This is a genomic window from Streptomyces sp. Edi4 (assembly GCF_040253615.1).
Classification (GTDB): domain Bacteria; phylum Actinomycetota; class Actinomycetes; order Streptomycetales; family Streptomycetaceae; genus Streptomyces.
In genome coordinates this window covers 5,881,545-6,342,917 of the sequence record NZ_JBEJGY010000004.1, presented here as the reverse complement: position 1 = coordinate 6,342,917, position 461,373 = coordinate 5,881,545, and the positions used below count along the sequence as shown (strand labels likewise).

Genomic DNA, 461,373 nt, shown 5'->3' with positions numbered 1-461,373 from the left:
GTGGCCGCCCGTTCCGGCAGCGCCGCGCACACTCCGCGCAGGGCGCTCTTGAAGACGCCGGCCAGGGCGACGGACATCAGCGACGAGGCCGCGTAGGGGCGGTCGTTGACGTACTGCGCGAGCGCCGCGTCGGGCGCACCGCCCCGGCCCTTGCCCGCGCCGCGCCGCACCAGCGCCACGGGATCGACCTCCAGGAGCAGCGCGGCCGTGCAGCGCTCGGCGCTCGCCTCCGGGTAGAAGACGTGCGCCGTGCCGTGGGAGGTGGAGAAGTGCTGCGCGTTGTCAGGATGCTTGTGCAGCAGAAAACCGAGGTCGGTCGCGGGGCGGTCAGGGGTGCCGGTGGTGGTGATGGTCAGGAACACATGTCCGAGTATTACCTGGTCCGGGCCCCTTGCACCAAAAGATTTCGCTACGGGTGGCGGCCCTGGACGCGGGCCGCGAGCGCGGCGATCCGCTCCGGTCCGACCCGGCAGCAGCCACCGATCAGGCGTGCTCCGGCAGTTGTCCACTCCCCGGGCGACGCCGCGTCGAACGTCGCCTCGCCCGTCCAGCTGCGGCGCCCCGCGTCCCAGCGCTCGCCGCTGTTCGGATAGACCACGACCGGCTTGCCGGTGACCGACGCGGCGAGCGGCACCGCGCGGTCGGCGTCCCGTGGCGCGCAGCAGTTGACCCCCACCGCCACCACGTCCTCGCGGCCCCTGGCGAGCGCGAACGCCGACGCCAGATCCTGCCCCGCCCGCGTGCGCCCGCCCTCGACGCTGTACGAGAGCCAGACCGCCACCCCGCACCCCTCGACCACCCGCAGCAGCGCCTCGGCCTCATCGATGTCGGGCACCGTCTCCAGGGCCAGCACGTCCGGCCCCGCTGCCACCAGCGCCTCGACCCGGGGACGGTGGAACCGCTCGAGCTCGCGCACGCTCAGCCCGTAGCGCCCCCGGTACTCGCTCCCATCGGCCAGGAAGGCGCCATAGGGCCCGACGGAGGCCGCCACCCAGACCTCCCGCGCCGCTCTGGCAACGCCCTCGGCCCTGGTGGCGCCGCCGGGGCCGAGGGCGTTGCCAGGGCCGAGGCCGCCGCCAGGGCCTGAAGCGTCGCCCGGGCCCGGCGCGACTTCCGCCAAGTCGCTCGCCACGCGCGCTAGTTGGACGCTCCGGGTCAGCAGCTCCCCGGCCTCGCGGCGGCTCAGCCCCCGCCGCGCGAACCCTTCATAGGTGGCCTGGTAGCTGGCGGTGGTCAGGACCTGGGCGCCCGCCCGTACGTACGCCGCGTGGGCGGCCAGGATCTGCCCCGGGTCGTCCGCGAGCAGCCGGGCCGACCACAGCTCGTCGCTCAAGTCGCAGCCCTGAGCCTCCATTTGCCCGGCCAGGCCACCGTCGAGGACCACCGTCCCGTACGCGAGGGCGGCCGCGAGGCTCCGGGCGGGACGCACCTGGCTCAGGCTCCGGTCAGCTGCGGCAGCACCCGCGAGGAGATCAGTTCGAGGTGGTCGAGGTCGTGGAGGTCGAGCAGTTGCAGGTAGATGCGGGAGGAGCCGGTCGCCTCGTACTTGCCGATCTTCTCGACGACCTCGGCGGGCGAGCCCGCGAGTCCGTTCGCCTTGAGTTCTTCCACCTCCCTTCCGATGGCGGCGGCCCGGCGGGCCACCTCCGCGTCGTCCTTGCCCACGCAGACCACCAGCGCGTTGGAGTACACGAGGTCGTCCGCCTTGCGCCCGGCGGCCTCGGCGGCCGCCCGGACCCGGGTGAACTGCCGCTCGCTGTCCTCGACGGAGGCGAACGGGATGTTGAATTCGTCGGCGTACCGCGCGGCCAGGCGCGGGGTGCGGGTCGCCCCGTGGCCACCGATCAGGACGGGCACCTTGCTCTGCGCGGGCTTGGGGAGCGCGGGCGAGTCACTGAGCTGGTAGTAGGTGCCGCGGTAGTCGAAGGTGCGGCCCACTTCTGTGGCCCACAGGCCGGTGACGATGGCCAGCTGCTCCTCCAGCCTGGCGAACTTCTCCTTGGGGAAGGGGATGCCGTACGCCTTGTGCTCGTCCTCGAACCATCCGGCGCCCAGCCCCAGTTCGACCCGGCCGCCCGACATCTGGTCCACCTGGGCCACCTGGATGGCCAAGACCCCCGGCAGCCGGAACGTGCCGGCGGTCATCAGGGTGCCGAGACGGATGCGCTTGGTCTCGCGGGCGAGGCCGGCCAGCGTGATCCAGGCGTCGGTCGGGCCCGGGAGCCCGTCGGCGGTGCCCATCCGCAAGTAGTGGTCGGACCGGAAGAAGGCGTCGAAGCCCAGGTCTTCGGTGGCCTTGGCGACGGTCAGGAGGGTGTCGTATCCCGCGCCCTGCTGGGGCTCGGTGAAGATGCGCAGATCCATGCCTCCATCCTGCACCGTGGGACCGCCGTCAACCGCGCTCGCCGCTCTCCCGCGACGAAAGCCCGGTCGGGTGAATATGTGACGATGTGATGGTTCGCCGCCCTCGTGCTCAGTGACGTCGGCGCCCAGCGTTCGTTGGCTCGGGCGGAGCCGGAGCACCCGGCCCGCGTGTCGGCGGCCGTGGCCGGTGTGCCGACCGATTCCCCGCCCTGCCCGCTCCCGCGGGAGGGCCCGGGCCGAGGAGGCCGTCATGTCCCAGGAAGCCGTGCCGGAACAGAGCGCACCGCGACAGTGCGTGCCACAGCAGTTGCCGCCGTCGCCCGCGCCCGGGCAGAAAGGCGCGCCCAAGGGGCTGTTGCGGCAGATGGAGGAGCTGATGGCGGCGCTGAGCGCGGACCTGACGCAGCTCGACGCGGACCATCAGTCCACTCAGCCCGCCACCGACGCCACCCCGCCCCCGTCCCCGCCGGGGAGCGAGCCGCGCGGCGCATGACGCCGGGCGCTTGGTCTTGGCCGTTGGACGCGCCGCTCGACGCGCGGTCATGGCGGCCCCGCCGTCGAATCGCGCACAGCCTCGGGCGATCTCTCCTGGTGGCGCAGGGTCAGGCGGCGCAGCATCCCACGGACGCGGTCGCCGGATTCGTCGGCGGCGTCGATGGCTTCCATGCACTGCCAGTACAGCCCCTCGTCGTCCGTGGCGCAGGCCACCGAGACGAGTGCCATGGCGACGTCACCCAGCAGGGCGCCGAGGGACGCCAACGCCGCTGCCGCGTCCGGCACATCGGACAGCTGGACCGCGCGGACGCCCGCGCGCCGCGTGCCGGGGTGGTCCAGGACCGCGCAGCCCCGGGCGCCCGCTTCGCTCAGACCCCGGGCCTCGCCCCGCAGCTCCGGCGGCCCGGTGGCCGCGAGGTGTCCGCCGATCGCCTGGGCCAGCGCCTGTGCCTGCCAGGCCTCGGCCACGACGTCGAGCACCGCACCGCTCTGGGCCAGCGCGTGCCTGCTGACGTTCAAGAGCCTCACCGCATCCATGCCATGCCCCCGATTCCGCGACGGACCCGACGTTCGCGTCCACTACCTAGAGTGAGCTTCGGTGGGCCAGAAGGCCAGAGGAAATCGGAAATCTGTGCACAGCAAGGCGATTGTGAGTATCCCGGTCACTCGAAAGTGTGACTCTCCGTGTCCGACGGGACGTTGGGTTGGGCGGTGGCCGCTCCGGGGACGGGGAAACGGAGTTCATTGCGGTCGATCTTGGCGGCGAGCGCCGCGAGGACATCGATGCCGAGGACGTCGCAGAACTGGAGCAGATAGGCGAGGACGTCGGCGACCTCGTCGCTGACGCGGTGGGCGGTGTCCGGGTCGCTCATCACCGCCTTCGACTGTTCGGGGGTGAGCCACTGGAAGATTTCGAGCAGTTCGGCGGCCTCGACGCTGAGCGCGGCGGCCAGGTTCTTCGGGGTGTGGTAGGGCCCCCAGTCGCGGGCGGCGGCGAAGGCGGCGAGCCTGCGTTGCAGGGCCGTCAGGTCGAGTCGGTTCACGGTCGCAGGTCTACCACTGTCGCCCCGGCCTCACGGGCGCCGGCCGCGTCGCCGACGGCGGCGAGCAGCCGCAGATGGCCCCGCGCGCACATCTCGGCCGCCAGCGTGAGCAGTTCGCGGGCCTGCCGGGGGTCGAGCGCCCGGTCGAGGCCGTCGGCGAGGACGGTCAGGGTCTGCATGGCCCCGGGGACTTCGGCGACGGGGTCCACGGCGAGGACGCCGGGACCTGTGAGCAGGACCAGGGCGAGGGCGAGATAGCGCAGTTCGCCCTCGCCGAGGCGCCCGACGGGGGTGCCGTGCAGGTGGGCGCCGCGCACCAGGACGGCTCGTAACGTGCCGTCGGCGAGCTCTTCGGTGGTCAGGCCGGTGACGGGGCCCCGGCAGCCCGCCCGGGCCGCGGCGACAAGACGGCCGTGGCGGATGGCGCATTCGGTACGGGTGCGCAGCAGGACCTCGGCGAGGTTGTCGCAGCCGCGCCTGAGCCGGCCGCCGCCGGCCCCCCGCAGGGGCGCCACCGGCTCGCGCATGTGCTGGGGCTGGGGGTCGCAGGGGAACACCGAGCGCAGGGCGAGGACGACTTGCTCGGCGGCGGCCAGGACCTGCCGCTGTCCCTCCGTCTTGCCCGCGACGCGCAGGGGCAGCAGCGCGGTGCCCAGGCGGTCGTCGGGCAGGGGCGCGCGGGTGACCGGGACCGCGCCCGCGGTGTGCCAGGCCGCCTGGACGGTGGAGCGCCCCGGGTCGCGCAGCGCGGTGCTCAGAAGGGTCTGCCCCCGGCTCGTCAACCGCTCGCCCACGATGCGCAGTTCGGGTTCGGCCTGGACGGCGAGGTCGAGGCGTACGGGTCCTGCGGGACCGTCCACCGTGCAGCCGACGCGGAAGCCCCGGCGGCCCTGCGCGTCGGCACCGGCGCGTTCGGGCACACAGCCGGCCGGGTCGCGGAAGACCGATCCGAGCGCCGCGCCCGAGCCGAGCCTGGCCAAGGCCTCGAACGCTTCGAGGACGCTGGACTTGCCGCTGCCGCTCGGCCCTGTGACCAGGGTGAGGGGGCCAAGCGCGATGGCCGTGCCGCGGTGCGCCCTGAACGCCGAGAGCCGCAGCTCGGTGACGGTGGGTCGATCGGGGCGGCCGGTTTCGTCACGGGTGGTGGTCATGGCTGGGACCGTACGCAGCCCGAAAACTGACGAACCGTTCCGCCTCGGCGGCCTTCCTACGAATGAGGGACGGCGCGGCGGTGCGGGACGGTCCTTGGGGAGGTGGCGGAGACGGGGCCGGGTCAGGGGACGGCGGCCGCCGCGATGCCTTCGACCTCCGTGCCGGCCGGGGCGAGCAGGAAGACGTTGCGGTCGACGCGGTGCATCGCGCTGCCGAGGCCGAAGACGACCCCCGTGCTGAAGTCGAGGATGCGCTTGGCGACTTCGGGGTCGGCGCCGGTCAGGTCGAGCAGGACCGGGATCTGGGCCATGAGGTATTCGGCCACTTCACGGGCGTCGGCGAAGATCTGCACCCGCAGGACGACGAAGCGCCGCTGTTCGACGGTCGCGTAGTCCCCGGGGATGGTCTGGTGGTCGACTCTGGACGGCCATTCGTTGCGGCCGCGCAGGGGAACGACCTGGGCGAGGCCCTCCCACTGTTCGTCGGTGACGTCGTACCTGCTCACCGGACCACCTCGCCCACGTGCTGTATCTGCATCCGGCCATGATGACGCCGCTCACCCGTTCAGCCCAACTTCGACACGGCTGCGGGAGTGTCGGTCATGACTCATTCGCCCGGGGGCCGGCCGGGCTGGGGCGCGCGGGCGCCGCCGTCAGGCGCAGGACGGGCACAGCCCCCGGTAGGTGACGTCGGCCCCCGAGAGGGTGAAACCGAAGCGTTCCTCGGCGGGCAGACCGGCCAGGGGGTCGCCGGTCGGGTGGACGTCGCGGATGGTTCCGCAGCCCGAGCACACCAGGTGCTGGTGGGGGCGGTGGGCGTTCGGGTCGTAACGCTTGGCGCGGCCGTCGGTGGAGACTTCCATGATCTCGCCCAGTACGACCAGCTCGCCCAGCGTGTTGTAGACGGTCGCCCGGGAGATCTCGGGCAGGATCCGGGCGGCGCGGACGTGCACCTCGTCGGCCGTCAGATGGACGTGCTCGCCGCTCAGGACCTCCGCGACGACGCGCCGCTGGGACGTCATCCGCCAGCCGCGCCCTCGCAGCCGATCGACCAGGTCGCTCATGCAGGTTCACCTGTCCACGGGTCGGGATGGGGGTTTCGGGGTGCGGCCCGAGGGACGCGCCGGGTGCGCGCGGCCCGAGGGAATATGGGCTTGGTGGACTTCTTGACTTGGATTGAGTCCATCGTAGGATCGATACCGGCGCTAGCCTAGGGTCAAGAAGGACGCAGCACAGCACCAACGCGACACACCATCTGGAGACTTCGTGATCGGGCATCGTCGCCGCGACGGCGCGGAGCACCGGCTCCCGGCCGCGTGCCGTCCGCCGCGCGCCGCCGGGCGCTGCCCCCTCGGGCGGTCTCCTCGCGACCGCCGCGCCGCCTTTCCGGGCGCGTGATCATGTGGGCCGTACGCTTTCGCGAGCCGTGTACGCAGCCCCGTCTGCCCACCGCGCCGTCCGCGACGCGGCGTCCCCGCCCGGCCCGGCCACCCCGCGCCCCGGCCCTCTCACCGCCCTCAGTTCCTGAGCAATGTGATCCACCGAGCCAAGAAGGATTGCCATGTCCGAGAACCCCGATGCAATCGTCACCGATGCCAAGACGGAGGGCACAGGCGGCTGCCCGGTCGCGCATGAGCGCGCCCCGCACCCGACGCAGGGCGGCGGAAACCGCCAGTGGTGGCCGGAGCGGCTCAATGTGAAGATCCTCGCCAAGAACACCGCCGTGTCCAACCCGCTCGATGAGGACTTCGACTACGCCGAGGCCTTCAAGTCCCTGGACCTGCCCGCGGTCAAGCGCGACATCGCCGCGCTGCTCACGGACTCGCAGGACTGGTGGCCCGCCGACTTCGGCAACTACGGCCCGCTCATGGTCCGTATGGCCTGGCACAGCGCGGGCACGTACCGCATCAGCGACGGCCGCGGCGGCGCCGGCGCCGGCCAGCAGCGGTTCGCCCCGCTCAACAGCTGGCCGGACAACGTGAGCCTGGACAAGGCCCGCCGGCTGCTGTGGCCGGTGAAGAAGAAGTACGGCCAGAGCCTTTCCTGGGCCGACCTGCTGGTCCTCACCGGCAATGTCGCCCTGGAGACGATGGGCTTTGAGAACCTTCGGCTTCGGCGGCGGCCGCGAGGACGTCTGGGAGCCCGACGAGGACGTGTACTGGGGCCCCGAGACCAACTGGCTCGACGACAAGCGCTACACCGGCGACCGTGAGCTGGAGAACCCGCTCGGCGCGGTCCAGATGGGCCTCATCTACGTCAACCCCGAGGGCCCCAACGGCAACCCCGACCCCATCGCCGCCGCGCGCGACATCCGCGAGACGTTCCGCCGGATGGCGATGAACGACGAGGAGACCGTCGCCCTGATCGCGGGCGGTCACACCTTCGGCAAGACGCACGGCGCGGGCCCCGCCGAGTCGGTGGGCAACGACCCCGAGGCCGCCTCGCTCGAGCAGCAGGGCCTCGGCTGGAAGAACACCCACGGCACCGGTGTCGGCCCGGACGCGATCACCAGCGGCCTCGAAGGCATCTGGACCAACACGCCGACCACCTGGGACAACAGCTTCTTCGAGATCCTTTTCGGCTACGAGTGGGAGCTGTTCAAGAGCCCCGCCGGCGCCCACCAGTGGCGGCCGAAGGACGGCGCGGGCTCGGACACCGTGCCGGACGCCTTCGACCCGGCCAAGAAGCACGCCCCCACGATGCTGACCACCGACCTCTCGCTGCGCTTCGACCCGGCGTACGAGCAGATCTCGCGGCGCTTCCTGGAGAACCCTCAGGAGTTCGCGGACGCGTTCGCCCGCGCCTGGTTCAAGCTGACCCACCGCGACATGGGCCCCGTCGTGCGCTACCTCGGTCCCGAGGTGCCGTCCGAGGAACTGATCTGGCAGGACCCGCTGCCGGCGCGGACGTACGAGCTCGTCGACGCCCAGGACATCGCCTCCCTCAAGGAGCAGGTGCTGGCCTCGGGCCTCACGGTCTCCCAGCTGGTGTCGACGGCGTGGGCCTCCGCGTCGTCGTTCCGGGGCAGCGACAAGCGCGGCGGCGCCAACGGCGCCCGCATCCGCCTCCAGCCGCAGCTCGGCTGGGAGGTCAACGAGCCCGACGAGCTCGCGACGGTCCTGCGGACGCTCGAGGGCATCCAGTCCTCGTTCAATTCCGCGCAGAGCGGCGGCAAGCAGATCTCCCTCGCCGACCTGATCGTGCTGGCCGGCGCGGCCGGTGTCGAGAAGGCCGCGAAGGACGGCGGCACCGCGATCGAGGTCCCCTTCACGCCGGGCCGCGTGGACGCCTCGCAGGAGCAGACGGACGTGGAGTCCTTCGCCGCGCTCGAGCCGAGCGCCGACGGGTTCCGCAACTACCTGGGCAAGGGCAATCGCCTGCCGGCCGAGTACCTGCTGCTCGACCGCGCCAGCCTGCTGACGCTCAGCGCCCCCGAGATGACCGTTCTCGTCGGCGGTCTGCGCGTGCTCGGCGCCAACCACCAGCAGTCGGGCCACGGCGTCTTCACCGAGAACCCGGGCTCGCTGACCAATGACTTCTTCGTCAACCTGCTCGACCTGGGCACGACGTGGAAGTCGACGTCGTCGGACGAGTCGACGTTCGAGGGCCGTGACGCCTCGGGCGACGTCAAGTGGACGGGCACCCGCGCCGACCTGGTCTTCGGCTCCAACTCCGAGCTGCGCGCGGTCGCGGAGGTCTACGCGAGCGACGACGCGAAGGAGAAGTTCGTGCGGGACTTCGTCAAGGCGTGGGACAAGGTCATGAACCTGGACCGGTTCGACCTCGTCTGATCGCGCCACCCACCTGCCCGCCGCCCGCCTTCGGCCCACAGCCGGGGGCGGGCGGCGGCGCGTGCGGACCGCCCGGTTCCGCGCCGGTGGCCGGGGCGGGACACCGTCGTCGGCGCCCCGGAACCGGACGGCGACTTTGCGCCAAACAACCACGCGGGACACGGCTCATACGTTCGGTGGCGCGAACGGCTCATTAGGCTGGGGTGGCATGGAGCGGGGCGTCGGGGGCGGTCCGATGCCGCTCCACACGGGGGCACGACTCGTCCGCGGGCCTGCCCGTCGGCGGGCCACCGGGGCACGGCGCCCGGCCGCACCCGCGCGCTCCCGGCCGGCCCGGAGGCCCGGCGGTGACTGGTTTGTGCAGGAGGAGAGCGCCCTTCCAGCGTGCTGTCCCCGGCGATCGTGGAAGGTGGCGGAGGAGAAGTGCGGACAACCGGCGCATACGAGGAGCTGCAACGCAGGTGCATCGCGATCCTGCGTGATCTCGGCGTGGAGCGGTCCCTCCCCTTCGACGCCGTCCGCGCCCGGGTGGAAGAGCTCAGGGGCCGGCCCCTGGTGCTGAGGGAACTGCCAGAGGAGGCCGCGCTGAGCGGAGTCTGCGGGCTCTGGCTGGGCACGGACGCGGCCGATTACATCTTCTACGAGGCCAGGACCGCGCCCCTGCACCGGGAGCACATCATCCTGCACGAGATCGGCCACGTACTGTGCGATCACCGCAGGGACGTGGCCGCCCGGGCCGGTGACCTGGCAGGCCCGGGAACCGGCGATCTTCAGCCACAGCTCGTCAGACGCCTCATGGCCCGGAGCAGTTACAGCACCCAGGAGGAACAGGAGGCGGAGATGATCGCCAGCCTGATCCAGAGCGCCGGCAAACCCAGCCGTCTGGCAGGGCCCATGGGCCGGCTCGGCGCTTTCCTCGGGCTGGCGGTCGACGGTGCTGAATGAGCTGGAGGAGGCCGTCGGCCTGTGCTCGGTCCTCGTGCTGTGGACCGCCCTGATCTGGCGGGCGGCGCCCGCGCTGCGCCGCCCGGCCCAGCGCGGGCTCTGGCTCACCGTCTTCGCCGCGACCACCGCCATCACGCTGTTCCAGCCCAGGGTCGACCAGTGGCTCATGTCCGCCGGGGCCGGCGCCCATCCGGTGTCGCTGACCCGCAATGTGCTGGGCGTGCTGAGCGCCGGCCTGGTCCTGCTCTTCGTCGTCGACACCACGCGCTCGCGGCGGCTGCGGGGCACGGTGATCGTGGGGCTCGCGGCGGCGATGGGATCGCTGCTCGTGCTCGACCGTTTCGGCATCGACCAGTCGGGCTCACAGATGGACCTCCAGGGGCCCGCCGACCCCTCGACCCTGTACTGGCTGATTCTCGTCGCCGCCCATCTGCTCGGTGACGCCGTCGCCGTCGTCGTCTGCTGGGACTACAGCCGGCGCGCGGACGACCGTGACCTCGTGTGGTCGCTGCGGCTCTTCGCGGCCGGCAGCGTCCTGGCCATCGTGTTCTGGTGCGGCTACCTCTTCAATCTGTGCTTCCACACCCCCGGTACGCTGCCCTATCTGTCCCTGGTCATCAGCGTCCACGGCCTCTTCCGCGCGGCCTCGCTGCTCGTGCCGACCGCAAGCGGGCTCGCGCGCTGGGTGTCGTCGCTGCGGACGACGTGGCGGCTGTGGCCACTGTGGCGCGATCTGGTCGTCGCGGTGCCCCAGGTGACGCTGACCGAGCCGCAGCGCCGCCGGATCCAGGATGTGCTGTGGCCGCGCTCTCCCCTGGCGCTCCAGGCCCACCGCCAGACCATCGAGACGTACGACGCGATGCTGGAACTCCAGCAGTACGTCCGGCCCGACGCCTATGAGCAGGCGCTGTGCCGGGCCCGCCGCGCCGGGACGCGCGAGGACCGGCTCGCGGCGGCCGCGCTCGCCGGAGCCCTCGACCAGGCGCGGCGGGCCAAGCTCGGCGGCGCACAGCCGTCCGCGCCGTGCCCGCTGCCGGGCATGGACCGCGGCAGCACGGTGACGTTGCTCGCGATCGCGCGGCTGTGGCCCTCGGTGTCCCGGTCCGCCCCCGGCGCCGGCTCGGCGGACCGCTTCGAGGCGGCGCGGCACTGACCGCGGCCCAACAGCCCATGAGTCGAGCTCTGTTGGAGGCGCGCAGGGGCCGGGGTCAGAGTCCCGCCGCGTCGCGGGGCGTGAACTGGAAGTCGAACGCGAAGGTGCCGGGGTCCAGCGCGGTGGCGCCGCCGTCGACGGTGAGCACCGCGCCGTTCACGAAGGAGGAGGCCGGGGAGAGCAGCCAGGTGATCGTCTCGGCGACCTCCCTCGGGTCGGCCGGCCGGCCCAGGGGCAGCAGACTGGTCGCCTGCGCGTAGGCCGCCTCCCTGCCGCCGTCCTCGCCCTCGCCCGTCAGGCCCGCTTCCTGGGCGAAACGCGTCATGCGCCGGTCGGCCATCTCGCTCCGTACCCAGCTGGGACACACGATGTTGGAGCGCACCCCCTGGCGCCCGTAGTCGACGGCGACGGAACGGGCCAGTTGCAGCAGGGCGGACTTGGAGACGGCGTACGGCGCGTTGCCACGCCCGTTGAGCAGCGCGGAGACCGACGCGACGGAGACCACGGCGCCCCGGGACTCCAGCAGGTGCGGCAGCGCGGCGCGGAGCAGAAGCAGGGGGCCGGTGACGTTGGTCCGCATGACCTCGTCCCAGTCCGCCATCGACAGGTCGCCGACCGTACCGCCGCGCCCGATGCCCGCGTTGAGCACGATGCCGTCGATACGCCCATGGGCGTCGAGGGCGGCGCGCACCAGGCCCTCGGCGGCCTCGGGCGTGCCCACGTCGCAGGGGTGCGCCAGGGCGCCGGTCTCGCTTTCGAGACGCCGCAGCGGTTCGTCCCGGCGTCCGGCGGCGATCACGGGGTGCCCGCCCTCACGGAGCAGGCGGGCGGTCGCCTCCCCGATGCCGGAGCCCGCACCGGTCACGATGACTACTCGCTTGTCGTTCGCGGTCCTGTCGTTCAACGCGGTCCTGCCTTCTGTTCGAGTACGTACGGCGAATCCGTCCGCATCGTAGATCGCGCGGCGCGAGCAGTAGTTGATCTTGAGTCAGGGTGGCTCGTTCCGGCCCGTTCCCCGGCCGGGTCCCTTCGGCCGGGGTGGCCGGAACGCGTCCCGGTGGGGCGGGCGACGCGTGCCCCGGCCGGGGTCGGCGCGTTCGCCGGAGTCCGTGTCCGCAAGGCCGGAGCCCGGCCACGCGCCGCGCTCGGACGCCGGCGACGCTCTTGATGCTTTCGAAGAGGGTGAGCATGGCCCGCGCCGAAGGCAGGATCATGCGGCCCTCACGAGTGAGCCCGGCTCCTGTGCAGTACCGGCCGAACAGCCGGGCGCCCAGGGCCCGTTCGAGGCGTTGGATCTGGTAGCTGACGGCGGGCTGGGAATAGCCCCGGCGTTTGGCGGCCTGATCCATTCGCCCGATCATTGAGTCGGAACGGCGCAGGAAGGTGTAGAGATACCACCGGCGCCCATCGGTGGTGCTACAAGTGACCCCGAGCCGTTCGGGAGTTCAGCTCTCGATGAGGCGGTGGAGCACCACGGTGTCGAAGATGTCCTCCATGCGCACCGCCCGGCCACCACGCAGCGTCCCGGAGTGCGCGAACCTCATCCGCCAGGTGCGCCCGGCGACCGAGGTGACGTCCCGCCGGCCGGCCCAGCACTTCCAGCGAGGTGGCCGCGCCCGGCGACCAGCGCCCGTCCGCCCGCAGTCGCTCCACCTCGGCCGAGGCCGCGCCCGCCCAGCCGCCGCCCGGTATGTCCTCGGTCATCGCTCCCCCGTCCGATCGCCCCGGCGGGCCGATCCGCACCGTATCCCTCAGCCGTGCAGCGCCACGCACGCGCGCAGCAGCGGTTCGAGGCGCAGCTGGGCGCCTTCGTGGTCGAAGACCTGGAGGGCGTCCAGGCAGGTCACGATCCACCGCGCCTCCTCCTCGTCGACCTCGCCCCCGACCGCCACCGCGGTCATCCCGCTCTCCCAGTCGAACCATCCGTCCTCGTACTCCTTCACCAGCGCCCGGTATCCGGTGGCGAGGGACGGGTCCGCGTACAGGCCCGTGTCCGTGGCGAAGGCGTGGGCGCGTGCCCGGTCGGAGCGCAGACCGGCCAGGCGGCGCAACGCCTCGTCGGGGTCACCCAGTTCACGGTGCGACCGGTGGGCCTCGGCGACCAGGCACGGCCAGCCTCCCGACAGCTCACGCAGCCGGTCGAGCCGGTCCTCGCGCTGGAACATGTCGACGCGCTGCGCCCATCCACGCAGGCTGCGCCGGTCGTGGCGGCGCAGTACCACCGGGACGGCCGACGTGGCCTCGCCGCCAGTCAACAGGGGCCGCCACAGGGCCAGTTGCGTGGTGTCGGTGACCAGGACCACCGCCCGGGCCACCCCCGGCGTCAGGGGCAGCAGCGTCTGGGCGAGATCGACCGCCTCGCGACAGGTCTCGGGGCGCACCGGATCCCGGTAGTTGACGAAGTCGCTGATGACTACGCGCCGCTCCCGGGGCCGGCCGCCGGTGAGCTCCTGCTTGTAGGCGCTCGGCTTGCCGACCGGGGGCAGCGTCCAGCCGGCGATGCCCGCGGTCAGCGTCCGCAGGGTGTGGGCGACGTCCCCCACGCCGGTGGCGGGGCTGCCGAGAACGACCCTGGTCTGGTTGGAGCGCCGGCCCAGGAGGTCGTCCAGCTGGGTGTTGGTGAGCGGCGCGGGGCGGCCGTCGGACAGCTCGGGGCGGCCTTCCTGCACGATGCTCTCCTGCAGCTCGCACTCCTCCTCTGCCCTCAGCAGGCGGGCCTCCACCTCGTTCGACGTGCCGATCATGCGCAGGGCGTTGGGACCGCGCAGATGCCAGCCGAGGCCGTCGTGGTTGGGCGCGAGGACGCCGAGGCCGACCATTTCGGAGAGGTAGGCGCGAAAGCCCTCGGTGTCGAGCTGTTCGAACCCCTTGCGCCAGTACGTCTCGCACTCCTCGCGCAGTTCGATGTCGCTGAGCCGCACCTCCAGACCCCGGTGGCGGGCGTGGTAGGCCAGCACGTTGGCGATCACGTCATAGCGGTGGTCGAGGCTGAGGGTGTCCTTGAACGCCGCCGAGATGCTGTCACGCAGGCCGGCGTCCGACTCCACGACCTCGATGTCGGCGAGCTCCACCGGGTACGGCGGCCCTTCGGCGCCGCGCCGCGCCCGCTTGCGGTGCATCAGCTCCACCAGCCGGTGGCCGAACATCTGGAGCAGGAAGGGCTGGTAGGAGCAGTAGCCGAGCACCCGGTTGACCAGGTCCATGTCCTGGAACTCGAAGCCGAGCGCGCGCATCGGCTCGACCAGGAGCTAGGCGGCGAACTGGGGGGCCAGCGGACCGATCACCTTCGGGGTCTGCGCGAGATGGCCGAACGGCCCGTTGCTGGCGAGCTTGGCGAAGCGCTGCACCGAGTGCAGCCCGGCGAAGACGACCTTGGCCCGGTCCTTGGTGTCGTCCCCCAGACCTTTGAGCTTCTTCGTCTGGTTGAACCGGGGCGCGTCCGCCTCGAAGAACTGGTCGCACTCGTCGAGCAGGACCAGCAGCCGGCGGCGCGAATCCGCGTCGGTCCAGGCCCGGATGCCCGCGCGCACGCGCTCGGACATGACGGCGACGTCCTTGGCGGACCTGCGGCCGGGCGCGGGGCTCAGCACCCCCGCCTCGGTCAGCTTGCGGTCGAGCACGCTCCAGAGCGCTTCGGGACCGAGCGAGCTGCCCTTGCCGATGTTCTCCTGGTCGAGGTTCACGTACACCGCCTGGTGGTAGCCCGGGCGCTGTTCCTCGAACTTGTCCCCCGCGTCCGCGAGCAGGGCCGACTTGCCAAGACCCCGGCCCCCGTAGATGACCTGGGTGCCGCGCGGGTCGATGATGGACTTGCGTTCGGCGTCACGGCCGTAGAACATCTCGCCGCCGATCCGGCCGCGCTTCTCCCTGATGTACGGGTTGACACCGCAGAACGGCAGCAGGGTCTGGGTGGCGGTGCTCACCTGGCGGTTGCCCTGGGCGGCGAGGTAGGCCAGGGCGGCGTCGTCCACGACGAGCAGGGGCTGCAACCGGTCGGAGGCGACGGCCAGTTCCACGCGCGCCTCGGGGCTCAGCGTGCCGAAGTACGCGACGAGGAGGCCCGCGCCGCTGGTGTCACGCTCCGCGAGACTCATGACGACCTTGGCCGGCGGGCGACCCCACACCATCAACACCCGTAGGGTGCCGCCCTGTTCACGGATCTGCGAACCGAACGCGGGCGCCTTCGCCCGGCCGTTGATCTCCACCTCGGTCGCCTCGAAGAAGCGGTACTCGCGCCGGCGCAGATTGGGCGAGCGCTCATCGAGCGGCCGCGCGCTCTTGGCGTCGTAGCCGAGGAGCTTGAGCAGCGGGGGCAGCTGGCGTCGCCCCGACACCTCCAGACGGTCCTTGGGTTCGGTCGCGCCGAGCTCGCGCCAGCCGTCGAGGGCGTCGGCCGCCAGAGCGGCCTCGTCGGTGGACAGAGCGCCGTAGTCGAGTACGGGGAGCGTCGGATGCTTGGCGCCCGAGCGCACCAGGCCCACGAGGGCGCGGTCGATGCCCCGGGGCAGGCCCGCGGGCACCGCGGGGAAGAACTCCGTCAGATGGGGCTCGCTGCCCTCGATCTCCGGTACGGGTTCGCCGATCTCCAGGAAGTAGACGAGGTCGGCGGCGGTGGCCAGGCCTCCGGTGTCCAGGTGGCGCAGGACCTGGGCGCGCCCGTCCTCGGTGAGGTCGAGGGCGTCGAGCCGCGCCCGGATGCGGTCGGCCGCCTGCCGGCGGAACTCGGGCAGGTCACCGCGCACGGTGTCCAGGGCGCGGCGCACCTTCCGCAGATCGCGCGTGGTGGCGCCGTCGAGCCGGTCACGCGCGTCGGCGAGCAGTTCCTGGAGCCGCAGGTCCTGGTCGTCCGTGACGGCGCCGTCGGCCTGCGCGCGGTGCAGCTCGGCGACGAGTTCGTCGTGCCGGCCGCGCAGTCCGGCGCGCCGGGCGGCCTCCCGCTCGTCGATCACGGCGAGGTCGGGCGCCGTGAACTCACCGCCGGGCGCGCCGGGCAGCAGCCCGCGGCCCGCCAGTTCGGCGATCGTACGGGCCGCGGTGAACGCGTCGCGGGACAACCGCTCGTCGAGGGCGTCCTGCCAGGTGCGGTCGACGGCGGTGAGGAGCAGGTCGAGGCCGGGCTGCTCGGCGGTGGTGTCACAGACCTTCAAAAGCTCCGCGTCGAGCACCGTCTCGGGGGCGAGTGAACCGCCGGAGCGCGGGGGCGCACCGGCGCCGGACAGCAGGGCGAACAGCTCCTTCATCGAGTCGCGGGCCGCCCAGGCGGTCGCCGCGGCGAGCGCGCCCGAGCGCCGTGCGAGCAGTTCCAGCTCGGCGAGCAGCGCCTCCTCGCCGTCCAGGAGCGAGCGGCGCAGGGAGGAGATCTCCTTGATCGCCCGGTTGCCGTCCACGCGGTCGCCCCGGCGGATCCCCTCGACCGCGAGGCACCACTCCTTGGCCAGACTGACGGCCCGTTCCACGAGGTGCACCAGGTCGTGGCGTCCGGCGCCCTGCAAAGGCTTGCCGCTGGAGCGGTACTTGCGGTCCATGCGGTCGATCTCGTTGTTGATCTCGGCCAGCTTCGAGAGGCGTTCGACCTGCTCGGCGACCCCCGGCACCGCGTCACGCCGATCGCGGACCACCGTCGTCAGGAGCGAGCCCAGCATGCCCCCCTCGGGGGCCAGCCACCGCTTGGCGATCTCCGTCGCACGGGCGAAGCGGAGCCTCGGCGGCACGAGCAACGCGCTGCTCTGCTCCCCGAGTTCGCGCAGCCTGGCCTCGGTCTCGGAGACGTCGGCGATGACGACCAGCGGGGAGGCGATCATGAGCACCCCGCTGAGCGCGCGGTCCGCGACGGCGGTCGCGGCCTCGGCGAGCCGCTCGGGCAACCGGGGCATCAGCGCCTTGAGCTGGGCACCCGCCAGATGGTCCCCGGTGATCAGCGCGGTACGCAACAGGGCGGGCAGCAGCAGGAGTTCGCTGCCCTCGGCGTCGGGGCCGGCCTGTCCGCCGTACTGTTGCAGCACGTTCGCGACCAGCCGCGCGCCCTGGCTGTCGCCGGAGGTGAGCAGCGCCGCGGCGCCGGCCAGGCGGAGCGCCGCCACCTGCGGCTCGGGGTGGGCGGCGGCCCGCGCCAGGTGGTGGGCGAGCCCGAAGCGCCGCTCGACGACGAGCCGCGCAAGGACCCGCTCGACCTCGGTCACGGCGTCGTCGCCCGCAGGGGTCGCGGCAAGGCCACCGGGAGCGGACGCGCGCCGGTCGCCCCGGTCGCGCTGGCTGCCCTGGTCACGCGGCGCGACGGCGGGCTCGGGGGCGGAGCCGTCGAGGGTGGGGGCTGGGGCGGCAGGGGGATCGGCAGGGCCGCCCGGGGCGATGAGCGGTGCCTGTCCGTTCACGGTGGGGGCCGTGTCGGGGGAGGGCGCGAGGGTGGCGGCCACAGCGGCCGGGACGAGCTCCGGATCCACATCGTCCGCCAACTCCGGCTCGCTCAAGGGCAGTTGACCCGTCGCCGCCGCCTGAGCCGGTTCTTCGCGCTCGGCCGCAGGAACGGACACCCGGTCCGCAGTCTCCGTCAGGCGGTCGGGCTCAGCGGCACGCGACTTCTCCTCCCGTGCCGGCTCATGTGCGGCGTCCGCCGACCGCGCGGAAGGCGGTGCGGGGGCCTGCGGCGCGGCGGGGGCCGGTCCGGGCGGGTCCTGCGCCAGGGTCAGTTCGGGGGCCATCACCACCGCCGTGGCCCACGTGGGCATCCCTCGCACGATCTGGGCCTGAAGGGCCAGGATCTCCACCGCCGCGTCCGGTTGCCGGCCGAGCCGGATGAGCCGGGCCAGTGCGGTGAGCGCGGCGCACTCGTCGCGCTGGGTCTGTTCCCACACCGGCAGGTCGAGCAGCCGGCGGGCCGCGTCCCGAACGGCCGCCGCGACGGGGGCGGCGGGGCCCTTTGGACGGCAGGCTGTGACACCGAGCAGCTCGCGCAGCGGCTCCCGCGTCCTGAGGTCGTGTTCGTGCGCCGCCCGGTGCGCGGCGGCGGCGCGCGTCATGTCGTCGAGGCGGCGCGGCACGCTTTCGATCCCGGCCGCGCGCAGCGTCGCGTCCGCGCTGTCGAACGCGGCGCCCAGAGAGGCCAGCACGGCCACGTCCCCCGCGTTGGGCGGGCGCCCGTCCGCGACCGCCTCCGTCACGTTCCGCGCCGCGCCGCGAGCGCGGGTGAGGGCCGACGCGAGCTCCCGGCAGGCCTCCTCCGGCTCTTTCGCCGTGTGGGCCGGGCCCGACCGACCGCTCCGGCCCTCGTCGTCGGCCTGCGCGCCGGGCGCCTCGCCCCGGGCCGCGATGGGCGCGGACTCCTGTTCTTGCCGTGCCCCGGGCACGAAGCCCGGGTGCGCCGCGACGACCGCCCGTGCCGCGTCGCCGACCGCCGCGAGCCGCACCTTCTCGTCCTCGTCGGCCGTCACGGTGAACCAGTCCTGTTCGGCCGCCCAGGCCAGGATGCCCGCGTGCGCGACGGAGGCGTCACACCACGCGAGCACCGCGGCCCTGACCAGCGTCGCGCCCCACCGCGACACCGGGTCGGCAGGGGGCGCGCCGTCCGGCGTGACGGCGTACGCGGCGACCTGGTCGATCACGGTCTGCGTGAGTCCCCTGACCCCGCTGCCACAGGCGTGCTGGCGGACGTCGCGCCGCATCCGTGCCAGCACGTCCTGGCACAGGGCGGCGCCGGCCCGGCGCGGAGCCGCCATCCGGATCCCCAGGTGGCCCAGCAGCCGCTGGCGGTCTTTCGGCGCCAGGGAGTTGAAGGCGAGCTCCACCATGTCCACGGTCAGGTCGTCCAGGGAGGACGCCGGGGACGTGAGGGCGTTGAGGGCGGCGGCCAGATCCGTCAGTTCCTCCAGTTCCCCGGGTGAGGACTGCGAAGGGGACAACGGCGGCCCCGTCACGACGTGATAGCGGTCGGGCATGTACGCGTACTCCGTTTCTGTGGTGGGTTCTGCCGGCCAAGATGCTCGTAGGGCACGTGAGGAGGGAGCGGGAGCGAGGCGCGCGGTCAGCGGCCGCGCGTGTGCTCGGTGACGAAGGTGTAGCCCCGGGGCAGTTCCCAGCCGTCCGCCTTGCCGAGCGCCCGGCAGTGCTCCCGGAAGGCCGCGCGCTGGCCTTCGCTCGGCGCGCATCCGGGCCGCAGGCGGCGCAGGTGGCCGGAGACGATCTGAAGCGCGAGGAGGGCCGCGCCGTCCGGGTCGGGGTCCGTGCCGCCCCAGGGCCGTATCACCCGGCGTGGGACCGGCACGTAGGCGATCAGGGGGATGACGGGCTGCCGGTCGCGCGCCGGGAAGTGCGGCTGCCCCCAGGCGTCCCTGCTGCCGGTGGCCGGTTCGAGGACGCGTTCGGCGAGCAGTTCCGCGCAGGCGGCTGCCAACGCCTCGGCCTGCGCTGGAGCCGGTGGGCGCCCGTACGCGGCGCTCGGCAGCACCGACCGGTCCATCAGGGCATGGCCGTCCGGGGTCAGAAGCCCGCACCTGCGCACCGTGCGCATCACCAGCTCCCGTGGCCCGAGCCCGGCCGCGCTGTCCCCTCGGCGGTCGCTGCCGGGCGCGTCCTCCCGGGTCAGAACGCGAGGGTCGTAACAGTGTCCGCTCTCGCGCTCGCCGGCCCGCACCCGTTCCGGGAGCCGCGTCGTGGCGAGGTGGATCACGGCGCTGCCCCGGGTGTGGCGCAGCTCAAGCACCAGGCCGGGGAAGAAGGCGGGGGGCCACACGACGCCGGTCAGCCGCCCCTCCTCCTCGCCGAGGCCGGCGACGACGTCCTGCGTGGCCTCCGCGTCCTTCAGCTCCTCGCCCGCATGGGCGAGTTCGAGGCGCACCGCTGGGCGCGGACCGTGGGAGCGGCGCAGGTCCTCGACGACGTACGGGTGCAGGGGGAGCCGGCCGCCGATGAGGTCGGCCAGGCGCAGAGGTGTGCGCCAGACGGTTCCGTACGCGTCGTGGCGCAGGAGTTCACCGGCGCCGAGCAGGGCGTCGTCGGCCAGCGGCAGGTCGACGGGATCGAGCTCCATGTCCGGCGCGCTCCTGGGCGGCGCGGGCAGCGTGGACGCCCAGCCGCGTCCGGCCGGGGTCAGGGGGTCGCCGGGCGGATCCGCGTCGCCCGGGTGGTGGGAGCGCCATACGCCTCCGCCCTCGAAGGCGTCGTCGAGTGTGACCCGGGAGCCGCCGGCGAACAGGCCTTGGTCGCTGTCGCCCTGGACGACGTCCGCCAGCGCCACGTTCGCCCGGCACACGGCGGCGGCGTAGCCCACTCCCGTGAGCAGGTCCTTCGTCCCGGGGAAGGCGCGGAGCCGGGGTCCGACCGCCGTGTACACGGTGACCGGCGCGGTGAGGCCGTAGCGCCGCCTGCCCGGGGTCGCCGCGTTCTCCACCGCCGCCGCCAGGGACCTGAGGTCGTCGCCGCCGAGCGGTCCGGTGTCCCGCCAGCAGGCGGCGAGTGAGGCCCGGTCCATGGCGTAGTGTCCCCAAGTCCGTAACTCGGCGCTGGAGTTGAGGACGCCGCGCACCGTGTCCAGGATCCCCAGCAGTCCCGCGCGCAGGTCGTCCTCGCGCCGGCTCGCCACCAGCGCGGCGAGGGACACGGGAACGTAGGGGCTGAGCAGTTGTTCCCGCGCGGTGGTCAAAAGATGGTGCGCGTAGGCCGACAGGTCGTCGCGCCGGGCCGCCGCCGGGGAGGGGTAGCAGACGTCGACGACGACGTGCCCGTCCTCATTGATCCAGCGCCGGCGCGAGCGTAGGCGGTGGAGCTGCGCCGGGGTCAGGCTCAGCGCCGGCCCGAAGGCGTGGAGATCGGGGACAAGGAGCTCGCGCCGCCGGGGCTCGGCCTCCTCCCCCGGCCTGCCCGGGCCCACCGCTCCCGCGGGTGCCCCCGACACCCAGGCCGGCGTGTCACCGAGGGCGCCCGCCTGCGGGTGGGCGCCCTCGCGGTGGACGATCTCGGCGTACAGCGGGTCGGATCCGGTGGCGACGCACACCATCGCGCCGACCGGGAGGACGGGCGCTCGCTCGCCGAAGGCGATGACGGGGAAGTCCTCGGGGCGCAGCGGGCTCGCGCCGTATCCATCGCCCCCGAGGTCGTACCCGAAGTACACGGCGTTGAAGGCGACGGTGGTGTGCACGGGCGCGGTCCTGGCCACGACGACCGCCTCCAGGTAGCGCCGCAGCCGGTCCCGGTCCGGCGCGGGCACGGCGTCGTGGCCCCCGGTCATGGCCGGGGTCAGCAGGGCCCGCTCCCCGTAGGGATCCGGCACCGCCGTCCCGTCCTGTACGCGCTCGTCCCGTGCGCGCTCGTCCCGTGCGCGCTCGTCCCGTGCGCGCTCGTCCTGTACGCGCTCGTCAACCGTTGTCGACCTCTGCGGGTCCCCGCCCATGACACCTCCGCCGCACCACGCCTCACCCCGGCCCGCCTGCGGTAATTCCCGCAGACTATGCCCGCGAGCGGGGTTCCTGTGGCACTTTCGGCACTTTGCGCGGACGGGCGGCGCGGGCCCGGGATCCGACGCCTCGCGGGCGCCGTGGCACCGCTTCGAGCCGTGCCCCTCGGTGGCGTTCGCGCGGACGTTCAGGAGCCCGTCAGCACACCGGCCCGTCGGCGCCGGGCGTAGGCGATGGTGAGGACGGCGACCAACGGACCCCAGGCCAGCATGGGGGCGTAACAGATGTCCATGATCAGGCCCGCTGTTCCATGCGGGAAGTCGGGGTTGGCCAGCGGGCCGCCGGGCACCAGCGTGACCGCCGCGCACAGGGCCGCCGCCGCGACCGCGCCCAGCGCGGCGGGTACGATCACCGCCGGCGGCGGGATACGGCGGCCCCCCAACCACGGTACCCAGCGCGGCACTTGCTCGCCCCAGGGCCGCACAAGACCGAGCGTGAGGCAGGCGGCCGTCTGCGAGAGCACCGACAGGATCAGCACGTAGACCATGATCGGGGTCCCCCGGTAGAGCGACCCGAGCCGTCCGGTGAACCCCACGTCCACGCCGAACCCGAGGGACAGGCGCCACACACACGAGGGCACGGTGCACAGCACGGTCACCCAGGCCGCCCACACCGCCCATCGGGGTGCGGCGATCTGGGCGTCCCACGCGGGCGGGGCGAAGTGACGCGACATCATGAACTCCCGGGCATACGGCGCGGATCGACCTCTCCACGGTGTCATCGCCCGGCACGCGGTTGCGTCGTCCGCCCGTCCGGGACCTCTCCCCCGCGCGGGCGGGCCGCCCTCCGCCTCCAGGAGGATCCGATCGGCTCGGCGGGGGATCACCCCTACGACGGGAGCGTGACTCGCCCGCTCCCGAGCCCCGCGTCCCGCCCGTGAAGCTGCTCGACGAAGGCCGCCAGCGCCACCGCGACGGCGTGCGGCGCCTCCAGGGGCAGGAGGTGACCGGCGCCGGGGACGGTGAGCAGGGTCGCGTGCGGGATGTGCGGCAGGAGGCACGCGCGCAGGACGCGTGCCGGCTCGACCACGTCCCTCTCACCGGCCAGGACGGTCACCGGGACGGTGATGTCACGCACAGCGCGGGAGATGTCACGCGCCATCCCGCGCAGCGGCCACTCCTGTCGGGCCTGCGGCCCTGCGGCGAGGCTGTCGCGTACGGCGGTGGCCAGCGTCGCCCCGGGCAGGGGCGTGGCGGTCAGTATGTCGTTCAGGGCGTGCCGCACGGCTTCGGGCGAGTCGTAGGCGTGGGACAGATCGCGCCGGTACTCCTCGGTCACGGTGGCCGGAGGCTCGGCCGGCGCGGGCGCGAGCAGAAACAGGCCGGTGAGACCCAACGGCCGCCGTGCGGCGAGGAGTTGGGCCACCTTGCCACCCATCGAGTGGCCGACGAGAACGTACGGACCCGGTACGCACTCCTCCACCACCCGCGCGAGGTCGTCGGCGAGCCGGTCGAGGTGGTAGGGCCCGGGCAGGGCGCGCGCGGTGCCCCAGCCGCGCTGGTCGAAGCGGACCGTGGCCTGCTCCGGCGGAAGGTGACCGATCACCTCGCTCCATGTGCCGGCGGAGCCGCCCCAGTAGTGGACGCATACGAGCACCGGGCCGGTACCGCCCTTGAGCCGTACCTCCAGAGCGCCGCCGGGCACCGTGACCCGCCTTGTCATTTCCTTCATCGTCGCGCCTTCCTTCCGGCTGCGTGAGACGGTCGACGTCTGCGGTCGCAGCCACGTATGGATACTCTGACCTGCTGCCAGGCACGCAACTGACGGTAGGCCAGGCCCGGTTGGAGGCCTGGTGGAAAGAAGCGGAGTACTTGTGGAAAGCGGACAGGAAGCGGTGCGTCAGCTCCGCTACTCGCCCGCCGTCGGTTCGCCCCACGGCGTGGAGGTCATGGACTTCGCGGCGCTGCGCTCCATGGACACCCGGCGCCGGCGCGTGCTGCCCCAGCGCCCCGACTTCCACGTCCTGGCCCTGATCGCCTCCGGCACCGGCGCCCACGAAGCGGACTTCCGCGCCTACCGGCTGAGGCCGGGCAGCGCCGTATGGATCCGGCCCGGCATGGTGCACCGCTGGAGCGACATCGACGCGTGCGAGGGCCCGCTCATCCTGTTCCGGCCGGGTTTCCTGCCCGGCCTCACCGCCGAGGAGGCCGGCGCCCCGGCGTGCCGCTACCTTGACCCACAGGGGCTGAGCCTGGCCCTGCTCGCGGCCGACCACCTGCGCCACGAGTACGAGGCGGCCGCACGCGCCCCGCTCCTGGCATCCCCCGCGCTGCCGGCCCACCTGCTGGCCGCACTGGTCCTGCGCGTGCTGGCGGGTCCGCCCGACCGGGCCCGCGAGGCGGCGGCGGACGACGGGTCCGCGAGCGGGGGCGCGGGCGGGTCCGCGGGCGGGTCCATCGCCGTGTTCCGCGCCTACCGGGCCGCAGTGGAGGCCCACTTCTGCGAGTGGCATCAGGTGGCCGACTACGCCCGGGCGCTCGGCTACGACGTGCGCACCCTCACCCGGGCGACCCGCGCGGCCACCGGCACGGGCGCCAAGGCCTTCCTCGACCAGCGCGTCCTGCTGGAAGCCAAAAGGCTGCTCGCCCACACCGATCTGCCGGTCACCGGCTGCGCCCGGCGCCTCGGATTCCGCGACGCCGCGAACTTCACCACGTTCTTCCGCCGCCAGGCCGCCACACCGCCGGCCGCGTGGCGCGCCGCGTACGGCGCGCGGGGTGTCGCGACGTCGGCCGGGAGCCGCGCTCCATACTCCGGCGCCGTAGCGGCCCAGTGAGCAGCGGCTCTCGATGGCGGACCGCACGGGGACCTCGACGCAAACGAACAGGCCCCGATCCGGATGGAATCGGGGCCTGTTCAACAGTAGCGGGGACAGGATTTGAACCTGCGACCTCTGGGTTATGAGCCCAGCGAGCTACCGAGCTGCTCCACCCCGCGTCGGTGAACCCAACCCTACGCCATCTCGGCACCCATAAAGACCTCGCCCGCACCACGCACCACGCACAGGACACACGGGCAAACCCACAAGTCACTCCCCCGCCCACCCTCGCAACACAGCGAACCAGTCAGGCCGCCGGCCGCCCTCCTGGCCCTGATGTCGCCTCGGCCAGGAGGGCGGCCCGCTGTCACGGGCGACGCGCGGGGATCAGGACGGGTCGCCGTGCTGGAGGCCCCGGCCGTTGGTGCCGATGTAGACACGGCCGTAGGTGTCGGGGTCGCCGGTGCTGACGCCCTGGCTGCCGATGGCGCCCCACTGGTGGGCCCGGTCGTCGACGCGGGTCCAGGTGGCGCCCTTGTCGGTGGAGCGGAAGACGCCGGTGACACCCTTGACCGCGCCGATCAGGTACAGCGTCTGGTAGGAGGCGCCCGGCGCCGCCTTGCCGCAACCGATCGCCGAGGCGGACGTCACCGAGGTGAGCCGGGTGAACGTGCCGCCACCGTCCGTGGAGTGGAACAGGCCCTTGCCGCCGCCCGCGATCCACAGGTCGCCGGCCCGGCCCGGCAGGGCCTTGAGGCGGCCGTCGGCGGGCAGGCCGGTCGAGCGGGCGGTGAAGGTCGCGCCGCCGGACAGCAGGCCCTTCGCGATCAGCTCCCCGACGAGCGCCGCCGGCACGGCCAGCGGCGCGAGGTCGGCCAGGAGCGACTCGGCCGGAACCCGCCCGGCCGCCGTCCCCGTACATGTCGCGCAGTCGCGTATGTGCCGGCCAATCCGCTTGCGCCACACGGAAGTTCGCGTACCGTCTCATCCGGAGACGGTCGCGTCGAGCCCCGCGCAGCGCGGTTCGGCCGCCAGCGCGGCGACGACCGTCCGTCAGTTCCAGTTGCTCGCGCATGCGGTGCGGGCGGACTCCGGTGTGGGCGACGCTGTTCCCCGTCGCGTCCGCTATGTCCTGGCGGCTGAGCAGCCCGGCGCACTCCTGCCACCAGCTGCCCGAGGAAATCTCCGGGCCGGAGCGTCAAATGAGCGTCTCGCGTGCCTACGGCCGTCCAACGACCAAGCCCGTTGGGTACCGGACGCGGACGGCAAGGCCGTGGACGCCGACGTACGCCGTTGGGGCGAACCGCTGGCGACGGTCCTGGGCTTTGCGGATCCTCTCAAACTGACCCCGCCCCCGATCCAAGCCGACTGTCAGTTGCTGGACTCATGCGCCACGCAGGCCACGGTCCAGCCGCTCCACACACCCATCACCGCCCACTACGGCGAGGACGACTTCGACAACCCCGGCCGAGAACGCCCTGGCCTGGGCGGACGCGGCGGCGGGGACTGAGGCTGGGGCCGACGGGTCGCCTCTCGCAGCTTCCCCGGCGGACATTTCTTCCTCGTCCCGCAAGCGGCCGAGGTGGTCGGTGACATCAACACCTGCCCCTCCCGATACCGCAGGAACTGATACCCCTGGACCACTTATCACCCCTTCGGGAAACCGAGATATCCGACTGATAAGCCTCTTCCTTAAAGTCTGCCGCGGAGACATTCTCCGGCCTTTGAGTGAATTCGGTTTCTTTGCAACAGGAGACGAAAGTGCTGAAGAAGAACTGCTACCGGGCGACCACACTGGCAGCCGCCGCGGTGCTTTCCGCCCTGGCTCTGCCCGGCACCGCCCAGGCCGCCACCGGGACCATCACGTACAGCGGCCACCGCGCGGGAACGATCACCAATCCCCAGGACGGCACCTGCATCAACCTCCCGCAGCAGGGCGGCGACACGTTCCCCGCGGGCTGGGTCACGAACAACACCAACAAGACGATTCAGGTCTACTACTACAGCGACTGCCGTACGGGAGACGGGGCCGCCGCCAAGGTGCTCAAGCCCGGCGAGCAGGCAGGACCGGGCGGGTGGTACCCGCTGGCCGGCTACCTCTCCGTGAAGGCAGTCTGAATCAGGCCACAGGGACCGGCTCCGCAAGAACCCCGACTTCTCGCGGAGCGGGCCGTCCGCCTGTGACACGCACACGGTGCGTGTCACAGGCTTTTCTGCGTGATCGCGTTTTCCGTGACTCCTGTACGGCCGCCGCCACGGAGCGGTGCCCCGTGCCCAGCCGACAAGAGCCGGCTGGGCCTCTCAAGCACTCCATGGACGTCAGTCGCTGCACCTCAACTGCTCCGTCAGCGCGTCGATTTCCTCCTGGCTCAGGTCGACCAGCCCGAGATCCGACGGCGTGTAACCTCCGGCGTCCGGCGTCTGCGCGTACTCCGCGATGGCTCCCAGCACCTGTGCCCAGGACGACGCGAGTTCCTGAATGTCGTCCTCTTCGAACAGCGCGGCCGGCCAGGTCCACGTGGCGGTAAGCACCGGGCCGTCCGGCAGGTCCTGGGTCACCGCGTTGATCTCCAGCACGTGACTGAGCGGCATTTCCGGGTCACGGCCCAGTGGGCCGCGGACACCCGGCACGACCGCCCAGTCCGTGCCCGCCCCGGGGTGAACGGCCGGGAAACGCCCCAGGTAGTTGAACCCGATCTGAGGCTGCTCGCGCCTCGCCAGGCCGGGCATCGTCTCGGGGTTGAGATGACGCAGCATGCCGTAGCCGATGCCGGCGTCCGGCAGGGCCCTGAGCTGTTCCTTGACCGCCTTCAGTGACGCGCCGAGCGCCGGCCCCACCGGGTACGGCAGACCCTCGTCGACCGGGCCGGGATCGAGGCTGACCGGGAAGAGCGTGGTGAACCAGCCAACCGTGCGGTGCAGGTCCAGGCCCTCCCCCAGGTGCTCCCTGCCGTGGCCCTCAAGGTCGATCAGGACCTGGGTACCGGCAATCCCCCGTCGGCGCCGCCACCGCACCACCGTGAGCGCGAGCGCGGTGAGGAGCACATCATTCACACCGGCGTGGAACGACGCCGGCACCACGGTCAGCAGGGTCTCGGCAAGCCTGCCCGGCAGTCGCGATTCCAGCGACCTGGCCGTGCCCGCGATGTCCCGGCCGGGGTCGAAACGCCGCTTGCCCAACTGGGGGTCGGGGGTGTCCAGTACGGCGGCCCACAGCGGGAGTTCCGCCACCCTTCCCGGTTCACGGGCCGCCGTGGCGAGTGTCCGTGTCCAACGGCCGAACGACGTCGGCACCGGGGCGAGCCGTGGCTCTCCGTCTCCTGCCACACCTTCCCAGGCAGCGGCCAGGTCAGGCAGCAGCACCCGCCACGAAACTCCGTCGACCGCCAGGTGGTGAATGACGAGCAGCAGCATGCCGGGATGGTCGGCACCCGCGTCGAACCATACGAACTGCGCCATCACACCGGCCGCGGGCGCGAGCCGGCCGCGAGCCGCCTCGCCTTCCACGGCCACGAGCCGCTCGACATGAGACGGACCCGCTCCGCACACATCGACCCGGGTCAGGACCGACGCAGCCGTCACCGTCCCCCTGGGCGGGATGTGGAAGTGCCAGGGCGCGTCGCCCCCTTCTCCCGCGGTGACCAGTCGCATGCGCAGGACGTCGTGTCTGTCGAGGAGCGCCTGGAGCGCGGCCGTGAGCCGCTTGGCTCCCGCTCCGGCCGGCACCTGGACCGTCATGGACTGGTTGAACCCCTGGTACGGGCCGCCCAGTTCACGGAGCCAGTGAACGATCGGAGTCGCCGCCAGGTCTCCGTCGCCCTCCTCGTCGTCGCTCGCCTCGGAGTGCGGCTGGGCGACAGCGGCGAGACCGGCGGGGGTCTGGTACGCGAAGACGTCCCGCGGAGCGAAGTCCAGTCCCGCGGAGCGCGCACGGCTCACCAATTGGATGGCCAGAATGCTGTCGCCGCCGATTTCGAAGAAGGTGTCGTCGGGGCCGACGTGGTCGAGTCCGAGGGTCTGGGCGAAAAGGCCGCAGAGCACTTCCTCCTCCGGGGTGCGCGGGAGCCGCTTCCCGCCAGACGCCTGGGGATCGGTGGCCGGGGCGGGGAGTGCCTTGTGGTCGATCTTCCCGTTCGGCGTCAACGGCAGGGAGTCCAGGGCCACGAAGTGGGACGGCACCATGTAGTCCGGCAGCCGGGCAGCCACCCCCGCACGCAGCGCCCCCGGATCCCAGCCAGAGCCCTGCGGCACCACATAAGCCACCAGCCGCCTGTCCCCCGGAACATCCTCACGGACCACCACCGTGACCTGCCCGACCCCCGCCAACGACCCGAGAACCGACTCGACCTCCCCCAACTCGATCCGGAACCCCCGGACCTTCACCTGACCATCCACCCGCCCCACGAACTCCAACTGCCCATCCCCACGCCACCGCACCAGATCACCCGTCCGGTACAACCGCCCCCCACCCGACCCGAACGGATCCGCCACAAACCGCTCCGCCGTCAGCCCAGCACGCCCCACATACCCACGCGCCAACCCCACACCCGCCAGATACAACTCACCCACCACACCCACCGGAACCGGAACCAGACCCCGATCCAGCACATACACACGCGTGTTGGGCAACGACGAACCGATCGGCGGCACCCCCGCCCCCGACAACGGCGCACTCATCGTCGCGCACACCGTCGCCTCCGTGGGCCCATACGCATTCACCATCAGCCGCCCCGCCGACCAGCGCTCGGCCACCCCCGGCGGACACGCCTCACCGGCCACCACCAACGTCAACCCCGACGGCACCCCCGCCACGGGCAGGACCGCCAGCGCCGCGGGAGGCAACGTCACATGCGTCACCCCCAAAGCGGTGAGCAGACCCGCAAGAGGCTCCCCCGGCAACAGCCGCTCCTGCTCCGCGACGACCAGCCGCGCCCCGGCCGAGAACGTCAAAAAGACATCCCACAACGCCGCGTCGAAACCGGGGGACGCGAACTGCAACACCCTGCTGTCCGAAGAAATCCCCAACCGCTCCACCGCACCAGCAGCAAGGTTCGCAATACCCGAATGAGACACCACCACCCCCTTCGGCAACCCCGACGAACCCGACGTATAAATCACATACGCCGCAGAACCCGGACCCAGCGAAGAAATCCGCTCACCATCACTGAGATCCACATCCGAGAACCGGCTCAACTCCGCGTCAAAACCAGAAGAATCCACCAGCACCCGAGAAGACACAGCCGAAGAAAACCCGGCCGCCACCTCCGACCGGCTCACCAGACAGACCGGACCCGCATCACCCAGCACATACTCCACACGCGCCGCCGGCTGATCCAGACTCACCGGCAGATACACACCACCAGCCTTCATCACCGCCAACAACGCCACCACCAACTCCACCGACCGAGGCAACGCCACCGCCACCACCCGCTCCGGCCCCACCCCCAACCACACCAAATACCGCGCCAGCCGGTTCGCCCGCGCATTCAACTCCGCATAACTCACCTCCACCCCACCACAAACCACCGCCACCGCCCCAGGAGTCCGCCCCACCTGCCGCTCGAACAACACCGGGAACGACACCGCCTCCACCCCCACCGACACACCACTCCACTTCTCCACCTGCACCCGCTCCGCACCGGAAAGCAACTCCAACCGGCCCACCGGAACCCCCGGAGACGCCACCGCCCCACGCAACAACCGCACGAACCGCGCCGCCAGACCCTCCACCGTCGAACGGTCGAAAAGATCCACCGCGAACGACAACTCACCCACCAACCCACCCGGCGAACCACCAACCCCACGACACTCCCGCAGACTGAACGCCAAATCGAACTTGGCCGCCCCGAGGTCGACACCTCCAAGGCGCGCGGTCAGGTTCGGCAGTACGACGTCGTCGGTCACTTCGCTCTGCAGTGTCAACGCGACCTGGAAGAGGGGGTGGTACGCCAGCGACCGGGCCGGGTTGACCGATTCCACCAGCTGCTCGAACGGCACGTCCTGATGAGCGAAAGCCGCCAGATCCGTCTCCCGGACCCGCTCCACCAACTCCAGAAAACCCGGATCCCCCGACGTGTCCGTCCGCAACACCAACGTATTGACGAAGAAGCCCACCAAATCATCCAGCACCTCGTCCGAACGACCCGCCACCACCGTTCCGACCGGCACATCCGTACCCGCACCAAGCCGCGTCAACAACGCCGCCAAACCCGCCTGCAACACCATGAACAACGTCGCCCCGGCACCCCGCGCCAAACCCGCCAACTCACCATGCAACCCAGCATCCAACCGGAACTCGACACGCCCACCCACATGACTCGCCACCGCCGGACGAACCCGGTCAAGAGGCAGATCCAGAAGCTCCGGCAGCAGCGCCAGACGCTCCTGCCAGTACGCCGTCTGCCGCGACAGCACGCTGTCCGGGTCCTCCTCGGAGCCCAGCACCTCCCGCTGCCACAGCGCGAAGTCCGCGTACTGCAACGGCAGTTCGTCCCAGTACGGAGCCGAACCGTCCGTCCTCGCCCCATACGCCCGCCACAGATCCGCCAGCAACGGCCCTGTCGACCACCCGTCCGTCACCACGTGATGCATCAGCACCAACAACACATGCCGGTCCGCTTCCACACGGAACAACGTCACCCGCACCGGGACCTCGGCACCCAGCACGAAGGCATGGCGCGCCGCCGCGCGCAACGTTTCGTCCAGGTCCTCGGAGGCGACCTCCACCACATCGAACGGCGCGCCCCCCTCGGCCGCCGGTCGCACCACCTGCCGAGGCACCCCGCCCACCGCGGGAAACACCGTCCGCAGGCTTTCGTGCCGGCCCACCACGTCACCCCACGCCAACCTCAGCGCAGGCACATCCAACGACCCCTCCAAGTGGCAGACCAACGGCACGTTGTACGTCGCGCTCGGACCCTCCACCTCACCCAGCACCCACAACCGCTGCTGCGCGTACGAAAGAGGAACGATTTCCGGGCGCACCCTGCGGGAGGGGGCGTGGTGTGCCCGTTCCGCTTGCTGGACCGCAGTCGAGAGCTCCGCGACCGTGGGGTTCTCGAACACCGCACGGATCGGTAGTTCCACTCCGAATGCGGTGCGGATCCGGCTGATGAGACGAGCGACCAGAAGTGAGTGACCGCCGATTTCGAAGAAGGTGTCGTCGGGGCCGACGTGGTCGAGTCCGAGGGTCTGGGCGAAAAGGCCGCAGAGCACTTCCTCCTCCGGGGTGCGCGGGAGCCGCTTCCCGCCAGATGCCTGGGGATCGGTGGCCGGGGCGGGGAGTGCCTTGTGGTCGATCTTCCCGTTCGGCGTCAACGGCAGGGAGTCCAGGGCCACGAAGTGGGACGGCACCATGTAGTCCGGCAGCCGGGCAGCCACCCCCGCACGCAGCGCCCCCGGATCCCAGCCAGAGCCCTGCGGCACCACATAAGCCACCAGCCGCCTGTCCCCCGGAACATCCTCACGGACCACCACCGTGACCTGCCCGACCCCCGCCAACGACCCGAGAACCGACTCGACCTCCCCCAACTCGATCCGGAACCCCCGGACCTTCACCTGACCATCCACCCGCCCCACGAACTCCAACTGCCCATCCCCACGCCACCGCACCAGATCACCCGTCCGGTACAACCGCCCCCCACCCGACCCGAACGGATCCGCCACAAACCGCTCCGCCGTCAGCCCAGCACGCCCCACATACCCACGCGCCAACCCCACACCCGCCAGATACAACTCACCCACCACACCCACCGGAACCGGAACCAGACCCCGATCCAGCACATACACACGCGTGTTGGGCAACGACGAACCGATCGGCGGCACCCCCGCCCCCGACAACGGCGCACTCATCGTCGCGCACACCGTCGCCTCCGTGGGCCCATACGCATTCACCATCAGCCGCCCCGCCGACCAGCGCTCGGCCACCCCCGGCGGACACGCCTCACCGGCCACCACCAACGTCAACCCCGACGGCACCCCCGCCACGGGCAGGACCGCCAGCGCCGCGGGAGGCAACGTCACATGCGTCACCCCCAAAGCGGTGAGCAGACCCGCAAGAGGCTCCCCCGGCAACAGCCGCTCCTGCTCCGCGACGACCAGCCGCGCCCCGGCCGAGAACGTCAAAAAGACATCCCACAACGCCGCGTCGAAACCGGGGGACGCGAACTGCAACACCCTGCTGTCCGAAGAAATCCCCAACCGCTCCACCGCACCAGCAGCAAGGTTCGCAATACCCGAATGAGACACCACCACCCCCTTCGGCAACCCCGACGAACCCGACGTATAAATCACATACGCCGCAGAACCCGGACCCAGCGAAGAAATCCGCTCACCATCACTGAGATCCACATCCGAGAACCGGCTCAACTCCGCGTCAAAACCAGAAGAATCCACCAACACCCGAGAAGACACAGCCGAAGAAAACCCGGCCGCCACCTCCGACCGGCTCACCAGACAGACCGGACCCGCATCACCCAGCACATACTCCACACGCGCCGCCGGCTGATCCAGACTCACCGGCAGATACACACCACCAGCCTTCATCACCGCCAACAACGCCACCACCAACTCCACCGACCGAGGCAACGCCACCGCCACCACCCGCTCCGGCCCCACCCCCAACCACACCAAATACCGCGCCAGCCGGTTCGCCCGCGCATTCAACTCCGCATAACTCACCTCCACCCCACCACAAACCACCGCCACCGCCCCAGGAGTCCGCCCCACCTGCCGCTCGAACAACACCGGGAACGACACCGCCTCCACTCCCACCGACACACCACTCCACTTCTCCACCTGCGCCCGCTCCGCACCGGAAAGCAACTCCAACCGGCCCACCGGAACCCCCGGAAACGCCACCGCCCCACGCAACAACCGCACGAACCGCGCCGCCAGACCCTCCACCGTCGAACGGTCGAAAAGATCCACCGCGAACGACAACTCACCCACCAACCCACCCGGCGAACCACCAACCCCACGACACTCCCGCAGACTGAACGCCAAATCGAACTTGGCCGCCCCGGAACTCAAATTCTCGGCCGTAGCCCGGCCGCCCGGGAGAACGAAGTCACTCTCGGGGCTGTTCTGCAGCACCAGCAGGACCTGGAAGAGGGGGTGGTGCGCCAGCGACCGGGCCGGGTTGACCGATTCCACCAGCTGCTCGAACGGCACGTCCTGATGAGCGAAAGCCGCCAGATCCGTCTCCCGGACCCGCTCCACCAACTCCAGAAAACCCGGATCCCCCGACGTGTCCGTCCGCAACACCAACGTATTGACGAAGAAGCCCACCAAATCATCCAGCACCTCGTCCGAACGACCCGCCACCACCGTTCCGACCGGCACATCCGTACCCGCACCAAGCCGCGTCAACAACGCCGCCAAACCCGCCTGCAACACCATGAACAACGTCGCCCCGGCACCCCGCGCCAAACCCGCCAACTCACCATGCAACCCAGCATCCAACCGGAACTCGACACGCCCACCCACATGACTCGCCACCGCCGGACGAACCCGGTCAAGAGGCAGATCCAGAAGCTCCGGCATTCCGCGCAACTGGTCGGCCCAGAAGGCGAGTTGCTGTTCAGCCAGTCCCGCCGGATCCCCCGGCTCGCCGGTGCCCTCCAGCAACTCCCGCTGCCATACGGAATAGTCCGCGTACTGCACCGGCAGTTCATCCCAGTCGGGGACCGAACCCGCCGTCCGGGAGCGATAGGCATCGGACAGATCCCGCAGCAGTGGGGAAAGAGACCATCCGTCCGCCACGATGTGATGCATCAGCACCAACAACGCATGCCGGTCAACGCCGCTGCGGAACAGCGTCACCCGTACAGGGAGTTCGGAGCCCAGCGCGAACGCATGCCGCGCCGCGGCCCTCAGTGCCGAGTCCAGCTCCCCCTCCGCGACCTCCACCTCTTCGAACGGCGAAACCCCCTCGGCCGCTCCAAGTATCCGCTGCCACGGAACCCCTTCCACCTCGGGAAACACGGTCCGCAGACTCTCGTGCCGGCCCACCACGTCACCCCACGCCAACCTCAGCGCAGGCACATCCAACGACCCCTCCAAGTGGCAGACCAACGGCACGTTGTACGTCGCACTGGGCCCTTCGAGGCGGTGAAGGAACCACAGTCGGCTCTGGGCATAAGAGAGCGGAATCATGTTGTTCAAGTGACCTTTCGCAAGGGGCGGATGAGCGGCCGCGCCTGCTCGGCGGTTTCGAGCATGGGTGCAAGGGCGCGCACGGTGGGATTCTGAAAGAGGGTGCGCAGAGTGACTTCCAACCCCAGAGAGGAACGAATGCGGCTGATCAGACGCGTCGCCAGAAGGGAGTGACCGCCAAGGTCGAAGAAGTCGTCGTCGATGCCGACCCGGTCGGACCGAAGTATCTGCGCGAACAGCTCGCACAGGGCGGCCTCTTGAGGCGTCGAAGGGGCAGCGTGGGGGGCCTGGGGATCGGTGGCCGGGGCGGGGAGTGCCTTGTGGTCGATCTTCCCGTTCGGCGTCAACGGCAGGGATTCCAGGGCCACGAAATGGGACGGCACCATGTAGTCCGGCAGCCGGGCAGCCACCCCCGCACGCAGCACCCCCGGATCCCAGCCAGAGCCCTGCGGCACCACATAAGCCACCAGCCGCCTGTCCCCCGGAACATCCTCACGGACCACCACCGTGACCTGCCCGACCCCCGCCAACGACCCGAGAACCGACTCGACCTCCCCCAACTCGATCCGGAACCCCCGGACCTTCACCTGACCATCCACCCGCCCCACGAACTCCAACTGCCCATCCCCACGCCACCGCACCAGATCACCCGTCCGGTACAACCGCCCCCCACCCGACCCGAACGGATCCGCCACAAACCGCTCCGCCGTCAGCCCAGCACGCCCCACATACCCACGCGCCAACCCCGCACCCGCCAGATACAACTCACCCACCACACCCACCGGAACCGGAACCAGACCCCGATCCAGCACATACACACCGGTGCGGTCCATGGGGACGCCTATCGGAGGTCGCCCCTGGTGCGTGTAGGGCGTGGGCAGACGGCTGAAGGTCGCGAAGGTGGTCCCTTCGGTGGGCCCGTAGACATGGGTGACGACGATGTCGGGGTACTTCTCGGTGACCGTGCGCATCGCGGTGGGGGAGGCGGACTCACCGCCTGTCCACACCTCCCGCAGCGGTGCCAGGGGAGCGCCCGGGTCGTCGGCCAGCAGGTTGAACAGGGCGGTGGTGAAGAGGGCCACGGAGACCTCCGCGTCGTTCAGCAGCTCACCCAGCACCACCGGGTCGAGCTGACCCGGCGGAGCTATCACGACCTGGCCGCCGCGCAGCAGAGGGACCCAGATCTCGTATGCGGAGGCGTCGAAGGCCAAGGGCGAGTGGTGCAGCACCCGGTCGTGGGCCCCGGTGTCGAAGGCCGTGTCCGCGGCCAGTGCGACGAGGCCGCGGTGGGTGATCGCGACGCCCTTGGGCATTCCGGTGGAACCGGAGGTGAACATCACGGAGGCCAGCCCTTCGCCGCCGGAGCTCACCACCGGTTCGGCGTCCTGCGCAGGATCCCCCTTCGCCTGGAGCGCGGCCGGATCGGAGAGGACCGAGAGGCCCAGGCCGGAGAGGGCTGAGAGGCACTCCTCTCCCAGTACGTCAGGCCGGACACCGTCTGTCAGTGCGACCCGGGCCGCGCTCTCCCGCAGGATCTCCGTGGTGCGGGCAGCGGGCTGGCGAGGGTCCAGCGGTACGTAGGCGGCGCCCGCCTTGAGGGTGGCGAGCATCGCCACCACCGCGTCGACCCCGCGGTCCAGGAGCAGCGCCACCCGGCTCTCAGATCCCACTCCGGCGGCGATCAGCCGGTGTGCGAGCCGGTTCGCCCGTACGTCGAGCTCCTGGTACGTCACGAACTGATCGCCGCAACGCAGCGCCGGGGCATGCGGCGCGTCCGCGACTCGGGCCCGGAAGACCTCGGGCACCGTCCGGGCCCGCGAGGGACCCCGTTGCGGCGTCACGGGCCGCGGCGCGGGGCTCAGGCCCTCGTCCGGAGTCAGGCGCAGGCGTCCCACCGGGCTGTCCGGCTGTCGCAGCACCGTTTCGAGCACATGCACCAGCCCATCGGCGATACGCCGCGCGGTGTCCCGGTCGAAGACGTCCGTCGCGTAGACCAGCGAGCCCGCGACTCCGCCGGCGCTCAACTCCGCCAGGTTGAAGGTCAGTTCGAACTTCGCGCTCTCGTCGACGACCGTCGGCATTGTGACCTGGAGGCCGGGGAAGTCCAGAGCGATCTGTTCGTAGCTCTGGAGGGTGAGTGCGATTTGGGTGAAGGGGGTGTGGGAGAGGGTGCGGTGGGGGTTGAGGGCTTCGATGACGTGGTCGAGGGGGAGGTCTTGGTGGGCGTAGGCGGCGAGGTCGGTTTCGCGGACGCGGGCGAGGAGTTCTCGGAAGGTGGGGTCGCCGGTGAGGTCGGTGCGGAGGATGAGGGTGTTGACGAAGAAGCCGATGAGGGGTTCGAGTGCTTCGTCGGTGCGTCCGGCCTGGACGGTGGCGATGGGCAGGTCGCTTCCGGCGCCGAGGTGGCGGAGCAGGACGGCGGTCGCGGCGTGCAGGACCATGAAGAGGGTGACGTCGTGGTCGCGGGCCAGGGTGCGGAGTTGGTGGTGCAGGGCGGGACTGAGGCTGAGGGGGATGGTGGCGCCGTGGTGGCGGGCGATGGCGGGGCGGGGGCGGTCGAGGGGGAGGTCGAGGACTTGGGGGGCGCCGGTGAGCTGCGTGGTCCAGTAGGCGCGCTGGCGGGCCAGGACGCTGTCCGGGTCGTGGGGGTCGCCGAGGACGGCGGTCTGCCAGAGGGCGTAGTCGGCGTACTGCACCGCCAGCGGTTCCTGCTGGGGCGGCGGGTTGTGCTGTGGCCGGGGATCGTGGTGCGGGGGTGGGGTGGTGGCTTGGGTGCGGGTGCGGTAGGCGGTGGACAGGTCCCGGGCCAGCGGTGTCATGGACCATCCGTCGCTGGCGATGTGATGGACGAGGAGGAGCAGGACGTGCTGGTCGGGGGCCTGCTGGAAGAGCGTGGCCCGCAACGGGGTCTCGGTGGCCAGGTCGAAGCAGTACGCGGAGTGTTCCCGCAGGAGGCCGGCGAGTTCCTCTTCCCCGGTCACCGGGGGGAGGCAGTCCAGGAGGGCCGGGGCCTGGCCGGCGGGGAGGATCTGCTGGCAGGGCTCGCCGTGACTCTCCACGAACCGGGTCCGCAGGGACTCGTGCCGGGCCACCACGTCCGCGACCGCGCCCGCGAGCGCGTCGCGGTCCAGGGTCCCGGAGAACCGTAGTACCAGCGGGCAGTTGTAGGTGGGGCTGGGGCCTTCCAGACGGAACGCGAACCACAGCCGGCGCTGCGCGTACGACAGTGGTATCCGCTCCGGACGCGCCCCCGCCACCAGCGGCGCCCGTGCCGCACCGGCCCGCGCCACCCGGGCAGCCAGCAGGCCCACCGTGGGTGCCTCGAACACCGCCCGCACCGGCAGCTCCACCCCGAAAACCCCCCGCACCCGGCTCACCAGCCGGATCGCGGTCAGTGAATGACCTCCCAGCGCGAAGAAGTCATCACCCACCCCCACCCCCGACACACCCAGCACCTCGGAGACGAGACCGCAGAGGATCCGCTCCTGCGGACTGCGGGCCGCGAGCCCTCCCTTTCCCGCCCCGGCGGCATACTCGGGTGCCGGCAGTGCCCCGCGGTCGACCTTGGCGTTGGGGGTCAGTGGGAAGCGGTCCAGGACGACGAAGGCCGCGGGCACCATGTAGTGCGGCACAAGGGCCGCGACATGCCGGCGCAGTTCCGCCGGGTCGGGTTCCTTTGTCCCTGAACTCGTGAGGTAGGCCACGATGCGCTGGTCACGAGCCCGGTCCTCGCGCACCAGGACGATCGCACGGGAGACGTCCGGGTGCTGCGCCAGCACACCCTCGATCTCGCCGGGTTCGACGCGAAAGCCCCGCACCTTGACCTGGTGGTCCGCCCGGCCGCGGAACTCAAGGAGTCCGTGTGGCGTCCAGCTCGCGAGGTCTCCGGTGCGGTACATCCGGGTGCCGGGGGCGCCGAACGGGTCCGCCACGAAGCGTTCGGCGGTGAGCAGTGGCGAGCCTCGGTAGCCGCGCGCCAGCCCTGCGCCCGCGACGTACACCTCCCCCGTCTCCCCCAGCGGCACCGGCCGCAGCCGATCATCCAGCACGTGGACACGGGTGTTGTCCATGACGCGGCCGAGCGGCAGTACGCCATCGGGTGCGCGTTCCCCGGGAGCGAGCCGGAACTCGGCGATGTTCACCGTCGTTTCGGTCGGACCGTAGACATTGACCACGGTGGCCGCCGGGTGACGACGGCGCCATTCCGCCAGGGCCGGACCGTGCAGGGCCTCGCCTCCCAGCATGAGCAGTTGGGTCGGCGAGTAACCGTCAGGAAGCAGTTCGAGCAGGGGAAGGTGGCTGGGAGTGCCCTTCAGGAAGGTGCAGCCGACCTCCCGACCGCGCCCGTCCTCCGCCAGGGCGCTGATGAGTACGCGCCCTCCGCCGGCCAACGGCGCCCACAGTTCCGAAACGGTCATGTCGAAGGAGCACGGCGAGTGCCACAGCGAGGTGCCGCCCGGTCCAAGGCTCGGATATGCCTTGATGGCCCAGGCCAGATAGTCGGCGAGGGAGCGGTGCTCGACAGCCACCGCCTTCGGCTTCCCCGTGGACCCGGAGGTGTAGCTGACGTAGGCCGTGTTGGCCGGGAGCAGGGGGGCCAGACGTTCCCGCTGCGTCAGATCCGTGTCCGGCTGCCGGGAGAGTTCAGCGAACACCTCCGGGGAATCGAGGACGAGTTCACAGCCCTCGGCTCCCGCGGCCCACGGCCCGGCCTGCACTCCGAGTACGACATCCGGGCGCGCGTCGGCCAGGAGGAAAGCGATGCGCTCCTGTGGGTAGTCCAACTCCACCGGCAGGTAGGCGGAACCGGTTTTCGCGATGGCGAGCAGGGCGACCGCCAGCTCGACGCTTCGCGGCAGCAGCACGGCAACGACCCGCTCGGGTGCGGCTCCCCGCGCGGTCAGCAGCCGGGCCAACCGATTCGCCCGCTCGTTGAACTCCCGGTAGGTCAGGTGGGTATCACCACAGCTGACGGCCGGAGCCTGGGGAGTACGGCGGACCTGAGCCTCGACGAGTTCCGGGAGCGTCACGTCGGGCAGCGACCGCACCGCCCCTTGCCGTTCGGCAGCGATTTCCGGACGGTACGTCATGCCGAGCTCCTCGTGAGGGTCTCTGGGGGGGTGAAAGAAGCAGGGTGAAAGAAAAGAAATCTTAAACAGGACGACCTTTCACCGTCTTATTGAAGCTCTATCTGTGGCGGCCGACGCCAAAACGAAACCAGGGCACCTTGGTTGATAACGAGACGATAGAAGCGGGAGATAGCTTCCGATGGAGGCCAAAAGGAGAGGGAAATTGGCGCGATGAATAATTCCCCGTTCGTTGACGTTCTTCCGCTGACCCCCCTCCAGGAAGGAATGTTCTTCCAGTCTCACTACGACGCCGATGAAATCGACGTCTACCACGTGCAGTTCGTGCTCGCCCTGGACGGACGGGTCGACCCGGGCCGCCTGAAGGCCGCGGCGGCAGCCGTGGTGAATCGCCATCCCGCTCTGCGGGCCGGTTTCTTGCAGCGGCAGAACGCGCAGCCGATCCAGGTCATCCACCGCACCGTGGAACTGCCCTGGGAAGAGGCCGACTTCGTCGCCCCAGGCCCCTCCGGTGCAGACTTCTCCGAGGCGCAATCCTCCGGGACGGAATCCGGTCCCGAGGACCGGTTGCGGTCCCTCCTGCTCGCGGACCGGGTCCGGCGCTTCCCGCTGGACCGGCCTCCGCTGGTCCGCTTCGTTCTCGTCCGGCTCGGGCCCGACCGGTACCGGTTGGTGCTCAGCTGTCACCACATGGTGCTGGACGGCTGGTCCGGCCCCCTGCTCATCCGCGAGCTGTTCACGCTGTACACGGACGGACCGGACAGTGCGTCGTTGCCACCCGCCGTTCCCTACCGCCGGTACTTCGAATGGCTCGCCACAAAGGATCTCGCCGCCTCGGAGCAGGCCTGGCGGGCGGCGCTCGACGGCATCCCCGGCCCCACTCTGGTAGCTCCGGCGGCTCCCGGACGGGCGGTCGTCATGCCGGAACGGCTGTCGGCCCGGCTGCCGGTGGACTTCGGCACCGAACTCAGCCTGTTCGCACGCCGGCAGGGACTGACCGTGGGCACCCTGCTCCAGGGCGCCTGGGGCACCGTCCTCAGCCGCCTCACCGGTCGCGACGACGTGACCTTCGGCACCGTCGTGTCCGGCCGCTCCCCGGAGATCCTCGGCATCGAGTCGATGGTGGGGATGTTCATCAACACCATTCCCGTGCGGATCCGTGCACAACCCGACGAGCCGATACTGCGCCGTCTCGCCCGCCTCCAGGAGGAGCAGAGCGAGCTGCTGGCCCACCACCATCTGCGGCTCAGCAGTCTGCAACGCGCCGCGGCCGGTACCGGTGAACTCTTCGACACCGTCGCGGTGTTCGAGAACTACCCGGAGGGCGCGGCCGGCTCCTCGTCGTACGGCGGCCTCCAGGTCAGCGTGGTCGACGGTCACGACGCCGCACACTTCCCGCTGCGGGTGATCGGGGCGCTCTCCGGCAGCCGGCTGCAGCTTCAGCTCGAATACCGGCCCGACCTCTTCGAGAGGGCGGAGGCGGACCGCATCCTCACCGTCCTCGCGAAGGTACTGCGTGGCCTGGTTGCCGACCCGGACCAGGACTTCCGGGAAGTGGTGGCCGCCCTGCCCTCCGGTCCGCGCGAAGCGGCTGCGGCTGCGGCTACGGCTACGGCTGCCATGAAGGCGGCCGCGGCGGCAGACGTCCCCCGGTCACCCGCCGTGGACATCCTGCGTGGCCTGTTCGAGAAGGTGCTGGGTGTGTCGGGGGTGGGGGTGGGTGATGACTTCTTCGCGCTGGGAGGTCATTCACTGACCGCGATCCGGCTGGTGAGCCGGGTGCGGGGGGTTTTCGGGGTGGAGCTGCCGGTGCGGGCGGTGTTCGAGGCACCCACGGTGGGCCTGCTGGCTGCCCGGGTGGCGCGGGCCGGTGCGGCACGGGCGCCGCTGGTGGCGGGGGCGCGTCCGGAGCGGATACCACTGTCGTACGCGCAGCGCCGGCTGTGGTTCGCGTTCCGTCTGGAAGGCCCCAGCCCCACCTACAACTGCCCGCTGGTACTACGGTTCTCCGGGACCCTGGACCGCGACGCGCTCGCGGGCGCGGTCGCGGACGTGGTGGCCCGGCACGAGTCCCTGCGGACCCGGTTCGTGGAGAGTCACGGCGAGCCCTGCCAGCAGATCCTCCCCGCCGGCCAGGCCCCGGCCCTCCTGGACTGCCTCCCCCCGGTGACCGGGGAAGAGGAACTCGCCGGCCTCCTGCGGGAACACTCCGCGTACTGCTTCGACCTGGCCACCGAGACCCCGTTGCGGGCCACGCTCTTCCAGCAGGCCCCCGACCAGCACGTCCTGCTCCTCCTCGTCCATCACATCGCCAGCGACGGATGGTCCATGACACCGCTGGCCCGGGACCTGTCCACCGCCTACCGCACCCGCACCCAAGCCACCACCCCACCCCCGCACCACGATCCCCGGCCACAGCACAACCCGCCGCCCCAGCAGGAACCGCTGGCGGTGCAGTACGCCGACTACGCCCTCTGGCAGGCCGCCGTCCTCGGCGACCCCCACGACCCGGACAGCGTCCTGGCCCGCCAGCGCGCCTACTGGACCACGCAGCTCACCGGCGCCCCCCAAGTCCTCGACCTCCCCCTCGACCGCCCCCGCCCCGCCATCGCCCGCCACCACGGCGCCACCATCCCCCTCAGCCTCAGTCCCGCCCTGCACCACCAACTCCGCACCCTGGCCCGCGACCACGACGTCACCCTCTTCATGGTCCTGCACGCCGCGACCGCCGTCCTGCTCCGCCACCTCGGCGCCGGAAGCGACCTGCCCATCGCCACCGTCCAGGCCGGACGCACCGACGAAGCACTCGAACCCCTCATCGGCTTCTTCGTCAACACCCTCATCCTCCGCACCGACCTCACCGGCGACCCCACCTTCCGAGAACTCCTCGCCCGCGTCCGCGAAACCGACCTCGCCGCCTACGCCCACCAAGACCTCCCCCTCGACCACGTCATCGAAGCCCTCAACCCCCACCGCACCCTCTCCCACACCCCCTTCACCCAAATCGCACTCACCCTCCAGAGCACGGAAGGCGGCCACTTCGACCTCCCTGGTCTGCGCGTCACCGCGGAGGGGTACGCCGGTGCTGTCGCAAGGACCGACCTCGGGCTGAGCCTGCACGAGTGCTTCACCGGCGCCGGAGCCCCGAATGGCATCCAGGGCTCCTTGGAGTACGACACAGCCCTCTTCGACCGCACCAGCGCCGTGCTGTTCGCCGAACGTCTCACCCGTGTTCTCACCGCCGTGTCCGGCGAGCCGGACACCCGCGTCAGCCGGGTGGAAATCCTCTCCGAGCAGGAGCGTCGCGACCTGTTGGGCACCGACGCCGACCGCTCCGGCAGGGCCGCGGTGACGACGCTCCCCGCGCTCTTCGAACGGCAGGTCCGGGACACCCCGCACCTGCCCGCCGTCGAGGCAGCGTCCGGGACGCAGACCTACGCGGAGCTCAACGCCGCTGCCAATCGGCTCGCCCGGGTGCTCGTCGCACATGGCGCCGCCCCGGAGCAGCACGTCGCTGTCGCGCTGCCCCGTTCGGCACAGTGGGTGGAGGCCGTGCTGGCCGTGCTGAAGGCAGGCGCCGTCTACGTGCCGCTCGATCCCGGCCACCCCCCGCAGCGGCTGGCCACCATGCTCGCGAACGTAGCGCCCGCCTTGTTGGTGACGACGCGGGACGAGGTCGCACGCCTGCCGCGTACGCCGGGGACCACGCTGATCCTGCTGGACGACGAAAAGGTCCGCTCGCAGTGCGCGGAGGCGCCCGACACCGACCTCGGCGACACGGACCGGGCGGCGACGCTGCGCTCGGACCACCCCGCGTACGTCATCCACACCTCGGGATCGACGGGCACCCCCAAGGGAGTGGTGGTCACTCATGCCGGTATCGGCGCCCTGTCGGCCCACCAGCAGGCCGACTTCGATGTGTCCGTCGACAGCCGGGTGCTGCAGCTCGCCTCCTCGACCTTCGACGTCTCCGTCGCTGAGCTCTGCCTCGCGCTGCTCTCAGGAGCGACCCTGGTCGTGCCGGAGGGGCTGTTGGCGGGTGCTGAACTCGGTGACTTCCTCGCGCAATCGCGCATCACCCACACACTCGTCGCGCCCACGGCACTCGCCGAGGTGCCCAGGCGGGAACTGCCCGCGCTGACCGCACTGATCACCGGGGGCGAGACCCTGCCGCGGGAGCTCGCCGAGTTCTGGGCCCGCGGCCGCCTGCTTGTCAACGCATACGGTCCGAGCGAAGCCACCTGCGACGTCACCTTTGCCACCATCGGGTCCGGTGACACCGCGGAGACCAGGACCATCGGGCGCCCCATCGCGGGGGCCTGGGCCCACGTGCTGGACACGGACCTGCGACCGGCTCCGCCAGGGGTCATGGGCGAGGTGTACGTGTCCGGCCTCGGAGTGGCCCGGGGCTACCTCAAGGACACGGCCACGACCGCCTCGCGCTTCGTGGCCGACCCCTACGGCGCCCCGGGAACAAGGCTGTACCGGACCGGGGACCTGGCACTGCGCCGTCCCGACGGGGTGCTGGAGTTCCGTGGGCGAAGCGATTCGCAGACCAAGGTGCGCGGCTTCCGGATCGAGACGGGCGAGGTCGAATCGGCGATCCGTCGCTGCGCGGGCGTGACGGGCGTCGAAGTGATGGTGCGCGAGGACCGGCCCGGTGACCAGCGGCTGGTGGCGTACGTGTCCTGCGAGTCCGGGTCCCGCGCGTCCGACCCGGCGGCGTTGCGCACCTTGCTCACCGAGCAGCTCCCCAACTACATGGTGCCGTCCGACTTCGTCATGGTGTCGGATTGGCCGCGGACTCCCCACGGCAAGGTGGACCGCCGTGCTCTGCCGGCTCCTGTACGGGCCGGTGGCCGCACAGGGGGTGCGCCGCGGTCGCCCCAGGGGGTGGTGCTGTGCGCGCTCTTCGCCGAGGTGCTCGGTGTCGAACGGGTGGGGCTCGACGACAACTTCTTCGAACTGGGCGGTCATTCGCTGCTGGCGACCAGGCTGGTGGGCCGGATGCAGGAGGTGCTGGGCCGGCGGGTGGAACTGCGTGACGTCTTCGCGGCTCCTACCCCCGCTGGTCTCGCGGCGCGGGAACCAGGTGGCGGCGAAGACGCCTTGAGCACACTGCTCCCCTTCCGTACGGAGGGCAGTACCCACCCACTCTTCTGCGTTCATCCGGTATCGGGCTACGCTTGGCGGTTCACCGCGCTGCTCAGTGCGCTGGGCAAGGACTGTCCGCTGTACGGCCTGCAGGCGCCGGGGCTGGACGGCTCAACGCCGACCGCCGGCTCCCTGGAGGAGCTGGTCTCGGGCTACGTACGGGACATGCGGACAGTGCAGGCGGTGGGCCCCTACCATCTCGTGGGTCTGTCCCTGGGCGGGCTGGTGGCGCAGGCGGTCGCCACCAGGCTGCAGGAGGAGGGGGAGGAGGTGGCTCTGCTCGCGCTGCTCGACTCCTACCCGGGGCCGCCCTCGGGCCCGGGGACGTCCACCAACCCGGAGGAGATACTGCGGGACATTCATGACGGGTACGCCGAGATCTACGGGCTGCCCGCCGACGCCGGGGAAGAGCCGCCCGGCACTGGTGTGGCGCGCGCCCGCGTGGTCGACTGGGTCGGGCAGGGGACGGACGAGCTGTCCGCTCTGGATCGCGCGCAGCAGGAGGCCGTGGTCGACGTCATGGTGAACAACGTGCGGATCACGAACGAGGCCCGGCCCCAGGTGTTCCACGGGAACTTGCTGCTGGTGGCGGCCGCCCGGGGCCGACAGCCGTGGGCGGAGCCGAAGGCGTGGGAGGAGTTCGTCGACGGCGAGGTCGAGGTCCACGAGTTGGACGTCGTGCACCAGGCTCTGCTGCAGCCGGGCCCCGCCGCCGAGATCGGACGCCTCATCACACCGAGACTCTCGTCACCCCGTTGAGCGGCAGAGCGAACTCGCTGTCCCGCACGTGGCGGCCTCCACCTTCCGTATCATTCAAGAGGTGCTACAAAGTGGCAGCGACGCCAGCCACAGGTGACAACGGGAACGAGCGCGCATGACCATCAAGGTATTGATCGCCGACGACCAGACCCTGATCCGCCAGAGCTTCCGGATCGTTCTCAACGCGCAGCAGGACATCGACGTCGTCGGCGAAGCCGTCAACGGCGAGGAAGCCGTGCGGATGGTCTCCGAACTTGCCCCGGCGGTCGCCCTGATGGACATCCGGATGCCCGTCCTGGACGGGCTCGCGGCGACCCGGAAGATCGTGGCGGCCGATGGTGGCACGAAGGTACTGGTGCTGACCACCTTCGACCTCGACGAGTATGTCTACGAGGCACTGCAGTCCGGCGCCAGCGGATTCCTGCTCAAGGATTCCTCCGCGCGTCAACTCGCCGACGCTGTACGGACGGTCGCTAGCGGGGGCGCGCTGCTTGCGCCGACCATCACCATGCGCCTGATCGAGGAGTTCTCTCGGCTCGGCGCGCCCAAGCCGCCGCGCATGGCTCGGGTGTCGGATCTGACGGAGCGGGAGACCCAGGTGCTCTGCCTGATCGCGCAGGGCCTCTCGAACGCGGAGATCGCCGCCCAACTCGTGATCACCGAGCAGACGGTGAAATCCCATGTGAGCAGGCTGCTGGTGAAGTTGGGGCTGCGGGACCGCACGCAGGCCGCGGTGTTCGCGTACGAAAGCGGCCTCGTCGTCGTCGGTGACTGACGAGGCCAGTCAGGGCGACGGGCTCGCGTGGCCGCGGGTCCGGGCACCACGGGGTGCTTCCCCCCGCGAGGGGCCCACCTGTCGGAAACCGCCCCTTGTTATGGCAGGTCGAAGAAGATCATCGGGTTGTGCTTGCTGGTGCGCACCGGGGTGTCGAGACCCAGTTCCTTCTTCACCTGTGCCAACTGCTCGATGACCGCGGGATCCTTGGCGGCGGACGGGGTGAAGAATTCAATTCCGTTGTTCTTCAGCCACTTGATGATGACGGATCCCTCACTCATCGGCTTGGGCCGGCGCCCGTGGAATACGTCGTGCACGCTGGTGGGTGTCTTCGCAGGGACCGCGGGGAAGAGATTTTCGATGTACCAGTGGGCGAAACGCGCACCGTGGTCGGCGTCGATGAACAGATAGCCGGTGTCGTCCGGCACCTTTGCCAGGTTCTCCTGCACATTGCCCTGGTTGAACGTCCAGCGGCCCCGGGAAAGCTTCTTGTCGACGTTCTTCACGACGTTGTCGACGATGTCGAAGGAGTGCAGGTGTCCCGTGCCGTTGTCGCGCAGGGCACTCAGGATCCAGCGGGTGGACCATCCGTAGAAGGTGCCTATCTCGACGACCACCTCGGGCCTGTACTCGCGGAGCAGCAGGTAGGTGATTTCCGCCTCGTAGTCGTCGAGCTGCGGCTTCATTTCCTTGCCGCGGGCGGCGAGGTAGTCGCGCTGGTCATTCCTGACCTTCGCCAGGTCGCTCTCGTACTTCACATAAAGGCGGCTGAGGCGTTCGACGTCAAGCACGGCCATGGAATTTCCTTCGACGTGAGGGGGAAATGAATCCAGATAACTCTAAAGGGCCCCGATATCAGGTCGATATCGTCCCTTGGCCCGAGTTTCGGCCAGGCCTCTCATAGCTTTGGAAGATGGTCCGGAAGGCGAGAAGTACCGCCCCGAAGAGCGGAATCCAGGCCAGGCGCAGCAGCACCCATGCCGGTCCGTCCGGGCTGGTGTGCAGACCGGGGAGGAACACGCCGAGGCCGAGCGGTACGAGAGTGGTCGTCAGCATCGCCGTCTGGTGCCAGAGGAACACCGTGAGGGCCGACATGCTCAGCAGCACCACCCCGGCCCACAGGAAGTGGGCAGGACGGGCGCGCCGGTCGCCGCGGTCCGGAACCTGCGACGCTGCGGTGCTGGAGCGCTGCCCCACGAGGCGTCGCAGGGGCCCGCAGAGGAGCAACGCCCCACCGCACTGGGCGAGGCCGAAGGCGACGGCCGCGACCGTCGGGGGACTGAGGTTGGAGATCAGGGGGCCCGGCACGCCGACCATGCTCGCGGGGTAGCCGCACCACAGGATGAGCGCGGCCGTGGCGCAGATGCCGCCGAGAAGCAGGGCGGCCGCCGTCCGGCGGCGCGCGAAGCACCCGGCGGACCAGGCCGCGCCCAGTGCGTAAGGGATCAGCCAGGCCGCGGGAATGTTCAGCAGCCGGACCGTACCGGCCGCGCCGTCGTCCCCGAAGAGGGCGCGCGCCCCGTCGAGGGCGGCCACCAGCAGCCCCGCGACAACGGCCGTACGCACCCCGTGCCGCACCACGAGCGGCGTACAGGCCGTCAGGGCCGCGTACACCGCGAGGAACCAGAGCGGCGAGAAGACCAGCCACACCAAGGTGTGGATCGTCTCGTGCGCGGTCCCCGTGGCGACCAGCCCCGCCCATGCCATGGCCCAGGTGACCGCCAGCGGGACGACGGGGCGCACCAGCCGGGCCAGCCGCCGGCCGAGCCACGTGCGGTACGAGGTCCCGGCGGCGCGCGCCGAAGCATAGCTGCGGGCGGCGACACGGCCGCCGACGAAGAAGAACAGCGCGAGCGTCTGGAACAGCCAGGTCAGCGGCGCGAGTGCGGGCATGTGGGCCAGTGGGCTGTCGCCCATGAGATGGCCGCCGGCCCGCAGGACGACAGCGCTGACCAGCCAGTGGCCCAGTACGACGCCGGCGATGGCCAGCGCCCGGAGCACATCGACCGCGCGGTCCCGGTCCGCCGGGGTTGCCGCGTCGATGCGCAGGACGGCCTCGTGGACCCGCTGGAAGCGCAGTGGCCGATCGGGGACGGGCGGACGGGGGTGTGCCGCCCGTCCCCGACCGGAGTCTTGGGTGGGGCGGGCCGCGCTGAGGCGGACCGCCGAGGAGCGGGTGGGAGAAGGCTGGGGCGGGAGACGGAGGTCGGTCATTGGGACACTTCCGATCCACGGCCGAGCGCGATGCGGGAGATGTTCTCCAGGGCGATGCCGCCGGGCCGCAGGTAGTCGCTGTGTTCTCCCGGGCCGGCAGGGAAGTGCCGGGCGCCGAACGCCGGGGACGTGGGGTCGGCGCCGAATCCGACCCGTTCGCCGAGCACGTCGATGCTGGCGTTCGGGATCCTGGCGATCCAGTCCGTCGCACCGCGGCCCGCCCACAGCGGTACCTCGGTGTGCAGCTCGGCACGGGAGCCCACGCCCATTCCCGGGCTTCCGAAGACCACGGCGTCCGCGGGGGCCGACGGGTCGTCAGCGTCCATGCCCTTCAGCGCCTTGCCGCACACCACGGTGCCGTAGGAGTGGCAGAGCAGCGCGACGGGGGCCTCGGGGTTCACCCGCTGCAGGTCCTTCAGGAACGTCCGCAGTTCGCGGCCGCCCTCCTCGGCCCGGCCGGTGGTGGCGACGTCCCGGCTCATGGTGCGCGGGGCGTCGTAGCCGTACCAGGCCACCACGGCGACCCGTTCCTTCGGAGCGAGCCGTCGTTCCTCGGCATACAGCGCTTGGGCCCCGCCGTTGAGTGCGGCGTAGGTGGTGCCGAACCTGTCGAAGGTGTCGACCGTGGTGTCCGAACCCGGCACCACGACGGAGATGCGGTCGGCACGGGCGAGGTTCCCCAGCACCTCGACGGCCTGTCCGTCGCCGACCGGGCTGAAGGAGAGGAACTGCCGCCCTGGTTGGGCGAACTTCCTCAGCACTCCCGCTCTGCCGGTGTCGTGCAGCCGCTCGGCCGCCTGCGCGGAGTCGAGGATGTACTGGCGGTTCTCCGCGTACCGCGTGTCCAGGGTGGCGGCCCCGACCTCGGGCAGCTCCGGCGCGCGCACGGTGCCCGGTGTGAGTGAATGGGCCGCCGCGGAGACGGAGACCACGAGGGAGCACGCGAATGCGGCCATCACAAAACCGCGTCTGAGCCGTGTACCTCGCATGACTGGTCCTCTCACTCCCGGCAGGAACGACGTTCCGGTGAACTGGAATTGACATTAGGGACCTGTCCTGTTTTCCGGATCACGCTCAGGAGTGCTCCTCGTGGTTAGCTCTCAAGTAGGGGTACTCCCCCGCAGGTTGGAGGGCCGGTCCCGCTCGCTGATGATTTCTCCCCCCCGGCCGCCCGGCCCGCCTTGTCAGCCGCCCTCGCGGGCTGCCATTCTCGGATGGCCCGCTGCGGCTCCCGCAACGGGCCCTCCTCGCAGGAAGGTTGGTCGGCGCCATCGGCATCCACGGCTCGTACGCGTCGCCCGCCCATGGGGCAATGCCTCCGACGGTTCCCCGCTCCGCGCCGCTCGACCGGCCCGGCATGTGCCGGGCCGTCGCGGTGGCACCTCGTGCGGGCAGTCGTTCAGGCGCTGGCCGCCCGTGCCGCTCCCGGGGTCAGCAGCGCCAGCTCCTTGGCCACCTCCTTCTCGCCCCAGGTCATCCCAATCTGCTGGAAGGCCCGACGGGCCACGGTGAGGTAGTGGCCGGCTCCGAGCGCCCGGTCCAGCATGCGGCAGCACCTGCCCAGCAGGAGATTGTTGCCGGCGAACAGGGCGAGGTCGCCGGTCTGTTCCGCGGTTGCCAGGGACTGGAGCAGCCAGGGGGAAGCGTTCTCGGCCAGTCCGACGGCGATGCAGGTCTCCCCCATGCCGAGCAAGGCGTACGCCTCGCCACGGACGGTGCCCTTGCCCTGGACCTGTTCGACCAGTCGGCGATAGCTGTCCCCCACCTTCTGGAAGACCGCACGCGCCCGTTCGGCACGGCCCATCGCGGCGACGAGTTCCCTCCCGATGCGGTTGAGCGCGGCCACCGCGGGCTGGGTCAGTGCCTGGCCATACGACTCGCCGATGTTGTCGCAGATCCGGAACGTGGCCCCGAGCAGGTCCTTGACGCGGTCGCAGCGAAGCCGGCGCATCTCCACCGAGAGCAGCTCGAAGGTCATGGCCGACTCGCCGCCGAGGCTCCCGGCTCGCCGCATGGCCATCAGCGAGCTCTCGGTGACCGCTTGCCAGTCGTCATAGACATCGCGCGTCTCGAAAAGCACCGCGGTGGACATCTCCAGCTCCCAGGCGAGCTCATCCGCCCCAAGACCGCTGAGCTGGCGGACCACGGCGCCGACCGCGGAACGCTCGGTGTCGGAGCCGGCCCGTCTGGCCTGCAGCACGGCGCCGTCGGGGCCCGGTTCGGCGGAGCCGCGCGGGATGTTGCCGCGCGCCCCGGCGAAGTCGCCGCCGTATTCCTGACGGTGCGTCTCGTCGGCGACGCTGAGCCAGCCGCGCCAGGCCCGCTCGCGAGCCGCCCGCCGCTCGCCCGTCTCCTCCTCCGCGAGCACCCGCTCTCCCGCGTACAGCTTCAGCAAACTGTGGAAGCGGTAGCGGACGGCGCCCGCGGCGTCGACGCCGACCACGGTGAGCAGGTTCAGGTCGACCAACTGCTCGATGAGCCTCTCGGCCTCGCCGGTTGACACCTCAAGCAGTGCGCCGCCGACCCTGGCGGAGAAGTCCGGGACGTCCAACAGGGACAGTCTCCGGAACATGCGCGCGAGGTTCGCGGGCATGGCCCGGTAACTGGCGTCGAAGGCGGATCGCACCTCCAGGCCGCCCGCGGTGAGCTCGTCCAGCCGCCGCGGCTCCTCCGCCAGGAGATCGACCAAGCGGCGAACGGACCAGTGCGGCTTGACGGCCAGGCGGGTGGCGGCGATCCGGAGCGCCAGCGGCAGCCCTTCACACAGGGCGCACAGGGCGTCGACGGCCCTGAGATCCGCCGTGCTGCGCCCCTTGGCCGCGATCCGGCGGACCAGCGCGGACGCCTCCCCCGCAGGCATGAGGCCCAGGGCGATGTGGGCCATGCCGTGGACCGCCGCCATGTGCTCCTGCTGTTCCCTTCCGATCACCACGACGCAGCTTCGGCCGTTGCCCGTCAGCAGCAACTGGGCCTGGTCCAGGGAGGTGACATTGTCCAGCAGGATCAGGATCCGGCGTTCGGTGAGCAGGCTCCGGTGGAGCGCGGTCCGCTCCCCGGGGTCCTCGGGGATCCGCTCGCTGGGAACGCCCAGGGCCCGCAACAGGCGCCCGAGCAGCGAATGGACAGTGGCCGGGCCCTGGTCCTGGTCGTGCGTGGAAGCGTCCACGTAAAGCTGGCCGTCGGGGAAGTGGTCGGCGACGCGATGTGCCCAGTGCACCACGAGGCTGGTCTTGCCGACGCCGGCCATGCCGGTGACGAAGCCAGTGCGCGGCGCCGCCCCGATGTGGTCGTTGACCAGCAGAGCATCCAGTTGCCGCAGCTCCGACTCCCGACCGACGAAGGCAGGCACGTCCGGCGGAATCTCTGCCGGTACGGTCCGGACGGGAGGCGCCACCACCGGGTGTCCGGCTTCCTCGGGACGGTCCGGTCCCGGCTCGTCCCGCAGGATCGCATGGTGCAGCTGCTGGATCGACAGGCTCGGCTCCAGTCCCAGCTCCTCCACGAGCTCGTGGCGCCAGGCGCGGAAGCCCTCTGCCGCCTCGACACGCCATCCGGACCTGACCTGAGCCAGCATCAAGTTGTGGCGGAAGCGCTCGTGTTGGGGATAGTCGTTCACCGCGGCGGACAGCACCGGGATGAGTTCTTGGTGACGGCCCAGTTCGAGTTCGATACCGGTCCACACTTCGTACGCCGCCAGCCGCTTTGCCTCCAGCCGCGTCGCCGCGTCCTCGGCGAGCTGTCCACCGACACCGGTCAACGGGCGTCCGCCCCACAGGTCCAGGGCGCGTTTGTAGGACCGACTGGCCTCTTCCAGGCAGTTCCTGCGGGCACTGTCGCCCCCCTCGACCACCAGCTTCTCGAACTCGCGGACGTCGACCGAGCTGTTCTCGGTGAGCAGGCGGTAGCCGGGGTGCGCGGTCACAATTGTCGGGGCCTGCCGACCGGCGGTTTTGAATGTTTTGCGCAAAGCTCCTATGCAAATGGCCACTTGGGTACGCGCAGAGGCGGGTGGGTCATATCCCCAGACCGCGTCGATCAACGCGTCGACAGAGACGACCCGTCCCCAGGCAAGGACCAACGCAGCAATAATGATGCGCTGCCGGGGCCCACCAATGGCTACAGGCTCATCACCAACTCTGGCCGAAAGCGGCCCAAGCAACGTATATGCAACTTTGTCCGAGTTCGCACGCTCGCCCTCCACGACTTTCCCCCGTCGCCGAACAACACCGAAACATACGGCGATTCACTGTAGATCAAAAGCGCCCATCAAGATCGGCCCAGATGGCCAAAACCATGCCCCCTCCATACGCCCAAACAGGGAAATGGGGGCAAGCGCTCTCCGGCCGCGCGGGAACCTGCGGACTTGGATCTCCCCTCTTCACGCACCGTGATCATGAACCGACGGACCGTAGCGCGGCGCTTCTGGCTCAATCCGATACGCTTTTACGGTTCCTTGAAGCTCCTCGCGGGGCGGTGCCACACGCATCGGGACGCCTCGCCTTCGACGAGGGACGATTTTCGCAGTCCGGACGAGTTGTCAGGAACGAGACCGCCCAGCGTTGCCCGATTGTCGAACGGTGGCGTCGATGCTGGTCACAGCGGCGTGGGTGCGTTGTCGGCCCGCGCTTCGGCCTACGTAGCGCGAGTTGAGCGAGGTTTGACCGCGATGGAGATATCGCCGGTGGCCCGTCGGGATGTGCGCAAGGACAACTGTCGTCGCGCGTGGAACTTTGGCCGATCTGCACCCCCGCACGGCAAGCGGCGCCCATTCAGAGGCGCGCCGCCGGTGATCTGCCCGGTGGCACCGACCGGGGGCGGTGTCCGCGATCGCGCCGGTGGGGCGCCAGGCCACGAGGCCGGTCACCGCAGGGTGGAACATGGCGTCGGATCAGGCCAGAGCGGTGGATCCAGGCCAGGCACGCTGCGACGGGCCGGCAGGGACGCCGGGTCCGGGGCCGCGAGCGGCGCGGGTGGAGGGGGGGGCGGGCGCCGGATGCGCGAGCAGCACCCGGGCGAGACCCGCTCGGCCTCCAGCAGGTCAAGGATCCGTGCGGGGCCGGCGACGGAGTGCCCGGGTGCGATGACAACCGTGGAACACGCCGAGCAGCCCCCGGTGTTCGACAGCGACACCCTTGGGCACACCCGTCGAACCGGAGGCGCACCAGCCGGCAGGTGGTGCGCGATGCCGGGCCTGGTAACGACATGGCGGCCCCGGAGTCGGCCGCCATCAACTCAAGCCCTCGCGCGGGTACGCGGGGTCCAGCGGCACAAAGGTCAGCCGCTGTACCTCGTCGACGACCGCCCTCGCATGGCCGGCGCCTCCCGGTCCGGCTCACGCACAGCGAGGTGGGTGAGCCGGGCTCCTCAGCGGTAGAGGAAACCGGAGAGGAGCGGCAGCCCGCCGAACGGATCGGCGCCGGCCACGCACGCGTCCTTCTTGACGAACCGCTTCACATAGGCAGCTCCGTCGGTGCCGCCGGAGGCAGGCGTGTCCGAGGGCAGATAGGTCCTCGCGAACCGGTAGTGCCCGCCGCGCCACTTGGACAGCGCCCTGTCGAGCTCGTTCCAGCCCTCCTCCAGGCGCTGGTCGGCAGTGCCCGCGAGGGCAGCCTTCAACGGTTGGTGGGAGCGCACTTCCGTGCTGTTGAGCACCCCGAGATGGCCCACGGCCCCGAACACCTCGGCCTTGCGCGGGTCGTACCCGTAGATCGATATCTCCATGGCGTGATAGTTCAGCGACTGGACCGCGCTGGCCGCACCGGTGAAGTCGCGGAAGGTCATGAAGCCTTCCGGGGTGAGCGTGCGCAGAACGCGGAAGACGTCGTTGAGCAGACCGGCGCACACACCGGCGAGTCCCAGCCGGGCAGCCGCCCGTGCGGGGAACTCGTCCTTGGTGGCAGCCGTTTCCACCGCGAGCCGCCGCACAAGGAAGAAGAGCGTCTCGCTGCACTGGACCGCGCGCAGGAAGACGTACTCCTCGTGCCGGTCGGAGCGCGGGAACCTGGTGCTCTCGGCGAGCAGCACGGTGCGACGGGCCAGCACCGGGTCGACGGCCGCCTGGTCGACCAGATCCCCGACGCGTACCCGCAGGACCTGGTTGACCACTGTGCCGCAGACGACCGCGATCGCCTCGTCCAGGCATTTGATCCGCTCGTCGCCGCACTCCGGCTGGATGCCCGCCTCCCATGCCGCGCGCTCCACCTCGACCAGGTCGGTCAGAGTGGTGTGCAGAGCCAGCAGCGCCCCGGCGACCGGGTCGTCGGGAAAGAGGTCGAGGAACCAGCCGTAGGAGTGCATACAGGAGTAGCGGTAGTACTCCGGTATCTCCAGCTCGCGGCTGACCGGGCGGGTGAGCAGCCCGGTGACCTCGTCGACACCGCTCGGGTTCGGGGGCAGGGTGTCGTGCAGCGTCGCGAGGGCATCCGCCTCCGCGGGTTCCAGGCAGGCCCGGCCGCGCGTTCGCTGGAGCTGTGCGATCTCGCGCTGGTGGGGCGTCAGAAGCCGTTCAGCGGCCAGCGCCAGGGCCCCGGTCATGCCTTCCTCCCCACTATGAGGTGCTTGTCCCAGGTGGAACGGTGTGTCGTGCACTCACCGAAGCCGGCTTCCCGCAGGAGGCCCTGGTACTCAGCCGCCGTGCGGTGCCGTCCCTGAGTTTCCACGTGCATCGACAGGTTCATCGCCGCCGTCGCCAGCGGGCCGCCGTCCTCGTCGAAGAGACGCTCCATCAACAGGACGCGGCCGCCGCTCGTGCACGCGTCGTACGCCTTGCGCAGCAGATCGACGCAGGTCTTGTCGTCCCAGTCGGAGAGGATGTAGCCGAAGGAGAGGCACTCCGCCGCCGGCAGCGGGTCCCGGAAGAAGTCACCGGGGGCGAACCCGAGGCGGTCGTGCAGTCCCTGCTCGCGCCGGGTGTTCTCCAGGAAGGGGCCGACCGCCGGGAGGTCGAAGACCGTGACGTTCAGCTCCGGGTATCGGGCCAGGGCCGCCACCGCGAACGCACCGCTGGCGCCGCCCACGTCCACGAGATCCCGGACGCCGTCGAGCCCGGCGAGCCCGGCCAGTTCCTCGGACACCCCGAAGCTCAGGTTCCACATGGCTTCGAGGAATTCCCGGGTGGCTTCCTCGTCGTGGTAGATCACGTCGAAGGGCGCCGGGAGGTCCGCGTCCACGACCGCCTTGCCGCGCGTCAGGTAGTCGTCGAGCTGCTCCAGCCGACCGGTCGTATTGGTCACCAGGTGCCGTACGAATCCGCCGATGTAGCGGGGGCTCTCCGTGTCGAAGAACGGGCTCAGCCCGTCCGCGACGCGGTACGTGCCGTCGGTACCGCGTTCGAGGACCGACACCGACGCCAGGACCACCAGCAGCCGCTCCAGGGTCTCCTCGTCGATCCGGCGAGCGGCGGCGACGGCCGCTGGGGTGGCCGGTCCCCCGGCCATCAGCTGAGTGAAGACGCCGTGCTTGTCGGCCAAATGCAGAGCATGCGTCGAGAACATTCCGAACATGGCACGGTCGAGACTGCTGGACGGCATCGGTTCCCCTCGGTTATTTCGAAACGTCGACCGCCGGTTCCGCGCGGCCGCACATTCCCATCTCCGATGAAAAATATCCGTCCTGCATATCGTTTCGTTACCGACCGCCTCGACCAATTCCCTATTACTTTAGGCGGTTGCAAATAGAGACTCAATAAGGGGATGAAAGCCCGGAAGGTTATTTCAGGCGTGCCGGATCACGAGAGCGTCCAGGCGCGGAGGAGTTCGAGCTGGACCACGTGTCGAGAGCCCCGGGGAAGGTGTCGAGGGGACCGACCTTGCTCACAGCGATCAACTACGGCTGTTCCACAGACTTTTGGATGGCCTACCCGGTCTGTTGGTGCTCCCACTTGTGTTTGCAGCGCCGTCCTTCGAGGTTGGCGCACGGGGTCCGCAGGGGTCCGGGCCCCCTAGGCTTGGTGGATCATCGGGAGCGCCAGCAGGACCGCCAGCAGGCCGCATACCGCGGCGACCGTCAGGGGCAGCCGGGTCGTCCGCAGGAAGCCGGTGCGGTCCGCGCCGAGGAAGCCCCTGACCAGCCTGGTCTGGAGCACGGCGAAACCCTTCATGACCCAGGGCGCGACGAGGAGGAAGAGCACGCCGCCCGCGGCATGCACCGCCCAGGCCCCGGCCATCGTGGGGCCGCCCCAGGAATCCGAGGTGTCGTTCTCCGGCCGCAGCGGATAACCGATGTTGATCGCCACGGCGAACAGGAAGAACCCGGAGAACACGGCAGCGACGAAGTTCAGCGGGGTACTGATCACCGCGTGCACGAACGCCAGCGGCCCGGTGCGCTCCGGCTCGTCGACCTGCACGCCCAGCAGCCGTCGAGCCAGCCCGCGCTGAATGCGGCCCGCCGGCCCACCGACCAGGGCGAGCGGGACGGAGAGGAGGCCGACGGGGAGCGCGAGGAGGAGGTAGGCCAGCCGGAGCCAGGTCTCCGCACGGAAGGGCTCGCGCAGGATCACCCCCACCGGGCCGACGGGGCGGACATTGCGGGTGACGGGCTGCGGCGTGAAGTCCATGCCCTCAAGGATCCCACCTGCGGGGCCTCGATCGATCGTGCCTGCACGGAGGTCAGGGGTTCGGTTTACCCCACCCCTCACACTGCGACCGCCGGCTGCCCCCATGTGCCGTTTCTAGCCGCGCGTACGGTACTTCCACACGCTCAGCGGCGCGAACACCGCGATGAACGCGAAGCTCCACAGCACCGCCATCGACGCCGAGTGGGCGACCGGCCCTCCGATCATCAGCGACCGAGAGGCATCCACCACCGCGGTCATCGGGTTGTTCTCGACGACAAGCCGCAGCCAGGACGGCATGGTGTCCGGCGGCACGAAGATGGAACTGCCGAACTGAAGCGGCACCATCGCCAGAGTGCTGACGCTCTGCACGGTTTCCATCCCTCGCGCGGCCAGGCCGATGAACGCCTGCATCAGACAGAGCGCGGCCCCGTACAGCAGCAGGATGCCGATCGCGGCCGCGGTGGCGGCGACGGAGGTATGCACCCGGAAACCGATCAGGAACCCGAAAGCCAGGACCACCAGCAGGCCGGCCAGGATCCGGCATGTGTCGGCCAGGATCCGACCGATGAGCACCGCCGAGCGGGCCACCGGCATGGACCGGTAGCGGTCCATCACCCCGCTGGTGAAGTCCATGTTCAGGGCGATGCCCGAGGTGCGGCAGGTGGTGGTGATGGTCAGCGCCATGATGCCGGGCATCAGGTACTGCCGGTACTCCGCGCTGTCCCCGGAGACCGCTCCGCCGAAGGTGTAGATGAAGACCAGCGACAGCGTCACCGGCATCAGCGTGGCGTCGATGATCTGGCCCGGGCTGGCCATCGCTTTGCGCAGGTTGCGCCGGGTGAGCGCCAGCGAGTGGCGAACCAGGGGGCGCACCCCCCGCCCCGGGGAGATCCGCCCCGCGGCCCCCGCCATGGTTTGTGAACTCACACTGCACTCCTCGCGGGCAGCACTTCGGAATGCGCCTGCGAGGCCCCGCCGGCCCCGGTCAGCGTCAGGAACACCTCGTCCAGGCTGGGAATGCGTACGTCCAGCCCGGCGAGCGGAATGTCGCTCTGTCCCACTGCCCTTACCACGTCGGTCAGTTGGGCCCCGTCGCCCGACAGCGGCAGCTGGATGTGCCCGGTCTCCTCGTCTGCCAGGGCGACGGTGTATCCCCGGCCTTCCAGGACCCGACGCAGCTCAGCCGAGTCCACCGGCCTCTCGGGCCGGATGCGCAGCACCTGGCCGCCCAGGCGCGCGCGCAACTCCGCCGTCTTTCCCCGGGCGATGACCTGCCCGCGGTCGATGACGACCAGGGAGTCGGCCAGCGCCTCGGCCTCCTCCATGTACTGGGTCGTGAGCAGCACCGTGGTGCCCAGGTCGGCCAGCCGCCGGACCTCGGCCCACATGGCGTTGCGGCTGTGCGGGTCGAGTCCCGTGGTCGGCTCGTCGAGGCACAGCACACTGGGGCTGCCGATCAGGCTGGCGGCCAGGTCCAGGCGGCGGCGCATGCCGCCGGAGTAGCGGCCGACGGGCCGGGCGCCGACGTCGGTGAGTTGGAAGCGTTCCAGCATCTCGTCCGCCCGCGCCCTGGCCTTGCGGCGAGGAAAGTTGAACAGCCGGGCTATGACGTAGAGGTTCTCCCACCCGGAGATGTCCTCGTCGACGGAGGCGTACTGGCCGGTGAGCCCGATCAGCGCGCGGACCTCGCCGGCCTGGCGCACCACGTCGTAGCCGCACACCAGGGCCCGCCCGCTGTCCGGTCTGATCAGGGTGGAGACCATTTTGACCGTGGTGGTCTTGCCCGCGCCGTTGGGGCCGAGCAGTCCGAGCACGTGCCCCGTCGGCACCTCAAGACTCACGTCCTTGACCACCGGGTTGCCGCCGTAGCTCTTGGCCAGGCCCTCGATGAGGATGGCAGGAGTCATGAGGTCCTCGTGCTTTCCGCAGTGGTGCTGTTCGGCTGCTCAGTCGAGGACATAGCCATCCTGCATCCGCAGGCGGCGGGAGCGGCGCAGGTCGTTGAGGACGAAGGTGCGTTGCAGCCAGCGGTCCTTGCCGTCGTAGCGCGGGACGAAGGCCGAACGGCCGTGCGTGGTGATGCGGTTGTCGACGATCGCCAGGTCGCCGGGGCTGAGCACGGTGCTCAGAGAGGTCTTGTCGAAGGCGTCCTGGAGCTCGGCCATCGCCCGGATCGCCCGGCCGGTGAGCGGCTGGGTGGCGGCGAAGTCGACGCGCAGGTCGGGGTCCTCGGGCGCACCGGTCAGGATGGGCCGCGCCTCGGTGTCCCCGCCGCCCGAGCCACCGAAGGAAGGCGGCGGGTCGGTACGGAACTCCGGGCTGCGCAGGACCTCCTGGGTCTCCTCGCTCAGCAGCGGCAGCGCCGCGCGGATGCTCGCGGTGCGCAGCCCGGCGACCTTGTCGTGGTCGGCCCGCAGGCACAGCAGCATCACGTAGTCGGGACGGTGCGGGTGGAAGGCGTTCTCGTTGTGGAAGGTCAGCAGGACGGAGCCGGCGTTGCCCTGGAACTCCTCCTTGCCCCGGACCGGAACCACGTCCTGGACCAGCGCGCCGGTCTTCTCCGGGCGGAACGCGACAGGGTCTCCGAGGCTGCAGGCGATCATCGTCAGGACCGCCGCGGACACGCTGGCTTCCCGCTGCACCGAGTCGGCGGTGGAGGGGGTGTCGGGCAGCGCCGTGCCGTCCACGGGCAGGCCCCGGATCAGCAGGACGCCGCTGGACCCGGAGTCCCTGCGGAACTCACCGAGGGGGGTGCGCAGCCCGGAGGGCAGCTCGTGCCGCTCCCTGCGGGCTGCGTCAACCCACTCGTGGCTGTCCACCTTGCCGCCGGCGGCCCTGGTCAGCCGCCGGGCAACCGTCTCGGTTCGCGCGGCGTCGTCGCCCGGCAGTGTCACGACCGCCGCCTGTGCGCCGGTCTCCATTACCACAGTCATCAAGACTTCACCTTCTGGTGGTTCATGTATGTGTACGGGATCCCTGACAGCTGCACGCCCGGGGGCCGGCGGCGTTGCCGCGCCGTCAGCCGGCGTTCTCCATGGCGCGTACGAGGCTCAGCGGGCGCATGTCGGTCCACTGCTCGGTGATGAAGGCGAGGATCTCCTCGCGGCCGCCCTCCTCGCGGGCCGGACGCCAGCCGGCCGGCACCTCGGCGAAGACGGGCCACAGGGAGTACTGGCCCTCGTCGTTGACCAGGGCCAGGTAGCGGGCGTCGTTGTCCTCGAACGGGTTGGTGCTCATGAGTCGTGTGCCTCTCTCTTGATTCGTTGGATGCGTGGCTGTCGCGGAGTGGTCCGGCTACGACAGCGAGGTCTGCGGGACGGGCGCGGCGTCGAGTACGCCGGGGCCGTAGATGCCCTGCGCCCAGTTGGCGTGGTAGACGGTGTCGAGGTAGCGCTCGCCCAGGTCGGGGGCGAGTGCCACGGCCTCGATCCGCTCGCCGCCCGTATGTTCGGCCAGCCACCGGGCGGCGCCGCTGACGACCGTTCCGGTGGAGCCGCCGAACAGGAAGCCGCGGGCGGCGAGCCGGTGGCACATGCGGATGGTGTCGGGCTCGGGCACCATCACCACGTCGTCGATGAAGGATTCGTCCAGCAGCTGCGGGCGCACTCCAGTGCCCAGTCCCGGGATCATGCGGGGTTCCGGGGGGTGCCCGAAGGCGACCGAGCCGACGCTGTCCACGGCCACGATCCGTACGCCGGGCCGGTGTTCCTTGAACCAGCGGGCGCAGCCCATCAGCGTTCCGGTGGTGCCCGCGCCGACGAACAGGACGTCAAGGCCGGGGTGGGCCCGGGCGACGGCGGGCGCGGTCTGGCGGTGGTGCGCCTTCCAATTGGCCTGGTTGACGTACTGGTTGAGCCAGACGTGCCGCTCGTTCTCCGCACACAGCGCCCGGACGTGGGCGATGCGTGCGGCCAGGAACCCGCCCTCGCGCGCCGGTTCGGTGATGGTGTGCACCACGGCGCCGAACGCCTCCATCAGACGCTTGGAGGCGAGGTTGCACCGCGAGTCGGTGACGCAGACAAAGCCGTATCCCTTGCTGGCCGCGATCATGCTCAGCGCGACGCCCAGATTCCCGGAGGAGGACTCCACCAGGATCGACCCGGAGGTGAGCTCCCCTGCCTCTTCCGCGGCCTCCACCATGGCGACGGCGGCCTTCTGCTTGACGGAGCCGGTGAAGTTGAACCCTTCACACTTCAGGTGCACGGGAATGCCGAGCACCGCGTCGAGGTCGACGTACAGGTCTTCCACATTGAACTCTTGGGGAGACGAAATGATCGGCACAGAACCTCCCTGCCTTGAACGGCGTTTCTTTTGGGGGCGGCGTCACCCGTAACGGCGCATCTCGTGGAAGAAGCCGTCGACCACATTCAGCTGTCCCGAGTCGCGAACGACGTCGTAGACGTGCTTGCCGACTGCGAGGTCGAGGACGCCAAGACCGAAGGGCGAGAAGAACACCGGACGGTCAGCCGCCGGGCTCAGGTCCCCGGTCAGCACGTCGTGGAGCGTGCCGTGCACGAAGTCCCGGTTGCCCTCCTGCTGTTCGGCCAGGTGGAGGGACGTGTTGGCCTTCAGGCAGTGCTCGATGTCGTCGACGATGTTGGTGCCCGTCAGCAGGACCTCGGGCGCCAGGTCGCGCAGCGAGACGTGCAGCACCAGAGGGTTGTGGGCGAACAGGCCTGGGTCGGTGACGTGCGGGGCCCCGGCGATGGTGGCGAAGACGATCAGGTCCGAGGACCGGATCAGGTCCTCGGGGGTTTCGTGGATGGTGACGTTTCCGGTTTCGCCGGACTGGGCGAGGTACTCGGTGAAGCCGACCGCGTGCTCCAAGGACAGGTCGTGCACGCCCGTCGCTTCGAAGGTCCAGCCGGTTTCGCGCAACAGGGTGTGGATGAAGCGGGCGATGAGCCCGACGCCGAAGAAGCCGACCCGGAGCGGGCGGCAGCGGCCGGCGCTGAGCCGGTCGGCGGCCAGCGCAGCCGAGGCGGCGGTGCGCACCGCGCTGATGATGGAGCTCTCCAGGCAGGCGAACGGGTAACCGGTCTCGTGGTCGTTGAGGATGAGGACGGCGGAAGCCCGGGGGATGCCGGCGTCCACGTTCTCCGGGAAGCTGGAGATCCACTTGATTCCGTCGGTGCCGACCTCGCCGCCGATGGAAGCGGGCAGCGCGATGATCCGGGAGGAGGGCTTGTCGGGAAAGCGCAGGAAGTACGAGGGAGGGTTGACCGTGTCGCCCTCGCCGTGGAGGCGGTAGGCGGCCTCGATCAGGTCCACCACCTCCTTGCCGCGGCCGTCGAGAACCTGGCTGACCTGCGCTCCGGGTATGACCGCAAAGGAGGGCGCCGCGTGCTGCTGGGACATGAAGAGCTCCGTAGGGAAGTGCGGGGGCGGGGTCAGGCTGCTGCGGGGCGGGCCGGCACATCGGTGCGCACGTGGTCGGCGAGGCGCACCGGGTCGCCGAAGAGCGCCACGATCTCGCGGTCCCCCTGGTATGCCTCGCGGCTGTGCGCCGTCCGCAGGTTGTCGACGACCAGCAGGTCTCCGGCCTGCCAGGGGCGGCGCGAAGTGGCGGCCGTGTACGCGGCGTTGAGCGTCTCCACGATTTCTTCGCTGATGGCCTCGCCGTCCCCGAAACGGGTGTTGAAGGGCAGCGCGTCCGGACCGTAGAAGGAAGTCAGGTACTCCCGGACCGCGGGCTCCAGGGTCAGTCCGTTGAGGAACGCGATCTGGTTGAACCACAACCGCTCGCCGGTGACGGGGTGGGCGACCACCGCGGCCCGCCGCTGGCGGGTGCGCAGCGCGCCGTCCGCGAGCCACTCGTGCTCGATGGCGTGCTCGGCGCAGTACGCGGCCACCTCGGCGCGGTCCTGCGTACCGAAGGCTTCCGACCAGGTGACGCCCACCTCGCGGTAGTCGCGGTCCAGCAGCCAGCCCTGGTGTGCGAAACGTTCGACCAGGTCGGCGGGCAGGGAACTCAGCAGCGTCCGGGCGTCGGCGACCGCGGTGGCGCCACCGGAGGCGGGTGCGGTCAGGCAGCCGAAGAGGGCGACGGAGGGCACCTCGGCGGCATAGCTCAACTCGTGGTGCATGCACATCGGTTCGTCGGCCGGCCACACGGACGAGGAGTAGACGCCTTCGCCGTGCTCGGTGCGGCTGGTGAAACCCTCGCGTTCGGCCACCGGGGTCACACCGAGCCAGCGCGCCGCCCGCGCCAGGTCGTGGGGAGCGCTCAGGCCGAGGCCGCGCACGAGCAGCGCGCCGTGCCGGGCCACCAAGTCGCGCACCACCTGGCCCGGCAGCAGGTCGAAGTCCGCGCCGGGGACCTCCAGCATGGGAGTGCGCCCTGCTTCGAGGACCGGTTCGTAATCGCCGGGCGGTGCCGCGGCGGTCATGGTGCCGTCGGTCGTGGCCGTCATCGGATTGCCTTTCTTGAAGGTCTGGCGGCATACGGACAAAGGGTGGGCCGTACGGTCGCCTGAGGTGGGGGGCCGGCCACCGGGGCCGGGCGAGGGGAAAGGAACGGGCGCCTGGTCTCAGGCCGCTCCGCCCTCCCCGGCGGCTCGCTCGTCCAGAAGGGCGGCGAGGTCGGCGAGGACCGGCCGGCTCATCAGCTCCGCGGGGGACACCGTGCGGTCCAGGGCCACCGCCATCTGCAACATGCCCAGCGAGGTGCCACCGGCTTCAAAGAAGTGGGTGTTCCGGCCGATGCCTTCGGCAGGAAGCTTCAGGGCGTTCGCCCACAGCCTGGCGAGGCTGCGCTCGCGGTCCGTACGGGGCGCCTGGAACTCGCCCTCGTTGGTGCCGAGTTCGCCGACCATACGGGTCAGCGCCTTGCGGTCGATCTTGCCGTTGGCGGTGAGCGGCAGGGCGGGGAGGTAGTGGATGCGTGCGGGAACCATGTACTCCGGCAGAGCGGTACCCAGTTCCTTGCCGACGGTCTGCGCGGAAAGTTCCCGGGCGGCGGAGTAGAAGGCCACCAGTTGCTTGGTCTCGCCCTCGCCCGCGATGACGACGGCGCTGTCGCGCACCCCGGAGACCCGCAGCAGCTGGTTCTCCACCTCGCCGATCTCGATGCGGAAGCCGTTGATCTTCACCTGGGTGTCGCGGCGGCCCAGGAACTCCAGCCGCCCGTCCGGCAGCCAACGGCCGAAGTCGCCGGAGCGGTACATCCGGGCTCCGGGGTGGTGCGGGTCGGGGACGAACGCGGCGCGGGTGCGCTCCTCGTCATTGACATAGCCACGGCCCACGCAGATGCCGGAGAAGACGATCTCGCCGGGAGAGCCGAGCGGCACCAGCCGCAGCAGTTCGTCGACCACGTAGATCCGTACGTTGGCGATCGGCCGGCCCAGCGGCACCGACGCCGGCGCGGGCACGGTGCGCATGACCTCGTGGTTGGTGTCGTCACAGGTCTCGGTGAGGCCGTAGGCGTTGACCAGCGCAACCTCGGGGAAGGTGGCGAACCAGCGCGCCACCAGATCCTTCTTGAGGGCCTCGCCGGTCGCAGAGACGCAGCGCAGATGGGGCAACTCGCGGGGGTGGCGCTCCAGTTCCGTCAACACCACCTCCAGATAGGAGGGGACGACCTGGACGACCTCGACGCGGGCGTTCTCCAGCGTCTCGACGAAGCGCCCCACGTCGAGGACGGCGCTCTGCTCGATGATGCGGGTGCGGCCGCCGACGGTGAGCGCGGCGACCAGCTGCCACAGCGAGATGTCAAAGCACTGCGGGGCGGTCTGCGCCACCACGCCGCCCTCGCGGACCCCGAGATCCTCGATCTTGGCGAGGAGGTGGTTGAGAAAGCCGGCGTGCTCGCACACGGCGCCCTTGGGGCTGCCTGTGGATCCGGAGGTGAAGTAGATGTAGGCGGCCTGGGAGGCCGCGACGGGCAAGTCGGGGTCGGTGTCGGGGTGGTCGGCGGCGAGGACGTCGTCAAGGTGATGCGCGCGGACGTCGGAGGTGGCACGCAGGGCCTCGGGCAAGTCGGCACAGGCATCGCGTTCGACAAGTACATGGCGGCACTGGCTGCGGGTGAGCATGCCGGTGATCCGGTCGGCGGGGAAGTGTGGCTCCACCGGCAGGTAGACGCCGCCCGCCTTCAGGACGCCGAGCACGGCCGCGAGCCACTCCAGGTCGCGCTCGCTGACGACGGCGACGACGTCCTCGTCACGCAGGCCGTCGGAGCGCAGCGCGTGGGCGATGCGGTTGGCGCGGGCGTTCAGCTCGCGGTAGGTCCAGGAGCTCGCGCCCTGTTCGACGGCGATGTCCTGCGGACGCAGGCGGACCTGCTCCTCGAAGAGCTGGTGGACCCGGCGGTCGGGCAGGTCGCGGTGCGGACCGGCCAGCCCGTCCACCTGGAACCGGGTCTCCGCCGCCGAGAGCGGACTCCACTCGTGGTGGCCGGCGTCGGGGTGACGGGCCAGTTCCTCCAGAGCGGCCAGCAGATATCCGGAGATCCGCCCGGCCTGGTCGGCGTCGAGCGCGTAGGGACGGTGCGCGAGGACCAGGTGCGGCTGCGCACTCGAGGTGTCCACCCCGACAGCGAGAACGGTCTCGGGGGCCAGGTCGCCCGCGCGCGGGGCGCGGCCCGCGACCACGACCGTGTCGAAGAGGGCTTCGGTGCGGCCGGTCTCGGCGCGCAGTTCCGCCAGCGCCGCTTCCGATCGGCCGGTCACCTCAGCGGCTGCCCGGGCCGCGGTGTTCAGCAGCGCCCGCCACGGGCCGTCGGCCACCGGCACCGGGCAGGGCAGCGGCTGCGCCGCGGAACCGTCGGCGCTCAGGCGACCGACCACGACGGCGGAGTCGGAGGTCAGGGCCGTCAGCACCCGTGCGCAGACTGCCAGAAGCACGATGTCCGGGGCGGTGGTGAGGTCGTCCGCCGGCCGTTGCAGCGCCTGAGCGGCCACGGCCGGTACGGGCGTTCGGAGTTCCTCGACGATGCCCGGTTCGCGCTGCTCGCCGGACCACCTCGGGACAGGCGTGTACCCGCCCTCGGAGAGCACTCGCTGCCAGTACTCCCGGTCCGTCGACGATCCGGCAGTCGTGTACCGCTGTGCGGGCTGGCTCTGCCGCTCGTCTTGCCGAACCTTCACTCGCCCTAACCTTCCATCGCGAACGCCCTGACCGGGCGTTCGACAGCACCTGTGCCATGGTCGGTAGCGACGCTAGGGCAGCAGATTATTGGCTAGGTATCGGTTCGAAACCCCAGGGCTATCGGGGTGTGAGTCAGCATCAGCGTCCTGGTCATGAGTCCTCGCTCGCACCGGTGGGCAGCAGCGCCCGTACCTCGAACCGGCCGTCCTCCATGACTCCCACGTGCAGCGTGCCGCCGAGCATGGAGGCCCGCTCCCGCATACCGAGGACACCGTGCCCGCTGCCGCTCAGGCGCTGCGCGGGGACGGTGGCCGGGGTGTTGACCACCCGCACTACGAGATCCCGCTCGCCGTAGGTCAACTCGATCTGGACCTTCGCACCCGGTGCATGGCGCAGCACATTGCTCAGTGCTTCCTGAGTAATGCGGAAAGCCGAGAGTTCGACATGATGGGGCAGGACTCGTGGAGTACCCGATATCTCTGTCTTTACGGTCAGACCGACCGCCTGGACATTGCCGACGAGTTCATCGAGATTCTCCAGGGTCGGCTGCGGCGCATATCTGCCGTCCTTGCTGCTCGCACCGGCATCGCCGGACCGCATCATGCCCAGAATGTGGCGCATCTCAGTCAGGGCCGCCAGCGCGTTCCGACGAATGCTGCCCAGGCTCTCGCGCATCGCCTCCGGCGGATCCTCGACGAGAAACGGGGCGGCTTCCGCCTGTACGGCGACGACGGACATGTGGTGGGCGACGACATCGTGCAGTTCACGCGCGATGCGTGCCCGTTCCTCCAGCAGGGTCCTGCGGAACCGCTCGATTTCGGTGAGTTCCTCCTGCCGTCGCAACTGCCGCTGCGCTTCCTTGCGTCCGCGCACGGCGGCCAGCAGTACCAGCCCGCACCCAGACAGCATTCCGAAGGCCAACAGGCCCTTTCCCGCTCCCTCGGGGCTCAGCGCGGCCCCGAGTGCCGTGCCGACGAGCAGCGTCAACAGCCACTGCGCGACGGACAGCCGGGCACTGACCCGCCAGGCGACGAGCAGCGTGACAGTCAGATGCGCCAAGAACCCCATCTCGGTCCATGGCCAGGGTGTCAGGCCGGCGGGCGCGGCGTCTCGCACCGCCAGCAGCAGGGGGAACGGCACCATGGCCGCGAGTGACAGCCACCAGGCGGCCACCGGCCGGATCAGGGCCAGAGGCACAGCCGCCGCCTGGACGCACGCGAGCAGCGCCGCAAGGGCCCAGTGTGTCTGAAGCCGTTCGGCGACCACGGCCGTTCCTGGCCCGACGAGGTAGAGCGTCAACACCCCCGCGAGAAGGAGCGGGAGTTGACGAAGCACCCGGATTCGCGACCGGTTGAAGGTCGGCAGCCGGCGCGGCGAGAAGTCGAAGAGCTCCCCGCACAAGGCCTGTACAGGGGACACCCATCGCTGTTTCACTCCCTGCTTTCGCGGACGCGACGAACTCGCCGGCCCCTGCGGACTCGTTGGCCACTGTGCACCGTCCGGGTAATTCGTCACACAAATCATGATAGAGCCGCCGTACCGCGCCGGAACCGGCACCGTGCAGGCGCCGCACCGAAGGGGAGGGGACTGGCCCTGCCCCCTCCAACACCCCTAACGCACCTGCTCGCTCGGGCGGTTCAGTGCGTCGGGGCGGCCACTGCCGGGCGCGCGCCGGTTGCGCGAACCCGTCCCATGCGCGGCGCGACAAGCCGCGCGATCTGCTCCGCCGGACCTGGATCCATCATGTGGGCGTGTTCGCAGTCCACCTCGACGATCTCGGTCCGGCCTGCCACGAATTCCCTCCACGCCTCGGGCACCACGGCCTCCAGGCGCTTACGGGTGGCCAGTACCAGCAGCAGGTCCGAGCGCAGCACTTCCGGCCGCCGCTCCGTCGCCAGCCAGGCGTTGTTGACGCTCACCTCCAGCGCGGCGGCCCGGTGCTCGCGGCTCAGGTGACGCAGCTCGCTGCTGCCCTCCCCGTACCAATCGACGATCTGGGCGCGCATCTGGTCCGGCGTCGGCTCAGTGGGCGCGTCCTGCGGAAGGCCGTAGATCTTGCCGTATCCCTCGTACATTTGCGTGAGGATCTCGTCGTGTGTCCCGGTCCCCGGGCCGCCGGGTTCGGGCGGGGAGGTATCCAGCACCGCCAGCAGCCCGATCTCCTGCCCGTCCGCCTCCAGCGCGGTGGCCACGGCCTGCGCCATGATCCCGCCCAGCGACCAGCCCAGGATGTGGTACGGGCCATCGGGCTGCACCGCACGGATCTGCCGGGCGTAGTCCACGGCCAGTTCGGTCATGGACGTGGGCAGTGGCTCCACCCCGTCCAGTCCCCTGGCCTGGACCCCGTAGACCGGGTGGTCGGGGCTGAGCGCACTCAGCAGCGTCGAGTAGCGCCAGCTGAGACCTGCGATGGGGTGTACGCAGAACAGCGGGGCCGAGCTGCCGGAGGTGCGCAGCGGCAGGATCACGTCGAAGGCTCTGCTCCTGTCCCCGTCGAGGTGCTCGCACAGCCGGGCCGGGGTCGGCGCAGCGAAGATGTCCCGCAGCTCCAGCGGGCGGCCGAGCGCCTGTCCGATGCGGTGGACCAGCCGGGTGGCGAGCAGGGAGTGGCCGCCGAGCTCGAAGAAGCCGTCGTCCACGCCAACCCGCTCCACGCCGAGCGTCTCTGCGAACAGGCGGCAGACCAGGTCCTCCTGCGGTGAACCCGGCGCCCGGTACTCACCCGCGGCGAACTGTACGGGCGCCGGAAGCGCCCGGTGGTCCAGCTTGCCGTTGGGCGTCAGCGGCCATTGGTCCACCAGGACGAAGCCGCTCGGTACCATGTAGGCGGGCAGCCGTTCGGCGACCTCGGAGCGCAGCGCGCGCGGCGTCAACTCGGCCTGCCGGGCGTGGGGTTTCACGTACGCCACCAGGCGCTGATCGCCCGGCCGGTCCTCGCGGACCATCACTACGGCCCGCTCCACCCCCGCGCAGTCCGCGACCGCGGCCTCCACCTCGCCCAACTCCACGCGGAAGCCGCGGACCTTGACCTGGGTGTCCGCGCGGCCCCGGAACTGCAGCTGCCCGTCGGCGTTCCACACCGCCAGGTCACCGGTGCGGTACATCCGGGCGCCCGGGCCGCCGTACGGGTCGGCGACGAAGCGCTCCGCGGTCATGCCGGGATTGGCCAGGTAGCCGCGCGCCAGACCGCCGCCGGAAATGTACAACTCGCCCTCGGTGCCGGGCGGTACCGGCTGGAGCGCCTTGTCCAGGACGTACATCCTGTTGCCTTCGATCGGCCGGCCGATGACCGAAGCGGCGGCCGCGTCGGGGACCAGGCGCCGGGTGAAGCTCACGTCGCAGGTGGCCTCGGTGGGCCCGTACGCGTTGATCAACAGCCGGTCCCGGCCCCAGAACTCGGCCAGTTCCGGGGAGAGCGGCTCTCCGCCAGTGATCATCGTGCGGAAGTCGGGCAGCTCGGTCCGCGGTACCTCCGCGAGCGCCGAGGGGGCGATCAGCAGGTGGCTGACGCGCTGCTCAGCGAGGAACGCGGCGAGCTCGGGCCCGACCGGGGTATGCGCGGGTACGACCAGGCACGCGCCGGACAGCAGGGCCAGGCAGAACTCCGCGATCGACACGTCGAAACTGGGCGAGGCACACTGCAGCACCCGGCTCTCGGGTACCACCCCGTAGTGGGCCGACTGGTTGGCGGCCAGCGCGCCGATTCCGGCATGGCTGACCAGGACGCCCTTGGGGCGGCCGGTGGAGCCCGACGTGAAGACGACATAGGCCGGGTTGATGACCCGCAGCGGGGTGGTGCGGTCGGTGTCGCTCAGGTCCGTCCCGGGCAGCGCGGCCCGGTCGGCGGCGGTGGCCGCCCCGTCGACCAGCAGCGTGTCGAGGCCCTCGGCGCGTGGCAGCCGGTCCGCCAGTTCCTCGGTGGTCAGCAGCAGCACCGGCGCGCTGTCCGCCAGCATCGCGGACAGCCGCTCGGCCGGGTAGGCCGGGTCGAGCGGCAGGTACCCCGCACCGGCCTTCATGACGGCGAGCATGCCCTCCAGCATCAGCGCCGAGCGGGGCAGCGCCACTGCCACGTACATCTCGGGTCCGACGCCCCGGGCGACCAGCTGCCGGGCCAGGCGGTTGGCCCGCTCGTTGAGCTCGGCGTAGGTCACGGTGGTGTCCGCGCACGCCACCGCGGGCCGCTGCGGAGTACGCCGCACCTGCGCCTCGAACAGCTCGGGGAAGGTGCCCGCCCGCCCCACGGCAGCTGCGTCGGACCCGCTCTGCAGCAGCGTCCGGCGCTCTTGTGCCGAGAGGATCTCCAGTACGGAGACCGCGGTGCCGGGATCGGCGGTCGCGCTCTCCAGCAGCCTGGTCAGCCGCTCGGTCAGCCGCCGCACGGTGTCCGGCTCGAACAGTTCGGCGGCGTACTCCACCAGTCCGTCGATGCCGGCCGGGGCGCCTTCCTCGGTGTGGCTCTCGCCCATGTTGAAGGCAAGGTCCACCCGCGCGTTGCCGACCGCCTCGCCCTCGGCGGAGACCCGCAGCCCGGGCAGGTCCATCGAACCGCGCTCGTTGTTCTGGAAGACCAGGGTGACCTGGGTGAGCGGGGCGTGCGAGAGGGAGCGGCCGGGGTTGACGGCTTCCACGATCCGCTCGAACGGCAGGTCCTGGTTGGCGTAGGCGCCGAGGTCCGTCTCCCGCACCCGGGCGAGCAATTCGCGGAAGGTCGGGTCCCCCGACACGTCCGTACGCAGCACCAGGGTGTTGACGAAGAACCCGATGAGGTGGTCCAGCGCCTCGTCGGTGCGCCCCGCCAGCACGGCGCCGATCGGGATGTCGCTGCCCGCGCCCAGGCGCGAGAGCAATGCGGCCAGCGCCGCCTGGACGACCATGAACACCGTGACATCGGACTGCTTGGCCAGCTCGGCGATCCGCGCGTGCAGCGCGGCGTCCAGAGCGAAGCGCACACCGGCCCCGCGCTGATCGGCCACCGCCGGCCGCGGGCGGTCCAGAGGCAGCTGAAGCAGCTCCGCGACTCCCGCCAACTCATTGGTCCAGTACTCCACTTGGCGTGCCGCGACACTGCCGGGGGACGACTCGGCGCCCAGCAGCTCCTGCTGCCACAGCGCGTAGTCCGCGTACTGCACGGGCAGCGGCTGCCACTGCGGGGCCCGGCCCGCCGTGCGGGACCGGTACGCGGTGGACAGGTCGCGGGCCAACGGAGCCATCGACCAGCCGTCGCTGACGATGTGATGGGTGAGCAGGCAGAGCACGTGCTCACGCTCGGACACCTGGAAGAGCGTGGCCCGCAGAGGAACCTCGGTGGCCAGGTCGAAGGCGTAACCCCTCGCCCCTGCCAGTGCCCCCGGCAGGTCCTGCTCGCCCGCGAGCTCGACGAACTCCAGCCGTACGTCCGCCTCTTGGACGTCCAGGATGATCTGGCACGGCTGGCCGGCGAACTCGGCGAAGCGGGTGCGCAGCACCTCGTGCCGCTCCACGACGTCCGTGAGCGCGGCAGCCAGCGCGGCGCGGTCCAGGTCTCCGGAGAGCCGCAGCGGCAGCGGGTTGTTGTACGTCGCCCCGGGCCCGTTGAGCCGGAAGGCGAACCACAGGCCGCGCTGGGCGTAGGACATCGGCACCCGCTCGGGGCGTTCCACCGCCGCCAGCGGCGGCCGGGCCGTGTCCGCGTGTGCCAGCTGCACGGCGAGGCCGGCCACCGTCGGCGCCTCGAAGACCGCACGCACCGGCAGCTCGGCCCCGAAGGCGGCACGGACCTGGCTCAGCAGTCGGATCGCGGTGAGCGACTGACCGCCCAGGTCGAAGAAGCTCTCGTCCACCGAGCGGCAGGGCCGCCCCAGCACCTTCTCGAACAGCCCACAGAGGATCTCCTCGGTCGGCGTCTGCGGGGCCCTCGGGCCCCGGTGGGCCGGGCCGTCGCCCTGGGCGTGTGCCCCTGCGCCGTCCCCGGCCGGCGCGGTGTCCCGGCGGAACGCCGACGGCAGAGCGAACTCCACGCCTCCGGCGCTGCCGTCCGGAGCGGCCACGACCGCCTTCAGCACCTGGGTGAGCGCGGTCAGCACCGCCTCCGCCTCGTCCTCGTCAAGCAGGTCCGGCTGGTACTCCAGGTCGATCTGCAACCGTCGCCCGGCCAGCCCCGCGACGACGCGCAGCGGGTAGTGCGCGGCGTCGTGACCGCCGGCCACCGTTACCCGGACCCCGGCGTAGGACGGGCGGGCCGCGTCGTCGTCCGGGTAGTTCTCGAACACCACGAAGGTGTCGAAGAGGTCGCCGTGTCCGGCCATCCGTTGCAGCCGGCCCAGCCCCAGGTGGTGGTGCGGCAGCAGCGCCGCCTGTTCCCTGCGCAGCCGGTCGAGGTTCTTGAGCACCGACTCGGTGCGATCCAGCCGCACCCGTACCGGGATGGCGTTGATGAACATCCCGATCATCGTGGTGATGCCGGGGATCTCCGGCGGGCGGCCGGAGACCAGCGTGCCGAAGACCATGTCGTCCCGGTCGGTGAGCCGGGCCAGCACCAAGGACCACGCCATCTGGACGAGGTGGTTGGCCGTCAGACCGCGGTCGCGCACCAGCGCGTCCAGATCGGCGGCGAAATCGGCGGGCAGCGAGGTCTTCACGCGCGCGGGCATGCCCGGCACCCGCGACGGGTCGGCGGAGAACGCCAGCGTCGGCCCTGCCAGTCCGTCCAGGGCTTCCCGCCAGGCCGCCTCCGACCGCGCGTCGTCCTGCTGCGCCAGCCAGCCGAAGTAGCTGCGGTGCGGCACCGGCCGGGACAGCGCCGAGTCGTCACCCCCGCCCTCGTACAGCGTGAACAGCTCGCGGACCAGCACGGGGACCGACCAGCCGTCCAGCAGCATGTGGTGGCTGGTCATCACCAGCCGGTGCCGCTCGGCGCCCAGCCGTATGAGGGTGAAGCGCATCAGTGGCGGCCGGTCGAGCGAGAAGCGCCGTGTCCGGTCAGCGGCGAGCAGCTCCTCCTGGCGCGCCTGGGTGTCCGCGACGTCGCCCGCCGAGAGGTCGACCTCCTCCCACGGCAGCGGCACGTCGCGGTGGATCACCTGCATCGCCTGGCCGTTCTGTCGCTGCCGAAATCCGGCGCGCAGGTTGGGGTGGCGGCGGATGAGCACCTCGACGGCCGTCCTGAGGGTCTCCGTCCGCAGCGGTCCCTCCAGATCGAGGACCATCTGGGTGTTGTAGACGTCGACCGCGTCATCGTCGTAGAGGGAGTGGAAGAACATCCCCTCCTGGAGCGGGGTCAGCGGCAGAACGTCTTCGAGCGCGGCCCGGTTCATCAGAGCATCCTCAGTTCTGCTTCGAGTTCGTCGATCTCCGCCTGAGAGAGACCGAGGGCAAGGTCGGAAGGGCTGTGGCCACCGGTGCCGGCCTCCTGGGCGTGGGCGGTCAGGGCGTCAAGGGCGGTGAACCACAGGTCGGCGAGGTCCCGGACGTCCTCCTCGGGCAGGATCCCGCCCGCCCAGGACCACGTGACGCTCAGCCGGGGGCCATCGGCCAGGTCCTGGGTGAGTGCGTTGACCGCGAGAGGGTGCGCCAGCGGCATCCCGCTGTCCTGCGGTACGGGCGAGGGCAGGCCGCCGGCCATCGTCCACGGCCGGCCCCCACCGGCCGCCGTGTCCATCACCTCGAACCGCCCGAGATAGTTGAACGCCAGCTGCGGAGCCGGAAGCGCGGACAGTACGGGGCCCAGGCGCGGGTTGAGGTAACGCAGCATGCCGTAGCCCACGCCGTTGCCGGGAAGCGCCCGCAGCTGCTCCTTGATCAGCTTGAGGGACTCGCCGACCGCTGGACCGCCGGCCCGCACCTCGGCCCAGTCCGCGGCGGCCGGTTTCAGCCGTACCGGGTAGAGGCTGGTGAACCAGCCCGCTGTGCCGGACAGTTCGGCTCCCGGCAGGATGTCCTCGCGGCCGTGTCCCTCCAGGTCGACGAGCACGCCGTCGGCAGCCTCGCCGCGGCGTCGTCGCCACTCGCGCACCGCCAGGGCGAACGCGCTCAGCAGCACTTCGCCCACGTTGGCGTGGAACGCCGCGGGAACGGACGTCAGCAGCGGCTGCGTGCGCTCGGGAGGAAGACTCAGCTCCAGGTTCCGCACCGTCGCGGCGGTGTCCCGGCGGCGGTCCAACTCCCGCGCGCCCCAAGGAGCTTCAACACTCGACGTGCCGTCCGGGGCGCCGGCTGCCGCCCGCGTCCATACGTCCAGCCCGGCCTCCCACGCGGGCTCCCGCGCCGCCTCGGCGAGCCGCTGTGCCCACGACCTGAAGGAGGTGGCCACCGGCGTGAACTTCGGATCGCGCCCGGCGGACGCCGCCTCCCAGGCCACGCGCAGATCCGGTACCAGGATGTGCCAGGACACCCCGTCCACGGCCAGGTGGTGCGCCACGATGTGCAACAGCCCCAAAACCTCGGGCCCGGCGTCGTACCAGACCAGTTGGATCACCGAGCCGTTCTCCGGGGAGAGTCGCAGCCGTGCCCGCTCCCCCTCGTCGGCCATGACCGCGTCCCGCTCCCGCGACGGCAGGGCGGCGATGTCCACCCGGTGCAGCACCGCGGTGGCGGCCACCGCCCCGCGCTCCGCTACGACCGGCTGCCAGGACCCGTCCTCGGCGGTTGTCATGCGCAGCCGCAGCATGTCGTGGTGGTCCAGCCAGCTCTGCACCGCGGCAGTCAGCCGGTCCGGGGCCGCCCCGGCCGGAACCCGCACCGTCACCGACTGGTTGAAGCCCGACACCGGGCCGTCCAGCTCGTGCAGCCAGTGCATGATCGGCGTCAGCGGGAAGGCCCCCACGCCGTCGTCCGCGGTGGCCCAGCCGGAACCGGGCAGCTCGGCGGCCACATCGGCCAGCTCCGCGACCGTCCGGTGCAGGAAGATCTGCTGCACCGTCAGCGAAAGCCCGGCCTCGCGGGCCTGGGACACCACCCGCATCGAGCTGATGCTGTCACCACCCAGTTCGAAGAAGTTGTCGTCGATGGTGACGGTGTCGAGGCCGAGGATGCCGGCGTAGATCCCGGCCAGGGTCTCCTCCCGCGGGGTGCGGGGGGCGCGTCCGCCGGCGATGGACCCGGTGAAGACGGGAGCGGGAAGCGCCTTGCGGTCGATCTTGCCGTTGGGAGTCATCGGCCAGCGGTCGAGGACCACGACGGCGGCCGGAACCATGTAGTCGGGCAGCCCCTCGGCAAGGCGCGTGCGGAGGTCGGCAGGGTTGATCGCGGACCCGGCGGCGGTGACATACGCGACCAACTGCCGTTCTCGCGGCCCATCCTGGCGGACCATCGCCAGCGCTCCGGTGACCCCGGGGAGGTCTGCGAGCGCCGTTTCGAGCTCGCCGAGCTCGATGCGGAAGCCGCGGACCTTGACCTGGTTGTCGGTGCGGCCGAGGAATTCGAGTGTGCCGTGCGAGGTGTACCGGCCGAGGTCGCCGGTGCGGTAGAGGCGGCTGCCGGGCGGCCCGTAGGGGTTGGCCACGAAGCGCTCGGCGGTCAGCTCCGGGCGGCCCAGGTACCCGCGGGCCAGGCCAGGGCCCGTGCTGTAGAGCTCGCCCGCCACGCCTGGCGGCGCCGGGCGCAGTCGCTCGTCCAGCAGATAGACCTTGGCGTTGCTGATGGGTGTGCCCATCGGCGGCACAACGGCGCCGGTCAGGGGCCGGCTGACGGTCGAGCAGACGGTGGCCTCGGTCGGACCGTAGGCATTGACCATGCGTCGGCCCGCCGACCAGCGGCCGACCTGCTCGGGCGGGCAGGCCTCGCCCGCCACGATCAGCGTCATGTCCCGCGGGAGCGAGCCGGGAGGCAGCACACCGAGCACGGCCGGGGGAAGAGTTGCGTGAGTGACGCGCTGCTCGCAGAGCAAGGCGGTCAGCCCCCCGTCCGCGGCAAGGCGTGCCGACGGTGCGAGGACGAGGGCGGCGCCATGGGTGAGAGCCATGATCAGCTCCCAGGCGGCGGCGTCGAAGCTGAGCGCGGCGAACTGCAGAACCCGCGACCGGTCCGTCACGTCGAGGTGCGCGCCGTGTGCCGCGGAGAGCGAGGCGATACCGCTGTGGGTGACGATCACGCCCTTGGGGCGCCCAGTGGATCCCGAGGTGTAGATGACGTACGCGGGGTGGCGCAGATCCAGCGGAGCGAGCCGCTCCTCGTCGCTGATCGGCCCGTCCGCGAGGTCCCGGGTGGCGTCGTGGTCGTCCAGCAGCACCTTCGGGCACGCGGTGGCGGGCAGCTCCACACCTGACGTGGTGAGGACGCAGGCCGGGGCGGCGTCGGTGAGCATGTAGCCGATGCGGTCGGCCGGGTAGTCCGGATCGATCGGCAGGTACGCCCCGCCTGCCTTGTGGACGGCGATAGCGGCGACGACCAGCTCGGTCGAGCGCGGCACGGCCAGGGCCACCAGCCGCTCCGGCCCCACGCCCTGGGAGATGAGGTGGCGGGCCAACCGGTTGGCCCGTCGGTCCAGTTCGCCGTAGGAGAGGACCGCGCCCTCAAAGACCACGGCCTCCGCTTCCGGGGCACGGGCGACATGGGCCTCGAACAGCTCCGGCATCGTCAACGCCGGAACCTGCTGCTCCGTGGCATTGCGGCCGTCGAGCAGTTCGCGCCGTTCCTCGTCACCGAGGATCTCCGCACTGCCCACCGCCTGGTCGGGCTCCGCTACGACGGCCCGCATCATCCGGACCAGCCGCTGGGCCAGCGCCTCGGCACTCGCGGCCTCGAACAAGTCCGTGGCGTAGGTGAGTTGCCCGGCGAAGCCTGCCGGTTCACCGGCCGCCGAGTACCGCTCGGTGAGACCGAAGACCAACTCGGACTTGGCGGCGTCCAGTCCCACCGGCTGGGACTCCACTCGCAGCCCCGGCATGGCCGGAGCGTCCCCCGCGCTCTTTTCAAGGTTGAGGGAGACCTGGAAGAAGGGGGTGTGCGAGAGGGTATGAGTCACTCCCGCCGCGTGGACGACTCGCTCGAAGGGGATGTCCTGGTGGGCGTAGGCGTCCAGGTCGGCCTCCCGCACCCGGGAGAGCAGCTCGCGGAAGGTCGGGTCACCCGACACATCCGTACGCAGCACCAGCGTGTTGATGAAGAACCCGACCAGATCGTCCAACGCCTCATCCGAACGCCCCGCCACCGCGGTCCCGATCGGAATATCCGTACCCGCACCCAACCGTGACAGCAGCGCAGCAAGGCCGGCGTGCAGCACCATGAACACCGTGGCATCACTGGCACGCGCCAACTCCACGATCCGCGCATGGAGTTCAGAATTGAGCTCAAATCGCGCGACGGCGCCACGGTGGCTGGCGACGGCAGGCCGGGGACGATCCAGCGGAAGCTCCAACAACTCCGGAGAACTCGCCAACTCCTTCTGCCAGAAAGCCAGTTGTTCGGCGATCAGGCTGTCCGGGTCGTTCTCCTCGCCCAGTACGTCACGCTGCCACAGCGCATAATCGGCGTACTGCACCGGCAGCGCTTCCCAGCCAGGCGCCAGGCCACCCGCACGAGCCGTATAAGCAGCGGACAGATCCCTCGACAGCGGACCCATCGACCAGCCGTCACCGGCAATGTGGTGCAACAGAATCAACAGGACGTGTTCACGCTCGGACACCCGGAAAAGAGTGAACCGCAGCGGAACCCCACCAGCCAGATCGAACCCGAACGCCGCCGCCTCCGCCAACGCCGACTCCAACCGGCCCGACTCCCCCACCTCAACCAACTCGACCACAGGACGCGCCTGTTCACCGTCCAGCACCACCTGGAACGGCTCACCCGACTCCTCCACAAACCGCGTACGCAGCACCTCATGCCGCCCCACCACATCGACCAGCGCCGCCTCCAGAGCGCCATGGTCCAGCTCGCCGGACAGACGCAGAGCGATCGGAATGTTGTACGTCGGACTGGGGCCCTCCACCTGGAAGGCGAACCACAACCGCCGCTGTGCGAACGACAACGGGTACATGGCAGAGCTCCTCTAGAAACTGAAAGCGAGCGGCGCGGGGCAGGAGAAATTCAAGAACTGCGCATGGAACGGAGCGAAGGCCGGGCCCGGCGGGCCGTGCCGATCCGCTCGGCGAGTGCGGCGACGGTTGGTGCTTCGAAGACCGCGCGGATGGAGAGCTCCGCGTCCAGAGCGGTGCGGATACGACTGGTCAGCCGGGTCACCAGCAGTGAATGCCCGCCCAGTTCGAAGAAGTTGTCGTCGATGGTGACCGACTCCACACCGAGCGTCTCAGCGAAGACACCCGCCAGGATCTCCTCACGAGGCGTACGCGGAGCACGCCCGGCATCACCAGCACCGACGAAGCCCGGCGCGGGCAGCGCCCTGCGATCGATCTTCCCGTTCGGAGTCATCGGCCATCGCTCGAGAACGACGAACGCGGCCGGAACCATATAACCAGGCAGAACCGCCGCGAGACGGGCACGGAGGTCAGCGGACTGGGGAGCAGACCCCTCAACGGTCACATACCCCACCAACCGCTCACCGACAACGCCGTCTTGACGGACCATCACCAAAGCATCGGCCACACCCGCCACGTCGGTCAGCGCGGCCTCGATCTCACCGAGCTCGATACGAAAACCCCGGACCTTGACCTGATTGTCCGTCCGGCCCAGATACTCCAGACTCCCATCAACACCCCGACGCACCAGGTCACCCGTCCGGTACAACCGGCCACCGGGCGGACCGAACGGATCCGCGACAAACCGCTCCGCCGTCAGCTCCGGACGCCCCAAATAACCACGAGCCAGACCAGGACCAGCCACATACAACTCACCCGCCACACCCGCCGGCACCGGACGCAACCCACCATCGAGCACATACAACCGCCCGTTCACCACCGGGCCACCGATCGGCGGAGTCCCCTCCCCACCCAACGGCCCACTCATCGCGGCAACGACCGTCGCCTCGGTCGGACCGTACGAATTGATCATCCGATGACGACCCGACCAACGAGCAGCCAGATCATTACCGATCTTGTCCGCACCCGTGGCCAACGTCCGCAAATGCGGCAGCTCAACCTCGGGCAGAGTAGCCAGCGCGGCCGGCAGCATCAGCGTGTGACTGATCCGCTCCTCCACCAAAACCCGCGCCAGCTCCTCGCCCACCAACTGCTTCCCATCCGGCACCACCAGCGCGGCACCATTGGTCAGCGCCATCACCGCCTCCAGCACCGAAGCATCAAAACTCGGCGAAGCAAGCTGCAACACCCGACTGCCCCGATCCAGCAGATACCGCTCCGCCACACTCACCGACAGATCACCCAAACCACGGTGCGTCACCACAACACCCTTCGGGCGCCCAGTGGAACCAGAGGTGTAAATGACATACGCCGGGTGGTGAACATCGAGCGGAACAACACGCTCACCGTCCGTCACCACCGTGTCCGCCAGCTCCGCCAGCCGCGACACCACCCCCACCTCATCCAGCACAACCAGCGGACAGGACACCACCGGCAGATCACCGGCCACCCCCGACTCCGTCACCACACAGACCGGCCGGGAATCCGCCAGCATGTACGCGATCCGGTCCGCCGGATGAGCCGGGTCAACCGGAACATAAGCACCGCCCGCCTTCTGCACCGCGAGCGCCGCCACGACCATATCCGCGGACTTCGGCAACACCAGCGCCACCACCCGCTCCGGACCGACACCACCCTCAATCAACAACCGGGCCAACCGGTTCGCACACTGATCCAACTCCCGATACGTGAACGTACGCCCACCGTGCACCAACGCCGGAGCCTCCGGCGCAGCCACCACCCACGCCTCAACAAGCTCAGGCATCGTACGAACCACACCACCCCGAGCCGTATCGTTCCAACCCGAGAGCAACAACTCCCGCTCCCCGCCGGAAAGAATCTCCAACTCCCCCACACGCACCCCCGCATCGGCGACCACGGCCTCCAACAGCCGCACCAACCGATCCCCCAACACCTGCGCCGTCTCCTGATCGAACAAATCAGTGGCGTACTGCACCTCACCACCAATACCCGCCGGAGCACCCCACGACGTACGACGTTCACGCAACGTGAAGGTCAGATCAACCTTGGCCACCCCCGTGTCCAGATCACTGACAGACACCTCCAGCCCCGGCATCACAAACCCGCCCTCATCGGCGCTCTGCAACGACAACATCGTCTGGAACAACGGCCCATGAGACAACGAACGCGCCGGATTCACCGCCTCAACAACCCGCTCGAAGGGGATGTCCTGATGGGCATAAGCCCCCAGATCCGTCTCCCGCACCCGGGAGAGCAGCTCACGGAAAGTCGGGTCACCCGACACATCCGTACGCAACACCAGCGTGTTGATGAAGAACCCGACCAGATCGTCCAACGCCTCATCCGAACGCCCCGCCACCGCGGTCCCGATCGGAATATCCGTACCCGCACCCAACCGTGACAGCAGCGCAGCAAGCCCGGCCTGCAACACCATGAACACCGTCACGTTGCTCGACCGCGCCAACTCCGCGACTCCGCCGTGGAGTTCCGTATCGAGCTCGAACCGTGCGACGCCGCCGGAGTAGCTGGCCACGGCCGGGCGGGGACGATCCAGCGGAAGCTCGAGCAGCTCCGGAGCACCACTGAGTTCCTTGCGCCAGAAGGCCAACTGCTCAGAGAACAGGCTGCCCGAATCGCCCTCGTCGCCCAGCACGTCACGCTGCCACAGCGCATAATCGGCGTACTGCACCGGCAACGCTTCCCACACAGGCGCCAGCCCACCCGCACGAGCCGTATAAGCAGCGGACAGATCCCTCGACAGCGGACCCATCGACCAGCCGTCACCGGCAATGTGGTGCAACAGAATCAACAGGACGTGCTCACGCTCGGACACCCGGAAAAGAGTGAACCGCAGCGGAACCCCACCAGCCAGATCAAACCCGAACGCCGCCGCCTCCGCCAACGCCGACTCCAACCGGCCAGACTCCCCCGCCTCCACCAACTCGACCACAGGACGCGCCTGTTCACCGTCCAGCACCACCTGGAACGGCTCACCCGACTCCTCCACGAACCGCGTACGCAGCACCTCATGCCGCCCCACCACATCACCCAGCGCCGCCTCCAGAGCGCCATGGTCCAGCTCGCCGGACAGACGCAGAGAAGTCGCGATGTTGTAGGTCGGGCTGGGGCCCTCCATCTTGTGCTGGAACCAGAGTCTTTGCTGCGCACCGGAGAGCGGCAGGCGCTCGGGACGTGCGTCCGCCACCAGGGGCGGGCGGGCCGCACCCGCGTCGGCCAGACGTGCGGCGAGTTCGGCGACAGTCGGTGCCTCGAAGACCGCGCGGATCGAGAGCTCCGCGTCCAGAGCGGCTCGGATACGACTGGTCAGCCGGGTCACCAGCAGCGAATGCCCGCCCAGTTCGAAGAAGTTGTCGTCCACGCCCACCCGTGACAAGCCCAGGATCTCCGCGAAGGCGCCGCACAGGATCTCCTCGTAGGCGGTGCGCGGCGCACGGTCCGAACCGCCGGCCGCGGCACCGTAGTCGGGCGCGGGCAGCGCCTTGCGGTCGAGCTTGCGGTTCGCCGTCAGCGGGAGGTCGTCGAGCAGTACGAAGACCGAGGGCACCATGTAGTCGGGCAGCTGCCCGGCCGCATAGCTGCGCAGCTCGGCGGAGTCCGGGTGCTGCCCCGGCGCGGGAACCGCGTAGCCGACCAGCCGCTTGTCGCCGGGCTGGTCCTCGCGGACGATCACGGCCACTTGGGCCAGCTTCGGGTGCGCTCCGATGACGCCCTCGATCTCTCCCAGTTCGATGCGGAAGCCACGCAGCTTGATCTGGTCGTCGACGCGCGCGATGAACTCCATCTGACCGTCCGCCCGCCACCGCGCCAGGTCGCCCGAGCGGTACATCCGGCTGCCTGCCGGGCCGTAGGGGTTGGCGACGAACCGGCCCGACGTCAGGTCAGGGCGTCGGTGGTAGCCGCGGGTCACCAGGTCACCAGCGATGTACACCTCGCCGGTGCTGCCGGTGGGCACCGGGCGCAGCTGGGCGTCCAGCACGAACATCTGGGTGTTCCAGATCGGCCGGCCGATGGTGACCACGCCCGCCGGGACACTCTCACCAGGCTCGATGCGGTACTCCGAGCAGCCGACGGTGGTCTCCGTCGGGCCGTACTCGTTGATGACGGTCGCACCGGGGTGGCGGCTGCGCCACTCGTCCAGGACCTCGCCCATCAGCGACTCGCCGCCGAGGACCAGCTGCTCCGCCGGCGAGTACTGCGCGGGCAGTTCGATGAGCAGCGGCAGATGGCTCGGGGTGGCCTTGACGAAGGTGGGCCGCTGCCGTCCGTCCGCCGCCCGGGCCTGGCCGTTCAGCTCGACCAGTTCCACGCAGCCGCCGGAGGTCAGTGGCGCGAACAGGCCGGTGGCGGTGAGGTCGAAGGCGACGGGCGAGTGGACCAGGGCCCGTCCGGCCACACCCGGGTACGCCGTGCGGGTCCAGCTGAGGTAGGCGTCCAGCGAGCGGTGTTGCACAGTGACGCCCTTGGGGCGGCCGGTGGATCCCGAGGTGAAGATGACGAAGACGGCGTTGTCCGGGTGGAGGGGAGCGATGCGGTCGGCATCGGTGAGGTCCGAGCCGTCCTGTCCGGTCAGCATCGCGGCGACCTCAAGGCCGTCCAGGCGCAGCGACGGGCAGGGCGCAGCGACGTGGTCGAGCACGTCCTGGGCCGTGACGACCAGTACGGGCGCCACGTCCTCCAGCATGAAGCCCAGTCGGTCCGCAGGGTAGGACGGGTCCAGCGGCAGGTACGCGCCACCGGCCTTTACGATGGCCAGCAGGGTGACCACCAGGTCAACCGAGCGGGGCAACGCCACCGCGACGTAGGACTCCGGGCCGACGCCTCGCTCCACCAGGAGCCGCGCCAGCCGGTTGGCGCGCTCGTTGAGTTCGGCGTAGGTCAGGCTGACGTCGTCGTGCACGACGGCGGGAGCACCGGGCACGCGTCGTGCCTGCTCCTCGATGAGGACAGGCAGGGTCTTCCCCGAGACCTCGTGCGGACGGCCCTGCCACTCTTCCAGCGCCTGCCGCCGCTCCTGCTCCGTCAGGATCTCCAACCGGTTCATGGGCACGTCCGGTTGGGAGGCGCACTCGGCCAGCAGCCGCACCAGCCGGGCGGTCAGAGCGTCGACGGTGGCCTTGTCGAACAGATCGGTGGAGTACTCCAGCATGCCGTCGATGCCTGCGGGAGTGCCGTCCCGCGCTGTCTTCTCCTTCGTGTGGAAGGAGAGGTCGAACTGTGCGATGCCCTTGTGGACGTCCTGCGCCGCCACCTCGAGGCCGGGCAGGACCATGCTGTCCTCAGGGGTGTTCTGCGAGGTCAACATGGTCTGGAAGAGAGGGGCGTGGGAGAGCGACCGGGTCGGGTTGACGGCCTCGACGATTCGCTCGAACGGGATGTCCTGGTGGGCGTAGGCGTCCAGGTCGGCCTCCCGCACCCGGGAGAGCAGCTCGCGGAAGGTCGGGTCACCCGACACATCCGTACGCAACACCAGCGTGTTGATGAAGAACCCGACCAGATCGTCCAACGCCTCATCCGAACGCCCCGCCACCGCGGTCCCGATCGGAATATCCGTACCCGCACCCAGCCGCGACAGCAGCGCCGCAAGCCCGGCCTGCAACACCATGAACACCGTGGCATCACACGCACGCGCCAACTCCACCATCCGCGCATGGAGTTCAGCGTCCAGTACGAAGTTCTCGGTGGCACCGCGATAACTGGCAACGGCCGGCCTAGGCCGGTCCAACGGAAGCTCCAACAACTCCGGAGCACCACTGAGTTCCTTCTGCCAGAAAGCCAGCTGTTCGGCGATCAGACTGTCCGGGTCGTTCTCCTCGCCCAGCACGTCACGCTGCCACAGCGCATAATCGGCATACTGCACCGGCAGCGCTTCCCAGGCAGGCGCCAGCCCACCCGCACGAGCCGTATAAGCAGCGGACAGATCCCGGGTGAGCGGGCCGCGGGACCAGCCATCGGTGATGATGTGGTGCAGCAGGACGAGCAGGACGTGCGCGCCCGCGCCGACTCCGTACAGGACTGCCTTCAGCGGTACTCCGGCGGTGAGGTCGAAGCCGCGCCCCGCCTGCGCGAACAGCGCCTGTTCAAGCTGTTCGGTTCCGTCCAGCTCGATGAACTCCACTGTCGGGACCGCTTGTTCGGCGGGCAGGATCACCTGGTGGGGTTCGCCGTCGTGGTCGGCGAAGCAGGTACGCAGCGCCTCGTGCCGGGCCACCACGTCGCCCAGCGCAGCCTCCAGCGCGGTGCGGTCCAGCTCACCGGTCAAGCGCACGGCGATCGGGATGTTGTAGGTCGGGCTGGGACCCTCCATCCGATAGAGGAACCACAGGCGCTGCTGGGCGAGGGAGAGCGGGATCCTGGCCGGACGCTTCATCGGTGCCAGCGCGGCATGTGCCGCGCCGGCACCCGCCAGGAGTGCCGCGAGCTCGGCGACGGTGGGTGCCTTGAACACCGCGCCCATCGGCAGCCCGGCGTCCAGAGTCGCGCGAATCCGGCTGGTCAGCCGGTTGGCCAGCAGGGAATGGCCGCCCAGCTCGAAGAAGTTGTCATCGACGCCGACCGACTCCAGGCCCAACACCTCAGCGGTCAGCCGGCACAGGATCTCCTCTGTCGGAGTGCTCGGGCCGCTGCCGAAACCGGTGCTGTACTCCGGAGCGGGCAGGGCATTGCGGTCCACCTTCGCGTTCGGCGTCAGCGGCCACTCCTTGATCACGACGAAGGCCGACGGCACCATGTACCAGGGCACCGTCTCCTCGGCGTGGGCCCGCATCGTCGCGGCGTCCGGGTCGGCGGCGCCCTCCGTGGTGCTCACGTAGGCCACGATCCGCTGGTCGCCGGGGCGGTCCTCGCGGACCAGCACCACCGCGCGGGAGACCTGCTCGTGCCGGGTCAGCACGGCCTCGATCTCGCCCGGTTCGACCCGGAAGCCGCGGACCTTGACCTGGTGGTCGGCGCGGCCGCGGAACACCAGCTGCCCGTCCTCCGTCCAATGGGCCAGGTCGCCGGAGCGGTACATCCGGCCGCCCGGCGCCCCGAACGGGTCGGCGACGAACCGCTCGCTGGACAGCCCGGGCTGCCTGAAGTAGCCCCGCGCGAGCCCGGGGCCCGCGATGTAGAGCTCGCCGGTGACGCCCGGTGCCACGGGGCGCAGCCAGTCGTCCAGGACGTAGCCGCGCATGTTGTCCATCAGACGGCCCAGGGGCAGCACGCCGTCCGGGGTCGGCAGGCCCGGCGGCAGCCGGAACTGTGCCATGTTCACGGTGATCTCGGACGGTCCGTAGACGTTGATGACGGTGGCCTGTGGGTGGCGGCGGCGCCACTCGTCCAAGGCGGCACCCAGCAGCGCCTCGCCCCCGAGCATCAGCTCACCGGTGGGCGAGTAGCCGTCCGGAAGCAGGTTGAGCATCGGCAGATGACTGGGGGTGGCCTTCATGAAGGTGCAGGAGACAGTGTCGGCGTACGCGTCTTCCTCCAGCGCGGCGGCCAGCACCCGCCCGCCGGACACCAACGGCCCCCACAGCTCCGAGACGGTCATGTCGAAGGAGACCGGCGAGTGCCACAGCGAGGTGCCGCCCGGCCCCATGCTCGGGTAGTCCTTGCGGGCCCAAGCCAGATAGTCGGCCAGCGCCCGGTGCTCGATCACCACAGCTTTGGGGGTGCCGGTGGAGCCGGAAGTGTAGGTGATGTAGGCCGGGTTGGCCATCCGCAACGGCTCGGTGCGCTCGGCGTCGGTCACGTCCCTGTCCGACAGGCCAAGCAGCGCTTCGCCCACCGCCGGGTCGTCCAGCGGCACGAGGCGGTCGGCGAGCCCTTCCGCGGCGGGGGAACCCGCGGTGGAAAGCAGGCAGGTGGGATCGGAGTGGGAGAGCATGTAGGCGATGCGCTCGGCCGGGTAGTCGACGTCCACCGGCAGATAGGCGGCACCGGTCTTGGTCACTGCCACCAGCGACACGATCTGCTCCAGCGAGCGGGGCATCAGCACACCCACGACCTGCTCCGGTCCGGCACCGCGCGCCACCAGCAGCCGGGCCAACCGGTTGGCCCGCTCGTTCAGTTCGCGGTAGCTGAGCGTCCGGTCGCGGAAGGTCGCCGCGGGGGCGTCGGGAGTGCGGCGCACCTGGGCCTCGAAGAGTTCGGGCAGCTTCGAGTCGGGTGCAGGACACAGCCGTCCCTGCCACCGCGCCGGAACACTCGCGAACAGCTCCTCCCCGGCACCGGACTCCACCGCACCCGCAGTCTGCGAACCGCTCATCTTCCGAAACTCCTCGTGGCCCGACGAAGGGCGTGTGCTCTCGACTTGGCGACGTGTGTGAGGGCGTGCGACTCGGGCAAACGCGCATGACACTCGTGAATCGACGGTACGCACGGCCGATTTCGCTGCGTTATTGAAGCAATTTCGCAGGTGAGCAGAGGCCTGACAGCACAGGCCTGACAGCCGATAACGAACGCTGAACCGCCGTGCTGTGCGTGCCGGCCACGCCACCTGGATGGCCGAGACATGAGGATCGCCCGGCTACAGGGCCCGTCTCGGCGGATCGCTTCCCGTCAGCGAACTCCACGGAACGGGCGACGGTTTCCAGGGGTGCTGGGTGACTGGCCGCGATACCCGTGGAGTGGAGCAGCGGAGTCAGTTCGCTGGGCGGCAGATCGCCTTGCAGCTTGGCGAGCGGGTCGGCGATCGCGCCGTCTCGGCGATTACGCCGTCGAACCCCGGGACCGAGTCGCCACCCGCGCTGAGCCTCGCGCCGTAGGCGTCGCCCCAGTAGCAGGGCGCCAGTTCTGCATCGGGGAAGCACGCGGTCAAACCCGGGGCATTGTGCTGTCTGTCAGCAGGAGAATCTCTGCTGAGACGCATGAGCACGTGCAACTCGTTGCTACGCGCGTGATGCAGAGCGCACCTGGGTGGACGCACAGTGCCGCATACGACGCCCACTGGGGATCCGGACTCCAGCATCAAGAACGACAGCTGAGGAGCCCGTCGTCTTCCACGTCTCGCATCCGTCTATGGCCTTGGCGAACCCAAGCGCGCGCCCTTACCCTCCCTTCCCTGGAGGTCTGATGAGCGTCACGAGCGTCATTTCGGCGTCAAGATATCGCCCATGACGCCCGCACCGCACACCACCCGAACCCGCAGGTCAGGCAGCCTTTGCGATGGGTTCAAGGATCGCCACGCACTCAACATGGTGCGTCATCGGGAACAGATCGAACGCCCGCAGCGTCCGCGGCTTGTAGCCCGCTTCGGCGAAGTACGCCAGGTCGCGGGCCAGGGCGGCCGGGTCGCAGGCTACGTAGGCGATGCGGCGGGCGCCCAGGGCTGCCAGGTGCTTGACCGTCTGCTTGCCGGCGCCCGCGCGGGGCGGGTCCAGGACGATCAGGTCCGCCTCGGTGATCTTCGTGCGGGGCAGGACCTGCTCGACCTTGCCCTGCTCGATGCGGACCCGTGGCAGGTCGGCCAGGTTGTGACGGGCGTCCTCCACCGCGCGCTTGGAGGACTCGATGCCGAGCACCGCGCCACTCTCGCCGACCCGTTCCGCGATCGCGCCCGCGAAGAGGCCGACGCCGCAGTACAGGTCGAGCGCCATCTCGCCCTTGCGTGGCATCAGGCCCTGCATGACCGCCTTCACCAGCGTGTCGGGGGCCTGCGGGTGGACCTGCCAGAAGCCGCCCATGCCGACGCGATAGGTGCGGCCGTCGGCGCGCTCGCGGACGAAGGCGCGGCCGTGGACACGGTGGACTCCGCCGTCCTTCTCCTCGATGCGCAGGACCGAGACCGGCTTGTCGAGTTCCACCAGGGGCAGGCGCCCGCCGGGGTTCGGGGTCAGGACGACCTGGCGGTCGTGCGAGCCCGAGGAGGCGATCGCCTCGACCGACGCCAGCTGCGGCCACTCCCGCTTCTCGACGCCCAGTTCGCTCACGCCCGGCGCCGCGATCATGCAGTGGTCGATGACCTCGACGTCGTGCGAGCGGTGCTTGCGCAGGCCCGCGTGGCCCTCGTCGTCGACGGCGTACTGCACGCGCGTGCGCCACGCCGGGACCTGGCCGGCCGGGAGTTTGTCGCCCTCGGCCGGCACGACCGTGCCGTCCCAGCCCGCGTCCTCGGGCGTGAGGCCCGCCAGACGCTGAAGCTGCTCGGCGATGACCTCGCCCTTCAGGCGGCGCTGTGCGCCGGGCTTGGCGTGCTGCCAGTCGCAGCCGCCGCACTTGCCGGGCCCGGCGAAGGGGCAGGGGGCCTCGACCCGGTCCTTGGACGCCTCGATGATCCGGACCGCGTCCGCGCGCAGGAAGCGCGAGTCCTCCTCGCCCTCCGTGACCCGGGCCACGATCTTCTCGCCGGGCAGGGTGTGGCGTACGAACAGGACGCGGCCCTCGGCGGTGCGCGCGATGCAGTGGCCACCGTGCGCGACGGGGCCGACCTCGACCTCGTACTCCTCCCCGACCAGCGACGACGGTGAGGGCTCGGGTGCGTTCTGCTGCATGGGCGGGTGACTCCAGAGTGAGGGGAGGACGGCGACGGCCGGGTGAACAGCCCACCAGTCTACGTGGGTGTCACCCGGCCGCCCGCCACGGGCACGCCCCGACCGCGCCGGGGCGTCAGCTCTTGTTGCCCGGCTCCTTCGGGCGGGCCACCGGGCCCCGGCGCACCGCGCCCGGCGCGTTCCAGTCCGCCCGCCTGCGGGCGCGCTTCTTCGCGGCCTCGGAGGACTCCAGCTGGTAGGGGACGGACGTCACCATCACGCCGGGGGTGAACAGCAGGCGGCCCTTGAGCCGCAGCGCACTCTGGTTGTGCAGCAGGTGCTCGTACCAGTGACCGACGACGTACTCGGGGATGAACACGCTGATCGCGTCGCGCGGGCTCTCGCGGCGCAGACCCCGTACGTACTCGATGATCGGCCGCGTGATCTCGCGGTAGGGCGAGTCGAGGATCTTCAGCGGCACATTGATGCCGCGCCGCTCCCACTCGTCCTTGAGCGCCTTCGTCTCGGCCGGGTCCACCGAGATCGACAGCGCCTCCAACTGGTCCGAGCGCATCAGCTTGGCGTAGGCCAGGGCGCGCAGGGTGGGGCGGTGGACCTTGGAGACCAGGACGATCGAGTGCACCCGCGAGGGGCGCAGGCTGTCGTCGGAGGGCTCGTCGGGGGCGGCGATCTCGGTGGCGACCCGGTCGTAGTGCTTGCGGATCGCGGTCATCGTTCCGTAGAAGATGACCATGCCGAGCAGCGCGACCCACGCGCCGTGGGTGAACTTCGTCGCGAGGACGACCACGAGGACCAGACCCGTGAAGAACGCGCCGAACGCGTTGATCGCGCGCGAGCGGACCATGTGGCGGCGCTTGGTCTGGTCGGTCTCGGCAGCCAGGTGGCGGTTCCAGTGACGGACCATGCCGGTCTGGCTGAGCGTGAACGAGACGAAGACGCCGACGATGTACAGCTGGATCAGACGGGTCGAGTCCGCGCCGTAGATCACGACGAGCAGGACCGCCGCGCCGGCCAGCAGCACGATGCCGTTGGAGAAGGCGAGCCGGTCGCCGCGGGTGTGCAGCTGGCGCGGCAGGTAGCGGTCCTGGGCGAGGATCGAGCCGAGCAGCGGGAAGCCGTTGTAGGCGGTGTTCGCGGCGAGGAACAGCACGAGCGCGGTCGCCGCGGCCAGCACGACGAACAGGAAGCTGCCCTTGCCGAAGACGGCCTCGGCGACCTGCGAGATCACCGGGTTCTGCACATAGCCGGAGCCGAGCGCCGTGCCGTTGTGCAGCAGGTCCTCGGCGGGCTTCTCGACCATCCGTACGTGCGTGGTCATGGCCAGCGCGATGATGCCGCAGAACATGGTGACGGCGAGGCCGCCCATCAGGGCGAGCGTGGTCGCGGCGTTCTTCGACTTCGGCTTGCGGAAGGCGGGGACGCCGTTGCTGATCGCCTCGACGCCGGTGAGCGCGGCGCAGCCGGAGGAGAAGGAGCGCAGGAGCAGGAAGACGAGGGCGAAGCCGCCCAGGCCCTGGTGTTCCGCCTTGATCGTGTAGTCGGCGGTCGGCGCGTTCATCGTGTCCCCGAGCACCAGCCCCCGGAAGGCGCCCCAGGCGATCATGATGAAGACGCCGGCGACGAAGACGTACGTCGGGATGGCGAAGAGCTTGCCCGACTCCTTCATGCCCCGCAGGTTCATGAGTGTCAGCAGGACGATGACCGCGACCGCGCACATCACCTTGTGCTCGACGATGAACGGGATCGCCGAGCCCAGGTTCTCGATGCCGGAGGCGATGGAGACGGCCACGGTCAGGACGTAGTCCACGAGCAGCGCGGAGGCGACGGTGAGTCCGGCCTTCGGCCCGAGGTTGGTGGTGGCGACCTCGTAGTCGCCGCCGCCGCTCGGATAGGCGTGCACGTTCTGCCTGTAGGAGGCGACCACGGTGAACATCAGCACCACGACCGCGGCCGCGATCCAGGGGCTGAAGTGGTACGCCGACACACCCGCCACGGACAGCACGAGGAGTACTTCTCCAGGCGCGTACGCAACGGACGAGAGCGGGTCGGAGGCAAAGACGGGAAGTGCGATGCGCTTGGGGAGGAGCGTTTCTCCCAGCTTGTCGCTGCGCAGCGCCCGGCCGATCAGGATCCGTTTGGGCACGTCGGTCAGTTTGGACACGCAGAGGATCGTAAGCGCTGCGTCTGGATAAGGCCCACCCGCCTCCCCCAAGCCGTGTCCGCGATACGGGCACTGAGTGAACGCATCCCCTGCCGGGCCGCATAAGCTCATCAGGCGGCAACGTGGATTTCTGTTGCCACGCTGTTGCCCGGCTAGCCGAGAAGGAAGTAGTGAGCAGGGTGTTTGCGCAGGTCATCGGGGCGACCAGGAGTGCGGGGTAAGGGGACGTGCACATCGTCATCATGGGCTGTGGGCGAGTGGGAGCCGCTCTCGCGCAGGCCCTGGAACAGCAGGGGCACACCGTTGCCGTGGTCGACCAGGACCCGACGGCCTTCCGTCGCCTCGGTTCGGGCTTCGGCGGACGCCGGGTGACCGGCGTCGGCTTCGACCAGGACACCCTGCGCGAGGCGGGCATCGAGGAGGCCGGCGCGTTCGCGGCGGTCTCCAGCGGCGACAACTCCAACATCATCGCGGCCCGCGTGGCGCGCGAGATGTTCGGCATCGAGAACGTGGCGGCCCGGATCTACGACCCGCGCCGCGCGGAGGTCTACCAGCGCCTGGGCATCCCGACGGTCGCCACGGTCAGCTGGACCGCCGACCAGATGCTGCGCCGGCTCCTTCCGTCCGGCGCGGAGCCCCTGTGGCGCGACCCGAGCGGTGGCGTGCAGCTGGCCGAGGTGCACACCTCGGCGGCGTGGATCGGTCACAAGGTCAGCAAGTTGCAGGAGGAGACCGGCGTACGGGTCGCCTTCCTCACCCGGCTGGGTGAGGCGGTGCTTCCGACGTCCCAGACGGTCCTCCAGGAGGGCGATCTGGTGCACGTGATGATGCGGACCGACGAGGTCGAAAAGGTCGAGGCGGCGTTCGCCCAGGGTCCCGAGGAGGGCGGTCACTGATGCGCGTGGCGATTGCCGGGGCCGGCGCGGTGGGCCGTTCCATCGCGGGCGAGCTCCTGGAGAACGGGCACGAGGTGCTTCTCGTCGACAAGGCGCCCACCGCCATCTCGGTCGAGCGGGTGCCACTGGCGGAGTGGCTGCTCGCGGACGCCTGTGAGATCACCTCGCTCGACGAGGCGGCGTTGCAGCGCTGCAACGTGGTCATCGCGGCCACCGGTGACGACAAGGTGAACCTGGTCGTCTCGCTCCTCGCGAAGACCGAGTACGGGGTGCCCCGGGTGGTGGCCCGGGTCAACAACCCCAAGAACGAGTGGCTGTTCAACGAGTCGTGGGGCGTGGACGTGGCCGTCTCGACGCCGCGTCTGATGTCGGCGCTGGTCGAGGAGGCGGTGAGCGTCGGCGATCTCGTACGGCTGCTGCGCTTCAGCCACGGCGACGCCAACCTGGTCGAGCTGACGCTGCCGCCGGAGTCCGCGATCGCGGGCACGCAGGTCGGGGACGTGGCCTGGCCGCAGGACACCTCGCTCGTCACCATCATCCGGGGCACCCGGGTGCTGACGCCGAGCCAGGAGGAGACCCTGGAGGCGGGCGACGAGCTGCTGTTCGTGGCCGCGCAGGCCCGCGAGGAGCAGTTGGAAGACCTGCTGTCGGTACGCCGCGAGGGCTGATCGGCGACGATGCGCCAAAGGCCCGGAACCGTTGTGGTTCCGGGCCTTTGGCGCGCGTACGGGAAAGTCCCCGGGCACGGGGGCTGGTCAGGCGCCGGCTTCGCCCCGGGCGGCGGCGGCCTTGCGGGCCTTTTCGGCCGCTTCCTCGGCCTCCATCTCGGCGAAGACGTCGATCGGCGCCGGCGCCTTGGCGAGGAAGACCCAGGTGAGCCAGACGGCGAGCAGGAACGGCGGGATCTTCAGGGCGATCAGGACCCAGCCGAGCTGGGAGGTGTTGGCCCACCAGTACAGGGGGAAGAGGATCGCGCACTTGGCGAGCAGGATCAGTCCCCAGGCCCAACTGGCCTTCGCGTACGCCTTCTTGCGGCCGGGGTTGCGGGTGCGCCAGGACAGGTTCTCCTTGAAGACCGGGCCGAGGATGAGCCCGATCAGCGGCACGCCGCACAGGGTGGTCACGATGTACGCGAGCGCGAGGCCCAGCGTGTAGAGCATGCCCGGCAGGTAGAAGTCCTTGGCGTTGCCCGTGACCATGGCGAAGACCACGCCGAAGGCCACACCGAAGACACCGCTGAAGGCGTGCTTCATGGTGTCCTTGCGCACCAGGCGGACCGCGACGAGCAGCAGGGACACCGCGAGCGCGGCGATCGCCGAGACGTGCAGGTCCTTGTTGACCGTGAAGATCGTGACGAAGAGCAGTCCCGGAAGGACCGTCTCCACCATGCCGCGCACGCCGCCGAAGGCCTCGAAGAGCGCGGCTTCGGTCACCGCCTTCGCGTCGGCGGGCGGGGCGGGGGTGGTCGTGGTCGGCTTGTCGACTGACGTCACCGGCTACTCCTGTCCGAGCGGTCGCAGTTCGTATTTGGGGTTGAAAAGGACCCGCCGGCCGTGGCTCAAGGAGATCCGGCCCGAAGCGATGAGCTTGCGGCCCGGCTCGATGCCCACGATCGAGCGCCGTCCAAGCCACACCACGTCCAGCGGGGCGGTGCCGTCGAAGAGCTCGGCCTCGAGCGCCGGCACACCCGCCCGGGGACGCAGGGTGACCGTCCGCAAGGTACCAGTGACTTTGACTATCTGGCGGTCGCTGCACTCGGAGATGCGGGTGCACCCCGTGGCCTGTGCGTCCTCCTGCAGTTCCGCGGAGTGCAGGTCCTCCTGCGAGGTGGACAGCCGGTCGAGCATCCGGCGCAAGCGCCCCGCGGGCTTGCCGGTACGAAGGTCAGCACTCATACAGAAAGGGTACCGGGGCCCTCCCCCGCCGGATCGAAGCGTGTGGGCACCACGCACTCCTCGGCCCTACCGCACGGGGGCGAGGCGTCCCGGTCACCCCTGCCGCCGGGCCCGTCCGGATCAGTGTTCGAAGCGGTAGCCCATGCCGGGCTCGGTGATGAAGTGGCGCGGGTGCGAGGGGTCGAGCTCCAGCTTGCGGCGCAGCTGGGCCATGTAGACCCGCAGATAGTTGGTCTCGGTGCCGTAGGAGGGGCCCCAGACCTCCTGGAGCAGCTGCTTCTGGCTGACCAGGCGGCCGGGGTTGCGCACGAGCACTTCGAGCAGGTGCCACTCGGTGGGGGTCAGGCGTACGTCGCGGCCGTCGCGGTGGGCCTTCTTGGCGGCCAGGTCCACGGTGAAGCCGTCCGTTTCGACGAGGACCACGTCGTCGGGCCCGTCGGCGCCCTTGGGCGGCTCGGCGCGGCGGACGGCGGCGCGCAGCCGGGCCAGCAGCTCGTCCATGCCGAAGGGCTTGGTGACGTAGTCGTCGGCGCCTGCGTCAAGCGCCTCGACCTTCTCGTCGGAGGTGTGGCGCGCGGAGAGCACGAGGATGGGGACCCGGGTCCAGCCGCGCAGCCCCCGGATGACGTCGACGCCGTCCATGTCGGGCAGGCCGAGGTCGAGCACGACCACGTCGGGGTGGCGGGCGGCGGCGAGCTGGAGGGCGCTCGCTCCGTCGGGGGCCGCGTCCACCTCGTACTTGCGTGCCTTGAGGTTGATCACGAGCGCGCGCACGATCTGCGGCTCGTCCTCGACCACGAGCACCCGGGTCATCTGGGACACCTGCCTTCTGCGGTTACGGGCTGAGCGGTTACTGCCTGAGCGGATCGGTTCATGAGGGGGCGTTGGTGGCTTGAACGGCGTGGGTGGCTTGGGCGGCGTGGTCCGTCGGGGCGCGGCCGGGGCCCGGGGCGGCGCGGACGGTGAGGACCATGGTGAGGCCGCCGCCCGGGGTGTCCTCGGCGGCGAGCGTGCCGCCCATGGCCTCGGCGAAGCCCCGGGCGACGGCGAGACCCAGGCCCACGCCCGCCCCTCGCGGGGCGTCGCCGTAGCGCTGGAAGGGCGCGAAGATGCGGTCCTTGGCGGCGTCGGGCACGCCGGGGCCCCGGTCGGTGACGCGTATCTCGACGCGTTCGGCGAGACCGCTGGCGGCGACCGTGACGCTGCGGCCGGGCGGGCTGTACTTGACGGCGTTCTCGACCACGTTGGCCACGGCCCGCTCCAACAGGCCCGGGTCGACCTCGACCATGGGCAGCGTCTCGGGGATGTCGAGGACGACGCTGTCCTCGGGGACGCCGCCCAGCGCCATGGGCACGACCTCGTCGAGGTCGATCTCGCGGATGAGCGGGGTGACGGTGCCGGTCTGGAGGCGGGACATGTCGAGGAGGTTGCCGACGAGGTGGTCGAGGCGGTCGGCGCCGGCTTCGATGCCTTCGAGCAGTTCGGCGCGGTCCTCGTCGGACCACGCGACGTCCTCGGAGCGCAGCGAGCTCACCGCCGCCTTGATGGAGGCCAGCGGGGTGCGCAGGTCGTGGCTGACGGCGGCGAGCAGCGCGGTGCGGATGCGGTTGCCCTCGGCGAGCTTGCGCGCCTCCTCGGCCTCGCCGACCAGGCGCCTGCGGTCCAGGACGACGGCGGCCTGGGCGGCGAACGCGCCGAGCACCCGCCGGTCCTCGGCGGGCAGGACCCGGCCGGACAGGGCGAGCGCCATGTGGTCGCCGACCGGCATGTCCACGTCCGCGTCCTCGGGCCGGCCGACCGGGCGGGGGCCCACGCTGCCGGCCCGGGTCCAGGGTTCCATGTCGCCGGCGCGCTCCAGAAGGGCGACCGACTCCATGGCGAAGGTCTCGCGGACCCGCTCGAGGAGGGCATCCAGGCTGGTCTCGCCGCGCAGGACGCTGCCCGCGAGGAAGGAGAGGATCTCCGATTCGGCGCGCAGCCTGGCCGCCTGGTGGGTACGGCGGGCCGCGACGTCCACGACGGAGGCCACCGACACCGCGACCAGGACGAATATGACGATGGCGACGATGTTCTTCGGGTCGGCGATCGTGACCTGGTGGACGGGCGGGGTGAAGAAGTAGTTCAGCAGGAACGAGCCGAAGGCGGCCGACGCGAGGGCCGGGAGCAGTCCGCCGATCAGCGCCGCCGCGACCGTGAGCGTCAAGAAGAGCAGCATGTCGTTGGCGAGCCCGAGATCCGCCTCGACGTTGGTGAGCAGCACCGTGAGCAGGGCGGGGCCCAGCACGCCGGCCGCCCAGCCCCACACGATGCGGGCCCGCCCCAGCCGTGCGCCGCGCGCCACGGGCAGGCCCCGGCCCTTGGCGACCTCCTCGTGGGTGACGATGTGGACGTCGAGGTCGGGGCCGGAGTCCCGGGCCACGGTCTGTCCGACGCCGGGGCCCAGGATGTACTGCCAGGCCTTGCGCCGGCTTGAGCCGAGGACGATCTGGGTGGCGTTGACGCCGCGTGCGAAGGCGAGCAGCGAGGAGGGGATGTCGTCGCCTATGACGTGGTGGAAACTGCCGCCCAGGTCCTCGACGAGGGTGCGCTGGACGGTGAGTTCCTTGGGCGACGCGGAGGTGAGTCCGTCGCTCCTCGCCACGTAGACGGCCAGGATCTCGCTGCCGGAGCCCTTGGCGGCCATGCGGGCGGCCCGGCGGATCAGGGTGCGGCCCTCGGGGCCGCCGGTGAGGCCGACGACGATGCGCTCGCGGGCCTGCCAGGTGGACTGGATGCCGTGCTCGCCCCGGTACTGCTGGAGGTATTCGTCCACGCGGTCGGCGACCCAGAGCAGCGCGAGTTCGCGCAGGGCGGTGAGGTTGCCGGGCCGGAAGTAGTTGGACAGGGCCGCGTCGACCTTGTCGGACTGGTAGACGTTGCCGTGCGCCATGCGGCGGCGCAGCGCCTGGGGCGACATGTCGACGAGCTCGATCTGGTCGGCCCTGCGCACCACCTCGTCGGGCACCGTCTCGCGCTGGCGTACGCCGGTGATCGACTCGACGACGTCGCCGAGGGATTCCAGGTGCTGGATGTTGACGGTGGACACGACGTCGATGCCGGCCGCGAGCAGTTCCTCGACGTCCTGCCAGCGCTTGGTGTTGCGGGCGCCGGGCACATTGGTGTGCGCCAGTTCGTCCACCAGGGCGACGGCGGGGCGGCGCTCGAGGACCGCGTCGACGTCCATCTCGGTGAAGGCGCCGCCCCGGTAGTCGATCGCGCGGCGCTGGATCTGCTCAAGGCCGTGCAGCATCACTTCGGTGCGCGGCCTGCCGTGGTGCTCGACCAGGGCCACGACGCAGTCGGTGCCGCGCTCGACCCGGCGGTGGGCCTCGGAGAGCATGGCGTACGTCTTGCCGACGCCCGGCGCCGCGCCGAGGTAGATCCGAAGCTTCCCGCGTGCCATGGCCCCATTGTCTTTCAGAATTCAGCTGCGTACGCTGCGTCGACCTTACGGCCAACAATTTGGGCAAATGGGGTGGGGGTGGGGCGGATGACACCTCTTGACGAGATTCTGACGCCCGGGCCGCCGGGCCTCGGGCCGCACGCCCCGGGTCAGCCGTGATCGGTGATCTGGCCGTCGTTCAGTTCCAGGACACGGTCGGCGAGGCCCAGGAGCTGGCTGTCGTGGGTGGCGACCAGGGCGGTGACGCCCTCCCCGCGTACGACGGCGCGCAGCAGCTCCATCACCGCGAGACCGGTGTCGGCGTCGAGCTGGCCGGTGGGCTCGTCCGCGATGAGCAGGGCGGGGCGGTTGGCCAGGGCGCGGGCGATGGCGACGCGCTGCTGCTGGCCGCCGGAGAGCTCGCCGGGCCGCTGCGCGGTGTGCTCACCGAGGCCGACCAGGGAGAGCAGCAGCGCGGCTCGCTCCTCGCGCTCGCGCGGGTCGGCCTTCTTGAGGCGCATGGGGACACCCACGTTCTCGGCGGCGCTGAGGATGGGAATGAGGCCGAAGGACTGGAAGATGAAGCCGATGCGGTCGCGGCGCAGCTCCAGGAGGCCCTGCTCGCCCAGGCTCCCGACGTCGGTGCCGTCCACCGTGATGGTTCCCTCGTCCGGCTTGTCGAGGCCGCCCAGGAGGTTGAGCAGGGTGGTCTTGCCGGAGCCCGAACGGCCCTTCAAGGCGACGAGTTCGCCGCGCGGCACTTCGAAGGAGACGCCGCGCAGGGCGTGCACGGCGCGCGGGCCGGTGCCGTAGGAGCGGTGCAGGTTGTCGACCTCGACCATCGGGCCGGCCGGCCGCTCGGCCGCGACGGCCGCAGCGCCCTGTCCACTGGTGCTCCGCGTCATGTCGGTCATCTCCCCGTTGCCCCGCTGTCCCGTTGCCCCGTCGCCCCGTACGTGCGTGTGCGCGGTTGGGCGCCAGTATGTGCGGGCGGCGCCGGGGCGGGCAATGAAGTGGTCGGGGGTCTGCCCGGATCGCCCGGGCGAGCAAGGTCTTTCGGGCAACGCGCGAGGGCCGGGGCGACGGCGGGAACGCCGATGGGCCACGACCCCTTCGCGGGGGCGCGGCCCATCGGGAAGCCCTGCGGACGGTTCAGCGGATCTCGGTGACCTCGGGGCCCCGCTGGAGCTGGCCCATGCCGCCGGAGAAGCGCGAGCCCTCCTGGTCCTCCTGCTGCACGCCCTCGGGCACCATCTGCGCGTCGTTGGGCAGCTTCAGGACGATCGGGTCGCGGGGCGCCATCGGGCCCTCGCCGCGCACCACGACCGTGTCGCGGAAGATCGTCTCCAGGAGCCCGGCGGCCCCCGGCTGCACCGCGCCCTGACCGGAGATGACCCCGCGCAGGAACCAGCGCGGTCCGTCCACGCCCACGAAACGCACCAGCTGCACGCCGCCCGTGCCGTCGGGCAGCTGGACGGGGACCTGCGCGCGCAGCTCCCAGCCGAGCGGGCCCTCGACCTCGTCGATGATGCCGCCCTGCTGGGTGATGCCGGAGGCGATCTCCTCGCGGACCTCGCCCCAGATGCCTTCCTTCTTCGGCGCCGCGAAGGCCTGCAACTGGACCGCGCTGTCGTTCAGGACGACCGTGGCCGCCACGATCGCGTCGCCCGCGACCTCGACGCGCAGCTCCATGCCCTCGACCCCGGGGACGAAGAGGCCGCCGAGGTCGACCCGGCCCTCGCCCGGCTCGATGACCTCGGAAACGTCCCAGGGCCCGTCCGGACGCGGCGCCGGCGGCAGGTTCACCCTGCGCACCTCGCCCTCGTCGCCGGCCCCGGTGGCGCCGTCGGCCTCAGTGCCGTCGACGGCCTGCTCGGCCTCGCCCGCCGCGTCCGCCGCGTCGTCCGCGGATCCACTCTTCTTGCGACGTCCGAACACGTCACTGTCCTTCCCGGTCGGATACGGCCGAAGCGTATCGATTCCCACCCGTTGTGCCGCCACTGGCGGCCGGATCGTCCACGGCGGCGTGACCGCCGGTGGACCCGAAGCCCCCCTCGGCCCGCGCCGAGCCGGGAAGCTCCGCCACCTCGTGGAAGCGCACCTTCTCGACTTGCTGGACGACCAGTTGGGCAATGCGGTCGAAACGCTCGAACCGCACGCTCTCGCGCGGGTCGAGGTTGACCACGATCACCTTGATCTCTCCACGGTACCCGGCATCCACCGTCCCCGGGGCATTCACCAGGGCGACACCGCACCGGGCGGCGAGCCCCGAACGGGGGTGCACGAAGGCCGCGTACCCGTCGGGCAGCGCGAGGGAAACACCGGTCGCCAGAACCGCCCGTTCACCGGGGGCCAGTTCGGCGGCCTCGGTGGTCACCAGGTCGGCCCCGGCGTCGCCCGGGTGCCCGTACGCCGGGATCGGCACCTCCGGGTCGACGCGGCGGATGAGGACGTCTACGGGGTCACGCGTCACGGGTTCACCTCGAAGGCGCGGGCGCGCCTGACCTGGTCGGGGTCGGACATCGCGGCCTGGATCTCGGCCGGGCGTCCGTTGTCGATGAAGTGGTCCACCTTCACCTCGATGAAGAGGGCCTGGGCCCGGACCGCCACGGGCCCATCGGGCCCGCCGATGCGGCCGGTGGCCCGGGAGTAGATCTTGCGGCCGGCCACGGCGGTGACCTCGGCCTCCAGATGCAGCACGGCGTCGACCGGGACCGGGCGGACGAAGTCCGTCTCGAGCCTGCCGGTCACCGCGATGACCCTGAGCAGCCAGTTCAGCGAGCCGAGCGTCTCGTCGAGCGCGGTGGCCAGCACCCCGCCGTGCGCGAGCCCGGGGGCGCCCTGATGGGCCTCGCGCACGGTGAACTCGGCCGTGACGCGCACGCCTTCCCCGGCCCGCGCGGCCAGGTGCAGTCCATGGGGCGCTCCGTCGCCGCAGCCGAAGCAGTGCCCGTAGTGCGCGCCGAGCAGTTCGCCCGGCAGGGGCGCCTCGGGGTGCCGCACCGGCGCCGTGGCGTCGGCCGGGGGCGTCAGGGACGCAGATGTAGCAGTCACAGGCGCAGACCTTACCCGCGGTCCAGGAGCGGGTCGCGCCGTGCCAAGCTTGCTTTCATGCAGCCCAATGCCCCGCAGTACACAGAACGCCTGACCGCGCCCCGATCCTGGTGGTTCATCTCCGTCCTGGTCGGCGTCGCCTGCGCGCTGATGCTGCTGCCGGTGGGCACACTGCCGATGCTGGCCGGTTTCGTGGGCGGCACGGCGGTGTCGTGGGTGGTGGTGAGTTCCTACGGCTCGATCCGGATCCGCGTGCTCACGGACACGCTGGTGGCGGGCGAGGCCCGGATCCCGGTGAAGGCGCTGGGCGAACCGGAGATCCTGGACGCCGATGAGGCGCGGGCCTGGCGGCTGCACAAGGCCGATCCCCGCGCGTTCATGCTGCTGCGGGCCTACATCCCGATGGCGGTGAAGGTGGAGATCACCGACCCGTCGGACCCGACGCCCTACGTCTACCTCTCCACCCGTGACCCCGAGGCGCTGAAGGCCGCCCTGAACGCGGTCCGCTCCGCCGCCTGAGCCGGATCCCCGGCCGGTTCGCCGCTCAGCGGCCCAGTTCCCCGGGGGTGGTGCCCGGCGGCAGCGGGTCGTCCGGCTGCTCCAGGGCCGGCAGGTCCTCCAGCGCGTCCCAGGGCACCTGGCGTGCGCGCAGGTCCTCGCGGACGTGCCCGGCGAGTTTTTTGGTGTCGCGGCGGTTCAGCACGGCGCCGACGGCCGCGCCGACCATGAACGGCGTCAGATTCGGCAGATTGCGCACCATGCGCTTCATGATCTGCTGGCGCAGCTCGCGCTTCATCTGGCCGCCGAGGGCGAAGTTGAGCGTGGTGGGTTTGGTGACGTCGATGCCGCGCTCCTCGGTCCACGACGTCAGATACGCCATGGCGCGTTCCTTGAGCGAGCCCGGCGGCCGCATTCCGTAGACCTCGTGCAGCTCGGCGATGAGCTTCAGCTCGATGGCGGCGACGCCGGTGATCTCCGCCGCCAGTTCGGCGGGCATCGCGGGCGGTACGGGCAGCATCGCGGCCGCGCCGATGCCCGCGCCGACCGTGGACGTGCCGCCCGCGGCGCCCGCGATCAGCTTGTCGGCGATCTCCTCGGGGCCCAGCCCCGGGAACTGGGCGCGCAGGGTCGCCAGGTCCCGCACCGGGACGCGGGGGGCGATCTGGATGATCCGGTCGGCGAGGTGACCGAGCGAGGCCTTCAGGCCCTCGCCGCTCTTGCGTACGCCCTTCTTGAGCACCGGAACACCCTTCTTGAGGGCCGGCAGGCCCTTGTCGAGAGTGCCCCTGCGCAGGGCGTCCAGGCGTCGGACCCCGGCCGTGGGTCCCGCCTCCTTCGTCTGCGGTGCCGTGACGGCTGCTTCGAGCGAGGCCTGCCGGCCCCGCTCGGCGTCACGTGCACCGTCGGCCGCGCTCACCGCAGGCCGGCCGGCCGGCTCGGCGGGGGCTTCCACGCCTTCTGCCGGGCTCGTGCCGCCCTGTGGCGCCTCGGTGGGACCCGGGGCACCGTTCCGCCGGAACGGTCGCTTCCGGGACGGTTTCGCGCTTGCCACAGCCGGCCTGCTCAGTCGCAGTCGCGGCAGATGGGCTGGCCGTTCTTCTCCCGGGCCAGCTGGCTGCGGTGGTGCACGAGGAAGCAGCTCATGCAGGTGAACTCGTCGGCCTGCTTGGGCAGGACGCGAACGGCGAGCTCTTCGTTGGACAGGTCCGCGCCGGGCAGTTCCATACCCTCGGCGGCCTCGTACTCGTCGACATCGACGGTCGAGGTGGACTTGTCGTTGCGCCGGGCCTTCAGCTCTTCAAGGCTGTCGGAATCGACGTCGTCATCGGTCTTGCGTGGGGTGTCGTAGTCCGTTGCCATGTCGCTCTCCCCCTCTGGGTGGTTGCGGTGTCTCAGCGCACGTAACGCGTGAGAGGCCGGACTTGTGCCCGACCTGAGGCGGAGATTTTGCCTCACATCAAGGTCTGTTACTCAATCGACACCCAACCGCACCCCTCGGGAGTGCTCGTCTTGGATGGCGATCGGGACCGTACACGGTCCATATGTCGCGCTTCACCAGCGCCACCTCGTGTACTTCCCGTGATCTCACCCCCCGGAAACCCGGACTTTTACCGGGATTCCAGGGAATTCGACGATCACGGAGAGTAGGTGGCCCGATGTGTCCCCTTGTGACTGATCACACACGGAACTCACAGGAACAGGCCCAGAGAATTCCGCGCAAAGCGAACGGTCATCAGAAGCCCGAGGGGCTCCTCGCGCCGCGTCTCAGACCGGAAGGGTGACACGCATCACGAGGCCTCCGCCTTCGCGGGGCTCCGCGATGATACGGCCTCCGTGGGCCCGCGCGACCGACCGGGCGATGGACAGGCCGAGTCCGACGCCCTTGTCGCTGCCGGTCCGCTCGGTACGCAGTCGCCGGAACGGCTCGAAGATGTTGTCGATCTCGTACGCCGGGACCACCGGGCCGGTGTTGCGGACGATGAGCGTCGCGTGGCCGTCGCTGACCTCGGTGACCACCTCGACCCAGCCCTCATCGGCGATGTTGTACCGCACCGCGTTCTGCACCAGGTTGAGCGCGATCCGCTCCAGGAGCACGCCGTTGCCCTGGACGATCGCGGGGGCCCGCTCGCCGCGGATCTCCACGCCCTTGGCGTCGGCCTCGTTGCGGGCCTGGTCCAGGGCGCGTGAGGCCACCTCCGCGAGGTCCACGGGCTTGCGGTCGATGATCTCGTTGTCGCTGCGGGCCAGCAGCAGCAGCCCCTCCACCAGCTGCTCGCTGCGCTCGTTGGTGGCGAGCAGGGTCTTGCCCAGCTGCTGGAGCTCGACGGGGGCGCCCGGGTCGGACAGATGCACCTCGAGCAGCGTGCGGTTGATGGCGAGCGGGGTGCGCAGCTCGTGGGAGGCGTTGGCGACGAAGCGCTGCTGGGCGGTGAAGGCCCGCTCCAGGCGGTCCAGCATCTCGTCGAAGGTGTCGGAGAGCTCCTTGAGCTCGTCGTCGGGGCCGTCCAGCTCGATGCGCCGGGTCAGGTCGGTGCCGGCCACCCGGCGGGCGGTACGGGTGATCCGGCCGAGCGGCGACAGGACGCGCCCGGCCATCGCGTACCCGAAGGCGAAGGCGATGACGCTGAGGCCGACCAGGGCGAGCAGGGAGCGGCTGAGGAGGTTGTCCAGGGCGTGCTGGCGCTGCTGGGCCATGCAGACGCCGATGGCGTCGTTGATCTCCTGGAAGGTGCCGGAGGCGGGCAGCTGACAGCTGCTGCTGGACAGCGCGATGCCCTGGCCTCCCACGATCTTGAAGGGAGCGCTGCCCGCGTGCAGGGCCTGGGCCGCCAGCAGGTAGATGATCGACAGGAGCAGTATCCCCGCGATCATGAACATGCCGCCGTAGAGCAGGGTGAGGCGTATGCGGATGGTGGGCCTGAGCCAGGGGAAGGGCGGTTCGGCCGACTTCGGGGCCCAGGTGGGCTTCGGAGGCGCCGCGGGGGGCGCGGGCGTGGCGGCCATCGCCGTCAGATCCGGTAGCCCGAGCCCGGCACGGTGACGATCACCGGGGGCTCGCCGAGCTTGCGGCGCAGGGTCATGACGGTGACCCGTACGACGTTGGTGAACGGGTCGGTGTTCTCGTCCCAGGCCTTCTCCAGCAGTTGCTCGGCCGAGACCACGGCGCCCTCACTGCGCATCAGGACCTCGAGCACCGCGAATTCCTTGGGAGCGAGCTGGATCTCCCGGCCCTCGCGGAACACCTCGCGCCGGTTGGGGTCCAGCTTGATGCCGGCCCGCTCCAGGATCGGCGGCAGCGGCACGGTGGTGCGCCGGCCGAGCGCGCGGACGCGGGCGGTCAGCTCGGTGAAGGCGAAGGGCTTGGGCAGATAGTCGTCCGCGCCGATCTCCAGGCCCTCGACCCGGTCGCTGACGTCGCCGGCGGCCGTCAGCATCAGGACACGCGTGGCCATTCCCAGTTCGACGATCTTGCGGCAGACGTCGTCGCCGTGGACGAGCGGGAGGTCCCGGTCGAGCACCACCACGTCGTAGTCGTTCACGCCGATCCGCTCCAGGGCCGCGGCGCCGTCGTACACGACGTCGACGGCCATGGCCTCCCGGCGCAGTCCGGTGGCCACCGCATCGGCGAGCAGCTGCTCGTCCTCGACGACGAGTACGCGCACGGCGCATTTCCTTCCCTAGGGTCCCGCGTCGTTCGCGGGCACGACTGTGCAGTGCACCAGTGACGGTGCGCTCCCATCCTGCCCCTTACGCCCATAAACCGGCGGTAAGGCGGTGCCGGGCCGGCAGCCGCCCCCGCCTGCGCTTTCCGGCCACGCCAGGTGCGGGCGCGGTGCGCAACAGGATTGGCGGGCCCGTTGAGGTTTCCGCCGGAGCGGGTCTGGGGAGGACGAATGCACACCCCGCGATCACGCCCCTGGCTGTGGCTTGCCACACCCCGGCGTCGTGGTCGCTACCCACCGTCGGCACATCCCCGTGCCACCGACCCACGACGAGGGGGCGCACCATGGACGCTTTCACCGCAGGACTGCTGCAGCGCATAAGGGCCACGGAAACCGACCTCACACGGGCACGCGAGACCGGCGACGACTTCCTCGCGGACGTCGAGCAGGCGGAGCTTGACGATCTGCGTCGTCTGGCCGCCGAGCACGGCGTCGAGGTGGCCGCAGCCGTCTGAGCCCCGTCCACCCGTGACCCCGGCGCCGCACATGGGCGCCGGGGTCTCGCCCTGTCCAGGGCCGCGGGCGGCTCAGTCGTGCCAGGCGCCGTGCTCCTCCAGGAGCGCCTGGAGCGGGCCGAAGAGCTCCGGGGACGCGGCGAGAGTCAGCTCGCGGGAGGCGGGCTGCCCCGGCCGCCCGCCGGTGAGCGCGCCGGCCTCGCGGGCGATCAGGTCGCCCGCCGCGAAGTCCCAGGGGTTCAGGCCGCGCTCGTAGTACGCGTCGAGCCGGCCGGCCGCCACGTCGCACAGGTCGATCGCGGCCGAGCCGCCGCGGCGGATGTCGCGGAAGCGCGGGATCAGCCGCTCGGCCACCTGGGCCTGGTGGGCGCGGACGGAGTGGACGTAGGCGAAGCCCGTGCCGACCAGGCACTGCGCGAGCGGGGCCGGCGGGCGGCAGCGCAGCCGGCGCTCGCCCTCGAAGGCGCCGCCGCCCAGGACGGCGTGGTAGGTCTCGCCACGCATCGGGGCGGCGACCACGCCCGCGACCCGCTCGCCGTGCGCCTCCGCGGCGATGGAGACGGCCCAAGTGGGCAGCCCGTAGAGGTAGTTGACGGTCCCGTCGAGCGGGTCGATGATCCAGCGCACGCCGCTGGTGCCCTCGCTGGAGGCGCCCTCCTCGCCGAGGAAGCCGTCGTGCGGGCGCCGTTCGGCGAGGTAGCCGGTGATCAGCTTCTCGGCCGCGATGTCCATCTCGGTCACCACGTCGATGGGGCTCGACTTGGTGGCGGCGACGGCGAGGTCGGCCGGGCGCCCGTCACGCAGCAGCGCCCCGGCCCGCCGGGCGGCCTCGAGGGCGAGATCGAGCAGTTCGCGGTGCAGCGGTTGCGTCATGGTGGCTCCTTACGCGTACGGGCTGTCGGCGCCGGCCGCGGCGGGCTTGGCTGCGCCCCGGGCGGCCGGGCAGCAGCCGACAGGGCACAGGTCGTGCGAGGGGCCGAGCGCGCCCAGGGCGCACCGCTCGGCGGGCAGTCCGCGCTCGGCCGCCGCGCGTTCCAGGACGAGGTCGCGCACGGCGGCGGCGAAGCGCGGGTCGGCCCCGACGGTGGCGGAGCGCGCCACGGGCAGACCGAGCTCGGCGGCCTTGGCGGTGGCCTCCGTGTCCAGGTCGTACAGGACCTCCATGTGGTCACAGACGAAGCCGATGGGGACCATGACGACGGCCGGGGCGCCCTCGCCGTGGACCGCCTCCAGGTGGTCGCAGATGTCGGGTTCGAGCCAGGGGATGTGCGGGGCGCCGGAACGGGACTGGTAGACCAGCCGCCAGGGCCGCTCGACGCCGGTCTCGGCGGCGACCGCGCCGGCGATCACCCGCGCCACGTCCAGGTGCTCGCGCACATAGGCGCCGCCGTCGCCGTGCTCCGCCACCGGACCGGAGGTGTCGGCGGCGGCGGTGGGGATCGAGTGCGTGGTGAAGGCCAGGTGGGCGCCCGCGCGGACGTCATCGGGCAGCGCGGCGAGCGACTTCAGGACGCCGTCGATCATGGGGCGGACGAAGCCGGGGTGGTTGAAGTAGTGCCGCAGCTTGTCGACCCTGGGCACCTCGAGGCCCTCGTCCCGAAGCGTCGCCAGCGCCTGTGCCAGATTCTCGCGGTACTGCCGGCAGCCCGAGTAGGAGGCGTACGCGCTGGTGGTGAGCACCGCGACGCGGCGCCGGCCGTCGCTGACGAGCTCGCGCAGGGTGTCGGTGAGGTAGGGCGCCCAATTGCGGTTGCCCCAGTAGACGGGCAGGTCGAGGCCGTGCTCCGCGAAGTCCTCACGCAGGGCGGCCAGAAGGGCGCGGTTCTGCTCGTTGATGGGGCTCACGCCGCCGAACAGGAAGTAGTGCTGCCCCACCTCCTTCAGGCGCTCCTTGGGGATGCCCCGGCCGCGCGTCACGTTCTCCAGGAACGGGACCACGTCGTCGGGGCCTTCGGGGCCGCCGAAGGAGAGCAGCAGCAGGGCGTCGTACGGGGCGGCGGCGGCCACTCCGGGAGCTGGATCGCGCAGTTCGGACATGACTCGATCCTGCCATCCGCCTCTGACAGAGGGCCCACCGAGCCGGTCGCGGGGGCTAGGAAAAAGCGGTGCGTCCGCCCACTTCAGCGTCGTACGCTTTAGGAATTAAGTAACGCGTCACGCCGGAACCCGGAGCCCCCGTTGCCCAGTCCCTATCGCGCGATCTTCTCCGCCCCCGGCGCCCTGGGGTTCTCGGCGGCGGGCCTGCTCGGCCGGATGCCCCTGTCGATGATGGGCATCGGCGTGGTGACCATGATCTCCCAGCTGACCGGGCGCTACGGCCTGGCCGGCGCGCTCTCGGCGACGCTGGCCATGTCCGCCGCCGTCCTCGGCCCCCAGATATCCAGGCTCGTGGACCGGCACGGCCAGCGCCGGGTGCTGCGCCCGGCCACCCTGGCCACCGTGGCCGCGGTAGGCGGACTCCTGGTCTGCGCCCAGCAGGGCGCCCCCGACTGGACACTCTTCGTCTTCGCGGCGGGGGCCGGCTGTGTGCCGAGCGTCGGCTCCATGGTCCGGGCCCGCTGGGCCGCCATATACCGCGGCGACACCCAGAAGCTGCACACCGCGTACTCCTGGGAGTCGATCGTCGACGAACTCTGCTTCATCCTGGGACCGATCCTGTCGATCGGGCTCTCCACCGCCTGGTTCGCCGAGGCCGGACCGCTGATCGCGGCCTGCTTCCTGGTGACCGGGGTGCTCTGGCTGACCGCTCAGCGCGCCACCGAACCCGCCCCGCACCCGCACGAGCAGCACACCGGCCGCACCGCGCTCGGCTCGCGCGGCCTGCGAGTCCTGGTCGCCACCTTCGTGGCCACCGGCGCGGTCTTCGGCTCGGTCGACGTGGTCACGGTCGCCTTCGCCGACGAGGCGGGCCACAAGGCGATGGCCAGCCTGGTGCTCGCCGTGTACGCGCTCGGCTCGTGCCTGGCCGGGGCGGTGTTCGGGCTGCTGCGCCTGAAGGGGGCGGCGTCGACCAGGTGGCTGGTGGGCGTGTGTGCGATGGCGGTGAGTATGATCCCGCTCCAACTGGCCGGGAACCTGCCGTTCCTTGCCGTGACGCTCTTTGTCGCGGGTCTGTTCATCGCGCCGACGATGGTGACGACGATGGCCCTGGTCGAACAGCACGTACCGCGCAGCAAGCTCACCGAGGGCATGACCTGGACCAGTACCGGGCTCGCGGTCGGTGTGGCGCTCGGCTCATCGGCCGCCGGTTGGGTGGTGGACGCGGCGGGCGCGGGTGCGGGGTATCTGGTGTCCGGCGTGTCGGGAACGCTCGCGGCGGTGGTGGCGTTCCTCGGATACCGCCGGCTTCGCAGGCCGGTGCCGCATCGGGAGGGGCTCGAAGCAGATGAGCGGAGCGAACGGCAGCAGCACCTGGCGTAACTGGGCGGGCAACGTCACCGTCAGGCCGGCCCGCGAGGTCGCGCCGGCCTCGGCGGCCGAACTGGCCGAAGCGGTCCGCGCCGCCGCGCGGGACGGCCTCGCGGTGAAGGCGGTCGGCACCGGCCACTCCTTCACCGCGGCCGCCGCGACCGACGGCGTACTCATACGTCCCGACCTGCTGACCGGCATCCGGAAGATCGACCGCGCCGCGATGACCGTCACGGTGGAGGCGGGCACCCCGCTGAAGCGGCTGAACGCGGTGCTGGCGCGGGAGGGCCTGTCCCTCACCAACATGGGCGACATCATGGAGCAGACGGTGGCGGGCGCCACGAGCACCGGCACCCACGGCACCGGCCGCGACTCGGCCTCGATCGCCGCCCAGATCACCGCACTTGAGCTGGTCACCGCCGACGGTTCGCTCCTGACCTGCTCCGCCGAGGAGAACCCGGAGGTGTTCGCCGCGGCCCGGATCGGGCTCGGCGCGCTCGGCGTCGTCACCGCGATCACCTTCGCCGTCGAGCCCGTCTTCTGGCTGACGGCCCGTGAGGAGCCGATGGCCTTCGACCGGGTCACCGCCGGCTTCGACGAACTCTGCGCGGAGAACGAGCACTTCGAGTTCTACTGGTTCCCGCACACCGGCAACTGCAACACCAAGCGCAACAACCGCAGCGCCGGGCCCGCAGCCCCGCCCGGGAAGCTGCGGGCGTGGATCGACGACGAGTTCATGTCCAACGGGCTGTTCCAGCTGGTGTGTTCGCTCGGCCGGGTCGCGCCCGCCACGATCCCGGCCATCGCGGGGCTCTCCAGCCGGGCGCTCTCCGCCCGCACCTACACCGACATTCCGTACAAGGTCTTCACCAGCCCGCGCCGGGTGCGCTTCGTCGAGATGGAGTACGCCCTGCCGCGCGAGGCGGCGATCGCGGCCCTGCGCGAGGTCAAGGCGCTGGTGGACCGCTCGCCGTTGCGCGTGAGCTTCCCCGTGGAGGTCCGCGTCGCGCCCGCCGACGACATCGCGCTCTCCACCGCGTCGGGCCGCGAGAGCGCCTACATAGCCGTGCACATGTACAAAGGCACGCCGCACCAGGCGTACTTCACGGCGGTCGAACGGATCATGACCGAGCACGCGGGCCGGCCGCACTGGGGCAAGCTGCACACCCGGGACGCGGCGTACTTCGCGGAGGTCTATCCGCGCTTCGCCGAGTTCACCGCGCTGCGCGACCGGCTCGACCCGGACCGCCGCTTCGCCAATCCCTATCTGCGGCGCGTGCTGGGCGACTGAGGCGCGGGCGTCACGGGGCGGGGGTGCCCCCGGGCTTCGCGCCGGAGGCGCCGGGCCCGCCGGCGCCGCCGCCCTGCCCCGTGGCCGTGCCGGACGAATCCGCTCCCGACGAGCCCGTGCCCGACGAACCGGCGGAGCCGGACGGGGTGGGCGTCGGGGCCGTCGAGGACCCGCCGGAGCCGGAACCGGAGCCGGAGCCGGAGCCCGAGCCGGGCCCGGTACCGGAGCCCGTGGACGGCGAGGACGAGGGGGCGGGCGACCGCGAGGGATCCGCCGTCGATGAGCCGTCCCCGCCCGCGCCCTTGCCGCTGCGACCCGGGCTCGGCGAACCACCGGTGCCGGCCCCGGGCGAGGGCTTGTGCGGATCGCCGCTGTCGGCGGGCGCGGGATCCGAGGGCTGCCGCTTGGCGGCGCCGCCGGTGAACACGGACTGCAAGGTGGTCCCGTCGCCGTTGCCGCCGAGCTCACCGCCGGCGATGAGCTCGTACGCCGTAATACCGCCCATCGACATCCCGAAGACGACGGCCGCCGCCAGCAGCGGCCGCTTCCAGCCGCGCAGCCGGGTGCCGTGGACGCTCGCCTCGTTGAACTCCTTGGCCGGCGCCGCGCCCGGCGGCAGGTCCCCCGGTCCGAGGGTCTTCAGCAGCCGGGTCCGGTCGGCGTCCGCGCGGGGCAACAGGTGCGTGCGGCCGGCGTCGAGGTCGACCTGGCCCAGGAGCTGGGTCCGTTCGGCGTCGGCGGGATCGGGTCGGCCAAGGAGCTGGGTCCGTTCGGCGTCCACCGGGGGCGGCGGCGCCGTCCGGTCGCGGCCGCGTTTGTACGGGGAGACCACCGGCACCTGCCGCGCGCCCGACTTGGCCTGGACCGTCACTTCCCGCAACTGCTCGCCGGTCCGTTTGAAGAAGTGCTGGAAGACGGTGCCGCCGCAGGTGGCGACCACGCTCACGACACCGGCGCCGATGAACGTGCCGTACACGCCGAGGGTCGAGGCGAGCACCGCCGCGGCGACCGCCGCCAGCGCGCTGCCCGCCACTTGAGGCACGCTCAGATCGATGCGCTTCTTCTCATCCGTACCGGTGTCCGGCTTGTCACTCATGCCCAGTCCTTGTTCGCCCTTCTGTTCCGTCTTGCACTGGGAAAGGACATTTGAGCGAAAGGATTAGTTCCGGTTTTGGGGATTGTGTGAAGCAGGACACGTGGGTGCCTGGAACGTCCCCGCGGGGGCAGGCTCAACTCCCGTACCCAGGGAGAACTTCGGCGGCGTGCCGGTCCACCCCGGTGGCCCGAATGGAGTACTGTGGCGAGCCCTGGGCCCCGGTCCCACACGGGTACCCGGGACTACGGGAGGGGGCCGAACGCGGCACTCGAACCGGCGGCGCCGCGGCACCGCACGGGCGCCTGCTGCACAGAGTGACCAACTCGGTCACCCTGCGTTGTGAAACAGGTAACCGTGCCACAGCGGCGTTCCAGGGCCCATGCCCGACACGCCGGGCAACTCGGCAATGTTGTGGCAGGCTGCACCCGGGCAGGCCACACTCGACTAGCGGAAGCAGCGACGCACGTGACGTCGGCAGGCACCACCCGGGAGGTCCCCATGCCCGAACTGCGTGTCGTGGCCGTCTCCAACGACGGCACACGACTGGTGCTCAAGGCTGCGGACAGCACGGAGTACACGCTTCCGATCGACGAGCGGCTCCGGGCCGCCGTGCGCAACGACCGTGCCCGTCTCGGCCAGATCGAGATCGAGGTGGAGAGCCACCTCCGCCCGCGCGACATCCAGGCACGGATACGAGCCGGTGCCTCCGCCGAGGAGGTCGCCCAGTTCGCCGGCATCCCGGTCGAGCGCGTACGCCGCTTCGAAGGCCCCGTCCTCGCGGAGCGCGCCTTCATGGCGGAGCGGGCGCGCAAGACCCCCGTGCGCCGTCCCGGCGAGAACACCGGACCCCAGCTCGGCGAGGCGGTGCAGGAGCGTCTGCTGCTGCGCGGCGCCGACAAGGAGAGCGTCCAGTGGGACTCCTGGCGCCGCGACGACGGCACGTGGGAAGTCCTGCTCGTCTACTTGGTCGCGGGCGAGCCGCACTCCGCGAGCTGGACCTACGACCCGCCGCGCCGACTCGTGCAGGCCGTCGACGACGAGGCCCGCTCGCTGATCGGCGAGTCCGACGACACCATCACCTCGGTGCCGGAGCCCAGCTTCCCGTTCGTGCCGAGGATCGCCCGGCTGCCGAGGGACCGGCCGCTCGACCGCGCCCTCGACCGGTCCCTCGATCGGCCGCTCGACCGGGCCCTCGACCGCCAGTTGGAGCGGCCGGCGCCGCCGCCCGAGCCCGTGGTGGCCGACGAGAGCGATTCGCTGACCAGCCTGCTCGAAGCGGTGCCGAGCTTCCGGGGCGACCTGGTCGTCCCTGAGCGCCCGTCCGCCCCGCCGGAACCGTCCGAGACCGCGCCGGACACCGAGTCCGAGGTCGAGGAGCCGCCCGCGCCGGCCGCTTCGGCGGGTGCGGGCGCCGCGTACGCGGACGTCCTCATGCCGCGCACGGTGGCCGGCCACCGGGACCGGCTGACCGGGACCACCGACCGCCAGGCCGAGGCCGACGGGGTGCGCCCCGGACGCAGGGCGGCCGTCCCCAGCTGGGACGAGATCGTGTTCGGGACGCGCAGGAAGAAGCAGGACTAGAAGTCCCCGGATGTTCCCGTGGAGGCGGGGCGGCGCGCCGCCCCCACGGGTGCCCGGCGCGTCGGCCCGCCCGGCACGGCGGGCCAATCTCCCCCGGCTACCGCGGGTCGGGTCCCGTCGCCACCGGCCGGGACTCGTCGCTCGACCACTGGGACCACGAGCCGGCGTACAGCGCGGCCGGGATCCCCGCCACCGCGAGGGCCAGCACCTCGTGCGCGCCCGAGACCCCCGAACCGCAGTAGACGCCGACTTCGGTGTCGGCCGCCCCAAGGGCCTTGAAACGCGCGGCCAGTTCGGCCGCGGGCAGGAAGCGTCCGTCGGGGCCCACGTTCTCGGTGGTCGGCGCCGAAAGGGCGCCCGGGATGTGGCCGCCCACCCGGTCGATGGGCTCGACATCCCCTCGGTAGCGCTCCCCCGCCCGCGCGTCGAGCAGCACCCCCGAGCGCGCCAGCGCGGCCGCGCCGTCCGCGTCCAGCAGTGCCACGGCGCCCGGCTCGGGTCGGAAATCGCCCTCGGCGGGCGCCGGGATCTCGGTGGACAGCGGGCCCGTCCAGGCGGCGAGCCCGCCGTCGAGCACCCGGACGTCACCGTGGCCGGTCCAGCGCAGCAGCCACCAGGCGCGGGCCGCGGCCCAGCCCTGCCCGCCGTCGTAGACCACGACCGGGGTACGCGCCGACACGCCCGCGCCGCGCATCACCCGGCCGAATTCGGCCACGTCCGGAAGCGGGTGGCGGCCGCCGGCCCCGGGCGGCCCGGCCAGTTCGGTGTCGAGGTCCACGAACACGGCGCCGGGAAGGTGGCCCGCCGCGTACTCGGCCCGGCCGTCGAAGGGCGCGTCGCCCGACGCCTTGGCCAGGCTCAGCTGCCAGCGGACATCGAGCAGGACCGGCGGTCGCGGGCCCGCCACGGCGGCGGTCAGTTCGGATGCGGTGATGATGGCGTTCATGGGGTCATCCTCGCGCAGCGGCCGTCCGCGACGTAAGACCAGGAGGAGCCGGGGGAGCAGGAGGGAGCCCCGGGAAGCGTGAGGCGCCTCAAAGGGGGCATCCTCCTGCGGGAACGCGCCACACGCGGCGCGGCCGGGGCGCGCCGGGGCCATGGGGGTGGAAGCATCGGCCCGGGTGCGCGGGTACTTCAACCGCACCTCCCAGCAGCAGTATGGCGACGGCCGAGGAGAGAGTGACGATGACCCAGTCGGAGACCCGGCGCACACCTGGCACACCTTGCTGGGTGAGTCTCATGGTGCACGGTCTGGCCGCGACCCAGGAGTTCTACGGCGCGCTGTTCGGCTGGGAGTTCCGCCCCGGCCCGCAGCAGCTCGGCCCCTACGTCCGCGCCCTGCTCGACGGCAAGGAGGTCGCCGGGATCGGCCAGTTGCCCCCCGACCGGCATCTGCCGATCGCCTGGACCACCTATTTGGCGACCGATGACGCGGACGCGACGGCCGAGTCGATCCGGCACTGCGGCGGCACGGTCGGCGTCGGTCCGCTCGACGCCGGTGAGGCGGGCCGGATGGCGATCGCCTCGGACCCGGCGGGCGCCGTGTTCGGCGTCTGGCAGGGCGGCGCGCACCTCGGCGCCGTCGTCGCGGGCCCGCCCGGCACCCCGGCCTGGAACGAGCTGGTCACGCGCGAGACCTCGGCGGTCGGCAAGTTCTACCAGGCGGTGTTCGGCTACGCCATGGAGCCGGCGGCCGGGGCCGACCCCGACCATGTGCGCCTGTGCCTGGACGGCCATCCGGTCGCCTCGCTGCACGGCGTGGGCAGCGCCCTGCCGCGCGACAAGGGGGCGCACTGGATGACGTACTTCGAGGCCGCCGACGTCGACGCGGCCGCGGCCCGGGTGGCCGGCCTCGGCGGCCGGGTGCTCACCGAGCCGCACACGACCGCGAGCGGCCGGGTCGCGATGGTCGCCGACCCCGAGGGCGCCGTGTTCACGCTTCTGCGGTCGGGCGGCTGACCCGGCCGGTGTCCAGGGTGGCCGGCCCGAACGGTGTCCAGGGCGTCCGGCCCGAACGGTGTCCAGGAAGGTGCGCCGCTGACGCTCCAGGGAGGTGAACAGCCGGTCCGCCGCAGCCAGTTGCGCCGACCCCGCGCCCGGTCAGTGCTGTTCGCTCCGGGGGACCTCGGCCAACCCCTTGAGCCCGGGGATCGGTGCCAGCGCCAGCCAGAAGCACAGCGCGCCGAGCGCCATGAGGTCCAGGCTGAGGGACATCACGGCGGTACCGGCCAGGACGAGCACCGGGGGGAGCCAACGACCCGCCTTGGCGGGCCGGGCGAGGGCGCGCGTCACGAGCAGGGCCAGCAGACCGATGTAGAAGAGCAGCGGCCCCACCGTGTACACGGCGGGCGTCACGCCGGGATGCGCCTTGACCGCCAGGAAGAGCGCGTCCATGCCGGCGCGGTCCTGGGCCCGCAGGCCGACTTCCAGGTCGATCGCCGCCTGGACGATCCCGGCGGCGATGCCGAGCAGCGCGACGGCGGCGGCGGCCGAGGCGGCACCCGGGTGCGCGGTCCGGCGGCGCAGCCCGAGGACCACGGGCACGAACAGGGCGAGCGAGGCGAGCAGCAGAAGGTGTCCCGTGGTCCACAGGACACCGGGGCTCCGCGCGGCCTCGCCGGACATCCGGACGAGGCCGTACCCGGCGAGCAGGGCGGGGGCGGCGGTGGCGTACGTGCGAGGTGTCATGGCTCGATGCTCGCCCGGCGCGACCCCACGGCCCATCGGGCAGGACCCTGGCCCAACCCCCGTACGGCCCCTACGGGTTGGCCCCCCGAGCACGGCGGCGCCCCCGGAAGGGCGCGGGCGGCGGCGTCGCCGGGTTCAGGCGGAGGCGACCGGCAGCACGTCCGGTGAGAGCGCCGCCGCCCGCGCCGACGCGCTCGTCATCCGCCGGCGGTGATGGCGCCGGCACAGCACCTCGTACCCGATCTCGTCCGCCGCCTGGTTGACGTCGCCGATGACGACCTGGGCGCCCTCGACGACCATCTGGCCGCCGATGGTGCGGGCGTTGTGCGTGGCGCGGGCGCCGCACCAGCACAGCGCCTCGACCTGCAACACCTCGACCCGGTCGGCGAGTTCGACCAGGCGCTGGGAGCCGGGGAAGAGCTTGGAGCGGAAGTCGGTGGCTGATGCCGAAGGCGAAGACGTCGAGTTCGAGGTCGTCGACGACCCGGGCGAGCTGGTCGATCTGGTCGGGCGCGAGGAACTGGGCCTCGTCCGCGATGACGTAGTCGCAGCGTCCGCCCTGGGAGAGGTGGGCGACGAGATGGGCGTAGAAGTCGAAGCCGTCGGCGGCCTCGACGGCGTCGGTCACCAGGCCGAGCCGGGAGGAGAGCTTGCCCGTGCCCGCCCGGTCGTCCCGGGTGAAGATCATGCCCTGGAGCCCGCGCGCCGAGCGGTTGTGCTCGATCTGAAGAGCGAGGGTGCTCTTTCCGCAGTCCATCGTTCCGGAGAAGAACACCAGCTCGGGCATGGGAGGGTGACGGCCTTTCAGATCTGTGGGGAGGGTGTTACGAGCGTACTTCGAGGAGCGGTACGAGCTGTTCCACCGGGGTCATCGACCCGTGGTTGCCGACCATCAGGGACTCGTGGGGCTCGCGCCGCGACGCGGTGATGACGACGTCGTCGTGGGCGGCTGCCACCACGTCGCCGATCCGGCCGTACACCCGCTCGTCGATGTGCGGGCCGAACCAGCCCGCGGCGATCGCCTCGTCGCGGCTCGCCACCCAGAACTGCTCGCCCAGCACCTCGCGCCAGCAGGTCAGCACGTCCGGAGCGGCGCCCGGCACCGCGTACACATGGCGGGCCCGGCCCTCGCCGCCGAGCAGGGCGACGCCCGCGCGCAGCTCCCAGTCCTCGTCGAAGTCGATCCGGGACTGCTCGTCGAAGGGGATGTCGATCATGCCGTGGTCGGCGGTGATGTACAGGGCCGCGCGGGGCGGGAGCTGTTCGGCCAGGCGCTGGGCGAGCCGGTCGACGTACATCAGCTGGCCGCGCCAGGCGTCCGAGTCGACGCCGAAGCGGTGGCCCTTGCCGTCCACTTCGGAGTAGTAGGTGTAGACCAACGACCGGTCCCCCGCCGCGAGTTGGGCCGCCGCGAGGTCCATGCGCTCCTCGCCGGAGAGCTTGCCCCGGAAGGTGCCGCCGCTGAGCGCGACCTTGGTGAGCGGGGTGTGCTCGAAGTCCGGCGATGACACCTGGGCGGTGTGCACGCCGGCCCGGTCGGCGAGCTGGAAGACGGTGGGGTGGGGCTGCCAGACGTGCGGGTCGGTCCACGGCTTCCAGCGGAGCTGGTTCATCAGCTCGCCGGCCTCCGGGTCGCGCACGGTGTAGCCGGGCAGGCCGTGCTCGCCGGGGGGAAGACCCGTGCCGACCGAGGCGAGCGAGGTCGCCGTGGTGGCGGGGAATCCGGCGGTTATGGGCCGGCCCGTGCCGCCGCGCGAGGTGGCGAGCAGGGAGTGCAGATAGGGCGCCTCGTCGGGGTGGGCCTTGATCTGTTCCCAGCCGAGGCCGTCGATGAGGAAGACGCAGTTGCGGTCGGCGGGCGCGAGAGCGCCGATGCGCTGTTCGAACCCGGGTACGCCCTGGCCCGCCACGAGGGTGGGCAGCAGGTCGGCGAGCGATCCGGTGCCGTACTCGGGGACGGGCGCGGTGTCCAGGGCGAGGGGTTCGGGGTCCTGCCAGGCCGGCTGTGCCATCAGCGGCCGGTCGCCGCGGTCGCCTCGGAGAGCGCCTGGGCGAAGGCCAGGGTCCCACGGACCGTGTCGGGGCCGTCTCCGGCCTCGCTGACGCGCAGGCTCAGGTCGTCGGCGGTCGAATTGCCGGTGTAGCCGTGATCCGCGTCGCAGTTCGGGTCGCCGCAGGCGGCGGGCTCCAGGTCGAGCCGCGCGACGGCGCCCCAGCCGATGGTCAGGACGACCTCGCGGGGCAGGGTGCCGGGCGTGTACGACTCGGGGTTGGCGACGACGCGGCTCACCACGACCGAGGAGATCCGGCCGAGCTTGACGGACTCCGTGGAGGTGGTCGCGTACGGGGTGGGGGAGGTGGTGTCGGCGTTCTGCTCGTCGGTGTGGCTGACGATGAAACGGTTGTCCGTGAGCACGAGGACCGTCACATGGCGGCGCACCTCGTTGGCGTCGAAGGTGGTTTCCTGGTGCACCAGGTACGACGCGATGGGCTCGCCGCCGACTGCGGCCTCCACCGCCTCGGCCACTAGGGCCGGGTAATAGCCGCTGCGCTCGATCGCCGCGCGCAGCCCCTGGGTCGTCGTACCGGTCTTCGCCATGGGGTCCATCTTAAGCTCCCGCGCGGGGCTCACGGCCCTCAGTAGCTGGGCAGGCGCCGGGGACCCAGGTCCGTGCGGGGCGGGGCGGGGGCCAGACGGACGCTCGCGCCGAGCACCGCGAGGCCGTGCTGGGCGACGATCACGGGTTCGAGACCGATGGCGACCACCTCGGGATGGTCGTCCACCAGCCGCGACACCCGCAGCAGCAGCTCTTCGAGCGCCGAGGTGTCCACCGGCGCCGAGCCGCGCCAGCCGAACAGGAGCGGCGCGGTCCTGATCGTCCTGATCAGCTCGGCCGCGTCGCGGTCGGTGGCCGGAATGAGACGGTGGGAGGTGTCGCCGAGCAGTTCGGAGGCGGCGCCCGCGAGCCCGAAGGACAGCACCGCGCCCACCGCGGGGTCGATCGCGGCGCGCACGACGGTGTCCACGCCGCGCGGGACCATGGCCTGCACCACCGGCGCGAGCTCCTGCGGCTTGCCGAGGGTGGCCGTCAACTCGGCGTAGGCGCGGGCCAGTTGGCGCTCGTCGGCCAGGTCGAGGCGGACGCCACCGAGGTCGGGGCGGTGGCGCAGGTGCGGCGCGGTGGTCTTGAGGGCGACCGGGTAGCCCAGGCGGCGGGCGGCTTCGGCGGCGTGGGCCGCGTCGGGCGCGGGCAGCGTGGGGCGCACCGCGATGCCGTACCGGGCCAGCAGTTCCCGGGCGTCGGCGTCGGCCAGGGTCGTGCCGCGCGGGTCGGGGTCTGCGCCGAGCAGGCGCTCGATCAGGGCGGCGGCGCCGGCCTCGTCGATGTCGTCGTACTCCCCCACCTTGCCGGGGTCGGCCGCCTCCCGCCGCCAGCGCGCGTAGCGGACGGCCTCGGCCAGGGCCCGCACGGCCCGCTCGGCGGCGGGGTAGGCCGGAATGCGGGCGGCCTCGCGCGGCGGGGGCGGCGTGTGGCCCGGCTCCGCGCCGGGGGGTGTGGCCGCCCCGCGCCCCGGGCCCTGCTCCGGCCGGCCGCCGACGGGTGCGCCGGATTCGCCGGGTGCGCCGGGTACGCCGCCGCCGGATCCCCGCCCCTCGGGGGCCGACGGGGCCCACGCGGTGCCGGGCGGAGCCGGATGCGCGCCGGGCGGGGTCCGGGTGACCGTTCTCGACGCCGCGGCCAGCGCCTCGGCCAAGCCGCCGATTTCCACGTGGACCACCGCCACCGGCTTGGCGGGGGCCGTGGCCGCGGCGTCGCGCAGGGCGTCGGCGAGGACCTGGCCGTCGCCGGACTCCAGCACTCCGTTCTCGCCGACCCAGGGGATCGCGGTGACCACCACCGCGTCGCAGGCGTCGTCCGCCAGGGCCGCCGTGAGGGCCGCGCGGAAGTCGGCCGGGGTCGCGGCCGTCGTCAGGTCGAGGGGCCTGAGCGGACGCAGGCCCTCGGTCAGACACGCGTCGTACGTCAAAAGGCCCAGCGATTCGGAGTTGCCGAGGATCGCCACGCGCGGCCCGGCGGGGAGCGGCTGGCCCGCGAGGAGCAGGCCCGCGTCGACGAGCTCGGTGACCGTGCCCACGAGGATGACGCCGGCCTGGCGCAGCAGCGCCGAGACCGTGGCGTCCGGCACCCGGCTCACGGGGACGGCGTGACCCGGCGGGGTCGTGCCGCTGTGCCGGGCGCCCTTGACGACCACGACGGGTTTGGCGGCGGCGGTGCGGCGGGCCAGGCGGGTGAACTTGCGCGGGTTGCCGATGGATTCGAGGTAGAGCAGGACGACGTCGGTGTCGGGGTCCTCGTGCCAGTACTGGAGGAAGTCGTTGCCGGACAGGTCCGCGCGGTTGCCCGACGAGATGAACGTCGACGGGCTCGCGCCGCGCCGGTAGAGGCCCGAGAGCAGGGCGATGCCGATCGCGCCGGACTGCGTGAACAGGCCGATCCGGCCGGCCGGCGGCGCCTGGGGGGCGAGCGAGGCGTTGAGCCGCACGCCGGGCGCGGTGTTGATGATCCCGAACGCGTTGGGGCCGATGAGCCGCATCCCGTAGGAGCGGGCCTGGCGCACGAGCGCGCGCTGGCGCTCCCGGCCGGCCGGGCCGCTCTCCGCGTAGTCGGCGGCGAGGACCACCAGGCCCTGCACGCCGTGCTCGCCGCAGTCGGCCACCGCGTCCGGCACCCGTTCGGCGGGCACCGCGAGGACGGCCAGATCGACCGGTTCGCCGATCGCGCCGACGCTGGAGAACGCGGGGACGCCGTCGATCTCGCGCCGCTCGCCGGTGAGCGCCCGGTTCACGGCGTAGAGCCGTCCCGTGAAGCCGGCCTCCAGGAGGTTGCGCAGGACCGCGCGGCCGACGCCGCCGGGGGCGCGTCCCGCGCCGATGACCGCGACCGAGCCGGGCGCGAGCAGGCGCCGCACGGATTTCGCCTCGGCGCGGTATTCCCTGGCGCGTTGCACGGCGAGCGATTCGGCGGTGGGCTCCAGATCGAGCGTGAGGTGGACCGAGCCGTCCTCGAAGGAGCGCTTCTGCTGGTACCCGGCGTCCGTGAACACCTTGATCATTTTGTTGTTGGCCGGCAGCACTTCCGCGGCGAACCGCCTGATGCCGCGCTCGCGGGCCACGGCCGCGATGTGTTCGAGCAGCGTGGAGGCGACGCCGCGCCCCTGGTGGGCGTCCTGGACGAGAAAGGCCACCTCGGCCTCGTCGGCGGGGGCCGCGGGGGGTGCGGGCGCGAAGCGCTCTCCGGCAGGGGTTGCGGTGGGAGACGGGCGGGCCGGGCGGCCCAGGGCGTTGATCCGGTCGTAGCGCACGGTCGCGATGAACTCTCCGCCGACCGTCGCCGCGAGCCCGACCCGGTCGACGTAGTCGTGATGGGTGAAGCGGTGGACGTCCTTGGCGGAGAGGCGGGGATAGGGAGCGAAGAAGCGGTAGTACTTCGACTCGTCCGAGACCAGTTCGTAGAAGGAGACGAGCCGGTCGGCGTCCTCGGGTCTGATGGGCCGGATGCGCGCGGTGCCGCCGTCGCGCAGCACCACGTCGGCCTCCCAGTGAGCCGGGTACGCGGGGTCGGACGCCGTCGTCATACCGAAAGCGTACGGGTCGCGTGGGCGTACCGGGCGGGGCAAGGTGGCTAGGGGGTGTCTGGTGGATCAGGGTCGGTCAGGGCGCGGCGTCTGGTGCGGTGCGTCGCAAGGCGCCGGAGCGTCTCGATGGCGGAGCTATCGGGGCGATTCGGCAACGCCGCGAGGTGCCGTGCCAGACGCCGCGCCCCCGGCCGTGGTCCACCAGACACCCCCTAGGGCCGGCCGGCGGCGCACCCGGGCCCGGGGTCGGCAGGAGCACGGCACACCCCATGAGAGACTGGTCTAGACAACCGTCAGAGATTTCGAAGGGCAACACCATGGCTGAGCGCCGCGTCAACGTCGGCTGGGCCGAGGGCCTGCACGCCCGCCCCGCGTCCATCTTCGTCCGTGCCGCCACGGCTGCCGGAGTCCCCATGACGATCGCCAAGGCCGACGGCAACCCGGTCAACGCCGCGTCCATGCTCGCGGTGCTCGGCCTGGGCGCGCAGGGCGGCGAGGAGATCGTGCTGGCCTCCGACGCCGAGGGCGCGGACGCCGCGCTCGACCGGCTGGCGAAGCTGGTCGCCGACGGCCTCGAGGAACTGCCCGAGACCGTCTGACCCGGCCGGCCTCACACCGAAGGACCGCCGGGCCCCGACACGGGCCCGGCGGTCCTTCGTCGTCAGGTGCGGGCGCGCGCGATCTCGGTCCCGCGCGGCGCCCCTCGCTTCCTCGGCGTTCCGCTCGGTGCGGCCACCCCGGCCGCCCCGAGCCCGCGCGGCCGGTGGGCACGCGAGGACCGCTCGGTGTGCTCAGCCATGAGCGAGCGGGCGCGTTCGGCGTCGCCCCGGGCCACCGCGTCGGTGACGGCGCCAAGGCCGTCCCACGCCTGGGCCCCGCGCTCGGACGGATCGGCCACGTACATCCAGGCGATCTTGCGCCGCACCTGGGTGAGCGGCGCGATCAGGGCCGGGCTCGCGCAGGCCTGGGCCAGCGTCTCGTGGAACCAGCCCCACAGCTCACCGCAGTCCTCGCCCCCACCGCGCCCGGCCCGCTCCCTGCCCAGCCGCACCAGGGCGCGCAGCACGGTGAGATGGGCCTCGTCGCGGCGCGCGGCGGCCCGCGCCGCCGCCAACGGCTCCAGCAGCAGGCGCAGTTCGAGGAGGTCGGCGCCCTCGGCGGCGGTGGGCTCGGCCACCCAGGCGCCGGCGTATCTGCGGGTGGTCACGAACCCCTCGGACTCCAGGGTGCGCAGGGCCTCGCGGACCGGGACGCGCGAGACCCCGTAACGGCGGGCGAGCGCTTCCTCGGCGAGCCGGCCGCCGGGCTCGTGGACGCCCGCCACGATGTCGTCGCGGATGGCCGCGCACACCGAACGCGCCGGAACGCGCATGCCTCGACCTCCGCCTGGTACACGGCGCGACGCGGTCGTCGGCGCTGGTCGGGCGACTGTACGCAGGCCGTGTTAATTCCCCGTGACGCGTCGGAGCCCAGGGGCGCCTTCCGGCCAACGGCGAAGGCCCCCGCGCGCGTCGCGGGGGCCTTCGGTGGGCGCGGGGGCGCCGGGGTGCCTTCGGGTGGGACGGCTCAGACGTCCACGCCGTGGACACGCAGGTAGGCGACCGGGTCGATGTCCGAGCCGTACTGCGGCCCGGTGCGGGCCTCGAAGTGCAGGTGCGGGCCCGTGGTGTTGCCGGTGTTGCCCGACAGGGCGATCTGGGTGCCGGGCTCGACCGACTGGCCGACGGTGACCTGGATGACCGAGAGGTGGCCGTACTGGGTGTACGTGCCGTCCTGCATCTTGATCACGACGTTGTTGCCGTACGCGCCGCCGGGGCCGGCCTCCACGACGGTGCCGAGGCCCACCGCGTGCACCGGGGTGCCGATGCCCGCGTGGAAGTCGATGCCGGTGTGGCTGCCGGAGGACCACAGCGACCCGCCGGTCTTGTAGCCGGTGGACACATAGCTGTTGGATATCGGCGCGACAAAGGTGTTGAGGCGCTTGCGCTCGGCCTCGCGCGCCGCGCGCTCCTTGGCCTCGCGTGCTTCCTTGGCCCGCAGTTCGGCCTTGCGCCGGGCCTCGGCCTCGGCCTCCGCCTTCGCCTGGGCCTTCGCGGCCGCCTGCTTCTGCGCGTCGGCCTGGGCGCCGAGCTGGTCGGCGACGCTGTCACCGATGACGATGGCCTGCGTGAGACCGGTATCGGTGACGGTGTTGTCGGGGGCGGCGACGGCCGGGGAGGCGAGGGTGCCCACGACTCCGGCGGTGGCGAGGGTGGCGATGCCCGCGATGTTCGCGCTGCGGCGCGTCATCCGGCTGGGCGCGCGGTGTTTCCCGGTGGCACGGGTGAACGCCATGGAGCGGCGGTGTCCTTTCCTTCCATCTCGCCTACCGGGTTAGCTGACGGGTTCGGAGCAGGAAGGTCTCCTACGGACTCCCCCGCAGGCGGAGGCGTCCGATTCACCCCAGGGACTGAGTGGGTCCCCGGCTCCCCTGGCTCGCGCCATCGGGGACTCGGCGATCGCTGTCCGGTGCCGCGGCTGCGGCGGGTGGTGACGGACAGCGCGACTGACGCTAGACGGCCGGTCTTTCTCCTACCAAACAGACGTCGCTTTTTGTTGCGCACGCCACACGACAGAGAGGCAACCTCCCCAACAAACAGGACATATGGGCAAACCCCGGGGACGCGTGCGCCACCGGGGTCTTTCCTGTCACCGAGGCCCCGGGGATCCCGGGGGCCGAAGGGGCGTCAATCAGCCCGTGACAACGCTCACTTCACCGATGCTCAGCGCCCTGACCGGCTCCTCGATCTGCGCCGCGTCGCCCACGAGCACCGTCACGAGCCGGTCGGCCGGGAAGGCGCTGACGACGGCCGCCGTCGCCTCCACGGTGCCGGTCTCGGCGAGCCGCGCGTACAACTGGGCCTGGTAGTCGTCCGGCAGGAACTGCTCGACCTGGTCGGCCAGCGTCGCCGCGACCGCCGCCGCCGTCTCGTACTTGAGCGGGGCGACGCCCACCAGGTTCTGCACGGCGCTCTCTCGCTCGGCGTCCGTCAGACCCTCGGCGGCCAGCTTGCGCAGCACCTTCCACAGGTCATCGAGCGCGGGACCGGTGTTGGGGGTGTCCACCGAGCCGCTGATGGCGAGCATCGCCGCGCCGCCGTCGGGGCCCGAGCGCAGCACCTGGCCGAAGGCGCGCACACCGTAGGTGTAGCCCTTCTCCTCGCGCAGCACCCGGTCCAGACGGGACGTCAGGGTGCCGCCGAGGCAGTACGTGCCGAGCACCTGGGCCGCCCAGACGCGATCGTGGCGGTCGGGGCCGACGCGGCCGATGAGCAGCTGCGTCTGGACGGCGCCGGGGCGGTCCACGATGACGACGCGGCCGGTGTCGTCGGCGGTGATCGCCGGGACGGGGCGCGGCTCGGCGGTGTCGCCGGTCCAGGCGCCCAGGGTGTCGGCGAGGATCGCGTCGAGGTCGGTGCCCGACAGGTCGCCGACGATGACGGCGGTCGCCGTCGCGGGACGCACGTGCGCCTCGTAGAAGGCGCGCACGGCGGCCGCGTCGATCGCCCCGACGGTCTCCTCGGTGCCCTGGCGGGGCCGGGAGATGCGCGAGGTGGCCGGAAAGAGCTCCTTGGAGAGCTGCTTGGCGGCGCGGCGGGCCGGGTTGGCCTGCTCGTGCGGGATCTCGTCGAGCCGGTTGCGCACCAGGCGCTCGATCTCGGAGTCGGCGAACGCGGGGGCCGCCAGCGCCTCGGCGAGCAGCGAGAGCGCCTTCGGCAGCCGCGAGAGCGGCACTTCGAGCGAGACCCGGACGCCGGGGTGGTCGGCGTGCGCGTCGAGCGTGGCACCGCAGCGCTCCAGCTCGGCGGCGTACTCCTCGGCCGAGTGCTTGTCGGTGCCCTCGGTCAGGGCGCGCGCCATGATCGTGGCGACGCCGTCCAGGCCCTCGGGCTCGGCGTCCAGCGGGGCCGCGAGAAAGATCTCGACGGCGACGACCTGCTGTCCTGGCCGGTCGCAGCGCAGCACGGTCAGGCCGTTGGCGAGCGTGTCGCGCCCCGGGGCCGGGAAGGCCCACGGCTCGGCGGCGCCGGCGGCCGGCTTCGGGTGGAACTCCATGGTCACGACAGCGTCCGTCACTGGCCCGCCTCTTCTTCCTCGTCGTTGCCTGCCTCGGGTGCCCCGGTGGGCTCGTACACCAGGACCGCCCGGTTGTCGGGGCGCAGCGTCGCGGCCGCGACCGCCTTGACCTCGGCCGCGGTGATCTCCAGGACGCGGTCGACCGCGCTCAGGGCGAGCTGCGGGTCGCCGAAAAGGACCGCGAAGCGGCACAGTTCGTCGGCGCGGCCCGCGACGGTGCCGAGCCGGTCGAGCCATTCGCGCTCCAACTGGGCCTGGGCGCGCTCCATCTCCTCGTCCGTGGGGCCCTCTTCGGCGAACCGCGCCAGCTCCTCGTCGACGGCGGCCTCGATGTCGGGGACCTCGACACCGCCGGAGGTCTTGACGTCGAGCCAGCCGAGCGAGGGCGCGCCGGCCAGCCGCAGCAGGCCGAAGCCCGCCGCGACCGCCGTCCGGTCGCGCCGCACCAGACGGTTGTGCAGGCGCGAGGACTCGCCGCCGCCGAGGACGGTCAGCGCCAGGTCGGCGGCGTCGGCCTCGCGGGTGCCGTCGTGGGGCAGCCGGTAGGCGGCCATCAGGGCGCGCGCCGGGACGTCCTCGACGACGACCTCGCGCAGTTGCCCGCCCATGGTGGCGGGAAGCGATCCGTCGCGCGGGGGCTGCTTGCCGTCGTGGGAGGGGATGGAGCCGAAGTACTTCTCCACCCAGGCCAGCGTCTGCTCGGGGTCGATGTCGCCGACCACCGAGAGCACCGCGTTGTTGGGCGCGTAGTAGGTGCGGAAGAACGCGCGCGCGTCATCCAGGGTCGCCGCGTCCAGGTCGGCCATGGAGCCGATCGGGGTGTGGTGGTAGGGGTGGCCCTCGGGGTAGGCCAGCGCGGTCAGCTTCTCGAAGGCGGTGCCGTAGGGCACGTTGTCGTAGCGCTGGCGGCGCTCGTTCTTGACGACGTCGCGCTGGTTTTCCATCGACTCCTCGTCGAGGGCGGCGAGCAGCGAGCCCATGCGGTCGGCCTCGAGCCAGAGCGCGAGCTCCACCTGGTGGGCGGGCATGGTCTCGAAGTAGTTGGTGCGCTCGAAGCTGGTGGTGCCGTTCAGGGAGCCGCCGGCGCCCTGCACCAGTTCGAAGTGGCCGTTGCCGTGGACCTGCTGGGAGCCCTGGAACATGAGGTGCTCGAAGAGGTGGGCGAGACCGGTACGGCCCTTGACCTCGTGGCGCGAGCCGACGTCGTACCAGAGGCACACCGCCGCGACCGGGGTCAGGTGGTCCTCGGAGAGCACCACGCGCAGGCCGTTGGCCAGTCGGTGCTCCGTCGCTGTCAGACCGCCGGAGCCGGCCTGGGCTGTGGCCGTGTGACCCATGGGCATGTACGTCCCTTCGTATCCGATGTGCAGTACCGCAGTGTGGAGTACGTGCGGAGGGAAGTCCTGGGTTGAGAAGTCCTGCCACTGTATGCAAGCGCGCGGGCACCTGGCGAAGTTCCCGGGTCGCGGTCGGCGTTGTCAGTGGGACGGTCCACAATGGTCGGATCCAGCCCCGATCCGGTACGTGAAGGAGCAGCAGCCGCGATGGCCCGCCGCAGCACGAAGACCCCGCCGCCGCCCGACGACTTCGAGGAGCGGATCCTCGACATCGACGTCGTCGACGAGATGCAGGGCTCCTTCCTCGAGTACGCGTACTCCGTGATCTACTCGCGGGCCCTGCCGGACGCGCGGGACGGCATGAAACCCGTCCAGCGCCGCATCGTCTACCAGATGAACGAGATGGGCCTGCGCCCCGACCGGGGCTATGTGAAGTGCGCCCGCGTCGTCGGCGAGGTGATGGGCAAGCTGCACCCGCACGGTGACGCCTCCATCTACGACGCCCTGGTGCGCATGGCGCAGCCGTTCTCCATGCGCCTTCCGCTGGTCCAGGGCCACGGCAACTTCGGATCGCTCGGCAACGACGACCCGCCGGCCGCCATGCGGTACACCGAGTGCAAGATGGCCGACGCCACGTCGCTGATGACGGAGTCGATCGACGAGGACACCGTCGACTTCACGTCGAACTACGACGGCCAGGAGCGGGAGCCGGTCGCCCTGCCGGCCGCCTATCCGAACCTGCTTGTCAACGGCTCGTCCGGGATCGCGGTCGGCATGGCCACCAATATGCCGCCGCACAACCTGGGCGAGGTCATCGCCGCCGCCCGCCATCTGATCCGCCATCCGCAGGCGGATCTGGAGGCGCTGATGCGCTTCGTGCCGGGCCCCGACCTGCCGACCGGCGGCCGGATCGTGGGTTTGCAGGGCATCAAGGACGCCTACGCCTCGGGGCGCGGCACCTTCAAGATCCGGGCCACGGCGTCGGTGGAGAACGTGACGGCGCGCCGCAAGGGCCTGGTCGTCACCGAGCTGCCCTTCACGGTCGGCCCGGAGAAGGTCATCTCCAAGATCAAGGACCTGGTCGGCTCGAAGAAGCTCCAGGGCATCGCCGACGTGAAGGACCTCACCGACCGTTCGCACGGTCTGCGCCTGGTCATCGAGGTCAAGAACGGCTTCGTCCCCGAGGCCGTCCTGGAGCAGCTGTACAAGCTGACGCCGATGGAGGAGTCCTTCGGCATCAACAACGTGGCCCTGGTGGACGGCCAGCCGCTCACCCTCGGCCTCAAGGAGCTCCTTGAGGTCTACCTCGACCACCGCTTCGACGTGGTGCGCCGGCGCAGCGAGTTCCGCCGCACCAAGCGCCGCGACCGGCTGCACCTGGTCGAGGGCCTGCTCGTGGCCCTGGTCGACATCGACGAGGTCATCAGGATCATTCGGTCGAGTGACAACTCGGCGCAGGCCAAGGAACGGCTGATCGAGCACTTCTCGCTCAGCGAGATCCAGACGCAGTACATCCTGGACACCCCGCTGCGCCGGCTCACCAGGTTCGACCGCATCGAGCTGGAGAGCGAGCGCGACCGCCTGAGCGGCGAGATCGACGAACTGACCGGGATCCTGGACTCCGACGGCGAGCTGCGCAAGCTGGTCTCGGCCGAACTGGCGGCGGTGGCAAAGAAGTTCAGCACCGACCGGCGCACGGTCCTGCTCGAATCGGCGGGCTCAACCGTGGCGGCCGTCCCCCTCGAAGTCGCGGACGACCCGTGCCGGGTGCTGCTGTCCTCGACGGGCCTGCTGGCGCGCACCGCGGGCGCCGAGCCGTTCACACCCGGCGAGGACGACAAGCGCGTCAAGCACGACGTGATCGTCTCGTCCGTGCCGGCCACCCAGCGCGGCGACGTGGGCGTGGTGACGTCCAGCGGGCGGCTGCTGCGCCTCGCGGTGATCGACCTGCCCCGGCTCCCGGACACGGCGTCCGCCCCCAACCTCTCGGGCGGCGCCCCCGTCTCGGAGTTCCTGTCCTCGCTGGACCCCGACGAGACGGTGGTGTGCCTCACCACCCTCGACGAGTCCTCACCGGGTCTGGCCATCGGCACCGAGCAGGGCGTCGTCAAGCGTGTGGTGCCCGACTACCCGGCCAACAAGGACGAGTTGGAGGTCATCACCCTCAAGGACGGTGACCGGATCGTGGGCGCGGCCGAGCTGCGCACCGGCGAGGAGGACCTGGTCTTCATCACCGACGACGCCCAGCTCCTGCGCTTCCAGGCCCAGCAGGTGCGCCCCCAGGGCCGGCCCGCCGGCGGTATGGCCGGCATCAAGCTGGCCGACGGCGCCAAGGTCATCTCGTTCACGGCGGTCGACCCGGGCGGGGACGGGGCGGTGTTCACGGTCGCGGGCTCGGGCGCCACCCTGCTCGGCGACGCGGCGGTCTCCGCCAAGCTGACGCCCTTCGACCAGTACCCGCGCAAGGGCCGGGCCACCGGCGGGGTGCGCTGTCAGCGCTTCCTCAAGGGCGAGGACAAGCTGGTGCTGGCCTGGGCGGGACCAGCTCCGGCGCGCGCGGCCCAGAGCAACGGCACCCCGGCCCAGCTCCCCGAGCCCGACCCGCGCCGTGACGGTTCGGGCACGCCGCTGCCCTCGCCGGTCGCGGTCCTTTCGGGCCCCATCGCGTAGGACGGAGACGGGGACGGGGCGCGAGCGCGGTGGCAGGCGCGGGCACGGGCACGGGCGTCAACTAGCCCAGGGGGCCGGGGAGTTCACCGATCTCCCCGGCCTCTTCCCACTCCTCTGGGGCCTCGATGCCGGACTCGGGCTCGGCCTCCGCCTCGGGCTCGGGTACGGGCTCGGGCTCGGGTACGTAACGCAACACGCCCCACATCGCGTGTTCGGCGGGGACGGCGCCCGGGTCGTCGCTCACGCAGCCGGCGAGGTGCTGGTCCAGGGCGGGCGCGTCGATGCCGGCGCCGATCAGGACGAGGTCGGTGCGGCGCTCCTGGCCGGGCGTCCACGGCTCGGGGTAGAAGCGCAGGAACCGGCCGACCGCGTGCAGGCTGTAGCGGTTGCGGGGATCGGCGGCGCCGAAGTCGATGAACCCCTTGACGCGGTAGAGGCCTTCGGGCCGGGTGTCCAGGAAGGCCATGAGGCGGCGCGGGTCGAGGGGCACCTGCGAGGTGAAGGCGACAGACGTGTACCCGGCGTGCAGGTGCCCGCCATGGCCCGGGCAGCCGGGCCCATGCGGGTCGTGCCCGCAGGAGCGGCCGGGCTCCTCGCCACCGGGCAGGTCGTCGAGCACGTCGTCGAGCAGGTCGTCGAAGGCCAGCTGCCCGACCCGTTCCGTGACGGGCCTGCGGTCGAAGAAGAGCTCCGGGTCGACGCGGCCGTACGCGGACTCGACCACGGCGGCCGCCTCGGGCAGCGAGGCCCGCAGCCGGGCCAGGTCACCGGCGTCCACCCGGTCCGTCTTGTTGAGCACGACGAGGTCGGCGATGGCCACGTGCCGCTCGATCTCGGGGTGGTGCTCGCGCGTCGCCTCGTACTCCGCCGCGTCGACGACCTCGACCAGGCCCCCATAAACGATGCGCGGGTTCTCGCTGGCGAGCAGCATCTTGAGGAGCTCCTGCGGTTCGGCCAGACCGCTCGCCTCGATGACGATGACGTCGAGGCGAGCGGCGGGACGGGTGAGCTTGTCGAGGTAGCGGTCGAGTTCGCTGCTGTCCACGGCGCAGCACAGACAGCCGCCTCCGAGTGAGACGGTGGAGTCGCCGAGCCGGCCCGCCACCGTCATGGCATCGATCTCGATGGATCCGAAGTCATTGACGATGGCGCCGATACGGGTGCCGCGTGAGGCCCTGAGCAGATGGTTGAGCAGGGTGGTCTTGCCCGAGCCGAGGAAGCCCGCGAGGACGATGACGGGGATCTGCCGGCCGGGGTTGTTCACCTGGGACCTTTCCGCGAGCCGCGTCCCCCGACGCCGCCCCCACCGGCGGCGGCCGGACCCGGCCTCTGTGCTTGCTGGTTGTCTGTGCCTGCTGGTTGTCCGTGCCCGCCGGCTGCCCGCTCTCGCGGACATTGCCCGGAACGCAACGATTCCTTGCCGTTTTGTGTATTGCGGCCCCCCGGCACGCTGTCGAGACTCAGCCTGTCACGACTCGACGTATCCCCGGAGAGCGGGTGAAGCGGTCTCCAGGATGCATACGACCAGCACCGGGAGCGCGCCATGCACAACAGGAACGTCTTGATCTCCGGGGCCAGTGTGGCAGGGCTGACGCTGGCCTACTGGTTGCAGCGGGCCGGGTTCCGGCCGACCGTGGTGGAGCGGGCTCCGGGTCTGCGCAAGGGCGGGCAGGCCATCGACATCCGGGGTTGCGCCTTACAGGTCATGGACCGGATGAACCTTCTCGACAAGGTCCGGTCCGTGACGACCGGCATGCGCGGCATGTCGGTGGTGGACGGCGACGGCGTGGAACTGTCGCGCTCCACCGAGGAAACCTTCACGGGCGGGGTGATTGACAACGACGACGTCGAGCTGATGCGGGACGATCTGACCACGCTGCTGTTCGACGTGAGCCGCTACGGCACGGAGTTCCTGTTCGACGACGTCATCACCGCCATCGCGCAGGACGACGACGGTGTCGAGGTCCGCTTCCGGCACGAACGCCCGCGCCGCTTCGGCCTGGTGATCGGCGCGGACGGCCTGCACTCGGGGGTGCGCCGACTGGTCTTCGGGCCGGAGTCCTCCCACCTGCGTTTCCTCGGCAGCTATCTCGCGATCTTCAGCGTGGACAACTTCCTCGCGCTGGATCACTGGCAGACCTTCCACATGACCCCCCAGGAGCTGGTCGGCGTCTACAGCACGCGCGACAACACCGAGGCGAGGGCGATCCTTCTGTTCCACTCCCCCGAGCTGGACATCGACCACCGCGATCCCGTCCGCCACAGGGCCCTGGTGGCCGACCGGTTCGCCGGGGTCGGCTGGGAGACGCCCCGGCTCCTGGAACGCATGGGCAGCGCGCCGGACTTCTACTTCGACTCGATGAGCCAAGTCCGCCTCGACCACTGGTCCAAGGGGCGGGTCACCCTGGTGGGCGACGCGGGCTACTGCCCCTCGCCCCGCTCGGGCCAGGGCACCAGTCTCGCGCTTGCAGGCGCCTACGTACTGGCGGGTGAGCTCGGCAACAGGCCCCACGACCATCGCGGCGCCTTCGCCCGCTACGAGCTCCTGACCCGCGACTACGTCCACCGCAACCAGCGGCTCGCCCAGAACAGGTCGGGCGACAGCAGGCCCTCCCCCGTCGAGCTCGCCCGCGCGGCCAACTCCCTGACGCTTCCCGCCTACCCCTGCCGGGGCTGACCCCGCCCCGCCCCGGCAGGAGCCGGCGGGCCCGGCGTGCGGCGCCGCGAGGAGCGGGCTCAGGCAGCGGGGACGGGCTGCGGCGGGGGCGGCCCCACATAGCGCGCCGCCGGGCGGATGATCTTCGAATCCGCCGACTGCTCGAGAATGTTGGCGCTCCAGCCCACGACCCGGGCGGCACAGAAGGTGGGCGTGAACATCTCGCGGGGCAGGCCGCACAGTTCCATGACCACACCGGCGTAGAACTCCACATTGGTGTGCAGCTCACGGCCCGGCTTGAGTTCGGCCAGGATCGCCTCGACCTGGCGCTCCACCTCGACGGCGAAGTCGACCAGCTGTCCGCCGAAGCTCTGCGCGATGCCGCGCAGCATGCGGGAGCGGGGGTCCTCGGTGCGGTAGACGGGGTGCCCGAAGCCCATGATCCGGTCACCGGCCAGGACGCGTTCGCGGATCCAGCCGTCGATGCGGTCGGGGGTGCCGATCGCGTCCAGGGTGTCGAGGGCGCGGCTGGGCGCGCCGCCGTGCAGGGGGCCCGAGAGCGCGCCGACCGCGGCGACCAGGCTCGCCGCGACATCGGCGCCGGTGGAGGCGACGACGCGGGCGGTGAAGGTGGAGGCGTTGAAGCCGTGGTCGATCGTCGAGATGAGGTACTGCTCCACGGCGCGGACCCGCTCGGGCTCGGCCTCACAACCGGTCAGCATGTAGAGGTAGTTGGCGGCGTAGGGGAGATCGTCGCGGGGCTCGACCGGCTCACGTCCCTGGCCGAGCCGGTGCAGCGCGGTGAGCAGGGTGGGGACGGCGGCGCAGGCGGCGAGCGCGTCCTCGGCGCGTTCGCGCGGGTCCAGGTCGTACACCGGCTTGAAGCCCCTGGCCGCGCCGAGCAGGGAGAGCGCGGTGCGCAGTCCGGCCAGCGGCCCCGAACGGGCTCCGGTGCGGGCGATCCCCGGCAGCGCCTCCCGTACGCCGTCGGGCAGGTGGCGCAGCCCCGCCGTGCGGGCGGCGAAGGCGGCGCGGGCCCCGGCGCCGGGCAGCTCGCCGTGGAACATCAGGTACCAGACGTCCTCGAACGTGCGGGCTCCCGCGAGCTCCACGGCCGAGTACTGGCGGTAGTGGTAGAACCCCTCGCGGCCTCGGACGTCGCCGAGTTCGGTGTCCGTGACGACGACGCCCGCGAGCCCGCGGGGTGCCGCGGCGGGGGCGGTGACGGTGCCGGCCATGTGACTGCCTCCTTCAGTGCTGCATCTTCCATGCTTCATCTTGATTCGACTGTCTATGATTGATTACAAGGTGTCAACATTGATTCTGATCCACTCAATCAATATGGATACGGTGACCCCATGACGGAACAGGCACGGCTCACCACCCGCGAGGCGGCCCAGCGGCTCGGCGTGAAGCCCGAGACGGTCTACGCGTACGTCAGCCGGGGGCAGCTGAGCAGTGAGCGCGCGCCCGGCGGCCGGGGCTCCACCTTCGACGCGCGGGAGGTCGACGCGCTGGCCCGGCGCGGCAACCGCCGCGAGCCGTCCGCCGCCGGCGCCACGGGCGGCGAGCTGAGCTTCCCCACCGCCCTGACCCTGATCGACAAGGACCGCTACTTCTTCCGCGGCGTCGACGCCGTCGAACTCGCCACGGCCTACGGCTTCGAGGAGGTCGCGGAGTGGGTGTGGACCGGGGAGCTGACGCGCGGCGCCCGCTTCACCGCGCCGCCACCCTTCCTCGAAGCGGCCCGGCGCGCCGCCGGTGCGCTGCCCGCGCACAGCGGCGCCATGGACCGGCTGCGGGTCGCCGCGGTCGCCGTCTCCGCCGCCGACCCACTGCGTTTCGACCTCGACCCCTCGGCCGTCCTCGGCTGCGGCCGGATGCTGATCCCGACCCTGGTCGGCGCGCTGCCGAAGGCGGCCAGGACCGAAAGCGACGCGGACGACACGGACGACACGGACGACGGGGACGACGGGGGCCGCCTCGCCGGGCGGCTGTGGCGGCGCCTTACCCCGCAGGTACCTGACGCGGCGTCAATTGGCTTGCTGGACACGGCACTCGCGCTGCTCATCGACCACGACCTCGCGGCCTCCACGCTCGCCGCCCGGGTCGCCGCGTCCGCCCGAGCCCACCCCTACGCCGTGGTCTCGGCCGGGCTCGGCGCGCTGGAGGGGCCGCTGCACGGCGCGGCGAGCGGCCTGGCCCACCGCACCCTGGCCGAGGTGCTCGAGCGCGGCGGCGCGGCCCCGGTCGTCGCCGACCATCTGCGCTCGGGGCGGCGCGTACCCGGCCTCGGACACCGGCTGTACACCGGCGAAGACCCGCGCGCCACCGCCCTGTTCGCGCTGCTCGACGCCATCCCGCGGGCGGCGGACGCGCTGGCGGCGGCGCGCGACGTGGTGGACACGACAGCCCGGCACACCGCCCTGTACGCCAACGTCGATCTCGCGCTCGCCGTCATGAGCGTCGCCTTCGGCATGCCGGCGGAGGCCGGCGAGACCGTGTTCGCGGTGGCCCGCACCGCCGGCTGGATCGCGCACGCCCTGGAGGAGTACGCGGAGCGGCCCCTGCGGATGCGCCCCAGCGGCCACTACACCGGCCCCCGCCCGCCACGGCCCCTCCCCCTCCAGGGGCCGTCCACGGGCCGCCCGGGCGCTGCGGCGAGCCAGTAACGTCTCACTCCTACGTGCCCTTCAGTACCGACCAGACCACTCACCGCCGGGCCGGCGGGGGCGGGAGAAGCCCATGTCCGACCAAAAGGGTCACCTCACCTTCCAGCACGGCCAGGAGTTCCTGTCCGCCATCTCCGAGCGCTGGAACTACCAGATCCTGCGGGAGGTGTTCTTCGGCGTCGGCCGGTTCGGCGAGCTCAAACGCGCCCTCGGCATCTCGGCGAACATCCTCACCGCGCGGCTGGCCAGCCTGACCGAGCTGGGCCTGCTGACCAAGCACGCCTACCGCCCGGACAAGCCGTGGTACGAGTACCGGCTCACCGACAGCGCCCGCGAACTGGTCGTGCCCGCCATCGTGACCATCACGCGCTGGGCCGAGGCCCACGCGACGGACGGCGACCTCACGCGCCACCCCCTGGTGCACACCGCGTGCGGCAGGCCGACCGAGCCCTATCTCGCCTGTAGCAGCTGTCACCGGCCGGTCGAAGCCTCGTCCCTGCACCCGGCACAGCCGGAGGAAGGGCCACACTGACACACCCCGGGGCCAGTGGTAGCGGTTTGATACTAGTAGCGCTACGCTACCAAGTGTCGCCTCAACGACCACGGAGAGGAACCGCACATGACCTCCGTCTGGCTCCACGACGTCACCGAGCAGCTGATCCCCACCGCCCTGGGAGACATCAACGTCCGCGTCGGCGGCCGCCCCGACGGCCCCGCCATGGTGTGCTGGCCCAGCCTGATGATGGACGGCACGATGTGGCAGTACCAGTACGAGCACTTCGCCCCCACCCACCGTCTCGTCCTCATCGACAGCCCGGGCCACGGCAAGTCCGAAGCCCTGCGCAGGATCATCGACCTGAGGGAGTGCTCCGACGCCCTCGTGGAGATCCTTGACGCGCTCGGCATCGAACGCTGCGTCCTGGTCGGCAACAGCTGGGGCGGCATGCTGGCGGGGGTCTTCCCCGCGTACCACCCGCGCCGCACCATCGCGGCGATCGGCATCAACTGCACCGCGTCCCTGCCCTCGACCTTCGAGAGTGTCTGGGCCACCGGGCTCTCCGCCCTCCTCTCGCTGCGCGCGAGCATGCCGCCGCTGGCCGTCAAGGCCGCGCGCGCCGCCTTCGCCGGCCCCACGGCCGAGGCCACGAACCCCGAATTCCTCGACTTCATCACGTTCGTCCTGCGCGACGACCCCAAGTCCGTCGCCTGGGCGCTGCGGAGCATCCTGATCGGCCGCAAGGACGAGCACCGCCGTCTGAGCACCATCCGGGACACGCCCGTCCTGATCATCGCGGGCGAGGAGGACAGCCAGTTCCCCGTGCACGTGGTGCGGCGCATGGCCGACGCCATCGAAGGCAGCACCTTCCGTGTGCTGCCCCATACCGCCCATCTCGCGGCCCGCGAGAACCCGGCGGCCGTCAACGCCGAGATCCATGCCTTCCTCGCCGCGCTGCCCGCCGCGGCCTGACCAGGAGAGCGCCCTCATGCCGGACACCGCCCACGCCACAGCCGTCCCCGAGTGGATCCTCGCGTTCATGGACGCCATCGACACACTGGACTTCGACGAGGGGTTCGCGCCTCTCACCGAGGACACCGACATGTACTTCGGCACCGCCCACATCCATGGCGTCGAGGCCATCAAGTCGTTCTTCGTCAAGATCGACGCACCGCTGCACATCAGCCATGAGGTCCTGGAGTACTGGACCACGGACAATGGCGTCCGGCTGCTGCGCGGCGAGGCCGTCATGGCCAAGAAGAGCCACCCGGAGCACGTGGTGCGCGCGCCGTTCACGCACATCTTCGAGCTGGAGCGACAGGAGCCGCCACGCGTGCGGACCCTGCGCGTCACGGCGGGCCCGCTGCGCACGGACAGCGTCATGTGATCCGCAGACCGCCGCGGCTGAGCCCCGGCGACGGCCCGCGACGACCCGCGCGGCGCGCCCGGCCCGCGACGACCGGGCGCGCCGCGCGGGCCGTCGCGGGCCGGGGAGACCGCACTGTGATCCCGGAGGCATTCCGGGAAGCGGTCCGGGCCGTCTAACGTGCCTACCCATGACCGCCCACCCGACCAGGCCCGCGCCCCGCAGGCGGCGTCTGGGCTGGCCACGGCGGGTCTTCTCCCAGGTGCTCCTCATGCAACTGGCCATCGCGGCCGGTGTGGCCGTGCTGGCCACCGGGCTCTTCCTCGCCCCGCTCGGCGCCCAGCTCGACGACCAGGCCATGCGGCGTGCCCTCGCCATCGCCGCCACGACCGCCGCCCAGCCCCGGCTCGCCGACGACCTGCGCTCCACCCCGCCCTCCGCCGGCGGCCCGGTGCAGGCCGAGGCGGAACGCGTGCGGCGCGCGACGGGCGCCGAGTACGTGGTGGTCATGGACACGCGAGGGGTGCGCTGGTCGCACACCGACCCCCGTGAGATCGGCCGGGTCGTCTCCACCGACCCGAAGGACGCGCTGGCCGGCCACGACGTCATGGAGATCGACAGCGGCACCCTGGGCCGCTCGGCCCGCGGCAAGGTCCCGCTGCGCGACGCCCGTGGCACGATCGTGGGCGCCGTGTCGGTGGGCATCGAGTACGACAGCGTCCGGGCCCGGCTCCTGCACGCGATCCCGGGGCTGCTCGCGTATGCGGGCGGCGCGCTCGCGGTGGGCGCGCTCGCCGCCTACCTCATCGCAAGGCGCATCCACCGGCAGACCCGTGACCTGGCGTTCTCCGACATCTCCATGCTGCTCGCCGAACGTGAGGCGATGCTGCACTCCATCCGTGAGGGCGTGGTCGCACTCGACCGGGGCGGGCGCATCAGACTCCTCAACGACGAGGCGCAGCGTTTGCTCGGCGTCGGACCCGAAGTGGCCGGGCAGGCCCTGGACGACGCGCTGGGCGCGGGACGTACGACGGAGGTCCTCGCGGGCCGGGTCGAGGGCACCGACCTGTTGACCGTGCGCGGCCACCGCGTCCTGGTCGCCAACCGGATGCCGACGCAGGACGGCGGCGCCGTGGCGACCCTGCGCGACCGTACCGAGCTGGAACGCCTGGGCCGCGAACTGGACTCGACGCGCGGCCTTATCGACGCCCTGCGCGCCCAGGACCACGAGCACGCCAACCGGCTGCACACCCTGCTGGGCCTGCTCGAACTGGAGCTGTACGAGGAGGCCGCCGACTTCGTCACCGAGGTCGTCGGGGTGCACCGGGCCACCGCCGAGCAGGTCACGGAGAAGGTCGAGGATCCGCTGCTCGCCGCCGTCCTGGTCGGCAAGGCGACGGTCGCCGCCGAGCGCGCGGTGGCCCTCGGTCTGTCCCCCGCGACCCTGCTGCCGGACCGGCTCGTCGATCCCCGCGGCCTGGTCACCGTCATCGGCAACCTCGTCGACAACGCGCTGGACGCGACGGCCGGGGTGCCCGGCGCCGCGGTGGAGGTGGAGCTGCGCGCCGAGGGACGCACGGTGGTCGTACGGGTCCGTGACAACGGTCCCGGCATCCCCGCCGAGCTGCGGGAGCTGGTCTTCACCGAGGGCTGGACGACCAAGGAGGCGCCCGCGCACGGCAAGCGGGGGCTCGGGCTCGCGCTGGTGGGCAGGTTCGCGGAGCGCATGGGCGGCGGCGCGCGCGTCGCCGACGGTCCGGACGGCGGGGCGGAGTTCACCGTCGTACTGCCCGACGCGCTGGGCGAGACGCCGCACACGAGCACGGAGGCCGGCTCCGTCACGAGCACGGATGCGGGCTCCGTCACGAGCACGGACGGGCGACGAAGGCCCGTCGAGGAGGCGCGGTGATCGACGTACTGGTCGTGGACGACGATCCCCGGGTCGCCGACATCAATGCCGCCTACACCGCGAAAGTTCCCGGCTTCCGGGTGGTGGCGCTCGCGCATTCGGCCGCCCAGGCGCTGGCCCGGGTCGTGGCGCAGCCGGTGGATCTGGTGCTGCTCGATCACTATCTGCCGGACGAGAACGGGCTCGCCTTCGTGCGGGAGCTGCGGGCGCTGGGCCACCACACCGACGTGATCATGGTGACGGCGGCCCGCGATGTGGCCACCGTGCAGGCCGCGATGCGTCAGGGCGCGTTGCAGTATCTGGTCAAGCCCTTCAACTTCGCCGGCCTGCGCGCCAAGTTGGAGGCGTACGCCGTGCTGCGCCGGACCCTGGACGGTGGCGGCGAGGCCGAGCAGGCGGAGGTGGACCGGATCTTCGGGGCGCTGTCCGTCCCGGCCGAGCCCGACCTTCCCAAGGGCCACTCCCCCACCACCGCCGATCTGCTGCGCCGGGTGCTCAAGGCGGCCGAGGGCCCGCTCGCGACCCAGGAGATCGCGGAGCGGGCGGGGGTGAGCCGTCAGACCGCTCAGCGCTATCTGAAGCTCCTTGAGCGGGCCGGCCGGGTGCGGCTCGGTCTGCGCTACGGCGAGACGGGCCGCCCCGAGCACCGCTACGCGTGGGTGGCCTCGCGGTAGCCGGGGGGCGGCGGTCGGCGGGTGCGGCCCGCGGTGGATCGGCGCGGGCGCGTCAGCCCTGCGGGACCTTCTTCACGAACTCCGTCGTGTAGGTCCCGGACAGATCGACCTTGGCCGACTTGAGGTTGGGATTGAACGCCTTGAGTACGCGCTCGACCGTCTCAGGACCGTTCTCGGGCATGACGCCGTCCTTGGTGAACATCGGCAGCGTGGACTCGATCGCCTGCGCGTAGAGCGCCTTGCCGCCCTGCGCGTAGTCCGCCGGCATCTTGGCCACGATCTCCAGCGCACTGTGCGTGGACATCCAACGCAACGTCTTCACCAGGGCGTTGACCAGCTTCTGCACCGTCTGCCGGTGATCGTTCACCCACTGCGTGTTCATGTACAGACTGGAGGACGGATAGGGACCGCCGAGCGCCTGCCGTGAGCCCTCGGGCGTGCGCATGTCGATCAGGACCTTGCCGAGCTTCTGGTCGAGGAGGGCGGCGACCGTCGGGTCGGTGGTCATGCCGCCGTCGATGGAGCCCTGCTTCAACGCGGCGATGAAGGTCTGTCCCGCCCCGACCGCGACGGGGGTGAAGTCGCTGGTCTTCACCCCGTCGCGGACCGCGAGGTACTTGGTGAGGAAGTCCGTCGACGACCCGAGCCCGGTGACCCCGAGCTTCTTGCCCTTGAAGTCCTGGGGCGACCCGATGCCCGCCGCGGCCCGCGTGGAGACGACCTCCACCTCGCCCGGCGCGTGCGAGAACTGCACCACGGACTCCACCTTCTTGCCCTTCACCTGAAGGTCGAGGGTGTGGTCGTAAAAGCCGACGGCGCCCTGGACGTCACCGGAGATGAGCGCGGTCTCGGCCTGCACCCCGGCCGGTTCGGTCAGCAACCGCACGTCCAGGCCCTCGGCCTGGAAGTAGCCGAGCCGCTGGGTCAGCATCGCGGGCAGATAGATGACCTTGTCGAGGCCGCCGACCATGATCTTGACGGTGGCCTGCCCGGACGCGCTCCTGGTGTCCGACGCCGCGTGGCCGCCGCAGGCGGAGAGCGTCATCAGGAGAGCGACGCAGAGGCCGCCGGCGAGGCGGGCGCGGGGTGCGCTGCGCGCGGCCGGGCGCGCTGAACGAGGCGATGCCGCTGGGGAGTTGAGGCCGCCTGGTGCGGCGTCGGAGTTGCTGCCGTGCATGATCATCACGTCCCTGTGATCACGGGTGGGGTACGGAGGGGGTACGGGAGGGGGTACGCGGCGCGCGTTGGCGTTCCGCGTACGGAGCGGGAGCCGTCCGGGGGCGGCGGGTCTCGTCAGCGGTCGGTGGCGGACTCGGCCGGGCGCCAGCGGAACAGCCGCCGTTCGGCGAAGGTGAGCAGAGCCTCGGTCAGCAGCGCGACCACCGCCAGAATGGCCATCGCCGCGTACACACCGGCGGCGTTGAAGGTTCCCTGCGAGGCGGCCACCAGGAGCCCGAGGCCCTTGGTCGCGCCGATGTACTCGCCGACGATCGCCCCGATCAGCGCGAAGCCGAAGCTGACGTGAAGGCTGGTGAAGATCCAGGAGGTGGCGGAGGGGATGACCACCTGAAGGGTCACGCGCTGCTTGCTCGCGCCCAGGACGCGGGCGTGGTCCACCAGGTTCCGGTCGACCTCGCGGGCGCCCTGGAAGGCGTTGAAGAAGACCGGGAAGAAGACGAGGACGACGGCGGAGGCGACCTTGGAGGCAGGGCCGAGCCCGAACCAGATCAAAAAGACGGGCGCGAGCACGATGCGCGGGATGGCGTTGAGCACCTTGATGTAGGGGCCGAGCACGTCGGCGAGGAAGCGGATCCGGCCAAGGGCGATGCCCAGCACCACACCCGCGACCACCCCGACGGCCCAGCCGAGCAGCGCCTCGTAGAGCGTGTACCAGATCTGCTCCCAGAGCGAACCCTGCGCGGTGCCGTGCTCGGCCCACTCCCGTATCTGGCGCCAAATGGCCGAGGGCATCGAGAAGTTGAAGGCGTCGATGACCTCGGCGCGGGCCAGCACTTCCCAGGCGCCGAAGACCACGACCAGGAGCAGGACGCGGCTGCCGAGGACCAGAAGACGGCGGTTGCGGGCAGCCCGGGCACGCGTCGCGCCCTTGGCGCCGGACGGGGCGGGGGCGTCGAGCGGCGTCGGTGAGGCACCGTGAGCGTCCGGCGGCATCGGCGGCGCACTGTGTGCGTCAGGCACCGTGGACGAGGCACCGTGAGCGTCCGGCACCGTCGACGAGGCACCGTGTACGTCAGGCGCCGTCGGCGACGCACCGTGCGTCTCCGGCGCCGTGGACGAGGCACCGTGTACGTCAGGCGGCATCGGCGACGCACCGTGAGCGTCCGGCGCCGTCGGCGACGCACCGTGCGTCTCCGGCGCCGTGGACGAGGCACCGTGTACGTCAGGCGGCATCGGCGAGGCACCGTGAGCGTCCGGCGCCGTCGGCGACGCGCCCTGAGTGTCAGGCGGCATCGGTGACGCTCCGCTCCCTGGTGATGCGGACCTCTTCGCCCAGGCACTGCCAGATCTCCCGGTAGATCTCAAGGAAGCGTGGTTCGAGGCGCACCTCCTCGACCTTGCGCGGGCGTGGCAGGCCGATGTCGAAGACCCGTTTCACGGTGGCGGGGCCCGCCGTCATCACGACGACCCGGTCGGCCAGGGCGATGGACTCCTCCAGGTCGTGGGTGACGAACACGACCGAGGCCCCGCTGCCCGTCCAGAGCTCGAGGAGTTCGTCCGACATCAGGGCTCTGGTCTGCACGTCGAGGGCCGAGAACGGCTCGTCCATCAGCAGGATGCGCGGGTCGTTCACAAAGGTGGCGGCGAGCGCGACGCGCTTGCGCTGGCCGCCGGAGAGCTGGTGCGGATAGCGGTCCTCGAAGGCGCTCAGGCCGACCCGGGCGAGCCAGGCGCGGGCCATCTCCTTGGCTTCGGCCTTCGCCACGCCGCGAAAGCGCGGGCCCGCCATGACGTTGGAGAGCACGGTGCGCCAAGGGAAGACGGCGTCCTGCTGGAAGACGAAGCCGACCTTGTCCCCGATGCCGCGGACCGGCTCCCCGGCCACGAAAACCTCACCATAGGTGGGCTCCTCCAGGCCGCTGACCAGGGTCAGCGTGGTCGACTTGCCGCAGCCGGTGGGACCGACGACGACCACGAACTCACCCTGGCACACGGTGAGATCGAGGTCCCGTACGGCGATGTGCGCGGCGCCCGACGGCGTACGGAACGCCTTGCCCGCGCCCCTCAGCTCGATGGCGGGGCTGGTGTCTGTGTTCATGGAGCGGGACCGTAGGCGCGGGCCGCCGCGGGCGTCAGCCTTGTGCGCGCTGGACGTACTTCTGCGCGCAGACCCCTGTTGTGCTCGTTTTGCGCGCGATACAACTGCGGAGTTCAGCGCGACATCGGCGCGCGGCACCGCTGTCGCGGCCTCGGGAAGGGATGCGTCGTGATCGATGTCCTGGTCGTGGACGACGATTTCCGGGTCGCTGAGATCAACGCGGCGTACGTCGGGAAGGTTCCCGGCTTCCGGGTGGCGGCGCGGGCGCACAGCGCCGCGCAGGCGCTGGCCGCCCTGGAGCGCCACCGGATCGATCTGGTCCTGCTCGACCACTTCCTGCCCGACGAGACCGGGCTCAGCCTGGTGCGCCGGATGCGCCAACGGGGCCACCACACCGACGTGATCATGGTGACGTCGGCGAGCGATGTGGCGACCGTCCAGGCCGCGATGCGCCACGGCGCCCTGCACTATCTGGTGAAGCCGTTCACCTTCGCGGGGCTGCGGGCCAAGCTCGACGCGTACGCGACGCTGCGGCGCACGGTGGACCGGGCCGCGGACACCTCGGGCGCGGGGCCGGCGGCGCAGGACCAGGAGCAGGTAGACCGGATCTTCGCCGCGCTGCGCACCGGGCTGCCGAGCCGCCACTCGGTGCCGACAGCGGAACTGATCCGCGACGTCCTGCACGACGCCGACCACCCGCTGTCCGCCCACGAGGTCGCCGGACGCACCGGCCTGAGCCGGTCCACGGCCCAGCGCTATCTGCGTCTGCTCGAACAGTCCGGGCGCCTGCGCCTGACCCTGCGCTACGGCGAGACGGGACGCCCGGAACACCGCTACGCGTGGGCGGTGTGAGACGGCGGGGTCCTACGCCGCTCCCGCGCCGGTCAGGGCCCGTACCTCCGCCTCCGCGTGCTTGAGCTCGTCCGCCACCTCGTGCGAGGTCACCGTGCCGAGCCAGCCCGCGAGGAACCCGAGGGGGATGGAGAGCAGGCCGGGGTTTTGCAGCGGGAAGAACTGGAAGTCCACGCCGGGGAAGAGGGATTCGGGGCTGCCCGAGACCACGGGCGAGACGAGCACCAGGATCAGCGCGGGAATCAGGCCCCCGTACACCGACCACACGGCGCCCCGCGTCGTGAAGTTCCGCCAGAACAGCGAGTACAGGAGCACCGGCAGGTTCGCCGACGCGGCCACCGCGAAGGCGAGGCCGACCAGGAACGCCACGTTGAGGTCGCGGGCCAGCAGGCCGAGCGCGATGGCCACCGCCCCGATCCCCACCGCCGCGACCCGCGCGACCGCGACCTCGCTGCGCTGCTTGGCGTGCCCGCGCTTGAGGGAGGCGTACAGATCGTGGGCGACGGAGGCGGAGGACGCGAGGGTGATGCCCGCGACCACGGCGAGGATCGTGGCGAAGGCGACCGCGGCGACCACGGCGAACAGGACTGTGCCGCCGGTGGAGCCGGCTCCGCCGCCCAGGTGGTAGGCGAGCAGTGCGACGGCGGTGTTGCCCGCCGGGTTGGACGCCTTGACCTCGGCGGTGCCGACCAGCGCGGCCGCGCCGAAGCCGAGCACGATCGTCATCAGGTAGAAGCCGCCGATGAGGCCGATGGACCAGATGACCGAGCGGCGGGCGGCCCGGGCGGTGGGCACGGTGTAGAAGCGCGAGAGGATGTGCGGCAGTCCGGCCGTGCCGAGGACCAGGGCGAGACCGAGGCTGATGAAGTCGAGCCGCGCCGTCCAGTCGCCGCCGTATTTGAGGCCGGGTGCCAGGAACTCCTTTCCGTGGCCGCTGTGTTCGGCCGCGGTGTTCAGCAGCAGATTGATGTCGCCGTGGAAGCGCAGCAGCACGAGCACGGTGAGGGTGATCGTGCCGGCCATGAGCAGGACGGCCTTCACGATCTGGATCCAGGTGGTGGCCCGCATGCCGCCGAGCGACACATAGACCACCATCAGGGCGCCCACCCCGATCACCGTCCAGTTCCGCGCGGCGCCGCTCGTGCCACCGAGCAGCAGGGCGACCAGGCTGCCCGCGCCGACCATCTGCGCCACCAGATAGAGAACGGACACGGTGACCGAGGAAGTTCCCGCCGCGATCCGCACCGGCCGCTCGCTCATCCGGGCGGCGACCACGTCGGCCAGCGTGAACTTCCCGCAGTTGCGGACGAGTTCGGCGACCAGGAGCAGCACCACAAGCCACGCGACGAGGAAGCCCACGGAGTAGAGCATGCCGTCGTAGCCGAACAGGGCGATGAGGCCGGAGATGCCGAGGAAGGAGGCGGCCGACATGTAGTCGCCCGCGATGGCAAAACCATTTTCCATGGGGGAGAAGAGCCGGCCGCCCGTGTAGAACTCCTCGGCCGAGCCGTGCCGGTTGCGGCTCACCCAGGTGGTGATGGCGAGCGTCGCCGCCACGAACGCGCTGAACAGGAGCAGCGCCAGAGTCTGCTGGTCCCCACCGGCGATCACTTGTCGGCTCCCCGTGTCGTTTCCTGTCCTTCGTCCCGCCGGGCCGTGATGGTCCCTCCCCAGGGGCCGCTGTGCCGGTGGTGGCGCCGGTTCTGCTGGTTCTGCTCGAACACGACCCAGCGCAGCTCCAGCGCGGCGTGGTCCCTGCGCAGCCGGGCGTGACGGGCGTAGGCCCAGGTCAGCAGGAAGGTGGTGAGGAACTGGGCCAGTCCCGCGACCATCGCCACGTTCACCGCGCCGGCCACCGGGCGTGCCATGAGGTCCGGGGCGCCGACCGCGGTGATCACGTAGGCGAGATACCAGGCGAAGAAGGCGAGGGCGGCCGGGACGACGAACCGGCGATAGCGGCGGCGCACCTCCCCAAAGGCCGCGCTGCGGTGCACTTCGAGGTAGATCTCGGCCGCGCCGGCACGTTCGTCCTCGCCCGCCCGCTGCTGGGCGGGCACGGTCGCGGCCACCGCGTCGCCCTCCAGCTCGCCCCACCCGGAGGCGATGGTGTCGTACCAAGGGTCGTCGATCCGCGCCGCCGCGGAGTCACGCCCTTCCTGCTTCTCCACCGAACAACTCTCCTTGCTCACGGCCCCGTTGGGCCAGTGCCCAAGGATGAGCAGAGGCGGCCCGCCCGGCGCTCGCCAGGAGCACCCCTTCACCCCATTGGGTGATGGAAATGGCGTCAGTCGAGTGAGCCGCGCCGGGACTGCCGGGCGGAGCCGGCGCCTGCCGCCGCGGCCGGCGCACCGTAGGACGCCGGGGCCGGCTGGGTCCGCCACATCAGGAGGCCGCCGCGCACCAGGAGGGAGGCGGCGAGGGCGAGCAGGATGGCACCCATGCCCAGGTGGATCCCGGCCAGGGCGCCGAGCCCGGCGAGCCCGACGCGCACGAGGATGCCGAGCAACCAGATCCCGGCGGTGGCCCCGGTGCCACGCGACCACACCGTGCCGTCCGCCTCGGTCCAGGTCTTCGACGTCAGGGCCCAGCCGACGCCCATGAGCACCCCGATCAGGACCTCCGCGCCCAGCAGCACGAGCGAGCCCGAGCGGTGGTGCTGGTCCACCAGGCCGCCGTTCTTCACCGAGAAGAACAGCAGCAGCGCGGGGAGCATCCACCAGCGCCGGGAGCCGCCCACCTGCTGCGGCTTGAACTGGCGTACCAGGATCAGCGTGACCGCGGCGAGGGCCGGCAACACGTTCATGAGCGCGGACATCGAAGCCTCCAGGCGACGGGAACGGAACGGTCCGTACGCCTGGGACGCTACGGAAACCGCCTGCTCAGAGGCATCGGCGCGGAGGTGGACCGTGGGTGGACGTCGCGTCTGCACCCAGGGGTGGAGAGACGCGAACGCCGGTCCGCGCGAGCGCGCGGACCGGCGTTCGCCGGGCGGGGCCCGGGCCGGGGTCCGGCCGGGATCACGCGTCGATGCGTGAGCGGTCCAGGGTGGCGGCCGAGCTGGTGATGAACTCCTTGCGCGGCGCCACCTCGTTGCCCATCAGCAGATCGAAGACCTGCTCGGAGGCCTCCAGGTCGCCGATGTTGATCCGGCGCAGGGTCCGAAAACGCGGGTCCATGGTCGTCTCGGCCAGTTGGTCGGCGTCCATCTCGCCGAGGCCCTTGTAGCGCTGGATGGTGTCCTTGTAGCGGATGTTCTTGCGCTGGAACTCCAGCAGGGTGCTGCGCAGTTCGTTGTCCGAGTACGTGTAGACGTACTTGTCCTGGCCCTTCTTGGGCTGCACCAGCTCGATGCGGTGCAGCGGCGGCACCGCGGCGAAGACCCGGCCTGCCTCGACCATCGGGCGCATGTAGCGCTGGAAGAGGGTCAGCAGCAGGATGCGGATGTGCGCGCCGTCCACGTCGGCGTCGACGAGCAGCACGATCTTGCCGTACCGCGCGGCGTCGATGTCGAAGGTGCGGCCCGAGCCCGCCCCTATGACCTGGATGATCGCGCCGCACTCCGCGTTCTTCAGCATGTCGGAGACCGACGCCTTCTGAACGTTGAGGATCTTGCCCCGGATCGGCAGCAGGGCCTGGAACTCGGAGTTGCGGGCGAGCTTGGCGGTGCCGAGCGCCGAGTCGCCCTCGACGATGAACAGCTCGCTGCGCTCGACGTCGTCGCTGCGGCAGTCCGCCAGCTTGGCCGGCAGCGAGGAGGATTCCAGCGCGGTCTTGCGGCGCTGCGCCTCCTTGTGCTGACGGGCCGCGATGCGGGTGCGGGCGGCCGCGACGATCTTGTCGAGGACGGCCCTCGCCTGCGCCTTGGCGTCCCGCTTCGTGGAGGTCAAGAACTCCTTGAGCTCCTTGGCGACCACATTGGCGACGATCCGGTTGGCCGCCGATGTGCCAAGGACCTCCTTGGTCTGGCCCTCGAACTGCGGCTCGGCCAGCCGGACGGTGACGACCGCCGTGAGCCCTTCCAGGGCGTCGTCCTTGACGACGTCGTCCTCGGCGACCCGGAGCATCTTCGTGGCGCGCAGGACCTCGTTGACGGTCTTGGTGACCGAGCGCTCGAAGCCGGTGACGTGGGTGCCGCCCTTGGGGGTGGCGATGATGTTCACGAACGACTTCAGGTTGGTGTCGTAGCCGGTGCCCCAGCGCAGCGCGATGTCCACGCCGAGCTCACGGGTGACCTCGGTGGGCGTCATGTGGCCCCGGTCGTCCAGGACTGGGACCGTCTCCTTGAAGGTGCCCGAGCCGGACAGGCGCAGGACGTCATTGACGGCCTTGTCCTCGGCCAGGTACTCGCAGAACTCGCTGATGCCGCCGTCGAAGCGGAACGTCTCCTCGGTCTTGCCCTCGCCGTCCAGGCCCCGCTCGTCGCGGACCACGATGGTCAGGCCGGGCACCAGGAACGCCGTCTGGCGGGCCCGCTGGTAGAGCGTGTCCAGGGAGAGTTTGGCGTCCTTGAGGAAGATCTGGCGGTCGGCCCAGTAGCGGATGCGGGTGCCGGTGCGGCCCTTGGGCACGCGCTTGCCCTTGCGCAGTCCGCTGCCGGGGTCGAAGGGCGCGTCGGGGCCCTGCTCGGTGAAGATTCCGGGCACGCCGCGGCGGAAGCTGATCGCGTGCGTGGTGCTCCGGTCCACCTCGACGTCGAGGCGGGCCGAGAGCGCGTTCACCACGGAGGCGCCCACGCCGTGCAGGCCGCCGGAGGCGGCGTAGGAGCCGCCGCCGAACTTGCCGCCGGCGTGCAGCTTGGTCATGACGACCTCGACGCCCGAGAGGCCGGTCTTTGGCTCGACGTCGACGGGGATGCCCCGGCCGTTGTCGCGCACCTCGACGGAGGCGTCGTCGTGGAGGATCACCTCGATGTGGTCGCAGTGGCCGCCCAGGGCCTCATCGACGGAGTTGTCGATGATTTCCCAGAGGCAGTGCATCAGGCCGCGGCTGTCCGTGGACCCGATGTACATGCCGGGCCGCTTGCGGACGGCTTCGAGGCCTTCGAGTACGAGCAGATGCCGAGCGGTGTAGTTGGAGCCGTCGCGGTCTGCCCCGCTCAGCAGCGCAGTGGACGGAACGGACGTCTCGGCGGTCACGCAGTTCGCTCCTCGCTGAATTTCAATGGACGCCCCGGTGGGTAAGGGGCCGGCGTCGGTCGCCGGTCAGAGGGTACCGAGGCCTGGTAGAGCCGTTGTAACGCCACCCTCGCGAAACCTCATGCTAGTCCAGCGTCGCAAACATGTTCGATCCCTCCTGGGGGTGATGCGGATATCACGTTCCCAATCAGGGCATGAACCATTTAGGCTCCGGGCACGTCCTCATGAACAACCGGCAACCCCGCCGGGAGGACCAGACAAGACAAGCAACGCGAAACCCGTAAAGCTCCGCAATACGGCTCATTCGCCGCCAACCGGCAGCAGACAGCCACCTTGACCCAAGAAGTTTTCGAGGAAAAGCCACGAGCGGGAACGTTTTCGGCCTGGTTGGATGTTGACCCTGGTACGACAGCTCGTCGAGCTAGAGAAGAGGCGACGTGACTACTGTTCTGACCCCCGCGAGCCCCCTGACGGCCGCCGACCGTTGCGACCGCTGCGGCGCACAGGCCTACCTTCGCGTAGTCCTCACCAGCGGCGGCGAGCTGCTCTTCTGCGCTCATCACGGACGTAAGTTCGAGCCGGAACTGAAGAAGATCGCCGCTGACATACAGGACGAGACGGACCGCCTCACGGCGGTGCCCGAGTCCACGGGCGACGAGGATCGCTGAGACCTCGCACCACGACGAGCCAGGGCCGGTCCAAGGCCGGCGACGGGCGGCACTCCCCGTGCAGGGGGAGTGCCGCCCGTTCTCATGTCCGCGTCAGGAAGCCGTGCCCGACGGCAGGGAGACGGCCGACACCCGGGTGTACACACCGGGGAACTCGGCCTTGGCGCAGCCGTTTCCCCAGGACACCAGGCCGATGAGCCTGCCCCCGGCCACCAGCGGCCCGCCGCTGTCGCCCTGACAGGCGTCGTGGCCGCCCTTGGGATCGCCCGCGCACAGCATGGTGGCCGGGTCGTAGGACCCTTCGGAGTTCGGCGGGTAGGCGCGCGCACAAGCGTCGTCCGGCAGCACCGACACGGCTCCCGCGTGCAGGGTGGTCGGATAGCGGCCCGCACCCGTCGTGTCGCCCCAGCCGTAGACCGTGGCCCGGGTGTCGGGCTGATAGCCCGGGTCGCCCGCCGGGGCCAGCGGGATCACCGAGGAGGCCGGCAGCGGCTTGGACAGGGTGAGCGTGGCCCAGTCGCCCGCGTTGGTCGCCGTGTTGTACCCCGGATTCACCCAGGTGGCGCTCACCGGGATCTCCTGGCCGTCGGCGGTCTTCAGGTCCGTGCGGTCCGCGATCACCTTGAGGTCGCGGACCTGGCTCACGGCCATGCCCAGCACGTCGTTGCGCAGGCAGTGGGCGGCCGTCAGGACCGTGGTGGGCGCGACCACCACTCCCCCGCAGAACTGGCCCGCGCGCGTACGTCCGAACCGGTCACGACTGGAGAGGGCCACCACCCAGGGGCTGTCCGAGATCTGGACCTTTTTTCCCCCGATGACGATCTCGTCGGCAACCGCGGGCGGTGGCGCGCCCAGGGCGGTGACCGCGAGGGCGGCCGCCCCCATGACGGCTCGGGCGGTGGAGCGGCGCATAGGGTCTCCTGACTCTCGGTGACGCGGGCACACCCAGCGTCATTCAACGAGCGGCACACCGCACCTGCGGGTACGCGCGAGGGCCCGGTCTCCCGCCGGGGAGACCGGGCCCTCGTTCGTAACGACCGTGACCTAGTCGAGGTAGTCGCGCAGCACCTGCGAACGCGACGGGTGGCGCAGCTTCGACATGGTCTTGGACTCGATCTGGCGGATCCGCTCACGCGTCACGCCGTAGACCTTGCCGATCTCGTCCAGCGTCTTGGGCTGGCCGTCGGTGAGACCGAAGCGCATGGAGACCACGCCCGCCTCACGCTCGGAGAGGGTGTCGAGCACCGAGTGCAGCTGCTCCTGGAGGAGCGTGAAGCTGACCGCGTCGGCCGGAACGACCGCCTCGGAGTCCTCGATGAGGTCACCGAACTCGCTGTCGCCGTCCTCACCCAGGGGGGTGTGCAGCGAGATCGGCTCACGCCCGTACTTCTGGACCTCGATGACCTTCTCGGGGGTCATGTCGAGCTCCTTGGCCAGCTCCTCCGGGGTGGGCTCGCGGCCCAGGTCCTGGAGCATCTGGCGCTGGACGCGCGCGAGCTTGTTGATGACCTCGACCATGTGCACCGGGATACGGATGGTGCGGGCCTGGTCGGCCATGGCGCGGGTGATCGCCTGACGGATCCACCAGGTGGCGTACGTGGAGAACTTGTAGCCCTTGGTGTAGTCGAACTTCTCGACCGCGCGGATCAGACCGAGGTTGCCCTCCTGGATCAGGTCCAGGAAGAGCATGCCGCGGCCGGTGTAGCGCTTGGCCAGGGAGACCACCAGACGGAGGTTGGCCTCCAGGAGGTGGTTCTTGGCGCGGCGACCGTCCTCGGCGATGATCTCCAGCTCGCGCTTGAGCTTCGGCGCGAGCTTGTCGGCGTTCGCCAGCTTGTCCTCGGCGAACAGGCCCGCCTCGATGCGCTTGGCGAGCTCGACCTCCTGCTCGGCGTTGAGCAGCGGGACCTTGCCGATCTGCTTCAGGTAGTCCTTGACCGGGTCGGCGGTGGCTCCGGCGACGGCGACCTGCTGGGCGGGAGCGTCGTCCTCGTCCTCGTCGGACAGGACGAAGCCCTTGCTCTCGCCCTCGGGCTCCTCGTCGTCGCCCTTGCCGGGCGCGGCGTCCTCAAGGAGCTCGTCGCCCTCGACGGCCTCCTCGTCGTCGCCCTTCTTGGCGGCGGTCTTCTTCGCCGCGGTCTTCTTGGCCACCGTCTTCTTGGCGGCGGTCTTCTTCACGGCCGCCTTCTTGGCGACGGCCTTCTTGGGGGCGTCCTCGGCCTCGTCGGCCGGCACGTCCATGGTCTCGGACGGGGCCGCGGACGGGGCCGCGGAGGCGGCGACGGTCCTGGTGGTGGTCACGGTCGTCTTGGCCGCGACCGTCTTGGTGGCGGTGCGCTTCGCCGGGCTCTTCGCTGCGACGCTCTTGCGTGTGCGCTTCGGTGATTCCGCGGCACTGACCATCAGCGTCACACCCTCTTCCTCGAGGATCTGGTTGAGGCTGCGCAGAACATTCTTCCACTGGGTCGGCGGAATCTGGTCGGCTTCGAAGGCCCGACGCACGTCATCGCCGGCGATCTGTCCATCAGCCTTTCCCCGCTCGATGAGCGCCATCACAGACTCGGACTCGGCGATCTCCGGCGGGAGCGTACGGGATGTGCTGGCCGACACGAACAACCTCTCGAAACGATGGAAAACGGCTTCCGGCCCCGCCCAGGATCGGGCCGGAGCCGACGACCACCGGCTGGGGATGTGCCGGGGGCGCGGGCTGAACCTCGGAGCTGCACAGCGCCACGCTTGGCCGCTGTATTCCTTCCTCGGCTGTTACCTCTTAAGTCATCGCATGGTTCCGAGGAGTGTTACGGGCAATCTTCGTGGCCCGAGTCACACCCCAAAGGGGACCAAGGGCTCACAAGGGGCAGATACCCCGATTCGAGCCCGCCGGACCCTCCCCGGGATCCGGCGGCACAGCGTGTCGGGCGGGCTCAGGTTCAGTGCTCGCGGGGGGCGGGGACGACCCGCTCCACCTCGGGGTGCACCGTGAGCAGTTGACGCACGGCCGCCTCCGCCGCCATCGCGTCACCGCCGGCCAGGGCGTCCACGATCCGCCCGTGGTGGGCGAGCGAGGCGTCCGAGGGGCGGTCACAGCCGGTGATCGGGGCGCCGGAGACCTGGAGGGCGGACGAGACGATGCCGGAAAGGTGCTCCAGCATCCGGTTGCCCGCGAGCTGGATCAGGAGGGAGTGGAATTCGGCGTCGGCCCGCGAGAAGGTGAGCGCGTCACCCTGGGCGAGGGCGTGGCCCATGATCTCCACCATGTCGCCCAGGCGCTGCTGGATGTCCTCGCGGCCGTGGCCCGCGGCCAGGCGGGCGGCGAGCGGCTCGATGGTCCAGCGCAGCTCGGCCAGCTCGCGGCGCTGATCGTCCCGCTGGGGGCCGAAGGCGCGCCACTCGATGATGTCGGGGTCGAGCAGGTTCCAGTCGCTGACCGGGCGGACCCGGGTGCCCACGTTGGGCCGGGCGCTCACCAGCCCCTTGGCCTCAAGGACACGCAGGGACTCGCGGACGACCGTGCGGGAGACCTCGAAACGCTGGCCGATCTCCTCGGGAACCAGCGGACGGTCCGCGCCGAGGTCGCCGGAGACGATCATCTGGCCGAGCTGCTGGACGAGTTGACCGTGCAGGCCTCGGCCCCGGCTGCCGGCGGCCCTGCGGCCCACCCGGCCGAGCTCCGCGTCCCCGCCGTCCCAGGACGGGGCGCCCAGCCGGTCCGAGGGGCGCGCCTCGCCGTAGGGGTAGCGGTCGAGTTCGCCCGGGGCGGAGAGGCCGGCTTCGGCGGTGCGGGCGGTCATCATGGTGTGCGCAAGGGTGCTCATGCACCCTTTGTCGGCGGGACTCCCGTGCCCCTTGAGGTCTTTGGTGAAAAGCACACGAAAGGGTGATCACCGCCACCCCCGCAATTGACGCTTTATCGGAAAGAAGCGGGCGTTGACCCCGGAGTTGCGGACAGATCACCGTTCGCCGGGCGCGAGCCGTTCACCAACGGGCCCTGGCGCGAAGGCCGGTGAGCAGATACGCGCAGATGAGAACGGTGAGCGACAACGTCAGCGCGGCGCCTACCGGTTCGGCGATCAGACGCAGTACGGCGACGAGCCAGTGGTCCAGGGCGTGCGGCCAGCGCACCCGGGCCAGGTCACGCAGCCGGTCGGGAAGTCCGGCGACAGAGCGCACCGCGTGCCCTTCGACTGCCTTGCGCAGCAGCGGTACGACGACGACGGGGACGGCGAGCACCGCGGCCAGGCCCGCCGATGTGGCCCGGAAGATCCCGGCGGCGAGCAGCCCCGCCCAGGCGCAGCCCACCGTGAGTCCGGCCCAACTCGCGGCCAGGGCGGGCCATTCCCGCGCCGGACCCGCGACCGCCCCTCCGTAGACCAGGCGCAGGGCCTGGTGGTCGAGCAGGGCGGCGAGGGCGGCGAGCACGAGGGCCGCGCCCGCGGACACCACGAGCTTGGCCAGGAGCAGTCCGAGCCGGCGCGGGACGGTGCCGCGGTCGGCGGCGAGCGCGGGGTAGCGGTATTCGTCGCCGAAGGCGAGCGCGCCGAACAGGCCCGCGCCGAGCGCGGCGGGAGGCAGCGGGAGCAGACCGGGCCAGGCGGACAGGAGGCGCGACGGCGGGGCGTGCCCGGCCCGCGCGAGCAGCACCGACAGGGCCGCCGACACCGCAAGAACGCCCGCCGCCAGCAGGAAGGTTGTGCGTACGCCCAGGAGCCTGCGCAGCTCGTAGCGCAGAGGGCGCAGCGGGGTGCGGGGGGTGGCGGGGGTGATGGGCAGCGGGTGGGAACTTCGGGGCGGGGCGGGGCGTTCCTCTAGTGGGACGTGGACGCTCGGGCCGGCGTCACCGACCTCGTCGGCGAGCCGGTGCAGCAGCACGCCGTTGCGGAAGGCCGTCTCCCCGACCTCCGCGGTGCTGCTGCCGTACACGGACAGGTGGCTGCCGTCCTCGGCGACCACCTCGACGGAGCGCTGGGCGGCGCGTGCCTCGCGGTTGACCAGGGCGGCGAGGCGGGCGGCGTGCGGGGTGGCGACGGCGACGCGCGGCCGAAGCCGGGTGCGGGCGAACTCGGTGACGTCCTGGTCGGCGACGAGCCGGCCGCCGTCGATGGTGACCACACGGTCCGCCACGCGGGCCGCTTCCTTGGGGTCGGCGAAGGTGCACAGGACGGTCCCGCCGTGCTCTGCGTGGCCGCGCAGCAGTCCGTGGAGCCAGGCGTTCTCGCGGGGCGAAAGGCCCTCGGCGGGTTCGTCGAGCAGGAGGGTGTGGGGATCGCCGAGCAGCGCGGCGGCCAGGCCCAGGCGGCGGTCCATGCCCAGCGAGAGGGTACCGAGGCGCTGGTCGGCGAGGCCGGAGAGTCCGACGACCTCCAGCATCTCCTCGGCCCGAGACACCGGTACGCCCGCGACGGTGCACATCAGCTTCAGCTGGCCCCGCACGGTGCGGGCGGGGTGGCCCGGCACATCACCGAGGAGGGTGCCCACTTCGCGGGTGGGATGGGCGAGCGCGTGCAGGGGCCGGCCGCGGAAGTAGGTGACGCCACGGCCGGGTTCGAGTTCGAGCATCAGGCGCAGGGCCGTGGTCCGGCCCGAGCCCGGTGCGCCGAGCAGAGCGGTGAGCTGCCCGGGTCGCGCCTCGAAGGTGAGGTCGTCCACGACGGGCGGGAGGTCGGGGCGGGGGGCGCTGGTGAGTCCGATTGCCTGGAGCATCGCTTCTCTCGCGGTAGGTGAGACCGCTCGGCCAACGGGGCGGATAGAGCAGCAAGATAACCCGGCATTTCAGACTTTTGCGGCAGGCGCGGGTCGTGGGGGCGAGGGGGGTGCGAGGGGGCGGGGCCGGGGTTGGCGGAGAGCCCAGCGTTTGGGCCCCCGGGCGGGGTTCGCCTCCTCCCGGGTGCACTGCTGGGTCGGCGGCCCCGCCCCGCAGCATCAACGCGGCGCGTCGGCCCGGCAGTTGGGCTGGTGCCGTAGAGGGGCCGAGTGATGTGGACCGGGACCGTGACGCCCCAGGACGGGCGTTGGAGCGAACGAGAGCCGACCAGAACCCTGCGGGGACCAACCGGCGGACGGCGGCGACCTTGGGCGGCGCTCGGCAGCACTCGGGGTCTGGGTCCGGCGTGGCCTCGGCCTCTGGCCTGGGTGCGGCCACCGAGCCGGGGGCCGGGCCCGGGGGCCCTCCGGCTCGGTGGGACCAGTGGTTCCGGCCCGGGCGGGCTCGCGGTTCGGGGCCGAGCGGGGCCGGTGGCCACTGCCTGGGCGGGCGCCGGGGTCCGGACCGACAGGGCGCGGGGTTCCGGGGTGGCGGGCGTCGGGTTCCGGGGTGGCGGGGCGCGGGGTTTCGGACCGACAGGGTGCCGGGTCCCGGGGTGGCAGGGCGTCGGGTTTCGGACCGACAGGGTGCCGGGTTCGGGGTGGCAGGGCGTCGGGTTCCGGACCGACAGGGCGCGGGGTTTCGGACCGACAGGGCGCCGGGGTCCGGACCGACACGGCGCCGAGTTCCGGACTGGCGGGGCGCGGGGTCCCGGAGTCGCGGGGCGCGGGGTTCCGGGGTGGCGGGGCGTCGGGTTCCGGGGTGGCGGGGTGCCCGGCTGGCGGTGCGTGGGTTGGGGGCCGGGGCCGGGGCCGGGGGGGTCAGACTTCTGGGCGGAGCATGGGGGGGTTCAGGAGGGTCGCGCCGCCGGCTCGGAAGAGCTGGGCGGGGCGGCCGCCCTGGCGGGTCGTGGTGCCGCCGGCCGGGACCAGGAAGCCCGGTGTGCCGGTCACCTTGCGGTGGAAGTTGCGCGGGTCGAGGGCGACGCCCCACACCGCCTCGTACACCCGGCGCAGCTCACCCACGGTGAACTCGGCGGGGCAGAAGGCCGTGGCGAGCGAGGAGTACTCGATCTTCGAGCGGGCCCGTTCCACTCCGTCCGCGAGGATCCGGGCGTGGTCGAAGGCGAGCGGTGCGGGCGGCTCGTCGTCGCGGCCGAAGCCACCGCCCTTGCCGAGCACGTCCTCGACGGGCGCCCAGCGCGCACTGTGCGCGTCGCCTCCCGCGCGCGGCGCCGGCAGGTCGGGGGCCAGGGCCAGATGCGCCACGCTGACCACCCGCATCCGGGGGTCGCGCCGGGGGTCCCCGTATGTGGCGAGCTGTTCGAGATGGGCGCCGTTGGCGAGCGCCGGAGCCGAGGGGTCCGAGGCGCACAGTCCGGTCTCCTCGCCCAGTTCCCTGGCCGCGGCGGTGGAAAGGTCCTCGTCGTCCCGGACGAATCCGCCGGGCAGCGCCCAGCGCCCCTGGAAGGGAGGCTCCCCGCGCCGCACCACCAGCGCGCAGAGAGCGTGACGGCGCACGGTGAGCACGACCAGGTCGACGGTCACGGCGAAGGGCGGAAAGGCCGACGGGTCGTAGGGCGACATGCGCCGATCATAGTCGTCTGCCTGACGATAAACACTCCCTTCCGCACCCTCCGGCGCTTCTTGTCCCACCGCCTCTCCCGACGTGGCCAAATCCTTCATCCCCCCAACTGCAGCCATTCGGCGGCCTGCTCGACCATGCCGACCCCGAGCCGGCTGACCCGGACCGCGAACGGCTCGCCCCCCACGCTCAGACCCGCGAGCCGCACCGCGCCGAGCGGGACGGAGCGCAGCGGGTGCAGGGCGACCGACGCGCCCGGGGCGTCCGGGCGGATCCCGGCCAGGGTGGTCAGGAGCTGAATGCCCGCGGCCGCCGCCACCGCCGCCGGGCGACAGGCCGCCGGGTGCGGCACGGGCACGCCCCCGGCGGTGCGCTGCTCCCCCGCATACATCTCGGGCAGCCGGTGACCGAACGCCTCCGCCGCGTCCAGGACACCCCGCAGCAGGGCGACGGCCTCCTTCTCGTGCCCCGCGCCCGCGAGGCCCGCGACGGCCACCGCGCTCTCATGGACCCGCACGGCGCCGGCCCGGTGCCCGTACGGGTTGTACCCGGGCTCCTTGACGGCGAGCCCGCGCAGCCCCCACCCCGAATCCATCGCGGGCCCGCCAAGGAGCCGGGCCACCTGCTCCGTCCCCGCCGCGTCGAGCAACCCGGGTGCGAGGCGACCGCCGCCGAGCAGCCCCGTGTCCAGCAGATGAGCGGCGCCCGAACCCAGCAGCGGCACCGGCCGGCCGTCGGCGGTGCGGCCCGCGGCGGGACGCCCGCCCCCCAGGTCGTCGACCCAGAACTCCGCCCGGAACCGCTCCCTCATGGCCCCGGCCCTGGCGAGCCAGCCGTCGGCGCCGGGGCGGCCGCACTCCCGCAGCAGTTCCCCGCCGAGCAGCGCGGCCCGATGGGCGTGGGCCTGGGTCTCGGCGCGGACGAACCCGGCGCCCGGGCCGCTCTCTGCGAGGTAGCCGTTGTCCCCCAGGGCCGCGTCCAGCCAGCGCAGACAGCGCTCGGCGGCCGGCAGAAGCTGGGCCACCTCCGGCTCGGACAGACCCCAGCGACGCGCCTCCGCGAGTACGACCGGGAACGCCAGCGTGGCCTCCACCCCGGTGCAGCCCGGCGGCAGGAAAGGACCCGCATCCCTCAACGGACCGGGAATGCGCCCCAACCCCGGTTCCCTCGCCGTCAGTTGAGCCCGAGCCAGCGTACGCAGCGTGGCAGCCGCCAGGCGCGTGGACAGAGGCAGCGCCATACGTGCCGCCCACAGCGCCTCGGCGGGCGCGGCACCGCACCGCCAGGGGACACCGGCTGCCACATGCAGGTCGGCGGGGTGCGCCGGGTCGCGGATCAGCAGGGCCCGCAGGTCGTCGATGCTGCGTTCCAGCAGTGCCGCCACCCGGGGATCGTCCCCTTCGGCTCTCGCTTCCCGGGACGAGGGCAGCACGCTCGCACCCAGGTTTGGCGGGCGCGCGGGCCGGCCACCCCTGATGTGCAGCTGGATCACGCACGCCCCGCCCGGAGGCAGTTCCACGGCCCAGCGCAGCACCCCGGCGGAGGCCAGCGCGTCGGTCGGCGGCGGCTGGGCGGTCACCGCGCAGTGGGCGCCGTCCGAGGTCCAGCGCATCCCCGAGGCGTGGACGCTGGCGGGCAGTTCGGGCCCGGCGCGGCCCGCGGCCACCGTGGCCAGGTCCGCCAGGTCCGTTCCCAGGGCGATCTCCACCGGGAACCGCACGGGCCTCGCCGACGAGCTGGCCAGGGTGATCCGTTCGGTGCCGTCGGCGCGGCGCAGCCGCTCGACCGAGATCTCGGGGTCGGGTCCGGCGTCCGCCGTCGTGCGCACCACGGCGAGGAAGCGGGCGCCGTCGGACGATATCGACCTGCCCTGCACGGAGATCGGGTCACGGCCCGCCACCCTCAACTGGCAGCGGGACAGCAGCCGTCGGCCATGCTGGTAGAAGCCTTCGAGGCCACGCCCGGTCAGCTGGCCGTGCTCCGGCGAGACCACGAGGCCGGGCAGGGCGACGCAGATCAAGGCGGCGTGCACGGCCGGGAGTTCGCCCGGCGTCCGCCCGGGGGTTCTGAGCGGGGACGAGCCTCCCTGCGCCCTCGCCGGGACCGGAACCGGCACCGGCGCGCCCCCATCGCTCGCGCGAGGCAGCGCGGTCGGCGGGAGTGGGCCCTCGTGCGCCTCCGGCGGGACCGGGCCCGGCGCGGCCCCCTTGCCGACGCGAGGCAGTGCGGTGGACACCATGCGTACCCTTCTGCGCGTTCCGGACGAGGACGGCGGCGGTTGGGTCGGGGCGGATCTCGCCGCCCGTGGGGAGTGGTACCCGGGACCGCGCCGCCATCAAGGTGAACGCCGCGGGGGTTGACGGGGACACGGACGGGCCACCACTGGGGGCACCCGCTCGGTCGCACGAGGCACCCGGTCGGTCGCACGATCCCACTCCGGCCCGCGCGCCCGCGCCGTCGCCCTCCGAGTGCCCCCGGCCCACGCCGTCGACCCCGACCCCACGCCGCCACCCCTCTCACGCCTCACCCCCTTGCGCCCGCTCCTCGCACCCCCCTTCACTCCTCCCCCGTCGTCCTCTCCCGGCTCCTGCGCCGGGCCCGGGCCCGCGTCCCGTCCGGCCTGGGGCCGGCCGGTTGCGGTGGGCCGACGGGCCGGGCCGGGCCCCCTGGCTGCTGCCCTGCGCCGCCCCCGCCCGTGGGCGGTTGCACCCTGCGACGGACCCGGGTGCGGGCCGCCCGCCCCTCCTTCGCCGCTGCTGACGCCGAGCCATCCTCTGACGCCGCGCCCTCCACCGGCGCTTCGTCCTCCACCCGTGCGCAGGCCCCCGCCTCCGCGCCCCTTCGCCTCGCAGCGCGTTCCTCCCGCAGGCAGATGCGCAGCTCCTCGGGGTCCAGGCCCTGGTTGCAGGCCTGGTGCAGGAGGTAGGCGAAGCGGTACTCCGGGTCCGCGCGCAGGGCCAGGCTGAACGCCACCCGGGCGTTCGGGTCGTCCCCCGTCGACCATGAGACCCAGCCGGCCAGCGTGAGCAGCGCGGCCGCGTGCTCGCGGTAGGGCCCCACGCACCGGCGCGCCAGCGCCCGCCACAGGCGCAGGGCGGGCTGCGCCTCGGCGCCCTCCATCCACTCGGCGGCCCAGTCGCGGGTCGTGCGGTCCTGGAGGCCGAGGATCAGGGCCGCCGCCTCGTCGTGGGCGATGAGCCCGTCGTCCAGCTCGTCCGCCGCGTTCCTGCCGGTGAGCAGTGCTCCGGCGCCCCGGCCGGCCGGGGCCCGTCCGTCCGCGCCACGGGCCGGCGCCGGGGCCCGCGCGATGCGTCGCATGAGCCGGGCCGCGAGATCGAGCGTTTCGTCGGCCACCCCGCGCCGGTCGCCACCGCCCAGAACGCGGGGGAACATCTGCGCGGCCGCGGCGTCCAGCGCCCGTTCCTGCTCCTGCGCCGCCGGGTACCGCAAGGGCGCGAACCGCTCCTCCATCTCCCGCAAGGATCCCCGCACTTGAAGCCCCGCGTAGGTGGCGGCCGCCGCCATGACGGAGGTGCCCGGCAGCGCCAGCACGCTGCCCTCGGGCGGGCAGCAGCGACTGTCCGGGCAGCAGTACGACCAGTAGCGCCCGTCGGAGATGCACAGCGCTTCCAGGACCGGGACGTCGAGGCTGCCGCACGCGACGCGGAGGCGTTGGGCCAACGGGCGCAGCCGCTCCATCACTTGCCGGGCACTGCCGTCCCGCGACGGGTCCTGGCAGAGGAAGACCACGATGCCGTCCGGCCGGGGGCCCCTGCGCTCGCTGCCCGTGACCAGACACTCGGCGAGCTGGTCGGCGATGTCGGGCCACTCCTGCGGCGAGGCCGGAAGACCCACCCTGACCCGGCCGCCGAACCGGCCGCTCTCGCCGTGCAGTGCGACCAGGACGGCCGAGTCGGTGGGGTGGAAGCCCAGCAAGTACGGCAGCGCGTCCGCCAGTTCGGCCGGCCCGCGCAGGGTGATCCGCGGCTCCCCCGCACCGGCCGAACGCAGAGCAGCGGATTCCCGCGCCGCAGACACGTGGGGATGGGGCACGCGGGAAAGGGCTTCGTTCGGTACGGATACATGCGGTACGGATTCCTGAGGTACGGATTCCCGCACACCGGTTTCCCGCGGCCCGCCCTCACGCGCCGCCCCGGTTTCGCGCGCACCGGTTTCCTGCTGCCCGCCCGCACGCGCCGCCCCGGTTTCGCGTGGACCGGCGTCCCGCGGACCGGTTTCGTGCGCACCACCCTCACGCAGCCCGCCCTCACGCGCCGCACCGGCTTCCCGCGCACCACCCTCACGCGCCACCCCGGTTTCCCGCGGCCCACCCTCACGCGCCGCACCGGCTTCCCGCGCACCGCCCTCGCGCGGACCGCCCTCACGGGGTTCGGATTCGTCATGTTCGCTCATGTTTCGCATGCCCTGAGCGTTTCGCGGTTCGAGATCCCTCGCCACCCCTGTGGAAAACCCCTTGTCCACAGAAACCCGAATCAGTCATACAAATGCCGGGACATCCACCGACGCACCGCAACCCCCTTAAGTAGTAAGGCAGTTCACGCCTGTCAGGAGTGCGGCGCGCGGCACCCCCGGCGCGTGCCAGGCGGCGCCAACCACACACCCGTCAGCCCGCCCCACCCACCGCAACCATGGCGGCGCCCCAGCCTGCGCCCTGCGCGGCCCAGCGGTTCTCGTTCGCGCCGTGCAGGATCTCCCGTTGCAGATCGCGCAGTTCGGGCATCGGGTCGATGCCGAGTTCCTCGCGCAGGGCGGTGCGCAACCGGGTGAAGGCCTCCAGGGCCTGGCCTCGGCGGCCGATGCGGTGGAGGACGAGCATGAGCTGGGCGTGGAAACCCTCGTGCAGGGGGTGGCTCTCGGTTAAGTACCGCAGTTCGCCGAGGACTTGGCGGTGGCGGCCGATGCGGATGTCCGCCTCGATACGGCCCTCCAGGGCGGTGAGCCGGAGCTCTTCGAGGCGGGAGACCTCCAGGGACAGGCGCGGGCCAAGGGGCACGCCGTCCAGGGGGGCGCTGCCGCGCCACAGGGCGAGGCCGCGCTGGAAGGCTCGGGCGGCCTCCGCGTTGTCACCCTCGCTGAGCGACTGGCACCCCTCGTCGACGGCCCGCTCGAAGAGGTCGGCGTCGACTGTTCCGGTGCCGAGGTCGAGGCGGTATCCGCCGCGCGAGGTGACCAGGACGTCCTTCGCGTCGAGCCGGCCGTGGGAGGACCGCGAGGTCATCAGGGCCCGCAGGTTCATGACGTACGTCTGGACGGCGGTGACCGCGCTGCGGGGCGGCACCACCCCGAACCAGAGCTCGTCGATCAGGCTCGACATGGTCACCACGTGGCCGACGGCGAGGGCGAGGGTGGCGAGCAGCTGCTGCTGCTTCGGCGCCGTGGGGCCCCAGCCGAGATCTCCGTCCATTATCCGGACGTCACCGAGCACTCCGATATCCAAGACAACTCCCCCTGAGCTATTGATTGCTCTGCCTTGTCAATGTTCCGAACATACCGAACGGTTTGCTTTTCCGGTCCCACCCCTGAGCCCACCTGCACGGATGGAGGCAGGTTACCCAGACGTGACCACGCCTGTCGCGGAAATCAGATGAGTGGAGCCGAAATGGTTGGAGGCCGCCCCGAGGCCGGGCACATGAAAGCGCCCGTCCTTCCCCATGAGGTGACACCCGTCGCCGTCCGTCGCCAATCCGAAATCTGCGTACGGAATCCTTCGCCCGCTTCCCATGGCCTTGGCATAGGAATTCTTCAGGGTCAGAAACCGCAGGAGCAGCGGGTGGCGCGCGGGGGCCGGGGCCGCGCGCAGCCGCTCCAGTTCGTACCGGGTGAGCAGGTGCTCCACGGACGGCAGCCGCAGCGGCGGCGGCCGCAGGGGCGCCACGTCCACACCGACCCGGCCGCCGTCCATCAGGCCCACGGCCACCAGTCCTTCGCAGTCGCCGACGCTGATGTCCAGGTCGTCGCAGCCCCGCAGATGGGGGCGCCCGGTGGGGGTGTAGGCGATCTCGAAGAGTGCCGGGTCGGTGCCCAGGAGGGCGCCGGCCGTGGCCCTGAGCATCAGGCGCGAGACGATGAAGCGGACGCGCCGCTCGGGTGTGGGCTGGCGGTCGGCCCGCGCGCGGTCCGCGCCGAGCAGGACCCGTACCTCCTCGGCGTCCGGTGCCGCGTCCCGCGACCACCAGTCCTCGGTCCTTCCCGCGACGACGACGCACCGGCTGCGTGCCAACTCCTTCCTGATGGCGGCCACTTCCAGGTCGTTGGGGCCCCGCGTCGCGTAGAGCGCGGGGGTCGGCTCTCGTGTCAAGCCGTGCTCCCCATCTCCAGGTCGATCCGCTGCCGGGACAGGTCGTAGGCAAGGCCCTCCCGGTCACGGGCGATCACTTCCTTCAGGACGAGCCCCACTTGTCCTCGGGGCAGTCTCGGCGCCGGGTGGCCCAGGCGCCGCAGTACCCGGCTGAGGGCGAGCAGCAGCCAGGCGCGGTCGGTGGCGTCGCCGGCCGGTGGCACGGCGAGGAGCCGCAGCCTGCTGAGTCCGCAGGCCGCCGCGGTGAGCAGCGCGAGCCGGTCGGCGACCGCGAGGGCCGCCGGGTCGGGCCGCGCCGAGGTGGGGCGGGCCAGGTGGGCGCGGCGCCTTTCCAGGCCCCGCAGTTCCCGGTTGAGCGTACGGATGAGTTCTCTCAGGGCCGCCCCGGCCGGTTCGTGCCCGTCGGGCAGGCCGGAGAAGTCGCGGAACTCCCGTCCCAGCAGGCGCAGTCCACGGCCCGATGATCCGGGCAGGAACTCGGCGAGCAGCCGGGCCGGCCGGTCCACGGCCGGGCCCGCCGCCGCCATCAGCGCCTCGGACTCGCGGGTGGCGGAGAAGTCGTAGGCGGACCTGGCCAGATGACCGTCGCCCCGCCGCGCGTTCAACGGAATGAGTTCTTCCGCCCCTTCGCGCAGCAGCCGGGGGACCAGGTATCCGCACACGGCGGGCAGTGTCCCGGTCGCGGCGCCCTCGCGCAGGGCGCCGGACGCTGCGGCGACCACGCAGTCGGCGAGCAGCAGGTCGGCGAAGGTCCCGGTCAGGGCGCCCACCGCCGACAGGTCGTCCACCGGCGCGTAGTGCTCGCGGTGGGCGCGTACGGCGGTCCGCAGCCGGGCGTCGGCGGCGGCGACGAGCCATCCCGGCAGCACGGTACGCACGAACGCCTCCGTGAGGTCGGGCTCGCAGCGGCAGTCCGGTGCGTGGCCGGGGGCCGAGCAGGCGGGAACGGTGAGCCAGATCCGGGCGGCGGCGCCGGTGTCGTGCGCGGCCCCCTCGCCCGGGTCCGCAGGGTGGGCGTACGGCCGCTGGTTGGTGCCGTGCGGGCCGGGGACGGCGAGGACGAGGCGCCGGCCGTCCCGCAGCGCGGCGGCCAGGTGGGCCGCCGTCGCGTGGTGCTCCGCCGGGGGCGGCGGCCAGCCGCGCTCCACGGGGAAGACCCCGTGGACGCGGATGACCGCACGGACACGGTGGATGGTCTCGTCGCCGCGGTGCGCATCGCCCCGCAGGACGGGCGGGGAGCCCGCGCCGGCGCCGCGCCGCGGCACTGCGGCGCCGGTGAGCGGGCTCGCCCGCCGCTCGCTCACTGGGCCGTGCGCCGGCCGATGTAGCCGACGGCGAGCAGGGCGCCCGCCGCGAGGGCCGCCGCGGCGACCGCGAGGGCGGTTTTGGTCCCGCTGTCGCCCGGGGAGGCCTGCAGGACGGAGCCGAGTACGGCGACACCGACCACGGCGCCGGTCTGGCGGGCCGAGTTGAGGGCGCCCGACGCGATGCCGGCCTGTTCCTTGGGCACCGAGGAGACCAGCGTGGTGACCAGGGAAGGGATGGCGAAGGAGACGCCGAACCCGAAGACGAGCAGGCCGGCGGCGGTCAGCGCGTAGTGGGCGGCGCCGTCGCCGCCGACGAAGGCCAGCTGGATGAGCGCGCCCAGCGTCATGAGCGAGAAGCCGAGGATGGAGGGGATGCGCGGACCCTTCTTGGCGACCAGGCGGCCGGTGTAGACCGGGTTGAACGCGGTGGGCAGGGTCAGCGGCAGGAAGGCGAGCCCGGCGGCCATGGCGGTGTAGCCGAGGCCCTGCTGGAAGTGGAGCGACATGACGAACAGGACGCCGGAGAGGCCGAAGTTGACGAGCAGGCCGTTGAGCAGGCCGACCGAGAAGGTGGCCTTGCGGAAGAGCTGGAGCGGCAGCATCGGGCCGCGCACTCCGGGCTCGCGGCGCTCGACCATGACGAAGCCGATCGCGGCGGCCACACCGATGACCAGCGCGATGAGCACGGGCGCGGACATCCAGCCCTCGGGTTCGCTCTGGATGACGCCGAACGTCAGGCCCGCGAGGGCCAGTACGGCCAGCAGCTGGCCCGGCAGGTCGATGGCACGCTCGGGGTTGCGCGGCGAGCGCGGCGCGAGGGCGCGGGTGATGAGGACGCTGACCAGGGCGACCGGCACATTGATGACGAAGATGAAGCGCCAGCCGAGCGTGTCGGTCAGGACGCCGCCGACGACCGGTCCCGCGGCGAGCGCGACACCGGTGATGGCGGCCCAGGAGCCAAGGGCCCTGGCCCGCTGGGCGGGGTCGGTGTAGGCGGTCGCGATGACGGCCATGGAGGCGGGCAGCAGGGCCGCGCCCGCGATGCCGAGGACACCGCGCATGCCGATGAGGACGCCCAGGTTGGGGGAGGCGGCGGTGAGCCCGGAGGCGATCAGGAAGGCCCAGGTGCCGGTGAGGAAGACCTTGCGGGCGCCGAAGCGGTCGGAGAGCGCGCCCATGGTGAGCAGCAGCGCGGCGAAGGTCAGGGTGTACCCGTTGACGACCCACTGGAGCCCGGAGAGGCCTCCGCCGATATCATCGCGGATGGCGGGCAGTGCCACGTTCACCACGCTGGTGTCGAGCAGCACCATGAAGTAGCCGAGCGAAAGGCCCAGAAGCAGGAGCCCCTTGCGCCGGATCCCGGCCTCGGGCTCGACGCCCGCCACAGCGCTCCCTCCTTGTGCGGCCGTCACCGTCGATGACTGCGAGGACATAGTTGTTCCCTTCTGGATTACTGATGCGGAAATGCGCGGGGGGCGCGGCCGGAGTCGTGAACCTGCGGCTGTTACAGCCTGGCGGGGGCCCGGGCGAAAGAGAAACGGGAAATTCCGATTGCACCATCGGAAGCGCCGATGGGCCGGGGGAGGCCGAGAGATGCAGCTCCGTCAGTTGAACACGTTCCGCACCGTTGCCGAAACCCTCAATATCACGAGGGCGGCCGAGCGACTGAATTACGCCCAGTCGAGTGTCACCGAGCAAATACAGTCACTCGAAGCGGATTTGGGGGTGGCGCTGTTCGACCGTTCCGGGCGCCGGATACGGCTGACGGCGGCCGGGAATCGTCTGGTGGAATACGCCGAGCGGATGCTCCAGCTCGCCGAGGAGGCGAGGGCGGCGGTGGCCGGTCTCGCGGACCCGGCGGGTGAACTGACCATCGGCGCACCGGAGACACTGTGCGTGTACCGGCTGCCTTCGCTGCTGACCCGGTTCCGCGAGACCCATCCCAAGGTCCGGGTGGTGCTGCGCCCCGGCAACCGGTCGGAGTCCCGGGGCGGGGTGCGCGAGGGCACTCTGGATCTGTGCTTCACCTTCGGACCGCCGCCCGTGGAGCCGGAGTTCGAGAGCATGGCGCTGGCCCCGGAGTCCGTCGTCGTGGTGGCGCCCCCGGGTCACCCGCTGACCCGGATGAAGGAGGTCCGCACGGCCGAACTCGCGGACATCGCCTTCCTGGTGACCGAGCCGGGGTGCAGCTACCGCCGCATGTACGACGAGACGCTGGGCTCCGTGCGCGGGCCACGGCCCACCGTGGTGGCCGAGCTGACCAGCATCGGCGCTCTGCGCAGCTGCGTGGCCGAAGGCATGGGCTGCGCCCTGCTGCCCCGGATCGCCGTCGCCGCCGATCTGGCGCGGGGCGCCGTGGAGACGGTCCCGTGGACCAACGCGCGCCGTGAGACGGAGGTGCAGGTCTCCTGGCGCGCGCGGGGCCCCGAGTCGCCGGGGCTTCGTCCCTTCCTCGACACCGCGCGCGAACTGCTGGGCAGCCCCGCCTCGTAGCGCGCCGCCCGGTGCGGTGGGTCCGGCCGCACCGGGGCTCTTCAGCTCTCGTCGGGACGGGGTCCGTCCTCGTCCAGGCGGAGTCCGTCCTCGTCGAGACGGACGAGACGGCCGCTGTAGCCGCCGGTAAGCGCGGCGAACCAGATGGCGGGGCGGGCGCCGACCGCGTCCCTGGCCAGCTCCAGGGGGCCGGCCGCGGTCACCTCGACGTAGTCGCCGGCGCGGCGGATGCCATACCCGCCCTCGCGCGCGACGCGTACGAGATCGTCGAATTCGGGGATGTCCAGGACGTACAGCGTGGTCATCGGGGGCTCACCTTCTCCTTGGCCGCGCGTCCGGCGCGCTCGGCGTGATCGCGGGCGAGTTCGCCCTTGCGGCGCCACATGTCCTCGACGGTGGGGTGCTCGCCACGCGCGATGTCGGACAGCGCGCGCAGCGTCAGCTCGGCGTCGCGCGCGTCCATGTCGGCGAAGGCGCGCAGCGGCCGGGTGATCTCCAGCTGGATGCCGTTGGGGTCGTCGAAGTAGAGGGATTCCAGGAGCTCGTGGGCGAGCGGCGGGGTGACCCGTACGCCGTGCTCCTTGAGCCGGACCCGCCAGGCGGTCAGCTCCTGTTCGGTGTCGACGTGCAGCGCGAGGTGGCGCGAGCGGTGCATGAGGTCGCCCGGCTCCTCCTCCTCAAGGAGCCCGAAGTAGTAGAAGAACGCCAGGTGGTTGCCCTTGCCGAGGGCGAAGAAGAAGTGCACGAAGTCGGGGAAGTCCTCGGTGACCCAGCCCGTCGCGGTGATGGCGTGGACCAGCGGCAGACCGAGCACGTCGCGGTAGAAGTGCAGGGTCTCCTCGGGTTTCCAGGTGACGTGTGCGAGATGGTCGACGCCCTTGAGGCGCAGCGATCCGGTGTCGAGTGGCGCGCCGGTCGCCGGAGTGTGCGGCATGGCTTGTTCCTTGTCTCTGGGAAGCGTGCGGCCGGGAGATGCGGGGTCCGTGAACGGACGTGCGGGGCCCGCGCGCCTCGGTCAGGCCCGGGTGCGGGGGCGGGGCGCCCCGGTGGCGGCGGACGGCTGGACGGGCACCCTCACGCGGGTCAGGACCAGGACCCGCTCGCGCAGGGCGCGACGGTCGACCTTTCCGACGGGCGTGAGCGGGAACTCCTCGACCAGATACAGGAGTTCGGGCCACTTGAAGGCGGCGACGCCGCGCGCCGCGAAGAAGGAGTGGATGCTCTCCAGGGTGGGCCGTGGCCCCTCCCCCGCGATCACGCACACCCCGACGCGCTCACCGAGCGCCGGGTCGGGCAGGGCGAGGGCCGCCGCGTCCCCGACGCCGGGTACCGCTCGCACCAGATCCTCCACCTCGTCGATGGAGACCTTCTCGCCGCCCCGGTTGACCAGGTCCTTCAGGCGGCCCTCGACGACGAGGTTGCCGCTGGGGTGCCACCGCACGAGGTCACCCGTGCGGTACCAGCCCTCGGGGGTGAACGCCCGCTGGTTGTGCTGCGGGGCGCGGTAGTAGCCGCGTGGCGTGTAGGGGCCCCGGGTCAGCAGTTCGCCGGTGGCGCCGCGCCGGACGGCCCGGCCATCGGCGTCCACCACCAGGAGCTCGTCCGCCTCGGAGGCGGGCCGGCCCTGCGTCGCGCGCCGCACCGCCTCCGGGTCGTCGGGCCGGGTGTAGTTGAGCAGGCCCTCGGCCATCCCGTACACCTGCTGGAGGGTGCAGCCAAGGCCGGGCCCGAGGTCGCGGGCGAGGTCGCCCGGCAGCACCGAGCCGCCGACCTGGAGCAGGTCGAGGCTGGAGAGGTCGTGGTCCTTCGTGGCGGCGTGTTCCAGCCATCGTTGGGCCACGGCGGGCACCACCGAGGTGACGGTCACGCGCTCGCGGGCGATCTCGGCGAAGGCGGTCCTGGGGTGCGGCGAGGGCGACAGGACGGCACGGCCGCCGACCGCGAGCGTGCCCAGCACGCCCGGGCAGCCGAGCGGGAAGTTGTGCGCGAGCGGCAGCACCGCCAGATAGGCGGTCTCCTCGTCGAACCCGCAGATCTCGCCGCTGCGCCGGAAGTTGTACTCGTAGTCGTCGTGCGTCCGGGCGATGATCTTGGGCAGTCCCGTGGTGCCGCCCGAGAGCAGGAACAGCGCCACCTCCCCGGCGTCCGGGGCGCGTTCGTCGAGCCGTGCCCTGCGCTCCTGGACGTCGCCCTCGATCTCCAGCGCGGCCCGCAGGTCGACGTGGCCGGGCGCCACGTGGTCGCCGGCGACCAGCACGGGCACCGGCCCCGGCCGGGCTCCGGCGATCTTGGCGGCGAGCGCCTGGTGGTCCACGCCCCGGCGCACGTCGGGGACGGCGATCGCCGCGACGTCGGCGAGGTGCGCCAGGTACTCCAGTTCGTGCTCGCGGTGCGGCATCAGGGCCAGGACCGGCGCGACGCCGATGCGCTGGCAGGCCAGGAACAGCGCCACGAACTCCCAGCCATTGGGCAGCTGGACGAGGATGTTGTCGCCCTCCGTGAGGCCGATGTCCAGCAGACGCTCGGCCAACGCGTCGGCGTGGGCGGCCAGTTGGCGGTAGCCGATCCGGTGCGCGCCGTCCACCAGGGCCGTACGGGCCCCGTAGCGCTCGCTCCAGCTCCACATCCAGTCGCCCAGCGGGCGCCGGCGCCAGTATCCGGCCTCGGTGTAGCGCGCGGCCTCGTGCTCGGGCCACGGGACGGTCCCGGCGCGCTTCATCTGCTCCTCCTTCGCTCGATCGGATGGGTCCGTGCGGGGGCGGCCCGGCCCCGACCTCCTCGGACGGGGCCGGGCCGCGGTCTCAGGCGGACAGCCGCTCGGCGAGGAAGTCACCGATGGCGCTCACCGTGGGGCGGTCCCACAGGAGGGTGGCGGGCAGGGCGAGGCGGAACAGCTTCTCCAGGCGGCGCCGGATGACGAGGGTCATCACCGAGTCCAGGCCCATCTCCATGAGCGGCCTGCGCACGTCGAAGGAGTCCGGCGCCCACTTCATCTCGGCCGCCACCAGACCGCGTACCGCGTCCACCAGGTGGGCGCGCAGCTCCTCGGGCGCCAGCGCGGCCCAGGCGGCCTCGCCCTGGTCGGCGCCGGACTCGGCGGCCTCGACGGCCAGTTCGTCCAGCAGCGCGGGCCGCGCCGCGCCGGGGTCGAGCTCGACGGTGCGCAGCACCGCGTAGTACGGGGCGTCGTAGCGGGAGGCGAACTCCCAGCTGCGGAAGGCCTCGGCGGCGGAGATGTCGGCGGTGCCCCGGGCGGCGAGTTCGGCGTCGATCAGCTGTGAGGACGTCGACATGCCGAGCCCGCGCCAGGAGGTCCAGGCGTAGCTGACGGTTGCGGTGTCACCGAGCGCCGCGCGGTGCGCTGCCAGCGCGTCGAGGAAGGCGTTGCCCGAGGCGTAACTGGCCTGGCCCGGCAGACCGAGGAGCAGACCGCACGAGGAGAACAGCGTGAAGAAGTCCAAGGTGCCGGGCGCGAACAGCTCGTGCAGGACCATCGCGCCCGCCACCTTGGGACCCATGACGCGGGCCAGTGACTCCTCGTCGACGTTGACGGCCATCCGGCTGTCCAGGACGCCGGCGGCGTGCACCACGCCGCGGATCGGCGGCAGGTCGAGTGCGCCGGGGGCGAGCGCGGCGGCGACGGCATTGGCGTCGGTGATGTCGAGGGACAGGACGCGGACGCTGACGCCGAGGCCTTCCAGGGCGCGGACCGCCTCGATCCGGCGGCGGGTGCCCATGTCGGTCATCTCGTCCCAGGCCGAGCGCGGAGGCAGTCCGCTCCGCCCGGCCAGGACCAGGCGCCGCGCGCCGCGGCCCGCGAGCCAGGTGGCGATCTCCAGGCCGAGCACCCCGAGCCCGCCGGTGATCAGGTACGTGCCGTCGGGCCGGCATTCCAGTGCGGCCCGCACCGGCTCGCGCTCGATGGCCACCAGACGTGCGGCCTCCACGGCGGCGCCGCGCACCGACAGCAGGTCCTCGCCGGGCCGGGCGCGCACCACGGCGACGAGGGCGGCGAGCGTGTCGGGGTCGGTCTCGTCAGCGAGGTCGATGGTGCCGCCCCACATGTCGGGGTGTTCCCCGCCGACGACCCGGCCGAGCCCCCACAGCGGGGCGTCGCTCAGGCACTGGGCGGCCAGCGCCTCCCGCACGCCCCGGGTGAGGCACCACAGAGCGGGGGGCTCGTCGTTCGCGGCGAGGAGCTGGGCGGTACGGGTGACCAGCCAGGCGGCGCGCACGGCGGCGGCGCCGACGCTGTCGGCGGCCTCCGCCTGTTCGGGCACCACCAGGACGGCGGTGGCGGAGGTCAGGGGCCGGCCGGCGAGGTCGTCGGGGGTGTCGAAGGCGGTCCAGGGCAGTCCGGCGGCGGCGAGCGCTTCGCCGACGCGCAGGGCGCTCTTGCGGTCGCCGATGATGACGGCGGAGGTCACATCGGCGCGCTCGCCGACGGGTCGCGCGGCCACTTCGAAGGGGCGCCAGGCGAGCTCGCTGACCAGGCGCCTTGGGCTCGCGGTGGCGCCCGGGTCGCCGTCAAGGACGCCGTAGCGCAGCCCCGTCAGGCGGGCCAGGAGACGGCCGTCGGTGGCGGCGATGGAGACGTCGACGGTGTCGACGGCGGCGGCGCCCTCGGCGATCGCGACGTGCAGCAGCACCTCGGCTGGGCACTCGCCCGCGACGGCGGCCTCCCGGATGTGCGCGGGCATCCGCAGGACCGGCTCACCGGGGAAGACGACGGAGGCGATGGAGAGCGCCGCGTCCAGGACGGAGGCCCAGGAACTCGGCGGCGCGCCGTCGGGTCCGGCGGCGACGACCGCGAAGATCTCGCCCGCGCTGCGGCGCATCTCCTTGACCTCCCAGGGGAAGCCCATGGCGGCGACGCCGATCCCGGCGAGGCGGTCGATGGTGAAGCGGTTGTCGAGGACTTCGGCGCAGTCGGTACGCAGTCGGCCGGCGTCCAGGGTGCTCGCGGTGACGGTGGTGGCGGGTGAGGCGACGGCGGTGGTGTGGGTGAGCCAGGAGGCGTCGCTGTCGTCGGCGTCGTCGCTGATGATCCGCGAGGCCAGCCGCACCGTACCTTCCTGGAGGACCACCTGGAGCTCGCGCGGGGTGGAGAGCGCGACGGGCACCTTGAGGGTGACGTCGGCCAGGCCCGGGCGTTCGCCGCCGTCGGCGGCGGCGGTGAAGAAGGTGTTGAGCAGCACGGTGGCCGGGATGATCTCGACGCCCTGCACGGGGTGGTCGCCCGGGTAGGGGCGGCACGACTCGTCCAGATAGGTCTCCCACAGGCGGGCCGGGGTGCTGCCGTTGACGGCGGTCTGGCCGCCGAGCAGGGTATGGCTCTCCACGTCGTGCTGGGTGCCGCCGCCGACGGATCCGGCCGGCTCGTACCAGTAACGGCGGTGCTGCCAGACGGTGTGCGGCAGGTCGGTGAAGCGGCCGGGGGTGGCCGACGCCCAGTCGAGCGGTACGCCGTGGCAGTGCAGGGTGGCGAGATTGGCGAGCAGGGTCTCGCGTTCGGGCTTGTCGCGGCGCAGGCTGTGCGCGACCACGGCGCCCTCGATGCCGAGGCCGTCCAGGATCTCGCCGATGGAGTGGGCGACCACGGGGTGGCCCGAGATCTCCACGAAGGCGCGCCAGCCGTCCTCGGCGGCGGCGGTGACGGCCTGGGTGAAGCGGACGGGGTTGCGCAGGTTGCCTGCCCAGTAGGCGCCGTCGCGCGCGGTGGCGGCGCGGGGGTCGGCCAGCATGGTGCTGTAGAGGGGTATGCGGGGCTCATTGATGGTCAAGTCGTCGGCTGCGGCGCTCAGTTCCGCCAGGAGCGGGTCCATGTGCGGGCTGTGGAAGGCGACGTCGGAGGCGACGCGGCGCACGACAAGGGACTCGGCCTCGAAGACGGCGGCCAGCGCTTCGACGGCGTCGGTGTCACCGGCGACGACGGTGGAGCCCGGGGAGGCGGAGATGGCCGCGGTCACATCGGTGCGGTGCGCGAGGCGTGCGGCGACTTCGTCGAAGGGGAGCGCGACCATGATCATGGCGCCCTTGCCCGCGACGCGCCTGAGCAGGGCCGAGCGGCGGCAGATGAGGCGGGCGCCGTCGGCCAGGGAGAGGACGCCGCAGACCACGGCGGCGGCTATCTCGCCCACCGAGTGACCGATGACGGCGCCGGGCGCCAGACCGCGCTCACGCCAGACGGCGGCGAGCGCGACCTGCATCGCGAAGATCATCGGCTGGATCCTGTCCACGTCCGTCAGGTCGCCGTCGAGCAGCACCTGGCGGGGCGAGAAGCCGATCTCGTCGAGGAAGACGGGGTCGATCTCGTCGAGCACCTTGGCGAAGGCGGCCTCCCGCGCGAGGAGTTCGCGTCCCATGCCGGCCCACTGCGAGCCGTGGCCGGAGAAGACCCACACGGCGCCGCGCGCGGCGGCCGCCAGCACGCTCCCCGACTCGACGCCGTCCTCACCTCCCTCCTCGGCGAGGGCTCTGAGTCTGGTGGCCAGTTCGGCGGGGCCGCGGGCGGCGACGACGGCGCGGCTGGGCGCGTGCTGCCGGTGCACGGCGAGGGTGCGGGCGACGTCGTCCAGGGGGGTGCTCGCGCCGTCGGTTTCCAGCCAGTCGGCGAGTGCGCCGGCCTGGGCGCGGGCACCGGCCTCGGTCGCCGCCGACAACGGGAACAGGCGTACGTCGTCCTCGGCGGCCGGGGTGAGGTCGCTCTCCTGGCCGGCTTCCCCGCTGTCCCCGCTGTCCCCGCTGTCCTCGGGGGCCTGTTCCAGGACGATGTGGCCGATGGTGCCGCCGTATCCGTAGCCGGAGACACCGGCGCGGCGCGGGCGTCCGGTCACCGGCCACGGGGTGGGTTCGGCGACGACCTTGAGGCGGGATGCCTCCCAGTCGATGGCCGGGTTGGGGGTGTGGAAGTTGGCCTGCGGCGGGATGTGCGCGTGGTGCAGGGCCAGTACCGCCTTGATCAGACCCGCGACGCCCGCCCCGGCCTCCAGGTGGCCGATGTTGGGCTTCACCGAGCCGATCAGTACCGGCCGGTCCACGGGGCGTCCCGCGCCGAACACCTCGGCCATCGCGGTCGTCTCGATGGGGTCGCCCGCGCGGGTGCCCGTGCCGTGCGCCTCGACGTAGTCGACGCTCAGCGGGTCCACGCCGGCGCTGCGGTAGGCCCGGCGCAGCAGATGGGCCTGGGCCTGTGAGCTGGGCGCCATGATGCCGTTGGTACGCCCGTCCTGGTTGACGGCGGTGCCCTTGATGACGGCCAGGATGCGGTCCCCGTCGCGCCGGGCGTCGGCGAGCCGCTTCAGGACGACGACACCGGCGCCCTCGCCGCGCCCGTACCCGTCGGCCGCCGCGTCGAAGGACTTGCTGCGCCCGTCCGGCGAGACGGCGCCCGCCGCGTCCAGGACCATCGTCAGGCCCGGGCCCGCCATGATGTTGACGCCGCCGGCCAGCGCGAGCGGCACCTCGCCCTCGCGCAGCGCCTGGACGGCCAGGTGGAGGGCGACCAGCGAGGCGGAGCATGCGGTGTCGACGGCGAGGCTGGAGCCGCGCAGGTCAAGGGTGTAGGAGACGCGGTTGGCCACCGCGCAGAACGCGGCGCCGATGCCCGTCCACGCCTCGATGCGCGGCAGGTCCTCCAGCATGCGGCGCCCGTAGTCGTCCGAGCCCACCCCGACGAACACCCCGGTGTCCGTGCCAGCCAGCGACTGCGGGGCGATGCCCGCGTGCTCAAGGGCCTCCCAGGACACCTCGAGGACGATCCGCTGCTGGGGGTCCATGAGTTCGGCCTCGCGCGGGGTGATCCCGAAGAACTCCGCGTCGAACCCCTCGATGTCGTCGAGGAATCCGCCGTTGCGGGTGGTGCGGCGCAGGGCGGCGGCGTTCTGCGGGGACGCGGCCTCGTAGGCGGCCCAGCGCTCCGGCGGCACCTCGGTGATGGCGTCCGTGCCCGCGCTCAGCAGCCGCCAGAACGACTCGGGGCTGTCCACTCCGCCGGCGAACCGGCAGCCCATGCCGATGACGGCGATCGGCTCCGAACCGGACCGGATGTCGCGGGGACCTTCGATCGGGGTGTTCACGTGCTCCTCCAGGGGGCAACTGTGCGGTGGATGGGGCGTGCCGTGCGGGTGGGGCGGTGGGGTGGCCGGCGGAGGCCGCAGGTCAGCGGCCGGGGCCCGTGAGCGGGTGGCCCGAGACGGCGTCGACGCGGCCCGCCACCAGGGCGGTGTGCAGCAGCGCGAGACGGCTTTCGCTCCGCGCGGCGGGGGTCTGAAGGGCCCAGCCGTCGTCGGTGGCCAGAATCACGGGCAGCGCGGTGGCGCTGCGGATCCGGTCGGCGTGCTCCAGGACGTGCGCGAGGGGGAGGCCGCCGGGTGCCCGAAGGTGCAGGGCGCAGGCCCCCGCCTCGGCGGCGCCCAGGGCCCGCGCGCTCAGCGCGTCGCTCTCGTAAGCCCCGGTCGCGGGGCAGTGCAGACCGGCGATCAGCGCCGATCCGGCGGGCAGCGATGCGAGGAACTTCCGCTCCAGGAGGGCGTGTTCGGCGGCTTCGGCGGGGGACGGGTGGGCGATGGGGTCGAGGACGACCTCGACGAAGGGGAAACCGACGGCTTCGGCCCGGTCGGCCGCCGCCGTGTCGAAGGCGCGCAGTACGACACCCAGCACGCCGCCGTCCAAGGAGACGCGTTCCAGGGCGGCGCGCCAGGCGTCGCACTCACCGGCTCCCACCGGGCGCCGCCAGTCGGCGAGCACCAGGGAGCTGCCGGCCACCGAGTGCCCCTCGCACAGCCGGATCTGGCGCTCGGCGCGGTCCCCGGCGACGGTGATGAGCCGGTTGCGCAGGAGGGCGCCGCCGAGGTTCAGCGGCGCGCCGAGCGCGTGGCCGCCCGGGGCGGGGGTTTCGGTGCGTGGCGCGTCGTGGGCGTAGGCCTCCTCGGCGGCCGCGATCCGCTCGGGGTGGCGGCGGCGCAGCCCCGCGAGGCCGATCGCGTCGGTGCGGGTCAGGAAGTGGAATCCGAAGCGGTCGGCGTCCCGGTCCATCCGGGATCCGAACGTCTCCCACCAGCGCATGCTGGGCAGGGCCCAGCGCTGGGTGCGCTCGGTCTCGGGGCGGCGGCGCCTCTCGTAGCGCGCGAGGGCGCTCTCGACGCCTTCACTGCCTTCACCGCCTACGCCCGCGCCCCTCGCCGCGAGCTCCGCGGCGAGCCCGATGGCGTCCTCCATCGCCATCTTGGTGCCCGAGCCGACGGAGAAGTGCGCGGTGTGGGCGGCGTCGCCGAGCAGGACGAGGTTGCGGTGCGACCACGCACGGTTGGTGATGTGGCGGAAGGTGGCCCATTTGCTGTTGTTGACCAGGAGCGGGTGGCCCTGGAGCTCTTCGGCGAAGACCTGCTCCATGAGCTCTTGGGCGTAGGGGTCGCTGACGCCCGGTGCGGCGGCCCGCTCCGTCGAGGTCTCAAGACCCGCCGCCCGCCAGGTCGCCTCGTCGGTCTCGACGATGAAGGAGTGCAGCCCCTCGCCGTAGGGATAGGCGTGCGCGGCGAAGGCGCCGAACGCGGTCTGGACGAACGGGAAGGTCACCACCTCGAACGGCGCCCGGGTGCCGAACCAGACGTACTTGCCGGCGCCCGGCGTCGCGCGGGTGCCGAAACGGTCGGCGAGGGCGCCTCGGGTGGCGGAGTTGGCGCCGTCGGCCGCCACCACCAGGTCGTGCCCGTCGATCAGCGCGAGAGCGTCGGCCCGCTCCTCGAAACGGAGCTCGGCCCCCGCGTCGGCGGCCTGCTCCTGGAGGACGGCGAGCAGCGTCTTGCGGGACACGGCGGTGAACCCGTACCCGCCGTAGCGCAGCGCCCGCCCCCGGTGGCGCAGTTCCATGTCGGTCCAGGCGACGCCGGCCTCCGCGATCCTGCGGTGGGTCACGGGGTCGGCCCGCTCGAAGGCGGACATCGTGCGGTCGGAGAAGACCACCCCGAATCCGAAGGTGGCGTCCGGGGCGTCGCGCTCGTGCACGGTGACCTGGCGGGCGATCCCCCGCAGCATCAGGAGCCTGGCGAGGAAGAGTCCTCCAGGACCTCCCCCGACCACAGCGACATCCAGCACGGCCAGCACCCTCTTCCCTGCTCGGTGGCGTCTGCCCGGGTCGGAATCCGGGTGACGCCAGGGAGCTTCGCGTGGGTGCCTCAAGCCGTTCTCAAGCTGCTTTCAAGCCGGTTGTCCACAGGGTGGGCGGAGCCCGTGGTGCCGCTCTGACCTGCGCGGACGGCCCAGCGGGCCCGGCGGCGTACCGCGCTTGTCCGACCCGTCCTGTTGTATGGGGGCATGGAGCACACGAGCAACGCGCAACTGCGTACCGAGGCCGATGCGGTCCTGGCCCGTCTCGTCGGGGACGCCACGGGCACCGCGCGGCTGCGCGAGGACCAGTGGCGGGCGATCGAGGCACTGGTGGCCGACAAGCGGCGGGCGCTCGTCGTGCAGCGCACCGGCTGGGGCAAGTCCGCGGTGTACTTCGTGGCGACGGCGCTGCTGCGGTCGCGCGGCGCGGGCCCCACGGTGATCGTCTCGCCGCTGCTCGCCCTGATGCGCAACCAGGTCGAGGCGGCCGCCCGCGCGGGCATCACCGCCCGCACCATCAACTCGGCCAACCCCGAGGAGTGGGACACCGTCCAGGAGGAGGTCGCCGCGGGCGCGGTGGATGTGCTGCTGGTCTCCCCCGAGCGCCTGAACAACCCCGATTTCCGGGACAACGTGCTGCCGAAGCTGTCCGCGGCGACGGGCCTGCTGGTGGTCGACGAGGCGCACTGCATCTCCGACTGGGGCCACGACTTCCGGCCCGACTACCGCCGGCTGCGCACGATGCTGGCCGAACTGCCGCCGCTCGTCCCGGTGCTCGCGACCACCGCCACCGCCAACGCCCGGGTGACGGCGGACGTGGCCGAGCAGCTGGGCACGGGGGCCGGGTCGGACGCGCTGGTGCTGCGCGGTCCCCTGGACCGCGAGAGCCTGAGCCTGAACGTGCTGGCGCTGCCCGACGCGGCGCACCGCCTGGCCTGGCTCGCCGACCATCTCGACGAGCTGCCGGGCTCGGGGATCATCTACACGCTGACCGTCGCGGCGGCCGAGGAGATCACCGCCTGTCTGCGCCGCCGGGGCCACCCGGTCGCCTCCTACACCGGTAGGACGGAGAACGCCGACCGCCAGCAGGCCGAGGACGATCTGCTCGCCAACCGCGTCAAGGCGCTCGTCGCCACCTCCGCGCTCGGCATGGGCTTCGACAAGCCCGACCTCGGCTTCGTGGTCCATCTCGGCTCGCCCTCCTCGCCCATCGCCTACTACCAGCAGGTCGGCCGCGCCGGCCGTGGCGTGGCGCACGCGGAGGTGCTGCTGCTGCCGGGCCGCGAGGACGAGGCGATCTGGAAGTACTTCGCGTCGGTGGCCTTCCCGCCCGAGGAGCAGGTCCGGCGCACCCTGGACGTGCTGGCGCAGGCCGGCCGCCCCCTGTCGCTGCCCGCCCTCGAACCCCTGGTGGAGCTGCGCCGCACCCGGCTCGAAACGATGCTCAAGGTGCTGGACGTGGACGGCGCGGTGCACCGCGTCAAGGGCGGCTGGACCAGCACGGGCGAGCCGTGGGTGTACGACAGCGAGCGGTACGCGTGGGTGGCGCGCCAGCGCTCCGCCGAGCAGCAGGCCATGCGGGACTACGCCGCGACGACGGGCTGCCGCATGGAGTTCCTGCGCCGTCAGCTGGACGACGAGCAGGCGGCGCCGTGCGGGCGCTGCGACAACTGCGCGGGGGTCCGCTTCACCGCCGATGTGTCCGGCGCCGCCCTGGAGCAGGCCCGGGGCGAGCTGAGCCGGCCCGGCGTCGAGGTGGAGCCCCGCAAGATGTGGCCCACCGGTCTCGCGGCCATCGGCATCGACCTGAAGGGCCGCATCCCGGCAGGCGAACTGGCCTTCCCCGGGCGGGCGTTGGGCCGCCTTTCGGACATCGGCTGGGGCAACCGGCTGCGCCCGATGCTCGCGCCGGGCGCCCCCGACGGGCCGGTGCCCGACGATGTGGTCCAGGCCGTGGTGAGCGTGCTCGCCGACTGGGCCAAGGGCCGGGGCGGCTGGGCCTCGGGGGCCGCTGACGCGCCGGCCCGGCCGGTGGGGGTGGTGACGCTGCCCTCCCGGGCCCGGCCCGCGCTCGTCTCGTCCCTCGGCGCCAGGATCGCCGAGATCGGACGGATGCCGCTGCTCGGCTCGCTCGCCTACGCCGAGGGCCCGGCGGGCGAGGCGATCGCGCAGTCCAACAGCGCCCAGCGGGTGCGCGCCCTGCACCAGGCGTTCACCGTGCCCCCAGAGCTGGCGGCCGCGCTCGCCGAGGCCGAGGGACCGGTGCTGCTCGTCGACGACGCCTGCGACACGGGCTGGACGATGGCGGTGGCGGCGCGCCTGGTGCGGCGCTCGGGCGCGAAAGGCGTGTTTCCGCTGGTCCTCGCCGTCCAGGCGTGAGGAAAGGGATGGCGGGGGGCGCGCCGGGGCAGGGATAGAGAGCGGGCCCGTGGATCGGGACGGCGGCTCTCACCGCGTCGCGCCGGCCGGCCACGGGACGGCGCGCGGGGGGGGCTCGCGCCTGACCGGAACCGCCCGCTGTGCACGGGCCGCGCCCTGGCGCGCGGCCGCCTTCGCCCCGGCCCGCGCGCCGAGGCGCGTCTTTCGAAGGGAGGACCGTGACGACCTTCGGACTCGCTCCGTCCACGGCTTCGCCAGCGCTCTCCAGCTCCCTTTCCGCCGGCTCCGCCGACCGCCACGCCCGACTGCTCGAACCCGCCGAGTGGGCCGCGGCCGGCATTCCGCTGCTGCGCAGTCCCCGTGACGTCGTCGGCGCCCTGTTCCCGCTGCACCGGCCCACGCCCGGCACGGCGATCGTCGCCGTCCTGGGCCCCGGGGAACGGCTCGCCGCCAGCGCCTCGTTCGCGCCGCGCGCGGCGTCGGCCGACGGCTGGGAGTTCCGCAACGCGCTGCTCGCGCAGTTGCGCCGGGTGGTCCCGCACGATCTGCGCCGCCGCACCCCGGTGCGTACCGCGGTGCTGCTGTACTGCCGCGAGGGCGACGAACGCTGGACGCCGCAGGACGGCGCCAGGATGTGGGGGCTGCGCGACGCCTGCACCCTGCACGGGCTGCGCTGCGGCGCGTACATCACGCTGACGGATGGCGGCTGGCAGGTGCTGGGCGAGGGCCGCGCGGGGCGCAGCCCCAGCTCCCCCGTCCTGGCCCGGCCGCGCCTCGGCGCCGCCGGGGGACGCGCGGGGCTGCCCGCACCGCGCCGGTCGAGCGGCGCCCTCGATCCGCACGGGCGCGCGGCGGCACGCTGAAGCGCCCGACACCGGGGCCCGGCCCGGCCACCGCCACGGACGGCCGGGCCGGGCCCTTGTGCCACCGGCGCTGACCGGGGGGCCTTTGCGCCCCGGCGCTGACCGCGGGCCTCGCGCCCCGGCGCTGACCACGGGCCTTGTGCCTGACGCCGACCGCAGGCCCCCGCGCCACCGGCGCTGACCGCAGGGCCCGCCGGGACCCGGCCCGCGCGCCCGGCCCGCGTGTCCGGCGTTCGCGTGCGGCGGCCGGGACGCGGGCGGGAGCCTCAGACTCCGGCGCCGAGCGCCGAGTTGACCTGCTGCGGGTCGCCGCACACGATGAGCAGCGTCTCGGCGCGCTCGCGCGCGAGCGCCAGCGCGCGGCCGACGACGCCGTCGTCTCCCTCGGCGTTGGCGGCCACGACGACCACCGGTCGGGCCGAGGCCCGGGCCAGGTCGGCCGCGTCGGCGTAGAAGACGTCGTCACGGGCGTCGTGCTGAGCCCAGTAGGCGTCCTCGCCGAAGGACAGCTCGTGCGCGGCCCACGGGTGGGTCTCACCCGTGGTCAGGACCAGGATGTCGCCCGGCGCGCGGCCGGTGTCGAGCAGCAGGTCCACCGCTTCGCCGGCCGCGTCGAGCGCGCCGGCGGCCGGAGCCGGGATCAGCTGGATCTGGGGGCCGGCCGGGCTCGGCGGCCCGGACGGCGGGGTCTGCGCGGCGGAAGGGTGCGTGCGCTGCGCGGGGGGCGCGGGCCGGGCCGGGCCGGGGCCCGGACGTCCGGGACGCGGTGCGGCCGCGGGACGCGGACCGGGTACGGGGCGAGGGGTCTGCGCGGTGCGGCCGGCGGCCGGGGTGACGCGGGGACCCTGGGCACTCTCGTGAATCTGAGGCTCCTCGGGGATGAGAGGCATGAATGGATGTCTATCAAATGCCGGTGAACACGTCATCGGCGGGTGGCACAAAGGTGCGATCGGGGCGGAGTCTCCCCTCAACTGGGCGGGGAAGTCCAGGGATTTCGGGATGCCGCCCGGGACTTGCCCGCTCCCGCGAAACGGACCGGAAAACTCCGGCAGCCGGGGAAACGCCTTACGGAAAACGGACCGAGAACTTCCGGAAATCGGCCGTGGTCCGGGTCAGAAATCGAAGCCGAGCTGTCCCCCGCTTTCGAGTGCGGCCGCCTCCGGGGAGAGCCGCGTCTTCTTCAGGTGCCGCCAGCGCGGCAGTCCGTCCAGGTAGGACCAGGACAGCCGGTGATAGGGCGTGGGCCCCAGCTCCGCGAGGGCCGCCTTGTGCACGGGCGAGGGATAACCGGCGTTCTCGGCGAAGCCGAACCCCGCGTACTCCCCCTGGGCGCCCGCCAGTTGGGCCATCATCGCGTCCCTGGCCACCTTGGCGATCACCGAGGCGGCCGAGACCGCCACGCAGGACTGGTCACCCTTGATCACCGTACGGACCTGCCAGGGAAGCCCGAGATAGTCGTGCTTCCCGTCCAGGATCACCGCGTCCGGCCGCACCGGCAGCGCGTCGAGGGCCCGCACGGCGGCGAGGCGCAGCGCGGCGGTCATGCCCAGTTCGTCGATCTCCTGCGGGGAGGCGTCGCCCAGCGCGTACGCGGTGACCCAGCCATGCAGTATCGCGGCGAGCTCGCCCCGGCGCTTGGGGCTGATCAGTTTGGAGTCGGTCAGCCCGGCGGGCGGGCGGCGAAGGCCCGTGATGGCGGCGCACACCGTGACGGGACCGGCCCACGCCCCGCGTCCGACTTCGTCGACACCGGCGACGACCTTGGCTCCGGTGGTGGCGCGGATCGAGCGCTCGACGCTGTGGGTGGGTGGTTCGTACGGCATGGCGTCTGCAACATTACGCCGCCGCCGACGGCCCGCGACACCCAGGTCATGCCCAGGGGCGCACGGCCCCGGATCCGCCGGCTCGGCGCCGGGCGCGGTCAGTGGGCCGCAGCGTCGGTGACCCAGGCCGGGAGGGCCTCGGTGCGCTCCAGCCAGCGGGCCGGGGGCGCGCTCGCCGCACCGGCCGCGACCACGCCGCCCACGATCGCGCAGGTCGTGTCGACGTCTCCGCCCACCTGCGCGGTCGTCCAGAACGCCCGCTCGTAGTCACCGAGTCCGCGCGCCGCCGACCACAGCGCGAAGGGCACCGTGTCGTGCGCGCTGGTGCGCCGGCCGGAGCCGAGCACCGCCGCCACCGTCGTCGCGTCGTCGTAATCGAGCATGTCGCGGGCCCGGCGCAGCCCGGCGCCCACGGCGCTGCGCGGCACGAGTGCGATCACCGCGTCCAGCAGGGCGGCCGGCCCGGGCGGCCCCTGGGGGGACGCCACGAGCGCGGCGGCCGCCGCGACGGCCATGGCGCCGACGACGGCCTCGCGGTGCTGGTGGGTGGTGTAGGAGGAGATCTCGGCCTGGTGCGTGGCCTGCTCGGGATCGCCCGCGTACCAGGCGCCGAGCGGCGCGATGCGCATGGCCGAGCCGTTGCCCCAGGAGCCCTGCCCCTTGAAGAGCGCGGAGGCCAGCTCCCGCCAGTCCCCGCCCTCCCGCACGAGCCGCAGCATGCGGTTGACGGCGGGACCGTAGCCCCGGTCGAAGTCGTGATGCTGAGCGAAGGACCAGGCCAGCGCGTCCTGGTCGATCCGGCCGTGCGAAAGGAGCACGGCCAGCACCGAGCAGGCCATCTCGGTGTCGTCGGTCCACTGCCAGCGGCCTTCGGGCAGTTCCCGGCGCTTGAGGCGGGGGTAGTTGACGGGGACGAAGAACTGGGAGCCCAGCGCGTCGCCGACGGACAGCCCGCGCAGGCTGGCCAGGGCGCGCGCGTAACGCGGGTCGAGTGATTCGGTGGCGGAGTCAGCTGTCATCGCACGGCCACTCTATCCGGTGACGCCATACGGTTCGGGGGCGCGCCACCGCTGAAAGGGCCGGTCCAGCGCGTACCGGCCGTCCGCCCCGAGCAGCAGGGTCCTGGTCTCGGCGTTGCCCGGGTTGGACAGCGACTCGAAGTCCGCCACCGTCCAGTGGAACCAGCGCATGCAGAACAGCCGCATGGTGAGCCCGTGCGTCACCAGAAGCACATTGGGCGGGTGGTCCGGCGCTTCGAAGCTGCGGTAGAGGCTCTCCAGGAACGCCCCCACCCGGTCATAGACGTCGGCCCCCGACTCGCCCTGGGCGAAGCGGTAGAAGAAGTGGCCGTAGGCGTCCCGGTAGGCCTTCTGGAGCTTGACGTCGTCCCGGTCCTGCCAGTTTCCCCAGTCCTGCTCGCGCAGCCGGGGCTCCTCGCGCACCCGCACCCGCTCCGGCGCGAGACCGAACGCCTGGAACGTCTCGTGGGTGCGCCGGTAGGGCGACACATACACGCTCACGCCCTCGTCGCCGAACAGCGCGCGCAGCCGCTCCCCCGTCGCCTCGGCCTGGCGCACCCCGGCCGCGGTGAGCCTGAGGGCGTGGTCGGGCTCGCGCTCGTACACGGTGTCGTCGGCGTTGCCCTGCGACTCGCCGTGCCGGACGAGGACGATGCGACGTGGTCTTGCCATGGTCAAACCCTAGATCGCCCGCTCACCTTTCGAGCGACTGTGCGGCCTCCGTCCGGCGTAGCCGGGGCCAGGGCGCGCGGCGGGGCGTCTCAGACGGTCCACTGCGGGTCGAGCTCGACGACGTCCCCGCTCAGGGCCGTGATGTCGCTCTCGGTCTGCGCCAGCAGCGACAGCCGCTCCACGCGCTCGGCCCGGTACTTGCCGTGCTCGGCGGCCGAGCGCCACATCGAGAGCACCAGGAACTCATGGCCCGGCGCCTCGGCGAACACCCCGCGCACCATGCCCGGCGAGCCCGCCATCGCGGGGTTCCACACCTTCTGCTGCATCAGCGCGAAGTGCTCGACCCGTTCCTCGCGCACCGTGCAGTGCGCGAGCCGGACCACGTCCGCGTCCGCGAAGTGCGGCTCGAAGCCGGTCTTGATGTCGAAGCGGTGGCCGAACAGCTTGCACTCGATGTCCTTGTACGTACCCGACTGGGCCGCCGCGAGCCCGTCGTGCGCCCGCGCCATGAAGGAGTCGTAGAACGCCCGGCTCTCCCAGAAACCGAAGACATGGGCCACGTCCGGCCGTGCGCGGCTCCAGCCGCCGGCCTGCCCCCGGAAACCGGGCTCACCCAGTAACCCCGCCCATTTCCGCTGCCCCCGCTCGAAACCGCGGCGGTCCACCACGGTGCAGCGAATCCATTTGACCAGCACCGGCCCATCGTACGGCGCGCCGTAGCGCCCCGGTCGCACTCCGACGGCGTACGTCCGGCGCACCGGATCCACCGCCCGGCGCGCGCCGGAGCGGGCCGCTCATCGCGCGGCCGGCGCCAACAGGGCCTGGACGTGGGCCACATGGGGCGTGGGAGCATGGGGGTCGGCGGGGTGGCAGCTCCGGGGAGGGTGGGCGATGAGCGGCATCGGCAAAGGGCTCGGCACGGTCGAGGTGGCACTGCGCTGGGATCCGAGCCCGCTCGGCTCCCCGCCCCACGACCTGGACGTGGTCGCGTGCGTCTACGCGGCGAACGCCCCCTATGGGCCGCCCGCCCATCAGGTCGCCTTCGACAGCCGCTCCCCCGACGGCACGATCCATCTGGACCGCGACAGCCGCACCGGCCAGGGCCTCGGCTACGACGAGGTCATGACCATCGAGCTGTCGCGCATGGCGGCCGGGCACAGCCGTGTGGTGGTCGGGGTGGTGATCCAGCAGAACGCGGGCCACCGCGTCTTCGGCGATGTGGCGGGCCCGGGGGTACGGATCCGCGAGGGCCACACGGAGCTGTCCCGGCACGACCTGTCCTCGGTGGCCGCCTCGATGGCGGCGACGGTCGCGGAGTTCACCCGGGACGACACGGGTGCCTGGCGGTTTCGCGAGGACGTCCGGGGCTTCGCCCTGCCCCCGGACGCCTTCATCACCGCCATGGGCGCCCCACCCGCCTGACCCCGGCCCCAACGCGAACGGCCCGCACGCGAACGGCCCGAAGGGCGCCGACCTGACGTCGGCGCCCTTCGGGTGACCCATCGGCCGGCCGGGGCCCTCGCGCCCACCACGTTGCCGTGGCGGCGGGAAGGCCCCCGCCGTCAGCTGCAGCCGCTGGTGGAGCCGCAGCCCTCGCAGATGTAGCAGGAACCGGCCCGCTGCATCTTCGTACCGCAGGAGAAGCACAGCGGCGCGTCGGCGCTGACGCCGAGCTGCATCTCGACGAGCTCCGCCGAGTTGTGCGCGACCCTGGGGGCCTCGGCGGCGGCCGGCTTCGGCGTCGCGACGGCCTTCAGGGGCTCGCTCTGGCGCGGCGCGGACTGGGCCAGGCTCTCCACGTCCAGCTCGTCGTCCTCCATCGCCGGCTCGTAGGAACCGGTGTCGAGGTGGCGCTGGCGCTCCTCGGCGGAGTGGATGCCGAGCGCGGAGCGCGTCTCGAAGGGGAGGAAGTCCAGCGCCAGGCGGCGGAAGATGTAGTCGACGATCGACTGTGCCATCCGCACGTCCGGGTCGTCCGTCATGCCGGCCGGCTCGAAGCGCATGTTGGTGAACTTCGAGACGTACGTCTCCAGCGGCACGCCGTACTGGAGGCCGACCGAGACGGCGATGGAGAAGGCGTCCATCATGCCCGCGAGGGTCGAGCCCTGCTTGGACATCTTCAGGAAGACCTCGCCCAGACCGTCGTCCGGGTAGGAGTTGGCCGTCATGTAGCCCTCGGCGCCACCGACCGTGAAGGAGGTGGTGATCCCCGGGCGGCCCTTGGGCAGGCGCTTGCGGACCGGACGGTACTCGACGACCTTCTCGACCGCGGCGCGGATGGTGTCCTCGGCCTTGGCGGTGACCGCCTCCTTCTCGCCGTCCTTGACCGTCTTGGTCTTGGCGGAGAGGGGCTGGCCCACCTTGCAGTTGTCACGGTAGATGGCGAGCGCCTTGACGCCCATCTTCCACGCCTCGAAGTAGACCTCTTCGACGTCCTCGACCGTGGCGGTCTCGGGCAGGTTGACCGTCTTGGACAGGGCGCCCGAGATCCACGGCTGGATCGCCGCCATCATGCGGACGTGGCCCATCGCGGAGATGGAGCGCTCACCCATGGCGCAGTCGAAGACCTCGTAGTGCTCGGGCTTCAGGCCCGGGGCGTCGATGACGTTCCCGTTCTCGGCGATGTGGGCGACGATCGCCTCGATCGCCTCCTCCTGGTAGCCGAGGCGGCGCAGCGCCTGCGGAACCGTGCCGTTGACGATCTGCATCGAGCCGCCGCCGACCAGCTTCTTGAACTTGACCAGGGCGAGGTCGGGCTCAAGGCCGGTGGTGTCGCAGGACATCGCGAGACCGATGGTGCCGGTGGGCGCGATGACCGAGGCCTGCGCGTTGCGGAAACCGTTCTTCGCGCCGAGCCGGATCACGTCCTGCCAGGCCTCCGTGGCGGCGGCCCAGATCGGGTTGTCCAGGTCGTCGACGTGGACGGCGACGGCATTGGCGTCGGCGTGCTGCTTCATCACGCGCTGGTGGGGCTCGGCGTTGCGGGCGTAGCCGTCGTAGGGGCCGACGACCGCGGCGAGCTCGGCGGAACGCTTGTAGGAGGTGCCGGTCATCAGGGAGGTGATGGCACCGGCGAGCGCGCGGCCGCCGTCGGAGTCGTAGGCGTGGCCCGTCGCCATCAGCAGGGCGCCGAGGTTGGCGTAGCCGATGCCGAGCTGGCGGAAGGCGCGGGTGTTCTCGCCGATCTTCTGCGTCGGGAAGTCCGCGAAGCAGATCGAGATGTCCATCGCGGTGATGACCAGCTCGACGACCTTGGCGAAGCGCTCGACCTCGAAGGACTGGTTGCCCAGGCCGTCGTCCTTGAGGAACTTCATCAGGTTCAGGGACGCGAGGTTGCAGGACGTGTTGTCCAGGTGCATGTACTCGCTGCACGGGTTCGAGCCGTTGATGCGGCCGGACTCGGGGCAGGTGTGCCAGTGGTTGATGGTGTCGTCGTACTGGATGCCCGGGTCGGCGCAGGCCCAGGCCGCCTCGGCCATCTTGCGGAAGAGGGACTTGGCGTCGACCTCCTCGATGACCTCGCCGGTCATGCGCGAGGTCAGGCCGAACTTCCCGCCCTGCTCGACGGCCTTCATGAACGCGTCGTTCACGCGCACCGAGTTGTTGGCGTTCTGGTACTGGACGGACGTGATGTCGTCGCCGCCCAGGTCCATGTCGAAGCCCGCGTCGCGCAGCGCGCGGATCTTCTCCTCCTCCTTCACCTTGGTCTCGATGAAGTTCTCGATGTCGGGGTGGTCGACGTCGAGGATGACCATCTTGGCCGCGCGGCGGGTCGCACCGCCGGACTTGATGGTGCCGGCCGAGGCGTCGGCGCCGCGCATGAAGGAGACCGGGCCCGAGGCGTTGCCGCCGGAGGACAGGAGCTCCTTGGAGGAGCGGATGCGGGAGAGGTTCAGGCCGGCGCCGGAGCCGCCCTTGAAGATCATGCCCTCTTCCTTGTACCAGTCGAGGATCGACTCCATGGAGTCGTCGACGGCCAGGATGAAGCAGGCCGAGACCTGCTGCGGCTGGGGCGTGCCGACGTTGAACCACACCGGCGAGTTGAAGCTGAAGATCTGGTGCAGAAGGGCGTACGCCAGCTCGTGCTCGAAGATCTCGGCGTCGGCGGGCGAGGCGAAGTACCCGTACTCCTCGCCGGCCTTCGTGTAGGTCTTCACGATCCGGTCGATGAGCTGCTTGAGACCGGTCTCGCGCTGCGGGGTGCCGACGGCCCCGCGGAAGTACTTGCTGGTGACGATGTTGACCGCGTTCACCGACCAGAAGTCGGGGAACTCGACGCCACGCTGCTCGAAGTTGACCGAGCCGTCGCGCCAGTTGGTCATGACGACGTCACGGCGCTCCCAGGCCACCTCGTCGTACGGATGCACGCCGGGGGTGGTGTGGATGCGCTCGATGCGCAGCCCCTTGGTGGCCTTGGATCCCTTGGCTCGGGAGCCTCGTGCCGGGCCGCTCGCCGTCTCTGTCATTGCCGCCTCCCATACGCGGGCAAAAACGCCCAAAAGTGCCTGAATGTTCCCAGGGCACGGTGTCTGTCTGATGCCAGGGGCGCGGCAGAGCGCACCCCTGGCAGGTTCTGGATGCCGCCGATCGGCGACCGCGGGCCCCTGCGGGCCGCCGCGGTCAGTCGGCGGCGGTGGCGGGGACGGGGACCTCGGGGGTCGCGCCGGCCGCGCACGTGTCTGATGGCTCCCCGGGGGGCCGCTGCTCGCGGAGCTCCGCGATGGCGGCCTCGAAGTCCTCGAGGGTGTCGAACGCCCGGTATACGGACGCGAAGCGCAGGTACGCGACGAGGTCGAGCTCCTGCAACGGGCCGAGTATGGCAAGCCCCACGTCGTGCGTGGTCAGCTCGGCGCTGCCGGTGGCGCGCACCGCCTCCTCGACCCGCTGGCCGAGCTTGGCGAGGGCGTCCTCCGTGACGGGCCGCCCCTGGCACGCCTTGCGGACACCCGAGATGACCTTGGTGCGGCTGAAGGGCTCGGTCACGCCCGACCGCTTGATGACCATCAGCGAGGCCGTCTCCACCGTCGTGAAGCGACGGGAGCAGTCGGGGCACTGACGGCGCCGGCGGATCGACGTGCCGTCGTCGGTCGTCCGACTGTCGACGACACGGCTGTCGGGGTGCCTGCAGAAGGGGCAGTGCATGGTTCCCAAGCCTCCTTCACAGCACGACTGAATAGCCTCGGTGGGCCAGGAATCCGCCCGCGAAGCGACCCCAAGCATAGGCGATGACCAGGGTCGCAGCGGACCATGGACCACAACTTCTGGGCGGCCGCACCAATCCAACCACTAGATCTAGTGGATCTCGGGTTTTTGCCGCCGATCCGGCGCGTCCGCGTGTCGCCCAGGGGGCGCGGCCGGCGCGGCGGGGCCCGGCCGCGCAAGAGATTACGGGAAGCGCGTCGCGCCGGTGGATCCCGGGGTGTCGGATGACAGACTGACCGGCGGCGCCACGCCGTCGCGGGCGGCGCGCGGGGGCGTGACCGTACGGCGCCCGGCCCGGTGCGGCCCGGCCCCGGGCGGGGGCGTGACCATACGGCGTCCGGCCTGGCGCGGTCCGGTCCGGCCCGGCCCGCCCGTGAAGGCTGCCGCGACGGCCCGCGAGTGGCCCGCACATGGTCCGGATGCCGTTCGACGGGCCCCCGGTCGGGACTCGCACATACACCCAGCCCCAGGGCCACGTAGCGTAATCCGCGATTTTTCACTCGAACGTGTGTTTGGCGCAACCTTTCGAAAGCAACTACCGTTGTCCAGCTAGGGAGACCACATTCGAGAGGGGCCGCCGACGTGACCACGACCGCAGACAGTGCCACCATCACTGCCCAGGACCGCTCCCAGACCCGACTTGAGCCGGTGCATGCCATGAATGACGCAGTCACGAACCAGGGGGCGGACGCCGCACGGCCCGCACGCTCCCTGCCCGGCAGGCCTCCAGGCATCAGGGCGGACAGCTCCGGGCTCACCGACCGGCAGCGGCGGGTCATCGAAGTCATCCGGGACTCCGTGCAGCGCCGTGGCTATCCGCCGTCGATGCGGGAGATCGGTCAGGCCGTCGGCCTCTCCAGCACCTCGTCCGTCGCCCACCAGCTGATGGCCCTCGAACGCAAGGGCTTCCTGCGCCGCGACCCGCACCGCCCGCGCGCGTACGAGGTCCGCGGCTCCGACCAGCCGAGCAGCCAGCCCACCGACACCGCGGGCAAGCCCGCCGCGTCCTACGTGCCGCTGGTGGGCCGCATCGCGGCCGGTGGCCCGATCCTCGCCGAGGAGTCCGTCGAGGACGTCTTCCCGCTGCCCCGCCAGCTGGTCGGCGACGGCGAGCTCTTCGTCCTGAAGGTCGTCGGCGATTCGATGATCGAAGCCGCCATCTGTGACGGCGACTGGGTCACCGTCCGCCGCCAGCCCGTCGCCGAGAACGGCGACATCGTCGCGGCGATGCTCGACGGCGAGGCCACGGTCAAGCGCTTCAAGCGCGAGGACAACCACATCTGGCTGCTCCCGCACAACGCCGCCTACCAGCCGATTCCCGGCGACGACGCGACCATCCTGGGCAAGGTGGTGGCGGTGCTCCGGCGGGTCTGACCCCACCGCCGGCTTCGACCGGGCCCCGGGACCTCCTGCGCCGGTCCCGGGGTCCCGCCATGTCACCCCGGGGCGCGCGCGACACCCGCCGCCCGCGCGGGCCCACCCCCGCCGCCGCGCTCCCCGCCGTCGCTTTACTTGCCGTCGCCCTACTTGCCGTCCGCCCGCGCCGCCGCGTCGATCGCCGCGAGCGAGCGCCGGGCCTGATTACGGTCCGTGGTGTACCAGAAGCCGGGCAGCGAGGCCCGCAGATAGCTGCCGTACCGGGCGTTGGCCAGACGCGGATCGAGCACCGCCACCACACCCCGGTCCCCGGTCGCCCGCACGAGACGGCCCGCGCCCTGTGCCATCAGGAGCGCGGCATGCGTGGCCGCGACCGCCATGAAGCCATTGCCGCCGGCCTCCTCCACCGCTTTTTGCCGGGCGCTCATCAGCGGATCGTCCGGACGCGGGAACGGGATGCGGTCCATGACCACCAGCTGGCAGCTCGGCCCGGGCACATCGACGCCCTGCCACAGCGACAGCGTGCCGAACAGACATGTCTTCGGGTCGGCGGCGAACGTCTTGATCAGCTCGCCCAGCGTCTCCTCGCCCTGCAACAGGATCGGGTGGTCCAGACGCCCGCGCAGCTCCTCCGCGGCGGCCTGGGCGGCCCGCATCGAGGAGAACAGGCCGAGCGTGCGGCCCCCGGCCGCCTCGACGAGTTCGGCCAGCTCGTCCATCATGTCGCCGCGCGAGCCCTCCCGGCCCGGCGTCGCCAGATGCCTGGCGACATACAGGATGCCCTGCTTGGGATAGTCGAACGGCGAGCCGACGTCGAGGCCCTTCCACCGCGGTGCGTCCTCGTCACCCATGCCCTCGGGAGACAGGCCCAGGGAGGCGCCCACCCCGTTGAAGTCGCCGCCGAGCTTCAAGGTGGCCGACGTCAAGACCACCGAGCGGTCCGCGAACAGCTTCTCCCTGAGCAGCCCCGACACCGACAGCGGAGCCACCCGCAGCGACGCGCCGAAACGGTCGTGCCGCTCGTACCAGACGACGTCCCACTCGGAGCCGTTCGTGATGCGCTCGGCCACGCCGTGCACCGTCTCCAGCATGGCCAGGGCCTGCTTGCGCACCGCGTCCTCGTCCTGGACGGACTTGTCGCGGGTCGAGCCGAGCGCCGAGATCACCTCGCGGGCGGCGTCGCGCAGCGCCATGAGCGCGTAACCGAGATCTTCGGGAACCTCCTCGAGGCGGCCGGGCAGCGCCAGCTCCATGACCCGCTCGAAACCCTCCGCCGCGGTCTGGAGCTGATCGGCGACCTTCTCGTTGACGAGCTTGGCGCTGCGCCGCACGGTCCGGCTGACCTGCCCCGGGGTGAGCTCACCGGTGGCGACGCCGGTGACCCGGGAGACCAGCTCGTGCGCCTCGTCGACGATCAGCACCTCGTGCTGCGGTAGCACCGGGGCGCCCTCGATCGCGTCGATGGCGAGCAGCGCGTGATTGGTGACGACCACGTCGGAGAGCTTGGCGCGCTCGCGGGCCATCTCGGCGAAGCACTCCGCCCCGTACGCGCACTTCGAGGCGCCCAGGCACTCACGCGAGGACACCGACACCTGGCTCCAGGCCCGGTCCGAGACGCCCGGGGTCAGTGCGTCACGGTCACCGGTCTCCGTCTCGTCCGCCCAGTCCCGCATCCTCAGGAGGTCCTGGCCCAGCTTGCTGGTGGGCGCGGCCGCCTCGAACTGGTCGAACAGGCCCTCGTCCTCGTCCTGCGGGGCGCCCTCGTGCAGGCGGTGCAGGCACAGATAGTTCGAGCGGCCCTTGAGCATGGCGAACTGCGGGCGGCGCCGCAGCAGCGGCTGCAACGCCTCCACCGTGCGCGGCAGGTCGCGCTCCACGAGCTGGCGCTGGAGGGCGAGCGTGGCCGTGGCGATCACCACGCGCTCTCCGTGCGCGAGCGCCGGCACCAGATAGCCGAGGGACTTTCCGGTGCCCGTCCCGGCCTGGACCAGCAGGTGGGAGGCGTCGTCGACAGCGTCGGCGACGGCCGTGGCCATCGCGACCTGGCCAGGGCGCTCCACGCCGCCGACGGCGGTGACGGCGGCGTGCAGGAGCTCGGGGAGTGAAGGCTTCGTCATAGCCGGACCAGCCTAAGGCTCAGCACTGACAACCGGGTCACCCAGCGGGTGCGAGCGGGTTCGCCACGGTGCCGTGCACGGTGGCGTGCGGCCGCTCCGAGCGGTCGCGGTAGCCGTCGGTGTGCAGGCGGTTGCGGTTCAGACAGAGTCGTTCGATGCGGGGGGCGAGCAGGTCGAAGGTCTCGTAGCGGTCCTTGTCCCCGGGGAAACGCGCCTGGTAGCGCAGGATCTCCTCGCGCACCAGGGCCCAGAAGTCGCCTTCCGCGACCCCGAGTTGGTCCTCGCACAGCACGGCGAGGAACCGGTAGACCCCGACGAACAGCCCCGCGTGAATGAACTGCGTGAGGAAGTCGGGCGCCTCGGTGAGCAGGACCTTCCGCACGTCCTCGGGCATCGATTCGTGTTCGGGCAGGTGCTCGGCGCTCACATTGATGTCGTCGACGAAGTCCTTGATCGCCAGACGGACGGGCACGTCCTGGTCGTCGAAGACGACGATGGCGTTCTCGCCGTGCGGCGAGAAGACGGTTCCGTACCGGTACAGGAAGCGCAGCAGCGGCGGCAGCATGGCGGCGAACAGATGCCGCAGCCACACCCGGGGCGCCAGACCCGAACGGGTGACGAGTTCGGCGGTGAAGGCCCGTCCGTCGGCGTCGGTGTGCAGCAGCGCCGCCAGGGTGCGGGCGCGTTCACCCGCCGCGAGCTTCGGCGGCAGCGGCTCGCGCCAGATCGCCCCCAGCAACTCCTTGTATTGGTAGGGCACTTCACCGATGCGGTCGTAGACCGGGTGCTCCACGGCCACCGACGCGACCTCGCCGAGCAGGATGACCCGGCACTCCTCGCGCAGAAAGGGGTCCCTCTCGCACAGGCCCTGGACCCAGGAGGTGACGGCGGGCGCGGCCACGGTGCGCTCGGTGGGCAGTCCGCGCCAGACCAGGGTGTTGAGGATGGACAGCGGCAGCTTCACCGTGTGGCGCTCGGGGCTCGACAGGTTGAGGAAGGTGCGGATGGACTGCTGGGGAAGGCGCACGTCGCCGTCGGTGGGCAGCGGCACGATGGCGTTGTCGGCGACGGCGGGGGCGAAGAGCGGAAGGATCATCTCCGTCCACTGCCAGGGGTGCACGGGCAGATACAGATACGCCTCCGGGTCGAGGGCCCGGGCACGCAGCGCGGCGGCGAAGGCGGCGCGGACGGGGGCGTCGAGCTCGCGCGCGTAGAGGCGATCGGGCGTGGCCAGGGCCTTGACGCCCCGGTAGCCGGCCAGGTCGGTACGGACCGCGATCCAGGGCAGCCGGGCCGGGATGCGGGCCTCCGGGCTCCACCGGGCGGCGTCGTCGGCGGAGAAGCCGAGCCGGCCCTTGTTGAGCACCAGCCACGGGTGCCCGCTCTGGTGCCCCTCCAGCTCCGCGTAGCCGAGGTCGGCCAGGCGCGCGGCGGGCAGCGCCGTGCTCTGCAACCGGGTGTCGGCGGCCAGGGTGGCGGACAGCTCCCGTACGAGGTGGCCGAAGGTGGCCCCGTCGATGCCGAGGGTACGGCGGGCGAGCGCGAGAAAACGCAGCGGATCGGTGAGGGCCCGGCCACCGGGCGGCGCGGCGCTCCCCCCGGGGCATGCGGTCCGCAGCCCCGGGCCCGCTGCCGCCTGTCCCGTGAGCCCCGGGCCCGCTGCCGCCTGTCCCGTGAGCCCCGGGCCCGCTGCCGCCTGTCCCGTGAGCCCCGGGCCCGCTGCCGCCTGTCCCGTGCCGGATGCGGGCGGCTCGGCCGGCTGCGGGAGGTGGCGTACGGAGTCGGGCTCCACCTGCCAGCCTCCGTAGGCTCCGCGCCGCGCGACGAAGGCCAGCGTGCTGCCGTCGTCCAGCGTGAACCCGTAGTGAGCCGCCGTTTTCCCGGTCGGATGGGGATTGTCAGTGGCGGGCCCTACCGTTGGTTTCACGATCTCCTCGTACGCGAAGGCGCCGATCATCTTCGCGAGGAGCAGCTGTCCCGCGCGGTCCCACGCCTCGCGGTTCAGCTCGGGCGGGGCCAGCAGCGCGGGCGGGGCTTTCGGGTCGAGGAGGCCGTGGGAGTCATGGGGGGAAGGAGGGTTCGGCACAAGGACTCCTCGGGGTCAAACCGGTGCGTGGCAGGGGGTATGCGAAGCGGCGGGGCGTTCACAGCAGGTTCCTGAGCGCGCGGTCGCGGACCATCAGGGCGGCGCGCTTGTCGGGAAGGTCGACCTCCGCGTGGAAGCGGAAGCCGGCGCTGAGGAACGCGGAGACGGAGGGGGTGTTGCGCAGATCGGGTTCGGCGATCACCCGGGGGCACTGCGGGCGGTGGTCGAGGACCAGGTCGGCGACGGCTCGGAGCAGGGTGGTGCCGACACCGCGGCCGCGATCGACGACGCCCCCGATCAGCAGATGGATGCCGGTGTCGTGGGGGCGGGCCGGATAGTGGCGGGCCAGCGGGTCCAGGTCGGCCCGGTAGATCTCCCAGTAGCTCATGGGGGTCCGGCCGAGTACGCCGAGGCAGGGCACGCTGCGGCCGTCGCCGTCCAGTTGGCGGCGCAGATGGGCGGCGGTGACGTGCTCGGGTCCCGCCAGCTCCCAGAAGGCGGCCACGGCGGGGTCGTTCATCCACCGGGTGAGCAGGGCGAGATCGCGTTCGGGTGTCACGGGCAGGAGACGGAACTGCCCGAGCGCGGTGGTGGCCGGCGCCCAGTCGCCGGGGGAATCGAGGAGGTCCTGTCCCACCGGGCGGCCGGCGGCGGAGTCGCTGTCGCCCGGGCCCGGGGGGCCGGGCTCGGCGGCCGGCTCAGCGAGCAGGGACAGCAGGCCGTCGGGCAGTTGCAGGTCCAGGGTGTCCTCGGCCGCCCCTGCCGGTTGGGGGGCCGGGCCGGCGTCGGCGTCGGTGCTCGCATCGGTGGGAGGCACGGCGACGCTCCTCTCAGCAGTTCGTAGGGGTCAAGTGCCGCTGATGTGAAGGGGGTTGGCGATGGTGACGTAGACGGACTGGGTGTCGACCGGGCCGACGAGTTCGTCGAGGCCGTGCAGCCGGGTCAGCAGATTGGCCTTGCAGCGCAGCGTCGCGCCGCCGAGCAGCTGGCCGGGCAGCGGCGAGCCGAGGCCCGCCGAACCGGCGAGGAACTGGCGCAGGGCGGCGAGCAGGACACGTTCGTCGGCGAGGTGCTGCGCGCCGAAGGCGCCGATGAGACCGAGGATGTTGTTGACGCCGAGGTAGTAGGCGAAGCGTTCGTCGGTCACGGCGTCGGGGACGAAGGTGTCGCTGGTGGCGCCGATGCCCGGCAGGCGGCGCTCCAGGTCGGCGCGGTGCGACTCGCGGAAGTAGTAGCCCTGGTTGTCGCGGTAGCGGCCGCCGGCGGGCCAGCCGTCGGGATCGAGCAGGACCAGCGTGTTCTGCTGGTGGGCCTCGAGGGCGATGCCCGCCGTGCCGTCCAGCCACAGCAGCGGGCGCACCACGTGGTCGAGGTAGCGCAGGAACCACTCGGCGCAGACCGCCGTGGTGGGCCGTCCGGTGCGGGCGGCGAGCCGGCCCATCACGTCGGCCAGGCGCGAGTGCGTGCCGCTACGGCCCGGCATGGGCCTGGGGGCGGTGAGCGCGGCGAGGCAGACGGCGTCGTCGCCGTACGCGAAGGGGTTGTGGCGGATCATGACGTCGAGCCCCGCCAGCGCCTCGCCGTTCGGGGTGTCGACCGCGAGCCAGGCCGGGTCGCGGACGATGTCGAAGCAGGGGTGGGCGGCCTGCCACTGTTCGCCGAGCCCGGCCCGCAGCAGACGGTGGACCTCCACGCCCCGGTGGAGTTCCTTGCGGAGGTTTTCCCGGCGGGAGTTGGTGATGCGGACGCCGAGCGACAGTTTGAGCATGGCGTCGGCGCCGGGGCGGTGCACGGTGCGGACGGAGGAGGTGGGGTACCAGGGGCCGCCGTGCGGACCGAGCTCACGCAGCAGTCCGGCGTCGAGCAGGGCTGCGACGGCGGGGCGCTCGACGATGTCGCGGGCCTGCCAGGGGTGCAGGGGCAACGCGGCGCTGCCGGGCGGAAGTTCGAGGCCGGGGCCGGCGAGCCGGCGCGTCAGGTCGGGGGCGCTGACCGTGCGGCCGCTCTCCGTCCAGGCCGAGTCCGAGGCCAGCACGGAGGCGTCGACGGCCAGCCAGCGCAGCGGGAAGGAGCCGCACAACTCGGGTGAGTAGCGGCGTACTTCGGTGTCGGACAGGCCCTCGCGGCTCTTGGGGGTGGGGTGCAGGGGGTGGCCAAGGAGCAGGGACTGCTCGGCGGTGAGGAAGAGGTCGGCTTCGGGGGGCGGCGCGGGGTGGGCGCGCCGGTCGGCGATGAACCACGCCGTGCGGCGCACCGAGTCGGCGACGCGTCCCACCAGGTCGGCGCCTTCGCTCTGGCCCGCCTCGCGCCCCAGCAGGGCCGCGAGGGTGACGGCGTCGACGGGCGGCGCGTCGGGGGGCGCTCCTTGCAGGGCGGGCCGGCCGAAGCGGTGCCAGCCGGTGGCCGACCAGTAGGGCACGGGTACGAGCAGCGCGGTGGCGCTGGCGGGGAGCGGGATGCGCAGGACCATGCCGTCGGGCGCGGCCAGGTCGTTCTCGCGCACCCAGCAGCGCAGCAGGTTCTCCACGGCGGCCGCTTCGGCCGCGGCGGCGGGGTCGGCGGCGTCGAGCGGGTCCGGGTCGCGGTGCGCGGTCAGTCGTTCGCCGTGGATCCCGGCCTTCTGGCGCGGCACCGTCGTCGGCTCGGCCGCCACGGGGCCGCAGGGGGCGGTGGCGGGGCCGTCGGCCTCGTGCGCGTCGGGTGCGGGGGTGGGATTCACGGGGGCGTTCCTCGGGTGTTCGTGGAGCGTGGTCCTGGTTCAGGGAGACGAAGCGGGGGGCGCATGGGGAGGGGGGGCGCGGGGGGGGCGAGTCGGGCGAGCGGGGAGTCCGGTCCTTGTTCGGGGGGGACAGCCGGTGTGGTCCTGGTTCAGTGGGGTGGTCCGGTTTCGCCCCGGTGGTGCGCGCCGGGCCCGGCGCCGGCCACCGCTTTGACGCGCGCGTGCGGTGCGCGGGAGACCGCGGCCACGGCGTCGGCGAGGCGGTCCAGGACCGCCACGGCCTGTTCGTCGGTGAGGGTGAGCGGGGGCAGCAGCCGCACCACGCTGGAGTGGCGGCCGCCGAGTTCGACGATGAGCCCGCGCCGCAGGCACGCGCGCTGCACGGCCGCCGCGAGTTCCGGCGCGGGCGGCGGCGGGCCGCCCGAACTCAGGTCCTCGCGCTCGGGGTCGACGAGTTCGACGCCGATCATCAGGCCGCGGCCGCGTACGTCGCCGATGCAGGGGTGGTCGGCGGCGAGCCCCTGCAACTGGCCGAGCATGCGGGCGCCGAGGACGGCCGCGCGGTCGGCGAGGCGGTTCTCGCGGACGTGGGCGAGGGTGGCGGCGCCGGCCGCCATGGCGAGCTGGTTGCCGCGGAACGTGCCGGCGTGCGCGCCCGGCTCCCACACGTCGAGGTCGTCGCGGTACACGATCACGGCCAGGGGCAGGGAGCCGCCGATGGCCTTGGAGAGCACCATCACGTCGGGCACCACGCCGCTGTGCTCGACCGCCCAGAAGGCGCCGGTGCGGCCGACGCCCGTCTGCACCTCGTCGGCGATCAGCGGGATGGAGCGCCGCTCGGTGATCTCCCGCATCCGGCGCAGCCAGGCGTCGGGCGTCGGGATCACCCCGCCCTCGCCCTGGACCGGTTCGAGGATCATCCCGGCCGGCGCGGGCAGACCGCCCTTGGGGTCGTCGAGCAGGCTCTCGGTCCAGCGGGCCGCGAGTTCGGCGCCGCGTTCACCGCCGATTCCGTACGGGCAGCGGTAGTTGTGCGGGTAGGGAAGGCGGGTCACGCCCGCCTCGCGGCCGCCGCCGGAGACGGCGAGGGCGCCCGCGGTCATGCCGTGGTAGGCGCCGGTGAAGGCGAGCATGCCGGTGCGTCCGGTCGCGGTGCGCACGAGTTTCAGCGCGGCCTCGACGGCGTCGGTGCCGGCCGGCCCGCAGAACTGGATCCTTCCGTGCTCGGCGAGTTGGCGCGGCAGGGTGGCGAAGAGCTCGGTGATGAAGGCGTCCTTGACCGGTGTGGCGAGGTCGAGGACGTGCAGGGGCGCGCCCGAGTCGAGGACGGTGCGGATCGCTTCGAGCACGACGGGGTGGTTGTGGCCGAGCGCGAGCGTGCCGGCGCCCGAGAGGCAGTCCAGATAGCGCCGTCCGTCGGCGCCCTCGATCGTGAGCCCGCGCGCCCGCACGGGCACGATGGGCAGCGAACGGGCGTAGGTGCGGGCCGCCGACTCCCGCAGGGACTGCCTGCGCAGGATTGCCTCATGAGCGCCCGGCGGCGCCGCCGGGGCTGGTTCGGTCACGGCCACGACTGCTGGTCCTCCCGCTGTGACGGTTCTGTGGCGCGTCCGTCGCGCGATGCGTACGCCCACGCTGAACGCTGTCCTGATGTCCCCCGTACGTACCAACGACGCCGGCGGCGCGGGATCACGGCCTGAAGCGAAGTTCCTTGCCGGTGGGCAAGGTTGGCCTTACCCGGGCGGCCGGGCGGGGCGGCAAGCAAGGCGATGGCGGCCCCTGCCGCGTGCCGTCCGTCCGGGCCCCGGCATAGTGGGGGGCCGTGTCGCGGCGCCGTCCACGGCGGCGGCGCGCGCGAGTTCAGCCAACGAAGACGCTTTGACACCGAAGTCCCAGGGGGAATTCCAGATGCGACCGACACGCCCGTCCAGCGCCGAGGGCACGGGGAGGAGCACACGCCGCGGGGGCTTTCCCGTGGCACCCGCGCTCGGTCTCACGGCCGCGCTCGCGCTGACCGCCACCGCGTGCGGGCCCGGCGATTCGAGCGCCGACAGCAAGCCGTCGGCGTCGGCGGCCTCGGGTGGCACTGACAAGTTTCAGATTCCCGATGACGTCAGACAACAGCTGAAGAAGCATGGGATCGACCCGGACAAGTGGAAGAACGGCGAGTGGAGGAACTGGGACAAGGACAAGTGGCTCCGTGAGGCGAAGGACTACGTCAACCCGATCATCCAGGGCCTGTGGGACCCGGACCGGATGCGCAAGGCGGACAAGCCCCCGGAGAAGACCGTCCCCAACGACATCTCCGGCGACAAGGGGGTGACGGACCCGGCGCCCGCGCCCGTCAAGGCGGCCGCCGTGAAGGCTCCGTACCACCAGAGTCTGCCGGAGCTCGGCAAGCTCTTCTTCGACAGCCCCGAGGGCTCGATGGTGTGCTCGGCGACGGTCGTGCAGGATCCGGCGCATCCGGGCAAGTCGAACCTGGTGTGGACCGCCGGGCACTGCGTGCACGCGGGCGCCAAGGGCGGCTGGTACCGCAACATCGCCTTCGTCCCCTCGTACAACAACACCGACCTGGCGACCTCGCAGCTGCAAAAGGCGACCAAGCAGCAGATCGCGCCGTACGGCGTCTACTGGGCCGACTGGGCGCAGACGTCGCAGCAGTGGATCGAGGGCGGAGGCCCGACGGGCGGGCAGGGCGCTCCGTACGACTTCGCGGTGCTGCATGTGACGCCGGAGAAGGGTTCAAACGGCAAGTCCCTGGAGGAGACCGTCGGCGGGGCGCTGCCGGTGGACTTCAACGCCCCGGCCGTGCCGAAGATCGCCTCCATGACGGCCAACGGGTACCCGGCGGCGCCTCCCTATGACGGCCAGAAGCTGTTCCAGTGCAAGGACAGGCCGGGCCGGCTCTCCCTCGACGCGAGCCTGCCGACGATGTATCGCCTGGGCTGCACCATGACCGGCGGGTCCTCCGGCGGCGGCTGGATCGCCACTGGTTCGGGCGGCAAGCCCTCGCTCGTCTCCAACACCTCCATCGGCCCGGTCACGGCGGGCTGGCTCGCCGGTCCGCGCCTGGGCAAGGAGGCCAAGGGCGTGTACGACTCGGTGAGCGGCAAGTACGCCGGTCACTGAGCCTGTTGCGGGGGTCCTGTGAACGTCGGGGCCCCCGTTCGTCCCCCTCGTGCCGAGCGGGCATAGTAGGGGGCCGCGCGGTGGGGCGGCGGCGTACACCCGCGCCCATCGCGCTGACAAGTACATGGCAAAACCTGCCTCGACGGGCAGGCTCATCAGGGGGAATCGTTTTCATGCGATCCATACGTCCGCTGCTGACCGCTTCCGGTCTCGCGGCGGCCATCGCGCTGACCGCCACCGCGTGCGGTCCGGGCGACAGCGACGCCGACAGCAAGCCGTCCGCCTCCGCCTCGGCCAAGGGCGGCGCGAGCGCGCCCTCGGGCCTGGCCGACGCCCTCAAGAAGCACGGCGTGGTGCTGGACAAGTGGAAGGACGGCGGCTGGAAGAACTGGGACAAGGGCACCTGGCTGCGCGAGGCCAAGGACTTCGTCAACCCGGTGATCGACGGACTGTGGAAGCCGGACCGGATGAAGTCGGCCAAGGACCCGCAGAAGACCATGGCGGCCGGCGACGCCACCGGCGGCACCGGTGCCTCCGACCCCGAGCCCGCGCCGGTCAGGGCCGCCCAGGAGAAGCTGCCCTACCACCAGTACGCGGCCCCGGTCGGCAAGGTCTTCTTCGACTCCCCCGAGGGCTCCATGGTGTGCTCGGGCACCGTCGTGAAGGACCCGGCCCACCCCGGCAAGTCCAACATGGTGTGGACCGCCGGGCACTGCGTCCACCAGGGCGGCTCCGGCGGCTGGTACCGCAACATCGCCTTCGTTCCCTCCTACAACGACCAGGGCAAGTCGGCTGCGGCGCTGAACAACGCCAAACCGCAGCAGATCGCGCCCTACGGTGTCTACTGGGCCGACTGGGCCTCGACCTCCAACGAGTGGATCAACGACGGCGGCCCGACCGGCGGCACCGGCGCCCCGTACGACTACGCGGTCCTGCACGTCAAGCCGGAGAACGGCACCAAGTCCCTCGAAGAGACGGTCGGCAACGCGCTGAGCGTCAACTTCTCCGCTCCGCAGGCCAAGACGGTCGGCGCGATGGGCGCCTGGGGCTACCCGGCGGCGCCGCCCTATGACGGCCTTCAGATGTTCAAGTGCGTCGACCGCCCCGGGCAACTCTCCATCAGCCCGGGCACGCCCCCCATGTACCGCATCGGCTGCACCATGACGGGCGGCTCGTCCGGCGGCGGCTGGTTCATGAACGGCCCCGACGGCAAGGATCAGCTGGTCTCCAACACCTCGATCGGGCCGGTCACTTCGGGCTGGCTGGCCGGACCCCAGCTCGGCGCCGGAGCCAAAGCGCTCTTCGACGCGATGAGCGCGAAGTACGGCGGCAGGTAACACCTCGCGCGCACCCCGCGCGGCCCCGCACAACGCGAGGGCCCGCCCCCTCTTGGCCGAGGGGGCGGGCCCTTGTCGCGTAGCTGTCCTGGGGACGAACGCTCAGTGCGCGGCCGGTACATAGGGAGCGAACTCCGCGGCCAGCACCTCGTGCACCCGGGCCTTGAGGACGGTGCCCTCCGCCACGTGCTCCTCGGAGATCACCTCGCCCTCGGCGTGCGCCCGTGCGACCAACTGCCCCTGCGTGTACGGCACCAGCGCCTCGATCTCGATCGAAGGACGCGGCAGTTCGCTGTCGATGAGCGCGAGCAGTTCCGCCATGCCCTCACCGGTGCGCGCCGAGACAGCGATGGAGTGCCGCTCGATCCGCAGCAGCCGCTGGAGCACGACCGGATCCGCCGCGTCCGCCTTGTTGATCACCACGATCTCGGGCACGTTGACGGCGCCCACGTCGCGGATGACCTCGCGCACGGCGGCCAGCTGCTCCTCCGGCGCCGGGTGCGAGCCGTCCACCACGTGCAGGATCAGATCGGAGTCCCCGACCTCCTCCATGGTGGAGCGGAACGCCTCGACGAGGTGGTGCGGCAGGTGCCGGACGAACCCGACGGTGTCGGCCAGCGTGTACAGCCGCCCGCTGGGCGTCTCGGCCCGGCGCACGGTCGGGTCGAGGGTGGCGAACAGCGCGTTCTCCACCAGCACGCCCGCGCCCGTGAGGCGGTTGAGCAGCGAGGACTTTCCGGCGTTGGTGTACCCGGCGATGGCGACCGAGGGCACCTTGTTGCGGCGCCGCTCCTGGCGCTTGATCTCGCGGCCCGTCTTCATCTCCGCGATCTCACGGCGCATCTTCGCCATCTTCTCGCGGATCCGCCGACGGTCCGTCTCGATCTTGGTCTCACCGGGACCGCGGGTGGCCATGCCGCCGCCACCGCTGGACCCGCCGCCGCCCATCTGACGCGACAGCGACTGACCCCAGCCGCGCAGGCGCGGCAGCATGTACTGCATCTGCGCGAGGGAGACCTGCGCCTTGCCCTCACGGGACTTGGCGTGCTGGGCGAAGATGTCGAGGATCAGCGCGGTCCGGTCGACCACCTTGACCTTGACGACGTCTTCGAGATGGATCAGCTGGCCGGGGCTCAGCTCACCGTCGCACACCACCGTGTCCGCGCCGCTCTCCAGGACGATGTCCCGCAGCTCCTGGGCCTTGCCGGAACCGATGTAGGTGGCCGGGTCGGGCTTGTCACGGCGCTGGTAGACGCCGTCCAGCACGAGGGCGCCCGCCGTCTCGGCGAGAGCCGCGAGCTCGGCCAGCGAGTTCTCCGCGTCCTGAAGGGTGCCCGTCGTCCAGACGCCGACCAGCACCACGCGCTCCAGACGCAGCTGGCGGTACTCGACCTCGGTGACGTCTTCGAGCTCGGTGGACAGGCCCGCCACGCGGCGCAGCGCGGCCCGCTCGGAGCGGTCGAACTGATCGCCGTCCCGTGCCCCGTCGATCTCGTGGCTCCAGGCGACGTCCTCTTCCATCAGGGCATCGGCCCGAAGGCTCTCGGTGCGGTGGGTCTCCGCGAAGCTCTGCTCGTCCTGGGAAGGGGATGAAGAGGAGGTCATTGGATCCTTTACGTCGTTGGAATCGCGGACCGGAAGATCCTGAGGGAAATCCGGCTGTGTCGGTCACAACGCGTGATGGACCCGAATGATTCCCGGACGGAATCCGGCCCTGGTGGCGCCGCCGACGTGAACGATGGTCGCACGGGCCCTCGGGGGCCGTCACCCGGGTTTTCAGGCCCCCGCCCCGGCCCCCGGCCGGTTTGGCGGGCCCGGGGGTGCCTCAGTGACGCGTGGCCGAGTGTGCCGAACGGGCCGGGCGGGCCGGGCGCGGCGGCGCGCTGCGCCAGTCCCGGTGACCCGGCATCGGTGGAGTCTTCTCGCCGTACAGCCACGCCTTGAAGAAGCCGGACAGGTCGCGCCCGGCGATCTCGGAGGCCAGCGCGGCGAAGTCGGCGCTCGACGCGGTGGAGTCCCGGTGGTCCCGCACCCAGCGCCGCTCCAGCCGTTCGAAGGCGCGCGTCCCGATCTCCTCGCGCAAGGCGTACAGGACCAGGGCGCTGCCGTCGTAGACGATCGGGCGGAAGATACCGATCTTCTGGCCGGGCCCTGCCGCCCTCGGCGCGGCCGGCGGGCCACCGGCGGCGCGCCAGCCGTCGGACTGGGTGTACGCCTCACGCATCCTGCGCTCCATGGGCCGCTTGCCGAATTCCTCGGCGTACCGCGCCTCGTACCAGGTCGCGTGCCCCTCGTTGAGCCACAGGTCCGACCAGGCCCGGGGCGAGACGCTGTCGCCGAACCAGTGGTGCGTCAGCTCGTGCACCATGATCGAGTCCACATACCACTCGGGGAACTCCGGCCGCAGGAACAACGACCGCTCGAACAGTGTCAGGGTCTGCGTCTCCAGCTCGAAGCCCGTGGAAGCGCCGGCGATCAGCACCCCGTACGTCTCGAACGGGTACGCCCCGACCTGCCGCTCCATCCACTCGATCTGCCCGGGGGTCTTCTTCAGCCACGGCTCCAGCTTCGCCCGGTCCGCCGCCGGGACCACGTCGCGGATCGGCAGCCCGTGCGGCCCCTCGCGGTGCAGCACCGCGGAGTGTCCGATCGAGATCTGCGCCAGTTCGGTCGCCATGGGATGGCTGACGCGGTACGAGGAGACGACCCGGCTGCCCTGGCGTTCATGGCCGATGGGCAGACCGTTGGCCACGACCGTCACGTCGGCGGGCGCGGTCACATGGAAGGTGAAGAACGCCTTGTCGGAGGGGTGGTCGTTGCACGGGAACACCCGGTGGGCGGCGTCGGCCTGATTGGCCATCACCAGGCCGTCGGAGGTGCGCACCCAGCCGCCGTCGCTCGCGGCGTTCGGGTCGCTGGTGTGGCGTACGGTGATCCGCAGCCGTTCCCCGGCGCTCACGGACTCCTGCGGGGTGATCACCAGGTCCTCGTCGACGCTGGCGAACGCGGCCGGGCGCCCGTTCACGTCCACGCCGTGCACCGTGCCGCGGGCGAAGTCGAGATTGATCCGCTCCAGGGCGTCCGTGGCGACGGCGTCGATGGTGGTGACGGCCTCCATGGGCTTGTTGTTCTCGCCGGGGTAGGTGAGCCCGATGTCGTACGCGAGCACGTCGTAGCCTGGGTTGCCCAGGTGCGGGAAGAGGGGGTCCCCGATGCCGAGCGGTACGGGGGCGGGCAGGGCCGCGGCGACTACGGATGCCGCGGCCGCGGCAAGCAGCGCGGCACGCAGGCGGCGGGAGCGGAAGGGGCGAGGGGTGAGCGGCATGCCCTACCGCTACCAGCGCGAGGGGGGCCGCTCGTGCCGACGCGCATGGGGGCCACCCGAACGGGGGTGGTGGGGGGCGGGTAGTGGGCGGGGCGATGACGGCTGTCAGACGGTGAAAAGTGTCAGCTGACCGTCCATGTCCGTCAATTGCCGTTCGTCAGTTGTCCTCGAGCCGGCGGACCCGGTCGAGGCCTTCCGCCTCACCCCGCCGCCGCCGGATGCTGCGCCCGGCTCACGTCGTACACCCCCGCCACGTCCCGCATGGTCCTCATCAGCGCGGGCAGCCCGGCGGCGTCCGGCAGTTGGAGGGTGTAGGTGTGCCGGACGCGTTGCTCGCTGGGGGGTTCCACGGTGGCCGAGACGATGGCCACGTCGGCGCCCGCGATGGCTTCTGTGAGGTCGGCCAGCAGGCGCGGGCGTCCGAAGGCCTCGGCGACCAGGGTGACGCGGCATTCGGCGGCCTCCCCCCAGCGCACCTCCACCGGCGCCCGCCCCACGGCCCGCATGCGCACGACGGCCGGGCACTCCTGACGATGGACGGTCACCGCGGCCCCGCGCACCGAGAAACCGGTGACCGCATCGGGCGGCACGGGGGTGCAGCAGCCCGCGAGCCGTACGGTCACGCCGGGCAGGTCGGTCACCGCGTTGGCGGCGGCGCGCCGGTCGGCGGGGACGTTGACCTGGGGGCGGGGGGTGGCGGCGGGCACGGTGGCGCCCTCGGGGTTGGCCGCGAGCCATCCGGTGATCGCGATGCGCGCCGCCGGCGTCCTGGCGTGGTCGAGCCAGCCGGCCGACGGCCCCGATGTGGCGTCCTGGGCGAGCAACGGCTGCACCGTGTCGCCGTCGTTGAGCACCGTACTGAGCGTGGCCAGGCGGCCGTTGACGCGGGCGCCGACGCAGCTGTGGGCGGCAGCGCCGTACTGCGCGTAGGCGGCGTCGACGCAGCTGGCGCCGGCCGGCAGGACCAGGGTGCGGTCGTCGGCGCAGAACACCGTGATCTCTTCGTCGCCCGCCAGTTCCTCGCGCAGGGAGGACCAGAACGTGTCGGGGTCGGGGGCGTTCTGTTGCCAGTCAAGGAGGCGGGAGAGCCAGCCGGGGCGCGTGGGGTCCTCGCGCTCGTCGCCCGCCTGCTGCGGCCCCTCGCCCGGGCCCTGCGCATGGGCGCCCTGCGTATGGGGGCCCGGCGGGTAGGGATTGCCGAGCGCGATGACGCCGGCCTCGGCGACCTTGTGCATCCGGCGGGTGCGGATGAGGACTTCGGCCACGTCGCCGGCGGGTCCGACGATCGCCGTGTGCAGCGACTGGTACAGGTTGAACTTGGGTGCGGCGATGAAGTCCTTGAACTCGGAGACCACCGGCGTGAAGCAGGTGTGGAGTTCACCGAGGACCGCGTAGCAGTCGGCGTCCTCGGTGACCAGGACGAGCAGCCGCCCGAAGTCGCTTCCGCGCAGTTCGCCGCGTTTGAGGTGCACGCGGTGTACGGAGACGAAGTGGCGCGGCCTGATGAGGACTTCGGCCTGGAGGCCCGCTTCGCGCAGTACGGCGCGTACGCCGTCGGCGATGGCGGCCAGCGGGTCGGCGGCGCCGGTGCCGGCCGCGATCAGGGCGCGGGTGCGTTCGTACTCCTCGGGGTGCAGGATCGCGAAGACGAGGTCTTCGAGTTCGGACTTGAGGGCCTGCACACCGAGCCGTTCGGCGAGCGGGATCAGGACGTCCCTGGTCACCTTGGCGATGCGGGCTTGTTTGTCGGGGCGCATCACGCCGAGGGTGCGCATGTTGTGCAGCCGGTCGGCGAGTTTGATCGACATCACGCGGACGTCGTTTCCGGTGGCGACCAGCATCTTGCGGAAGGTCTCGGGTTCGGCCGCCGCGCCGTAGTCGACCTTCTCCAGTTTGGTGACGCCGTCCACCAGATAGGTGACTTCCGCGCCGAACTCGGCCCGTACCTGATCCAGCGTCACTTCCGTGTCCTCCACGGTGTCGTGGAGGAGGGAGGCGGTCAACGTGGTTGTCTCCGCGCCCAGTTCGGCCAGGATCAGTGTCACGGCCAGCGGGTGGGTGATGTAGGGCTCGCCGCTCTTGCGGTACTGGCCCCGGTGGGAGGCTTCGGCGAGGACGTACGCCCGGTGCAGTACGGCCAGGTCGGCGTCGGGATGGTGGGCCCGGTGGGCGTCGGCGACGTGACCGATGGCGTCGGGCAACCGGTCGCGGGAGACCGGGCCGAGCAGGGCCGCGCGGCCCAGTCGGCGGAGGTCGATCCGGGGGCGGCCGCGTCGGCGGCTGTGAGCACCAGGATTTGTGGCCTCTGCACTCATGGGGTACCTCCGGCGGCATCGACCGGTGGTGGAGGGACCGGCGTGCCCCTCCGGACCGGTGCTTGATGCTACCGAGCCCACCACGTGGCGCAGTCCCGCTCTCGCTCAGCGTGAACCGGATCACCCATTCGAGCGAAGGTTTCGGCCACGGCCGTTTCCCCGCGCGGCCGGTCAGGCCGCCAGGAGCGCCGGGTCGATGACGCCTTCGGCGACGATCACCGCGGGTCCGGTCATCTCGATCTCACCGTCGGGGTATTCGGTGATGACCAGTGTTCCGCCCGGCAGGTCCACGGTGTAGGTGGCCGGGGTGCCGGTGACCGCCGGATCCGCGCCGTCCCTTCGGGCGGCGGCGACGGCGACGGCGCAGGCTCCGGTGCCGCACGAGCGGGTCTCGCCGGCGCCGCGCTCGTGGACGCGCATGGCCACATGGCCGGGGCCCCGGTCCACGACGAACTCGACGTTCACCCCGTCCGGGTAGACGCCGGCGGGGCTGAAGGGGGGCGCCGAGCGCAGCTCTCCCGCGTGGTCCAGCTCCTCCACGAAAGCCACCGCGTGGGGGTTGCCCATGTTCACGTTGCGCGCGGGCCAGCTGCGGCCGTCCACCGTGACGGTGACCTCGGCCTCGGGGAGCAGGGCGCGGCCCATGGAGACGGTGATGTCACCGCCCTTGGCGATGTGCACCTTCTTGACTCCGCCACGGGTGGCGACGCTCAGATCGCCCTCCTCCGCGAGCCCGGCGCGCGCCAGGTATCCGGCGAAGACGCGCACGCCGTTGCCGCACATCTCGGCGATCGAGCCGTCGCTGTTGCGGTAGTCCATGAACCATTCGGCCTCGTCCGCCATGGCGCGGGCCTCGGGGTGCGCGGCGCTGCGCACCACGTGCAGCACGCCGTCGCCGCCGATGCCGGCCCGGCGGTCGCAGAGCCTGGCGACGGCCGACGCGGGCAGGTCAAGGACGTTGTCCGGGTCGGGGACGATCACGAAGTCGTTCTCGGTTCCGTGGCCCTTGAGGAAGGCGATCGGCGAAGTGTTCACGCGTCAATCCTACGGTGGGGCACTGACACGTGACCCGGCGGGCGGGCGCGCCGGGTGGCCGCCGGGGCATCGCGTTGCGGCTCAGCGCAGCCGGGCCACGCGCCAGACGGCGAGTGCGACAAGGACGCAGGCGACGCCCACGTACAGGGCGAGGACGCGCCAGTCGGGGCGTTCGCGTGATCCTCTGCCGGGCAGTCCCGGCCAGGTGTGGCCGACCCGGCGCGCGGCCATCATGCCCCAGCCGGCGGCGCAGCAGCTGATGAGCAGTCCGAGCATCGCCACGACCGGTCCGCCGTCGCCGAATTCGAAAGCGAGGGGGAAGGCGAACATGAGCGAGCCGAGTGCGGCGAGCATCACGATGGGGGCGAGCTGCCAGATCCTGAGGCGGCGCTGGGGACGCAGTTCGACCTCGACCTCACCGCCGTCGGACACGGCTCCCACGGAGCCGTCCTCCGGTCCGTCGGGGCTCAGGCCCGAGGATCCGAGCACCGCGGAACCGAACGCGGGCGGCGCCCCCTGCGTTTCGCGCGCGCCGTCGTTCGCGTTCTGCGCGGGCAGTTGCGCTTGCGGCGCTTCCGGGGCCGCCGGAGTGTCGTCCCGGTGGCCCGGGTGCGCGGCGCCGCGCCGCGATCCTTGCTCTCTGCGAGGGCCGGCCTCCATCGCCACGCGCCCTCCCGACTCGGACTCCACTGGTGGATCGACGTTTGATGATGGCACGGGCGGCGGGGCCGCATTGACCGGCGGGGCGTCCCGATGCCATCACGTGATCAGGCTGTAACCGCTCGTTCGACCAACGCCAGCGCCTGGCGCGGGAGTTCCGCCCGGTGCTCCATCGCTCCGCTCAGCCAGTGGACGCGCGGATCGCGCCGGAACCAGGAATCCTGACGGCGCGCGAAGCGCTTGGTGGCGCGTACGGTTTCGTCGCGCGCCTCCTGTTCGGTGCACGCGCCGGCGAGCGCGGTGAGCACCTGCTGGTAGCCGAGCGCGCGGGACGCGGTGCGCCCCTCGCGCAGTCCGCGCTCCTCCAGGGTCCGCACCTCCTCGACGAGGCCCGCCTCCCACATCCGGTCGACGCGCAGGGTGATGCGTTCGTCGAGTTCGGGGCGGGCCACATCGACGCCGATCTGGACGGTGTCGTACACCGATTCGTGGGTGGGCAGGTTGGCGGTGAACGGCTGTCCGGTGATCTCGATCACCTCGAGGGCGCGGACGATGCGGCGGCCGTTGCTGGGCAGGATGGCTGTGGCCGCCTCGGGATCGGCGGCCGCGAGCCGCGCGTGCAGGGCGCCGGGGCCGTGCCGCTCCAGGTCGTCCTCGAGCCGGGCGCGTACCTCCGGGTCGGTCCCGGGGAAGTCGAGCACGTCGATGGCTCCGCGCACATAGAGGCCGGAGCCGCCGACGAGGACGGGGGTGCGGCCTTCGGCGAGCAGCCGGTCGATCTCGGCGCGGGCGAGCTTTTGGTAGCTGGCGACGTTGGCCGGTTCCGTCACGTCCCAGATGTCCAGGAGGTGGTGCGGGACGCCGCCGCGCTCGTCGGGCGTCAGCTTGGCGGTGCCGATGTCCATCCCCCGGTAGAGCTGCATGGAGTCGGCGTTGACGACCTCGCCGCCGAGCTGCTGGGCGAGGAAGACGCCCAGATCGGACTTTCCGGCCGCTGTCGGGCCGACGACGGCGATGACCCGCGGTGCGGGAGGTGCACTTCTCACGGTCACAGTCTCGCAAACCTCGGCGCACCTCCTCGAACGAGCTACGTGACGCGACCCGGCTGGGTTCGTTGCCTGTTGCGAGGTTCCGAACGCCGGTTTGTTGGCCGGTGCCGCCGGGCGACGCAATGGGGCGCTCCGGTCGGCCGGGGATTTCGCCCACACACGTACGTTATGGAGCAGACATGGGCGTGTTTTCACTTTTCCGCCGTAAGGCCGACGCGGCCGTCACGGAGTCGACGAGCACGGAGCCGGGCGAGGAGGGCGTGGCGGCCACGCCGACGGCGCAGCCCGAGGCCGAGGGCGACACGGGCGCCACGGGCGGGTGCTGCGCCGCCGAGGCCGCCGAAGCTGTTGCGGCCGCCGGGGAGAGCGGTGCGGGCGAGCGGGCCGAGGGGGCGGCCGCCGAGGGGGTCGAGATCCCCAAGCAGCAGTCCGCCGAGGAGGCCGCGGACAACGAGGCCGGCGAGGGCGCCCGGCAGTAGTCGTCCGGATCGGCCACCCGGGCAGCCACCCGGGCAGCCACCCGGGCAGGCACCTGGACCGCGTGTCCGCACGCATCCGCGAGGACGAGGAGGCACCCCGCCGCTGCCGTCCGCGCCTCGAACCACGCGCGCCGGAGGGCCGTGGAGCTTCGACAAGCTCCACGGCCCTCCGGCGTGTCCTGGCCCCCCGTGCGCAAGGGCCTGCGTCCGGTCGGCTTCCGCCGCGCGCGCCCAGTCCGGGCCGGGCTTGAGCATTCGGTCCCGGGTCCAGCGCCCGGGGCCCGCGCCGGGGGTTTCAGGCGTCGGGGCTTTCAGGCATCGGGGGTGTCAGGCATCGGGGGTTTCAGGACCAGACGCTCACGAAGTAGCCGACTCCGTACGGCGCGTCCTCGTAGAGCAGGCGGCCGCCGAGCCCGGCGCCGTCCGCCGCGCCGGCCAGGACCTGCCAGGGCGCGCGCCCGGCGGCCTTCAGCTCGTGCGCCAGGCCGTCGTCCAGGCTTTTCAGGGCCGTGAGGTCGGCGGCGCCAAGGGCCGCCGCCACGGCCCGGTCGAAGGGTTGCGCGCGCTCGTCGAGGTAGCCGGGGGCCTTCAGGGTGCGGCAGGCGCTGCCGTCACCCAGCACGAGCAGCGCGACGCGGCCGGCCCACGCGGCGAGTTCCCGCCCCGCCTCGGCGCAGCGCTCCGGCTCCATGCGCTCGTCGACGGCCAGGCCCTGGAGCGGCGCGTCCCGCCAGCCGGCCCGCTCCAGGAGCCAGGCGCCGACCGCGAGCGACACCGGGAGCCGCCGCGCACCGGGCTCGCCCGTGCCCAGGCGTACGGAGACGTCCACACCGAAGCCCGCGAACGTGCCGAGGGCTCCGGGGCGGAAGACGGCGTCCTCCTCGGCCGGGCCGACGACGGCCAGGAGGTCGGGGCGGGACGCGGCGAGCACCCCGACCGCGTCGGCGCAGGCGTCGCGTGCCGCGTCGAGTTCGGGCGCGGCGCCGGCGGCGACCTCGGGCACGAGCAGGGGCGGGCAGGGGCAGACAGCGGCGGCTACGAGCATGATCCGCAGCCTAGTCCCGTCGCAGCGCCACGGCCCCGCCGATGCGGGGGCGCGGCGCGAGGGACGCGGGGCCGCCCGGCTTCAGCGCCCCGGCCCCGCGGTGAGGGTTGTCGACGGCGCCCGGTCTCACAGGACCGAGCAGCCACCCGTGGGCTCGGCGAGCGGCGCGGGCACGCCGATCGTGGGCAGCCCGAGCATGACGCCGGCCTGCTTGTCGGCGGGGGCGGCGTTGCGCTTCTCCCAGGCATCGCCCGCCCGGGTGCGGCGTACCCGGGTCGTGGCGCCCTCGGCGAGCAGATGGTGCGGGGCGGCGTAGGTGATCTCCACGGTCACCACGTCGCCGGGACGCACGTCCTGGCCGGGCTTGGTGAAGTGGACCAGGCGGTTGTCGGGGGCGCGGCCGGACAGGCGCTGCGTGGAGCCGTCCTTGCGGCCCTCCCCCTCGGCGACCATGACCTCAAGGACGCGGCCGACCTGCTTCTTGTTCTCCTCCCAAGAGATCTCCTCCTGGAGGGCCGACAGGCGCATGTAGCGCTCCTGCACGACCTCCTTGGGGATCTGCCCCTCCATGGTCGCCGCCGGCGTGCCGGGGCGCTTGGAGTACTGGAAGGTGAAGGCGTTGGCGAAGCGGGCCTCGCGCACGGTGTGCATGGTCTGCTCGAAGTCCTCCTCGGTCTCGCCGGGGAAGCCCACGATGATGTCGGTGGAGATGGCGGCGTGCGGGATCGCGGCGCGCACCTTCTCGATGATCCCGAGGAAACGCTCCTGCCGGTAGGAGCGGCGCATCGCCTTGAGGACCGTGTCCGAGCCGGACTGCAACGGCATGTGCAGCTGCGGCATCACGTTGGGCGTCTCGGCCATCGCGGCGATCACGTCGTCCGTGAAGTCACGCGGGTGGGGCGAGGTGAAGCGGACCCGCTCCAGACCCTCGATGGTGCCGCAGGCCCGCAGGAGCTTGCTGAAGGCCTCGCGGTCACCGATGTCCGAGCCGTAGGCGTTGACGTTCTGCCCGAGCAGGGTGATCTCCGAGACGCCCTCGCCGACCAGCGCCTCGATCTCGGCCAGGATGTCGCCGGGGCGGCGGTCCTTCTCCTTGCCGCGCAGCGCCGGGACGATGCAGAAGGTGCACGTGTTGTTGCAGCCCACCGAGATGGACACCCAGGCCGCGTACGCCGACTCGCGCCGGGTGGGCAGCGTGGAGGGGAACGCCTCGAGGGACTCGGCGATCTCGACCTGCGCCTCCTCCTGGACGCGGGCACGCTCCAAAAGCACCGGCAGCTTGCCGATGTTGTGCGTGCCGAAGACGACATCGACCCAGGGGGCGCGCTCCACGATGGTGTCGCGGTCCTTCTGGGCGAGGCAGCCGCCGACGGCGATCTGCATGCCGGGCCGCTTCGTCTTCATCGGGGCGAGCCTGCCGAGATTGCCGTACAGCTTGTTGTCGGCGTTCTCCCGCACCGCGCAGGTGTTGAAGACGACGACGTCGGCATCCCCGTCGGCGCCCTCGGGCGCGCGGACATAGCCGGCTCCCTCAAGGAGGCCGGACAGCCGCTCGGAGTCGTGGACGTTCATCTGGCACCCGTAGGTGCGCACCTCGTAGGTCTTCGCGCTCATCTCGTACACCAGGGTACGGGGCCCGCCGCCCCCTGGTCCTCGCGGGCAATGAACTGGCAGGATCCAGCCATGCTCCCCGCCCTGTCCCGGCTCAGCCGCAACCGCGCCCTGCAGGGGGCCGCTGCGCTCGTGGTGGTGCTGGGGCTCCTCACGTGGTGGCTCGTCCCCTTCCCCGGCCCCTCCCCTGGCGGCACGATCGACTTCAGCACGGGCGTGCGCACCGGGGTGTACCAGCGCTACGGGGAGCTGCTGCGGCAGGCCCTCGCCACCGATCTGCCCGACGTCCAGGTGCGGCTGCGGACGAGCGAGGGGTCGCAGCAGAACCTCCAGCGCCTGGCCGACGGCGTCTCCGACTTCACCATCGCGACGGCGGACTCCGTCGACAAGTTCCGCAAGGACAACAGGCCCGGCGCGGACCGGCTGCGGGGCTGCGCCCGGCTGTACGACGACTACGTCCAGCTGGTGGTGCCCCAGAACTCGCCGGTGCGTTCGGTCGCGGATCTGCGCGGCAAGCGGGTCGCCGTGGGGCAGGACGGTTCCGGGGTGCGGCTCCTGGCCGACCGGCTGCTCGCGGCGGCCGGCCTCGATCCGCTGAAGGACATCACGCCCGTCCCCGCCGGCATCGACACCATGCCCGGGCTGCTGCGGGACAAGCGGATCGACGCGTTCTTCTGGTCCGGTGGCCTGCCGACGACGGCCGTGCTCAAGCTGTCCCAGGCGTACCCGGTCCGGCTCGTGCCGCTCGCGGATCTGGTCTCCGCGCTGCACAAGGCGGACGGCAGCACCGGTTACTACCGGGCGGCGACCATGCCGGCGGACGCCTACCCGCAGGCGCAGCACGGTGTGCCCGTGCCGACGATCGCCGTCGCGAATCTGCTGGTCACCACGGACCGCACCGACGCCGCGCTGACCGAGGGCTTCACCCGCACGGTGATAAACAGCCGTGACCGCATCGGCCGCGAGGTGCACGCGGCGCAACTGGTGGACCTGCGCACGGCGATCTACACCAATCCGCTGCCGCTGCACGACGGGGCGCGCGACTACTACCGCTCGGTCAAGCCCTGAGCGTGTTGGCGCCGGGCCGGCAAGGGGCGCGGGAGGCTCGGGGTGCGCGGGGTGGTGTGCCGTTCACGACTCCGGCGGCGTGCGCGGCACGGTGACCCGCACGCGCAGGCCGCGTGGGGGGTGGTGGGAGTAGGCGATGGTGCCGCCGCCCGCCGCGAGCAGGGCGCGCGCGATGGACAGGCCAAGGCCAGAGCCCTTGACGTTCTGGTGGCGGCCCGCGCGCCAGAAGCGGTCACCGACACGGCTCAGCTCGTCGTCCAGGAGGCCGGGGCCCCGGTCGGCGACCGTCACGGTGGCCCTCGGTCCGTCGACGGCGACGGTGACCCGCACCTCCTCGCCGGCCGGGGTGAACTTCAGCGCGTTGTCCACGACCGCGTCCAGGGCGCTGGAGAGGGCCACCGGGTCCGCCCAGCCGGTGGCGGCCGCCGCGCCGTCCACGGTCAGCGTCACGCCCTTGTCCTCGGCGAGCGGGCGCCAGGCGGCGACCCGTTCCCGCGCGAGCGCCCCGACGTCGGTGAGCTGGAGGTCGGCCGCGGCGTGTTCGGCGAGCGCCAGGCCCAGCAGGTCGTCCAGGACCTGGGCCAGGCGCTTGCCCTCGGTGCGTACGGAGGCGATCTCCTCGTTGCCCTCGGGCAGTTCGAGCGCGAGCAGTTCGATGCGCAGGAGCAGGGCCGAGAGCGGGTTGCGCAGTTGGTGCGAGGCGTCGGCGACGAAGGCGCGCTGCTGTTCAAGGACCTCCTCGACGTTGTCGGCCATCTCGTTGAACGAACGGGCCAGCCTTCTGAGTTCCGGGGGTCCGCCGGCGGCCGCGACACGCGAGTTCATGCGGCCGGTGGCGATGTCGTGGGTCACGGCGTCCAGGACGCGTACGGGCCTGAGCACCCAGCCCGTCAGACGGAACGCCGCGCCGACCGCGAGCAGCATCGCCGCGAGTTCGCCGGCCACGATGAGCAGCCAGCCGTGCAGGATGGCCGAACGCATGCTGGCGGTGGGCGAGTCCGTGACGACGACCGCGATGACGTCGCCTTCGCGTACGACGGGCGACGCGACCACGAGGCGGCCCTGCTGCCAGGGCCACACCTGGGCGGGGTCGTGGCTGCGGCGTCCCGCGAGGGCTTCGTGGAAGGCGACGTACCCCTGGCCCTTGGCGGGCACGTGCCAGTCGGCGGGGGCGCTCGCCATGGCGCTCTCGTCGCGGAAGAAGACGCCCGCCTTGATCCCGTAGAGGGTGGAGTAGCGGTTCAGTTCCTCTTCGAGGGTGGTCAGCCGTTCCGTGCTGTTGGCGGTGTCGGTGCTGTCGGTGCCGGCGCCGTTGCCGTCGGGCGCGGTGACGAACTGGGCGAGCGCGGCGAAGCGCGCGGTGTCGTCGATCCGGTCGATGACGACGCGCTGCTGCTGGGCGTGGGCCACGCTCAGGGCCAGCGGGAAGCCGAACGCGACCAGGACGAGCGCGAGCAGGAAGATGAGCAGCGGCAGCAGACGGGTGCGCACCGGGCCGTCCTGGGGTCAGCGGGCGGCCGGCTCGACGAGCCGGTAGCCCACGCCGCGCACGGTCTCGATCAGCGCGGGCATGCCGAGTTTGGAGCGCAGGGACGCCACGTGCACTTCGAGGGTGCGGCCGGTCCCTTCCCAACTGGTGCGCCAGACCTCGCTGATGATCTGTTCGCGGCGGAAGACGACGCCGGGCCACTGGGCGAGGAGGGCCAGCAGGTCGAACTCCTTGCGGGTCAGCTGTACGTCCGCGCCGTCGACGCCGACGCGGCGGGTGAGCAGTTCTATGCGCATGCGTCCGATGAGCACGACGCTCTCGTCGTCGCCGGGCGGGAGGCCGGGCGGCGGGCCGGTCTGGGAGCCGGCCTGGGAGCCGTTCTGGGAGCCGGAAGGCGGGCCGGGCGGCGGGCCGGGCTTGGGGCGTCTGATGACCGCGTGGATACGGGCGATGAGCTCACCGGTGTCGTAGGGCTTGACCACGTAGTCGTCGGCGCCCAGGTTCAGGCCGTGGATGCGTGAACGGACGTCGGCGCGGGCGGTCACCATGATCACCGGAGTGGCGGCCCGCTTGCGGATCTTGCCGCAGACCTCGTAGCCGTCCTGGTCGGGAAGGCCGAGGTCGAGCAGGACCACACCGAAGGGTGGTGTGGCGCCGTGCTCATCCGGAAGGAGCGCCTGTAGCGCCTCTTCTCCGTTGCGCGCGTGCTTCACCTTGAAGCCGTGTTTGGCGAGCACCGCTGACAGGGCGGCGGCGACATGGTCGTCGTCCTCGACGAGCAGCAGTCTCATGGCCCCCCTCCGCGGTTTTGGTGCTGCTTGTGTGCTGCTTGTGTGCTGCTTGGGTGTTGCTTGGTGTTGCCCGGGTATGTGCCGGGTGTTTCCCGGTGGCGCGCCGGATCCGCGGATTCGCCTTGGCGTGTTCACCGGCCGCATCACGACATGTACCCCCGAATCCATGCGCATGGGCGCCACTTCGGTCAAGGGGGCGCCCGCCCCTTCGCACCATCCGTTACGGAGCCGGTACTCCCCCGGGGTCGCGCGCTCACCGAGCGTGCCCTCACGCAACCGGATCGTTATGCTCAAGTTCCGCTCAGATGTAATGACGCTGGTCACACCTCAGCACTACGTTCCTCCCCAACCGAGGAGGACGGAGCAAGAAGCCGATGAGCGGAGTATCAGTGGCCATGGGGACCGAGGACGCCGTACCCGCGTCGGGTGACCTGGTCGTGCTGAGCAACGTCAACAAGCACTTCGGCGCGCTGCATGTGCTCCAGGACATCGATCTGACCATCGCCCGTGGCGAGGTCGTCGTCGTCATCGGGCCCTCCGGGTCCGGGAAGTCCACGCTGTGCCGCACCATCAACCGCCTGGAGACGATCGACTCCGGGGCGATCACGATCGACGGCAGGCCGCTGCCCCAGGAGGGCAGGGAACTGGCGCGGCTGCGGGCCGATGTGGGCATGGTCTTCCAGTCGTTCAACCTCTTCGCGCACAAGACGGTGCTGGAGAACGTCATGCTGGGCCAGGTCAAGGTCCGCAAGGCCGACAAGCAGGCCGCCGAGAAGAAGGCGCGGGCGCTGCTCGACCGGGTCGGCGTCGCCACCCAGGCCGACAAGTACCCCGCTCAGCTCTCCGGCGGCCAGCAGCAGCGCGTGGCGATCGCCCGGGCGCTGGCCATGGACCCGAAGGTGATGCTCTTCGACGAGCCCACGTCGGCCCTGGACCCGGAGATGATCAACGAGGTCCTTGAGGTCATGCAGCAGCTCGCGCGGGACGGCATGACGATGGTCGTCGTCACCCACGAGATGGGGTTCGCCCGCTCCGCCGCCAACCGGGTCGTGTTCATGGCCGACGGCAAAATCGTCGAAGAGGCCACGCCGGACCAGTTCTTCAGCAATCCTCGCAGCGACCGGGCCAAGGACTTCCTGTCGAAGATCCTGCACCACTGACGCTCCGGGGCGGCGGCGCGAGCCGGGGCCAGGGTTGCGACAGGCGGGCCGCCCCTCGGGGTGGGGGCGGACCGATGGTGACGGACCGATCACGAGTGGCCGCCTCCCACCGGTGAACGGCGAATAACGGATGACAGATGACAGATGACGGAGATCCAATGTCAACTGACCATCTCTAACCGGCACTTGCCCAACCGCCCAACCAGAGGCGCCGACGCCGATCACGCGGCCGTCCGACCGCCTGACCGCGCGACCTCGCCCCGTTGGCACCGGCCCGACGACGCACGCCTGATGACGCACGCCCGATGACGATCAACGACCAACGACGCAAGGAATGTTCGCCATGATGCTCCGCAAGTCCGCCGCCGTCGCGGCGATCGCCGCGCTCGCCCTGACCGCGACCGCCTGTGGTGGAAAGTCCGGCTCCGCCGGCGACAAGCAGGCCGCCCAGCCGGGCACCGGCGACGCGCCGCAGCTTCCCACGTACACCGTGGCCTCCAATGTCACCCTGGACTCGGCGACGTTCAAGGCGGCCAAGGCGCGCGGCAAGCTCATCATCGGTTCCAAGGCCGACCAGCCCTACCTCGGCTTCGAGGACCAGTCGACCCGGGTGCGTTCCGGCTTCGACGTCGAACTCGCGAAGATGATCGCCGCCGACCTCGGCTTCAAGGACGACCAGATCGAGTGGAAGACCGTCGACTCCGGCGTGCGCGAGACCGCGATCTCCAAGGGCCAGGTCGACTACTACGTCGGCACCTACACGATCAACGACAAGCGTAAGCAGCAGGTCGGTTTCGCCGGCCCGTACTACAAGGCGGGCGCCGACCTGCTCGTGCGCAAGGACGACACGTCCATCACGGGCAAGACCTCCGTCAAGGGCAAGAAGGTCTGCTCGATCGTGGGCTCCACGCCGCTCCAGGAGATCAAGAAGCCCGAGTACGGCGCCTCGGTCGTCGAACTGTCCAAGTACTCCGACTGCGTGCAGCAGCTCCTGTCCAAGCAGGTCGACGCGGTCACCACCGACGACGCGATCCTCAAGGGCTACGCCGCCAAGAACAAGGGCAAGCTGCGGGTGGTGGGCCAGCCGTTCACCGAGGAGCCCTACGGCATCGGCATGAACAAGGACGACAAGGCGCTGCGCGACTTCATCGACTCCTCGCTGGAGAAGCACGAGCAGGACGGCACGTACAAGAAGATCTACGACGCGACGCTCGGCCTGTCCGGCTCGAAGTACCAGGCCCCGCCGGCCATCGTCCGTTACTGACCCCGGGGGTTGGCCGCCCGGGCGTCCCGTACCCGCTGCGGGGCGCCCGGGCCCCGCCCCTCGTTCCCCCTGACGACCGACCCGGCCGCTGCCCGCCGACGCGGAGACCCCATGAACGTACTGCTCGACCATTTCGCGGAATTCCGTGACGGCTTCATAGGCACGGTGGAGATCACCGTCGTCAGCTCGGTCATCGCCCTGGTGCTCGGCCTGCTGCTCGCCGGTTTCCGGGTGTCTCCGGTGCCGCCGCTGCGGTTCTTCGGCACCGCGTGGGTGACGCTGCTGCGCAACACCCCGCTGACGCTGCTCTTCCTGGTCTCCTTCTTCGTCGTGCCGGAGATCTTCTTCCCCGGGATGAGCCCGTTCCTGCTGGGTTCGCTCGCGCTCGGTTTCTACACCGCCTCGTTCGTCTGCGAGGCCGTCAGGTCGGGCATCAGCACGGTCCCGCTGGGGCAGGCCGAGGCGGCCCGTTCGCTGGGGATGAGTTTCCCGCAGACGCTGAGCCTGATCGTGCTGCCGCAGGCCACGCGGACGGTGATCCCGCCGCTGAGCTCCATTTTCATCGCGCTCACCAAGAACTCGGCGATCGCCGGTGCCTTCAGCGTCACCGAGATGTTCGGCTGGCAGAAGCTGATGAGCGAGGACGGCTACGACATCGTGCCCGTCTTCATCTGGGTGGCCCTCGGCTATCTGATCGTCACGTTCGCGATCAGTGGTCTGTTCCGTCTCCTTGAGCGCCGCCTGGAGGTCGCCCGATGAGTGCCAGCGTTCTCTATGACGCCCCCGGCCCCAAGGCCGTCGTCCGCAACCGGATCTATGCCGTCGTCGGCACGCTCGTGCTTCTCGCCCTGGTCGTCGTCGCGGTCCTGCGCCTGTCGGACAAGGGCGACCTCGACTACGGGATGTGGGACATCTTCAACTACGCGGGCATCCGGCAGAACATCGCCGACGCGGTGCTCGCCACGCTGAAGGCGTTCGGTCTCGCGGCCGTCGGCTCGCTGGTGCTGGGCGTGGTGCTGGCCGTGGCCCGGATGTCCGACCACAAGCCGGTCCGCTGGGTGGCGACCGCCTTCATCGAGCTGTTCCGTTCCATCCCGCTGCTCATCACGATCTACGGGGTGTGGGTGGGGTTCCTCACCGACTACTCGATGTGGGCGCTGGCGCTGGGTCTGTCGATCTACAACGGCTGTGTCCAGGCGGAGGTGCTGCGGGCCGGCGTCAACTCCGTACCCAGGGGCCAGCGCGAGGCCGCGTACGCGCTCGGCATGAGCAAGACGCAGGTGATGACGAGCGTCCTGATGCCGCAGGCGGTCCGCGCGATGCTGCCGACGATCATCAGCCAGCTCGTCGTGACTCTGAAGGACACCTCGCTCGGGTTCATCATCCTGTATCCGGAGCTGTTGCAGACGGCCCGTCTGATCGCGAGCAACACGCAGGTCAACGGCCAGTACCCGTATGTGTCGACCATTGTGGTCATCGGCGTCATCTACGTGGCGATGTGCCTGCTGCTCTCCGCGCTGGCGACCTGGATCGAGAAGCGGGGGCGCCGGGCGAGGACCGGCATCTCCATGGGCGCGGCCGACGCCCCGCTCACCGCGGCCGGTTCCGCCCCCGCCATGTCGGCCGAGGGGGCCATCGGGGCCGGTGGGGCTTCTGACGCGTCGAACTGACGGCATATGAGGCAGTGACGTCCGCGTCGCTGCCTTGGTCACTTGACGCAAGCACGCGCAGTGGGTTGCATACGTTCTGTGATCGTGCACCGGGTTCCCCGCGCCACCTGCAAGCCGTCCCGACGCCCCTCGGGAGCCACGCCGTGGACCCGGTGATCATCGTAGGCGCCGGTCCTGTGGGGCTGGCGCTCGCGCTGTCGCTGGCCGCTCAGGGTGTGCCGTCCGTGGTTTTGGACGAGGGGGCGGGGCCCGAGGAGCCGCGGCCGGTGCGCACGGTGGTCCTGCGCCCGGACGTCGCCTCGTTCGTGGCCGGGCTCGGCTGCGAGGCGGTGCGGGACGAGGGGACCCGCTGGGTGGCGTGGCGCTCGATGCGGCGTGGCCGGCTGGTGCGTCGTGTCCCCTTCGGCCCGGGTGAGGCGGGGGGGCCGTCGCCGACGCATGTGCCGCAGCACGCTCTGGTGCGCGGTCTGCGCGCGGCTCTGTCCGCGTCCGGTCTGGTACGTCTGGTCACGCACAGCCGCCTCGACCGGCTCGAGCAGGACGCGCGGGGGGTGTCGGCGCACACGTCGGGGCCGGGGGCGACGTGGTGGCGGGGCAGTTACGTGGTCGGCTGCGACGGCGCCCGTTCCACCGTACGCAAGCTCCTCGACATCCGTTTCGCGGGCCGTACGGCGGTGGAACGCCAGGCGGTGGCGGCTCTGCGAACCGAACTCCCCTGGCCCCATGAGGCGTTGCTGCACCGGTTGCCGCCGTGGCGGGCCGGGGGCGATGAGGTGACGGCGCGACCTTTGCCGGGGGGTGTCTGGCGGCTGGAGTGGCTGTTGCCGCCGCGTGCCGAGCTGGTGACGCCGGACGCGCTGGTGGGGCGGGTCAGGGACACGCTGGGCGGCTGGTGCGGCGGGACACCGGCGTACGACCTGCTCGACACGGGGGTCCACACCGTCCATCACAGGCTGGCGCGCCGCTGGCGGGTGCGCCGCGCGTTCCTCGCGGGTGACGCGGCGCATCTGCTGGGCGCGCTGGGTACGCAGGCGCTCGAGGAGGGGCTGCGGGACGCGCGGAACCTGGCGTGGAAGCTGGCCAGGGCCTGGCACCACGGGCCCGGCGAGGCCCTGTTGGACAGCTATGAGGCGGAGCGCAGGGCGGCGGTCGCGGCCCGGTTGCGCGCGAGTGACCAGTCGTTGCCGGTCCTGCGGGGCGGGGCTGGGCTGCGGGCCTGGGTTCCGGGTACCACGCGTTCCCATGACGCTCTGGTGACCGAGGGGCATCTGGGGCGCGGCCCGCTCGGGGCGCCTCCTGGCTATCCGCTCTCGCCGTTGGCGCCGGAGCCGGCCGAGTCGCACATCGCGGTGGGTACGCCGTCGGGGTCGCCGGTCGCGGACGTGCGGGTGACGGCGCCGGACGGGTCGGCGGTGGCGTTGCGCGACCGGCTGGGCCGGGGCAGGCTCCTGGTGGTTCTGGTCGCGCCGGGCACCGCTGTGTGGGACCGCCGTCACTGGCTGACGGCGGGGGTGATGCCGCGGCTGAACGCGGCGGTGGCGGCGCTGCCCCTGAACGCCGAGCTCCTGGTCGCCGAGGACTATCCGGGCGCGCCCGCCCATGCCGTCCTGTTGGTCCGCCCCGACGGGCACTTGGTGGCCGCGTTCAACGGGGTGCACCCCGCGGAGCTGTACGCGGCCGCGGAGGCGGCGGGGGGCGGTGCGGGCCGGGGAGAGCGGGGGGCCGGCGGGGGCGGCGGCGGTGTGGGTGGGGATGGGGGCGGTGCGGGGGCCGGTGCCGGTGAGGGTGCGGGCGGTTCGGGTGGTGCGGGGGGTTCCGCGGAGGTGGGGGAGGCGGTGGGACGGACGGCGGATGTCAATTGACAGTTTTCACCTGCTGATTTCTGACAACTGATCTCTAACGTCTGCCAGTTGCCCCGGTTGTCCTGGTTACCCCAGTTGTATGTCAGGTATTGACCGTCATCGCCGACCATGGTCTACTCCGGAGCATGACCGACACCCGTGTGCGCCTGTGGCGGAGGGTCCATATGGACCTCGTCCGCTATGCGGGCTGCGTGTGTCGTCCGTCCTGCTGATTCGCCTTTCCTTCGCGCCGTCCCGTTGCGCCTTCGTGCGCCGGCAGACATGGCGCGCCTTCGCGAACTCCCCCAGGACGGTCCACCGTGTCGCCTTCCCCCCTCACTCCTGCCCGTGCGTCCGTACGCGCTCCCGCCTCCGGGGCGGGGTCCAGGTTCGCCCCCACCAAGGTGGATCTGCTCGATTTCGCGCTGCGGACCGCCGCGGACGCCGCGCTCGTCGCTTCGCTGCCCCTGGACGAGCAGGGGCGTACGTGGATTCGTCTGGACGGTCCCGGCGGCAGTGAGGCGTGGCTGATCGGCTGGCCGCCCGGTACGGGTACGGGCTGGCACGATCATGGCGGCTCCCACGGCGCGTTCGTGACCGCGGCCGGGGTGTTGCGTGAGGACTCGCTGGCGGCGCGGCTTCCCACCGAGGGCTGGAAGACCCTGGAACTGGCCGAAGGGGTCGATCGTTCAAGGGAGTTGGAGGCGGGGGCCGGGCGGGCCTTCGGGCCGCATCATGTGCACGAGGTGCGGAACGGGTCGACCAGCGCGCACGCGATTTCGGTGCACGCCTACTATCCGCCGCTGCCGCTGATCCGGCGTTACAGCCGGACGGGCGCGGTGCTGCGGGTCGAGCAGGTCGAGCGTCCGCAGGACTGGAGTTGAGCGCGGAAGGTGGCGGTCCGGTGGGGATCGATGAACTTCTGGACCGGGCCAGGTCGGGCCTGGACCGGGTGGGCCCCGAGGAGGCGTTCGCCGAGGCGGCCGCCGGTGCGCTCCTGGTGGACATCCGGTACGCGGCGCTGCGCGACCGGGACGGCCTGATTCCCGGGGCCCTGGTCGTGGAGCGCAATGAACTGGAGTGGCGGCTCGATCCCGGGGGCAGTCATCGCGCCGTCGAGGCGACCGGCCATGGAGTGCGGGTGGTGGTGATCTGCAATGAGGGGTACGCGTCGTCTCTCGCGGCCGTGTCCTTGCGGCAGTTGGGGCTGTTTCGGGCGACCGATCTGATCGGCGGTTTCCAGGCGTGGCGCGCGGCGGGCCTCCCGGTCACGCCTGGGCCCGGCTGACGCCGACGTTTTCGCCGGTTGCCGCCACTCCCCCGGCCCGCAGCGCCACTTCCCCGACTGCGCCGGGGGCCCTTGTCCGGGCCGGAGCGCCCGCTCTTGCCCGGGCACAAGCGCCACCGTGCCCGGAGCTGAGCCGGCCCGGCCGGCTCAGGGTTCGTACAGCTCGCCCAGGCCGCCCGGGCCGTCCAGGTCGTCCGCGTCGTCGGGGTGATCGCCCTCCTGCTCCAGTGCCTGGCGGACCACGCGCAGGGCCATGCCCTCCGGGTAGCCCTTGCGGGCGAGCATGCCCGCGAGGCGGCGCAGCCGGCGATCGCGGTCGAGGCCGCGGGTGGCGCGGAGTTTGCGTGCGACCAGGGCGCGGGCGGTCTCTTCTTCGCGCTCGGAGTCGAGTTGGGCGACGGCTTCGTCGACGACCGACGCGTCCACGCCTTTGGTTCGCAGTTCGCGGGCGAGGGCGCGGCGGGCGAGGCCTCGGCCGTGGTGGCGGGACTCCACCCAGGCGTCGGCGAACGCCGCGTCGTTGATCAGGCCGACCTCTTCGAAGCGGGAGAGGACTTCTTCGGAGATCTCGTCGGGGATCTCCCGCTTCTTGAGGGCGTCGGCGAGTTGTTTGCGGGTGCGGGGGGTCCCGGTGAGCAGGCGCAGGCAGATGGCCCGCGCCCGCTCAGCCGGGTCCTGAGACGACGGCTCCTTCTCGGCCCTCGACGAGTCGGTGCCGTCGCCCGTTCCATCCGGGCCGCCCCGCCGGGAGCGGGCCCGCCGGGGGGCCGGTTCCTCGGGGCCGGCCCATTCGGTCCTGCGGGTCACCGCTAGCTCTTGGCAGCGGCGGCCTTGGCCGTCTTGGCCTTGGCGGCGGGGGCGGGCACGGCGGTGGCGTCCGCCGGGGCTGCGTCCGCGGTGTCCTTGGCGGGGTCGGCTGAGGCCGCGTCCGGCCGGACGCCGACGCCCAGCTTTTCGAGGATCTTCTTCTCGATCTCGTTGGCGAGGTCGGGGTTGTCCTTGAGGAAGTTGCGGGCGTTCTCCTTGCCCTGGCCGAGCTGGTCTCCTTCGTAGGTGTACCAGGCGCCGGCCTTGCGGACGAAGCCGTGCTCGACGCCCATGTCGATCAGGCCGCCCTCGCGGCTGATGCCCTGGCCGTAGAGGATGTCGAACTCGGCCTGCTTGAAGGGCGGCGCGACCTTGTTCTTGACGACCTTGACGCGGGTGCGGTTGCCGACCGCGTCGGTGCCGTCCTTCAGCGTCTCGATCCGGCGGATGTCGAGGCGTACGGAGGCGTAGAACTTCAGCGCCCGGCCACCGGTGGTGGTCTCGGGGGAGCCGAACATGACGCCGATCTTCTCGCGGAGCTGGTTGATGAAGATCGCGGTGGTCTTCGACTGGTTGAGCGCGCTGGTGATCTTCCTCAGGGCCTGGCTCATCAGGCGGGCCTGGAGGCCCACGTGGGAGTCGCCCATCTCGCCCTCGATTTCCGCGCGGGGCACCAGGGCCGCCACGGAGTCGATGACGATGAGGTCGAGGGCGCCGGAGCGGACCAGCATGTCGACGATTTCCAGTGCCTGCTCGCCGTTGTCGGGCTGCGAGAGGATCAGGTTGTCGATGTCGACGCCGAGCTTCTTGGCGTACTCGGGGTCGAGGGCGTGCTCGGCGTCGATGAAGGCCACCGAGCCGCCGAGCTTCTGCGCGTTGGCCACCGCGTGCAGGGTCAGGGTCGTCTTGCCGGAGGACTCCGGGCCGTACACCTCGACCACGCGGCCGCGCGGCAGGCCGCCGACGCCGAGTGCGACGTCGAGCGCGGTCGACCCGGTGGGGATGACCTCGATGGGCTCATTGGGCCGCTCGCCCAGGCGCATCACGGCGCCCTTGCCGAATTGCCGTTCAATCTGTGCGAGCGCGGCGTCGAGCGCCTTCTCGCGGTCGGTTCCTGCCATGGGTTCCACCCGATTTGCTTGAGTCGATCGCTTCACGTCAAAGACGCTAACCCCTGCCACTGACAATGGGCCCCGGCGCCCGTCCAGCCTGTGGATAACTCCACCGGAAACACGGTGTTGTCCCTGGGAGCGGCGCAGGAACACAGGGCTGCCGTCCCATGAGAATGGATGTTCGATTTTCGTGTCAAGCGAGCCACGCGGGGCGTGGGAGGCGCGACGACGCTACGAGGCGCCCGCGTCCGGCCGCGGTCCCCGGCCGCGCTGCTGGTGGCGGCCGTGCACCCGCCAGTCGTCCGTCACGTCGTAGCGCTTCACATAGGCGCCGAGGAACGCCTGGAGGGTCGCGACGGCCGGGATCGCGATCAGGGCGCCGACCGCCCCCATGAGCGCGGTGCCCGCGATCACCGAGCCGAAGGCGACCGCCGGGTGGATGTCCACGCTCCGCGCGGTGAGCTTGGGCTGGAGCATGTAGTTCTCGAATTGCTGGTAGATCACCACGAAGCCGAGCACCCACACCGCGTACCAGGGGTCCACGGTGAAGGCGAGCAGCATGGGCAGGGCGCCCGCCAGGTAGGTGCCGATGGTGGGGATGAACTGCGAGACCAGGCCCACCCACACGCCCAGCGCCGGGGCGTAGGGGACGCCCAGGATCTGGAGCAGGACGTAGTGCGCGACACCGGAGATGAGCGCCATGAGGCTGCGTGAGTACAGGTAGCCGCCGGTCTTGTCGACGGCGATCTCCCAGGCCCGCAGCACCTCCGTCTGCCGGGAGGGCGGCAGCACGGAGCAGACCGCCCGGCGCAGCCGTGGCCCGTCGGCGGCGAAGTAGAACGCGAACAGGAAGATCGTCAGCAGTCGGAAGAGGCCGCCGAGGACGGTGGCGGAGACGTCGAGCACGCCGGTCGCGCTGTTTTGGACGTACTTCTTCAGCCAGTCGGAGTGCAGGAGGCTGTCGCGCACCTCGACCCGGGAGAGCTTGGTGTGGAAGCTGTGGTTGACCCAGTTGATCACCGAGTCGAGGTACTTGGGGAACTGCTCGACCATGTCGACGATCTGGCCGGCCAGCATCGAGCCGAGCAGCACGACGAAGCCGGCCGTCGCGATCAGCAGCGCGAAGAAGACCAGGAAGGTCGCGAGGCCCCGGCGCATTCCGCGGGCCGCCATCCGGCCGACGGCCGGTTCCATCGCGAGCGCGACGAAGAACGCGATCAGGATGTTGATCAGCAGGCCGATGAGCTGGTGGAAGGCCCAGCTGCCCAGCTGGAAACAGGCGTACAGGGCGAGCACGAGCACCACCGCCCGGGGCAGCCAGCGCGGCATGTGCGCGGGCAGGCCGGCTCGCGGCGGCTGTCCGGAGGAGCCGCCGGGGTCGGGCGCGGGGCCGCGCGGGCCGTCCGCCCGGTCGGTCGCGCGGTCGTCGGTGTCGAGGTCATCAGTCGGTGCCACGGGCCAAGTCTCGCCCATGTGTCCGACAACGAGCCGCCGAGCCGGTCCAGGCCCGGGGCCAGGGTCCCGGAGGGGGCCAGAGCCCCGGGGGGGGCGGGGCCAAGGTCCCGGAGGGCGGGGCCAAGGTCCCGGGGGCCGGAGTCCCGGGGGCCGGAGTCCCGGGAGGGCGGGGCCAAGGTCCGGGGGCCAAGGTCCCGGAGGGGCGGGGCCGGGGTTCCGGGGAGCCAGGGCCCCGGGGGTGGGGCGCTGGGGCGGTCGTGTCAGTGCTTGTCGTGGCTTGTCGTGGCTTGTCGTGGCCGTCACCCGAAGGCGTGTGCCGTGCTCGCGGCGGGGCGGCCCGGCGCTCGTGAAGGGTCAGGCTTCAGCGTTTGTCCCACGGCACGTCCATCGCGGCGCAGACGGCTCGCCAGACGTCCTTGGCCTCCCAGCCCGCGTCCAGCGCTTCGTGCACGGTGCGCCCGCCCAGTTCGGTCATCACGTGGTCACGCGCGAAGGAGTCCGCGTACCCGGCGCCGAAGTGGTCGGCCATCCGCTCCCAGAAAATCGTCAACCGCATGACTTCAGTATCCCGCCCCTAGGAGTGCCGCCGGGGCCGTCGGGCCTGTCCGCCGCTCCCTGGGGCCCTACCGTCTCCTCCATGGCTGGTTCTGGAGCATCCCCCCACTCGCCCCACTCCCCCGGTTCCCCGCTGGCGCGCGCCGAGCCCTTCGTCTGGCTGACGGCCAGGGTGCTGGAACAGCGCCGCTTCGCCCACCACTTCCTCGGCAAGGACGCCGACGCCGTGGAGGCGGCGCTCGCCGCCTACCAGGGCGATGACGGCGGCTACGGTTACGCGCTCGAACCCGATCTGCGCGGGCCGGTGAGCCAGCCCCTGCACACCGCGCACGCGCTGCGGGTCCTGGACTCGGTGGGGCGGCTCGGCGGCCGGCTGGTGGAGCGCGTGTGCCGCTATCTGACCGGCGTCTCCACCAAGGACGGCGCGCTGCCCGTCCTGCACCCCTCGCAGCGGGGCTATCCGGCGGCGCCTTTCGTTCCGGTCCTGGACGACCCGCCCAGCGCCCTGCTGGCCACCGGCCCCGTGGTGGGTCTGCTGCACCGCAATCAGGTGTGGCACGCGTGGCTGTTTCGGGCCACGGACTTCTGCTGGGCCGCCGTCGACGCCCTTGAGACGTCGCATCCCTACGAGGTGGAGGCCGCGGTCGCCTTCCTGGACGGCGCTGCGGACCGCTCGCGCGCCGAGGCGGCCGCGGACCGGCTCGGCAGGCTGGTCAGGGAGCAGCGTCTCGCGGTGCTCGATCCGGGCCGGCTCGCCGAGTTTCCGATCTCGCCGGGGTACGCGCCGGGCGAGCACCATTTTCCGCACGACTACGCGCGTGTGCCGCAGTCGCTGGCGCGGCGCTGGTTCACCGACGAGGAGATGAAGCGCTCCCTCGATCATCTCGAGGCGGAGCAGCGGGAGGACGGCGGCTGGCCGGTCCGCTGGCGTGCGTGGGCGCCCGGTACGGCCCTGGAGTGCCGGCCCATGGTGACGATCGAGGCGTTGCGTACGTTGCGGGCGCACGGCCGTTTCATCGGCTGACGTGCCGCCCGGGCGTCGAGCGGCCCGGGCCCCTGCATCTGGTCTCCGCTGCGTCGTGTTCGCGGGTCCGGGCCATTGTCAGTGGGTGGGTGCACGATGGGGACCATGGCAAGGACAGCGCTGGATTCCTTCTCGCCCGCGACGCGCGGCTGGTTCACGGGGGCTTTCACCGCGCCCACCGCGGCGCAGGAGGGTGCCTGGAAGGCGATCGCGGAGGGTTCGGACGTCCTGGTGGTCGCGCCGACCGGTTCGGGCAAGACGCTCGCGGCGTTCCTCGCCGCGCTGGACCGTCTCGCGGCCGCGCCGGCGCCCGCCGAGGCAAAGAAGCGCTGCCGGGTGCTGTACGTGTCGCCGCTGAAGGCCCTCGCGGTCGATGTGGAGCGCAATCTGCGTTCGCCGCTGACGGGGATCCGTCAGGAGTCGGTGCGTCTGGGTCTTGCGGAGCCGCAGGTCCGCGTGGGGATCCGCTCGGGGGACACGCCGCCGGCGGAGCGGCGGGCGCTGATCACCCGGCCGCCGGACATTCTGATCACGACGCCCGAGTCGCTGTTCTTGATGCTGACTTCTGCCGCGCGTGACGCGCTCGCGGGGGTGGAGACGGTGATCCTGGACGAGGTGCACGCGGTGGCCGGCACCAAGCGGGGGGCTCATCTGGCGTTGTCGCTGGAGCGGTTGGACGAGTTGCTGGCCCGTCCGGCGCGCCGGATCGGCCTGTCGGCGACGGTGCGTCCGGTCGATGAGGTGGCGCGTTATCTCTCGCCGCAGCGCAAGGTCGAGATCGTGCAGCCGCCGTCCGCCAAGGAGTTCGACCTGTCGGTGGTCGTGCCGGTGGAGGATCTGGCCGAGTTGGGCGCTTCGCCGTCGGCCGACGCCCAGGAGGGCGTGGAGAAGCCGTCGATCTGGCCGCACGTGGAGGAGCGCATCGTCGATCTGGTGCAGGCGCACCGTTCGACGATCGTGTTCGCCAACTCCCGTCGGCTCGCGGAGCGTCTGTGCAACCGGCTCAACGAGATCGCCTACGAGCGGGCCGTGGGCGCGCCGCTTGGCGAGGACCACGCGCCGGCGGATCTGATGGGCGGCTCGGGTGCGGCGGCCGGTGCGCCCGCGCTGCTCGCCAAGGCGCATCACGGTTCGGTCTCCAAGGAGCAGCGGGCGGTGGTGGAGGAGGACTTGAAGGCGGGGCGGATCCCGGCGGTGGTGGCGACTTCGAGTCTTGAGCTGGGCATCGACATGGGTGCGGTGGATCTGGTGGTGCAGGTCGAGTCGCCGCCGTCGGTGGCGTCGGGGTTGCAGCGTGTGGGCCGTGCGGGGCATCAGGTCGGCGCGGTGTCCACCGGTGTCGTCTTCCCCAAGTACCGGGGTGATCTGGTGCAGTCGGCGGTGGTGACCGAGCGGATGCGGGCGGGGGCGATCGAGGCGCTGCGGGTTCCGTCCAATCCGCTGGATGTGCTGGCGCAGCAGCTGGTCGCGATGACCGCCCTCGACACCTGGCAGGTGGATGACCTGTTGGCGCTGGTGCGGCGGGCCGCGCCGTTCGCGGCGCTGCCGGAGTCGGCGTTCACGGCGGTCCTGGACATGCTGGCGGGCCGTTATCCATCGGACGCGTTCGCGGAGTTGCGTCCGAGGGTGGTGTGGGACCGGGTGGGGGGTACGGTCACGGGCCGTCCCGGCGCTCAGCGGCTCGCGGTCACCTCGGGCGGCACCATCCCCGACCGGGGTCTGTTCGGTGTCTTTCTGGCGGGGTCGGACCCGAAGAAGGGCGGCGGGCGGGTCGGTGAGCTGGACGAGGAGATGGTGTACGAGTCGCGGGTGGGTGATGTCTTCACGCTGGGCACCACGTCGTGGCGTATCGAGGACATCACGCGTGACCGGGTTCTGGTGTCGCCGGCGCCGGGCGTGCCGGGCAGGCTGCCGTTTTGGAAGGGTGACCAGCTGGGCCGTCCGCTGGAGTTGGGGCGTGCGCTGGGCGCGTTCTTGCGTGAGGTCGGTTCGATGTCCGGTGACGACGCGAGGCTTCGGCTGCTGAGCGCGGGTCTGGACGCGTGGGCGGCGGACAATCTGATCGGCTATCTCGACGAGCAGCGCCGCGCGTGTGGTCACATCCCGGACGACCGGACGATCGTGGTGGAGCGTTTCAGGGACGAGCTGGGTGACTGGCGAGTGGTCATCCACTCCCCCTTCGGGGCGCAGGTGCACGCCCCTTGGGCGCTGGCGCTCGGTGCCCGCCTCGCTGAGCGGTACGGCATGGACGCGCAGGTGATGCACGCCGACGACGGCATCGTGCTGCGGCTGCCCGACGCCGACATGATGGGTCTTGATCTGCTCGATCAGGATCCGGCGCGGCTGGACACCACGTATGACAGCGAGCGGGCTCCTGTCGGGGCGGCGGACACGGTCTTCGACAAGGGTGAGATCGAGCAGATCGTCACCGACCAGGTCGGCGGCTCGGCGTTGTTCGCCTCGCGTTTTCGCGAGTGCGCCGCGCGTGCCCTGTTGTTGCCTCGGCGCACTCCCGGCAAGCGCACCCCGCTGTGGCAGCAGCGCCAGCGGGCGGCTCAACTCCTGGAGGTGGCAAGCGAGTTCGGGTCGTTCCCGATCGTCTTGGAGGCGGTGCGTGAGTGCCTTCAGGATGTGTTCGACGTGCCGGGGCTCACCGAGCTGATGGGTGATCTGGAGGCGCGCCGGGTGCGTCTGGTGGAGGTCACCACGCCGGAGCCGTCGCCGTTCGCCCGCTCGCTCCTGTTCGGTTATGTCGCGCAGTTCCTCTACGAGGGGGATTCGCCGCTCGCCGAGCGGCGGGCGGCCGCCCTGTCGTTGGATTCTCGTCTGCTGGCCGAGCTGCTTGGCCAGGCGGAGCTGCGCGAGCTGCTGGACGGTGAGGTGCTGGCCGAGCTGGAGCAGGTGCTTCAGTGGCTCACCGAGGACCGCCGCATCAAGGACGTCGAGGGCGTCGCGGATCTGCTGCGGGTTCTGGGGCCGCTCACGGAGGCGGAGTTGGCGGCGCGGGGCGCCGAGTCCGGCTGGGCTTTGGAGCTGGAGCGGTCGCGGCGCGCGCTACGGGTGCGGATCGCCGGCGCGGACCACTGGGCGGCGATCGAGGACGCGGGGCGGCTGCGGGACGCGCTGGGCACGGCGCTTCCCGTCGGTGTGCCCGAGGCGTTCACCGAGCCGGTGAAGGACCCTCTGGGTGATCTGCTGTCGCGTTACGCGCGGACGCACGGCCCGTTCACGTCGGCGACGGCCGCGTCCCGGTTCGGTCTTGGCACCGCGGTCACCGACGGCGCGCTGCACCGTCTGGCGGCGTCGGGGCGGGTGGTGCAGGGCGAGTTCCATCCGGCGGGCATCGGTCAGGAGTGGTGCGACGCGACGATTTTGCGCAGGCTGCGCAGGCGTTCGCTCGCGGCGCTGCGCCAGGAGCTGGAACCGGTGCCGCCGGCCGCGCTGGCCGGTTTTCTGCCGCCCTGGCAGCATCTGGGCGGCAGTTCCCTGCGTGGCATCGACGGTCTGGCGCGGGCCGTGGAGCAGTTGCAGGGCGCGGCTGTCCCGGCTTCGGCGCTGGAGAAGCTGATCCTGCCGTCGCGGGTGTCGGACTACAGCCCGGCGCTCCTTGACGAGCTCACCACGACCGGTGAGGTGGTGTGGGCGGGAGCGGGCGCGCTGCCCGGCAAGGACGGCTGGGTGTGTCTGTATCTCGCCGACGCGGCGCCGCTGCTGCTGCCGCCCCCGCATCCGCTGGAGCTGACGGCGCTGCACGAGTCGGTGCTCAGCGCGCTCGCGCCCGGTTACGGCCTGTTCTTCCGCCAGCTCGCCGACCAGGTCCGCGCCACCACCCACCCGCAGGTGAGCGAGGTGCAACTCGCGGACGCGGTATGGGATTTGGCGTGGTCGGGGCGGCTGACCAACGACACGCTGGCGCCGTTGCGTTCCGTGCTGGGCTCCGGGCGCACCGCAGGGGCCACGGCCCACCGCGCCAAGCGGCCCGTCCCGCGCGGCCGTTACGGCACTTTGAGCGCCGCCGCCCGCACCGCGTCGCGCTCCGGGCCGCCCACGGTGTCGGGCCGCTGGTCGCTGCTGCCCGAACGCGAGAGCGACGCGACGCACCGCGCGCACGCTCTGGCCCGCACTCTGCTTGACCGCCATGGCGTGGTCACCCGGGGCGCGGTGCAGGCCGAGGGCGTCGAGGGCGGCTTCGCGGCGACGTATCGCGTCCTGGCGGCGTTCGAGGACAGCGGGCAGGCGCGGCGCGGCTATGTGGTGGAAGGCCTCGGCGCCGCCCAGTTCGCGATGGACGGCGCGGTGGACCGGCTGCGGGCGGCGGCCACCGCCCGGGACCGGGGCAGCGACGCGCGAAAGCCCGCGCAGGGCGTCGTCCTGGCGGCCGCCGACCCGGCGAACGCCTACGGCGCGGCGCTGCCCTGGCCCGAGGCGCCGGGCGGGGCCGGGCACAAGCCGGGCCGCAAGGCGGGCTCCCTGGTCGTCCTGGTCGACGGCGAGCTCGTGCTGTATCTGGAGCGCGGCGGCAAGTCGTTGCTGGCGTGGGCGTCCGGGCCCGACGACGCGGCGCTGGGCACGGCGGTGGGTGCGCTGGCGGGGTCGGCGCGGGCGGGACGTCTGGGGACGATCACCGTGGAACGGGCCAATGGGGATCCGGCGCTGACCTCGCCGCTCGCCCGGGCCCTGGAGGCGGCGGGTTTCGTGGCGACACCCAAGGGGCTGCGTCTGAGACCGTGACGCGGGCGCGGGCAAGCCCTTGTACGCCGCGCCCGGCACAATTGACCCATGCCCGAAGGCGACACCGTCTACCAGGCCGCGCGGCGGCTGCACACAGCGCTGGCCGGACAGGTTCTGACCCGCTCCGATCTGCGGGTGCCGCGGTTCGCCACGGCCGACCTGACCGGGCGGGCCGTGCTGGATGTGACCCCGCGCGGCAAGCATCTGCTGACCCGTATCGAGGGGGGCCTGACCCTCCACTCCCATCTGCGGATGGACGGATCCTGGCGGATCTTCGCGGCAGGTGAGCGCTGGAGCGGCGGCCCCGCCCACCAGATCCGGGCGATCCTCGCGAATGCCGGGCACACGGCGGTCGGCTACCGGCTGCCCGTCCTTGAACTGCTGCGTACGCGCGACGAGACGAAAGCGGTGGGCCATCTGGGCCCGGACCTGCTGGGCCCGGACTGGGACGCGGAGATCGCGCTGCGCAACCTGCTGAGCGATCCGGGGCGCCCGCTGGGCCAGGCCCTGCTGGACCAGCGCAATCTGGCCGGCGTCGGCAACGTCTTCAAGTCGGAGATCTGTTTCGCGCTGCGGGTCGTACCGTGGCTGGAGATCGGGCAACTGCCCGCGCCGGAGCGCGTGGTGGACACCGCCAAGCGGCTCCTTGAGGCCAACAAGGACCGGCCGGTGCGCCAGGCGTACATCTACGGCCGGGCGAACCGGCCGTGCCCGCGCTGTCGCACCCCCATCCGCACCACCATGGAACGCGACCCTCAGGGCCGTGAGCGCCCCACCTACTGGTGCCCCACGTGCCAGCCCTCCCCCACGTTGTGACACGCGACGATTCACTCTGGGCCGCTCGGAACCGGGGCGGCGGTTCACCGTGGGCCGCTCGGAACCGGGGCGACGGTTCGCCCTGGGCCACTCGGCGCGGGGCGACGGCCCGCCCCGGGCAGCTCGGAGCCGGGCCGACAGTTCCCCCCTGGGCCGCTCGGACCGGCGCGACGGTCCGCCCTGGATGGCTCGCACCGCCCGTGACCCGCACGGTTATTGACGACCCGTCAGATCCAGTCGTACGGTCCCGGCATGGCCCTCACGGCGTACGACCTCAGCGGCCGCACGGCCTTTGTCACCGGCGCCGCCGGCGGGATCGGCCGCGCGAGCGCCCTGCTGCTCGCGGGGGCCGGCGCGCGGGTGCACTGCGCGGACCGCGACGAGGCGGGCCTGGAGGAGACCCGGGCGCTGATCGCCGAGGCGGGCGGCGCCGCCCACCTGCACCGTCTCGATGTCGCCGACCGCGCCCAGGTCGAAGCGGCGGTGCGGGCGGCGGGGCCGGTCCATGTGCTGGCGGCGATCGCGGGGATCATGCACTCCGGCTCGGCCTTGGAGAGCGACGACGCGGACCTGGAGCGGGTCATGTCCGTCAACTTCCTGGGCGTGCTGCACGCCTGCCGGGAGGCGGCCCGCGTGATGATCGCCCACGGCATCGGGGGTTCCCTCATCACGATGGCCTCCGGCGCCGTGGACTCCGCGCGGCCGGACCTGTTCTGCTACAGCGTCTCCAAGGCGGCGGTGGTGCAGCTCACGAGGACCCTCGCGAGCGAACTCGGGCCGCACAAGATCCGCGTCAACGCCGTGGCTCCCGGCTGGATCCGCACCCCGATGACCGAGCGGCACGCGGCCGGCGAGCAGGAGCGGGTGGAGTCGATGATGGTCCGTCTCTCCCCGCTGGGCCGGCTGGGCACCCCTGAGGATGTCGCCCATACCGTGCTGTACCTGGCCACGGACGCCTCGGCGTTCACGACGGGTCAGATCCTGCGTCCGAACGGCGGCGTCTCCATGCCCTGGTAGGGCGCGCCCCACCGGCCGGCAGGGCCGCCACATGCACCGGCAGCAGGCTCAGCCCCCAGCCGCCCGCGACCATCGCGCCCTCGATGAGCCCGGCGTGGCCGGGCACGAGCACCAGCCTCAGCACGGCCCACCACCAAAGGCCCGCCACTATGAGCGCGGGTATCCAACGCACCGCCACCGCCATGGGTCGCCTCCTCGGGCCGACGCTAGACCGCCGGGAAACCCGCCGGGAGGGCGCACCGGGTGCGGGCCCGGCGCGCTCGGTGTCCCCCACGCCTCACCAGGCCCGCCCCCGCCCCCGGACGGGCCCACGCGCGGGGGCCCGCCGCCCCTTCGGCGTGGTTCAGACGGTTTCCGCCTGGAACATCCAAGCGTGCTTCTCCAGGTCGGCGGTGAGGCCGATGAGGATGTCCTGGGTGATCGGGTCGGGCTCGTCGGTCGCCGCGATGCGTTCGCGCATCCGGCCGATCACCACTCCGAGCGCGTCCACCAGGACCTTCACGGCCTGAACGTCCTTGATCCAGCCTTCGGGGACGGTGTCGATCGCGCTGGACTTCGCCACCGTGGCGGACCGCCCGTCGGGGCTCACGCCGATGGCGCTGGCCCGCTCGGCCACGGTGTCCGAGTGCTGGCGCGCGGTGGTGACGACCTCGTCCAGCTGGAGGTGGACGGAGCGGAAACGGGGGCCGACCACGTTCCAGTGCACCTGCTTGGCCACCAGGGAGAGGTCCACGAGATCCACCAGGGCGCCCTGGAGCGCGTCGCCGACCACCTTGAGGTCGGAGTCGGACAGCGGGCTCTTGATGTAGGACATGCGATTCCTCCACTCGGACGGAACGTCCGCGGGGTTCCCCGCACGAAGGGAACACTCCTGCGAGTCACCGGACGTATGCGCGATCTCCTACCACACTGCCACACAAGCCCCGAAACGGGCGCGCCGGAATAGCCGAGCCCCGTCCGGTCACATGACCGGGCGGGGCTCGGGACAAGCCTGGGCGCGAACCTGACGATCAGGCCGCGACGACGTCCACCGCTTCCGCGGGCGCCTTGATCGTCACCCGCTCCGTCGGCACACCAGTCACCGACGTCACGGAGATCGAATTGAGCATCGGACGTACCGGCGCACGCACCGGCACCGGATCACTCGCTGCCGCAGAGGCAGCGAGCTCGGCGAGTGCCAGCTCGTCGCTCACTTCGCGCATGAGCTCGGACATCCGTACGTCAAGCGCGTCGCAGATCGCGGAGAGCAGCTCGGAGGATGCCTCCTTCTGCCCCCGCTCCACCTCGGAGAGATAGCCGAGTGAGACTCGGGCGGACGAGGAGACTTCGCGCAGAGTACGGCCCTGGCGCTGGCGCTGCCGACGCAGCACGTCACCCAGCAGGCGACGGAGCAGAATCATCGGTGGCTCCCTCCTCGGACCGCGTAGCCGCATCCTTCACGCCCCACCGTACCGCCTCGCGCCGCGGCCGTGCGGGGAGCGATGTCGTGTTCACTCAGGGCTGCAAACATCAAATCCCCCCGTTCTGTTCCGTATCCTGTGCCCGCCCAGCCTTGCGGAGTTCAGTGGAGAGCAGTTCGAGCACGCTGCGTACACTCTCTCTACGGATTTCCGCCCGGTCGCCGTTCAACCGCAAAGCGACTGTTTTCTTCGCGCCCCCGGGGCCAACGGCCGAAACGTATACCGTCCCCACCGGCCGGCCGTCCTGCGGCTCAGGGCCTGCCACCCCCGTGGTCGCGATGCCCCAGCTCGCGTCGAGCGCCCGGCGTACGCCCGCCGCCATCTGCGACGCGACCTCGGGATCGACCGCACCGCGCTCGGCCAGCAGGGCCTGGTCCACCCCCAGCAGGGCCCCCTTGAGGTCGGTCGCGTACGCCGTCACCGAGCCGCGGAAAACACGCGAGGCACCGGGCACCGACGTCAGCTCGGCCGCCACGAGGCCACCCGTCAGGGACTCCGCCACCGCGAGCGTTTGATGACGTTCCGTGAGCAGAGCCAGGACCCGGGCCGCTTCGCTCATGACGCCGGATCCTGCGACGCGCGCCGCGCGGCGAGTCCCTGGCGCCTCAGCACGATCGCCTGGCGCACATAGTCGAGACCCGTGACCACCGTCAAAACCACCGCGATCGCCATCACCCAGAAGCGCAGGGTGGCCAGCGGACCGGTCAGGGCCAGGACGTACATGCCGGTCGCGGTGCCCTGGGCGAGGGTCTTGAGCTTGCCGCCGCGGCTGGCCGGAATCACCCCGTGCCGGATGACCCAGAAACGCATGAGCGTGATGCCCAGTTCCCGGAAGAGGATGACGCCGGTGACCCACCAGGACAGATCGCCGAGCAGGGAGAGACAGATCAGTGCCGCGCCCATGATCGCCTTGTCGGCGATCGGGTCGGCGATCTTCCCGAAGTCGGTGACCAGGTTGTAGGTGCGCGCCAGATGCCCGTCGAAGATGTCGGTGATCATGGCGACGGCGAAGGCCGCCCAGGCCCAGGCCCGCATCGCCGGGTCGTATCCGCCGTCCGCGAGCAGCAGCATCACGAAGCCCGGCACGAGCACGAGCCGGAGCATGGTCAAGATGTTGGCGATGTTCCAGAGGCTGGCCTGGTTGACGGCCGCAGCACCCAGCTTGCCGCCGGGCGCCGGCGCACGGCCGGTACCGCCCGCCGTCGACGCCGGGACTCCGGTCATCTGCCCGCCTCCTCGGCCCCGCCGAGCAACTCGACCACGAGGTCGACACCTTCGGTGGCGACCACCTTCGCCTCGACGATACGGCCCGGCGCAAGGCCCACGCTCTCGGTGAAGATCACCTGGCCGTCGGTCTCGGGCGCCTGGTGCTCGGCGCGGCCGACCGCACCTTCCGCCTCGTCGCCGTCCACGCTCTCCACCAGGACCCGCACGGTGTCGCCGACGCGCTCCTCGGCGCGCTGCGCGGTCAGCTCCTCGGCCAGGCGCGACAGGTGCGCGAGGCGTTCGGCGATGGTGTCCTCGTCGAGCTTGTTGTCGTAGCCGAGCGCTTCGGTGCCCTCCTCGTCGGAGTAGCCGAAGACACCGATCGCGTCCAGGCGGGCGGCGGTGAGGAAGCGTTCCAGCTCCTTGAAGTCCTCCTCGCTCTCCCCGGGGAAGCCGACGATGAAGTTGGAGCGGACCCCGGCCGCGGGCGCCTTGGCGCGGATGGTGTCGAGCAGTTCCAGGAAGCGCTCGGTGTCGCCGAAGCGCCGCATCGCGCGCAGCACGCCGGGCGCGGAGTGCTGGAAGGAGAGGTCGAAGTACGGCACGACCTTCTCGGTCGAGGTGAGCACGTCGATGAGGCCGGGGCGCATCTCGGCGGGCTGGAGGTAGCTGACCCGCACCCGCTCGATGCCCTCGACCTGGGCGAGCTCGGGCAGCAGGGTCTCCAGGAGACGGATGTCGCCCAGGTCCTTGCCGTAGGAGGTGTTGTTCTCGGAGACCAGCATGATCTCCTTGACGCCCTGTTCGGCCAGCCAGCGGGTCTCGCCGAGCACGTCGCTGGGACGGCGTGAGATGAACGAGCCGCGGAAGGAGGGGATCGCGCAGAACGAGCAGCGGCGGTCGCAGCCGGAGGCCAGCTTCACGGAGGCGACGGGGCTGGTGTCGAGCCTGCGCCGCAGCGGGGCGCGCGGCCCGGAGGCGGGCGCGAGGCCCTCGGGCAGGTCCTCGGGCGGGGTGTCCTGGGCGTGTCCGGGCAGCGCCACATCGGGGGCGGCCTGGCGCTCGGCCGGGCTGATGGGCAGCAGCTTGCGGCGGTCGCGGGGGGTGTGCGAGGCGTGGATGCCGCCGTTGAGGATGGTCTGGAGGCGGTCGGAGATGTCGGCGTAGTCGTCGAAGCCGAGTACGCCGTCGGCCTCGGGGAGCGCTTCGGCGAGGTCCTTGCCGTACCGCTCGGCCATGCAGCCGACCGCGACGACGGCCTGGGTCCTGCCGTGATCCTTCAGATCGTTGGCTTCCAGGAGGGCGTCGACGGAGTCCTTCTTGGCTGCTTCGACGAATCCACAGGTGTTGACGACGGCGACGTCCGCGTCCGATGCGTCCTCGACGAGCTCCCAGCCGTCCGCTGCCAAGCGGCCTGCGAGCTCCTCCGAGTCCACCTCGTTACGGGCGCAGCCAAGAGTGACAAGGGCGACGGTGCGGCGTTCGGGCATGGACTCAAGACTACTTTGTCCTGGCCCACGCCCCCGCCGCGAGGGTCGTGGGCCACGGCGTCAGCCGGCCTGGGGGTCGCCCTTGGTGTAGCTCAGGCGCTCGACCTGGCCGTCGTCGAACTTGCTGTCGATCTTCTTGCCGTTGACGTAGAGCTCGATCGCCCCGGCGTTGCCGAGGATCAGGTCGACCTTCTCGCCGTCCTGGAACGTCTGGGCCTGGCCTTTTTCGAGCAGGCCGTCGAAGAGCATCTTGCCGTTGTGGTCCTTGGCCGAGATCCAGCTCTTGTCGTTGACCGCGGTGACCTTGACGGTGACCTTGTCGGCGGGGACCGCGGCGATCGCGCTGTCGGAGGGGGCCGGGGTCGGCTTGGGTGCGGGGGCCTTGGGGGCCTGGGGGCTGGCCGCGGGGCTGTTGGGCTTGTGCTGGGCGGGGCCCTCGGCGACGGAGGAGTGGCCCTTGCCCTTGTCGCTGCCGCCGAACATGGTGAAGCCGACGAAGCCCACGACCACGACGATCGCGGCGACCATGGCGGCGGTCCAGTTGGGCCGGCGCGGCTCGGGGCGGATGCGTTCCGCGTCGAACAGCGGGGCGGGGGGCGTCGGCGCGGGGCGGCCGCCGTGCTCGTCGTCGTACTGGGCGACCAGCGGGGCGGGGTCGATGCCGACGGCCTGGGCGAAGGTGCGGATGTGTCCGCGCGCGTACACATCGCCGCCGCACCGCGAGAAGTCGTCCCCTTCGATCGCGTGCACGATGGGGATGCGCACCCGCGTGGCGGAACTGACTTCGTCGACCGTCAGCCCCGCGGCGATCCGGGCCTGCTGAAGGACACGACCGATCGACGGCCCGTCAGGTGCGGTCGCCGGCCCGTCGTCTTCGATCGAAGGCCGGTCGTCTTCGGGAGAGTTGCCGATGGACACGGGGGCGCCTTTCGAGCGTGAGCCACCTGCTGGATGTTCAGTCTAGGGGGGGTACGAAAGAGTGGGGCAACCGGGAGCGTGGACTTTGTACGCCATCGGTATGGCCGGCGCCCCTGTCCGAGGGACCGCCGACCGCACCTGCTCTGCTGTCTTGCTCAACTTGACGTGACGCCAGGGGAAACGGTTGCTCGCTCATCCCGTACGAGTGCTGTTTGGGCCGGTCGGCGGTCAGCCGGCCGGATCAGGCGGGCGCCGGCGCGCCTTGGGCGTGCCGTCCGCCGCCAAAGCGCGGGCCGTCGGTCTTCGTCGCACACACTCAGGGAGCCTCCCCCCGGATCACGGCGAGCACTCCATCGAGTTCGTCGGGCTTGATGAGGACGTCGCGCGCCTTGGAGCCTTCGCTGGGGCCCACGATGCCCCGCGACTCCATCAGGTCCATGAGCCGGCCCGCCTTGGCGAAGCCGACCCGCAGCTTGCGCTGGAGCATCGACGTCGAGCCGAACTGGGTGGACACCACCAGCTCGGCGGCCTGGCACAGCAGGTCGAGATCGTCGCCGATCTCCTCGTCGATCTCCTTCTTCTGCTTGGTGCCGACCGTGACGTCGTCCCGGAAGACGGGCGCCATCTGGTCCTTGCAGTGCTGGACGATGGCGTGGATCTCGTCCTCGGTGACGAAGGCACCCTGGAGGCGGGTCGGTTTGTTGGCGCCCATCGGCAGGAAGAGGCCGTCGCCCTTGCCGATCAGTTTCTCGGCGCCGGGCTGGTCGAGGATGACCCGGCTGTCGGCGAGCGAGGACGTAGCGAAGGCGAGCCGCGAGGGCACGTTCGCCTTGATCAGGCCGGTGACGACGTCGACGGAGGGCCGCTGGGTGGCGAGCACCAGATGGATGCCGGCGGCGCGCGCCAGCTGGGTGATGCGGACGATGGCGTCCTCCACGTCGCGCGGCGCGACCATCATGAGGTCGGCGAGCTCGTCGACGATCACCAGAAGGTAGGGGTAGGGCGTCAGCTCGCGCTCGCTGCCCTCGGGCAGTTTCACCTTGCCGGCCCGGATGGCCTCGTTGAAGTCGTCGATGTGGCGGAAGCCGAACGCCGCGAGGTCGTCGTAGCGCAGGTCCATCTCGCGCACGACCCACTGGAGCGCTTCGGCGGCCCGCTTGGGGTTGGTGATGATCGGCGTGATGAGGTGCGGAATGCCCTCGTACGCCGTCAGCTCCACCCGCTTGGGGTCGACGAGCACCATGCGGACGTCCTCGGGGGTGGCCCGCACCATCACCGAGGTGATGAGGCAGTTGATGCAGGAGGACTTTCCGGAACCGGTGGCTCCGGCGACCAGGACGTGGGGCATCTTGGCGAGGTTGGCCATGACGTAGCCGCCCTCGACGTCCTTGCCGAGCGCCACCAGCATCGGATGGTCGTCCTCGGCCGCGTCCGCCAGGCGCAGTACGTCACCGAGGTTGACCATCTCGCGGTCGGTGTTGGGGATCTCGATGCCGACCGCCGACTTGCCCGGGATCGGCGAGATGATCCTGACGTCGGGGCTGGCGACCGCGTACGCGATGTTCTTGGCGAGCGCGGTGATCCGCTCGACCTTGACGGCCGGGCCGAGTTCGATTTCGTACCGCGTGACCGTCGGGCCCCGGGTGAAGCCGGTGACGTTCGCGTCGACCTTGAACTCCATGAAGACGTTCTGGAGTGAGGCGACGACGGCGTCGTTGGCGGCGCTGCGCGTCTTGCCGGGCCCGCCCCGCTCCAGAAGGTCCAAGGAGGGCAGCGCGTAGGTGATGTCCCCGGCGAGCTGGAGCTGTTCGGCGCGCGGGGGCAGCGGCTCGGTGCTCTCACGCGCGGGCTTGGTCAGGTCGGGTACGACGGGGGGCGCGCCCGGGGTGGCCTTGGGCGCGGCCGGGCGCCGAGTCGTGGCCTCGGCCTGGGCGGCGCGTGCGGTGGGCAGCTCGGTGGCCGCGCCGGGAGCGGCGCCGTGGTCGGTGGAGACGCCCTGAGTGAGGTCGGCGACCACGGGCGAGGGCGGCAGCCCGTTCATGACGGCGCCATCGAGGGCGGCGGCCGCGGCGGCGGCCACGTCGACCGGGTCCAGGCCGTTGTCGAACGCGGGCTGCACGGAGCCGCGCCGGGGCCGTCGGCGCCGCGTCAGCGCCTCCTCCTCGGCGAGCCCCGCGTCCGGCCCGGCGCCGGGAGCACCGGAGCGGCGCCTGGCGCGGGGCGTGGGCTCGGCCTCGCGCCACTCCTCCTCGTACAGCTCCTCCCCGGCGAGTTCGCCGGGCAGCGGTTCGAGGACGCCGAGGCGGACGGCGAGCAGCCGCAGGCGCTGGGGGATGGCGTTGACGGGTGTCGCGGTGACGACGAGCAGCCCGAAGACGGTGAGCAGCACGAGCATCGGTACGGCCAGGACGTCGCCGAGGGTGAATTCGAGCGGTTTGGAGGCGGCCCATCCGATCAGGCCGCCCGCGTCCTGAAGGGCGTCGGTGCCGTCGTTGCGGCCGGGCGATCCGCACGCGATGTGGACCTGGCCGAGCACGCCGAGGACGAGCGCGGACAGGCCGATGACGATCCGCCCGTTGGCCTCGGGCTTTTCGGGATAGAGGATGAGCCGGACGCCGATGGCGCCGAGCAGCAGCGGCACCACCACGTCGAGCCGGCCGAACGCGCCGGTCACCAGCATCTGGACGAGGTCGCCGACGGGTCCGCGCAGGTTCGACCAGGTGCCGGCGGCGACGATCAGCGCGATGCCGAGCAGCAGCAGGGCCGAGCCGTCCTTGCGGTGGGCGGGGTCGAGTCCCTTGGCGCCGCGTCCTATGCCGCGGAAGACCGCGCCCACGCCGTGGGCCGCGCCCAGCCACAGGGCCCGCGCGAGCCGGTAGAGGCCGCCGGTGGGGGACGGGGCGGCCTTGGGGGCGGGCCTGGGGGCCGCCGCCCTCTTCGCGGGCGGCCTCTTGGCGGCGGTCTTCTTCGCGGGCGCCTTGCCGGCTGCGGGTTTCTTCGCGGGCGCGGCTTTCTTCGCCGGGGTACGGCCGGTGCGCTTCGCGGTGCCCGCCGTGCCCTGGGAACCCTTGCCGGACGTACGTGAGGCCATGGTGCTGAGGTTACCTGGGTCGGCGCCGGTGGACACCTGTGCCCAGGCCTTCACCCGTTCGTGTCGTACGGAGCAAGCCCGCTGACGCCGCGTCAGAGCGACGTGGCGTCAGCGCGGGGCCGGTCAGTTCTGTGTCGGCAGGGTGGGCGCGCCGCCGGTGCCGGGCTCCAGCGCGTCCAACGCCCGGCGCAGGCCGGTGAGCTTGCGCTCCAGGTGGGCGGCGGTGGCGACGGCCGCCGCGTCGGCGGATTCGTCGTCGAGCTGCTTGGACAGCGCCTCGGCCTGCTCCTCAACTGCCGCGAGCCGCGCGGAGAGTTCGGCCAGCAGGCCCGCCGACTCCTTGGCCGCGTCGCCGCCGTGGGAGCCGCCCTCCAGTTGCAGGCGCAGCAGGGAGGCCTGCTCGCGCAGCTGGCAGTTCTTCATGTAGAGCTCGACGAAGACCGACACCTTGGCGCGCAGGACCCAGGGGTCGAACGGCTTGGAGATGTAGTCCACCGCGCCCGCCGCGTAACCCCGGAAGGTGTGGTGGGGGCCGTGGTTGATGGCCGTGAGGAAGATGATCGGGATGTCCCGCGTCCGTTCCCGCCGCTTGATGTGCGCGGCGGTCTCGAATCCATCCATTCCGGGCATCTGGACGTCCAGCAGGATGACCGCGAAATCGTCCGTAAGCAGCGCTTTGAGCGCTTCCTCCCCTGACGATGCCCGCACCAGTGTCTGATCGAGCGCGGAGAGGATGGCCTCCAGCGCCAGCAGATTCTCCGGCCGGTCATCGACCAGGAGGATCTTGGCCTTATGCACCATGGCCCGCCCTCCTCGTCCCGGCAGTGCACCGGGCGCCGCCCCAGGGGACGGCGACTGCCTTGTGTCGCCCGTCCTTGTGCCGGTCATGGTAGCCGCACCCCGCCTGTCGCCACACCCTGTCACCGCGATGTCACTGTGCACGTAGCAGAAACGTGGGGGGAGACCAGAAGGTTCCCCGTACAACGCCGCTTCACACGCTTCGGCCACCGTCCGTCGGCGCGGGACCGCCCCGCGCGGGCCCCCGGGTCACTTGCCCCGCATCCACTGCTCCATCACCGAGAGCAGATGATCGGGGTCGACCGGCTTGGTCACATAGTCCGAGGCGCCGGAGTCGATGGCCTTCTCGCGGTCCCCCTTCATCGCCTTCGCGGTGAGCGCGACGATCGGCAGACCGGCGAACTGCGGCATCCTGCGGATCGCCGAGGTCGTGGCGTACCCGTCCATCTCGGGCATCATGATGTCCATCAGAACCACCGCGGTGTCCTCGTGCTGCTCCAGGACCTCGATGCCCTCCCGGCCGTTCTCCGCGTACAGCACCGAAAGCCCGTGCTGCTCAAGGACGCTGGTGAGCGCGAAGACGTTGCGTACGTCGTCGTCGACGATCAGCACCTTCTCGCCCGCGAAGTGGAAGCCGCGCGCGGGGGCCCGTTCCGGTTCGGGCGCCCAGCTCTCGCCGGCGCCCGTCTCCTGCTGCTGCGCGGGGGGCGCCGTCTGGCCGGCCGCCTCAAGCGCCTTGCGCCGGCGCCTGAAAAGCCCGGCCGTCCCGGGCCCCGGTCCCTCGGGGGCGCCGGTCCCGGCGCCCGGCCGCGCGAGGTCGGGGTGCACGGCCGCGTCGATGGCGAGGCCGGCCGCGCCCTCCGTGGCGCCCGGCGCGAGCTGCGGGTAGCCCTGGGGGGGCAACTCGCTCAGGTGCAGCGGGAGGTAGAGCGTGAAGGTGGAGCCGCGCCCCGGCTCGCTCGCCGCGTGGATCTCGCCGCCGAGCAGCCGCGCGATCTCGCGGCTGATGGACAGGCCAAGGCCCGTACCGCCGTACTTGCGGCTGGTCGTGCCGTCCGCCTGCTTGAACGCCTCGAAGATCACCCGCATCTTGCCGGCCGCGATCCCGATGCCGGTGTCGGTGACCGAGAACGCGATCAGCCCGGCGTCCGCGTCCCGCAGCGAACCCGCCTCCAGCAGCTGCTCGCGGATGGCGTGCGGCACATCGGAGCCGGCCGGGCGGATGACGAGTTCCACGGCCCCGCTGTCGGTGAACTTGACCGCGTTGGACAGCAGGTTGCGCAGCACCTGAAGCAGGCGCTGCTCGTCGGTGTGCAGCGTCGCCGGCAGCTCGGGCGAGACCCGCACCGAGAAGTCCAGGCCCTTCTCCGCGGTGAGCGGGCGGAACGTCGCCTCCACGTAGTCGACCAGCTGCACCAGCGCGATCCGGGTGGGCGAGACGTCCATCTTGCCGGCCTCGACCTTGGACAGGTCCAGGATGTCGTTGATCAGCTGGAGCAGGTCGGAACCCGCCCCGTGGATCGTCTCGGCGAACTCGACCTGCTTGGGCGAGAGGTTGCCCTCGGCGTTGTCGGCGAGCAACTTGGCGAGGATCAGAAGGGAGTTGAGCGGCGTACGCAGCTCGTGCGACATGTTCGCCAGGAACTCCGACTTGTAGCGCATGGAGACGGCGAGCTGTTCGGCCCGTTCCTCCAGGACCTGCCGGGCCTCTTCGATCTCGGTGTTCTTCACCTCGATGTCGCGGTTCTGCTGGGCCAGCAGCTCGGCCTTCTCCTCCAGTTCGGCGTTGGAGGCCTGGAGCGCGCTCTGGCGGTTCTCCAACTCCGCCGACCTCTCGCGCAGTTGCTCGGTGAGCTCCTGCGACTGTTTGAGCAGCACCTCGGTCTTGGAGTTGACGGAGATGGTGTTGACGCTTGTCGCGATCATCTCCGCGATCTGGTTGAGGAAGTCCTTCTGGATGTGCGTGAACGGCTGGAAGGACGCCAGCTCGATCACGCCGAGCACCTTGCCCTCGAAGAGCACCGGCAGCACGATCACGTGCGCGGGCGGCGCCTCGCCGAGGCCGGAGGAGATCCTGAGGTAGCCCGGCGGCACGTTCTCCACCAGGATCGTCCGCTTCTCCTCGGCGGCCGTGCCGATCAGGGTCTCCCCGGGCCGGAAGGACGTCGGCATGGACCCGGCGGAGTAGCCGTAACTGCCGCGCATCCGCAGCTCGTAGGAGCCGTCGCCACCGGGGCTCACCTCCGAGCCGCCGCCGGTGGGCATCGCGAGGAAGAACGCGCCGTGCTGGGCGGAGACGACCGGCGTCAGCTCGGTCATGATCAGCGAGGCGACGTCGTCGAGGTCGCGGCGGCCCTGCATGAGGCCGGAGATGCGGGCCAGGTTGCCCTTGAGCCAGTCCTGTTCCTTGTTGGCGACGGTGGTGTCGCGCAGGTTGGCGATCATCGTGTTGATGTTGTCCTGGAGGGCCTGGATCTCACCCGCCGCGTCCACGTCGATCTTCAGGTTGAGGTCGCCGCGCGTCACCGCGGTCGCGACGGCCGCGATGGCGCGGACCTGGCGGGTCAGGTTCCCTGCCATCTCGTTCACCGACTCCGTCAGGTCGCGCCAGGTCCCGTCCACGTCCCGCACCCGGGCGTGGCCGCCCAACTGGCCCTCGGTGCCCACCTCGCGGGCCACGCGCGTGACTTCCTGGCCGAAGGAGGACAGCTGGTCGACCATCGTGTTGATGGTGTTCTTCAGCTCCTGGATCTCGCCCCGGGCATCGATGTCGATCTTCTTGGTGAGGTCGCCCTGCGCGATGGCGGTGGTGACGGTGGCGATCTGGCGCACCTGGCCGGTGAGGTTGTCGGCCATGGAGTTCACCGACTCGGTGAGGTCCTTCCACGTACCGGAGACGCCGGGCACGCGGGCCTGGCCGCCCAGGATGCCGTCGGTGCCCACCTCACGGGCGACCTTGGTGACCTGCTCGGCGAAGGAGGACAGCGTCGTCACCATGGTGTTGACCGTGTCGGCGAGTTCGGCGACCTCGCCACGCGCCTCGACCGTCACCTTCTTGGTGAGGTCGCCGTTGGCGACCGCCGCCGAGACCCGGGAGATGTTGCGCACCTGGGTCGTGAGGTTCGCGGCCATCAGGTTGACGTTGTCGCTGAGGTCCTTCCAGATGCCGGTGACCCCGCGCACCCGGGCCTGACCGCCCAGGATGCCCTCGGTGCCCACCTCACGGGCCACGCGCGTGACCTCGTCGGCGAAGTTGGACAACTGGTCGACCATGGTGTTGACGGTCGTGACCAGCTCCAGGATCTCGCCCTTGGAGTCCACGGTGATCTTCTTGGAGAGGTCGCCCTCGGCGACGGCGGTGGTGACCTCGGCGATGTTGCGCACCTGGGACGTCAGGTTGTTGGCCATGAAGTTGACGGACTGGGTGAGGTCCTTCCAGGTGCCGGACACGCCCTGCACCTCGGCCTGGCCGCCCAGGATGCCCTCGGTGCCCACCTCGCGCGCCACCCGGGTGACCTGCTCCGCGAAGTTGGAGAGCTGGTCGACCATGGTGTTCAGGGTGTTCTTGAGCTCCAGGATCTCCCCGCGCGCGTCCACGTCGATCTTCTGCGACAGATCGCCGCGGGCCACCGCCGTGGCGACCTGGGCGATGTTGCGCACCTGCGCCGTGAGGTTGCCGGCCATGCCGTTCACGGAGTCCGTCAGGTCGCGCCACACGCCGGCGACGCCGGGCACCTGGGCCTGGCCGCCGAGCCGTCCGTCGGTGCCGACCTCACGGGCGACGCGGGTGACCTGCTCGGCGAACGCGGAGAGCTGGTCGACCATCGTGTTGATGGTGTTCTTCAGCTCCAGCATCTCGCCGCGCGCGTCCACGTCGATCTTCTGCGACAGGTCGCCCCGGGCCACCGCCGTGGTCACCTGGGCGATCTGACGCACCTGGGACGTCAGGTTGCCGGCCATGAAGTTGACGGAGTCCGTGAGCTCCTTCCAGGTGCCCGAGACGCCGTCCACCCGGGCCTGGCCGCCCAGGCGTCCCTCGGTGCCCACGTCCCGCGCCATCCGCGTGACCTGGTCGGCGAAGGAGGACAGCTGCGCCACCATCGTGTTGACGGTGTTCTTCAGCTCCAGCATCTCGCCGGCCACGTCCACGGTGACCTTCTGGGACAGGTCGCCGTTGGCGACCGCCGTCGTGACCTGCGCGATGTCGCGGACCTGACCGGTGAGGTTGCGGAAGGCGGTGTTGACGGAGTCGGTGAGGTCCTTCCACGTGCCGGCGGCGCCCGGCACCTCCGCCTGCCCGCCGAGCCGGCCCTCGATGCCGACCTCACGGGCCACGCGGGTCACCTCGGAACCGAACGACTGGAGCTGGTCGACCATCGTGTTGACGGTGTTCTTCAGCTCCAGCATCTCGCCGGCCACGTCCACGGTGACCTTCTGGCTCATGTCACCACTGGCGACCGCCGTCGTGACCTGCGCGATGTCGCGCACCTGCGTCGTCAGGTTGCGGAAGACCGTGTTGACGGAGTCCGTCAGGTCCTTCCAGGTGCCCGCGGCCCCCGGCACCTGCGCCTGTCCGCCGAGCAGCCCCTCGGCGCCGACCTCGTTGGCGACGCGGGTGACCTCGTCCGCGAACGTGCGCAGCGTCTCGGTCATCTGGTTGATGGTCTCCGCCAGCTGCGCGACCTCGCCGCGCGCGTTGACCGTGACCTTCTGCGAGAGGTCACCGCTGGCCACGGCCGTGGTGACCTGGGCGATCCCGCGCACCTGGGCGGTCAGGTTCGTCGCCATCACGTTGACGGAGTCGGTGAGGTCCTTCCACACCCCGGCCACGCCCGGCACCTGCGCCTGCCCGCCCAGCTCACCCTCGGTGCCCACCTCGCGCGCGACGCGGGTGACCTCGGAGGAGAAGGAGGACAGCTGGTCGACCATGGTGTTGACGGTGTTCTTCAGCTGAAGCATCTCGCCGGCCACGTGCACGGTGACCTTGCGGGAGAGATCGCCCTTGGCGACGGCGGTGGTGACGAGAGCAATGTCACGTACCTGGGCCGTCAGCCGGTACGCCATCGTGTTGACCGAATCCGTCAGATCCTTCCAGGAACCCGACATTCCGCGCACCTGGGCCTGACCGCCGAGCTTGCCCTCCGTGCCGACTTCGAGAGCCACCCGCGTCACCTCGTCGGTGAAGGCGGAGAGCTGGTCGACCAGGTTGTTGACGGTCCGCCCGACCTTGAGGAATTCCCCGCGCAGCGGCCGCTCGGCGCCGTCGCTGCCGTGTGAACGCAGGTCCATGCGCTGTTCCAGATCGCCCTCGGTGACCGCCGAGAGCACCCGCCCGACCTCCGACACGGGCCGCGCGAGATCGTCGACCAGCGCGTTGGAGGCGTCGATGGCGGCCGCCCAGGAGCCCTCGCAGGCCCCGTTCTCCAGGCGCTCGGTCAGCTTCCCCTCGCGCCCCACCATCCTGCGCACGCGGGCGATCTCGCCGGTCAGGTGCAGATTGCGGTCGGCGACCTCGTTGAAGACGGCGCAGATCTCCGCCATCACCCCGTCACCCGAGACCGTCAGCCGCTTGCGGAAGTTTCCGTCCCGCATCGCCGCGAGCGCGGTCAGCAGGCGCTGAAGGGCGGCCGTGTCGACCTCCGTCGTACCGCCGCTCCCCCGCTGCCTGCTGTTCCGGGCCTGTTGAGTCCGGGGCTGATCGTCTTTCGCGCGCGTGCCTACGCCGCGCGCCGCTGCGCCAGACTCCACCGTGTCCCTCCCGCAAGGGTTGACCGCACCCGGGCTGTCTCCGGAAGCATGCCCAGTGTTTCACCATGGCCGAACCAGGCCATAACAGTTCGGCAGCTTCGCATATCCGTCCCCGCCCATGCAGGGCGGAAACACTGGTGACCGGCATCCGCTCGGGCCCCGAAGGTAAGTAACCTGGATTCCGGCTGTCCAACCGCCCCAGCCGCCCGGCATGGGGCGGTTCGTACCCTTTGCCCGGAAAAGCTGGGGGAGGGCGGTGCGGAGGACGACCACGGGACACCGAAGGGGCGGGCCGAGATGGGACTGTTGTTTCCCCAGGGGCGCGTTCCGGAGCCCCGGCAAGGAAATCCGGGCGTCGAGACGCGTATGAGGAGTTCTGTGATCACCGCGCGGGCGGCAGCCAGCTTCGACCCTGTCGGGCGGTCCGTCGCGACCGCCCGCGCTTTCGTCCGTGACACCCTCCAGGGCTGGGGGTACGCGGACGTGGTGGACGACGCCGTGGTCTTGACCAGTGAGCTCGTCACCAACGCGGTGGTCCACGCCGGCACCAAGGCGGACGTCCTGTGCCTGCGCTCCGAGGACGGCGTCCGCGTCGAAGTGGCCGACCGCTACCCCGAACGGGAAGTTCCGCTGCTCGGCTCCCCCGCCGACATCGCGGGCCCCGAGCGCGAGAACGGCCGGGGCCTGCTGCTCTGCGCCGCCCTCGCCTCCCGCTGGGGCGTCGAATACACCCCCACCAGGAAGAACGTCTGGTTCCAACTCGACCTGACCAACCGGCCGGTGGGCACCCGCTCGGCCGGCCCCGCCCTGCCCACCGCGCTGCTCCCGGTCGCCGACGGCAGAGTCCGCGTCGCGGTCGTGCAGATCGACCGCGCCGGCGCCGTCCGCGCCTGGAACGAGGACGCGCAGGACCTGTTCGGCTACGCCGCCGAGCAGGTCACCGGCAAGGCGCTCACCGACTTCGCCGCCTGGCCGCACACCCCCGGCACCTCCACCGGCATCGTCGAAGCCCTCCAACTCTCGCGCTGGGAAGGCACCTACGGGATAAGGGGCGCCGACGGACGCGTGGTCCCGGTGTACGCCTCGCATCTGCGGGTCCGCGACACCGAGGGCGAGCCCTCCACGGTCTGTCTGCTGGTACGCGACGACGAGCGCGCGGTGCTCCAGACCCCCGTGCGCCAGCCCGCGACCGAGGCGGCCGTCCTCGGTGAGAGCCGCAGCGTCGACCCCTTCGAGGTCTTCATCGGCTCCCCCGCCCCCGACGACCTCGACGGACTGCTCCAGCGCACCGTCGAACGGGCCCGCGACATGCTCGACGGCGACTCCGCCTTCCTGCTCCTGGCCACCGACGACGAGACCGAGCTCGAGGTCCGGGCCACCACCGGCCTTCCCTCGGCCCGCCAGCGGTTCGCCCGCGTCCCCGTCGAGGCCGGCACGGGCCGCTACGGCTCGGCGCGCATGCCCGCCGTCCATGAGGACCTGGCGGCCGTACCGGGCGCCGTGCCGCTGCTTGAGAGCACCGGCATGCGTTCGGTCGTCACCGTCCCGCTCAAGGTCGAGGGCCGCCTGACCGGCTCGCTCGGCGTCGCCGCCGAATCGCCCGGACGCTACTCCAACGAAGAGGCCCTGCGACTTCAGTTCGCCGCCGACCGCATCGCGCTCGCCGTCGAATCGGCCCGCCTCGGCGAACTGGAACGCCTGCGCAGAGGGTCACTGAGCTTCCTGGTGGAAGCCTCCGACCTGCTGGCCGGCACCCTGGACCGCGACCAGACGCTCGCCCTGATGGCCCAGATGACCGTGCCCACCCTGGCCACCTGGTGCGCCGTCTACACGATCGCCGACCAGTCCTCCGACCCCTACCTCTCCTATGTCCTGCACGAGGACGAGGAGCGCATCGACGGCCTCAAGGCCCTGCTCTCCAAGATCAGCCCGCCGGAGCCGGTGCCGACGCCCGGCGCCCGCGTCTGGACGGCCCCCGGCGAAGCCGCCCACCAGGCGGCGCTGCGCGTCTCGATGCGCGACCTCGGCCGTTCCGGCACCTCCTACACCGGTGGCGGCCTCGGCAGCACCCTGTCGACCGCCGCCGCGGTGGGCGGCGAAACCGTTGTCCTGCCGCTCGTCGCCCGCAACCGCGTCATCGGCATGCTCACCCTGGGCAAACCCTCCGACGACCACTTCCGCCAGGAAATCCTCGAACTCGCCGAGGACCTGTCCCGCCGGGCCGCGCTCGCCCTGGACAACTCGCGCCTTTACTCCGAGCGCATGGCCATCAGCCGCTCCCTCCAGCGCTCCCTGCTCCCGCCCGGTCTGCCGCAGATCCCCGGCGTCGAGGTCGAGGTGATCTACCGCGCGGCTGGCGAGGGCAACGAAGTGGGCGGCGACTTCTACGACCTCTTCCCCATCCAGGACGGCGCGTACGGCTTCGCCATCGGCGACGTGTGCGGTACGGGACCGGAGGCCGCCGCCGTCACGGGCCTGGCCCGGCACGCGCTGCGCCTGCTGGCCCGCGAGGGTTTCGGCGGCCCCGCGGTCCTCGAACGCCTCAACGCCGCGATCCTCGACGAGGGCGCCCGCAGCCGCTTCCTGACGCTTCTCTACGGGGAGTTGTGGCCCCAGGAGGACGGCAGCGCCCTGTTGAAGGTCGTCTGCGCCGGCCACCCCCTCCCGTTGCGCCTGCGTCAGGACGGCACCGTCGAGCCGGCCGCCGACCCGCAGCCCCTGCTCGGCGTGATGGACGACCTGGAGCTGTACGAGCAGACGATCACGCTCGACCCGGGTGACGTCCTGCTCTGCGTCACGGACGGCATCACCGAGCGCCGTGAGGGCACGCGCATGCTGGGCGACGACGGCCTCGCGGACGTGCTGGCCATGTGTACGGGTCTGACGGCGGGCGCGGTCGCGGCCCGCGTCCTGCGCGCGGTCGAACGCTTCGCCGCCGAACCGGCCTCCGACGACATGGCGATCCTGACGATGCGCATCCCCGAAGAGGCCAAGCGATAGCCCGAGCGGACCCCGGCACACGAAAGGCCGGGTACGCGAAAGGCCCCGCCCAATGGGCGGGGCCTTTCGATGTTCTGAGCCCCCATGCGGAATCGAACCGCAGACCTTCTCCTTACCATGGAGACGCTCTACCGACTGAGCTATAGGGGCCGGTTGTTGTTTCGGGGTTTCCCCCTCACCAACGAGATAAAGCATACCCCGAATCAGACGGTGCTCCGAACCATGGTCACCGGTTCCGGCTATGCGGGTTGCAGCAGTCCGCCCAGCGCGTTGCAGACGGATACCAACCGCCGCAATTCCGCGAGGGAAAGCCCGTCGAGCGACGGCAACGCAAGCGTCTCGTCGGCGGCCCGCTCGGTCTCGGCGAGCGCCGCCTGGTCGCGTCGGAACTCCCTCATCCGGTGCACCGGAGTGGGTACGGGCACCTCGCACGCGACCCCGCGCCGCCGCAACAGCCGCGCGAACGCGTCCCGGTCGGGCCGCCCATTGCCGGGCACCCGCACGACGTACCGCTGATAGCGGTGCCCCTCGGCGGCTGCGGGCGTTCCCACGCCGGCGAGCCGACGGTCCAAGTAGCGTGCGTGTTCCCGCCGTTGTGCCACATCGCCGCCCAGGCCCTCCCGGTCGTCCTGCTCAAGGAGCAACACCCCGTGCCCGGCGGCCAGTTCCGTGAACCGCGCGGAGTCGGCCGGGTACCCGAAGCGGCGTACGAGCACGAGGGCGGCGGTCCTCGACGTGACCACCGCGCCCACCGACTCGGGATCCAGGCAGTAGGTCAGCGGATCGATGTCGGCGAACACCGGGACCGCCCCGGCGGCTATGACATCCCGGGCCAGCGCGCCGGTATCGAAAGCCGGCACGATCACCTCGTCGCCGGGCGCGACCCCGGCCGCCTTGAGTGCTCCTGTCATCCCCATGACAAGGAATCGTTCACCCGCCACATGAACACCAGGTGATCGGGCATAAAAAAACGCCGGCCCCCGAACCGAAGTTCAGGGACCAGCGTTGAAGTTTTGTTCGGCGGCGTCCTACTCTCCCACAGGGTCCCCCCTGCAGTACCATCGGCGCTGAAAGGCTTAGCTTCCGGGTTCGGAATGTAACCGGGCGTTTCCCTAACGCTATGACCACCGAAACACTATGAAGTTGAACTCGACCAGCACACACCCCAAAGGGCATGCGGGAGTTCATTGCTTCAGAACAAACACAGTGGACGCGAGCAACTGAGGACAAGCCCTCGGCCTATTAGTACCAGTCAGCTCCACCCGTTACCGGGCTTCCACATCTGGCCTATCAACCCAGTCGTCTACTGGGAGCCTTACCCTCTCAAGGAGGTGGGAACACTCATCTCGAAGCAGGCTTCCCGCTTAGATGCTTTCAGCGGTTATCCTTTCCGAACGTAGCCAACCAGCCATGCCCTTGGCAGGACAACTGGCACACCAGAGGTTCGTCCGTCCCGGTCCTCTCGTACTAGGGACAGCCCTTCTCAATGTTCCTGCGCGCGCAGCGGATAGGGACCGAACTGTCTCACGACGTTCTAAACCCAGCTCGCGTACCGCTTTAATGGGCGAACAGCCCAACCCTTGGGACCGACTCCAGCCCCAGGATGCGACGAGCCGACATCGAGGTGCCAAACCATCCCGTCGATATGGACTCTTGGGGAAGATCAGCCTGTTATCCCCGGGGTACCTTTTATCCGTTGAGCGACGGCGCTTCCACAAGCCACCGCCGGATCACTAGTCCCGACTTTCGTCCCTGCTCGACCCGTCGGTCTCACAGTCAAGCTCCCTTGTGCACTTACACTCAACACCTGATTGCCAACCAGGCTGAGGGAACCTTTGGGCGCCTCCGTTACTCTTTAGGAGGCAACCGCCCCAGTTAAACTACCCATCAGACACTGTCCCTGATCCGGATCACGGACCGAGGTTAGACATCCAGCACGACCAGAGTGGTATTTCAACGACGACTCCACAACCACTGGCGTGGCCGCTTCAAAGTCTCCCACCTATCCTACACAAGCCGAACCGAACACCAATATCAAACTGTAGTAAAGGTCCCGGGGTCTTTCCGTCCTGCTGCGCGAAACGAGCATCTTTACTCGTAGTGCAATTTCACCGGGCCTATGGTTGAGACAGTCGAGAAGTCGTTACGCCATTCGTGCAGGTCGGAACTTACCCGACAAGGAATTTCGCTACCTTAGGATGGTTATAGTTACCACCGCCGTTTACTGGCGCTTAAGTTCTCAGCTTCGCAACCCCGAAAGGTCACTAACCGGTCCCCTTAACGTTCCAGCACCGGGCAGGCGTCAGTCCGTATACATCGCCTTACGGCTTCGCACGGACCTGTGTTTTTAGTAAACAGTCGCTTCTCGCTGGTCTCTGCGGCCACCCCCAGCTCAGAGAGTAAATCTCATCACCGGTGATGGCCCCCCTTCTCCCGAAGTTACGGGGGCATTTTGCCGAGTTCCTTAACCATAGTTCACCCGAACGCCTCGGTATTCTCTACCTGACCACCTGAGTCGGTTTAGGGTACGGGCCGCCATGAAACTCGCTAGAGGCTTTTCTCGACAGCATAGGATCATCCACTTCACCACAATCGGCTCGGCATCAGGTCTCAGACTATATGTGCGACGGATTTGCCTACCGCACGTCCTACACCCTTACCCCGGGACAACCACCGCCCGGGCTGGACTACCTTCCTGCGTCACCCCATCGCTTACCTACTACCACCTTGGGTCAGCGGCTCCACCACTCCCCTCAACTCCGAAGAGATCAGGGCGGCTTCACGGCCTTAGCATTAATGGATTCGATACTGGGCGTTTCAAAGCGGGTACCGGAATATCAACCGGTTGTCCATCGACTACGCCTGTCGGCCTCGCCTTAGGTCCCGACTTACCCTGGGCAGATCAGCTTGACCCAGGAACCCTTAGTCAATCGGCGCACACGTTTCTCACGTGTGTATCGCTACTCATGCCTGCATTCTCACTCGTGAACCGTCCACCACTAGCTTCCGCTGCGGCTTCACCCGGCACACGACGCTCCCCTACCCATCCCAGCCCCCGTTGGGGGTATGTGCTGGAATGACACGACTTCGGCGGTACGCTTGAGCCCCGCTACATTGTCGGCGCGGAATCACTTGACCAGTGAGCTATTACGCACTCTTTCAAGGGTGGCTGCTTCTAAGCCAACCTCCTGGTTGTCTCTGCGACTCCACATCCTTTCCCACTTAGCGTACGCTTAGGGGCCTTAGTCGATGCTCTGGGCTGTTTCCCTCTCGACCATGGAGCTTATCCCCCACAGTCTCACTGCCGCGCTCTCACTTACCGGCATTCGGAGTTTGGCTAAGGTCAGTAACCCGGTAGGGCCCATCGCCTATCCAGTGCTCTACCTCCGGCAAGAAACACACGACGCTGCACCTAAATGCATTTCGGGGAGAACCAGCTATCACGGAGTTTGATTGGCCTTTCACCCCTAACCACAGGTCATCCCCCAGGTTTTCAACCCTGGTGGGTTCGGTCCTCCACGACCTCTTACAGCCGCTTCAACCTGCCCATGGCTAGATCACTCCGCTTCGGGTCTAGAGCGTGCAACTACGCATCTAAAAAGACACAGCGCCCTGTTCGGACTCGCTTTCGCTACGGCTTCCCCACACGGGTTAACCTCGCTACACACCGCTAACTCGCAGGCTCATTCTTCAAAAGGCACGCAGTCACGACGCACTGAGTAAACTCAGCGCGCGACGCTCCCACGGCTTGTAGGCACACGGTTTCAGGTACTATTTCACTCCGCTCCCGCGGTACTTTTCACCATTCCCTCACGGTACTATCCGCTATCGGTCACCAGGGAATATTTAGGCTTAGCGGGTGGTCCCGCCAGATTCACACGGGATTTCTCGGGCCCCGTGCTACTTGGGTGTCTCTCAAACGAGCCGTTGATGTTTCAGCTACGGGGGTCTTACCCTCTACGCCGGACCTTTCGCATGTCCTTCGCCTACACCAACGGTTTCTGACTCGCCTCACAGCCGGCAGACTGTGAAAGAGAGATCCCACAACCCCGCATGCGCAACCCCTGCCGGGTATCACACGCATACGGTTTGGCCTCATCCGGTTTCGCTCGCCACTACTCCCGGAATCACGGTTGTTTTCTCTTCCTGAGGGTACTGAGATGTTTCACTTCCCCTCGTTCCCTCCACATACCCTATGTGTTCAGGTATGGGTGACAGCCCATGACGACTGCCGGGTTTCCCCATTCGGAAACCCCCGGATCAAAGCCTGGTTGACGGCTCCCCGGGGACTATCGTGGCCTCCCACGTCCTTCATCGGTTCCTGGTGCCAAGGCATCCACCGTGCGCCCTTAAAAACTTGGCCACAGATGCTCGCGTCCACTGTGCAGTTCTCAAACAACGACCAACCACCCATCACCCCACCAGAACCTGGTGAGTGCACTGGGGCCGGCACTTGAAGGCAGCCTTTCGGCCGTACCTTCAGATACCCAACAGCGTGCCCGGCCCGGTCCTCTCTGGTTCACTTTCCACGCCGAAGCAGTACTAGTGACCTTCAAGAACCGTGCCGAATAGTCAACGTTCCACCCATGAGCTGACCGTGCAGAACATGTGTCTGCAATCGGTACTGTGCTCCTTAGAAAGGAGGTGATCCAGCCGCACCTTCCGGTACGGCTACCTTGTTACGACTTCGTCCCAATCGCCAGTCCCACCTTCGACAGCTCCCTCCCACAAGGGGTTGGGCCACCGGCTTCGGGTGTTACCGACTTTCGTGACGTGACGGGCGGTGTGTACAAGGCCCGGGAACGTATTCACCGCAGCAATGCTGATCTGCGATTACTAGCAACTCCGACTTCATGGGGTCGAGTTGCAGACCCCAATCCGAACTGAGACCGGCTTTTTGAGATTCGCTCCGCCTCACGGCATCGCAGCTCTTTGTACCGGCCATTGTAGCACGTGTGCAGCCCAAGACATAAGGGGCATGATGACTTGACGTCGTCCCCACCTTCCTCCGAGTTGACCCCGGCAGTCTCCTGTGAGTCCCCATCACCCCGAAGGGCATGCTGGCAACACAGAACAAGGGTTGCGCTCGTTGCGGGACTTAACCCAACATCTCACGACACGAGCTGACGACAGCCATGCACCACCTGTATACCGACCACAAGGGGGCGACTATCTCTAGCCGTTTCCGGTATATGTCAAGCCTTGGTAAGGTTCTTCGCGTTGCGTCGAATTAAGCCACATGCTCCGCTGCTTGTGCGGGCCCCCGTCAATTCCTTTGAGTTTTAGCCTTGCGGCCGTACTCCCCAGGCGGGGAACTTAATGCGTTAGCTGCGGCACCGACGACGTGGAATGTCGCCAACACCTAGTTCCCAACGTTTACGGCGTGGACTACCAGGGTATCTAATCCTGTTCGCTCCCCACGCTTTCGCTCCTCAGCGTCAGTAATGGCCCAGAGATCCGCCTTCGCCACCGGTGTTCCTCCTGATATCTGCGCATTTCACCGCTACACCAGGAATTCCGATCTCCCCTACCACACTCTAGCTAGCCCGTATCGAATGCAGACCCGGGGTTAAGCCCCGGGCTTTCACATCCGACGTGACAAGCCGCCTACGAGCTCTTTACGCCCAATAATTCCGGACAACGCTTGCGCCCTACGTATTACCGCGGCTGCTGGCACGTAGTTAGCCGGCGCTTCTTCTGCAGGTACCGTCACTTTCGCTTCTTCCCTGCTGAAAGAGGTTTACAACCCGAAGGCCGTCATCCCTCACGCGGCGTCGCTGCATCAGGCTTTCGCCCATTGTGCAATATTCCCCACTGCTGCCTCCCGTAGGAGTCTGGGCCGTGTCTCAGTCCCAGTGTGGCCGGTCGCCCTCTCAGGCCGGCTACCCGTCGTCGCCTTGGTAGGCCATCACCCCACCAACAAGCTGATAGGCCGCGGGCTCATCCTTCACCGCCGGAGCTTTTAACCCCTCAAGATGCCCTGAGGAGTGTTATCCGGTATTAGACCCCGTTTCCAGGGCTTGTCCCAGAGTGAAGGGCAGATTGCCCACGTGTTACTCACCCGTTCGCCACTAATCCACCCCGAAGGGCTTCATCGTTCGACTTGCATGTGTTAAGCACGCCGCCAGCGTTCGTCCTGAGCCAGGATCAAACTCTCCATGAATGTTTACCCGTAATCGGGTGCACACATCACGTAAGAGCGGGACGGAACCACCGGAATAAGGCGGCCCGTCCACAGCGTCCTCGCTGTGTAATCGCCTGACGACCACGAGGGCCGGCAGGACTTTTCAAAGGAACCTCGTCCCACCGAAGTGGAGACGGGGTTGTCAATCTGGCGTTGACTTTTGGCACGCTGTTGAGTTCTCAAGGAACGGACGCTTCCTTTGTACTCACCCTCTCGGGCTTTCCTCCGGGCGCTTCCCTTCGGTATTTCGTGTTTCCGACTCTATCAGACTCTTTCGTGTCCGATTCCCCGTCGAATTGGGGTTCGCTTCGAGTTCTTCGCTTTCGCGTTTCCCTTTCGGCGGGCCCGACTTTATCAGAGATTCTGAGGCCGGATTTCCGTCCCGTTCCGGGTGCCCTGCGCGGCGTGTAGCCGTACCGGGTTCCCCTCGAGCGGAGACATAAACCTACTGGAGCGGGGCTCCTCGATGCAAATCGAGGAGCCCCGCTCCGGAGTGCTGCCGCTGCCGTCAGACCTCGACGACCACGGGAAGGATCATCGGACGCCTGCGGTAGGTGTCCGAGACCCACTTGCCGACCGAGCGCCGGATCAGCTGCTGGAGCTGGTGGGGCTCGACGACGCCGTCCTGGGCGGACCGGTTCAGGGCTTCCTCGATCTTCGAGACCGCGGGTCCGAAGGCCGAGTCCTCGATGCCGGAGCCGCGGGCCTGGATGTGCGGACCGCTGGTGATCTTGCCGCTGCTGGCGTCCACCACCACGTACACCGAGATGATGCCCTCGTCGCCGAGGATGCGGCGGTCCTTCAGGGAGGACTCCGTCACGTCGCCGACCGAGAGGCCGTCGACGTAGACGTATCCCGCCTGCACCTTGCCGACGATCCTGGCGCTGCCATCGACGAGGTCGACAACCACGCCGTCCTCGGCGATGACGATGTGGTTCTTCGGGACGCCGGTGAGGGCTCCGAGCTCCGCGTTCGCCCGCAGGTGGCGCCATTCGCCGTGGACCGGCATCAGGTTCTTCGGCTTGCAGATGTTGTAGAAGTACAACAGCTCGCCTGCCGAGGCGTGGCCCGAGACGTGCACCTTGGCGTTGCCCTTGTGGACGACGTTGGCACCCCAGCGGGTCAGGCCGTTGATGACGCGGTAGACCGCGTTCTCGTTGCCCGGGATGAGCGACGACGCCAGGATCACGGTGTCGCCCTGGACGATGCGGATCTGGTGGTCGCGGTTGGCCATCCGGGACAGCGCGGCCATGGGCTCGCCCTGCGAGCCGGTGCACACCAGCACGATCTCGTCGTCGGGCAGGTCGTCGAGCGTCTTCACGTCCACGACGAGGCCGGCCGGGACCTTCAGGTAGCCGAGGTCGCGCGCGATGCCCATGTTGCGGACCATCGAGCGGCCGACGAAGGCGACCCTGCGGCCGTACTCGTGCGCGGCGTCCAGGATCTGCTGGATGCGGTGCACGTGACTGGCGAAGCTGGCCACGATGATGCGCTTGTCGGCGTTGGCGAAGACGTTGCGCAGGACGTTGGAGATGTCCCGCTCCGGCGGCACGAAGCCGGGGACCTCGGCGTTCGTCGAGTCCGACAGGAGGAGGTCGATGCCCTCCTCGCTGAGACGCGCGAAGGCGTGCAGGTCGGTGAGGCGGCCGTCGAGGGGGAGCTGGTCCATCTTGAAGTCGCCGGTGGCGACGGCCAGGCCCGCGGGGGTGCGGATGGCCACCGCGAGGGCGTCCGGGATGGAGTGGTTGACCGCGATGAACTCGCAGTCGAAGGGGCCCAGGCGCTCGCGGTCGCCCTCGGCGACCTCCAGCGTGTAGGGGCGGATCCGGTGCTCCTGGAGCTTGGCCTCGATCAGCGCCAGGGTCAGCTTGGAGCCGATCAGCGGGATGTCCGGCTTCTCGCGGAGCAGGTAGGGGACGCCGCCGATGTGGTCTTCGTGCCCGTGCGTCAGGACGATGCCCTCGATGTCGTCGAGGCGGTCCCTGATCGAGCTGAAGTCGGGCAGGATCAGGTCGACGCCGGGCTGCTCCTCCTCGGGGAAGAGGACGCCGCAGTCGACGATGAGCAGGCGGCCGTTGAACTCGAAGACGGTCATGTTCCGGCCGATTTCGCCGAGACCGCCGAGCGGTGTGACGCGCAGGCCGTTCTTGGGAAGCTTCGGCGGGGTGCCGAGTTCGGGATGCGGATGACTCAAAAGACTCTCCTCACCACACGCGCCACGTACCTGTAGGGCACGTGGCGCGTATGTCATTCGTGCACTTGCTGTTGTGTAGGGGTTCGCGCGTTTGTCCGGCGCGTATTCAGTTGTGAAGTCTGTGGTTAGAGCTGTACCCCACCGGCTGCCAGATCGAGCGCCAGCTGGCTGGTTTCTTCCGGTGTGAGTTCGACCATGGGCAGCCGGAGCGGCCCGGCGGGCAGGCCCTTGAGGGCCAGGGCCGCCTTGGTGGTCATGACTCCCTGGGTACGGAACATGCCCGTGTAGACGGGGAGCAGTCGCTGGTGGATCTCGGTGGCCTTGGTGACCTCGCCGGCCAGGTATGCCTCGAGGAGCGCGCGCAGCTCGGGGGTGACCAAGTGGCCGACGACGGAGACGAAGCCGCAGGCGCCGACCGAGAGGAGCGGCAGGTTGAGCATGTCGTCGCCGGAGTACCAGGCGAGGCCGGAGCGGGCGATGGCCCAGCCTGCGCGGCCGAGGTCGCCCTTGGCGTCCTTGTTGGCGACGATCCTGGGGTGCTCGGCGAGCCGGACCAGGGTCTCGGTGTCGATGGGGACGCCGCTGCGGCCGGGGATGTCGTACAGCATCACCGGGAGCTCGGTGGCGTCGGCGATGGCCGAGAAGTGCTGGAGCAGGCCCTCTTGCGAGGGCTTGTTGTAGTACGGCGTCACCGCGAGCAGGCCGTGGGCGCCGGAGCGCTGGGCCGTTCGGGCGAGTTCGAGGGTGTGGCGGGTGTCGTTGGTGCCGATTCCGGCCACGACGTGGGCCCGGTCTCCGACGGCCTCCAGTACGGCCCGTACGAGCTGGTCTTTCTCCGCGTCGCTGGTGGTCGGGGACTCGCCGGTGGTGCCGTTGACGATGAGTCCGTCGTTGCCTGCGTCGACCAGGTGGGCCGCCAGTCGCTGGGCGCCGTCGAGGTCGAGTGCGCCGTCCGCCGTGAAGGGCGTGATCATGGCGGTGAGGACCCGCCCGAAGGGGGTCTGCGGAGTGGAGATCGGAGCCATGGGTAACACGCTACTCGCTGCTCAGCGCCGGGTCCCCCCTCGGGGGCGGGTGGCTAAGGGAGCCCGGCACTGCCTGCTCGGGGGTTCAAGCAGTGCCGGGTCCGTTTGATCAGCCTAGATGAACTTCACGAAACGCCGCAATACGGACACTTTGCGCGGCATATCCGCACATCTGTGCCGGTATGGGTTCCCCGCTGCCGCAGGGGCCGCTACGGGGCGACCCGGCCGTTGGTGTTGAAGGCCGCGTGGGTCAGCGGCATCAGCCGGGCCCACTCGCGCTCCATCTTCTCGCCGACCATCTCGATCTCCCGCTGCGGGAAGGACGGCACCTTCGCCAGCTCGTGCTGGGTGCGCAGGCCGAGGAAGTGCATCAGCGAACGGGCGTTGCACGTCGCGTACATGGACGAGAAGAGGCCGACCGGGAGCGTGGCGCGGGCGACTTCGCGGGCCACTCCCGCCGCCAGCATCTCCTGGTACGCCTCGTAGGAGCGGCGGTAGGAGTCCTCCATGACCCGGGCCGTCAGCTCCTGCTGCTCGGCCGAGCCCTCGACGAACTCGTACTTGCCGGGGCGGCCCCGCTGGACCAGCTTGCGGTCGTCGCCCGGGACGTAGAAGACGGGCTGGAGCTCCCTGTAGCGGCCCGATTCCTCGTTGTAGGACCAGCCCACGCGGTGCCGCATGAACTCGCGGAAGACGAAGATCGGGGCGCTGATGAAGAACGTCATCGAGTTGTGCTCGAAGGGGCTGCCGTGCCGGTCCCGCATCAGGAAGTTGATCAGGCCCTTGGAGCGCTCGGGGTCCTTCTGGAGCTCTTCGAGGGACTGCTCGCCGGCCGTCGAGACCCTGGCCGCCCACAGCACGTCCGAGTCGGACGCCGCGTGCTTCACCAGGTCCACGGTGACGTCGCTGCGGAAGCTGGGCTTGAGGTCAGGGGCGGGGGTGTCGGTCACCGGCGGGTCCTTCCAATTGCGTCGCTCGGGCGGCGCCCACTCTACGGGGCCGCACCGACAACTCCGCCTCTGACGGTTCGTCAGTACATTCTTCGGCCAATTCGGGGAATTCGGGCACCAATCGACGCTCTCGTGCGTCAGTACCAGTGAGCAGCAACACGTTCGACCGCCCCACGAGTCACCGAGGAGATGTGCCCCATGTTCCGCCGGCGTGAGCCCGTTCCATTCGCCTTCGTCGCCGAGGCCGACCGCTACCGCAGCAATGTCGAGCCCCCGCCGCGCCAGCGCGCCAGCGCAGGTCAGGTCATCGGCAGGACGCTGGTCGGGCTCACCGTCATAGCCGGGCTCACCGGCGCGCTGCTGTTCGGGCTGCCCGCGATGGAGAGCCCGCAGTCGCCCGCGCACAGTCAGCAGTCCGAGGCCTCCAACGGGCGCTGACCGCCGCTGACCGGCCCCGGACGCGCCGACGCGCGCCCGGACCCCCGGAGGTGGCCGCGCGGTGGCCTCCTGGGTAGCCTCACCCCGCACAGCCCAATCGAGCGTGCTTGTGAGTGAGGATCAGTCGTGCCCCTGCCCTTCCTGACGGCCGACCGCGCAGTTGACGCACCCGGTGAGTACTACGACGAGGCGGCGCTGCCCTTCGACGACCACGATCGCTGGCGCCGGCCCTACCGGCCGGGCCCGTGGCGGGTCGCGGCCGGGGCCATGCTGCTGCTGCTCGCGTCGTTCGTGCTGCTCGCCGCCGTGATCATCGCGGCCGCCGGTGAGCCGACGGGTGCGCTGGCCGTCCTGGGCGTCGCCGTGCTCGTGATCGCCTCGGCGCTGCGGCTGCTGCGCGTCGGTGTCTGGGTCAGCCGGGCCGGGCTGCGCCGGGTGGCGTTCTTCTCCACCACCACGGTGGCCTGGCCCCGGATCCGTGGCGTGCACACCGTGCAGCAGCCCGTGCGGTGGCTCGGGCTGCCACGGACCGTGCAGGGTCAGGCCCTGATCGCCGAGCGGACGCAGGGCGGGCCGCTCGCGCCCCTGCTCACCGACCGCAACGCGGACTTCCTTGGGCGCGGCGAGGCGTTCGACCGGGCGGCGGACCTGGTGGAGGCGTGGGGCGACGAGTACCGCCTCGGCTGACCGGCGCCGCCCCGGCCCTGGCCCGTCCCGCTCCTGTCCCGCCCCTCGCCGCTCTGCCCTGCCGCACCCCGCTCCGCCGTCCCGGCCGCCGTCCCGGTTTTCGCCGGGACGTGTCAGACCTGGACCGGCTTGTTGTCGTGCAGCGCGATGGCCCGCTGCATGGCCTTGCGGGCCCGGGGGGTGTCGCGGGCGTCCTGGTAGGCGACGGCCAGGCGGAACCAGCAGCGCCAGTCGTCGGGCGCGTCCTCGGTCTCGGCCTTGCGCCGGGCGAAGACGGCGTCGGCGCAGTCGCGGTCGACGCGGCCGCCCGGGCCGCGGACCAACTCGTCGACGGGCAGGCCGCCTTCGGCGTCCAGTTCCGCGGCCAGCTTGTTGGCCTTGGTCACGAAGCGGGTGTTGGCCCACAGGAACCAGATGCCGACCAGGGGCAGGATCAGTACGGCCACGCCGAGGGGGACGGTGATCCAGGTGCCCTCTTCGAGGAGCCACACGCCTCGGCTGCCGGCCAGGACGAAGTAGAAGACCAGGACGGCAGCCGTGATGAGATAAGTGATTTTCGCGCGCATGAGGCCGGTGGTGCCGCTCAGTTGAGGTCGAGGAAGTGTTCCAGGCCGAAGGTGAGGCCGGGAGTGGACACCACGCGGCGGGCGCCGAGCAGGATGCCCGGCATGAAGCTGCTGTGGTGCAGGGAGTCGTGGCGCACGGTCAGGGTTTCGCCCTCCGCGCCGAGCAGCACTTCCTGGTGGGCCAGGAGGCCGCGCAGCCGCACCGCGTGCACGGGGACGCCGTCCACGTCGGCGCCGCGCGCTCCGGCAAGCGCCGTGGCCGTGGCGTCCGGCGCGGGGCCGACCCCCGCTTCGGCGCGGGCCGCCGCGATCAGCTGGGCGGTGCGCGTGGCGGTGCCGGATGGGGCGTCCACCTTGTTCGGGTGGTGCAGTTCGACGACCTCGACCGATTCGAAGTACGGGGCCGCGAGCTGGGCGAACTTCATGGTCAAGACGGCGCCGATGGAGAAGTTCGGCGCGATGAGCACACCGGTCGCCGGGGCGGCGGCGAGCCAGGTGTTCAGCTGCGCGAGGCGGGCCTCGGTCCAGCCCGTGGTGCCGACCACCGCGTGGATCTCGTGGCGTACACAGAACTCGAGGTTTTCCATCACCGAGTCGGGCGTGGTCAGCTCGACAGCGACCTGGGCGCCGCTCTCGGCGAGCGTGTCCAGGCTGTCGCCCCGGCCAAGGGCCGCGACCAGTTCCATGTCGTCGGCGGCCTCGACGGCTCGTACGGCCTCGGAACCGATCCGGCCCTTGGCACCGAGGACCGCCACGCGCAGCTTGCTCATTTGCTTGCTTCCTTAAGGGTTACGCGACCGCTTCGTGGAGGCGGTCGGCCTGCTTGTCCTTCAGCGGGCCGATGACGGACAGCGAGGGACGCTGCCCCAGGACATCACGGGCCACCTCGCGGACCTCGTCCGGGGTGACTTCGGCTATCCGGGCCAGCATGTCGTCGACCGACATCTGCGAGCCCCAGCACAGCTCGCTCTTGCCGATGCGGTTCATCAGCGCGCCGGTGTCCTCGAGGCCGAGGACGGTGGAGCCGGAGAGCTGGCCGACCGCGCGGCCGATCTCGTCGTCCGAGAGCCCTTCGTGGGCGACCCGGTCCAGTTCGTCGCGGCAGATCTTCAGGACGTCGTGGACCTGGCTCGGGCGGCAGCCCGCGTACACCCCGAACAGGCCGCAGTCGGCGAAGCCCGAGGTGTAGGAGTACACGCTGTAGGCGAGGCCGCGCTTCTCGCGGACCTCCTGGAACAGGCGGGACGACATGCCGCCGCCCAGCGCGGTGTTCAGGACGCCGAGCGCCCAGCGGCGCTCGTCGGTGCGGGCAAGGCCCGGCATGCCGAGGACCACATGGGCCTGTTCGGTGCGGCGGTTCAGGAGCTCCACGCGGCCCGTGGCCTTCAGGGTGCGCGAGCCGCTGCGCGGAGCCAGGGGCACCGCGTCGGTACGGGACAGCGCCCCGGTCTTCTCGAAGGCCTTGCGTACCTGGCGTACGACGGTGGCGTGGTCGACGTTTCCGGCGGCCGCCACGACCAGGTGGCGCGGGTCGTAGTGCTTCTTGTAGAAGCGCGAGATCTGCGCCTGGGTGAGCGCGTTGATCGTGTCCACGGTGCCGAGGACCGGGCGGCCGAGGGGGGTGTCGCCGAGCATGGTGTGCGCGAACAGGTCGTGCACGCAGTCGCCCGGGTCGTCCTCGGTCATCGCGATCTCTTCGAGGATCACGCCGCGTTCGGCGTCGATGTCCTCGGCGAGGATCAGCGAGTCGGTGAGCATGTCGCACACCACGTCGATCGCCAGCGGCAGATCGGTGTCGAGCACCCGCGCGTAGTAGCAGGTGTACTCCTTCGCCGTGAAGGCGTTCATCTCGCCGCCGACCGCGTCCAGGGCGGAGGAGATGTCGAGGGCGCTGCGCTTGCGGGTGCCCTTGAAGAGCAGGTGCTCCAGGTAGTGCGTGGCGCCGTTCAGCGTCGGTGTCTCGTCGCGCGAACCCACCTGGACCCAGATGCCGAAGGTCGCCGACCGTACGGAGGGAAGGGTTTCGGTGACGACCCGCAGGCCGCCGGGGAGGGTCGTGCGGCGGACGGTGCCGATGCCGTTCTGACCCTTCAGGAGCGTTTGGGTACGGGCGACGGCCCGCCCCTCCGAAGAGGTGCGGGCCGCCGCTCGGGAACTACGGGACGTCACTTGGCCGCATCGTCCTTCTCGGCCTCGTCGGCCGTCTCGCCCTCGATCACGGGGACCAGGGAGAGCTTGCCGCGGGAGTCGATCTCGGCGATCTCGACCTGGACCTTGGCGCCCACGCCGAGCACGTCCTCGACGTTCTCGACGCGCTTGCCGCCGGCGAGCTTGCGGATCTGCGAGATGTGCAGCAGACCGTCCTTGCCGGGCATCAGGGACACGAACGCGCCGAAGGTGGTGGTCTTGACGACCGTACCCAGGTAGCGCTCGCCGACCTCCGGCATCGTCGGGTTGGCGATCGAGTTGATCGTGGCGCGGGCGGCCTCGGCCTGCGAGCCGATCTGGGCACCGATGTAGATGGTGCCGTCGTCCTCGATCGTGATCTCGGCGCCGGTGTCCTCCTGGATCTGGTTGATCATCTTGCCCTTGGGGCCGATGACCTCACCGATCTTGTCCACGGGGATCTTGACGGTGATGATCCGCGGGGCGTTGGGGGACATCTCGTCCGGCGTGTCGATCGCTTCCATCATCACGTCGAGGATGTGGAGGCGGGCGTCACGGGCCTGCTTGAGGGCGGCGGCCAGGACGGAGGCCGGGATGCCGTCGAGCTTGGTGTCGAGCTGGAGCGCGGTGACGAACTCCTTCGTACCGGCGACCTTGAAGTCCATGTCGCCGAACGCGTCCTCGGCACCGAGGATGTCGGTGAGGGCGACGTAGTGCGTCTTGCCGTCGATCTCCTGGGAGATGAGGCCCATGGCGATACCGGCGACGGGGGCCTTGAGGGGCACACCGGCGTTCAGGAGCGACATGGTGGAGGCGCAGACCGAGCCCATGGACGTCGAGCCGTTGGAGCCGAGGGCCTCGGAGACCTGACGGATCGCGTAGGGGAACTCCTCGCGCGTCGGAAGCACCGGCACGAGGGCGCGCTCGGCGAGCGCGCCGTGGCCGATCTCGCGGCGCTTGGGCGAGCCCACGCGGCCGGTCTCACCGACGGAGTACGGCGGGAAGTTGTAGTTGTGCATGTAGCGCTTGCGGGTCACCGGGGAGAGGGTGTCCAGCTGCTGCTCCATACGGAGCATGTTGAGGGTGGTGACGCCCAGGATCTGGGTCTCGCCACGCTCGAAGAGCGCCGAGCCGTGCACGCGCGGGATGGCCTCGACCTCGGCGGCCAGCGTACGGATGTCCGTGATGCCGCGGCCGTCGATGCGGACCTTGTCCTTGATGACGCGCTCGCGGACCAGCTTCTTGGTCAGCGCGCGGTACGCGGCGGAGATCTCCTTCTCGCGGCCTTCGAACTGCGGGAGCAGCTTGTCGGCAGCGATCTCCTTGACGCGGTCCAGCTCGGCCTCGCGGTCCTGCTTGCCCGCGATGGTCAGCGCCTGGGCGAGCTCGCCCTTGACCGCGGCGGTCAGCGCCTCCAGGACGTCGTCCTGGTAGTCGAGGAAGACCGGGAACTCGCCGGTCGGCTTCGCGGCCTTGGCGGCGAGGTCGGCCTGGGCCTTGCAGAGGACCTTGATGAAGGGCTTCGCGGCGTCCAGACCGGCGGCGACGACCTCCTCGGTCGGCGCCTCGGCGCCGCCCTTGACGAGCTGGATCGTCTTCTCGGTGGCCTCGGCCTCGACCATCATGATCGCGACGTCGCCGTCCTCGAGGGCGCGACCGGCGACGACCATGTCGAAGACGGCGTCCTCGAGCTCGGTGTGCGTCGGGAAGGCGACCCACTGGCCGTTGATCAGCGCGACGCGGACGCCGCCGATCGGGCCGGAGAAGGGCAGGCCGGCCAGCTGGGTGGACGCGGACGCGGCGTTGATCGCGACGACGTCGTACAGGTGGTCGGGGTTGAGCGCCATGATCGTGGCGACGACCTGGATCTCGTTGCGCAGGCCCTTCTTGAAGGACGGGCGCAGCGGGCGGTCGATCAGGCGGCAGGTGAGGATCGCGTCCTCGGAGGGCCGGCCCTCGCGGCGGAAGAACGAGCCGGGGATCTTGCCGGCCGCGTACTGGCGCTCCTCGACGTCCACCGTCAGGGGGAAGAAGTCGAGCTGGTCCTTGGGCTTCTTGGACGCGGTGGTGGCCGAGAGGACCATCGTGTCGTCGTCCAGGTACGCGACGGCGGAGCCGGCGGCCTGCTTGGCCAGGCGGCCCGTCTCGAAGCGGATGGTGCGGGTGCCGAAAGTGCCGTTGTCGATGACGGCCTCGGCGTAGTGGGTCTCGTTCTCCACTAGTGTCTTCTCCATTTGCTTGGCTGCATTGTCGTCTTTTCGTCCCCTTGCCCGTGTGGCTCGGGGACGGTGGATGACGGCGGAGAAGCGCTCCTGGGGGCGGGCCGGTCTTCGATCGAAGCGCCCGGGGTGCCTTGCGGTCCGGGGGCCACTACCGAGGACCGGCGGCGGAGGAGGCTCCTTCGCGCGCGTCGGGGTGTCGCGTCTTCGGTGCTGCGTGTTCTGTTGTCCGTACCAGACTACTGAGCGTTCGGTACGTCGCGCATGTACAGCAAAGGGAGCGGCCCCCTGATAGGTGGGAACCGCTCCCTCGACAGCATGCTTACTTGGCGCCGCCGGCCGCACCGCGGCGGATGCCCAGGCGGTCGACCAGCGCACGGAAGCGCTGGATGTCCTTCTTGGCCAGGTACTGCAGAAGGCGGCGGCGCTGGCCGACGAGGATCAGCAGGCCACGACGGGAGTGGTGGTCGTGCTTGTGCGTCTTGAGGTGCTCCGTCAGGTCGGAGATACGGCGCGAGAGCATGGCGACCTGGACCTCGGGGGAGCCGGTGTCGCCCTCCTTCTGGCCGAACTCGGACATGATCTGCTTCTTCGTAGCGGCGTCGAGCGGCACGCTTACTCCTCAGTATGGTTCGATGCGCCCACGAGTGCCCCAGGTCTTGATCTCTGGGGAGCTTCCGTGACTCGCGAGCGAGGGTCCGATGAGCGCAGCTTCCAGATGCTCCGGAAACGCGTACACAAACGGCCGTCACACAGCGTACCAGCACCCCGGGTGGCCGCCGACCGGCGGTGGACGGGCGGCGGGTCAGCCGGTGAGGGCGCGGGCCCGGGCGTAGACGTCGAAGACGGCCAGCGTCAGCGGCAGCAGGGTCAGCAGGACCGCCCCCTCGGCGATCTCCAGGAAGCGGCCCCAGAAGGGGGAGACGCCCCGGTCCGGCACGATCAGCGCGATCGCGGTGACCAGCGCGGCGGCGGCGGCGATCGCGGCGACCAGCCACAAAGTGTGCAGGTCGAGGCCGGCGCTCTGCCCCTTGAGCGCGTCCCGCATCAGATCGTGCGGGCCATTGACGCACACGCCGAGGCCGAGCAGGACCAGCGCGCCGAGTCCGGCGGCCAGGGTGGCGGCGACCTGCGCGGTGTAGCGGAAGAGGTGGGCGCGCATCAGCAGGGCGACGCCGGTGGCCAGCGCCAGCAGCCGGCCCCAGGTGTTGTCGGCGAAGCCGAGGACGGCGGCGCTGGTGACGGCGAGGACGGCGCAGCCGCCGACCAGGCCGACGAGGAGTTCGTGGCCGCGCCTGGCCTGGGCCGCGACGCGCTCGGCGTCCACGGCTCGCGGGGCGCTCTCCTCGGGGTCGCGGCGTGAGGCGTGGGGCGCGTCGAAGCCGACGGGCAGCCGGGCGAAGCGCACGGAGAGGCCCGGCAGGAAGGCGAGGGCGCCGACGGCGAGCGGGGCGCACACCGCCGCGGTCTCGGTGGGTGTCATGCCGGTGAGGATCGCGGCGAACACGACGAGCGCGCCCACGGCGGAGGCCAGCACGAACGCCACGAAGGGCCCGTCGCCGCGGGGCGAGAGCAGAGTGAGCACGAGGGAGGCGATGAGGACGGCGACGCAGGCGAGCAGCGTCTGGAGCCGGCCGATGCCGTGATGGCCGTCGAGCGGCAGGAGCCCCGAGCCGGCCACCGCGATGTTGGGCAGCGCGCCCAGGCCGAGGGCGACGGCGGAGAGCTGGTCGTCGTAGATCCGGGACCGTACGACGGCGAGGGTGAGCCAGAGCACGCCGGCGACGGCCGCGAGGATGCCGGCCAGGCCGTGCATGTCGTGCCGGGGCTCGCCGGTCCAGGCGGCGAACGCGAGCAGCGCGGGCAGGACGCCGCCGCCGATGAGGCCGGCGGCGCGGGTCAGCTCGCCGCTCCACAGCGTGCGGTCCTGGGTGACGGCGTGGGCGACGGCCTCGGCCACGTCGTCGAAGACGGCGGGGGGCAGGGACGCGGAGAACGGGCGCAGGGTGAGCAGTTCGCCGTCGAGGATCGACTGGGCGGCGAAGGAGCGGGCGCTGTCGAGGACGGTGCCGTCGCGGCGCACCAGGAAGTAGCCCACGGGGGCGCCCTCTGCGGGGCTCTGGCGGGCCAGCCGCAGGATCTCGGGGTAGATGTCGGCGACCGGGATGTCGTCGGGCAGGGCCACGTCGACGCGGCCGTCCGGCGCGACGATCGTCACGCGGCAGAAGCCGAGTCCTCCCCCGGTGGCCTGGGCCGGCCGGTCGGGCCCGGCGGCCGTGGTCGCGGTGGTCGTCGTGCTCACCCTCGGCTCCCCCTGCTGTGTCGTGCGGCGTGTGCGCGCCCTGTGCGCCGCGCTCCGCCGGGCGCGCCCTGCCTGGGCGTCAGGTGCTCGGCGGCGCCGATTGTTCGTCGGGCGCGGATGTGTCCCCCGACAGGCACCCTATCGCCGTCCGGTCACCGCGCGTGTCAGTAGGATCGCTGGGCGGTCGGCGTTCGCCGGACACGGGGCGGCGGGCGAACTCCTCCGGCCGCCAGGGGAATTGGTGTTCTGTGAGCCACATCATCGTCAAGCGGCCGCCGCGCGCGCTGCCCGCCGAGGTTTCGACGGAGGACGTCGTTCTCCAGCCTCCGCCGGAGCTGCCACGGGGACAGCAGGAGGGCGCGCTGATGCAGCTGCTGCCCATGCTGGGCATGGGCGGCTCGGTCGTGTTCTTCTTCATGCCGAACACCCAGCCGTTCATGAAGATCATGGGCGTGGTGATGATCGCCTCGACGCTGGCGATGTCGGTGGCGATGATCATTCGTTACCGCAAGGGTTCCCAGGGGCAGTTGGCGGATCTGCGCCGTGACTATCTGCGCCACCTCGGCCAGACGCGGCGCGCGGCGGCGCGCACCGCGCGCAGGCAGCGCGACGCGCAGTACTACCTGCACCCCTCCCCCGAGCAGCTGTGGGCGCTGGTCGCCGAGGGCAGCCGGGTGTGGGAGCGCCGCGCGGGCGACGACGACTTCGGGCAGGTGCGCGTCGGGCTCGGTCCGCAGACGCTCGCCACCGCGCTCGTGCCGCCGGCGACCGCGCCGGTCGATCAGCTGGAGCCGCTGACGGCGGGCGCCATGCAGCGGTTTCTGGCCACTCACCAGACGGTGGAGGACCTGCCGATGGCGGTCTCGCTGCGCGCCTTCTTCCACGTGACGATCGGCGGGGACGCGCAGGCCGTGCGTGCCTCGGCCCGGGCGCTGACCGCCTCGCTCGCCGCTCTGCACTCCCCCGAGGACCTGGTGATCGCGGTCGCCTCGTCCTCGTCGGGCGCCGCGCACTGGGAGTGGACGAAGTGGCTGCCGCACACCCAGGCGCCGCATCTCACCGACGGCGCCGGCAGCAGGCGCCTGATCAGCCGCAGCGCGGCCGAACTCGAGGAACTGCTCGCGCCGCGCCTCACCGGCCGCCCCCGTTTCCACCCCGAGGGCGCGCCGCTGCCCGAGGAGCCGCACATCGTCGTCGTGCTCGACGGGGTCTCGCCGCCCCCGATGTCGGCGCTGGCCTCTGCCGAAGGCCTCCAGGGCGTCACCGTCATCGAGGTCGTCCCCGGTGAACCGGCCGGCGCGCGCGGCGACCTCGCCATCGTCGTGCACCCCCGCACGCTGCGCCTGGAGTCGGGCCACGGCCTGGTCTACGAGGGCACGCCCGATCTGCTGTCGTACGAGTCCGCCGACGCGCTGGCCCGCCAGCTGGCCCCGCTGCGCATGGCCACCGGGGGCGACGACGACGAACCGCTTCTGGCCAACTTGGAGTTCACCGAGCTGCTGGGCCTGGGCGACGCGGCGTCGGTGGACACCGCCCGCACCTGGCGGCCGCGTTCGGCATCCGAGCGGCTGCGGGTCCCCATCGGCGTGGGCGAGGACGGGCGTCCCGTCATGCTCGACCTGAAGGAGGCCGCGCAGGACGGCATGGGCCCGCACGGCCTGTGCGTGGGCGCGACCGGTTCCGGCAAGTCGGAGCTGCTGCGCACGCTGGTGCTCGGTCTGGCGGTGACCCACTCGTCGGAGACGTTGAACTTCGTCCTGGCCGACTTCAAGGGCGGCGCGACCTTCGCCGGCATGGCGCAGATGCCGCACGTCGCGGCCGTCATCACCAACCTCGCCGACGATCTCACCCTCGTCGACCGCATGGGCGACTCCATCCGCGGCGAGCTCAACCGCCGCCAGGAGATGCTGCGCGACGCCGGCAACTACGCCAACATCCATGACTACGAGCGGGCCCGGCTCGCGGGCGCGGCCCTCCAGCCCGTGCCCTCGCTCGTCCTTGTCATCGACGAGTTCAGCGAACTGCTCACCGCCAAACCGGACTTCATCGAGATGTTCGTGCAGATCGGCCGCATCGGCCGCTCACTCGGGGTGCATCTGCTGCTGGCCTCGCAGCGCCTCGAGGAGGGCCGGCTGCGGGGTCTTGAGACGTATCTGTCCTACCGGATCGGTCTGCGGACGTTCTCGGCCGCCGAGTCACGCGCGGCGCTCGGCGTCCCGGACGCCTACCACCTGCCCAGCGTGCCGGGTTCGGGCTATCTGAAGTTCGGCACCGATGAGATGACCCGTTTCAAGGCGGCGTACGTCTCGGGCGCATACCGCACGGGCGCCGAGCGGTCCGCGGCCCTCGGCGGCCCGGTGCCGGTGGAGCGGCGCCCGGTGCTCTTCACCGCGGCCCCGGTGCCGGTGACGTACGCGAGTCCCGAGGTGCCCGCGCCGCGCGGCGGGAGCGGGCCGAGGACCGACGACGCGCTCGCCGACACCGTGCTCGACGTCGTCGTGCGCCGCCTCGAAGCGCGCGGCCCGGCCGCCCACCAGGTGTGGCTGCCGCCGCTGGAGAGCCCGCCGGCGCTCGACTCGCTGCTGCCCGGCCTCACCCCGGTGCCCGGGCGCGGACTCACCCAGCCCGGCTACGAGGGCGCGGGGCGTCTGGTGGTGCCGCTGGGCCTGGTGGACAAGCCCTTTGAGCAGCGCCGCGACCCGCTGTGGTGCGACTTCTCGGGCGCGGGCGGCCATCTTCAGATCGTGGGCGGCCCCCAGTCGGGCAAGTCCACGCTGGTGCGGACCCTCATCGCGTCGTTCGCGCTCACCCACACCGCGTCGGAGGTGCAGTTCTACGGCCTCGACTTCGGCGGCGGCGGCATGGCGGCGGTCGCGGATCTGCCGCACGTCGGCGGGGTCGCCTCGCGTCTTGACCCCGAGCGGGTGCGGCGCACGGTGGCAGAGGTGTACGGCGTGCTGACCCGCCGCGAGGAGTACTTCCGCTCGGCGGGCATCGCCTCGATCGCCGACTTCCGGGCGCGCCGGGCGCGCGGCACCATCACCGTCGCCGACCAGCCCTGGGGCGATGTGTTCCTCGTCGTCGACGGCTGGGGCAACTTCCGTACCGAGTACGAGGGTCTTGAGCAGGTCGTCCTGGACATCGCCGCCCGGGGGCTCGGCTACGGGGTCCACCTGGTGGTGACCGCGTCGCGCTCCATGGAGGTCAGGGCCAACCTCAAGGACCACCTGATGAACCGCCTCGAACTGCGGCTCGGCGACACCATGGACTCCGAGTTCGACCGCAAGGTCGCCGCGAACGTCCCCGTGGGCGTGCCCGGGCGCGGCCAGTCCCCGCACAAGACGCACTTCATGGCGGCCGTGCCGCGCATCGACGGCCTCCAGTCCGACACCGACCTCGCCGAGGCGACGGCCGCCCTGTCCACCGAGGTCAACCGGCACTGGTCGGCGCCCGGCGCGCCCGCCGTCCGCCTCCTGCCCCGCGAACTGCCCGCCGCCCAGCTCCCGCCCGGCCACGCCTTCCCCGAGCGGGGCATCGCCTTCGCGCTGGACGAGAACAACCTGGAGCCGGTGTTCGTCGACTTCGAGCAGGACCCGTTCTTCCTCATCTTCGGCGAGGGCGAATCCGGCAAGACGAACCTGCTGCGCCTCCTGATCGGCGGGCTCACCCAGCGCTACGAGGGCGACGCGTGCAAGCTGTTCGTGGTGGACAACCGTCGCACCCTGCTCGACGCGGTCCCGGCCTCACATCTGGCCGAATACATCCCCATGTCCAACGCCATGGACCACCACATGGACGCCCTGGCCGATCTGATGCGGCGCCGGGCGCCCAGCGCGGACGTGACCGCGCGCCAGCTGCGGGAGCGCAGTTGGTGGCGCGGCCCCACGGTGTATGTGGTGATCGACGACTACGACCTGGTGTCGACGTCGAGCGGCAACCCGTTGGGCAGACTCACCGAACTGCTGCCCTTCGCGCGCGACGTGGGCGTCCGCTTCATCATCGCCCGCTCGTCGGCGGGCGCGGCCCGTGCCGCGTACGAGCCGTTCGTCCAGCGCATGAAGGAGCTGGGCGCCCAGGGCGTGGTCCTGGCCGGCGACCCCGGTGAGGGCGACATCCTCGCGGGGGTGCGCCCCCGCCCGATGCCCGTGGGGCGCGGCACGTTCGTCTCCCGCAGGCGGGGCAAGCCGCTGGTGCAGACGGGACTGGTGCAGGGCGGCAGCTGACGGGGCGGGGGGCGAGGGCCGGGGGCGGCTGGGCGGTGAGGGCGGTGAGATCCGTTCTCGTGATTCTTTCCGCCTCCCCGTCCGGGCCGCGACCTGCCAAGTACGCTGATCAGACGGCCGGTTGGCAGGCCCGTCGCTACGTCTGGAAGGAATCGCTCCGTCATGGCTGAGGAACAGGACAAGGAACTGCGCGAGCGCAAGGAGCGCGAGAAGAACGAGCTGTACGCGCTCGACATCTCCGGGGTGGAGTGGCACAGCGCTCCCGGCACGTCGAAGGACGAGGAGCGGGTCGAGATCGCCTATCTGCCGGCGGGCGCCGTGGCCATGCGGTCCTCGGTGGACCCGGACACGGTGCTGCGGTACACGGAGGCGGAGTGGCAGGCGTTCGTCCTGGGCGCGCGGGACGGGGAGTTCGACCTGGAGCCGTCCGTACGCAACGGAGGCCTTGAGGCGCCGCAGTAGCGGGCGGCGCGGTGCGGGGCGCGGTGGCGTCCACGGCGGGCGCGGCGGCCGCCGGGACACACTACGGACGGGGTGGGCGCCTCCCGCGCGCGCCCACCCCGTCCGTAGTGCCTGTTTCTTGCCGGTCTTTCGCCGCCGGCCCTCCCCTACTGGAAGTGCGCGGCCGCCCTGCGGTCGCCGGCCTGGTAGGTCGGGCCGGCGTCGGAGACCGCCTGGGCGATCTGTGTCAGCGAGATGTGGACGCTGTCGGCCGTCTGGTTCCACTCCTGCTGCTTCTGCGCGTACGCCTGCTGGGCCTCGCCGTGCCAGTTGTGGGCGGCGGTGTCGACCAGCTTCTTGATGTCCGCGAGGTCCTGGTTGAGCTTGTCGGCCTGGCTCTTGATGGCGCGGGCGGCGTCGTCGAGGCTGGCGTACGTCACTCCGAGGACGTCGTCGTTGTTCTTGGGCATGGCTTCCCCGATCTTTCTGGTGAAAAGGCTGGTGGGCGGGTGCGCCCGTGGTGGAGCGGCGCGCCGTGTCCGGGGCCGGCGCGGCGGGCCGTCAGTAGGTGCTGAGGTTCGAGGTGATCGCGGCGGTGGCCGCCGCGTCGCCGCTGTAGCCGTCCACGACGTCGATGCCCATGAGGGCCTTGTGGACCTCCGCGTCGGTGTCGCCCTTGAGCGTGCGGGTCGCCTTCATCGCCTCGAGGAAGTCGAGCAGCATGTTGCCCAGGTGGACCATCTGGCGATTGATGGCCGTCTGCTTCCCGTCGAACGCGCCGGCTCCGATGCCCTCCCAGGCGCCTTCGAGCCCGTCGATCACCCCTTGCAGGCTGTTGAGCTGGCCCTTGACCGACTCGAATTTCTGGAGAACCTGCGTCTCCAGGTGGGCCATATCGCTGTCGGATACCCGCTGGTCCTTCGACATGGGGCGGTTTCCCTTCGTGGTGGTGGTGCGGAAGTGGCGTGGTGGTCAGTTGTGGCTGAGGATCGGGCCGCCCCGGGCGCCGCGGTACCGGGGCCGGCCGGTGTCGGCCCCCGCGCGGTCCGCCCGTACCGGAATGCGACCGTCACGCACGAGCGACATCGTTTGACGCACCGCAGTCACTGTAGCCATTGCCCCTCACTCGCCCACCAGCGCTTTCCCGGCCAGGAGTTGACCTCGGTCCGCTCAGCACTGTTGAAAGTACGGCGAGTTGACGCGAGGCACATGAGTACGTCTACTCAGATCGCCGCGCGCCGGCCGGCCGCCGGCTCCTGCGGCGCGCGTCCCTGAGCGCCACGGCCGCGCCGCTCAGGACCGCCACCAGGACCGCCGCGCCGACCGCCACATAGGTGGCCAGACGCTGGGTGCGCTGTTCGTCGCTCTCGCCGATGTGGAGGGCGGCGGGCGTGGGGGCGCGGGCGGGCGTGACGCCCTCGTGGGCGACCGGAGCCTCGATGGGGTGGTCGTCCTCGGTGAGGGCGCGGACCGGGTCGACCACACCCCAGCCGACCAGACGGTCGTGCCCGGCCACCGAGCGTTCGGCGGTCTGCTGGATCTGGGCGACGATCTCGCGCTGGGTCCAGCGGGGGTGCTTGGCCTTGATGAGGGCCGCCACGCCCGCGACGTACGGGGCGGAGAAGCTGGTGCCGTTGTCGGCGCAGTGGCCGCCGCCGGGCACGGTGGAGATCATGTCGACGCCGGGCGCGGCCACGCCCACGAAGGCGCCGGACTGCGAGAACGCCGCCCGTTCGTTGTTGCGGTCGGAGGCGGCGACCGCGAGGACGCCCGGGTAGGAGGCAGGGTAGGTCGGTTTGACATTGCCGCCGAGGCCGTCGTTGCCCGCCGACGCGACCACCACGATCTCCTTGGCGAGCGCCGCGTCCACGGCCTGCTTCAGGGCGGCCGCCGGTTCCACCGCGTTCGCGGTGTCCTGCGAGATGTTGATGACGCCCGCGCCCGCGCCGATCGCGTAGCGGATGGCCTGGGCCAGGGTCTGCGCGGTGCCGTGGCCTTCGGCGTCGTTCTGCTGGACGGGGATGATCGTGGCGTCGGGGGCGAGACCGACGAAGCCCGTGCCGGCGGCGGGGCGCGCCGCGATGATCCCGGCGACCTTGGTGCCGTGTCCGACGGTGTCCGTGGTGCCGTTCTCCGCGCCGCGCGGCAGTGGCTTGTTGTCGGCGTCCTTGAGGTCCTTGGGCAGGAGGTTCGTGCCCAAGGACACCTCGACCGCGCCCTTGAGCTGGGCGTTGGCGGTGTCGACGCCGGTGTCGATGACGGCGACCTTCACGCCCTTGCCGGTGGACTGGTGCCAGAGCTCGTCGAGCAGGACGCGCTGGAGCGCCCAGGGGCGGCCCGCGTACGGCTTGGCGGGAAAGGTGCACTGGTCGCCGCCGTCGGCCGGGGAGGCGGCGGTCGCGGTGGCGGCCGCGGGGCATGTCAGCACCGTCAGGGCCGCCGTTGCCGACAGGGCGAGGGACTTGAGCGGGTACGTCATCGTCGCGCGGCCCCTCAGGAGCCCTGGGGCTGGCGGGCCGCCCCGGTGGAGAGGCGGGGCCCGGTGGGCAGGAACGTGGACCAGCCGATCGGGATCGGCGCCGGCTCGGACCTGGCGTAGCCGAGCCGGGTCTGGGCCTGCTGGGCCTCCTGGTCGAGCTGTTTGCGCTGCTCGGCGCTCAGCCCCGCGCCCGCGTCGCCGTCGGCGCTGTCGCTGTTGGACTGCATCGCGTAGCGCAGGCCCGTGTCGGTCACCAGGAAGAGGCCGCCCGTCTGGGTCTGGGAGCCCTGGATCTGGCGGAAGAGCTGGCCGGAACCGGGCGTCACATAGGCGCTGCTGGAACCGGTGGGCAGGGGCGCGGGGAAGTCGGTGGCGGCCCAGGTGCTCAGGGTCGTGGCGCCGTTGTTCTTGTCGACGTCGCGCAGCACGTTGCAGACGGTGTTGCGGCTGCCGCCGCCGGTGCCCGCGTCGTTGACGGCCACCGGCATCCGGCGCGGCCAGTCGCGCTGGGCGGTGAACTCGGTGGTCTCCGGCGTGAACTGGGCGGCGTTGACGTCCAGGGCCTGGCCCGTCCTCATCAGCCCGCCGAGCGCCCTGCTGTTGAGCAGGAGCTTGGCGGTGAAGTCGGAGACCGGCGAGACCCGGCCCCGCCGCACCAGGTAGTACTGGCTGCCCGCGCCGTTCGGGGCGCGCAGGACCATGCCGATCCGGTTGGCGTCGGGGGCGAGCGTGCCGGGCACCTGGGCCGGGTCGCCGATCTTCCCCTCGACCTCGGGGAAGGTGATGGGGTCACCCGGACGAAGGGTCTCCAGCCACTCCTTGGACACCCGCTCGGGTTCGCGGCCCGCGCCGACCAGGGCGCGCAGCAGGAGTTCGTCGCTGCCCACCTCGTACTTGGTGCCCCGCGCGTCCACGACGTAGCGCTTCTTGTCCTCGGCCCCCACGACATACAGGAGCTCGCCGCCGGTCAGGCGGCTCGCGCCGTCCGTCCGGTCCCGGTCCTGGCCGGACAGGACGAACGCGGCCTTCTGGATCGCGCGTCCGCCGTCGCCCGGACGCTCGCACACCGCCCAGCGCTTGGGGGATCCGGCCTCCTTCGGGGTGGGCAGCCGGTCGGGGGCGTAGGGGATGCCGAGGGTGGCGCCGTGGGGCAGCGCGCCCTTGTCGAGGATGGACTCGTCGACCTTGACCACCTCGCCCTTCGCCGGGTCGAGCAGGAGTTTGGCGGAGGCCATGTTGAGGACGGGGTGCAACTCCTTCTTGCCGTCGGTGCTCAGCACGACGTACCGGGTGGTGGACTCGCTGGCGATGATCACCTTCTCGCCCGGGGTGTCCCAGCCGGGCGGCGCGGCGGGCCGGAACATGCCCCACGCGCCGAACGCGGCGAGCAGCACCACCGCCGCCACCGTGGTCGGCAGTACGGCGCGCAGGGGGCGCGGCGCCCCCTCGTCCGAACCCGTCGGCGAGGGCTGGATGAAGGCCGCGAGCGTACGCCGCTTCGCGAAGGTGTACGCGTTGAGTTCGTCCCGCCGTGATGCCATGAGTGTCCGCGTTCTCCGTTGTCCCCGTGCGGAGCGGGAGGAGCCGCCCGGCCTCCCGCCCCCGTTGTCAGACCGGCGCCCTACTATGCCTGTTACGTGATCGTACGCCCGGGGCGGGTAGGGTGGACGGGCCCTCAAGGGCCTTATCGGCCAGGGGCTTTCGGGGAGTTCGGGGGGTGCGGGATGGTTTCGCCGACAGGGACGCGGGAGCGCTCCGGTGCGCCCGGCAGCGGTGCGGGGGTCCGCTTGCCCACAGGTGCGCGGCCGGTCGCGGGGGCTTCAGGGGAGCCGGGGCCGCCGGCCCTCGTCACGGTCGCGCCCCGCCTCAAGTCCCGTTCCGGCCGCTTCGGTTCGTTTCGCCTGCAACAACTTGTCCTGATCGAGTCGGCGGCCGCCCTGCTGCTCGCCGCGTGGGTCGTGGGCCCGATGGCCCTGGTGGCCTCGGGGCCGGTGGCCGGGGTGCTCGTGCTGCTCGCGCTGGTGCGCCGTCGCGGGCGCTCACTGCCCGCATGGCTGGGCACCGCCCGATCGTTGCGCGCGCGCCGGCGGTACGCGGACGGCGCCGAAGTGCCGCCGGGCACCCTGCCGGGCTTCGCGCCCGCCGTGGAGTGCGACCCGGAGCTGCGCACATACAGCCACGGCGACCGGGACCAGCGGCCCATCGGCATGGTCGGCGACGGGAGTTTCCTCACCGTGGTCCTCCAGGTCGAATCGGACGCGACGGCGCTGCGGGCCGGCCGGGACCAACGCCCGCTCCCCCTGAGCCTGGTGCGTGACGCGCTGCGGGTGGACGACATCCGTCTGGAGTCGGCGCAGATCGTGCTGCACACCCAGCCGGCGCCGGCGCTGCGGCTGCCCCAGCAGTCGGTGGCGGTCACCAACTACGCGCCGCTGCACGCCGAGACCGCCTCGCCCGCCGTCCGCATCACCTGGATCGCCCTCAAGCTCGACCCGCTGCTGTGCCCCCAGGCGGTGGCCGCGCGCGGCGGTGGCATGGTGGGCGCCCAGAAGTGCGTGGCGCGGACCGCGCTGCACCTGGCGAGCCGGCTGACCGGCGCCGGCCTGCGCGCCACGGTGCTGACCGAGGAGGAACTGGCGGACGCGGTGGCCACGTCGGCCTGCGCCAATCCGCTGGTCACGGCGCAGGCGGGCCGGGCGGACGAGCCGCAGCGGCGTACCGAGGAGTCCACGCGGTCCTGGCGCTGCGACAACCGCAGGCACACCACGTACTGGGTGCGCCGCTGGCCGAGGATCCAGGCGGGCCCGGGAGCGGGCGGATTGCCGCAGCTGGTGGCCCTCCTGACGGCGGTCCCCGCGCTCGCGACCACGTTCAGCCTCACCATCGCGCCCGCCGGAGGCCAGGAGGCCGCCCTCAGCGGTCACGTCAGGGTCACCGGCCGGGGCGAGGCCGAACTGGCCGCCTCCCGCGAGGCGTTGGCGCGGGCCGCGCGCGAGGCGGGCGCCCAGCTCGTGCCGCTGGACCACGAGCAGCTGCCCGGCATGCTCGCCACTCTGCCGTTCGGAGGCGCCCGCTGATGGCCGCGACGACATCGGCGCGCTCCTCGCGCCCCGGCCCGCGCGCCGGCTTCGGTCTCATCGGGCCGCGCCACCGCAGGCACACCCTGCCCGTCGAGGAGCTGGACGCGCTGGCGCTGCCGATCGGGGACGACGGAGTGGTCGTCGGGGTGGACACCGAGGGTCGGCCCGCCGTGCTCGGGCTGAGCAGACCCACCGCGTACGACATCGTGCTCATCGGCGGTCTGTGGACGGCCCAGGTGCTCGCGCTGCGGGCGGCGGCGACGGGCGTACGGGTCGCGGTCGAGACCGGCCGCCCGCAGGCCTGGGAACGGCTGACCCACGCGATCGCCAGCCAGAGCGGCATGACCGTGCACGAAGTGGGCCGGGTGCCCCCGCTCGGGCCGTCGGCGGGTGAACCGGTGCTCGTGGTGCGGGACTGCGGCATGCGTCCGCCGCGCGGGCGCGTCGTGTCGGCGCCCTGGCAGGCGGTGCTCACGCTGCTTCCCTATGTCAGCCCGGTCGCTCCTCGGCTGATCCGCCAGGCGCGGCTCGTCGGCGTGCAGCGGGTCTCGCCGGACGAGGCCGAGCGGGTCGGCCGCATCATGAGCCTGCCGCCGACCGAGCGGGACACCCTCTCGACGCTGGCCGACGGCGTGACGCTCTGGTGCAACGACCATGACCGCTCCTTCACCATGACGCGGGCGACCGACACCGAGACCGGATTGTTGGGGAACGCCCGAAGGGTCGACTGAGAGGGGACGCGGGGCGGGAGTTGACCTGATCTGACCCTTTCGCCCCCACGTTCCGCCCCCGCCCGGTCACTTCGGTGGCGCCTGTGGGGCGCGGGTGGCCAGAGGGAAAGCGGCTGGAGGTGGCCGGGCCTGCCGTGGCTTATTGACGACGATTAGGGTGGGACGGACCGGGGGCAGGGACTCCACGGCGAGGGCGGGGCATCCGAACGTCTCCTCACGTTCAGGGGTGTCGCGGCGTTCGCGGTGGGCGGGGCGGGTGACCGCGCACGGCTCCGCGCCCATCGCGCGGAGGCGCCCACCCCCACCCGTACATGCCAATGAACCTCACGGCCCACACCCGGTCACAGGCGAACGAAAGGAAACCGGTGAACAGCGACCAGGACCAGTTCCGCACCGGCGGGAACGCGCGCGACGAGAATCGGTCCGACGCCGATCCCGAGACCACGGGTGAGTTCACGATCGACTACACCCCGCCCGCCTGGTACACCCAGGGTGCGCAGGACACCGCGCCCCCGGCCCCCGCGCGGCCGGCGGACGGCGCAGGGGCCCCGCCGCTCCCGCCCCCGCCGCCCGGCGGTGCGCCCCTCGACGTGCCGGGGCTGCCCGAGACCGGCGGTTTCCAGCCGACCTGGAGCCCGTCGCCGCCGCCCGCCCCGGCGTCCGCGCCCGCCTTCCCTCCGCCGGTGCTTCCCACCGCCGCGCCCCGGGCGGGCCGTCCCACGGACGAGGGCCAGGCCTTCGGCGGCGGCGACATCGAGAGCGGCGCCACGATGCGCTTCTCGCCCACCGCGCTGAAGCGGGAGTTCGCGCAGCTGGAGGCACAGGCCGCGGCGGCACGCGGCGAGGCCCCCGCCTCGACCCCTGACGCCCCGTCAGTTCCGGCGCCCCGCGTGGACGCGCCGACGGGACCGGGCGAGGTGGCTCCGGACGCGGGGGCTTCGGACGAGGTGGCCCGCGGTGCGGCCACGCCCGCCACGCCTGCCGCGACGGATCCGGCGGACGTGACAGACGCGACAGACCGTGCAGACTTCGCCGGCTCTGCGGCTGCCGATGACGTAACGGGCCCGGCCGGTGCGAACGGAGTCGATGGCGCCCCCACCCGGCCCTTCGACGGTACGTCCGTGCGGTCAACCGACGCGGACGAGGCAACCGAGCCGCCCATCGACCGGCCGGAAACCGGCCCCGACGAGGCCGACACCTCCACAGGCGGCTCGGCGGCGCCCGCCGACTCCACGCCGGACGCCGACACCGACGACGGCCCGGCTCCGGATGCCGGGGTCACCGATGCCGCACCGCAGGACGCCCCGGGCCCGACGGCGTTCGCGGACACGCCGTCCGTGCCGGAGGAAGCCGCGCACGCCCCGGCCGCGACGCCGGTCACGGATGCCGCCCCCTCCGACGCGGCACCCGCCGCCGAGGATCGTCCGATCACGGACGCGGTACCGGAGGACGCCGTGCCGCAGGACGCCGTCCCGTCGGACGCCGCAACCACGGACGCCGCGCCCTCGGACGCCGTCCCGCCGTCGAACGCCCCGGTTTCGGAGCCCCAGGACGCACCCCCCGCCCCGACCGACCAGCCGTGGGCCCCGGGCGCGCGGGGACCGCAGCCCGGACTGCCCCCGCTGCCGCCCGCGTTCCAGGCCGCCGCGCCCGCCCCCGCGCCCCACTGGCCGGGGCAGGGTCAGCCGCAGCCCATGCCCGGCCCCTTCCCGGCCCACGCGGCCGGCCAGGCTCCGGCGTGGCCGCAGCAGCCGAACGGGTACGGATCACCCCAGCAGGGCGCGAACCCGCCGAGCGATCCCAACTCCCCGGCCCCGCAGGGCGGTTACGGCTTCCCGAACCCGGCCACGCCCGTGCCGAACACCCCGACCCCCCAAGCACCCCAAGGCGGCTACGGCTTCCCCCAGCAGGCCACCGCCCCGCCCGGCGCCCCCAACCCCCAGGCCGCACCCGGCGGCTACGGCTTCCCTCAGCAAGGCGCCACCCCGCCGAGCGGCCCCAACTCTCCCGCCCCGCAGGGCGGTTACGGCTTCCCGAACCCGGCCACTCCCCCGCCCAACACCCCGACCCCCCAAGCACCCCAAGGCGGCTACGGCTTCCCCCAGCAGGCCACCGCCCCGCCCGGCGCCCCCGACCCCCAGGCCGCACCCGGCGGCTACGGCTTCCCCCAGCAAGGCGCCACCCCGCCGAACACCCCCGGCCCCAACGCCCAAGTGGTACAAGGCGGTTACGGCTTCCCGCACCCCGGTGTCCAGTCAGGCACCCCCGCGCAGCCCGTGGCCGGGCCGGCGCAGGGCCAGACCGCCCCGAGTGAGGTGCCCCAGCAGGGCCAGGCCGGGCAGAGCGGAGCCATGCCGCAGCAGGGGCAGAGCGGCGCGCTGCCGCCGCAGGTGCAGGCCGCGCCGCCCGTCGACCCCCGGGCCGGGACCGCGTGGCCCTCGCCCATGACGCACGACCAGCGTGAGCGGTCGATGCCCGGCGCACCGCTCGGGTACACCGCCGCCGTCGAGCTGTCCTCCGACCGGCTGCTGCGCAACAACAAGCCCAAGCCCAAGAGCAGCCGGGGCCCGGCCGCCGGCGCCGCGCGCTTCAAGTTCGGCGCGAAGAAGGAGGAGGCCGAGCGGCAGCAGAAGCTCAATCTGATCCGTACGCCGGTCCTGTCCTGCTACCGGATCGCGGTCATCTCCCTCAAGGGCGGCGTCGGCAAGACGACCACGACAACCGCGCTCGGCGCGACGCTGGCCACCGAGCGGCAGGACAAGATCCTTGCGATCGACGCCAACCCGGACGCGGGCACGCTCGGCCGCCGGGTGCGCCGCGAGACCGGGGCCACCATTCGCGACCTGGTCCAGGCGATCCCGTACCTGAACTCGTACATGGACATCCGCCGCTTCACCTCGCAGGCGCCCTCCGGTCTCGAGATCATCGCGAACGATGTCGATCCCGCCGTGTCCACGACGTTCAATGACGAGGACTACCGGCGCGCGATAGATGTCCTGGGCAAGCAGTACCCGATCATCCTCACCGACTCGGGTACGGGCCTGCTCTACTCCGCGATGCGGGGCGTGCTCGACCTCGCGGACCAGCTGATCATCATCTCGACCCCGTCCGTGGACGGCGCCTCCAGCGCGTCGACCACCCTCGACTGGCTCTCCGCGCACGGGTACGCCGACCTCGTGCAACGTTCCCTCACCGTCATCTCCGGGGTCCGCGAGACCGGCAAGATGATCAAGGTGGACGACATCGTGCAGCACTTCCAGACGCGCTGCCGGGGTGTTGTCGTGGTGCCGTTCGACGAGCACCTGGCGGCGGGCGCCGAGGTGGACCTCGACATGATGCGGCCCAAGACCCGGGAGGCGTACTTCAACCTTTCGGCGCTGGTGGCCGAGGACTTCGTACGGGCGCAGCAGCAGCAAGGGCTGTGGACGGGCGACGGTCACAACCCGCCCCCGCGACTGGCCCCGCCGATGCCGGGTCAGCAGGGTGCGCCGGGCGCGCCCCACCCGGAGCAGACCCAGCCCTACCCGGCCCAGGGCCAGCCCTACCCGGCACAAGGCCAGCCCTACCCCGCACAGGGCCAGCCGGCGCCCGGCCAGCCGTTGCCCGGCCAGCCCTTCACCAGCCCGGAGCAGGGACAGCCGTTCCCGGGCCAGCCCTATCCGGCACAGGGCCAGCCCTACCCGGCACAAGGCCAGCCCTTCCCCGGCCAGGGTCAGCCGCAGCCGGGCCAGCCGTTCCCGAATCCGGGGCAGTTCCACCCCGGTCAGCCGCACCCCGGTCAGCCCGGCGGCCCCCAGCCGACGCCGGACGCCGCACATGCGCCCGCGCCCGGGCACCCCTACCCGGGTCAGCCGTACGCGCCGGGCCCGCCCGCGCCGGGCCAGCCCTTCCCCAACCCCGCGCAGCCGCAGGGGACCGTACCGCCGCCCGGGTGGCCCGGCCAGGACGGAGACGGCGGCCACGCTCCGCAGTCGCCCCCCGCGCCCCAGCCCCCCGCCGCGCCCCAGCAGTAGGGCGCCGCAGGACCGAGCCACCCAGCGACACCCAAGGGCTCCCAGCAACACCAGGGACACCCAGGGGCACCCAAGGCCCGCACCGCGCGATCGGTGCGGGCCTGCCGTGTTTTCGCAGCCCGAATGGCCCGCGAGGCATCGTTGACACGTCTAGACCACCCTGGTAAATCTTCGCCCACGCCCGCCGCCGCGACGCGCGGCCCGACCGACGATCCCGCCAGCTCGCAGCCCGCGATCAACCCTGCTTCTCCGTGCGAGTGATGACGCGAGGTCACCGTCCATGGCAAGAACAGTTCCATCGCACCGGACAAGGTGGCCGTCGAGGACCCGCCTTCCCGCCTCCGTCACGGCCGTCCTCGCGCTCATGGCGGTGGCCCCGCTCGCCGCCCGGGGCGCCCCGGCCGACGAGGCCGGGGGTGGGCAAAAGGTGCTGACCGTCGCCGTCTCGCAGAGCGTCGACTCCCTGAGCCCCTTCCTCGCCCAGCGGGTGATCAGCACCAGCGTGCACCGGCTGATGTATCCGTATCTGACGGAGTACGACCCGAGGGACGGCCATGCGATCCCGGGCCTCGCGGCCTCCTGGAAGGTCTCGCCGGACAAACTGACGTGGACGTACACCATCCGGGCCGGCTCCCGGTGGTCCGACGGGCAGCCGGTCACTGCCCGGGACGCGGCCTGGACGTTCGGGAAGATGATGACGGACCGGGGCGCGGCGACCGCCACCGGCAGCTTCGTGGCGAACTTCAAGAAGGTCACCGCGCCCGACCCGGCCACCCTCGTCGTCGAACTGGCGCGTCCCCAGGCGACGATGACCGCGCTCGACGTGCCGATCGTGCCCGAGCACGTGTGGAACAAGGTCGCCGACTTCACCACGTTCAACAACGACCGGAGCTTCCCCGTCGTCGGCGCCGGGCCGTTCGTCCTGACCGGCTACAAGGTCGACCAGTACATCAGGCTCAGGCCGAACAAGGGCTTCTGGCGGGGGGCTCCCCGCTTCGACGAGCTGGTCTTCAAGTACTACAAGGACAACGACGCGGCGGTCGCGGCCCTGCGCAAGGGCGAGGTATCCTTCGTCTCCGGCCTGACGCCCGCGCAGACCACCGCGCTCGCCTCCGCCCCGGGCATCAAGGTCAATGACGCGCCCGGCCGGCGCTTCCTCGCGCTGGCCACCAACCCGGGCGCGCGCTCCAGGGACGGCACACGGTTCGGCGACGGCGACCCGGCCCTGCTCGACGAAAGGGTGCGCCGGGCACTGTTCGCGGCCGTCGACCGCACGATGATCGTCGACAAGGTCTTCCAGGGCCACGCCGTCGAGGGCCAGGGCTACATCCCGCCCCGGTTCGGGGCGTACTTCTGGCGGCCCTCCGGCGGCCAGAGGATCGCGTACGACCCGGCGCGCGCGGCCGCGCTGCTGGACGCGGCGGGCTATCCGCGCGGGCCCGACGGCGCGCGGCACGGCAAGGACGGCAGAGCGCTCGGCCTGCGGCTGCTCTGCCACGCCGTCGACCCCAACGACAAGGCCATCAGCAAGTACCTCCAGGAGTGGTGGGGGGCGCTCGGTGTCGCCCTGACGGTGAACTGCGTCGACAACGTCAGCGACCCGTGGGCGGCCGGTGAGTACGATCTGGCGCTCGATGGCTACTCGGTCAGCCCCGACCCGGACTACGTCCTGTCCATCCACACCTGCGCCGCGCTGCCCGCGACGGCGGCGGTGAGCGGCCGGACCGACGACTTCGTCTGCGACCGGCGCTTCGACGAGCTCTACGCGCAGCAGTTGGCCGAGTACGACACCGCCAAGCGGGCGGACCTGGTCAGGCGGATGGAGTCGCGCCTGTACGACACCGGGTACATCAACGTCATGGCGTACCCCAACGCGGTGGAGGCGTACCGCACCGACCAGATCCGGTCGATCATGACGATGCCCGAGGCCGGGGGCAACATCTACGGGCAGGACGGCTACTGGAGCTGGTGGTCGGCGGTCCCCGGGCCCGGCGCGGTCGCGCGGCGCGGCGCCGGGCCCTCGGCGGGCGCCGTCCTGGCCGTCGTGGCGGGGGCCGTCGCCCTGGCGGGGCTCGGAGCGTGGGTGGTTCTGCGCCGCCGCGCCGGCGCCGACGACCGTGAGTAGCCGGTGACGGCGGCGAGTTCGGCCGAGACGCCCCCAGTGGCGGCCACGGCCCGTGGCGGGCCGGGCCGGGCTGCGGCGGGGCTCGCGCTCGGCCGTCTGCGGTATGCGGGCGGCAGGCTGACGGGAGCGGTGGTCTCGCTCCTCGCCGTCCTGGTCACCAGCTTCTTCCTGTTCCGGATCGTTCCCGGCGACCCGGTCCGCACCATGACCCACGGCCGCCAGGTCTCCGATGCCCAACTCGCGGCGCTCAGGGCCGAATTCGGGCTCGATCTGCCGCTGTGGCGGCAGTTCACGCGCTACTGCGGCCGGGCGCTCACGGGCGACCTGGGCACCTCCTACCAGTTCCACGCGCCGGTCGGTCCGCTCATCGCCGAGAAGCTGCCGGCCACGCTGCTGCTGACCGGAACGGCCGTGGTGCTCTACACGGCGCTCGGCGTCCTGCTCGGCACCCGGTCGGCCTGGCGGCACGGCGGGCTCGGCGACCGGTTCAACACCGGGCTCGCCCTGACGCTGTGGTCGGTGCCCTCGTTCTGGCTCGGGCTGCTGCTCATCATCACGTTCTCGGTGGGCGCGGGCCCCGTTCCGGGTCTGTTCCCGACCGGGGGCATGGCGTCGGGCGACACGAGCGGCTTCGGGTACGTCCTGGACACGGCGCACCATCTGGTGCTGCCGGTGGTCACGCTGGTCGCGGTGCAGTACGCCCAGACCCTGCTCGTCATGCGGTCCTCGCTGCTGGACGAGATGGGCGGCGACTATCTGACGACGGCCCGCGCGAAGGGGCTGCGCGATGTCGCGGTGCGCCGCAGGCACGCGGTGCCCAACGCGCTGCTGCCCACGGTCACCATGCTGTTCATCAACCTGGGCCATGTGGCGGCCGGCTCGGTCCTGGTGGAGACGGTGTTCTCCTGGCCGGGTCTTGGCGGGCTGTTCTACCAGGCGCTGAGCGTGCCCGATCTCCCGCTGGTGCAGGGCCTGTTCATGGTGTTCGCCGGCGCGATGATCGTGCTGAACCTGCTGGCCGATCTGGTGTATCCGCTGCTCGATCCCCGGGTGGGCCGATGACGACGACCCCTGATGCCGTCGGCTCGCTGGTGTGGGCGCGCCGCCGTGACTCCTTCGCCCGGTTCTGGCGCGCCTACCGGGTGCGCCGCGCCGGACTCTGCGGGCTGCTCGCTCTCGCGGCGATCGCGCTGATCGCGCTGACGGCGCCGCTCACCGTCGGCGGGGACATCCAGAGCGTGACCCGGGCGCCCGGCGGGGCCCTTGAGTCCCCCAGTGCGCGGTTCCCGCTCGGCACCGACCAGTTCGGGCGTCCGCTGCTCGGCCTGCTGGTCTGGGGCGCCCGGGTCTCGCTCGCGGTCGGGCTGCTCGCGGCGGCCCTGAGCGTGGCGATCGGCGCCCTGGCCGGGATCCTCGCGGGGCACTACGGGGGCTGGCTCGCCACGGTGCTGATGCGGATCACCGACTGGTTCCTCGTGATGCCGACGCTGGTGCTCGCCATCGTGCTGGCCACCGTCATGGCGCACAGTGTGTGGACGGTGGTCCTGGCGATCGGCGTGACGTCCTGGCCGACGACGGCTCGCCTGGTGCGGGCGCAGACCATCGCGGTGGAGTCACGCCCGTACGTCGAACGGGCCCGCGCGCTCGGCGGTGGCCACCGCCACGTCATGAGCCGTCATGTACTGCCGAACGTGCTGCCGCTGGTCCTGGCGCAGACCACGCTCGGCATCTCCAACGCCATCCTCACCGAGGCAACCCTCGCCTTCCTCGGCCTCGGGGATCCGACGGTGGTCTCCTGGGGCGGCATGCTCCAGGACGCCCGTGAGGCGGGCGCGGTCTCCTCGGGACACTGGTGGTACCTGGCGCCGCCCGGCATCGCGATCGCCCTGGTGGCGCTGTCCTTCACGCTGTGCGGCCGGGCCGTCGAAGCCGTCCTCAACCCGAAGCTGGGGGTCCGGTGAGTCTGCTGGAGATCAAGGATCTGCACGTCACCTACGCGGGCGGCGTCGCGGCCGTGCGCGGGGTAGACCTCACGATCCAGCCAGGCCGCAAGCTGGGCATCGCGGGCGAGTCCGGCTGCGGCAAGTCGACACTGGCGATGGCGTTGCTGCGGCTGCTCCCCTCCTCGGCGACGCTGTCGGGGTCGCTGCTGCTGGACGGCGAGGACGTCCTGACGATGCGGTGGGGCCGACTGCGGGCGGTGCGCTGGGCGGGCGCGTCCATCGTCTTCCAGGGCGCGATGCACGCGCTGAACGCGGTGCACCGCGTCGGCGACCAGATCGCCGAGCCGATCGTGCTGCACGGCCTCGCGAGCCCCGCCGGGGCCCGGGCCCGCGTCGGTGACCTGCTCGAACAGGTGGGCCTGCCCGCCGCGTGCGCCGGCGCCCACCCGCACGAACTGTCCGGCGGCCAGCGCCAGCGTGTGATGATCGCGATGGCGCTCGCCTGCTCGCCCGGCCTGATCGTGGCGGACGAACCGACCACGGCGCTCGATGTGATGATCCAGGCCCAGATCCTGCGCCTGATCGAGGCCCTGGTGGCCGACCAGGGCATCAGCCTGCTGATGATCAGCCACGATCTTTCGGTCCTGGCCGGCACGTGCGACCGGCTCGCGGTGATGTACGCGGGGCGCGTCGTCGAGGAGGGCCCGGCGCGCGCGGTGCACACGGCGGCCCACCACCCCTACGGCCGGGCCCTGTCCGCCGCCTTCCCCCGCGTCGGCGACCCCGCCACGCGCCGCGCGCCACGTGGTCTGCCGGGCGATCCGCCCGATCCGGGCGCGCTGCCGCCGGGCTGCGCCTTCCATCCGCGCTGCCCGGTCGCGGCCGGCGTCTGCGCCACGCACGACCAGCCGCTGCGCCCCGCGGGCCCCGGCCACCTGGCGGCCTGCGTACATGTGGAGCCGCCGGCGGGGAGTACGCGATGACCGCCCCGGCGTCCGCGCTGCTCAGCGCCAGCGGCCTGCACGTCACCTTCCCCGGCCGGCGCGGCGGCCCACCGGCCCGCGCGGTCGACGGCGTCGAACTCACCGTGGGCCGGGGCGAGATCGTGGCTCTGGTCGGCGAGTCGGGCTGCGGCAAGACGACGCTGGCGCGCGCGCTGCTCGGCCTGGTCGTCCCGAGCGCGGGCGGGGTGAGCTTCGACGGCGTTCCGCTGAGGAACCACCCCCGGGCGCTCAAGGCGTACCGCAGGCGGGCCCAGCTGGTGCTCCAGGATCCCAGCGGCTCGCTCAACCCCCGCCACACGGTGTACGAGGCGGTCGCCGAGGGACTGCGCGTCCACCAAGTGCCGGGCGACGAGCGGGGGTTGGTGGCGGGGGCGCTGTCCCGGGCGGGGCTGCGGCCGCCGGAACGGTTCTTCCCGCGCTTTCCGCACGAGCTGTCGGGGGGCCAGCGTCAGCGCGTGGTGATCGCGGGCGCGCTCGTCCTGTCCCCCGAACTGATCGTCGCCGACGAGCCGGTGGCCTCCCTCGACGCCTCGGTGCGCGGCGAGATCCTGGCCCTGCTGCTGCGCCTGCGGGACGAACTGGGCCTGTCCGCCCTGGTGGTGACCCACGATCTCGGGCTCGCCTGGAACATCGCGGACCGGGTGGCGGTGATGTACCTGGGCCGCGTCGTGGAGACGGGCCCGGTCGAGGACGTCCTGCTCCGCCCCCGGCACCCTTATACGCGGGCCTTGTTGTCGGTCCTGCCGGAGACACCGGGCGTCCCTGCGGTCCTCACGGGCGAGCCGCCGGACCCGGCCAGGATCCCGGCCGGCTGCCGCTTCCACGCGCGCTGCCCGGTCCTGGCATCCGGCGAGGCCGGCTGCGCGGGCGTGGCGGACCTCTGCCGCACCGAGGACCTGCCGGTCCTGGCGGGCGGCACGGCGGCCCGGGTGGCGTGCCACTGGGCGGCGGCGGTCAGGAACGACTGAGCGCCTTGCGGGCGCCGGCCTCGGCGGGCGTCTCGCGGACGAACTGGGTTGCGCAGGTCGCGCCGACCCACCACGCCACGCACGGCGGAACGAAGGGCGCGAAGAAGAGCAGGGGGCCGCCGCGCCTGCCGAAGTCCGGGTCCGCGCTGCCCCGACCCGCGCGCGCCAGCCGGTGCAGTTGCCATGCCTGCTCGGGCGTGGGCGGAGCGGCCAGCTTGGCTCGGATGGTCCGCCGTCCCCAGATCCATCCCCGCACCAGGAAACCCAGGCTCAGTGCGCCCATGGCCATGTCGGCACCCGCGTGCAACCCGGGCGGCAGCCCCGATTCGATGTGCTGCCAGACAGCCACCGAGAACAGCCCGAAGAGGGCGCTGAAGGCGAACTGGACCAGCACCGATCTGGTGCGTCGGAGCCAGTAGCCCGCGCCCCGCCGGTACCAGGAGGTACCCAGGAGGGGCAGTTTCGCGGGAGCCACGCTGTCAGAAGAGGCTCGTGAAGCCATGCCACGCCTTCTTTGCGGTGTCGCCGACGTCGTGGCCCAGCCGCTTGACATCGTCCCAGGTGTTGGCGCCGACATTCTTCGTTCCCTGCCAGATCCCTCCGACCACTCCGTGGTCGTGGATGTCCTCGCTCCAGTGCTCGTGAAAGGTTTCGTCGATCAGGTCGGTGGTACCGATAATGACCAGACCTCCCACCCCCGCGACCGCGATGACCGGAACGCTGATCTCCGAGGACGCCACCAGGGCAACCGCGCCCGCACCCGCCGCGAGCCCCCCGAGGGCGGCCCCTCCGTCGACCACCACGGAGTGCGTCCACGACCACCCCTTGTCGTGGTCGTCCTTGGCTTCCACGAGCCCGCACACCCCCGCGGCGGCGACGTCCACCACGGGAAGCTCCCGCAGGAACTCCGGAACGCTCTCCAGAGCCCTGCCCGCCCGCAGCGTCTCCGCCACGTCCGCGACCTTGGTGTTGAGGACGTGGTCGTAGGGCAGCTTCGAACTGCCCTGCTCACCACGGGCGATGTCCGTCTCCAGACTGTCGAGCTTGCTCAGCGCGTCCTTGTAGGCGACGCGGGCCGCGGCGTCGTCGGGCAGGGCCTTGCCCGCCTTCTGCCACGTCTTGCGTTCGGCGCGCAGGTCCTTCTTCGCGTCGTCGGCTTCCTTCTTGGCGTCGTCCAGGAGCGTGGCGGCACGGCTCCCCTTGACCCGTGTCCGCTCGGAGTCGTAGGCGTACAGGCCGCGGACATAGTCCGCGATGGTGACCTTGTCCCCGGGCGAGACCGCCGCGGTGTCTTCCGCGTACAGCTTCTGCAGGGCCTCCGCCGCGTCCAGGCGGGCCTGTTGGGCGGTGTGCAGGATTTCGTTCCGTACGGTGCCGTAGTCGGTGAGGGCCTTGATGGCCTTCTGCTCGTCGGCGCTCGGCCGGGTGCTGGTCATCATCTGGCCGGGTACGCCCATGGGCAGGATCGGCGCTCCGGCCCGCACCGCGACGTCCTCCGCGTTCTGGAGCGCGGCCTCCGCCGTGCCGAGGCGGTCCGCGAGGTCGGTGAGGATCTCGCCGGTCGCCTGGACCAGTTCGGCGAAGCCGCCCGCCGTCATGGCGTCCTCGGTCCACTTGGCGCGGAACGACTCCGCCGCCTCGCCCCGCCACCCCGTGTCCTTGGCGAGCGCTTCGACGCTGCCACTCAGTGGCTTCACGATGGATTCCAGGTCGGTCTTGGCCTTCTTGTAGGCCTCCCCCATGGTGCGCAGCGCGCCGATGTCACCGCCGACCCAGCTGTCCGTCATGCGCGGTCCTTCATGTGCGGTCCTTCATGAGGTCGTCGAACAGGCCGTGTACGTCGATGTCGTGGCGCCGCATCGAGTCGTGCGCGTACCGCAGTTTGTCGCCGCGGTCGTCGAGCCGGTCCGACAGCTTGTCGTGCAGACCCGCGATGAGGTCGGCCACCGCCTTGATCGCGGCGTCGCACCCGGCGTCTCCGGAGCCCGCGACTGTCGGCGTCACGTTCTGGTGCAGCGTGCGATAGTCCTGGGCCGCCTTGTGGAAGGCGCCCGTCATCGCGTCCAGGTCCGCGAGGACCAGCTTCAGGTCGGCACTCATGCCGGGGCCTCCTCGCCGCCGTAGGCACGTACCAGGTCCTCGGCCCGCCACCTGCGACCGCCCGGGGCGACCACCGGATCGAGCCATACTCTGGGCAGGCCGGCCTGCCGCATCGCCTCGGCGAACGGGCCCAGTGAGACGGCGATCCAGGGCTGGGCCGGGCCGAGCGCGTCAACGAGGCCGCGCAGCGTGGTGAACGCGACCGGGACGGGCGGTCCCGAGGGGCGCGCCAGGAGTTCATAGTCCACGCACGGCGCCGCTCCGCCGCCGGGGTAGCGCGGGTGCGCCGGTATGAACACCGGCGTGTGGTAAGGCGGTACGCCCGGTTGCGGGCCCTGCTCCGGCGCGTCACCGATCAGGCCGAGGAGGCGGGACACGGGCTGCTCGCCCACGCTTTTCCCCCTTGTGGGATGGGTTGACTCACGCTTCAAGCTACGCGGAGCGCGGCAGCCCTGGTACGACAAAAACCGCCCATACCCTGCACCCATGCGCAATGGATGCCAGGACTTGGACGGTTTCAGGTCACTGGTTGACCAGGGTTTGACCGGTTGGACGGGTGAAAGGTACCCGGGCGTCAGTTGCGCCCGGCCTCGTACGCCTCGATCAGTTCCGTGGACCGCTTCACGTCGTTGCCGATCGCCACCAGCAGGTCCTCGATGGAGTCGAACGTGGCCATGCCGCGCACATAGGCGAGGAAGTCGACGGCGACGTGCAGGCCGTACAGGTCGAGGCCGACGCGGTCGATGGCGTACGCCTCCACCGTGCGCTCGGTGCCCGCGAACTGCGGGTTGGTGCCGACCGAGATCGCCGCCGGCATCCTCTCGCCGTCGGCCGTGAGCCAGCCCGCGTACACGCCGTCGGCGGGGATCGCGGTGTGCGGCAGCGTCTCGACGTTGGCCGTGGGGTAGCCGAGTTCGCGCCCGCGCTGGGCGCCGCGCACGACGACGCCCTCCACGCGGTGCGGGCGGCCGAGGATTTCGGCGGCGCCCTCGATGTCGCCGGCGGCCACGAGGCGGCGGGTCAGCGTGGAGGAGAACGGCTCGCCGCCGCCCGCCTCGCCGCGCACCCGCAGGTCGATGACCTCGACCTCGTAGTCGTAGGTACGGCCGAGCTCGGCCAGCACCTCGACGTTGCCGGCCGCCTTGTGCCCGAAGCGGAAGTTCGGGCCCTCCACCACGAGCTTGGCGTGCAACTGCTCGACCAGCACCTTCACGACGAACTCGGCGGCCGAGAGCTGCGAGAACTCGCTGGTGAAGGGGAGGATGAGCAGCGCGTCGACGCCGAGCTCGGCCATCAGCTCGGCGCGCCGGTGGTGCGGGGCGAGCAGCGGCGGGTGGCTGCCGGGGCGCACGACCTCGCTGGGGTGCGGATCGAAGGTGACCACGACCGAGGGCACCCCCAGGGCGCGGGCACGGTCCACGGCCCGGCCGATGATCAGCTGGTGTCCGCGGTGCACCCCGTCGTAGGAGCCGATGGTGACGACGCTGCGTCCCCAGTCCTGGGGGATGTCCTCCAAGCCACGCCAGCGCTGCACTGTGACCGCTCCTCGAACCCGTGTACGTCGTTGACCCTTACGCGTTATGCAGGTCTAAGACTGCCATGCCCGGCCGCCCGCGCCCGCATCGGCATGGGAGTGGCCGGCGTCCACACCGCGCGGCGGGTGCCGGGACCGGCAAGCGCGGCCCATTCCCGGGGCGCCTCACGCAGCCAGCCGGCCAGTTGCGCGGCGAAGCACGGCACCTGTCGGCACAGCTCGGCCAGGCGCCGGTCCAGGTGGGCCGCGCCCTCGGGCGTACGCGCGAGCAGGAGCCCGGCACGGTGGACCAGGTCGCGGGTGCGCGCCTCGGTCCGCTGCCCCGATCCCCTCGCGGCCGCCTCCAGGAGGGCGTCGACGACGGCCGGGTCGCGTGCGGCGCGGTACTCGAACGCGAGGAGCACGTCGAGCAGTTCGGCGCGCAGCGGGCGCGAGGCGGTGGTGCCGGGCGCGGCCAGGACGGGCGCGAGCGCGCGCCGGTGGGCGTGGTCCGGGCCACGCAGCAGGCTGGTGACCAGGGGGAAGAGCACCGCGCGCGCGGCGGGGCCGTGTTCCAGGCGCCGGTCCACGAATGCGGCGGTGTGGCGGGCCGCGCCGGGGTGGCGTTCGGCGTGGTCCTGGACGAGGGCGGCGGCGCGGCGGGCCAGAGCAGGATTGGTGATCTCCGCGAGCGCCGCGAGGACGTCCGCCGCATCGGCGCCTTCGCGCAGCCGGGTCCCGAAGGCGGCGAGCACGGGCTCGGGGTGCGTGGGCAGGGCGGCGGCGAGGGCCGCGGCCGGGAGGTGCGGGCCGCCCTCGGCGTAGACGGCGAGGGCCCGGCCGATGTGGTGGGCGCGGGTTCGCGGGTCGCGAATCAGGAGCGCGAGCGCGGCGCCGTGCTCGGCGGGGTCCTCGACGCGGTCGAATAGCGCGAGGGCGGCGGGGCGCCCGGCGGGGTCCTCGGCGCGGTCCAACAGGGCGGGCGCGGCCCGGCGTCCGGCAGGGTCCTCGGCGCGGTCCAACAGGGCGGGCGCGGCGCCGTGCCCGGCAGGGTCTTCGGCGCGGTCGGACAGGGCGAGCGCGGCGCCGCGCCCGGCGGGGTCCTCGGCGCGGTCGAACAGGGCGAGCGCGGCCCGGCGTCCGGCAGGGTCCTCGGCGCGGTCGGACAGGGCGAGCGCGGCGCCGTGCCCGGCGGGGTCTTCGGCGCGGTCCAACAGGGCGAGCGCGGCGCGGCGCAACAGGGCGCGGTCCGCCTCGGTGCGCGTGCGCGGGGCCAGGCGCGGGCCGAGGGCGGCGGCCGCGGCGCGGCGGTCGGGCCGCTCGTCGTGGGCCCAACGGTCCACGGCCCGGCACAGCGCGGACGGCTCGTCCTCGGCGAGCTGGGCAAGCAGCTCCTCGGCGCGGGCGTGACCGGTGGCCGCCAGCGCTTCGGTGAGGTCGTCGATCGCCAGCGCCCGGCGGGCGTACAGCAGGGCCTGCGCGGCCCGCGCGACGGTGGGCCGCAGCTCGCTCCCCGGCGGCACGGCCAGTGGCCGCTCGTCGCCGAACCAGCGGCACAGCAGCGGCTGTACGACGCCGGGCCGGGCGGCGAGCCTGCGGTCGACGGCGTCCAGATAACGCTCCCGGCCGGGCGCGGCGCCGGGCACCCCGTCGGCGGGAAGGAGGCGGCGCAAAAGGTCGAGCCTGCCGTCCTCGCCGAGCCGCAGCCGGGTCCAGAACCACGGCCCGAACTCCCCGAGCGCCCCGAGGCCCGCCAAGGAGCCCCCGCGCGAGGAGCGGTCGGCGACGCGGTCCGCGAGGAGCCGCAGCACCTCCTGGTAGGGACGGGCGTCGGGCGCCCGCAGCAGCGTCGCGGTGAGCAGGCGTACGGCCCACCACTGGGCGTCGGCGAATCGGCCGGGGTCGGTGCCGGGCGCCGGCGCACGGTCGAGGACGTCCACCAACTCCTTGAGTTTCAGGGCCAGTTGAGTGGATCCGTGCCGGCTCGCGAGCAGGAGCAGGGCTTCGATGACGGGTCCGGCGCGGTGCCGGGGCACCGGCAGGGGCGCGGCGGCGGGGTCCGGCCCCGGCGCGGGCGGGGGCGGCGCGGGGTCCGTCGGGGCGGCGCTGACGGCGGGCGGCCGGGGCACGACGCGCGGCGCCCCGCTCTTCTCGTACCAGCGGTGCACCAGGGCTTCGAGCGCCGCGTCGAGGTCGAGGTGGCCCGCCTGCACCCAGTCGGCCAGTTCCTCGTGGGCGAAGCGGTAGCCGGCGCCGGCCGGTACGAGCAGTCCTTCGGTGAGCACCGCCGCCGCCGATCCCGTACGCCAGGGGAAGATCTCCTCGAACGCCTTCCGGTCCAGCGCGCCCTGGCCCGGGCCGAGACAGTGCCGGGCGGCCTCGTGGACCTGTCCGGCCACGCGGGCCGCGAGACGCCGCACCCCGGCGCCGCGCACCGGCCGGTCGGCGCAGGCGGCGACGCGTTCCGCGACGCGCAGGCTCATCAGGTCCAGGTGGGCGCGGAAGACCTCCTCGCGGTCGGGCCTGCCCTCGACGGCGCCGGGCAGCGCGGCCTGGACCTCGGCGAAGAGACGCAGCGTCAGCGGATGACGGGCGTCGCGCCCGGCGAGCGCGCCGTCCGGGACGCCGAGGCGTTCACGGGCCCGCCGCGCCTCATCGCGCCCGAGGTCGCCGACGCGTACGGCGTCCGGGAGGCGGGGCAGCGGCGCGGGGTGCAGGGTGCCCGCCGGGTAGTGGGCGCCGGCCTGCTCCCAGTGCTCGGGGCGGCAGGCGAGGACCATGCGCGCCCCGGCGCCGGTGAGCCAGGCCGCGGTGGCGGCCGTCCAGGGGCCGAGGCGGTGGGCGAGGAGTGGCGGCATCTCCTCGGGGCCGTCGAGCAGGACGAGCAGCGGCCGCCCGGCGTCCCGCGCCAGGCGCGCCACCCGCTCGGGGGTGGCCGCGCCCTGACCCGGCGCGGTGGGGGCGGCGACGACGCGCGCCGCGTGGTGGAGGGCGCGGGCGACGGCGTCGGACAGGCAGACGTCGTCGGCCCGCAGGTCCGCGCCGCGCAGCCAGAGCGTGGGTGCGGGTTCGGGGCCCAGGGCCCTGCGGGCGGCGAGCGCGGCGAGTTCGGTGGTGCGTCCGGTCCCGGGATCGCCCACGAGGGCGAGCACCGGGGCCCGGCCGGCGTGGAAGGCGGCGAGCTGCCCGAGGACGGCGCCCCGTTCGACCGGGTCCCGCCGGGCGCCGGGGCCGTTCGCCGAGCCGACGGATGTGGCGGTGAGCTGGAGCGCTCCGGCGAGGTTCAGGTCGCGGCCGTGGGCGGGCACGGTGGCGGCGTTGCGCCGCAGCAGCTCGGCCAACGGGCCCGCCGTCGCACTGAGCGGCACCGCGAAGCCGCAGGCGGGGTGCGCGGCGCGCAGCCCGGTGGCGACCACCCCGAGGACGGCGCCGGTCGCCGGATCCACGACGGGGCCGCCACTGGCCGCGCCGCCGGGCCGCAGGGCCTCGGCGCCGGCCGTGCCGATCGCCAACTCCAGTACGCCGTCCAGGAGATGGCGGCGCCCGGTGGCGGGGTAGGTGATGGCGGACGCGCCAAGGACGCGGGCCTCGCGCCAGCCGTGGGCCGCCACCCGCACATAGGTGCCCGCCTCGATGTCCTCGTGGGCGCGGGCGCGGACCGGCAGCGGCCGCACGCCGAGCCCGTCGGTGCGGACGAGGGCGAGGCCGGCCTCGGGCAGCGCGGTGACATCGCCGGCCTCGGCGCGCCAGGTCCGCCCGCCGGGGCCGCGCAGCACCACCGTGCTCAGTCCGTCGACCGCTTCGTGGCTGGTGACGACGGTCCCTCGGTCGTCGGCGACGAACCCCGCTCCCCGGACCCGCCCGGCCGGATCACAGATGTCGACCAACGTCTCCCCGCCCTCGGCGCACGCCCCACGTCCCATGTCCGAAACGGTAGGTCTGCGGTGATCCGCCCGAGAAGGACGCCTGGGAAAAGCGCCCCCTTGTGCCCCCGCCGTTCACTCCGAGCGCCCGCCCGAAGGGGTGAATCACCGGGGCAGGGCGGATGGACGGCACGCGGGCGGGATCGCGGAGCGGGCCGGGGCCCGCGCCGCGTGGCTCAGCCGAAGACGGCCAGGCTCTTGGCCTTGCCCTTCTGGTTCTCGACCAGCGCGAGGAAGGCGCCGTCGGGCCCGAAGACACCGACCGCCTTGCCGGGCGCGTACTCGTCGGGCATGTCCAGGCGGACGCCGTTCAGGAGCAGCCCGCCACGGCGCGCGTCCACGTCCCAACGCGCGAAGGCGGCGGCCGCGGCTTCGGCGACCGGCATCACGGTGAGCTCTTCCTGGTGCTGATCGAGGGTGCGGGCCGCGTCGATGCCGTAGGGGCCGACGCGGGTGCGGCGCAGCGCGGTGAGGTGGCCGCCGACGCCGAGCCCGGCGCCGAGGTCGCGGGCGAGCGCGCGGATGTAGGTGCCCGAGGAGCAGACGACCGAGACGACCAGGTCGACGACGGGGGTGCCGTCCTCGGCGACGGCCTCGCGGACGTCGTAGACGCGGAAGGAGGAGACGGTCACCGGGCGGGCCGGGATCTCGAACTCCTCGCCGCCGCGCACCCGGGCGTAGGACCGCTTGCCGTCGATCTTGATCGCGGAGACCTTGGACGGCACCTGCATGATGGCGCCGGTCAGGGCGGCCACGCCCGCGTCGATGCCCTCGCGGGTCACCTTGGAGGCGTCGGTGGACGAGATGATCTCGCCCTCGGCGTCGTCGGTGATGGTGTCCTGGCCGAGCCGGATCGTACCGAGGTATTCCTTCTCGGTCAGGGCGAGGTGCCCCAGGAGCTTGGTGGCGCGCTCCACGCCGAGGACGAGCACACCCGTCGCCATGGGGTCGAGGGTGCCGGCGTGGCCGACGCGGCGGGTCTTGGCGATGCCGCGCATCTTGGCCACGACGTCGTGCGAAGTGAAGCCCGACGGCTTGTCGACAATCACAAGCCCGTCCCGTCGCCCACCACCGCCCTTGCCTGAGAGCGCTTCGCGCTCGCCCCCCTCATTGGGCGTCTTTGCTGCGGTGCTCATGCGGTGGCGTCGTCCTCGTCGCCGGGCTTCTTGTACGGGTCGGCGTCACCGGCGAACTTGGCGCCCGAGGACACCTCGCGCACCGCGGCGTCCGAGGCCCGCGCCTTGTTGAGGAGGTCCTCGATGGTCTTGGCGTTCTCGGGGAGCGCGTCCGCGATGAACGTCAGGGTGGGCGTGAACTTGGTGCCGGCGGCGGAGCCGACCGCGGAGCGCAGGACGCCCTTGGCGCTCTCCAGGCCGGCCGCGGCGGCGGCCCGCTCCTCGTCGTCCCCGTACACCGTGTAGAAGACCGTGGCCTCCCGCAGGTCGCCCGTGACCCGGGTGTCCGTGATGGTGACGTGTGTCCCCAGGCGCGGGTCCTTGACGCCACGCAGCAGCTTCTCGGCCACCACCTCCCGGATGAGGTCCGCCAGCTTCTTCGCCCGCGCGTTGTCGGCCACTGGTCCTTCTCCTTCTCAAGCCTTGCTCAGTGTTCAGTCTTCGTTCAGTCTTCGTCGCCGTGGAGCCTGCGCCGTACCGACAGAAGCTCCACCTCCGGCCGGGCGGCCACAAGCCGCTCGCACCGGTCGAGTACGTCCCTCAGGTGCCCCGTGTCACCCGAGACCACCGCGAGGCCGATACGGGCTCTGCGGTGCAGGTCCTGGTCGCCCACCTCCGCCACGCTCACCGCGTACTTGCGCTGGAGCTCGGCCACGATCGGCCGGACGACGGAGCGTTTCTCCTTCAACGACCGTACGTCGCCGAGGAGCAGATCGAAGGACAGCGTCCCCACATACATGGATGTCCGGATGTCCCGCCGGTACGGGTTAGAGGGCCCCGCCGACGACTTGGCGGGGACATCAGAACCGTACCGGAACGGCCGGGGCCGATCGACGGAAATAATCTTCCCGCCGATCGGCCCCGACTGCTGAGGTACGGGTCAGCCTCGCGGACTAGCCGCGCGGCTTCTCGCGCATCTCGTACGTCGCGATGACGTCGTCGATCTTGATGTCGTTGAAGTTTCCGAGGTTGATACCGCCCTCGAAGCCTTCGCGGATCTCGGTGACGTCGTCCTTGAAGCGGCGCAGACCCGAGATGTTGAGGTTCTCCGCGATGACCTTGCCATCGCGCAGCAGGCGCGCCTTGGTGTTGCGCTTGACCTCGCCCGAGCGGACCAGGACACCGGCGATGTTGCCCAGCTTGGACGAGCGGAAGATCTCGCGGATCTCCGCCGTGCCGAGCTCGACCTCTTCGTACTCCGGCTTGAGCATGCCCTTGAGGGCCGCTTCGATCTCTTCGATCGCCTGGTAGATGACCGAGTAGTACCGGACGTCGACGCCTTCGCGGTCCGCCATCTGGGCCGCGCGGCCCGCTGCGCGGACGTTGAAGCCGATGACGATCGCGTCGGAGCCGGTCGCCAGGTTGATGTCGGACTCGGTGACCGCACCCACACCGCGGTGCAGGACACGGATGTCGACCTCGTCGCCGACGTCGAGCTGGAGCAGCGAGGACTCGAGGGCCTCCACCGAACCGGACGCGTCGCCCTTGATGATGAGGTTGAGTTCCTGCACCAGACCGGCCTTGAGGGCCTCGTCCAGGTTCTCCAGGGAGAATCGCACACCCTTGCGGGCGAAGCGGACGTTGCGCTCACGGGCGGCGCGCTTCTCGGCGATCTGACGGGCCGTACGGTCCTCGTCGACGACCAGGAAGTTGTCGCCGGCGCCCGGGACGTTGGTGAGACCGAGGACGAGGACCGGGGTCGAGGGACCCGCCTCTTCCACGTTCTCGCCCTTGTCGTCGAGCATGGCGCGCACACGGCCGTAGGCGTCGCCCACGACCATCGTGTCGCCGACCCGCAGGGTGCCGCGCTGGACCAGGACGGTCGCGACGGCGCCGCGGCCCTTGTCCAGGTGGGACTCGATCGCGATGCCCTGCGCGTCCTGCTCCGGGTTGGCCCGCAGGTCGAGCGAGGCGTCGGCGGTGAGGACGACGGCCTCCAGAAGGGACTCGATGTTGAGGCCCTGCTTGGCGGAGATGTCGACGAACATCGTGTCGCCGCCGTACTCCTCGGCCACCAGACCGAACTCGGTGAGCTGACCGCGCACCTTGGTCGGGTCCGCGCCCTCGACGTCGATCTTGTTGACCGCGACCACGATCGGCACGTCGGCCGCCTTGGCGTGGTTCAGCGCCTCGATCGTCTGGGGCATCACACCGTCGTTCGCCGCGACCACGAGGATCGCGATGTCGGTGGACTTGGCACCACGGGCACGCATGGCGGTGAACGCCTCGTGACCCGGGGTGTCGATGAAGGTGATCCGACGGTCCTCGCCGTTGACCTCGGTGGCGACCTGGTACGCACCGATGTGCTGCGTGATGCCGCCGGCCTCGCCCGCGATGACGTTCGTCTTGCGGATCGCGTCCAGAAGGCGGGTCTTACCGTGGTCGACGTGACCCATGACGGTCACGACCGGCGGACGTGCGACCAGGAACTCCTCGCCGCCCTCGTCCTCGCCGAACTCGATGTCGAAGGACTCGAGCAGCTCGCGGTCCTCCTCCTCGGGGCTGACGATCTCCAGGACGAAGTTCATCTCGTCCGCGAGCAGCTTCAGCGTCTCGTCGGAGACGGACTGCGTGGCGGTGACCATCTCGCCGAGGTTCATCATCACGCCGACGAGCGACGCCGGGTTGGCGCCGATCTTCTCGGCGAAGTCGGTCAGTGAGGCACCGCGCGACAGGCGGACGGACTGTCCGTTGCCGCGGGGCAGCATGACGCCGCCCACCGACGGGGCCTGCATGGCCTCGTACTCCTGACGCCTCTGCCGCTTCGACTTGCGACCACGGCGGGCGGGCCCGCCGGGACGGCCGAAGGCACCCTGCGTGCCACCACGGGCACCGGGACCACCGGGACGGCCCTGGAAGCCGGGACGACCGCCGAAGCCGCCGCCACCACCGGGAGCGCCGCCACCCGGACGGGGGCCGCCGAAGCCGCCACCGCCACCGGGACGACCGCCGCCACCGGGACCGGCCGGACGGCCGGCGAAGCCGCCGCCGCCACCGGGACGACCGGCGCCGCCACCCGGACGGCCACCGGGACCACCGGGACCACGGCCGCCGGGGCCGCCACCGGGACGCGGGGCCGCGGCGGGACGCTGCGGCATCATGCCGGGGTTGGGACGGTTACCGCCGGGGGCACCGCCACCGGGACGCGGGGCGCCGCCCTGCGGACGGGGCATGCCGCCCGGGCTCGGACGGCCTGCGCCCTGACCCTGCGGACGCGGAGCGCCGCCGGGGCCGCCCTGCGGACGCGGGGCGCCACCGGGGGCACCGGGGCCGCCGGCCGGGCGGGGTGCGCCGCCGCCGGGACGGGGCGCCTGCGGGCGCGCCATTCCGGTGGAGCCACCCGAGGTGAAGGGGTTGTTGCCGGGACGCGGACCGGCCGGACGGGCACCGCCGGGCCGGGGTGCGCCCTGACCCGCGGGGCGGGCCGGACGGTCGCCGCCACGGCCACCGTCGCGCTGGCCGCCGTCACGCTGGCCGCCGGCCGGAGCCGGACGGGACGCGGCGGGACGCGGGCCGGGGGTGGCGCCGGCGGGACGCGGAGCCTGGGAGGGCGCCGCGGGCTGGGCCGGAGCCGGGGCCGAGAACTCGGCGGCGGGCACCGGAGTGACCGGGGCCGGCTTGGCCGGTGCGGGCTTCGGACCCGGGCGGGGGCCCGAGGCGGCCGGAGCCGGAGAAGCCGGAGTTGAGGGGGTGCTGCTCGCCGGGGCCGCCGGGGCGGCCGGCGCGGCGGGAGCCGCAGGCGCGGCGGGGGCCGGCTTGGGGGCCGGGGCGCCGGGCTTGGGGGCAGCGGGACGTGCCGCGGCGGGCGCCGCGGGCTTGGCGGGCGCGGCCTTGCGGGGCGCGCCGGGCTTGGCAGCGGACTTGCCGGCGTTGCCGCCGGGCCCCTGCAGTGCGTCAGTCAACTTGCGTACAACCGGCGCCTCGATCGTCGAGGACGCCGAACGGACGAATTCACCGAGTTCTTGGAGCTTGGCCATGACGACCTTGCTCTCCACCCCGAACTCCTTGGCGAGTTCGTATACCCGGACCTTAGCCACTTCGCTCCTTTTAGGTCCGGGTTACCGCCGGACCGTCGCTACTTCATGGGCGTACTCATCGCGTACTCATCGAGTGCTCATCGCAATCTCGACCTACTTCCAACTCGCGAGGTACCTGACCGCACGGGATTCCGTGCCGTACTTCTTCTTACGTTGCCGCCTGCTCGACGTACTTCCGCAAGTCCGCTGTGTCGAGCGCTTCCCTGGCCCTGAAGGCCCGGGAGAACGCCCGGCGGCGGACCGCCTGGTCGAGACAGACCGAGGCGGGGTGGACGTACGCACCCCGGCCGGGCAGCGTACCGCGAGGATCGGGGGCGCAAGCACCCTCGATCGCCACGATGCGCAGCAGATCGCTCTTGGCCGCTCGCTCCCGGCAACCCACGCAGGTTCGCTCAGGGCAGGCGCGGGCGTGCGTCCGGCCAGACACGTTTAAGTCTACCTCCCCGTAGCGACCTCACCCGCTGGGGGCAAAAATCGAACGGTTGTTGTCCAGAAAGCTTCACCCTGCCCCATCGAACGGGGGCAGGGCCACTTTTTATTCCCGCCGGGCCGGTCGGGCCGGCCCGCTCGGCCGGGTCGCTCGGCAGGCCGCTCAGCCCTCGTCGGGCTGCTCGGTGTCCGGGCGGATGTCGATGCGCCAGCCGGTCAGACGCGCGGCCAGGCGGGCGTTCTGCCCCTCCTTGCCGATGGCCAGCGAGAGCTGGTAGTCCGGCACGGTCACGCGGGCGGAACGGGCCGCGAGGTCCACGACCTCGACCTTGGAGACCCGGGCCGGGGACAGCGCGTTGGCCACCATCTCGGCCGGGTCGTCCGACCAGTCGACGATGTCGATCTTCTCACCGTGCAGTTCGGCCATGACGTTGCGCACGCGCCCGCCCATCGGGCCGATGCAGGCGCCCTTGGCGTTGAGGCCGCTGCGCGTGGAGCGCACCGCGATCTTGGTGCGGTGACCGGCCTCACGGGCGATCGCGCAGATCTCCACCGAGCCGTCCGCGATCTCCGGTACCTCGAGCGCGAAGAGCTTCTTGACCAGGTTCGGGTGGGTGCGCGACAGGGTGACGGACGGACCGCGCACGCCCTTGGCCACCCGGACGACGTAACTGCGAAGGCGCAGCCCGTGCGTGTACTCCTCGCCCGGGACCTGCTCCTGCACCGGCAGCATGGCCTCCATCTTGCCGATGTCGACCAGCACGTTCTTGGGGTCCTTGCCCTGCTGGACCACGCCCGTGATGACGTCGCCCTCACGCCCGGCGAACTCACCGAAGGTGATGTCGTCCTCGGCGTCGCGCAGGCGCTGGAGGATGACCTGCTTGGCGGTGCTCGCCGCGATCCGGCCGAAGTCGGAGGGGGTGTCGTCGAACTCCTTGGCCTCCTGGCCCTCTTCCAGGTCGGCCGGGTCTTCCTTCGCCCACACCGTGACATGACCGTTCTCACGGTCGAGCTTCACGCGCGCACGCCGGAAGCTGCCCTCGGTGCGGTGGTAGGCGATGAGGAGCGCCGACTCGATCGCCTCGACCAGCAGGTCGAAGGAGATCTCCTTCTCCCGGACCAGGCCCCGCAGGGCACTCATGTCGATGTCCACGGCTACGCCTCCTCTTCGTTGTCGTTGTCGCTGTCGTCTGCGATGTCGTTCTCGCTGTCTGCCGTGATCTCGCTCTTCGCTTCCTTGCGGTTGAACTCGATCTCGACCCGCGCCTTGGCGATCTCGGCGAAGCCGATCCTGCGGGCGGTGGGCTTGCGCCCCTTCACACCCGGGATCTCGGCGTCGATGCCGTCGTCGTCGGCCTTGAGGATCCGGGCGACCAGCTCGTCGCCGCTGTGCAGCTGGAGCCGGGCCAGGCGCCCGGTGGCGCGGAGGTAGTGGCGTGGTTCGGTCAGGGGGCGCTCGGCGCCGGGAGACGTCACTTCGAGGACGTACTCCTCCTCGCCCATCGCGTCGCTCTCGTCGAGCGCTTCGGAGGCGGCCCTGCTCAGTTCGGCGCAGGTGTCGAGCTCCACGCCCTCGTCGGAATCGACCACGATCCGCAGCACGCGCCGACGGCCCGCCCGGGACACCTCGATCTCCTCGAGGTCCAGATCCTTCGCGCTGACGAGCGGCTCAAGAAGACCGCGCAGCCTGTCGCTCTGGGTCGTGCTCATCCGGGTGACTCCTCGGCCGCGTCTGCTGTTGTGGGGGTCGTCGTCGCGCACGGCGGCCGTCGTGGGACCGGCGCCGTCAGATCAAAGGGTATCCGGTCCGGAAGGGTGTTGCCGTCCACGTCCCCGGGCCCGCGGGTACGCTCGCCTGCGGTGATCACTCGGTCACCGGCGGACCGGCGCGCGAGGAGAGACACGTGGGGCACCCGGGGACCACACGAAGGCGTGTGCTGGCCGTGACGGGCGGGGCGACCGCGGGTCTCCTGGCCGGATGCGCGCGGGGGACCTCCGCGAGCGGTGACGCCGGGGCGCGCGAGGCGGCCCGCGCGGAGTCGGCGCTGCGCGTCGAGACCTCGGCCGCGAGCCGCGCGCTCGTCGCCCGGTACGACGCGGTCCTCGCGATGCATCCGACGCTGCGGCCCCGGCTCGCGCCCCTGCGCGAGCAGGCCGCCCAGCACGCGGCGGCGCTCGCCCCCGCTCCTTCCGCTTCCCCCGCCCCGCCCGCGGCCACCCCGACCGCCCATGCCGTCTCGACGGTCGCGGCCGACGCCGACGAGGCCGTCAAGGAGCTCGCGGACGCCGAACGGCGCACGTCCGACGCCCAGTTGACGGCGCTCGCCACCGCTCCCCCGGAGCTCGCCCGGCTGCTCGCCTCGGTGTCGGCCGCGGGCGCAGGGCACGCCTTCCTCCTCACCGGGGGTGTCTGATGGCCGAGCCCCTGGACGCGGCGCAGGCCGCGCTGGCCGCGGAACACGCGGCTGTGTACGGGTACGGGGTGCTCGGCGGCCGGCTCACCGGCGCCCGCGCCGACGCCGCCCGCCAGGCCTGCACAGCCCACCGCTCGCGCCGCGACGCGCTGGTCCGTACGGTGCGTGACCTGGGCGGATCGCCGGTGGCCTCGGCCGCCGCCTACGCCCTGCCGTACGCCGTGCCGGACGCGGCCGCGGCGCTGCGGCTCGCCACCGATCTGGAGGACCGCGTCGCCGGCGTCTACTGCGATCTGGTCCGCGCGGCCGAGGGACCACTGCGCCGGGAGGCGGCATCGGCCCTGCGGGAGGCCGCGGTGCGGGCCGTGCGCTGGCGGGGCGGGAGCGTAGCCTTTCCTGGGCTCGCACAGCGCCCGACCACGCCGGTGTCACCGGCCAGTACCTGAGTTCCACCGGCCAGTACCTGAGCAAGGGGCACAACACGTATGGCTTTCGAACCGCCTGAGCGGTTGGTACGCGCGCTCGGCGAGACGTACGGGGACGAGCTGGCCACACCCTGGCTCGGCCGCCTGCCACAGCTGGCGGCGGACGCGGCCGCGCGGCGCGGGCTCGCCGTCGACCGGGTGCAGGCCCCCGGCGGCCGCTCCAGCCTGGTGGCCCTCGTACGCCGCCCGGACGGCGCCCCCGCCGCCCTCAAGGTCGCACCGCCCTTCGCCCGGCCCGACCTGGAACGCGCGGCGCTCGCGCACTGGAACGGCTGGGGCGCGGCGCAGGTGCTCGACGACGAGGCCGGTGACGACGCGTTCCTGGTGGAGCGGCTGCACCCCGAGGTGTCGCTGCGCTCGCTGCCCGAGGCGAAGGCGCTTTTGGAGGCGGCCGGGACGGTACGCCGTCTGTGGGTCGAGCCTCCCGCGGGCCACGCCTTCGAGTCGGTGGCCGAGCACACCGAGCGCCAGAGCGTGCCGATGCGCGGCCCTCAGGACGCCGAACTCGCCCCGCTGGTCTCGGCGGCACTGACCGCACGCGACGAACTGACCGCCTCCGCCGGGGAGTTGATGCTGTTGCACGGCAACTTCCGCCAGAGCAAGGTGCTTTCGGGCGAGCGGGCGCCGTGGCTGACGGTGGGTCCCGAGCCGCTGGTGGGGGAACGTGCTTATGACCTGGCGCGGTTGGTGCGGGACCGGGTGGAGGATCTGATCGCGGCGCCGAGCGGGGCGGCGGCGGCGCGGCGGCGGGTGAACCGGCTGGCGGATTCGCTGGATGTCGACCCGGCGCGCCTGCACGGGTGGACGCTGTTCCGTGCGGTGGAGTCCGGGTTGCGCGCGCGGCGGGCCGGCCGCCACCAGGACGCGGAACTCCTACTCGAATTCGCGACCTGGCTCTGACCGACCCGTGGCCCCTGCCGGACGAGCCGACGACGCCGGTGCGGTCCGGCACAGACCCGTCAGGAGCGCAACGCCCGTGCCGGCATGGCTGGTTCTCGATCGGCACCCCGCGAGCCGGACTTGTAAAGTGGGGTGAAGGTTTTTCCGCGTAGCTGCGAGGGCGGACGATGCGGCTGACGTCTGCACAGGTGTTCCATCACCGGTGGTGCGCGGCGCTGGCCGCCCAGGACACGGCCGCGCTGCGTGAGCTCTACCATGCCGACGCGGTACAGCTGTCGGTGGGCACCGGCCGCACGCTGCTCGGCGCGGAAGCGATCGCGGCTGGTTTCGTGGAGTTCTTCGGCATCGCCGGCGCAGTCCACACGACGGGTGTCGAGAATTTCATCGACCTCGGCGCCTCGTTCGTCGCGGAGTCCACGCAGTCGACCGGCTTCGCGCGGGCCACGTCCTACGACGTCTTCGTCCTCGACGGCGGCCGCGCCCGCTTCCACGCCGCTGGCTCGATCTTCCCGCGCTCCCCCGCCGCGTTACCGGCCCAGGATCCCGCCGCCCCGGGCCAGGCGTTCTTCCGCCGGCTCTGGGACGCCATCAGCACGCAGGACGCCGCGACGCTCACGAACCTCTACACTCCCGACGCCGTGCACGCCTCCGTGGCCGGCGTCATGCGCGGCGGCCAGGTGATCACGGACAGCCTTCGGCAGCGCTGGCGAGAGGTCGGCCCGCCTCGGCTCAGGAGCTTGTCATGCTTCGTCGAAGGCCCGCAGGTGCTCGCGGTCGAAGGCGTCGCCAACCTCGGCTTCGGCCTGGATCTACGGCTTGACGTGGAATTCTACGAAGTCTGGCTGCTCCGCCAGGGCCGGGCGGTATTCGTCACCCATGGCCTGATCAGCCCGCGTCCGGCCGAGCTGCGCCAAGGTCTTCAGCGTAACGCCGACCACCAGATCCGCAACATTCAGACCGTCGCCCAGGGCCTGGCCAATCTCCACGCTCCCCGGTATTGGTACTAACCGGTGCTGTCGATCTCGCGGTCGGTACCAAACGCTTGGCCAAAACCGCCCCCGGCGCGGAGAAAGATGTTTCAGCGGCACACAGCGACGGGCAGTAGCGTCTCGCTCTCTGCCCCGGCCACAGCGGCCAACTGCCGTTCCTTGGAGGAGACATGGCCACCGGCACGGTGAAGTGGTTCAACGACGCGAAGGGCTTCGGTCTCATCACCCCGGATGAGGGCGGCGAGGAACTTCCCGTTCATTACGGCGAGATCCGGGTGGACGACGGCTTCAAGTCACTCGCGGAGAACCAGAGAGTCCGGTTCGAGATCAGGACCGGCCCCAAGGGCGCCCAGGCTGTCGACGTCGTGCCGCTGTAGCCCCGGCACCACGGCCCGGACGGCGCCCGGCGTCTGTGCCGGGCCGAGAGCCCCCGCCCGGGCAGGGTCCAGGGGCAGCGCCCCTGGAGCTCGCCCCGCCCGGGTGGAGGGGACCGGGTGTCAGGCGGTCACGCGGGCGATCGCCTCGGCCAGGGGCAGCTCCTCGCGCTCACCAGTGCGCCGGTCCTTCAGCTCGAAGACGCCCTCGGCGACCCGCCGCCCCGCGACCAGGATCTGCGGCACGCCGATCAGCTCCGCGTCGGTGAACTTCACGCCGGGCGAGACCCCGGCCCGGTCGTCCACCAGGACCCGCAGCCCCGCCGCCCGCAGCTGCTCCGCCGCCTCGAGCGCCGCCTCGATCTGCGCCGCCTTGCCGGCGGCGACGACGTGCACGTCGGCCGGGGCGATCTCGGCCGGCCAGCACAGGCCCTTGTCGTCCGCCGTCTGCTCGGCGAGCGCCGCCACCGCGCGCGAGACGCCGATGCCGTAGGAGCCCATCGTGACCCGTACCGGCTTGCCCTCCTTGCCGAGCACGTCGAGCTGGAAGGTGTCGGCGTACTTGCGGCCGAGCTGGAAGATGTGGCCGATCTCGATCGCGCGGTCGAGCTTGAGCCCGGCGCCGCAGGACGGGCAGGGGTCGCCCTCCTCGACCACGACGACGTCGAGGTGGTCGTCGACCTCGAAGTCGCGCCCGCAGACCACGTTGCGCACGTGCGTGTCCGCCTTGTTGGCCCCGGTGATCCACGCCGTGCCGACGGCGACGCGCGGATCGGCGATGTAGCGGACCTTCTCCAGACCCTGCGGGCCGACGTAGCCGCGTACCAGGTCGGGACGGTCGGCGAAGTCCTCGGCCGTGACGAGCTCGACGACGGCGGGCGCCAAGTGCTCGCCGAGCTTGCCGAGGTCCACCTCGCGATCGCCCGGCACGCCGACGGCGACGATCTCGCCGTCCACCTTGACCAGCAGGTTCTTCAGGGTGGCCGAGGCCGGGACGCCCAGGTGCGCGGCAAGGGACTCGATGGTGGGGGTGTCGGGGGTGTCCAGCTCCTCCATCGGGGCGTGCGCGGAGCCGTCGACCGGGGCGGCCACGAAGGTCACGGCCTCGGTGTTCGCGGCGTAGTCGCACGCGGGGCAGTCCACGAAGGTGTCCTCGCCCGCGGCGGCCGGGGCAAGGAACTCCTCGGACGCGGAGCCGCCCATGGCGCCGGAGACGGCGGAGACGATCCGGTAGTCGAGCCCGAGGCGCGCGAAGATCTTCTGGTAGGCGGCGCGGTGCAGCGCGTAGGACTCGGCGAGGCCTTCGTCGGTGGTGTCGAAGGAGTACGAGTCCTTCATCTGGAACTCGCGGCCGCGCAGCACACCGGAGCGGGGGCGGGCCTCGTCGCGGTACTTGGTCTGGATCTGGTAGAGCATCACCGGCAGGTCCTTGTAGGACGTGCACTGGTCCTTGACCGTCTGCGTGAAGATCTCTTCGTGGGTCGGGCCGAGCAGGTACTCGCCGCCCTTGCGGTCCTTGAGGCGGAACAGCAGGTCGCCGTACTCCTCCCAGCGGCCGCTCGCCTCATACGCGTCCTTGGGCAGCAGCGCGGGCAGCAGGACCTCCTGCGCGCCGATCGCGTCCATCTCCTCGCGGACGACGGCGGTGATGTTGTCCAGGACCTTCTTGCCGAGCGGCAGCCAGGTCCAGATGCCGGCGGCGTTGCGGCGTACGTATCCGGCGCGCACGAGGAGCTTGTGGCTCAGCGTCTCGGCGTCCGCCGGGTCGTCGCGCAATGTCTTGGCCATCAGACGGGACATGCGCTGAACCTGGGCGGCTGCCATGGATTTCTCTCCTGTACGTGCACGGGGTGATGCCTGGAGGTTAGCCGGGCGCCCCGAGTGCGCGGAAATCCGTTTACGTCGTGGACCGCCCGCGCGGCAGCGGCAGGGGCGCGCCCATCACGGCGTAGGGCCGCGCCGCGCTCGGGAACTGGACCTGGACCGCCAGGTCGCGGTAGCCGAGCGAGCGGTACAGGGCGCGGGCGGGGCTCTCGGTGTCGATGGCGGAGAGGATCGAGCGGGGTTCGGTGGCGCTGTCGGTGATGGTGGTGATGAGCGCCCGGCCGAGGCCCTGGCCCTGGAAGCCGGGGTGCACATGCAGCTCGGTGATCACGAACGCGTCGTCGAGCCAGCTCTCGGCGCCCTTGTTGCGCAGGTACGGCTCGACGACGGTGGACCACCAGTGCGCCCGGTCGTTGGGCATCCCGTACACGAAGCCCACGAGGCGCCCGTCCGGCGCGGTGGCTCCGAGCGCCCTGGCCCCGGGGTGGGTCAGGTGGCGCAGCACGATGTGACGGCGTACCGCGACCTCGTCGGCGCCCAGTCCGAAGGCGACCGCCTGCACGGCCAGCGCCTCGTCCACGCGGGCGGCGAGGTCGAGGGGGCCGACGGTCACGTCAGAGTCAGGAGCCATGGCCGCACCCTAACCTCGAAACGGCGGGCTCAGAACAGCACGCTCATGAACGCCCCGGTCTCACGGAAGCCGACCCGGCGGTAGCAGGCGCGGGCGGGGGCGTTGAAGTCGTTGACGTACAGGCTGACGATGGGGGCGACGTCCGCGAGGGCGTAGCGCAGGACGGCCGCCATGCCGGTGGCCGACAGGCCCTTGCCGCGGTGTTCGGGGGCGACCCAGACGCCCTGGATCTGGCAGGCCTGGTTGGTGGCGGCGCCGATCTCCGCCTTGAAGACGACCTTGCCGTCCTCGATGCGGGCGAACGAGCGTCCCGAGCCGACGAGTTCGGCGACGCGGGCCTGGTAGAGCAGGCCGCCGTCGCCCGCGAGCGGGGAGACGCCGACCTCCTCGGTGAACATGGCGACGCAGGCCGGCATGATCACGTCCATCTCGTCCTTGCGGATGCGCCGGACGTACGGGTCGGGCTCGATGTCGTCCGGCATGCCCTCGGCGACCATGAGCGGCTGGTGCGGGCGTACCTCGCGGGCGGGGCCCCAGTGCGGTTCGAGCAGCCGCCACAGCTCGGCGGTGGGCTCGGCGGGGCCGACGATGGAGGAGCAGCGGCGGCCGGTGCGGCGGGCGCGGTCGGCGAAGGAACGTACCGCCTCGGGTGTGGCGCAGATCGGTACGAGGTTGGCGCCCGAGTAGCACAGCGAGCGGAGCCGGCCGCCCGCGTACCAGCCCCACATCTCGCCGCCGAGCCGCCAGGGGTCGAGGCCGGCGACCTGCACGCGGGAGGTCACAAAGGCGTTGGCGACCGGCTCGCTCTCCAGGATGGCGAGCGCCGCGCCGAGGTCGCCGGGTTCGAGGACCCGGGTGGTGGTCTGCGTCAACACGAGGGGGCCTCACGGGTACGGGCTGCTGATCTCCGCACTGTACCCGCCGCCCCGCCCCCCACGCCCTGGGACTCCACCCCGGCACCCCCGGCACCGGATGCCCTGCCGCCGGGGGCGCGGGGCTGTACCTTCCGTGCGGCTCTGGGGCCCTTACATGGGGCGCGGGAGTTGTGTCCGCGGCTCGGCTCCGGGCGCCCTACATAGGGGCTGTGCGGCGCCCTACGTAGGGGGCTGTGCCTTGCGCGCGGCTCCGGGTGCACTACACGGGGGCGCGGGGGTTGTGCTTTGGGCGCGGCTCCGGGTGCGCTACACGGGGGCGCGGGGCTGTGCCTTGGGCGCGGCTCCGGGTGCCCTACATGGAGGCCGGGGGCTGTGCCTTTGGCGCGGCACCGGTGCCGTACATGGGGGGTTGGGGGGGGTGTGCCCTGCGCGCAGCACGGGGCGCGGAGGCTGTGCCTTTGGCGCGGCACCGGTGCCGTACATGGGGGCCGGGGGGCTGTGCCCTGCGCGCGGCACGGGGGCGCGGAGGCTGTGCCTTTGGCGCGGCACCGGGTGGCCTACATGGGGGCGCGGGGAACTGCGCGGGTGCCCCAGCACGGTCCGCACCCGGCAGCGGCGGGGGGTTCCTGGGGCTCCGCCCCGGGCCCCGGGGATGCCCCACCCCGGCCCCTTCCCGAAACCCTCCGGGGGTCATGAACGGGCCGAGGTTCAGGATTCTGGGGCTCCGCCCCAGACCCCGTTCGCGCCTGAAGGGCGCTCGTCCTCAATTGCCGGACAGGCTGGCTATGCCGGCGCGGACCAGCACGGACCCTCCCAGGGCACGGGGACGGGCTGGCTGTGCCGGTGTGGGCCAGCACCGAGTGGTCAGGGGCGCGGGGAACTGCGCGACCAGCCACGCACGGGCCCGCACCCGAAAGCAGTGGCACGGGTGTGGGCCAGCACCGAGTGGTCAGGGGCGCGGGGAACTGCGCGACCAGCCACGCACGGGCCCGCACCCGAAAGCAGTGGCACGGGCGGCGCCCGAAAGCGGGTGCGGCCCGTACCCAAAAGCGGGGCCACGGGCCGCACCCGAAAGCAGGGGCACGAACCACATTCGAAAGCAGAGGCACGGCGGCGCCCGAAAACGGGGACACGGGCCGCACCCGAGAGCGGGGTCGGGGTGCCCCGGGGGGGGTCAGCCCGCTACTGATACCTGGGGCTCGCCGGAGGCGATTCCGTCCTTTTCCATCTGCTCCGCGATCTTCATCGCCTCGTCGATCAACGTCTCCACGATCTTCGACTCCGGCACCGTCTTGATGACTTCGCCCTTCACGAAGATCTGCCCCTTGCCGTTGCCGGAGGCGACACCGAGGTCCGCCTCGCGCGCCTCTCCGGGGCCGTTGACGACACAGCCCATGACGGCGACCCGCAGCGGCACCTCCATGCCTTCCAGGCCCGCCGTGACTTCCTCGGCCAGCTTGTAGACGTCCACCTGGGCCCGCCCGCAGGACGGGCAGGAGACGATCTCCAGGCGGCGCTGGCGCAGGTTGAGCGATTCCAGGATCTGGATGCCGACCTTGATCTCCTCGGCCGGCGGGGCCGAGAGCGAGACGCGGATGGTGTCACCGATGCCCTCGGCGAGCAGCGCGCCGAACGCCACCGCCGACTTGATCGTGCCCTGGAACGCGGGGCCCGCCTCGGTGACCCCGAGGTGCAGCGGGTAGTCGCACTGCGCGGCGAGCTGGCGGTAGGCGTTGACCATGACGACCGGGTCGTTGTGCTTCACCGAGATCTTGATGTCGCGGAAGCCGTGCTCCTCGAAGAGGGAGGCCTCCCACAGCGCCGACTCCACCAGCGCCTCGGGCGTCGCCTTGCCGTACTTCTTCAGCAGGCGCGCGTCGAGCGACCCGGCGTTGACGCCGATACGGATCGGGGTCCCCGCGTCCTTCGCGGCCAGCGCGATCTCGCGCACCTTGTCGTCGAACTGCTTGATGTTGCCCGGGTTGACCCGCACCGCGGCGCATCCCGCGTCGATCGCCGCGAAGACGTACTTGGGCTGGAAGTGGATGTCGGCGATGACCGGGATCTGCGACTTGCGCGCGATCGTCGCCAGCGCGTCCGCGTCGTCCTGCGTGGGGCAGGCGACCCGCACGATCTGGCAGCCGGACGCCGTCAGTTCGGCGATCTGCTGCAACGTCGCGCCGATGTCCGACGTACGCGTCGTGGTCATGGACTGGACGGAGACGGGCGCGTCCCCGCCGACCGCCACGGAGCCGACCTGGATCTGACGGCTCTTGCGGCGCTCGGCGAGGCGGGTCGGTACGGCCGGCATTCCCAGTGAAATCGCAGTCATCTGCTGTGCAACCCCAAGGTGTGGATCAAGGTCCCGAGATCGGCGGGCTCCAGCCTTCGAGGTTACGTCACCCCGGGAGCACCGTGTGCACGGTGGCCCCGCGGTTCACGCGAAGGGGCGCCCGGGGAGCGCGGGAGGCAGGCTCCCCGCGCCCCCGCGCCCCCGCGCCGTCACCGTCACCGTCAGGTGAGCTTCACCGGGTTCACGACGTCCGCCACCAGGACGAGCAGCGTGAAGCAGATGAAGATCCCGGCCACCACGTACGCCACCGGCATCAGCTTGGCGACGTCGAAGGCGCCCGGGTCGGGACGCTTGAGGACCCGCGCCACCGTCCGGCGCAGCGACTCCCACAGGGCGCCCGCGATGTGGCCGCCGTCCAGCGGGAGCAGCGGCAGCATGTTGAACAGGAACAGCGAGAGGTTGAAGCCCGCGAGCAGGAACAGGAACGTGGCGATGATGTTCGGCGTCGGGGCGTCCAGGTTCAGCACCTCGCCGCTCAGGCGCGCCGCGCCGACCACGCCGACCGGCGAGTCCGCCTTGCGTTCGCCGCCGTCGAAGGCCGCGTTCCACAGGTCGGGGATCTTGCCGGGCAGCGCGACGATGGAGTGCACGCCGTTCTCCACCATGTCGCCCATGCGGTTCACGGACTCGCCGAAGGTGAGCGGCTGGATCTCGGACTTGGGCGAGAAGCCGAGATAGCCGGCCGGTACGTACTGGTCGGGGACGGCCTGGCCGTCCGCGTCCTTCTTCAGGACCATGTTCTTGGCCAGCGTGGCGTGCAGGGTGACCTGCTGGCCGGCCCGCTCCACGGTGACGGTGGCAGGGCCGATGGTCGCGCGGATGCGGTCGGACAGGTCCGACCAGTTCTTCACGGGCTTGCCGTCGAAGGCGACGATCTTGTCGCCGACCTTGAGGCCCGCGGCCTCGGCGGGCGAGACCTTGTCGCCGGCCTTGCAGGAGTCACGGTGCTCGCTCTGCGCGATCACGCACTTCTGGACGCCGGCGACCTGGGTGGTCTCGGCGGCCATGCCGAAGCCCATGAGCACGCTGAGGAAGATCGCGACCGCGAGGATCAGGTTCATGAACGGGCCGGCGAACATCACGATGACGCGTTTCCAGGGCTTGCGCGTGTAGAAGAGCCGGTCCTCGTCGCCGGGCTGGAGCTCTTCGAACGCGGCCGCCCGCGCGTCCTCGATCATGCCGCGGAACGGCGACGTCGACCGCGCCTCGATGCGGCCGTCCGCGCCGGGCGGGAACATGCCGATCATGCGGATGTAGCCGCCGGCCGGAACCGCCTTGATGCCGTACTCCGTGTCGCCCTTCTTGCGCGACCAGATGGTGGGCCCGAAGCCGACCATGTACTGGGGCACGCGGATGCCGAAGAGCTTGGCCGTGGAGAGGTGGCCGAGCTCGTGCCAGGCGATGGAGACGAGCAGCCCGACGGCGAAAAGCGCTATGCCGAGGACCGTCAACAGGATCGTCATGCGCGTGCCTCCGCTGTCGCCTTCACCGCGAGTTCGCGAGCCCGGGCGCGTGCCCAGGTCTCCGCTTCCAGGACGTCCGAGACCGTGAGGGAGGTTCCCGCCCGGGGCGTTCCGTGCTCGGTGACGACCTCCGTCACCGTCTCCATGATCCCGTTGAACGGGAGCCGCCCGGCCAGGAACGCGTCCACGCACTCCTCGTTCGCGGCATTGAACACCGCCGGAGCCGTCCCGCCCAGTTCCCCGACGTGCCGGGCGAGTCCCACCGAGGGGAAGGCGTCGTGGTCCAGGGGGTAGAACTCCCAGGTCGAAGCCTTGGTCCAGTCGAAGGCGGGCGCGGCGTCGGGGACCCGCTCGGGCCAGCCGAGCCCGATCGCGATCGGCCCGCGCATGTCGGGCGGGGTCGCCTGCGCCAGCGTGGAGCCGTCGGTGTACTCGACCATGGAGTGCACGTAGGACTGCGGGTGGACGACGACCTCGATGCGCGAGAAGGGGATGTCGTAGAGCAGATGCGCCTCGATCACCTCCAGGCCCTTGTTGACGAGCGTCGCCGAGTTGACGGTGATGACCGGGCCCATCGCCCACGTGGGGTGGGCCAGCGCGTCCTCGGGCCTGACGTCGGCGAGTTGGCTCTTGGTACGCCCCCTGAAGGGCCCCCCGGACGCGGTCACCACGAGCTTGCGGACATCGGCGCGCTTGCCGGCGGCCAACGCCTGGAAGAGGGCCGCGTGCTCGGAGTCGACGGGGATGATCTGTCCGGGTCTCGCCAGCGCCTTCACGAGGGGGCCGCCGACGATCAGGGACTCCTTGTTGGCGAGCGCGAGCGTGCGGCCGGCCGTGAGCGCGGCCAGCGTGGGCGCGAGCCCGATGGAACCGGTGATGCCGTTGAGGACGGTGTGGCAGGGGGAGGCCGCGAGTTCGGTGGCCGCGTCGGGGCCGGCCAGGATCTCGGGAAGCGGCTCGCCGCCGTACCGCGCCGCCAGTGCCTCGCGCAGCGCCGGCACGGCGTCCTCGCGCGCCACCGCGACGGCGGCGACCCGGAGCTGTCGCGCCTGCTCGGCCAGGAGCTCGACCCGGCCGCCCGCCGCGGAGAGCGCGGTCACACGGAAGCGGTCGGGGTTGCGCAGGACCAGGTCGATGGCCTGGGTACCGATGGATCCGGTGGATCCGAGTACGACCACATCGCGTCGGCCAACGGCTGGATCGAAGGCGATGTGCGGGTCGGCGAGGGGGGCTGGGCAGTCGCTCATGCCCCCATTGTTGCCGCATCGGCCGCGCGCCCGGACAGCGCTCCTGTCAATAAGGCCGGGATGAGGGCGCGCGGGACGCGGAGGCGGCGCCCGGCGGGGCCGGGGCCGTCGGAACGGAACAGATCGTTCCGGCGCCCCGGTGCCCCGGCCACGCACGGGCGCCGGGGTGCCCGGGTCAGCGCACGGGCCGGTGGACGTTGTCCCGCCGCGCCGGTCCCGGCGTCGCGTCCGCGATCCAGGGACCCTCACCCGAGGGGTCGAGTACGCCCTCCTCCAGCCAGGTGTACGCACCGGCCAGGACCTCGTCCACGACCTTGTGGTCGAGTTCGTCGGTGTTGCTCCACAGCCGGGTGAACAGCTCCTCGACGCGGACCCGGGACTGGTGGCAGAACGCGTCGGCCAGCTGGACGGCCTCACGGCCGTTGTCCTGGGTGACCCGCAGGTGCTCGGCCCGTACGCAGGCCGCGCTCATCGCGAACAGCTCAGCCCCGATGTCGACGATCCGGCCGAGGAAGCCCTGCTTGGTCTCCATGCGGCCCTGCCAGCGCGACATGGCGTAGAAGGTGGAGCGGGCGAGCTTGCGGGCGGAGCGCTCGGCGTAGCGCAGGTGCTGGGCCAGTGGCCCGAACTCGCTGTAGGAGCGCGGGAGTTGCCCCGGGCCCGCGACCAGCTTGGGGAGCCACTTGGCGTAGAACCCGGCCGCGTTCGCGCCCGCCTTCGCCTTGTCCTGGAGGGTCTTGTCGGGGTCGATCAGGTCGCCGGCCACGGACAGGTGGGCGTCCACCGCCTCGCGGGCGATCAGCAGGTGCATGATCTCGGTCGAGCCCTCGAAGATCCGGTTGATCCGCATGTCCCGCAGCATCTGCTCGGCGGGCACCGCCCGCTCGCCGCGCGCCTCCAGCGAGTCGGCGGTCTCAAAGCCCCGCCCGCCGCGGATCTGGACCAGCTCGTCCGTCATCAGCCAGCCCATCTCGGACCCGTACAGCTTGGCGAGGGCGGCCTCGATGCGGATGTCGTTGCGGTCCTCGTCGGCCATCTGTGCGGAGAGGTCCGTCATCGCCTCCAGGGCGAACGTCGTCGCGGCGATGAAGGAGATCTTCGCCCCGACCGCCTCGTGCCGGGCGACCGGGCGGCCCCACTGCTCGCGTACGCCCGCCCACTCGCGGGCGATCTTCAGACACCACTTGCCGCTGCCGACACACATCGCGGGCAGCGAGAGGCGGCCCGTGTTGAGCGTGGTCAGGGCGATCTTGAGGCCGGAGCCCTCGGGACCGATCCGGTTCGCGGCCGGCACGCGTACCCGGTGGAAGCGGGTGACGCCGTTCTCGATGCCGCGCAGGCCCATGAAGGCGTTGCGGTTCTCCACCGTGATGCCCGGCGAGTCCGCCTCGACGACGAAGGCCGTGATGCCGCCCCTGTGCCCCTCGGATTTCGGCACCCTGGCCATCACGACGAGCAGGTCCGCGACGACCCCGTTGGTGGTCCACAGCTTCACGCCGTCCAGGACGTAGGTGTCGTCGCCGTCGGGCACCGCGGCCGTAGCGAGCCGGGCGGGGTCGGAGCCCACATCGGGCTCGGTGAGCAGGAACGCGGAGATGTCGCTGCGGGCGCAGCGCGGCAGGAAGGCGTCCTTCTGCTCCTGGGTGCCGAACAGCTTCAGTGGCTGGGGCACGCCGATGGACTGGTGCGCGGAGAGCAGCGCGCCGATGGCGGGGCTTGCCGAACCGGCCAGGGTGAGCGCCTTGTTGTAGTAGACCTGCGTCAGCCCCTGGCCCCCGTACTTCGTGTCGATCTTCATCCCGAGGGCGCCGAGCTCCTTGAGCCCGTGCACGACGTCGTCGGGGATCTTCGACTCTCGGTCGATGAGGCGGCCGTCCACGTGGGCCCGGAGGAAGTCGCGCAGCTTGGTGAGGAAGGCCTCGCCGCGTGCCACGTCCTCGGGGGCGGGCTGCGGATGAGGGTGGATCAGGTCCAGGCGCAGCCGGCCGAGAAAGAGTTCCTTGGCGAAGCTGGGCTTGCGCCAGTCCTGCTCGCGGGCGGCCTCGGCGACCTGGCGCGCCTCGCGCTCGGAGACCTTGGGCGTGTGCTGTGGTGCGGTCATAGAGGGGTTCTCCTCGCCGCGGGCTGACGGGTGCGGGCGGCTGCCCGTTACCGGGTGGTGCTACCCGTCCGTATGTACCCGATTCCCGGGGGTTGGACCACCCCGCTCGCCGCCCGGGCGTACGACGGCGGCCGGAACCCCCCGCACAGTGGGTTCCGGCCGTCGGTCTCGTGCGGCCCTTCGGGGCCAAAGGGACCTACAGGGCGAGGCCCGTCAGGACGAGGACGCGCTCGTAGGTGTAGTCGTCCATCGCGTAGCGCACGCCCTCGCGGCCGACGCCGGAGGCCTTGGCGCCGCCGTAGGGCATCTGGTCGGCGCGGTAGGACGGGACGTCGCCGATGATCACGCCGCCGACCTCCAGGGCCCGGTGGGCGCGGAAGGCGGTGTGCACGTCGTGCGTGAACACCCCTGCCTGGAGGCCGTACTTGGAGGAGTTGACGGCGGCGAACGCCTCGGCCTCGCCGTCCACCTTCCGCACGGTCAGGACGGGTCCGAAGACCTCCTCGCAGGCCAGGGTGGTGTCGTCGGGCAGCTCGGTGAGCACGGTGGGCGCGTAGGAGGCGCCGTCGCGCTTGCCGCCGGTGAGCAGCTTGGCTCCGGCCGCGACGGCCTCGTCGACCCAGGACTCCACGCGCCGGGCGGCGTCCTCGCTGACCAGCGGGCCGACGTCGGTGGCGGAGTCGGACGGGTCGCCGGTGACCTGCGCCTCGACGGCGGCGACGATCTTGGGGAGCAGCCGGTCGTACACGGCGGCGTCGGCGATGACGCGCTGCACGGAGATGCAGGACTGGCCGCCCTGGTAGTTGGAGAAGGTGGCGATACGGGTCGCCGCCCAGTCCAGGTCCTCCTCCGAGGCCCAGTCGGCGAGGACGACGGCCGCGCCGTTGCCGCCGAGCTCCAGGGTGCAGTGCTTGCGCGGCACCGAGTCCATGATCGCGTAGCCGACCTTGTCGGAGCCGGTGAAGGAGATGACCGGGAGGCGGTCGTCCTTGACCAGGGCCGGCATCTTGTCGTTGGCGACCGGCAGGATGCTCCAGGAGCCGGCGGGCAGCTCGGTCTCGGCGAGCAGTTCACCCAGGATGAGGCCCGACAGCGGGGTGGCGGGGGCGGGCTTGAGGACGATCGGGGCGCCCACCGCGATGGCCGGGGCGACCTTGTGGGCGCACAGGTTGAGCGGGAAGTTGAAGGGTGCGATGCCAAGGACGACGCCCTTGGGGAAGCGGCGGGTTAGGGCGAGGCGGCCCACGCCGCCGCCGTCGGTGTCCAGGCGCTGGGCCTCGCCGCCGTTGAAGCGCCGGGCCTCCTCCGCGGCGAAGCGAAACACGGAGACGGCGCGGCCGACCTCGCCCCGGGCCCACTTGATGGGCTTGCCGTTCTCGGCGGAGATCAGCTGGGCGATCTCCTCGGTGCGCTCGGCGAGCCGCTTGGAGACGTGGTCGAGGGCGGCGGCCCGTACATGCGCCGGGGTGGCCGCGAACTCCTCCACGACGGCGTGCGCGGCGGCCACGGCCTCCTCGACCTGGGTGTCGGTGGGCACACTGACCGAGGCGACGAGCCGGCCGTCCCAGGGCGAGGTGACATCGAAGCTGTCGTCGCCGGTGGCCTCGCGGCCGGCGAGCCAGAAGGAGGCGTGGGTAGAAGTCATGCCCTCACGGTAGGCCGGGGGGCGGGGGTGCGGGTTTGTCCGGCGTGGAGTGGTGAGGGCGCCCAGCACGCCGCTTTGGAGTTCCCCTCCGAAGCTCGTCGCGGGCGCGGGCCGTACGTGGCTGGCCGCGCAGTTCCCCGCGCCCCTGGCCGCGTCGGTGCTGGCCCACACGGGAACCTCAGCCCCTGGCAGGGTCCGTGCTGGCTCGTACGGGCAAACCTCAGCCCGTCATGGGGGTCCCCCCTGGCCCTCAAGGCCTTGGGGGGATTGAGGACGAGCGCGTTCAGCGCCAACGGGGTCCGGGGCGGAGCCCCAGGGGGCCCGGCTGCCGACCGTGCTGACGCTGGCCCGCACGCGAACCTCAACCCCGGTTACGCGTCCGGCGATGACGTGGCCTTCAGGGCGAGCCACAGCTCCATGCGGACGTCCGGGTCGTCCAGCGAGCGGCCCAGGATCTCCTCCACGCGCCGCATCCGATAGCGCAGGGTGTGCCGGTGCACACCCAGGTCGGCGGCCGCCGCGTCCCACTGCCCGTGCCGCGAAAGCCACGCCCGCAGCGAGGCCACCAGATCACCGCGCCCGGTCGCGTCGTGCTCGTACAGCGCCCGCAGCATCCCGTCCGCGAACGCCCGCACCGCGTCATCCGCGAGCAGCGGCAGCACGGACCCCGCCACCAGTTCCTCGTGCTCGACGAGCGGCTTGCCCCGGCGCCGGGCGACGGAGAGCGCCTGCTCGGCCTGCTTGTACGCGGACGCCGCGGCGATCGGACCGGCCGGCGCGGAGAGGCCGACCACGATGTCCTCGCCCTCGGCGCTCTCGTGAGCCAGGCACGCACCGACCGCCTCGCCCCCGTCCGCCGCGAGCACCACGAGCCGCCCCGCCTCCGGCACCACGAGGACCGTCTCGCCCCGGCGGGCGGCGGCCGACTCCATGGCCTCGACCAGCGCGCCGAGCCCGCCGGTTTCGCCCTCGCTCGCGGGTTCGGCGATGACGAGCCGGAACGGCGCGTCCAGGAGCCCGCCGTAGAGATCACCGGCGACCGCGCGGGCGTGGTCCTGCTGGCCGGACAGGAGCATCCGCAGCACCGCGGCCCCGAGCCGCTGCTCGGCCGACTGGAGCGAGCGGGAGCGTTCGGTGGTGAGGGTGAGCAGGGCGACCGCGGAGTGCACCGCGTAGCGTTCGGCCGTGCCGAGCGGCGCCCCCGTGCCGACCGCCAGCGCGCCGCGCACCCGGCGTCCGGTGCCGAGCGACTGGAGCTCGACGCGGTCGCCCGGGGCCTCTTCGGCGCCGCCGACCACCGCGCTGGCCGGGGCCGCCCGCTCGCGCAGCCGGGCCACGTCGCCGGTGAGCCGGGCGGCGCGGCGGGCGGCCCACTCGGGGGCGGCGGCCACGACCGCGCCGGAGGTGTCGTACAGGGCGGCCCAGCCGTCGACGTGGGCGGCGAGCTTGGCGATCAGCACGGCGGGGCCGTCGGCGAGCGCCGCCTTCGTCAGCTCGCGCTGCGCCTCGAACCCGGCGGTCACCGCGCGGTACTGGTCGGCCGAGATGGCCGCGGAGACCGCCTTGGAAATGGCCAGGAACGGAGTGCGGCGCGGCACCTCGAGCAGCGGAAGCCCCTCCTCGCGGGCCGCCGCGAGCAGCGCGTCCGGCACGGTGTCGTAGTGGACGCCGACGGCGAAGCCGAGCCCGACCACCCCGGCCCGCGCCAGCCTGCGCACATAGCGGCGCATCGCCTGCGGGTCCTCGGCGGCCAGCGTGATCGCGGTGGTGAGCAGCAGCTCGCCGCCCTCCATGTACGGGACGGGGTCGGCGAGTTCGCTGACGTGGGCCCAGCGCACCGGGCGGTCCAGGTGGTCCTGCCCCGCGCGCACGGTGAGCTTGAGCGCCGAGTGCTGGAGGAGCGAGGCGAGCGTGGGCGGCATGGGACCGGGTTACCTTCGGCAGTCGATTGCTACGTCCCGTATGAACGGAGCACCTTCATTTTGCCACCCCGGCCAGATTCCCCGGCGTTCCCCGGCCATCCGGGAACCGGCGCGGGGGCCGGGCCGGACCGGGCCGGACCGGGGCGAGCCGGGGCCTCATCCGCGCAGATCCACCAGGAGCGGCGGCGCGTGTTCCCCCTCGACGGTCGTCAGGGAGAGCACCGCGTGCCCCGCGGGCACCTGGTGGGCCAGTTCGGAGGCCGACCAGCGCTCCCGCTCGATCTTGCGCACGGTCACGGCGTCGGTGGTGACGGCCTTGCCGGTGACGAGTTTGCGCAGCGCGTGGATCGCCCGGGTGAGCGGCTGGTCGGCGAAGACGGTGTGCTTGGCGACCTCGGTGGTCTCCACCCACTCGGTGCCCCAGGCCTGCGCGAAGAGCCGCCCGTCCCAGGTGGTGACGCCGGAGAAGGCCATGTGGCAGCCGAACGAACCGAGCAGCGAGGTGTGCAGCGCCTCGGGTACGTCACCGAGGCCGCGCAGGGTGAGCAGCACCCCGGCGTTGCGGTTGCGCAGCCGCTGCACGGCCCGTACGGACGCGGCGGTGACGGCGTGCGTGGCGTCGTCCACGGCGAGAAAGGCGAAGAGCGACTGGTCCGCGCGGGCCGTCGCCCCGGCGGCGAACTGGGCCAGGACGAGCCGGGTCAGCAGGTGTCCGGCCTCGGGGTGGGCGCGTTCGGGCACGTCGATCCGGACCCGCAGCGGGTGTTCGAGGGCGCGCAGCGAGAACGGCCGGCTCTCGCCCGTGGTGTCGAAGAACGCCTCGAAGGCGGGCCGGTCGAGCACCGCGACCCGCGCGGCGAGGGCGAGCCCGGGATCGCCCTGACTGCCCAACTGCCGCTCACGGACGTCGAGTTCACGCAGCTGGGCGCGGTGGGTCTCGGGGTCCAGGCGCGCCTTGAGGTCGCCGATGGCGCCCGGTGAGCCGTCGAGGAGTTCCCGCAGGACGGGCACGGAGGGGAAGCGCCCGTGGGCGGCGCGGTAGGGGCCCAGCAACTGGGCGAGGGCCGTCGCCGCGCGGCGTGGGTCGACCTCGACGAGGTCTCCGGCGAACGCCTCGGCGAGCAGGGCGGCGGCCTCGTCGGGGTCGGTGGCGCCGCCGTACAGGTCGAGGTCGTAGGCGGACGCGGGATCGCCCGGCTTGATCACCACGTCGTAGCCGTCGTCGGCGCCGAGCTCGGTGCCCGCCGCGCACACCGCGACCACGGCGGCCTTCCCGGCCAGCGCCTGGAGCGCCAGCGACTCCACGACGGGCCGCACCAGGTGCCGGGTCTTGCCCGACCCGAACGGCCCGATGGCGAGCAGCGACGAGCCGAGCACGGCGGGGTCGACGGCGGCGCCCGCGCCCCTGCGGGTGGCCGGGACGCGCTCGGTGTCGGGGTAGCGGCCGATCCGCACCTGCGAGGTGAGCAGGTCGTGGGTGGCGGCGCGGGCGGGCAGGTCGCGGTCGCCCGAGGGATGCGGGCAGGCCCGCGCGCCCTGGCCCGCCACCGCGTCCGTGAACGCGCGCAGCCGCGAGCAATCGCTGCGCACGCTCCGCCAGGCCCGTCGGATGCGTACGCAGTCGACGTCGTTCATGCGCCCGGACCGCTCCTCGGCCACGAGCAGATCGGCGACGCCGCCGAGGCCCGCGACGCGCAGCTGGGGCCAGTCGGCGGGGGTCTCGCTGGGGCCGCCGGTCGCGGCGGCGCGGCCGTCCTTGCCGGCCCGCGGGTCGCGCAGCACGGTGAGCCATCCCCCGGCCCGCGCGGTCAGCCACAGGATCACGGCGGCGCCCACCAGGTGGTACCAGGTCGCGAAGGCGCGCAGGTGATCGGCCACATCCTCGCCGGTGCCGTTGTACAGCCAGGCGTGCGGCATCAGCGCGAGCGCCAGGTCGCCGAAGGGCAGCAGGGGGCGCGGCGGCGCCGCGTCCGCCTGCACGGTCGCGGCCGTGGGGGCGTAGTCCCGCAGGGTGTCGGCCTGCACGAAGCACCACACCAGGACGGCCCCGGCCAGCGCGGTGCGTACCGCCCGGGAAGGCTGGGGATGGTCGACGGCGTACCGGCGGAACACCTCGCGCCAGTTGCCGAGGCGCCCGGCGGTGTAGAGCACGAGGGCCGCCACCAGGCTGTTGTAGACGGCGAGCGCGGTGGTGGCCGCCGGGGGGCGCCGCAGGCCCCACCAGTCCTGCGGGGTGACGAGTTCGAGCAGGACGCGGCTGTGCGGGACGTAGCCGTTGCGCCACAGCGACCAGACCAGACTGGCCGCGAGCAGCGCGACGACGGCCCCGCCGATCAGCGCCCGGTCCGGCACCCGGTCGGGGTCGGCGTCCTTTCGTGGGGTGTGGCCCAGGCGCCACAGGCCCGGCTCGGCGGCCGCGCGCGGCGTGCGCAGCCAGTCGCCGAGCGAGGGCCCGGCCGTCGGCGCCTCGACGGGCCGGGGCGGCAGCGCGGGGCGCGGAGGCGGCCCCGAGGGGCGCGGGACCGAACCCGAACGGGTGCCGCGTGCGTCGTACGTGCCTTCGGTGTCCATCGACCCCTTGCCCCCTGACCAGCCAGGTCCGTTCCGAGCGGTGCGAACGCTCAATCTAGTGGCAGCGCGCCGGGGTTCACCGCTGCCGCGCACCGCGCGCCCGCCCCGGGCAACTGTCCGTCGAGGACAAGGGGCGCACCCCCACCACTACCGAACGGCGCATGCCAGGCTCCCCCGGTCCGCCCTAGCCTGCCCTTATAGCCGAAAAAGCCGTCCACACCCCCAGCATCTTCAGGAGCCCCTCATGAGCGCCGTCCCGCAGGAGCGCCGCGTCGTCACCGCCATCCCCGGCCCGAAGTCGCAGGAGCTTCAGGCCCGCCGTCTCGCGGCCGTCGCCGCCGGTGTGGGCTCCACGCTGCCCGTCTTCACCGCGCGCGCCGGCGGCGGCATCATCGAGGACGTCGACGGCAACCGCCTGATCGACTTCGGTTCCGGCATCGCGGTGACCTCGGTGGGCGCCTCCGCCGAGGCCGTGGTGCGCCGCGCGACCGCGCAGCTCGCCGACTTCACCCACACCTGCTTCATGGTCACGCCGTACGAGGGCTACGTCGCCGTCGCCGAGCAGCTGGCCGAGCTGACCCCGGGCGACCACGCCAAGAAGTCCGCGCTGTTCAACTCGGGCGCCGAGGCCGTCGAGAACGCCGTCAAGATCGCCCGTGCGTACACCAAGCGCCAGGCCGTCGTCGTCTTCGACCACGGCTACCACGGCCGCACCAACCTGACGATGGCCCTCACCGCCAAGAACATGCCGTACAAGAACGGCTTCGGCCCGTTCGCGCCCGAGGTCTACCGGGTGCCGGTGGCCTACGGCTACCGCTGGCCCACCGGCCAGGACAACGCAGGCGCCGAGGCGTCCGCGCAGGCCATCGACATGATCAACAAGCAGATCGGCGCGGACAACGTCGCCGCGATCATCATCGAGCCGGTGCTCGGCGAGGGCGGCTTCATCGAGCCGGCCAAGGGCTTCCTGCCCGCGATCAGCCAGTTCGCCAAGGACAACGGCATCGTGTTCGTCGCCGACGAGATCCAGTCCGGCTTCTGCCGTACCGGCCAGTGGTTCGCCTGTGAGGACGAGGGCATCGTCCCCGACCTGATCACCACCGCCAAGGGCATCGCGGGCGGTCTGCCGCTGGCCGCCGTGACGGGCCGCGCCGAGATCATGGACGCCGCGCACGCGGGCGGCCTCGGCGGCACCTACGGCGGCAACCCGGTGGCCTGTGCCGCCGCCCTCGGCGCGATCGAGACGATGCGGGAGCTCGACCTCAACGGCAAGGCCAAGCGCATCGAGGAGGTCATGAAGGCCCGGCTGGCCACCATGGCCGAGAAGTTCGACATCATCGGCGACATCCGTGGCCGTGGCGCCATGATCGCCATCGAGCTGGTCAAGGACCGCGCCTCCAAGACCCCGAACCCGGAGGCCGCCGGCGCGCTCGCCAAGGCCTGCCACGCCGAGGGCCTGCTGGTCCTGACCTGTGGCACCTATGGGAACGTGCTCCGCTTCCTGCCCCCGCTGGTCATCGGCGAGGACCTGCTCACCGAGGGCCTTGACATCATCGAGCAGGCGTTCGCGGGCGTCTGAGCGCCCGGGCAGAGCGGCGGGGACCGCCTGTGAAGAAGGTGTGGGGGGCCCATGGCGGGATGGCGTTGCGGCTGTCGGTCCCCCGCCGCCTGCCGTACGGTTTGCGCAGATGAGAGAAACACCCCGCCCGCAGGGGACTGCGGGCGATCCCAGGGCGCAGCATCCCCAGCTTTACCCTGGTCGTGCCCTCGCGCACACCCCTGGAGCCTTTGGCTCCGGAACTCCTCACCGATCGGATGACCGACCGCCCCACACCCCCCGGGGCGAGCGGTACGCCGGTCGCGGCGGCCGCCCCGGAACCTCCCCCCCTGTTCCGGGGCGGCCGGCTTTCCTCTTCGCCACGCTGCTCTGCGTGTTCGCGGTCATCACCTGGCAGGTCGCCTCGGGCGGCCCTCTGCGCCGTCTCGACGAGCGCGTCGACGCCGCCCTCGTCGGCCACGGCCCGTCCTGGCTCGCCGAAGGCCTCTCCGACCTCGGCAGCATGCCCGTCGCCCTGCCGGTCCTCGCCTGCGCGATCGCGTACGCCCTCTGGCGCGGCCTGCGCCGCCGGGCGCTGATCGCCGCCGTGACGATGGCGCTCGTGCCCCTGCTCGTGGTGCCGCTGAAGGAGTGGATCGCGCGTCCTGGCCCCTTCGACCCGGCCACCGGCTACTACCCCTCGGGCCACACCGCGACCGCGATGGTGGCCTACGGCGGGGCGGCCCTGTTGCTCGCCCCGTGCGTACGCCGGGTGTGGTTGATGCCCGCCGCCGCGGGGACACTCACCGCGGCGACGGGCACCGGTCTCGTCCTGCACGGCTACCACTGGCCGCTCGACGTGCTCGCCAGTGTCTGCCTGTGCGGGGCGCTCCTGGTGGTCAGCTCCACGGGTATGCGTCGTAGTTCCTGGAGAACTCGGCCCCGTTGAACCGGTCCCAGTTGATGGACCAGGTCATCAGGCCGCGCAGCCCCGGCCAACTGCCGTGGGTCTGGTACGCGCCGCAGTTGGCTTTCTTCGTCAGGCAGTCCAGGGTCTTGGTGACCTCGGCGGGGCTGGTCCAGCCGTTGCCCGCCTGGGTCGAGGCCGGCAGGCCGATGGCGACCTGGTCGGGGCGGAGGGCGGGGAACATCCTGGTGGTGTCGCCCGCGACCGGGAAGCCGGTGAGCAGCATGTCGGTCATGGCGATGTGGAAGTCCGAGCCGCCCATCGAGTGGTACTGGTTGTCGAGACCCATGATCGAGCCCGAGTTGTAGTCCTGGACGTGCAGCAGGGTGAGTGCGTCGCGCAGCGCGTAGATCACCGGCAGGTAGGCGCCGCAGCGCGGGTCCTGGCCGCCCCAGGGCCCCGAGCCGTAGTACTGGTAGCCCATCTGCACGAAGAACGTCTCCGGGGCCATGCTCAGAACGAACTTCGAGCCGTACTTGGCCTTCAGCGTCTTCAGGGCGTCGATGAGGTTGACGACGACGGGAGTTGTGGGGCTTGTGAAGTCGGTGTCTTTGGTGTTCAGGGAGAGCGAGTGGCCCTCGAAGTCGATGTCGAGACCGTCGAGGCCGTAGTCGTCGATGATCTTCGACACGGACGAGACGAAGGTGTCGCGGGCGGCGGCCGTGGTCAGCTGGACCTGCCCGTTCTGGCCGCCGATGGAGATCAGCACCTTCTTGCCCGCGGCCTGCTTGGCCTTGATGGCCGCCTTGAAGTCGGCGGCCGACTCGACGGTGGGGCACTCCGTGGCCGGGCACAGGTTGAAGCGGATGTCGCCCGAGGTCGGTGAGGTCGGCTCGCCGAAGGCCAGGTCGATGATGTTCCAGTCGTCGGGGACGTCCGCCATGCGCGTGTAGCCGGCGCCGTTGGCGAACGAGGCGTGCAGATAGCCGACCAGCGCGTGCCCGGACGGCGGCGGATTGGTGCCCCCGCTGGTGGTGCTCGCACTGAGCGCGGCCGACTTCGGGGACTCCCCCGCGCTGTTGGTGGCGGTGACCTGGAAGCTGTACGAGGTCGAGGCGGCGAGCCCCGTCACGGTGGCCGAAGTCCCGCTCACCGAGGCCACTTCGGCGCCGTCGCGGTAGACGGTGTACCCGGTGGCACCGGTCGACGGGGACCAGCTCAGATTGACGCTGGAGGAAGTGGCGCCCGACGCGGCGAGACCGGTGGGCGCGGCCGGTATCCCCACGGGCGCGCCGCCGGGGCCAATCAGCCTCACGTCGTCGGCGCTGTAGGCGGGCGTCCCGTACCAGCCGTGCGTGTAGACGGTCACCGAGGTGGTGCTCGGGCCCGTCTTGAACGTCGTCGTCAGCTGCTGCCAGGTGGACGCGGACTGGGTCCAGGTCGAGACGTCGGTGGTGCCGGTGCCGGACGCGCCGAGGTAGACGTAGCTGCCCTGCACCCAACTGCTCAGCGTGTACGAGGAGTTGGGCTGTACGGCCACGCTCTGGGCGCACTGCGCGTTGTCACTGCCGGCCGGGGTGGCCCTCAGGGCGTGGGTGCCGCCGTGCACGGGCGAGGTCACCACGGCGCCGCTGCCCGAGGTACAGCTCCAGCCGTCGAGTCCCGATTCGAAGCCGCCGTTGCGCAGGAGGTCGGCGTCGGCGGCGCGCGCGGACGGCGCGGCGGCGACGAGCCCGGCCGCGGCGAGGGCCGCCGCCGTCAGGGCGGCGAGCAGCGACGACCGTGCGGCCTGATGTCTGGTGCGGTCCACAACTGCCTCCGGGCAAGGGGGGATTGAGACAGGAAGTGCGCACAACATGGTCCAGACCAATCGGCTTGTCAAGGCTTCCGGCAGCGAACCGTCCCGGCCGGCCCCGACTCAGTCCCCGTCGTCCCGCTTGCCCTGGTTGCCCTGGCTGCCCTGCTTGCTCTGCCTGCCCCGCCTGCCCTCTTTGCCCCGGTGTTCGCCGTCGCGTGCGATACGGGCAGCCGCCTCGTGCATCGCCAGCTCCAGGACGGCGGGATCGGTCAGGGTGCCCGAGCCATCGGGCACCACCACCCAGCGCACCCCGCCGGCCACCCGGCCCGGATGCGGGACCACGACCCAGCTGCCGCCGCCCGCCCCGCGCACCCCCGTACCGAGCCAGCGCGCGGCCGTGCCCGGCGGCACGAAGAAGCCCATGCGCAGGTCCCCGAGGTCGGCGAGCACAGGCCCGGGCCGGACCATGAGCCGGCTCAGCACATCGAGCGCGCCGTGCCCGAGCCCGCCCGGCAGGATCAGTACGTCCCAGCTCCGGCCCGCCGGAAGGAGCGCGACCCCCAGGGGGTTGCGCTCCCACTCCCACCGGCAGGCATCGGGATCGGGCGCCACCGACGCCAGCCATTCCACCGCGCTCCTTGCCCCCGAGGCAGTCATCGCCGCATCTCCGTTCCGAGGCCGTTCCACCGGGCGCAGAGGTTGCGTCCACGAGGGAGAGCGGCTTCGGCCCGGGCTATGACGCCACTGGGGCCACCCGTCGGTGGTGCACCGGGTCACACAAGATCCAAAGGAGTGCGCCCCCGGCGTGGGCGGGGCGCACGAAGAACCCGTCACCGGGGCGGCCGAGCTCAGCTGTCGAAGCCGAGCCCCACCCGGTCCATCGCCCTCAGCCACAGATTGCGGCGGCCGCCGTTCTCGTCGGCGCGGGCCAGGGACCATTTCGTGATGCCGATGCCCGCCCAGGCGACCGGCTCCGGCGGGAAGGGCAGGGGCTTGGTGCGCACCATCTCCAGCTCCGTGCGCTCGGTGGGCTCGCCCGACAGAAGATCGAGCATCACCTCCGCGCCGAAGCGGGTCGCGCCGACGCCGAGCCCGGTGTATCCGGCGGCGTAGGCGACCCGGCCGCCGTGGGCCGTGCCGAAGAACGCCGAGAAGCGCGAGCAGGTGTCGATCGCGCCGCCCCAGGCGTGGCTGAAGCGCACCCCGGCGAGCTGCGGGAAGCAGTGGAAGAACTGCTCGGCGAGCTTGGCGTAGGTCTCGGGCCGGTCGTCGTACTCGCTGCGCACCTTCTTTCCGTACTGGTAGATGGCGTCATAGCCGCCCCACAGGATGCGGTTGTCGGCGGACAGGCGGAAGTAGTGGAACTGGTTGGCCGCGTCCCCGAGCCCCTGCCGGCGCCGCCAGCCGATGGAGTCGAGCTGGTCCGCGGTCAGCGGCTCGGTCATCAGGGCGTAGTCGTACACCGGGACCGTGTACGGACGCAGCCGCTTGACCAGGGAGGGGAACACATTGGTGCCGAGCGCCACATGCTCGGCGCGGACCTTGCCGTACGGAGTGCGGACCCCCATGCCGGCGCCGACCCGGGCCAGCGAGAGGCCCGGGGTGTGCTCGTGGACGCGTACGCCGAGATCGAGGCAGGCGCGCTTGAGGCCCCAGGCGAGCTTGGCCGGGTGCAGCATCGCCACCCCCTCGCGGTCCCAGAGCCCGCCGAGGAAGGTGGGCGAGTCGACCTCGGCGCGCAACTGGTCCTCGTCGAGGAACGCGAGCCCGCCGAAGCCGAGTTCGGTCGCCTCCTCGTACATCTCGCGCAGCTCTTCGAGCTGGTGGGGCTCGGTGGCGACGTCGATCTCGCCGGTCCGCTCGTAGTCGCAGTCGATGCCGTAGCGGGCCACGGCAGCGCCGATCGCGTCGAGGTTGGCCGCGCCCAGCTCTTCGAGCCTGGCCAGTTCGTCCGGCCAGCGGGCCAGGCCGTTGCCCAGGCCGTGGGTGAGGGAGGCGGCGCAGAAGCCTCCGTTGCGGCCGGAGGCGGCCCAGCCGATCTCCTTGCCCTCGATGAGGACGACATCACGGCCGGGGTCGCGCTCCTTGGCGATGAGCGCGGTCCACAGGCCGCTGTAGCCGCCCCCGACGACGAGGAGATCGCACCTCTCGTCGCCGGTGAGGGCGGGCAGGGCCTCGGGGCGGCCGGGGTCCTCCAGCCAGAACGGGACGGGCTTGGCGCCCGCCAGGGACTGTCGTGCCTCACTGTTCATGGCTCGGGTCACGGCCATGATTTCCAACTCCCTCAGGAACTGCGTACGGTTACGCTTTCGCGCTGTTCTTGCGCCGGTTCGCAATGAACTGTCCGGCGGTGACCACCACGACGGCGATGATGAACATGGCCGTCCCGATGACGTTGATCTGCACGGGTGTGCCGCGCTGCGCGGAGCCCCACACGAACATGGGGAAGGTCACGGTGGAGCCCGCGTTGAAGTTGGTGATGATGAAGTCGTCGAAGGAGAGCGCGAAGGCGAGCAGCGCGCCCGCCGCGATGCCGGGGGACGCGATCGGCAGCGTCACCCGCACGAACGTCTGGACCGGACCGGCGTAGAGATCGCGCGCGGCCTCTTCGAGCCTCGGGTCCATGGACATCACGCGGGCCTTGACGGCGGTGACGACGAAGCTGAGGCAGAACATGATGTGGGCGATGAGGATCGTCCAGAAGCCGAGCCGCGCGCCCATGTTGAGGAAGAGCGTGAGCAGGGACGCGGCCATCACGACCTCGGGCATCGCCATCGGCAGGAAGATCAGCGAGTTGATCGCGCCGCGCGCCCGGAACCGGTAGCGCACGAGCGCGAAGGCGATCATCGTGCCGAGCACGGTCGAGCCGATCGTCGCCCACAGGGCGATCTGGAGCGACAGCGAGAGCGAGCCGCACATGTCGGCGACCCCGCACGGGTCCTTCCAGGCGTCGGTGGAGAACCGCGTCCAGGAGTAGTTGAAGCGCCCGTTCGGCTTGTTGAACGAGAACACCATCACGACGACGTTGGGCAGGATCAGATACGCGAGGGTCGCGAGCCCCGCGATGACCACGAGGTTGCGGCGCAGCCACTTGATGACGGGCAGGTGACGCATCAGACCAGGTCCTCCGTCCCGGATCGGCGGATGTAGACGGTGACCATGATCAGCACGATCGCCATCAGGATGAAGGAGAGCGCGGCGGCCGTCGGATAGTCCAGGACCCGCAGGAACTGCGACTGGATGACGTTGCCGACCATCTTCTGGTCGGTGGAGCCGAGCAGTTCGGCGTTGACGTAGTCGCCGCTGGCCGGGATGAAGGTGAGCAGCGTGCCGGAGACGACGCCGGGCATCGACAGCGGGAAGGTCACCTTGCGGAAGGTGGTGGCCGGCGTCGCGTAGAGGTCACCGGCCGCCTCGTGCAGCCGGGAGTCGATCCGTTCCAGGGAGGTGTAGAGCGGCAGGATCATGAACGGCAGGAAGTTGTAGGTGAGTCCGCACACCACGGCCATCGGGGTGGCGAGGACGCGGTGCCCCTCGGTCCAGCCCAGCCAGCTGGTGACGTCCAGGACGTGCAGCGTCGACAGCGCGTGCACCACGGGCCCGCCGTCGGCCAGGATCGTCTTCCACGCCAGGGTGCGGATCAGGAAACTGGTGAAGAACGGCGCGATGACCAGGACGAGCACCAGATTGCGGTAGCGGCCCGCCTTGAAGGCGATCAGATACGCCAGCGGATAGCCGAGCAGCAGACACAGGAGCGTCGCCGTTCCCGCGTAGAGCAGGGAACGCACGAACTGCGGGCAGTACTCCTTGAAGGCGTCCCAGTACGTCTGGAAGTGCCAGGTGACCTGGAAGCCCTTCTCAAGTGACCCGGTCTGCACGGAGGTCGACGCCTGGTACACCATCGGCAGCGCGAAGAACACGATCAGCCACAGGATGCCCGGCAGCAGCAGCCAGTACGGCACGAGCCGTTTGCGGGTGGAGGCCTTGCGCGCGGGCAGTTCGGCGGGCGCCTCGACGACGGCGCTCACGCGGCGTCCTCGACCTTCTCCACGCCCGCGTCGATCGCCTGGGCGGCGTCGAGACCGAAGGTGTGCGCCGGGTTCCAGTGCAGGACGACCTCGGCGCCCGGCCCGAGCCCCGTGCGCCGGTCGACGTTCTGCTCGTACACCGCGAGGCCCTTGCCGGCCGGCGAGTCGACCAGGTACTGCGTGGAGACGCCGATGAAGGACGAGTCCACGACGCGGCCGGTGACACGGTTGCGTCCCTCGGCGACGGCGCCCTCGTCGTCGCGGTGGGCGAGCGAGATCTTCTCGGGGCGCACTCCGACGAGGATCTTGCCGCCACTGGTGACGGGGCCCGGACATCGCTCCTGGGGCAGCCTCAGCTCGGCGCCGCCGGCCGTGACCACGACGTCCTGACCGCTCTTGCGCGCGATCTCCGCCTCGATGAGGTTGGAGGTGCCGAGGAAGTTCGCGACGAACGTGGTCTTCGGGTTCTCGTACAACTCCGCGGGCGCGCCGAGCTGTTCGACGCGTCCGCCGTTCATCACCGCGACCGTGTCGGCCATCGTCATGGCCTCCTCCTGGTCGTGGGTGACGTGCACGAAGGTGATGCCGACCTCGGTCTGGATGCGCTTGAGCTCCAGCTGCATCTGGCGGCGCAGCTTGAGGTCGAGGGCGCCCAGCGGCTCATCCAGGAGCAGCACCTGCGGGTGGTTGATGAGGGCGCGGGCGACGGCCACGCGCTGCTGCTGGCCGCCGGAGAGCTGATGCGGCTTGCGCTGGGCGAAGTCGCCGAGCTGCACGAGCTCCAGCATGTCGTCGACCTGCTTCTTCACCGACTTGATGCCGCGCCGGCGCAGTCCGAAGGCGATGTTCTCGGTGACGTTCAGGTGCGGGAAGAGGGCGTAGGACTGGAAGACGGTGTTCACCGGGCGCTTGTGGGGCGGCAGGTCCGTGACGTCCGTGTCGCCGAGGAAGACCGTGCCGGTGCTGGGCTCCTCAAGACCCGCGATCATGCGGAGCGTGGTGGTCTTGCCGCAGCCGGACGCGCCGAGCAGCGCGAAGAACGAGCCCTGCGGGACGGTCAGTTCGAGCGGATGGACGGCGGTGAAGGAGCCGTACGTCTTGCTGATCCCGGTGAGGCGAACGTCGCCGCCGGCGGTGCTGTCTGTCATGGGTGGGGTCCCAGGGAAGAGTCGGGAGGAATGGGGGGCGGAGCCAAGGGGGGCCGAGCCGGGTGCCGCCTCCAGGGGCGTGGGGAACTGCGCGACCAGCCACAGCGGACCCGCACCCGAAATCGGGCACACCCAGCGGAGCGCTCACGCTCCGATGAGCCGGGAGAACTTCTGCTCGTACGCCGTCTCCTCGGCCTCGCTGAGCGAGCGGAAGGAGTGGGACTTCGCGGCCATCGCCTTGTCCGGCAGGATCAGTTCGTTCGCCGCGAGCTCCGGGTCGATCCTGGCGAGATCGTCGCGGACCCCGTCGACCGGGCACTGGTAGTTGATGAACGCGGCGAGCTTGGCGGCCACCGGGAGCTCGTAGTAGTAGTCGATCAGTTTCTCGGCGTTGCTCTGGTGCCGGGCCTTCGCCGGGATGAGCAGGTTGTCGGTGGACGTCATGTAACCGGCCGCCGGGACGGCGTACTTGATGTCCGGGTTGTCGGCGCGCAGCTGGGTCACGTCGCCGCCCCAGGCCACACAGGCCGCGAGGTCGCCCTTGACCAGGTCGCCGGTGTAGTCGTTGCCGGTGAAGCGGCGGATCTGCTTGGTGTCGACGCCCTTTTGGAGCCGTCCGATCGCCGCGTCGAAGTCGGCGTCGGTGAAGTTCGCCGGGTCCTTGCCGAGGTCGAGCAGGGTCATCCCGATGGTGTCGCGCATCTCGGAGAGGAAGCCCACCCGGCCCTTGAGGCTGGGGTCGTCCAGGAGCTGGGTGATCGAGTCGACCTTCTTGCCGTCGGTCGCCCTGCTGTTGTACGCGATGACGGTCGGGATGCCGGTCCAGGGGTAGGAGTAGGCGCGGCCCGGGTCCCAGTCGGGCATCCGGAACTGGGGCGCCAGGTTGGCGTAGGCGTGCGGCAGGTGCGCGGGGTCCAGCTCCTGCGCCCAGCCGAGCCGGATGAGCCGGGCGGCCAGCCAGTCGGTGAGCACGATGAGGTCGCGGCCGGTGTCCTGGCCGCCGGCGAGCTGGGGCTTGATCTTGCCGAAGAACTCGACGTTGTCGTTGATGTCCTCGGTGTACTTGACCTGGATGCCGGTGCGGCGGGTGAACTCGTCCAGCGTCGGATGGTGCTTCTTGTCGTCGCTGATGTCCATGTACTGCGTCCAGTTGGAGAAGTTGACCTCCTTCTCCTTCGCGGAGTGGTCCGCGTTGGACGGTCCGGTGCCGTTCTCCTTCGTGGCGGCCGGGATGCCGCAGGCGCTGAGCGTGGCGAGGCCGCCGACGGCGAGCGCGCCGGCGCCCGAGGCGCGCAGCAGCGAACGGCGGGTCAGGGCGCCCCGGCCGTCGGTCAGGCTGCGCCGGACGGCGGCCAGTTGGGCCGCGCCGAAGGGGGCGCTCCCCGCTCGACCGGAATCGAGGGCGTGAGGGAGGCCGGACTCGTACTGCTCCATACGCTGTGTGCCCTTTCGGGTGGGTTCGGTGGCCTGGTCGGGCCGCTCGGCTATCGGTCCCCGAAGATCGTGCGGTGCCAGTCCTTCGCCGCGACCGCCGTGTTGTCGTACATCACGTGCTTGACCTGCGTGTACTCCTCGAAGGAATACACCGACATGTCCTTTCCGAACCCACTGGCCTTGTAGCCGCCGTGGGGCATCTCGCTGATGATCGGAATGTGGTCGTTGATCCACACGCAGCCCGCCTTGATCTCGCGGGTGGCCCGGCCCGTGCGGTAGACGTCGCGGCTCCAGGCGGAGGCGGCGAGGCCGTAGGGGGTGTCGTTGGCCAGGGCGATGCCCTCGTCGTCGGTGTCGAAGGGCAGCACGACCAGGACCGGGCCGAAGATCTCCGCCTGGACAACCTCGCTGTCCTGGGGGGCGTCGGCGATCAGGGTGGGCGGGTAGTAGGCGCCGTCGCCCTTGGGGACCTCGCCGCCGGTCACGATCCGGGCGTAGCCACGGGCGCGCTCGACGAAGGCGGCGACGCGGTCGCGGTGGGCGTGGGAGATCAGCGGGCCGAGGTCGGTGTCCGCGCGGAAGGGGTCACCGACGCGCACGGTCTCCATCAGCGCCGCGACCCGCTCGACGAAGGCCTCGTACAGGGGGCGCTGGACGTAGGCGCGGGTGGCGGCGGTGCAGTCCTGGCCGGAGTTGATGAGCGAGGCCGCGACCGCGCCGTGCGCGGCCGCTTCGAGGTCGGCGTCGTCGAACACCACGAACGGGGCCTTGCCGCCGAGTTCGAGGTGGATGCGCTTGACGGTGCGCGTGGCGATCTCCGCGACGCGTTTGCCGACGCCGGTGGAGCCGGTGAAGGAGGTCATGACGACGTCCGGGTGCCCGACGAGGTGTTCGCCCGCGTCCGCTCCCGCGCCCGTGACGATGTTGACCACGCCGTCCGGGATCCCGGCCTCCGTGGCGGCCTCGGCGAACAGGAGCGAGGTCAGCGGGGTGATCTCGGCGGGCTTGAGGACGATGGTGTTGCCCGCGGCGATCGCCGGGAGGATCTTCCAGGCGGCCATCTGGAGCGGGTAGTTCCACGGCGCGATGGACCCGACGACACCGATGGGCTCCCGGCGTACGTAGGAGGTGTGGTCGCCGGAGTACTCACCCGCCGACCGGCCTTCCAGGTGCCGGGCGGCGCCCGCGAAGAAGGCCGCGTTGTCGATCGTGCCGGGGACGTCGAACTCCCGGGTCAGCTTGAGGGGCTTGCCGCACTGCGAGGACTCCGCCCGCGCGAACTCCTCGGCCCGTTCGGCAAGGACGCCCGCGAGGCGGTGCAGGGCGGCGGAGCGCTCGCCGGGGGAGGTGGCCGACCAGCCGGGGAATGCCTCCTTGGCGGCGGCCACCGCCGCGTCGACATCGGCGGGGCCCGCGAGCTCGTAGGAGTACACCGGGTGCCCGGTCGCCGGGTCGATGACCTCGTGCCGCCGCCCCGAGGTGCCCGGGCGCAGCCGTCCCGCGATGTACTGGGCGCCGGCCGCGAAGCGGTCGTTGGCCGGGAAGCGATTGCCGTTGCCGTTGTCGGTGTCCATGTCGCCCACGTTCTTCGTAGCTTCAGCTCGATTTGAGTGACGATCCTGGCAGAGCGGCATCTGGCCAACAAGTGATTCCGTTGTTGCCTTTTGGTTACGCGACGGAATCTGTCGACCAAGTGTCGGGTCGGGGCGGTATTGGCCCGACGGGTTGTCAGTGGCGCGTGCCAGACTCGCGTGCATGGAGCAGATCACGGGGGACCGCGCGCCGCTCGACGCCCTGACCGAGCGGTTCACCAACGGTGAGCGGATCAAGTTTCTGTACTTCTGGGGTCATGCGCCGAGGCGCGACGGATCGTTGGGGCCGAGCTGCTTCAGCCAGTGGTGGCCCTCACGCTTCGTGGTCGACGGGGTCGAGTACGCGACGGCGGAGCACTGGATGATGGCGTCGAAGGCACGGCTCTTCAAGGACGCCGAAGGGGAGCGCGCGGCGCTCACGGCGGCGAACCCCGCGCTCGCGAAGAAGGCCGGGCGCCTGGTGCGCGGCTTCGACGAGGCGGTGTGGCGGCGGGAGCGGTACGGGACAGTTCTGGCGGGCTGCCTGCACAAGTTCGGCCAGGACGAGGCGCTGCGGTCCTATCTGCTCAGCACCGGCGCCCGGGTGCTGGTGGAGGCGAGCCCCCTGGACCGCGTCTGGGGCATCGGCCTGTCGGCGGACGCGCCGGGTGCGCGGGACCCCAGGCTCTGGCGCGGCCTGAACCTCCTGGGTTTCGCCCTGACCGAGGCCCGCGAGCGCCTGCGCTGAGGGCGGTCGGGGACCCGGCCGTCGGGGCGCGCGCGGGCCCCGGTGGCGGGGCGCGCGGGCCTCGGTGGCGGGGCTGGCCGCCCGGGCCCGGTCCGTGTTGCTCACCGGGGCCGAAAGCCGGGGCGAGCCGCACGGACCAGGCCTTGGTCAGCGGGCCGAGGAGGCCAGGGACAGGAAGCTGTTCCAGTAGTTGTCGTCGTAGACGTCGTGGTGCGTGGGCTGATGGGTCCAGATCACGACCATCAGGATCAGAATGACGATCCCCAGCACGATGCCGATGATGCCGAGGACGACGCCCGCGAGGGCCTGCCCCCGGTTGTTCGCCTCACCACGGGTGGCCCGGCCCTTGCCGAGCAGGCCGAAGATCAGGGCCAGCACACCGAGCACGATGCCGGCGATGCCCCAGGTGCAGAACATGGCGGCGCAGGCGATGATGCCGAGCACCATGCCGGCGGTGCCGAATCCATTCTGCGGGGCGGCCATGCCGGTCCAGCCCCCGTAGCCGTATCCCGGCTGGCCCGGGTATCCGGGGTAGCCGCCGTCGTATCCCTGCTGCTGACCGGGGTAGCCCGGGTATCCGCCGTCCGGTCCCGCCTGCTGCGGGTAGGCGGGGTAGCCGTAGCTGCCGGGGGGCGCCTGACTGGGGGCGGGCGGCGGCGTCGGGGCGCCGAAGCCGGGTGCCTGGTGTCCCGGCGTCTGCTGTCCGGGCGCCTGCTGTCCCGGTGCGTGCTGTCCGGGCGCCTGCTGTCCGGGCGCGCCCGGGAACGACGCGGGAGCGCCGCCGGGGCCGTCGCTCTGGCCGTCGGCGGGCGGGGCGGGCATCGAGGCGAGGGTCCGCTGATCGTGCACCGGCGGCTTGTCCAGCGGGACCTTGTGCTCCGGCGGCGCCCAGGGATCGCGCGGCTCCTGGCCCCCCGGCGGCTGCTGGTTGTTCTCTGACATGGGCCTCCCCCATCGTGATTCCGTCATGCTACGGCCCGGGTCGGGGGCCGATCCGCCCGGCCTACCATGATCCCCGACCGGCGAAGCCGTCGCGACGCCGACCGCGCGAGGCCCCTCGCGGCAGACCCTGGAGGACCCCATGACCGACCTGCACCCCTTCATCGCGGGGCTGCCCAAGGCCGAACTGCACGTGCACCACGTCGGCTCGGCGTCCCCCCGCATCGTGGCCGAACTCGCGGCCCGCCACGCCGACTCGAAGGTCCCCACCGACCCCGAGGCGCTGGCCGACTACTTCACCTTCACGGACTTCGCGCACTTCATCGAGGTCTATCTGTCGGTCGTCGACCTGATCCGCACCCCCGAGGATGTGCGCCTTCTCACCTACGAGGTGGCGCGCGACATGGCCCGGCAGAACATCCGCTACGCCGAGCTGACCATCACGCCGTTCTCCTCCACCCGGCGGGGCATCGACGAGCGGGCGTTCATGGAGGCGATCGAGGACGCCCGCAAGGCCGCCGAGGCCGAGTTCGGCACGGTGCTGCGCTGGTGCTTCGACATTCCCGGCGAGGCGGGCCTCGAAGCCGCCGCCGAGACGACGCGGCTCGCCACGCAGGACTCCGTCCGCCCCGAAGGCCTGGTCTCCTTCGGCCTGGGCGGCCCCGAAATCGGCGTACCGCGCCCGCAGTTCAAGCCGTACTTCGACCGGGCCATCGCCGCCGGTCTGCACTCGGTGCCGCACTCGGGCGAATCCACCGGGCCGCAGTCGATCTGGGACGCGCTGACCGAGCTGCGCGCCGAGCGGATCGGCCACGGCACCAGCGCCACGCAGGACCCGGCGCTCCTGAGGCATCTGGCCGACCACCGGATCGCCCTGGAGGTCTGCCCGACCTCCAACCTCGCGACGCGGGTGGTGGCGGACCTGGATCAGCACCCGGTCAAGGAGATGGTGGCGGCCGGCGTCCTGGTGACCATCAACAGCGACGACCCGCCGATGTTCGGCAGCGACCTCAACAACGAGTACGCGGTCGCCGCGCGCCTGTTGGACCTGGACGAGCGGGGTCTCGCCGGCCTCGCCAAGAACGCCGTGGAGGCCTCGTTCCTCGACCCGGCAGGCAAGACGAAGCTGGCCGAGGAGATCGACACGTACACGCAAGGATGGCTCACCCGCTGACCCGGGCGGCCGGCCCCGTACCGCGAGTCCGGGCGGGCGCCGGCCGGGTCCGGGCATCGCCCCCAATGGCGACCCCGGTCGGGCTCGCACCGGCCGGGTCGCAAACCTGCCGCCGAGGTCGCCCAGCGGCCCGCCCGGGCGCCTGCTGGCCACACCCCGCGCCGCTCAGCACAATGACCACATGGACCCCATGCGCACCACGGCGCGCACCGTGACAGTCGTGGCCCACCGGGGCGATCCCTACCGGGTCCGCGAGAACACCCTTCCCTCCATCGCCTCGGCCCTCGAACGGGGCGCGGACGCGGTGGAGATCGACGTCCGCACGACCCGGGACGGCGTGCCCGTGCTGCTGCACGACGACACGCTGAAACGGCTGTGGCAGGTCGAACGCCCGCTGAGCGCCCTGTCGTACGAGGAGGTGCGGGAGGCGACCGGCGGCGGGATCCCGACCCTGCGCCAGACGTTGCTCGCGGTCGGCGCACACCGCGTGATGATCGACCTGCCCGGCGCCACCGAGAAGTCCGTGCGCGAGGTGGTGGGCACGGTGCGCGAGTGCGGCGCGGGCGAGCGGGTGTACTACTGCGCGGGCCCGGTCGCGATGCTGGCCGTCCGCGCCGCGGACCCGGGCGCCGAGATCGCCCTGACCTGGACGAGACCCGCGCCACCGCGCCCCGCCCTGATCGACGCGGTGCGCCCGCGCTGGCTCAACTTCCGCTTCGCACTGGTCGGCCACGACCTGGTGGAGCGGGCCCACCGGGACGGCCTGCTCGTCTCGGCATGGACCGCGGACACCCGACGCACCCAACGCCGCCTCATCCAGCACGGCGTGGACTCGATCACCACCAACCGGGTGGAGGCGCTGCGCGCGGTCCTGTCGCAGCGGTAGCGGCGACGCGCGGACGAACGGCCGGCAGGACCAGTGGGGGGCACGAAGTGATGGCAGTGGAGCGGCTGGCGGCACGGCTGCGGACGGCGAACGGGTGGGCCGTGGACATCGGTCTCGCGCTCCTGGTCCAGGCGGCGATGTCGATCCCTTTCGTCGTCGCACGTCCGGCCGGACTGCCCCAGGCCACCTGGGCGGACTACGGGCTCACCTCGTTGAGCGTGCTGCCCCTGGTGTGGCGGCGCCGGGCCCCGGTGACGGTGACGCTCGCGGTTCTGGTGGCGGGAGCGACGTACAAACTGACCCTCGACGGGCCCGGCCAGCCGCTGCCCTACCCCGGGCTCATTGCCCTGTACACAGTGGCGGCGCTGTGCCCCGCGCGGCGCCGGATCGGGGTCGCGGCGCTGGTCGCCGTCCTCATCGTGCCGTCGGTCGCGCTCAACACCCAGGATGCCAAGGAGCTGCTGTTCTCCTTCTTCGTCTTCGGTGCCGCGTACGCGCTGGGAAGGCTCACCCACGTCCGGCAGGCTTACACCGTGGCCGTCGAGGAGCGGGCGGCGTACCTGGAGCGGGCCAACCGCAGCGAGGCCGAGCGGGCGGCGGCGCGGGAGCGGGCGCGGATCGCCCGGGAGACGCACGACATCCTGTCGCACGCCGTCAGCATCATGATCGTGCAGGCGGAGGCCGGCCCGCCGGCGGTGCGGGCCGCGCCCGAGCGCGCGGAGGCGGCGTTCGTGGCGATCTCCGACGCCGGCCGGGACGCGATGGCGCAGCTGCGCCGGATGCTGGGCGTGCTGCGCGAGGGGGACACCACGGGCACCGCCGCCCCGCGTGCGCCTCAGCCGGGCGTCGCGGAGCTGCCCGCGCTCACCGAGCGGGTCTCCTCGAGCGGCCCTTCGGTCTCGTACACGGTGACGGGCGCGCCGTGCCCGCTGTCGCCGGACACCGGTGCCACCGTGTACCGGATCGTGCAGGAGGCCCTGACGAACACGGTGAGGCACGCGGGAGCGTCGACCGCGCTCGTTCATCTTGCCTACGGCGAACGCGAGTTGACGGTCACGGTCCTGGACGACGGACACGGCGCCGAACCGTCCGCCGACAGCGCTCCCGGCCAGGGTCACGGCCTGATCGGGGTGCGCGAGCGGGCGGCGGCGCACGGCGGCACGGCGTCCACGGGCCCGGGCCCGGACGGCCGGGGCTTCGAGGTGCGCGCCGTCCTCCCGCTGACACCCCGGCCACCGCTCCCCCGCCAGGTACTCTCCCGCAGGGAGGTGGGGTCGTGACGATCCGTGTGGTGGTGGCCGACGACCAGGAACTGGTGCGCGCCGGCTTCGCCCTGATCCTGGACATGCAGCCCGGCATCGAGGTGGTCGCGGAGGCCGGCGACGGTGTCCAGGCCGTCGAGGCGGTCCGCCGCCATGCGCCCGATGTGGCCCTGCTCGACATCCGGATGCCGCGCCTCGACGGCATCGAGGCATGCCGCGAGATCAGCGCGGCGAGCGCATGCCGCACAGTGATGCTGACCACCTTCGACTGTGACGAGTACGTGTACGAGGCCCTGCGCGCCGGGGCGAGCGGATTCCTGCTCAAGGACGTGCGACGGGACGATCTCGCGCACGCGGTACGGGTGGTGGCGGCCGGGGAGGCACTGCTCGCGCCCTCGGTGGCGCGCCGCCTCATCGCCGAGTACGCCTCACGCCCCGCAATCCCGCCCCCTTCCGGTCGCCTTGACGTGCTCACCGCACGCGAACGCGAGACTCTGCTGCTGCTCGGCCGTGGCCTGTCCAACGCCGAGATCGCGGCCGCCCTGACGGTGTCCGAGCACACCGTGAAAACGCACGTGGGCCATGTGCTGGCGAAGCTGGGCCTGCGAGACCGGGTCCAAGCGGTGATCTGCGCGTACGAGACGGGCCTGATCTCGGCAGGCGCTCCCGCCTGAACATGGGCCGCGCGAGCGGGAGTTGACGACACAGCCCCTGCTCCGCCCAGGAAGGCGGAGCCCCAGCTTCCCATGACAGGGCACTCCCCCGGGCGGGGGAGACGGCACCGCCCCCGCTCCCCGGAGCGGGGGAGAAACCGGCCGGGCCGAACCCCTCGCCACGGCGATCCGTACGAGCTCTTCGATCACCAGGATGGATCCGTCAGCACAACAGCCCCACCTGATCACGGAGATCGCGCCATGGACGCCCGCACGCACACCCTCATTCCCACCCGCCCCCGCACCCGCATCCGCTCCCGCACCGCCCTGCTCGCCACTGTGCTGGTCCTCGCCGTCCCGGTGGCCCCTGCCGTCGCCTCGGCGCCGAGACCCCCCTCGGCCAGTGCCCGAGCCGCCACCGGCAGCCTCGACATCGCCGCCCTGCGTGCGGCCATCGCCGACGCCGGGAAGCCGGGCGCGGACGCGACGGCCGCGCTGGTCCGGGTCGGCGGCACCGAGGGGAGCTGGCTCGGCGCGGCCGGGGTGCACGACCTGGCCACCCGTGCCCCGGCCGACCCGGGCGGCCGCTTCCGGGCTGGTTCGGTCACCAAGGTCTTCACGGCGGCCATGATTCTCCAGCTCGCGAGCGAGGGCAGGGTCGATCTGAACCGACCGGCGCGGGCCTATCTGCCCGACCTGATTCCGGCGACGTACGCACGGGTGACGGTCCGTCAACTCCTCAACCACACCAGCGGAATCCCGTCCGTCGGTTCGTCCGACGACGACTCCCTGCATTACCTGTACGCGCACCGTTTCGAGGACCGCGACCCGGTGGACGTGGTACGCGAGGCGACCGCGCGGAAGCCCGATTTCGCGCCGGGCACCGAGCAGCACTACGGCAACATCGGCTACACGGTCGCGGGACTGCTCCTGGAGCGGGTGACGGGCGACTCCTACGCGCACCAGCTCGTCACCCGCATCGTGCGGCCGCTGCACCTCACGGACACCGCCGTCCCGGGCTCCGACCCGGCCATCCACGGCCCGCACAACCACGGATACCAGGTCTTCAAGGAGCCGGACGGCTCTTCGCGGCTGCGGGACGTGACGGTGTGGGGCGCGGGCGACGCGTTCGCGGCCGGCGACCTCATCTCCACCACAGCGGATCTGGACCGTTTCACCCGTGCCCTGTTCTCGGGCCAGGTAGTGCGTGGCGCACAGCTGAAGGAGATGTTCACGCTGCCCGGTCCGGACGTGCGCGACATGCGCACGGGCAAGCCGGCCGCGTACAGCGTGGGCCTGTCGACGATGCGACTCGGCGGCCGGGACGTGTGGGGCAAGACGGGAGGCCGCTACGGCTACAACACCGCGATCGGGGCCACGCTGTCCGCTTCTGGCGCCCCGACCCGGACCCTGGTCTACAGCGTCAACTCCACGGACGCCAAGGGCGCGGACATGAACCCGACCGCCATGAAAATCATGACCGCCGCCTTCGGCGTCAAGTCCGGGGGTACGGGGAAATGACGGCGGGGTCGGGAGCCGGACCCGCCGGCGGCGCGTCTACAACCCCACGATCGCGTTCCACCGCTTGGCGAACTCCACCCGTTCCTCGGACGTGATGTCGCGGGCGATCGCGAGACGTTCGCGCATCGTGGCGTCCGGGAAGATCAGGGGGTTTTCGGCCAGTTCGGCCTCGTCCTTGTTCTTCGAGGAGGCCAGGACGTCCCGGGCGGCGGGGACGGGGCAGACGTAGTTGACCGAGGCGGCCAGTTCGGCGGCGACCTCGGGGTCGTAGTAGTAGTCGATCAGGGCCTGCGCGTTCGCCTTGTGGCGGGCCAGGTTGGGGATCATCATCGACTCCGCCCACAGCTCCGCGCCCTCCTCGGGCACCACGAACTCGATGTCGGGGTTGTCGGCCTGGAGCTGGAAGACGTCGCCGCTGTAGGCCTGGCAGGCCAGTACGTCGCCCTTGTTGAGGTCGCTGGTGTAGTCGTTGCCGGTGAAGCGCCGGATCTGCTTGTTGGCGACCTGCTTGTCGACCTCGTCGCACATGCGGTGGAAGTCGTCCGCCGTCCACCGCGTGATGTCGACGCCATTGCCCTGCATGAGGAGGGCGAAGGATTCGTCCAGGCCGGAGAAGAGTGTCACCTTGCCGGCCAGGCGCGGGTCCCACAGATCGCTCACGCGCTTGAGCTCGCGGCCCAGCTTCTTCCTGTTGTACGCGATGCCGGTGATCCCGGACTGCCACGGGACGCTGTGCAGGCGGCCGTTGTCGAAGGCGGGGGTCCGCAGCTGGGGGTCGAGGTGGCGCGCGACGTTGGGCTGCTTGGCGCGGTCCATCTCCTGCACCCAGCCCAGCCGCACGAACCGGGCGGCCATCCAGTCGCTGATGACCATGAGGTCGCGGCCGGTCTCCTGATGGTTCATCAGCGCGGGGCTGATCTTGCCGAAGAACTCGTCGTTGTCGTTGATCTCCTCGGTGTACGTGACGGAGATTCCGGTGCTCCTGGTGAACGCCTCGAGGGTGGGGCGCCTGGAGGCATCCTTGTCGTCGACGTCGATGTAGAGCGGCCAGTTGGCGAACGTCAGGGACTTGTCGGCCGCCGAACGGTCACGGCCGGTCCGCTCGCCCGGTGCGACGTACGCCGCGGGGACCCCGCAGCCGGCGAGGGCGGCCAGCGCGGCGCCGCCGCCGAGGGCGCGCAGGAGGCTGCGGCGGGCAAGGGGGCTGCTGGCGCGGGGCGCGGTCGGTGGCATTCCCGCAGGATGCCCGGCCCACCGAGCGCGTTCAATGGACGCTGCGTACAGCCCTCGCCCCCAGGCCGGACACCCTGTCGGGCCCTGCGGGCCGGCCCGGGCGAGGTCCGGTGGCAGCGAGAAGGGGCGGGGGATCAACTCCCCCGCCCCTCGCGGCCGTTCAGGCCCGGATCACCATCAGCCGGTTCAGCCCTCGATCGACGTCATCACGTGCTTGATGCGCGTGTAGTCCTCGAAACCGTACGCGGAGAGGTCCTTGCCGTAGCCGGACTTCTTGAAGCCGCCGTGCGGCATCTCGGCGACCAGCGGGATGTGGGTGTTGATCCACACACAGCCGAAGTCGAGGTTCTTGGACATCCGCATGGCGCGCGCGTGGTCCTTGGTCCACACCGAGGAGGCCAGCGCGTACTCGACGCCGTTGGCGTACTCCAGGGCCTGGGCCTCGTCGGTGAAGGACTGGACGGTGATGACCGGCCCGAACACCTCGTTCTGGATGATCTCGTCGTCCTGCTTGAGGCCCGAGACGACGGTCGGGGCGTAGAAGTAGCCCTGCTCGCCGACGCGGTGGCCGCCCGCCTCGACCTTGGCGTGCGCGGGCAGGCGCTCGATGAAGCCGGTGACCTGCTTGAGCTGGTTGGCGTTGTTCAGCGGCCCGTACAGCACGTCCGCGTCGTCGGGCTGTCCGGTCTTGGTGTCGGCGGCGGCCTTGGCCAGCGCGGTCACGAACTCGTCGTGGATGGACTCGTGCACCAGCACGCGGGTGGCGGCGGTGCAGTCCTGGCCGGCGTTGAAGTAGCCGGCGACCGCGATGTCCTCGACGGCCTTGGCGATGTCGGCGTCCTCGAAGACGACGACCGGGGCCTTGCCGCCCAGCTCCAGGTGGACGCGCTTGACGTCCTTGGAGGCGGACTCGGCGACCTGCATGCCGGCCCGCACCGAACCGGTGATGGAGGCCATCGCCGGGGTCCTGTGCTCGACCATCGCGCGGCCCGTGTCACGGTCGCCGCACACGACGTTGAAGACGCCCTTGGGGACGATCGCGCCGATGATCTCGGCGATCAGGACGGTCGAGGCGGGGGTGGTGTCCGAGGGCTTGAGGACGACCGTGTTGCCCGCGGCGAGCGCCGGGGCGAACTTCCACACGGCCATCATCATCGGGTAGTTCCACGGCGCGACCTGCGCGCAGACGCCGACCGGCTCGCGGCGCACGATCGAGGTCAGCCCCTCCATGTACTCGCCGGCGCTGCGGCCCTCAAGCAGCCGGGCCGCGCCCGCGAAGAAGCGGATCTGGTCCACCATCGGCGGGATCTCTTCGGTGCGGGTGAGCTCGATCGGCTTGCCGGTGTTCTCCGACTCGGCGGCGATCAGCTCCTCGGCGCGCTCCTCGAAGGCGTCCGCGATCTTCAGCAGCACGCGCTGGCGCTCCGCCGGGGTGCTGTCGCGCCAGGCGGGGAACGCCTTGGCCGCGGCCGCCATGGCGGCGTCCACGTCCTGCTGGCCGGAGAGCGGCGAGGTCGCGTACGGCTGGCCCGTGGCCGGGTTGACCACCTCGATGGTCCGCCCGTCGGCAGCATCGCGGAACTCCCCGTCGATGTAATTGCGCAAACGACGCAGTTCGGTGGTCACTTCGCTGGCCTCCCGGTCCGATGTCCGATGGATGAGACAGCCCACCCTAGTCGGTGGAGCGACGCTTTCGACAGACCCGACGCCCCTGAACTTCGGATTCAGTTCCCGGAAGGTCACAGGACAACGAATTACATCGCTTTGGGGTTGCGGGACGGGCCGGGTCGGGTGCACAGTGGCTCCGTGGCCAGCCGAAGCACAGACCCCAGGAACGGGAACGGATCACCCTCCCGGCTCCCGACCACCGCCCCGCAGACGGACGCCGCCCGGCGCTCCCACGGGACGACGATCGACGCCGTCTCCCTGGCGATCATCGAGCAGCTTCAGGAGGACGGGCGCCGCCCGTACGCCGCGATCGGCAAGGCCGTCGGCCTGTCCGAGGCGGCCGTGCGCCAGCGCGTCCAGAAGCTGCTCGACCAGGGCGTGATGCAGATCGTCGCCGTCACCGACCCGCTCACCGTGGGATTCAGGCGCCAGGCGATGGTCGGCATCCGCGTCGAGGGCGACCTCGACCCGGTGGCGGAGGCGCTGACGGCCATGGCCGAATGCGAGTACGTGGTGATGACCGCGGGCTCCTTCGACCTGATGGTGGAGGTCGTCTGCGAGGACGACGACCACCTGCTCGAAGTGATCAACAAGAGGATCCGCGCCCTCCCCGGCGTGCGCTCCACCGAGAGCTTCGTCTACCTCAAGCTGAAGAAGCAGACCTATATGTGGGGAACCCGATAGCCGTGAGCAAGGACCTCAGCCAGACCGCCTACGACCACCTGTGGATGCACTTCACCCGCATGTCGTCGTACGAGAACGCCCCCGTCCCCACCATCGTCCGTGGCGAGGGCACCTACATCTACGACGACAAGGGCAAGAAGTACCTCGACGGCCTCTCGGGCCTGTTCGTCGTCAACGCAGGACACGGCCGTCACGAGCTCGCCGAGACCGCCTACAAGCAGGCGCAGGAACTGGCCTTCTTCCCGGTGTGGTCCTACGCCCACCCCAAGGCCGTCGAGCTCGCGGAGCGTCTGGCGAACTACGCGCCGGGCGACCTCAACAAGGTCTTCTTCACCACCGGCGGCGGCGAGGCCGTCGAGACCGCGTGGAAGCTGGCGAAGCAGTACCACAAGCTCACCGGCAACCACACCAAGTACAAGGTCATCTCGCGTGCGGTCGCCTACCACGGCACCCCGCAGGGCGCCCTGTCCATCACGGGTCTGCCCGCCCTGAAGGCGCCCTTCGAGCCGCTGGTCCCCGGCGCGCACAAGGTGCCCAACACCAACATCTACCGCGCCTCGATACACGCCGACGACCCGGTCGCCTTCGGCCGCTGGGCCGCCGACCAGATCGAGCAGGAGATCCTGTTCGAGGGCCCCGAGACGGTGGCCGCCGTCTTCCTGGAGCCGGTGCAGAACGCGGGCGGCTGCTTCCCGCCGCCGCCCGGGTACTTCCAGCGTGTGCGCGAGATCTGCGACAAGTACGACGTGCTGCTCGTCTCCGACGAGGTCATCTGCGCCTTCGGCCGGCTCGGCACGATGTTCGCCTGCGACAAGTTCGGCTACGTGCCGGACATGATCACCTGCGCCAAGGGCATGACCTCGGGCTACTCCCCGATCGGCGCCTGCATCATCTCCGACAAGCTCGCCGAGCCGTTCTACAAGGGTGACAACACCTTCCTGCACGGCTACACCTTCGGCGGCCACCCGGTCTCCGCCGCGGTGGGCCTGGCAAACCTCGACATCTTCGAGAAGGAAGGCCTCAACCAGCACGTGCTGGACAACGAGGGCGCCTTCTTCGACACCCTCAAGAAGCTGCACGACCTGCCGATCGTCGGCGACGTCCGCGGCAACGGCTTCTTCTACGGCATCGAGCTGGTGAAGGACAAGGTCACCAAGGAGAGCTTCAACGACGAGGAGACCGAGCGCGTCCTGTACGGGTTCCTCTCCAAGGCGCTGTACGACAACGGCCTGTACTGCCGGGCTGACGACCGCGGCGACCCGGTCGTCCAGCTCGCCCCGCCGCTGATCTCCGACCAGTCGACCTTCGACGAGATCGAGGGCGTCCTGCGCCAGGTCCTGACGGAGGCCTGGACCAAGCTCTGAGCATCCCGCCCACGGCCCGGCCGCGCCCATCCGAGTGAGATGGGAGCGGCCGGGCCGCGTGCTGTTGGGACAGCCACACCCCACTGCCTAGCGTGCCCAGTGACCGATCGGCCCTGCCTTCGTTCCCCCGTACGGGGAGCGGGAACAGGAAATCTGATCTGAACCGAGGTGTGCACCATGGTGGCTCCGCCGGACAACGACGTGCTGTGGGCACGTTCCCTGCACCATTCCCACAGCGGCTCGCCCGCCCTGACCGGGGTGGGCGTGGGGGTGCGCGAGGGCGAGATCCTTGCCGTGGGCGGCCCGCGCGGCTGCGGCAAGACGACCCTGCTGCGCTGCCTGTCGGGCACCTTGGTGCCGGACGAGGGCGAGGTGTGGTTCAACAGCGTGCCCGTCCACACGCTGGGCGCGGTGAGCCGTGAACGGCTGCGCCGCGACCGGTTCGCCTGGATCGACCCCGAGCCGACCCTGGTCCCCGAACTCAGCGCCTGGGAGAACGCCGCCCTGCCGCTGCTCCTGCGCGGCGCCCCGCACCGCGACGCGAAGAAGGCGGCCCTCGAATGGCTGGAACGCCTCGACGTCGACACCTGCGCCAAGCGCCGGCCGCACGCCCTGCTCCAGGCCGAGCGCCAGCGCGTGGCGATCGCGCGCGCCCTGGTCACCGGGCCCACCGTGCTCTTCGCCGACGAGCCCACCGCGACCCTGCACCGCGCCGACGGGGCGCAGGTGCTGCGCACCCTGCTCACCGCGGTCCGCTCGCACCGCATCACCACGCTGATCGCGACCCATGACACGGACGTGGCCGAGCTGGCCGACCGCACCGTGGTCCTCATCGACGGCCGCCGGGTCAACTCCCGTGTCACCACGGATGGTTCGGATACGGAGGGTATCGCCGCGTGCTCGCTCTCCGTCTAGCCCGCGGCACCCATCCGCTGGTCCTGCTGCGCCGACTGCTGGTGTCCGCGGCGTCCGCCGGGGTCGGTTTCCTGCTGCTGTGCACGCTCGGCCACGCCGTCGGCCACCCCGGCGCGTCCGTGCTGCGGCTGCTGTGGTGCGCGGTCCCGGTCGCGGCCACGGCGCACTTCGCGGTCGCGGTGGCCCGCACCGATCCCAGCACCCGGCCGCGTCCGGGGCTGTCCGCCGTGGGCCTTGGTCCCGCCCGCCTCGCGGTGATCGCCGCCGCCTCCACGGCGGTCACCTGCACGCTGGGCTCGGCGGTGGCGCTCCTGGTCTGTCTGCATCTGCGCGGCGACATCACCGGGCTCCCCTTCGACGGCGCCGCGGCCGGTCTGCTCGCCGCGGACCAGCCGATGCCGGTGGCGGCCGCCCTGACCCTGCTCGCCGTGCTGCCGGTGACGGCGTCGGTCGCGGCCGGGGTCGCGCTGCGCCCGCGCTCGGCAACGCGACCGGGCGAGCGCAGCGACCCGGTGCACCCCGAGGAGCCGGCGCCCGCGCCGAACGGGCTGCCGTGGGGGTGCGTGCTCATCACGGCCGGCCTCGCGGTGGAGACGTACGCGAGCCGGGGCGCCCCGGGCTCGGCCTTCCCGATGCCGGGCCACCCCGAGGGCAGCCCGGCGGGACTCCTCGGCGGGTGGGCGCTGACCGCGCTCGGTCTGGCGCTCGCGGGCCCCGCGCTCGCGCACTTCAGCGGACGGCTGCTGCAACTGGGCCGCCCGGGCGCCGCCCGCCTGCTCGCGGGCCGGGTCCTGATGGCGGAGGCCCGGCGCATCGGGCGGCCCCTGGGGGTGGTGTGCGCGGTGGCGTCGGCGGCGATCGCGGCGGCGGCCCTGTACGGGGGCCGGCCCGGACCGCATCCCTTCGGTCCGCTCACGGGGCTCGGTGCGGGGCTCGTCATGAGCTGCACGGTGGCGACGCTGCTGACCGCGACCCTGGAGTCCCGCCATGCCCGGGCCCACACCACGGCGGCCCTTCTCTCCCTCGGCGCCCCCGCCGCCACGCTGCGGGGCGCGGCGGCCCTGCGCACCCTGGCCCTGCTGGCCGTCTTCACCCCGGTGACCGCGACGATCGCCGAACTGGCGGCCCTCCCCCTGCGCTGACCGCCGGACGGGCTGAGGTATGCCGGGTGGGCCAGCACCAGCCCCACCAGGGGCGCGGGGAACTGCGCGCCCAGCCACGCACGGTCCGCAGCCGGGACTCCTGGGGCTCCGCCCCAGACCCCGATCGGCCTGAACGGCCTCGTCCTCAAACGCCGGACGGGCTGAGGTTGCCTGGCTGGGCCGGCATGAGCCCTGCCCTGGGTTGCCCCACGTGGGCCCGCACCGACCCCGTCAGGGGCGCGGGGAACTGCGCGAGAAGCGACCACGACCCGCAGCCAGGCTCCCTGGGGCTCCGCCCCAGACCCCGTTCGCGCCTGAAGGGCGCTCGTCCTCAATCGCCGGACGGACTGACGCTGCCCGCGCGGACCAGCACCAAGCACCCAGGGGCGCGGGGAACCACGCGAGCGCGGGAGGCCGACGCGCTGCCGGCCCGCACCGGGTGCGTGGAAGGCGAGCGCGCGCCGCAGGCTGCCGCGCGGGCCCGCACCGGGTGCGCGGAAGCGCGGACGCATCCACCCCCGCACCCGGATCCCGCCCAGCTCAGCGCAGCGCCTAGCATGGCCGCCGTGCCGGACACAGACGAAACCCCGCTCCCCCCAGCCCGCCCGGACCACGCGGGCAACCCGGGCCGCGACACCGAGATCGAATCCCTCGCCGAATTCGACGCGGCGCTCACCGCACACCACGGCCACGGGCTCGCCGGCTTCCGCATACAGTCCGTCGACCTCACGGCCCGCACCTTGGCCCTGCTCGCCGCCGACACCGCCGGCGCCGTCTTCCTCGGCTGCCCCATGGAGCCGGACGCGGCCGCCAAGATCAGGGCCGACGGCGCCCTCGTCTTCCCGCCCGTCCCGCACCTGCCCTTCGACCCCTACCGGGGCACGCTCTACTCCCCCGCCGAGCTCTTCGAAGGGCTCGCGGCGGGCTACGAGCACACCCCGGACGCCCGGTCGTACGCCTGGTTCCAGCAGACGAAGTCGGACGGCGACATCTTCTCCTCGATGCTGCGCTCCATCCATGACGACGCCGTCTCCGACGCACTGGACGAACAGCTCGTCGGGGCGCGGGTGGTGGGCGTCATGGGCGGTCACGCGATGGCCCGGGGCACGCGGGAGTACCGGGGCGCCGCGGTGCTCGGCCGCACCCTGGCCCGCGAGGGATTCACGGTGGCGACGGGCGGCGGCCCCGGCGCCATGGAGGCCGCGAACCTCGGCGCGTACGCGGCGCCCTTCGACGACGCGATGCTCGACTCCGCGCTCCAACTCCTCGCCGCCGAGCCCTCGTTCAGGCCGTCCGTGTCGGCCTGGGCCCGCGCCGCCTTCGAGGTGCGTACGAAGTGGCCGCGCGGCGGTACCTCCGTCGGCATCCCCACCTGGTTCTACGGTCACGAGCCGCCGAACGCGTTCGCGAACGCCATCGCCAAGTACTTCGCCAACGCCACCCGCGAGGACGGCCTGCTCGCCCGCTCCAACGCGGGCGTCGTCTTCCTGCCCGGCGCGGCCGGCACCGTACAGGAGATCTTCGACAACGCGACGCCGAACTACTACGAGTCGCGGGGCACCCCGACGCCCATGGTGCTGGTCGACCGGGCGCACTGGACGAAGCGGTTCCCGGCCTGGCCGCTGCTCCAGGCGCTGGCCGAGGAGCGCCCGATGGCGGCCCGGGTCGCCCTGGTCGACTCCGTCGCCGACGCCCCGGACGCCCTGGCCCGCCTGTCCCGCTAGCGCCCGCCCAGTACGCCAGGCGCGGCGCAAAAGAATCGGGCCCTCAGGCAACTCCCAAAGGGCGGTAAACGTCTGGTAAAGCGGAGTGGGGCGAACCGGTTGCCCCCGCCATGAACGGAGTCACCCGTGCTGCTCGGTCTGCTGACCGCCATCGCCGCCTCGGTCTGTTACGGCACGGGTTCGGTCCTGCAAGCCGTCGGATCCCGCCGCGCCGCCGGCCACGAGGAGGCCGCGAGCGACCGGACCCAGCACGGGGGCCCCAGCCTCTCCTCCACCGCGAAGGCCGCCACGACGTGGGAGTTCGCCGTCGGCACCGTTCTCGACTTCGTCGGGTTCGGGCTCGGCGCGCTGGCGGCCCGTCTGCTGCCGCTCTTCCTGTCCCAGACGGTGATCAGCGCCAACCTGGTCATCACGGCGGTGCTCAGCGTCAAGCTGCTCGGCATCCGCCTCAGCCGCGCGGAGTGGACGTCCATCGGGGTGGTCTGCGCCGCGCTGGTGCTGCTCGCCTCGGCGGCCGGCCATGAGGGCAGCGGCCACACGGCGGTGAGCACGCACTGGTGGCTCCTCGCCGTCTCGCTCGTCCTGATGGCCGGGGGCACGGTGGCCGTACGCCTCCTCGGCGCCCGCGCCGCGATCTGGGCGGGCCTTCTGTCGGGGCTCGGCTTCGGCGCGCTGGGGGTGGGCGTACGCGTCCTGAACGGCATCGACCCGTTCGACGCCGGGGCCCTGCTCGCCGACCCGGCGCTCTACGCGATCGGAGTCGCCGGGATCGGCGGCATGTATCTGCACACGGTGGCGCTCCAGATCGGCTCGGTGAACGGCGCGACGGCGGCGCTCGTGGTGGGCGAGACGGTGTTGCCGGGGGCGATCGGCGTGGCGTGGCTCGGCGACGCGTCGCGGGCGGGCCTCGCCTGGATGGCCGTCCTCGGCTTCGTCCTGGCGGTGGCCGGGGCGGTGGCGGTCGCGTGGTTCGGCTCCCCCGGCGCGCACGGGTCGCAGGAGCCGGCCGAAGAACTCACCCCGGTGGCCTGAGCCGCCCGCCCGGGCCCCGGCCCCGCCAGGCGCGCGGGGACCACGTGCGTGTCCCGCCGCCCCCGTCCCTCCACGGTTACGTGCCCGGCGCGGCCGGGGCGGGGCGGCCGCCCAGGACGACCACCTCCGGCGCCGCGAAGGCGACTCCCACCCGCGCCCCCACTTCCGGCGCGGCCCCCGGTTCGCACTGCGCCTCCAGGACAGGCCCGCTCCCGGGCCGCAGCCGCAGCACCACGTGGCTGCCGCGGAAGGTCCGCGCCACGACCTCGCACGCCGGCCCCTCCCGCTCCCCCACGATCCGCACGCCCGCCGGCCGCACCAGCACCTGGGTCTCCCCCTGCGGGGAGCCCGGCGGCACCGGGATCCTGCCCCAGGGCGTGGCGGCCACCTCGCCCGTCACGCTCGCCTCGACCACGTTCTCGAAGCCGAGGAAGCGCGCCACGAACGCGCAGGCCGGGCGCCGCCAGACCTCAAGGGGCGTCCCGCTCTGGGCGACGCGTCCGTCCCGCATCACCACCACCCGGTCGGCCAGTGCGAACGCCTCGCCCTGGTCGTGCGTGACGGCCAGCACGGTGGTGCCCAACTGGCCGAACAGGGCGCGCAGTTCGAGCACCAGACGTTCGCGCAGAGTGCGGTCGAGCTGGCCGAGCGGCTCGTCCAGCATGAGCAGACGGGGCGAGGGCGCGAGCGCGCGGGCCAGCGCGACGCGCTGCTGCTCACCGCCGGACAGCGCGGCGACCGCCCGCTTCCCGGCGTCCGGGAGCCCCACCAAGTCCAGCAACTCACCCACCCGGCGCGCCTGTTCACCGCGCGAGGCGCCCCGCATGCGCAGCCCGAACGCCACGTTGCCTGCGACGTCGCGCTGCGGGAAGAGCTGGTGGTCCTGGAACATCAGGCCGAGCCCGCGTCGGTGCGTGGGCACCCCGGCCTGGTCGGCTCCTGCGAGCAACACCCGTCCGCTGTCGGGGTGTTGGAGGCCGGCGACGACCCGCAGCAGGGTCGACTTGCCGCTGCCGCTGGGCCCGAGCAGGCACACCGTCTCGTGCTCGGCGACCTCCAGGTCGACCCCGTCGAGCGCGGCGCGCTGTCCGAACCGTACGCTCACACCGTCGAGCTTCAGCATCACAGCTCCCCGCTCCGGTCGGTCCGCAGGCGTTCCAGGACGAGCAGCGCCACCGCGCACACCACCATCAAAATCGTGCTGAGGGCCATCGCCTGGCCGTAGTTGAGGTCGCCGGCCCGGCCGAGCAGGCGGGCCACCGCGACGGGCAGCGTCGGGTGGTCGGGCCGGGCGATGAAGACGGTCGCCCCGAACTCGCCGAGTGAGACCGCGAACGCGAAGCCGGCCGCCACCAGGAGCGCCCTGCGCACCAGCGGCAGGTCCACTTCGCGCCAGACCCGCAGCGGGGAGGCGCCGAGCACGGCCGCCGCCTCGCGCAGGCGCTGGTCCACCGCGCGCAGCACCGGCAGCATGATCCGTACGACGAAGGGCGTGCCGACAAGGGCTTGGGCGAGCGGCACCAGGATCCAGGAGGTCCTGAGGTCCAGGGGCGGCTCGTCCAGGGTGATCAGGAAGCCGAAGCCGACGGTCACGGCCGAGACGCCGAGCGGCAGCATGAGCAGCGCGTCGAAGCCCCGCATGAGGCGGCCGCTGCCGCGCCGGGCCAGGGCCGCTGCCGCCAGGCCGCCGACGACCAGCGCGATCGCGGTGGCGGCGAGGGCGTACTGGAGGGAGTTCCCGATCGCCTCGATGGGCGCCACGAGGAAGCTTCCGTTGTCCCCGGCGTCCTGGAGCGCGCGGTAGTAGCCGAATCCGTAGCCGCCCGGTGTGTCGAGGGAGCGCTCGATCAGGACGCCTACGGGCAGCAGGATCAGCAGGGCCACGACCGCGAGGACCGAGGCGAGCAGGGTCCGCTGCGCGGCGCCGCGCGGGCGGCGGGCCGTGTGGGCGGGGTCGACCAGTTTCAGGGTGCTCTCGCGGCGGCGCACCGTCCAGGCGTGCACGGCCAGGACCGCGCCGACCGCGGCGAACTGCGCGATGGTCAGGACGGCGGCGGTCGGCAGGTCGAGGAGTTCGGCGGTCTGGCGGTAGATCTCCACTTCGAGGGTGGAGAAGGTCGGGCCGCCGAGGATCTGCACGACACCGAAGGAGGTGAAGGTGAAGAGGAAGACCATGAGGGCGGCCGCGGCGACGGCGGGGCCGAGCGCGGGGAGCGTGACGGTGCGCCAGGCCGTCCACCGGGAGGCGCCGAGCACGCGTGCGGCTTCTTCCTGACGCGGGTCGAGCTGGGACCACAGGCCCCCCACGGTGCGTACGACCACCGCGTAGTTGAAGAAGACGTGGGCGAGCAGGATCGCCCACACCGTGGTGTCCAGGCGCAGACCCCACAGCTGGTCGAGCAGCCCGCCCCGGCCGAGCAGCGCGAGGAACGCGCTGCCCACGACGACGGTCGGCAGTACGAAGGGCACGGTGACCACGGCCCGCAGGAACTGCTTTCCGGGGAAGTCGAGGCGGGCGAAGACGTAGGCGCCGGGCAGGGCGATCACGAGGGTGAGCGCGGTGGAGGCGAGCGCCTGCCAGGTGGTGAACCACAGCACGTGGGTGATGTCGGGGTCGCCGAGGACCTGGGTGAGCCGGCCGAGCTGCCAGGCGCCGTCCGCCCTGAGCCCCCGGCCGACGATGGCGGCCACGGGCCAGGCGAAGAACAGCGCGAAGAACGCGAGCGGCACGGCCATGAGCGCGAACCGCGCCGCGCCCCGTCGCACGGCGCCGCGCCGCCCCTGCTTCCGGGGCGGCCGGTCCGCGTGGCGCTCTACTTCAGGACGAGCGAGGACCACGACTTGACCCACTGGTCACGGTTCTTGGCGATCTTGTCAGGGGCCACGGTCGCCGAGTTCGTGATCTTGGCGCCGAACTTGGTGAACTCCGGCGGCACCGAGGCGTCCTTGGCCACCGGGTCCACGAACATCTGGAGCGGCATGTCCTCCTGGAACTTCTTGGAGATAAGGAAGTCCAGGAGCGCCTTGCCGCCGGCTTCGTTCTTGGCGCCCTTGAGCAGTCCCGCGAACTCGATCTGGCGAAAGCACGTGCCGGTGGCGACGCCGGTGGGAGCCTCGGCGGGCTTGGGGTCGGCGTAGATGACCTCGGCGGGCGGGCTCGATGCGTAGGAGACGACCAGCGGGCGGTCGCCCTTGGCCTTCTTGCCGCCGGCCGAGCCGGAGAAGTCGGTGTTGTAGGCCTGCTCCCAGCCGTCGTCGACCTTGACGCCGTTGGCCTTCAGCTTCTTCCAGTAGTCCTGCCAGCCCGCGTCCCCGTACTTGGCGACGGAGCCGAGCATGAAGCCGAGCCCGGGCGAGGACGTCGCGACGTTCTCCGTGACGAGGAGGTTCTTGTACTCGGGCTTGATCAGGTCGTCGAAGGACTGCGGGGGGCTGAGTTTCTTGTCCGCGAAGTACTTCTTGTCGTAGTTGACGCAGATGTCGCCGGTGTCGATGGGTGTGACCCGGCGCTTGTCCTTGTCGAGCTGGTCCTCGGCGGGCACCCGGTCCAGGCCCTTGGCCTCGTACGGGGTGAAGATGCCGTTGTCCAGGGCGCGCGAGAGCAGGGTGTTGTCGACGCCGAAGAACACGTCTCCGCGCGGGGAGCCCTTGGTCAGGATCTCCTGGTTGAGGGCGGCGCCGGCGTCCCCGCTCTTGAGTACCTTGACGGTGTAGCCGCTCTGGGCGGTGAACGCCTTGAGCACCGGGTCGGATGCGGCGAACGAGTCGTGGCTGACCAGGGTGACGGTCCTGCCGCCGGATCCGCTGGTGCCGGACGCCTTCTTGCCGTCCGAGCCGCCGCACGCCGCGAGCGTGGCGAGTCCGAGGGCGGCGGCGAGCGACGCGGCCGCGAGCCTGGTGGTACTGCGCATTTCTTCATTCCTCCTGGAGATGACCAGGAAGAGACGCGGCCCTGCCCGCACGACGCGAGGTCGTGCGGGCAGGGCGCAACAGCTTGAGTAATCGCCGAACTTCCTACCCCGCATGACCGGGGCAAGGTTCAGAGGGTCTGCGGTCCGTGTCCCAGTGATGGGTACCGCACTCTCAGCGCTGTGGCGCTCCCCTGTCGGAATATGCAGATGTTTCCCGCCAGGTTACACGGGCCCCTCGGCGCGGCCCGGGTCGTTTCGCGGGTCGGACGACGGCCCCGGCAGACCCCCGGCGCAGGCTCCGACGCGCGCTCCGGCCCCCCTGCGGCTACCGCTCGGAAGCCGCCAGCTGACCGCAGGCCCCGTCGATCTCCTGGCCCCGGGTGTCACGCACCGTCACGGGCACCCCGTGGGCCGCGATGGCCTCGACGAACGCCTTCTCGTCCTCGGGCCGCGAGGCCGTCCACTTGGAGCCCGGCGTCGGGTTCAGCGGGATGAGGTTGACGTGCACGCGCTTGCCCTTGAGGAGCCGGCCGAGCAGATCGCCACGCCACGCCTGGTCGTTGATGTCGCGGATCAGGGCGTACTCGATGGAGATGCGGCGCCCGGACTTCTCGGCGTACTCCCAGGCCGCGTCCAGGACCTCGCGGACCTTCCAGCGGGTGTTGACCGGGACGAGGGTGTCGCGCAGTTCGTCGTCGGGGGCGTGCAGGCTCACCGCGAGCCGGCACTTGAAGCCCTCGTCGGCGAAGCGGTGCATGGCGGGGACCAGGCCCACGGTCGAGACGGTGATGCCGCGCTGGGACAGGCCGAGGCCGTCGGGCTCGGGGTCGGTGAGGCGGCGGATCGCGCCGACGACCCGCTTGTAGTTGGCCAGCGGCTCGCCCATGCCCATGAAGACGATGTTGGACAGGCGCGCCGGGCCGCCCGGCACCTCGCCGTCGCGCAGGGCGCGCATGCCGTCGACGATCTGGTGCACGATCTCGGCGGTCGAGAGGTTGCGGTCGAGGCCCGCCTGGCCGGTGGCGCAGAACGGGCAGTTCATGCCGCAGCCGGCCTGCGAGGAGATGCACATGGTCACCCGGTCCGGGTAGCGCATCAGGACGGACTCGACGAGCGTGCCGTCGTGCAGCTTCCACAGCGTCTTGCGGGTGGTGTCCTCGTCGCAGGAGATGTGCCGGACGACCGACATCAGATCGGGCAGCAGCTCCTCCTGGAGCCGGCCGCGCGCGGCGAGCGGGATGTCGGTCCACTCGGCCGGGTCGTGGGCGTAGCGCGCGAAGTAGTGCTGCGAGAGCTGCTTGGCGCGGAAGGGCTTCTCGCCGATCGCGGCGACGGCTTCCTTGCGCTCGGCGGGCGAGAGGTCGGCGAGGTGCCGCGGCGGCTGCTTCGCTCCGCGGGGCGCGGTGAAGGTGAGTTCTCCCGGGACGGGGCGTGCCATGAGCGGTAACTCCTCAGTACGACGAGGCCGGCGATCCCCGCTGGGCGCGGAGCAGGCGACGATACGGTGCCGAAGCCAGGAGACCTCACTGGATCACCCCCGCAGACGCGGGGCCGAAAAGGGCGCGTCGCTCGCGAGCGACGCGCCCTTCAAGAGTAACCGGAGCCCGCCCGGCCCGTACCGAGCCCGAATCGGCGCCCGATTCCCGCCGAGCGGCACCGCGGCCGCCAGGTCACCCCGTGCCCACGAACACCGCAAGGAGCAGCCACACCACCGGGGCGGTCGGCAGCAGGGAGTCCAGGCGGTCCATGATGCCGCCGTGGCCGGGGAGCAGGGTGCCCATGTCCTTGATGCCGAGATCACGCTTGATCATCGACTCGCCGAGGTCGCCCAGCGTGGCGCTCGCGGCGACCGCGAGGCCGAGCAGCAGGCCCTGCCACCACGTGCCGTCGTCGATGAGGAACTGCATGCACAGCGCGCCCGCGACCATCGCGAACGACACCGCCCCGAACAAGCCCTCGCGGGTCTTGCCGGGGCTGATGCGCGGCGCGAGCTTGTGCTTGCCGAAGCGCCAGCCGATCGCGTAGGCGCCGGTGTCGCTGACCACGGTCAGCAGCAGGAACGTCAGGACCCGCCAGGGACCGTCGTCGGCGGTGAGCAGCATCGCGACGAACGTGGCGAGGAAAGGCACGTAGAACGCGGCGAAGACGCCCGCCGTCACGTCCCGCAGATAGTTCTCGGGCGGCTCGGTCATCCGCCACACGAGCACCGCGAGCGAGGTGAGTGCCATCGCCACCCACGCGCCCTCGGCGCCGCTGACGTACCCGGCGATCACCATCGCCGCGCCGCCCACCGCGAGCGGGACCAGCGGTGCCTTGATCTGCTTGCGCTCTTCCAGGCGGCTGGTGAGCTCCCACAGCCCCACGACGACGGCGACCGCGATGACCCCGACGAAGACCGCCTTCACCACGAACAGCGAGGCGATGATCACCGCACCGAGCGCGACGCCGACCCCTATCGCGGACCGCAGATCGCGCCCGGCCCGCTTCTTCTCCGGCTGCGCGGGCACGGGCGGCATGGGCGGGGTGCTTGCCATGGGCTCCTGCGGCGTCTCGTCGCGGAACAGAGGGCCGCCCGTCAAAGCAGCCCCCTGCTCACGTTCGTCGCGGTCTTCGGCGTGTTCGCCCGCGTCGGACACGACGGGCATCGGCTGCGTCCTCGCCACGGGCGGGGCGTCATACGCATCGTATGCGGGCCCCGCCGCGAACGCCCCCTGGGAAGGCCCCTCGGGGGTTCCCCAGTACGCGGGTCTCGGCGGAGCCCCCCAGGAAGAGTCGTTCATCAGACCTCTAGCAGCTCTGCTTCCTTGTGCTTGAGCAGCTCGTCGACCTGCGCCACGTACTTGGCGGTGGTGTCGTCGAGCTCCTTCTCCGCACGGCGGACCTCGTCCTCGCCGGACTCCTTGTCCTTGACGAGCTTGTCGAGGGCGTCCTTGGCCTTGCGGCGCACGGCGCGGATCGACACCTTGGAGTCCTCGGCCTTGGTGCGCGCGACCTTGATGTAGTCGCGGCGGCGCTCCTCGGTGAGCTCGGGGAAGTTCACGCGGATGATGCTGCCGTCGTTGCTGGGGTTGACGCCCAGGTCGGAGTCGCGGATCGCCTGCTCGATGTTGCGCAGCGCGCTCTTGTCGAACGGGGTCACCACCGCCATGCGCGGCTCCGGCACCGAGAAGGAGGCCAGCTGGTTGATCGGCGTCAGCGCGCCGTAGTAGTCGGCCACGATCTTGTTGAACATCGCCGGGTGCGCACGGCCGGTGCGGATCGCGGCGAAGTCCTCCTTGGCCACCACGACGGCCTTCTCCATCTTCTCCTCGGCCTCGAGGAGGGTTTCTTCGATCACCACTTGCTCCTGCATGTCTTGGGTGGGCCGGGAGTGCTCAGGGCGACCTGAGCCGTCGGGCCCTGGATAACCAGCGTCTTTCCCTGCACGGTGTCCGACCGGCAGGGGATTGTCCATCCCCCGGTCAGGCCCGGGTGCCCTGGTCGCTCACGAGCGTGCCGATCTTCTCACCCTTGACGGCGCGCGCGATGTTTCCGGCCGTAAGGAGCTCGAAGACGAGGATCGGGAGGTTGTTGTCGCGGCACAGGGTGATCGCGGTCATGTCGGCGACCTTGAGGTCGCGCGTGATGACCTCGCCGTACTCCAGCGCGTCGAACTTCACCGCGTCGGTGTTGATCCGGGGGTCGGAGTCGTAGACCCCGTCCACGCCGTTCTTGCCCATCAGCATGGCCTCGGCGTCGATCTCCAGGGCACGCTGGGCAGCGGTGGTGTCGGTGGAGAAGTACGGCATGCCCATGCCCGCGCCGAAGATCACGACGCGCCCCTTCTCCAGGTGGCGCACGGCGCGCAGCGGGATGTACGGCTCGGCGACCTGGCCCATCGTGATGGCGGTCTGGACGCGCGAGTCGATGCCCTCCTTCTCCAGGAAGTCCTGGAGGGCCAGGCAGTTCATGACCGTCCCGAGCATGCCCATGTAGTCCGAACGGGCCCGGTCCATGCCGCGCTGCTGGAGCTCGGCGCCCCGGAAGAAGTTGCCGCCGCCGATGACGACGGCGATCTGCGCGCCGTCACGGACGACGGCGGCGATCTCGCGGGCGATGTTGTGCACGACGTCGGGGTCGACTCCGAGCCCCCCGCCGCCGGCGAACGCCTCGCCGGAAAGCTTCAGCATGAAGCGCCCGGCCACCTTGCCGTCATCGCGCTTGTGGTCGGCCGAGTGATCGGCTGTGGCGGTGTCCGCGCCCTTACTCATGGGGATCTCCTCGTGCACATACGAAGAAGGCCATTGCCGGTGGGTACTCGTGGTCCCTAGCGGCAATGGCCTCCTCGTCAGATCTGCGGTCGTCCGTCGCGTGTGCGGCCGACGACTGCCTCAGACCCTAGCGGGGTCCAGTGTCGAACGCCGAACCGACTCAGATGCCGACCTTGATGCGCGAGAAGCGCTTCAGGGTGACACCGGCCTCCTTCAGCACCTGCTCGACGGACTTCTTGTTGTCCAGCGCGTACGGCTGGCCCAGCAGCGTGGCGTCCTTGAAGAAGCCGTTGACGCGACCCTCGACGATCTTCGGGAGCGCGGCCTCGGGCTTGCCCTCGGCGCGGGTGGTCTCCTCGGCGACACGACGCTCGGTCTCGACGACCTCGGCCGGAACGTCCTCACGGGTGAGGTACTTCGGCGCGAAGGCGGCGATGTGCTGCGCGACGCCCTTGGCGACCTCGGCGTTCTCCTGGTCGAGCTCGACCAGGACACCGATCTGCGGCGGCAGGTCGGGCATCGTGCGGTGCATGTACGCAGCCACGTAACCGCCGGTGAACTGCGCGAAGCGGTCCAGGACGATCTTCTCGCCGAGGTTGGCGTTGGCCTCGTCCACGAACGCCTGGACGGTCTTGCCGGCCTCGATCTCGGAGGCGAGCAGGGCGGCGATGTCGGCCGGGGAGGTGGCGGCGACGTGCTCGGCCAGCTTGGCGGCGACGGCCTGGAACTTGTCACCCTTGGCGACGAAGTCCGTCTCGCACTTCAGCTCGACCAGGACGCCCGAGGTCTTGTCCTCGGAGATGAGGGAGACGACGGCGCCGTTCTCGGCAGAGCGGCCCTCGCGCTTGGCGACGCCCTTCTGGCCCTTGATGCGCAGGGCCTCGACGGCCTTGTCGACGTTGCCGTCGGCCTCGTCCAGGGCCTTCTTGCAGTCCATCATGCCGGCGCCGGTGAGCTCACGGAGCTTCTTGACGTCAGCGGCGGTGTAGTTCGCCATGAGTCTGTGTTTCTCTCTCGGAGTCTAGAAAGATCTACGAAGATCTGCGGGGCTACGGGTCGACGGCGGGGGCTTGTGGCCCCCGCCGTCAACTACCGAACCTGTGGGTCCCGGTGAAGGGTCAGGCCTGCTCGTCGTCCGCGGCCGGAGCCTCGGTGGCCTCGGCCTCGGCGGCCGGAGCCTCAGCGGCCTCGGCCGGCTTCTCGGCCTCGGCGGCCGGAGCGGCGTCGGCGGCGGCCGCCTCGGTCTCGTCGGCCTTCTTGTCACCCTCGAGCAGGTCGCGCTCCCACTCGGCGAGCGGCTCGCCGGCCGCCTTCTCGCCCGGCTTCGAGTCGCCCGTGGCCTGGCCGGAACGGGCGATGAGGCCCTCGGCGACGGCGTCGGCGATCACGCGGGTGAGCAGGGTGACGGAACGGATCGCGTCGTCGTTGCCCGGGATCTTGTAGTCGACCTCGTCGGGGTCGCAGTTCGTGTCGAGGATCGCGACGACGGGGATGTGGAGCTTGCGTGCCTCACCGACGGCGATGTGCTCCTTCTTGGTGTCGACGATCCAGACGGCGCTGGGAACCTTCGACATCTCGCGGATGCCACCGAGGGTCTTCTCCAGCTTGGCCTTCTCGCGCGAGAGGACCAGGAGCTCCTTCTTGGTGAGACCCGAAGCCGCGACGTCCTCGAAGTCGATCTGCTCAAGCTCCTTGAGGCGCTGCAGACGCTTGTAGACGGTGGAGAAGTTGGTCAGCATGCCGCCGAGCCAGCGCTGGTTGACGTAGGGCATGCCCACGCGCGTCGCCTGCTCGGCGATCGCTTCCTGCGCCTGCTTCTTGGTGCCGACGAACATGATGGAGCCGCCGTGCGCGACGGTCTCCTTGACGAACTCGTAGGCGCGGTCGATGTACGACAGCGACTGGAGCAGGTCGATGATGTAGATGCCGTTGCGCTCCGTGAAGATGAAGCGCTTCATCTTCGGGTTCCAACGACGGGTCTGGTGACCGAAGTGGACGCCGCTTTCCAGCAGCTCCCGCATCGTGACGACGGCCATGGCCGTACTCCTTGAGATACTCGGTTATCGCGGCCGCCGGTCGGCTGCCGCGCCTGACGCCCCCGTGCGCCATGCCCTGAACCCTGCGCGGGTGAGGACCGAGTGGCGCGGCCGGCGATGGTGGAGAGCGCCGGCGGGGCGTGCGAAGTCGATCCGGTGACCCGGATCGCCACAAGAAGTGTACGGGACCCGCACAGTGCCGGGTGACGGCGTTGTCCACAACCGCCCAGTACTCCACAGATCGCCACCAAGATCCCCACCCACGCCGCCCCACCGGGACCCTGGACCCATGTACCGAGCACTCCTCACCCTGGCCCTCACGGCCGCCGGCTGGCCGGTGGTCCCGCCCACCGTCGTCCACCCCTGGGCCCCACCGACCACCCCCTACGGCCCCGGCCACCGAGGCGTCGACCTGGCCGCGCCCCCGGGCACCCCCGTCAGAGCCTCCGCCCCAGGCCGGGTCACCTTCGCGGGCGAAGTGGCGGGGCGGGGAGTCCTCACCATCACCCTCTCCGGCACAGCGCCCCCAGCGGCGCCCCCGCCGGACGGAACACCGCTGAGAACCACCTACGAACCGGTACGCCCCCTGGTCGCCCAGGGCGCCGAGGTCACCGCCGGCCAAGTGGTGGCCACCACGACCGAGGCCCCCTCGCACTGCCCCACGGGCTGCCTGCACTGGGGCCTCCTGAGAGCCCACACCTACCTGGACCCCCTGCTGCTCGTACACCACGCCGCGCCGTCCCGGCTGCTGCCGGTCGTGGGGGTTCGGGAGCCGGGGTGAGGGGGTGGGGGGAGGGGGTGGGGGGAGGGGGTGGGGGTGGGGGGGTGGGGGGGGAGGCCCCCTGGGAGGGGTTAGCGCTCGACGCCTCTGAGGGCCAGGGCCACCGCCGCGTCCGCGATCGCGGACGGGGGTTCCGTGGGGCTCTGTTCGATGCGGCGGACCGCGGCGTCGACGATGCCCTGGAGGAGGACCGCGGCGAGGCGGGGCTGGTCGTGGCCCAGGTCGGCGAGCGCTTCGACGATCATGGCGATGAGGCCACCGTGCGCGGCCCGGATCTTTTCGCGGGCCCCGGCGTCGAGCTCGCTTGCGGAGATGGCGACGACGGCGCGGTGCCGCTGGTCGCCGACGAGGCCGAGCTGGTGGCGTACGTACGCCTCGACCTTGGCGACCGGGGTCTCGGCCCGCTCCATCGCCCCTTCGATCTCGGCGGCCCAGCGCGGGAAATCGGCGGCGCAGAGTTCTTCGACGACCGCGGCGCGGGAGCGGAAGTACTCGTACACGGAGGAGCGGGCGAGGCCCGTGCGCTCGGCCAGGGCCGGAAACGTCAGCGCTTCCGTCCCGCCTTCGGACAGCAGGGAGCGGGCGGCGTCAAGGAGGGCGTCGCGCTGCATGGTGCGGTGCTCGGCCACGGAGGCCGCTCGGATCCTGGGCACTGTTCCACTTTACGGCCGGGCCGCCGGGGCGGTCGGCAGGGACGATTCACCGGCGTCCCTCATCGCCCGACGTCGGCCAGTTTGGCCCTCAGTTGCAGGACGGACTTGGTGTGGATCTGGCTGACCCGGCTCTCGGTGACCCCCAGCACGTTGCCGATCTCGGCGAGTGTGAGGCCTTCGTAGTAGTAGAGCGTCACGACGGTCTTCTCACGCTCGGGGAGCGTGTTGATGGCGCGGGCGAGCAGCCGGCGCAGTTCGCGGTCCTCGGCGACTTCGACGGGGTCGTCGGCGGAGGTGTCCTCGAGGGTGTCCATGAGGCTGAGCCGGTCGCCGCTCTCCCCGCCGACGTGGAGCAGTTCTTCCAGGGCCACGACGTTGGCGAGGGACAACTGGCTGAAGACGGCGTGCAGTTCCTCGACCGCGATGCTCATCTCGGCGGCCACTTCGGCCTCTGAGGGCGTGCGTCTGAGCTGGGCTTCGAGGGTCGCGTAGGCGCGTTCCACGGCGCGTGCCTTCTGCCGCACGGAGCGCGGGATCCAGTCGAGGGCGCGCAGTTCGTCGATCATCGCGCCGCGAATACGGGTGATGGCGTACGTCTCGAACTTGATGGCCCGCTCGATGTCGAACTTCTCGATGGCGTCGATGAGGCCGAAGACTCCCGATGAGACGAAGTCGGCCTGCTCGACGTTGGGCGGCAGGCCCACGCTCACCCGTCCCGCGACGTACTTCACCAGGGGCGAGTAGTGCAGGATCAACTGTTCGCGCAGCCGCTCGTCGCCGGTGGCCTTGTACGACCGCCACAGCTCGTCGAGGGACGAGGGCGCTGGTGGCCGCACGGTGCCGCTGCCGCGGGCAGCGGGGGGCGCTGCCGTGCGGTCAGACCCGGAGGTGTGCTGGGGCATGCGTTGCCTTGAGCCGTTCTGCTGTGACATGGGGCGGGGGCTGTTTTCGGTCGGGTCCCGTGAGCGTAGCGTGACTGTGCGGTCGCGGTGCGCGAAGGCCTCGGACCGGGCGCGGCCGCCGCCCCTGCTCGGGACGCGGGCGTCGGTGGGGGTCGCGCGCCGCGCGCCCACACGAAAAGCGCAGGTGTGCGGCTCGCGGCGGCCATCGCCACTCACCTTGTCACCCGAATGCGCCGGGTCAAGCAACGCCTCGCCGCGCGTTCGCCGTATCGAAGGCGCCGCGCGTCAACTTCCAGCCGTCGCCGACTCGTTCGACGAATCCGAGGGAGTGCAGTTCATAGAGCCGGCTGAGGGCTTCGTCGGTGCTGGTGCCAGCTTCTCTGGCGAGGTCGCGTACGCCGGCGCAGCCCCGTGACGGGAGGGCTTCCAGCACCTGGGCGGCGCCGGGAGCGAGGAGGTCGCGCGGCAGGACGGGTCCGCGCCGCGCGGGCGCCAGGTCACCCATGTCCCCCACGAGTTCGACGATTTCCGCCGCGTCGGTGACCAGGACCGCGTCGGTGCGCAGGAGTTCGTGGACGCCGGCCGAGAGCCCGCTCGTGGCGGGTCCCGGCACGCCCATCGTGAAGCGTCCGAGCTTCTGCGCGGCGCGGGCGGTGACGAGCGAGCCGCTGCGGTATTCGGCCTCCACGACGACGGTCCCCCGGGTGAGCGCGGCGATGACGCGGTTGCGGAGCACGAACCTGCTGGGCGTCGGGTGATCACCAGGCGGTAATTCGCCTACAAGGAGGCCCTGTTCGGCGATGCGTCCGATCAACTCGGCGTGGCCGCGCGGGTAGACGACGTCGACTCCGCACGCGAGGACGGCGATGGTGGCGCCGCTCGCGGCGAGTGCGCCTCGGTGTACCGCTCCGTCGACGCCGGCGGCCGCGCCGGACACGACAACCCATCCCTTCTCGGCGAGGCCCGAGCCGAGTACGGCGCCCATGTGGGCTCCGTAGGGCGTGCAGGCCCGCGCGCCGACGACGGCGACGGAGCGCAGCGCCCACATCCTCAGGTCGGGTCGGCCTCGGACCCACAGTCCGACGGGCCGGGCGTCGCCGAGGTCGTCGAGTTGGCGCGGCCATTCCTCGTCGCCCGGGACGAGGAATCTGGCGCCCGCTGCCTCTGCGGTGGCCAGGTCGCGTTCGGGGTCGGCGAGGGCGGCCCGGCGGCGGTGGCTTTCGAGCCGGGCGGCGCTGGCGCCTGGTGGGTCGTCCTCGGGCCCTCGGGGGTGGGTGAGGCGGCGCAGGAGGCCGGCGGCGCCGTAGACGCGCAGCCAGAGCCCGCCGCGTTCGTCGCCGGGTTCGATGACGCGGGTCAGGGCGGCCCTGGCGAGGCGTTCGGCGCGGCGCGCTGCCGCGTTCACGGCGTCGGCCGAGCTCACGCTGTCGGCTGTGCCGGCTGTGCCGGCGGTGTCGGCTGTGCCGGTGGTGTTCCCGGCGCTCATGGCGTGCTCCCGACTGGCAGGGGTGCGCCTCGGGAGATGCCGGTGCGCAGTTCGAGGGCGAGGGCGACGTGGCCCGCGTCGGGGCGGTCGTTGCCTGCGAGGTCGGCGATGGTCCAGGCGACGCGCAGGACCCGGTCGAGGCCGCGTGCGGTGAGCAGGCCGCGTTCCATGTCGCGTTCGGCGCCGGTGAGGGCGCCGGGGGCGGTGAGCCAGCGGGTGCGCAGTTCGTGGCCCGGCACTTCGCTGTTGCTGTTCCAGGGGGTGTCGCTCAAACGGGCGGCGGTGCGTTCGCGGGCGGCGCGGACACGCTCGGCCACGACGGCGCTCGGCTCGCCCCGCCCGCCTCCGCCAAGGAGGTCTTCGCGGCGTACGGGCTCGACTTCGACGCGCAGGTCGACGCGGTCCAGGAGGGGGCCGGAGAGCCGGGCCTGGTAGCGGCGGATCATGGCGGCGGGGCATTCGCAGCCCGCTCCGTGCAGGGTGTGCCGTCCGCAGGGGCACGGGTTGGCGGCGAGGATCATCTGGAAGCGGGCGGGGAGCCGGATGACGCCGGCGCTGCGCGCGATGACGACGTGCCCCGATTCGAGGGGCTGGCGCAGCGCGTCCAGGGCTTTGCCCGCGAATTCGGGGGCTTCGTCCAGGAAGAGGACTCCTCGGTGGGCGACGGAGACGGCGCCGGGGCGTGGCAGGCCGTTGCCGCCGCCGACGAGGGACTGCATGGTGGCGGAGTGGTGCGGGGCGCAGTAGGGGGCGCGGCGTACCAGGGGCTCGCCGGGCGGCAGGATTCCGGCGACCGAGTGGACGGCGGTGACTTCGAGGGATTCCTGGCGGGTCAGGGGCGGCAGGATGCCGGGCAGTCGTTCGGCGAGCATGGTCTTGCCTGCTCCGGGCGGGCCGGAGAGCAGCAGGTGGTGGCCGCCTGCCGCGGCGATTTCGAGGGCGGCGCGGGCGGCGTGCTGGCCCGCGACGTCGATGAGGTCGAGGTCCGCGTCGCGCGGCCCGGCGGTCAGGCCGGTGCCGGCTCCGGCGCCGGGGACGACGAGCCCGGCGAGCATGGCGTCGGGGCGGCTCCTGTCGGCGGGTTCTTCCTCGGGTACGGGTTCGTCGGTGAGGACGGCGACGAGTTGTCGCAGGCTGCGCACGCCGAGGACGGAGATGCCGGGGACCAGGCTCGCCTCTGCGGCGGTCTGTTCGGGGACGACCACCTGCTCGTAGCCGGCTTCGGCGGCGGCGAGCACGGCGGGCAGGATGCCCCGCACTGGCCGTACGCGCCCGTCGAGGCCGAGCTCGCCGATCATGACGAGGTCGGTCAGTTCCCGGGGGTCGATGCGTTCTGCGGCGCCGAGGATCGCGCAGGCGATGGCGAGGTCGAAGCCGGCGCCGCTCTTGGGGACGGACGCGGGGCTGAGTCCGACGGTGAGTTTCTTCTGGGGCCAGGGGTCACCGGAGTTGACGATCGCGGCCCGCACCCGGTCGCGGCTCTCCGCGAGGCTCTTGTCGGGCAGCCCCACCAGGGTGAAGGCGGCGACTCCGGGTTCGAGGTCGGCCTGGACCTCGACGACGACTCCTTCGACGCCAACCAGGGCGACCGAGCAGGTGCGTGCGAATCCCATGTCAGGCCACCCCCCGCACGTGTTCGGCACGCGGGGCGCCCTTGCGGGGCAGGGTGACGCCGACGAGGTCGATGCGGACGCCGCCGGGCGGTGGTCCTCCGTGGCCGGCGAGCCAGTGGCCGGCGAGGCGTTTGAGACGGTCGGCCTTGGCGGGTGTGACGGCGGCCATGGGGTGTTCGTAGGCGGTGGTCCTGCGGGTCTTGACCTCGCAGATGACGAGCGTGGGCCCGCCGGGGCGGGTGTCGTCGTGGGCGACGATGTCGATCTCGCCGGTCCTGCCGCACCGCCAGTTGCGGGCCACGACCGTCATTCCGGCGGCTTCGAGCAGCCGTACCGCCAGGTCTTCGCCGTATTTTCCAAGTGCTCCGCGAGCGTTCATCCGGCACCACCTCCGGCACCGACTTTCACGCATCGCGCCGAAACGGGTGGATCTTGGTGGATAACCCCTCGGTTGTGGAAAACCCCGCCACCCGAAGGGGGCCCTCCCCCCTCCCCCCCCCCGACAGCGCCCGGCCCCTCGGCGGCGCCCGGCCCCACGACGGCTCCCCGGGTGACCCGGCCCCCTGGACCCCCGACCCTGGCCCCCTCAGCCCCGGCGGCCCCCGCTTCAGCCGCCCGGCAGCTCCAGATCGCTCTTGTTGAGCTCTTCGATGTTCACGTCCTTGAACGTGAGGACCCGTACCTGCTTGACGAATCGAGCCGGCCGGTACATGTCCCACACCCAGGCGTCCGCCATCGACACCTCGAAGAACACCTCGCCCTGCACCGAGTGCACCTGCATCTCGTAGTCATTGGTGAGGTAGAAACGCCGCTCGGTCTCAATCACGTATTTGAACAGACCGACGACGTCGCGGTACTCCCGGTAGAGCTTCAGCTCCATCTCGGTCTCGTACTTTTCGAGGTCCTCGGCGCTCATGGCATGTTCCCCTTCAGCCGTGCGTCCCCCTATTGTGCGTCAGCCTCCCGGGCCCCTAAACGATTTCGGGGTCCAGGACCACCGGCGCGTGCGGAGGACCCTCGTCGAGCAGCGTGCGCAGCAGCTCGGCGAGCCTGGTCGGATACACCGTCTCACGGGCCGCGAGGAGTTCGGCGGAGGTCCACCACCTCAGACCCTTGGTACTGCGCCGCTCCAGCTCCGTGAGCGCCGTCGGGCCGGTCTCGGTCTGGGCCGTGCGGGCCAGGTAGTACCACTCGTCCTGGTCCCAGCGGCGCCCGTCGAACGGGAAGGAGCAGTGGCGCCGCCACAGCACCGGGCCGAGCTCGATGTCGGTGATCCCGGTCTCCTCCGCGAGCTCGCGCCGCGCGGCCTCGGCCCGGGTCTCGTCCCCCTCCAAGCCGCCGCCGGGCGTGAACCACCAGGTGTCGGACGGGTCTTCGGGCTCGTGGCCGTGCAGGAGCAGGATGCGGTCCTGGGGGTCGAGCAGAACGACCCGGGCGACCTTGCGCGGCCGCGTCACGGCCCCGCTCCCCTGCGGAACCGCCGCCGCCTCGCGCCCCGGCAGCCCCGGCGGGCTCGCCCCGGCTTCCTGTCCCACCGGCTCCGTCACGGCTTCACCGACCGGCGGCCGAGGCGGCGCGGCCCCTGCGGCGCCGGGTGAGGGAGGAGACCGGCCCCTGGAGGGCCCCGGCCAGGATCAGGACCGCGCCCGCCACCACGGCGCCCAGGATCAGTTCCAGCGGGCCGGGCCGGGAGGTGCCGCCCGGCAGCGGTGTGAAGCCCGCGGGGCGTTCCAGCATGCCGCCCAGGGGCCAGGCCACGGCGTCCACGCGGGCGTTCACGGCGGTCAGCGGGACCGAGCCGTTGGCGGCGTCGTCGAGGTGGACGCGGGAGTCGAGTGAGACCGAGCGGTCGTCGCCGAGCAGGAAGACCTGTCCCTGGGGGACCTTGGCCTCGAACGGCGTCCCCGAGGCCGGGTTCTTGCCGTGCAGATACGGTTCTTCGACCGGGGTGCCGTTGACGGTCAGCCTGCCGTCGGTGCCACAGCACTTCACGGTGTCCCCGCCGACACCGACGACCCGCTTGACCATGGGCACGTTGGCCCACTCCTTGTCCTGGAAGACCACGACGTCGCCTCGGCGCACATCGCCGCCCGATATCCGCTGCGCGAGCACCCGGTCACCCGCCTTGACGGTCGGCGACATGGACTGGGTGGGCACGGTGTACGGCTTGTACTCCACGGCGCCCCAGGCGAACCCGCCGAGGAAGAGGACACAGCCGACGGAGACGGCGAGTCCCGACAGCACACTGGCGAGACTCCGGCCGCCGCCGTCGTGGTCCAGTCCGTTACCCCTCATGGCAGCGCTCCCTTTCCGAGCGGCCCCGGGGCGCGTGTGACGCCCGGGGCCCCGGAGATCGGTTTCCGGGACCGCACCCTACCCGGCGGTATGCGCGCGGGTCAGCCCTTGGCCACCGGGGATTGCGCCTTGACCTGCGCTTGAAGGAGCTTGCGGCGCCGCCGCCACAGGACCATCGGCACGGCGCCGACGAGGCCGGCTGCGGCGGGCGCCGCCGTGCCCATCGCGCTCAGGCCGGGCTGGTCGAAGGTGTCGGGAACGCCGAGCCAGTCGAGGCGGTTGAGCGGCCAGGCGATCGTGAAGGCACGCCCGACGACCTCGTCGTTGGAGACCGTGCCGCCGCCCGGGAGCTCCTGGTGCCACCGGGAGTCCAGCGAGTCCTGGCGGTGATCGCCCATGACCCAGATCCGGCCCTGGGGGACCTTGATCGGCCCGAACGGCTTGTCGTCGCAGGCGGTGTTGCCCGGGTAGATGTAGGGCTCCGTCAGCGTCTTGCCGTTGACCTTGACCGGGCCGCCCTTCTGGCATTCGACGGTGTCACCGCCAACGGCGATGACCCGCTTGATCAGGTCCTTCTCCTCGGCGGACGGCATCAGGCCGATGAAGCTGAGGAACTTCTGCGCGGCGTTCTGGCTGGGGGTGGGCTCGCCGTCGAGCCAGCCGCCCGGGTCGTGGAAGACGACGACCTCGCCGCGCTGCGGTTCGGCGCCGAACCACGGGGTGAGCTTGTCGACGAGCACCCGGTCGCCGCGCTGGAGGGTGTCCTGCATCGAGTCGGAGGGGATCGAGAACGCCTGGACGAGGAACGTCTTGATCAGCAGGGCAAGGACCAGCGCGATGCCGATGAGGAGCGGCAGCTCCTTCCAGAAGGAACGCGGCTTCCTGGGCGCGCGGCTCTCGCCGTCACCGGGCTCCGCGCCCCCCGGTCCCTCCCCTCGGCCGCCGTCCTGCGCCGGCACCAGGTGCCCGGGCGCCGAGGCGTCCGCCGGGCCGTGCTGCGCCGAGGGTCCCGGGGAGGAATCGGCGTGCTCGTTCTCCGGCCGCTCCTCCGGCTCTTCGCGTCCGGATCGTGCGCCGACCGCCAAATCCCCCACATCCACTCCTCACTCGTTGCCACCGCCTGGCCCTCAGAAGGCTCAGGCCCACCACTCCCATAACGAGCGGGAGTTCCGCAGGGGTCGGGGGCCGGGTCGTCTGGTCGGGCTCCGCCGCCGGATCCCGGGACGCCACCCTATGCGACGCGGCCGCCCCCGCAGCGTGGGGCGCGGCGGCCACCGAGGCGAACGTCGGCGGCACCGAGAGCCTGCTCCAGTGGGAGAAAGGCCAGGCCACGACCATTGCGCGGCCCACGACCCCGCTCACGGGGACGGTGCCCTGGTGCCCGTCGTCGAGGTGGTAGCGGGAGTCGGCGGAGTTGGACCGGTGGTCGCCCATGACGAAGATCCGGCCCGCTGGAACCTTTACCTCGAATTGGATGTGCGAGGGCGGATCGCTGGGGGGCGTGAAGACGTAGGGCTCATCCAGCGGTACGCCGTTGACGGTGACCCTGCCGTCCGTGCCGCAGCACTTGACGGTGTCCCCGCCGACCGCGATGACCCGCTTGATCAGGTCCTGCTCGTTGTTGGACGGCAGCAGACCGATGAACGTCAGGCCCTCCTTGACCTGCTTGACCACGACGGGATCCTCGTCGGGCGACGTCTTCTGCTCGCTCTTGAGCCAGCCGCCGGGGTCCTTGAACACCACGACGTCCCCCCGCTCCGGCTTTGAGCCGAACCAGGGGGTGAGCTTGTCGACCAGGACGCGGTCGCCGATGGTGATCGTCTGCTGCATCGAGCCGGACGGGATCACGAAGGCCTGCACGAGGAAGGTCTTCAGGACGAGGGCGATGAGCAGCGCCACGGTGATCAGCAGCGGTATTTCGCGGACCGCCGATCTGCGTCTGCGCCGTTTGACGCGGCGGGCGAGCCGGCGCCGGTCCGCGCGGCCGCTCTGGGCGCGCCGGCCTCCGGCGGCCGGCGTGGTGGTGGGGCGGGTCCCGGTGGGCAGCGGCTGGTCGCGCGCCTCGGCGCGGGGCCGGCCCCGGCTACCCATGTCCGCCGCCCGGATCTCGTACGGCCGCGAAGGCGTCGGAGTTTTTGACCGACGTCCACCGCGCGAACGGCCAGCCGATCACCTCGGCGCGCCCGATCACCCGGTCCACCGGCACCATGCCGCCCCCGGGGTCGCCGAGGTGGTCGCGGGAGTCGCTGGAGCGGGAGCGGTGGTCGCCGAGCATCCACAGGGTGCCCTCGGGCACGACGATGTCGAAGGGCACCTGGGAGGGGCTGTCGCCGGGATGGAGATAGGGCTCGTCGACGGCTGTGCCGTTCACCTCGATCCTCCCGTGCCGGTCGCAGCACACGACGTGGTCGCCGCCCACGCCGATCACGCGCTTGACGTAGTCGGTCTCGGCGGGCTCGCTCAGGCCGAGGGCCGCTCCCATGGAACGTACGGCACGCCCCACCGGGTTCCCCTCGGGTGCCTCCCGCACGAAGGAGCCCCGGCCGTCGAAGACGACGACGTCGCCGCGCCGGGGACTGTCACCGAAGCGGTAGGCGAGCTTGTCCACCAGGACGCGGTCGCCGACCTGGAGGGTTGGTTCCATCGAGCCGCTGGGGATGAGGAAGGGCTGCATCACGAAGTGGCTGAGCAGCAGCAGGAACACGACGCAGAGCGCGAAGAGGGCCCCCGCTTTGCGCCAGGGGCCGTCCAGGCGGCGCGTCAGGGTCGTGAAACGCGCGGAGCGCGACCCCCGTGCGGACCCCTGGTCGGGGTCGGCGCGAGGGTCGCGCTCCGTGTGCTGTGCTTCGGTGTCCATCGGGGCCAGAGCTTATCCGGCCGCCGTCAAACCCGTACGCGGGTGTGAGCCGGGGCTCAGCGGTCGCGCTTCTCCTTGATCTTCGCGGCCTTGCCGCGCAGCTCACGGAGGTAGTACAGCTTGGCGCGACGGACGTCACCGCGGGTCACGACCTCGATCTTCTCGAAGATCGGGGAGTTCACCGGGAAGGTGCGCTCGACGCCGACGGAGAAGGAGACCTTGCGGACCGTGAAGGTCTCGGAGACACCGGCGCCCTGGCGGCGGATGACAACGCCCTTGAACTGCTGGATACGGGAGCGGTTGCCCTCGATGACGCGGACGTGGACGTTGACGGTGTCACCCGGGCGGAAGGCCGGGACGTCGCTGCGCAGCGTGGCGGCGTTGACGGAGTCGAGCAGGCTTGCCATGAAGGACTACTTCCTCACTGATGCCACAGGTCATCAGCGGAATTGGAGATGAATGGGGTGTTGTGCGGTTCAGGCGGGCGTCGTTCCCCCTGTGGCAGGGGCGCCGGCCGGCGCACAGCAGCTGCCTATTCTTCCACGTCGGCGGGCCTGCGCCAAAATCGGCCGCCGGGCTCGGGTGCCCAGCCGAGGATGGAGAGGGTTTCGCGGTCCTTCTTGTCGAAGGCGGCGGCGTCGCACCGCTCGATCAGATCGGGCCGGTTGAGGGCGGTCCGCCGCAGCGCCTCGTCCCGTCGCCACCGGGCGATCCTGCCGTGGTGGCCGCTGAGCAGCACGTCGGGGATGGTGCGGCCGCGCCACTGCGGGGGCTTGGTGTAGACGGGGCCTTCGAGGAGGTTGGCCATGGCGCCGGGCGCGAAGGAGTCGTCGCGGTGGGACTCGGCGTTGCCGAGGACGCCGGGAAGCAGCCGGGCGACGGCCTCGGTGATCACGAGGACGGCCGCCTCGCCGCCGGCCAGGACGTAGTCGCCGATGGACACCTCGTAGACGGGCAGCCGGGTGGCGTACTCGTCCATGACGCGGCGGTCGATGCCTTCGTAGCGGGCCGGCGTGAAGATCAGCCAGGGCCGTTCGGAGAGCTCGACGGCGAGTTCCTGGGTGAAGGGCCGACCGCTGGGGGTGGGCACGACCAGGACGGGGCCGTGCGCGCCGGACTCGTATCCGTTCGCCAGGGCCTCGTCCAGGCACTCCCCCCAGGGCTCGGTCTTCATGACCATGCCGGGGCCGCCGCCGTAGGGGGTGTCGTCGACCGTGTTGTGGCGGTCGTGGGTCCAGTCCCGCAGGTCGTGTACGTGGACGTCGAGTTGGCCGCGGGCTCGGGCCTTGCCGACCAGGGAGACGTTCAGCGGTTCGAGGTATTCGGGGAAGATCGTGACGACGTCGAGGCGCATCAGTGCCCGTCCCCGGCGTTCGCGGAACCCTCGCCGGGCTCTGCCGACGGGCCCTCGCCGGGCTCCCCGGACGGGTCCTGGCCGGGCCCTGCGGACCGGTCCTCGCCCGTCTCCTCGTCCCGGGCCGAGGCGATCTCGGCGCGGTCGTCGATGAGGCCGGGCGGCGGGTCGATGACCGCGCGCTGCGTCTCCAGGTCGATCTCCGTGACGATCTGCTCGACGAACGGGATCATCACCTCGGTGCCGTCGGGGCGCTCCACGATGAACAGGTCCTGCGAGGGCAGGTGGGTGATCTCGGTGATGCGGCCGACCTCGGTGCCGTCGGCGAGCACCACGTCGAGGTCCATGAGCTGGTGGTCGTAGTACGCGTCGGGCTCGTCCGGAAGCTCCGATGGGTCCACGTCGGCGATCAGGAGGGTGTTGCGCAGCGCCTCGGCGGCGTTGCGGTCGCGTACGCCCTCGAAGCGCAGCAGCAGCCGGCCGCTGTGCACGCGGCCTGACTCGATGGTCAGCGGACCCGTCGAGGCGGGGTCGGTGGTGAGGACGGCGCCGGGGCCGAGCCTCAGCTCCGGCTCGTCGGTGCGCACCTCGACGGTGACCTCGCCCTTGATGCCGTGGGCGCGGCCGATCCGCGCGACTACCAACTGCACGCTTGCTTCTCCTTCGGACAGCTTCAGACAGGTTCGGGCGACTTCCGACAACCGCGGCCCCGGTGCGGCCGCGGTCTTCGTTCTGGCCATAGCCACTATGGCCCGGAATACGACTACGGGCCGGGGAGGGCCGAAAGCCCTCCCCGGCCCGAGCCGGCGTATCTAGGTAAAGCGACCCATCTGGTCAGCGGACCTGGTCCACGTCGACGAGGTCGACCCGGATGCCACGTCCGCCGATTGCGCCCACGACGGTGCGCAGGGCGCGGGCGGTACGGCCGTTGCGGCCGATCACCTTGCCGAGGTCGTCGGGGTGGACCCGGACCTCCAGCACGCGCCCCCGGCGCAGGTTGCGCGAGGCGACCTGCACGTCGTCGGGGTTGTCGACGATGCCTTTCACGAGGTGCTCGAGAGCCTCCTCGAGCATGCTCAGGCCTCGGTCGACTCGGCGGCGGCCTCGGCCTCGTCCGCCTTCTTCTCGGTCTTCTTGGCCTTCTGGGTGATGGCCTCACCCTTGGCCTCGTCGGCCTCGAGGGTCTTGGCGAAGGCCTCGAAGGAAGCGCGCTTGTCGTCCTTCGTCTCCGGCTGGAGCAGCGGCGCGGGGGCCGGCAGGCCCTTGTGCTTCTGCCAGTCGCCGGTGAGCTTCAGGATGGCGAGAACGGCCTCGGTCGGCTGGGCGCCGACGGACAGCCAGTACTGCGCACGCTCGGCGTCGACCTCGATGCGCGACGGGTTGTACGTCGGGTGGTACAGACCGATTTCCTCGATCGCGCGACCGTCACGGCGAGTGCGGGCGTCGGCGACGACGATGCGGTAGTGCGGCTGGCGAATCTTGCCGAGGCGCTTGAGCTTGATCTTGACTGCCACTGGAGTGGTGTCTCCTGGTCTTGACGTGGTTGGGCACATGAGATGCCACGTGGGGTTGCGGTACTCGGGTGCCCGATGGACGCGTCAGCCGGAGGCGAGAGGGTTCCTGTGCGGCTGTCGAGTACAGCTAGCCATTGTGCCACATGCCCGCGGTGCTCACGCCGGGGGTCCGTGGGGCACCCCCGGTGGGCCCGCTCCCCCGGACCTCGCCGCCCCTGCCGGCGGCCGGGCCCGGGGTCAGCCGACCGCGGCGACCACCACCTCGGCCCCTTCCGGAATGCGGAACGGCTTGCCGCAGCCGCCGCAGACGATGGGCGCCTGGGCCAGCACGGACGGCACGACGCGGACGTTGCGCCCGCAGTCGCAGACCGCCTTGACCCGCACGCCGCCTCCGGAGGAGCCGTGCCGGGCGGCGGGGCCGCGGAAGGAGCGCTTGGTGTCGGCGGCGGTGGCCACGGTGTGCGCCTTGAGCGCGCGTTGCAGCCGTTCGATGGTGGGGCGGTAGCGGCGCCTGGCCTCGGCGTTCAGCGTGACCAGGGAGAAGCCGCTGCTGGGGTGCGGTTCCTCGGGGTGGTCGAGGCCGAGCTCCTCGGCGATCGCCAAAAACCTCCGGTTGTGGTAGCGGCCGGCGCGGGAGGTGTCGCGGACACCGCGGGCGGCGGCAATGCCGTGGACTGCCTCATGGAGCAGTCGCTCGAAGGAGAGCTCGGCGCCACAGGCTGACGACGACTCTCCGATCAGGGACTCGGGCGCGGCTAGGTCCGGCAGCTCGGGGTGGTACCGCTGAATGTCGGCCCACGCCTGTGCCAGCTCTGCGGCGAGAACAGGTGGTGTCGTGCTCACGTCGTGACAACGAGCCGCAGTGCCGCTGTGTTCCTATTCCGGGGCATCCCAAATAATTTGCTCGTACCCGTCAGTTGGCATTGATGCGTGCGGACGAGGGCGGGTGCGCTGATCTGCGGAGAAGGCTCACAGCTCACACCAAGGTATGACGTAGCGGCGTGTACGCCCCGGCGCGTAGCACAAGTCCACACGCCGGAGCGGCCCTTGCCGTCCGGTGCACAAGAAGGGTTTCGGCCGAGTCGTGGCCGCATCCGCGCCAGTGGCGGCGGACGGTGCTTTCCTCGGGCCTCCCTCAATGGGCGCGGGTCTCCCTCAGTAGGCGCGGGCCACGATCGCGACCGTACCGGGCGCGTCGTCGCCGGCGGGCACCGACCCGTCCTCGGCGACCAGGCACCGCACGGACACCGCCTGTTCGGCGAGCTCGGCCTCGCCCTCGGGGCCGAGGTCGGCCCACGGGATGCGCGCCCAGCCGCCGGCGACCGCGGCCTCGGCGGCCTCACCCGGCGTGGCTACGTCGCTGGTACGGGACTCCCGGCGCTCGCGGGACTGCTTCAGGAGCAGCGCCTGGTCCTCTTCGAGGACGGTGGGCAGCAGTTCGGCGAGCTTGTCGAGGGAGACGGCCTCCTTGCCGCCGGGGATGCGGCGGGCCAGCATCGCCGTGCCGGCCTCCAGGTCGCGCGGGCCGATCTCGACGCGGACCGGGACGCCCTTGAGCTCCCAGTCCACCGCGCGGCGCCCGAAGGGGGTCTCCACCCGGTCGTCGACCTGCACGCGCAGCCCTGCCGCCTTGAGGCGGTCGCCCACCTCGCGGGCCTTGGCGACGGCCTCGTCGCCCTTGATCGCCACGACCACGACCTGGACGGCGGCGAGCCGGGGCGGCACCCGCAGGCCGTTGTCGTCGCCGTGCGACATGATCAGACCGCCGACCATGCGGGTGGAGACGCCCCAGGAGGTCTGCCAGACCAGCTCCTGCTTGCCCTCCTTGGACAGGTACTGGGTCTGGAAGGCCTTGGCGAAGTTGGTGCCCAGCTCGTGGCTCGTGCCCATCTGGAGCGCCTTCCCGTCGCCCATCATCCCTTCCAGAGTGAGGGTGTTGATGGCTCCGGCGAAGCGCTCCTTGGCGGTCTTGCGGCCGAGGACCACGTCGATGCCGAGGACGTTGATCATGAAGTCGGCGTAGACGTCCCGGTGGATGCGGGCCGCGTAGTCGCGTGCGTCCTCATAGGTGGCGTGGGCGGTGTGGCCCTCCTGCCACAGGAATTCGCTCGTACGCAGGAAGACGCGCGGGCGCATCTCCCAACGGACCACGTTGGCCCACTGGTTGATGAGCAGGGGCAGGTCGCGGTAGCTCTGGATCCACTTCGAGAAGGAATCGTTGATGATCGTCTCGGAGGTGGGGCGGACCACGACGGGCTCTTCGAGCTCCTTGCCGCCACCGTGCGTGACCACCGCGAGCTCGGGCGCGAAGCCCTCGACGTGCTCAGCTTCGCGAGTCAGGTAAGACTGGGGGATGAAGAGCGGGAAGTAGGCGTTCTGGGCGCCCGCTTCCTTGATGCGTACGTCCATCTCGTGCTGCATCCGCTCCCACAGGCCGTAGCCGTACGGTCGGATCACCATGGTGCCGCGCACGGGACCGTTGTCCGCGAGTTCGGCCTTGTTGATCAGATCCTGGTACCAGCGCGGGAAGTCTTCCGCCTGGGGCGTGAGAACGGGTGCCTTTGCCATGGCGCGAATGGTACGGCGCGTGGGTGGCGGAGCGTGAATCGCCTTCCGGCCCCCCGGTCGTGCCGTGCGCGGTGCGCGCCGGGCGCCTTCGCCCTCTGGACGCGGGGCGGGATGCGGAGTTCCCTGGCATACGGGGGGAATGGCGCGGAGACTTTCACGGAGACTTTCACGGGGGGCTCATCCAGACACAGCTGACATCTCGGCGGATTGGGGCGCTTTCCATGACACCAACGCTCGTCCGGCATCAGACCCGCACGGCCTTCGCCCCCGCGGCGGGCTCGTCCGAGCGCGCGCGGGACTGGGCGGAGATCCAGGAACGCATGCTGGTCCCTCTCATCGAGGCGGCGTACGAACGCCTCGACGTCGGCCCGGCCACCCGGCTCCTCGAACTCGGCTGCGGCTCGGGCCTCGCGCTGCTGACGGCCGCGTCCAGGGGCGCCGCGGTGACCGGCGTGGACCGTCCCGAGCGCGCGGCCCGGCTCGCGCTGGCGCGCAGGCGTCTGCTGCCGGAGGCGGGCTGGGACGGCGCGCCGGGGATGGGCGCGACCCGGGTGGTGTCGGGCGGCGTCGCGGACGCGACCGGGCCGGGCGGCAGGCCGTACAACTTGATCACCGCGTTCGAACCGGTCGGCTACGTGTCCGGTGACACCGAGAGCCTGGTGCCGGCGCTCGCCTCGGCCGTGGGGCTCGCCGAGCGGGGCAGCGCGGTGGTGCTGGCCGGCTGGGGGCCGCCCGAGCGGTGTGCCACCTCGGCGGTGCTGCGCGTGGCGACCCGCCTCGCCGGCCGTTCGGGCGACGCGCCGGGCTGGCGGCCGAGCCGGCGTGACGATCTGGAGGACGTGGCGGCGCGCGCGGGCCTCAAGCCGGACGGTTCGGGCCGGGTGGCGTGCCCCTTCGGGTACGCGGACCTGGACAGCGCGATACGGGGCCTGCTGTCGACGGGCGCGTTCGACGCGGCGGCCCGCGCCACGGACCAGGCCCAGGTGGAGAAGGAACTCGTGGAGGCGCTGCACGGGCACGTCCGGCGGGACGGCACGGTGTGGATGCCCAATGTCTTCCGGTATCTGATCGCCCGCACCCCCTGACGGGCCCGTCCGGCACGCGCACAGGTCACCCCAACCACCTTGCGTGGCACGGTGGTTGGGGTGACCTGTGGCGCCGGGCCCGGCAGCCTCACCACGTACGCGCCGGGCTCGGGGCGGCTACGCCTGCGTCCTCACCGGGCGGGGGATGCCGGCCGCGCGGTAGGCGGCCTCCTCCTCCAGGGTCTCGGCCGTGAGCAGCGCCTGGGCCAGCGCGTCCAGCCTGTCGCGGTTGTCGCGCAGGAGGCGGCACGCCCGCTCGTAGCACTCATCCACGACGCGGCGCATCTCGGCGGCGATGGCGTCCAGGGTGGCGGGCGCGGCGGACAGGCCATAAGCCTGCTGGGCGTCGCTCGGCAGCGCGGCGAGCGGCCCGATGCGCTCGCTCATGCCCCAGCGCGCGACCATGCCGCGGACGAGGTTGGTGACCTGTTCGAGGTCGTTCTCGGCGCCGGTGGTGACGGCGTCGAAGACGATCCGCTCGGCGGCCATGCCGCCGAGCGCCCCGATGATCCGGCCGCGCAGGTACTCCTCGGTGTACGCGTACCGGTCGGCGTCGGGAGTGGACAGGGTGACACCGAGCGCCCGGCCGCGCGGCACGATGGTGACCTTGCGGACCGGGTCCGCGCCGGGCTGGAGCATGCCGAGCAGCGCGTGCCCGCTCTCGTGATAGGCGGTGCGCCGGCGCTCCTCGTACGGCATCACCAGGGGCCGCTCGGCGCCGAGTTGGACCTTTTCCAGGGCGTCGGAGAGGTCGGCCTGGCCGACTTGGCGCCGCTGTCGCTTGACGGCGAGCAGGGCCGCTTCGTTGGCGAGGTTGGCGAGGTCGGCGCCGGTCATGCCGGGGGTGGTGCGGGCGACCTGTTCCAGGTCGACGTCCTTGGCCAGCGGGATCTCCCGGGTGTGGATCTTCAAGATGGCGGCGCGGCCGTCGCGGTCGGGTGGGCTGACGTGGACGACGCGGTCGAAGCGGCCGGGACGGGTGAGCGCCGGGTCCAGGACGTCGGAGCGGTTGGTGGCGGCGAGCACGATGACGCCCTCGGAGCCGGAGAAGCCGTCCATCTCGGTGAGGATCTGGTTGAGGGTCTGTTCGCGCTCGTCGTGGCCGCCCATGCCGGAACCGCCGCCCCTGGCCCGGCCGATGGTGTCGATCTCGTCGATGAAGACGATCGCGGGGGCGACCTTGCGGGCCTCGGCGAAGAGCTCCCGTACGCGCGAGGCGCCCACGCCCACGATCATCTCGATGAACTCGGAGGCCGACGCGGAGAAGAACGGCACCCCCGCCTCCCCCGCGACGGCCCGCGCAAGGAGCGTCTTGCCGGTGCCGGGAGGTCCCGCGAGCAGCACGCCGCGGGGCATCCTCGCGCCCATCTCCCGGTAGGCGGCGGGGTTTTTGAGGAAGTCGACGACGTCGTTGAGTTCGCCCTCGACCTCGTCGATGCCGGCCACGTCCTCGAAGGTGGTGCGCTTGCCGTCGGAGCCCGTCTCGACGGGCTTGGGCGGGGCCTTGCGGCCGAGCATCCCGCCGGCCCCGCCGCCGAGACCCGCGCTCACGCGCCGGGCGATGAAGAGCCACAGGACGACCAGGAGCAGCATCGGGGCGAGCGAGATGAGCAGGTTGGCGAGGAAGCTGCGGTGTTCGACGACGGGTTCGGCGGTGACGGTGACGTGCTGCTTGGTGAGCTGGGACCACAGGTCGTCGTCCGCGAACGTGGGGCGCTGGGTGGTGAATTCGGTGTAGTCGCCGCTGCCCTCGCCGGAGGGGACGGGTGCCTTGTTCTTGAGCTTGCCCTGGATGGCGTCGCCCTTGGCGTAGATCTTGGAGACGTTGCCGGCCGTGACCTGCTTGCTGAACTCGGTGTACGAGACGGTGCTCTCGTCGCCGTCGTTGAAGAGCGAGAGGATCAGGTTGGTGACGAGGTAGACGATCAGCGCGGTGAGGATCAGCCGGCCCCAGCCGCCCGGCATCTTCTTCCTCGGCGCGGGCGGCGGTGGCGCCCCTTCGGAGCGCCACGGCTGGTCGGGGCGTTCGCGCGGGGGTACGGAAGTGGGCACGTGGCTCTCCTCATGGCCGGTACGCGCCATTATTGGAGAGCGGGACGAAGGGGGCATTCCGGGCGGTCCTGACGGGTCGGCCGGTCCTGCCGCCATGGGGCGCCCGAGCGGCGCACGGGGCCGGGTACGCGTGCGGGGCCGGGTACGCGCACGGGGCCGGGTACGCGCACGGGGCCGGGTACGCGCACGGGGCCGGGTACGCGCACGGGGCGCGCCCGGACCTGCCGGGGGCGCCCCGCACGCGTACGGCCGTCGGGCCTCAGCCCATGAACTTCTTGAACTCGTCGGGCAGCTCGAAGTTCTTCTGCTCCTCCGCCAAGGGCAGGCCGAGCGCGCCGCCCTGCGCCTTGCGCTCGGCGGCGGCGGCCTCCTCGGCCTTGCGCTTCATCGGGTTGCCGCTCTTGCGCTTGCCCTTGCCCTGCTTGATCTGCTTCTTCTGCCGGCCGGGGCCGCCGCCCATGCCCGGGATCCCCGGCATGCCGGGCATCCCGCCGCCCTGGGCCATCCGGGACATCATCTTGCGGGCGTCGAAGAATCGCTCGACCAGGTTCTTCACCGCGCTGACCTCGACGCCGGAACCCTTGGCGATACGGGCGCGGCGCGAGCCGTTGATGATCGTCGGGTCCTGGCGCTCGCCCGGGGTCATCGACTTGATGATGGCCGCGGTGCGGTCCACGTCCCGCTCGTCGATGTTGTTGATCTGGTCCTTGATCTGCCCCATGCCGGGCAGCATGCCGAGCAGCTTGGAGATGGAGCCCATCTTGCGGACCTGCTCCATCTGGGCCAGGAAGTCGTCGAGCGTGAAGTCCTTGCCCTTGCTCGACGCCAGCTTGGAGGCCATCTTCTCGGCCTCGGCCTGGCTGAACGTCTTCTCCGCCTGCTCGATCAGGGTGAGCAGGTCACCCATGTCGAGGATGCGGGAGGCCATGCGGTCGGGGTGGAAGGCGTCGAAGTCTTCCAGCTTCTCGCCGTTGGAGGCGAACATGATCTGCTTGCCGGTGACGTGGGCGATCGAGAGCGCCGCGCCGCCGCGCGCGTCGCCGTCGAGCTTGGAGAGCACCACGCCGTCGAAGCCGACACCGTCGCGGAAGGCCTCCGCGGTGTTGACCGCGTCCTGGCCGATCATCGCGTCGACGACGAAAAGGACCTCGTCGGGGCGCACCGCGTCGCGGATGTCCGCGGCCTGCCGCATCAGCTCCTGGTCGATGCCGAGGCGTCCGGCGGTGTCGACCACGACCACGTCGTACTGCTTGGAGCGGGCGAACTCGATGGAATCCTGCGCGACCTTGACCGGGTCGCCGACGCCGTTGCCCGGCTCGGGCGCGTAGACGGCGACGCCCGCGCGCTCGGCGACGACGCTCAGCTGGTTGACGGCGTTGGGACGCTGGAGGTCGCACGCCACCAGGAGCGGGGAGTGACCCTGCCCCTTGAGCCACTTGCCGAGCTTTCCGGCGAGGGTGGTCTTACCGGCACCCTGGAGGCCCGCGAGCATGATCACGGTGGGCGCGGTCTTGGCGAACCTGAGGCGCCGGGTCTCGCCGCCGAGGATGCCGACAAGCTCCTCGTTGACGATCTTGATGACCTGCTGCGCGGGGTTGAGGGCCTGGGAGACCTCGATGCCGGACGCGCGCTCCTTGACCTGCTTGATGAAGGCGCGCACGACGGGGAGCGCGACATCGGCCTCCAGGAGCGCGATGCGGATCTCGCGCGCCGTGGCGTCGATGTCCGCCTCGCTCAAGCGTCCTTTGCCCCGGAGGTTCTTGAACGTCGCACTCAGGCGGTCGGAAAGGGTATCGAACACGGTGGTCGCGGGTCCTCGGCTCGTGGGGCGGTCGGGTGAACGACCCCAGGGTATCCCGGCGGATGGTGGTGCGCGGGGGTGCCTGCGGCGCGCATCCCCTCGCACCGCCCCGACGCCGTACCTCTACACCGGCCCACACGCGTCGGACAGGGCCGACTCCAGCTCGCGGGCGACCTCCACCGCCTCGCCCGGCGCGAGCGGCGCTCCTTCGCCGTCCGTCACATAGAAGGCGTCCACGGCGTTGGAGCCCAGCGTCGAGACGTGCGCGGAGCGCACCCGCACTCCGGCCCCTTCCAGGGCGTGGCCGATGCGGTGCAGCAGGCCGGGCACGTCCTGGGCGCGCACCTCGATGACGGTGGCGTGCCGCGAGGCGGAGGGCGCCACCGTCACGCGCGGCGGTGGCGCCTCGCCGCGACGGCGGGGCTGGGCCGCGGCGCGTTCGGCGAGCCGGGCCCCGATGTCGAGGGATCCCTCCAGCGCCCGCACCAGGTCCGCGCGCAGCCGCGCCGCCTGCGGCAGCGAGCCGTACTCCGCGGCCACCCGCCACTGAAGGAGCAGCACCGGGCCGCCCACCGGGTCGGGCAGGTCCAGGACGCGCAGTTCCGCGGTGCGCACGGTCAGGCGGTGCAGGGCGAGGACGCCGGCCGTCGTGGGCAGCACGTTCGGCTGGTCGGGGACGGCGATCAGGAGTTCCACCCCGAGCGGTTCCGCCTCCTGCTGCCCCGGCGGCGCGTCGGCGTGGGCGCGCAAGGCGAGGGCCGGGCCGCCGGTGCGGTGCGCCTCCACGGCGAGGCGTTCTTGTGGTGCGGTGAGCTCGGGGGGCTCTGGGTCGGCGGGCTCGCCCGCGAGGACGGCGGCGACCCTCTTGACCAGGTCGCCGACGAGCGCGCCGCGCCAGGACGACCACGCGGCGGGCCCGGTCGCCAGCGCGTCCGCCTCGGTCAGGGCGTGCAGCAGTTCGAGGGTGCCCGCCGAGCCGACCGCGTCGGCCACCGCCCGCACGGTCGCCGGGTCGTCGAGGTCGCGCCGGGTCGCGGTCTCGATGAGCAGCAGATGATGGCGTACGAGTGCGGCGACGACGGCCGTGTCGGCGGCGCCGAAGCCGACGCGGGCGGCGATGTCGCGGGCGACGGCCTCGCCGGCCACCGAGTGGTCGCCGGGACGGCCCTTGCCGATGTCGTGCAGCAGGGCCGCGATCAGGAGCAGATCGGGGCGGTGCACCCGGCGGGTGAAGTGGGAGGCGCGCACGGCGGTCTCCACCAGGTGGCGATCGACGGTCCAGGTGTGCACGGCGTTGCGCTGGGGCCGGCAGCGCACCCGTTCCCAGTCGGGCAGCAGGCCCGTGATCAGGCCTTCCGCCTCCAGTGCCTCCCAGACCTGGACGGTGGCGGCGCCCGCGCCGAGCAGCGCCACGAGCCGGTCGCGGGCCTCGGCGGGCCAGGGCACCGGCAGCGGCCTGGCCGTGGCGGCGAGGCGGCGTACGGCGTGCGGGGAGATGGGCAGGCCGCTCTGGGCGGCCGCGGCGGCCGCGCGCAGCGCCAGCGCGGGGTCCTTCTCGGGACGCGCGGTCAGCGCGAGCACCACCTCGCCGTCCTGCTCGACGACGCCTTCGGCGAGCGGGGTGCGGGCGGGGGCGCCGGTGTGGCCGCCGCCGAAGAGCCGGCGCAGGCGCGGCCGGGCGGAGCGGGCGCGCAGCACCCGGGAGACCTCGCGCCAGGTGACGTCGCCTGCGTAGGAGATGACGCGGGCCGACTCCGAGACCTGACGGAGCATCACATCGGCGTCGGGGAGCCCCAGTTCGGCCGCCACGGCGTCCTGCTCCTGGAGCGCCAGACGGTCCGTCGAGCGGCCGGTGCACTGGTGCAGCGCGTCACGCACATCCAGGAGGCGACGCCTGGCTTCGACAAGGCCCTGCCTGGGCGCGTCCGCGAGCCAGGAGGCGGCGACCGCGCGCAGGGCGGTCGCGTCCCGCAGTCCGCCCCTGGCCTCCTTGAGGTCGCCCTCCAGGAGGTACTGCAACTCGCCCTGGCGCCGGGCCCGTTCACGGCACAGCTCGTCCAGCTCGGGCAGGCGCCTGGCGGCGGTGTCGCGCCAGTCCGCAAGGACGGTGGTGCGCAGCGCGGACGTCAGGGCGGGGTCGCCCGCGACATGGCGGGCGTCCAGGAGGCCCAGCTGCACCTTGAGGTCTTCGCCCGCCGTCGCACGAGCCTGGGCGGGGGTGCGCACGGAGTGGTCGAGGGCGAGACCGAGATCCCACACCGGGTACCAGAGGCGGTCGGCGAGCAGGGCGACGGCGCTGTCGCCGCTGCGCCCGTCGTGCAGGAGCAGCAGGTCGAGGTCGCTGCGCGGAGAGAGCTCGCCGCGTCCGTAGCCGCCGACGGCGACCAGGGACGCGCCGCTCACCCCGGCCTCGGTGGCCGCGTCGGCGAACAGCGCGGCCAGCCACCGGTCGGTCAGCTCGGCGAGCGCGGCCCGGCGCGGCGGCCCGGACATCTCCCCGTCGGCGAGAAGGCGCTGCCGGGCCGCCGCGTAGCCGGCCGACGCACTGGCACCGTCGTGGGACTGGGCACTGGATTCCACGCTCGTCACCCCGCAGCTCCTCGCCGTCGCTACAGCGCGTCGGGGCCGCGCTCGCCCGTGCGCACCCGGACCGCCGTCTCGACGGGCATGCTCCACACCTTGCCGTCACCGATCTTTCCGGTGCGGGCGGCCTTGACCACGACCTCGATGAGTTCTTCGGCGTCCCCGTCCTCCACCAGGACCTCGACGCGGATCTTGGGTACGAGGTCGACGGTGTACTCGGCGCCCCGGTAGACCTCGGTGTGGCCGCGCTGGCGCCCGTAGCCGCTGGCCTCGGTCACGGTCAGGCCCTGGACGCCGAACGCCTGGAGGGCCTGCTTGATCTCGTCGAGCCGGTGCGGCTTGACGACCGCGGTGATGAGCTTCATGCGTCCACCTTCTTGTTCGCTGCCAGGTCGCCCGGGACGGCCACGGCCCTGCGGGGCGCGGTGCCACCGCCCGCGCCGCTGAAGTCGTAGGCGGTCTCGGCGTGTTCGACCTGGTCGATGCCGGAGATCTCGTCGTCCTCGGGGACCCGCATCCCGATCGTCTTGTCGAGGGCGAGGGCGAGGACCGCGGAGACCACGAGGGAGTAGCCAAGGACGGCGCCCACGCCGAGGGCCTGCTTGCCGAGCTGGTCGAGGCCGCCTCCGTAGAAGAGGCCCTTGGCGGTGGACTGTACGCCGCCGGTCGCGAAGAGGCCGACGAGCAGCGAGCCGGTGATGCCGCCGACCATGTGGACGCCGACGACGTCGAGTGAGTCGTCGAATCCGAAGCGGTACTTGAGGTTGATCGCCATGGCGCACAGCACACCCGCGATGACGCCGATGGCGATCGCGCCGAGCGGGCTGACGCAGCCGCCGGAGGGCGTGATGGCGACCAGGCCCGCGACCGCGCCGGACGCGGCGCCGAGCGTGGTGAACGAGCCGTGGCGGAGCTTTTCGTACAGCAGCCAGGCCAGCATGGCGGCGGCGGTGGCGACCTGGGTGTTGACGAACATCACGGCGCCCACGCCGTCGTCGTTGCCGAGCCAGGATCCCGCGTTGAAGCCGAACCAGCCGAACCAGAGCAGTCCCGCGCCGAGCATGACCAGCGGCAGGCTGTGCGGCCGCATCGGGTCCTTCTTGAAGCCGACGCGCTTGCCGATCACCAGGATCACGCCGAGTGCGGCCGCTCCCGCGTTGATGTGCACGGCGGTGCCGCCGGCGAAGTCGATGACGCCCTTCTTGAACAGCCAGCCGTCCGAGGCCCACACCCAGTGCGCGACGGGGAAGTAGACGATCGTGACCCACAGCGCGGTGAACAGGGCCCAGGCGCTGAACTTGACCCGGTCGGCGAGCGCCCCGCTGATCAGCGCGGGCGTGATGACCGCGAACATGAGCTGGAAGACGGCGAAGACGTAGACGGGGATGCTGTATCCGGGCCACAGCTGCACCAGGCCGATGCCGCTGAGCCCGAAGTAGTCCTTGGACCAGCCGATGAAGCCGTTGCTCTCGCCGAACGCCAGGCTGAAGCCGTAGAGCACCCACAGGATCGTGACGATGCCGAGGCTGATGAAGCTCATCATCAGCATGTTCAGGGTGCTCTTGACGCGGACCATGCCTCCGTAGAAGAAGGCGAGCCCCGGCGTCATGATCATCACCAGTGCCGAGCAGATCAGCATGAATCCGGTGTTGGCGCTGGACAGCTGCGGGGCGGCGGCTGCGAGCGTGATGCTTGGGGGCATCGGCGTCTCCTCGTCGTCAAAGGCGCCGGTGCGGGGGCGCTGCTCGGCGGGAACTGGCTGGTGGCCGGTTGCCCCGAGGTTGCCCCGGCGCGGTTTCCGTCGATGCCGTTCGATGTTTCACCGGGGTGACGAAGGAGGCGGGCGTGTTACGCGTCCGTGAACTGACCGGTGGCGGGGCCCGCGCCGCCGGGCCCCCCGGGCGCGGGACCGGCCGCGGCCTCACCCGCTTGACCTGGCGTGGGGGTGCCGAGTCGGGCAGAACGGGGTGAAGGCCGCGGCCGGGGTCTTGTATGCCGTCGCCGTCGAAACGGCGCCGGTTGGCTCAGACGGCGCCGGGTGGCTCAGACGGCCTCGGCCGTCTCGGGCAGCTCCCTGGTGAGCAGGTCCGTCATCCGGACCACTTCGGCCACGTCCGAGAAGTCACGGGCGGCGGTGTCGACCGTTTTGCGCAGCCGGGTGTTGACCCGCTCGGAACGGACCCGCTTGGCGACCCTGAGGGCCTGCTCGGCCAGCACGGTCGACTGTTCGGGTTCACGCTTGAGCAGGTGCACGGTGGCCATGCCGATCAGGTTCAGGGCGTAGGAGCGCTGGTGCTCCTCGTCCTTGCCGAACAGGGCCACGGCCCGCCCCATCACGGGCTCGGCGAGCGAGGCGTAGGTGGGGCTGCGGCCGGCGACATAGGCGAGGTCGCGGTAGGAGTGGGCGTTCTCCCCGTTGAGTTCGGCCTCGGAGAAGAAGCGGATCCAGTCGGGCTCGGGCTCGCCGTCGAGCGCGGCGTCGCCGAAGGTGTCCTCCGCCATCCGCACGGCCCGCTTGGTCTTGCTGGGCTGGCCCATGTTGGCGTAGGCGCGGGCCTCCATCGCGTACAGCATGGCCTGGGTGCGGGCGGTGGCGCAGTCGCGGCTGCCGTACTGGGCGAGGTGGATGAGCTCAAGGGCGTCGTCGGGCCGGCCGAGGTGGATCATCTGGCGGCTCATCGAGGACAGGATGTACGAGCCGAGCGGCTTGTCTCCGGACTCCTTGGCGGCGTGCAGGGCCAGCACGAAGTACTTCTGGGCGGTGGGCTGCAAACCCACGTCGTAGCTCATCCAGCCGGCCAGTTCGGCGAGTTCGGCCGCGCAGGTGAAGAGGCGTTTGGCGGTGGCGGCCGGCTGCGGCTCCTGGAGCAGGTCGGTCACCTCGTGGAGCTGGCCGACGACGGCCTTGCGGCGCAGGCCCCCGCCGCACTGGGCGTCCCACTGGCGGAACATGGCGGTGGTGGATTCCAGCAGTTCCAGTTCGGGCTTGGAGAGCCGGGAGGGGCGGCGGGCGCTGGCCGCGGTCTCGGGCGGGCCCGGTTCGCTCGGCTGCGCCGGCACGAGCCAGCGCTGCATCGGCTCGATCAGGGAGGGACCGGCGGCCAGCATCAGGGAGGTGCCGAGGAAGCCCCGCCGGGCGAGCATCAGATCGCTGCGGGAGAACTCGCTGAGCAGCGAGACCGTCTGGGGCCCGGCCCACGGCAGGTCGACGCCGGACACCGACGGTGACTGGTGGGCCTGGCGCAGGCCGAGGTCCTCGATGGCGACCACGCTGCCGAAGCGCTCGGAGAACAGCTCCGAGAGGATCCGGGGAATGGGCTCGCGGGGCATCTCGCCGTCGAGCCAGCGGCGGACCCGGGAGGTGTCGGTGCTGATGTGGTGCGCGCCCATCTGGCGCGCCCGGCGGTTCACCTGGCGGGCCAGCTCGCCCTTGGACCAGCCGCTCCGTACGAACCACGAACTCAACTGCTCGTTGGGGCGCTTGCCGGCGCTCGTACCACTGGCCCCACTGCCGCTCACTGGAACGCCCCCATCCGCTCAGACCTCATGTGCGTCGGTTGTGCGTCGATCGCGCGAACCCCTATCAGAATGCCGCTCGTTGGGCCTCCTGTCCCGCGGTTCCACCCGCTCGGACCAGAAACCGGCTTGCCCCCGGCATACCCGGGGGTGCGTATACCCCTGGGTCTGTGTACCGACGGTAATCCTACGATCACGCGTCCTGCCACGGTGATTCCACAAACGCCACCATTCGCCACCCCTTCGAATGAACTCCCCTGCGGGCGGGCGGTATTCACTTGACACGTGGCGATCGGCGTCGGATGGAGCGGAGTGAGCCGGGGCGCGCGGCGCACACCGCACCACCCCTTTCACGACCGTGTCCGACCTGGCGGAAACGGAAAGTGACGGGAAGACTCCGGATCGTCACGACTGCGTCACTGGCGTCGTAACCACGGACACGGCACACCCGTTGGAGGGGGCATGGGCTTCACGATCGGCGGCAGCCGGGGTATCAGGGAGACCGGGCCCGGCTCTTGGCGCCGCGGCCGCTCCGCGCGCACGACCCGCACGAGCGAGGTCACCGCCGTGGCCGAGTACACCGGCCTGTGGGGCTGGGACGTCGCCTTCGGCGCCCGGGCCCTGAACGGCGAGTGCTCCTGCGGCAGTTCCTCCTGTACGGCGCCGGGCGCGCACCCGCTCGCCTTCGCGCCCGAGATCCCGGCGGGCGCCACCCTGGACGAGGTGAGCGAGGCGTGGGCGTGCTGTCCGGGCGCGGCGGTGCTGCTGCCGGTCGGCCGGACCTTCGACGTCCTGGACGTGGCGGCGCCGGCGGGGCGGCGGGCCCTGGTGCGCCTGGAGCGGATGGGGCTGCCGCTGGGCCCGGTCTCCACGACGCCGCAGGGCCGCACCCACTTCTACGTCGCGCCGGGCGCGTCGGTGGAACTGCCCCGTCTGCTCTACCGGATGGGCTGGGACGACGCGGTGCTCGACCTGCGCTGCCCGCCGCGCGGCGGCTTCGTGGCGGCGCCGCCGTCGGGCGAGGTGCGCTGGCTGCGCCCGCCGTCCCTGGACACGGCGACCCGGCCGCCGGAGGCCCGGCTGCTGCTCGGCACGCTGGCATACATCTGCCACCGCTCGGCCGCCTAGACCCGCGCGCCCGCAGCGCTGCCCGGCACACGCGAACGCCCCGCCGCGTCCTTCCGGTGCGGCGGGGCGTTTCGGGCGTACGGGGTGGCGCTACTCGCCGATCAGCGCGTCGACGAACGCCTCCGGCTCGAACGGGGCCAGGTCGTCCGCGCCCTCGCCGAGTCCGACGAGCTTGACGGGGACGCCCAGTTCGCGCTGGACGGCGATGACGATGCCGCCCTTGGCGGTGCCGTCGAGCTTGGTCAAAACGATGCCGGTGATGTCGACGACCTCGGCGAACACCCGGGCCTGCACCAGGCCGTTCTGTCCGGTCGTCGCGTCGAGCACGAGCAGCACCTCGTCCAGCGGGCCGTGCTTCTCCACGACGCGCTTGACCTTGCCGAGTTCGTCCATCAGGCCGGTCTTGGTGTGCAGCCGGCCGGCGGTGTCGATGAGGACGACGTCGGCGCCCTCGGCGATGCCTTCCTTGACGGCGTCGAACGCGATCGACGCGGGGTCGCCGCCCTCGGGGCCGCGCACGGTGCGGGCGCCCACGCGCTCGCCCCAGGTCTGGAGCTGGTCGGCGGCGGCGGCGCGGAAGGTGTCGGCGGCGCCGAGCACGACGGACTTGCCGTCGGCGACCAGGACGCGGGCGAGCTTGCCGGTGGTGGTGGTCTTGCCGGTGCCATTGACGCCGACGACCATGACGACGCCGGGGACGCTCTCGTCGCCCTCGGTTTTGACCTCACGGTCGAAGTCGGTGCCGAGCAGGCTCAGCAGTTCCTCGCGCAGCAGGGTGCGCAGCTCGTCGGGGGTGCGGGTGCCGAGCACCTTGACGCGCTCGCGGAGCCGGTCCACCAGCTCCTGGGTGGGCGCGACGCCCACGTCGGCGGTCAGCAGGGTGTCCTCGATCTCCTCCCAGGTGTCGTCGTCGAGGTGCTCGCGGGAGAGCAGGGTGAGCAGCCCCTTGCCGAGGGAGTTCTGCGAGCGGGCCAGGCGGGCCCGCAGCCGGACGAGCCGGCCGGCGGTCGGCTCGGGCACATCGAGCGCGGGCGCCTCGGCGGCCGGCTCCTCGACGACCACCGGGGTGGCGGGCGCCTCGGGAAGGCCGACCTCCTCGATGGTGCGGCGCGGTTCCTCCGCCGTCTCCGCGGCGTCCTCACCGACCTGTGGTTCGGCGGGCGGGGCTGTGATGGTCGGCGTGCTCGGCGGCGCGGTGGGCGGCAGCTGCTTCTTCTTGCGGCTGCTGACCACGAGCCCGCTGATCGCGCCGACCGCGACCAGGGCGATGACTACAGCAAGGATGACGAATTCCATAACCGTCCCAGTATCGGGTATGGGCGGGGCCGGGACCCAGTTTGTGGGTTCGTCCGAGCACGGAAGGGAATTATGGGGCAGGTGTCGGATTAAAGTACGATAGAGGTGGGCGCATCAACGCGCGTAGAGTCCCCTTCGACCACCCCCACCGGCTCAGCGTCGAGCCGAGCGAGAGGCACGGAACTCCTCCCCCATGAACACTGGCACCACCGACGAACCGCAGAGCGCCCTGGAAACACGCGGCCTTGAGCCCGTGCCGGACGCGGAGCGCACGGCGAAAACCCGCGAGCTGTTTCCCACCTGGGTCGCGGCGAACATCAGCGTGCTGCTGCTCACCATGGGCGCCAGCCTGGTCGTCGCGTACAAGCTCAACTTCTGGCAGGCGATCGTGGTCGCCGTGGCCGCGCCCATTGTCTCCTACGGCCTGGTCGGGCTCATCGGGATCGCGGGCAAGCGCGGCGGCGCCCCCGGCATGGCGCTGTCGCGCGCGGTGTTCGGCCAGCGCGGCAATCTGCTGCCCGGATCGCTGATCTGGGTGGCGCGCTGGGGCTGGGAGACCATCAATGCGGTGACCGGCGCCTACGCGGTGCTGACCGTGCTGGACATCCTCTTCGGGATCAAGAGCAACACGTTCCTGATCATCGTCACGCTCGCCGTCTTCGTGGTCATCACGTTCGCGATCTCGGGCCTTGGCATCCACGTCGTGCAGAAGTGCAACAAGTACGCGACGTTCCTGTTCGGCGCGTTCTCGGTCCTGGTGCTCGTCTACCTGATCCTCAACACCCACTGGTCCGCCGTCTTCCACCAGCCGGCCGGCAAGACCTCGCTGATGGTCGCGGGCACCGGCATGATCGCCGCCGGCGGCGTCAGCTGGATCCCCTCCGCGCCCGACTTCGCCCGCTACCTGCCGCGTACCGCCTCCGCCAAGGCGATCGTCGGCAACTCCATCGGCGGCGCCGGCATCGTGGTGCTCCCGATGGTCCTGATGGGCGCGGTCATGGCCGTCTCCACCCCGGACCTCGCCTCGGCCGCCGACCCGGTGTCCTTCCTCGGCGAGATCCTGCCGATGTGGATCGCGGTGCCCTATCTGCTCATCGCCCTGGTCGGCATGCTCCTGATCAACTCGATGTCGATGTACTCGGCGGGCTTCACCGCGCAGACCCTCGGCTTCAAGATCCCCCGGCACTGGGCGGTCTCCGTCAACGCGGTCATCTCGCTGGTCTTCGGCGGCATCCTGATGCTGGTCGCCACCAGCTTCATGGGCTCCTTCATCGCCTTCCTCTCGCTGCTGGCCGTCGCCTTCTCCGCCTGGGTCGGCGTGTTCGGCGCGGACATGCTGCGGCGCACGGAGTACGACGCGAAGGCTCTCCTGGACACCACCCGTACCAGCGCCTACTGGTACAAGGCCGGGTTCTCCCCCGCCGCCGTCGCCGCCTGGGCGCTGGGTCTGCTCGGCGGCCTGATGTTCACCAAGTCCGACTGGTTCACCGGCCCGCTCTCGGCGAACAACCCCGTCGGTGAGTACGGCCTCGGCTGGGTCGCCACGATCGTGATCTCGGGGCTGCTCTACCTCGCGCTGCCCAAGCCGGCCGTGGTGCCCGCGGGTCCGGCCGAGGAAACCAAGTCCGCCGAAAAGCTGGCCCTCTGACGCCTCGTCAGTTACCGTCCCCCTTCGCCCGGGGTTCCTCGGAACCCGCCCGGTGGAGGGGGACTTTCCATGCCGTTCACGGTCGTACGCATGAACCTGGTGGACCCGGACGCCACCGCCGCCTCGCTCTCCGCGCGCTACCGGGCCGCCCTGGAGATGGCCGTCTACGCCGACGAGCAGGGCGTCGACACCATCCAGACCGAGGAGCACCACGGCACGGACAACAACTGGCTGCCCTCTCCGTTCGCCTTCGCCGCCGCCGTCTTCGGCGCCACCCAGGCGAACGCGGTGGCGCGCGGCGCCTCGGCGCAGGAGCGGGGCGACGGGCGGGCGGCGGCGGGGCGTATCGCGGTCACGGTCTCGGCGATCATCGGTCCGCTGTACGACCCGCTGCGCCTGGCCGAGGACATCGCGGTGCTGGACCTGATGAGCGGCGGGCGCCTGGTGACGGTCGCGGGGATCGGCTACCGGCCCCTGGAGTACGAGCGGCAGGGGGTGGAGTGGGGGCGGCGCGGCCGGCTCCAGGACGAACTCCTGGACACCCTGCTCGCGGCGTGGAGCGGCGAGGAGTTCACCTACCGGGGGCGCCGGGTGCGGGTCACGCCCCGCCCGTTCACCCAGCCGCACCCGATGCTGCTGGTCGGCGGCTCCTCACGGGCGGCCGCGGCGCGCGCGGCCCGGCTGGGGCTGCCGTTCTTCCCGAGCGCGCATCTGCCGGAACTCGAGACGTACTACCACCAGAAGCTGGCCGAGTACGGGAGGGAGGGGTTCTGCATGATGCCGGCGGCCGTGACGCCGCTGCTGCACATCAGCGAGGATCCGGACCGGACGTGGGCGCTGTACGGCGAGCACTTCCTGCACGAGGCGCGGATGTACGCGTCCTGGCAGTCCAAGGACATCCGCTCGGCGGTGAAGTCCGGGGCGAACTCGGTGGAGGAGCTGCGCGCGGAGGGGGTGTACCGCGTGGTGACCCCGCAGGAGTGCGCCTCCCTGGAGGCCGACAGCCTGGTCCTGCACCCGCTGTGCGGGGGGATGCCGGTGGAGGAGGGGTGGCGGAGCCTGCGGTTGTTCTGCGAGCGGGTGGTGGGGAGGGAGGGCTGACGACTTCACCTGCCGCCCGCGCAGGGCCACCCGGCGCTTTCGGGTGCGGGGAATTCAGGCGGGTTCCCCGGATTCCTCGCGGGGCTTGAGCACCAGGAGCGCCAGGGTCACCGTCCGGACGATGACGCCGCCCAGCAGCGCCGCGCCGAACCCGTCGACCTCGAAGCCGTCCATCAGGCCGCCCACCCACTCCGCGAGCAGCCACAGCAGGGTGTCCTGGAGGATGCCGGCGGCGCCGAGGACCAGGAGCTTGACCGGCGGGCAGCTTCTGATGTCGTGCGGGTAGCACGAGATCAGCTGGTTGAGGACGACGAACACGATGCCGGTGAGGACGAACCCGAGGACCGGTGAGGACTGTTCACGCAGCGATATCCCGGGGAGCAGCGTGGCCGCTCCGACACCCAGAAAGATGAAGATGGCCAGCGGGTTGGTCTTCTTTTCCATGATCCGGAGGGTGGCACGGACCGCCCGGAAGCTGGAATTCCGTACCAAACCGCCCCGGCTCGATGGGCGAACCGGGGCGGTTTGGTGAGAGGAGCGGGGCAGCGGGGATTAGCCCATCTCCTCCAACGCCTTGCCCTTGGTCTCCTTGACGTACCGGAGCACGAAGGGGATCGAGAGCGCGGCGAAGATCGCGTAGATGATGTAAGTGCCGGACAGGTTCCAGTCCGACAGGCTCGGGAAGCTCGCGGTGATGGCCCAGTTGGCGATCCACTGCGCGGCGGCGGCCACACCGAGGGCGGCAGCGCGGATCCGGTTGGGGAACATCTCGCCGAGGAAGACCCAGACCACCACGCCCCACGACAGGGCGAAGAAGAGCACGAAGACGTGGGCGGCGATCAGCGCCACCACACCCTGGGTGTTGGGCAGCTTGCCGTCGACCAGGTGGGCGGAGAAGGCCCAGGCCTCGACGGCCAGCGCGACCGCCATGCCGATGGAGCCGATGAGCGCGAGCGGCTTGCGGCCGACCCGGTCGACGAGCACCATCGCGATCACCGTGCCGATGATGTTGATGATCGACGTGGTGAACGAGTAGAAGAACGAGCTCGACGGGTCGATGCCGACGGACTGCCACAGCGTCGAGGAGTAGTAGAACGCGACGTTGATGCCGACGAGCTGCTGGAAGACCGAGAGGCCGATGCCGACCCAGACGATGGGCAGAAAGCCCATCCTGGACCCGAGCAGGTCCTTGAAGCTCGACTTGTGCTCGGACTTCATCGCGTGCTCGATCTCGGCGACGCGGTCGTCGAGATCGACGTCCTTGCCCTCGACGTCGGCGAGGACCTTCTTGGCGTCGGCGTGCCGGCCCACCGAGATGAGGAAGCGCGGGGACTCGGGGATGGCGAAGGAGAGCAGCCCGTACAGGACGGCCGGGACGACCATCACACCGAGCATGACCTGCCAGGCCTCAAGCCCGATGATCTTGCCGCGCTGGTCGCCGCCCGCGGCGTTGAGGATCCCCCAGTTGACGAGCTGGGAGATCGCGATGCCGATGACGATGGCGGCCTGCTGGAAGGAGCCGAGCCGGCCCCGGTAGGCGGGCGGGGCGACTTCGGCGATGTAGGCCGGGCCGATGACCGAGGCCATGCCGATGGCGAAGCCACCGATGATGCGCCACAGGGCGAGGTCCCACAGGGCGAAGGGCAGCGCGGAACCGATGGCGCTGATGGTGAAGAGGGCCGCCGCGATCTGCATGCAGCGGATGCGGCCGATGCGGTCGGCGATGCGGCCCGCGGTCGCGGCGCCGATCGCACAGCCGATCAGGGCGATGGCGATGACCTGGGCGAGCGTCCCGGAGCCGATGGAGTACCGGTCGCGGATCGCCTCTACGGCGCCGTTGATCACGGAACTGTCGTAGCCGAAGAGGAAGCCGCCCATCGCGGCCGCCGCCGTGATGAAGATGACATGGCCGAGGTGGTCCGGGGCGGTGTGGCCGCCTCCGGACGCCTTCGCCTGCGCGGTACTGGTCACGTGTACTCCTGGGGCCGCCCGGCAGCGTCGCCGGGGGTGAGGGGACTCTTCCAAGTGGCGCACAACTTCCCGTCACCCACCACTTGAAGGTAAAAGCAACGTTGCAGAGACTATGCCTTCAAGTTTCGAAGTCAATACCAGTTCGGTTGCGAATGTTCCGGCAGGACTCGCCGGGTGATCTTCAAGGCTTGAACACGCGCTGGCGGCCGGGCAGGAGTCGGCTCGGCGCGGGTCAGCGCAGCCGCTGGCTGATGACCTTCGAGACCCCGTCGCCCTGCATCGAGACGCCGTACAGCGCGTCGGCGACCTCCATCGTCCGCTTCTGGTGGGTGATCACGATCAGCTGCGAGGACTCCTGGAGCTCCTGCATGATCCGGATCAGCCGTTGCAGATTGGTGTCGTCGAGCGCGGCCTCGACCTCGTCCATCACGTAGAATGGGCTGGGCCTGGCCTTGAAGATGGAGACGAGCAGGGCCACCGCCGTCAGCGAGCGCTCGCCGCCCGAGAGCAGCGAGAGCCGCTTGACCTTCTTGCCCGGCGGCCGCGCCTCGACGTCGATCCCGGTGGTGAGCATGTTGCCGGGGTCGGTCAGGATCAGCCGGCCCTCGCCGCCCGGGAACAGCCGCGAGAAGACGCCCTCGAACTCCCTGGCGGTGTCCCGGTAGGCCTCCGTGAAGACCTGCTCCACCCGCTCGTCGACCTCCTTCACGACTTGAAGGAGGTCGGCCCGGGTCTTCTTGAGGTCTTCCAACTGCTCGGAAAGGAACTGGTGGCGCTCCTCCAGGGCCGCGAACTCCTCAAGGGCGAGCGGATTGACCTTTCCGAGCTGCTGGTACGCCCGTTCGGCTGCCTTGAGCCGCTGCTCCTGCTCGGTCCGCACATAGGGAACCGGCTGGTTGCGCGGGTGGCCGGGGTCATCGGGCAGCTCCTCTGTCTCGGCGGGCGGTGAGGGGGCCACCGGCTGGTCGGGCCCGTACTCGGCCACGAGCCCGGCCGGCTCGACCCCCAGCTCCTCCAGCGCCTTGGTCTCCAGCTGCTCGATCCGCAGCCGCTTCTCTGCTCCTAGTACCTCGCCCCGGTGAACTGAATCAGTGAGTTTGTCGAGCTCCGCCTTGAGATCGCGGCCGGCCGCCCGCGCGGCGGTCAGCTCCTGCTCGCGGGCCGCCTTGGCGGATTCGGCCCCGGTGCGCTCCTGCTCGGCCCGCACCAGCGACACCTCGACGTGGGCGAGCAGGGTGCCGGCGCCGGACGCGACGGCTTCGGCGACGGCCGCCTCGTGCCGCAGCCGGGCGCGCCGCTGCTCGGCTCTGGCCCGCGCCTCCCGCTCGGCGCGCGCTCCCCGGTCGAGCGCTTCGGCCCGCCCGACGAGCGCCTTGACCCGCTCCTCGTGGGTACGGGCCTGGAGGCGGGCCTCCATCTCGGTCTGGCGGGCGTTGGCGCCGTCGGCCGCGAGCCGGTCACGTACCGAGGTGTCGGGCTCCTCCTCGACCGGCGACTCCTCGGCGACCAGGAGCCGTTCGGTCAGCTCCTCGGCCTCCTCGGTCGCTCTTTCCAGCGCCTCCTGGGCCCGGGCGGCCGCGGCGGCGGTCCGCTCGGCCTCGCCGGCCGCGCCCCTCGCCTGCCCGGCAAGCCGCCCGAGCCGCTGGGCGACCAGGGACCGGTCCTTCTCGCCGGCCCGCCTGCGCTCCCCCAACTCCTCCACGTGTTCGGCCAGTTGACGACGGCGCTCCTGCGCCTTCCGCTGGGCCCCGGCCAGCTCCTCGCACCGTACGGCCAGAGTGGCGAGCTCGCCGGCGGCCTCTTCCACGGAGGCCTGGACCTCGAGGAGGCTGGGTGCGCCGGGCGAGCCGCCGTGCGCGAAGTGGGCGCCGAGCACATCGCCCTCGGCGGTGACGGCGATCAGCTCGGGCCGCGCGTGCAGGAGGTCTTCGGCGTCCTCCAGGGTGGCGACCACCACCACGTCACGCAGCAGGCGCCGCACGGCGGGCATCAGCTCGGCGGGGCCGCGCACCAGATCGGCGGCGCGGGGCGGCCCTTCACCGCGGGCCGGCCGCTCCTCGTGGCCCTCGGGGGCGCGGCTGACCAGCAGGGCCGCGCGGCCCGCGTCCTGCTTGCGCAGCATCCGGATGGCCTCGGCGGCCGACGCGGGCCCGCTGACCGCGACGGCGTCGGCCGCGACCCCCAGCGCCGCGGCGACGGGCACCTCGTAGCCCGGGGCCACGGTGAGCAGTTCGGCTGCGGGGCCGAGCAGCCCGCTCAGCGCCTCTCGTGCGCCGAGCAGCGCGCCCGTGCCGTCCTTGCGGCGCAGGCCTAGCGCGAGGGCGTCGTGCCGGGCCGCGACGGCGGCGCGGGTGCGCTCGGCGGCGGTGGCGTCCTCGCGCGCGGCGCCGAGCGCGGCCTCGGCCGCGGCGAGCTCCCGCTTGGCGGCGTCGTGGGCCTCGGCCAGCTCGGTGTCGCCGGCGTCGAGGCCGTCCACCTCGGCCTTGAGCTGTTCGTACTCCTCCTGCGCGAGGGCCGCCCGCTCGCCCGCCTCGTCGCGCGCGGCGGCCAGACGGTCGATCTCGGCCTGCGCGGAACCCACCCGGCCGCGCGCGGCGTTGACCTGACCGTGCAGCCGCGCAAGACCTTCGCGCCGGTCGGCGATGGCGCGTGCCACATCCTTCAAACGCCTTTCCTCGGCGGCGAGTTCCCGCTCCAGGTCGGCCCGGTGGGCGGTGGTGTCCTCCAGGGCGTGCTCGGCCGCTTCGAGTGCGGCTTCGAGTTCGGCCTCCTGCTCGCGGATGCGGGCGGCCTCGCGCTCCATGTCCTCGGGCTCGCGCCCGCGCCGCTCCTCGGGGGGCTGGGCGCTCGCGCTCTTGATCCGGGCGTCGGCGAGCGAGATGGTGCCGCGCACCCGCTCCGCCAGCCGGGACAGCTCGTACCAGGTCTGCTGGGCGTGCTGGAGGCGGGGCGACAACTGCCGTACGTGCTCTTCCAGTTGGGCCTCGTGCGCGAGCGCCGCCGTGAGTTCGGCCGCCGCGCTCTCCCTGCGGCGCAGCAGCTCGGCCTCGTCGGCGATCTCGGCGCTGAGGGCCTGGCGCATCGTCACGAGGTCGTCGGCGAGCAGGCGAAGGCGCGCGTCGCGCAGGTCGGCCTGGATGACGGCGGCGCGGCGGGCCACGGCGGCCTGCCGGCCGAGCGGTTTGAGCTGGCGGCGCAGTTCGTCGGTGAGGTCCTGGACGCGGGCGAGGTTCGCCTTCATCGCGTCCAGCTTGCGCAGCGCCTTCTCCTTGCGCTTGCGGTGCTTGAGGACGCCCGCGGCCTCCTCGATGAAGGCGCGGCGGCCCATCGGGTCGGCGTGCAGGACGGAGTCGAGCTGGCCCTGGCCGACGATGACGTGCATTTCGCGGCCGATACCGGAGTCGGAGAGCAGTTCCTGGATGTCCAGGAGCCGGCAGGTGTCGCCATTGATCTGGTATTCGCTGCCGCCGTTGCGGAACATGATCCGCGTGATGGTGACTTCGGCGTATTCGATGGGCAGCGCGCCGTCGGAATTGTCGATGGTGAGGGAGACTTCGGCGCGCCCGAGCGGCGGGCGGCCGGTCGTCCCGGCGAAGATGACGTCCTCCATCTTTCCGCCGCGCAGCGTCTTGGCGCCCTGCTCGCCCATCACCCAGCTCAGCGCGTCCACGACATTGGACTTGCCCGATCCGTTGGGCCCCACCACGCAGGTGATGCCCGGCTCGAACTTCAGCGTGGTCGCGGACGCGAAGGATTTGAATCCGCGCAGGGTGAGGGCCTTGAGGTGCACGCCGCCGGACTCTACCTTTCACCGGCGGTTTCGCGCAGGAAGGTCCCGGGCAGATCAGAGCGGACGAGAAAGGCGGCCGGTCCGCCGGGGGCGGCCGGAAAGAAGAAGGGACGCCGAAGCGTCCCTTGCAATATATTGCAGGTGTTGCGGATCTCTCGATCTCGACGAGAGGGACGGAATCCTCTCTCACCCCAAGATCAGGTGAGTGCGGGCTCCGCCTGCGGGACGTCGATGTCGATGCCTTCGAGCAGCGAATCTCCGCGGTGCGAGGCGGCGGCAGCCGACAGCGCGTCGTTCTCGGACTGAATCCGGTTCAGCTCGGACTCGAGGTCCTGGACGCGCTGCTGGAGCCGTCGCATCTCGGCGAGGAGTCGCGGGTCGGAACCGCCGACGTAACCGAGAAGCGCCTTTGCCATGATGGATGGTCCTCCACACTGAGTGACCGACCGATGCGGTGTGGGTCGTGAGGGAATCGCACCCGCGGTGCTTGGACTTGACTGCGGTTCTTCATGCCAAACAGCTAAGGTGCGCGGGGCTTCCAGAGTCTCACCAAAAAGTTTGACGGTCAACACGATCACGCCCCGTATCCACGGGCAATCCGGGGGCACGCGGCCGCTCAGCACGCGGCGCTGCCTCTTCTCGGAGCTCGTCGGGGACCCTGGGGGCACTGAGATCTTCCTTGACTCCGCAGCTTTCCACGCCGGGCGCCCGTTGGCAACAGGCAGATCGTTCGAGGTCAGCGCGGGGTTGCGAGCCGAATGCGGGCGGTCACCACGGCCGGGGCCGCTCGGGATGGCTCACGGCGCTCAGCGGATGGCGAAGCCGTCGTAGCCGCCGCGCACTGTGTCCCAGATCTCGGTCACACCGTCGACCCGGCCCGGTGTGTCGTCGGACCGCAGCCACTCCAGGAGACGGTGGCAATTCTCACGCGGCCCCTCGGCGACGACCTGGACGCGGCCGTCCTCCAGATTGAGGGCGAACCCGTTGAGCCCCCCGATCTCCAATGCGTTCGCCCTGGTGAACCACCGGAAACCGACTTGCTGTACTCGCCCGCGCACCCAGGCCGTAAGTCGAACTTCGTCGTGCGCATCTTCGTTCATACGTGCACGCTAACGGGCCAATTGCCCACGCGGCACTTCGCCCCCATGCGTCATGGCGTACAGTCGCGACGCAATGAGGCTCACCCGTATGGGTTAGTGCCCATTTGATCATTCCGGGCCGGTCGCGGCTCCTGTGCCCTGCGGCCAGGTATTGCGCACGGCACACGGAAACGGCATTGAGGAAGGCACAGCAGATGGGACGCCATCGTCGCTCCGCCGCCGCTCCCGCGCCCGCCGACGGCGCGGCGGGCACGGAGCGCAGGCCCACGGGCGGATCGCGCCGGAAGAAGCGGATGATCACGCCCGTGCGCACCGGGCTGCTCGGCGTCTCCGCCGCGGTGGCCGTGGGCGCCGTGGCCGTCAGCTCGGGGCTGCTGCCCGGCGGCGGTACGTACCGGGTGAGCGGCGACATCGCCTCCGGCGGCCAGGTCAGCGTGAGCGCCACGCCCAATGTGCGCCCTCAGGGCGGTGAGTCGGACAAGCCCACTGGCGCCGCCCCCACGCCGACGGGGCCGGCCACGCACGCGCCGTCGCCCTCTGCCGCCACTCCCTCTGCCCCCGCACCCCCTTCCGCCCCCTCCCCCAGTTCTTCCAGCGCCTCGGCCACGCCGTCGACTCCGGCGTCAAAGCCCTCCTCGGCGCCCGCCTCCGCGCCCGCGCCGCGCGAGAAGTCCAAGGCTCCGGCGCCCGCGGCCCCGAAGCCGGCCGCCCCCTCGGCCCCCGAGCGGAACGCCGTCCCCTCGGGGCGTTCCCAGACGCCGAGTGCTCAGGTGCCCAGCGCCGAAGTGTCGGCCGCGGCGTCCGTGATGTCGCTGGTCAATCAGCAGCGCACGATGGCGGGTTGCAGCCCCGTGTCGGCTGACCCCGCCCTTGGCGCGCTGGCCACCGCCTTCAGCGACGACATGGCGGCGCGCGGTTTCTTCGACCACACCGACCCGGACGGCAGGTCGCCCTGGGACCGCGCCGCCAAAGCCGGCGTCCCGAGTCTGGGCGGCGAGAACATAGCCCGTGGCCAGGCGGACGCCAGGGCCGTCATGGACGCCTGGATGAACAGCCCGGACCATCGCGCGAACATTCTCAACTGCTCGTACAAGTCCCTCGGCGTCGGAGTGCACTTCGGCCCGGGCGGTCCTTGGTGGAACCCAGGACTTCGGTTTTTGATCGGGTGCCGGGATCTGTGCGGGACAGCCGTCCGCGCGTCCTGTTCTTGGCATCGCGCATTCGTGAGCGTGTGAACGGAATTCGTTCGTAAGCGCACGAAAGGGCTCTCTCCGTTTCGAACGGAGAGAGCCCTTTCGTATGTGCCGATGCGCGACATTCGATCTCGCGCCGGGGCGCGTCAGGCGCCGATGGCCGCCTTGCCCGCGAGGAAGACGCGAGCGGTCTCGGTGACGCGGCGGCCCAGGTGCTCGGCGGTCGCCACATCGGCCTTGTGCACGGCTTCGGGGCCCTGGTCGGAGTTGGTCTGGGCGCCGGCCCCGGCGAAGAAGCCGAGCCGGTTGAGGTCGTATTCGGAGCCGGCGGAGGAGTTCCAGCCGGGCTTGAGGCCCAGGTTCACCCAGTGCATGCCGTGCTGGCCTGCGAGGGTCTGGAAGAACTGAAGGGTGTGGCCCTTGTCACCGCTCTTGGAGCCGGAGTTGGTGAAGCCCGCGGCGAGCTTGTCCTGCCAGGCGTCGGTGAACCAGCGCTTGGAGGTGGCCTCGGCGAACTGGTGGAACGCGCCGGACGCGGTGCCCATGTAGGTGGGCGAGCCGAAGATGATCGCGTCGGAGGCGTCGAGCAGGGCCCACTCGGCATCCGTGAGCGTGTCGACCTTGATGACGTGGACGGTGGCGCCCGCCTCGGCGGCGGCGCTGCCGACGGCTTCGGCGAGGACGGCGGTGTGGCCGTATCCGGAGTGGTAGGCGATCGAGACGACAGGAGTGATCACGGCGAAATCCCCTCAAGGGCGTGGAAAGGCGGCGGGCGCGCGACGGCCGGGGCCGGTTCCGCTGCGGCTGCCCGCTGCGGCGCTGCACTTAGGTAAGCACTAACTTTCAGTTAGCGCAACCTGGGAGCAGGCGCTGTGTGGGCGTATCGTGGGGGTATGGATGAGACTTCCGCGGGCGTCCTGGACGCCGCAGGGCCGTGCGCAGAGGCCGGGGCCGACGCCGATCTGCCCTTCAACGTGTTCGCCAAGTCCTGCCCGTCCCGGCGCACCCTGGAGAACGTCACGGGGCGCTGGGGCAGCCTCACTCTGGGCGCGCTGTACGAGGGCGGCGCCCGCTTCAACGAGCTGCGCCGCAGGGTCGACGGGGTGAGCGAGAAGATGCTCTCGCAGACGCTGCACTCCCTGGAGCGCGACGGGCTCGTCCTGCGCGAGGCGCAGCCCACCAATCCGCCCCGGGTCGACTACGAGCTGAGCGAGCTGGGCCGTGAGGTGGCCGAGCGGCTGCTCTTTCTCATCCACTTCGTGGAGGACCGGATGCCGGCGGTGCTCAAGGCGCAGGAGAGTTACGACGCGGCGCGCGGGGCGCGCTGACACTTGGGGCAGTAGTAGCTCGACCGGTTCATCCAGGCCCGCCTGCGCATCGCCGTTCCGCAGCGCCTGCACGGCTCGCCCTCACGTCCGTAGGCGTCCAGGGAGCGGTCGAAGTAGCCCGACTCGCCGTTGACGTTGACGTAGAGGCTGTCGAAGCTGGTGCCGCCCACGGCGAGCGCCGCGTTCATCACCTCACGCGCGTGGCCCAGGAGTTCGGCCGCCTTGGGCCGGTTGAGGGTCGCGGTCGGACGGTTGTAGTGCAGCCGGGCGCGCCAGAGCGCTTCGTCGGCGTAGATGTTGCCGACGCCGCTGATGAGCGTTTGATCGAGCAGTGCGCGTTTGACCGTGGTGCGCTTCAGGCGCAGGGCCACGAAGAACGCCTCGTCGTCGAACTCCGGGTCCAGCGGGTCGCGGGCGATGTGCGCGATGACGTCGGGAAGGCCGTCCGAGCTGTTGGCCGCGGTGTCGTGCAGCGAGAGCCCGCCGAAGGTGCGCTGGTCGACGAAGCGCAGTTCGGTGCCCAGCTCGTCCTGGAACCTGATCCGGATCCGCAGGTGCTTCTCGTCGGGGGCGTCCTGCGGCTGCACGAGCAACTGCCCGCTCATTCCGAGGTGTCCGAGCACGGACGCGTCGGTGTCCGCGAGCGGCAGCCACAGGTACTTGCCGCGCCGGCGCGCGACGCCGATCCGGTGGCCCTTCAGGCGCGCCGCGAAGTCGTCGCCCCCGGCCGGGTGGCGGCGTACGGCGCGCGGGTGCAGCACCTCGACGTCCGTCACGGTGCGCCCCGCCACCCACCGCTCGAGTCCGCGCCGGACCACTTCGACTTCAGGCAGCTCAGGCATGCGCGCAGATTACCCCCGGGGGCGCGCGCCAGGTCGCGGGGGCCCTGGTCGGGCCCGGTGCGCCCGGGCGGGGCGGACACACGAAACCCCCGCCGCGCACCGAGGTGCGCAGGACGGGGGCCTGGAAGGAAGGGGCTCAGAGGGCCGGACCCTTGGCGACGGGAGCCGTCGCCCCGCCGTCGGCCGCGGCGACGGGGGCCTCGGCCACCGCCTTGGCCCGCTCGTCGGCGTCGGCCCTGATGGACCGCCAGGCCGACTCGGCGGCCTGCTGCTCCGCTTCCTTCTTGCTGCGGCCGGTGCCGGTGCCGTACGAGACACCACCGACGCGGGCGGCAGCAGTGAAGGTCTTCTCGTGGTCAGGACCGGTTTCGGAGACCAGGTACTCGGGAACGCCGAGCCCTTCGGCCGCCGTCAGCTCCTGGAGACTGGTCTTCCAGTCCAGGCCGGCCCCGAGATTCGAGGACTTCTCGATCAGGGGGTCGAACAGCTTGTGGACGAGCGCGGACGCCGCCTCAAGACCCTGGTCGAGATAGACCGCGCCGATCACCGCTTCCAGGGTGTCGGCGAGGATGGATGCCTTGTCCCGGCCCCCCGTGCCCTCTTCGCCCCGGCCGAGCCGGATGAAGGAGCCCAGTTCGAGCCCTCGGCCCACCTCCGCGAGTGCACGAGAGTTGACCACCGCGGCCCGGAGTTTGGCCAGCTGGCCTTCCGGAAGGTCGGGGTGGGTGCGATACAGCGTGTCGGTGACGACCAGACCGAGCACCGAGTCCCCAAGGAACTCGAGCCGCTCGTTGGTCGGCAGACCGCCGTTCTCGTACGCGTACGAACGGTGGGTGAGCGCACGCACCAGAAGGGCGGACTCGAGCTGATACCCGAGCCGCCCTTCCAGAAGCGTGTGGGACGAGGCCGTGTTGTTGTCCGCCTTTTTGGCGTTGGACTCAGACATCGGGCCTCTCACCAGCCGCTCAGACCTCGAGGACCTGGCGCTTGTTGTAGGTGCCGCAGCTCGGGCACGCGATGTGCTGGAGCTTCGGCTCATGGCAGCGCTCGCACGCAACCAGGGTGGGGACCGCAGCCTTCCACTGCGACCGGCGGTGGCGCGTGTTGCTGCGCGACATCTTCCGCTTCGGAACAGCCACGGCTACTTCTCCTGCTTCTCGGCGGCATCCTGCACGTCAGACGCAGTGCCGCTCATGTTGTCCTTCTCGCCGTCCTGGATGGTCCCGGCGAGTCCCTGCAATGCCGCCCAACGAATGTCGACGGCGTCATGGTGGTGGTCCGGGTCGTCCGCCAGGCTCGCTCCGCAAGTGGAACAGAGCCCCGGGCAGTCCTCCCGGCACACCGGCTGCATCGGCAGTGCGAGCACCACCGCGTCACGCAGCAAGGGCTCGAGGTCGAACATGCCGTCCTCGAGCGGAATCATGTCCTCGTCGTCCTCGGCATCGTCGTCCGCGGCTGCCTTGCGGCGGCCCCGGTCGTCGGTGTCGGGGTACGAGAACATTTCCTGGAAGTCCACTTCAACGTCCTGCTGAAGCGGCTCCAGACACCTTACGCACTCCCCCTCGGCCGACGCACGGGCGGTGCCTGTGACAAGCACCCCTTCCATGACCGACTCGAGACGGAGCTCGATGTCCACGGGCCGGCCCTGCGGCACGTGGATGACCTCGGGGATCCCGAGGTCCTGGGGGGCCTCCACGGTGCGGGAGAGCCGCTGGAGCGCACCGGGACGCCGTCCCAGCTCGTGTGTGTCGAACACGAGGGGATTGCGGTGGTCGAGGCGCGTGCTCAGGGCTCTTCCTGCTTTCGAGGTCGTGGAGTGGCTGCCACCGGCTTCGCTGGGCGAATCGGGCAGCTTGGATCGCGGACGTACGCGCGACCGAACAGCCAGGATACTGGACCGGCCGCCATAGACCCAATCCGGCCCTCTTCGTCCCCCCGGCCCGGCGGGATACGGACGCGCGACCCTAGGGGCGGTGCTGCCCGTGGCCCTGTTCGTAGGCCCGCAGCTGGTCCAGATCGATCATGCCGGTGTCGAAGAGACTGGTCTCGTCGAGCGCGGCCTGCTGAGGCTGGTGGTGCGGCTGATGCTGCGGCTGGGGCGGCGCGTAGTGCTGCTGACCCTGGTCGTAGGCGTACGGGTCCTGCTGGACGTATCCGTACTGCGCGTACTGATCCTGCTGGCCCTGGTGCTGATAGCCGTAGGGGTCCTGCTGGGGCTGCTGGTAACCGTAGGGGTCGTACACCGGCTGCTGCTGCGCCGGGATGTGCGCGTGCGTCTCGGCCGCGTGTGCCTCGGCCAGGTGCGGTTCGGCCGGGTGCGGTTCGGCCGGGTGCGGTTCGGCCGGGTGCGGTTCGGGCCGGTGGGCCGCCGCGGCCGGCTCGGGCTGGGCCAGTTCGGCCAGGCCCGCCAGATAGTCGGCGTCGCTGGTGTGCAGGCGCGGGTCCCCTGCCGCGTCCTGGGCGGCCATGTGGTCGGCGAGGTCGTCGGACGCGGTCCTGCCGTGCAGTTTGAGGCGGCCCCGGCCGACCGCTTCGAGGGTCTTGGCGAGCACCGCCTCGAAGGCGCCGAGCTTGGCGTCGACATACGCGTCGGCCCGGTGGATGAGCGTCTGGGGGTCGGCGCTGTACTCGGGGGCGTCCTCGTCGGGGTGGCCCTGGTCGTCGAGGCCGGGGCCCCGGCCGAGCAGCTTCTCGCGGCCCCGGTCGACCGAGCCGATGGTCTTGGTGAGGACGACCTCGAAGTTGGCGAGCTTGGAGTCGACGTAGTCGTCGGCCTCGGCGCGGATCTCCTCGGCCTCCCTGCGGGCCTCGTTCAGGATCCGGTCCGCCTCGTCCTGGGACTGGCGGGCCACGGCGGTGTCGGAGATCAGGGTGCCGCGCTGGGCGTGCGCGGACTCGATGATCCGCTCGGCCTCCTGGCGCGCCTGCTCGACCATCTGCTCGCGGCCGCCGATCAGCTCCTGGGCCTGGGCGAGCGAGCCGGGCAGCGCCTGGCGCACCTCCTCCAGCATCGCCAGGAGCTCGGCACGGTTGACCACGCACGAGGCCGACATGGGCATGGAACGGGCGCTGCCGACCACCCCTACGATCTCGTCGAGCTTCTTCTGCACGTCCACCGGTGATCGCCACTCTTCTAACGGATTGGAGACGGACGGGACGACTGTAAGGCCAGTCGGCGCCCGCCCGACACCGGGTGACGCACTGTCAGCGGAGCGGCGCCCGGCTCACTTTTCGCCGAGCCGCGCCACCAGGGCCGCGTGGACGGTGGCCGGCAGCAGGTGGGAGACGTCTCCGCCCCAGGTGGCGACCTCCTTGACCAAGGAGGACGACAGGAAGCTGTAGGTCGGGTTGGTCGGCACGAACAGCGTCTCGACGCCCGAGAGGCCGTTGTTCATCTGCGCCATCTGCAACTCGTAGTCGAAGTCGCTGACGGCGCGCAGGCCCTTCACGATCGCGGGGATGTCCCGCTGCTTGCAGAAGTCGACGAGCAGGCCGTGGAAGGACTCGACCTGCACGTTGCCGAGGTCGGACGTCACCTCGCGGATCATCTCGATCCGCTCCTCCACGGTGAACAGGCCCTGCTTCGACTGATTGATCATCACCGCGACATGTACGACGTCGTACAGGCGGGAGGCGCGGGCGATGATGTCGAGGTGTCCGTTGGTGATGGGGTCAAAGGACCCGGGACAGACGGCGCGGCGCATCTGTTGTCCCTCGCTCTCCGGTCCGGTCATGGGGTGTGCCTCGGTGCGTTTTCGCACGTGGAGGCGGCGCGACCGTACCAAAGCGTGCCTTCGCCGTAACGACGGGCCCGCAGCGCTTCGAATCCTTCGGGCCAGCCGAATTCCCCGCCTCTGGTGCTGCGCTCCACGGTGACGAGACAGTCCTCCGCGAGCCAGCCCCCTCGGCGGAGTGTGAGCAGGATCTCCCGAAGATCGTCATCAGTGACCGCGTACGGAGGGTCGAGGAAGACCACGTCGTAGGGGTCGGCGGGCGCCGGGCCTGTGACGATCTGTTCCGCTTTGCCGGTACGCACCTCGGCGCCGGGGAGGCCCAGGGCGGCCACATTGTCACGGACGGTGCGCGCGGCGCGGCCGTCGGCCTCGACCAGCAGGGCATGGGCGGCGCCCCGCGAAAGCGCCTCCAGGCCCACGGCGCCCGAGCCCGCGTACAGATCGGCGATCCGGATGCCGTCGAGCGTGCCGAGCAGCGCCTCCCAGGTGGAGAAGAGGCCTTCGCGCGCCCGGTCGGATGTGGGGCGGGTGCCGGTGCCCGGCGGTACGGCCAGGCGGCGGCCTCCGGCCTGGCCGGCGATCACGCGGGTCATCTCAGTCCTTGTCCGTATCCGTGAGGTTCACGAGGTTCACGAGCGTTCATGCGCCGGGTGTGCGCGCCCCCAGTGTCTCAGCCCTTGTCGAGATACTGCTCGCGGTCCTTGTCCAGGAGCGCGTCCAGGGCCGTGCGCAGCGCCGGGAGCCCGGCAAGGGCGGGGTCGGCGGCGACCACTGTGACGGCCTCTTCGCGGGCGGCGGCGATGATCTCCTCGTCCTCGATGACGGTGAGCATCCGCAGCGAGGAGCGCACACCGGACTGGGCCTGGCCGAGCACATCGCCCTCGCGGCGCTGTTCGAGGTCGATGCGGGACAGCTCGAAGCCGTCGAGTGTGGAGGCCACGGCGCCCAGCCTGGCCCGGGCCGGGCTCGCCTCCGGCATGTCGGTGACCAGCAGGCACAGGCCCGGCGCGGAGCCACGGCCCACCCGGCCGCGCAGCTGGTGGAGCTGGGAGACGCCGAAGCGGTCGGCGTCCATGATCACCATCGCGGTGGCGTTCGGCACGTTCACCCCGACCTCGATGACGGTGGTGGCGACCAGGACGTCCACCTCGCCCGCGCTGAAGCGGCGCATCACGTCGTCCTTGTCGTCCGGCTGCATCCGGCCGTGCAGGATCTCCGTCCGCAGCCCCTTGAGCGGGCCGTTGGCCAACTGCTCGGCGATCTCGATCACGGCCAGCGGCGGCCGCTTGTCGGCGGTCTCGGCCTCCTCCGCCTTCTTCTTGCCCTTGGCGGACTTGGCGTCCTCCTCGTCGGCCGAGTCGCCGATGCGCGGGCACACCACGTACGCCTGGTGGCCCTTGTCGACCTCCTCGCGCACCCGCTCCCAGGCGCGGGCCAGGAAGTGCGGCTTGTCCTGCGCGGGGACGACATGGCTCGCGATGGGCGAGCGGCCCGCGGGCAGCTGGTCCAGGACGGAGGTCTCCAGGTCGCCGAAGACCGTCATGGCGACCGTGCGCGGGATGGGGGTGGCGGTCATGACGAGCAGGTGCGGGGGCTGCTTGCCCTTGCCGCGCAGGGCGTCGCGCTGCTCGACGCCGAAGCGGTGCTGCTCGTCGACGACGACCAGGCCCAGATCGTGGAACTGCACCTTGTCCTCGATCAGGGCGTGGGTGCCGATCACCAGGCCGGCCTCTCCGGTGACCAGGTCGAGCAGGGCCTGGCGCCGCGCGGGCATCCCCATGGATCCGGTGAGCAGCACCACCTTGGTGCCCAGTTCGGCGCCGCCGAGCATTCCGCCCTCGGCGAGCTCGCCCATCATCTCGGTGATGGAACGGTGATGCTGCTGGGCCAGGACCTCGGTGGGCGCCAGCATCGCGGCCTGCCCGCCCGCGTCGACGACGGCGAGCATGGCGCGCAGCGCGACCATCGTCTTTCCGCTGCCGACCTCTCCCTGGAGCAGCCGGTGCATGGGGTGCTCGGTCGCCAGGTCGTCGAAGATCTCCCGGGACACCTTCTCCTGGCCCTCGGTGAGGGTGAAGGGCAGCTTGGCGTCGAAGGCGTCGAGCAGGCCGCCGGGGACCGGCCGCCGCGCCGCCGCGGGGAGCTGCCCCTCCGCGTGGCGGCGGCGGGCGAGCGCCACTTGGAGGACGAAGGCCTCGTCCCACTTCAGGCGCTCGCGCGCGTCCTCGATGTCGGCCCTGGTATGCGGGCGGTGGACCTTGAGCAGGGCCTCCGGGAGCGACACGAAGCCGCGCCCTTCGCGCAGGGACTCGGGCAGCGGGTCCACGGCCTCCTGGGCGCTCGGCAGGACCGCGTCGACGGCCTTGGCGATCTTCCAGGACTCCAGCCCCTTGCAGGCCGGGTAGATCGGGATGAGGGCGCCGGCCCAGGAGGCGATGTCCACTCCGTCCTCCGCCCCGTCGGCCGCGTCCGCGGCCAGCTTCGCGTAGGTGGGGTGGGCGAGCTGCATGCGCCGGTTGAACATCGACACCTTGCCGGCGAACATCGCCCGGCTGCCGGGCAGCAGTTCCTTGTGGGGCTTGTGGATGCCGCGCCCGAAGAACACCAGCTGGAGGCGGCCGCTGCCGTCGGTGATGGTGATCTCCAGGCGCTGGCCGCGCCCGTGGTTGAAGGTGTGCACCCGGGCATCGGCGACCTGGGCCACCACCGTGACGTCCTCGTCGAGGGGCAGCTCGGCCAGCTTGGTGAGCTGCCCCCGCTCCTCGTACCGCCGCGGGTAGTGGTGCAGCAGATCGCCGACCGTGTGCAGGTCGAGGTGCTCGGCCATCACCTTCGCGGTGGGTCCGCCGAGCAGCTTCTTCAGGGGTTCTTCGAGCGCGGGCACGCGTTCCATTGCACACCACGGCACTGACAGCCGGCCACGACCCGCCAAGGCCTGGGGCAATGGCTCAACGCGCCCCGCGTCGCGGGGCCGGCCGCGCGGCCTCGGCCGCGAGGTGCCCACTGCGGGTTCCTACTCCACGCCGATCAGCAGCGGCACCCCTTGGCGGCCGCCCTCGTAGACGACGGTGTCGACCGCCAAGTGGGCCTTGCCGACATGGGTTTCGAGCTGGTCGGCGAGGCCGGCCGGCGCGTCGGCGGACACGATCAGGGTGACCAGTTCGCCGCCCGCCGCCAGCATCCGGTCCAGGACGGTGCGGGCGGTGGCGGACAGGTCCTGGCCGATGACCACCACGTCCCCGTCGATGAGGCCGAGCACGTCGCCGGCCTGGCAGACGCCGGCCATCGTCCACGACTGCCGTTCGGCGACGGCCAGTTCGGCGTGGCGGGTGGCGCCGGCGGCGGACGTCATCGCGACCACGTCCTCGTCGAAGCGCCGCTCGGGCGCGTGCACGGCGAGCGCCGCGATGCCCTGGACGGCGGCCCGGGTCGGGATGAGCGCGACCCGGATGCCTTCGGCCCTGGCCTGTTCGACGGCGGCCGCCGCGGTGTGGCGCAGTTCGGCGTCGTTGGGCAGCAGTACGACCTCGCGGGCGTGCGCGCGACGGATCGCCTCGACGAGTTCCCCGCTGGCCGGTGGCTCACCTGGCCGGGCGAGCACGGCCAGGGCGCCCGCCCGCGCGCAGAGCCCGGCCAGGCCCTCGCCTGGCACGACCGCGACCACGGCCCGCTGGACCTGTTCCCTGGGCGGTTCGGGAAGCGCCCGCTGCTCGAAGTGCGTGATCCGGATCCGGTGCGGCCGGCCGGCCTCGACCCCGGCCTCCACGGCGGCGCCCGCGTCGTCGACGTGCACATGGACGTTCCACAGCCCGTCGCCGCCGACCACGACGAGGGATTCGCCGAGCCGGTCGAGCCGGGCACGCAGCCGGTCGACGGCCGCGTCGTCGGCCTCCAGGAGATAGATCACCTCGAAGGCGGGGCCCGCCGCCTGCGCCTGCGCCGGACAGTCGTCCATCGGCACCGGCACGGGCGCTTCCCTGCGGGCCGCGGGCACCTCGCCGGACAGCGCCTGGACGAGCGCCCCGAGCACCGTGACCAGACCGCGCCCGCCCGCGTCCACGACGCCCGCGCGTCCGAGGGCGGCGAGCTGGGAGGGCGTGGCGTCCAGGGCGTCGCGGGCGCCCGCGTAGGCGGCCTGGGCCACCTCGGCCGGGGCGGTGCCCGCGCTCCTCGCCGCCTCGGCGGCGGCGGCGGCGACCGTCAGGACGGTCCCCTCGACGGGGTGGGCGACCGCCAGATAGGCGGCGGAGGCCGCCCTGGCGAGCGCCGAGGCCAGGCCCCCGCCGTCCTGGAGCACGTCCGCCATGCCGCGCAGGAGCTGGGCGAGGATGGTTCCGGAGTTGCCCCGGGCGCCGATCAGCGCGCCGTGCGCCATGGCCCGTACGACATCGGCGAGGTCCGGGACCCCGGCGTACACGGGCGGCTCGGGGTAGGCGGCGAAGACGGCCTCGACGGCCTGCGCCGCGGACTCCATCGTCAGATAGAGGTTGGTGCCGGTGTCCCCGTCCGCGACCGGATACACGTTGATCGCGTCGATCGCCTCGCGGTCCCGGCCCAGCGCGTCCAGGCAGAGCGCGCACCAGCCGCGTACCGCGACGGCATCGAGGGTCTGCGGCACCTGGTGGTCCTCCTTGGCGGGCGGCGGCGGAACGCGACCGGGGCGCCCGGATGTGCGGGACTCGGCCGAACCCGCAGGGTAGACCCGGTGCGGGCCGGGGGCCGGGCCGGGGGGCGGCCGCGATCGTGGTAGTTTCGTATCTCGGGAGCAGGCGTTGTATGCTGCTTCGGTTGCCCGGCGAGAGTCGGGCCGATTCCCCCCGGCAAGCCACTTCAGATCTCTGATTCCGGTGCGCCGGTTTTCACTGTAAGTGCATTTAGATGCATCTGAAGCTTTTGGAGTGACCCGTGGCTGCCAACTGCGACGTCTGCGGCAAGGGGCCGGGCTTCGGCAACAACATTTCGCACTCGCACCGCCGTACGTCTCGTCGCTGGAACCCGAACATCCAGCGTGTGCGTGCCGTGGTCGGTCGGACGCCGAAGCGGCTCAACGTCTGCACCTCGTGCATCAAGGCCGGCAAGGTCTCGCGCTAATTGCGACGTCTGTCGTAGCGCAGCCCTGCGGTTGCCTTGAAAAGCCGGTCCACCTCGGTGGGCCGGCTTTTTGCCGTGCCCGTTCGCGGGCGGCGGGACCGCGCCCCGGCCCCGGGCGCGGCGCGTGCGTCACTTGAGGCGCCACCCGTGGTCGACCGGGCCGATCCCGGCGCCGAGCGCGAAGCCCGCGCGGATCGCGCCCGTCACGTACTCCTTGGCCGCGTTCACCGCCTCCGGGACCGCGAGCCCCTGGGCGAGGCCGCAGGCGATGGCGGAGGCGAGCGTGCAGCCCGTGCCGTGGGTGTGCCGGTTGTCCAGGCGCGGTGCGCGCAGCCAGTGTTCCTCGTGGCCGTCGCTCAGCAGGTCGAGCGCGTCACCGGGGAAGTGCCCGCCCTTGATCAGCGCCCAGCGCGGCCCGAACTCCAGGACCGCCCCGGCCGCCCGCCGCATCCCGTCCTCGTCCTCGACGCGTACGCCTGTGAGCTGCGCCACCTCGTCCAGATTGGGCGTGGCGACCGTCGCGGCCGGCAGGAGGCGGGTGCGTACGGAGTCGAGGGCTTCGGCGGCGAGCAGCGGATCGCCGTGTTTGGAGACGCCCACCGGGTCCACGACGACCGGCGCCTCGGTGGTGGCGAGCAGGTCGGCGACGGCCTCGACGAGCGCGGCCGAGGAGAGCATGCCGGTCTTCACGGCCTGGACGCCGATGTCGTCCACGACGGCCCGGTACTGCGCCCGCACCGCCTGAACCGGAAGCTCCCACGCGCCCTTGACGCCCAGCGAGTTCTGCGCGGTGACGGCGGTGATCACGCTCATGCCGTGCGCGCCGAGCGCCAGCATCGTCTTGAGGTCGGCCTGGATGCCGGCGCCGCCGCCGGAGTCGGACCCGGCGACGGTCAGCACACGGGGGATCACGCGGGATCGTCCCCGAAGTGGTCCCAGCCGCCCTTGCTGGTCCAGGGCGCGCCGTCCACGGTGACGGTGGGCAGCGCGGAGGGGTTCAGGACCTCGCCGATCACCCTCCAGCGGGCCGGCAGCTTCACGTCCGGCGGGAAGGTCGCCACGATCGCGTGGTCCTCGCCGCCGGTGAGCACCCACTGGAGCGGGTCCACGCCGACGGCCTGGCCGATGTCGCTCATCTGTGTCGGGATGTCGATGAGGCCGGAGCGCAGGTCGATGCGGACCTTGCTGGACTCGGCGATGTGTCCGAGGTCGGCGACCAGGCCGTCGCTGACGTCGGTCATCGCGGTGGCGCCGAGACCGGCCGCCGCGGGGCCCGCGTGATAGGGGGGTTCGGGGCGCCGGTGGGCCTCGACGAAGGCGCGCGGCGAGCGGAAGCCGCGCGAGAGCACCGCGTAGCCGGCGGCCGACCAGCCGAGCCAGCCCGTCACGGCGACGACGTCGCCGGGCTGCGCTCCGGCCCGGGTCACCGGTTCGTGGTTGCGCAGATCACCCAGCGCGGTGATGGCGACGGTGATGGTGTCCCCGCGCACCACGTCACCGCCGACCACGGCCGCCCCCGCGACCTGGCACTCGTCGCGGATGCCGTCCATCAGCTCGGTGGGCCAGGTGACCGGCAGTTCGGCCGGCACGACGAGCCCGAGCAGCACCGCCGTGGGCACCGCGCCCATGGCGGCGATGTCGGCCAGGTTCTGCGCGGCGGCCTTGCGCCCGACGTCGTACGCCGTCGACCAGTCGCGCCGGAAGTGGCGTCCCTCAAGGAGGACGTCCGTGCTGGCGACCACCCTGCGGTCGGGCGCGGTCACGACCGCGGCGTCGTCGCCGGGCCCCAGCCGGACCGCGGGGGTGGAGGTGAGCCGGGAGGTCAGCTCCCTGATGAGCCCGAACTCCCCCAACTCGCCCACAGTGCCTTTCACCGTGTCCCACCTCTCATCGTCGTACCCCGTCGGCCCCGTGCGCGCGCGGTCGCGAGCGGTCTGGGGGGTGGGTACCGTCAACACATACGTCAACTTCATGGCCGCCCTCGCCTCTCGGCGCGAGCAGCCGGTCGCGCGGGTCTCCCCGTCGCGCGGGGCGACGCGGTACCGTGGCGTCTCTTTCTCTCCCCCACATGATCCTCGTGGCCGCCCTGGAGGTTCCGTGGTACAGGCGTACATCCTCATTCAGACCGAAGTGGGCAAGGCGTCGACAGTCGCCGAGGCCATCGCACAGCTCGCGGGAGTGATCCAGGCCGAAGACGTGACCGGTCCCTACGACGTGATCGTGCGGGCGCAGGCCGATACGGTCGACGAACTCGGCCGCATGGTGGTCGCCAAGGTCCAGCAGGTGGACGGCATCACCCGCACCCTGACCTGCCCGGTCGTCCATCTGTAGCCCCCGCTTACCCTGGGCCGGTGACTTCTTCTCGCCGCCGGCCGCTGCTCGTCCTGCCCGTGGCCGCCGTCCTGGCGGTCGCGGGCTGTTCTTCGTCCGACGCCACCGCCAGGGTGGCGCTCCCCTCCCCTTCGGCGAAGGAGGCGGCCGCCTGCGCGGCCCTCGACAAGCTTCTGCCCGACACCGTGGCCGGGCAGAAGCGGCACGATCCCGCCCCGGACTCGCCGCTGACGGCCCGGTGGGGGAACGGGGACGCCGCGATCGTACTGCGCTGCGGGATCCCCCGGCCCGACGAGGTGGCGGATCCGAAGTATCCGGGGGTCGAGGTGGAGGGGGTCTCGTGGACCGTGCAGTCCCGTTCCCAGGGGCCGCGCTTCATCACGCAGTACCGCGAGCCCTATGTCGAGCTGCTGGCGGGGACGCGCTACGAGCACGACGCCTCGGTGCTCCAGCCGTTCGGCGCTCCGGTCACCAAGGCGATCCCCAGGACGCTCGTCGTGCCCTAGGCCGTGTCGTCCGCGCGGCGGCTAGCGCAGGCCCGTGGAGCGGCGCAGCGCGGCCTGGATGAGCGCGTCGACCAGGTCGGCGTACTCCACACCGCTCTCCTGCCACATCCGGGGGTACATCGAGATCGGGGTGAAGCCCGGCATCGTGTTGATCTCGTTGATGACGAACTCGCCGTTGTCCTGGAGGAAGAAGTCCGCGCGGACCAGGCCCTCGCAGGACGCGGCCTCGAACGCCTCGACGGCCAGGCGCCGCACCTCGGCGGTGGCCTCCTCGCCGATCGGCGCGGGCACGATGCCGGCCGCCGAGTCGATGTACTTGGCCTCGAAGTCGTAGAAGTCGTGGGCGGTCACCGGCGGGATCTCGGCCGGCACGCTCGCCCGGGGCCCGTCCTCGAACTCAAGGACGCCGCACTCGATCTCGCGGCCGCGCAGCAGCGACTCCACGAGGAACTTGGGGTCGTGGCGGCGGGCTTCGGCGATGGCCTCGTCCAGGCCCTCGAAGGAGTCCACCTTGGTGATGCCGAACGAGGACCCGGCCCGCGCCGGCTTGATGAACAGCGGCCAGCCGTGCTCGCCGGCGAAGTCGGCGATGCGCTTGCGGGCGCCCTTCTCGTCCTGCTCCCACTCGCGCGGCCGTACCACCAGGTAGGGCCCGACGGGCAGCCCGAAGGAGGTGAAGACGCGCTTCATGTACTCCTTGTCCTGGCCGACGGCCGAGGCGAGTACGCCCGCGCCGACGTAGGGGATGCCGGAGAGCTCCAGGAGGCCCTGGAGGGTGCCGTCCTCGCCGTAGGGGCCGTGCAGCATCGGGAAGACGACGTCGACGTCGCCCAGGGCCTTGGGCACCATGCCGGGCTCGGTGTAGACGACTTCGCGGCTGGAGGGGTCCACGGGGAGCACCACGGCGCCCTCGGGCGACTCGGCGAGCTCCTCGACGCTGGGGGTGCGCCGGTCGCTGATCGCCATCCGCTCCGGTTCGTCGGCGGTCAGCGCCCAGCGGCCGTCCGTCGTGATGCCGATGGGCAGCACGTCGTACTTCGTGCGGTCGATGGCACGCAGCACCGCGCCTGCGGTGACGACCGAGATGCCGTGTTCCGAACTGCGGCCGCCGAACACCACGGCCACCCGCGGCTTGCGGAGCTGCTTGTCAGGGCTCTGGGGGAGGTTCTCGCTGCTCATATCGCGTTGAGGGTACCCGTTCGACGGCCCGCGGCCACTGCCGCGGGCCCGGCGCGCTCAGCGCCGTTCGGCCTTGGCGCTGCGTGACATGAGCTCCTTGAGGGCGACGACCGGCGGCTTGCCCTCGTGGACGATGCCGACGACGGTCTCCGTGATGGGCATGTCCACCGCGTGTCTGCGAGCCAGATCCAGCACGGATTCACAGGACTTGACGCCTTCGGCGGTCTGCCGGGTGACCGCGATGGTCTCCTGGAGCGTCATGCCCTTGCCGAGGTTGGTGCCGAAGGTGTGGTTGCGCGAGAGCGGCGATGAGCAGGTCGCCACCAGGTCGCCGAGGCCCGCGAGCCCGGAGAACGTCAGCGGGTCGGCGCCCATCGCCAGGCCCAGGCGCGTGGTTTCGGCGAGACCGCGCGTGATGAGCGAGCCCTTGGCGTTGTCGCCGAGCCCCATGCCGTCGGCGATGCCGACCGCGAGGCCGATGACGTTCTTGACGGCGCCGCCCAGTTCGCAGCCGACGACGTCGGTGTTGGTGTACGGACGGAAGTACGGGGTGTGGCAGGCGGCCTGGAGGCGCTGGGCGACGGCCTCGTCGCGGCAGGCCACGACGGCCGCGGCCGGCATCCGTCCCGCGATCTCCTTGGCCAGGTTGGGTCCGGTGACCACGGCGACGCGGTCGTCGGCGACCTTGGCGACCTCGGCGATGACCTCGCTCATCCGCTTGGCGGTGCCGAGTTCGACGCCCTTCATCAGGGAGACGAGGACGGTGTCGGGCGCCAGCAGGGGCGCCCACGCGGCGAGGTTGTCGCGCAGCGTCTGCGAGGGGATGGCCAGGACCGTGAAGTCGGCGCCGGCCGCGGCCTCCGCCGGGTCGGTGGTGGCCCGTACGGACGCGGGGAGTTCGATGCCGGGCAGGTAGTCGGGGTTGACGCGGGTGGAGTTGACCGCTTCGACGATGTCGGGGCGGCGGGCCCAGAGCGTCACGTCGCAGCCCGCGTCGGCCAGGACCATGGCGAACGCCGTGCCCCACGAACCCGTTCCGTACACCGCTGCCTTGGGGGTGCCGTGCGTCACTTGGTGTCCTCCCGGGCGGCCTCGCGGCGCTGGCGCGCGCGGACTTCGCGCAGATCGTAGGGCTTGTCCGGGGCCTTCTCGCCCCGCAGTTCCTCCAGGATCGAGGTGATCGCGGCCATGATGGTCTCGGTCACCTCTCTCAGGACCTCCGGCGTCGGCTCCTTGTCGTAGAACCGGTCGAGGTCGACCGGCGGACCGGCCTTCACCTGGAGCGTCTTGCGCGGGAAGAAGCGGACCTTCTTCTCCTTGGCGTACGGCGGCATCGCCAGGTTGGCGCCCCACTGGGCGACGGGGATGACGGGTGCCCGCGTCATCAGGGCGGCGCGCGCCACCCCGGTCTTCGCGGTCATCGGCCACTGGCCCGGGTCGCGGGTGAGGGTGCCTTCGGGGTAGAAGGCCACGCATTCACCGCGCTCCACCGCGTCCACGGCGGCGCGGAAGGCGCCGACGGCGGTGGTGGACTCGCGGTATACGGGAATCTGGCCCGTGCCGCGCAGCAGGATCCCGACGCCGGGGGCCTTGAAAAGCGCGGCCTTCGCCAGGAATCGGGGCACCCGGCCCGTGTTGTATTGGAAATGCCCGTAGGAGAACATGTCCAGATACGAGTTGTGATTGATGGCGGTGATGAATCCGCCGTCGGAAGGAATGTTCTCCATTCCCCGCCAGTCCCGCTTGAACAGAACGACCAGCGGCGGTTTTGCGATGACCGCCGCCAGGCGGTACCAGAAGCCGATTCTGCGGCGGGACACTCGGACACCTTCCTCTGTGGGCCCTGCCAGGCCTTTGTGAGCCCTGGGGGAACGGACCCTGCTTGGCTGCCGGGGCAAGTGTCGCCCCAGGCCCCTGGTCTGTCGAGAACACCGTACGCCCCGGTACGGACAGCGACCCGCCGGGCGGGTGACAATGAAGCCCGCCGCCGTCCGGACGGGCCGGGACGGGGCCCGCAGGGAGGGGACGCCACGAACACCGCCTCAGCCGCGCGCTGGTCCCTCGTCGTTCCGCTGAAGCCCTTGGCGCTGGCCAAGAGCAGGCTGACGGCGGCCGTCGGCGACGAGCTGCGGCCGCGGTTCGCCCTGGCGTTCGCCCTGGACACCGTGGCCGCCGCCCTGGACTGCCCGGCCGTACGCGATGTGGCGGTCGTCACGGACGATCCGCTGGCCGGCGCGGAGCTTGCCGCGCTCGGCGCCCGCGTCGTGCCCGACTCCCCCGCCGCCGGCCTCAACGCGGCGCTCGCGCACGGGGCGTGCCGGGTGCGCTCGTGCCAGGCGGCGCTCGCGGTGGCCGCCCTCAACGCGGACCTGCCCGCGCTGCGCGCCGCCGAACTGGGCCGCGTGCTGGCCGCGGCGGCCGCCTTTCCGCGCGCTTTTCTCGCCGACGCGGCCGGGATCGGGACGACTTTCCTTTCCGCTCTTCCGGGCACCGATTTGAATCCGGTATTCGGCGGCCGCTCACGGGCCGCGCACGCCGCCTCGGGAGCCGTGGAAATCCTGCTCGACGGCGTGGATTCGGTGCGCCGGGACGTGGATACGGGCGCGGATCTGCGGGCCGCGCTGTCCCTGGGAGCCGGCCCGGCCACCGCCGCCCTGCGCGGCGCCCTCGATGTCGTACCGGGGCATTAGGCTGCGGGTATGCAGGCGACCGCGTACACATACGACCCCGTAACCCGCAGCGGCAGCGTGCTGCTCGACGACGGCACCCCGGTGGAATTCGGGGCCCCGGCCTTCGACGCGGGGGGTCTGCGGCTGCTGCGGCCCGGCCAGCGGGTCCGGATCGAGACCGAGGTGTCGGAGAGGGCGGGCGCGGCGCCGCGCGTCACCTTGGTGACGTTGCAGACGTTCTGAGGCTTCCCGCCGCCTTTCGCGGCCCGAAACGGCCGCGGGCCGGGTCTCCCCGAGGGGAGCCCGGCCCGGCGCTTGAGCCTTGCCGCTGGTGACTACTTCTTGCGAGCGGTCGTCTTCTTGGCGGTGGTCTTGCGCGCCGTGGTCTTCTTCGCGGGCGCCTTCTTGGCGACGGCCTTCTTGGCCGGCGCGGTCTTCTTCGCCGTGGCCTTCTTGGCGGTGGTGGCCTTCTTGGCCGGGGCCGCCTTCTTGGCCGTGGCCGTCGCCGTCTTGGCGGTGGCCTTCTTCGCGGTGGTCTTCTTGGCCGCCGTGGTCTTGGCCGCGGTGGTCTTGGCGGGCGTGGCCTTCTTCGCCGTGGCCTTCTTGGCGGTGGTGGCCTTCTTGGCCGCGGCCTTCTTGACCGTGCTGCGGGTGGAAGTACCACCCGAGAGGCTGCCCTTGGGCGCCTTCTTGACGGCCACGTCGTTCTTCGGGAGCTTCTTGGAGCCCGCGACGAGGTCCTTGAAGCCCTGGCCCGCACGGAAGCGCGGCACCGAGGTCTTCTTGACCCGTACGCGCTCACCCGTCTGCGGGTTGCGGGCGTACCGGGCCGGGCGGTCGACCTTCTCGAACGAGCCGAAACCGGTGACCGAGACGCGGTCGCCGGCGACGACCGCACGGACGATCGCGTCCAGCACCGCGTCCACCGCGTCCGCGGCCTGCTGACGGCCGCCGACCTTGTCGGCAATCGCTTCTACGAGCTGCGCCTTGTTCACGTCTTCCCCTTCGGAGACATTGCCTGAGCGAAAGCGCCCAGGCCTTTTCGCACGTTAGGCAGATATATACCGCAAATCAAACACGAAACGGGCTAATCACCCTAGTGCCGCAACGAAGTCGGCTCTCGCCGAGTTCCTTACGGCTCAGTCGCCTTCGGGGAATCGGCCCTCGTCGAGGTCCTTCATCAACCGGTCCAGACGTCTTGCCGCATCGGCGAGATCGTGTTTGGCAGCCGCTGTTATGACCAGCAGCTTCCGGGACAGCGCCATCCGTACGCCCTCCGGGACTTGCAGTTCACGCACCCTTGTGTGCGCTTCTTTGAGTTGGTCCGCCATCAGCCTGTAGAGCTCGAGTTGGCTGTCGCGTTCCATGCGTCGATTGTGCCATCTGAGGCGAGTTGTCACCTCCGGCGGGGGCAACTGAGCGAATCCAGCGACTTCTGCGCTTCCGTACGATCCTTCGGTCGCGCAAGCGGGTATCCGGCCATCCGCCCTGGCCGCAAGGCTAGTTGACGTCACCCCTGTTACCCAAAACGCGACGCGCCCCCTGCCCGGAAACCGGTCCGGAAATCAGGGGGCGCGATGCAGCCGAAGGGGGGTCAATAGGCGGATCAGGCCTGGATCGTGCTCGGCTTGAAGGCGGGCCGGCGGGCCTCGTAGGCGGCGATGTCGGGCTCGTTCTGGAGCGTGATCGAGATGTCGTCCAGGCCGTTCAGGAGCCGCCAGCGGGCGTTCTCGTCGAGTTCGAACCCGGCCGTGACGCCTTCCGCGCGAACCTGGCGATCCCGCAGGTCAACGGTGATTTCGGCGCTCGGGTCACGTTCGGTCAGAGCCAACAGGGCGTCGACCGTCGGCTGGTCCAGAACAACGGTGAGCAGTCCGTTCTTCAGCGAGTTGCCGCGGAAGATGTCGGCGAAGCGGGAGGAGATGACGGTTTTGAAGCCGTAGTTCTGGAGCGCCCACACGGCGTGCTCGCGCGAGGAGCCGGTGCCGAAGTCGGGGCCCGCCACCAAAACCGTGGCGCCCGCGCGCTCGGGCTTGTTCAGAATGAACTCCGCGTCCTTGCGCCAGGCCTCGAAGAGCCCGTCCTCGAAGCCGTCGCGGGTGACCTTCTTCAGCCAGTGGGCCGGGATGATCTGGTCGGTGTCGACGTTGGAGCGGCGCAGTGGCACGGCCCGGCCGGTGTGCGTGGTGAAAGCTTCCATGGTTCTCAGGCCTCCACGGGGATGCGGACGTCGGACAGGTCGGCGGGCGAGCCCAGATGGCCCAGGACCGCGGTGGCGGCGGCGACCTGGGGCGAAACCAGGTGGGTGCGGCCGCCCTTGCCCTGCCGGCCCTCGAAGTTGCGGTTGGAGGTGGAGGCGGAGCGCTCGCCGGGGGCCAGCTGGTCGGGGTTCATGCCCAGGCACATCGAGCAGCCCGCGTGCCGCCATTCGGCGCCGGCGGCCGTGAACACCTTGTCCAGACCCTCGTCCATGGCCTGGAGCGCGACGCGCACGGAGCCCGGGACGACCAGCATCCGTACGCCGTCGGCGACTTTGCGGCCCTCGATGACGGCCGCCGCGTTGCGCAGGTCCTCGATGCGGCCGTTGGTGCACGAACCTACGAAGACGGTGTCGACACCGATCTCGCGCAGCGGCTGCCCGGCGGTCAACCCCATGTATTCCAGGGCCTTTTCGGCCGCCAGGCGCTCCGAAGCGTCCTCGTACGAAGCCGGGTCGGGGACGTTGGCGGACAGGGGCGCGCCCTGGCCGGGGTTGGTGCCCCAGGTGACGAACGGGGCGAGTTCGTCGGCCTTGATGACGACCTCGGCGTCGAAGACCGCGCCCTCGTCCGTCTTCAGGGTCTTCCAGTACGCGACCGCCGCGTCCCAGTCCTCGCCCTCGGGGGCGTGCGGCCGCCCCTTCAGGTAGTCGAAGGTGGTCTCGTCGGGGGCGATCATGCCCGCGCGGGCGCCGGCCTCGATCGACATGTTGCAGATGGTCATGCGGGCTTCCATCGACAGCTTCTCGATGGCGGAGCCGCGGTACTCCAGGACGTAGCCCTGGCCGCCGCCGGTGCCGATCCTCGCGATGATGGCGAGGATGAGGTCCTTGGCGGTGACGCCGTCGGGCAGTTCGCCGTCGACCGTGATGGCCATCGTCTTGAACGGGGCCAGCGGCAGCGTCTGGGTGGCCAGCACGTGCTCGACCTGGCTGGTGCCGATGCCGAACGCCAGCGCGCCGAAGGCGCCGTGGGTGGAGGTGTGCGAGTCGCCGCAGACCACGGTGGTGCCGGGCTGGGTCAGTCCCAGCTGCGGCCCCACCACGTGGACAACGCCCTGCTCGACATCGCCGAGCGGGTGCAGACGCACCCCGAACTCGGCGCAGTTCTTGCGCAGCGTCTCCAGCTGGATCCGGGAGACCGGGTCCGCGATCGGCTTGTCGATGTCGAGGGTGGGGGTGTTGTGGTCCTCGGTGGCGATGGTGAGATCGAGGCGCCGCACCCGGCGGCCGTTCTTGCGCAGCCCGTCGAAGGCCTGCGGGCTGGTCACCTCGTGCAGCAGGTGCAGATCGATGAAGAGCAGGTCCGGCTCGCCCTCGGCGCGCCTGACGACATGGTCGTCCCAGACCTTCTCCGCGAGTGTCCTGGCCATCGCCTTCCCTCCGCCCGGCGTCGTCGCCGGCACTAATAGAGATCGATTACCCCGTCCGTACCGCACACCTCGGACAAAGGCCGCGATCCGTTGTACGGATCACCAGTACAGCTTGACGACTTCCGGAGAAAATTGAACTTGCGTTTCACAGAGTGAGACGGGAATATCGTTGCATGGACAACTCTAGCGGCGTCGGCGTTCTGGACAAGGCTGCCCTTGTCTTGAGCGCTCTGGAGTCCGGTCCGGCCACCCTCGCAGGTCTGGTCGCGGCCACAGGGCTCGCACGACCCACGGCACATCGCCTCGCCGTGGCACTGGAACACCACCGGATAGTCGCTCGGGACATGCAGGGCCGTTTCATCCTCGGCCCGCGCCTCGCCGAGCTCGCCGCGGCGGCCGGCGAGGACCGCCTGCTGGCCACGGCCGGGCCGGTCCTGACGCATCTGCGCGATGTGACGGGCGAGAGCGCCCAGCTCTACCGGCGACAGGGCGACATGCGCATCTGCGTGGCGGCCGCCGAGCGGCTTTCGGGTCTGCGCGACACCGTGCCGGTCGGCTCCACGCTGACCATGAAGGCCGGCTCGTCCGCCCAGATCCTGATGGCCTGGGAGGAGCCGGAGCGCCTGCACCGGGGCCTCCAGGGCGCCCGCTTCACGGCGACGGCGCTCTCCGGGGTACGGCGCAGGGGCTGGGCGCAGTCGATCGGCGAGCGCGAGCCGGGCGTGGCCTCGGTGTCGGCGCCGGTGCGCGGCCCCTCGAACCGGGTGGTGGCAGCCGTGTCGGTCTCAGGCCCCATCGAGCGCCTGACCCGGCACCCGGGCCGGATGCACGCCCAGGCGATCATCGACGCGGCCGCCCGCCTGTCGGAGGCACTGCGCCGCAACGGCTGAGTCCCTACTGCCACTTACCGGCTCACCGCTTCAACGCCGCAGCGGTGGGCCGGAGGTGTGTCCGGGGGCGCTCAACCCGGCCTGAATGAAAGGGGGTTGCGAGGGCGAAGGGGGTCGCGAGGGCTTGAGGGGGTCGCTAGGGTCGAGGGCAGACGAAAAGGCCCTCCGCAAGATGCGAAGGGCCATTTCTCTGTGCGTACCCCCGACCGGATTCGAACCGGCGCTACCGCCTTGAGAGGGCGGCGTGCTAGGCCGCTACACAACGGGGGCCTACCTGCGTTTTCGGACCCTCGAAGAAGATCCAGGATCTTGACATGACCCGCTGGGCTACCAGGACTCGAACCTAGAATGACGGTACCAGAAACCGTAGTGTTGCCAATTACACCATAGCCCATGGTGGTTTAGACCAGTACCCCCGACCGGATTCGAACCGGCGCTACCGCCTTGAGAGGGCGGCGTGCTAGGCCGCTACACAACGGGGGCCCTAGCGATCCTGCGTCGAGTTCACCGGGTGCGACCCTGATGATCCCACGGGAAGGATCTGTACCCCCGACCGGATTCGAACCGGCGCTACCGCCTTGAGAGGGCGGCGTGCTAGGCCGCTACACAACGGGGGCCTTGCAGATAAAGCTCTGCGAGCTGGGCTACCAGGACTCGAACCTAGACTAACGGAACCAGAAACCGTCGTGCTGCCAATTACACCATAGCCCACCAAAACGCAACTCCCACCGGGAGTTCTGTTTGGCTTGCGCTTTCGGTTCGGGGCTTTTCTCCCGCTCCCCTCGGCGCAGGAAGAACATTACCCGAAGGTGTCCGGCGCTCCAAAACGGGTATCGCGCCGCAGGAGGTCAGGGAGCTGGCCGAGTCCCGTGATGCGGACGAGCTCGGGGCGTCCGCCCGCGCCGGCCCGATCCAGCCAGACCGCCTTGAGCCCCGCCTGGACCGCGCCGCGCGCGTCGATGTCCGGCTGGTCGCCCACGTAGACGACCTCCTCGGGCGGCAGCCCGAGCGCCGTGCATCCGGCGAGGAAGGCGTCGGGGTGCGGTTTGGCGACGCCGAGTTCGGCGGCGCACAGCAGCGCCTCGAACCGGTCCCGCACACCCAGGATCCGCAGCTTGCGCTCCTGGTTGCGCAGGGAGGAGTTGGACAGGACGGCGTGCCGGTAGTCCACGGCGAGCACGTCGAGCACGGGCAGGGTGTCGGGGAAGAGGCTCCAGGCGGCCTCGTAATGCGCGATGTGGCGGTCGAACCAGGCGTCGGCGCTCTCGTCGCTCACCTCGTCGTCCAGGAACGACCGCACCCGGTCGCGCCGCTGCCCGTGCCAGTCGGTCTCCCCCGCGGCGAACCGCGCCCAGTGCCGGGCGGTGAGCTCGTCCCAGGCGTCGAGCGCCGCGTCCAGGGTCGCGTAGGCGCGGGGCAGCCCCTCGATGTCCAGGTGGGCCCGCATCCCGGAGCGGGAGGCAGCGGCATAATCGAAGATCGTGTCGTCGATGTCCCAGAGGACGGCGCGGATGGCCATGCCTCGAGCTTAGGCCCGGCGTCCGGCCAGCGGACACCCTTGTGGCATATGCGGGTACGAGCGCGGGGCGCGCCGGGTCAGGGGGCGAGCGGGGGCAGGGCCTCGGCGGGGACGACGAAGAAGTCGGTGACGAAGCAGGTGACCGCGCCCGCTTCGTCGCGCCCTATCCAGGTGGGGTAGACGCCGTCGCCCCAGCCGGAGGTGAAGGCGATCAGGTTGTGGCCGGTGGCCGGGTCGGTCACGGTGTGGGGGCCAGGCGTGGGCGGAACGGTGTCGAAGGCGTCCCACAGCGGGCCCTCGTCGCCCACGCAGTCGGGGAATGACCCGTCGGATGCCGCGTCGTAGAAACATCCGGTGCCGGCGTCGACCCCGTAGCCGAAGAACTCGTCCTCATCCAGTTCGGCGAGGTCCTGCCCCGCCTGGAGCGCGAGCTCCCACGTCATGGCGGGGGCGTCCTTGATGACGAGCCGCGCGGCGGCGACCCGCAGATGCGGGCCCTCCGCCTCGGGCTCCCCCTCCCGCACGAGCGTCGCGATGGCCGCCTCCACCCGGTAGCGCCCCGGCGCCACCTCCGCCGTGAACGGCTCGGCCTCTCCCGCCCCGAGCGCGACGAACGGATCGCAGGCGATGACCCGCCCGGTGTGCAGCCACAACTCCCCACCGGGGACAACCGCGAGCGTGCCGGTGGTCCCCGTCTCCTCGGTGAACGTGTTGCCCGGAGTGAAGTGCCAGGAGAAGTCGGGGGCGGGCATGGGCATGGGGTCTCCCGGGAGGCGGCGTGACGGGGGGCGGCGCACAGCGGTTGTCCGCCCTGCCCGAAGAACATAACTCGGGCCACTGACAACGAAGCCGGATGTGACGACGATCGGGGCGCCTGGTGTCCGGGATGCAACTTCCGTGGCTCGGCGGCGCGTTGTTAGGGTCGCCGCGTAGGGACAAGCGCGCGGGGTCAAGTGCGCAGGGTGAAGCGCGCGGGGTCATGAGCCACGGGGGGCGGGGCGGCATGCAGGGCAAACCGGATCTCAGGACGCCGGACGACGACGGCCTGACGGAACTGGCCCGCGACCTCGAGGACATGCGGCGGCACTTGGACGACCAGGTCCGTCGGATGGACGGCATCGTCGACCGGATCCAGGCCGGCTGGCTGGGCGCGACGGGCTCCGCCTACCGCGATCTGCACCGGGGCGCCGCCAAGGACGCGGTGCGCATCCGCGAGACCCTGCGGGTGGTCCAGGAAGCGGTCCTGATGAGCCGCGACGGCTTCACCCAGCGAGAACTCGAGGTTCTGGCGTCCCTGCGCAAAGTCCAGTCGCACGTCGACGTCGAGCACGAGGCCGACGCTCTGCGAGCGCCGCCGAGCGCTCCGCGCAGCAGCCTGGACAACCTGTAAATCCATACCCGGGGGGCGGTACCACCATGTCCGACGACCACATATCCGTCGACTTCGCGGCGCTGCGCCATCTCGCGGGCGAGCTGGAAGACGTTTACAAGCGGCTCAACGAGAACCTGGGCACCCTGTACGACCGCACGGAGAAGACCGTCCTCACCTGGCACGGGGAGGCCCGGGAGGCGTTCATCGACGAACTCGACCGCTGGGACCGGGACATGCGGGACCTCCAGGCCCGCCAGGCCTGGCTCCACGAGGTCGTCACCACGGGCCACGCGAACTACGCGGCCGCCCACCGGGCCGTGTTGAGGGGCTGGGGCGCGCTCTGATGACCCCGCCGTCCCCGTCACCTTCCCCGTCGGCCACGCCCTCACCATCGACCACCCCGCTGCCTCCCACGGGGGCGGGCCCGACGCCGCCGAGCAGCGCGCGTCCCACTCCTTCGCCCGGTTCCCTCAAGGACCCGCAGGGCAACGACATCTCCCGCGAGGACACGGGGTCGGCACGTCGACGGCGGGCCGGGGAAGTGGCGGCACTCAAGCCCGCCGCGCCACCGGACCCCGGCAACGGATTCGACGTCAGCCCGCCGCACCTCTACTACACGTCGTACCTTCTGCGAAATCAGCAGTACGACTTCTCCGAGGGTCCCATCCGTCTGCTGTCCTTGCTCGACGAGCACGCTCACGCCGGTGGGCGCGGCAGCGGGCCCGAGGCTTTCGCGGCGGTCTATGCGACGGTCTCGAAGCGTTTCATAGAGGTGTGGGCCAAAGCGGTTGTCGGAGTCGGCGGCGCCGCGGTCGGTCTGACCGTCACGGCCAACAACTACGTGCGGGCCGAGTACCACTCCGACCCCAAGATGGCTCCGGCTCTCCGTCTCACGCCCGAACCGGATGTGATCCAGACCTCGTCCCCGTACTGGCCGGTCGCCGAGCTGGGCTGGGGCCATGGCTCGCGGGACGCTTTCGGTGGCCGGATCATCAGCGATGTGCTGGCGGTGGCCGGCTCGTTCGCACAGGATGTCCTGTTGCCGGTCCTGCGGGATGCGCTGCGGCACGGCAAGGTCGCGGACGTCACGCCGGGCGGTGACGATCTCGCCCTGCCGGAGATCGCGGCCGCCTGGACCGCCGCCGCCAAGGACGCCAGGGCGGCCGGCGACGCCTTCGACGGGGCCATCGCCTACATCACCAACCCGGCGTCCGGGCACAGCGAGTGGCAGGACGCGATGAAGCAGTTCTGCGGCAGCATCTGGGGGACGACGGCCTGGGGTCAGAGCCGTGAGGGCCAGAACTGGAACCACTCCGGTGGCCAGAAGCCCGCCCTGGGAGTTCTGGAAGACACCGCCCGCTCCCTGGCCGACGCGTGTACGCATTTCGGTACGGCGGTGGCAAAGGCGCGGTCGGTGATCACCGACGTCTATCGCGAGTCCGCGTACAAGACGCTGAAGGTAAACGACTTCGGTGACATCCTCGAAACGGTGCTGGAGGGCGGGCTGTTCGAGCTCGCCGTCGAGTTCATCAACAACCTGGACACGGGGCGGCTCGACTCGGCAGTCGACACCTATAACAGCACGGTCAAGACGCTGGCCGACGGGTTGCACAAGCTGATGGATCCGCTCGACGAAGCCCATCTGAGTGTCCCCCGGTACGAGGCCGAGGAAGCCAGGGCGGAGGGCGTCGGAGCCAGGGCGCTGAACGAATTCAAAGATGAGCACAGCTGGACCGTCCCGGGAAGCATGGCTTCCAGTCACACGTTTCCCGTCGACCTCGATTCTCAAGAATTCCTGCATGACGGCCACACCCTGGACAAACACATCGGAAAAAGCGACGCGCAGCTGGCCCAGCGGCTCCGAGACCAAGGAGATCCCCCCTCGGGCACTTGGCTTCACGGAAAGCCAAAAATTGGCGCATCTTCCTCCTTCAAGAATGCGGAAGAAGCCCAAGTGTTCACTCAGAACAACATCGACCAGAGAACCTCAGAAATTCAGACGTGGTTGTCAGGCCCTCCCGCCGTCGGAGACAAAGAGGCTTTTATCAGCACCGCTCCAGACGGTCGCGTCACCGGGCACTCAGTCAGCAAGCAGCCAGTACCAGGCGCGGCAGGAACAGGATTCAAGTACCAAGGACTGGACGCTCGGGCCGTGGAGGCACACAGGACCAAGACCATCCTTCGATACGATCCGAGCCTGATCCCTCCGTTTTCCGTGCTTACTTCCATGCCTGCCGTGTGAAGCCGAGCTCACCCCTTTGGAAGTCCCATGCATACAACAACGCGTGAAACATGGGCCGCTGCGCTCACCACTCTGTACGAGGATGAGTACGTCTTCGTTTCCGTTGGCCCCAGAAGCAACACCTCATGGGATGCAGACGCATGGGCCGTCATGCGGCGGGACGTATCGGACCCACGCGGTTGGGCCGGCCAGGACTGGGACAGCAACAAGCACGACCAGCCGGCCGGAGTCGACCGGAGAGGCTTTCCGTTCAATGTCGGTTCCGCCGAACAGATCTCTCGCAATCTTCATGAGATCGACGCCGGAAGCGCAGAACGGTTGCTCGTCGCGCTCATGAACGACTGGTGCCACATCACAGAAGTTCCGGGATTCCAGAAGGACCCCGAAAGTTTGCTGGCTGCGGCCAGAACGATAATGTCCCGATTTGCGAAAACGTGCACATGCTACACAAATCTTGCCGAGGCCAGAGAAACAAGAACACCAAACCTTGACGCGCGCGATGTCGGTCCCGGGTGGACTCCCTTCACGGAATATACTGCGGATTACGGCCTCGCGGTCGTATCGGACTCCGAAGTCGGTATTTTCTGGTCGTTCAACCCTGTCTAAGATTGAATGAGGGCGAAATTCAGAGCACGAACCGCAGGCACGACCGAATAGGGTGGCTGCACTGATCAATTGGCAACGAACTGCGGCAGAGCCGCCGGGTCGGCACGAGGAACAACCGCCGCCCGGACACAGGCCCTGACGATCTACGACCGGCGGTACACCGTCGTCGCCGCGGGGCCGCGCTCGCAGGCGGGCTGACGGCATGGCAGTGCGAGCCGAGGCCAATTGTTATCCGTGCAACAGCTGCTCGTCCTGCTGTGCACCACGCGGCTGGACGTTCCCAGGCCGACGCCCCACGACCCGGCCGGCCCCCGCGGCCGCCTGACAACGCCTGACAACGCCTCCCGGAGGGCCCCATGAGCATCACCAGCGCGAGCGACCCGGAAGCCGGCGGGGCCGTTCCCAACCGCGCCGCCACCTATCCCGACCGCGAAACCGCTCAGTGGGCGACCCAGCACGTCGTCACACGCAACGAGCAGGACATTCACCGCTGGCTCGCGCAGTCGACACGTGCGCGGCTCACAATCGAGGCCGCGTGGCCGTCGCGGGAAGAAGCCGTGGGCCGGGTGCTGCTCCAGGCGATGTCGCTGGCCGGCCGGGGCGCGATCGAGGTGCGGGCGGCGCGGGTCGTGCTGCGGCGCAGTGAGTCCAGCCCACACGGGTTCACCGTACACGCCACCTTCCCGATCTACCTCTGAGGCGGTCCGATGTCCCTGAGGCCTCTGCAACACGACACGCACTACGGCGAGTTGGACCAAGTCATGCGCGCCTATCTCGGGCAGGAAGCCGCCGATACCCCCGAGCGGCGCAGCCCCGCGCTCGACGCATACGTCCGGTACACCTGGCACTCCCGGCCGTGGGCACTCGCCGTCGCCGAGCAGCAGCTGCGGGAGTACGCCCAGCACCCTCCAGGCCGACTGAGACAACGGCTCGGCGAGTTCTACCCGGTGCCGGATGTGGGACGGAGTGACGAAGAGATCCAGGGCTGGCTCGCCCTCCTCGCCGACCACCTCAGGCGCAGCATCGAGCAGGGTGAGGCGCCGCGTCCCGCCCCTCCCGCCACGCACTGGGAGTGGCACGCCCGCTTCCCCGAGCTCGGGCAGCTGCTCGGCGGCTGGTTCTCGCAGGACATGCCGGAGGAGTTCGACGATCACGATGCCGCGATCCGGGACTACCGGGACAGCACGGATCCCTCGCTCCTCGCCGGCGTCATCGGGGAGCTGCACGAGCTGGCCGCCCTGGACCTGGACGAATCCCAATACGCCCTGGCCATCGCGGAGTTGGGCATGGAGGTGGACCCGCCGGCGCCCTACTCCCCCGGCGCGTGGCTCATCCTCCTCGCCGACCGGCTGGCCGGGCGCCACGCCGTCTGAACCCGCGCAGAACCGAGGGGCGGCAGCCGGCCGGCTGCCGCCCCTCGTTCGCGTACTGCTGCCCGCGGCTAGGCCGTCAGCTTCGTCAGGGCCGTGTCGATCCGCGCCAGCGTCTTCTCCTTGCCCAGGATCTCCAGGGACTCGAAGAGCGGGAGGCCGACCGTGCGGCCGGTGACCGCCACGCGGACCGGGGCCTGGGCCTTGCCGAGCTTCAGGCCGTGCTGCTCGCCGGCCGCGAGGACCGCGTTCTTCAGGGACTCCGGCGACGTCCAGTCCGCCGACTCCAGCTTCTCGCGGGCCGTGCGCAGCAGCGCGCCCGAGCCCTCCTTCATCGCCTTGGACCAGGACGCCTCGTCCTCGACCGGCTCGTCACGGAAGAGGAAGTCGACATTGGCCGTGATGTCGGAGAGGACCGTCACCCGGGTCTGGGCGTGCGGCGCGATCGCCTGCCAGGCCCGCTCGTCGAAGGACTCCGGGGCCCAGTTGGCGTGCGGGGCGCGCAGCCACGGCTCGCAGGCCGCCGCGAACGCCTTCTCGTCCAGCATGCGGATGTGGTCCGCGTTGATGGACTCGGCCTTCTTCAGGTCGAAGCGGGCCGGGTTGGCGTTCACGTCGGCGATGTCGAACTTCGCGACCATGTCCTGGATCGAGAAGACGTCCTGGTCCGCGGAGAACGACCAGCCCAGGAGGGAGAGGTAGTTGAGCAGGCCCTCGGGGAGGAAGCCGCGGTCGCGGTAGACGTTCAGGGACGCCTGCGGGTCGCGCTTGGAGAGCTTCTTGTTGCCCTCACCCATCACGTACGGCAGGTGGCCGAAAGCGGGGATCTCCTTGGCGATGCCCAGCTCGATCAGCGCCTTGTAGAGCGCGATCTGGCGCGGGGTCGAGGAGAGCAGGTCCTCGCCGCGCAGGACGTGGGTGATCTCCATCAGGGCGTCGTCGACCGGGTTGACCAGCGTGTACAGCGGGGCGCCGTTCGCACGGACGATGCCGTAGTCGGTGACGTTCTCCGCCTGGACGGTGATCTCGCCGCGGACCAGGTCCGTGAAGGTGGTGGCCTCGTCGGGCATCCGGAAGCGCACGACGTGGCTGCGGCCCTCGGCCTCGTACGCCTGCTTCTGCTCGGCGCTCACATCGCGGCAGTGGCCGTCGTAGCCGGAGGGCTTGCCGGCGGCGCGGGCGGCCTCGCGGCGGGCGTCAAGCTCCTCGGTGGTGCAGTAGCAGTTGTACGCGTAACCCCCGGCGAGCAGCTTTTCGGCGATGTCCCGGTAGATGTCCATGCGCTGCGACTGGCGGTAGGGCGCGTGCGGGCCGCCGATCTCGGGGCCCTCGTCCCAGTCGAAGCCGAGCCAGCGCATGGAGTCCAGGAGCTGGTTGTACGACTCCTCGCTGTCGCGCGCCGCGTCGGTGTCCTCGATGCGGAAGACGAGCGTGCCGCCGTGGTGCCGGGCGAAGGCCCAGTTGAACAGGGCGGTGCGGACCAGGCCCACGTGCGGGTTGCCGGTCGGGGAGGGACAGAAACGAACGCGGACGTCCGCGTCCAGGGGGTTAGCCACGCTTGATCACCCTGTTGGTGAGAGTGCCGATGCCTTCGATGGTGACGGCGACCTCGTCGCCGACGTTGAGGGGGCCGACCCCGGCCGGGGTGCCGGTGAGGATGACGTCGCCGGGGAGCAGCGTCATGGCCTCGGTGATGTGGACGACCAGGTCCTCGATGGAGCGGACCATGTCGGCGGTGCGCCCGAGCTGGCGCTGTTCGCCGTTGACGGTGGCCTGGATGGCGAGGTCGCTCGGGTCCAGGTCGGTCTCCACCCAGGGGCCGAGCGGGCAGGAGGTGTCGAAGCCCTTGGCCCGGGCCCACTGCTTCTCGCGCTGCTGCACGTCGCGGGCGGTGACGTCGTTGGCGCAGGTGTAGCCGAAGATGACGTCCTTGACGCGCTCGCGCGGGACCTCGCGGCACATGCGGCCGATGACGACGGCGAGCTCGGCCTCGTGGTGCAGCTCGTTGGAGAAGGAGGGGTACTCGATGGAGTCGCCGGAGCCGATGACCGAGGTGGTCGGCTTGAAGAAGGCGACCGGCACGTCCGGGACCTCATTGCCGAGCTCCTTGGCGTGTTCCGCGTAGTTGCGGCCGATGGCCACGACCTTGTTGGGGAGCACGGGCGGCAGGAGACGGACCTTGCTCAGCGGGACTTTCGTGCCCGAGAGTTCGAAGTCCGCGTACGGGATGCCCTTGATGATGTCGAGCACGAGGCTGTCGGGGCTGTCGCCCTCGACAGCCCCGAAGGCGACATTGCCGTCGATGGAGAACCTGGCGATGCGCACGAGTGCTGTCGCCCCTCACTTCGCTGTGTCTGGTACTGGCCGGTGTCTGACGCTCCAGGCTAACGCGGACGGGGACACCGGCTGTGCGGGTGCGCGCGGCGGCGCGACCGGCGAGGGCCGAGGGGCGCGCGCCATGGGCGCCCGGCCGCCGCGGGGGCACGCGTCGTGCGGGGCCGGCCTGCTACGGGGGGCGCGTCATGCGGGGCCCGGAGCCCGCTGCGGGGGCGCGCGTCAGGCGGGGGACGCCGGAGCCCGCTGCGGGCGCGGGCCGCGCGGGGTCAGCCCGCTACGGGCGTGGGCTCGGCGGGGGCGGGCGTGACGGGCGCCGTCATCAAGATGGTGCGGCGCGGGTTGGCCGTCTGGGCCGGCAGGTCGACGGTGTGCTCCGGCTGGGCCGCCCGCTGAAGCTCTTCGGCGTCCGCGAGGTGCGCGAGGGTGGTGCGGCGCGGGTTGGCTATGTTCCGGATGCTCATCGTCGTCTTCATCTCTGCTGCGAACCCTGTCGTTTCGGGCACCCCGGGGCGCCGGCGGTCGGTGTGGCTATCCCTGTAAAGCGTCAGGCTAAACATTCGAATTCCCGGCAAAGGACCGTAGAGACGGCGATCAACATGTGAGTTTGCTCACGAATGAAGCCACAAAAGGGATATAAAGGTCCGTCAACTACCCTTCCCGGAACGGACATTACGGTATTGAAACGCTCATTCCGCTCCTGATCATCGCGACTGGGACACCCCCCACCCGTAAGCGACTCGTAAGCAAAAGTCCGTTTCCTCCGCGATCACTTTCTACATGTTGTGACGCGATACTCACAATGTGTCACTCACGTCACGGTGCGGGGCGCGGGCCTTGTTGGAGATCCGGCACTGTGCTGGAATTCCACGCACCGCCGCGGGTCACTGACCGGCGCGCAGGGGCGCAACGCAGCGCCGGGTGAGCGGCGGGAGGGGGAGCAGGACAAGCGCCGGTCACTCAGACCACACAGGGGGCGCGCAGTGCCCCCATGACGCCGACACCGTCCCATCCGCCTGTGCGGAGGGACGCCTGGTCCAGAGGTTGCGACGCTAGTGCAGGGACGTTTCAAGAGGGATGGCAGCGCTGCGGCGGAGCAGGAGCCGCAGGGTGGGACTGGTTCCAAGACAGCCAGTTCCTCGCCCCAGCACGCCCAGAACCCCCGGGGCCCCGAGAATCCATCCGGTTCGCCGGCCGGCGAGGCGAACGGTCAGACGGCGCGCACCAGCGGGCCTTCCGGCGCGTCCGGCTCCCCCGGCGCCTCCGGTCCCTCCGGCGCCTCCGGTGACGACCAGCAGGGCGCCGAACGCAAGGCGACGGGACCGGTCGACACCGGCTCCCGAATAGCCCTGCGCAACTGGCGCATCTCGACGCGTCTGGTCGCCCTGCTCGCCCTGCCCGTGGTCGCCGCGACCACCCTGGGCGGTCTGCGCATCAACCAGTCGATGAACGACATGCAGCAGCTCGACCACATGCAGCTGCTCACCGACATGACCAAGCAGGCCACCGAGCTGGCCGCCGCGCTCCAGACCGAGCGCGACGACTCCGCGGGCCCGCTCTCCACCGGGACCTCCGACGCCCGCGTCCAGACCGACCGTTCGGCCACCGACCTGGTCAAGAAGTCGTTCATCAACACGACCCAGGACATCAGCGGCACGGAGAACGACGACGCCCTGGAGTCGATCCGGCGCAACGTCACCAACATCGCCATCCAGCTCCAGGACCTGGAGAGCATCCGCAAGACCGCCTACAAGGACGGCTCCACCGACTCCCAGACGGTCGAGTCCTACAGCCGTCTCATCCGCGGTCTGCTCAGCCTCTCGCAGGACATGGCACAGGCCACCTCCAACCCGGAGATGATCAAGCGGACCCGTGCGCTCGCGGCGTTCTCCTCCGCCAAGGAGTACGCCTCCGTGCAGCGCGCGATCATCGCCGCCGCGCTGCCCGCCACCAAGGACAAGGCCGGCAACCTCCTGGAGCCCGACCGCCTCTACGCCAAGGCCGCCCAGGACGGCGAGCGCCAGGCCCTCGCCTCGTTCCAGAACGTGTACGAGGCCAACGGCGGCAACGCCACCGTGCTGATGGCCCCGCTGGATAAGGGCAACGCGGAGATCACCGCGGCCAACGCCTACTCCCAGCACGTGCTCAAGAACACCGGCGCGATGGCCCAGGAGCAGCGGCGCTCCTACCTGGACTGGTACGACCAGGACTCCAACAAGATCAACCAGATGAAGACCATCGAGCAGACGCTGCTCGGTGAGATGGAGCAGAAGGCGCGCGAGCTGCGCGACTCCTCGCAGCGCGACGCGATCCTCAACGGTGTGCTGATCCTCGTCGTCCTCGGCGTCTCGCTGGTCGGCGCGTTCATCGTGGCCCGCTCCATGATCCGCTCGCTGCGCCGCCTCCAGGACACCGCGACGCGGGTCGCCCAGGACCGTCTGCCCGAGCTCGTCAAGCAGCTCTCCGAGTCCGACCCGCAGGACGTCGACACGTCCGTGGAGTCGGTCGGCGTGCACTCGCGAGACGAGATCGGCAAGGTGGCCGCGGCCTTCGACGACGTGCACCGCGAGGCCGTCCGCCTCGCCGCCGAGCAGGCCCTGCTGCGAGGCAACGTCAACGCGATGTTCACCAACCTCTCGCGCCGCTCGCAGGGTCTCATCCAGCGTCAGCTCTCGCTCATCTCCGAGCTGGAGTCCCGTGAGGCCGACCCCGACCAGCTGTCCTCGCTGTTCAAGCTGGACCACCTCGCGACCCGTATGCGCCGTAACGGCGAAAACCTCCTCGTCCTCGCCGGTGAGGAGCCGGGCCGGCGCTGGACGCGCCCGGTCCCGCTGGTCGACGTGCTGCGCGCCGCCGCGTCCGAGGTGGAGCAGTACGAGCGCATCGAGCTGGCCGCCGTGCCCGCCACCGAGGTCGCCGGACGCGTGGTCAACGACCTCGTGCACCTGCTCGCCGAGCTGCTTGAGAACGCGACCTCGTTCTCCTCGCCGCAGACCAAGGTGCGCGTCACCGGTCACGCGCTGCCCGACGGCCGCGTGCTGGTCGAGATCCACGACACCGGCATCGGCCTCTCCCCCGAGGACCTTGCCGCGATCAACGAGCGGCTTGCGTCGCCGCCCACCGTGGACGTCTCGGTCTCGCGCCGCATGGGTCTGTTCGTGGTCGGCCGCCTGTCCCTGCGACACGGCATCCGCATCCAGCTGCGCCCCTCCGACTCCGGTGGCACGACCGCGCTCGTCATGCTGCCCGTCGATGTCGCCCAGGGCGGCAAGAAGATGCCCGGCAAGCCGGGTGCCGGTCAGCCGCAGGCACCGGCGGGCCAGGGCGGCCGTCCCGGTCTCGCGGGCGGTCCGCCCTCGCGTGCCGGTCTCGCCGCGGGCCCGCTCGGCAGCGCCAACGGCGGCTCCGGCAGCCGGCTCGGCGCGGGCGCCCCGCGCGGCCAGGTCTCAGGCGCCCCGGGTCCGCGCGCCGCGCTGCCGCCCCGCGACGGCGGCCCGCAGCAGGGCCGGCCCGGACAGGGCCAGGCCCCCCAGCAGAACCAGCAGTCCGCCTTCGGCGCCGGCCCGGCCACTCCCCCGGCCGCCCCGCGCCGGGGTGACCGTCCCATCACCCCGCCGCCCGGCGCCCCGCGCGCCGAGCTGCCCGGTGGCAACCCGCAGGGCCCGCAGCCGGTCCGGCCGCAGGCCGCGAGCTGGGGCAGCGACCCGTCCTCGGCCCTCGACGCCCCGCGTGGCCACGAGGAGCCGGAGCAGCACACGGGCCAGTACCCCCGCCCCGCGCTCGACGACCATCAGGGTCCCGGCGCCACCGCCGAGTTCGCCAGGCCCGACTTCGACGGGCCCCCGCCGGGCTCGCGGCAGGACCAGTCCTCGTCGGGCACCGGCCAGTTCGTCCGGCCCGACGTGTTCGGCGCGCCCGCCCCGCAAGGTCCGGCCGCGACCGGCCAGTTCGAGCGCCCCGGCTCCTACAACGGCTTCGGCGACCCCTCGGACACCGGCCAGTACGCCCGCCCAGGCCAGGACCTGTCCGACACCGGCCAGTACACGCGTCCCGGCCAGGGCGGTGACGCCGGTCAGTACGGGCGTCCCGGCGCCGACGACCTCCAGGGCCCGTCGAACACCGGTCAGTACGCCCGGCCCGACTTCAACGCGCCGCGCCCGCCCGCGCCGCAGCCCGCGCAGCCGCAGCAGTACCAGCAGCAGACGCCGCAGCAAGGGCCGCAGCAAGAGGCGCAGCAGGGACAAGCCTTCGGTCAGGGCGCCCCGCGCCGGCACAACGACGGCAACGACTTCGGCGCCCCGCGCCAGCCGGTGGGAAGCCTGCCCGCGCAGCCGGGACCGGAGGCGCTGCCGCCGGCCGGCGCCGGTGACGGGCGCACCCCGCTGTACGACACGCTGGAGACCAACTGGTTCCAGCAGCAGGCCCAGCAGGGCAGCCTGCCGCAGGAGAGCGCCGCGCCGTCGCAGCAGGCCCCGCAGCAGCCCCTGCCCGAGCGCCGTCCGGTCCGTGAGAGCGGCGCCAACGGCACGAACGGCTCGGGTGCCACGGCCAACGGCACCGGCGCCTGGCGCAGTTCACCCAACGACGACCTGGTGCGCCAGGCCGAGCGGGCCCGCAAGCCCGCCGCCGGCGGCATCACCACGTCCGGTCTTCCCAAGCGGGTCCCGCGCGCCAACCTGGTGCCGGGCACCGCACAACAGCAGAACCACCAGGCAGGACCCCAGGTCTCCCGGGCGCCCGACGACGTGCGCGGCCGGCTGACCAATCTCCGCCGGGGCATCCAGCAGGGCCGGCAGGCCAACAACGGCCCGACCGGCAGCTTCCACGTGGACCCCACTCACCAGCAGGAGCGTTAGTTGAGTCCGATGAGCCAGGCGGCACAGAACCTGAACTGGTTGATCACCAACTTCGTGGACAACACCCCAGGGGTGTCCCACACAGTGGTGGTCTCCGCCGACGGCCTGCTCCTCGCCATGTCCGAAGGTTTCCCGCGCGACCGCGCCGACCAGCTGGCCGCCGTGGCGTCCGGTCTGACCTCGCTGACCGCCGGGGCCTCCCGGATCTTCGAGGGCGGCAGCGTCGCCCAGACCGTGGTGGAGATGGAGCGTGGCTTCCTCTTTTTGATGTCCGTGTCCGACGGTTCCTCCCTGGCCGTACTGGCGCACCCGGAGTGCGACATCGGCCTGGTGGGCTACGAGATGGCTCTCCTGGTCGACCGCGCGGGCAGTGTCCTCACTCCGGACCTGCGCGCCGAGCTCCAGGGCAGCCTGCTCCACTGACCGCAAATCCCCCGGCCGAGCCGCTCGCGAGGCCGGGGGTCGGGAGCCGAGGCGCCGCCCCCTCCGGCGCGTACGGCTCCCGCACGACGCAGAACATCCGTCCAGGCCGCACCACTTCCCCCCACCGGCCCTGCCAGACGGCTTGCAGATGCCTTGCTGTCCCCGCCCGGAGGAACCAATGACCCCGCCATCCGCCTCACACGATTCGTACGGCGCCCTGCACGACGCGGCGTACGACAGTGAAGGCGACCAGCCGCTGGTCCGTCCGTACGCCATGACCGGCGGCCGCACCAGGCCGCGCTACCAGCTCGCCATCGAGGCGCTGGTCAGCACCACAGCCGACCCGGCGCACCTCGCCACGCTTCTTCCCGAGCACCAGCGGATCTGCCACCTGTGCCGTGAGGTCAAGTCGGTGGCGGAGGTCTCGGCGCTGTTGCAGATGCCGCTGGGTGTCGCCCGGATCCTGGTGGCCGACCTCGCGGAGGCCGGCATGGTGGCGATCCACCAGCCCGGCAATGGAGAGACCGGCGGCACGCCGGACGTAACGCTGCTCGAAAGGGTGCTCAGTGGACTTCGCAAGCTCTAGCGGCGGTGCCGCCCGTTCCACCACGTCGGCGAAGATCGTGGTGGCGGGCGGCTTCGGCGTGGGCAAGACCACGTTCGTCGGCGCGGTCTCGGAGATCAACCCCCTGCGCACCGAAGCCGTGATGACGTCCGCGAGCGCGGGCATCGACGACCTCACCCACACCGGCGACAAGACGACCACCACGGTCGCCATGGACTTCGGCCGCATCACCCTGGACCAGGACCTGATCCTGTACCTCTTCGGCACCCCCGGCCAGGACCGCTTCTGGTTCATGTGGGACGACCTCGTCCGCGGCGCCATCGGCGCCGTCGTCCTCGTCGACACCCGCCGCCTCGCCGACTGCTTCCCCGCCGTCGACTACTTCGAGAACTCAGGACTCCCCTTCGTCATCGCCCTCAACGGCTTCGACGGACACCAGCCCTACACCCCCGACGAAGTACGCGAAGCACTCCAGATCGGCCCCGACACCCCCATCATCGTCACCGACGCCCGCCACCGCGCGGACGCCAAGAGCGCCCTCATCACCCTCGTCGAACACGCCCTCATGGCGCGCCTCAAGTAGGTAGTGCCCTACGGCAGTTGTCGTAGACGAAACGGGGGCGGACTGTGTCCTTTGACACGATCCGCCCCCGCGTTCATAACGTTTCGACAGAGAATTCTCGTGTCACCGCAACCCGCCGCGTTCATCCGGTGTCACTGCGCACACGCCAGCCCCGCCATTTGGCGGGGCTCGCTCTTTATGCCCGTTTTATCTGAGGCCTTGGCCACTCGGAACCTGAGATTCCAGACGTTTGGATGGCAGCCGTCGCACGTGCTGGAATTCGACGAACTCCCGAGTAGTACGGCTGGTACGGCCCCGAGAAGTACGGCTCTGAAACACAAAGCGGCACGCCACCCTGGTGCCGGCTCCGAGAGGTTGTTGGTCGAGTGAAGCGAAGCAGGACGAGCTCCGCGACGCAGCAGGCGCGGGGCAACTTCACCCCGCCCGAGCGCGCGGCGGCGGCACCGGCGCCAGGGACCTCCACCCAGGATTCCGGCAAGGACACGAAGACCCCGGCCAGCAGCAGCCGCTTCTCGCCGCGCAACTGGCGGGTGGCCACCCGGCTGAACGCGATCCTGCTCATCCCCGTGCTCGTCGGCCTCGTCATGGGCGGCTTCGAGGTGAACGGGTCCATAGCCACCTGGCGCGACGCCCGCAACGCCGAGAAGGTCGCCACCATCGTGCGCGCGGCGTCCGACTACGGCCAGGCCCTGCTCAACGAGCGTGACCTCACCGCCCAGCCGCTCCTGGAGAACCAGCGCGACAGCGACGTGGTCAGCAAGGCGTACGCCGCCTCCGACGCGGCCCGCGCCAAGTTCGACCAGGCCGTCCAGGGCATGCCGAGCACCCCGAGCCTCAAGCGCCGTCTGGCCAAGGTCCGCGAGGCCGAGAAGACCCTCGACGACCTGCGCAAGACCGCCTACGCCAAGGGCGTCGAGGCGAAGAACCCGGTGCTGACCGAAGAGGGCTACACCGCGATCCCGCACTACCTGAGCACGTTCTCCAACGAGCTCGGTCTGGGCACCGGCAACATCACCAGCTACGGCCGCATGGTGTACGCGGTCGACCTCGCCAAGTCCGCCGAGTCGCTTCAGCGTTCCATCGGCATGCACCTGCTGCTGCGGCCCAGCGACGACCCGAAGGCCTTCCAGCTCCAGGTCAAGGCGTTCAACTCGTACAACTACCTGGAGTTCATCGCGCTCGGCGAGTTCGACGCGGGTGGCACGGACGCCGACAGCCAGAAGCTGAAGGACGTCATGACGCAGCAGGCGGCCAAGGTCGCCGGCGAGTTCCCGGGCGCCAAGCAGGAGGCCGACAACGGCCCGCACATCGGTGCGGCGCCCGCGGCCGACGGCTCGATCTACAACGGCATGGCCGCCGCCATCGGCGGGGCGCAGAACGCTGCGAGCCTCAAGACGCTCAAGGCGCAGGGCATCACCCCCGAGTCCTGGATGGCCGCCGCCACCTCGAAGTTCGACGGCTACACCACGGTCGAGGACGACCTGGTCACCCGGGCCGTGACCGAGGCCGGCCAGATCGCGGACGACGCCAAGACCACCGCCTACATCAATGGCGCGATCGTCGTGGTCTCGCTGCTCGCCGCCTTCGTCCTGGCCGGCATGGTGGCCCGCCAGATGAGCCGGTCGATGCGCAGGCTGCGCACCGCCGCCTTCGACGTGGCCGAGCAGCGCCTGCCGATGCTCGTCGACCAGCTCTCGCGCACCGAACCCGGCCGGGTCGACACCCGTGTCGAGCCGATACCGATCGACTCCACGGACGAGATCGGCGAGGTGGCCCGCGCCTTCGACCAGGTGCACCGTGAGGCCGTCCGGCTCGCCGCCGAGCAGGCCCTGCTGCGGGGCAACGTCAACGCGATCTTCACCAACCTCTCGCGCCGCAACCAGTCCCTGATCGAGGGCCAGCTGACCCTCATCACCGACCTGGAGAACAACGAGGCAGACCCGGACCAGCTGGAGAGCCTGTTCCGGCTCGACCACCTGGCGACCCGTATGCGCCGCAACGGCGAGAACCTGCTGGTTCTGGCCGGCGAGGAGCCGGGCCGGCGCTGGGACCAGCCGGTCCCGCTGGTCGACGTGCTGCGCGCGGCCTCATCCGAGGTGGAGTCCTACGAGCGCATCGAGCTGTCCGGGGTGCCGGAGGCGGAGATCCACGGCCGCGCCGTGACCGACCTCGTGCACCTGCTGGCCGAGCTCCTGGAGAACGCCACCACGTTCTCCTCCCCGCAGACCAAGGTCCGCGTCACCGCGACCCGGCTGCCCGACGGCCGCGTCATGGTCGAGATCCACGACAAGGGCATCGGCCTGACCGCCGAGGACTTCGCCGACATCAACCACCGGCTCGCCAACCCGCCGGCCGTGGACGCCGAAGTCTCCCAGCGCATGGGCCTGTTCGTGGTCGGCCGCCTCGCCGACCGGCACGGCATCCGCGTCCAGCTGCGCCCCTCGGGCGAGCAGGCCGGCACCACCTCGCTCGTCATGCTCCCCGACCCGATCACCCATGGTGGCGGCGGCGAGAGCGCGCCGGTGGGGGACGACTTCACGGTGTCCTCGATCATCCCCGAGCAGCAACAGCAGCAGCCGTACGAGTCCTCGCCCGCCCCGATGCGCACCGCCGCCGAGCTCGGCTTCGACGATTCGCGGTACGAGTCCGGCGAGGCCGAGCCCCGCGAACTCGACCCGGTCAACCGCTCGTTGATGCGCGAGGAGCGCCGCGCGGCCCTTGAGGCCCAGGCGCAGGGCGGCGAGCGCCCGCTGTACCGGGACGAGGTCGAGCCCCAGCAGGGCCAGGCCTACGACGGCTCCTACGACAGCCGGCAGGGCTACGCCGGGCAGGAGCAGCCCTACGAGGCCTCCTACGACAACCAGGCGGCGCCCGGCTACGACGGCTCGTACCAGGGCTCGTACCAGAACCAGCACACCCCCGAACACACCGGTGCCTACGCCCCGGACTCCTACGCGCCCCAGGGCGACTACCGGGAGTCCGGCTATGCGGAAGGCTCCTACCGGGACCAGACGGCCGGCCAGGGCTCCTACGAGGATCCCTACGCCGCCCAGGCCCCGCAGGACGACTGGCCGCAGGCGAACGCCTACCAGGAGCCCTACGCGGCCCCCTTCTCACCGGAAGCGGAATCCGCCGGGGAGAGCCGGGGCGTTCCCGAGGGCGCCGCGGACCGCGTAGGCTTCGACCGTCCGGGCCCCACCCCGACCACCGCCCATGAGCTGACCGACGCCGGTCTGCCCCGGCGCGGCAGCCAGCAGGACTGGCCGGCCGAGCCCCGGCAGGAACAGAGCGAGACGCCGGACGGGCCGGCCGACGACTGGCGTTCGACCAACGACGAGCGCTGGACGCGGGCCGAGAAGCTGCGTGAGCCCAAGGCCGGCGGGGTCACTCCTTCCGGTCTCCCCCGGCGGGTGCCCAAGGCCAATCTGGTCGAGGGCGCGGCCGAGCAGACCCCGCAGGGCGGCCCTCAGGTCTCCCGCGCTCCGGAGGACGTGCGCGGCAGGTTGAGCAACCTGCGCCGCGGCGTCCAGCAGGGCCGTAACGCGGGGTCGGACACAAGTAACACCTACAACCAGGAGCGTTAGTGTGAGCCCGATGAGCCAGGCGGCGCAGAATCTGAACTGGTTGATCACCAACTTCGTGGACAACACCCCCGGGGTGTCCCACACGGTGGTGGTCTCCGCCGACGGACTCCTGCTCGCCATGTCCGAAGGCTTCCCCCGGGACCGGGCCGATCAGCTGGCGGCCGTGGCCTCCGGTCTGACCTCCCTCACCGCGGGCGCCTCCCGGATCTTCGAGGGCGGCGCCGTCAACCAGACGGTGGTGGAGATGGAGCGCGGCTTCCTCTTCATCATGTCGGTCTCCGACGGTTCCTCCCTCGCCGTTCTCGCCCACCCCGAGGCCGACATCGGCCTGGTGGGATACGAGATGGCGCTGCTGGTGGACCGGGCCGGAAGCGTGCTGACCCCCGACCTCCGGGCGGAGCTTCAGGGAAGCCTTCTTAACTAGTTACCGATCAGTTCTCAATCAGCAGACAGGCCGTGCGTTTCTCGCCACCGCACCATAAAGTGCGGTGGCGCGGCCCCCATGGGACGGGCACCGGTAGTCGGAGGAGGAAACGTGACAACACCCCCAGGCGGGCACCCCTACAGCGGTGGACAGCAGTCTCCGGGTGAGCACGGCCAGAACCGCTTCAACTACCCTCCCGCGCCGGGCAGACACGGCCAGGGCCAGGGCCAGTACCAGCAGCCCTACCAGCAGCCGAACCGCCGCCCCGGCCCCTATGACCAGCCGCCGCAGCCCCGGATCGACACGGTGCAGCCGAGGCCGACCCCCCAGCCTTCTCCGGCGGCCGGCGCGCACAACCCTCTGGTGCGCCCGTACGCCATGACCGGCGGCCGCACCAGGCCGCGCTACCAGCTCGCCATCGAGGCGCTGGTGCACACCACGGCGGAACCGGCCAGGCTGCAAGGGCAGTTGCCCGAGCACCAGCGGATCTGCCACCTGTGCCGCGAGATCAAGTCGGTCGCCGAGATCTCCGCACTCCTCACCATTCCCCTCGGCGTTGCCCGGATCCTCGTCGCCGACCTGGCGGAGGCCGGACTTGTCGCCATCCATCAGCCCGGCGGCGACGAGTCCGCGGGCGGACAGCCAGACGTGACACTGCTCGAAAGGGTGCTCAGTGGACTTCGCAAGCTCTAGCGGCGGTGCCGCCCGTTCCACCACGTCGGCGAAGATCGTGGTGGCGGGCGGCTTCGGCGTGGGCAAGACCACGTTCGTCGGCGCGGTCTCGGAGATCAACCCCCTGCGCACCGAAGCCGTGATGACGTCCGCGAGCGCGGGCATCGACGACCTCACCCACACCGGCGACAAGACGACCACCACGGTCGCCATGGACTTCGGCCGCATCACCCTGGACCAGGACCTGATCCTGTACCTCTTCGGCACCCCCGGCCAGGACCGCTTCTGGTTCATGTGGGACGACCTCGTCCGCGGCGCCATCGGCGCCGTCGTCCTCGTCGACACCCGCCGCCTCGCCGACTGCTTCCCCGCCGTCGACTACTTCGAGAACTCAGGACTCCCCTTCGTCATCGCCCTCAACGGCTTCGACGGACACCAGCCCTACACCCCCGACGAAGTACGCGAAGCACTCCAGATCGGCCCCGACACCCCCATCATCGTCACCGACGCCCGCCACCGCGCCGACGCCAAGAGCGCCCTCATCACCCTCGTCGAACACGCCCTCATGGCACGCCTGCGCTGACGCCGCGCGGCTGGGGCGAGCGATACGGACGCGGGCCCACACCGGATGCCCAGGAGCGCGAGGGACCGCGCGGGACGACCTGAGCCGCCGGTGCGGGCCCGCCTCACTGTCCTTTACGCAGCAACTCGTCCAGTTTCAGGGCGAATTCGTCGGGGTGCGTCACCACACCCACGTGGCCGCCCGGGAACTCCCCGAGCGCGACCCCGTACCGCTCGGCGAGCGCGGCAGCCGGCCGGTAGAGCCGAAGCCCGTACGACGCCCACCCCGCGGCCGGCACCAACTTGTCCGCGTGCGCGTCCAGTTGCTCCCCATGTGGGACGTGCGCGCTGAACTGTCCCAGGACGCGCCCCAGGAAGAACTCCGAGTTCTCCCGCACCCGCGCGAACGTGGCGAGCATGCCCGGTGACAGCCCGGACAGGTCCGGCTTCTCACCCCGCTCCTCACCGCACCCCGCGCTCATCTCGGCCATGGCCGCGCCCTCCCCCTCGCGGTGGAAGGTCGCCACCACGTGGCTGAAAAAGGCGTGCTGCTCGGCGGCGTCCGGCAGCAGGGAGACCAGGACGGGCTCATGTGCGACGACCCGGGCCAGCCGCTCGGGGTGGCGGATCAGCAGGTCCACCGCCACGATCGCGCCCGAGCTGGTGCCGAAGACGTACGCGGGCGCCCCGTCGGGCGCCACCCGGTCGAGCAGCCTGCGGGCGTCGTCGGCCTGGGTCGCCACGCACTGGTCCTCGTCCGGCCCGTCAAGGGGGCTGCGCGAGTGGCCGCGCGGATCGTAGGTCACCACCGTGTAGCGGTCGGCGAGCGCGTCGGCGACCGGTTCGAGGATTCCGGCGTCCCCGCCGCCACCCACGATGAGCAGCAGCACGGGCCCTGACCCGCGCACCTCGTAGCGCAACGTCGCGCCGGGCACCTTCAAGGTGCCGATGGCCGGTTCGTTCACGGCCCTCTCCCCCTCTTTCTTTCCCGCTCTCTGCACTCCCGGGCGGCGCGGTGCGCATGGCCCGGGCCCCAACGTACCCAGCGCTCGGGCGCGGGCCCAGCGAAAAAGACGCCCCCGCCCAGGTGGGCGGGGGCGGGGCGCGTGGCGTTTCCGGGGAGGTCAGCCCTGCCAGGAGTGCGGGGCGCGGAAGCCGGGGGTGCGCTCGAGGCGGCGCCAGCCGGCGGTGGAGCGGCCGCGCTTGGGCGCGGGGGCGGGCTGGGCGGCGGCGCGCGCCAGCAGGATCGCGGTGATCGCGGCGAGCTCTTCGGGGGCGGCGTCGCCCTTCTCCACGCGGAGCAGGGACTCGGACGAGTTGGACTTCGGGGTGTTCACGTACGTCTCCTCTGGCTGAGTTCCTACTGGGGCGGATTGCCGTGCTTGCGGGACGGCAGGTCCGCGTGCTTGGACTTGAGCATCGCCAGGGAGGCGATCAGAACGGACCGCGTCTCGGCCGGGTCGATCACGTCGTCGACCAGGCCCCGCTCCGCCGCGTAGTACGGATGCATCAGCTCGGCCTTGTACTCCTTGACCATGCGCGCCCGCATCGCCTCGGGGTCCTCCGCGTCCGCGATCTGCCGGCGGAAGATGACGTTCGCCGCGCCCTCCGCGCCCATCACCGCGATCTCGTTCGTCGGCCACGCGTACGTCAGGTCCGCGCCGATCGACTGCGAATCCATCACGATGTACGCCCCGCCGTACGCCTTGCGCAGGATCAGCGAGATCCGCGGCACCGTCGCGTTGCAGTACGCGTACAGCAGCTTCGCGCCGTGCCGGATGATTCCACCGTGCTCCTGCGACACGCCCGGCAGGAACCCGGGCACGTCCAACAGGGTGATGATCGGGATGTTGAACGCGTCGCACATCTGTACGAAACGAGCCGCCTTCTCCGACGCCTCGATGTCCAGCACACCCGCCAGCGACTGCGGCTGATTGGCGACCACACCCACCACTTGACCGTCCAGGCGGGCCAGCGCGCAGATGATGTTCCGCGCCCACCGCTCGTGGACCTCGAGGAAGTCGCCGTCGTCGACCAGCTCCTCGATCACCTTGCGCATGTCGTAGGGACGGTTCCCGTCCGCCGGCACCAGGTCGAGCAGGACCTCCGAGCGACGGTCGGCGGGATCGTCACTGGCGTGGACCGGCGGGTTCTCCCGGTTGTTCGACGGCAGCATCGAGATCAGATACCGCACCTCCGCCAGGCACGTCTCCTCGTCGTCGTAGGCGAAGTGCGCCACACCCGAGGTCTCCGCGTGCACATCCGCGCCGCCCAGACCGTTCTGGGTGATCTCCTCGCCCGTCACCGCCCGCACCACGTCCGGGCCCGTGATGAACATCTGCGACGTCTCGCGCACCATGAACACGAAGTCCGTCAGCGCCGGGCTGTAGGCGGCGCCGCCCGCGCACGGGCCCAGCATCACGCTGATCTGCGGGATCACACCCGAAGCGCGCGTATTGCGCTGGAAGATCCCCCCGTACCCCGCGAGCGCGGAGACGCCCTCCTGGATACGGGCGCCCGCGCCGTCGTTCAGCGACACCAGCGGGGCGCCCGCCGAGATCGCCATGTCCATGATCTTGTGGATCTTCGTCGCGTGCGCCTCGCCCAGCGCGCCGCCGAAGATCCGGAAGTCGTGCGCGTACACGAAGACCGTCCGGCCCTCCACCGTGCCCCACCCGGTGATCACACCGTCGGTGTACGGCTTCTTCGCCTCCAGACCGAAGCCCACGGCCCGGTGCCGGCGCAACTGCTCCACCTCGTGGAAGGAGTCCGGGTCGAGCAGCAGGTCGATCCGCTCCCGCGCCGTCAGCTTGCCCTTGGCGTGCTGCGCCTCGGTCGCGCGCTCACTGGGCCCGCGACGGGCCTCCTCGCGCAGGGCGAGGAGTTCTGCCACGCGTCCACGCGTGTCGGTCGGCTCACCCTGGGTCTCGTCCACAACGGTCATGTACCGACCCTACGAAAGGGACCAAGGATTTCCTCCGTCGACTCCAAACAGTCTCAGGACCCCTTTCCTAGTGGGGGCTGACAGTAGACCTGCGCCAGGCGGCCGACTCGACAGCGTGGAGGCCCTGAGATCTGTTGGGTTCCGACAACCAAGCGGAACCGGGTCGTCAGCGTCGCGTCGCCTGCGCGTACGCCGCCCGTCGCCTCGGCGTCAGGCGAGTACGACCTCCGTGCGCACCGTCTCGCAGGCGGTGCCCGGGGCGATCCGCAAGTGGAGCGCGCGGCCGGTACCCAGGACCTCCACCCTCGGGTCCCGGGTGGTCACCGAGCGTACCGGCCGGTCCCAGGTCACTTCGACCGGTGACCCGCCGCGGTCGGGCGCCGCGAGGGAGAGGGTCGCCGTTTGGCGCGCTGCGTGGACGAGGACGCTCGCCGGGCCGTCGGCGCCCAGGCCCCCCACCGTGCCCGCCGTCCAGAAGTTGGCGGCGAGCAGCCCGAGCCGGACGGCCGAAATGGCCTGCGTGGAGGCCGAGTTGGCCAGCACACGCACCCGGTCGCGGTCGGCGGCCCGCACCGCGGTCTCCCCCTGCCGGGCCCCGGGCAGCACGACATAGGCGTACCCGGCGCCGGTGGGGTCGGTGCCGTGGTCGAACCAGAGGGTGAGGTAGCGGCGGACCACGGGGTCGGTGGTGCCGCCTGTGTTGATGGCACGCCAGGTGCCGGTGCGCTCCTCGCGCAGGGTCTCCAGGCGGGCGCCGCCGGGGAAGACATAGCCGCCCTGGCCCGCGATGTGCGCCCAGCGGGCACGGGGGAAGGTGTCGCGGCGGCCGAGGGCCCCGGGCAGCCGGCGGCCGTCGACGGTCAGGGCATGGGTGCCGGCGGCGCCGAGGTTGCGCTGGTCGACGACGCTCTCCACCGGCCGGCCGTCGCTCGCGGCGATGCCGGCGCCGAGGCAGACGATCTCGTCGCCCACGAAGAACCACGATTTGCGGGCGACCAGGGTCGAGGAGAGCCCCTTGAGGTGCTGGCCGAGGGCCGCGTACGTTCCGTCGCCCGCGCCGCCCACCCAGGTGACGGCGGGCCGGGCCGCGCCCCACGCGCCGCCTTCGCCGTCCGCGAGCGGCTTGCGCGAGACGGTGGTGCCGGGCATGCGGTACGGGTCGGCGGTGGGCCAGAAGCCGTCGCTGTACTGATCGCCCGCGAAGCCCGCGCCCCACCAGGCGAGCATGCCGGATCCGGTGCTCCAGCCGCGCAGGTTCTCGCCGTTGCCGTTCTCGTAGTACGCGATCCGGTTCGAGGACATGCTCAGGGACGCGGCGAAGCGGGTGCCCCGGTGCACGGCGCGGTCCATGGCGGGAGAGGCGGGGGCCGGTGGGCGCCGGGGCGGCGCTCGGCGCGGCGTCCACGGCGGCGCGCAGCAGCGCGAGATTGGCGACCGACAGGCGCTGGTCGGTGAGGACCGGGGTGGTCTGGGCGCGCTGCGTCCAGCCTTTGATCAGGGCGCGCCAGCGGTCGCGTTCGGCCGGTGAGGCGCCGAGGGCCAGCATGGCGATGTGGGCCATGATCGTGCGGCCCATGAGCTGGTCGTCGGTCGTCTGACGGGAGATCGCGCGGCCGTTGACGCAGTCCATCATCAGTCCGTCGTGGATGAAGGGCGCGTAGCAGCGCTCGACGGAGTCGAGGATGATCTGCCGGTTGGGGTCGGTGACCGCCCAGGTGGAGCCGGCGAGCAGCGCGAACAGCCGGGACAGGCCGTCGATCTGCACCTCGCCGTACGAGCCGGTGTAGGCGATCCAGGTGTGCTGGACGAAGGAGCCGTCGGCGTACAGGCCGTCCCCGCCGGTGACGTAGGGGAAGACGGGCGAGAGCGCGTCGCGGGCCAGGGCGATCTTCGCGGCGTTCTTGCCGAGCACTCCGCGGGTGGCGAGGACCCGGCACAGGTCGGTGCGGTTGGCGCCGGTGGAGGTGCCGGCGTAGACGGCGACGGCGCTGTCGGGGACGAAGTGGTCGACGGCGGCGGTGTACTGGCCGATCTGGGCGGTGGTGAGGGTGTCGTACGCGATGACGGCGGTGTCCAGGAGGAGACGGGGGCTGCCGATCTGCCAGTCCCACCAGTTGCCGAAGGACTTGGTGTTCTCGTTGTAGATCCGCGTGTACAGGTGGTCGAGGCCCCGGCCGACGGCGGCGATCAGGGCGGCGTCGCCGGTGGATCCGGTGCCGGGCTGTGCCCAGGCCTGCGCCATGGTGTTGAGCCGGGTGTAGCTCGCGCTCATGTTGGCGGAGCCGGTGGCGGGGTTGGTGAGCGGCTGGTCGGGCCAGAGGGATCCGCTTGCCGGGGCCATGGTGGCGAGCGCCGTGCGGGCGGCGGCGCCGAGGGTGGCCAGTTTGGTGGCGTAGGGCTCGGCGGTCGCGTCGAAGCCGGTGCCGAGCGTGAGGTCGCGCCACCGCAGGCGCAGAGTGTCGAACTCCTCCGCTGCGTGCGGGAGTTGCGGCTTCTTCGGGGCGGCCGCCGTGGCCGGGGCGGTGGGGAGGGTGAGGCCCAGGGCGACGGCGGCGCCGGTGCCGGACGCGGCGAGGAAGGTGCGGCGTGAACTGCCCGAGGGGGATGGCATGGTGGCGGGACCTCCGGAACGTGGGCGAACAAGGAGGGGCACGGGGTGGGCGCGAAGGCCCGGGCGAGCGCGGCGCGATGGAGCGGTTTCTCTCACGACATCGAAAGAACGCGCAATACTTCGCACATTCATCACGAGAATTGATCGTTCGCTCAGAAACACGCACGAACGATCCAACGAGGATTACGCTCCTGGTCAGCGGTTGACGGCGGTCGGCGGGAGCCGGCGGGGAGGGGCGGGGCCACGTGCATGCCGAGGACAGGCACCAGGCGATACTGCGGCGGCTGCGTGAGCGTGGCTCGCTGCGCGTGACCGATTTCGCCGAGGAGTTGAGGGTGTCGGCGGTGACGGTGCGCCGGGACGTGGAGGCGCTGGCCGAGCGCGGTCTGGTGGCCCGGGTGCACGGGGGCGCGTTGCTCCCCGACCCGGCGCCGCCGGGCCGCGCGCCCCGGCCGGACGGGCCGGGCCCGGTCTTCGGCCTCGTCGTGCCGGCGGCCGACTACTACTATCCCGAGGTCATCCGGGGGGCGAGAGAGGCCGCCGCCGCCCGGGGCATCCGGCTCGTACTCGGCATCTCGCAGTACCGGGCCGACGAAGAGCGGGCGCAGGTGCGCCAGTTGCTGTCGCACGGCATCGACGGGCTGCTCATCGCCCCGTGCGGGCCGCCCGGCGACCAGGACTGGCTCGCGGCGCTCGGCGTGCCCTTCGTGCTGGTGGAGCGGCGCTCGGGGGACGATGTGCCGGGCGCCGAGCAGGTGGTCACCGACCACGCCCATGGCGCGCGCCTCGCCGTACGCCACCTCGCGCGCTCGGGCCGCGAACGGATCGGGCTCCTGGTGCGCTCGGACAGCCCGCACAGCGCGCTGGTCAAGGAGGGCTACCTCGACGGGCTCGCCTCCCTCGGCCTGCCCGCGCCGCGGTCACTGCTCTTCACCATCACGGCGCCGGAGGCCGATCCACTGCGCCGGGACGCCCAGCTCGACGAGTTCACCGGCGCGGTCGGGGACGGGCTGCTCGACGCGGTCCTCGTCCACAACGACCACGACGCGATCGTGCTGCGCCCCCGGCTGCGGACGCGGGGCCTTTCCGTGCCGGGCGACCTCGCGATCGTGGCGTACGACGACGAGGTCGCGGCGCTGGCCGACATCCCGCTCACGGCCGTGGCGCCGCCCAAGCGGGCGGTGGGGGTCGCGGCGGTGGACCTGCTCGCCCTGCGCGTGGCCGACCCCGGGCGGGCCAGGCACCGCCTGTCGATCCTGCCGGAACTGCGACAGCGCGCCTCCAGCGGCTGACGCGGGGGCGCGGGCCCGGACAGTGTCTCTGTTGGGCCTTCGGCCCCTCAGCCGCCGTCGCGGAAGACGAGCAGATAGCGCCAGAAGAGCAGCCTGCGGATGCGGCATCCGGGAAGCAGGGCCGCGGCTTGCTCGCGGATCTCCGGCAGGGGTACGGCGGGCGGTGCCACCGGCGCCTTCACCCGCTCGCGTCCGGCCGGGACGGGGCCGGAGCGGACCCGTCCCCTTGGGGACCCGGCCCCTCGCGGCGACGGCGAGCCGGGCGGCGGCGTTGACCGGGACGGCCGCCAGGCTCCAGGCCCAGTCCAGAGGGGTCTTCTCCGGGTAGCAGCCCAGGATGACCAACACGCCGCCGGGCGCGAGGGCGTCCCGCAGGGCCGTGACGGCGGTGAACGGCATGTGGTGGATGCTCGCCAGGCACGAGATGAAGTCGTAGTGGGCCTTGGGCAGGTGGACCTCGGTGACGTCCGCGTGCTCGAACCGGGGGCCCGGGCCGCCCGCCGCCTCCCGGGACAGCGCCCGGGCCCGCGCGATGGCCTCCGGGGAGGGGTCGATCGCGTCCACCTCCATCCCCAGCCGCGCGAGCCGCCGCGCGAACCGGCCGGTTCCGCAGCCGACGTCGAGGGCGGTGCGGGGGTGTGGTGGCAGGTGGCGGATCAGGAGGGGATGGTAATGGTCGTTGTGATCAAAGCCCATTCCGCGACTCTCCCACACGCCGTCGCCCCAACTCCGGTGCGGAAGGGGCCCGTTCGGGCCCGGCCGGGGTGCGGGCCGCAGGAGGTTGCCCGCGCAGTTCCCCGCACCCCTGACTACTCGACGCCGGCCCGCATCGGCAGCCTCAGCCCGTCTTGGGGCCCCACCGAGTCTGCGGCGGAGCCCCAGGGAGTTCGACTGCGGACCGTGGCCGCTCCTCGCGCAGTTCCCCGCGCCCCTGGCGGGATTCGTGCCGGCCCATGTGCACATACCCAGCCCGTCCGGCGATTGAGGACGAGGCCCTTCAGGCCGAACGGGGTCTGGGGCGCAGCCCCAGGGACCCTGGCCTCAGCGGTGGAGCCGCCAGCGCAGCGAACCCCGCAGGCCCGCCGCGATCCCAGGATCACGGACCGAGGGCGTACGGTCGACCACCTGGACCGTGAGGTCATGGGACCCCCGCCCAAGCCCGAGCTCCCGCACCGGCACCGCGTCCCGCCCCGCGTACCGCCGAAGCTCCCGCCCGTCCAGATACCACCGCACCGTCAGCTGCCGCGCCCCGGCCAGCCGGGGAACCGTCACCCGGGCCGTGTCACCCGGCCGCAGCGTACGCGCCGTGGACGTCGCGGGCGTCGCGATCGACGCGTGCCGGTAGAACCCCGCGATCATCGCCTCCACCCCCGGCAGGCTGAACGGCTTGCCGAGCACCCGCATGATCGAGGCGTCGGTGGGCCGGTTGAGGCCGGTGACGTAGTAGCCGCCGCCCTCGTATGCGCCCACAGTCCCCCCGTCCGGCGACGTCTCACCGAGCCAGCGGTACCACTTGACGCGCTGGGCCGCCATCTGGTCGGCGGACAGGGTCGAGATGTCGGACTGGGCGGGCTCGGGCCCCGTGTAGTGCTCGTAGCCCGGGGTGTCGGGGTAGAAGTATTCGTCCGCCAGCTTCCCGAGCGAGTGCCCGGTCTCGTGGATGGCGACCTGCCCGGACTTGGCGTTCCCGGCGGACGCGGTGGATATGCCCTCGTAACCGAGCGTCTTGGACGGCTCGTTGTAGCCCGCCCCGCCGTACTTGGCGCTGTTGGCGAGCACCACGACCAGATCGGCCTGGGGCGCCTTGGCCACATAGGAGTCGACCTTGTCCTGGTCGACGCAGAGCAGCCGCTCGACGCCGTCGCACCAGAAGTACGAGCCGAGCGCGGTGTTCTTCACGTCGCCCTGCGCCGGATCACCGGAGACCCCGCTCTGGGCGGACACGGCGTCCACCGTCCAGACGTTGAACAGGTTCTGGTACGTCGTGTACGGCTCGACGCCGGTGATCTCGCCCCACTTCTCCTTGGCGTCGGCGTGGAACTGGTCCAGCTGACCGGCGGTGTACCCGTCGCCGACGATGACGACGTCCAGGCGGTCGGCGGTCGAGCCGTTGTCGATCATCTTGGTGACCTGGCCGTCGGCGGCGGTGGCCGCGGGCGCCGACAGGTGCGACGCGGGCCTGCCCTGCCCGTTGACCGGGACCATGGCGTGGCCCGAGCCCGCCGGGGTCTGCCCGGGGCCGGCTTCGGGTCCGGGTATCTCGACCTGCACCTGGGGCCGTGGCGGTGGTGGCGGCGGTCCGGCCGCGGCCGCGGTGCCGGGTCCCGAGGCGAGCGCGGCCAGGACGGTGACGCCGGCCAGCGTGGCCGCCGCGATACCGGTGCGCCGGGCGCCACCGCGGTGCCTGACGGCGCCTCTGCGCAGGGGTGAGCGCATGAAGTCCTCCTTGAGTGAGGGAAGTTAAGCAGCCGCATAAATGTGGTGAACGGCCTGCTTAAATTAGGGGGCGCACGGGGCGTGCGCAATGCTTTGGGGCCAAGGGGACGCCATGGACGCACCTGCCGTGATCGGCCGCCGAGTTCAGCGACTGCGCGCGCAACTGGGCCTGACCCAGCGCCAGCTGGCCGAGCCCGCCTACACGCCGGCGTATGTGTCCACCCTGGAGTCGGGCAAGGTCCGCCCGTCGGAGGCGGCTCTGCGCCATCTCGCGGGGCGGCTCGGCACGACGTACGAGGAGCTGGCCACGGGCCGCCCGGCCCACCTCGCCACCGAGCTGCGGCTCGCCCTGACCGACGCCCAGCGCGTGCTGGCGACCGGCGAGGCCGACGAGGCGGCCCTCGCCTATCGAGGTCTGTTGACGCGGGCCGAGCTGCACGGCTTGGACCAGGAGCGCGCCGAGGCGCTGCTCGGGCTCGGCGAGTGCGCTCTTGAGCTGGGCGAACTGGCCGACGCCGCGCGGCACTTCGAGGCGAGCGAGCGGATCCTGGCCGCCGAACCGCTGCCGCGCAGGGTCCGGGCGATCCGGGGCCGGGCGGTCGTCCACATCCTGGCGGGCGAGCTGCGGTACGCCTGCTACCTCCTGGAGTCGGCCATCGACGAGCTGACCACCGGCGGCCTGGCCGACCCCGAGGCGCTGGTGCTCCTGTACGCGGCGGTCATCAGCCCCTATCTGGACATGGGCGCCCAGGCCCGGGCCGCGCGCGCCGCCGAACTGGCGCTCGCGCTGGCCCCGCAGGTCGCCGACCCCGTTCTGGTCGCGGGGATGCACCGGCAGGTCGCGCGGACCTTCCTGGCGGAGGGGCGCCTCGCCGACGCGGACGCCTCGCTCGCCAAGGCGCAGTCCGTCTACCGCCAGCTGAGTCTGCGCACCGATCTGGCGCACTGCCACTGGATGCGCGGTTACGTCCACGCCCAGGAAAGTCAACTCGCGGCGGCCGAGCGGGAGTTGCGTACGGCCCGGGACATGCTCGCGGCCAAGCGGGCCGCCCTGTTCACGGCGCAGGTCGAGGTGGAACTCGCGGACGTGCTGCGGCGCCTCGGGCGGCACGCGGAGGCGATGGCGCTGCTCACTCCGCTCACCGAGCTCGGCGACCAGCACGGCGCGGTGCACGCGGGCGGCGCGCACCGCCTCCTCGGTCTGATCCACGAGGAGCGGGGCGAGAGCGACGCGGCGGAGCGGCACTACGTCACCGCGCTCGGGCTGCTCGAACGGAGCGGGGCGAGCGGCGACCTGGCGGACCTGTGCCGTCTGCTCGGCGACCTGCTGCGCCGCGCCGGGCGCATGGAGGCGGCCATGGACGCCTACCGCACCGGCCTCGGCCACCGGGCCGCGCCGGGCACGACCACCCTGGGGCCGGCCCCGATGCCACCCGGCGTCCCCGGCGCCTGAGCGAGATCGCGCCACACCGCGCCGTACCCGCTTCCCGGAGCCCCGCACACCCGTTCAACGGGGCCGCGCCACACCCACTCCCCGAAGCCGCGCCACACCCACTCCCCGAAGTAGTTGAAATCCGAACGGAATAGTTCTAGCGTGAATCTCGTTGAACATTAAACCGCTTCGGCGCCAGGCCGCGGCGCACAGCGAAGGAGTACGTCATGGGTCTCTTCGGCCGTAAGAACAGCGGCGACACCGCCACGCCCGAGTCCCCCGCGCCCGCCACCCCGGCGGACCCCGCGCTCGCCGCCCTGAGCGGCACCTACACCGTCGACCCGGCGCACAGCAGCATCGGCTTCAGCGTGCGCCACGCCATGGTCACCAACGTCCGCGGCTCCTTCACCGAGCACGAGGGCACCCTCACCCTGGACGGCGCGAACCCGGCCGCGTCCGCCGCCGCCATCGACGTCAAGATCGCCAGCGTGGACACCGGCATCGCGGACCGCGACGCCCACCTGCGCAGCGGCGACTTCTTCGACGCCGAGCGGTTCCCGCTCATGCGCTTCCGCTCGACCGGGGCCTCGGCGCTCGGCGGCGACACCTACCGGATCACCGGCGACCTGACGATCAAGGACGTCACCCGGCCGCTCACCATCGACCTGGAGTTCAACGGCGCGGCCACCGACCCCTACGGCAACGAGCGGGTCGGCTTCGAGGGCAGCGCCGAGATCCTGCGCTCCGACTGGGGCCTGACCTGGAACGCGGCCCTGGAGACGGGCGGCGTGATGGTCAGCGACAAGGTGAAGCTCACCTTCGACATCTCCGCGATCAAATCCGCCTGACCGCCGCCAAAGCCCCGGCCGGCGCCGAAAACGCCTTGCCTCACGGTGCGCGGTGGGCCAGGCTGCCGCGCATGTCCGAGAACGCCGTCATCGGCTCCCCAGCGGTCAACGCCCTCTTCTCCCACGGGCGTCTGACGGCGATCCCCCGCAAGACCGCGCGCCGCGAACAGCTGCTCACCCATCTCGCGGCCACGCTCTTCGCGCCCGGCCGCGACTACAGCGAGCGTGCGGTCAACG

Annotated in this window: 347 protein-coding genes, 7 tRNA genes, 3 rRNA genes, 7 pseudogenes and 1 riboswitch (2 of these 365 running past the window's edge); of the genes and pseudogenes, 111 read left to right on the top strand and 253 right to left on the bottom strand. The window is 71.4% G+C overall.

Features of this window, described 5'->3' with window-relative positions; translation table 11 throughout:
* The 3 genes in view from ABR738_RS30605 to ABR738_RS30595 are tightly spaced (at most 47 nt apart) and all read right to left on the bottom strand, a layout consistent with a single transcriptional unit that may run on beyond the window.
* Window positions 1-362, bottom strand: the start of a protein-coding gene (locus ABR738_RS30605) for a 3' terminal RNA ribose 2'-O-methyltransferase Hen1 (RefSeq protein WP_350233173.1). It extends 1,171 nt beyond the left edge of the window; 362 of the gene's 1,533 nt are visible here — the first part of the coding sequence; its start codon is at window positions 360-362; the stop codon falls past the left edge of the window.
* 47 nt (window positions 363-409) lie between these two features.
* On the bottom strand, window positions 410-1,429 hold the full coding sequence (gene mmuM, locus ABR738_RS30600) for a homocysteine S-methyltransferase (RefSeq protein WP_350233172.1): 1,020 nt from the start codon (window positions 1,427-1,429) through the stop codon (window positions 410-412).
* Between the two features lie 5 nt (window positions 1,430-1,434).
* The gene (locus ABR738_RS30595; RefSeq protein ID WP_350233171.1) at window positions 1,435-2,364 is read right to left on the bottom strand and encodes an LLM class F420-dependent oxidoreductase; all 930 of its coding nucleotides are present in this window, start codon (window positions 2,362-2,364) and stop codon (window positions 1,435-1,437) included.
* Between the two features lie 250 nt (window positions 2,365-2,614).
* On the opposite strand from ABR738_RS30595, the gene ABR738_RS30590 reads away from it, so the two are divergent.
* Window positions 2,615-2,857: a hypothetical protein gene (locus ABR738_RS30590; RefSeq protein WP_350233170.1), complete on the top strand. Its 243-nt coding sequence runs from the start codon at window positions 2,615-2,617 to the stop codon at window positions 2,855-2,857.
* 47 nt (window positions 2,858-2,904) lie between these two features.
* On the opposite strand, the gene ABR738_RS30585 is transcribed toward ABR738_RS30590, so the two are convergent.
* From ABR738_RS30585 to ABR738_RS30565, 5 genes are all read right to left on the bottom strand, one after another.
* A complete protein-coding gene (locus ABR738_RS30585; RefSeq protein ID WP_350233169.1) occupies window positions 2,905-3,396 on the bottom strand; it encodes a DUF6099 family protein in 492 nt (163 codons plus the stop codon).
* Between the two features lie 125 nt (window positions 3,397-3,521).
* Entirely contained in the window at window positions 3,522-3,902 is a 381-nt protein-coding gene (locus ABR738_RS30580; RefSeq protein WP_350233168.1) for a nucleotide pyrophosphohydrolase, read from the bottom strand.
* Window positions 3,899-5,053, bottom strand: coding sequence for an AAA family ATPase (locus tag ABR738_RS30575; protein WP_350233167.1), 1,155 nt, complete (start codon window positions 5,051-5,053; stop codon window positions 3,899-3,901). Before ABR738_RS30575 ends, ABR738_RS30580 begins: the two co-directional genes overlap by 4 nt.
* A 122-nt stretch (window positions 5,054-5,175) precedes the next feature.
* Window positions 5,176-5,559 carry a cell division protein SepF gene (locus ABR738_RS30570; RefSeq protein ID WP_350233166.1) on the bottom strand — a complete coding sequence of 128 codons (384 nt, stop codon included), beginning with the start codon at window positions 5,557-5,559 and terminating at the stop codon, window positions 5,176-5,178.
* Window positions 5,560-5,706: 147 nt separating this feature from the next.
* Window positions 5,707-6,117, bottom strand: a complete 411-nt coding sequence (locus ABR738_RS30565) for a Fur family transcriptional regulator (RefSeq protein WP_350233165.1) — start codon at window positions 6,115-6,117, stop codon at window positions 5,707-5,709.
* A 497-nt stretch (window positions 6,118-6,614) separates the two neighbouring features.
* Here ABR738_RS30565 and katG point away from each other — a divergent pair.
* The 3 genes and pseudogenes from katG to ABR738_RS30550 all read left to right on the top strand — a co-directional run bounded on the left by katG (window position 6,615) and on the right by ABR738_RS30550 (window position 10,942).
* Window positions 6,615-8,844 (top strand): annotated as a pseudogene (gene katG, locus ABR738_RS30560) (catalase/peroxidase HPI).
* Window positions 8,845-9,267: 423 nt separating this feature from the next.
* Window positions 9,268-9,789 (top strand): regulator component, encoded by a 522-nt coding sequence (locus tag ABR738_RS30555; protein ID WP_350233164.1) that lies wholly within the window; start codon window positions 9,268-9,270, stop codon window positions 9,787-9,789.
* The gene (locus ABR738_RS30550) at window positions 9,779-10,942 is read left to right on the top strand and encodes an MAB_1171c family putative transporter (protein ID WP_350233163.1); all 1,164 of its coding nucleotides are present in this window, start codon (window positions 9,779-9,781) and stop codon (window positions 10,940-10,942) included. Before ABR738_RS30555 ends, ABR738_RS30550 begins: the two co-directional genes overlap by 11 nt.
* Window positions 10,943-10,997: 55 nt before the next feature.
* On the opposite strand, the gene ABR738_RS30545 is transcribed toward ABR738_RS30550, so the two are convergent.
* The 7 genes from ABR738_RS30545 to ABR738_RS30515 form a co-directional block, all read right to left on the bottom strand.
* Complete coding sequence (locus ABR738_RS30545) at window positions 10,998-11,846, bottom strand: SDR family NAD(P)-dependent oxidoreductase (protein ID WP_350233162.1); 849 nt, start codon at window positions 11,844-11,846, stop codon at window positions 10,998-11,000.
* Window positions 11,755-12,291 carry a LysR family transcriptional regulator gene (locus ABR738_RS30540; RefSeq protein ID WP_350233161.1) on the bottom strand — a complete coding sequence of 179 codons (537 nt, stop codon included), beginning with the start codon at window positions 12,289-12,291 and terminating at the stop codon, window positions 11,755-11,757. Before ABR738_RS30540 ends, ABR738_RS30545 begins: the two co-directional genes overlap by 92 nt.
* A 402-nt stretch (window positions 12,292-12,693) precedes the next feature.
* Window positions 12,694-14,175, bottom strand: a complete 1,482-nt coding sequence (locus ABR738_RS30535) for a hypothetical protein (protein WP_350233160.1) — start codon at window positions 14,173-14,175, stop codon at window positions 12,694-12,696.
* A gap of 15 nt (window positions 14,176-14,190) precedes the next feature.
* Complete coding sequence (locus tag ABR738_RS30530) at window positions 14,191-18,873, bottom strand: hypothetical protein (protein ID WP_350233159.1); 4,683 nt, start codon at window positions 18,871-18,873, stop codon at window positions 14,191-14,193.
* Window positions 18,874-18,959: 86 nt separating this feature from the next.
* The gene (locus ABR738_RS30525; RefSeq protein WP_350233158.1) at window positions 18,960-21,323 is read right to left on the bottom strand and encodes a hypothetical protein; all 2,364 of its coding nucleotides are present in this window, start codon (window positions 21,321-21,323) and stop codon (window positions 18,960-18,962) included.
* Between the two features lie 191 nt (window positions 21,324-21,514).
* Window positions 21,515-22,063, bottom strand: coding sequence for a hypothetical protein (locus ABR738_RS30520; RefSeq protein ID WP_350233157.1), 549 nt, complete (start codon window positions 22,061-22,063; stop codon window positions 21,515-21,517).
* Between the two features lie 152 nt (window positions 22,064-22,215).
* Entirely contained in the window at window positions 22,216-23,049 is an 834-nt protein-coding gene (locus ABR738_RS30515; RefSeq protein ID WP_502964255.1) for an alpha/beta fold hydrolase, read from the bottom strand.
* Between the two features lie 151 nt (window positions 23,050-23,200).
* On the opposite strand from ABR738_RS30515, the gene ABR738_RS30510 reads away from it, so the two are divergent.
* On the top strand, window positions 23,201-24,163 hold the full coding sequence (locus ABR738_RS30510; RefSeq protein ID WP_350233155.1) for a helix-turn-helix domain-containing protein: 963 nt from the start codon (window positions 23,201-23,203) through the stop codon (window positions 24,161-24,163).
* Between the two features lie 87 nt (window positions 24,164-24,250).
* Here the strand turns inward: ABR738_RS30510 and ABR738_RS30505 are convergent.
* Window positions 24,251-24,324: transfer RNA gene (locus ABR738_RS30505), tRNA-Met, on the bottom strand.
* Between the two features lie 208 nt (window positions 24,325-24,532).
* Window positions 24,533-24,952, bottom strand: a pseudogene (locus tag ABR738_RS30500) (WD40/YVTN/BNR-like repeat-containing protein); the annotation flags it as partial.
* A 954-nt stretch (window positions 24,953-25,906) separates the two neighbouring features.
* Between ABR738_RS30500 and ABR738_RS30495 the strand changes: the two are divergent.
* Window positions 25,907-26,263 (top strand): hypothetical protein, encoded by a 357-nt coding sequence (locus tag ABR738_RS30495; RefSeq protein WP_350233154.1) that lies wholly within the window; start codon window positions 25,907-25,909, stop codon window positions 26,261-26,263.
* Between the two features lie 201 nt (window positions 26,264-26,464).
* Here ABR738_RS30495 and ABR738_RS30490 read toward each other — a convergent pair whose 3' ends face one another.
* Window positions 26,465-34,300, bottom strand: coding sequence for a non-ribosomal peptide synthetase (locus tag ABR738_RS30490; RefSeq protein ID WP_350234809.1), 7,836 nt, complete (start codon window positions 34,298-34,300; stop codon window positions 26,465-26,467).
* A 5-nt stretch (window positions 34,301-34,305) separates the two neighbouring features.
* Complete coding sequence (locus tag ABR738_RS30485) at window positions 34,306-39,390, bottom strand: non-ribosomal peptide synthetase (RefSeq protein ID WP_350233153.1); 5,085 nt, start codon at window positions 39,388-39,390, stop codon at window positions 34,306-34,308.
* A gap of 210 nt (window positions 39,391-39,600) precedes the next feature.
* Between ABR738_RS30485 and ABR738_RS30480 the strand changes: the two genes are divergently transcribed.
* Both ABR738_RS30480 and ABR738_RS30475 read left to right on the top strand, forming a co-directional pair.
* Window positions 39,601-45,300 (top strand): non-ribosomal peptide synthetase, encoded by a 5,700-nt coding sequence (locus ABR738_RS30480; RefSeq protein ID WP_350233152.1) that lies wholly within the window; start codon window positions 39,601-39,603, stop codon window positions 45,298-45,300.
* A gap of 115 nt (window positions 45,301-45,415) precedes the next feature.
* The gene (locus ABR738_RS30475) at window positions 45,416-46,075 is read left to right on the top strand and encodes a response regulator (RefSeq protein WP_350233151.1); all 660 of its coding nucleotides are present in this window, start codon (window positions 45,416-45,418) and stop codon (window positions 46,073-46,075) included.
* Between the two features lie 98 nt (window positions 46,076-46,173).
* On the opposite strand, the gene ABR738_RS30470 is transcribed toward ABR738_RS30475, so the two are convergent.
* From ABR738_RS30470 to ABR738_RS30370, 21 genes are all read right to left on the bottom strand, one after another.
* The gene (locus ABR738_RS30470) at window positions 46,174-46,872 is read right to left on the bottom strand and encodes a class I SAM-dependent methyltransferase (protein WP_350233150.1); all 699 of its coding nucleotides are present in this window, start codon (window positions 46,870-46,872) and stop codon (window positions 46,174-46,176) included.
* Between the two features lie 58 nt (window positions 46,873-46,930).
* Window positions 46,931-48,289: an acyltransferase family protein gene (locus tag ABR738_RS30465; RefSeq protein ID WP_350233149.1), complete on the bottom strand. Its 1,359-nt coding sequence runs from the start codon at window positions 48,287-48,289 to the stop codon at window positions 46,931-46,933.
* Window positions 48,286-49,245, bottom strand: a complete 960-nt coding sequence (locus ABR738_RS30460) for an alpha/beta hydrolase (RefSeq protein WP_350233148.1) — start codon at window positions 49,243-49,245, stop codon at window positions 48,286-48,288. The genes ABR738_RS30465 and ABR738_RS30460 overlap by 4 nt, the downstream gene beginning before the upstream one ends.
* Window positions 49,246-49,688: 443 nt before the next feature.
* Entirely contained in the window at window positions 49,689-52,490 is a 2,802-nt protein-coding gene (locus tag ABR738_RS30455; protein ID WP_350233147.1) for an AfsR/SARP family transcriptional regulator, read from the bottom strand.
* 1,163 nt (window positions 52,491-53,653) lie between these two features.
* Entirely contained in the window at window positions 53,654-54,823 is a 1,170-nt protein-coding gene (locus tag ABR738_RS30450) for a tryptophan 2,3-dioxygenase (RefSeq protein ID WP_350233146.1), read from the bottom strand.
* Window positions 54,820-55,818 (bottom strand): methyltransferase, encoded by a 999-nt coding sequence (locus ABR738_RS30445; RefSeq protein WP_350233145.1) that lies wholly within the window; start codon window positions 55,816-55,818, stop codon window positions 54,820-54,822. The genes ABR738_RS30450 and ABR738_RS30445 overlap by 4 nt, the downstream gene beginning before the upstream one ends.
* 410 nt (window positions 55,819-56,228) lie before the next feature.
* Complete coding sequence (locus ABR738_RS30440; RefSeq protein ID WP_350233144.1) at window positions 56,229-56,843, bottom strand: sensor domain-containing protein; 615 nt, start codon at window positions 56,841-56,843, stop codon at window positions 56,229-56,231.
* Window positions 56,844-56,957: 114 nt separating this feature from the next.
* Window positions 56,958-57,770: an ABC transporter permease gene (locus ABR738_RS30435; RefSeq protein WP_350233143.1), complete on the bottom strand. Its 813-nt coding sequence runs from the start codon at window positions 57,768-57,770 to the stop codon at window positions 56,958-56,960.
* Window positions 57,767-58,750 carry an ATP-binding cassette domain-containing protein gene (locus ABR738_RS30430; protein WP_350233142.1) on the bottom strand — a complete coding sequence of 328 codons (984 nt, stop codon included), beginning with the start codon at window positions 58,748-58,750 and terminating at the stop codon, window positions 57,767-57,769. The genes ABR738_RS30435 and ABR738_RS30430 overlap by 4 nt, the downstream gene beginning before the upstream one ends.
* Window positions 58,751-58,789: 39 nt before the next feature.
* Window positions 58,790-59,776, bottom strand: coding sequence for a TauD/TfdA family dioxygenase (locus tag ABR738_RS30425; protein WP_350233141.1), 987 nt, complete (start codon window positions 59,774-59,776; stop codon window positions 58,790-58,792).
* An 85-nt stretch (window positions 59,777-59,861) separates the two neighbouring features.
* Complete coding sequence (locus tag ABR738_RS30420; protein ID WP_350233140.1) at window positions 59,862-60,080, bottom strand: MbtH family protein; 219 nt, start codon at window positions 60,078-60,080, stop codon at window positions 59,862-59,864.
* A 57-nt stretch (window positions 60,081-60,137) separates the two neighbouring features.
* Entirely contained in the window at window positions 60,138-61,124 is a 987-nt protein-coding gene (sbnA, locus tag ABR738_RS30415) for a 2,3-diaminopropionate biosynthesis protein SbnA (RefSeq protein WP_350233139.1), read from the bottom strand.
* A gap of 42 nt (window positions 61,125-61,166) precedes the next feature.
* Window positions 61,167-62,201 carry a 2,3-diaminopropionate biosynthesis protein SbnB gene (sbnB, locus tag ABR738_RS30410; protein WP_350233138.1) on the bottom strand — a complete coding sequence of 345 codons (1,035 nt, stop codon included), beginning with the start codon at window positions 62,199-62,201 and terminating at the stop codon, window positions 61,167-61,169.
* Window positions 62,202-62,233: 32 nt separating this feature from the next.
* Entirely contained in the window at window positions 62,234-63,256 is a 1,023-nt protein-coding gene (locus ABR738_RS30405) for a TauD/TfdA family dioxygenase (RefSeq protein ID WP_350233137.1), read from the bottom strand.
* A 117-nt stretch (window positions 63,257-63,373) separates the two neighbouring features.
* The gene (locus tag ABR738_RS30400) at window positions 63,374-65,929 is read right to left on the bottom strand and encodes an amino acid adenylation domain-containing protein (protein ID WP_350233136.1); all 2,556 of its coding nucleotides are present in this window, start codon (window positions 65,927-65,929) and stop codon (window positions 63,374-63,376) included.
* A 151-nt stretch (window positions 65,930-66,080) separates the two neighbouring features.
* On the bottom strand, window positions 66,081-67,445 hold the full coding sequence (locus ABR738_RS30395; RefSeq protein ID WP_350233135.1) for an ATP-binding protein: 1,365 nt from the start codon (window positions 67,443-67,445) through the stop codon (window positions 66,081-66,083).
* Between the two features lie 122 nt (window positions 67,446-67,567).
* Window positions 67,568-73,225, bottom strand: a complete 5,658-nt coding sequence (locus ABR738_RS30390) for a non-ribosomal peptide synthetase (RefSeq protein WP_350233134.1) — start codon at window positions 73,223-73,225, stop codon at window positions 67,568-67,570.
* Window positions 73,225-77,883: a non-ribosomal peptide synthetase gene (locus ABR738_RS30385; protein WP_350233133.1), complete on the bottom strand. Its 4,659-nt coding sequence runs from the start codon at window positions 77,881-77,883 to the stop codon at window positions 73,225-73,227. Before ABR738_RS30385 ends, ABR738_RS30390 begins: the two co-directional genes overlap by 1 nt.
* Window positions 77,884-77,933: 50 nt before the next feature.
* Window positions 77,934-86,189, bottom strand: a complete 8,256-nt coding sequence (locus tag ABR738_RS30380; protein WP_350233132.1) for a non-ribosomal peptide synthetase — start codon at window positions 86,187-86,189, stop codon at window positions 77,934-77,936.
* An 883-nt stretch (window positions 86,190-87,072) separates the two neighbouring features.
* Window positions 87,073-88,413, bottom strand: a complete 1,341-nt coding sequence (locus ABR738_RS30375; protein ID WP_350233131.1) for a class I SAM-dependent RNA methyltransferase — start codon at window positions 88,411-88,413, stop codon at window positions 87,073-87,075.
* A gap of 115 nt (window positions 88,414-88,528) precedes the next feature.
* Complete coding sequence (locus ABR738_RS30370; protein WP_350233130.1) at window positions 88,529-90,574, bottom strand: APC family permease; 2,046 nt, start codon at window positions 90,572-90,574, stop codon at window positions 88,529-88,531.
* 227 nt (window positions 90,575-90,801) lie between these two features.
* Between ABR738_RS30370 and ABR738_RS30365 the strand changes: the two genes are divergently transcribed.
* Window positions 90,802-91,470: a potassium channel family protein gene (locus ABR738_RS30365; RefSeq protein ID WP_350233129.1), complete on the top strand. Its 669-nt coding sequence runs from the start codon at window positions 90,802-90,804 to the stop codon at window positions 91,468-91,470.
* The gene (locus ABR738_RS30360) at window positions 91,470-92,138 is read left to right on the top strand and encodes a potassium channel family protein (RefSeq protein ID WP_350233128.1); all 669 of its coding nucleotides are present in this window, start codon (window positions 91,470-91,472) and stop codon (window positions 92,136-92,138) included. Before ABR738_RS30365 ends, ABR738_RS30360 begins: the two co-directional genes overlap by 1 nt.
* 87 nt (window positions 92,139-92,225) lie before the next feature.
* Here the strand turns inward: ABR738_RS30360 and ABR738_RS30355 are convergent, their stop codons facing one another.
* The 8 genes from ABR738_RS30355 to ABR738_RS30320 all read right to left on the bottom strand — a co-directional run bounded on the left by ABR738_RS30355 (window position 92,226) and on the right by ABR738_RS30320 (window position 99,840).
* Window positions 92,226-92,963: a DUF3159 domain-containing protein gene (locus tag ABR738_RS30355; protein ID WP_350233127.1), complete on the bottom strand. Its 738-nt coding sequence runs from the start codon at window positions 92,961-92,963 to the stop codon at window positions 92,226-92,228.
* A 3-nt stretch (window positions 92,964-92,966) separates the two neighbouring features.
* A complete protein-coding gene (locus ABR738_RS30350; protein WP_350233126.1) occupies window positions 92,967-93,365 on the bottom strand; it encodes an OB-fold nucleic acid binding domain-containing protein in 399 nt (132 codons plus the stop codon).
* 120 nt (window positions 93,366-93,485) lie between these two features.
* Complete coding sequence (locus tag ABR738_RS30345; protein ID WP_350233125.1) at window positions 93,486-94,178, bottom strand: response regulator; 693 nt, start codon at window positions 94,176-94,178, stop codon at window positions 93,486-93,488.
* A 58-nt stretch (window positions 94,179-94,236) separates the two neighbouring features.
* On the bottom strand, window positions 94,237-96,807 hold the full coding sequence (locus ABR738_RS30340; protein ID WP_350233124.1) for a DUF4118 domain-containing protein: 2,571 nt from the start codon (window positions 96,805-96,807) through the stop codon (window positions 94,237-94,239).
* Window positions 96,808-96,956: 149 nt separating this feature from the next.
* On the bottom strand, window positions 96,957-97,691 hold the full coding sequence (locus ABR738_RS30335) for an ABC transporter ATP-binding protein (protein WP_350233123.1): 735 nt from the start codon (window positions 97,689-97,691) through the stop codon (window positions 96,957-96,959).
* Window positions 97,692-97,938: 247 nt separating this feature from the next.
* On the bottom strand, window positions 97,939-98,724 hold the full coding sequence (locus tag ABR738_RS30330; RefSeq protein ID WP_350233122.1) for a DUF3710 domain-containing protein: 786 nt from the start codon (window positions 98,722-98,724) through the stop codon (window positions 97,939-97,941).
* Window position 98,725: 1 nt separating this feature from the next.
* Window positions 98,726-99,259: a dUTP diphosphatase gene (dut, locus tag ABR738_RS30325; protein WP_350233121.1), complete on the bottom strand. Its 534-nt coding sequence runs from the start codon at window positions 99,257-99,259 to the stop codon at window positions 98,726-98,728.
* Window positions 99,256-99,840 carry a PaaI family thioesterase gene (locus ABR738_RS30320; RefSeq protein WP_350233120.1) on the bottom strand — a complete coding sequence of 195 codons (585 nt, stop codon included), beginning with the start codon at window positions 99,838-99,840 and terminating at the stop codon, window positions 99,256-99,258. Before ABR738_RS30320 ends, dut begins: the two co-directional genes overlap by 4 nt.
* 57 nt (window positions 99,841-99,897) lie before the next feature.
* Here ABR738_RS30320 and ABR738_RS30315 point away from each other — a divergent pair, with 57 nt between their 5' ends.
* Window positions 99,898-100,359: a DUF3093 domain-containing protein gene (locus tag ABR738_RS30315; protein WP_350233119.1), complete on the top strand. Its 462-nt coding sequence runs from the start codon at window positions 99,898-99,900 to the stop codon at window positions 100,357-100,359.
* 25 nt (window positions 100,360-100,384) lie between these two features.
* Here the strand turns inward: ABR738_RS30315 and ABR738_RS30310 are convergent, their stop codons facing one another.
* From ABR738_RS30310 to ABR738_RS30295, 4 genes are all read right to left on the bottom strand, one after another.
* A complete protein-coding gene (locus ABR738_RS30310) occupies window positions 100,385-101,392 on the bottom strand; it encodes a hypothetical protein (RefSeq protein WP_350233118.1) in 1,008 nt (335 codons plus the stop codon).
* An 11-nt stretch (window positions 101,393-101,403) separates the two neighbouring features.
* Complete coding sequence (locus ABR738_RS30305; protein WP_053725482.1) at window positions 101,404-101,700, bottom strand: DUF4193 domain-containing protein; 297 nt, start codon at window positions 101,698-101,700, stop codon at window positions 101,404-101,406.
* 405 nt (window positions 101,701-102,105) lie between these two features.
* Window positions 102,106-103,344 carry a sensor histidine kinase gene (locus ABR738_RS30300; RefSeq protein ID WP_350233117.1) on the bottom strand — a complete coding sequence of 413 codons (1,239 nt, stop codon included), beginning with the start codon at window positions 103,342-103,344 and terminating at the stop codon, window positions 102,106-102,108.
* A gap of 5 nt (window positions 103,345-103,349) precedes the next feature.
* Window positions 103,350-104,003 carry a response regulator transcription factor gene (locus ABR738_RS30295; RefSeq protein ID WP_267056846.1) on the bottom strand — a complete coding sequence of 218 codons (654 nt, stop codon included), beginning with the start codon at window positions 104,001-104,003 and terminating at the stop codon, window positions 103,350-103,352.
* A 344-nt stretch (window positions 104,004-104,347) separates the two neighbouring features.
* Here ABR738_RS30295 and ABR738_RS30290 point away from each other — a divergent pair, with 344 nt between their 5' ends.
* Entirely contained in the window at window positions 104,348-104,518 is a 171-nt protein-coding gene (locus ABR738_RS30290) for a hypothetical protein (protein WP_350233116.1), read from the top strand.
* Between the two features lie 72 nt (window positions 104,519-104,590).
* On the opposite strand, the gene ABR738_RS30285 is transcribed toward ABR738_RS30290, so the two are convergent.
* Window positions 104,591-105,391: an inositol monophosphatase family protein gene (locus ABR738_RS30285; protein WP_350233115.1), complete on the bottom strand. Its 801-nt coding sequence runs from the start codon at window positions 105,389-105,391 to the stop codon at window positions 104,591-104,593.
* 9 nt (window positions 105,392-105,400) lie between these two features.
* Entirely contained in the window at window positions 105,401-106,555 is a 1,155-nt protein-coding gene (locus ABR738_RS30280) for a ferrochelatase (RefSeq protein ID WP_350233114.1), read from the bottom strand.
* Window positions 106,556-106,696: 141 nt separating this feature from the next.
* Between ABR738_RS30280 and ABR738_RS30275 the strand changes: the two genes are divergently transcribed.
* A complete protein-coding gene (locus ABR738_RS30275; protein ID WP_350233113.1) occupies window positions 106,697-107,938 on the top strand; it encodes an MFS transporter in 1,242 nt (413 codons plus the stop codon).
* On the top strand, window positions 107,904-109,217 hold the full coding sequence (locus ABR738_RS30270) for a D-arabinono-1,4-lactone oxidase (protein ID WP_350233112.1): 1,314 nt from the start codon (window positions 107,904-107,906) through the stop codon (window positions 109,215-109,217). Before ABR738_RS30275 ends, ABR738_RS30270 begins: the two co-directional genes overlap by 35 nt.
* A 10-nt stretch (window positions 109,218-109,227) precedes the next feature.
* On the opposite strand, the gene ABR738_RS30265 is transcribed toward ABR738_RS30270, so the two are convergent.
* Window positions 109,228-110,313 carry a hypothetical protein gene (locus tag ABR738_RS30265; RefSeq protein WP_350233111.1) on the bottom strand — a complete coding sequence of 362 codons (1,086 nt, stop codon included), beginning with the start codon at window positions 110,311-110,313 and terminating at the stop codon, window positions 109,228-109,230.
* A 498-nt stretch (window positions 110,314-110,811) separates the two neighbouring features.
* On the opposite strand from ABR738_RS30265, the gene sepH reads away from it, so the two are divergent.
* On the top strand, window positions 110,812-111,894 hold the full coding sequence (gene sepH, locus ABR738_RS30260; protein WP_350233110.1) for a septation protein SepH: 1,083 nt from the start codon (window positions 110,812-110,814) through the stop codon (window positions 111,892-111,894).
* Window positions 111,895-111,991: 97 nt separating this feature from the next.
* On the opposite strand, the gene ABR738_RS30255 is transcribed toward sepH, so the two are convergent.
* Window positions 111,992-112,840, bottom strand: a complete 849-nt coding sequence (locus ABR738_RS30255; RefSeq protein ID WP_350233109.1) for a sulfurtransferase — start codon at window positions 112,838-112,840, stop codon at window positions 111,992-111,994.
* Between the two features lie 239 nt (window positions 112,841-113,079).
* On the opposite strand from ABR738_RS30255, the gene ABR738_RS30250 reads away from it, so the two are divergent.
* Window positions 113,080-113,853, top strand: a complete 774-nt coding sequence (locus tag ABR738_RS30250; RefSeq protein WP_350233108.1) for a VOC family protein — start codon at window positions 113,080-113,082, stop codon at window positions 113,851-113,853.
* Window positions 113,854-113,994: 141 nt separating this feature from the next.
* On the opposite strand, the gene ABR738_RS30245 is transcribed toward ABR738_RS30250, so the two are convergent.
* The 5 genes and pseudogenes from ABR738_RS30245 to ABR738_RS30225 form a co-directional block, all read right to left on the bottom strand.
* Window positions 113,995-114,582: a hypothetical protein gene (locus ABR738_RS30245; protein WP_350233107.1), complete on the bottom strand. Its 588-nt coding sequence runs from the start codon at window positions 114,580-114,582 to the stop codon at window positions 113,995-113,997.
* Window positions 114,583-114,717: 135 nt separating this feature from the next.
* A pseudogene (locus tag ABR738_RS30240) lies at window positions 114,718-115,369 on the bottom strand (thymidine kinase).
* Window positions 115,370-115,406: 37 nt separating this feature from the next.
* Window positions 115,407-116,594, bottom strand: a complete 1,188-nt coding sequence (locus ABR738_RS30235) for an alkaline phosphatase family protein (protein ID WP_350233106.1) — start codon at window positions 116,592-116,594, stop codon at window positions 115,407-115,409.
* Entirely contained in the window at window positions 116,594-117,181 is a 588-nt protein-coding gene (locus tag ABR738_RS30230; protein ID WP_350233105.1) for a DUF5998 family protein, read from the bottom strand. The genes ABR738_RS30235 and ABR738_RS30230 overlap by 1 nt, the downstream gene beginning before the upstream one ends.
* A 38-nt stretch (window positions 117,182-117,219) precedes the next feature.
* A complete protein-coding gene (locus ABR738_RS30225; RefSeq protein WP_350233104.1) occupies window positions 117,220-120,219 on the bottom strand; it encodes a bifunctional acetate--CoA ligase family protein/GNAT family N-acetyltransferase in 3,000 nt (999 codons plus the stop codon).
* Between the two features lie 317 nt (window positions 120,220-120,536).
* Between ABR738_RS30225 and ABR738_RS30220 the strand changes: the two genes are divergently transcribed.
* On the top strand, window positions 120,537-120,818 hold the full coding sequence (locus ABR738_RS30220; RefSeq protein ID WP_350233103.1) for an HPr family phosphocarrier protein: 282 nt from the start codon (window positions 120,537-120,539) through the stop codon (window positions 120,816-120,818).
* 62 nt (window positions 120,819-120,880) lie between these two features.
* On the opposite strand, the gene ABR738_RS30215 is transcribed toward ABR738_RS30220, so the two are convergent.
* From ABR738_RS30215 to ABR738_RS30200, 4 genes are all read right to left on the bottom strand, one after another.
* Entirely contained in the window at window positions 120,881-121,591 is a 711-nt protein-coding gene (locus ABR738_RS30215) for a GntR family transcriptional regulator (protein WP_350233102.1), read from the bottom strand.
* A 194-nt stretch (window positions 121,592-121,785) separates the two neighbouring features.
* Window positions 121,786-122,553 carry a M23 family metallopeptidase gene (locus tag ABR738_RS30210; RefSeq protein WP_350233101.1) on the bottom strand — a complete coding sequence of 256 codons (768 nt, stop codon included), beginning with the start codon at window positions 122,551-122,553 and terminating at the stop codon, window positions 121,786-121,788.
* Between the two features lie 13 nt (window positions 122,554-122,566).
* A riboswitch (cyclic di-AMP (ydaO/yuaA leader) is annotated at window positions 122,567-122,726 on the bottom strand.
* Window positions 122,727-122,949: 223 nt separating this feature from the next.
* A complete protein-coding gene (locus ABR738_RS30205) occupies window positions 122,950-124,314 on the bottom strand; it encodes a M16 family metallopeptidase (protein WP_502964254.1) in 1,365 nt (454 codons plus the stop codon).
* Between the two features lie 17 nt (window positions 124,315-124,331).
* Window positions 124,332-125,672: a M16 family metallopeptidase gene (locus ABR738_RS30200; protein WP_350234808.1), complete on the bottom strand. Its 1,341-nt coding sequence runs from the start codon at window positions 125,670-125,672 to the stop codon at window positions 124,332-124,334.
* Window positions 125,673-125,879: 207 nt separating this feature from the next.
* Here ABR738_RS30200 and ABR738_RS30195 point away from each other — a divergent pair, with 207 nt between their 5' ends.
* On the top strand, window positions 125,880-128,342 hold the full coding sequence (locus ABR738_RS30195) for a DNA gyrase/topoisomerase IV subunit A (protein WP_350233099.1): 2,463 nt from the start codon (window positions 125,880-125,882) through the stop codon (window positions 128,340-128,342).
* A gap of 61 nt (window positions 128,343-128,403) precedes the next feature.
* On the opposite strand, the gene ABR738_RS30190 is transcribed toward ABR738_RS30195, so the two are convergent.
* Window positions 128,404-129,606, bottom strand: coding sequence for a CobW family GTP-binding protein (locus ABR738_RS30190; protein WP_350233098.1), 1,203 nt, complete (start codon window positions 129,604-129,606; stop codon window positions 128,404-128,406).
* 279 nt (window positions 129,607-129,885) lie between these two features.
* Here ABR738_RS30190 and ABR738_RS30185 point away from each other — a divergent pair, with 279 nt between their 5' ends.
* A complete protein-coding gene (locus tag ABR738_RS30185) occupies window positions 129,886-131,019 on the top strand; it encodes an FAD-dependent monooxygenase (protein WP_350233097.1) in 1,134 nt (377 codons plus the stop codon).
* Window positions 131,020-131,078: 59 nt separating this feature from the next.
* Here the strand turns inward: ABR738_RS30185 and ABR738_RS30180 are convergent, their stop codons facing one another.
* Complete coding sequence (locus ABR738_RS30180; RefSeq protein ID WP_350233096.1) at window positions 131,079-132,236, bottom strand: citrate synthase; 1,158 nt, start codon at window positions 132,234-132,236, stop codon at window positions 131,079-131,081.
* 120 nt (window positions 132,237-132,356) lie between these two features.
* Here ABR738_RS30180 and ABR738_RS30175 point away from each other — a divergent pair, with 120 nt between their 5' ends.
* The 6 genes from ABR738_RS30175 (at window position 132,357) to ABR738_RS30150 (ending at window position 138,115) form a co-directional block, all read left to right on the top strand.
* Complete coding sequence (locus ABR738_RS30175) at window positions 132,357-133,670, top strand: citrate/2-methylcitrate synthase (protein ID WP_350233095.1); 1,314 nt, start codon at window positions 132,357-132,359, stop codon at window positions 133,668-133,670.
* Window positions 133,671-133,743: 73 nt separating this feature from the next.
* Window positions 133,744-134,202, top strand: a complete 459-nt coding sequence (locus tag ABR738_RS30170) for a winged helix-turn-helix transcriptional regulator (protein WP_350233094.1) — start codon at window positions 133,744-133,746, stop codon at window positions 134,200-134,202.
* 87 nt (window positions 134,203-134,289) lie between these two features.
* Window positions 134,290-135,138, top strand: a complete 849-nt coding sequence (locus ABR738_RS30165; protein WP_350233093.1) for an alpha/beta fold hydrolase — start codon at window positions 134,290-134,292, stop codon at window positions 135,136-135,138.
* 16 nt (window positions 135,139-135,154) lie between these two features.
* A complete protein-coding gene (locus ABR738_RS30160) occupies window positions 135,155-135,553 on the top strand; it encodes a nuclear transport factor 2-like protein (RefSeq protein ID WP_350233092.1) in 399 nt (132 codons plus the stop codon).
* Between the two features lie 169 nt (window positions 135,554-135,722).
* Complete coding sequence (locus ABR738_RS30155) at window positions 135,723-137,441, top strand: sensor histidine kinase (protein WP_350233091.1); 1,719 nt, start codon at window positions 135,723-135,725, stop codon at window positions 137,439-137,441.
* Window positions 137,438-138,115 carry a response regulator gene (locus tag ABR738_RS30150; RefSeq protein ID WP_350233090.1) on the top strand — a complete coding sequence of 226 codons (678 nt, stop codon included), beginning with the start codon at window positions 137,438-137,440 and terminating at the stop codon, window positions 138,113-138,115. The genes ABR738_RS30155 and ABR738_RS30150 overlap by 4 nt, the downstream gene beginning before the upstream one ends.
* A 52-nt stretch (window positions 138,116-138,167) precedes the next feature.
* On the opposite strand, the gene ABR738_RS30145 is transcribed toward ABR738_RS30150, so the two are convergent.
* The 3 genes from ABR738_RS30145 to ABR738_RS30135 form a co-directional block, all read right to left on the bottom strand.
* Window positions 138,168-139,160: an ABC transporter substrate-binding protein gene (locus tag ABR738_RS30145; RefSeq protein WP_350233089.1), complete on the bottom strand. Its 993-nt coding sequence runs from the start codon at window positions 139,158-139,160 to the stop codon at window positions 138,168-138,170.
* A 248-nt stretch (window positions 139,161-139,408) separates the two neighbouring features.
* Complete coding sequence (locus ABR738_RS30140) at window positions 139,409-140,287, bottom strand: ABC transporter permease (RefSeq protein WP_350233088.1); 879 nt, start codon at window positions 140,285-140,287, stop codon at window positions 139,409-139,411.
* 289 nt (window positions 140,288-140,576) lie between these two features.
* Window positions 140,577-141,392 carry an ABC transporter ATP-binding protein gene (locus ABR738_RS30135; RefSeq protein ID WP_350233087.1) on the bottom strand — a complete coding sequence of 272 codons (816 nt, stop codon included), beginning with the start codon at window positions 141,390-141,392 and terminating at the stop codon, window positions 140,577-140,579.
* 168 nt (window positions 141,393-141,560) lie between these two features.
* Between ABR738_RS30135 and ABR738_RS30130 the strand changes: the two genes are divergently transcribed.
* Entirely contained in the window at window positions 141,561-142,244 is a 684-nt protein-coding gene (locus ABR738_RS30130) for a response regulator (RefSeq protein ID WP_350233086.1), read from the top strand.
* A 12-nt stretch (window positions 142,245-142,256) separates the two neighbouring features.
* Here ABR738_RS30130 and ABR738_RS30125 read toward each other — a convergent pair whose 3' ends face one another.
* From ABR738_RS30125 to ABR738_RS30110, 4 genes are all read right to left on the bottom strand, one after another.
* Window positions 142,257-143,855 carry a monocarboxylic acid transporter gene (locus tag ABR738_RS30125; RefSeq protein WP_350233085.1) on the bottom strand — a complete coding sequence of 533 codons (1,599 nt, stop codon included), beginning with the start codon at window positions 143,853-143,855 and terminating at the stop codon, window positions 142,257-142,259.
* The gene (locus tag ABR738_RS30120; RefSeq protein ID WP_350233084.1) at window positions 143,852-144,412 is read right to left on the bottom strand and encodes a DUF485 domain-containing protein; all 561 of its coding nucleotides are present in this window, start codon (window positions 144,410-144,412) and stop codon (window positions 143,852-143,854) included. The genes ABR738_RS30125 and ABR738_RS30120 overlap by 4 nt, the downstream gene beginning before the upstream one ends.
* 116 nt (window positions 144,413-144,528) lie before the next feature.
* Window positions 144,529-145,059 carry a DUF1453 domain-containing protein gene (locus ABR738_RS30115; RefSeq protein ID WP_350233083.1) on the bottom strand — a complete coding sequence of 177 codons (531 nt, stop codon included), beginning with the start codon at window positions 145,057-145,059 and terminating at the stop codon, window positions 144,529-144,531.
* Between the two features lie 202 nt (window positions 145,060-145,261).
* Window positions 145,262-147,379 carry a DNA gyrase/topoisomerase IV subunit B gene (locus tag ABR738_RS30110; protein WP_350233082.1) on the bottom strand — a complete coding sequence of 706 codons (2,118 nt, stop codon included), beginning with the start codon at window positions 147,377-147,379 and terminating at the stop codon, window positions 145,262-145,264.
* 437 nt (window positions 147,380-147,816) lie between these two features.
* Between ABR738_RS30110 and ABR738_RS30105 the strand changes: the two genes are divergently transcribed.
* Window positions 147,817-148,047, top strand: coding sequence for a DUF7455 domain-containing protein (locus ABR738_RS30105; RefSeq protein WP_100575885.1), 231 nt, complete (start codon window positions 147,817-147,819; stop codon window positions 148,045-148,047).
* A 93-nt stretch (window positions 148,048-148,140) separates the two neighbouring features.
* Here ABR738_RS30105 and ABR738_RS30100 read toward each other — a convergent pair whose 3' ends face one another.
* The 11 genes from ABR738_RS30100 to ABR738_RS30050 form a co-directional block, all read right to left on the bottom strand.
* On the bottom strand, window positions 148,141-148,959 hold the full coding sequence (locus tag ABR738_RS30100) for a S1 family peptidase (RefSeq protein WP_350233081.1): 819 nt from the start codon (window positions 148,957-148,959) through the stop codon (window positions 148,141-148,143).
* 132 nt (window positions 148,960-149,091) lie between these two features.
* On the bottom strand, window positions 149,092-150,657 hold the full coding sequence (locus ABR738_RS30095; protein WP_350233080.1) for an RNA polymerase sigma factor: 1,566 nt from the start codon (window positions 150,655-150,657) through the stop codon (window positions 149,092-149,094).
* A 320-nt stretch (window positions 150,658-150,977) separates the two neighbouring features.
* Window positions 150,978-151,862, bottom strand: coding sequence for a FadR/GntR family transcriptional regulator (locus tag ABR738_RS30090; RefSeq protein WP_350233079.1), 885 nt, complete (start codon window positions 151,860-151,862; stop codon window positions 150,978-150,980).
* Between the two features lie 160 nt (window positions 151,863-152,022).
* Complete coding sequence (locus ABR738_RS30085; RefSeq protein ID WP_350233078.1) at window positions 152,023-153,747, bottom strand: ATP-binding cassette domain-containing protein; 1,725 nt, start codon at window positions 153,745-153,747, stop codon at window positions 152,023-152,025.
* Between the two features lie 921 nt (window positions 153,748-154,668).
* Window positions 154,669-155,433 (bottom strand): NUDIX hydrolase, encoded by a 765-nt coding sequence (locus tag ABR738_RS30080; RefSeq protein ID WP_350233077.1) that lies wholly within the window; start codon window positions 155,431-155,433, stop codon window positions 154,669-154,671.
* 95 nt (window positions 155,434-155,528) lie between these two features.
* Window positions 155,529-157,463, bottom strand: coding sequence for a glycogen debranching N-terminal domain-containing protein (locus tag ABR738_RS30075; RefSeq protein WP_502964170.1), 1,935 nt, complete (start codon window positions 157,461-157,463; stop codon window positions 155,529-155,531).
* A gap of 524 nt (window positions 157,464-157,987) precedes the next feature.
* Entirely contained in the window at window positions 157,988-159,469 is a 1,482-nt protein-coding gene (locus ABR738_RS30070; protein WP_350233075.1) for a DUF4192 domain-containing protein, read from the bottom strand.
* Between the two features lie 586 nt (window positions 159,470-160,055).
* The gene (locus ABR738_RS30065; protein WP_350233074.1) at window positions 160,056-160,856 is read right to left on the bottom strand and encodes an AfsR/SARP family transcriptional regulator; all 801 of its coding nucleotides are present in this window, start codon (window positions 160,854-160,856) and stop codon (window positions 160,056-160,058) included.
* 144 nt (window positions 160,857-161,000) lie between these two features.
* A complete protein-coding gene (locus tag ABR738_RS30060) occupies window positions 161,001-161,750 on the bottom strand; it encodes a 4'-phosphopantetheinyl transferase family protein (RefSeq protein ID WP_350233073.1) in 750 nt (249 codons plus the stop codon).
* Window positions 161,747-163,054: a hypothetical protein gene (locus ABR738_RS30055; protein ID WP_350233072.1), complete on the bottom strand. Its 1,308-nt coding sequence runs from the start codon at window positions 163,052-163,054 to the stop codon at window positions 161,747-161,749. The genes ABR738_RS30060 and ABR738_RS30055 overlap by 4 nt, the downstream gene beginning before the upstream one ends.
* Window positions 163,051-164,442: an MFS transporter gene (locus ABR738_RS30050; RefSeq protein ID WP_350233071.1), complete on the bottom strand. Its 1,392-nt coding sequence runs from the start codon at window positions 164,440-164,442 to the stop codon at window positions 163,051-163,053. Before ABR738_RS30050 ends, ABR738_RS30055 begins: the two co-directional genes overlap by 4 nt.
* A gap of 208 nt (window positions 164,443-164,650) precedes the next feature.
* On the opposite strand from ABR738_RS30050, the gene ABR738_RS30045 reads away from it, so the two are divergent.
* Complete coding sequence (locus ABR738_RS30045) at window positions 164,651-165,550, top strand: LysR family transcriptional regulator (protein ID WP_350233070.1); 900 nt, start codon at window positions 164,651-164,653, stop codon at window positions 165,548-165,550.
* A 41-nt stretch (window positions 165,551-165,591) separates the two neighbouring features.
* Here ABR738_RS30045 and ABR738_RS30040 read toward each other — a convergent pair whose 3' ends face one another.
* The 5 genes from ABR738_RS30040 to ABR738_RS30020 all read right to left on the bottom strand — a co-directional run bounded on the left by ABR738_RS30040 (window position 165,592) and on the right by ABR738_RS30020 (window position 175,645).
* Window positions 165,592-165,855 (bottom strand): hypothetical protein, encoded by a 264-nt coding sequence (locus ABR738_RS30040; RefSeq protein ID WP_350233069.1) that lies wholly within the window; start codon window positions 165,853-165,855, stop codon window positions 165,592-165,594.
* The gene (locus ABR738_RS30035; protein WP_350233068.1) at window positions 165,852-166,484 is read right to left on the bottom strand and encodes a VOC family protein; all 633 of its coding nucleotides are present in this window, start codon (window positions 166,482-166,484) and stop codon (window positions 165,852-165,854) included. Before ABR738_RS30035 ends, ABR738_RS30040 begins: the two co-directional genes overlap by 4 nt.
* Before the next feature lie 81 nt (window positions 166,485-166,565).
* A complete protein-coding gene (locus tag ABR738_RS30030; RefSeq protein WP_350233067.1) occupies window positions 166,566-168,269 on the bottom strand; it encodes a (2,3-dihydroxybenzoyl)adenylate synthase in 1,704 nt (567 codons plus the stop codon).
* 82 nt (window positions 168,270-168,351) lie between these two features.
* On the bottom strand, window positions 168,352-173,628 hold the full coding sequence (locus ABR738_RS30025) for a type I polyketide synthase (protein ID WP_350233066.1): 5,277 nt from the start codon (window positions 173,626-173,628) through the stop codon (window positions 168,352-168,354).
* 82 nt (window positions 173,629-173,710) lie between these two features.
* A complete protein-coding gene (locus tag ABR738_RS30020) occupies window positions 173,711-175,645 on the bottom strand; it encodes an FAD-dependent monooxygenase (RefSeq protein ID WP_350233065.1) in 1,935 nt (644 codons plus the stop codon).
* 219 nt (window positions 175,646-175,864) lie between these two features.
* On the opposite strand from ABR738_RS30020, the gene ABR738_RS30015 reads away from it, so the two are divergent.
* The gene (locus ABR738_RS30015) at window positions 175,865-178,036 is read left to right on the top strand and encodes a RecQ family ATP-dependent DNA helicase (RefSeq protein ID WP_350233064.1); all 2,172 of its coding nucleotides are present in this window, start codon (window positions 175,865-175,867) and stop codon (window positions 178,034-178,036) included.
* Window positions 178,037-178,254: 218 nt separating this feature from the next.
* A complete protein-coding gene (locus tag ABR738_RS30010) occupies window positions 178,255-178,899 on the top strand; it encodes a hypothetical protein (RefSeq protein ID WP_350233063.1) in 645 nt (214 codons plus the stop codon).
* 266 nt (window positions 178,900-179,165) lie between these two features.
* Here ABR738_RS30010 and ABR738_RS30005 read toward each other — a convergent pair whose 3' ends face one another.
* From ABR738_RS30005 to ABR738_RS29985, 5 genes are all read right to left on the bottom strand, one after another.
* Window positions 179,166-179,789, bottom strand: a complete 624-nt coding sequence (locus ABR738_RS30005; RefSeq protein ID WP_350233062.1) for a hypothetical protein — start codon at window positions 179,787-179,789, stop codon at window positions 179,166-179,168.
* A gap of 222 nt (window positions 179,790-180,011) precedes the next feature.
* Entirely contained in the window at window positions 180,012-180,722 is a 711-nt protein-coding gene (gene rnhB / locus ABR738_RS30000; protein ID WP_350233061.1) for a ribonuclease HII, read from the bottom strand.
* A gap of 98 nt (window positions 180,723-180,820) precedes the next feature.
* Window positions 180,821-181,741, bottom strand: a complete 921-nt coding sequence (locus ABR738_RS29995) for an ADP-ribosylglycohydrolase family protein (RefSeq protein ID WP_350233060.1) — start codon at window positions 181,739-181,741, stop codon at window positions 180,821-180,823.
* A 12-nt stretch (window positions 181,742-181,753) separates the two neighbouring features.
* The gene (locus tag ABR738_RS29990; RefSeq protein ID WP_350233059.1) at window positions 181,754-182,413 is read right to left on the bottom strand and encodes a histidine phosphatase family protein; all 660 of its coding nucleotides are present in this window, start codon (window positions 182,411-182,413) and stop codon (window positions 181,754-181,756) included.
* Window positions 182,414-182,502: 89 nt separating this feature from the next.
* Window positions 182,503-183,108, bottom strand: coding sequence for a YdbC family protein (locus ABR738_RS29985; protein WP_350233058.1), 606 nt, complete (start codon window positions 183,106-183,108; stop codon window positions 182,503-182,505).
* 196 nt (window positions 183,109-183,304) lie between these two features.
* Between ABR738_RS29985 and ABR738_RS29980 the strand changes: the two genes are divergently transcribed.
* Window positions 183,305-183,835: a TerD family protein gene (locus ABR738_RS29980; protein WP_350233057.1), complete on the top strand. Its 531-nt coding sequence runs from the start codon at window positions 183,305-183,307 to the stop codon at window positions 183,833-183,835.
* Between the two features lie 140 nt (window positions 183,836-183,975).
* Here ABR738_RS29980 and ABR738_RS29975 read toward each other — a convergent pair whose 3' ends face one another.
* Together ABR738_RS29975 and nrdR are read right to left on the bottom strand one after the other, a co-directional pair.
* Window positions 183,976-186,879: a vitamin B12-dependent ribonucleotide reductase gene (locus ABR738_RS29975; protein ID WP_350233056.1), complete on the bottom strand. Its 2,904-nt coding sequence runs from the start codon at window positions 186,877-186,879 to the stop codon at window positions 183,976-183,978.
* Between the two features lie 154 nt (window positions 186,880-187,033).
* A complete protein-coding gene (gene nrdR, locus ABR738_RS29970) occupies window positions 187,034-187,555 on the bottom strand; it encodes a transcriptional regulator NrdR (protein WP_350233055.1) in 522 nt (173 codons plus the stop codon).
* 642 nt (window positions 187,556-188,197) lie between these two features.
* Between nrdR and lexA the strand changes: the two genes are divergently transcribed.
* Window positions 188,198-188,989, top strand: a complete 792-nt coding sequence (gene lexA / locus ABR738_RS29965; RefSeq protein ID WP_350233054.1) for a transcriptional repressor LexA — start codon at window positions 188,198-188,200, stop codon at window positions 188,987-188,989.
* A 149-nt stretch (window positions 188,990-189,138) separates the two neighbouring features.
* On the opposite strand, the gene ABR738_RS29960 is transcribed toward lexA, so the two are convergent.
* The 5 genes from ABR738_RS29960 to ABR738_RS29940 form a co-directional block, all read right to left on the bottom strand.
* Entirely contained in the window at window positions 189,139-191,109 is a 1,971-nt protein-coding gene (locus tag ABR738_RS29960; protein ID WP_350233053.1) for an ATP-dependent DNA helicase, read from the bottom strand.
* A 37-nt stretch (window positions 191,110-191,146) separates the two neighbouring features.
* Entirely contained in the window at window positions 191,147-193,066 is a 1,920-nt protein-coding gene (locus ABR738_RS29955) for an IucA/IucC family protein (protein WP_502964253.1), read from the bottom strand.
* 187 nt (window positions 193,067-193,253) lie between these two features.
* The gene (locus tag ABR738_RS29950) at window positions 193,254-194,012 is read right to left on the bottom strand and encodes a GNAT family N-acetyltransferase (RefSeq protein WP_350233051.1); all 759 of its coding nucleotides are present in this window, start codon (window positions 194,010-194,012) and stop codon (window positions 193,254-193,256) included.
* A 30-nt stretch (window positions 194,013-194,042) separates the two neighbouring features.
* On the bottom strand, window positions 194,043-195,914 hold the full coding sequence (locus tag ABR738_RS29945; RefSeq protein WP_350233050.1) for an IucA/IucC family protein: 1,872 nt from the start codon (window positions 195,912-195,914) through the stop codon (window positions 194,043-194,045).
* Between the two features lie 149 nt (window positions 195,915-196,063).
* Complete coding sequence (locus ABR738_RS29940; protein WP_350233049.1) at window positions 196,064-197,485, bottom strand: diaminobutyrate--2-oxoglutarate transaminase family protein; 1,422 nt, start codon at window positions 197,483-197,485, stop codon at window positions 196,064-196,066.
* A 337-nt stretch (window positions 197,486-197,822) separates the two neighbouring features.
* On the opposite strand from ABR738_RS29940, the gene ABR738_RS29935 reads away from it, so the two are divergent.
* Window positions 197,823-199,046 carry a trypsin-like serine peptidase gene (locus tag ABR738_RS29935; RefSeq protein ID WP_350233048.1) on the top strand — a complete coding sequence of 408 codons (1,224 nt, stop codon included), beginning with the start codon at window positions 197,823-197,825 and terminating at the stop codon, window positions 199,044-199,046.
* Window positions 199,047-199,219: 173 nt separating this feature from the next.
* Window positions 199,220-200,383, top strand: coding sequence for a trypsin-like serine peptidase (locus ABR738_RS29930; RefSeq protein ID WP_350233047.1), 1,164 nt, complete (start codon window positions 199,220-199,222; stop codon window positions 200,381-200,383).
* A 102-nt stretch (window positions 200,384-200,485) separates the two neighbouring features.
* On the opposite strand, the gene hflX is transcribed toward ABR738_RS29930, so the two are convergent.
* The 6 genes from hflX to miaA all read right to left on the bottom strand — a co-directional run bounded on the left by hflX (window position 200,486) and on the right by miaA (window position 208,764).
* Window positions 200,486-201,988: a GTPase HflX gene (gene hflX / locus ABR738_RS29925; protein WP_350233046.1), complete on the bottom strand. Its 1,503-nt coding sequence runs from the start codon at window positions 201,986-201,988 to the stop codon at window positions 200,486-200,488.
* A gap of 220 nt (window positions 201,989-202,208) precedes the next feature.
* Window positions 202,209-203,708 carry a M1 family metallopeptidase gene (locus ABR738_RS29920; RefSeq protein WP_350233045.1) on the bottom strand — a complete coding sequence of 500 codons (1,500 nt, stop codon included), beginning with the start codon at window positions 203,706-203,708 and terminating at the stop codon, window positions 202,209-202,211.
* 200 nt (window positions 203,709-203,908) lie between these two features.
* Window positions 203,909-206,023 (bottom strand): RelA/SpoT family protein, encoded by a 2,115-nt coding sequence (locus tag ABR738_RS29915; RefSeq protein ID WP_350233044.1) that lies wholly within the window; start codon window positions 206,021-206,023, stop codon window positions 203,909-203,911.
* A 171-nt stretch (window positions 206,024-206,194) separates the two neighbouring features.
* Window positions 206,195-207,058 (bottom strand): diaminopimelate epimerase, encoded by an 864-nt coding sequence (dapF, locus tag ABR738_RS29910; protein WP_350233043.1) that lies wholly within the window; start codon window positions 207,056-207,058, stop codon window positions 206,195-206,197.
* Window positions 207,059-207,139: 81 nt separating this feature from the next.
* Window positions 207,140-207,547 carry a hypothetical protein gene (locus ABR738_RS29905; protein ID WP_350233042.1) on the bottom strand — a complete coding sequence of 136 codons (408 nt, stop codon included), beginning with the start codon at window positions 207,545-207,547 and terminating at the stop codon, window positions 207,140-207,142.
* Between the two features lie 278 nt (window positions 207,548-207,825).
* The gene (gene miaA / locus ABR738_RS29900; protein WP_350233041.1) at window positions 207,826-208,764 is read right to left on the bottom strand and encodes a tRNA (adenosine(37)-N6)-dimethylallyltransferase MiaA; all 939 of its coding nucleotides are present in this window, start codon (window positions 208,762-208,764) and stop codon (window positions 207,826-207,828) included.
* A 182-nt stretch (window positions 208,765-208,946) separates the two neighbouring features.
* Here miaA and ABR738_RS29895 point away from each other — a divergent pair, with 182 nt between their 5' ends.
* Window positions 208,947-209,246 carry a hypothetical protein gene (locus tag ABR738_RS29895; protein ID WP_350233040.1) on the top strand — a complete coding sequence of 100 codons (300 nt, stop codon included), beginning with the start codon at window positions 208,947-208,949 and terminating at the stop codon, window positions 209,244-209,246.
* 343 nt (window positions 209,247-209,589) lie between these two features.
* On the opposite strand, the gene ABR738_RS29890 is transcribed toward ABR738_RS29895, so the two are convergent.
* Together ABR738_RS29890 and miaB are read right to left on the bottom strand one after the other, a co-directional pair.
* Window positions 209,590-210,291 carry a class III extradiol dioxygenase subunit B-like domain-containing protein gene (locus ABR738_RS29890; RefSeq protein WP_350233039.1) on the bottom strand — a complete coding sequence of 234 codons (702 nt, stop codon included), beginning with the start codon at window positions 210,289-210,291 and terminating at the stop codon, window positions 209,590-209,592.
* A gap of 126 nt (window positions 210,292-210,417) precedes the next feature.
* The gene (miaB, locus tag ABR738_RS29885; RefSeq protein ID WP_350233038.1) at window positions 210,418-211,905 is read right to left on the bottom strand and encodes a tRNA (N6-isopentenyl adenosine(37)-C2)-methylthiotransferase MiaB; all 1,488 of its coding nucleotides are present in this window, start codon (window positions 211,903-211,905) and stop codon (window positions 210,418-210,420) included.
* Between the two features lie 69 nt (window positions 211,906-211,974).
* Here miaB and ABR738_RS29880 point away from each other — a divergent pair, with 69 nt between their 5' ends.
* Window positions 211,975-212,970, top strand: a complete 996-nt coding sequence (locus ABR738_RS29880) for a TAXI family TRAP transporter solute-binding subunit (RefSeq protein ID WP_350233037.1) — start codon at window positions 211,975-211,977, stop codon at window positions 212,968-212,970.
* A gap of 63 nt (window positions 212,971-213,033) precedes the next feature.
* Here ABR738_RS29880 and ABR738_RS29875 read toward each other — a convergent pair whose 3' ends face one another.
* Both ABR738_RS29875 and ABR738_RS29870 read right to left on the bottom strand, forming a co-directional pair.
* Window positions 213,034-214,461: a sensor histidine kinase gene (locus ABR738_RS29875; RefSeq protein ID WP_350233036.1), complete on the bottom strand. Its 1,428-nt coding sequence runs from the start codon at window positions 214,459-214,461 to the stop codon at window positions 213,034-213,036.
* A 15-nt stretch (window positions 214,462-214,476) separates the two neighbouring features.
* Window positions 214,477-215,250: a response regulator transcription factor gene (locus tag ABR738_RS29870; protein WP_350233035.1), complete on the bottom strand. Its 774-nt coding sequence runs from the start codon at window positions 215,248-215,250 to the stop codon at window positions 214,477-214,479.
* A gap of 374 nt (window positions 215,251-215,624) precedes the next feature.
* Here ABR738_RS29870 and ABR738_RS29865 point away from each other — a divergent pair, with 374 nt between their 5' ends.
* The 8 genes from ABR738_RS29865 (at window position 215,625) to ABR738_RS29830 (ending at window position 222,473) form a co-directional block, all read left to right on the top strand.
* Entirely contained in the window at window positions 215,625-216,410 is a 786-nt protein-coding gene (locus ABR738_RS29865; protein WP_350233034.1) for an amino acid ABC transporter ATP-binding protein, read from the top strand.
* 343 nt (window positions 216,411-216,753) lie between these two features.
* On the top strand, window positions 216,754-217,674 hold the full coding sequence (locus ABR738_RS29860) for a glutamate ABC transporter substrate-binding protein (RefSeq protein ID WP_350233033.1): 921 nt from the start codon (window positions 216,754-216,756) through the stop codon (window positions 217,672-217,674).
* A gap of 111 nt (window positions 217,675-217,785) precedes the next feature.
* Entirely contained in the window at window positions 217,786-218,433 is a 648-nt protein-coding gene (locus tag ABR738_RS29855; protein WP_350233032.1) for an amino acid ABC transporter permease, read from the top strand.
* Window positions 218,430-219,344: an amino acid ABC transporter permease gene (locus ABR738_RS29850; RefSeq protein WP_350233031.1), complete on the top strand. Its 915-nt coding sequence runs from the start codon at window positions 218,430-218,432 to the stop codon at window positions 219,342-219,344. The genes ABR738_RS29855 and ABR738_RS29850 overlap by 4 nt, the downstream gene beginning before the upstream one ends.
* Window positions 219,345-219,487: 143 nt before the next feature.
* The gene (locus tag ABR738_RS29845; RefSeq protein WP_350233030.1) at window positions 219,488-221,206 is read left to right on the top strand and encodes an FAD-dependent monooxygenase; all 1,719 of its coding nucleotides are present in this window, start codon (window positions 219,488-219,490) and stop codon (window positions 221,204-221,206) included.
* Window positions 221,207-221,331: 125 nt separating this feature from the next.
* Entirely contained in the window at window positions 221,332-221,418 is an 87-nt protein-coding gene (locus tag ABR738_RS29840) for a putative leader peptide (RefSeq protein ID WP_324608114.1), read from the top strand.
* An 87-nt stretch (window positions 221,419-221,505) separates the two neighbouring features.
* A complete protein-coding gene (locus ABR738_RS29835) occupies window positions 221,506-222,069 on the top strand; it encodes a cupin domain-containing protein (RefSeq protein ID WP_350233029.1) in 564 nt (187 codons plus the stop codon).
* Entirely contained in the window at window positions 222,060-222,473 is a 414-nt protein-coding gene (locus ABR738_RS29830; protein ID WP_350234807.1) for a rhodanese-like domain-containing protein, read from the top strand. The genes ABR738_RS29835 and ABR738_RS29830 overlap by 10 nt, the downstream gene beginning before the upstream one ends.
* A 147-nt stretch (window positions 222,474-222,620) precedes the next feature.
* Here ABR738_RS29830 and recX read toward each other — a convergent pair.
* The 4 genes and pseudogenes from recX to ABR738_RS29810 all read right to left on the bottom strand — a co-directional run.
* Window positions 222,621-223,316, bottom strand: a pseudogene (recX, locus tag ABR738_RS29825) (recombination regulator RecX); the annotation flags it as partial.
* The gene (recA, locus tag ABR738_RS29820; protein WP_350233028.1) at window positions 223,283-224,401 is read right to left on the bottom strand and encodes a recombinase RecA; all 1,119 of its coding nucleotides are present in this window, start codon (window positions 224,399-224,401) and stop codon (window positions 223,283-223,285) included. The pseudogene recX and the gene recA, both read right to left, overlap by 34 nt.
* A gap of 222 nt (window positions 224,402-224,623) precedes the next feature.
* On the bottom strand, window positions 224,624-225,721 hold the full coding sequence (locus ABR738_RS29815) for an AI-2E family transporter (RefSeq protein ID WP_350234806.1): 1,098 nt from the start codon (window positions 225,719-225,721) through the stop codon (window positions 224,624-224,626).
* Window positions 225,722-226,208: 487 nt separating this feature from the next.
* The gene (locus ABR738_RS29810; RefSeq protein ID WP_350233027.1) at window positions 226,209-226,403 is read right to left on the bottom strand and encodes a DUF3046 domain-containing protein; all 195 of its coding nucleotides are present in this window, start codon (window positions 226,401-226,403) and stop codon (window positions 226,209-226,211) included.
* 81 nt (window positions 226,404-226,484) lie between these two features.
* Here ABR738_RS29810 and ABR738_RS29805 point away from each other — a divergent pair, with 81 nt between their 5' ends.
* The 4 genes from ABR738_RS29805 (at window position 226,485) to ABR738_RS29790 (ending at window position 233,990) form a co-directional block, all read left to right on the top strand.
* The gene (locus ABR738_RS29805) at window positions 226,485-227,426 is read left to right on the top strand and encodes a hypothetical protein (RefSeq protein WP_350233026.1); all 942 of its coding nucleotides are present in this window, start codon (window positions 226,485-226,487) and stop codon (window positions 227,424-227,426) included.
* Between the two features lie 105 nt (window positions 227,427-227,531).
* Window positions 227,532-232,157, top strand: coding sequence for an ATP-dependent helicase (locus ABR738_RS29800; protein ID WP_350233025.1), 4,626 nt, complete (start codon window positions 227,532-227,534; stop codon window positions 232,155-232,157).
* A 48-nt stretch (window positions 232,158-232,205) separates the two neighbouring features.
* On the top strand, window positions 232,206-232,973 hold the full coding sequence (locus ABR738_RS29795; protein ID WP_350233024.1) for a DNA-formamidopyrimidine glycosylase family protein: 768 nt from the start codon (window positions 232,206-232,208) through the stop codon (window positions 232,971-232,973).
* Between the two features lie 252 nt (window positions 232,974-233,225).
* On the top strand, window positions 233,226-233,990 hold the full coding sequence (locus ABR738_RS29790) for an SDR family NAD(P)-dependent oxidoreductase (RefSeq protein WP_350233023.1): 765 nt from the start codon (window positions 233,226-233,228) through the stop codon (window positions 233,988-233,990).
* Here the strand turns inward: ABR738_RS29790 and ABR738_RS29785 are convergent.
* The 10 genes from ABR738_RS29785 to ABR738_RS29740 all read right to left on the bottom strand — a co-directional run bounded on the left by ABR738_RS29785 (window position 233,938) and on the right by ABR738_RS29740 (window position 248,545).
* Window positions 233,938-234,174, bottom strand: coding sequence for a hypothetical protein (locus tag ABR738_RS29785; RefSeq protein WP_469481414.1), 237 nt, complete (start codon window positions 234,172-234,174; stop codon window positions 233,938-233,940). The two genes, ABR738_RS29790 and ABR738_RS29785, sit on opposite strands and share 53 nt — an antisense overlap.
* Window positions 234,175-234,333: 159 nt before the next feature.
* A complete protein-coding gene (locus ABR738_RS29780) occupies window positions 234,334-234,804 on the bottom strand; it encodes a Dps family protein (RefSeq protein WP_350233022.1) in 471 nt (156 codons plus the stop codon).
* Window positions 234,805-235,000: 196 nt separating this feature from the next.
* A complete protein-coding gene (locus tag ABR738_RS29775) occupies window positions 235,001-235,390 on the bottom strand; it encodes a helix-turn-helix domain-containing protein (protein WP_053726410.1) in 390 nt (129 codons plus the stop codon).
* 109 nt (window positions 235,391-235,499) lie between these two features.
* The gene (locus ABR738_RS29770; protein WP_350233021.1) at window positions 235,500-236,009 is read right to left on the bottom strand and encodes a CinA family protein; all 510 of its coding nucleotides are present in this window, start codon (window positions 236,007-236,009) and stop codon (window positions 235,500-235,502) included.
* Window positions 236,006-236,674, bottom strand: a complete 669-nt coding sequence (pgsA, locus tag ABR738_RS29765) for a CDP-diacylglycerol--glycerol-3-phosphate 3-phosphatidyltransferase (protein WP_350233020.1) — start codon at window positions 236,672-236,674, stop codon at window positions 236,006-236,008. The genes ABR738_RS29770 and pgsA overlap by 4 nt, the downstream gene beginning before the upstream one ends.
* On the bottom strand, window positions 236,671-238,146 hold the full coding sequence (rimO, locus tag ABR738_RS29760; RefSeq protein WP_350233019.1) for a 30S ribosomal protein S12 methylthiotransferase RimO: 1,476 nt from the start codon (window positions 238,144-238,146) through the stop codon (window positions 236,671-236,673). Before rimO ends, pgsA begins: the two co-directional genes overlap by 4 nt.
* Before the next feature lie 60 nt (window positions 238,147-238,206).
* A complete protein-coding gene (locus ABR738_RS29755) occupies window positions 238,207-239,064 on the bottom strand; it encodes a helix-turn-helix domain-containing protein (RefSeq protein ID WP_350233018.1) in 858 nt (285 codons plus the stop codon).
* Window positions 239,065-239,380: 316 nt separating this feature from the next.
* Window positions 239,381-242,155, bottom strand: coding sequence for a DNA translocase FtsK (locus ABR738_RS29750; protein WP_350233017.1), 2,775 nt, complete (start codon window positions 242,153-242,155; stop codon window positions 239,381-239,383).
* 123 nt (window positions 242,156-242,278) lie between these two features.
* Window positions 242,279-242,956, bottom strand: a complete 678-nt coding sequence (locus ABR738_RS29745) for a response regulator (RefSeq protein WP_350233016.1) — start codon at window positions 242,954-242,956, stop codon at window positions 242,279-242,281.
* Between the two features lie 246 nt (window positions 242,957-243,202).
* On the bottom strand, window positions 243,203-248,545 hold the full coding sequence (locus ABR738_RS29740; RefSeq protein ID WP_350234804.1) for a HAMP domain-containing protein: 5,343 nt from the start codon (window positions 248,543-248,545) through the stop codon (window positions 243,203-243,205).
* Window positions 248,546-249,067: 522 nt separating this feature from the next.
* Between ABR738_RS29740 and ABR738_RS29735 the strand changes: the two genes are divergently transcribed.
* Complete coding sequence (locus ABR738_RS29735) at window positions 249,068-251,701, top strand: SpoIIE family protein phosphatase (RefSeq protein ID WP_350233015.1); 2,634 nt, start codon at window positions 249,068-249,070, stop codon at window positions 251,699-251,701.
* A 77-nt stretch (window positions 251,702-251,778) separates the two neighbouring features.
* On the opposite strand, the gene ABR738_RS29730 is transcribed toward ABR738_RS29735, so the two are convergent.
* The 8 genes from ABR738_RS29730 to thyX all read right to left on the bottom strand — a co-directional run bounded on the left by ABR738_RS29730 (window position 251,779) and on the right by thyX (window position 262,054).
* Window positions 251,779-251,851 (bottom strand) — tRNA-Thr (locus tag ABR738_RS29730).
* Between the two features lie 89 nt (window positions 251,852-251,940).
* Complete coding sequence (locus tag ABR738_RS29725) at window positions 251,941-252,618, bottom strand: DegT/DnrJ/EryC1/StrS family aminotransferase (RefSeq protein WP_350233014.1); 678 nt, start codon at window positions 252,616-252,618, stop codon at window positions 251,941-251,943.
* Window positions 252,619-252,716: 98 nt separating this feature from the next.
* A 5S ribosomal RNA gene (rrf, locus tag ABR738_RS29720) occupies window positions 252,717-252,833 on the bottom strand.
* A 90-nt stretch (window positions 252,834-252,923) separates the two neighbouring features.
* Window positions 252,924-256,064: ribosomal RNA gene (locus ABR738_RS29715) — 23S ribosomal RNA — on the bottom strand.
* Between the two features lie 274 nt (window positions 256,065-256,338).
* Window positions 256,339-257,864: ribosomal RNA gene (locus ABR738_RS29710) — 16S ribosomal RNA — on the bottom strand.
* The 16S, 23S and 5S rRNA genes sit together here, the layout of an rRNA operon.
* A gap of 529 nt (window positions 257,865-258,393) precedes the next feature.
* Window positions 258,394-260,079 (bottom strand): ribonuclease J, encoded by a 1,686-nt coding sequence (locus ABR738_RS29705; RefSeq protein WP_350233013.1) that lies wholly within the window; start codon window positions 260,077-260,079, stop codon window positions 258,394-258,396.
* Window positions 260,080-260,204: 125 nt separating this feature from the next.
* The gene (dapA, locus tag ABR738_RS29700; RefSeq protein WP_350233012.1) at window positions 260,205-261,104 is read right to left on the bottom strand and encodes a 4-hydroxy-tetrahydrodipicolinate synthase; all 900 of its coding nucleotides are present in this window, start codon (window positions 261,102-261,104) and stop codon (window positions 260,205-260,207) included.
* Window positions 261,105-261,313: 209 nt separating this feature from the next.
* Window positions 261,314-262,054, bottom strand: coding sequence for an FAD-dependent thymidylate synthase (gene thyX, locus ABR738_RS29695; protein WP_350233011.1), 741 nt, complete (start codon window positions 262,052-262,054; stop codon window positions 261,314-261,316).
* 198 nt (window positions 262,055-262,252) lie between these two features.
* Here thyX and ABR738_RS29690 point away from each other — a divergent pair, with 198 nt between their 5' ends.
* Both ABR738_RS29690 and ABR738_RS29685 read left to right on the top strand, forming a co-directional pair.
* Window positions 262,253-262,492 (top strand): hypothetical protein, encoded by a 240-nt coding sequence (locus tag ABR738_RS29690; RefSeq protein WP_350233010.1) that lies wholly within the window; start codon window positions 262,253-262,255, stop codon window positions 262,490-262,492.
* A gap of 126 nt (window positions 262,493-262,618) precedes the next feature.
* Window positions 262,619-263,179: an SCO5741 family PH domain-containing membrane protein gene (locus tag ABR738_RS29685; RefSeq protein ID WP_350233009.1), complete on the top strand. Its 561-nt coding sequence runs from the start codon at window positions 262,619-262,621 to the stop codon at window positions 263,177-263,179.
* Window positions 263,180-263,292: 113 nt separating this feature from the next.
* Here ABR738_RS29685 and ABR738_RS29680 read toward each other — a convergent pair whose 3' ends face one another.
* From ABR738_RS29680 to eccD, 6 genes are all read right to left on the bottom strand, one after another.
* Window positions 263,293-263,745, bottom strand: a complete 453-nt coding sequence (locus tag ABR738_RS29680; RefSeq protein ID WP_350233008.1) for a tetratricopeptide repeat protein — start codon at window positions 263,743-263,745, stop codon at window positions 263,293-263,295.
* Between the two features lie 17 nt (window positions 263,746-263,762).
* The gene (dapB, locus tag ABR738_RS29675; protein ID WP_350233007.1) at window positions 263,763-264,515 is read right to left on the bottom strand and encodes a 4-hydroxy-tetrahydrodipicolinate reductase; all 753 of its coding nucleotides are present in this window, start codon (window positions 264,513-264,515) and stop codon (window positions 263,763-263,765) included.
* Between the two features lie 19 nt (window positions 264,516-264,534).
* On the bottom strand, window positions 264,535-265,914 hold the full coding sequence (locus ABR738_RS29670) for a M16 family metallopeptidase (RefSeq protein ID WP_350233006.1): 1,380 nt from the start codon (window positions 265,912-265,914) through the stop codon (window positions 264,535-264,537).
* Window positions 265,911-268,130: a polyribonucleotide nucleotidyltransferase gene (locus ABR738_RS29665; protein WP_350234802.1), complete on the bottom strand. Its 2,220-nt coding sequence runs from the start codon at window positions 268,128-268,130 to the stop codon at window positions 265,911-265,913. Before ABR738_RS29665 ends, ABR738_RS29670 begins: the two co-directional genes overlap by 4 nt.
* Before the next feature lie 322 nt (window positions 268,131-268,452).
* A complete protein-coding gene (gene rpsO, locus ABR738_RS29660) occupies window positions 268,453-268,743 on the bottom strand; it encodes a 30S ribosomal protein S15 (protein ID WP_267056737.1) in 291 nt (96 codons plus the stop codon).
* Window positions 268,744-268,935: 192 nt separating this feature from the next.
* Window positions 268,936-270,432 carry a type VII secretion integral membrane protein EccD gene (eccD, locus tag ABR738_RS29655; RefSeq protein ID WP_350233005.1) on the bottom strand — a complete coding sequence of 499 codons (1,497 nt, stop codon included), beginning with the start codon at window positions 270,430-270,432 and terminating at the stop codon, window positions 268,936-268,938.
* 248 nt (window positions 270,433-270,680) lie between these two features.
* Here eccD and eccCa point away from each other — a divergent pair, with 248 nt between their 5' ends.
* Both eccCa and ABR738_RS29645 read left to right on the top strand, forming a co-directional pair.
* The gene (gene eccCa / locus ABR738_RS29650) at window positions 270,681-274,655 is read left to right on the top strand and encodes a type VII secretion protein EccCa (RefSeq protein WP_350233004.1); all 3,975 of its coding nucleotides are present in this window, start codon (window positions 270,681-270,683) and stop codon (window positions 274,653-274,655) included.
* A 162-nt stretch (window positions 274,656-274,817) separates the two neighbouring features.
* Complete coding sequence (locus tag ABR738_RS29645; RefSeq protein ID WP_350233003.1) at window positions 274,818-275,117, top strand: DUF397 domain-containing protein; 300 nt, start codon at window positions 274,818-274,820, stop codon at window positions 275,115-275,117.
* 146 nt (window positions 275,118-275,263) lie between these two features.
* Here ABR738_RS29645 and ABR738_RS29640 read toward each other — a convergent pair whose 3' ends face one another.
* From ABR738_RS29640 to eccB, 4 genes are all read right to left on the bottom strand, one after another.
* Window positions 275,264-275,566 (bottom strand): WXG100 family type VII secretion target, encoded by a 303-nt coding sequence (locus ABR738_RS29640; RefSeq protein WP_350233002.1) that lies wholly within the window; start codon window positions 275,564-275,566, stop codon window positions 275,264-275,266.
* A 91-nt stretch (window positions 275,567-275,657) separates the two neighbouring features.
* A complete protein-coding gene (locus ABR738_RS29635; RefSeq protein ID WP_350233001.1) occupies window positions 275,658-276,023 on the bottom strand; it encodes a WXG100 family type VII secretion target in 366 nt (121 codons plus the stop codon).
* 292 nt (window positions 276,024-276,315) lie between these two features.
* Window positions 276,316-277,575 (bottom strand): type VII secretion-associated serine protease mycosin, encoded by a 1,260-nt coding sequence (gene mycP, locus ABR738_RS29630; RefSeq protein WP_350233000.1) that lies wholly within the window; start codon window positions 277,573-277,575, stop codon window positions 276,316-276,318.
* 14 nt (window positions 277,576-277,589) lie between these two features.
* Window positions 277,590-279,116 (bottom strand): type VII secretion protein EccB, encoded by a 1,527-nt coding sequence (eccB, locus tag ABR738_RS29625; protein ID WP_350232999.1) that lies wholly within the window; start codon window positions 279,114-279,116, stop codon window positions 277,590-277,592.
* 183 nt (window positions 279,117-279,299) lie between these two features.
* On the opposite strand from eccB, the gene eccE reads away from it, so the two are divergent.
* From eccE to ABR738_RS29585, 8 genes are all read left to right on the top strand, one after another.
* The gene (gene eccE / locus ABR738_RS29620; protein WP_502964169.1) at window positions 279,300-280,652 is read left to right on the top strand and encodes a type VII secretion protein EccE; all 1,353 of its coding nucleotides are present in this window, start codon (window positions 279,300-279,302) and stop codon (window positions 280,650-280,652) included.
* The gene (locus ABR738_RS29615) at window positions 280,652-281,386 is read left to right on the top strand and encodes a hypothetical protein (RefSeq protein WP_350232997.1); all 735 of its coding nucleotides are present in this window, start codon (window positions 280,652-280,654) and stop codon (window positions 281,384-281,386) included. Before eccE ends, ABR738_RS29615 begins: the two co-directional genes overlap by 1 nt.
* Window positions 281,387-281,751: 365 nt before the next feature.
* Window positions 281,752-285,399, top strand: a complete 3,648-nt coding sequence (locus ABR738_RS29610; RefSeq protein WP_350232996.1) for an SCO5717 family growth-regulating ATPase — start codon at window positions 281,752-281,754, stop codon at window positions 285,397-285,399.
* 280 nt (window positions 285,400-285,679) lie between these two features.
* Window positions 285,680-287,524, top strand: coding sequence for an ABC transporter substrate-binding protein (locus tag ABR738_RS29605; RefSeq protein WP_350232995.1), 1,845 nt, complete (start codon window positions 285,680-285,682; stop codon window positions 287,522-287,524).
* Between the two features lie 36 nt (window positions 287,525-287,560).
* Complete coding sequence (locus ABR738_RS29600; protein WP_502964252.1) at window positions 287,561-288,586, top strand: ABC transporter permease; 1,026 nt, start codon at window positions 287,561-287,563, stop codon at window positions 288,584-288,586.
* The gene (locus tag ABR738_RS29595; RefSeq protein ID WP_350232994.1) at window positions 288,583-289,485 is read left to right on the top strand and encodes an ABC transporter permease; all 903 of its coding nucleotides are present in this window, start codon (window positions 288,583-288,585) and stop codon (window positions 289,483-289,485) included. Before ABR738_RS29600 ends, ABR738_RS29595 begins: the two co-directional genes overlap by 4 nt.
* Complete coding sequence (locus tag ABR738_RS29590) at window positions 289,482-290,450, top strand: ABC transporter ATP-binding protein (protein ID WP_350232993.1); 969 nt, start codon at window positions 289,482-289,484, stop codon at window positions 290,448-290,450. Before ABR738_RS29595 ends, ABR738_RS29590 begins: the two co-directional genes overlap by 4 nt.
* Window positions 290,447-291,439 carry an ABC transporter ATP-binding protein gene (locus tag ABR738_RS29585; RefSeq protein WP_350232992.1) on the top strand — a complete coding sequence of 331 codons (993 nt, stop codon included), beginning with the start codon at window positions 290,447-290,449 and terminating at the stop codon, window positions 291,437-291,439. The genes ABR738_RS29590 and ABR738_RS29585 overlap by 4 nt, the downstream gene beginning before the upstream one ends.
* Here the strand turns inward: ABR738_RS29585 and ABR738_RS29580 are convergent.
* From ABR738_RS29580 to rimP, 13 genes are all read right to left on the bottom strand, one after another.
* Entirely contained in the window at window positions 291,426-291,941 is a 516-nt protein-coding gene (locus ABR738_RS29580; protein WP_350232991.1) for a hypothetical protein, read from the bottom strand. The two genes, ABR738_RS29585 and ABR738_RS29580, sit on opposite strands and share 14 nt — an antisense overlap.
* Complete coding sequence (locus ABR738_RS29575; protein ID WP_350232990.1) at window positions 291,919-293,226, bottom strand: WXG100 family type VII secretion target; 1,308 nt, start codon at window positions 293,224-293,226, stop codon at window positions 291,919-291,921. The genes ABR738_RS29580 and ABR738_RS29575 overlap by 23 nt, the downstream gene beginning before the upstream one ends.
* A 10-nt stretch (window positions 293,227-293,236) precedes the next feature.
* Window positions 293,237-293,539 (bottom strand): DUF6317 family protein, encoded by a 303-nt coding sequence (locus ABR738_RS29570; protein ID WP_350232989.1) that lies wholly within the window; start codon window positions 293,537-293,539, stop codon window positions 293,237-293,239.
* Complete coding sequence (locus ABR738_RS29565) at window positions 293,536-293,931, bottom strand: SAV_915 family protein (protein ID WP_350232988.1); 396 nt, start codon at window positions 293,929-293,931, stop codon at window positions 293,536-293,538. Before ABR738_RS29565 ends, ABR738_RS29570 begins: the two co-directional genes overlap by 4 nt.
* A gap of 182 nt (window positions 293,932-294,113) precedes the next feature.
* Window positions 294,114-295,073 (bottom strand): bifunctional riboflavin kinase/FAD synthetase, encoded by a 960-nt coding sequence (locus ABR738_RS29560; protein ID WP_350232987.1) that lies wholly within the window; start codon window positions 295,071-295,073, stop codon window positions 294,114-294,116.
* Between the two features lie 44 nt (window positions 295,074-295,117).
* Window positions 295,118-298,975: a trypsin-like peptidase domain-containing protein gene (locus ABR738_RS29555; protein WP_350232986.1), complete on the bottom strand. Its 3,858-nt coding sequence runs from the start codon at window positions 298,973-298,975 to the stop codon at window positions 295,118-295,120.
* A 176-nt stretch (window positions 298,976-299,151) separates the two neighbouring features.
* A complete protein-coding gene (truB, locus tag ABR738_RS29550; protein WP_350232985.1) occupies window positions 299,152-300,111 on the bottom strand; it encodes a tRNA pseudouridine(55) synthase TruB in 960 nt (319 codons plus the stop codon).
* Window positions 300,108-300,551, bottom strand: a complete 444-nt coding sequence (gene rbfA / locus ABR738_RS29545) for a 30S ribosome-binding factor RbfA (protein ID WP_350232984.1) — start codon at window positions 300,549-300,551, stop codon at window positions 300,108-300,110. Before rbfA ends, truB begins: the two co-directional genes overlap by 4 nt.
* A gap of 44 nt (window positions 300,552-300,595) precedes the next feature.
* The gene (locus ABR738_RS29540) at window positions 300,596-300,889 is read right to left on the bottom strand and encodes a DUF503 domain-containing protein (protein ID WP_350232983.1); all 294 of its coding nucleotides are present in this window, start codon (window positions 300,887-300,889) and stop codon (window positions 300,596-300,598) included.
* Window positions 300,890-301,043: 154 nt separating this feature from the next.
* The gene (infB, locus tag ABR738_RS29535) at window positions 301,044-304,187 is read right to left on the bottom strand and encodes a translation initiation factor IF-2 (RefSeq protein WP_350232982.1); all 3,144 of its coding nucleotides are present in this window, start codon (window positions 304,185-304,187) and stop codon (window positions 301,044-301,046) included.
* Between the two features lie 148 nt (window positions 304,188-304,335).
* Window positions 304,336-304,614, bottom strand: a complete 279-nt coding sequence (locus tag ABR738_RS29530) for a YlxR family protein (protein ID WP_350232981.1) — start codon at window positions 304,612-304,614, stop codon at window positions 304,336-304,338.
* Between the two features lie 165 nt (window positions 304,615-304,779).
* A complete protein-coding gene (nusA, locus tag ABR738_RS29525) occupies window positions 304,780-305,769 on the bottom strand; it encodes a transcription termination factor NusA (protein WP_350232980.1) in 990 nt (329 codons plus the stop codon).
* A gap of 2 nt (window positions 305,770-305,771) precedes the next feature.
* Window positions 305,772-306,326 carry a ribosome maturation factor RimP gene (rimP, locus tag ABR738_RS29520; protein ID WP_350232979.1) on the bottom strand — a complete coding sequence of 185 codons (555 nt, stop codon included), beginning with the start codon at window positions 306,324-306,326 and terminating at the stop codon, window positions 305,772-305,774.
* Window positions 306,327-306,550: 224 nt separating this feature from the next.
* Between rimP and ABR738_RS29515 the strand changes: the two genes are divergently transcribed.
* From ABR738_RS29515 to ABR738_RS29495, 5 genes are all read left to right on the top strand, one after another.
* Window positions 306,551-307,030: a hypothetical protein gene (locus tag ABR738_RS29515; protein ID WP_350232978.1), complete on the top strand. Its 480-nt coding sequence runs from the start codon at window positions 306,551-306,553 to the stop codon at window positions 307,028-307,030.
* Entirely contained in the window at window positions 307,030-307,476 is a 447-nt protein-coding gene (locus ABR738_RS29510) for a ferritin-like domain-containing protein (RefSeq protein ID WP_350232977.1), read from the top strand. The genes ABR738_RS29515 and ABR738_RS29510 overlap by 1 nt, the downstream gene beginning before the upstream one ends.
* A 39-nt stretch (window positions 307,477-307,515) precedes the next feature.
* Window positions 307,516-308,415: an aminoglycoside phosphotransferase family protein gene (locus ABR738_RS29505; protein WP_350232976.1), complete on the top strand. Its 900-nt coding sequence runs from the start codon at window positions 307,516-307,518 to the stop codon at window positions 308,413-308,415.
* A 167-nt stretch (window positions 308,416-308,582) separates the two neighbouring features.
* Complete coding sequence (locus ABR738_RS29500; RefSeq protein ID WP_350232975.1) at window positions 308,583-309,422, top strand: nuclear transport factor 2 family protein; 840 nt, start codon at window positions 308,583-308,585, stop codon at window positions 309,420-309,422.
* A 152-nt stretch (window positions 309,423-309,574) separates the two neighbouring features.
* The gene (locus tag ABR738_RS29495; RefSeq protein WP_350232974.1) at window positions 309,575-309,781 is read left to right on the top strand and encodes a cold-shock protein; all 207 of its coding nucleotides are present in this window, start codon (window positions 309,575-309,577) and stop codon (window positions 309,779-309,781) included.
* Between the two features lie 120 nt (window positions 309,782-309,901).
* Here the strand turns inward: ABR738_RS29495 and ABR738_RS29490 are convergent, their stop codons facing one another.
* The 10 genes from ABR738_RS29490 to ABR738_RS29445 all read right to left on the bottom strand — a co-directional run bounded on the left by ABR738_RS29490 (window position 309,902) and on the right by ABR738_RS29445 (window position 326,410).
* Window positions 309,902-311,602 (bottom strand): proline--tRNA ligase, encoded by a 1,701-nt coding sequence (locus ABR738_RS29490; protein WP_350232973.1) that lies wholly within the window; start codon window positions 311,600-311,602, stop codon window positions 309,902-309,904.
* Window positions 311,603-311,675: 73 nt separating this feature from the next.
* The gene (locus ABR738_RS29485) at window positions 311,676-312,233 is read right to left on the bottom strand and encodes a GNAT family N-acetyltransferase (RefSeq protein ID WP_350232972.1); all 558 of its coding nucleotides are present in this window, start codon (window positions 312,231-312,233) and stop codon (window positions 311,676-311,678) included.
* A 29-nt stretch (window positions 312,234-312,262) separates the two neighbouring features.
* Complete coding sequence (locus tag ABR738_RS29480) at window positions 312,263-313,108, bottom strand: GNAT family N-acetyltransferase (RefSeq protein WP_350232971.1); 846 nt, start codon at window positions 313,106-313,108, stop codon at window positions 312,263-312,265.
* 1,174 nt (window positions 313,109-314,282) lie between these two features.
* The gene (ispG, locus tag ABR738_RS29475; protein WP_350232970.1) at window positions 314,283-315,440 is read right to left on the bottom strand and encodes a flavodoxin-dependent (E)-4-hydroxy-3-methylbut-2-enyl-diphosphate synthase; all 1,158 of its coding nucleotides are present in this window, start codon (window positions 315,438-315,440) and stop codon (window positions 314,283-314,285) included.
* A 182-nt stretch (window positions 315,441-315,622) separates the two neighbouring features.
* Window positions 315,623-316,924: a M50 family metallopeptidase gene (locus ABR738_RS29470; protein WP_350232969.1), complete on the bottom strand. Its 1,302-nt coding sequence runs from the start codon at window positions 316,922-316,924 to the stop codon at window positions 315,623-315,625.
* Entirely contained in the window at window positions 316,921-318,171 is a 1,251-nt protein-coding gene (dxr, locus tag ABR738_RS29465; protein WP_350232968.1) for a 1-deoxy-D-xylulose-5-phosphate reductoisomerase, read from the bottom strand. Before dxr ends, ABR738_RS29470 begins: the two co-directional genes overlap by 4 nt.
* 175 nt (window positions 318,172-318,346) lie before the next feature.
* Window positions 318,347-320,272: an acyl-CoA dehydrogenase family protein gene (locus ABR738_RS29460; protein ID WP_350232967.1), complete on the bottom strand. Its 1,926-nt coding sequence runs from the start codon at window positions 320,270-320,272 to the stop codon at window positions 318,347-318,349.
* Window positions 320,273-320,468: 196 nt separating this feature from the next.
* A complete protein-coding gene (locus tag ABR738_RS29455; protein ID WP_350232966.1) occupies window positions 320,469-321,917 on the bottom strand; it encodes an aldehyde dehydrogenase family protein in 1,449 nt (482 codons plus the stop codon).
* Between the two features lie 371 nt (window positions 321,918-322,288).
* A complete protein-coding gene (locus ABR738_RS29450; RefSeq protein ID WP_350232965.1) occupies window positions 322,289-323,839 on the bottom strand; it encodes a PucR family transcriptional regulator in 1,551 nt (516 codons plus the stop codon).
* Window positions 323,840-323,995: 156 nt separating this feature from the next.
* A complete protein-coding gene (locus ABR738_RS29445; RefSeq protein ID WP_350232964.1) occupies window positions 323,996-326,410 on the bottom strand; it encodes an ATP/GTP-binding protein in 2,415 nt (804 codons plus the stop codon).
* Window positions 326,411-326,654: 244 nt separating this feature from the next.
* Between ABR738_RS29445 and gabT the strand changes: the two genes are divergently transcribed.
* Together gabT and ABR738_RS29435 are read left to right on the top strand one after the other, a co-directional pair.
* Window positions 326,655-327,989, top strand: a complete 1,335-nt coding sequence (gabT, locus tag ABR738_RS29440; RefSeq protein ID WP_350232963.1) for a 4-aminobutyrate--2-oxoglutarate transaminase — start codon at window positions 326,655-326,657, stop codon at window positions 327,987-327,989.
* 352 nt (window positions 327,990-328,341) lie between these two features.
* The gene (locus ABR738_RS29435) at window positions 328,342-328,896 is read left to right on the top strand and encodes a phosphatase PAP2 family protein (RefSeq protein WP_502964168.1); all 555 of its coding nucleotides are present in this window, start codon (window positions 328,342-328,344) and stop codon (window positions 328,894-328,896) included.
* On the opposite strand, the gene ABR738_RS29430 is transcribed toward ABR738_RS29435, so the two are convergent.
* The 8 genes from ABR738_RS29430 to ABR738_RS29395 form a co-directional block, all read right to left on the bottom strand.
* Window positions 328,847-330,712, bottom strand: coding sequence for a chitinase (locus ABR738_RS29430; protein WP_502964167.1), 1,866 nt, complete (start codon window positions 330,710-330,712; stop codon window positions 328,847-328,849). The genes ABR738_RS29435 and ABR738_RS29430 overlap by 50 nt on opposite strands.
* Before the next feature lie 60 nt (window positions 330,713-330,772).
* Window positions 330,773-331,309 carry a hypothetical protein gene (locus tag ABR738_RS29425; RefSeq protein WP_350232960.1) on the bottom strand — a complete coding sequence of 179 codons (537 nt, stop codon included), beginning with the start codon at window positions 331,307-331,309 and terminating at the stop codon, window positions 330,773-330,775.
* Between the two features lie 191 nt (window positions 331,310-331,500).
* Window positions 331,501-332,922 (bottom strand): NAD(P)/FAD-dependent oxidoreductase, encoded by a 1,422-nt coding sequence (locus tag ABR738_RS29420; RefSeq protein WP_502964166.1) that lies wholly within the window; start codon window positions 332,920-332,922, stop codon window positions 331,501-331,503.
* A gap of 31 nt (window positions 332,923-332,953) precedes the next feature.
* Entirely contained in the window at window positions 332,954-333,757 is an 804-nt protein-coding gene (locus ABR738_RS29415; RefSeq protein ID WP_350234797.1) for an ABC transporter permease, read from the bottom strand.
* Window positions 333,758-333,765: 8 nt separating this feature from the next.
* Complete coding sequence (locus ABR738_RS29410) at window positions 333,766-334,680, bottom strand: ABC transporter permease (protein ID WP_350232959.1); 915 nt, start codon at window positions 334,678-334,680, stop codon at window positions 333,766-333,768.
* The gene (locus ABR738_RS29405) at window positions 334,677-335,828 is read right to left on the bottom strand and encodes an ABC transporter ATP-binding protein (RefSeq protein ID WP_350232958.1); all 1,152 of its coding nucleotides are present in this window, start codon (window positions 335,826-335,828) and stop codon (window positions 334,677-334,679) included. Before ABR738_RS29405 ends, ABR738_RS29410 begins: the two co-directional genes overlap by 4 nt.
* Window positions 335,829-335,972: 144 nt before the next feature.
* Window positions 335,973-337,262: an ABC transporter substrate-binding protein gene (locus ABR738_RS29400; protein ID WP_350232957.1), complete on the bottom strand. Its 1,290-nt coding sequence runs from the start codon at window positions 337,260-337,262 to the stop codon at window positions 335,973-335,975.
* Between the two features lie 50 nt (window positions 337,263-337,312).
* Entirely contained in the window at window positions 337,313-338,836 is a 1,524-nt protein-coding gene (locus tag ABR738_RS29395; RefSeq protein ID WP_350232956.1) for a gamma-aminobutyraldehyde dehydrogenase, read from the bottom strand.
* A 151-nt stretch (window positions 338,837-338,987) separates the two neighbouring features.
* On the opposite strand from ABR738_RS29395, the gene ybiA reads away from it, so the two are divergent.
* On the top strand, window positions 338,988-339,581 hold the full coding sequence (ybiA, locus tag ABR738_RS29390; protein ID WP_502964165.1) for a riboflavin biosynthesis intermediates N-glycosidase: 594 nt from the start codon (window positions 338,988-338,990) through the stop codon (window positions 339,579-339,581).
* A 147-nt stretch (window positions 339,582-339,728) separates the two neighbouring features.
* Here ybiA and ABR738_RS29385 read toward each other — a convergent pair whose 3' ends face one another.
* Window positions 339,729-340,523, bottom strand: coding sequence for a hypothetical protein (locus tag ABR738_RS29385; RefSeq protein WP_350232954.1), 795 nt, complete (start codon window positions 340,521-340,523; stop codon window positions 339,729-339,731).
* Between the two features lie 139 nt (window positions 340,524-340,662).
* Here ABR738_RS29385 and ABR738_RS29380 point away from each other — a divergent pair, with 139 nt between their 5' ends.
* The 5 genes from ABR738_RS29380 to ABR738_RS29360 all read left to right on the top strand — a co-directional run bounded on the left by ABR738_RS29380 (window position 340,663) and on the right by ABR738_RS29360 (window position 346,016).
* A complete protein-coding gene (locus ABR738_RS29380; RefSeq protein ID WP_350232953.1) occupies window positions 340,663-341,694 on the top strand; it encodes an adenosine deaminase in 1,032 nt (343 codons plus the stop codon).
* Between the two features lie 190 nt (window positions 341,695-341,884).
* Complete coding sequence (locus ABR738_RS29375; protein ID WP_350234796.1) at window positions 341,885-342,580, top strand: glycerophosphodiester phosphodiesterase; 696 nt, start codon at window positions 341,885-341,887, stop codon at window positions 342,578-342,580.
* A 50-nt stretch (window positions 342,581-342,630) separates the two neighbouring features.
* Window positions 342,631-343,860 (top strand): sensor histidine kinase, encoded by a 1,230-nt coding sequence (locus ABR738_RS29370; protein ID WP_350232952.1) that lies wholly within the window; start codon window positions 342,631-342,633, stop codon window positions 343,858-343,860.
* The gene (locus ABR738_RS29365) at window positions 343,857-344,516 is read left to right on the top strand and encodes a response regulator (protein WP_350232951.1); all 660 of its coding nucleotides are present in this window, start codon (window positions 343,857-343,859) and stop codon (window positions 344,514-344,516) included. The genes ABR738_RS29370 and ABR738_RS29365 overlap by 4 nt, the downstream gene beginning before the upstream one ends.
* A gap of 240 nt (window positions 344,517-344,756) precedes the next feature.
* The gene (locus tag ABR738_RS29360; protein WP_350232950.1) at window positions 344,757-346,016 is read left to right on the top strand and encodes a serine hydrolase domain-containing protein; all 1,260 of its coding nucleotides are present in this window, start codon (window positions 344,757-344,759) and stop codon (window positions 346,014-346,016) included.
* A 36-nt stretch (window positions 346,017-346,052) separates the two neighbouring features.
* Here ABR738_RS29360 and ABR738_RS29355 read toward each other — a convergent pair whose 3' ends face one another.
* Together ABR738_RS29355 and ABR738_RS29350 are read right to left on the bottom strand one after the other, a co-directional pair.
* Complete coding sequence (locus ABR738_RS29355; protein WP_350232949.1) at window positions 346,053-347,249, bottom strand: polyamine ABC transporter substrate-binding protein; 1,197 nt, start codon at window positions 347,247-347,249, stop codon at window positions 346,053-346,055.
* Window positions 347,250-347,435: 186 nt separating this feature from the next.
* The gene (locus ABR738_RS29350; protein ID WP_350232948.1) at window positions 347,436-348,875 is read right to left on the bottom strand and encodes a gamma-aminobutyraldehyde dehydrogenase; all 1,440 of its coding nucleotides are present in this window, start codon (window positions 348,873-348,875) and stop codon (window positions 347,436-347,438) included.
* 180 nt (window positions 348,876-349,055) lie between these two features.
* Here ABR738_RS29350 and ABR738_RS29345 point away from each other — a divergent pair, with 180 nt between their 5' ends.
* From ABR738_RS29345 to ABR738_RS29320, 6 genes are all read left to right on the top strand, one after another.
* Window positions 349,056-349,601 (top strand): Lrp/AsnC family transcriptional regulator, encoded by a 546-nt coding sequence (locus ABR738_RS29345; protein ID WP_350232947.1) that lies wholly within the window; start codon window positions 349,056-349,058, stop codon window positions 349,599-349,601.
* Entirely contained in the window at window positions 349,586-350,965 is a 1,380-nt protein-coding gene (locus tag ABR738_RS29340; protein ID WP_350232946.1) for an aspartate aminotransferase family protein, read from the top strand. Before ABR738_RS29345 ends, ABR738_RS29340 begins: the two co-directional genes overlap by 16 nt.
* A 177-nt stretch (window positions 350,966-351,142) precedes the next feature.
* Entirely contained in the window at window positions 351,143-351,880 is a 738-nt protein-coding gene (locus ABR738_RS29335; RefSeq protein ID WP_350232945.1) for an ABC transporter ATP-binding protein, read from the top strand.
* Complete coding sequence (locus tag ABR738_RS29330; RefSeq protein ID WP_350232944.1) at window positions 351,862-353,022, top strand: hypothetical protein; 1,161 nt, start codon at window positions 351,862-351,864, stop codon at window positions 353,020-353,022. The genes ABR738_RS29335 and ABR738_RS29330 overlap by 19 nt, the downstream gene beginning before the upstream one ends.
* 557 nt (window positions 353,023-353,579) lie before the next feature.
* Window positions 353,580-354,746, top strand: coding sequence for an LOG family protein (locus tag ABR738_RS29325; protein ID WP_502964164.1), 1,167 nt, complete (start codon window positions 353,580-353,582; stop codon window positions 354,744-354,746).
* Between the two features lie 126 nt (window positions 354,747-354,872).
* Window positions 354,873-355,778, top strand: coding sequence for a DMT family protein (locus ABR738_RS29320; RefSeq protein ID WP_350232943.1), 906 nt, complete (start codon window positions 354,873-354,875; stop codon window positions 355,776-355,778).
* Between the two features lie 76 nt (window positions 355,779-355,854).
* Here the strand turns inward: ABR738_RS29320 and ABR738_RS29315 are convergent, their stop codons facing one another.
* The 9 genes from ABR738_RS29315 to rpsB form a co-directional block, all read right to left on the bottom strand.
* Window positions 355,855-356,901, bottom strand: coding sequence for an ABC transporter ATP-binding protein (locus tag ABR738_RS29315; protein ID WP_350232942.1), 1,047 nt, complete (start codon window positions 356,899-356,901; stop codon window positions 355,855-355,857).
* Complete coding sequence (locus tag ABR738_RS29310) at window positions 356,901-358,514, bottom strand: ABC transporter permease (RefSeq protein WP_350232941.1); 1,614 nt, start codon at window positions 358,512-358,514, stop codon at window positions 356,901-356,903. Before ABR738_RS29310 ends, ABR738_RS29315 begins: the two co-directional genes overlap by 1 nt.
* Window positions 358,515-358,591: 77 nt before the next feature.
* Window positions 358,592-359,689: a thiamine ABC transporter substrate-binding protein gene (locus ABR738_RS29305; RefSeq protein ID WP_350232940.1), complete on the bottom strand. Its 1,098-nt coding sequence runs from the start codon at window positions 359,687-359,689 to the stop codon at window positions 358,592-358,594.
* Window positions 359,690-360,014: 325 nt separating this feature from the next.
* The gene (gene rlmN / locus ABR738_RS29300; protein WP_350232939.1) at window positions 360,015-361,127 is read right to left on the bottom strand and encodes a dual-specificity RNA methyltransferase RlmN; all 1,113 of its coding nucleotides are present in this window, start codon (window positions 361,125-361,127) and stop codon (window positions 360,015-360,017) included.
* Window positions 361,128-361,359: 232 nt separating this feature from the next.
* On the bottom strand, window positions 361,360-362,469 hold the full coding sequence (locus ABR738_RS29295) for a phosphatidate cytidylyltransferase (RefSeq protein ID WP_350232938.1): 1,110 nt from the start codon (window positions 362,467-362,469) through the stop codon (window positions 361,360-361,362).
* Window positions 362,469-363,026, bottom strand: coding sequence for a ribosome recycling factor (frr, locus tag ABR738_RS29290; protein ID WP_114040441.1), 558 nt, complete (start codon window positions 363,024-363,026; stop codon window positions 362,469-362,471). Before frr ends, ABR738_RS29295 begins: the two co-directional genes overlap by 1 nt.
* 124 nt (window positions 363,027-363,150) lie before the next feature.
* On the bottom strand, window positions 363,151-363,939 hold the full coding sequence (pyrH, locus tag ABR738_RS29285; protein WP_350232937.1) for a UMP kinase: 789 nt from the start codon (window positions 363,937-363,939) through the stop codon (window positions 363,151-363,153).
* 160 nt (window positions 363,940-364,099) lie between these two features.
* A complete protein-coding gene (gene tsf / locus ABR738_RS29280) occupies window positions 364,100-364,936 on the bottom strand; it encodes a translation elongation factor Ts (protein ID WP_350232936.1) in 837 nt (278 codons plus the stop codon).
* 121 nt (window positions 364,937-365,057) lie between these two features.
* On the bottom strand, window positions 365,058-365,975 hold the full coding sequence (gene rpsB, locus ABR738_RS29275) for a 30S ribosomal protein S2 (protein WP_350232935.1): 918 nt from the start codon (window positions 365,973-365,975) through the stop codon (window positions 365,058-365,060).
* A gap of 289 nt (window positions 365,976-366,264) precedes the next feature.
* Here rpsB and ABR738_RS29270 point away from each other — a divergent pair, with 289 nt between their 5' ends.
* Window positions 366,265-366,756, top strand: coding sequence for a M23 family metallopeptidase (locus ABR738_RS29270; RefSeq protein WP_350232934.1), 492 nt, complete (start codon window positions 366,265-366,267; stop codon window positions 366,754-366,756).
* A gap of 71 nt (window positions 366,757-366,827) precedes the next feature.
* On the opposite strand, the gene ABR738_RS29265 is transcribed toward ABR738_RS29270, so the two are convergent.
* The 18 genes and pseudogenes from ABR738_RS29265 to proS all read right to left on the bottom strand — a co-directional run bounded on the left by ABR738_RS29265 (window position 366,828) and on the right by proS (window position 381,998).
* Window positions 366,828-367,385: a TetR/AcrR family transcriptional regulator gene (locus ABR738_RS29265; protein ID WP_350234793.1), complete on the bottom strand. Its 558-nt coding sequence runs from the start codon at window positions 367,383-367,385 to the stop codon at window positions 366,828-366,830.
* An 83-nt stretch (window positions 367,386-367,468) separates the two neighbouring features.
* On the bottom strand, window positions 367,469-368,311 hold the full coding sequence (gene whiG / locus ABR738_RS29260; protein WP_350232933.1) for an RNA polymerase sigma factor WhiG: 843 nt from the start codon (window positions 368,309-368,311) through the stop codon (window positions 367,469-367,471).
* A gap of 238 nt (window positions 368,312-368,549) precedes the next feature.
* Window positions 368,550-369,797: a DNA-processing protein DprA gene (gene dprA, locus ABR738_RS29255; protein ID WP_350232932.1), complete on the bottom strand. Its 1,248-nt coding sequence runs from the start codon at window positions 369,795-369,797 to the stop codon at window positions 368,550-368,552.
* A complete protein-coding gene (locus ABR738_RS29250) occupies window positions 369,794-371,410 on the bottom strand; it encodes a YifB family Mg chelatase-like AAA ATPase (protein ID WP_350232931.1) in 1,617 nt (538 codons plus the stop codon). The genes dprA and ABR738_RS29250 overlap by 4 nt, the downstream gene beginning before the upstream one ends.
* Before the next feature lies 1 nt (window position 371,411).
* On the bottom strand, window positions 371,412-371,789 hold the full coding sequence (locus ABR738_RS29245) for a YraN family protein (RefSeq protein ID WP_350232930.1): 378 nt from the start codon (window positions 371,787-371,789) through the stop codon (window positions 371,412-371,414).
* Between the two features lie 228 nt (window positions 371,790-372,017).
* Window positions 372,018-372,326 (bottom strand): DUF2469 domain-containing protein, encoded by a 309-nt coding sequence (locus ABR738_RS29240; protein ID WP_003965949.1) that lies wholly within the window; start codon window positions 372,324-372,326, stop codon window positions 372,018-372,020.
* Between the two features lie 55 nt (window positions 372,327-372,381).
* Window positions 372,382-372,912: an NUDIX hydrolase gene (locus ABR738_RS29235; RefSeq protein WP_502964251.1), complete on the bottom strand. Its 531-nt coding sequence runs from the start codon at window positions 372,910-372,912 to the stop codon at window positions 372,382-372,384.
* Window positions 372,913-372,961: 49 nt separating this feature from the next.
* Window positions 372,962-373,705: a signal peptidase I gene (gene lepB / locus ABR738_RS29230; RefSeq protein ID WP_350232929.1), complete on the bottom strand. Its 744-nt coding sequence runs from the start codon at window positions 373,703-373,705 to the stop codon at window positions 372,962-372,964.
* A gap of 101 nt (window positions 373,706-373,806) precedes the next feature.
* On the bottom strand, window positions 373,807-374,790 hold the full coding sequence (gene lepB, locus ABR738_RS29225) for a signal peptidase I (protein WP_502964250.1): 984 nt from the start codon (window positions 374,788-374,790) through the stop codon (window positions 373,807-373,809).
* A 292-nt stretch (window positions 374,791-375,082) separates the two neighbouring features.
* A pseudogene (gene lepB, locus ABR738_RS37785) lies at window positions 375,083-375,796 on the bottom strand (signal peptidase I); the annotation flags it as partial.
* Complete coding sequence (gene lepB / locus ABR738_RS29215; protein WP_350232926.1) at window positions 375,789-376,562, bottom strand: signal peptidase I; 774 nt, start codon at window positions 376,560-376,562, stop codon at window positions 375,789-375,791. The gene lepB (ABR738_RS29215) and the pseudogene lepB (ABR738_RS37785), both read right to left, overlap by 8 nt.
* 56 nt (window positions 376,563-376,618) lie before the next feature.
* Complete coding sequence (gene rplS / locus ABR738_RS29210; RefSeq protein WP_350232925.1) at window positions 376,619-376,969, bottom strand: 50S ribosomal protein L19; 351 nt, start codon at window positions 376,967-376,969, stop codon at window positions 376,619-376,621.
* A gap of 125 nt (window positions 376,970-377,094) precedes the next feature.
* Window positions 377,095-377,916 (bottom strand): tRNA (guanosine(37)-N1)-methyltransferase TrmD, encoded by an 822-nt coding sequence (trmD, locus tag ABR738_RS29205; protein ID WP_350232924.1) that lies wholly within the window; start codon window positions 377,914-377,916, stop codon window positions 377,095-377,097.
* Window positions 377,916-378,566, bottom strand: a complete 651-nt coding sequence (gene rimM / locus ABR738_RS29200) for a ribosome maturation factor RimM (RefSeq protein ID WP_350232923.1) — start codon at window positions 378,564-378,566, stop codon at window positions 377,916-377,918. The genes trmD and rimM overlap by 1 nt, the downstream gene beginning before the upstream one ends.
* Before the next feature lie 184 nt (window positions 378,567-378,750).
* Window positions 378,751-378,990: an RNA-binding protein gene (locus ABR738_RS29195; RefSeq protein WP_005311361.1), complete on the bottom strand. Its 240-nt coding sequence runs from the start codon at window positions 378,988-378,990 to the stop codon at window positions 378,751-378,753.
* A 2-nt stretch (window positions 378,991-378,992) separates the two neighbouring features.
* Window positions 378,993-379,430: a 30S ribosomal protein S16 gene (rpsP, locus tag ABR738_RS29190; RefSeq protein ID WP_350232922.1), complete on the bottom strand. Its 438-nt coding sequence runs from the start codon at window positions 379,428-379,430 to the stop codon at window positions 378,993-378,995.
* A gap of 237 nt (window positions 379,431-379,667) precedes the next feature.
* The gene (locus ABR738_RS29185; protein WP_350232921.1) at window positions 379,668-380,273 is read right to left on the bottom strand and encodes a hypothetical protein; all 606 of its coding nucleotides are present in this window, start codon (window positions 380,271-380,273) and stop codon (window positions 379,668-379,670) included.
* A gap of 312 nt (window positions 380,274-380,585) precedes the next feature.
* A complete protein-coding gene (proS, locus tag ABR738_RS29180; RefSeq protein ID WP_350232920.1) occupies window positions 380,586-381,998 on the bottom strand; it encodes a proline--tRNA ligase in 1,413 nt (470 codons plus the stop codon).
* A 221-nt stretch (window positions 381,999-382,219) separates the two neighbouring features.
* On the opposite strand from proS, the gene ABR738_RS29175 reads away from it, so the two are divergent.
* Window positions 382,220-383,083 carry an SAM-dependent methyltransferase gene (locus tag ABR738_RS29175; RefSeq protein ID WP_350232919.1) on the top strand — a complete coding sequence of 288 codons (864 nt, stop codon included), beginning with the start codon at window positions 382,220-382,222 and terminating at the stop codon, window positions 383,081-383,083.
* Window positions 383,084-383,200: 117 nt separating this feature from the next.
* On the opposite strand, the gene ftsH is transcribed toward ABR738_RS29175, so the two are convergent.
* The 6 genes from ftsH to nsdA form a co-directional block, all read right to left on the bottom strand.
* Complete coding sequence (gene ftsH / locus ABR738_RS29170) at window positions 383,201-385,135, bottom strand: ATP-dependent zinc metalloprotease FtsH (RefSeq protein WP_502964163.1); 1,935 nt, start codon at window positions 385,133-385,135, stop codon at window positions 383,201-383,203.
* A gap of 259 nt (window positions 385,136-385,394) precedes the next feature.
* The gene (gene ffh, locus ABR738_RS29165; RefSeq protein WP_350232917.1) at window positions 385,395-386,936 is read right to left on the bottom strand and encodes a signal recognition particle protein; all 1,542 of its coding nucleotides are present in this window, start codon (window positions 386,934-386,936) and stop codon (window positions 385,395-385,397) included.
* A gap of 123 nt (window positions 386,937-387,059) precedes the next feature.
* Window positions 387,060-389,516, bottom strand: coding sequence for a [protein-PII] uridylyltransferase (locus tag ABR738_RS29160; RefSeq protein ID WP_350234791.1), 2,457 nt, complete (start codon window positions 389,514-389,516; stop codon window positions 387,060-387,062).
* 29 nt (window positions 389,517-389,545) lie between these two features.
* Window positions 389,546-389,884 (bottom strand): P-II family nitrogen regulator, encoded by a 339-nt coding sequence (locus ABR738_RS29155; RefSeq protein WP_350232916.1) that lies wholly within the window; start codon window positions 389,882-389,884, stop codon window positions 389,546-389,548.
* Window positions 389,881-391,221, bottom strand: coding sequence for an ammonium transporter (locus ABR738_RS29150; RefSeq protein ID WP_350232915.1), 1,341 nt, complete (start codon window positions 391,219-391,221; stop codon window positions 389,881-389,883). Before ABR738_RS29150 ends, ABR738_RS29155 begins: the two co-directional genes overlap by 4 nt.
* A 341-nt stretch (window positions 391,222-391,562) precedes the next feature.
* Complete coding sequence (gene nsdA / locus ABR738_RS29145; protein WP_350232914.1) at window positions 391,563-393,038, bottom strand: transcriptional repressor NsdA; 1,476 nt, start codon at window positions 393,036-393,038, stop codon at window positions 391,563-391,565.
* Between the two features lie 459 nt (window positions 393,039-393,497).
* Between nsdA and ABR738_RS29140 the strand changes: the two genes are divergently transcribed.
* On the top strand, window positions 393,498-394,163 hold the full coding sequence (locus ABR738_RS29140) for a bifunctional DNA primase/polymerase (RefSeq protein WP_350232913.1): 666 nt from the start codon (window positions 393,498-393,500) through the stop codon (window positions 394,161-394,163).
* 90 nt (window positions 394,164-394,253) lie between these two features.
* Here ABR738_RS29140 and ftsY read toward each other — a convergent pair whose 3' ends face one another.
* Complete coding sequence (gene ftsY, locus ABR738_RS29135) at window positions 394,254-395,459, bottom strand: signal recognition particle-docking protein FtsY (RefSeq protein WP_350232912.1); 1,206 nt, start codon at window positions 395,457-395,459, stop codon at window positions 394,254-394,256.
* 193 nt (window positions 395,460-395,652) lie between these two features.
* Here ftsY and ABR738_RS29130 point away from each other — a divergent pair, with 193 nt between their 5' ends.
* The gene (locus ABR738_RS29130; protein ID WP_350232911.1) at window positions 395,653-397,107 is read left to right on the top strand and encodes a cytosine permease; all 1,455 of its coding nucleotides are present in this window, start codon (window positions 395,653-395,655) and stop codon (window positions 397,105-397,107) included.
* Between the two features lie 69 nt (window positions 397,108-397,176).
* The gene (locus ABR738_RS29125; protein WP_350232910.1) at window positions 397,177-398,208 is read left to right on the top strand and encodes an LLM class flavin-dependent oxidoreductase; all 1,032 of its coding nucleotides are present in this window, start codon (window positions 397,177-397,179) and stop codon (window positions 398,206-398,208) included.
* A gap of 54 nt (window positions 398,209-398,262) precedes the next feature.
* Here ABR738_RS29125 and ABR738_RS29120 read toward each other — a convergent pair whose 3' ends face one another.
* The 5 genes from ABR738_RS29120 to ABR738_RS29100 all read right to left on the bottom strand — a co-directional run bounded on the left by ABR738_RS29120 (window position 398,263) and on the right by ABR738_RS29100 (window position 405,069).
* A complete protein-coding gene (locus ABR738_RS29120) occupies window positions 398,263-398,652 on the bottom strand; it encodes a phage holin family protein (RefSeq protein ID WP_350232909.1) in 390 nt (129 codons plus the stop codon).
* 108 nt (window positions 398,653-398,760) lie between these two features.
* Window positions 398,761-400,179: a sugar porter family MFS transporter gene (locus ABR738_RS29115; RefSeq protein ID WP_350232908.1), complete on the bottom strand. Its 1,419-nt coding sequence runs from the start codon at window positions 400,177-400,179 to the stop codon at window positions 398,761-398,763.
* Between the two features lie 232 nt (window positions 400,180-400,411).
* On the bottom strand, window positions 400,412-403,969 hold the full coding sequence (gene smc / locus ABR738_RS29110) for a chromosome segregation protein SMC (protein ID WP_350232907.1): 3,558 nt from the start codon (window positions 403,967-403,969) through the stop codon (window positions 400,412-400,414).
* Between the two features lie 197 nt (window positions 403,970-404,166).
* On the bottom strand, window positions 404,167-404,385 hold the full coding sequence (locus ABR738_RS29105) for a hypothetical protein (protein WP_350232906.1): 219 nt from the start codon (window positions 404,383-404,385) through the stop codon (window positions 404,167-404,169).
* A gap of 390 nt (window positions 404,386-404,775) precedes the next feature.
* On the bottom strand, window positions 404,776-405,069 hold the full coding sequence (locus ABR738_RS29100) for an acylphosphatase (protein ID WP_350232905.1): 294 nt from the start codon (window positions 405,067-405,069) through the stop codon (window positions 404,776-404,778).
* Window positions 405,070-405,263: 194 nt separating this feature from the next.
* On the opposite strand from ABR738_RS29100, the gene ABR738_RS29095 reads away from it, so the two are divergent.
* The gene (locus ABR738_RS29095; RefSeq protein WP_350232904.1) at window positions 405,264-406,304 is read left to right on the top strand and encodes a CAP domain-containing protein; all 1,041 of its coding nucleotides are present in this window, start codon (window positions 405,264-405,266) and stop codon (window positions 406,302-406,304) included.
* Between the two features lie 104 nt (window positions 406,305-406,408).
* Here ABR738_RS29095 and ABR738_RS29090 read toward each other — a convergent pair whose 3' ends face one another.
* A complete protein-coding gene (locus tag ABR738_RS29090; RefSeq protein ID WP_350232903.1) occupies window positions 406,409-406,999 on the bottom strand; it encodes a flavodoxin family protein in 591 nt (196 codons plus the stop codon).
* A gap of 156 nt (window positions 407,000-407,155) precedes the next feature.
* Here ABR738_RS29090 and ABR738_RS29085 point away from each other — a divergent pair, with 156 nt between their 5' ends.
* Complete coding sequence (locus ABR738_RS29085; protein WP_350232902.1) at window positions 407,156-407,590, top strand: winged helix-turn-helix transcriptional regulator; 435 nt, start codon at window positions 407,156-407,158, stop codon at window positions 407,588-407,590.
* Here ABR738_RS29085 and mutM read toward each other — a convergent pair.
* The 9 genes from mutM to ABR738_RS29040 all read right to left on the bottom strand — a co-directional run bounded on the left by mutM (window position 407,563) and on the right by ABR738_RS29040 (window position 416,784).
* Window positions 407,563-408,432: a bifunctional DNA-formamidopyrimidine glycosylase/DNA-(apurinic or apyrimidinic site) lyase gene (gene mutM, locus ABR738_RS29080; RefSeq protein WP_350232901.1), complete on the bottom strand. Its 870-nt coding sequence runs from the start codon at window positions 408,430-408,432 to the stop codon at window positions 407,563-407,565. The genes ABR738_RS29085 and mutM overlap by 28 nt on opposite strands.
* Before the next feature lie 136 nt (window positions 408,433-408,568).
* On the bottom strand, window positions 408,569-409,378 hold the full coding sequence (gene rnc / locus ABR738_RS29075) for a ribonuclease III (protein WP_350232900.1): 810 nt from the start codon (window positions 409,376-409,378) through the stop codon (window positions 408,569-408,571).
* A gap of 19 nt (window positions 409,379-409,397) precedes the next feature.
* Window positions 409,398-409,571, bottom strand: a complete 174-nt coding sequence (rpmF, locus tag ABR738_RS29070) for a 50S ribosomal protein L32 (protein WP_007493396.1) — start codon at window positions 409,569-409,571, stop codon at window positions 409,398-409,400.
* A 2-nt stretch (window positions 409,572-409,573) separates the two neighbouring features.
* Window positions 409,574-410,221 carry a YceD family protein gene (locus ABR738_RS29065; protein WP_350234790.1) on the bottom strand — a complete coding sequence of 216 codons (648 nt, stop codon included), beginning with the start codon at window positions 410,219-410,221 and terminating at the stop codon, window positions 409,574-409,576.
* Window positions 410,222-410,396: 175 nt separating this feature from the next.
* Window positions 410,397-411,548 (bottom strand): cell division initiation protein, encoded by a 1,152-nt coding sequence (locus tag ABR738_RS29060; protein WP_350232899.1) that lies wholly within the window; start codon window positions 411,546-411,548, stop codon window positions 410,397-410,399.
* Window positions 411,549-411,656: 108 nt separating this feature from the next.
* Window positions 411,657-412,136 carry a pantetheine-phosphate adenylyltransferase gene (coaD, locus tag ABR738_RS29055; RefSeq protein WP_350234788.1) on the bottom strand — a complete coding sequence of 160 codons (480 nt, stop codon included), beginning with the start codon at window positions 412,134-412,136 and terminating at the stop codon, window positions 411,657-411,659.
* Between the two features lie 26 nt (window positions 412,137-412,162).
* The gene (gene rsmD, locus ABR738_RS29050) at window positions 412,163-412,759 is read right to left on the bottom strand and encodes a 16S rRNA (guanine(966)-N(2))-methyltransferase RsmD (RefSeq protein WP_350232898.1); all 597 of its coding nucleotides are present in this window, start codon (window positions 412,757-412,759) and stop codon (window positions 412,163-412,165) included.
* A gap of 77 nt (window positions 412,760-412,836) precedes the next feature.
* Window positions 412,837-415,059, bottom strand: a complete 2,223-nt coding sequence (gene recG, locus ABR738_RS29045) for an ATP-dependent DNA helicase RecG (RefSeq protein ID WP_350232897.1) — start codon at window positions 415,057-415,059, stop codon at window positions 412,837-412,839.
* Between the two features lie 120 nt (window positions 415,060-415,179).
* A complete protein-coding gene (locus tag ABR738_RS29040; protein WP_350232896.1) occupies window positions 415,180-416,784 on the bottom strand; it encodes a DAK2 domain-containing protein in 1,605 nt (534 codons plus the stop codon).
* A 287-nt stretch (window positions 416,785-417,071) separates the two neighbouring features.
* On the opposite strand from ABR738_RS29040, the gene rpmB reads away from it, so the two are divergent.
* Window positions 417,072-417,257, top strand: coding sequence for a 50S ribosomal protein L28 (gene rpmB / locus ABR738_RS29035; protein WP_003957616.1), 186 nt, complete (start codon window positions 417,072-417,074; stop codon window positions 417,255-417,257).
* A 129-nt stretch (window positions 417,258-417,386) separates the two neighbouring features.
* Here rpmB and thiD read toward each other — a convergent pair whose 3' ends face one another.
* The gene (gene thiD / locus ABR738_RS29030; RefSeq protein WP_350232895.1) at window positions 417,387-418,169 is read right to left on the bottom strand and encodes a bifunctional hydroxymethylpyrimidine kinase/phosphomethylpyrimidine kinase; all 783 of its coding nucleotides are present in this window, start codon (window positions 418,167-418,169) and stop codon (window positions 417,387-417,389) included.
* Window positions 418,166-419,131, bottom strand: coding sequence for a thiamine-phosphate kinase (locus tag ABR738_RS29025; RefSeq protein ID WP_350232894.1), 966 nt, complete (start codon window positions 419,129-419,131; stop codon window positions 418,166-418,168). Before ABR738_RS29025 ends, thiD begins: the two co-directional genes overlap by 4 nt.
* A gap of 223 nt (window positions 419,132-419,354) precedes the next feature.
* Here ABR738_RS29025 and ABR738_RS29020 point away from each other — a divergent pair, with 223 nt between their 5' ends.
* A complete protein-coding gene (locus ABR738_RS29020) occupies window positions 419,355-419,588 on the top strand; it encodes an Lrp/AsnC family transcriptional regulator (protein WP_350232893.1) in 234 nt (77 codons plus the stop codon).
* A 20-nt stretch (window positions 419,589-419,608) separates the two neighbouring features.
* Window positions 419,609-420,094, top strand: coding sequence for a DUF3515 family protein (locus ABR738_RS29015; RefSeq protein WP_350232892.1), 486 nt, complete (start codon window positions 419,609-419,611; stop codon window positions 420,092-420,094).
* A gap of 21 nt (window positions 420,095-420,115) precedes the next feature.
* On the opposite strand, the gene ABR738_RS29010 is transcribed toward ABR738_RS29015, so the two are convergent.
* Genes ABR738_RS29010 through ABR738_RS29000 form a run of 3 tightly spaced genes read right to left on the bottom strand, consistent with a single transcriptional unit; the run spans window position 420,116 to window position 423,093 of the window.
* The gene (locus ABR738_RS29010) at window positions 420,116-421,273 is read right to left on the bottom strand and encodes a D-alanine--D-alanine ligase family protein (protein WP_350232891.1); all 1,158 of its coding nucleotides are present in this window, start codon (window positions 421,271-421,273) and stop codon (window positions 420,116-420,118) included.
* 57 nt (window positions 421,274-421,330) lie between these two features.
* Entirely contained in the window at window positions 421,331-422,344 is a 1,014-nt protein-coding gene (locus tag ABR738_RS29005) for an NAD(P)H-dependent glycerol-3-phosphate dehydrogenase (protein ID WP_350232890.1), read from the bottom strand.
* Window positions 422,341-423,093, bottom strand: a complete 753-nt coding sequence (locus ABR738_RS29000) for a lysophospholipid acyltransferase family protein (RefSeq protein ID WP_350232889.1) — start codon at window positions 423,091-423,093, stop codon at window positions 422,341-422,343. Before ABR738_RS29000 ends, ABR738_RS29005 begins: the two co-directional genes overlap by 4 nt.
* Before the next feature lie 252 nt (window positions 423,094-423,345).
* Here ABR738_RS29000 and cofC point away from each other — a divergent pair, with 252 nt between their 5' ends.
* Window positions 423,346-423,963, top strand: coding sequence for a 2-phospho-L-lactate guanylyltransferase (cofC, locus tag ABR738_RS28995; protein WP_350234786.1), 618 nt, complete (start codon window positions 423,346-423,348; stop codon window positions 423,961-423,963).
* 9 nt (window positions 423,964-423,972) lie between these two features.
* Entirely contained in the window at window positions 423,973-424,185 is a 213-nt protein-coding gene (locus ABR738_RS28990) for a hypothetical protein (protein ID WP_350232888.1), read from the top strand.
* Window positions 424,186-424,277: 92 nt separating this feature from the next.
* On the opposite strand, the gene ABR738_RS28985 is transcribed toward ABR738_RS28990, so the two are convergent.
* From ABR738_RS28985 to leuC, 4 genes are all read right to left on the bottom strand, one after another.
* Entirely contained in the window at window positions 424,278-424,937 is a 660-nt protein-coding gene (locus ABR738_RS28985; RefSeq protein ID WP_350232887.1) for an HU family DNA-binding protein, read from the bottom strand.
* Between the two features lie 144 nt (window positions 424,938-425,081).
* Complete coding sequence (locus ABR738_RS28980; RefSeq protein WP_350232886.1) at window positions 425,082-425,309, bottom strand: SCO5555 family protein; 228 nt, start codon at window positions 425,307-425,309, stop codon at window positions 425,082-425,084.
* Window positions 425,310-425,548: 239 nt separating this feature from the next.
* Complete coding sequence (gene leuD / locus ABR738_RS28975) at window positions 425,549-426,142, bottom strand: 3-isopropylmalate dehydratase small subunit (protein WP_350232885.1); 594 nt, start codon at window positions 426,140-426,142, stop codon at window positions 425,549-425,551.
* 5 nt (window positions 426,143-426,147) lie between these two features.
* On the bottom strand, window positions 426,148-427,572 hold the full coding sequence (gene leuC / locus ABR738_RS28970; RefSeq protein ID WP_350232884.1) for a 3-isopropylmalate dehydratase large subunit: 1,425 nt from the start codon (window positions 427,570-427,572) through the stop codon (window positions 426,148-426,150).
* Between the two features lie 173 nt (window positions 427,573-427,745).
* On the opposite strand from leuC, the gene ndgR reads away from it, so the two are divergent.
* Complete coding sequence (gene ndgR, locus ABR738_RS28965; RefSeq protein ID WP_350232883.1) at window positions 427,746-428,462, top strand: IclR family transcriptional regulator NdgR; 717 nt, start codon at window positions 427,746-427,748, stop codon at window positions 428,460-428,462.
* A 197-nt stretch (window positions 428,463-428,659) separates the two neighbouring features.
* Here the strand turns inward: ndgR and ABR738_RS28960 are convergent.
* From ABR738_RS28960 to ABR738_RS28930, 7 genes are all read right to left on the bottom strand, one after another.
* Window positions 428,660-428,732: transfer RNA gene (locus ABR738_RS28960), tRNA-Glu, on the bottom strand.
* Between the two features lie 52 nt (window positions 428,733-428,784).
* A tRNA-Gln gene (locus ABR738_RS28955) sits at window positions 428,785-428,856 on the bottom strand.
* A gap of 16 nt (window positions 428,857-428,872) precedes the next feature.
* A tRNA-Glu gene (locus ABR738_RS28950) sits at window positions 428,873-428,945 on the bottom strand.
* Between the two features lie 61 nt (window positions 428,946-429,006).
* Window positions 429,007-429,079: transfer RNA gene (locus ABR738_RS28945), tRNA-Glu, on the bottom strand.
* Between the two features lie 22 nt (window positions 429,080-429,101).
* Window positions 429,102-429,173: transfer RNA gene (locus tag ABR738_RS28940), tRNA-Gln, on the bottom strand.
* Window positions 429,174-429,261: 88 nt separating this feature from the next.
* Entirely contained in the window at window positions 429,262-429,981 is a 720-nt protein-coding gene (locus ABR738_RS28935; RefSeq protein ID WP_350232882.1) for an HAD family hydrolase, read from the bottom strand.
* Between the two features lie 77 nt (window positions 429,982-430,058).
* On the bottom strand, window positions 430,059-430,739 hold the full coding sequence (locus tag ABR738_RS28930; protein WP_350232881.1) for a DUF4241 domain-containing protein: 681 nt from the start codon (window positions 430,737-430,739) through the stop codon (window positions 430,059-430,061).
* A 221-nt stretch (window positions 430,740-430,960) separates the two neighbouring features.
* Between ABR738_RS28930 and ABR738_RS28925 the strand changes: the two genes are divergently transcribed.
* The 6 genes from ABR738_RS28925 to ABR738_RS28900 all read left to right on the top strand — a co-directional run bounded on the left by ABR738_RS28925 (window position 430,961) and on the right by ABR738_RS28900 (window position 435,574).
* The gene (locus ABR738_RS28925) at window positions 430,961-431,371 is read left to right on the top strand and encodes a WXG100 family type VII secretion target (RefSeq protein WP_350232880.1); all 411 of its coding nucleotides are present in this window, start codon (window positions 430,961-430,963) and stop codon (window positions 431,369-431,371) included.
* Between the two features lie 26 nt (window positions 431,372-431,397).
* Window positions 431,398-431,697 carry a WXG100 family type VII secretion target gene (locus ABR738_RS28920; RefSeq protein WP_350232879.1) on the top strand — a complete coding sequence of 100 codons (300 nt, stop codon included), beginning with the start codon at window positions 431,398-431,400 and terminating at the stop codon, window positions 431,695-431,697.
* Window positions 431,698-431,894: 197 nt separating this feature from the next.
* Window positions 431,895-433,595 (top strand): RNase A-like domain-containing protein, encoded by a 1,701-nt coding sequence (locus tag ABR738_RS28915; protein WP_350232878.1) that lies wholly within the window; start codon window positions 431,895-431,897, stop codon window positions 433,593-433,595.
* A 27-nt stretch (window positions 433,596-433,622) separates the two neighbouring features.
* The gene (locus ABR738_RS28910) at window positions 433,623-434,201 is read left to right on the top strand and encodes a hypothetical protein (RefSeq protein WP_350232877.1); all 579 of its coding nucleotides are present in this window, start codon (window positions 433,623-433,625) and stop codon (window positions 434,199-434,201) included.
* Between the two features lie 356 nt (window positions 434,202-434,557).
* A complete protein-coding gene (locus ABR738_RS28905) occupies window positions 434,558-434,899 on the top strand; it encodes an RNase A-like domain-containing protein (RefSeq protein WP_350232876.1) in 342 nt (113 codons plus the stop codon).
* Window positions 434,900-434,908: 9 nt separating this feature from the next.
* Complete coding sequence (locus tag ABR738_RS28900) at window positions 434,909-435,574, top strand: contact-dependent growth inhibition system immunity protein (RefSeq protein ID WP_350232875.1); 666 nt, start codon at window positions 434,909-434,911, stop codon at window positions 435,572-435,574.
* A 68-nt stretch (window positions 435,575-435,642) separates the two neighbouring features.
* Here ABR738_RS28900 and gltX read toward each other — a convergent pair whose 3' ends face one another.
* The 3 genes from gltX to ABR738_RS28885 all read right to left on the bottom strand — a co-directional run bounded on the left by gltX (window position 435,643) and on the right by ABR738_RS28885 (window position 438,381).
* A complete protein-coding gene (gltX, locus tag ABR738_RS28895) occupies window positions 435,643-437,127 on the bottom strand; it encodes a glutamate--tRNA ligase (RefSeq protein ID WP_350232874.1) in 1,485 nt (494 codons plus the stop codon).
* A complete protein-coding gene (locus tag ABR738_RS28890; RefSeq protein WP_350232873.1) occupies window positions 437,120-437,896 on the bottom strand; it encodes a fumarylacetoacetate hydrolase family protein in 777 nt (258 codons plus the stop codon). Before ABR738_RS28890 ends, gltX begins: the two co-directional genes overlap by 8 nt.
* 278 nt (window positions 437,897-438,174) lie before the next feature.
* Window positions 438,175-438,381: a hypothetical protein gene (locus tag ABR738_RS28885; RefSeq protein WP_350232872.1), complete on the bottom strand. Its 207-nt coding sequence runs from the start codon at window positions 438,379-438,381 to the stop codon at window positions 438,175-438,177.
* A gap of 579 nt (window positions 438,382-438,960) precedes the next feature.
* On the opposite strand from ABR738_RS28885, the gene ABR738_RS28880 reads away from it, so the two are divergent.
* The 8 genes from ABR738_RS28880 (at window position 438,961) to ABR738_RS28845 (ending at window position 449,595) form a co-directional block, all read left to right on the top strand.
* Complete coding sequence (locus ABR738_RS28880) at window positions 438,961-442,761, top strand: nitrate- and nitrite sensing domain-containing protein (RefSeq protein ID WP_350232871.1); 3,801 nt, start codon at window positions 438,961-438,963, stop codon at window positions 442,759-442,761.
* A gap of 9 nt (window positions 442,762-442,770) precedes the next feature.
* Complete coding sequence (locus ABR738_RS28875) at window positions 442,771-443,184, top strand: roadblock/LC7 domain-containing protein (protein ID WP_100577622.1); 414 nt, start codon at window positions 442,771-442,773, stop codon at window positions 443,182-443,184.
* 178 nt (window positions 443,185-443,362) lie between these two features.
* Entirely contained in the window at window positions 443,363-443,770 is a 408-nt protein-coding gene (locus ABR738_RS28870) for a DUF742 domain-containing protein (protein ID WP_350232870.1), read from the top strand.
* Window positions 443,751-444,332 (top strand): GTP-binding protein, encoded by a 582-nt coding sequence (locus ABR738_RS28865; protein WP_100577621.1) that lies wholly within the window; start codon window positions 443,751-443,753, stop codon window positions 444,330-444,332. The genes ABR738_RS28870 and ABR738_RS28865 overlap by 20 nt, the downstream gene beginning before the upstream one ends.
* Before the next feature lie 365 nt (window positions 444,333-444,697).
* Complete coding sequence (locus ABR738_RS28860; RefSeq protein ID WP_350232869.1) at window positions 444,698-447,916, top strand: nitrate- and nitrite sensing domain-containing protein; 3,219 nt, start codon at window positions 444,698-444,700, stop codon at window positions 447,914-447,916.
* Between the two features lie 10 nt (window positions 447,917-447,926).
* A complete protein-coding gene (locus ABR738_RS28855; protein WP_053725133.1) occupies window positions 447,927-448,340 on the top strand; it encodes a roadblock/LC7 domain-containing protein in 414 nt (137 codons plus the stop codon).
* Window positions 448,341-448,451: 111 nt separating this feature from the next.
* Window positions 448,452-449,033 carry a DUF742 domain-containing protein gene (locus ABR738_RS28850; protein ID WP_350232868.1) on the top strand — a complete coding sequence of 194 codons (582 nt, stop codon included), beginning with the start codon at window positions 448,452-448,454 and terminating at the stop codon, window positions 449,031-449,033.
* The gene (locus tag ABR738_RS28845; RefSeq protein ID WP_100577617.1) at window positions 449,014-449,595 is read left to right on the top strand and encodes a GTP-binding protein; all 582 of its coding nucleotides are present in this window, start codon (window positions 449,014-449,016) and stop codon (window positions 449,593-449,595) included. The genes ABR738_RS28850 and ABR738_RS28845 overlap by 20 nt, the downstream gene beginning before the upstream one ends.
* Window positions 449,596-449,698: 103 nt before the next feature.
* On the opposite strand, the gene ABR738_RS28840 is transcribed toward ABR738_RS28845, so the two are convergent.
* The 4 genes and pseudogenes from ABR738_RS28840 to ABR738_RS28825 form a co-directional block, all read right to left on the bottom strand.
* Window positions 449,699-450,538 (bottom strand): alpha/beta fold hydrolase, encoded by an 840-nt coding sequence (locus tag ABR738_RS28840; RefSeq protein ID WP_350232867.1) that lies wholly within the window; start codon window positions 450,536-450,538, stop codon window positions 449,699-449,701.
* Between the two features lie 159 nt (window positions 450,539-450,697).
* A complete protein-coding gene (locus tag ABR738_RS28835) occupies window positions 450,698-450,910 on the bottom strand; it encodes an acyl-CoA carboxylase subunit epsilon (RefSeq protein WP_350232866.1) in 213 nt (70 codons plus the stop codon).
* Window positions 450,911-450,933: 23 nt separating this feature from the next.
* Window positions 450,934-452,517: an acyl-CoA carboxylase subunit beta gene (locus tag ABR738_RS28830; protein ID WP_350232865.1), complete on the bottom strand. Its 1,584-nt coding sequence runs from the start codon at window positions 452,515-452,517 to the stop codon at window positions 450,934-450,936.
* A gap of 210 nt (window positions 452,518-452,727) precedes the next feature.
* Window positions 452,728-455,128: pseudogene (locus ABR738_RS28825) on the bottom strand (polysaccharide lyase 8 family protein).
* Window positions 455,129-455,373: 245 nt separating this feature from the next.
* Here ABR738_RS28825 and ABR738_RS28820 point away from each other — a divergent pair.
* Window positions 455,374-456,420 carry a substrate-binding domain-containing protein gene (locus ABR738_RS28820; RefSeq protein WP_350232864.1) on the top strand — a complete coding sequence of 349 codons (1,047 nt, stop codon included), beginning with the start codon at window positions 455,374-455,376 and terminating at the stop codon, window positions 456,418-456,420.
* A 47-nt stretch (window positions 456,421-456,467) separates the two neighbouring features.
* On the opposite strand, the gene ABR738_RS28815 is transcribed toward ABR738_RS28820, so the two are convergent.
* The 3 genes and pseudogenes from ABR738_RS28815 to ABR738_RS28805 form a co-directional block, all read right to left on the bottom strand.
* Window positions 456,468-456,590 (bottom strand): hypothetical protein, encoded by a 123-nt coding sequence (locus ABR738_RS28815; RefSeq protein ID WP_350234905.1) that lies wholly within the window; start codon window positions 456,588-456,590, stop codon window positions 456,468-456,470.
* A gap of 214 nt (window positions 456,591-456,804) precedes the next feature.
* Window positions 456,805-457,116, bottom strand: a pseudogene (locus ABR738_RS28810) (class I SAM-dependent methyltransferase); the annotation flags it as partial.
* A 345-nt stretch (window positions 457,117-457,461) separates the two neighbouring features.
* The gene (locus ABR738_RS28805) at window positions 457,462-458,856 is read right to left on the bottom strand and encodes a M64 family metallopeptidase (RefSeq protein WP_350232863.1); all 1,395 of its coding nucleotides are present in this window, start codon (window positions 458,854-458,856) and stop codon (window positions 457,462-457,464) included.
* Between the two features lie 112 nt (window positions 458,857-458,968).
* On the opposite strand from ABR738_RS28805, the gene ABR738_RS28800 reads away from it, so the two are divergent.
* The 3 genes from ABR738_RS28800 to ABR738_RS28790 form a co-directional block, all read left to right on the top strand.
* On the top strand, window positions 458,969-460,309 hold the full coding sequence (locus ABR738_RS28800) for a helix-turn-helix domain-containing protein (protein ID WP_350232862.1): 1,341 nt from the start codon (window positions 458,969-458,971) through the stop codon (window positions 460,307-460,309).
* Between the two features lie 206 nt (window positions 460,310-460,515).
* Window positions 460,516-461,136 carry a YceI family protein gene (locus ABR738_RS28795; protein ID WP_350232861.1) on the top strand — a complete coding sequence of 207 codons (621 nt, stop codon included), beginning with the start codon at window positions 460,516-460,518 and terminating at the stop codon, window positions 461,134-461,136.
* Between the two features lie 71 nt (window positions 461,137-461,207).
* Window positions 461,208-461,373 carry the 5' portion of a DUF2087 domain-containing protein gene (locus ABR738_RS28790; protein ID WP_350232860.1) on the top strand. The gene runs 110 nt beyond the window's last position, so only the first 166 of its 276 coding nucleotides appear in the window; the start codon lies at window positions 461,208-461,210; the stop codon falls past the right edge of the window.

Excerpts from the sequence above, each read along its gene's own strand:
- ABR738_RS30595 (WP_350233171.1), bottom strand. The coding sequence starts at position 2,364 with ATGGATCTGCGCATCTTCACCGAGCCCCAGCAGGGCGCGGGATACGAC.
- ABR738_RS30590 (WP_350233170.1), top strand. The coding sequence starts at position 2,615 with ATGTCCCAGGAAGCCGTGCCGGAACAGAGCGCACCGCGACAGTGCGTG.
- ABR738_RS30585 (WP_350233169.1), bottom strand. The coding sequence starts at position 3,396 with ATGGATGCGGTGAGGCTCTTGAACGTCAGCAGGCACGCGCTGGCCCAG.
- ABR738_RS30575 (WP_350233167.1), bottom strand. The coding sequence starts at position 5,053 with ATGACCACCACCCGTGACGAAACCGGCCGCCCCGATCGACCCACCGTC.
- ABR738_RS30565 (WP_350233165.1), bottom strand. The coding sequence starts at position 6,117 with ATGAGCGACCTGGTCGATCGGCTGCGAGGGCGCGGCTGGCGGATGACG.
- ABR738_RS30540 (WP_350233161.1), bottom strand. The coding sequence starts at position 12,291 with ATGGATCAGGCCGCCAAACGCCGGGGCTATTCCCAGCCCGCCGTCAGC.
- ABR738_RS30535 (WP_350233160.1), bottom strand. The coding sequence starts at position 14,175 with ATGCGCGCGCTCGGCTTCGAGTTCCAGGACATGGACCTGGTCAACCGG.
- ABR738_RS30530 (WP_350233159.1), bottom strand. The coding sequence starts at position 18,873 with ATGCCCGACCGCTATCACGTCGTGACGGGGCCGCCGTTGTCCCCTTCG.
- ABR738_RS30525 (WP_350233158.1), bottom strand. The coding sequence starts at position 21,323 with ATGGGCGGGGACCCGCAGAGGTCGACAACGGTTGACGAGCGCGTACAG.
- ABR738_RS30520 (WP_350233157.1), bottom strand. The coding sequence starts at position 22,063 with ATGATGTCGCGTCACTTCGCCCCGCCCGCGTGGGACGCCCAGATCGCC.
- ABR738_RS30515 (WP_502964255.1), bottom strand. The coding sequence starts at position 23,049 with ATGACAAGGCGGGTCACGGTGCCCGGCGGCGCTCTGGAGGTACGGCTC.
- ABR738_RS30490 (WP_350234809.1), bottom strand. The coding sequence starts at position 34,300 with ATGATTCCGCTCTCTTATGCCCAGAGCCGACTGTGGTTCCTTCACCGC.
- ABR738_RS30485 (WP_350233153.1), bottom strand. The coding sequence starts at position 39,390 with ATGACGTACCGTCCGGAAATCGCTGCCGAACGGCAAGGGGCGGTGCGG.
- ABR738_RS30480 (WP_350233152.1), top strand. The coding sequence starts at position 39,601 with ATGAATAATTCCCCGTTCGTTGACGTTCTTCCGCTGACCCCCCTCCAG.
- ABR738_RS30475 (WP_350233151.1), top strand. The coding sequence starts at position 45,416 with ATGACCATCAAGGTATTGATCGCCGACGACCAGACCCTGATCCGCCAG.
- ABR738_RS30470 (WP_350233150.1), bottom strand. The coding sequence starts at position 46,872 with ATGGCCGTGCTTGACGTCGAACGCCTCAGCCGCCTTTATGTGAAGTAC.
- ABR738_RS30465 (WP_350233149.1), bottom strand. The coding sequence starts at position 48,289 with ATGACCGACCTCCGTCTCCCGCCCCAGCCTTCTCCCACCCGCTCCTCG.
- ABR738_RS30460 (WP_350233148.1), bottom strand. The coding sequence starts at position 49,245 with ATGGCCGCATTCGCGTGCTCCCTCGTGGTCTCCGTCTCCGCGGCGGCC.
- ABR738_RS30450 (WP_350233146.1), bottom strand. The coding sequence starts at position 54,823 with ATGACCGGGGCCCTGGCGCTGGCCGCTGAACGGCTTCTGACGCCCCAC.
- ABR738_RS30445 (WP_350233145.1), bottom strand. The coding sequence starts at position 55,818 with ATGCCGTCCAGCAGTCTCGACCGTGCCATGTTCGGAATGTTCTCGACG.
- ABR738_RS30440 (WP_350233144.1), bottom strand. The coding sequence starts at position 56,843 with ATGGACTTCACGCCGCAGCCCGTCACCCGCAATGTCCGCCCCGTCGGC.
- ABR738_RS30430 (WP_350233142.1), bottom strand. The coding sequence starts at position 58,750 with ATGACTCCTGCCATCCTCATCGAGGGCCTGGCCAAGAGCTACGGCGGC.
- ABR738_RS30425 (WP_350233141.1), bottom strand. The coding sequence starts at position 59,776 with ATGACTGTGGTAATGGAGACCGGCGCACAGGCGGCGGTCGTGACACTG.
- ABR738_RS30420 (WP_350233140.1), bottom strand. The coding sequence starts at position 60,080 with ATGAGCACCAACCCGTTCGAGGACAACGACGCCCGCTACCTGGCCCTG.
- sbnB (WP_350233138.1), bottom strand. The coding sequence starts at position 62,201 with ATGTCCCAGCAGCACGCGGCGCCCTCCTTTGCGGTCATACCCGGAGCG.
- ABR738_RS30405 (WP_350233137.1), bottom strand. The coding sequence starts at position 63,256 with ATGACGGCCACGACCGACGGCACCATGACCGCCGCGGCACCGCCCGGC.
- ABR738_RS30390 (WP_350233134.1), bottom strand. The coding sequence starts at position 73,225 with ATGAACCGGGCCGCGCTCGAAGACGTTCTGCCGCTGACCCCGCTCCAG.
- ABR738_RS30385 (WP_350233133.1), bottom strand. The coding sequence starts at position 77,883 with ATGTACCCGTTGTCGTTCGCACAGCGGCGGTTGTGGTTCGCCTTCCAG.
- ABR738_RS30380 (WP_350233132.1), bottom strand. The coding sequence starts at position 86,189 with ATGAGCGGTTCGCAGACTGCGGGTGCGGTGGAGTCCGGTGCCGGGGAG.
- ABR738_RS30375 (WP_350233131.1), bottom strand. The coding sequence starts at position 88,413 with ATGCAGCAGAACGCACCCGAGCCCTCACCGTCGTCGCTGGTCGGGGAG.
- ABR738_RS30360 (WP_350233128.1), top strand. The coding sequence starts at position 91,470 with ATGCGCGTGGCGATTGCCGGGGCCGGCGCGGTGGGCCGTTCCATCGCG.
- ABR738_RS30350 (WP_350233126.1), bottom strand. The coding sequence starts at position 93,365 with ATGAGTGCTGACCTTCGTACCGGCAAGCCCGCGGGGCGCTTGCGCCGG.
- ABR738_RS30345 (WP_350233125.1), bottom strand. The coding sequence starts at position 94,178 with ATGACCCGGGTGCTCGTGGTCGAGGACGAGCCGCAGATCGTGCGCGCG.
- ABR738_RS30340 (WP_350233124.1), bottom strand. The coding sequence starts at position 96,807 with ATGGCACGCGGGAAGCTTCGGATCTACCTCGGCGCGGCGCCGGGCGTC.
- ABR738_RS30335 (WP_350233123.1), bottom strand. The coding sequence starts at position 97,691 with ATGACGCGGAGCACCAGTGGACAGGGCGCTGCGGCCGTCGCGGCCGAG.
- ABR738_RS30315 (WP_350233119.1), top strand. The coding sequence starts at position 99,898 with ATGCAGCCCAATGCCCCGCAGTACACAGAACGCCTGACCGCGCCCCGA.
- ABR738_RS30305 (WP_053725482.1), bottom strand. The coding sequence starts at position 101,700 with ATGGCAACGGACTACGACACCCCACGCAAGACCGATGACGACGTCGAT.
- ABR738_RS30300 (WP_350233117.1), bottom strand. The coding sequence starts at position 103,344 with ATGGCCGCCACGCCCGCGCCCCCCGCGGCGCCTCCGAAGCCCACCTGG.
- ABR738_RS30290 (WP_350233116.1), top strand. The coding sequence starts at position 104,348 with ATGGACGCTTTCACCGCAGGACTGCTGCAGCGCATAAGGGCCACGGAA.
- ABR738_RS30285 (WP_350233115.1), bottom strand. The coding sequence starts at position 105,391 with ATGACGCAACCGCTGCACCGCGAACTGCTCGATCTCGCCCTCGAGGCC.
- ABR738_RS30280 (WP_350233114.1), bottom strand. The coding sequence starts at position 106,555 with ATGTCCGAACTGCGCGATCCAGCTCCCGGAGTGGCCGCCGCCGCCCCG.
- ABR738_RS30270 (WP_350233112.1), top strand. The coding sequence starts at position 107,904 with ATGAGCGGAGCGAACGGCAGCAGCACCTGGCGTAACTGGGCGGGCAAC.
- ABR738_RS30265 (WP_350233111.1), bottom strand. The coding sequence starts at position 110,313 with ATGAGTGACAAGCCGGACACCGGTACGGATGAGAAGAAGCGCATCGAT.
- sepH (WP_350233110.1), top strand. The coding sequence starts at position 110,812 with ATGCCCGAACTGCGTGTCGTGGCCGTCTCCAACGACGGCACACGACTG.
- ABR738_RS30255 (WP_350233109.1), bottom strand. The coding sequence starts at position 112,840 with ATGAACGCCATCATCACCGCATCCGAACTGACCGCCGCCGTGGCGGGC.
- ABR738_RS30250 (WP_350233108.1), top strand. The coding sequence starts at position 113,080 with ATGACCCAGTCGGAGACCCGGCGCACACCTGGCACACCTTGCTGGGTG.
- ABR738_RS30245 (WP_350233107.1), bottom strand. The coding sequence starts at position 114,582 with ATGACACCTCGCACGTACGCCACCGCCGCCCCCGCCCTGCTCGCCGGG.
- ABR738_RS30235 (WP_350233106.1), bottom strand. The coding sequence starts at position 116,594 with ATGGCACAGCCGGCCTGGCAGGACCCCGAACCCCTCGCCCTGGACACC.
- ABR738_RS30230 (WP_350233105.1), bottom strand. The coding sequence starts at position 117,181 with ATGGCGAAGACCGGTACGACGACCCAGGGGCTGCGCGCGGCGATCGAG.
- ABR738_RS30225 (WP_350233104.1), bottom strand. The coding sequence starts at position 120,219 with ATGACGACGGCGTCCGACCCCGCGTACCCGGCTCACTGGGAGGCCGAC.
- ABR738_RS30220 (WP_350233103.1), top strand. The coding sequence starts at position 120,537 with ATGGCTGAGCGCCGCGTCAACGTCGGCTGGGCCGAGGGCCTGCACGCC.
- ABR738_RS30215 (WP_350233102.1), bottom strand. The coding sequence starts at position 121,591 with ATGCGCGTTCCGGCGCGTTCGGTGTGCGCGGCCATCCGCGACGACATC.
- ABR738_RS30210 (WP_350233101.1), bottom strand. The coding sequence starts at position 122,553 with ATGGCGTTCACCCGTGCCACCGGGAAACACCGCGCGCCCAGCCGGATG.
- ABR738_RS30205 (WP_502964254.1), bottom strand. The coding sequence starts at position 124,314 with ATGGAGTTCCACCCGAAGCCGGCCGCCGGCGCCGCCGAGCCGTGGGCC.
- ABR738_RS30200 (WP_350234808.1), bottom strand. The coding sequence starts at position 125,672 with ATGGGTCACACGGCCACAGCCCAGGCCGGCTCCGGCGGTCTGACAGCG.
- ABR738_RS30195 (WP_350233099.1), top strand. The coding sequence starts at position 125,880 with ATGGCCCGCCGCAGCACGAAGACCCCGCCGCCGCCCGACGACTTCGAG.
- ABR738_RS30185 (WP_350233097.1), top strand. The coding sequence starts at position 129,886 with ATGCACAACAGGAACGTCTTGATCTCCGGGGCCAGTGTGGCAGGGCTG.
- ABR738_RS30180 (WP_350233096.1), bottom strand. The coding sequence starts at position 132,236 with ATGGCCGGCACCGTCACCGCCCCCGCCGCGGCACCCCGCGGGCTCGCG.
- ABR738_RS30175 (WP_350233095.1), top strand. The coding sequence starts at position 132,357 with ATGACGGAACAGGCACGGCTCACCACCCGCGAGGCGGCCCAGCGGCTC.
- ABR738_RS30170 (WP_350233094.1), top strand. The coding sequence starts at position 133,744 with ATGTCCGACCAAAAGGGTCACCTCACCTTCCAGCACGGCCAGGAGTTC.
- ABR738_RS30165 (WP_350233093.1), top strand. The coding sequence starts at position 134,290 with ATGACCTCCGTCTGGCTCCACGACGTCACCGAGCAGCTGATCCCCACC.
- ABR738_RS30160 (WP_350233092.1), top strand. The coding sequence starts at position 135,155 with ATGCCGGACACCGCCCACGCCACAGCCGTCCCCGAGTGGATCCTCGCG.
- ABR738_RS30155 (WP_350233091.1), top strand. The coding sequence starts at position 135,723 with ATGACCGCCCACCCGACCAGGCCCGCGCCCCGCAGGCGGCGTCTGGGC.
- ABR738_RS30145 (WP_350233089.1), bottom strand. The coding sequence starts at position 139,160 with ATGACGCTCTCCGCCTGCGGCGGCCACGCGGCGTCGGACACCAGGAGC.
- ABR738_RS30140 (WP_350233088.1), bottom strand. The coding sequence starts at position 140,287 with ATGCCGCCGGACGCTCACGGTGCCTCACCGACGCCGCTCGACGCCCCC.
- ABR738_RS30135 (WP_350233087.1), bottom strand. The coding sequence starts at position 141,392 with ATGAACACAGACACCAGCCCCGCCATCGAGCTGAGGGGCGCGGGCAAG.
- ABR738_RS30115 (WP_350233083.1), bottom strand. The coding sequence starts at position 145,059 with ATGTCCGCGCTCATGAACGTGTTGCCGGCCCTCGCCGCGGTCACGCTG.
- ABR738_RS30100 (WP_350233081.1), bottom strand. The coding sequence starts at position 148,959 with ATGCGCCGCTCCACCGCCCGAGCCGTCATGGGGGCGGCCGCCCTCGCG.
- ABR738_RS30090 (WP_350233079.1), bottom strand. The coding sequence starts at position 151,862 with ATGAGCACCCTTGCGCACACCATGATGACCGCCCGCACCGCCGAAGCC.
- ABR738_RS30085 (WP_350233078.1), bottom strand. The coding sequence starts at position 153,747 with ATGCTCCAGGCAATCGGACTCACCAGCGCCCCCCGCCCCGACCTCCCG.
- ABR738_RS30080 (WP_350233077.1), bottom strand. The coding sequence starts at position 155,433 with ATGTCGCCCTACGACCCGTCGGCCTTTCCGCCCTTCGCCGTGACCGTC.
- ABR738_RS30065 (WP_350233074.1), bottom strand. The coding sequence starts at position 160,856 with ATGGACGGAGATCTCGGCTGGGGCCCCACGGCGCCGAAGCAGCAGCAG.
- ABR738_RS30045 (WP_350233070.1), top strand. The coding sequence starts at position 164,651 with ATGCAGCTCCGTCAGTTGAACACGTTCCGCACCGTTGCCGAAACCCTC.
- ABR738_RS30040 (WP_350233069.1), bottom strand. The coding sequence starts at position 165,855 with ATGACCACGCTGTACGTCCTGGACATCCCCGAATTCGACGATCTCGTA.
- ABR738_RS30035 (WP_350233068.1), bottom strand. The coding sequence starts at position 166,484 with ATGCCGCACACTCCGGCGACCGGCGCGCCACTCGACACCGGATCGCTG.
- ABR738_RS30030 (WP_350233067.1), bottom strand. The coding sequence starts at position 168,269 with ATGAAGCGCGCCGGGACCGTCCCGTGGCCCGAGCACGAGGCCGCGCGC.
- ABR738_RS30015 (WP_350233064.1), top strand. The coding sequence starts at position 175,865 with ATGGAGCACACGAGCAACGCGCAACTGCGTACCGAGGCCGATGCGGTC.
- ABR738_RS30005 (WP_350233062.1), bottom strand. The coding sequence starts at position 179,789 with ATGCCTCTCATCCCCGAGGAGCCTCAGATTCACGAGAGTGCCCAGGGT.
- rnhB (WP_350233061.1), bottom strand. The coding sequence starts at position 180,722 with ATGCCGTACGAACCACCCACCCACAGCGTCGAGCGCTCGATCCGCGCC.
- ABR738_RS29995 (WP_350233060.1), bottom strand. The coding sequence starts at position 181,741 with ATGACAGCTGACTCCGCCACCGAATCACTCGACCCGCGTTACGCGCGC.
- ABR738_RS29990 (WP_350233059.1), bottom strand. The coding sequence starts at position 182,413 with ATGGCAAGACCACGTCGCATCGTCCTCGTCCGGCACGGCGAGTCGCAG.
- ABR738_RS29980 (WP_350233057.1), top strand. The coding sequence starts at position 183,305 with ATGAGCGGCATCGGCAAAGGGCTCGGCACGGTCGAGGTGGCACTGCGC.
- ABR738_RS29975 (WP_350233056.1), bottom strand. The coding sequence starts at position 186,879 with ATGACAGAGACGGCGAGCGGCCCGGCACGAGGCTCCCGAGCCAAGGGA.
- nrdR (WP_350233055.1), bottom strand. The coding sequence starts at position 187,555 with ATGCACTGCCCCTTCTGCAGGCACCCCGACAGCCGTGTCGTCGACAGT.
- ABR738_RS29960 (WP_350233053.1), bottom strand. The coding sequence starts at position 191,109 with ATGACGAAGCCTTCACTCCCCGAGCTCCTGCACGCCGCCGTCACCGCC.
- ABR738_RS29955 (WP_502964253.1), bottom strand. The coding sequence starts at position 193,066 with ATGATCGGCGCCTTCGCGTACGAGGAGATCGTGAAACCAACGGTAGGG.
- ABR738_RS29935 (WP_350233048.1), top strand. The coding sequence starts at position 197,823 with ATGCGACCGACACGCCCGTCCAGCGCCGAGGGCACGGGGAGGAGCACA.
- ABR738_RS29930 (WP_350233047.1), top strand. The coding sequence starts at position 199,220 with ATGCGATCCATACGTCCGCTGCTGACCGCTTCCGGTCTCGCGGCGGCC.
- hflX (WP_350233046.1), bottom strand. The coding sequence starts at position 201,988 with ATGACCTCCTCTTCATCCCCTTCCCAGGACGAGCAGAGCTTCGCGGAG.
- ABR738_RS29920 (WP_350233045.1), bottom strand. The coding sequence starts at position 203,708 with ATGCCGCTCACCCCTCGCCCCTTCCGCTCCCGCCGCCTGCGTGCCGCG.
- ABR738_RS29915 (WP_350233044.1), bottom strand. The coding sequence starts at position 206,023 with ATGAGTGCAGAGGCCACAAATCCTGGTGCTCACAGCCGCCGACGCGGC.
- ABR738_RS29895 (WP_350233040.1), top strand. The coding sequence starts at position 208,947 with ATGGGCGTGTTTTCACTTTTCCGCCGTAAGGCCGACGCGGCCGTCACG.
- ABR738_RS29890 (WP_350233039.1), bottom strand. The coding sequence starts at position 210,291 with ATGCTCGTAGCCGCCGCTGTCTGCCCCTGCCCGCCCCTGCTCGTGCCC.
- miaB (WP_350233038.1), bottom strand. The coding sequence starts at position 211,905 with ATGAGCGCGAAGACCTACGAGGTGCGCACCTACGGGTGCCAGATGAAC.
- ABR738_RS29880 (WP_350233037.1), top strand. The coding sequence starts at position 211,975 with ATGCTCCCCGCCCTGTCCCGGCTCAGCCGCAACCGCGCCCTGCAGGGG.
- ABR738_RS29870 (WP_350233035.1), bottom strand. The coding sequence starts at position 215,250 with ATGAGACTGCTGCTCGTCGAGGACGACGACCATGTCGCCGCCGCCCTG.
- ABR738_RS29865 (WP_350233034.1), top strand. The coding sequence starts at position 215,625 with ATGAGCGGAGTATCAGTGGCCATGGGGACCGAGGACGCCGTACCCGCG.
- ABR738_RS29860 (WP_350233033.1), top strand. The coding sequence starts at position 216,754 with ATGATGCTCCGCAAGTCCGCCGCCGTCGCGGCGATCGCCGCGCTCGCC.
- ABR738_RS29855 (WP_350233032.1), top strand. The coding sequence starts at position 217,786 with ATGAACGTACTGCTCGACCATTTCGCGGAATTCCGTGACGGCTTCATA.
- ABR738_RS29850 (WP_350233031.1), top strand. The coding sequence starts at position 218,430 with ATGAGTGCCAGCGTTCTCTATGACGCCCCCGGCCCCAAGGCCGTCGTC.
- ABR738_RS29840 (WP_324608114.1), top strand. The coding sequence starts at position 221,332 with ATGACCGACACCCGTGTGCGCCTGTGGCGGAGGGTCCATATGGACCTC.
- recA (WP_350233028.1), bottom strand. The coding sequence starts at position 224,401 with ATGGCAGGAACCGACCGCGAGAAGGCGCTCGACGCCGCGCTCGCACAG.
- ABR738_RS29815 (WP_350234806.1), bottom strand. The coding sequence starts at position 225,721 with ATGCCGCGCTGGCTGCCCCGGGCGGTGGTGCTCGTGCTCGCCCTGTAC.
- ABR738_RS29810 (WP_350233027.1), bottom strand. The coding sequence starts at position 226,403 with ATGCGGTTGACGATTTTCTGGGAGCGGATGGCCGACCACTTCGGCGCC.
- ABR738_RS29805 (WP_350233026.1), top strand. The coding sequence starts at position 226,485 with ATGGCTGGTTCTGGAGCATCCCCCCACTCGCCCCACTCCCCCGGTTCC.
- ABR738_RS29800 (WP_350233025.1), top strand. The coding sequence starts at position 227,532 with ATGGCAAGGACAGCGCTGGATTCCTTCTCGCCCGCGACGCGCGGCTGG.
- ABR738_RS29795 (WP_350233024.1), top strand. The coding sequence starts at position 232,206 with ATGCCCGAAGGCGACACCGTCTACCAGGCCGCGCGGCGGCTGCACACA.
- ABR738_RS29790 (WP_350233023.1), top strand. The coding sequence starts at position 233,226 with ATGGCCCTCACGGCGTACGACCTCAGCGGCCGCACGGCCTTTGTCACC.
- ABR738_RS29785 (WP_469481414.1), bottom strand. The coding sequence starts at position 234,174 with ATGGCGGTGGCGGTGCGTTGGATACCCGCGCTCATAGTGGCGGGCCTT.
- ABR738_RS29780 (WP_350233022.1), bottom strand. The coding sequence starts at position 234,804 with ATGTCCTACATCAAGAGCCCGCTGTCCGACTCCGACCTCAAGGTGGTC.
- ABR738_RS29775 (WP_053726410.1), bottom strand. The coding sequence starts at position 235,390 with ATGATTCTGCTCCGTCGCCTGCTGGGTGACGTGCTGCGTCGGCAGCGC.
- ABR738_RS29770 (WP_350233021.1), bottom strand. The coding sequence starts at position 236,009 with ATGAGCGAAGCGGCCCGGGTCCTGGCTCTGCTCACGGAACGTCATCAA.
- pgsA (WP_350233020.1), bottom strand. The coding sequence starts at position 236,674 with ATGACCGGAGTCCCGGCGTCGACGGCGGGCGGTACCGGCCGTGCGCCG.
- rimO (WP_350233019.1), bottom strand. The coding sequence starts at position 238,146 with ATGCCCGAACGCCGCACCGTCGCCCTTGTCACTCTTGGCTGCGCCCGT.
- ABR738_RS29750 (WP_350233017.1), bottom strand. The coding sequence starts at position 242,155 with ATGGCCTCACGTACGTCCGGCAAGGGTTCCCAGGGCACGGCGGGCACC.
- ABR738_RS29745 (WP_350233016.1), bottom strand. The coding sequence starts at position 242,956 with ATGGTGCATAAGGCCAAGATCCTCCTGGTCGATGACCGGCCGGAGAAT.
- ABR738_RS29740 (WP_350234804.1), bottom strand. The coding sequence starts at position 248,545 with ATGCGGGACGGAAACTTCCGCAAGCGGCTGACGGTCTCGGGTGACGGG.
- ABR738_RS29735 (WP_350233015.1), top strand. The coding sequence starts at position 249,068 with ATGAGGAGTTCTGTGATCACCGCGCGGGCGGCAGCCAGCTTCGACCCT.
- ABR738_RS29725 (WP_350233014.1), bottom strand. The coding sequence starts at position 252,618 with ATGGGGATGACAGGAGCACTCAAGGCGGCCGGGGTCGCGCCCGGCGAC.
- dapA (WP_350233012.1), bottom strand. The coding sequence starts at position 261,104 with ATGGCTCCGATCTCCACTCCGCAGACCCCCTTCGGGCGGGTCCTCACC.
- ABR738_RS29690 (WP_350233010.1), top strand. The coding sequence starts at position 262,253 with ATGTTCCGCCGGCGTGAGCCCGTTCCATTCGCCTTCGTCGCCGAGGCC.
- ABR738_RS29680 (WP_350233008.1), bottom strand. The coding sequence starts at position 263,745 with ATGCGCGCGAAAATCACTTATCTCATCACGGCTGCCGTCCTGGTCTTC.
- dapB (WP_350233007.1), bottom strand. The coding sequence starts at position 264,515 with ATGAGCAAGCTGCGCGTGGCGGTCCTCGGTGCCAAGGGCCGGATCGGT.
- ABR738_RS29645 (WP_350233003.1), top strand. The coding sequence starts at position 274,818 with ATGGCTGAGGAACAGGACAAGGAACTGCGCGAGCGCAAGGAGCGCGAG.
- ABR738_RS29640 (WP_350233002.1), bottom strand. The coding sequence starts at position 275,566 with ATGCCCAAGAACAACGACGACGTCCTCGGAGTGACGTACGCCAGCCTC.
- ABR738_RS29635 (WP_350233001.1), bottom strand. The coding sequence starts at position 276,023 with ATGTCGAAGGACCAGCGGGTATCCGACAGCGATATGGCCCACCTGGAG.
- mycP (WP_350233000.1), bottom strand. The coding sequence starts at position 277,575 with ATGACGTACCCGCTCAAGTCCCTCGCCCTGTCGGCAACGGCGGCCCTG.
- eccB (WP_350232999.1), bottom strand. The coding sequence starts at position 279,116 with ATGGCATCACGGCGGGACGAACTCAACGCGTACACCTTCGCGAAGCGG.
- eccE (WP_502964169.1), top strand. The coding sequence starts at position 279,300 with ATGGTTTCGCCGACAGGGACGCGGGAGCGCTCCGGTGCGCCCGGCAGC.
- ABR738_RS29615 (WP_350232997.1), top strand. The coding sequence starts at position 280,652 with ATGGCCGCGACGACATCGGCGCGCTCCTCGCGCCCCGGCCCGCGCGCC.
- ABR738_RS29605 (WP_350232995.1), top strand. The coding sequence starts at position 285,680 with ATGGCAAGAACAGTTCCATCGCACCGGACAAGGTGGCCGTCGAGGACC.
- ABR738_RS29595 (WP_350232994.1), top strand. The coding sequence starts at position 288,583 with ATGACGACGACCCCTGATGCCGTCGGCTCGCTGGTGTGGGCGCGCCGC.
- ABR738_RS29585 (WP_350232992.1), top strand. The coding sequence starts at position 290,447 with ATGACCGCCCCGGCGTCCGCGCTGCTCAGCGCCAGCGGCCTGCACGTC.
- ABR738_RS29580 (WP_350232991.1), bottom strand. The coding sequence starts at position 291,941 with ATGGCTTCACGAGCCTCTTCTGACAGCGTGGCTCCCGCGAAACTGCCC.
- ABR738_RS29575 (WP_350232990.1), bottom strand. The coding sequence starts at position 293,226 with ATGACGGACAGCTGGGTCGGCGGTGACATCGGCGCGCTGCGCACCATG.
- ABR738_RS29570 (WP_350232989.1), bottom strand. The coding sequence starts at position 293,539 with ATGAGTGCCGACCTGAAGCTGGTCCTCGCGGACCTGGACGCGATGACG.
- ABR738_RS29555 (WP_350232986.1), bottom strand. The coding sequence starts at position 298,975 with ATGGGACGTGGGGCGTGCGCCGAGGGCGGGGAGACGTTGGTCGACATC.
- truB (WP_350232985.1), bottom strand. The coding sequence starts at position 300,111 with ATGAGCACCGCAGCAAAGACGCCCAATGAGGGGGGCGAGCGCGAAGCG.
- ABR738_RS29540 (WP_350232983.1), bottom strand. The coding sequence starts at position 300,889 with ATGTATGTGGGGACGCTGTCCTTCGATCTGCTCCTCGGCGACGTACGG.
- rimP (WP_350232979.1), bottom strand. The coding sequence starts at position 306,326 with ATGAGCACGACCCAGAGCGACAGGCTGCGCGGTCTTCTTGAGCCGCTC.
- ABR738_RS29510 (WP_350232977.1), top strand. The coding sequence starts at position 307,030 with ATGGCCGAGCCCCTGGACGCGGCGCAGGCCGCGCTGGCCGCGGAACAC.
- ABR738_RS29505 (WP_350232976.1), top strand. The coding sequence starts at position 307,516 with ATGGCTTTCGAACCGCCTGAGCGGTTGGTACGCGCGCTCGGCGAGACG.
- ABR738_RS29500 (WP_350232975.1), top strand. The coding sequence starts at position 308,583 with ATGCGGCTGACGTCTGCACAGGTGTTCCATCACCGGTGGTGCGCGGCG.
- ABR738_RS29495 (WP_350232974.1), top strand. The coding sequence starts at position 309,575 with ATGGCCACCGGCACGGTGAAGTGGTTCAACGACGCGAAGGGCTTCGGT.
- ABR738_RS29490 (WP_350232973.1), bottom strand. The coding sequence starts at position 311,602 with ATGGCAGCCGCCCAGGTTCAGCGCATGTCCCGTCTGATGGCCAAGACA.
- ABR738_RS29485 (WP_350232972.1), bottom strand. The coding sequence starts at position 312,233 with ATGGCTCCTGACTCTGACGTGACCGTCGGCCCCCTCGACCTCGCCGCC.
- ispG (WP_350232970.1), bottom strand. The coding sequence starts at position 315,440 with ATGACTGCGATTTCACTGGGAATGCCGGCCGTACCGACCCGCCTCGCC.
- ABR738_RS29470 (WP_350232969.1), bottom strand. The coding sequence starts at position 316,924 with ATGACGATCCTGTTGACGGTCCTCGGCATAGCGCTTTTCGCCGTCGGG.
- dxr (WP_350232968.1), bottom strand. The coding sequence starts at position 318,171 with ATGAGCGACTGCCCAGCCCCCCTCGCCGACCCGCACATCGCCTTCGAT.
- ABR738_RS29460 (WP_350232967.1), bottom strand. The coding sequence starts at position 320,272 with ATGACCGCACCACAGCACACGCCCAAGGTCTCCGAGCGCGAGGCGCGC.
- ABR738_RS29455 (WP_350232966.1), bottom strand. The coding sequence starts at position 321,917 with ATGACTTCTACCCACGCCTCCTTCTGGCTCGCCGGCCGCGAGGCCACC.
- ABR738_RS29450 (WP_350232965.1), bottom strand. The coding sequence starts at position 323,839 with ATGCCGCCCACGCTCGCCTCGCTCCTCCAGCACTCGGCGCTCAAGCTC.
- ABR738_RS29445 (WP_350232964.1), bottom strand. The coding sequence starts at position 326,410 with ATGGACACCGAAGGCACGTACGACGCACGCGGCACCCGTTCGGGTTCG.
- gabT (WP_350232963.1), top strand. The coding sequence starts at position 326,655 with ATGAGCGCCGTCCCGCAGGAGCGCCGCGTCGTCACCGCCATCCCCGGC.
- ABR738_RS29430 (WP_502964167.1), bottom strand. The coding sequence starts at position 330,712 with ATGTTGTGCGCACTTCCTGTCTCAATCCCCCCTTGCCCGGAGGCAGTT.
- ABR738_RS29425 (WP_350232960.1), bottom strand. The coding sequence starts at position 331,309 with ATGACTGCCTCGGGGGCAAGGAGCGCGGTGGAATGGCTGGCGTCGGTG.
- ABR738_RS29420 (WP_502964166.1), bottom strand. The coding sequence starts at position 332,922 with ATGGCCGTGACCCGAGCCATGAACAGTGAGGCACGACAGTCCCTGGCG.
- ABR738_RS29405 (WP_350232958.1), bottom strand. The coding sequence starts at position 335,828 with ATGACAGACAGCACCGCCGGCGGCGACGTTCGCCTCACCGGGATCAGC.
- ABR738_RS29400 (WP_350232957.1), bottom strand. The coding sequence starts at position 337,262 with ATGGAGCAGTACGAGTCCGGCCTCCCTCACGCCCTCGATTCCGGTCGA.
- ABR738_RS29395 (WP_350232956.1), bottom strand. The coding sequence starts at position 338,836 with ATGGACACCGACAACGGCAACGGCAATCGCTTCCCGGCCAACGACCGC.
- ABR738_RS29385 (WP_350232954.1), bottom strand. The coding sequence starts at position 340,523 with ATGTCAGAGAACAACCAGCAGCCGCCGGGGGGCCAGGAGCCGCGCGAT.
- ABR738_RS29380 (WP_350232953.1), top strand. The coding sequence starts at position 340,663 with ATGACCGACCTGCACCCCTTCATCGCGGGGCTGCCCAAGGCCGAACTG.
- ABR738_RS29375 (WP_350234796.1), top strand. The coding sequence starts at position 341,885 with ATGCGCACCACGGCGCGCACCGTGACAGTCGTGGCCCACCGGGGCGAT.
- ABR738_RS29370 (WP_350232952.1), top strand. The coding sequence starts at position 342,631 with ATGGCAGTGGAGCGGCTGGCGGCACGGCTGCGGACGGCGAACGGGTGG.
- ABR738_RS29360 (WP_350232950.1), top strand. The coding sequence starts at position 344,757 with ATGGACGCCCGCACGCACACCCTCATTCCCACCCGCCCCCGCACCCGC.
- ABR738_RS29355 (WP_350232949.1), bottom strand. The coding sequence starts at position 347,249 with ATGCCACCGACCGCGCCCCGCGCCAGCAGCCCCCTTGCCCGCCGCAGC.
- ABR738_RS29335 (WP_350232945.1), top strand. The coding sequence starts at position 351,143 with ATGGTGGCTCCGCCGGACAACGACGTGCTGTGGGCACGTTCCCTGCAC.
- ABR738_RS29325 (WP_502964164.1), top strand. The coding sequence starts at position 353,580 with ATGGCCGCCGTGCCGGACACAGACGAAACCCCGCTCCCCCCAGCCCGC.
- ABR738_RS29315 (WP_350232942.1), bottom strand. The coding sequence starts at position 356,901 with ATGCTGAAGCTCGACGGTGTGAGCGTACGGTTCGGACAGCGCGCCGCG.
- ABR738_RS29310 (WP_350232941.1), bottom strand. The coding sequence starts at position 358,514 with ATGGCCGTGCCGCTCGCGTTCTTCGCGCTGTTCTTCGCCTGGCCCGTG.
- ABR738_RS29305 (WP_350232940.1), bottom strand. The coding sequence starts at position 359,689 with ATGCGCAGTACCACCAGGCTCGCGGCCGCGTCGCTCGCCGCCGCCCTC.
- rlmN (WP_350232939.1), bottom strand. The coding sequence starts at position 361,127 with ATGGCACGCCCCGTCCCGGGAGAACTCACCTTCACCGCGCCCCGCGGA.
- ABR738_RS29295 (WP_350232938.1), bottom strand. The coding sequence starts at position 362,469 with ATGAACGACTCTTCCTGGGGGGCTCCGCCGAGACCCGCGTACTGGGGA.
- pyrH (WP_350232937.1), bottom strand. The coding sequence starts at position 363,939 with ATGAGTAAGGGCGCGGACACCGCCACAGCCGATCACTCGGCCGACCAC.
- tsf (WP_350232936.1), bottom strand. The coding sequence starts at position 364,936 with ATGGCGAACTACACCGCCGCTGACGTCAAGAAGCTCCGTGAGCTCACC.
- rpsB (WP_350232935.1), bottom strand. The coding sequence starts at position 365,975 with ATGGCCGTCGTCACGATGCGGGAGCTGCTGGAAAGCGGCGTCCACTTC.
- ABR738_RS29270 (WP_350232934.1), top strand. The coding sequence starts at position 366,265 with ATGTACCGAGCACTCCTCACCCTGGCCCTCACGGCCGCCGGCTGGCCG.
- whiG (WP_350232933.1), bottom strand. The coding sequence starts at position 368,311 with ATGCCCCAGCACACCTCCGGGTCTGACCGCACGGCAGCGCCCCCCGCT.
- dprA (WP_350232932.1), bottom strand. The coding sequence starts at position 369,797 with ATGAGCGCCGGGAACACCACCGGCACAGCCGACACCGCCGGCACAGCC.
- ABR738_RS29250 (WP_350232931.1), bottom strand. The coding sequence starts at position 371,410 with ATGGGATTCGCACGCACCTGCTCGGTCGCCCTGGTTGGCGTCGAAGGA.
- ABR738_RS29245 (WP_350232930.1), bottom strand. The coding sequence starts at position 371,789 with ATGAACGCTCGCGGAGCACTTGGAAAATACGGCGAAGACCTGGCGGTA.
- ABR738_RS29240 (WP_003965949.1), bottom strand. The coding sequence starts at position 372,326 with ATGAGCGCCGAGGACCTCGAAAAGTACGAGACCGAGATGGAGCTGAAG.
- lepB (WP_350232929.1), bottom strand. The coding sequence starts at position 373,705 with ATGAGGGGTAACGGACTGGACCACGACGGCGGCGGCCGGAGTCTCGCC.
- lepB (WP_350232926.1), bottom strand. The coding sequence starts at position 376,562 with ATGGACACCGAAGCACAGCACACGGAGCGCGACCCTCGCGCCGACCCC.
- rplS (WP_350232925.1), bottom strand. The coding sequence starts at position 376,969 with ATGGCAAGCCTGCTCGACTCCGTCAACGCCGCCACGCTGCGCAGCGAC.
- trmD (WP_350232924.1), bottom strand. The coding sequence starts at position 377,916 with ATGCGCCTCGACGTCGTCACGATCTTCCCCGAATACCTCGAACCGCTG.
- ABR738_RS29195 (WP_005311361.1), bottom strand. The coding sequence starts at position 378,990 with ATGCTCGAGGAGGCTCTCGAGCACCTCGTGAAAGGCATCGTCGACAAC.
- proS (WP_350232920.1), bottom strand. The coding sequence starts at position 381,998 with ATGGCAAAGGCACCCGTTCTCACGCCCCAGGCGGAAGACTTCCCGCGC.
- ABR738_RS29175 (WP_350232919.1), top strand. The coding sequence starts at position 382,220 with ATGACACCAACGCTCGTCCGGCATCAGACCCGCACGGCCTTCGCCCCC.
- ABR738_RS29155 (WP_350232916.1), bottom strand. The coding sequence starts at position 389,884 with ATGAAGCTCATCACCGCGGTCGTCAAGCCGCACCGGCTCGACGAGATC.
- ABR738_RS29150 (WP_350232915.1), bottom strand. The coding sequence starts at position 391,221 with ATGCCCCCAAGCATCACGCTCGCAGCCGCCGCCCCGCAGCTGTCCAGC.
- ABR738_RS29140 (WP_350232913.1), top strand. The coding sequence starts at position 393,498 with ATGGGCTTCACGATCGGCGGCAGCCGGGGTATCAGGGAGACCGGGCCC.
- ftsY (WP_350232912.1), bottom strand. The coding sequence starts at position 395,459 with ATGGAATTCGTCATCCTTGCTGTAGTCATCGCCCTGGTCGCGGTCGGC.
- ABR738_RS29130 (WP_350232911.1), top strand. The coding sequence starts at position 395,653 with ATGAACACTGGCACCACCGACGAACCGCAGAGCGCCCTGGAAACACGC.
- ABR738_RS29125 (WP_350232910.1), top strand. The coding sequence starts at position 397,177 with ATGCCGTTCACGGTCGTACGCATGAACCTGGTGGACCCGGACGCCACC.
- ABR738_RS29120 (WP_350232909.1), bottom strand. The coding sequence starts at position 398,652 with ATGGAAAAGAAGACCAACCCGCTGGCCATCTTCATCTTTCTGGGTGTC.
- ABR738_RS29105 (WP_350232906.1), bottom strand. The coding sequence starts at position 404,385 with ATGGCAAAGGCGCTTCTCGGTTACGTCGGCGGTTCCGACCCGCGACTC.
- ABR738_RS29100 (WP_350232905.1), bottom strand. The coding sequence starts at position 405,069 with ATGAACGAAGATGCGCACGACGAAGTTCGACTTACGGCCTGGGTGCGC.
- ABR738_RS29095 (WP_350232904.1), top strand. The coding sequence starts at position 405,264 with ATGGGACGCCATCGTCGCTCCGCCGCCGCTCCCGCGCCCGCCGACGGC.
- ABR738_RS29085 (WP_350232902.1), top strand. The coding sequence starts at position 407,156 with ATGGATGAGACTTCCGCGGGCGTCCTGGACGCCGCAGGGCCGTGCGCA.
- mutM (WP_350232901.1), bottom strand. The coding sequence starts at position 408,432 with ATGCCTGAGCTGCCTGAAGTCGAAGTGGTCCGGCGCGGACTCGAGCGG.
- rnc (WP_350232900.1), bottom strand. The coding sequence starts at position 409,378 with ATGTCTGAGTCCAACGCCAAAAAGGCGGACAACAACACGGCCTCGTCC.
- coaD (WP_350234788.1), bottom strand. The coding sequence starts at position 412,136 with ATGCGCCGCGCCGTCTGTCCCGGGTCCTTTGACCCCATCACCAACGGA.
- rsmD (WP_350232898.1), bottom strand. The coding sequence starts at position 412,759 with ATGACCCGCGTGATCGCCGGCCAGGCCGGAGGCCGCCGCCTGGCCGTA.
- recG (WP_350232897.1), bottom strand. The coding sequence starts at position 415,059 with ATGGAACGCGTGCCCGCGCTCGAAGAACCCCTGAAGAAGCTGCTCGGC.
- ABR738_RS29010 (WP_350232891.1), bottom strand. The coding sequence starts at position 421,273 with ATGAGCAGCGAGAACCTCCCCCAGAGCCCTGACAAGCAGCTCCGCAAG.
- ABR738_RS28990 (WP_350232888.1), top strand. The coding sequence starts at position 423,973 with ATGCAGGCGACCGCGTACACATACGACCCCGTAACCCGCAGCGGCAGC.
- ABR738_RS28980 (WP_350232886.1), bottom strand. The coding sequence starts at position 425,309 with ATGGAACGCGACAGCCAACTCGAGCTCTACAGGCTGATGGCGGACCAA.
- leuD (WP_350232885.1), bottom strand. The coding sequence starts at position 426,142 with ATGGAAGCTTTCACCACGCACACCGGCCGGGCCGTGCCACTGCGCCGC.
- leuC (WP_350232884.1), bottom strand. The coding sequence starts at position 427,572 with ATGGCCAGGACACTCGCGGAGAAGGTCTGGGACGACCATGTCGTCAGG.
- ndgR (WP_350232883.1), top strand. The coding sequence starts at position 427,746 with ATGGACAACTCTAGCGGCGTCGGCGTTCTGGACAAGGCTGCCCTTGTC.
- ABR738_RS28935 (WP_350232882.1), bottom strand. The coding sequence starts at position 429,981 with ATGGCCATCCGCGCCGTCCTCTGGGACATCGACGACACGATCTTCGAT.
- ABR738_RS28930 (WP_350232881.1), bottom strand. The coding sequence starts at position 430,739 with ATGCCCATGCCCGCCCCCGACTTCTCCTGGCACTTCACTCCGGGCAAC.
- ABR738_RS28925 (WP_350232880.1), top strand. The coding sequence starts at position 430,961 with ATGAGCCACGGGGGGCGGGGCGGCATGCAGGGCAAACCGGATCTCAGG.
- ABR738_RS28920 (WP_350232879.1), top strand. The coding sequence starts at position 431,398 with ATGTCCGACGACCACATATCCGTCGACTTCGCGGCGCTGCGCCATCTC.
- ABR738_RS28910 (WP_350232877.1), top strand. The coding sequence starts at position 433,623 with ATGCATACAACAACGCGTGAAACATGGGCCGCTGCGCTCACCACTCTG.
- ABR738_RS28905 (WP_350232876.1), top strand. The coding sequence starts at position 434,558 with ATGAGCATCACCAGCGCGAGCGACCCGGAAGCCGGCGGGGCCGTTCCC.
- ABR738_RS28900 (WP_350232875.1), top strand. The coding sequence starts at position 434,909 with ATGTCCCTGAGGCCTCTGCAACACGACACGCACTACGGCGAGTTGGAC.
- ABR738_RS28885 (WP_350232872.1), bottom strand. The coding sequence starts at position 438,381 with ATGAAGACGACGATGAGCATCCGGAACATAGCCAACCCGCGCCGCACC.
- ABR738_RS28875 (WP_100577622.1), top strand. The coding sequence starts at position 442,771 with ATGAGCCAGGCGGCACAGAACCTGAACTGGTTGATCACCAACTTCGTG.
- ABR738_RS28870 (WP_350232870.1), top strand. The coding sequence starts at position 443,363 with ATGACCCCGCCATCCGCCTCACACGATTCGTACGGCGCCCTGCACGAC.
- ABR738_RS28855 (WP_053725133.1), top strand. The coding sequence starts at position 447,927 with ATGAGCCAGGCGGCGCAGAATCTGAACTGGTTGATCACCAACTTCGTG.
- ABR738_RS28830 (WP_350232865.1), bottom strand. The coding sequence starts at position 452,517 with ATGACCGTTGTGGACGAGACCCAGGGTGAGCCGACCGACACGCGTGGA.
- ABR738_RS28805 (WP_350232863.1), bottom strand. The coding sequence starts at position 458,856 with ATGCGCTCACCCCTGCGCAGAGGCGCCGTCAGGCACCGCGGTGGCGCC.
- ABR738_RS28800 (WP_350232862.1), top strand. The coding sequence starts at position 458,969 with ATGGACGCACCTGCCGTGATCGGCCGCCGAGTTCAGCGACTGCGCGCG.
- ABR738_RS28795 (WP_350232861.1), top strand. The coding sequence starts at position 460,516 with ATGGGTCTCTTCGGCCGTAAGAACAGCGGCGACACCGCCACGCCCGAG.